Below are 461,373 nucleotides of genomic sequence, written 5' to 3'. Positions count from 1 at the left end.
AGGCGTGAGCAAAGTCCTGAACGCTGACAATGCCGCTTATGCGCATCAGCTGCCGGAAAACGTTGCACCGCTGGTCGCCGAGCTTGGCGCTGGCTACAGCCACATCCTGGCCGCCGCTACCTCCAACGGCAAAAACATCCTGCCACGCGTTGCCGCGCAGCTGGACGTTGACCAGATCTCCGAGATCATCTCGGTAGAAAGCGCCGACACCTTCAAGCGCCCGATCTACGCCGGTAACGCCATCGCTACCGTGCAGTCCAACGCCTCGGTCAAGGTCATCACCGTGCGCGCCACCGGTTTCGACCCGGTTGCTGCCGAAGGTGGCTCGGCTGCCGTTGAAGCCGTCTCCGCTGCCCACGACGCTGGCACTTCCAGCTTTGTCGGCGAAGAGCTGGCCAAGTCGGACCGTCCTGAACTGACCGCTGCCAAGATCGTCGTTTCCGGCGGTCGTGGCATGCAGAACGGTGACAACTTCAAACACCTGTACGCCCTGGCCGACAAGCTGGGTGCTGCGGTCGGCGCTTCCCGCGCTGCTGTCGACGCAGGCTTTGTACCCAACGACATGCAGGTCGGCCAGACCGGCAAGATCGTTGCGCCACAGCTGTACATCGCCGTCGGTATCTCCGGCGCTATCCAGCACTTGGCCGGTATGAAAGATTCCAAGGTGATCGTTGCGATCAACAAGGACGAAGAAGCGCCGATCTTCCAGGTAGCCGATTATGGCCTGGTGGCGGACTTGTTCGAAGCCGTACCTGAATTGGAGAAGCTGGTCTAATCCAGCCGCTTCACTTATAAAGAGCCCGGTCTTATGACCGGGTTTTTTTTTACTGATCGGGAGAGTCTTGCCATGGAACTGCGCCCCTGGGCCTTACTGCTGGGCCTTACGCTGCTGCCGAGCCTGACGCTCGCCGCCGGCAAGTGCGAGCGCCTGGTAATCACCGGCAGCCCGGACGCACCGCCTTTGCTCTGGCGCGACCCTCAGGACCCTACGCACCTGATCGGCGCGACCGCTGACGTGCTGCAACAAGTGGGCAAGGACCTCGGGCTGAAAATCGACCTGCTCTATGGCGGCAAACGCTCCCTGGCCCTGGATGAAGCGCGTAGCGGGCGCATGGACATTCTCGCCGACGCACCGCTGAATCTGGGTGAGCTGGACCACTTCGACTACATCCATCCGGCGCTGATGCAGACCGACTACCTGGTATGGACGCGCAAGGATTCAGCCGTGGTCTATTCCACCGCCGCCGATTTGCACGGCCACAAAGGCGCAGTTTCGGAACGTGCGCGTTTGAGCGCGGAGTTCGAAACCTTCGCCAGCCAGCAACTCAACCTGCAACGCCTGCCCAATTTGACGCCGGCTTTCCAGAAACTGTTGCTCGGTGAAGTGGACTACGTGCTGGCTGGGCGCTATTCCGGCATGGCCATGGCCCAGACCCTGGGCATGAGTAATGACCTGGTGGCCCATGAGGTGCCTGTCGACCAGCCTGGCCTGTACCTGGCGATTTCCCACAACTCGGCCTGCAATGATCCTTGGCTTCGCGGACAGCTGACGAAAAAGATGACAGAATTGCCCGCCTCCGGTGCCGCTCAAGCCGCGCTGCAGCGCAATCTGGAGCGTTGGAAAGCGCAACTGCAACAACCTGTCGGCACCCCAACAAAGTAGGGATTTACAGTGATTTTTCGAGCTCTTTTCGCGGCCCTTGCCGTTGTCGCGCTGGCGGGATGCGCAACCGATCCTGCGCCGATCGAACAAATGCGCCTGACCCAGCAAGCCTTGGAACAAGCCACCGCGGTCGGGGCCAACACCGATGAATCCCCCGAACTGAAGCTGGCCGAAGAAAAATTCGCCCGGGCCAAGGGCAACATGGCCGACCAATCCTACAAGCGAGCGCGGATGCGCGCCGAGCAGGCTGAGCTGGACGCACGCCTGGCCGAAGCCAAAGTGCTGACCGGCAAGAGCCAGGAACAATTGAACGTGCTCAATACCCGTATCACTCGCCTGCGTAAGCAACTGCAGTTGGGAGACGCACAATGAGCCCGATGATCCGTAGTTTGAGCTGTGTACTGCTGCTGGGCGGCGCGGCCTTGGGCGGCTGTGCCAGCCAACCCACGAGCGAGCAGGCGTTGCAGCAGGCCGGCGATGACTTTCAAAAGGTCAAGGAAGACGCCAACGTACTGCGCTTCGCCCCCAAGGACGTGATCCGCGCCGGCGAGTCCCTGGCCCGCGCCGATCGCCTGTCCAGCTACTGGGGCAGCGGCGCGGATGTGGTGCATTACGCTTACCTGAGCCAGCGTTACAGCGCCATCGCCCGAGAGCACACCCAGCAGGGCCTGAATGCCGAGCGCGGCACCCAACTGGAGTTGGAACGTCAGCGCCTGCAACTGGCCTTGCGCGAAAACAAGCTGGCCAGCGTGCAACAGCAGGGCAAGTGGGTTGAAGCGCAAATCGCCAGCCTCACCACCCAGACCGACCGTGGCCTGGTGATGACCCTGGGGGACGTACTGTTCGACACCGGCGAAGCTGAACTGCAGAACTCGGCCAACCGCACGGTGCTCAAGATCGTGCAATTCCTGCAACTGAACCCCAAGCGTCGGGTGCGCATCGAGGGCTACACCGACAACACCGGTGGCGAGCAGGAAAACCTGAAACTGTCCCGCGACCGTGCTCAATCGGTGGCCGATCTGTTGATGGACCTGGGTATTGATGACAAGCGCATCGAGGTCGAAGGCTATGGCGACCAATACCCGGTGGAAGCCAATGCCTCCGAGCGTGGTCGTGCACAGAATCGCCGAGTGGAAATTGTGTTCTCTGACGAGAAGGGCCAATTGGGCGCAGTACGCTAAAGTCTGACGCAGATCCAAATTGTGGGAGCGGGCTTGCCCGCGAATGCGGTGGCTCAGTACCGAATGTACTGATTGACACACCGCTTTCGCGGGCAAGCCCGCTCCCACATTTCGTTTCGGCGATGCCCACCCCAGCTCCCCCGCAGTTTTTACTGTCACTCCCGCCCGCGCTCGACTATTGTGGCAACTGTCCCCGTACACTTCTAAACTGTGCCGGTATGTTTCACACAAAAATAAAATACCCGTGAAATCGAGTGCTGCGTCATGACCAATCTGTTGCTTTACCAACGTATTGCCCAGCAACTGGCTGAGGACATCCGGCGCGGTGTCTACCAACCGGGGGAGCGCGTGCCGTCGGTGCGCAAGATGAGTTCCCAGCTCAATGTGAGCCATGCCACGGTGCTGCAGGCCTACGCCAACCTGGAAGACCAGGGGCTGATCCGGGCGCGGCCGCAGTCGGGCTATTACGTGCACCAGACGCCAGCACTCACGGCGCCTACGCCTGATATCGCACGGGTCGAGCGCCCAGGGTTGGTCACCCGTAGCAGTATCATCCAGCAGGTGCTGGTCGAGTCGCGCCGCGAAGGGGTGTTTCCCTTGGGCGCGGCGGTGCCGAGTGTCGACTACCTGCCGGTGCGGGCACTGCATCAGCAGTTGGCCAAGGTCACGCGTTTCCAGAGCCCACGGGCCTTCAGCTACATGTTCAGCCCTGGCTTTGAACCATTGCGGCGCCAGGTGGCGATCCGTATGCGCGATGCGGGCGTGGTGGTGGACCCTTCCGAAGTGGTGATCACCCACGGCTGTGTCGATGCATTGCAAATGTCGTTGCGCGTGCTGACGCGCCCTGGCGACCTGATCGCGGCTGAATCACCCACCTATTACGGCCTGCTGCAATTGGCTGATCTGCTGGGCCTCAAGGTGATCGAGATCCCCAGCGACCCCGCCACAGGCATGAGCCTGGAAGCCCTGCAACTGGCCGCCAACCAATGGTCGATCAAGGCGCTGGTGTTGACCACGCGCCTGAGTAATCCGCTGGGCGGCACCATGCCGGAGGAGCGGCAGAAACAGTTGCTGCGCCTGGCCTCGGACTTCGATATCCAGATCGTCGAAGATGACATTTACGGCGAGTTGATGTTCGAACTCGGCCGCACCAAAGCCCTCAAGGCCTACGACCGCCTCGACCGGGTAATCTATTGCTCAAGCTTTTCCAAGACCTTGTCGCCGGGCGTGCGCATTGGTTGGATGATTGCCGGCAAGTACCAGCAGGAAATCCAGCGCCTGCAGATGTTCAGCACGCATTCTGCTTGCAGCGTCACGCAGATGGGCGTCGCGGCCTATCTGGAAAACGGTGGCTACGACCGTCATTTGCGCTACATCCGCCAGGAATACCGCAAGAACCTCAGTGCCTTCCAATTGGCGGTGCAGCAGTATTTCCCCGAAGGCACCCAAATGACCCGCCCGACCGGCGGCTTTATCTTGTGGGTCAGTTTGCCGGGGCGGGTCAATACTCAGGAACTGCATGTGCGTGCCCTGCAACAAGGCATCAGCATTGCGCCAGGGCTGATTTTCAGTAATACCGAACAGTTCAACCACTGTATTCGCCTCAATTGCGGCACGCCGTGGAACCGCGAGGCGGAGAGGGCGTTGATGACCCTGGGAATGCTTGCCAGCCAGCTGTGCCAGGAGGCCGCAGCGGGTTTTTGAGGCGAGCAAAAGGACACAAGACTGATCTGTGCCCTTGTCATGCCGCGCACAACAAGCGAGCATATGGCCTTCTGCCGTTAATGCTGTTGGCGATATGACTTCTATTTTTCGCGTTACGTTGATGCTTGGTCTGCTGAGCCTGTGCAATGCCGGGAGCGTACTGGCTGCAGCGCCGGTGGCTGAAGGCAAGCCTGCTGTCGGTGCCGAGCAAAAGACCTCAGCCAAGCAGCCAGCGCCTGCGAAAAAAGCCCCCGCCGCACAAAAGAAAGCCGCCTCGACCAAAAAGCGTGCACCCGTGGCGAGCAAGTCCAAGTCGGCCCATGAAGTCGCCCAGACCAAACTGCCACCGGCACAGTTGGACCTGTCCCTGCCTTCGGACATGGTCAGGCACTTGCAACCCATCGGTACCATGCCCAAGCCCAAGAGTGTGCCCTTGCTGCCGCCAATGTTTGGCGAAAAGCCCACCGACAACAGCGCGTTCCAGATCAACGGCCGCTTGCTCAGCAATGAGATGAAGCTGCAACTGCGTAACGAAGAGCGCCGTGATGTTGAAGGCGCTGCGCTGGATTTCGAATTCAAGCAATAAACTTTCGCACCACAGGTGACCCAGGTCGCCGACCATCTGTCGCAGACTGGTCGGTCACTTTTGTTTTGTGCGAAAAACCCCTGTTGGGCCATTTTAAAACGTCTGTTTAAGGGCGTACTCTAGCCCGGCCATCCCTATTGAGTCGTCGAGGACCTGCTGGTCATGAAATGCCGTGAAGGCTGTGGCGCATGCTGCATTGCCCCCTCCATCAGTTCACCGTTGCCGGGAATGCCCCATGGCAAGCCCGCTGGCGTTCGCTGCGTGCACTTGTCGGTGGAACAACTGTGCCAGTTGTTCGGTCAACCGCAGCGGCCAGCCGTATGCAGTGATTTCAAGCCCGATATTGAGGTGTGCGGCAATGACCAGGCCGATGCCATTCGCCTGATCGGTTGGTGGGAACAGATGACGGCGGCTTGATGGGCTTTACTATCGGAACTTCAACAATAAGGAATACAACGATGGGTTCGCTGAAACGAGTGGCTGTACTGTGCGGTTTTACGCTGTTGTTGGCGGCTACTGCCCAGGCTGAGGATTGGCAAGTCGCCAAGGACGAAGACGGTATCAAGGTCTCCCTGAGCGAGATTGCCGGTTCCAAGTACAAGGCGTATCGCGGTGTGACGGTGATCAAGGCGCCTTTGGCCAAGGTCCAGGCGCTGCAGGAAGATGTGGTCGGTGCTTGCGCATGGATCCATGAATGCAAATCCCAGCAACTCGTCGACAAGAAAGGCGACGAGGCCTGGACCTACACCCAGTTCAAGGCCCCGTTCCCCGTGACGGACCGCGACTCGTACATCCACGTCACCACCACCAAAGCCGCTGACGGCACCGTCACGCGCAAACTGGAAGGTGTGCCGACCTACAAGCCAGAAGCAAAAGGCTACGTGCGGGTTGCCCAGGTGGACGGTTTCTGGAAACTGGTGCCAAAGGGCGATAACCAGACCGAAGTCACCTACCAGGTACACACCGAGCCAGGCGGCAGCGTACCTTCGTGGCTGGCCAACAAGTTCGTGGTGGAAGCGCCGTTCAATACCTTGAAAGCCTTGAAAGAACACGCTGAAAAATAAGTGCAGTTGATCCGGTGCCTCCGGGCTTGAGCGGAACGTTTTGCGCGCCGCCAAGGTCCAGATACTTGTAAGCCCACCTATGGGTTTTATCGAGGAGGCACCGATGCAAACGTGGCAAATTACCTTCGTTGATGATCACGGTGAAAAGTCCGTGCAGCAGTTCACCTGCGAACAAAAGCCCAGCCTCGAAGACGCTGCGCATATGATTCGTGCGAAGCTGGTGCCGATTGCTGCCGAACTCGATCTCAATGACCTGGAAGGCCGGAAACCCGAGCCTACGGTCAAGATTCTCAAAGACCAGAACAGTATCCAGATTCTCGATATTTCTCCCTCCGTCTAAACATTTTTCACACGCCACACGAGCACCTCTGGTGGAGGTGATAGCTTCGCGCTACTCTGCAATCGAGATCAGCGAATGAATCGCTAAGGTCTGGTCTTGTCAGCTACATGCTTGTTTTCCTGCGGCGTTGTTATGCCGTGGTGCCCACGCCAGCAGGGCGCGGGGCTTCAGGAAGCACGGAAAGTCTATCCATCGGTTTGAGGAGGACGTTTCATGAGCACAGCCTATCAAGAAGACATCAGCACCAACGTACTGCGCCGCATGAAAGAAGGCGGCTTTGATTTCTCGCGTTTTCACCCCATCGAGTTCTACGCCATTTTCCCGGATGAGGAACGGGCGCGCAGGGCGGCGGGTCGATTTCGTGGGGAGTCCCTCAACGCTCAGGTCAGCGCGCGCGACGATGGCGCCTGGTACCTGGAACTGAGCAAAATCATGTTCGCAACCTACGACGGCATAGGAGATTTCGAGCAAGACTTTGAAGCAGTGGTCGAGCCCCTGGGAGGGATCATCGAAGGATGGGGCGTCAAGCAGGAGGTGCGTGGGTTACCCATGTAGTTGGTATTTATGAGCACCACAGCGTATCGGCTGACCTTTGGGTCGGCCGATTTTGTTTGGACGGCGTTTTACGTGCAAAAAAAAGCCACCCGGATAGGGTGGCGGAAAGGGAAGCTCAAGGGAGTAGATCAGTACACAAGTAACACGATATCGCTTGCACAAAAGGTTTCGCTGTAGGACGTCTCCTGTTCAGCCGATGGAGGTGATTATCCGCAGCGCCAGCCGGGCAGTGAAATCAACTCTGGCTATGCTGTTGATAGTCAAAGACCGCATTGCAATGAGGCGCGCGACGTGACCCAAGCCATTGTGCGCACCAGGACGGTGCGAGGAATGCGCTTGGATTATTCAACTGGTTGATTATTAAGTGTTTATGCCGCTGGCACGGGCCTTGCGAAGGTTCTTGCGTCCGGGTGACAAGGAGTACGGCATGATCCGCACTTATTACGATGAAATGTACGATGGGGCAGGGCAGGTTCGCCCCCATTATCGCGAGTTCGCCCGTTGGCTGGCCGACACCCCTGCCGAACTGCTGGCCCAGCGCCGGCGTGAAGCCGATTTGCTGTTCCACCGCGCCGGTATCACCTTCACCCTCTACGGGGACGAACAAGGCACCGAGCGCCTGATCCCCTTCGACACCATCCCCCGCAGCATTCCAGCGAGTGAATGGCGGATTGTCGAGCGCGGCTGCATCCAGCGGGTCAAGGCGCTGAACCTGTTCCTCGCCGACCTGTACCACGATCAACGCATCATCAAGGCCGGCATCATCCCCGCCGAACAGGTACTGGCCAACGAGCAATACCAGTTGGCAATGCAGGGCCTGGATTTGCACCGCGATATCTATTCGCACATCTCCGGGGTCGACCTCGTACGCGATGGCGACGGCACGTACTACGTGCTCGAGGACAACCTGCGCACGCCCAGCGGTGTCAGCTACATGCTTGAAGACCGCAAAATGATGATGCGTCTGTTCCCCGAGCTGTTCGCGGCCCAGCGCATCGCGCCCATCGACCATTACCCCAACCTGCTGCTCGACACCCTCAAAAGCGCCAGCCCCCTGGATAACCCCAGTGTGGTGGTACTGACGCCCGGGCGTTTCAATAGCGCGTTCTTCGAACATGCCTTCCTGGCTCGGGAAATGGGTGTGGAATTGGTAGAAGGTGCGGATTTGTTCGTGCGCGATGACCGTGTGTTCATGCGCACCACCGACGGGCCCAAGGCTGTCGATGTGATCTACCGTCGCCTTGATGATGCGTTCCTTGACCCGCTGGCCTTCAACCCGGACTCCATGCTCGGTGTGCCCGGCCTGCTCGCCGCCTACCGTTGCGGCAATGTGGTGCTGGCCAACGCCATTGGCACCGGGGTTGCGGACGACAAATCTGTGTATCCGTTCGTCACCGAGATGATTCGCTTCTACCTCGACGAAGAGCCGATCCTGCAGAACGTTCCGACCTTCCAATGCCGTAAGCCTGACGAATTGTCCCACGTACTGGCCAACCTGCCCGAGCTGGTGGTCAAGGAAACCCAGGGTTCCGGTGGTTACGGCATGTTGGTTGGACCGGCGTCTACCACGGCAGAAATCGAAGCGTTCCGGGCACGTATCAAGGCCAAGCCACACGCTTATATCGCGCAGCCGACCCTGTGCTTGTCTACCTGCCCGACTTTTGTCGAGAACGGCATCGCCCCGCGCCACATAGACCTGCGCCCTTTCGTGTTGTCCGGCAAGGAGACCCGCGTGGTACCGGGTGGCCTGACCCGCGTGGCGCTGCGCGAAGGCTCGCTGGTGGTCAACTCGTCCCAGGGCGGCGGAACCAAAGACACCTGGGTGGTCGAGGGCTGATGCCATGTTGAGTAGAACTGCCTCGGATTTGTACTGGATGTCGCGCTATCTGGAGCGTGCCGAAAACCTCGCGCGCATGCTCGATGTCAGCTATTCGCTGTCGCTGATGCCCCAGGACGGGCGCGGCGATGGCCTGCACGAGTTGGCCATGCCGCTGTTGATCACCAGCACCCTGGACGATTACCACGAGCGCCATGGCCCCTTGCACGCTGAACGCTTGCTGCACTTTTTTGCCCTGGACGCGGCCAACCCGGCGAGCATCTACAGCTGTCTGGGTGCGGCGCGGGCCAGCGCTCACGCTGTACGTGGGCGAATCACCGCCGACATGTGGGAAAACATCAATGCCACTTGGCTGGACATACGCGATATCGCCCAGCAGGGCCTGAGCCATTACGGCATGAGCCGGTTTTGTGAGTGGGTCAAGGAGCGCTCCCATCTGTTTCGGGGCGCCACTTACGGCACTATCATGCGCAACGATGCCTTCCGCTTTATTCGCCTGGGCACCTTTATCGAGCGCGCCGATAACACCCTGCGCTTGCTCGATGCCCGCTACGAAATGGCCGGCGAACAGGCGGCGGTGGTCAGCGATGGCACGGCTCACGCGTATTACCAATGGAGTGCGTTGCTGCGCGCACTGTCGTCATTCGAGGCGTACACCGAGATTTATCGCGATGCCCCGGGGGCTCGACAAGTGGCCGAGCTGCTGCTGTTACGCGCGGATGTGCCGCGTTCGCTGCGCGCGTGCAGCGAAGAGATCGACCAGATCCTCGCCAGCCTGCCCGGCATCAACGGCCGCCCGGCCCAGCGCCTGGCCGCCGAGATGGATGCGCGCCTGCGCTTTACGGCCATCGACGAAATCCTCGAGGAAGGCCTGCATGCCTGGCTGACCGACTTTATCCCCTTGGTCCGCCAGTTGGGCGACGCCATCTACAGTTCCTACCTGGAGGCGGCATGAGACTCTCCATCAGCCACGACACTACCTACCACTACGAAGACCAGGTGCGCGCCAGCATCCAGTACCTGCGCCTGACGCCCCATGACAGCGAGCGCCAACACGTGCTGAGCTGGCAACTCGACCTGCCGCGCCCGGTGCGGGCACAGGTGGACCCCTTCGGCAATATCTTGCATGTGCTCACGCTGGACGAACCCCACGACGCCATCATCATCGGCGCCCGGGGCGTGGTGGAGATCGATGAATTGCGCGAGGCCGAACACGAAAGTCAGTCTGCCTTTCCGTTCCTGCGCTCCACGCGCCTCACCGAGCCCGACGACGCCCTGCGCGGGTTTGCCGGGCAACACTGCCATCAGCGTCGCGACCGCACGGCGCTTATCGACTTGATGCACGCGCTTAACCACACCATGGTCTACACCCCCGGTGCGACCGACGTCGATACCTGCGCCGCCCAGGCCTTTGCAGGTGCAGCAGGGGTGTGCCAGGACCACACCCATGCGTTCCTGGCCTGCGCACGCAGCCTGGGGATCCCTGCGCGGTATGTGTCGGGGTATCTGTATACCGAAGACAGCACGCACCTGGCCAGCCATGCCTGGGCCGAAGCCTGGCTGGATGACGCCTGGTACAGCTTTGACGTGACCAACCAACTGGCGCGGCCGGAGCGGCACTTGAAGCTGGCCGTGGGCCTGGACTACCTCGACGCCTGCCCGGTCCGGGGCATGCGCCGTGGCGGTGGGCATGAGCAGATGCATGCCAAGGTATTCGTGGCGCCTCAGCAATGATCGCCCCCGCGCTCTGCGTTGCTTGATCGTTCCCACGCTCTGCGTGGGAATGCAGCCGAGGACGCTCCGCGTCCCAAAGCGTGACGCAGAGCATCACAAGAGGCGTTCCCACGCGGAGCGTGGGAACGATCGATACAGCGCAGGCTCAAGGTTGCTGTTTGCGGCCCGCCATATGCCGCAGATAGCCCACCAGCAAGTCCAACTCATTGTCTGGCAATACACTCGCTGTAAACGCCGGCATCTTCGCCTGTGGCCACTGCCTCAGGCTTTGCGGGTCGCGGATGTAACGCTTGAGGAAATCCCCGCTGAAATACTCGGTGGGGTTGTAGGGCACATTCAGGTCCGGCCCCATCTGGGCATCACCGCCGCCATTGAGGCGATGGCACGCCAGGCAGTTCTTCTGGAACAACGCAAAGCCCTGGTTGATCGGGTCGTTCGCCGCCAGCTTCGGGTCGGGCAATAACGCCGGGAAACGCTCGCCAACCGTCTGCAACTGCTTGAATTTCGATACCTGGAACGGCCACTGTTCGGGGCTGATATGCCCGGCTTGAGGGTTGGTCCAGACCAGATAGAACGGCCCGGCGCTGGGCTTGCCCTGTGCCAGCGGTGGCCATGGATGGGCCGGGTCTTCCACGGCCAGCCAGGCGCGGGCGCCGTTTTTTTCCAGTAACGGCGCGGCGGCAAGTTCGGCGGCAAAACCATCAAGGGCAACGGCTTGCAGGTGGTTCGCAGATTTAAGGCCCGGTAAGAGCACCGCCAGGGGCACCGCACGATAGGTCATAGTGCGCTTGTAGGACACATCATCGACGATCTGCACCGTCTGAGCGTCGGGGTGCTTGAGCAACTCGGCGGTCTGCCAGGTCTTTTGGCTGTGGTCCAACTCGATGGTCAACTGTGCCGCCGCCGCGGGCAGGCTCAGCAGCAGGGCAAAAAGGGCGAGGATCGGTTTCAAGGCACAGGCCCGTTGCGAGAGAGTGAGGGCGCACACGATAACGGAAAACGGCAGGTAAAAAGACAGCCCCTGCAAAACAGGAGCGCTAAGCGCAATGTCCTGGCAGGTGCTGCCAAAAACTGCAGGCCTGGTGCGGTGTGTGCACGCAAGCGGGGAGTGTCACCCAATAACCTTGGTTAAATTGGGCAAGATCAGAATCAAGGTGGTGGCGAACAGAATAAGTCCCGCCTGACGTACTTTCGATTGTTTGAACATGGCTGACTGCCTTTTCTTTTGTTGTTATTCCTGAGCGTCAAATGCGTGCTGGTTTATTTCAGTATCGCGAGGTGACGTTGCACTTTTCTTACAACTGTTCCAGCAAAACCCGGCAACAGCGTCTTACAGATTCAACCTTAGAGCGCCCGTTCTTTCTGGCTTAGACTCATTTCATATCAGCTAAGAAGTATTTGCGCTAAAAACGGCATGAGGCTTATTGCCATCTTGGCGCCAGCCCTAGGGCTAGACAGCTAAAACGATTAATCAGGCATTTCCCGTAGGAACCTACCGTTCGTCCGAGCGAGGGGGTCAAAAGCAATGAGCGCATCCGTCATTGAAACCGTGTCAATCGGGCCTAAGGTAGGAGCACACACCCACAGCGGTTCGAGGATGTCATGACCCAAGCTTTGATTTTTGATGCGATACGCACGCCCCGGGGTAAGGGCAAGGCCGACGGTGCCCTGCACAGCGTCAAGCCGGTAAACCTGGTGGCTGGCTTGCTCACGGCGCTGGCGCAGCGCAGCGACCTCGACACCCGCCAAGTGGATGACATCGTCCTGGGCTGCGTCACGCCCGTTGGCGACCAGGGCGCCGATATTGCCAAGACCGCCGCGCTGGTGGCCGACTGGGATGTCAGTGTGGCCGGTGTGCAGGTCAATCGCTTCTGCGCGTCGGGCCTGGAAGCGGTGAACCTGGGGGCGATGAAGGTGCGTTCCGGCTTCGAAGACCTGGTGGTTGTTGGCGGCGTCGAGTCCATGTCCCGCGTGCCCATGGGCAGCGATGGCGGCGCCTGGGTACTCGACCCGCAAACCAATATGCACAGCCACTTCACGCCCCAAGGCATTGGCGCCGACCTGATTGCCACCCTGGAAGGCTTCACGCGCCAGGATGTCGACGCCTTTGCCCTACAGTCCCAGCAGAAAGCAGCCAGGGCGCGGGCAGACGGTTCCTTCAATAAGTCGCTAATCGCGGTGCACGACCAGAACGGCATCGTGCTGCTGGACCATGACGAATTTATCCGCGGCGACTCAACCCTCGAGGGCTTGGGCAAGCTCAAGCCGAGCTTCGAAATGATGGGCCAGATGGGTTTCGACGCCACCGCGTTGCGGGTCTACAGCCACGTGGAGCGCATCCACCATGTGCACACGCCGGGCAACAGTTCCGGCATTGTGGATGGCGCCGCGTTGATGCTGATCGGTTCCGAGGCCAAAGGCCGTGAACTGGGCCTGCAACCGCGGGCTCGTATTGTCGCCACGGCGGTGACCAGTACCGACCCGACCATCATGCTCACCGGCCCCGCGCCGGCCACTCGCAAGGCGCTGGCCAAGGCTGGCCTGCGGGTCGAGGACATCGACCTGTTCGAAGTCAACGAAGCCTTCGCTTCGGTCGTGCTCAAGTTCATCAAGGACATGGGCATCGACGCCGCACGGGTCAATGTCAACGGCGGCTCCATCGCCATGGGCCACCCCTTGGGCGCCACCGGCTGCGCGATTCTCGGCACCTTGCTCGACGAGCTGGAGGCGCGCCAGCAACGCTACGGCCTGGCCACTTTATGCGTCGGCGGTGGCATGGGTATCGCCACCATCATCGAACGTCTCTGAGCCTAAGGAATTTGTCATGACCGATGCCATTCGTTACGAAAAAGGCCAGGACCAGATCGTGGTGCTGACCCTCGACATGCCCGGCCAGAGCGCCAACACCATGAACGCCGCCTACCGTGAAGCCATGGCGGCCACCCTCACGCGCCTGGAAGCTGAAAAGGACGAGATCGCCGGGGTGGTGATCACCTCGGCCAAGAAGACCTTTTTTGCCGGGGGCGACCTCAATGAGCTGATCAAGGTCGATAAAGCCCACGCCAAGGCGTTCTACGACAGTGTCTTGGTATTGAAAGCGCAATTACGCCGCCTGGAAACCCTCGGCAAACCGGTGGTGGCCGCGATCAATGGCGCGGCCCTGGGCGGCGGTTGGGAAATTTGCCTGGCCTGCCATCACCGGGTCGCGCTGGACGACAAGTCCGTGCAACTGGGCTTGCCGGAAGTCACCCTTGGCCTGTTGCCAGGGGGCGGCGGCGTGGTGCGCATGGTGCGCATGCTCGGCCTGGAAAAAGCCTTGCCGTATTTGCTCGAAGGCAAAAAGGTGCGGCCCGCCCAGGCCCTGCAAGCGGGCCTGATTGATGAGTTGGCGGCAGATCGCGAGGCATTGCTGGCACAGGCCCGTGCCTGGGTTCTGGCTAATCCCGACGTCAGGCAACCCTGGGACAACAAGGGCTACGCGATTCCCGGCGGCACGCCGTCCCACCCTAAAGTCGCGCAAATGCTCGCCATTGCCCCATCGATTTTGCGTAGCAAGACCCAAGGCTGCTTCCCTGCGCCGGAGAAAATCCTCTGTGCGGCGGTCGAGGGCGCCCAGGTGGACTTCGACACCGCGCACCTGATCGAAACCCGCTACTTCACCGAACTGGTGACCGGGCAAGTGGCAAAAAACATGATCGGCACCTTCTGGTTCCAGCTCAACCAAATCAACGCCGGCAGCTCGCGCCCGCAGGGCTTCGCGCCTTATGTAACGCGCAAAGTCGGTGTGCTCGGCGCCGGGATGATGGGCGCGGGCATCGCCTATGTCAGTGCCTGTGCGGGTATCGAGGTGGTGCTCAAAGACATCACCCTGGCCGCCGCTGAAAAAGGCAAAGCCCATTCGGCCGCATTGCTGGACAAGAAAGTCAGCCGTGGGCAATTGACCGCCGAACAGCGCGAAACCACCCTGGCGCGCATTCATCCTACTCAGGATGACGCCGGCCTGGCCGGCTGCGACCTGATCATCGAGGCCGTATTCGAAGACCGCGCACTCAAGGCCAAGGTCTCGGCCGCGGCGCAAAGTGTGGTGGGGGCCGACGCGGTGATCGCCTCCAACACCTCCACCTTGCCCATCAGCGGCTTGGCCACGGCGGTGCCCGATCAAGCCAAGTTCATCGGCCTGCACTTCTTCAGCCCCGTGGACAAGATGCCCCTGGTGGAAATCATCAAGGGGGCGCGCACCAGCGACGAAACCCTGGCCCGAGGGTTTGACTTCGTACTGCAAATCAAGAAAACCCCGATTGTGGTCAACGACAGTCGCGGCTTTTTCACCTCGCGGGTATTCGGCACCTTTACCAACGAAGGCATCGCCATGCTCGGCGAAGGCGTGGCCGCGCCGATGATCGAGACCGAAGCGCGCAAGGCCGGCATGCCGGTGGGGCCGTTGGCGGTGTCCGATGAAGTGTCCCTCAGCCTGATGAGCCATATCCGACAGCAAACGGCCAAGGACCTGCAGGCCGAAGGCAAGGCCATGCCGAACCATCCGGCGACGGCGGTGATTGATCTGTTGGTGAACGAATACAAGCGCACGGGCAAGGCGGCCGGCGGTGGTTTTTACGACTATCCCGCTGGAGGCCAGAAGCACCTGTGGCCTGAGCTGAAAACCCGGTTTGAACAGCCCGACGAGCAAATCTCACCCCAGGACGTGCGCGACCGCTTGTTGTTTATCCAAGCCATCGAAACCGTGCGCTGTGTGGAGGAGGGCGTGTTGATGTCCACGGCGGATGCCAACGTTGGTTCAATCTTCGGCATCGGCTTTGCCGCGTGGAGTGGCGGCGCGTTGCAGTTTATCAACCAGTACGGGCTGAACGACTTCATCGCCCGCGCCCGCTACCTGGCAGAGCAGTATGGGGAGCGCTTCTCGCCGCCGGCGTTGTTGTTGGAGAAAGCCGCGCAGGGTGAAGTGTTCCGGTAATCAAAATGTAGGAGGGGAGAGCTTGCTTTGAAGGTGTATTTCAAGGCAGGCTCTGGGGTGTGCAATATTCCCATCGCCGTGTCAGGTATTTTTTATGTCGCTACGCGTCTGCATCCTGGAAACCGATATTCTGCGCCCCGCTTTGATCGATGAGTACCAAGGCTATGGGCAGATGTTCAAGCGCCTGTTCGCCAAGCAACCGATTGCCGCCGAGTTTGTGGTCTACAACGTGGTGCAGGGCGAGTACCCACCGGATGACGAAGTGTTTGACGCGTACCTGATCACCGGCAGCAAGGCCGATTCCTTCGGTACCGACCCTTGGATCCAGACGCTCAAGACCTACCTGCTCACGCGTTATGAGCGCGGCGACAAGCTGCTGGGCGTGTGCTTCGGCCATCAGTTGCTCGCGCTGCTCTTGGGCGGCAAGGCCGAACGTGCCAGCCAGGGCTGGGGCATGGGCACCCACGCTTACAAGCTGGATGCCAAGACGCCATGGATGAGCCCCGAGGTGCCGGAGCTGACGCTATTGATCAGCCACCAGGACCAAGTCACCACCTTGCCAGAAAACGCCACCGTGATCGCCTCGAGCGAATTCTGCCCGTTTGCCGCTTATCACATTGGCGACCAAGTGCTGTGCTTCCAGGGCCATCCGGAGTTTGTTCACGACTATTCCCGTGAGTTGCTGGAAATACTTCAGACAACCCTGGGTGAAAAGGTCTACAGCAACGGCGTGGCCAGCCTGGAGCGCGACCACCACGGCGTGACCGTGGCGGAGTGGATGATGCGCTTTGTGGCGCACCAGCCTGAAGCCAAGGCTTAAAGCCAGCCCGAACGCTTGAAGCTGGCCCATAAACCGGTACAGCCCAAGGTAATAAAACCGAGCACCGCAAAATAGCCGTAGTGCCATTGCAGCTCGGGCATGTTCTGGAAGTTCATCCCGTAAATCCCCGCCACCGCCGTGGGGAACGCCAGGATCGCCGCCCACGCGGCGAACTTGCGCTGCACCACACTCTGGCGCGACGCCTCCAGCAACACACCGATCTCGATGGTCTGGCTGGCAATGTCGCGCAGGGTGGTGAGGTCTTCCATTTGCCGCGTCACGTGGATTTGCACATCACGGAAATACGGGCGCATGTTCTTGTCGATAAACGGGAAGCTCAGCTTCTGCAACTCCTGGCTGATCTCCACCATTGGCGCCACGTGCCGCTTGAGCCGTAACACATCGCGGCGCAGGCCGTGGAGGTGCTGGATATCGCGCTCGTTGAGCGAACTGCACAGCACGTTACGCTCCAACTCATCAATCTCGGCGTGGATCGCCTCGCTCACCGGCTGGTAGTTTTCAGTGACAAAATCCAGCAACGCATAGAGTACGAAATCTTCCCCATGCTCCAGCAACAACGGGCGCGCCTCACAACGCTGGCGCACAAAACCGTAGGATGCCGAGTGACCGTTGCGGGCGGTGATGATGTAGCCGTTGCCGGCAAAAATATGGGTTTCGATAAACTCCAGCTTGCCGTTCTCGCGCACCGGTGAGTAGGTGACGATAAACAGCGCGTCGCCGAAGGTTTCCAGCTTTGGGCGGCTGTGTTTTTCCATCGCGTCTTCAATCGCCAGCTCGTGCAGGTTGAACTGGCGTTGCAGGTTGTTCAGTTCCTGGGCGCTGGGTTCTTCCAGGCCGATCCACACAAAGTGCCCAGGTTTGGCGGCCCAGGCCGCGCCTTCATCGAGAGTGATATCCGAGACTTTCTTACCGGCGCTATAGACGGCAGCCGCAACAACTCTACCCATGGTGCTGATCACTTCTTATCAAGAGGACAGATGTTGGGCAGCTTAGCCTGAATGGCGTTCCGTTGTTGCTGGCTGATATCACTGATCGTTCCCACGCTCTGCGTGGGAATGCCGCCCGTGACGCTCCGCGTCACCCTAAGCGGGCGCCTACGCGCGTTGCAGTTCGCGGTCCATCTGTGCAATGCACTCATTCATCTGCGTCTGACACGTCAGCAGCAACTGAGGGATGTCATCCACCGTCAAGCCACAGGTAGGAATCGGCGGCAACGAGCGTATCAGCACACTGCCACTGTCCCAACGATTGAGCTTCATCTGCGTCACGTAATTGCTGACGCACACCTGCACGATAGGTACACCGGCCGCAATCGCCATATGGAACGCACCTTTCTTGAACGGCAACAACCCTTTGCCCAGGTTGCGCGTGCCCTCCGGGAACACCCAGATCGACGTGTCCTCATGCTGCAAGGTATGCGTGGTGGTCAGCATCGCACGTCGCGCCTTGTGTGCATTGCCACGGTCAATCAGCACATTGCCCGCCAGCCAGAACAGCTGGCCGAACAGCGGTACCCATTTCAGGCTTTTCTTGGCGATGCAGACCGTGCGGTGCGGCACTACATTGCCGAGCACAAACAGATCGTAGTTGGACTGATGGTTAGCGATTACCACGCAGGTACCGGGCTTGTTGCGCAGCGAGTCGACGTCGGCCTTCACGTTCAAGCCCAGGATCCGCATGGCCGGCAACGCATAGAGGCGAGCGCAGAGACGGCTGTTGTCCGGATTGAACGGCCGGCACACACCGACCAACACACCCAGCACGCCAGCGATCAGAAAGTGCAGGCTCATCAACAACATACGCAACAGAAAAAGCATCGACACGGCCCATCGGGACAAAAGGTGGCGCAGTGTACGGATGTGCACTGTATTCGGCAATTGCCCCTACAGACGTAGGAGATAGCCGATGTTTAAGCGCATGTTTCCACATTGGCCGATAACGGCTAGCTAGAGCGGCTACGGACGTTTCACACTTATAGGTAAGAAAAAGCCCGACTCAAGGTCGGGCTCAGGCACAGCAGGGGTAGGGCTTAGCTCAGGCTATGGCCCTGATCCTGGATGATTGCATCGTCCAGGGCTTCGAGCAGTGCACGGCGCACTTTCAACTTGGTGTGCTTGTGCGCGTTCATATTGATCTTCTTCAGCTGCCGCGCCGCTTCCAGTGCGGCGGCGTGCAGTTCTTCGGGTGCCACCACCTTGTCGAGGAAACCTGCGTGCAGGGCGCCTTGCGGATCAAACATCTCGGCATTGATCACCGAACGCTGAAACGCCGACTTACGCAGGCGATCCCGCGCCAGCTCGATACCGGCGTGGTGCATGGTCATGCCAATCGCCACTTCATTCAGACCAATGCTGAACGGGCCTTCGACGCCAATCCGATAATCGGCCGACAACAACAGGAACGCGCCTTTGGCCACCGCATGGCCAGGGCAGGCCACGATCACCGGGAACGGATGCGCCAACATCCGCCGCGCCAGGGTCGAACCCGAGGTCACCAGGCTGATTGCCTCTTTAGGGCCGGCGGTCATCACCTTCAAATCATAACCACCCGACAAAATCCCCGGCGTGCCCGTGATGATCACCACCGCCCGATCCTTCTCGGCCTGATCCAGCGCCGCATTAAACTCACTGACCACCGCCGGAGAAATGGCATTCACCTTGCCGTTGCTCAGGGTCAGGGTCGCGATACCGTCTTCGAAGTGGTAGGCAATCAACTCACTCATGACGCGGTTCCTTGTAGGGCTTGTTATAGAGGTAGATGCGCAGACGTTACTCACCACGCCCGCGCGGGTAAAGCGCCGTGACTGACTACCCAGTCAGGCTTTTGCCCCATCCTCAAGGGTAGACACCCCGCAGCAGGGCGCAGCAAGCGCTCCAGACGCGTGCCGCCGCTGCCTGAGAATGGCACAATCATCACCCCTTGCCGCGCGGTGAATGGCATAACGGTCTAACCGCATGAAAATTCTGAAAAAAACCTTTGCCATCAGAAAGGCTTTCGACTACATTAGCGCGCCTCGACAGACTGAACTGGTTTGACGAGATACGGTGAAGTGTCCGAGTGGCTTAAGGAGCACGCCTGGAAAGTGTGTATACAAGAAATTGTATCGAGAGTTCGAATCTCTCCTTCACCGCCACATTGTTATGAAAAAGCCCCGTTTTTCGGGGCTTTTTTGTGCCTGATGATTTTCTCCCTCCCTTTGTTCCCCATTCGGATTTTTGAAAGGCAGCCTCGCCGCCAGGTGGCTCTCGACGGGGCGCTTTTTCGTATTAGCAATCCACCCTGGCGTCTGTGCGCAGCTCGTTGAGCTGATCTCTATTGATTTCGACCCAATGAGCAACCAGGAAAAATCTGCGACAGGATTTGGTGGCGGTACAGGTGCTGTCCCCTGTTTTGAGTGACCTCCACATGCGTATTACCGACACCTATCACTGATTTATCGATGTTAGTGGTCTAATAGTTTGGCCATGATCTTTGACACGGTCATCCTCGATAACGATTTTGCTGCTGGAGGAGACGTAGTACTCGCTCGTCTGTGCGAGGTCTTGGACGAGCATTAAATAGCCTCTTGAATCGCTACGCGACCACGTGTCGCTATTGCCTTGCTCTATTGAGAAGTAGTCCTCACTGGGGTTGCTATCAGTCTTCCATGAACTTACTGCAACTTTTACAACTCTGCTTGCGCCGTTTGTGATTGTGATAGTCATATTTACATTCCTTTTGGATTTTGAATTCCATGAGTTGGCTCCCTATTTGGAATAAAGCTGCAGACTTGCCACTGCTACAAAAAAACCGTAGTTAGGTTAACTCGCTGATTAAGCCATATCCAAGTGATACTGGAGGCGCTCAATGCTGGCGCCAAGTAAAATATAATGTATTGCATGGGTATATTGTCCGCCTGCTTCCACAGTCAAGCCTACAGACGGGAAAATGCAAGGAGAGGGGGACAGATTTTTTTGATTTTCTTCCTCCTCGTTCAAAGCAAACAACCCCCCCCCCAGGTTTCGAAAGAAACCTGGGGGTTTGTAATTTTTGAGCTTGGAAAACCTACTGTTCTTAGATCATGCGCACGGCATATCTATTCGTACGCGCAGACGGTTGACGTCGTTGAAGGGTGATCCACCAGCTCTGGCACCAGGCTGTCATATTCGCGGTGCATTCCACGCGTGCCAATGCGTGTGGTCAGAATGTCGGTGATCGCCTGACTGATGTGCTAGCGCTCGCTGATAGCACCGCCGGTATGTCGATTCATGATGGATCGGCACCCCAGACTGGTCGCCGCCGGCCTTGACGCCGGTGTGCGGGTGTTTGACCAAACTGACGCCGGCTGCGATCACATCACTAGATACCTGGACTTGGCCGGTTACGTCTGACTCCTGGTTTGGATGTAGTCACCTTTGTGGGTGATGTCGCCTTCTAGGTTGATGCCGCCGAAGCGTCGCGAACTATCGGATAAAAATAGCGACTGCCAGAATTATAATAATCATGCCTAATGAGGCGATCGCAGTGATAATAGAATTAAGTTTTTTATGGAGTTTTTCAATTGTGGTGGTTAGTTTTTTGATTTCTACGTCATGGCAGGTGTGTTTTTCGCTGGAGGCTGCTGAGTCATTATCGAGAGAGCTTTTGTCTGCGTGAGCTGCAATGATACTTCCGCCTGCTCCTGAGCAAGCAAATAATAATACTTGCGAGTAGATATCCAAGTAATCTTTGTAATGCTGCGGAATGGTATTGGAAGGAACAAAGATGTAAATTATTTTCAAGTATAAAGTTTGAAATAACACGCCAAACATTATAATGAATAACCCTTTGATCACTCTGTCCTGCTTGAGGTCAAGTATCATGATGAGAGCCAAAAAGACACCTAGGATCAATGTTGATATGGCTATTTCTGGCTTGCCGAATATGCCAGCTGTGATAGGTGATACAAACGCTAGTATGAAAGCAGCCACCCACAAGCCTACGATCATTTTGTAGTTTGGCTTTGCCATGTTTTGCTTTCCTTGCATTTTAGTTCTCGATCAAAAAGAGTTCATTGAGTTGGTTTTGTCAGTAAGGCGTCGCGAATTATATCAAGGTCTATGTCTATGAGCCCTAATAGTTCAGGTTGCTCGTAACGAATCTCTGGTGCACTGCGCTGAGCACGGTCTTTGATGGCTACGTCGCAATTCCTGGCCGATAGAGCGGGCGAGTTGATTGCGGGCGGCTGGCTGGAGTTGCTCCAGCGGGAAAAGGGGACGAATTTATTTACTTTATGGCCCGCACAGCGTTGTGTTTTATCGCTAACTTCGCCGAGGGGAACCCTCATGTTATTTCCGGCTCAGGGTTGCTATCGAAAGTCCGGAAACAGCAAAGGTGAAACCCGCGCCCAGAATCGACCAAAGCAGTCAAAAGCCAAATCGCCGAGTTGTTGTGTGTGGCGTATGTTGACGCCGTCGGCAATGGGGCGGGTGAGTTTAAGGGATAGGCGTTTTTCGGCACGGCCTGCGCGGTTACGGATAGACTGGACGCCTCAATTTTTCAGGATGCAGCACTCATGTTCAAAGTTGCCCTCGCTTCCTTGCTGTTGACCTGCACTTTTTGCGCTCACGCGGGTACGACGGTCGATGTGTCGAAGATTTACGGCAAGATTCAGTTTGTGGACAGCTATCCCGACTACAAGGTGAAGGTGGTGAATCAATTCCCCGACCTCAAAGTAAAGAAGGTGGATTCCTGGCCGGATTCTGTCGGGAAATGGCAAACCGTTGATAGCTATCCTGATTACAAGATCCAGATTGTCGATTCCTATCCGGACTTCACTATTGAATATGTAGAGAGCTGGCCTGGAGTCAATTGATCGCGGTAAACCGTTGCAGGTGGTCTGAGACGGCTTGTGGGGCGGGCTGGTGATCAGGGCTCTGTAAAACCGTAGTCCTTCTTCTCACTCTCTCTGTTGATCTGGCCCAAGCTGTTAAGCAAATCGGGTATCTTTGCCGCCTCAGCCGCCAGCCTGCCTCAGGCGCAGCGCATGATCGTTTGTTTAGGGAAGAATGGAATGACACTCAGGGTGTTGGTAGTCGGTGGCTACGGCAATTTCGGCAGCATCGTTTGCCGGCATCTGGTGTTGGCGCCGGGCATTGAACTGGTGATCTCGGGTCGCGACCCACATAAGCTGCAGCACAAGGTGGATGAGCTGAAAAGCCAGTCGAACACCGCTTGCGAAGGCTGGTGCGGCGATGCCATGGGCGCCGGGTTCGCCTCCGTTTTGCGGTCGATGAACATCACGTGGGTGATCCACACCGGCGGCCCGTTCCAGGGGCAGTCCTATGCTGTCGCCCAGAGTTGCATCGACGCTGGCGTGAACTACTGCGACTTGTCCGACTGCCGCACCTTCGTCAACGGCGTGAGCGTGCTGGATGCACAAGCACGGCAGGCAGGCGTGGCGATTCTTAGCGGGTGCAGCTCCGTGCCGACGCTGTCGTCCGCCATCATCGATCAGTATCGCTATCGCTTCACCCGTATCGACTCGATCGAGCACGGTATTTCCTCCTCGGCCAAGATGCCGGGCCTGTCCACCGTCGAAGGTGTGCTGGCTTACGCGGGCAAACCCATCAAGCAGCTCAGGCATGGCCAGGTGCATGAAGTGCTGGGCTGGCAGGACCTGACGCTGCGCAAGATGCCTGAGCTTGGCACGCGGGTGTTGGCCAATGTGGATGTGCCCGACATGGACATCTTTGCTGGCCGCTATGGTGCCCACACCCTGAGCTTCAAGGCTGGTGCGGGGCTCAAGCTTGGCGGTGTCGCCAACTGTCTGCTGGCCCAGGCGCTGCGGTGGGGCGTGGTGCGTGACCATCTTGCCTGGGCTGCGCGGCTGCATCGGCTGGGTACTTGGTTCGAGCGCTTTGGCGATGGCAAAAGCGCGATGTACATCGACGTGAAAGGCCTCGGTGCAGAAGGGCAACCGCTGTCCCTGGCGGTGCAACTGACGGCGCTGAATGACAAAGGCCCGGAAATCCCCAGCTGCGCCGCCGTTGCTCTGGCCCTTAAAGTCGCCCAAGGCTATGTGCCTGAACCCGGTGCGCGGCCGTGCGTTGGCGAAATCACCGTCGACGAATACATGGCCGCTATCAACGACCCGGCGAACCTCAGCCTGGCCGTGCATTTCTCTGACGGGCAGGGCTGACCATGCTCTATCTGAGCCTGAAATACATCCACATCATCGCGGCGATTTTCCTGTTTGGCTTCGGCATGGGCTCGTATCTGTATCTGATCGCCGCGAGCCGTACGGCCAACCCGCAAGTGATTGCCCATGTGGCGCGGATGGTGGTGCAGTTCGATACCTGGATCACTACGCCGGCGGGCGTCATTCAGATCATTACCGGCTTTGTGTTGGTCAAGCTTGCCCGACTTGGGTTGACCACCGAATGGGTGCTGACTTCGCTGATCATCTTCCTGTGTGTGGGGGCTCTTTGGCTGCCGGTGCTGGTGCTGCAGAAGCGTTTGCAGCAGATGGCGCTCAGTGCGGTTGAGACGTGCAGCGCGCTTGGTGATGGATACCGCGGCGTCTATAGGCAATGGTTCTGGATGGGTGTTTTGGGTTTCTCTGGGATGTTTGTGATCGTGCTGATCATGGTCACGAAGATGACGCCATGGCAGTTGATTGGGCTGTTGCTGTGTGGCTGACATCAGCGCTGGTCGTTGCACTTGAGGCACTCGGGCTGAAATAAATGCCGTTCAGGGCTTGGTATTCCAAGCCACCGCACACAACGCCAAACCCGCCACATTCAGCGACACAGGATTAAACGCTTCCCTGAGCATCGACGGGCTGAACACCGCCACATCCACCAGCAGCCCCGCCAGCGCAGTCGCAGCCACTACAAGCGGCCAGATACTGCGTGGCGAAAGCAGTATCCATATCGCCAGGGCAATTTCCCCAACCCCCGCCAGCGTGGCGAACAACTGCACCTGCTCGATCCCGTGCGCCTGGATCATTGCCCGCTCACCCTGGCTTAGCCACAGCAGCTTTGGCACCAGCCCATGGTAGGCAAACATGAAAGCCAGGCCGCCCCGGGCGATCCAGTTGATGCGCACCAGGGAATTCATGGCTGATCCTTTAAAAAGCGCTGTTCATGATCCGCGTTCGGCAACAGACAGGTATCGTATTTCCCGAACAGCCGATAGCGATTGCGCGCGATGCGGTCGTAAGCCCAATCCCGAAGAAAGCGCGGGATGCCGCGCAGGAGCAGCATTGGGTGCCAGCGGGCAGGCAGTTGCGCAATGATTTCCAACACCGCCTCCGAACGCTCCCAACAGTGCCGATCGCGGATCACTGCGAGGGTGTCGAACTGCTCCAGCGGCAACCCCGCCCACGCCAGCAGCGCCTGACCCTCGGGTGACTGCACGGCGGCTAATCGCAAGCGCCGTTGGTGGTCGTGGCGGATCAGAAACCTTGCCCAACCGTTACACAGCTTGCACACCCCGTCGAACAACACCACGGTTTCACCGGGCTTGAGGAATGGCGCGGGCGTAGGGCGGGTGTCGGAGGCAGGCATGTGTGTAGGTCCAGTCGGGCCGGGTTGGCCTGGATCATACCTGCCTTCGCCTGCACTGTAATGTTTGGAGCCACTCCCACTGGGCTTCAGGATTGGAGAATACCGAAGTCTTTTCGTACCAAACGATCATCAATGCCTATGCCGATGATGCACATCCGGAAAATGCGCGTGGCTGTGGGTCATCACCTTGTGAACATGCACATGACTGTGCGGCTGCGCCGGATCCCACTCAAACCCATGCTCATGCTGGTGATGTTCATCATGCACATGCCGATGCCCATGTTCCGTGGCTTCATGCACATGTTCATGGGCATGCCGCTCCGTCAGGTGCAGCCACACGCCTACGGCCATCAGCGCCGAAGCAATCCAGAACGCCACGGTCACCGACTCGCCAAATGCCAGCAACGCCACTGCGGCACCGAGGAAAGGTGCGGTGGAGAAATAAGCCCCGGTGCGCGCACTGCCCAGCCCGCGTAGCGCCAGCACGAACATCACCAGGCTGATGCCATAGCCGAGGAACCCCACCACCAGGATCGGCGCCAATTGCGCCACGCCCGGAATCTGCGCCCCCAGGTAAAGCCCCAGGCTGCAATTCACCAACCCCGCAATCAAACCCTTGGCGCCAGCGATAAAGAGCGCGTCAGACGCCGACACCTTGCGCGTCAGGTTGTTATCAATGCCCCAGCACAAACACGCCAGCGCGACGGCGAGCGGTCCGGTCCAGTCCTGGTGGCTGCTGTCAGCACCGGACCACGACAACACCACGCCGCCCAGCACAATGGCAAGCATGCCGAGGACGATGCGTCGGTCGGCGTTTTCGCGGAACACGACCCAGGCGATCACGGCGGTCAGTACCGATTCAAGGTTGAGCATCAGGGAGGCGCTGGCGCTGGTGGTGCGGGTCAGGCCGAACATCAGTGCAACGGGGCCGAGGAGGCCGCCGAAGGCGATGGCGCCAAGTAGCCAGGGCCATTCCGATGGAGTTAGCCCGGTAGGTTTCCAGCCGCGATCACGGATCAAGCGCACACCGGCAAGGCCGATGCCGCTGCCGAGGTAGAGCAGGCCGGCGAGCAGGATGGGCGAGAGGCCCAGGCCAAGACTTTTGGCGAGCGGGGTGCTGGCGCCGAACAGGGCGGCGGCCGCGAGGGCGTAAATGATGCTGAGGTTCATGGGCCATCCTCGAAAGTCAGGCCCATGATACGTCGCTTGCCGGGGTCAGCGCCCTGGCAATTTCGTACTTTATTGCGCGGTTTTCAGCTTGATCACATCACCGGAGATTTTGGTGGTGTAGCCGTTCAATACCCAAGCCCAGAACCACTTTTCCTGCACTTGTGTGTTGATCAACGCGTCGCCGCCCTTGGCCTTGATGGCTGCATCCTGGGCGCGTACGAAGCGGTTGTTCTGGCCGATGGGGATGACGCCCAGCAGCATGATGCCGGTGGCGCTGGCTTCGCTGTGGCCGAGGACGGTGTATTGGCTGGCGTCGTATTGCTGGGTTTTCATGGCGGTGCCGGTGCAACCTGCCAGGGTGAAACCAAGTACGGCTGCTGCAACGACTTTACTGACGTATTTCACTCATAACTCCATAGGTTCAATCTCGAGATTCAATTCTCGGGGGGGCGACACTCTAAGCGCTCAGTTGGCAGATTGAAATCAATCAGCGAGGCTGGGTCGCAGTCTGGCGGGTACTGCGCGGTGATCCCATTGCAGCCTGGTTGGGGCTCGACAGCGCCCACATTTATTCTTCGGCGTGTCAGAGATGCAGCCACGCCAGGCCACCCAACATCACCGCCACCCCGCCGGCGGTGTACGACATGCGTTTGAGCCATTCCTTGCGCGTGAGCAGGGTAATCGCCGCCAATGAAATCGCGATCTGAATCGCCGTCATCGCCTGGGCCCAGCGATGGTGCTGGTGCAGCGCTTCCTCGGATTTGTGGTCCCAGTCCCGTGAAGTGGCCTCAAGCGTTTCGGCCTGTTTACGCACTTCTTCCTTCTGGCGCTTGTAGCGCTCGATCTCCGCCTGGTAATGCGCCGCATCCACGCCGGGAATATGGCTGGCCAGTTCTGCCAGGTTCTGGCGGCTGGATTTGGCCTGGTAGTAGTTCCACTGGTTAGCGGCTTCGGTCTTGATGATGGCGGCGTTGTTCTTGTCCATCGCAGCTTCACTTTCGCTGGAGCCGGCCTGATAGCTGAGCATGGCACCGACGGTCGCCATGATCGCGGTCATCACGGCGATACGACTGGCAAAGCTATCGCCGCGGCCGTGAGCATGCTCGGTGGTGTGTTCAAGGTGTTTTTCGTGGGGGCTGGGAACTTCGAAGGCTTCGGACATGGGGCGACCGCGAACGGATTGAGGTGCGCTGATTGTTCACCAGCGCAGCTGTCTCAAGCCTGTACGTAACGCTGCAAACCTGCCACCAGTGCATCGAATGTCACCCGGCAGCGTGGGCTGTTGCGCAGGTCTTCGTGCATGCTGACCCAAGTGTCCATTTTAAACGCGAAGCCGTCAGGCAGCACTCGGCGCAGACGTGGGTCGCGCTGGGCCAGTTGTACCTGGCACCCACCGATGCCGGCACCGGCGCGGATCATTGCCAGTTGCGCCAGGTCGCTGTCGCTACTGATGGCGAAGGCGTTGCGCTCAAAACCCTTGATTGCCAGGCTGCGGATAAATGCAGTGGCTTGATCAAAGCCGATGACGGAGTGGCCGGCCAGGTCGTGCATGTGTTGGGGGATGCCGTGTTGCTGCAGGTAATCGTCACGGGCATGCAGGCCGACTTCGATCAGGCCGATACGCCGCGCCAGCAGCTGCTCCTGGCTGGGGCGCACCATGCGCACGGCAATGTCGGCTTCCAGCTGCAGCAGGTCGCTCAAGCGGTTGGTCAGCACCAGTTCCACCTTCAGGTGCGGGTGTTCCCGGCGCAATTGCGTGATGATCGGCGGCAGTACCTCCACACCCACCACTTCACTGGCCGATACTCGTACCACGCCGCGCACCTCATCGCCTTGGGACGAGGCGGCGCGTTCAAGGGCGGCGGCGGTACGCGCCATGGTTTCTGCATGCGCCCGCAGTGTGTGGGCGACCGTAGTGGGTAATAAGCCTGAGGGCGAGCGGGTGAACAACACGACGCCCAGCGCCGTTTCCAGCGCGGCGATGTGCCGCCCTACCGTGGGTTGGGTGATGCCGAGCTGCCGTGCGGCCCCCGACAGCGATCCTTCCTTGAGTACACCGAGAAATGACCGGTAAAGCTCCCAACCGATATTCGTAGCCATACATAAATGTATAGCGGCTCGATACTCTTGGGCAATTCCTCTATAGCTGTTCCGCATCCAACATACCCTCATCAACCAACAGTGGGAGAGGGTGATGAGCAAGGTTCTGATTTTGGGTGCAACCGGTGGCATTGGTGGCGAAGTGGCGCGGCAGTTGAGCGCGGCGGGCTGGGAGGTGCGGGCGTTGACTCGGGATCTGATCAAGGCTCGCAGCCAAAATCCTGTTTTTACGTGGCTAAAAGGCGATGCCCTGAATCGCGACGACGTGATCGCGGCCGCCCGGGGCTGCGCGGTAATCGTGCACGGCGTCAATCCGCCGGGTTATCGCAAATGGGCCGAGTGGGTGTTGCCGATGATCGACAACTCCATTGCGGCGGCCATCTGCGAAGGCGCGACAGTCGTGCTGCCCGGCACGGTCTACAACTTCGGGCCGGATGCATTCCCTGTGCTGCACGAAGACTCACCCCAGCACCCGCTGACTCGCAAGGGCGCGATCCGTGTGCAGATGGAGCAGCGCTTGCGAGCCGCTTCCACTCAGGGCGCCCGGGTGGTGATTGTGCGCGCTGGGGATTTTTTCGGCGCCAGGGTGGCCAATAACTGGTTTGCCCAAGGCTTGGTCAAACCCGGCAAACCGGTGCACACCATCCGCTACCCAGGCGATTACGGCGTGGCCCATCAATGGGCTTATCTGCCGGACGTAGCGCGTACAATGCTTGAGTTGATTGAGCGTCGTGCCAGTCTTGGCGCCTTCGCCTGCTTTCATATGGCTGGGTACATGGATGCGGACGGTACGCAGATGGCTAAGACGATCCAGCGTGTGGTGCTGCGCAGGACGGGCCAGCAACCCAGGGTCGGCGCGTTTCCCTGGTGGTTGTTGAACTGGGCGGCGCCTTTTGTCGTCACCGTGCGTGAGATGCAGGAGATGCGCTACCTGTGGCAAACACCGTTGCGCCTGGATAACCAGCGCCTGCTCGCGACGCTCGGCCATGAGCCCCACACACCGCTGGAACAGGCGGTGGAGGCCACCCTGGTTGGCCTGGGTTGCCTGCCTACTTGCGTTTGATCAGGCGTGCATACACGGCGAGGTTGACCACCACCACCACGGCCCCCAGCACTAATTGAGTATTCGCAGTCAGCCCGGCTGGGTAGATCATCGTCAGAATGTAATGCTCGATAAACCCACCGCCATAACCATCCTGCCCGGCCAAGTGGCGAAACAGGTTTTCCCAACGTGTAAGGGGGCAGGGCAGGTGCAGCACCTCTACCGCGATGCCCCAGGCAACGGCGGGCAGGTGCAGCCACATTACCCGGGGCCACTTCAGGGTGAGCAGGCCGCCGAACAGCACGAACAGGATAAAGGCCAGGTGGAACAGCACAAGGCCGTCGGCGGCTAGGCGGTAGAGCATGTTTGAGCTCGATGTGAGGTGAAGGGGTACGTGAATTTTTGCAGCGCGCCGTTATAGCTCCAGTTGACTGGCATTGATACCGAACGCTTTGGCTATCTTTTCCCGCGTGGTGCGGCGGGGTTTGCTGACCGCTTCCTGCTGGGCAAATGCCGATTGTGAAATACCCAGGCGTTTGGCGACTTCTTCCTGGGTCAGGCTCAGATGCTCGCGCCACGCGCGAATAGGTGTTGCGCCATCCACCAGGCGGCTGACTACCGCATGGGGGATCAGGTTTGGATCGTTTTGCTGCGCCACATAGTGTTCATAGGGAATCACCACATAGGCTGGCTCGCCCTGCATATTGTGGATGATCTGTACGGCAGTAGGTTCGCTCGTCACGTTTTTTAACCTCTTGGATGCTGACGACCTGGATGCTGCCGTCCCAGTCGAAAAGGACCCGGTAATGACCTACCCGCAAGCGATAGCTGTGAGGATGGTTAACCAGCGCCTTGACGTTGATTGCATCGGGCATGTGTTCAAGAGCGGACACGGCATCGCGTACCTGTTGCTGATGATACGAATGCAACCGAAGCAATTGTTTGACGGCTTTTCGCGTCCATTGGATTGAATTCATGGGAGGTTAATAAGTCTTTTATAAGGTTTGCAATCGGTATTTTCAGATCCGCGTCAACGGGTCATGACGTTTTCCTCTCAAACCCTAGACGGCCGCCGTCAGCGCCGACGGGTAAAACTGTTGCGTGGTATGAATCAACGGAAGGCCCACGAAGGTTGCTTGCAGGCAACGAGGGCCGTTATTGTGCTGAATCCTTTTAGTCCTCGCCCCAAGGTTGTGTTGTGATGAATGCACCGCGTACCGCTGTCCCGATCAAAGCCGTGATTTTCGATATGGACGGGTTGTTGCTGGATACCGAAGGCATCTACACCGAAGTCACGCAGATCATTGCCGAACGCTATGGTCGTACCTACGACTGGGGCATCAAGCAGCACATCATCGGGCGGGGTGCCCAGGATTTGGCCGATTACGTGGTCAAGGCCCTGGACCTGCCGATCACGCCCGCCGAGTTTCTGGAAATACGCGAACCGCTGATGAGCGAGCGCTTTCCCAAGGCCCAGGGCATGCCCGGCGCCGAGGCGTTGGTGCGGCACTTGAAGGCGCACAATATTCCGATTGCGGTGGGCACCAGTTCATCGCGTAACTCGTTTGGCCACAAGACCACCCTGCACCGTGAATGGTTTGGCCTGTTCGACACCATCGTCACCGCTGACGACCCGGAAGTAGGCGCTGCCAAGCCCGCGCCGGATATCTTCCTCACCGCCGCGCGCCGGTTGGGTGTAGCGCCTGAGGATTGCCTGGTGTTCGAAGACTCGCCGTTCGGCGTGACGGCGGCGAAGGCTGCGCACATGACCGCTATTGCGGTGCCCGATGAGGCGATGGCTGACAGCAAGTACCAGCATGCTGACCAGATTATTCGCAAGCTCGCCGACTTTGATTTGGCCGCCTACGGCTTGCCTCCCATGGCCTGACCCCGCGCGGTCAAAAATGTGGGCGCTGGCTTGCCTGCGAAAGCGGTAGTGCAGTGACAGATGTCGCACTGACACACCGCCATCGCGGGCAAGCCCGCTCCCACATTTGGTGTGCGGTTTTGCAAAATCAGGCGCTGAAACCACCGTCGATGGTCAGGCTGGCGCCCGTGATATAGCCGGCCTCCGGCCCGGCCAGATAGGCCACAAAACTGGCAATCTCCTCCACATGCCCATACCGCCCTACCGCCATCAACCCGATCAGGCTTTCGGCAAAATCACTGTTCGCCGGGTTCATATCGGTGTCCACCGGCCCAGGCTGCACGTTGTTGATGGTGATGCCCCGTGGCCCCAGGTCCCGCGCCAATCCCTTGGTCAACCCCACCAGCGCCGCCTTGCTCATGGCGTAGGGCCCGCCACCGCCAAAGGGCATGCGTTCGGCGTTGGTGCTGCCGATATTGATCACGCGGCCACCTTCGCCCATGTGCTTGGCGGCTTCCTGGGTGGCGATAAACACGCTGCGCACATTGATCGTCAAGGTCTGGTCGAAGTCTTCCAGCTTGAATGCTTCCAGCGGCGCGATGGCCAGCACGCCAGCGTTATTTACCAGGATATCCAGGCGTCCAAACGCCTCGACCGTGGCGTTGACCGCCGCGCGAATCGCCGTGGCATCGGCGCTGTCGGCGTGAATCGCCAGAGCCTGACCCCCTGCGCTGATCACCTCGTTCTGCAGTGTTTCAGCCTTGGCGGCCGAGCTGACGTAGGTAAAGGCAACCGCTGCCCCTTGGGCGGCGAGGCGCTTGACGATGGCGGCGCCAATGCCGCGGGAACCGCCTTGAATCAAGGCGACTTTGCCGGTGAGGTTATGTGTGGTCATGTCGATCTCCGAGGTAGTTGATGGAGCGAGTATCGACCTCACCCGCGCAGCTCGGTAGCCCGTGGTTGCTATAGTCTGTGTAAACCAAAAGTTTAGAGTGGAGCGATATGGAAAGCTTTGGCAGTATCGAATGCTTTGTGCGCAGCGCCGAGGGTGGCAGCTTTGCCGAGGCTGCACGGCACCTGAGCCTCACTCCCGCAGCGGTGGGTAAAAGCGTCGCCAAGTTGGAGGCGCGCCTCGGGGTGCGGCTGTTCCAGCGCAGCACTCGGCGTCTGGTGCTGACCGAAGCCGGCAAGGTGTTCCTGGCGGAAGTCAGCGGCAGCCTCACCACCATTCAGAATGCGGTCGCCAACCTGGCCAGTGCCGAAGGGCGGCCGGTGGGCACGCTCAAGGTCAGCATGGGGCCAGTGTTCGGCAATCGGTATGTGGTGCCGTTGTTGGGCGAATTCATGCGGCGCTGTCCGGATATCAGCCCGGACTGGCATTTCGATAACCGCCAGGTCGACCTGATCGGGCAAGGCTTCGATGCGGCCATTGGCGGCGGGTTTGAGCTGCCCCAAGGCGTGGTGGCGCGCAAGTTGACCCCGGCGCACCGGGTGCTGGTGGCGTCGCCGGATTACCTGGCGCGACGCTTGCCGGTGCGGGCGCCCGACGACCTGTCGCACTGCCTCGGCATCTTGATTCGCTCGCCGCAGACTGGCCGGGTGCGTTCATGGCAACTGACCCACCGTGAGCGCGAGCACAGCCCACTGGTACTGAAGCCAGCCATGACCATGAGCGACTCCGAAGCCGCCTGCTGCGCCAGTGCCCAGGGCCTTGGCATCGCGCTGGTGAGCATGCCTATGGCCGTGCCGTTCCTGGACAGCGGTGCGTTGGTGCGAGTGTTACCCGATTGGTATGTGGACGACGGTAATATTTCCATCTACTACGCCGAGCATAAGTTGCTGCCGGGCAAGACGCGGGCGTTTGTGGATTTCATTATTGAGCAGTTCGCCGAGCAGAAACTGGCTCAACGATTCAGTGCCATCTGAGCAGGGCCTTGCATCGAGTCGTGGCCATCGCGGGCAAGCCCGGCTCCCACAGTGATCGCAATCCAATGTGGGAGTCGGGCTTGCCCGCGATGCAGGCGCATCGGTCTACCGCCCGAACTTGCCCGGCCATCCAATGACTTTCTTCGGCCGCGGCGCCGCATACGTCCTGATCTTCGAGGTCGACAACCCCAACCGCACCAACGACTCGGCCACCATCACCGCCGCCGTCACTCCGTCCACCACTGGCACCCCGGTGCGCTGGCGGATCTGCTCATCCAGCCCGGCCATGCCGCCGCAGCCCAGGCAGATCACCTCGGCCTTGTCGTCGCGGATGGCCAGTTCGGCCTGGCGCACGATGGCCTCCGTGGCGCCCAGCGGGTCTTCTTCCAGTTCCAGCACCGCCATGCCGCTGGCGCGCACCGAAGCACAGCGCTGGTAGAGGCCGGCGAGTTTCAGCCGGTCTTCAATCAGCGGCACAGTGCGGTCCAGGGTGGTCACCACCGAGTAGGCGTGCCCCAGGAACATCGCGGTGCTGGCCGCCGCTTCGGTGATATCCACCACCGGCACATTGAGCAGTTCCTGCAGGCCTTCACGGCCATGTTCGCCATAGCCGGCCTGGATCACCGCATCAAAGGGCTGGTCGTAGGCCATTACCCGATCCATCACGGCGATGGCTGCCAGATAGCTTTCAAAATTGCCTTCCACCGATTCTGCGCCGAAGTACGGGGTGAGCCCGACAATCTCGGTGCCCGGTGAAGCCACGGCCCGTGCTTGCTGGGCAATGGTGTCGGTAATGGATTCGGTGGTGTTGACGTTGACCACGAGGATACGCATGGAAAGTCCTTGTTTAATGACTGACGTTATCGACGGCAATGCTTTCGCCGCTGACATCGGCGTAGTGCGGTTGACGCTTGGCAATCAGCAGGTACAGCAACCCTGCAATGCCGGCGCCAAACAACCAGGAAAACGGCGAGACGCTGGCAAACCCCGGCAACAGCGCCAGCAGGATGGCGATCACCGCCGCCGGAATGAACGCCGCCACCGCACGCATATTCACCCCCCGGCTGTAGTAATAAATGCCTTGGGGGTCTTCGCTGTACAGCTGCGGCACATCCACCTGGCTTTTACGGATCAGCCAGTAATCGACCATGATCACCCCGTACAACGGCCCCAGCAGCGCGCCGAGGCCAGAGAGGAAATACACGATCACCAGTGGGCTGTTATAGAGGTTCCACGGCAGGATCAGCACGGCAACGAAGGCGCTGATCAGTCCGGCGCGGCGAAAGTTCAGGTACTTGGGCGCCAGGTTGCTTAATACAAAGGCCGGGGCGACGAAGTTGGCCATGATGTTCACCGCCACGGTGACGATCAGGAAGGCCAGGCAGCCGAGCACGAGAAAGAAGGTGTTGGGGATCGCCGCGATGATTTCGGTCGGGCTTTCGATCACGCGGCCATTGAGCTGGAACTGCCCGCCGCACAGCAGCACGGTGATGGCGGCGAACACCAGGATATTCACCGGCAGGCCCCAGAAGTTGCCGACCTGGATAGTCCTGCGGCAGGGTGAGGAACGGGCGAAGTCGCAGAAGTTGAGGATCAAGGTGCCGTAGATGGCCAGCCACAGCGCGCCGCCGGCAAAGATATTGCGCCACATCTCGCCGCCACTCAGGGGCTCGCGGATCGACCAGGCAATTTGCCCGTTCGCCTGGAAGTACATCCAGCCGGCCAGTGCGGCCACGGTCAGCAGAATCACCGGCCCGGCGAAGCCTTCATAGCGACGTACCATTTCCATGCCATAGGCGAGAATCACCAACTGCACCAGCCAGATCGCCACAAAGCACGCCCAACCCAGGGTCGACAGCCCCAGAATCGAGTCGTGGTCATAATCGGCAAAGCCTGGATGAATGGCGGTCAGCAGCACGCGGAAAACTACCGAGGCCAGGTAGGTCTGGATCCCAAACCAGGCAATCGCAATTACCGCCCGAATCAACGCCGGAATCTGCGCCCCATGAATGCCGAAGCTGATACGGCTGATAACCGGAAACGGCACACCGGTCTTCTGCCCCATGTAGCCCGACAAGTTCATAAAGAAGTACACCAGCGCCGCGCCGATCCCCAGGGACAGCAATATTTGCCAGCCGCCCAGGCCTAATGCATATAAGCCGATGGCGAATGAGTAGTTGGCGATGTTGTGCACGTCATTGGTCCACAACGCGAAGATGCTATAGCGCCCCCAGCGTCGGCCTTCGACCTTGGTGGGCGCCAGGTCCTTGTTGTGCAGGCGCGGGCTGAGTACCAGCGGACCGGGGCCGGCGGCCGCAGGGTTTAACGGGGAGGAGGGCAGATCCAGTGCGAGGGTGTTCGAGAGACTTGTACGCATTCCGGCAGGCTCCAGCGCATCTGCAGCAAAGCGGCGGATGGCAAAGTGTATGTAGGTTTTGTATTGATTGTATACAAAGCGTACTTCTGCCTAAGCCATATGCGTGCCAATTCTCGATATATGAAAATCTTGGCTAATTTCGTTTTTATATAGGTTGAGAATAACTCACTGAATTACGGACACTATAAGTTGACCGTTTGAACAGGTATTTATTTTTTTGTTAATTGGAGGGCTATTTATAGACGGCGCCATTGGCGCAGAGAGATGTTACGTTTTGGTGCGTTGTATATTAAGTTGCACACAAAAATGGCACTTATGGTTACAAGGTTGTGTACAAGATTTACCCGGCCCAAAAAAGGAAATCTCGCTTTCTGTAGGAGCGAGCAAGCTCGCTCCTACAGAGGCGGTGGCATGAGAGGCTCAAGCCTTGCTGATGATATTCCCCGCATGCAGCCCGCATTCCTTCTGCGTGGCTTCTTCCCACCACCAGCGGCCTTCGCGCTCATGCTGGCGGGGCAGTACCGGCCGGGTGCAAGGCTCGCAGCCGATGCTGATGAAGCCGCGCTCATGCAGGCTGTTGTACGGCAGCTCCAGCATGCGGATGTAGCCCCACACCTCTTCGCTGGTCATCTGCGCCAGCGGGTTGAACTTGTACAGGGTGCGTTCCGGTGTGGAGAACGCCGTGTCGATTTCCAGCGCCGCCACCTGGCTGCGAGTGCCGGGGCTCTGGTCGCGGCGCTGGCCGGTGGCCCAGGCGCTGACGCCTGCGAGTTTGCGGCGCAGCGGTTCGATCTTGCGGATGCCGCAGCATTCGCCATGGCCGTCCTTATAGAAGCTGAACAGGCCTTTTTCTTTGACGAAGGGCTCCAGCTTGCTCGGGTCTGGCGAGATCAGCTCGATGTCGATCTTGTAGAACTCACGCACCTGCTCGATAAACCGGTAGGTCTCCGGATGCAGGCGGCCGGTGTCGAGGCTGAACACCTTGACGTTCTTGTTCAGCTTCCAGGCCATGTCCACCAGCACCACATCCTCGGCACCGCTGAAGGAAATCCACAGGTCATCGCCGAACTGGCTGAACGCCAGCTTGAGAATGTCCTGGGCAGACTTGTTGGCATAAGTCGTGGCGAGTTCAACGACGTCGAAGGCTTGGTTCATCAGGACGGTTCCTACAGGTCAGTGGCGCTGAGCGCTCTCTAGGAGGGCGATGGTATCAAAAACTGTCCCGCGTTGCGGCGGCTGGCTTGAGTCGCTAGAGTTCGGCAGTCCTTTTGCTCGCTCAACTAACAACATCTAATAGGAGTGTCGTGTGGAAATTGCCTGCCTTGACCTGGAAGGGGTACTGGTTCCGGAAATCTGGATCGCCTTTGCCGAGAAAACCGGCATTGAGTCCCTGCGGGCCACCACCCGTGACATCCCCGACTACGACGTGCTGATGCAACAGCGCCTGCGTATCCTCGACGAGCATGGGCTCAAGTTGGCCGATATCCAGGCCGTGATCGCCACACTCAAGCCGCTGGACGGCGCGATCGAGTTCGTCAACTGGCTGCGCGAGCGCTTTCAGGTGGTGATCCTGTCCGACACCTTCTACGAGTTCTCCCAGCCGCTGATGCGTCAGCTGGGGTTCCCGACCTTGCTTTGCCACCGCTTGATCACCGATGAAAACGACCGGGTGGTCAGCTACCAACTGCGCCAGAAAGACCCCAAGCGCCAATCAGTGCTGGCATTCAAGACCCTCTACTACCGCGTGATCGCTGCCGGTGATTCCTACAATGACACCAGCATGCTGGGTGAAGCTGACCGTGGGATTCTGTTCCATGCGCCGGACAATGTGATTCGCGAATTCCCGCAGTTCCCGGCGGTGCATACGTTTGAAGACTTGAAAAAAGAGTTTATCAAGGCGTCGAATCGGCAGTTGAGCCTGTAAGTTATGCGGCGCGGCTGATTGCCCCATCGCAGGCAAGCCAGCTCCCACCTTCGACCCTGTAACGTCAAACGACGCGGTCAACTGAGGGAGCCGGGGTTGCCCGCGATGGCGTCGGCTCCGTCACCGCCTGACCCTCGGCCAGCAAGCGCTCATAAGGAATACGCAAGCCTTCATGCAGGCGTTTGATCATCGCCAGGCTCAGCTTGCGCTTGTGGTTCAGCACCTCTGACACCCGCCCACTGGTGCCGATAAAGGGCTCCAGGTCGCGGGCGGTCATGCCCAATTGCTCCATGCGAAACTTGATAGCCTCTACCGGATCCGAAGGGGGCATGGGGTAATGCTCGGCTTCGTACTTCTCGATGAGGATTGCCAGGATTTCCAGCTCATCACCTTCAGGCGAGCCGGGTAGTGCTCCCCATATCTGCTCGACTCGTACGAGTGCCGCAGTCAGGTCTTCCTGGGAGTGAATAGGTTTGATGTTCATCACGCAGTCTCCGCGTTGATCTGGTCGTACTGAGCGTGGGTCCCCACGTACCGTATAAACCCTAGTTGTCGCTGGTAGTCGATGGCCATGATCACTCGATACTTGTTGCCGCCGACGTTGAACACGACCCTGCCGCCCTTAAGAATGCTCGCTGTTCTGAGCTCGGCCTCGAGTGCTTGCGGTGTTGGATAATTGGCCTTTTCCATGTGCCGATACCACTCGACCAGCGGTGTTCTGGCGTCGCTATAAGCTGAATGGCTTTCCCAGAATATTCGTAGGGTAGAGAGAGCGATTATCCGCATCGCTTCAACCTCCCATTTTGGGAGATCATAGGTGCGATTGCGCGGTTAGGCAATCTCGGAAATATTTCCAGACGAGGAGGTAGTCGCTTCATGTGATCCTTCACAGGTGGCGGTGGACGGTCGATCCGGACGCTATCTGCAAGCGTCTATTCCGTCCACAGCGGTTCTGATTCAGGCTTTTTCTATCGCATGGCGTTCTACTCGAACGCTAGGCAGGGGCTGTGCCCTACAGGTTTTCCAACGTTTGTAACAACACCCGCACCTTCGTCAGCGACTCCTGATACTCCGCCTGCCACTCTGAATCCGCCACAATCCCGCCGCCACCCCAGCAACACACCTGCCCATCCTTGACCAGCAAGCTGCGAATCGCGATGGAACTGTCCATCTCGCCGCGCACGTCCAGGTACATCAGCGAGCCGCAATAGAACCCGCGACGGTTGGGTTCAAGCTCGTCGATGATCTGCATGGCGCGAATCTTCGGCGCGCCGGTGATGGAGCCGCCGGGGAAGCTGCCGGCGATCAGGTCGAGGGCGTCTTTGTCGTCGGCCAATATGCCAGTGACGCTGCTCACCAGGTGGTGCACGTTGGGGTAGCTTTCCAGGCTGAACAATTCCGGCACGTTCACCGAGCCGATGCGGCAGCTGCGGCCAAGGTCGTTGCGCAGCAGGTCGACGATCATCAGGTTTTCTGCGCGGTCCTTGGGGCTGGCCAGCAGTTCGGCGGCGTTGGCGGCATCCTCTTCTGGCGTCAGGCCGCGAGGGCGGGTGCCCTTGATCGGGCGAGTCTCGACCTGGCGTTCGCTGATGCGCACAAAGCGTTCCGGCGACAGGCTCAGCACCGCGCCGTCATCCGGCAGGCTCTGGAACCCGGAAAACGGTGTCGGGCAGGCCTCGCGCAGGGCGCAGTAGGCCGCCCACGGGTCGCCGCTACAAGGTGCGCGAAAGCGTTGGGTAAAGTTGACCTGGTAGCAGTCGCCGGCCTGAATGTAATCCTGAATACGCAGGATGGCCTGCTGATATGCCTCCAGGCTGAGGTCCGGCGCCATGGGGCCCTGAAGCTTGAAGGCGGTGGGCGCGCTGCCCGTTGCATGACTGAACAGAGCGATCAGCCGTTGCCGCTCGCTATCGGCCAGCACCGGGTGAAACACCAGCTGGCTGGTGCGCGCCTGGTGATCGCTGACCAGCGCCCAGGCATACAACCCCAGGCGCGCATCCGGCAGGTGCAGGTCGTCCACGGCCAGGCGTGCAACCTGTTCCAGGTGCCGGCCGAAGTCATAGCTCAAGTAACCGATCAAACCGCCGGCAAAGGGCAATTCAACCCCAGCAGGCAGGGCGGCCTCACCCAACTGCGCCAGGTTCTCTCGCAAGCGTTGCAGGAAATCGCCGCCGCTTTCATCCGGCCCAACCGTCAAGGTTGCTTCAGGCCAGGCGCTGAGCAGGTCATAGCGCCCCCGCTCGGCAGCCGGGCGGCCGCTGTCGAGCAGCACCGCGCCAGGCGCATGGCGAATAGCCGCAAAGTACTCGGCGGGGTTGGCCCGGTAGGGTAAGGGGTAAACGGAACAGGTCGACATGCGAGGGTGAATCAGCCAGTGGCGTGGGGGAGGGGATTGTAGTCCTCTGTAGGACTTGCTCCTAGGGGGGATGTCGGTGATAGCTCGATAGAGGGCATAGCCTGGGGGATGGATGGCTTGTCAGAAAGCTATCGCAGGCAAGCCAGCTCCCACCTAGCGAGCCCGGGCTTGCCTGCGATGCGCTGCTTAACCTTCAACCGGCGGAATATGCCCGAACATCTCCTGCACGAACTTCACCCGTTCTTCTGGGGTTTCTGTCACCCCGGCCGCCTTGAGTTCTTCCAGCCGCGCCTCCACCGCATGGGTGCGCAAGGTCAAGCCGCAGTCGTTGGCAATCTGGATGTTCAGCCCTGGCCGTGCGTTCAGCTCAAGGATCAGCGGGCCTTTTTCCTGGTCCAGCACCATGTCCACGCCGATATAACCCAGCCCGCACAGCTCATAGCAGCCGGCTGCGAGTTTCATGAAACCGTCCCAGTTGGGCAGTTGCACGCCATCCACCGCGTTGGTGGTGTCGGGGTGCTTGGTGATGATGTTGTTCAGCCAGGTGCCGCGCAGGGTCAGGCCGGTGGCCAGGTCTACACCCACGCCGATCGCGCCCTGGTGCAGGTTGGCCTTGCCGCCGGACTGGCGGGTGGGCAAGCGCAGCATCGCCATCACCGGGTAGCCCATCAGCACGATGATGCGGATGTCCGGCACGCCTTCATAGCTGATGCTCTTGAAGATCTGGTCGGGCACCACGCGGTACTCGATCAACGCGCGGTCGCGGTGGCCGCCGAGGGAGTACAGGCCGGTGAGGATGCTGGAAATCTGGTGCTCGATCTCTTCATGGCTGATGATCTTGCCGGACACCGTGCGATAGCGCCCTTCAAAACGGTCTGCAACCACCAGGATGCCGTCGCCACCGGCGCCCTGGGCGGGCTTGATCACGAAGTCGCTGCGCCCACCGATAATCTCGTCGAGCTTGTCGATTTCCTTTTCGGTGGAGATCACCCCGTACATTTCCGGTACATGGATACCGGCGGCCAGCGCCCGTTCCTTGGTAATGATCTTGTCATCCACTATCGGGTACAGGCTGCGCTTGTTGTACTTGAGCACGTAGTCGGCATTACGCCGGTTAATGCCCATGATCCCCCGCGCTTCCAGGGCCTTCCAGGTCTTCCAGAAGCCGAACATCAAGAGTCAGCCTTCAGGAACGCCTTGAAACGCACCAGCTCGGTGAGGCGATAGCCGCGGTAGCGACCCATGGCCAGCATGAAGCCCACCAGGATCAACAGGATCGCCGGGAAGGTGAACACGAAGTAGACCAACTCCGGCACGCTCATGATCAGGTGCGCCAGGGACGCAGCGAACAGCGTGCCAATCGCCACTTTCAGCGCATGGTTGGCGCCACGCTCCTCCCAGGTGATCGACAGGCGTTCGATGGTCATGGTCAGGATCACCATCGGGAACAGCGCCACCGACAAGCCGCGTTCCAGCCCCAGCTTGTGGCTGAACAGGCTGATGGCGGCAATCAGCACCACCACAAAGGTCAGCACCACCGACAGCCTCGGCAACATCTGCAGTTTCAAGTGTTCCAGGTAGGACCTGAGTGATAACCCCAGTGCTGTGATAATTGTGAACAGCACAATCCCGAAGCCCAGCTGTGTCTCGCGGAACGCCAGGGCGATCAGCACCGGTGTGAAGGTACCCAGGGTTTGCAGGCCGATCAGGTTGCGCAGGATCAGAATCACCAGCACGCCAATCGGGATCATCACCATGATCATGAAGGTCTGCTGGGTTTGCAGCGGCAGGCCGTACAGTGAGTATTCGAGGAAGTTGGCGTCGGTGTTTTCGTCCGTCAGCTTGGCCAGGCGGATGGCATTCATCTCGCTGTTGTTCAGGCTGAAGGTCACCATGGCTTTCTTGCCGCCATCGACGGTGATCAGATTTTCATCGCCGGTCCACCATAGCAGGCGGTCGGCGGGCAGGCCCTGTTCGCCAGTTTCCGGGTTGAAGTACAGCCAGTCGTTGCCGTTGAAACTGCGCAGCCACAGTTCCGGGGTTTGCGGCTGGTCGGCCACCAGGCGGATGGTGTGGACTTTCTCTACCGGCACGTGGGCGATGGACAGCAGCAGTTCGACGATCTTGGCTTTGTGCGGCGTCGAGGGGTCGCCGGCCAGCAGCAACTTCACATTGTCGTCGTTGAGGTTGTTGGTGCGCTTGATGGCTTCACTGATAAAGGTTTCGACGTCGGCCGAGTGCTGGCGGATCGGGGCCAGCAAGGCTTCGGCGGCGATCTTTTCCGGGCCTTCCACGGCGATGCTGTCGCGGAAGGTCGGGCCTTTGATCTTGATCTTTTCGCCGCTGTAGCGCTTGGTCAGCACCAGGCGGTAATAGAGGGTCTGGTTGCCCTTGGCCCGGCGCGCCGACCAGGTGACCTTGCGGTTGCCGTCGATGCGGTTGACGCTCACCCCGTAGTTGTTCGAGATAAAGCTCTCATTGAGGCTGACGAAGTCGCGGCTCAAGGGCGGCACGAACATCTGGATCTTGACCGGGTCTTTCGGGTTGGCGACGAACTCGACCTTGGCGTCGATGTTCCACAAGTCGTCGGTGGCATCTTCGGTGACGGGAATTCCCAGCACGAAGATCTGATAGGCGGTGACCGAAATGCCCAGCACCACCAGCAAGGTGATCAGGATTTTCAGGTGCAGGGTCAGAGAGCGCATTCGGTTTACTCGGCGGTATTAAGCGTCGGCGGCGCAGGCGGGTTTGCCTGCTGCATATTTAAGACTGGGGTCGACCAGCGCATCAAAGCGTTTCAAGGCTTCGGAGCCAATCAGCAGCGGGTATTGGAATGCGCTGCGGTCAGTCAAGTTCACTTCGATGCTGCGTAAAGCACTGCCCATGCAAATATCCAGCGCAATCACTGGGCGGGCGGTGTAGTTCTTGTCCTCATCGGGGTCGTAGTCGCCGGCGCGGCGCTTGATCTTGCTGACACGCGCCAGGGGCAGTTCGATGGGGTGGGAATGGGCGGTGTCGATGGCCAGGTAGAAGCGTACCCAGGATTCGCCATTGCGCTTGAAGCGCTTGATATCGCGGGCACTCAACGAGGCGGTCTTGGCGCCGGTGTCGAGTTTGGCCGCCACTTCCAGGTCGATACCCGCAAGCTTGGCGTATTCATTCAGGCCGTACACGGTCTTCTCGGCGCCAGCGCCAAGGCTCGGTATGCACAGCAGGCACATCACTAGTAGGTAAGGCTTGAGTCTCATAAATCCTGAGGCAGGGCAGTGCACTGTTCATTTCATGGGGACTGGCATTGCTGCGCAATCTCGGGTGCGCCCTTTCATCATCTGATGTCAGGCAAAAGCGGCGGGCATTCTAACATGATGCTTTTTTGGCGCCAGCGCTGGCAGGCGGCCATGCCTGGGCGGGCGATTGATGGGGTTATTAGACGATTGTCGACAATGTGTATTTATTCTTTGACTATGAGAGGCTTATTGGCTAGTTTTTGCGGCATTGATTTTAAAGGTGTCGACAATATGCTGGAGCAACTGGAAAAACCATCGGTGGCACCAGACGATTCCCAGACCATGTCAGAGAACGTCTTCCGGCGTATCCAGGCCGCCATCGTCAAAGGCGAAATCGCCCCCGGTAGCAAGATTTCCGAGCCGGAGCTGGCGCGCACCTACGGCATCAGTCGCGGCCCGCTGCGCGAAGCGATCCATCGCCTCGAAGGCCAGCGCCTGCTGGTGCGGGTGCCTCATGTCGGCGCACGCGTGGTGTCTTTGAGTCACGCCGAGCTGGTCGAACTGTATGAGATTCGCGAGTCCTTAGAGGGCATGGCCTGTCGCCTGGCCGCCGAGCGTATGACTGACGCAGAGATCGAGGAGCTGCGCCAGGTGTTGCACACCCACGAACGGGATGCGGCGTTCCAGGCCGGTGTCGGCTATTACCAGCAGGAAGGCGACTTCGATTTTCACTACCGCATCATTCAAGGTGCCGGTAACCGCACCCTCACCCAAATGCTCTGCGGCGAGCTGTATCAACTGGTGCGCATGTACCGCATCCAGTTCTCCGCCACCCCCAATCGTCCACGCCAGGCCTTTGCCGAGCATCACCGCATTCTGGACGCGATTGCCGATCGCGACGGTGAACTGGCCGAACTGTTGATGCGCCGGCATATCGGCGCCTCCAAACGCAACATTGCCCGTCACTTCCCGGACGGTGCGCCTTCATCACGAGGTGAGTCATGAGTTCCAACAACAACAGCACTCCCGGCCAGCGTTTCCGTGACGCCGTCGCCAGCGAACAGCCCTTGCAAGTGGTGGGCGCCATCAATGCCAACCATGCGCTCTTGGCCAAGCGCGCCGGCTTCAAGGCGATTTACCTGTCAGGTGGCGGTGTAGCCGCCGGCTCCCTGGGCGTGCCGGACTTGGGCATCACCGGCCTGGATGACGTGCTCACCGACGTGCGCCGCATTACCGACGTGTGCGACCTGCCGCTGCTGGTGGACGTGGACACCGGTTTCGGCTCCTCGGCGTTCAACGTGGCACGTACCGTCAAGTCGATGATCAAGTTCGGCGCCGCCGCCATCCATATCGAAGACCAGGTGGGCGCCAAGCGCTGCGGTCATCGCCCCAACAAAGAAATCGTGTCCCAGCAAGAAATGGTCGACCGCATCAAGGCCGCCGTGGATGCGCGCACCGATGACAGCTTCGTGATCATGGCGCGCACCGATGCCCTGGCGGTCGAGGGCCTGGAGTCCGCGCTGGAGCGTGCCGCCGCGTGCATCGAGGCCGGTGCCGACATGGTGTTCCCGGAAGCCATCACTGAACTGGAGATGTACAAGCTGTTCGCCTCCCGCGTGAAGGCGCCGATCCTGGCGAACATCACCGAGTTCGGCGCCACACCGCTGTACACCACCGAACAGTTGAAATCTGCGGATGTTTCCATTGTGCTGTACCCGCTCTCGGCTTTCCGTGCCATGAACAAGGCCGCCGAGAATGTCTACACCGCGATTCGTCGCGACGGTACGCAGCAGAATGTGATCGACACCATGCAAACGCGCATGGAGCTTTACGATCGCATCGACTACCACACCTTCGAGCAGAAGCTCGACGCGCTGTTCGCCGCGAAAAAATAAACCCTGTGGTTCCCTGAACAACTACAAAATTGGAGAACGAACATGGCTGAAGCAAAAGTATTGAGTGGTGCTGGCCTGCGTGGCCAGGTCGCCGGGCAGACGGCACTGTCCACCGTGGGCCAGGCCGGCGCCGGCCTGACCTACCGTGGCTACGACGTACGCGAACTGGCCGCCGACGCCCAGTTTGAAGAAGTCGCCTACCTGCTGCTGTACGGTGAATTGCCAACCCAGGCCGAACTGGCCGCTTACAGCAACAAGCTGAGCAAACTGCGTGACTTGCCCCAGGCCCTGAAAGAAGTGCTCGAACGCATCCCCGCCGACGCCCATCCGATGGACGTGATGCGCACCGGGTGCTCGTTCCTGGGCAATATCGAGCCGGAGAAAGATTTCAGCGTGCAGCGCGATGTCACCGACCGCCTGCTCGCCGCGTTCCCGGCGATCATGTGCTACTGGTATCGCTTCAGCCACGACGGCCAGCGCATCGACTGCGTGACCGACGAGCCGAGCATCGGTGGCCACTTCCTGCACCTGCTGCATGGCAAGAAACCGAGCGAGCTGCACGTCAAAGTGATGAACGTGTCGCTGATCCTCTACGCTGAACACGAATTCAACGCTTCGACCTTCACCGCACGGGTGTGTGCATCGACATTGTCCGACCTGTATTCCTGCGTCACCGCTGCCATCGGCTCCCTGCGCGGCCCGCTGCACGGCGGTGCCAACGAAGCGGCGATGGAAATGATCGAACGTTTCTCCTCGGCCCAGGAAGCGGTTGAAGGCACCCTTGGCATGTTGGCGCGCAAAGACAAGATCATGGGCTTTGGCCACGCGATCTATAAAGACAGCGATCCGCGCAATGAAGTGATCAAGGGCTGGTCGAAAAAGCTCGCTGACGAAGTGGGCGACACCGTGTTGTTCCCGGTCTCCGAAGCCATCGACAAGACCATGTGGGAACAGAAGAAGCTGTTTCCTAACGCCGATTTCTACCATGCCTCGGCGTACCACTTCATGGGCATCCCGACCAAGCTGTTCACGCCGATTTTCGTATGCTCGCGCCTGACTGGCTGGGCTGCGCACGTGTTCGAGCAGCGCGCCAACAACCGCATCATCCGTCCAAGCGCCGAGTACACCGGCGTTGAGCAGCGCAAGTTCGTGGCAATCGAACGTCGCTGAATGGGATGGGCTGTGCCCGCTGGCTCATGTGCTTGTGTGTGGGAGCTGGCTTGCCTGCGATGGCATCACCTCGGTGTACCTGTCACACCACAGTGATGCCATCGCAGGCAAGCCAGCTCCCACAGGAAACAAAGCCAGTGTCGACAGTTCACCTTTCGAACTTACCGTGACCGAGTCCTGACGATGAACACTGAATTTCGCAAACCGCTCCCCGGCAGCCGCCTGGATTTCTTCGACGCCCGTGCGGCTGTCGAGGCAATCACCCCCGGCGCCTACGCCACGCTGCCCTACACTTCGCGCGTGCTCGCCGAGAACCTGGTGCGCCGTTGCGACCCGGCCACCCTCGACGCGTCCCTGAGCCAACTGATCGAGCGCAAGCGCGACCTCGACTTCCCGTGGTTCCCCGCCCGCGTGGTGTGCCATGACATCCTCGGCCAGACCGCTCTGGTCGACCTCGCCGGCCTGCGCGATGCCATCGCCCAGCAAGGCGGCGACCCGGCGCAGGTCAACCCGGTGGTGCCCACCCAACTGATCGTCGACCATTCACTGGCCGTCGAGGCCGGTGGCTTTGACCCGCAAGCCTTCGAAAAAAACCGCGCCATTGAAGACCGTCGCAACGAAGACCGCTTCCACTTTATCGAGTGGACCAAAAAGGCCTTCAAGAACGTTGATGTGATCCCGCCGGGCAACGGCATCATGCACCAGATCAACCTGGAGAAAATGTCTCCGGTGATTCAGGTGCGTGACGGCGTGGCCTTCCCGGATACCTGTGTCGGCACCGACAGCCATACGCCTCACGTGGATGCCCTGGGGGTGATCGCCATCGGCGTCGGTGGCCTGGAAGCCGAGAGCGTGATGCTCGGCCGCGCGTCGTGGATGCGCCTGCCGGAAAGCGTGGGCGTGGAATTGACCGGCAAGCTGCAACCGGGCATCACCGCCACCGATATGGTGCTGGCGCTCACCGAATTCCTGCGCCAGCAGAAGGTGGTCGGCGCCTGGCTGGAGTTCTTCGGCGAAGGGGCGTCGGCACTCACTTTGGGTGACCGTGCCACCATCTCCAACATGGCCCCGGAGTACGGCGCCACCGCCGCGATGTTCTACATCGACGCGCAAACCATCGCTTACCTCAAACTCACCGGCCGCGAAGACGAACAAGTCGCCCTGGTCGAGCAATATGCACGCCACACTGGCCTGTGGGCGGACGACCTGAAAGGCGCGCAGTACGAGCGCAGCCTGAGCTTCGACCTCTCCAGCGTCGTGCGCAACATGGCCGGCCCGAGCAACCCCCATGCCCGCCTGGCCACCCGCGACCTTGCGTCGAAAGGCATTGCCGGCCAATGGGATGACGTGCCGGGGCAAATGCCCGACGGCGCAGTGATCATCGCCGCCATCACCAGTTGCACCAACACCAGCAACCCGCGCAACGTGATCGCCGCCGGCCTGTTGGCACGCAACGCCAACAAGCTGGGGCTGACCCGCAAGCCGTGGGTCAAGTCGTCTTTGGCGCCGGGCTCGAAAACCGTGGCCATGTACCTGGAAGAAGCCGGCCTGGGCCATGAGCTGGAAAAACTCGGTTTTGGCGTGGTGGCCTTTGCCTGCACCACCTGCAACGGCATGTCCGGCGCACTCGACCCGGTGATCCAGCAAGAGATCATCGACCGCGACCTGTACGCCACCGCGGTGTTGTCGGGTAACCGCAACTTTGACGGGCGCATTCACCCTTACGCCAAGCAAGCCTTCCTGGCGTCGCCGCCGCTGGTGGTGGCCTATGCGATTGCCGGTACCATCCGTTTCGACATCGAGAAGGACGTGCTCGGCCTGGATGCCGACGGCAACGAAATCCGCCTGCAAGACATCTGGCCGAGCGATGAAGAGATCGACGCGGTGGTCAAGGCTTCGGTAAAACCCGAGCAATTCCGTGCGGTGTATATCCCGATGTTCGCCATTCACGAAGACACCGGGCCCAAGGTCACGCCGCTGTACGACTGGCGCCCACAAAGCACCTATATCCGCCGCCCGCCGTACTGGGAAGGCGCGCTGGCCGGTGCACGACCGCTCAAAGGTATGCGCCCGCTGGCGGTGCTGCCGGACAACATCACCACCGACCACTTGTCGCCGTCCAACGCAATCATGCTGGACAGCGCCGCCGGTGAATACCTGGCGAAAATGGGCTTGCCCGAGGTCGACTTCAACTCCTACGCCACCCACAGGGGCGACCATTTGACGGCGCAGCGCGCCACCTTCGCCAACCCGAAACTGTTCAACGAAATGGTGCAGGAAAACGGCAAGGTCAAGCAGGGCTCTCTTGCGCGCATCGAGCCGGAAGGCAAGGTCACGCGGATGTGGGAAGCCATCGAGACTTACATGGAGCGCAAGCAACCGCTGATCATCATCGCCGGCGCCGACTATGGCCAAGGTTCGTCCCGCGACTGGGCGGCCAAGGGCGTACGCCTGGCCGGTGTGGAAGCGATTGCCGCCGAAGGCTTCGAGCGCATCCACCGCACCAACCTGGTGGGCATGGGCGTGTTGCCCCTGGAGTTCCTGCCAGGCACCGACCGCCACACCCTGCAAATCGACGGCAGTGAAACCTATGACGTGGTTGGCGAGCGCACCCCGCGTGCGCAACTGACCCTGGTGATCAACCGCAAGAATGGCGAACGTGTCGAGGTGCCAGTGACCTGCCGCCTGGACACCGCCGAAGAAGTGTCGATCTACGAAGCCGGTGGCGTGTTGCAACGTTTCGCCCAGGACTTCCTGGAATCAAAGGCGACCGCCTGAAGAGGATAACCATGGCACACGTAGCGCAAATCAAAATCCCCGCCACCTACATGCGTGGCGGCACCAGCAAGGGCGTGTTCTTCAGCCTCCAGGACCTGCCCGCCGCGGCGCAGGTGCCGGGCCCTGCACGCGACGCCTTGTTGCTGCGGGTGATTGGCAGCCCCGACCCCTATGACAAGCAGATCGACGGCATGGGGGGTGCCACCTCGAGCACCAGCAAGACCGTGATCCTGGCCAAAAGCAGCCGCGCCGATCACGACGTGGATTACCTGTTCGGCCAGGTCTCCATCGACAAGCCATTTGTCGATTGGAGCGGCAACTGCGGCAACCTGTCGGCGGCGGTGGGTTCGTTCGCCATCAGCGCCGGCCTGGTCGATGCGGCCCGCGTACCCCATAACGGCGTGGCCGTGGTGCGGGTGTGGCAGGCCAATATCGGCAAGACCATCATCGCCCACGTGCCAATCACTGACGGCGCGGTGCAGGAAACCGGCGACTTTGAACTGGACGGCGTGACCTTCCCGGCTGCCGAAGTGCAGTTGGAATTCATGGACCCCGCGGCGGAAGAAGAGGGCGGTGGTGGTTCGATGTTCCCCACTGGCAACCTCGTCGACGACCTGGAGGTACCCGGCGTCGGTACCTTCAAGGCCACGTTGATCAACGCCGGTATCCCGACGATTTTCATCAATGCCCAAGACCTGGGTTACACCGGAACCGAGCTGCAAGGCGCGATTAACAGCGACCCCAAGGCCCTGGCGATGTTCGAGACCGTGCGGGCGTATGGCGCGTTGCGCATGGGCCTGATCAAACACCTGGACGAAGCCGCCCAGCGCCAGCACACGCCCAAGGTGGCATTCGTGGCCAAACCTGCCGATTACGTGTCCTCCAGCGGCAAGGCGATCAAGGCCGGCGATGTGGACCTGCTGGTGCGCGCCTTGTCGATGGGCAAACTGCACCACGCGATGATGGGCACCGCGGCGGTGGCGATTGGCACCGCCGCGGCGATTTCCGGCACCTTGGTCAACCTGGCGGCGGGCGGCGTAGAGCGCAATGCCGTGCGCTTCGGGCACCCGTCCGGCACTTTGCGCGTAGGCGCCGAGGCCAGCCAGGTGGACGGTGAATGGGTGGTGAAAAAAGCCATTATGAGCCGCAGTGCGCGGGTGTTGATGGAAGGCTACGTACGCATCCCCGGCGACGCCTTTTAGCTTGATCGTTCCCACGCTCCGCGTGGGAACGCCGCCTGGGACGCTCTGCGTCCTGCTGTGACGCAGAGCGTCACGGGATGCATTCCCACGCGGAGCGTGGGAACGATCAACATCAACCTTGACCTCGAGGAACAACCCCAACTTTTAGGAGAACCGCCATGAGCGCCAACGTCGACCAGAACAACCGTCCCGACTACGACCCGGTGTTGCAGGACATCGCCGACTACGTCCTCAACTACCGCATCGACTCCCAGGACGCCCTGGATACCGCCCGCAACTGCCTGATGGACACCCTCGGCTGTGGCCTGCTGGCCCTGCGCTTCCCCGAGTGCACCAAGCACCTGGGGCCGATGGTAGAGGGTACCGTGGTGCCGTTTGGCGCACGGGTGCCGGGCACTTCGTTCCGCCTGGACCCGGTCAAGGCCGCCTGGGATATCGGTTGCATCGTGCGCTGGCTCGACTACAACGACACCTGGCTCGCTGCTGAATGGGGCCACCCTTCGGACAACCTGGGCGGCATCCTCGCCGTGGCCGATCACCTGTCGCAAAAGCGCCTGGCCAATGGCGACGCGCCGTTGACCATGCGTGCAGTGCTGGAAGCGATGATCATGGCCCACGAAATCCAAGGTGTGATTGCCTTGGAAAACTCCTTCAACCGGGTAGGCCTCGACCATGTGTTGCTGGTGAAAGTCGCTACCACGGCGGTCACCGCCAAGCTGATGGGCGCCAACCGCGAGCAACTGCTATCGGCGTTGTCACACGCTTTTGTCGATGGCCAGGCGCTGCGCACCTATCGCCATGCACCGAATGCCGGCTCGCGCAAATCCTGGGCCGCAGGCGATGCATCGAGCCGCGGCGTACGCCTGGCAGACATCGCCCTGCGTGGCGAAATGGGCATCCCCGGTGTATTGAGTGCGCCGCAGTGGGGCTTCTACGACGTGCTGTTCAGCCACACCAACAAGGACTTGGCGCTCAAGCCCCAGGATAAGCGCGCGTTCAGCCTGCCCCAACCCTACGGCACCTACGTGATGGAGAACGTGCTGTTCAAGATCAGCTTCCCGGCCGAGTTTCACGCGCAAACTGCCTGTGAAGCGGCAGTCGCCCTGCACCCGCTGGTCAAGCATCGCCTGCATGAAATCGACCGCATCGTGATCACTACTCACGAGTCGGCGATTCGCATTATTTCCAAGGTCGGCCCATTGGCCAACGCCGCTGATCGCGACCACTGCCTGCAATACATGACCGCCGTGCCGTTGGCGTTCGGCAACCTGGTGGCCGAGCAGTATGAAGATGATTTCCACGCGGCCCACCCGATCATTGATCAGCTGCGCGACAAGATGGTCATCGTCGAAGACCCGCGCTATAGCCGCGAATACCTGGAGGCCGACAAGCGCTCCATTGCCAATGCGGTGCAGGTGTTTTTCACGGATGGCACCTGCACCGAGCAGGTGGCGGTGGAGTATCCGATTGGCCATCGTCGCCGTCGGGTGGACGGCATTCCACTGCTGGAAGACAAGTTCAAGGCCAACCTGGCCACGCGGTTCACTGCGCAACGCAGCGCCGAAATCTTTGCGTTGTGCAAGGATCAGGCACGGCTTGAGGCGACGCCAGTCAACCGTTTCATGGACCTGCTCACGATCTGAAAAACAACGCGGTTAATGTGGGAGCTGGCTTGCCTGCGATAGCGGTGTGTCAGCCCCACATGAATTGACTGGATGTCAGCTATCGCAGGCAAGCCAGCTCCCACAGTTGATTGAAGTTCTGCTTCAGAATCTATTCAAACCGCAGTATCACCCGGCGGTTGTGCTTGCTCTTCTTCTCGATCTTTTCGCAGAACACCCGGCCGATTTCCTCGGTATTGAGCACATGGGTGCCGCCGCAGGGCTGGATATCGATGCCGGGGATTTCAATCACCCGGACCGAACCGGAGACCACCGGCGGCGCAACCGCCTGGGTGCGGGTGATCTGCAGCAGGGTCGCGTACTCGGTGGCGGGCATCGACAGAGTTTTGACCGCGTGGGCTTGTTCGATAAGGGCGTTGAGGTCTTGGGTGAGGCGGTCTTTGTCCAAGGTCATTTCTGGCAGGTCGAAATCCAGGCGGCCTTTATCTGCGCTGATGCTGCAACCGGTCACGGGCGCGTCGATGAGCGAACACAGCAAGTGCAGGCAAGTGTGCATCTTCATGTGCTGGTAGCGCCGCTCCCAATCCAGCCCAGCGTCGACCTGGACGCCAGCGGCCAACTGTTCGGGGTAGTGGTCCACCTGGTGCCAGATGATCGAGCGCAACACCGGATCGCGCACGGTGCCGGTCACTTGCACCCGTGTGCCATCGGCCAGAGTGAGGTGACCGGTATCGCCTGGTTGCCCGCCGCCGGTGGGGTAGAACAGGGTGTGCTCCAGGGCGATACCCTGTTCGCTGATGGCAATCACCCGGGCGCTGAAGGCGTTCTGGTAGGGCGCGCTGTCAAACAGCGCCAGGGTTTCCATGGTATGCACAGACATGTTCAACCTCCGACGATCAATGGGGTGGCTTGCAAGAGGTGGCGCACCAGTGCGCTCAAGCCAGGGGGAGAGAGCAGGGTGATTTCAAATTCCGGCCCGCATACCTTCAGGTTCAGCGGCAGGCGTGGCAGTTGTTCGCCGGTGTCGAGGCGACGCAGACGAAACTGCAGGTGATGCCGCTCTTTCACCGTGGGTTCAAGCATCAGCCCTTGCAGGGGATGAAAGTCGGCGTCCAGCACGGTGACCTTGTGGCCGGCACTCACTTCGCCCACCACGTGCAAGCGCTCATCCAGGGCAAAGGCGCCGAGGTAGTTGCTGTGGTCCGATTCATCGTTTTTTTGCAGTTGGATCTGGTTGACCACCTTGACCTTGGTGCCTGCCGGCACGTCTTGGGTAATCACGCAGGAGGGGCTGATAAACACGTTATCGCCGATCGAAACATAGCCCAGCACCCGGGCGCCGGCGCCGACTTCGACGTTGTTGCCCAGGCGCGGGTGGCGTTTGCCGTCCGGGTTGTTGGCAATACCGCGCGCACCCAGGGTCACGCCGCAGAGGATGTAGCAGTCGTTGCCGATCACGCAGGTTTCGCCGATGACGGTGCCGTAGCCATGGTCCAGCACAAAGCGGCGGCCGATGCGCGCTGCCGGGTGAATCTCGGCACCGGAGAGGATCTTGCCCTGGTTACTCAGCTTGAGGGCCATGCGCGAAAAATCGCCGTTGTCTGCGCCCTGGAAATGCCACACCAGGTGCGCAAGGCGGTAGAACAGCACGGCCTTGAACGAGGCGTAGGATTCCAGGATCAACTCACCGCGCCCACGGGACGCGGGGTCGCGATAGGCATAGGCAATCAGGTCCTCGGCCACCGCCTGGGCGGCGTTCTGAATCAACGGCGCCAGGTGCGGCTCCAGCTGCTTCATCTGTCTGGGCGTGAGGGTGGTGATGAGGTGGGTGAGCAACTCATCGTGCAGCTGTTGCATGTCGATAAAGCCCCCCATGGAGACACCCCCGTATGTTGAATGGTTAAAAGCCCGGTTACTCGAAACTGGGCAGGTAGCTGTCGGCATTGTCGTAGACCATGGTCAACACCACCGTTTCAGGCGGCAGTTCGGGGGCGAGTTGGGCGATGGCGACCATGTTGGCGGCCGAAGACAGCCCCAGGCTGATGGCATCGGTGCGCATGATGCGTTTGATCATGTCCAGGCAATCGGCGTGCGACACCTTGAGCATGCCGTCGATCACGTCCAGGTTGAGGATGCTGGGGATCAGGCCGATCGACAGGCCCTGGATCCCGTGCGCCGCGTGCCGGTCTTTGAGCAGGTCGCATTCTTCCGGTTCTACGCCCATCACTCGCAGCGCGGGCCAGGCGGCCTTGAGGGTTTCGCCGATACCGGTGATATGGCCCCCGGTGCCAATGCCGCTGACGAAGTAATCCACGCGCTGTTCACCGAAGGCGCGAAGGATTTCCGGGGCGGTGGTGTCGCGGTGGGTTTGGGGGTTGGCGCCATTGCGTTGCTGGTTGAGCATCACGTAGTTGGGGTTTTCCAACTGCAGCTCCATGCACTTTTCGCCGTGGGAGTTATTGCCCAGGCGGCTATCGGACAGCACTACCCTGGCGCCGTACAGACGCAGCAGCTTCTGTTTTTCCGGGCTGTAGTTGTCAGGGATCACCAGCACCACTTTGTAGCCCAGCACATTGCCGGCCATCACCAGGCCAATGCCGGTGTTGCCGCCACTGGGTTCGATGATGGTCTGCCCGGAATCACGGATCAGCACACCGCGGCGCTCGGCATCCAGGATCATGCCCAGGGCGATGCGCGCCTTGTGGCTGCCACCGGGGTTGAGCGACTCCAGCTTGGCGTAGACCTCGATGCCGAGGTCTTCGGAAAGCTGGGCCAGACGCACGATCGGCGTCTGGCCGATCACGTCGAGAATGGAGTTATGCAGCATCAGTACGTCCCCACTCTCAGTACAGCGGCATGTCAGGTTCGACGTCGCGAACCCAATGTTTCATGCCGCCCTGCAGGACTTTGGTGTTGGCAAAGCCAGCGGCCAACAGGGTGCTGGCGGCTTGCTCGGCGCGGGTGCCTGCGTAGCAGATCAGGTAGTGGGTGTTGTCGCGGCTCAGACTGGCGAGCTGCCCATCCAGTTCTGCCAGCGGGATATGCACCACGCCCGGTAATTTGCACACTTCCAGTTCGCTGGCGTCACGCACGTCCAGCAATACATCAGCGCTGCTAGGGTGTTCGAGCACTTGCTTGAGTACCTGGGGCTTGATGTAGCGTTCCGCGGCCAGGGAGGGCTGGCTCGGTAAGGCATCGGCGCAGGTGGCCGGCGCGACGGTTTCGCTGTGGCGCAGGTCCGAGCAGCAGGGGCAGTCAGCGCGGCGCTTGAAGCGGATCTCGCTGAACTTCATCGCCAGCGCGTCGAAGCGCATCAAGCGGCCGGACAAGGGTTCGCCAATGCCGATCAGTAATTTGATCGCCTCGGTGGCCTGGATCATACCGACCACGCCCGGCAACACGCCGATCACACCGCCCGCGCTGCAATTGGGCGCCAGCTCTGCGGGTGGTGCCTTGGGGAACAGGCAGCGATAGCACGGCCCACCTTTATAGTTGAGCACGCTGATCTGCCCGTCGAAACGGTAGATGGCGCCGTACACCAGGGGTTTACCCAGCTGCACACAGGCGTCGTTGACCAGGTAGCGGGTGTCGAAATTGTCGGTGCCGTCGATCACCAGGTCATAGGCGCCCACCAGTGCCAGGGCGTTGTCGCTGTTGAGCGCGGTGTTGTACGCGTTGATCTGGATATGCGGATTGAGGTCCAGCAGGCGCTGCTTGGCGGACTCGACCTTGGGCATGCCCAGGGTGCTGTTGCCATGCACGATCTGGCGTTGCAGGTTGCTGCTTTCCACCACATCAAAGTCCACCAGCCCCAGGGTGCCGATGCCGGCCGCCGCCAGGTACAGGCTGATGGGCGAGCCCAGGCCGCCGGTACCGATGACCAGCACCTTGGCTTTCTTCAGGTTCAATTGGCCTTCGCGGCCGACGCCCGGCAGGGTGATGTGGCGCACATAGCGCTGCACTTCTTCGTTGCTCAGGGTGTCGATGTCCATGCCGCCTGAAGTGGCGAGCAACACTTCGATCCGGGCTTTTGCTGGCAGGGGTTCATCGGCGTCGATCAACGCCTCCTCGGCGGTAAACAGGAAGTGTTCCTTGAGCTGGTCGTTCTTTTCATGGAACAGGTGCTGACGCAATTGGGGGTGATGGGTGCAGAGATTTTCAATGACTTCGCGCAATGTCGATCCGGCGCCCTCAAGGGTCGATTCCGGCAGCTTGGCCACGCGAACCAGAATGTCGGGGAAAGAGACAGCGTTCATGGACAACTCCGTGTGCAGGTCGTTGAAAGGTTGAAGGGAGAAATGCTTGCCATCCCAGGCAAACAGCTTGGAGCCCAGGGCCTGGCCCTGGCGGACATCCACCACCAAATAGCTGACGGGGAAGATCGGCTCGCCCAGGAACAGTGCCTTGTCCTGGTCTTCGTCACTGAAATAGGCGCCCACATCCGGGTGTGAGTGGTAAATCACTACCACCGGGTTGTCACTGCGAAACGCCTTGTTCATCAGCAGGGTGTCGGCCACCGAAAAGGTGTAGCCATTGGCCGCGCTGCGTGTGTACATCTCGGGGTTCTTGCGGTGCAGCTCATTCTGGATATTGCTGCCCAGGTACACGCTGCCGTCGGCGAAGACGAAACCACAGCACTCCTCGGGGTAGCTGCGGCTGGCGTGGGCGTAGATCTGTTCCAGGGCGGTAGGGCGGAGGACGTCCATGTTTCTCTCGCGTTGGTTGAGGGTCACTTTTTCTTGGCCATGAGTTTTTCGATCGGCAATTTGGTGATCGCAAAGCCGGCCAGCAGGATCGCCGAGTACAGCATCAGGTCGCGGGAAATTTCCACGCCTTCGTACCAGGCTCCGATGATGACCGCGAACACCGGGAAGATGATGAAGACGAACGACAGGATGATCGGGCTCAGGCGCTTGAGCAGCATGAAATACACAATGAACCCGCCCACCGAGGCCACCAGCCCCAGGTAGAACAGCGCGCTCCAGGAGCGCAGGGTAATGGCGTCGAACGTCGGTGTTTCAAACCACAGGCCGGCCAGGAACAGCATCAGCCCGGCAATGCCGATGGGCAGGGTGTTGTAGGTGATGACGCTGATGGCGCTGCCTTTTTGCTTGGTAATGACATAGCACAAGGCGTGCATGATCGCGGCGCTCAGAATGGCCAGTACCCCGAAGAACTCGGCGTGGTCCAGGTGCAGGCCCTGGCTCTTGATGATCATGTAAAGGCTGCCGAAACCGATGCCGATGCCGACCACCTGGGAAAAATAGATGCGCTCGCGCAGGAACAGCGCCGAGAAGATCAGGATGAATACCGGCATGCAACTGAACAGCAGGGCGGTGAGGCCCGACGACACATGCATTTCGCCGTAGTTGAGCAAATAGTAGGGAACGCTGAAGTAAGACAGGGTCACAAACACGAAGAACCAGCGGCTTTCCCGGGGAAACAGGATCGGCTCACGGCGCACCATGGCAAAACACAGGAACAGCGGAAACGCGATGAGAAAGCGCAGGCCGGCGGATGTCAGCGGCGGCACGCTCTCGACGGCGATCTTGATGCCCAGCCACGTGGTGCCCCAACTCAGGCACACGATCAGGAACATCACGCTGGTCACCAGCCCGGCGAGCCACTGTTTTTGCGTTTTTGTTTTTGCAGTGTTTTCGAGAACGGCGGACATTGGCATCGTTTATTGCTTCCCTGAGCCGGAATTGAACTCTATATTGAACTTGTAATGAGTTATGTTTATCGGCGATTGAACCCGTAAAAGCACACTATTAGGGCGAAAGATGGCTGTCAAAACAAATATTGACATGGTGTCAATTATGCGTGAGGGCTTGTCCAACGGGCAGGGCGTGAAGTACAAGCGCCTGTCTGATGTGATGGAACGGGGCATCCTCGAAGGCTTGATTGAACCGGGACGAAAACTGCCGCCCCATCGGGTGCTTTCCGACAATTTAGGCGTGACCATCGGCACCATCAGCCGGGCTTACGGTGAACTGGAACGCCTGGGCCTGGTGGTTGCGCGGGTAGGTGACGGCACCTTCGTGCGCAAGCGTGGGATGGAGCGCCAGCGTGATGAGGGCTTTCGTAATTTCAGCGAGGAGCCGCGCCAGTACTTCGACATGAGCCGCAATATGCACATTCCCGGGCAAGAGACGGTGTTTCTCGCCCAGAGCTTCCAAACCCTGTCGACCAACGCCAAGTTCCTCCAGGACATCAGCGCCTACACCCCCGACGCCGGCCTGCCGCGTTACCGTGAAGCGGGCGCGCAATGGCTGGTGCAGCGCGAGTTTCATCCGATTCCCGAGCAGGTCATCTGCGTCAACGGCGGCCAGCACGGCTTGCTGTGCGCCATGATGGCGTTGCTGCGTGCTGGCGATACAGTGGTGACCGAGCAACTGACTTACCCAGGGCTGATTACCGCCGCACGCATGTTGGGGGTGCGGCTGATCGGCCTGGAGATGGACGAGGAAGGTGTGCTGCCCACGGCGCTGGATGAGGTCTGTCGCAATCACCGGATTTCGGCGTTGTATTGCACGCCGACTATCCAGAATCCGACCACCGCCGTGTTGTCGGTGGCGCGCCGCGAAGCCTTGGCCAAGGTGTGTCGCGAACATAACCTGCTGATTCTGGAGGACGAAGCCCACGGTGTGCTGGTGGAGGACCGTCCGCCGCCCCTCAGCTACTTCGCGCCTGAGCGTACGATCTTGATCAGCAGCCTGAGCAAGGCCGTGTCGGCTGGTTTGCGGGTGGGCTACGTGCATGCGCCGCCGGCGCTGGTCAGTCGCATCTCGGCGGCGCTACGTTCGACCTGCTGGATGGCCACACCTGTGACTCTGGAGTTGGCGACCCAGTGGATTGAAAACGGCACGGCGGAATATTTGTTGCGTCAGCAGATCAATGAGATCAGCCGCCGCAAGACGTTAGTCGAAGATTTATTGAACGGCTTGGCCTATCGCACCCACCTCAACAGCCCGCACTTCTGGATCGAAGTACCGGAGCCCTGGCGGGCCTCGGAAATCGAGGCGGAGCTCAAACAGAACAATTACCTGATCGCCACCGCCGAGGCTTTTGCCGTGGGGCAGACGGCGGTGCCGCAGTTTATTCGGGCGAGTATCTGCAACACGTCGGGCGATGATCAGTTATTGCGCGAGGGGTTTGACGCGCTGGCGACGGCGCTGGGGCAGGGGGGCGGGCGGTTTCATCTGTAAATCCGCGTTACCGTTGCTCGTTCCCACGCTCTGCGTGGGAATGCATCTTGCGACGCTCCGCGTCGCTATTGCGGGACGCGGAGCGTCCCAGGCGGCGTTCCCACGCAGAGCGTGGGAACGATCAGATCAGGCGACAGAGATCACTTGAAGCGCCGCTCCACACCCTTCTCCACCAGAATCTTCGCCGAAATCTCTTCCACCGAAAAATGCGTGGAATTGATGTGCGCAATATTTTCGCGACGGAACAGATTTTCTACTTCCCGCACTTCAAATTCGCACTGGGCATAGCTGGAGTAGCGGCTGTTGGGCTTGCGTTCGTTGCGGATGGCGGTCAGCCGGTCCGGGTCGATGGTCAGGCCGAACAGTTTGTGTGAGTGCGCGCGCAAGGCGGCGGGCAGGGTCAGGTGTTCCATGTCATCTTCGGTCAGCGGATAGTTGGCCGCACGAATACCGAATTGCATGGCCATGTACAGGCAGGTGGGGGTCTTGCCGCAACGCGACACGCCCACCAGGATCAGGTCGGCCTTGTCGTAGTAGTGGGTGCGGGCGCCGTCGTCGTTGTCGAGGGCGAAGTTCACCGCCTCGATGCGCTCCATATAGTTGGAGTTATGCCCGATGGAATGGGACTTTCCGACGGAATAGGAGGAGTGTTCACTCAGCTCCTGTTCCAACGGCGCCAGGAAGGTAGAGAAAATGTCGATCATGAAACCATTCGACGTTGCGAGAATCTCACGAATGTCTTGATTGACGATGGTGTCGAAAATGATCGGGCGAAAACCGTCTTTTTCAGCCGCCAGATTGATTTGTTGTACCATGGCCCGCGCTTTATCCACGCTGTCTATATAAGGCCGGGTGAATTTGGCGAAGGTAATGTTTTCGAACTGCGCGAGCAGGCTCTGGCCCAATGTTTCGGCTGTGATGCCGGTGCCGTCGGAAATAAAGAAAGCAGATCGTTTCATTTGAGCCCTGGGCCTTAAGCTGATGGCGAATCTTGGATATGATAGGCGCGATTTTGCCGTCCCGCAGTGGGCCGCATTCTCACTTATTTTCCAGGTCCAGGCCACAAGCGCTGGCGTTAGCTCCTACTGAGCAACCCGCGTCCTGAGCTTTTCCAACACAGAAAGTGGAGAGATCACCTTGGTAGAGTACGTAGTTTCCCTCGATAAGCTCGGCGTCCATGATGTAGAGCATGTGGGGGGCAAGAACGCATCCCTCGGCGAGATGATCAGTAATCTTGCAGGCGCTGGTGTCTCGGTGCCCGGTGGTTTCGCCACCACGGCCCAGGCTTACCGCGACTTCCTAGAGCTGAGCGGCCTCAACGCCCAGATCCACGCCGCGCTGGACGCCCTGGACGTCGATGACGTCAACGCCCTGGCCAAGACCGGCGCCCAGATCCGCCAGTGGATCATGGAAGCCGAGTTCCCCGAGAAGCTCAACGAAGAAATTCGCACCGCCTTCGCCACCCTGTCGGCCGGTAACCCGGACATGGCCGTCGCCGTGCGTTCCTCGGCCACCGCCGAAGACTTGCCGGACGCCTCCTTTGCCGGCCAGCAGGAAACCTTCCTCAACATTCGCGGCGTCGAAAACGTGATCCGCGCGGCCAAGGAAGTGTTTGCCTCCCTCTTTAACGACCGTGCGATCTCCTACCGCGTACACCAGGGTTTCGACCACAAGCTGGTGGCCCTGTCTGCCGGCGTGCAGCGCATGGTGCGTTCGGAAACCGGCACTGCCGGTGTGATGTTCACCCTGGATACCGAATCCGGTTTCCGTGACGTGGTGTTTATCACCGGCGCCTACGGCCTGGGCGAAACCGTCGTACAAGGCGCGGTCAACCCGGACGAATTCTACGTACACAAGGGCACCCTCGAAGCGGGCCGCCCGGCCATCCTGCGCCGTAACCTGGGCAGCAAGGCCATCAAGATGATCTACGGCGACGAGGCCAAGGCCGGTCGCTCGGTCAAAACCGTTGAAGTCGACAAGGCCGAGCGTGCGCGTTTCTGCCTGACCGACGCTGAAGTCAGCGAGTTGGCTAAACAAGCGATGATCATCGAAAAGCACTACAAGTGCCCGATGGACATCGAGTGGGCCAAGGACGGTGACGACGGCAAGCTTTACATCGTGCAGGCTCGCCCGGAAACCGTGAAGAGCCGCACTTCGGCCAACGTCATGGAGCGCTACCTGCTCAAGGAAACGGGCACCGTGCTGGTGGAAGGCCGTGCCATTGGCCAGCGCATTGGCGCAGGCAAGGTGCGGATCATCAAGGACGTGTCCGAGATGGACAAGGTCCAGCCGGGTGACGTACTGGTTTCCGACATGACCGACCCAGACTGGGAACCGGTGATGAAGCGCGCCAGTGCCATTGTTACCAACCGTGGCGGGCGTACCTGCCACGCGGCGATCATTGCCCGTGAGCTGGGGATTCCGGCAGTCGTGGGTTGCGGCAACGCCACCCAACTGCTCAAGGATGGCCAGGGTGTGACCGTGTCCTGCGCCGAAGGCGATACCGGCTTTATCTTCGAAGGTGAGCTGGGCTTCGATATCAAGCAAAACTCCATCGACGCCATGCCCGACCTGCCGTTCAAGATCATGATGAACGTCGGCAACCCGGACCGCGCCTTTGATTTCGCCCAGTTGCCGAACGCCGGCGTGGGCCTGGCCCGCCTGGAATTCATCATCAACCGCATGATCGGCGTGCACCCCAAGGCACTGCTGAACTATGACGGCCTGCCGCTGGACATCAAGGAAAGCGTCGACAAGCGCATCGCCGGCTACAACGACCCGGTAGGTTTCTACGTCGAGAAACTGGTCGAAGGCATCAGCACCCTGGCTGCGGCGTTCTACCCGAAAAAGGTGATCGTGCGCCTGTCGGACTTCAAGTCCAATGAATACGCGAACCTGATCGGCGGCAAGCTCTACGAGCCGGAAGAAGAAAACCCGATGCTGGGTTTCCGCGGCGCCTCGCGTTACATCAGCGAAGCCTTCCGTGACTGCTTCGAGCTTGAATGCCGTGCGCTCAAGCGCGTGCGCAACGAGATGGGCCTGACCAACGTCGAGATCATGGTGCCCTTCGTGCGCACCCTGGGCGAAGCGAGCCAGGTGGTGGACCTGCTGGCAGAAAACGGCCTGACCCGTGGCGAGAACGGCCTGCGCGTGATCATGATGTGCGAATTGCCGTCCAACGCCATCCTGGCTGAAGAGTTCCTGGAGTTCTTCGACGGTTTCTCCATCGGCTCCAACGACCTGACGCAGTTGACCCTGGGCCTGGACCGCGACTCGGGGATCATCGCCCACCTGTTCGACGAGCGTAACCCAGCGGTCAAGAAGCTGCTGGCCAACGCCATCCAGGCCTGTAACAAGGCTGGCAAGTACATCGGTATCTGCGGCCAAGGCCCTTCGGACCACCCGGACCTGGCCAAATGGCTGATGGAGCAGGGGATCGAGAGCGTCTCGCTGAACCCCGATTCCGTGCTGGAAACCTGGTTCTTCCTGGCTGAAGGCCAAGCGTCCGCCTAAGATCGCGTGGTCAAAAGTGCCGGTCACTCGTTGCGGGTGACCGGCATTCTTATCTGTACAGGGCGGGAATCCTTGCGGACGCCGCCCTTTTTTGTGCAAGAGCATTATGCAAAGCAGCAGCCATCTGTTTCCTGTCGCCCTGATCAGCGCTGAACGTCGGGGCGACCTGAGTGAAGACGTCTACCGACTCAAACCCGGTAACAGCCCGGACGGCACCGTCGAGCTGGCGGTTACCCGTTTGGGCCTGGCCGATGTCCCGGAAAACCGGGGCACGCCGATTATTTTGTTGCATGGCAGTTTTTCCAATCGACGTTTCTGGTATTCGCCAAAAGGAATTGGCCTGGGGGCTTACCTCGCACGTCGCGGATTTGATGTGTGGATCCCGGAAATGCGCGGTCATGGTTTGTCCAAGCGCAATCACGACTACGCCAGAAACCGCGTCGCCGATTATGCGCGCTACGATTTGCCGGCCGTGGGGGCGTTTGTGTGTGAGCAAAGCGGGCAGATTCCGCACTGGATCGGGCATTCCCTCGGTGCCACCACCCTGGCTGCGGCCTTGGGTGGGCAGCACTTGGATGCATCAGCGGTGGCGTCGGTGGCGTTGTTCGGCTGCCAGGTCAGTCGCACCCACTGGCCGTTGAAAATTCCACCGGTGGAGTGGGGCGCTCGCTTTATCCTCAAGCGCCTTGCCCATCTGTCGGGCCCGCGCTTCAAGCGTGGGCCCGAGGACGAGCCGGCCGGCGTGATGATCGAAGCGATGCGTTGGAACGGCCTGTTCGGCCGGTTTGGCGATGCCGAGCATGACTGGTGGAAAGGCTTGGCGCAGGTCGATGTGCCGCTGTTGGCGGTGAGCGCAGCGGGCGACCGGCAAGACCCGGACTGGGCCTGCCGCAAGCTCTTCGAGCAAGTGGGCAGCGAGCATCGCCAGTACCTGTGCCTGGGACGTCAGCAAGGTTTCAGCGAGGATTTCGGCCATGTGCAGATGCTGGTCAGTAAAGCGGCCCAGGCCCAAGTGTGGCCTTTGGTCGAGCGCTGGTTGAACGACCCGCTGACACCCTTATTCGGTACGCAATCCGAAGTGTCCGCAGCGGTTTGACGAAACGCTCTACCAAGGGCGTTTCACTCTTGAATGGTTGCGGCTAAGATATGACGCGCCACGCGGTTCTGGTCATATTCAGTCGCGCAACGTGTATTGCGTTACGCTGAACCGGGTTTGATCATGGCCGCCGCCAACGCCCAGGCACTTAAAGAATGCCTGTCGCGGGGCGTTTTCTTGATGTACACCGTGGATGTTCGACCTCTTCTTTGATGACAGGAGTTTCTCGATGAACCATTACGTGACCCCCGACCTGTGTGACGCCTACCCGGAGCTGGTGCAGGTAGTGGAGCCGATGTTCAGCAACTTCGGTGGCCGAGACTCCTTTGGTGGCGAGATTGTCACCCTCAAATGCTTCGAGGATAACTCCCTGGTCAAGGCGCAGGCTGACCTGCCGGGCGTTGGCAAAGTGCTGGTGGTCGACGGTGGTGGTTCCCTGCGCTGCGCGTTGCTGGGTGACATGATTGCCGAGAAAGCCGCGAAAAATGGTTGGGAAGGGCTGGTGATCTACGGGTGCATCCGTGACGTGGACGTCATCGCTCAGACCGACCTGGGTGTGCAGGCCCTGGCCTCTCATCCGAAAAAAACCGACAAGCGCGGCCTTGGCGACCTGAACGTCCCGGTGACATTCGCAGGCGTGACGTTCCGCCCCGGTGAGTACATTTATGCCGATAACAACGGGGTGATCGTGTCACCCAGCCCGCTGAAAATGCCTGAATAAACTGCCGCAACCGATCGGGGTGAGGATGTTCGAAGAAGAAAACGCGCAATGGGGGCTGGTGCATGCCCTGGTGCTGGACGGTAAAGGCGGTGCGCGTTCGATTGCCCGGACTGAGCTCGACGATTTGCAGTTGCAGCCCCAGGAAAGCCTGTGGCTGCACTGGGATCGCAGCCATCCTCAAACCCAGACCTGGCTGCGCAAATCCAGCGGCCTGAGCGAGTTTGCCTGTGACCTGCTGCTGGAGGAAAACACCCGTCCACGGCTGTTGCCGCTGCCGGACGCCGAATTGCTGCTGTTTCTGCGCGGAATCAATCTCAACCCAGGCGCGGAGCCGGAAGACATGGTGTCGGTGCGCATTTTCGCCGCCGCCAACCGAGTGATTTCCCTGCGTTTGCGCCCCTTGCGCGCTACCGATGAGTTGCTGGTGCAACTGGCAGACGGCAAAGGCCCCAAGACGGCGTCTGAACTCATCCTTTATATGGCTCAGTACCTGACCAACAAAGTGCAGGATCTGGTCGCCGGCTTGTCTGAAATCGTCGATTCCGAGGAAGAAAAACTCGATGCCGACGAACGGTATACTCCGGAGCACGGCAGCGTTCTGCAGATCCGTCGAAGAGCCGCCGGACTCAAGCGCTTCCTGGCCCCCCAGCGGGATATTTTCGCCCAGATGACACGAATCAAATTGGCGTGGTTCTGCGACGACGATGCGGACTATTGGAACGAACTGCACAACAGCCTGACCCGTTACCTGGAAGAGCTGGAATTGGCCAGAGAGCGCGTGGGGCTTGTGCTGGAGGCTGAAGACCGGCGCTTGAGCCTGCGCATGAACCGCACCATGTACCGCTTCGGGATCATCACCGGGATCTTCTTGCCGATGAGTTTTCTCACCGGTTTGCTCGGTATCAATGTGGGCGGCATTCCATTCTCTGCCAGCCCTTATGGATTCATGATCGCGTGCCTGTTGATGGTGTCTGTGGCACTGGGGCAATGGTGGTTATTTCGACGATTGCGCTGGGTTTGACCTGAATATGACCTGAACGTAAGAAAGGGCCGATGTGACCCGAGGAATTTTACCCTCGTCTTTTAAATCACTTGCGAGAGGTCTCTATGCACGATCCGTTCGAACAGTCTTTGCGTGACATGCTCAATGCTTCGCCATCCAACCGTGATGACGATGCCTGCCTGGGCCGCGTACTGAAAACCGCCAACCGTCAGGTAGGGGCGGGTGACCTGTTCGGTCTGCTCGGGCGTTGGTTGCCGGCGTTGATGATGGCCCTGAACAACGGTTCGGCCCATGTGTCACCGGTTTCCCGTCGTAAACCTCTTGCTAGCACTGCTGATAAGGCTGATTGAATATGGAACTTGATCTCTGGACCCAGAGCCTGGTCACCGCGATGACCGCATTGTGGACCAAGGTGGCGAATTTCATTCCCAACCTGTTTGGTGCCCTGGTCCTGGTATTGCTGGGTTTTGTCGTGGCCAAGCTGCTCGATACCCTGCTGTCCAAATTGCTCGCCAAACTGGGGCTCGATCGCCTGATGGCTGGCACTGGCCTGACCAAATTGCTCGGCCGCGCGGGGTTGCAAGTACCGATTTCGACCCTGATCGGCAAGATCGTCTATTGGTTCGTTCTACTTATTTTTCTGGTTTCTGCAGCGCAGTCCCTTGGACTTGAGCGAGTTTCAGCTACGCTCGACATGCTGGCACTGTATTTGCCGAAAGTTTTCGGCGGCGCGCTGGTGCTGCTGGTGGGGGTTCTACTCGCGCAACTGGCCAACGGGCTGGTGCGCGGGGCCGCCGAAGGCGTGGGGTTGGACTACGCAGCGGGCCTGGGACGAATTGCCCAGGGGCTGGTGATCATCATCAGTATTTCCGTCGCGATCAGCCAGCTGGAGGTCAAAACTGACCTGCTCAACCACGTGATTGTGATTGTTTTGATTACCGTTGGTCTGGCAGTTGCGCTGGCCATGGGGTTGGGAAGCCGGGAAATTGCCGGTCAGATTCTTGCGGGAATCTATGTGCGTGAGCTGTATCAAGTTGGGCAACAGGTGCGTGTGGGCGAGGTCGAAGGGCAAATCGAGGAGATCGGCACAGTCAAGACGACCGTGCTGACCGATGACGGGGAACTGGTGTCGCTGTCCAACCGGATTCTCCTGGAGCAGCAGGTCAGTAGCCGCTAATCCGGCAAATCCTGCTAATGTACGCCGCCGCAAACCCGGGTGACCGGGTTGCAGCGGACATTGACCTGACTGTCGGCACGACTTGTTTTGAATAAAGCCCAAACGCTGTCCACGCGCTATGACCCCCGTGAGCTCTCTGATGAGGAGTTGGTCGCGCGCTCGCACACGGAGCTGTTTCACGTAACACGCGCGTACGAAGAATTGATGCGCAGGTATCAACGCACTCTGTTCAACGTTTGTTCAAGGTATTTGGGGAACGATAGAGACGCGGATGATGTCTGTCAGGAAGTGATGCTCAAGGTGCTATACGGCCTGAAGAACTTCGAGGGCAAATCGAAGTTCAAGACCTGGCTGTACAGCATCACGTACAACGAGTGCATCACGCAGTATCGGAAGGAACGGCGAAAGCGTCGCTTGATGGACGCTTTGAGTCTGGACCCCCTTGAGGAGGCGTCTGAAGAGAAGGCGCCGGCACCCGAGGAAAAGGGCGGACTTGATCGCTGGTTGGTGCATGTGAACCCGATTGACCGCGAAATTCTGGTGCTTCGATTTGTCGCAGAGCTGGAATTTCAGGAAATCGCTGACATCATGCATATGGGTTTGAGTGCTACAAAAATGCGGTACAAGCGTGCTCTTGATAAATTACGTGAGAAATTTGCGGGCGAGACTGAAACTTAGTGCGTAGCAAATATCTCTTACGTGTAGGCAAGTTCTGTTAGACTTGTCGCCGAGTTGTCCCCCGGTTTGTGGGACTGCTTTACAATCACCAGATGGGGATTTAACGGATGAAACTGAAAAACACCTTGGGCTTGGCCATTGGTTCTCTTATTGCCGCTACTTCTTTCGGCGTTCTGGCACAAGGCCAAGGCGCAGTTGAAGGCGAGCTGTTCTACAAGAAGCAGTACAACGATAGCGTTAAGCACATCGAAGACGGCTTCAACCCAGGCGCTCGCATTGGTTACTTCCTGACCGACGATCTGTCGTTGAATCTGTCGTACGACAAGACCAACCACACCCGTTCGAACGACGGCACTGGCAACCAGAAGATCAAAGGTGACACTGGCAGCCTCGTTGCTCAGTACCACTTCGGTCAGGCTGGCGTTGATAGCCTGCGTCCATACGTTGAAGGCGGTTTCGGCCACCAGAGCCGTGGCAACGTGCGCGCTGACGGCCACACCGGTCGCGATCAGACCACTTTCGCTACCATCGGTACCGGCGTGAAGTACTACTTCACCAACAACCTGTACGCTCGTGCTGGTGTTGAAGCTGACTACGGTCTGGACAACGGCAAGTGGGACTACTCCGCACTGGTTGGCCTGGGCGTGAACTTCGGCGGTAACGCTGGCGCAGCTGCTCCAGCTCCTACCCCAGCACCAGCTCCAGAGCCAGTTCCAGAGCCAGAAGCTCCGGTTGCTCAGGTTGTTCGTGTTGAGCTGGACGTTAAGTTCGACTTCGACAAGGCCGTTGTTAAGCCTAACAGCTACGGCGACGTTAAAAACCTGGCCGACTTCATGGCTCAGTACCCAGCTACCAACGTAGAAGTTGCTGGTCACACTGACTCCGTAGGTCCAGACGCTTACAACCAGAAGCTGTCCCAGCGTCGTGCTGACGCTGTTAAGCAAGTCCTGGTTAAAGACGGCGTTGCTCCTAGCCGTGTAACTGCTGTTGGTTACGGCGAATCCCGCCCAGTTGCTGACAACGCAACTGAAGCTGGTCGCGCTGTTAACCGTCGCGTAGAAGCGTCGGTTGAAGCTACCGCTCAGTAATTACTGAGTAGTAAAGAAAAGCCCGGCTCAGGCCGGGCTTTTTTTCGCCTGCGATTTGCCTCAGGCGCTTGCCGCAGCGGCGATGCTAGCCATCTGTGCGGCGCCGGCAACCTGGCCAATCACCAGGATGGCCGGGCTCTTCAGCGCAAAGGTTTTTGCCGCTTCATGCATGGCCGCCAGGGAGCTGCGGCATTCGCGTTGCTGGGGCAATGAAGCGTTTTCGATCATTGCCACCGGCATATCCGCAGCCATGCCGCCGTTGAGCAGCTGTTCGCGGATTTCTTCCAGCTTCGCCACACCCATATACACCACCAGCGTGGTTCCACCCTCCGCCAGCGCACGCCAGTTCAAGCTACTGTCATCCTGGGTATGCGCGGTGACCAAGGTCACTCCGCGGCTCACCCCGCGCAAGGTCAACGGGATATCGCACTGGGTTGCTCCGGCCAGCCCTGAGGTGATGCCATTGACCAATTCCACCTCGACACCACGCTCGCGCAGCCAGGTTGCCTCCTCGCCACCGCGGCCAAAAATACACGGGTCACCGCCTTTAAGGCGTACTACGCACTTGCCCTGGCGTGCATAACGCAACATCAGGCGGTGAATGAAATCCTGCGGGGTAGAACGACATCCCCCGCGCTTGCCGACGGTAATCACCCGGGCGCTGGTGCAGTGTTCCAGTACTGCCGGGTTGACCAGATCATCAATCAGCACGACGTCCGCTGCCTGCAGAGCCCGGACCGCTTTCAGGGTCAGCAACTCCGGGTCACCCGGACCTGCGCCTACCAGCCACACTTTTGCGCTCATGTTGTTCCCCTTACACACTGATGGCGATTGGCTGCGGGTTGCTGGCCAAAAGACGTTTGATTTCCGGCACGCAGGAGCCGCATTGGGTGCCGCAGCCCAAGGCCTGTTTGAGGCCATCCAGGTCCAGGCCGCTGCCGATACCGGCACACACGGCGTTTTCGCTGACGTTCTTGCAGTTGCACACAATCTTGTTGCTGGCCGTGGTACCGCCCGGTGGCGCGCTCAAGGGCGCCAGCAACCAGCGCCGCAGTTGCTCGTCGGCCCGGCCTTCCAGCCACAGGCTTTGCAGCCAGTGACGGGCCAGGGTTTCGCCGGCCAGGCGCAGGGCGGTGATGCGGCCTTTCTCGATCTTCACGCGCTTGCCGATTGAGCGGCGCGGGTCGTCATAGGCCATTACCGGGCCGTCGTTGAGGCCCAGCAGGTGGTCGATACGGGTCAAGAGTTGCAGGTCGGGCGCCTCGGTATGCGCGGCGCGCACCAGCAGCGCGGGGCGTTCACGGCCAGCCAGGCTCAGGCTGACGTAGGCAAAGGTTTCACACAGTGGGCGCAAGGCTTCGAAGTGCTGCTGTACATCGCCTTCGATCAGCGCAAACAGCTGCCACGGCAGTTGCACGGCTTCCAGGCGCACGCCGCTGTGCTTGAGCTCCGGCTGCTTGGACAAAGGGTCGAACGCCGGTTGAGTGAGGGTATTGACGCCGCCCTTGAGAAAGCGGTCGCCCCAGTGCATGGGCAGGAACGCTTGGCCGGGACGCACACTGTCATCGCTGCCGACGGCGACGATCACGCTGCCGCGACGGCTTTTCAGGCTGATCAGGTCACCCTCTTTGAAGCGGTGGCGGCGTAGCTCATCCGGATGCAGGCTCAACAATGCTTCACTGACGTGCCCGAACAACTGCGCTGCCGTGCCGGTGCGGCTCATCCCATGCCATTGATCACGCAGGCGACCGGTGATCAGGGTCAGGGGAAATCGCGCATCGCGCTGTTCCTTGGCGGCGCGATAAGGCTCGGCGACAAACTGCGCCCGCCCAGTGTCAGTGGGGAAAATACCGTCGGTGTACAAGCGCGACGTACCCGCTTGCGCACCCTCGGGAAACGGCCATTGCTGCGGGCCGAGCTGGTCGAGCAGGGCGTGGCTGATGCCGGACATATCCAGGTCACGGCCTTGAGTCAGTGGCTTGAATTCATCAAACAGCTGCGCCGCGTGCTCAAAGGCGAACAGGCTCGGCAACCCCGGCCGCAGACGGCGCTCCAGGCGTTGTGCGAAATCCACGGTGATCGCCCAATCCGCGCGTGCTTCAGCCGGTGGGTTGATGGCGCGGCGCACGTGGGAAATACGTCGCTCGGAGTTGGTCACCGTGCCGTCTTTTTCACCCCAACTGGCGGCGGGCAGTAGCAGGTCGGCATAGGCGGCGGTTTCGGTGGTACGAAAGGCTTCCTGCAACACCACGAACGGGCACGCTGCCAAAGCGGCGCGCACCGCGTTCTGGTCGGGCAGCGATTGGGCCGGGTTGGTACAGGCGATCCACAACGCCTTGATCTTCCCCGCCTGCACCTGTTCAAACAGTTCGATGGCGGTAAGGCCGGTGGTCGCGGGCAGTTGTTCCACGCCCCAATAGGCCGCCACTTCAGCGCGGTGTTCAGGGTTGGCCGCTTCGCGGTGGCCCGGCAGCAAATTGGACAGGCTGCCGGTTTCGCGCCCACCCATGGCGTTCGGTTGGCCGGTCAGGGAAAACGGCCCGCAGCCCGGCCGGCCAATGGTCCCCGTGGCTAAATGCAGGTTGATCAACGCGCTGTTTTTGGCGCTGCCGGTCGTGGATTGGTTAAGCCCCATGCACCACAGCGACAGAAAGCTGCTGGAGGTGCCCACCCACTGCGCGCACAGGCGCAACTGTTCGACGCTGATGCCGCATAGCTGCGTGACCATCTGCGGCGTGTAGTCATGCACCAGGCGCTTGAGTTCGGCCAAGCCGTCGGTGTGGGCCTGGATAAACGCGCGGTCGACCCAGTCTTCCCACAGCAACAGATGCAAAATGCCGTGGAACAACGCCACATCCGTGCCCGGCAAGATCGCTAGGTGCAGGTCGGCCAAGTCGCAGGTGTCGGTACGCCGAGGGTCAATGACCAGCACTTTCATCTGCGGGCGTTGCGCCTTGGCTTGCTCCAGGCGCCGGAACAATACCGGATGGGCGTAGGCCATATTGCTGCCGACGATCATCACGCAGTCGCTGTTTTCCAGGTCTTCATAGCTGCACGGCGGCGCATCGGCGCCCAGGCTGCGCTTGTAGCCGACCACTGCCGAAGACATGCACAGCCGGGAGTTACTGTCGATATTATTAGTGCCCACCAACGCCCGCGCCAACTTGTTGAAGCTGTAGTAGTCCTCGGTCAACAGTTGCCCGGAGATATAGAACGCCACGCTGTCGGGCCCGTGTTCGGCAATCGTCTCGGCAAACACGTTGGCCGCGTGTTCCAGGGCGGTGTCCCAGTCGGTGCGAGTGCGTGCCAGTGCTTTGCCCAAGCGTAATTGCGGGTACAGGGCGCGGGCGCTCACGTCGCCGGTCAAGTGCAGGCTGGCACCTTTGCTGCACAACTTGCCGAAGTTGGCCGGATGGCTGGGGTCGCCTTGCACCCCCAGGATCTGTTCGCCGTCATGCTCGATCAGCACGCCGCAGCCCACCCCGCAATAACAGCAGGTGGACGCGGTGGTCTGGCGGTTCATCAACCCGCGTCCCGCAGGGCCAGCATCACCCGGCCGTTTTCGACCCGGGCCTGATGATGGTGGGCGCAGCCGATATCCGGGGCCTGGGCTTGGCCAGTCGCCAGGTCAATCTGCCAGTTGTGCAGCGGGCAGGCCACGCGCTTGCCGTAGATCAAGCCTTGGGACAGCGGCCCGCCCTTGTGCGGGCAGCGGTCGTCGAGGGCAAAGACTTCATCGTCACTGGTGCGAAAAATCGCGATGTCACCTTTGGGCCCGCTGATGATGCGCGAGCCCAGGGCGTTGATTTCATCGAGGGCGCAGATATCTAGCCAGTTCATAGCGAGACCTCCAGTTGTTTGACGGGGATCACGTCGAATTCCTTTTTCAGCAGCGGCTGCTCCAGGCGTTCCTTCCACGGGTCCTGCTCGAATGACAACGAGAACTGCAAACGCTCATTGAGGGCTTGGCGGCGCGCCGGGTCTTCCAATACGGCCTTCTTGATATGCTCCATGCCCACTCGCTGCAGGTAGTGCACGGTGCGCTCCAGGTAGAAGGCTTCTTCGCGGTACAACTGCAGGAACGCGCCGTTGTATTCACGCACTTCCTCGGCGGTTTTCACCTTGACGAAGAACTCCGCGACTTCGGTCTTGATCCCGCCGTTGCCGCCGATGTACATCTCCCAGCCCGAGTCGACACCGATAATGCCTACGTCCTTGATGCCCGCTTCCGAGCAATTGCGTGGGCAACCGGACACCGCCAACTTGACCTTGTGGGGCGACCACATGTTGAACAGGTCATGCTCCAGCTCGATGCCCAGTTGTGTGGAGTTCTGCGTACCAAACCGGCAGAACTCGCTGCCCACACAGGTTTTGACGGTACGGATGGATTTGCCATAGGCATGCCCGGACGGCATATCCAGGTCCTTCCATACCCCAGGCAAGTCCTGCTTCTTGATACCGAGCAAGTCGATACGCTGGCCGCCGGTGACCTTGACCATCGGCACGTTGTACTTGTCGGCCACATCGGCGATGCGGCGCAGCTCCGAAGGGTTGGTCACGCCGCCCCACATCCGTGGCACCACAGAATAGGTGCCGTCTTTTTGAATATTGGCGTGGGCCCGTTCGTTGATCAGCCGCGATTGCGGGTCGTCCTTGGCTTCGCCGGGCCAGGTGGAGATCAGGTAATAGTTGAGCGCCGGGCGGCAGGTGGCGCAGCCATTGGGGGTGCGCCAGTTCAGGTAACGCATGGTGCTGCCGATGGTCAGCAGGTGCTGCTCCCGGATGGCCTGGCGGATCTGCCCGTGGTTGAGGTCGCTGCAGCCACAGATGGCTTTTTCACTTTTGGGTTTGACGTCGGCGGCGCCGCCCACGGTGTTGATCAGGATCTGCTCGACCAGGCCGGCACAGGAGCCGCAGGAGCTGGCGGCCTTGGTGTGTTTTTTCACCTCGTCGACACTGAACAACCCTTGTTCCTGGATCGCCTTGACGATGGTGCCCTTGCACACGCCGTTGCAGCCGCAGACTTCGGCGCTGTCGGCCATGCTCATGGCTTTGTCCTGGCCTTGGTGGCCGACATCGCCGAGTGCATTTTCACCGAACATCAGGTGATCGCGGATTTCACCGATGGCGTGGTTCTCACGGATCTGGCGGAAATACCAGCCGCCATCGGCGGTATCGCCGTACAGGCAGGCGCCGACCAGGATGTCGTCCTTGATCACCAGCTTCTTGTACACGCCGCCAATCGGGTCGGAGAGCGTGATGGTCTCGGTGCCTTCGCCACCCATGAAGTCGCCGGCGGAGAACAGATCGATGCCGGTGACTTTCAGCTTGGTGGAGGTCACCGAGCCCTTGTAAGTGGCAAAGCCCAATTGGGCCAGGTGGTTGGCGCAGACCTTGGCCTGTTCGAACAAGGGCGCCACCAGGCCATAGGCGATGCCGCGATGGCTGGCGCATTCACCGATCGCATAGATACGCGGGTCGTAGGTTTGCATCGTGTCGTTGACCAGGATCCCACGGTTGCAAGGGATGCCGGACTTTTCCGCGAGTTCGGTATTGGGGCGGATGCCGGCAGCCATCACCACCAGGTCGGCCGGGATGATGTCGCCATTTTTGAACTGCACCGAGCCGACGCGGCCATTGCCGGCATCGTGCAGGGCCTGGGTCTGCTCGCACAGGCGAAACACCAGGCCGCGACTTTCCAGTTCGGTTTGCAGTAGCTGGCCGCTGGTCTTGTCCAGTTGCCGCTCCAGCAGCCATTCACCGATGTGCACCACCGTCACGTGCATGCCGCGCAGCATCAAGCCGTTGGCCGCTTCCAGGCCGAGCAGGCCGCCGCCGATCACCACCGCATGCTTGTGGGTCTTGGCGGTGTCGATCATCGCCTGGGTGTCGGCAATGTCGCGGTAACCAATCACGCCCTGCAAGCTGTTGCCGGGAATTGGCAGGATAAACGGCGTGGACCCGGTAGCGATCAGCAGGCGGTCATATTCGGCCTCGGTGCCGTCTTCGGCGATGACTTTGCGCTTGACCCGGTCGATCTGCACCACTTTGCGGTTGAGCAGCAGTTTGACGTTATTGTTCAGGTACCAATCCAGGTCGTTGAGCACGATCTCTTCGAAGGTTTGCTCACCGGCCAGTACCGGCGACAGCAGGATGCGGTTGTAGTTGGTGTGAGGCTCGGCGCCGAACACGGTGATGTCGTACAGCTCGTTGCTCAGCTTGAGCAGTTCTTCCAGGGTGCGAACCCCGGCCATACCGTTGCCGATCATCACCAGTTTGAGTTTTTTCATGTCGTTCTCCGCAATGGCTCGACAAATCGTGCGCAAACAAAAAAGGCATCCCCGCTAGTCAGCTAGCGAGGACGCCTTTGTCCTGGTCCCGTTCTCTCGGGAAGCTCGGCCCTTCGTCGTTGAAGGAGCGGCTATATGTGGGGTGTTGGCAAAGCTAATGCAGCAGCTGTGCCAAGTCCCTATAGCCCCAGTTTTACTGGGCGTTTACACAGAGAGTCGGCGGATTCTGCCCGTTAGTGGTGCATCAACCAGTACAACAGCACCAGATTGAGCAAAAGCGAGGCCATCGCCAGGGTCTGCCAGACTTTCAAGGGTTCGCGTTCGAGCAAAGGCCGTGGGCGTAGGCTCAATTCGCGGCGGTCGGCCTGCTCCAGCACCAACAGCCATTCTTCGGCGGTTTCATAGCGTTGGCCCGGGACAGCGAACAGCGCTCGTTCCAGACTGTGCGGCAACCACTCCGGCAAGTCGGGGCGATAACGGCTGGCGCTGACGGGTTGGGAAAACCTGGGCCGTTGGAAGGCCTCGATTTCACCGTAGGGGTAATGCCCAGTCAGCAGGTAATACAAGGTCACGCCGACGCTATATAAGTCCTGTTGTGCCGTAGGCTGCTCGCCAGCGAACGCCTCGGGCGCGATGAAACTCGGGGTGCCGGGTAGCAGGTGCGCACGGTCCTCGGAGAGCCCGGGGCAATAGGCCAGGCCGAAGTCCAGCACCCGCAGTTCGCCATCTTCTCCCAGCAGCAGGTTTTCTGGCTTGATGTCGCGGTGCAGGATCTGCCGGCGATGCAGCAGGCCCACGGCGCGCAGCAAGCGTTCGGCAATCGACTGCCATTGTGCCAATGGCAGCGGGCCCTGTTGTTGGAACAGTTGGGCCAGGGTTTGCCCGGCGTATTCGCGCATCACGTAGTACAAATGCTGACGGCCACTGGCGGCATGCACTTCGGGAAAGGCCCGGCCGGCGACCCGGCGCAGAAACCATTCCTCCGATAACAAGGCCTGGGCGGCGTCGGTATCGTCGCAACGCAACGGCAAGGTCTTGAGCAGCCAGGGGTGCCCCTGGGCGTCGTGCACGCGGTACAGCAACGACTGCCGACTCTGCGCCAGCACGCTTTGCACCTGCCAGCCTTCAAAGGTTTGCCCGACTTTCAGCGGTGGCGGCAGTGGCCATTGCTGCAACTGCACCAAGGCGTCGCCGAGGGTGGCCGCGCCGAGTTGATCGATGCGCACCAGCAAGGCGCTGGCGTTGTCTTGGCTACCCGCCAGGTGGGCGGCGCTGACCAGGGTGTTGACGGCCAGGTCGAGGTCGCTTTGCTCGCGCAGGATCGCACCGATGCTGTGATCGCCCAGCGTGGCCCATACCCCGTCGCTGAGCAGCAGGAAACACTCGCCCTCGCGCAATGGACCATCGAGGAAGTCCAGCACCAGGTGCTGATCCAGGCCGAGGGCGCGCTTGAGTACATGCTGCATGCCCGGCTGTTCCCACACATGGTCTTCGCTGATGCGTTGCAACTCGCCGTCAAGCCAACGATACGCCCGGCAATCACCGACATGGGCCAGGGTGAAGCGTTGGCCGCGAAACACCAGGGCGCTGAGGGTGGTGAGCAACGGTTGGCCGCCGCCGTTGGCTTGCAACCAGCGATTCTGCGCGACCAACAGACGTTCGAGCGACTGGGCCACGCCCCAAGTCTGCGGCGTGGCGTAGTAGTCCACGGCCAGCGCCTGCAAGGTCGAGCGTGCGGCCAGGCCGCCGTCGGCGCACTGGCTGACGCCGTCGGCCAGCGCGCACAGGTAGCCTTTGCTCGCGGCCAGTTCCGCCATGGGCGTGACCACCCGCAGCGCATCCTGGTTCTCGCTGCGCGGGCCGATGGCACTGGCCTGGGCGACGCTCAGTTGTAGGCTCATCAGACGCGGGCGGCGGTCACGGCGGCCGAACCCCAGGTGGTTCTCCAGCGCCGTTTCACCCCATGCAGGCCGAACCAGGCCAGCACACCGAGGCTGGCGAACAACCACAGGGCCAGTTGATAGCTGCCAGTACTCTGCTTGATGGCGCCCATGCCCGCCGCAAGGGCGAAGCCACCGATGCCGCCGGCCATGCCGATCAGGCCGGTCATGACGCCGATCTCACTGCGAAAACGCTGTGGCACCAGTTGGAATACCGCCCCATTGCCAGCGCCCAGGCCGAGCATGGTGCAGACGAAAAGTGCCAGCGCCGCGTAGGAACTGGGCAGGTTGAACCCCACTGCCGCAATGCAGATCACCGCCACGCTGTACATGCCGAGCAGAGTCTTGATCCCGCCGAACCGGTCTGCCAGGGCGCCACCCAATGGGCGCATCAGGCTGCCGCCGAACACACAGGCGGCGGTGTAATAGCCGGCGGTCACCGGGCTCAGGCCGTACTGGTCGTTGAAGTAGCCGGGCAGGGCGCTGGCCAGGCCGATAAACCCGCCGAAGGTCACGCTGTAGAAGAACATGAACCACCAACTGTCGCGGTCGCCCAAGGCCTTGAAGTAGTCGGCCATGGCTTTGGCTTTCGGCCGTTCAGGCGCATTGCGCGCAAGCCAGGCGAATACGATCAGGGTCAGCACCAGTGGGATCAGCGCAAAGCCGAATACATTGCTCCAACCAAAGGCGGCCGCCAGCACGGGCGCCAGCAACGCCGCAAACACAGTGCCGGAGTTACCGGCGCCGGCGATGCCCATGGCCTTGCCCTGGTGCTCCGCCGGATACCACTGTGATGCCAAGGGCAGGGCGACGGCGAAGGACGCACCGGCCATGCCCAGGAACATGCCCAGCAGCAGCGCTTGTTCGTAGCTGTGGATCCCCAGTTTCCAGGCGCAGAACAGCGCCACGATCACAATCACCTGGCCGATCAGCCCGGCGGTCTTGGGCGACAGCTTGTCGGCCAGCATCCCCATCAAAAAGCGCAGCACCGCGCCCGCCAGGATCGGGGTGGCCACCACCAGGCCGCGCTGTTGGGTGGTCAGGTGCAAGTCAGCGGCAATCTGCACCGCCAGGGGGCCCAGCAGGTACCAGACCATGAAGCTCAGGTCGAAATACAGGAACGCGGCAAACAGGGTCGGGGTGTGCCCGGATTTCCAGAAGCTTGATTTCATCACGCACCTCAACGGTTGGGGGTCTAGAAACGAAAAAACGCCGCCACCGGGTTCGCAAGGGCAAACCGGGTGGGCGACGTCTTTGTCGTGAGGGGGCAACCGCCGTTGGCTACCTGTGGTGAATGCTTAGCAAATCCTGCGCCAACCCGAATTATTCACACCTGTCGCTTGGGCCTCTGGCGCTTTGCGTCATCAGCGGCGCATGGCGGGACGCGGAGCGTCCCTGGCGGCGTTCCCACGCAGGAGCGTGGGAACCATCAAGCTGAGCCAGATCAGCCGAGCAACTCGCTCATGGCAATAATCTGCTCCGCCACCTGGATCAGTTTCTGTTGACGGCTCATGGCCTGGCGGCGCATCAGGGTGTAGGCCTCTTCCTCGTTGCAGCTCTTCATCTTCATCAGCAGGCCCTTGGCCAACTCGATGCGCTTGCGTTCGGCCAGTTGCTGGTCGCGGGCATGAAGCTGGGCGCGCAGGGCCTGGTCACTCTCGAAGCGCGCCATGGCCACATCGAGGATCGGTTGCAGGCGCTGGGCCTGGATGCCTTCGACGATATAGGCACTGACGCCGGACTTGATGGCCTGGCGCATCACATTCGGGTCGTGCTCGTCGGTGAACATCACGATGGGCCGGGGCTGATCGCGGCTGACCAGCACCACTTGCTCCATCACATCGCGCCCGGGTGACTCGGTATCGATCAGGATCACATCAGGACGCACTGTTTCGACGCGTGCGGGCAGGTCGATGGTCAAGCCGGACTCATCGATCACCTCGAAGCCGGCCTCGGTCAATGCGGCCTTGAGGCGCCCTACCTTGCGCGGGGTGTCGTTGATCAACAGGATTCGCAGCATCGTCCGGCTCCTGTCAGCGCAGCGCTTGGCGATTGGCGTCATCGGCCAAGGCGTGAAGGTGGAAGCTGCGGGCATAGCCGGCGGGATCGCTGCCGTCCCAGGTCTTGCCGTCGAGCAACTGGCTGCGGCGCATGTCCGAGTTGCCCGGGGTAATGCCCAGCGTCTCGGCCGCCTGGCGGTACAGCGCCAGTTGCTGCACCTGCCGGGCGACGCCCAGGTAGTCCGGGTCTTCACGCAGCAAGCCCCAGCGCCGAAACTGGGTCATGAACCACATGCCATCGCTGAGGTAGGGCAGGTTCACCTCGCCGTCGGCGAAAAAGCGCAGTGCATGGGGATCTTGCCACTGGTTGCCCAGGCCATCGTCATAGTCCCCCAGCAAGCGTGGTTCGATGCAAGCCACAGGCGCATCGAGGTATTCAGGGGCACTGAGCAACTGGGCGGTAGAGCGGCGGTTTTCACGGCTCTGCTCGATAAACCGGCTGGCCTCCAGGATCGCCATGACCAGCACGCGTGCGGTATTGGGGTAGGCGTCAACGAAGGCTTGGGTGCAGCCCAGGACTTTTTCCGGGTGGTCCGGCCAGATCGCCTGGCTGGTCGCCAGGGTAAAGCCCTGGTTCTGTTGCACTGCGCTGGCGCACCAAGGTTCACCCACGCAAAGGCCGTCGATGCGGCCGGCTTGCAGGTGCGCCACCATTTGTGGCGGCGGCACTACTACGCTGTTCACATCCTGCAAGGGATGAATGCCTTGGCTCGCCAGCCAGTAATACAACCACATGGCGTGGGTGCCGGTGGGAAACGTCTGGGCGAAGGTGAGTTTTGTCCGGCTTTGGTGCACATGGCGCTTCAACGCCTCAGGAGTGATCATCCCTTGCTGTTGCAGGCCATGGGACAGGTTGATGCCCTGGCCATTCTGGTTCAGCCCCATCAGCACCGCCATGGGGCTGGGGGCGACGCCGCCGATGCCCAGGTGTACGGCATAGATCAGCCCGTAGAGACTGTGGGCGGCGTCCAATTCACCGCTGACCAGCTTGTCGCGCAGGTTGGCCCAGGACGCCTGGCGCTTGAGGTTGAGTGTGAGGCCGTAGGGTTGGGCGAAGCCCTGGGTGGCGGCGACCACCAGCGAGGCGCAATCGGTCAGGGCCATGAACCCCAGGTCCAGGCTGCTCTTTTCTGGGGCATCGCTGCCGTTTACCCAAGCCAGCGGATCGTTCATCAATACCTGCCTTTTTCTAAAAAAAAGCGCCGTTTCCCTGGTTGGCGTATAGGCCATTGCAGGGGAACGACGCCTTTGTCCGTAGGCCCGTGCCGCCTTTGGTGCGAGCCTGATACAGAGTGCAAAGCAAGGCACATGCCATGGGTGGGGCGGTTGCAACAGGCCGTCAGCTTTCGATCATGATTGAACCTCGTGCGCCTCGCAGTATGGCCGCTTCTTCAGGCCAGACCGCCAGGCATACCCACGGTGCACGCTGATTACCTCGCAACCCTCAATTGCCGCTGGCTGTACAGCGCGCTGCTGTGCGCCGTGCTGGTACTGGGCAGTGCCACGGCCCGTGGCGAGGAGTTGCCGCTCTACGGCGCCGAAGACGAGAGAAGCTCGGCGGTGGTGCTGCGGCATATTTCCGTCAATAGGCTGCGCGGCATCATGCGGCGTGCGGGGCTGGATGAGCCGCGCTACCCCCTGCGTGAAAACGGCGCGCGTACGTTCTATGTAACCGGGCCTTCCCGTTATGTCGACCAGGTATTGCGCCTCGCTCAACTGATGGACCGCCCCCCACGCAAGGTGCCAGAGCATGCGTCGTTATTCGGCGTGGTGAAAGTGATCAACGTCCTCGTGGACGATCACCTGCAGGGCGCAGGTGCCAACAGGGTCCTTGTACCGGGCATGGCTTCAATGATCAAAGCTCGGTTATCCCAGGCGCAGAAGGACCAACTGGCCGATGGCCGCCTTGTGTTAATGGCTTATCCGGATACCAACAGTCTGTTGATCAAGGGTTCACCTGCCCAAGTGAAGGTTATCGAAAAACGGGTGGCCGAGTTGGATGTCGCCCAGCCGCTGGATGAAGCCTCGCCGGGGCCGGCGCAGGCTGTCGGTGGAGACGTGCAACTGGTCGGCGCACCTCAGTTGACCGCCGCGCAATATGAGTACGTGCGACGTGCGTTCCTGCGAGCGGACCCTGAGTCTTCCCCCTGAAAAAGGCGTTTGTCCATGCACCTGGAAATATTGCTGCAGGAGCAACTGATCAGCCGCAAGCGTTTGGCCGCATTCGCACCGGGGAAGGTGCTGCCCTTGGACCCAGGCGTCACCCGCTGTGTGGAGGTGCGGGTCAATGGGCAACTGATGGCAGTGGGAGAGTTGGTGCAGTTGGAGGATCGGCTAGGAGTTGAATTACAGGAAACCTTTCAGGAGTGGCTGCCGCGATAAGGGTGCGAGCGAATTATCTGACCGGCTTCGGCCCAAAAAAGGCAAATGAATGGGTTTTTTCCTAACGCAGGTACGGGGCGCGGTTTTTATAGTCATGCCAATGGCAGATGAATTGGTTCACACAGTATGGATTTGAATGTCAGTAGTCGACTACAGAGGTGCGTATGGCCGTCGTAATGGATGAAACGACGACGTCCCTGGTCTTCGCTCGTTGGACCTTGCATGGCGATGGCCGGTTGACGGGTGTGGAGGCGGATATTCAGTTGGCTCCCAAGGAGGGGCATGTGCTGCGGTTGCTGCTGGCTTCCGGCGGCGCGCTGATGACCAAGGACCGCTTGCTGGAACTGGCCTGGCCTCGGGGGGAAGTGGCCGATGAGTCACTCACGCGGTGTATCTATTCCCTGCGCAAGCACTTGAGGGCCGACAAAGGCTTTATCAAGACGATTTATGGCAAGGGCTATCGCTTTACCTGCCCGGTGCGCACAGGTGATCAACCCAGGGCAGTGGCACACGTGTGCGCCGTCTGTGGTCAGGCCAGCAATGTCCAGAGTTAAGGCATGGGGCAAAGGCCTGGTGCTCGGGGTATTGATGGGCAGCAGCCAGGCCTGGGCTTTTTGCTGGGAAGAGGCGGCCAGCCGCCACGACCTTGAGCCGGAGTTGCTGCAAGCTATCGCCTCGGTCGAATCGGGTTACCGGGCGCAAACGATGAACTACACCAACCGCAATGGCACGCGGGATATCGGCTTGATGCAAATCAACAGCATCCATTTGCCGCGCTTGCTCAAGCAGGGCATTACCGAAGAACGGCTGTTGAGCGAGCCCTGCCTGTCGGTAGAAGTAGGCGCCTCGATTCTTGCCGAGTTCATCCAGCGTTTTGGCTATAACTGGACGGCGGTGGGGGCTTACAACGTGGGGCCGGGGCCCGGGCCACAGCGTGAGGCATTACGCCTGCGCTACGCCGAAAGGATCTGGGTGCGTTATGAGGCGTTGACGGCGCAACGTCAATGAGATCAGGTGGCACGCCTCGCATGCAGGCCGCCACCCCGGCTATAATCAGCGTCACCTTTTGCCGCCATCCGAGTCTAGCCCGCCCATGTATACCCTGGCCCGCCAGCTGTTGTTCAAACTCTCCCCGGAAACCTCCCACGATCTGTCCCTGGACCTGATCGGTGCCGGTGGCCGTCTGGGGCTCAATGGCCTGGTATGCAAGGCAGCGGCGAAAGTGCCGGTGTCGGTGATGGGGCTCGACTTCCCCAACCCGGTCGGTCTGGCTGCCGGCCTGGACAAGAACGGCGCGGCCATCGACGGGTTTGCGCAACTGGGGTTCGGCTTTGTCGAAATCGGCACCGTGACCCCACGGCCGCAACCGGGCAACCCCAAGCCTCGCATCTTCCGGCTGCCGGAAGCGGAGGCGATCATCAATCGTATGGGCTTCAACAACCTCGGCGTCGACCATCTGCTGTCGCGGGTTCAGGCGGCAAAGTACACCGGCATTCTGGGTATCAACATTGGCAAGAACTTTGACACGCCCGTGGAACGTGCGGTGGATGACTACCTGATATGCCTGGACAAGGTCTACGCCCACGCCAGCTATGTCACCGTCAACGTCAGCTCGCCCAACACCCCGGGGCTGCGCAGCCTGCAATTTGGCGATTCCCTCAAGCAACTGCTCGAAGCCTTGCGCCAGCGCCAGGAAGACCTGGCCGTGCGGCATGGCAAGCGTGTGCCGCTGGCCATCAAGATCGCGCCGGACATGAGCGATGAAGAAACCGTCCTGGTGGCCCAGGCCCTGGTGGATTCTGGGATGGACGCGGTGATTGCGACCAACACCACCCTCAGCCGCGTGGGCGTCGAAGGCCTGGCCCATGGTGACGAGGCCGGCGGCCTGTCGGGCGCGCCGGTGCGGGACAAGAGCACCCATATCGTCAAGGTGCTGGCGGCCGAGTTGGCTGGGCGTTTGCCGATCATCGCGGTGGGCGGTATCACCGAAGGCAAACACGCGGCTGAGAAGATCGCGGCCGGCGCCAGCCTGGTGCAGTTGTACTCCGGCTTCATCTACAAAGGCCCGGCATTGATTCGCCAGTCGGTGGATGCCATCGCTGCCTTGCGCTGATCAGGATCGAGTAGGAGGCGGATTCACATCCGCCGTCCTCTCACACCACCGTACGTACGGTTCCGTATACGGCGGTTCAGGTTATACGGTTAAGTCGGTTTATCGTATCCAGTATCGAGACCAGCCCGAGGCGGTCCCACAGCTTCTTCGGCAACGCCTGATTCATATGGGGCGCTCCCGAGTTCCACCATGGGCCTCGGCCATTGACTGCCGATTTCCACGCCCGCGCCGCATTAAGTCCCAAGCGTATCAAGTTGCGCGCCCTCGTAGAGGGCCGCTTCCATTGACGCCAGACGATACAGCGAAGCTTGTGACGCACCCAGCCGTCCAATTCCTCAAGTGGCCGTCTGCTCTGGCTCAGCTTGAAGTAGCCCGCCCATCCGCGCAGCACGGGGTTTATCCGCTCGATGACAGTCGCCACCTTGTGGCCCCGCGCTTTACGTAGCAGCTCTCTGAGCCGGTCGCGCAAGCGACCCAGGCTCATCGTCGCCACTCTCAGTCTCGGTTGCTGATGCCAGCTCATCCCGTAACCCAAGTAATCACACATCCAAGACCCGGCTACTCGGCTCTTATCCCGATTCAGCGTTAGTTTCAGGCGCTGATTCAGGAAGCGCTCAACACTGGCCATCACTCGTTCGCCAGCACGAGGGCTGCGCACATAGATGTTCGCATCGTCGGCATAACGCACGAAGCGATGACCCCGCCGTTCCAGCTCGCGGTCGAGTTCGTTGAGCAGGATGTTCGACAGCAACGGCGAGAGCGGGCCGCCTTGCGGCGTCCCTTCCTGCCGTCGGCTGGCGATCCCACCCGACATCTCACCGGCTTGGAGGTACCGCCGGATCAGTCTGAGCACGCGTTTATCTACGATTTGGCGCGCCACGTACGCCATCAGGAGATCGTGGTTGACCCGGTCAAAGAATTTCTCAAGATCGAGTTCCACGCACCAGCGATGCCCTGCCGCCACATGGGCGCGGGCTGTCTCGATGGCTTGGTGGGCGCTTCTGCCCGGACGGAAGCCGTAGCTGTAATCCGAAAACAGCGGGTCGAAGATCGGCGTGAGCTGTTGCAGCAGTGCCTGTTGGATCAGGCGATCCACGACGCAGGGAATGCCCAGTTGTCGGGTGCCGCCTTTGGGTTTGGGGATGTCGACGGCGCGTACACCTTGCGGGTGGTATTCGCCGGCCAGCAACCTCCTCTGGAGGATCGGCCAATACTGATTCACGTAGTCCGCCAAGTCGTCGACCGTCATGCCATCGGCACCCGGCGCGCCCTTGTTGCTGACCACGCGCTGATACGCACGTCTGAGGTTGGCCGGTGCAAGCACCCGCGCCATCAGCGTGTCCGGCTCCGCGTTCGTCCACGTCACAGATGCCGTCGATACCTTTGCGCTGTCAGCCGTCATCCTCGGATTCTGTCCGGGACTCGGAGTCACAGTCTTCTCTTGGAGAAATTTCTGCATTTCGGTATTCAACGAGACTCTGACGCCTACTGGCGGCATAACCTGTTCGGCCCTTGGTGGCGCGGTTATTCGCCACTTACTACGGCTTCGGCTGACTTCTGCACGCTCATCCCATCGCCTCTCGACGCTCGGTAGCACACTGGCAAACGTGCAGATCTCCCAGGGTAATTCGCGCGACCTTCCTGCTTATGCCTGTCGGATCTACGTCACAGCGTTCCGTGCAAGTATTGGGCTTTGAAGATTTTGGCCTTCTTACCCCGCTGCGCCGCCTCTATCCGCTTCCTGTTCGTCAGGCCAGCATTTTGCCTCGGGCTTCCTTCAGATTCGCAGTCACCCGCGACACCCTTGCCTCTGGCTAACACTTCCCCTTGCCGGGTGTGTAGAGGACTTTCACCTCCCAGTCACCAGCGTGGCCACCACAGCCAAGCTGGTTGCGCTTGCGCGCAACGCGCCATGCCTGGCGCACCAATAAAAAGGGCTCCATAAAGGAGCCCCTGGGCCGAAGCCCGCCGCCCGGATGGGGCGCGCGTGGTTAAGTCGCTACAAGTTCAAAGATGTGTGTGTCGCAATTAAATCCCCTGATTAGCCGACGGCGTGAAGTTCGTTGAGTCTGTGGATGCCCGCAGTGCCAGTCATACCGTCCCAGTTGTCGCCGCGTCCTTCTCGCCAGCCGTTGATCCAGGCTTGGCGTACCGACGGTAGAGTAAATGGGCAAAGCTCACGGGATTTTCCATGAACGCCATATTGATATCCGCGTAAAAATGCTCTTTCCAACGGATCACGCTTAAGTCTTCTCATAGGGTGTTTCCCTCACTTGTTGACTGTCTAGATATCCTTCGGCCTTGTCCAAGGCCGGGCAGAGTTTTTCTGCCGTTGGTGGGCTCGCTGCCGGCGTGGCGAGCCAATGTGTTGGCACCGTTACGGCGCCAACCTGTGTTGAGTTCTAACCAATAGGTCACATGTATTCAATGATCGTTTTGTCATAAGCACGTAACGATAACGATGCTATAGCCATAAGCTGGGCTGGTTATTCGCCCCTTTTATAGGGCAAAGCCAGCTATGATGTGCCCTGTAAAGAGGAAAGGTTTAATTCCTTAGTGAGAATGCCCGCCTATTGCAGTCGGTTATTATTCGACGAAGGGTCGGAATATTTCTTTTTGTTGCGCAACATTCTTCTTCTGCCTCGCCAATAAAGGCTCAAGAGCCCGCCAGACGGGGTGGAACGGCACATTCGTGCCACGCGAGCACTCTTCGAGAAAAGTGCTTGATTGAAAACCGAACCGGCGATGCGTCGCCGGTTCACTTATTGCTGAAAAGCCTGGAATGCCCCATGTCGGACCGTTTTGAACTCTTCCTCACCTGCCCCAAGGGCCTCGAAGGCCTGCTGATCGAGGAAGCCGTCGGGCTTGGCCTTGAGGAAGCCCGCGAGCACACCTCGGCCGTGCGCGGCATGGCCGACATGGAAACCGCCTACCGCTTGTGCCTCTGGTCGCGCTTGGCCAACCGCGTGTTGCTGGTGCTCAAGCGTTTCCCGATGAAAGACGCCGAGGATCTTTACCACGGCGTGCTGGACATCGAGTGGGCTGACCACATGGTCCCCGACGGTACCCTCGCGGTAGAGTTCAGCGGCCACGGCTCGGGGATCGACAACACCCACTTCGGGGCGCTGAAGGTCAAGGATGCGATCGTCGACAAACTGCGCACCCCGACCGGCGAGCGTCCGTCCATCGACAAGATCAACCCTGACCTGCGCATTCACCTGCGCCTGGACCGTGGCGAAGCGATCCTGTCCCTGGACCTTTCCGGCCACAGCCTGCATCAGCGTGGCTACCGCCTGCAGCAGGGCGCGGCACCCCTGAAGGAAAACCTGGCAGCGGCGATCCTGATTCGCGCCGGCTGGCCACGTATTGCCGCCGAAGGCGGCGCGCTGACCGACCCGATGTGCGGTGTCGGCACCTTCCTGGTTGAAGGCGCAATGATCGCCGCCGACATGGCCCCCAACCTTAACCGCGAGCTGTGGGGTTTCACCACGTGGCTGGGTCACGTCCCGGCGTTGTGGAAAAAGCTGCATACCGAGGCGACTGAGCGGGCGGCCATCGGCATGAACAAGCCGCCGCTGTGGGTACGTGGCTACGAAGCCGACCCGCGCCTGATCCAGCCCGCACGCAACAACATCGAACGCGCCGGCCTGAGCCACTGGATCAAGGTGTACCAGGGCGAAGTGGGCACGTTCGAGCCGCGCCCGGATCAGAATCAGAAAGGTTTGGTGATCTGCAACCCACCCTACGGTGAGCGCCTGGGTGACGAAGCCAGCCTGTTGTATCTCTATCAGAACCTCGGCGAACGCTTGCGCCAAGCCTGTATGGGCTGGGAAGCCGCAGTGTTCACCGGCGCGCCGGACCTGGGCAAGCGCATGGGTATCCGCAGCCACAAACAGTATTCGTTCTGGAACGGCGCATTGCCGTGCAAGTTGCTGCTGATCAAGGTCAATCCGGACCAGTTCGTCACCGGCGAGCGCCGCACCCCGGAACAGCGCCAGGCCGAACGTGAGCAGGCGGCTTACGACCAGGCCCCGAGCGAGCCGGCAGAGCGTCAGTACAACAAGAACGGCAACCCGATCAAGCCCGCCCCGGCCCCCGTGGTGGAGCAGGCGCGCCTGAGCGAAGGCGGGCAGATGTTTGCCAACCGCCTGCAGAAGAACCTCAAGCTGCTGGGCAAATGGGCCAAGCGCGAAGGGGTGGATTGCTACCGTGTGTATGACGCCGACATGCCTGAGTACTCCATGGCGATCGACCTGTACCACGATTGGGTGCACGTGCAGGAATACGCGGCGCCAAAATCCATCGACCCGGAAAAAGCCTCGGCCCGCATGTTCGATGCCTTGGCGGCAATTCCCCAGGCACTGAACGTCGACAAGAGCCGTGTGGTGGTCAAGCGTCGTGAGCGCCAGAGCGGCACCAAGCAATACGAGCGTCAGAGTGCCCAAGGCAAATTCACCGAGGTCAGTGAAGGCGGCGTTAAGTTGCTGGTCAACCTCACCGATTACCTGGACACCGGCCTGTTCCTCGACCATCGCCCGATGCGCATGCGCATCCAGAAGGAAGCGGCGGGCAAGCGCTTCCTCAATCTGTATTGCTACACCGCCACAGCCAGTGTGCATGCTGCCAAGGGCGGCGCGCGCAGCACCACCAGCGTCGACCTGTCCAAGACCTATCTGGACTGGGCGCGTCGCAATTTCTCCCTCAACGGCTTCTCCGACAAGAACCGCCTGGAACAGGGTGACGTGATGGCGTGGCTGGAAGCGAGCCGCGATGAATTCGACATGATTTTCATCGACCCGCCGACCTTCTCCAACTCCAAGCGCATGGAAGGCATCTTCGACGTGCAGCGTGACCATGTGCAGTTGCTCGACCTGGCCATGGCACGCCTGGCGCCGGGTGGCGTGCTGTACTTCTCCAACAACTTCCGCAAGTTCCAGCTGGAAGACAACCTCAGCGAACGCTATGCGGTCGAGGAAATCAGCGACAAGACCATCGACCCTGATTTTGCGCGCAATGCCAAGATCCACCGCGCCTGGAAAATCACCGCACGCTGATTTTTCTCTGTAGGAGCGAGCTTGCTCGCGAAGATCGTCAACGATAGCGCTGCGTATCCGGTTTAACGCAGCGCTCTCAGGTTCTTCGCGAGCAAGCTCGCTCCTATTGTTTTTGCACTGGTCAAACCCATGACCGATGGCTATAACTTAAGCCCTAGCCAAAGTGACACCCCCGCACACTGGCGCTGTGAGTGTTGCCTATGCCGATGCAAGTCGTTCGCCCGAAAATCCTTGGTTTTATCAGTGAGCAGGCATCGGCTTGGCTGGTGGCATTGGTGGTGTTACTGGTCGGTAGCGCGCTGACGGTGGTCGTCGCGTGGGCGGCTTCGGACCTGTATCAGCAGCAGGTGCGCCAGCGGTTCCAGTTGCTGGTCAACGAACGCTACAGCCGCATCCAGGAACGTTTTGAAGATCAGGAACAACGCCTGGGCAGCCTGCAGCGTTTCTTCGTCAATTCCGCAGAGGTATCCCGCGCCGAGTTCGACGGTTTCGCCAAACCGCTGTTGTTGCATGCCCGTGCCTATGCCTGGGCACCACGGATATTTCGTACGCAGCGCAGCTTGTTTGAGCAGGACATTTCTCGCCAGCGTGGCATTCCCTTCAGTATCCGCGAACTGAATACTGCAGGTGAGTTGGCGCCCGCGGCCGAGCGCGATGAATACGTACCGGTGCTGTACAGCCAGACCCAAAGTTTGCTGGGCTCGCCGCTGGGCTTTGATCTGCTGGCCCAGCCCCTGCGCCGGTCAGCGCTGGCGCGTGCGCAAGAAAGCGGCCAGTTGGCGGTGTCACAGCCCATGCAATTGGTGGGTGTGGAGCCCGCTTATGCGGCAGGCGTGTTGTTGGTGGCGCCCGTGAGCAAAGTCGCAGATGCCGAGCCTTACGGCTTTGTGATGGCGGTGATCAGCATGCGCCAGCTGGTGGCCGAGGGGTTGCCCAGGCCCAACCGGGACAACCTGGTGATGCAGATCGTAGACACCTCCGACACCCAGCAACGGGTGTTGTACGCGTCCAGTAACGCCTTGGGCAGCAGTGGCTTGACGGCTGCACGTCGCCTCACCCTGGGCGATCATGTCTACGCCCTGAGCCTGAGCGCGAGCGAAGTGTTCGACAAGGCCAACCATTCTTCGATGCACGCCATTCTGGCGATGGGCGTGTTGCTCAGCGCCTTGCTCAGTGCGCTGCTTTACATGCTGGTCAGCCAGCGCCAGCGCGCACTGAAACTGGTGGAGCAACGCACCGTTCAATTGCGTGCCCGTGAGCAGGAGTTGCGCGGTGCCCATGGGCAACTGCGCAGCGTGCTGAATGCGGCGACTCAAGTGGCGATCATTGCCACTGACCTGCGCGGTGTGATCAACACCTTCAATGCCGGTGCCGAACAGATGTTGGGCTTTACGGCCGAGGAGGTGCTGGGGCATATGACCTTGGACCGCCTGCACGTGGCCGCGGAACTCGACGCCCGCGCTGAGCCGTTGAGCAGGGCGCTGGGCAAGCGCATTCCAGCGAGCCAGGCGATGCTGGTGGAGAGCCCGGACAGTCAACATGAAGGGCGTGAGTGGACGCTGGTGCGCAAGGATGGCAGCCAACTGACGGTCAACATGTTGCCGACCGTGCTCTTGGATGACCATGGCCTGTGGGTCGGGCACTTGGCGATTTACCTGGATGTCACCGAGCAAAAGCGCGCCTATGAGGCCCTTGCGGTACGCGACCGCCTGCTGAAAAAACTCAGTGCCCATGTACCGGGTGGAATCTTCCAGTTCACTTTGGAACCACAGGACAATTGGCGTTTCATCTATGCCAGCGAAGGCATGCGCGATATCTATGAAATCGAACTGGGCGTGCTGCAGCAGGATGCGGGCAAGGTGCTGGAGCGCATTCACCCTTTGGACCTGGAGCGAGTGCGTGCCTCGATACGCCTTTCTGCGTTGCAACTGAGCCATTGGCGCGAAGAGTACCGCGTGCAATTACCTCAGCGAGGCCTGCGCTGGATTCGCGGCGAAGCGACGCCGGAAGAATTGCCGGGAGGCGGTACGCTTTGGCACGGTTATGTATCGGATATTTCTGATCTCAAACGGGTCGAGGATGAACTGCGCGCACTGTCCATTACCGACTCCCTGACAGGGATCTATAACCGGCGCTATTTCCAGGATCGTCTCAAGGGCGAAATGCTCCGGCTCAACCGTACCTCTGGCGCGCTGTCGTTGATCATGCTCGATATCGACCACTTCAAGCGCATCAACGATCAGCACGGCCATGCCGTGGGCGACGGCGTGTTGCAGGAGTTGTGCAAGCGTATCGGCCAACGCTTGCGCCGTACCGATGTATTTTGCCGGCTGGGTGGGGAAGAGTTTGTGGTGCTGTGCCCCAACACTGATGGCGCACAGGCTTACAGCCTGGCGATGCAGTTGTGGCAGTCGTTGCGTGATGCGGCGATGGAGCCGGTGGGGGTGGTTACCGCCAGCTTCGGCGTAGCCAGTTGGCGGATCGACGAAGGTATCGATGGCTTGCTGCTGCGCGCTGATTCGGCGGTGTACGTGGCCAAGCAGGCGGGCAGGGATCGCGTCGAGGAAGCCCTGACGCTTGAATGATCGTTCCCACGCTCTGCGTGGGAATGCATCCTAAGACGCTCCGCGTCACGCCTTGAGCGCGGACGCAGAGCGTCCAAAACAGCATTCCCACGCAGAGCGTGGGAACGATCAGCGTGGGGGCGATCATGTGAGGGTTTAGAGAACCGGTGCGGCTGCAACGGCCTTCGGCTGGCGATACAGGTCCAGCAGCACCTGATCCAACACCGACGAGGCTCCCCAAGGCTTGGAGTCGTTGAGAATCGCCACCACCGCCCAGGTATTGCCATTGTTGTCGCGGCTGTAACCGGCAATGGCGCGCACGGTGTTCAAGGTGCCGGTCTTCACATGGGCTTCGCCGCGCAGGGCGGTGGTTTTCAGGCGTTTACGCATGGTGCCGTCCGTGCCGGCGATCGGCATCGAGCTGATGTACTCCGCCGCATAAGGGCTTTTCCACGCGGCTTGCAGCATGGCCGCCATCTCGCGGGCGCTGACCCGTTCGGCGCGGGACAGGCCGGAGCCGTTTTCCATCACCAGGTGCGGCGCGGTGATGCCTTTCTTGGCCAGCCACTGGCGCACGACGCGTTGCGCGGCCTTGGCATCGTCGCCATCGGCATCGTTGCGAAACTGCGCACCCAGGCTCAGGAATAACTGCTGGGCCATGGTGTTGTTACTGTACTTGTTGATGTCGCGGATGATCTCCGCCAGGTCCGGCGAGAAGGCGCGGGCAAGTACCTTGGCATCCTTGGGCACCGGTGCCTGGATGTCACGGCCCTGGATGGTACCGCCCAATTCCTTCCAGATCGCCCGTACAGCACCTGCGGTGTAGGTGGCGTGGTCGAGCAGCGACAGGTAAGTCTGCGAGCTGCAGCCATCACCCAGTTGGCCGCTGACGGTCACGGTCACGCTGCCGTCGGCAGCGGTCACCGGGCTGTAGCGCACGTCACCGGTGCACTGCTTGGCGTTGGTGACTTTCACCTGGTTGTCGATGCGAATGCTGGCAATCGGCGGCTCGACCGATACGATCACCCGCCCCGAATCATTGCGGGTCACGAAGCGCAGGGCCTTGAGGTTGACCAGCAAGGCGTCGGGCTTGACCAGGAACGGCTTGTTCTCATCGTTGCCGTCGTCGTTGAACTCGGGCAATTGCGGCTGGTTGAAGAAATTGCGGTCTAGCACCAGGTCGCCAGTGACTTGCTGCACGCCATTGGCACGCAGGTCGCGCATCAGCAACCAGAGCTTTTCCATGTTCAGTTTGGGATCGCCGCCGCCCTTGAGGTACAGGTTGCCACGCAGCACGCCGCCGCTGAGGGTGCCATCGGTGTAGAACTCGGTCTTCCACTGATGGTTGGGGCCGAGCATTTCCAAGGCCGCATAAGTGGTGACCAGCTTCATGGTGGAAGCCGGGTTCACCGAGACGTCGGCGTTGAAGACCGTAGGGGTACCAGGGCCGTTCAGGGGCAGCATCACCAGGGACAGCGCGGTATTTTGCAGCTTGGCCTTCTGCAAGGCCTGCGCAACGCTGGGTGGCAGGGTGTTATTGACGGGAGCGGCGCAAACGGAAAAGGCCAGGGGCAAGACAACACTGGCAAGTAACACTGAGCGCAAAGATTTGATCATAAGAAATAAAACCCTACTGCTGAGGAGGGTGAAAAAGGCGAGGGGTATGGAAGAAAATCCCTCATTGGTCACGAAAGTGTCGGCATTATGCCCCAAGCTGGCGCCACGTGTAGCTGAACGATAGCTGCTAATCATGGTTTTTTTGCGCGCATTTGCCCGTCGGTCCCAGAGAGTCGGGCAATTGCCGCCTTAAACTGCTAAAGTGCCGCCCGTTAATACTTATGAGGATTGTTCCAATGGCGACTAACCGTTCCCAGCGTCTGCGCAAAAAACTGTGCGTTGATGAATTTCAAGAGCTGGGTTTCGAACTGAACCTGGACTTCAACGAAGGCCTGAGTGAAGAAGCTATCGACGCTTTCCTCGAAGCATTCATCAAAGAAGCCATGGAAGCCAATGGCCTGGGCTATGTCGGCGGCGATGACTACGGTCTGGTTTGCCTGCAAAAGCGTGGCTCGGTCTCCGAAGAGCAGCGTGCTGCCGTGGAAGCCTGGCTGAAAACCCGTTCCGAGCTGACCAAGGCTGAAGTCAGCCCGTTGCTGGACGTGTGGTATCCGGAAAAGCCGATCAACGCGGCTAAGTGATACTGAAAAAACGGCGACCTGAGGGTCGCCTTTTTTTTATGCCTTGCGCCAATTCAGAATCAGCAGCGTCAACACCCCCGCCACAATCCCCCAGAACGCCGAACCGATGGAAAACAACGTCAAGCCTGACGCCGTGACCATAAAGGTGATCAGCGCCGCTTCCCGTTCCTTCGGCTCATTCATGGCGATGCTCAAGCCATTGATGATCGAGCCAAACAACGCCAACGCCGCAATCGACAGCACCAGTTCCTTGGGCAGGGCTGCGAACAATGCTGCCAGCGTGGCGCCGAATACCCCGGCAATCCCATAGAACACCCCACACCACACCGCAGCGGTGTAGCGCTTGTTGCGGTCTTCATGGGCGTGCGGCCCGGTGCAGATCGCGGCGCTGATCGCCGCCAGGTTGATGCCGTGGGAGCCGAACGGTGCCAGCACCAATGACGCCAGGCCAGTGGTAGTGATCAACGGCGACGCCGGCACGGTGTAGCCGTCGGCTCGCAGCACGGCTACGCCGGGCATGTTCTGCGAGGTCATGGCCACTACGAACAGCGGAATGCCGATGCTGATGGTCGCCGCCAGCGAGAAGTGCGGCGTCGTCCAAACAGGCGTCGCCACCTCCAGATGAAAACCGCTGAAATCCAGCAGCCCCATCAGCCCTGACAAGGCGGTACCGATGAGCAAGGCGGCCAGCACGGCATAACGCGGCGACAGGCGCTTGATGATCAGGTAGGTGAAGAACATCCCCAGCACCAGCCCGGTACGATGCTGGGCGGCGACGAAAATCTCGCTGCCGATCTTGAACAGGATCCCCGCCAGCAACGCCGCCGCCAGTGACGCCGGAATCCGCTTGACCAGTTTCTCAAAGCTGCCGGTCAACCCGCAGAGCGTCACCAGTACCGCGCAGGTGATGTAGGCACCGATGGCCTCGCCATAGCTCACGCCGCCCAGGCTGGTGATCAGCAGCGCCGCGCCAGGGGTGGACCAGGCGATGGTGATCGGTGTGCGATAGCGCAGGGACAGGCCGATGCTGCACACCGCCATGCCGATGGAAATCGCCCAGATCCACGAAGAAATCTGCGCCGTGGTCAAGCCGGCGGCCTGGCCGGCCTGGAACATCAGCACCAGGGAGCTGGTGTAGCCGGTCATCATGGCGATAAAGCCGGCGACGAGGGCCGACGCAGAAGTGTCGGCCAGTGGGCGCAAGGGCGCTTGGGTGGCGTCGGTCATGGAGAGGTGTTCCTTATTGCCGGGAATTTGCCGCTGGCGGCTCTGATTCAAGCCTAAACTCAAACGTAACGAGTCATTGCAATACAGCCGAGCCCGCAAACAGCCGTACAGTGTGTTGGCGCAGTGGGTTGTGTACAATGTGCGCTGTTTTTAGGTGATACTTGCCAGCGACACGCTGTTGCCGTATTACCGTTAATTCGCCGTTCTCAAACCCGAGTGCCCATGAACGAACAGTTGCAACCTCTCAAGAAACAACCGCGAGCCGGCAAGGCCGGTCGCAGCGGAACCCAGGACGATATCGTCTATGCGCATATCTTCGAGGCGATCCTTGAACAACGCCTGGCGCCCGGAACCAAATTGAGTGAAGAGGCACTGGGCGAGATCTTCGGCGTGAGCCGCACCATCATTCGCCGCGCGCTGTCGCGCCTGGCCCATGAAAGCGTGGTACTGCTGCGGCCCAATCGCGGTGCGGTGGTTGCCAGCCCAAGCGTCGAAGAAGCACGCCAGGTGTTCATGGCCAGGCGCCTGGTGGAGCGGGCGATCACAGAATTGGCGGTGCAGCACGCCACGGCCGAGCAGTTGGCCGAGTTGCGCCAGATGGTCAACGACGAGCGCGACAGCTTCTCGCGCGGTGACCGTGGCGCCGGTATCCGTCTCTCTGGCGAGTTCCACTTGAAGCTGGCCGAAGCCGCGAAGAACGCGCCGCTGATCAGCTTCCAGCGCAGCCTGGTGTCCCAGACGTCATTGATCATCGCCCAGTATGAAAGCGGCAACCGCTCGCACTGTTCCTACGATGAGCACACCCAGTTGATCGACGCGATCGAAGCCCGGGATGCGACGTTGGCGGTGAACTTGATGATGCATCACATGGATCACATCGACAGCAAGCTCAACCTCGATGAAGAGAGTGCGTCGGATGATTTGCATGCGGTGTTTTCGCACCTTTTACAGACTAAAAAACCTGGGCGTTCGTCTGTAAAGTTGTAAATCCAATCAAATGTGGGAGCTGGCTTGTGTGGGAGCTGGCTTGCCTGCGATAGCATCACCGCGGTGTAACTGACATACCGCGGTGATGCTATCGCGGGCAAGCCCGGCTCCCACACAAGCCCCTCCCACATTGGTTTTGTGGGGGGCTCTGAGATCAGCGCTGGTGAACGAGCTGCCCGGCTGCATAGGTTTGCAGCACCGTCCGGTCATCCCCCAACGTCATCAGTACAAACAACGTCTCGGCAATGTTATTGGCCTGTTTCAGGCGGTAGCTCAGCAGCGGCGTGGCGTTGTAATCCAATACCAGGAAGTCTGCATCGGTGCCTGGTTGCAACGTGCCGATCTTGTCTTCCAGGCGCAGCGCTCGAGCGCCGCCCAGGGTGGCCAGGTACAGCGACTTGAACGGGCTCAGCCGCGCACCTTGCAGTTGCATGACCTTGTAGGCTTCGTTCAGGGTTTGCAGCAGCGAGAAGCTGGTGCCGCCGCCCACGTCGGTGCCCAGGCCCACGTTCAAGTTGTGTTTTTCGGCCATCGGCAGGTTGAACAGACCACTGCCGAGGAAGAAGTTCGACGTCGGGCAGAACGCGACTGCCGAGCCGGTCTCTGCCAGCCGTGCGCATTCGTCATCGCACAGGTGTACGCCGTGGGCAAACACCGAGCGCTCGCCGAGCAGCTTGTAGTGGTCGTAGACATCCAGGTAGCCGTTGCGCTCCGGGAACAGCTCATTGACCCACTCGATTTCCTGCTTGTTTTCGCTGATGTGGGTCTGCATGTACAAATCCGGGTATTCGCCCAGCAACTGACCAGCCAGCGTCAATTGCTCCGGCGTACTCGTAGGGGCGAAGCGTGGCGTCACCGCGTAATGCAGGCGCCCCTTGCCGTGCCAGCGTTCGATCAGCGCCTTGCTTTCCTGGTAGCCGGATTCGGCGGTGTCGGTCAGGTAATCAGGCGCGTTGCGGTCCATCATCACCTTGCCGGCAATCATGCGCAGGTCGAGTTTCTCGGCCGCTTCAAAGAATGCATTCACCGATTGCGGGTGCACGCTGCCGAACACCAGCGCTGTGGTGGTGCCGTTGCGCAGCAACTCCTTGATGAAAATATCCGCGACTTCTTCGGCGTGAGCCTTGTCGGCAAACTGGCTTTCACAAGGGAAGGTGTAGGTGTTGAGCCAGTCCAGCAGTTGCTCGCCATAGGCGCCGACCATCCCGGTCTGTGGCAGGTGGATATGGGTGTCGATCAAGCCAGGGGTAATCAGCGCGTCCTGGTAATGGGTGATGTCGATATCGGCGGGCAGGCTCGGCAGCAGGTCGCTGGCGTGACCAAGGGCGCTGATCTGGCCGTTGTCGATCACCAGCAGGCCGTCCTCGAAATATTCATAGGAGGCTTCGATCCCGACCACGGCAGGGTCGGCGATGCTGTGCAGGATGGCGGCACGGTAGGCTTTGCGAGTCAAAGGCATGATCGTCTCGATTTAGATAGCTTGGCTGCGGCGTGAAGCCGGCAGCAGTTTGGCAATAGGTTCGGCGCCGGCAAGGTGCTGGCCGAAATTGGCGTTATAGGTGGCAATGATTTCGCCGGCGATGGAGATGGCGATCTCCACCGGGAGCTTGCCCTTGACCTCGGAGAGGCCCATGGGGCAGCGCATGCGTTGCAATTGCGCGGCGTCAAAGCCGCGATCACGCAGGCGGTGTTCGAATTTGACCCGCTTGGTTTTCGAGCCAATCAGGCCGAAGTAGGCGAAGTCGTTGCGCTTGAGCAGGGCGGCAGTCAGTTCCAGGTCCAGCGCGTGGTTGTGGGTCATGACGATGCAGTAACTGCCTGCTGGCAAGTCGGCAATTTCGTCGACCGGCTCTTCGCTGACGATTTTACGCACGCCTTGGGGGATGTGCTGCGGGAATTCCTGCTCGCGGGAATCGATCCAGCGCACCCGGCAGGGCAGGCTTGCCAGCAATGGCACCAACGCACGGCCGACATGGCCGGCGCCAAACACGGCGATGTGCGCCTGCGCCTGGCCCATGGGCTCGAACAACAGCACGGTGACGCCACCGCAGCACTGGCCCAGGCTGGCGCCGAGGCTGAAGCGCTCCAGATGAGTGTTCTGCTGGCCGCGCACCAACATGTCTCGGGCGATCTGCATCGCCTTGTATTCCAGGTGCCCGCCGCCGATGGTGTCGAAGGTGTGCGCGGCGCTAATGACCATCTTGGAACCGGCGTTGCGCGGGGTTGAGCCGAGTTCCTCGATGATGGTGACGAGCACGCAGGGTTCGCCCTGGTTGTGCAGGGTGGCGAGGGCGCTGATCCAGTTGTCCATGTCTACCTCAACATTTCTGCTGTTAGTTCGGCCGCTATCGCAGGCAAGCCAGCTCCCACATTTGATCGGGTTAGCACCTCAAAATGTGGGAGCCGGGCTTGCCCGCGATGGCAGCGCCTGGGTCTAGAGCGAAGCCAATTCAGTGTCAGCCTCGACAGCCTTCGCCGCCCGCAACTGCCGCATCTGCTCACACCCCCACAACACCCGCTCGGGCGTGGCCGGCGCATCGATCTTGGGCTGCTGGCGATAGTCAGCCAAACTCGCCACCGCGTCCTTGATCGCACACCACGACGCAATCCCCAGCATGAACGGCGGCTCGCCCACGGCCTTGGAATGGAACACCGTGTCTTCCGGGTTCTTGCGGTTCTCTACCAGCTTCACCCGCAGGTCCAGCGGCATGTCGGCCACTGCCGGGATCTTGTAGCTGGCCGGGCCGTTGGTCATCAGCTTGCCTTTGTTGTTCCATACCAGCTCTTCCATGGTCAGCCAGCCCATGCCCTGGATGAAGCCGCCTTCCACCTGGCCGATGTCGATGGCCGGGTTCAGCGAGGCGCCCACGTCATGCAGGATGTCGGTGCGCAGCATTTTGTATTCGCCGGTCAGGGTGTCGACGATCACTTCGCAGCAGGCCGCGCCGAACGCGTAGTAGTAGAACGGCCGCCCGCGTGACTGGCTGCGGTCGTAGAAAATTTTCGGGGTTTTGTAGAAACCTGTGCTGGAGAGCGACACCTGGGCGAAATACGCCTGCTGGATCAACGCCTCGAAGCTCAGGATCTGCTCGCGCACGCGCACATGGCCGTTGCGAAACTCCACGTCCGCCTCGCTTACGTCGTACTTGCGCGCCGCAAATTCCACCAGGCGCTGCTTGATGGTTTCGGCCGCATTCTGCGCGGCCTTGCCGTTCAGGTCGGCGCCGCTGGAGGCAGCGGTGGGCGAGGTGTTGGGTACCTTGTCGGTGTTGGTGGCGGTGATCTGGACGCGGTCGATTTCTACCTGGAATACCTCGGCCACGACTTGCGCGACCTTGGTATTCAAGCCCTGGCCCATCTCGGTGCCGCCGTGGTTCAGGTGGATGCTGCCATCGGTGTAGATATGGATCAGCGCGCCGGCCTGGTTGAGGAAACTGGCGGTGAACGAAATACCGAATTTCACCGGGGTCAGCGCCAGGCCTTTTTTCAGGATCGGGCTGTGGGCGTTGTACAGGCGGATCGCTTCGCGGCGCTCTGCGTATTGGCTGCTGGCCTCAAGCTCGGCGGTCATTTCTTCGAGCATGTTGTGCTCGACGGTCTGGTAGTAGTGGGTAACGTTGCGCTCGGTCTTGCCGTAGTAGTTGGCCTTGCGCACCGCCAGCGGGTCTTGGCCTAGATGGCGGGCGATGGCGTCCATCACCTCTTCGATGGCGACCATGCCCTGCGGGCCGCCGAAGCCGCGATAGGCCGTGTTGGAGGCGGTATTGGTCTTGCAGCGATGGCCGTTGACCGTGGCGTCGCCCAGGTAATACGAGTTGTCGGCGTGGAACATGGCGCGGTCGACAATCGAGTTGGACAGGTCCGGCGAACAACCGCAGTTACCCGCCAGTTCCAGGTTGATGCCGTGCAGTCGGCCGTTGTCGTCAAACCCTACGTCGTATTCGATATAGAAGGGGTGGCGCTTGCCGGTCATCAGCATGTCTTCGACCCGTGGCAGGCGCATCTTGGTCGGCTGGCCAGTGAGGCGCGCCACCACGGCGCACAGGCACGCCGGGCTGGCGGCCTGGGTTTCCTTGCCGCCAAAACCACCGCCCATGCGGCGCATGTCGACCACGATCTTGTTCATCGACACATCCAGCACTTCGGCCACCAGCTTCTGCACTTCGGTGGGGTTTTGCGTGGAGCAGTAGACGATCATGCCGCCGTCTTCGGTGGGCATCACCGATGAGATCTGGGTTTCCAGATAAAAGTGTTCCTGGCCGCCGATATGCAAGGTGCCCTGTATGCGATGCTTGGCGCTTGCCAGCGCAGTGGCCGAGTCGCCGCGTTGGTGGGTGTGGCTGTCGAGCACGAAGTGCTTGTTGCGAAACGCCTCGACCACATCCAGCACTGGCTCCAGGTCTTCATATTCGATCACCGCCGCCATTGCCGCCTTGCGTGCGGTCTCCAGGTCGCGGGCGGCCACGGCCAGCACCACCTGGCCGACGAACTGAACGGTGTCGATGGCCAGCAGTGGGTCGCCGGGCATCAACGGGCCGATGTCTTTCAGGCCCGGTACGTCTTCATGGGTGATTGCAATGCGCACGCCGTCGAAGGCGTAGCAGGGCGCGGTGTCGATGCTGATGATCCGGGCGTGGGCGCGGTCCGACATGCGCGCATACAGGTGCAACTGGTTGGGAAATTCCAGGCGGTCGTCGATGTACTGTGCTTCACCGCTGACGTGTTTGGCGGCGCTGTCATGCTTGACGCTGCGCCCGACTCCGGTGGTGAGGTCCTGGGCAAACAGTGCGGCAAGTTCGGCCTGGGTTTTTACCACGGCGTGATGGTTAGACATAAGCGGTCACCCGAGTCTCGATGTGCGGCGTTTGCAGTTCGATGAAGTATTTGCGCAGCAGGTTCTGCGCGCTGAGCAGGCGGTATTCCTTGCTGGCGCGGAAGTCCGACAGTGGGGTGAAGTCGCCGGCCAGGGCGGTGCAGGCTTTTTCTACCGTGGCCGCATTCCAAGTGGCGCCTACCAGCGCAGCCTCGCAGCGGGTTGCGCGTTTTGGCGTGGCGGCCATGCCGCCGAACGCAACGCGCGCTTCGCTGACCACGCCGTTGTCGATCTTCAGGTTGAACGCTGCGCATACGGCGGAAATATCGTCGTCCAGGCGCTTGGACACCTTGTAGGCCCGGAACAGCGTGTGGCCCTTGGGCACGATGATGGTCTCGATGAACTCGCTGTCCTGGCGCGCGGTGACGCGGTAGTCGATGAAATAGTCTTCCAGCGCCAGGGTGCGGCGGGTGTTGCCCTTGCACAGTACGATCTGCGCGCCCAGGGCAATCAGCAGCGGCGGCGAGTCACCAATCGGCGAAGCGTTGCCGATATTGCCGCCCAGGGTGCCTTGGTTGCGAATTTGCAGGGAGGCGAAGCGTTGCAGCAGTTCGCCGAAGTCCGGGTATTCATGGTGCAGCGCGGCGTAGCAGTCGGAGAGGGCGGTGGCCGCGCCGATTTCCAGGCGGTCGTCGAACTGCTCGATGCGCTTCATGGCTTCAATGTTGCCGACGTAGATCATCACCGGCAGGGTGCGGTGGAACTGGGTGACTTCCAGCGCCAGGTCAGTGCCGCCGGCCAGCAGCCGGGCTTGTGGGTAGGCGTCATAGAGGTCGGCCAGGTCGGCAACGGTCAGTGGCACCAGGCAGCGCTTGTCACCACTGTTGAGTTCGCCGGTCTGGGTCGGCGCGATAGCCTTGAGGCGGGCGATGGTTTCAGCCTGGCGGCTGTCGAATTGATCCAGGGGCTTGTTGCAGCAGGCCTGTTCGGCGGCGGCGAGAATCGGGCGATAACCGGTGCAGCGGCACAGGTTGCCGGCCAGGGCTTCATGGGCTTTGTGGCTGTCGGGGGCGTCGCTGTTCTTTTGCAGGGCAAACAGCGACATCACGAAGCCCGGGGTGCAAAAGCCGCATTGTGAGCCATGGCACTCGACCATGGCCTGTTGCACGCTGTGCAGTTGACCCTTGTGCTTGAGGTCTTCAACGCTGATCAGTTGTTTGCCGTGCAGCGACGACACGAACGTCAGGCAGGAATTGAGGCTGCGGTAACGAATCTGCTCGGCGCCTTGCTCGTCGGTGTGCAGCTCGCCGACCACCACGGTGCACGCGCCACAGTCGCCGCTGGCGCAGCCTTCCTTGGTACCGGGTTTGCCCACATGCTCGCGCAGATAGTTGAGCACGGTCAGGTTGGGGTCCAGGGCGTGCTCGCTACGGAGTTCCTGGTTAAGTAAAAACTGGATCACGGAAGGCCTCGCAGACTCATTATTGTTGTTAACCGCTTTGCGCCGAATCTAGTCATGTATGACTTTTCGGTCAATGGTTTTCTGACCTAAGGGTCAAGAAAATGCGGTCGCAACACTTTCAATTATGGTCCAGTCTTCTGGAACCGGCGTTTTTGGCGGCTTACAGGCTTCAACTTTGCTTATTTCATGCCAAATTCGCCACGGTGGGCGTAGCGCCATCAGCGGGCCAATGCGCTACACTGCCGCGCTTGTACTGATAGAAGATTTTGAAGGGAAAACATGACGTTCAAGGCGCCGGACAGTCTCGCCGAGCAAATTGCTCACCACCTCGCCGAACGTATCATTCGCGGCGATCTCAAGCCTGGGGAGCGGATCCAGGAACAGAAGGTCACGCTGGCGCTCAACGTCAGCCGTGGTTCCGTGCGCGAAGCTTTGCTGATCCTTGAGCGCCGCCATTTGATTGCGATCCTGCCGCGCCGTGGCGCTCACGTCACCGAACTTACCGCGCACAAGGTGCAGAGCCTGTGTACGTTGATGGGCGAGATGTACATCCTGCTCGGCAATGCGGTTGCCGAAGGTTGGCAGACCCAGGCCGACATGGCGCCGTTTCTGCAGATCCAGCAACGCCTTCAATTTAGCCTGGAGCGTGAGGACATCCGCGCTTTCGTCGAAGAAAGCTTCAGCGTGATGCGCGCCGCGTACCCCTTCGCCAACAACCCTTATTTGCAGGAAACCGTCGAAAACCTGCAGCCGGCGATGAACCGCGCTTATTACCTGGCCCTGGATCAGCGCAAGGCGTCCATGAGCGAGTTCCTGGCGCTGTTCGAGCAATTGCTCGCCGCAGTACTGGCCCGTGACCTGGTGCAGATTCGCCTGGTGCTCACAGCCTATTGCCAGCGCAGCAGTTCGCTGGTCATCGCAGCCTTGGCGGACGCCTAAGCGTGCGGCTCAAGTGCATCAAGTTGGCGGGGTTCAAATCCTTCGTCGACCCCACCACCGTCAACTTCCCCAGCAACATGGCGGCGGTGGTGGGGCCCAATGGCTGCGGCAAGTCGAACATCATCGACGCCGTGCGATGGGTGATGGGCGAGAGCTCGGCGAAAAACCTGCGCGGCGAGTCGATGACCGACGTCATTTTCAACGGCTCCACCAGCCGCAAGCCGGTGAGCCAGGCCAGTATCGAACTGGTATTCGATAACTCCGACGGCACCCTGATCGGCGAATACGCCGCCTACGCGGAAATTTCCATCCGTCGTAAAGTCACCCGCGACAGCCAGAACAGCTACTTCCTCAACGGCACCAAGTGTCGCCGTCGCGATATCACCGATATTTTCCTCGGCACCGGCCTGGGCCCGCGCAGCTATTCGATCATCGAGCAGGGCATGATCTCCAAGCTGATCGAAGCCAAGCCCGAAGACCTGCGTAACTTTATCGAAGAAGCGGCCGGCATCTCCAAGTACAAGGAGCGCCGTCGCGAGACTGAAAACCGTATCCGTCGCACCCACGAAAACCTCGCCCGCCTGACCGACCTGCGCGAAGAGCTGGAGCGCCAGCTCGAACGCCTGCACCGCCAGGCGCAGGCCGCCGAGAAGTATCAGGAATACAAGGGCGAAGAGCGCCAGCTCAAGGCGCAACTGTCGGCCCTGCGCTGGCAGGCCTTGAATGACCAGGTGGGCCAGCGCGAAGCGATTATTGGCACCCAGGAAGTCAGCTTTGAAGCGCTGGTGGCCGAGCAGCGCAATGCCGACGCCAGCATTGAGCGCCTGCGTGACGGTCACCATGAGTTGTCCGAACGCTTCAATCTGGTGCAAGGCCGCTTCTATTCGGTGGGCGGTGACATTGCCCGGGTCGAGCAGAGTATCCAGCACGGCCAGCAGCGTTTGCGCCAGTTGCAGGATGACTTGAAGGAAGCCGAACGCGCACGCCTGGAAACCGAATCGCACCTGGGCCATGACCGTACCTTGCTGCTGACCTTGGGCGAAGAGCTGGACATGCTCACCCCCGAGCAGGAAATCACCAGCGCCGCCGCCGAAGAGGCCGCCGCCGCCCTGGAAGAATCCGAAGCCACCATGCACGGCTGGCAGGAGCAGTGGGACGCCTTCAACCTGCGATCCGCCGAGCCACGCCGCCAGGCCGAGGTGCAGCAGTCGCGCATCCAGCAGCTGGAAACCAGCATGGAACGCCTGGCCGAGCGCCAGCGCCGGCTGCAGGAAGAGCGCGTACTGCTCGCCGCCGACCCGGAAGACGCGGCGATCATGGCGCTGAGCGAACAACTGGCCGAAAGCGAAATGACCCTGGAAGAGCTGGAGGCCAGCGAAGAGCAGCAAGTGGAGCGCCTGGAGCAACTGCGTCAGCAATTGCACACCGCGACCCAGGCGCAGCAGCAAGCCCAGGGCGACTTGCAGCGGCTCAATGGTCGGTTGGCTTCGCTGGAGGCCTTGCAGCAAGCCGCGCTCGACCCCGGTACCGGCACCGCCGAATGGCTGCGCGACCAGCATTTGGCCGAACGCCCACGCCTGGCCGAAGGCTTGAAAGTCGAAGCCGGCTGGGAATTGGCGGTGGAAACCGTGCTGGGCGCCGATCTGCAAGCGGTGCTGGTGGATGATTTCGGCGGCTTCGACCTGGCCGGGTTTGCCCAGGGCGATTTGCGCCTGCTCAGCCCGGCGCCCGAGGGTGCGCGGGTGCCGGGTAGTTTGCTGGACAAGGTCGAGGCGGCGATGGATCTGTCGCCCTGGCTGGGTCAGGTCAGGCCCGTGGAGACCCTTGAGCAAGCCTTGGCCCAACGCGGCCAATTGGCGGCCGGCGAAAGCTTGATCAGCCGCGATGGTTATTGGGTCGGCCGCCACTTCCTGCGCGTGCGCCGCGCCAGTGAGGCGGAAAGTGGCGTATTGGCCCGTGGCCAGGAAATCGTCAACCTGAGCGCTGAGCGTGAAGAACGCGAAGCCACACTGGAAAGCCTGGAAACCGAACTGCAAACCCTGCGCGCTACCCAGCGCCAGCAGGAAACCGGCCGCGAACACCTGCGTCGGCTGTTGCAGGACGAAGCGCGCCAACAAGGCGAATTGAAAGCCCAGTTGTCTGCGAGCAGGGCCAAGGTGGAGCAATTGACCCTGCGCCGCACCCGTCTTGACGAAGAAGTGGCCGAGATGGGCGAACAGCGCGCCCTGGAACACGAACAGATCGGTGAAGCGCGCCTGCACTTGCAGGAAGCCCTCGACAGCATGGCCCTGGACACCGAACAGCGCGAGTTGCTGCTGGCCCAGCGCGACAGCCTGCGTGAGCGCCTTGACCGCGTGCGCCAGGAAGCCCGGCAGCACAAGGACCACGCCCATCAGTTGGCCGTACGCTTGGGCTCGTTGCGCGCCCAGCATGATTCCACGCGCCAGGCCCTTGAGCGCCTGGAGATGCAGTCCGAACGCCTGACCGAAAAGCGCGAGCAACTGAGCCTCAACCTGGAGGAGGGCGAGGCGCCGCTGGAAGAGCTGCGCCTCAAGCTTGAGGAATTGCTCGATAAGCGCATGACCGTCGACGTCGAACTCAAGACCGCACAGATCGCCCTGGAAGACGCAGACCGCGAACTGCGCGACGCCGAAAAGCGTCGCACCATGGCCGAGCAGCAATCCCAGTTGATCCGCGGCCAGCTCGAACAACAGCGTATGGAATGGCAAGCCCTCACCGTGCGCCGCAAGACCTTGCAAGACCAATTGCTGGAAGACGGCTATGACCTGCACGGCGTGCTCAACACCCTGACCGCCCAGGCCAACGAGAAAGACGCCGAAGAAGAACTTGAACGGATTGCCGCACGTATTCAACGCCTGGGCGCGATCAACCTCGCCGCTATCGATGAGTACCAGCAGCAGTCCGAGCGTAAACGTTATCTGGATGCCCAGGACGCTGATCTGATTGAAGCCCTGGACACCCTGGAAAACGTGATCCGCAAGATCGACAAGGAAACCCGCAACCGCTTCAAAGATACCTTTGATCAGATTAATGGCGGTTTACAGGCGTTATTCCCAAAAGTTTTCGGTGGTGGCAGCGCCTACTTGGAACTGACGGGCGAAGATCTACTCGATACAGGGGTGACAATCATGGCGCGGCCTCCGGGCAAGAAGAACAGCACCATCCATTTGTTGTCCGGCGGCGAGAAAGCCCTGACCGCATTGGCCCTGGTATTTGCCATCTTCAAGTTGAACCCGGCGCCGTTCTGCATGCTCGACGAGGTTGACGCGCCGCTGGATGACGCTAACGTTGGACGCTACGCTCGGTTGGTCAAAGAGATGTCCCAGACGGTGCAGTTCATCTATATCACCCACAACAAGATCGCCATGGAAATGGCCGACCAGTTGATGGGGGTGACGATGCATGAGCCGGGCTGTTCGCGATTGGTCGCGGTGGATGTGGAAGAGGCGATGGCGATGGTGGAATCCTGAACCACGCCGGGAGAGAGAATTTACAGCACGCTGTAGCGCGATTTACCGGTCTGGGGAAAGTGGCAAATGGACATATTTGTTCAAGGCATTTTGACAGACGGTGTAAAGTTATCTTTGGTCGTGCTAGTTTAATGTCAATTTTTCGTGTGCGTGGGCAAAACGTCAGTCAGAACATAGAGTTGGCGCCACGTTTTAAAGCGGTTTGCACGGTGCTAAACCCCTTATTTTTCAGCATTTTTTATTAGAGGCACGGGATTACATGGAAATCGGTCTGCGCGAGTGGCTGATCGTCATCGGCATCATTGTCATTGCCGGTATTCTTTTCGATGGCTGGCGCCGTATGCGCGGTGGCAAGGGCAAGCTCAAGTTCCGTCTGGACCGAAACCTGTCCAACTTGCCTGACGACGACGGCGCCGCCGAGCTGCTTGGGCCGCCCCGTGTGCTGGATACCCATAAAGAGCCGCAACTGGACGAGCACGACCTGCCGTCGATGAGCGCCCCGCTGCGTGAAGCCCGCGAACCGTCCTCCAAGCGCGGCAAGCGTGGTGGCGCGGCGGTTGCCGAGCCACACCAGGGCGACCTGAACCTCGACGTTGACGACGGCCCGAGCTTCAGCAGCCGTGATGATGATTTCCCGGACGAGACCGCGACCAAAAGCGCGTCGCGCCAATCGGTGAACGATCAGCCGGCTGCCGAAGAAGTGCTGGTCATCAGCGTGATCTGCCGCGACGCCGGCGGTTTCAAAGGCCCGGCACTCTTGCAGAACATCCTCGAAAGCGGCCTGCGTTTTGGCGAGATGGATATATTCCATCGTCACGAAAGCATGGCCGGTAACGGCGAAGTGCTGTTCTCCATGGCCAACGCGGTCAAGCCGGGCACGTTCGATCTGGACGATATCGACCTGTTCAGCACCCCGGCGGTGAGTTTCTTCCTTGGTCTGCCAGGCCCGCGTCACCCCAAACAAGCGTTCGACGTGATGGTGGCCGCCGCCCGCAAGCTGTCCCAGGAACTCAACGGCGAGCTCAAGGACGACCAACGCAGCGTGCTCACCGCCCAGACCATCGAACACTACCGTCAGCGCATCGTCGAGTTCGAGCGTCGCGCCCTGACACAGAAACGCTGAGGAACGATCTTAAGCGTTGTCTGTAGAATCCGTGCACTAACATATTGAGCAGCTTCGGCTGCTCTTTTGCTTTATGAGAGAACACCCATGACCGCCGCCCATACCCGCATCCTCGAACTGCGCGCTGAACTGGATCAGCATAACTACCGCTACCACGTCCTCGACGAGCCGAGCATCCCGGACGCCGAATACGACCGCCTGTTCCACGAGCTCAAAGCCCTGGAGGCCGAGCACCCGGAACTGGTGACGCGTGATTCGCCGACGCAGCGGGTCGGCAGTGCGGCATTGTCGGCGTTCACCCAGGTCAAGCACGAGATCCCGATGCTCAGCCTGGGCAACGCCTTCGATGAAACCACCATGCTGGAGTTTGATCGCCGGGTCACCGAGGGCCTTGACCTGCCGGTGGGCGATCTGTTTGGCGCTGGCGCGGCGGTGGAATACAGCTGCGAGCCGAAGCTGGATGGCCTGGCGGTCAGCCTGTTGTACCAGGATGGCGAGCTGGTGCGCGGTGCCACCCGGGGCGACGGTACCACGGGCGAGGACATCAGCGTCAACGTGCGCACCGTGCGCAATATCCCTCTGAAACTGCACGGCGCGGGCTGGCCAGCCACCCTGGAAGTGCGCGGTGAAGTGTTCATGTCCAAGGCCGGTTTCGAGCGGTTGAACGCCTCGCAACTGGAAGTGGGCGGCAAGACCTTCGCCAACCCGCGCAACGCTGCGGCGGGCAGCTTGCGCCAACTGGATTCGAAGATCACCGCCAGTCGCCCGCTGGAGTTCTGCTGCTATGGCATCGGCCAGGTGACCGCGGATATCAGCGACACCCATATCGGCAACCTCAAGCAGTTGCAGAAGTGGGGCATGCCGATCAGCCACGAGTTGAAGCTGGCCAAGGGCATCCAGGAATGCCTGGACTACTACCGCGACATCGGCGAGCGCCGCAATGCGCTGGGCTATGAAATCGACGGCGTGGTGTTCAAGGTCAACAGCATTGCCTACCAGCGTGAACTGGGCTTCCGTGCCCGCGAGCCGCGCTGGGCGATCGCGCACAAATTCCCGGCCATGGAAGAACTCACCGAGCTGCTCGACGTGGAATTCCAGGTCGGCCGCACCGGTGCGGTCACGCCGGTGGCGCGCCTCAAGCCGGTCAAGGTGGCCGGTGTGACCGTGTCCAATGCCACCCTGCACAACATGGACGAAGTGGCACGCTTGGGGCTGATGATCGGTGACACCGTGATCATCCGCCGCGCCGGTGATGTGATTCCGCAGGTGGTCTCGGTGGTCACCGAACGCCGCCCGGAAAACGCCCGCGCTGTGCAGATCCCGCAAAATTGCCCGGTGTGCGGTTCCCATGTGGAGCGCACGCAGTTGGTCAAGCGCAGTAAGGGCAAGGAAACCGTCAGCGAAGGCGCGGTGTACCGTTGCGTCGGGCGTCTGGCCTGCGGTGCGCAACTCAAGCAGGCCATCATTCATTTCGTCTCGCGCCGGGCCATGGACATCGACGGCCTGGGCGACAAGACCATCGAGCAACTGGTGGATGAACAGCTCATCGGCTCGCCGGCCGATCTCTACAAGCTCAAATACGAACAGATCATCGACCTGGAAGGCTTTGCCGATACCTCCAGCAAGAAGCTGATCAGCGCCATCGAAAACAGCAAGACCCCGACCCTGGCACGCTTTATCTACGCCTTGGGCATTCCCGATGTGGGCGAGGAGACGGCCAAGGTGCTGGCGCGCTCGCTGGCGTCCCTGGAGCGTGTTCAAAAGGCGTTGCCAGAGGTGCTGACGTACTTGCCGGATGTTGGGCTGGAAGTGGCCCATGAGATCCATAGCTTCTTTGAAGACGGGCACAACCAGCAGGTGATTGGCGCGCTGTTGTCGCCAGACGAATGCGGCCTGCAATTGCAGGAGCAGGGCGAACTCAGCGCGGAATTCGCCGCCAGCACCACCTTGGGCGGTTTGCTCGACAAGCTGCACGTGCCTTCGGTGGGACCGGGCGCGGCGCAGAAGCTCGCGGACAAGTTCGGTTCGCTGGAGGGCATCATCAAGGCTGACTGGCTCGATATGCGCCAGGCGCTGCCCGAGAAGCAAGCCAAGGCTGTACGGGAGTTTTTCGACAATGCCGACAACGCCAACCATGCCCTGGCCATCGAGCAGCAGCTCAAGGACTTCGGCATGCACTGGCAGAGCGAGAAAAAGGTCGTTGAAGGCTTGCCCGAAGCCGGGCACACCTGGGTACTCACCGGCTCCCTGGAGTTGATGAGCCGCGATGTGGCCAAGGACAAGCTCGAAAGCCTGGGGGCCAAGGTGGCCGGTTCCGTTTCGGCGAAAACCCACTGCGTGGTGGCGGGACCGGGCGCCGGCTCGAAATTGGCCAAGGCCAATGAGCTGGGCCTGAAAGTACTGGACGAAGAGGCCTTCGTCGCCTTCCTGGCCAAGCACAACATCACCGTCTGATTGATCGTCCCCACGCTCCGCGTGGGAACGCATCCTGTGACGCTCCGCGTCACGGCCTTCGCGCAGACGCAGAGCGTCCAAGGCGGCATTCCCACGCGGAGCGTGGGAACGTTCTCTCCCGAGAAATGATCTAGTCTCTGTCACCCCAGGGAGAGATCGCCATGTTCCGCTACTTCGAGCAACTCAGCACGCGCATCGCCGCTCCGTTCATGGCCGAAACCTCGCGCAACAGCAAGGTGTGGCGATGCCGGTGTGGCCAGTCGCTGTTCTTTCGCAACAGCCAATGCCTGGCCTGCCAGGCGGCGTTGGGTTACCAGCCGCAGCAAAGCCGCCTGTCGTCCCTGCAACCTGGGCCGGTGGTCGGTACTTGGCTGGCCGACGACAATCTTGATGCTGGCGCTTTTCGGCGCTGCGCCAACCTCGACTCACCGGCTGCGTGCAACTGGCTGATTCCTGCCCACAGCACCGCGCCGTTGTGCGTGGCCTGTAGCCTGAACCGCACCATTCCTGACCTATCAATTGCGGAAAACCCCGAACGCTGGCGCAAGGTCGAAACCGCCAAGCGCCGCTTGGTGGCGCAACTGATCAGCCTGGGCCTGCAAGTGGTGCCCAAGAGCGTTGACGAAGAGACTGGCCTGGCCTTCGACTTTATCGGTATCGACCTGGAAGGCAACGCGCCCACCACCGGCCACGCCAATGGGCTGATCACCCTGGACATCAAGGAAGCCGATGACGCCCACCGCGAAAAAGTCCGCGTACAGATGCGCGAGCCGTACCGCACCTTGCTCGGCCATTTTCGCCATGAAGTCGGTCATTACTACTGGGACCGCCTGATCGCCAACAGCCACTGGCTCCCTCATTTTCGCAACCTGTTCGGCGACGAACGCGCCAGTTATGCCGAGGCCCTCGACCAGCACTACCAGAACGGCCCGCGCCCCGACTGGCAACTCACCTGCGTGAGCGCCTACGCCACCATGCACCCCTGGGAAGATTGGGCTGAAACCTGGGCCCACTACCTGCACATGATGGACGCCGTGGACACAGCCCTGGGCTTTGGCATGAGCGCCCGCGAGATGGACCTGGATTACCAGCCATTCCCGCTGACCACGCTCTACGACCCGCAACACCCTGGCGGCCCGGCATTCCTTTCCTTCGTCAATGCCTGGATCGAACTGGCCGGCATGCTCAACGAACTGTCCCGCGCCATGGGCCAGCCGGATTTCTACCCCTTCGTGCTGCCGCCCGCGGTGATTGCCAAGCTGCACTTTATTCACCTGGTCATCCAGGAAGAAGGCGGCAGGGCTGATGGGGTTATGGCAAGTGCTTGAGCCTTCTCATTTTTTAATCCGGAACCAACGGTTGTAACTTCCGATGAGATGGGTACAATGGCGCGGCTTGCCGAGAGGCAGCGTCGTTATGGTGACCCCATCGGTCCCCCCGCAACGATTACCCGTGAACCTGGTCAGAGCCGGAAGGCAGCAGCCACAGCGGGAACATTGTGTGCCGGGGTGTGGCTGGTGGGGTTGCCTCCATAACGCTCCCTTCTGCAGTCCCTTCTAAATCTCAAGTTATTTTCAGCCCGTCATCTGTGATGCTTCCTGCACAGTGCATGACGGTCATTTCGCGTCTAGTGGCATACTCCCAAGCGTCTCTTCCCCTGGCTACGAGGCTCTATGCACTCGGAACATTTCAATTTATCCAGCCCTGTTTTCTTGCCGATCACCGAGCACACTTGTGCGGGGTTGTTGGGCAGTGAGGGTTTCGATGCGCTTGTAGCCCTGAGTGAGCCCCAATTGGCGGCGGTGTTGGTGATCCAGAACCTGGCGCAGGTGCCGGAAAGCGACCTTAGCGCCAACGGTGCTGAAAAAGTGTTGGCCAAGCTGATTGACTGGGCAGTCGATGCCCGCCATTCGGCCAGTGTGTCCCTGCTCTCTGAAGCGCAGCGGCTGTTCGATCAGAGGAAGCTGTACTTCGGCCTCAATGTGGTCAAAAGCCTGAAGCTGCGCTTTCTGCTGGAGGAGGAAGTCCAGGCGCAGGACTACCTGTTACCCAGTGGCAAATGGGACGTCGAGTATAAAGTCCGCCATCTCAAGGCCAATGATCCGTTCAGCCAGCAGGTGATCACGCCCAGGCATCGCGAGCGCTGGTTGAGCGCCGAGCAGGACAAGCTGCTCAGAACCTTCCGTGCCAACCTGAACGAAGACCTGCATGTGCAAGGCTACGCAGGCATTGGCAAGAGTCACCTGCTGGTGGCCTTGCTGGAGCACCTGCGCCCGGAAAAGACCTTGCTGCTGGCACGCACCCCGGCAAAACTCGAAACCCTGCGTGCTCGCATGGTGGGAGCGCGGGAGCGTAAGGCCGGGCATACCTTTCAGGACTTCGCCCATGCTCTATTGCATGGCCCCAGGCCAAAGCCGCTGAATGCGCCGGTGAGGGTGCCGACCAAGCAGGCGCTCGCCCAAGAACTGAATATCTTTGGTTTTCGTCGCCTGGAAGGGCAAGCGGTAGTGGAGGTGTGCCTCAAGGTGCTTGAAGCCTACTGCCGCTCTTGGGAGTACAGCTTGTCGGCCCAGCATTTGCCGCATTTCAAGCAACCGCTCGCCGGCGTCGATGCCAGGGTGCTGCTCGAATATGCCAGCCGGTTGTGGGGCTACCTTGAGGCGAACCCGGCCTGGGGCCGGCATACCGGGTTTGAAGCCTTGTTGATGATCAAGCGCGCCAGCCTTGCAGGCTGCGTCGTCCCCGAGCGCTATACCCACGTGCTCATCGATGAGAGCCAGGACATCCCCGCGCCGTTGCTGCAAATCATCGAGCGCGGCCGCCAGGTGCTGATCACTTTGGGGGATGAGTATCAGCAGGCCAGTGGCGGCGTGGTCAAACGCGCCCGTGAGGTTCGCCATACCGACGTGTGCTACTCCGTGCGTTCCGGGCGCAATGTCGAGCGCCTGGTCAACCCGTTGATCAGCTTGCACTCGGAAAAAAGCAAATCGCTTTTCGAGGGCGCACGCGATGCCGATGTCGGCATTGAGTTTTATCCGCAGGGTTTTGTACCCCCGCAAGGTTGCGTGGTGTTGACCGCTTCCCATTGGGACACCATGCAGTGGGCGATCCAACTGAGCCACGCCCGTTGTGCGTTCGGCCTGGCGAGCAAAGAGGCCCAGCAGTCGCTCAAGCATTTCATGGACACGGTCATCGCGTTGTTCAAACCCGATTTCTATAGCAATGAGTTCAATGACCTCGGCCCCCATGCGTTTTTCAGTGACATGGCCGATTGGCAGCAGGTGCGCGAAGCCTGCCAGTTCGATGAGGCGTTTCTGTGGGTCGAGGCCGAACTGGAAAAAGGCTTTAACGTGGCGGATGTCACGCGTTTGAACAGGTTGATCGGCCATCCGGACGAGCGCGTCCTGTTGATGCTGGCGCAGGATGCGGGCGGCATGGAGTTCGACCGGGTATTGCTTACGCCGGAACTGTTGACCAACGTGAAGTTCCAGGACGCCTACGCGTTCGATCAAAGACTCTGTGCGGTGTATATCGCGATTTCACGGGCCAGGGTGCAGTTGTACCTGCCCTACGATGTGGTCGAGTGGCTCGACTACCACAAGTATCAAAAGACCCGTGAATCCCTCGGTTACTGACGGATTTAATCCGGCTGTTTCACAACTTTCATAAAGCCCTCTGGACAACCCGCAGACCGCCTTGTTAGCTTGCGCCGGCCACTTGTTTCAGAGTATGACAAGGGCATGGATTTGATATTGAAGTGCTATCGCTTCTTTCACTCACAAGGATGTCTGTCATGAAAAGCCTGCAAGGGTTGCCTCGTCTTATCAGTGCTTCGGTAGGGACGCCCGGCAAAGCCCGCAACTTGCCCGCCGATGTTCAGTGCATCCAGTATCTATTCAATTTGATCATTCCCAAGATGGGGTTTGCCTTGCTGGAAAACGGCAAGTGCGACGGCCAGTTGGTGCAGTGCATCAGCCAGTATCAGTTTCGCCATCTCAAGTACGCCCATCCCGATGGCGTGATCGACCCCACCGGGCGAACGTTCAACAGTCTGATCGAAGAGGCGCTGAAGGTGCCGGTGCGGGCTTTTCCTAACACGCGCATTCCGACGTTTCTCAACATTTTCGGCAATAACAACATCGATGCGGTACAGGCCACGGTCAATGTGTACCTGGACCGTGTGCGTGCGGTGATCGAGGCCGAGCGGCGTAACCGGCAGTTGATGATGCAGTCCACCTGCGACGGCGGGACGACCTTGAGCGATACGGATTTCCAGAACGCCGCCAAGCAATTGGGCAACGGTATTTCGGTGAATGTGGTCAAGGCGTTCGCCACGGTGGAGTCGGGCGGGAAGGTGGGGTTCGGGCCTGCCAAGTTGCCGATCATCGCCTTTGAAGGGCACCACTTTCGCAAGTACACCAAGCACATCTACGACCAGTCGCAGCCGCTGCTGTCGTATGTCTACAAGAAAAAAGCCGGCCCGCAATGGCAGACGAACAACAAGGATCAGGTCAAGGCCTGGGAGACCATGGCCACTGCCTTTGCGCTGGACCAGGAAGCGGCCTTGATGTCGGCCTCCTGGGGCATGTTTCAAATCATGGGGTTCAATTTCGCGGCGTGCGGATTCAAGACGGTGTTTGAGTTCGTGGCGTCATTGAAGGTCAATGCCGGTAATCAACTCAAGGCCTATCTCAGCCTTTGCAGCCACAACTCGGCCTTGTTGAGCGCGATGAAAAACAAGGATTTTACCGCCATGGCCCGAAACTATAATGGCGACGATTACGGCAACTATGACGTCCTGATGAAACAAGCCTACGAAGCCTTTGAAGGGAAGAAATAAGATGATTCGTTATCTGGCGATGGGAGTGTTGTCGTGGTGCGCCGTGGCGCCCGCGTTGGCCGGCTCGGCGGCGTTGCATTCAGGTAAATATGAAGGGCTGATGCTGGCGGTGACGCCTGGGCATCAGGTCGAGGGGTTCTATCAGGAATCGATGGGCGAGGGTGTGGCCCGTGGTTGCACGTTCTACCTGCAAGGCAAGCCCGAAGCGCTCACCACCTGGCGGGACGCTGCCTACCCAGGCAGTGTGGCCGCGGCGCCCGACGGGGTGACCCTGACCGTGGCGCAGGGCCGCCAACACCCTGGCTGCATCAATGTGCTGATGCCGGAAATCGCCACCGGCCTGGAGCTGAGCCAGACCGCCAGCAAACAATGGATCGGCTTGGTGACGGTGTCTGCCGACAAGGCTTATTTGTTGAAAACGCCGGGCGCCAAAGCGGCAAAGCGGCCCTACATCGTCAAGCATGACGTGGTGGGCGTACTGGCGTTCAAGGACGGTTGGGCGCAGGTGGAATTCATCAACGCTGACGACCGCTCTTTCACGGGCTGGATCAGCCAGGGCCAGTACGCACGGTTGGCTGCCCCGAAGCCCTAAATTGTAGGAGCGAGCAAGTCAGCCAAAGGTCTCGCGCAGTAGCCCGGCGAACGCATCTCGCGCCAGGTGCCGCTGGGTGTCCGTATGCCAGAACAACAGGTTGTCCACGGGCGTCAGCGCTTCAAAGCGATAAGACGCCAACTGATTGGCCTGTTCATAGCGCGCCAGGATCCCCTCGGGTGCCAACGCCACGCCAATCCCCGCGCTGACGCAACCGATGATCGTGCCCCAGCTTGCATAGCTGGCAATCGCTGGCTTGACGTTATGGGGCTTGAGCCAGTTTTCCAGGGCGGCGCGATAAGGGCAGCCCGGCGGCCATACCAGCAATGTACGGCCGGCCAAGTCTTCGGCGCTATTGATAGGCGCGCTGCACGCGCTGGCGATCAGCACCAGGCGTTCGCTGTAGACCACGCTCTGTTCCAGCTTCGTGCGTTTGCCGCCGGCGGCCACCAGCGCCACGTCCAGGCGGTGGTGCTGCAGGTCGTCCAGCAGTTGCGCCCAGGCACCGGTGACCAGTTCCAGGCTGACATTGGGATAACGCCGGTGGTATTCCGCCAGCAGCGGCGGCAAGCGCCCGCTGGCACTGGATTCCACCGCACCGATGCGCAAGGTGCCACGGGGAATGGCGCTGGCATCCACCGCGCGTTTGGATTCATCCACCAAGGCCAGGATACGTTCGCAGTAATCCAGGAAGATTTCTCCCGCAGCGCTGATCGCCAGCCCTCGGCCAGCACGGATAAACAGCGGCGTGCCCAACTCGCTTTCCAGCTGCTTGATGCGCGTGGTGATGTTGGACGGCACACAGTGCAATTGCAGTGCCGCCTGGGCCACGCTGCCGGTTTGCGCCACGGCTCGCACCATTTTCAGTTGGGCCAGTTCCATTGCTCAGTTCCAATGATTTCAGAAGTCAGAAACGCTTAATTGTCCTATGCCTGGCCTGGGCCAAGACTGGCAGCATTCCTTTTGCGTGGATGCTGTCGATGAATACTCCGTCACCTCTGAAGCTTACGCTAGTCATTGCCAGCGTCATCCTCTGCTGGGCGTATTCGCCCATCGGCGTACACATGGGGTTGCACAGTTATAGCCCCGGCCAATTGGCGCTGCTGCGGTTTTTGATCGCGTCGGTATTCATGGGCGGCGTGGCCTGGGGGGTGGGAATTGGACGGCCACCATTGCGCGACCTGCCGTGGTTGTTGGTGCTGGGCTTTTTCGGAGTGTTCCTGCACCACACCAGTCTCAATCATGGGCAGCAATGGGTGACGGCGGCAGCGTCGAGTGTGTTGGCACAGTCGGCGCCGTTGTTCAGTGTGTTGATCGCGTTTTTCTGCTTGAAAGAGCAGGTCAGCGCCTGGCGCTGGGGTTGCGTACTGTTGGGGTTGGCTGGCGTACTGGTGGTGATCTGGGGCGACCAGGGCATGGGCGATCTCAACCCACGGGGTTTGCTGATCTTGTTGGCGGCCTGCTCATGGAGTGTGTACTTCGCCATCCAGCGACATTACGCCCATCGCTACAGCCCGTTGACGATGGCGTGCTACATGGTGTGGTCCGGCACGCTGATGCTGTGCGTGAACCTACCGGGACTGCCCGCCGCCATCGTGCAGGCACCGATGGGGGAGAATCTCGCCGTGCTGGTGCTGGGTATTTTTCCCAGTGCCTTGGCCTATCTGGCCTGGGGTTACGTGTTGAAGCACGTCGAGGTCAGTCGTGCGTCGGTGGCGATGTACCTGATTCCACCGGTTGCCATGCTGATGGCCGCCACGCTGCTTGGCGAGCACGTCACCCTGCAGGTGATGCTGGGCGCAGTGGTCGTGCTGGCCAGCGTCGCCGCTATCAGTCTGGAAGGGCGTTGGCGCTCCAAGGTGCCAGCAAAACGTCCTCAGGTGCCCTCTGGGAGGCCAATCGAACAAGCTTCGTCAGATTAGACGAGCGTGCCGGATGCAATTTCCCCCTTGCTCCGCTAGCATTACCGGCTTCTGCTTCCCAGTTGCGACGGTTTTCGATGAGTTATCAGGTTCTTGCACGTAAATGGCGCCCGCGCTCGTTCCGCGAAATGGTCGGCCAGACCCATGTGCTCAAGGCTCTGATCAATGCCTTGGACAGCCAACGGCTGCACCACGCCTACCTGTTCACCGGTACGCGCGGGGTGGGCAAGACCACGATTGCGCGCATCATCGCCAAATGCCTGAATTGTGAAACCGGTATTACCTCGACGCCTTGTGGCACCTGTTCGGTGTGCCGTGAGATCGACGAAGGGCGTTTCGTCGACCTGATCGAGATCGACGCTGCGAGTCGTACCAAGGTCGAAGACACCCGCGAACTGCTGGACAACGTGCAGTACGCGCCGAGCCGTGGCCGCTTCAAGGTCTACCTGATCGACGAAGTGCACATGCTGTCCAGCCACTCCTTCAACGCCTTGTTGAAAACCCTGGAAGAGCCGCCGCCCTACGTCAAATTCATCCTGGCCACCACCGACCCGCAGAAACTTCCGGCAACGATTTTGTCGCGGTGCCTGCAGTTCTCCCTGAAAAACATGACCCCCGAGCGTGTGGTCGAGCATTTGACCCACGTGCTGGGCGTCGAGAACGTACCGTTCGAAGACGACGCGCTGTGGTTGCTGGGCCGTGCCGCCGATGGTTCGATGCGCGATGCCATGAGCCTCACCGACCAGGCCATCGCGTTTGGTGAAGGCAAGGTCATGGCCGCCGACGTGCGCGCCATGCTCGGTACCCTGGACCACGGCCAGGTGTTCGACGTGCTGCACGCGCTGATCGAGGGTGACGCCAAGGCGTTGCTCGAAGCGGTGCGCCACCTGTCGGAGCAAGGCCCGGATTGGAATGGCGTGCTTTCGGAAATCCTCAACGTATTGCACCGCGTCGCCATCGCCCAGGCCCTGCCGGAAGGCGTGGACAACGGTCATGGCGACCGTGATCGCGTATTGGCCCTGGCCCAGGCCTTGCCGGCCGAAGACGTGCAGTTCTACTACCAGATGGGCCTGATCGGTCGCCGCGACTTGCCCCTGGCACCCGACCCGCGGGGTGGCTTTGAAATGGTGCTGCTGCGCATGCTGGCGTTCCGGCCGGCAGATTCGGCAGACGCACCGAGACAGCCGCTAAAGCCAGTGGGGATCAGCCAGGCCACAGTTGATTCCGCCAAACCCGTGGCTGGGGCGGCCGTTGTCGCGCCAGTAGTTGCAGCGCCTGCGATTGCTGTGCCTGAGCCGGTTGCGCCGGCACCTGAGCCTGAACCTGCGCCGGTTGCCGTCGCACCGGTGGTCGAGCCCGAGCCGGTCATTGAGCCCGAGCCCGAACCCGTGGTCGACTTGCCCTGGAATGACCCGGTCGAAGCGCAAGTAGAGCCCGAGCAACAGCCCGCCGTGGAGCCCGTGCTGGAAACCACCGGCGAGCAACCCGAGCTGACGCCGATGCCTACGCCGACTCCGGACAGCGTGGTGCCGGATGCCCCTGAGTGGGTATCGGCGCCCGTTCCTGAACCGACGGTCGCCCAGGTCGACGCGGCCACGCCGGGCATTGACCTGGATGACGAACCGCCGCTGGACGAAGACTACATCGAGCCGGACATGGATTCGGCCTACAGCTACCTGGACGAACTGGCCAGCGAGCACACCGCGGAACCGGCGCCCGAGCCCGAGGCAGAACCTGCCGCGGCCCCGGCTACCGGTCTGGCCCTGCAATGGCTGGAATTGTTTCCGAAATTGCCGATCTCCGGCATGACCGGCAGTATCGCCGCCAACTGCACCCTGATTTCCATCGAAGGCGACCACTGGCTGCTGCACCTGGACCCGGCCCATAGCGCCTTGTTCAACGCCACCCAGCAGCGCCGGCTCAACGATGCGCTCAACCAGTACCATGGGCGCACGCTGACCATTGCCATCGAGCTGATCAAGCCCGAGCAGGAAACGCCGGCCCAGGCCGCGACCCGTCGGCGCCTTAACCGCCAGCGCGAGGCTGAGGATTCGATCCACGCAGATCCGCTTATCCAACAAATGATGCAACAGTTCGGTGCGGTCGTCCGCCACGATACTATTGAACCTGTCGAAGCCCCGGTGCCCCAAGCGTCATGACACCGGGCTATTCATTGATCCACGTACTTTTGAGGTGATTCCCATGATGAAAGGTGGCATGGCCGGCCTGATGAAGCAGGCGCAGCAGATGCAGGAAAAAATGGCCAAGATGCAGGAAGAGCTGGCCAACGCCGAAGTCACCGGTAAAGCCGGTGGCGATATGGTCAGCGTGGTGATGACCGGTCGTCACGACATCAAGCGTGTCAGCATCGACCCAAGCGTATTGCCGGGCGTGGGTGAAGATGACCTGGAAATGCTCGAAGCGCTGTTCGCCGCAGCCGTCAACGACGCTGTGCGCAAGATCGAAGCCAACAGCCAGGACAAAATGTCCGGCGTGACCGCTGGCATGCAACTGCCACCGGGCATGAAACTGCCGTTCTGATACACGCTTTAGCTAGACTCAAATGCCAGGCATCGTGCCTGGCATTTTTTTCGCCGGTCGAAACATCGAACCCCAAGCCTTCACCGATGGTCTGCACCCTATACCGTTGAAACCACTCACCGATAAAGGAGCCCCGCTGATGCCTCAAGAAATGACGCTCAACCAACGCATCGTTCTGGTCTCACGCCCTCAAGGCGCACCCACGCCGGAAAACTTTCGCCTGGAACGTGTCAGCCTGCCGGACCTGGCAGACGGCCAGGTGCTGCTCAAGACCCTGTACCTGTCTTTGGACCCCTACATGCGTGGACGCATGAGTGACGCGCCGTCCTACGCCGCACCCGTGGAAATCGGTGAAGTGATGACCGGTGGGGCTGTCAGCCGTGTCGAGCAATCGCGCAACCCGAAATTCGAAGTGGGCGACCTGGTGGTCGGCGCCACTGGCTGGCAAAGCCACTGCATTTGCGAAGGCCATAACCTGATCCCACTGCCCAAGGGTCTGCCGAGTCCGTCGATGGCCTTGGGCGTACTGGGTATGCCGGGCATGACGGCCTATATGGGCTTGATGGATATCGGCCAGCCCAAGGCCGGGGAAACCCTGGTGGTGGCGGCTGCGTCGGGCGCGGTGGGGTCGGTGGTGGGCCAGGTGGCCAAGCTCAAGGGCTTGCGCGTGGTGGGCATTGCCGGTGGCGCGGACAAATGCCGCTATGTGGTGGATGAGTTGGGCTTTGACGCCTGTATCGACCACAAGAGCGAAGACTTTGCCCATGAACTGGCCCTGGCCTGCTTCAAAGGCGTGGACATCTACTTTGAAAACGTCGGCGGTAAAGTCTTCGATGCTGTGCTGCCTTTGCTCAACCCCAAGGCGCGCGTGCCGCTGTGCGGGTTGATCGCCGGCTATAACGCCCATGAAGCGCCCAGCGGCCCTGACCGTTTGCCGGCGCTGCAACGCACCTTGCTGACCAAGCGGGTACGTATCCAGGGCTTTATTGTGTTCGACGACTATGGCGACCGCCAGCCGGAGTTCCTCAGCGCTATGGCGCCTTGGGTGCGCGAGGGCAAAATCAAGTTCCGCGAGGACGTGGTCGATGGCCTGGAGCAGGCGCCCGAAGCCTTTATCGGCCTGCTCGAAGGGCGCAACTTCGGCAAGTTGGTGGTGCGCGTCGCGCAGGATTGAGTATTTGACGCTAATCCGGGGCGCGGGTATAAACCGCGTCTCGTTGTTTTGTCGGACCCTTCGCCCATGAGCTTCAGCCCCCTGATTCGCCAACTGATCGACGCCTTGCGCACTTTGCCCGGCGTCGGCCAGAAAACTGCCCAGCGCATGGCGCTGCAACTGCTGGAGCGTGATCGCAGCGGCGGCACTCGCCTGGCCCATGCCCTGAGCCAGGCCATGGAAGGTGTGGGCCATTGCCGCCAGTGCCGCACCCTTACCGAAGAAGAACTCTGCCCGCAATGCGCCGACCCGCGTCGCGACGACACGTTGCTGTGCGTGGTGGAAGGGCCGATGGATGTGTACGCCGTGGAGCAGACCGGTTACCGCGGGCGTTACTTCGTGCTCAAGGGCCACCTGTCGCCGCTCGATGGCCTGGGGCCGGAAGCCATCGGTATTCCACAACTGGTGGCGCGAATCGAAGAGCAGGGCACCTTTACTGAAGTGATCCTGGCGACCAACCCGACGGTGGAAGGTGAAGCCACGGCGCACTACATCGCTCAGTTGCTGACCAATAAAGGTTTGATTACTTCACGGATCGCCCATGGCGTACCGTTGGGTGGTGAGCTGGAATTGGTGGACGGCGGCACCCTGGCGCACTCGTTCGCAGGCCGAAAGCCGATCGCGCTTTAAAACCCACTGCAGTCCCAATGTGGGAGCTGGCTTGTCGGGTCGCCGCATCGCTGCGATAGCATCACCACGGTGTACCTGAAAAACCGAGGCGTCTGCATCGCGGGCAAGCCCGGCTCCCACATTGGTTTTGTGTGACGGTAAAAAATGTATTCGGCTTGATAACCAAGCAAGCGCTTGGTAAGTTCGCTCCATCCCGCCATGGAGCTTGCCGATGTCTGCCTTTCAGGAATACTTCGATCCCAGCCACCAATTGGTCCGCGACAGCGTGCGCCGCTTCGTCGAACGCGAGATGTTGCCCGGCATCGAGCAATGGGAGGAAGCGGAAAGTTTTCCCCGCGAGCTTTACCTCAAGGCCGGTGCGGCGGGCGTTCTGGGCATCGGCTACCCCGAGGCGCTGGGTGGCAGCCACGAAGGCGATCTGTTCGCCAAGGTCGCCGCCAGCGAAGAGCTGATGCGCTGCGGCTCCGGTGGCGTGGTGGCCGGGCTCGGCTCCCTGGATATTGGCCTGCCGCCCATCGTCAAATGGGCCCGGCCCGACGTGCGTGAGCGCATAGCGCCTCTGGTGCTCGCCGGCGAGAAGATCATCGCCCTGGCGGTCACCGAGCCCAGCGGCGGCTCGGATGTAGCCAACCTGCAAACCCGCGCCGTACGTGAAGGCGAGCATTACCGCGTGAGCGGCGCCAAGACCTTTATCACCAGCGGCATTCGCGCTGATTTCTACACCGTGGCCGTGCGCACAGGTGGGCCGGGCTTTGGCGGTATCAGCCTGCTGCTGATCGAAAAAGGCATCCCGGGTTTCACCGTCGGCCAGCCGCTGAAGAAGATGGGCTGGTGGGCGTCGGACACCGCCGAGTTGTTCTTCGACGATTGCCGCGTGCCTGTGGGCAATCTCATCGGTGTCGAGAACATGGGCTTTGCCTGCATCATGGGCAACTTCCATAGCGAGCGCCTGGCCTTGGCCCTCATGGCCAACATGACCGCGCAACTGGCCTTGGAGGAAAGCCTCCAGTGGGCCGCCCAGCGCGAAGCATTCGGCAAACCCATCGGCAAATTCCAGGTGCTCAAGCATCGCCTGGCGGAAATGGCTACCGCCGTGGAGGTTTCCCGCGAGTTCACCTATCGTCAGGCCGCGAAGATGGCCGCTGGCAAGAGTGTGATCAAAGAGATTTCCATGGCCAAGAACCTGGCCACCGATACCGCTGATCGGGTGACGTATGACGCGGTGCAAATATTGGGGGGGCAGGGGTATATGCGTGGCAGCCTGGTGGAACGGCTTTATCGCGATAACCGGATTCTGTCGATTGGTGGCGGGACGCGTGAAGTGATGAATGAAATCATCAGTAAACAGATGGGGTTGTAAACCGGGGTGTTCTTTCGGGCCTCATCGCGGGCAAGCCCAGCTCCCACAGGGGAATGCATTCCAAGGTGGGAGCCGGGCTTGCCCGCGATGACGGCAGTACTGCCGACCTTTATCTCTCGGTCAGCCCAAATTGCGTCAGGCAAAACGTCGGAATCCCCATGTCTGCCAAGCGCTGCGAGCCACCCAGCTCTGGCAAATCAATAATCGCCGCAGCCTCAAAAATCTTTGCCCCCATGCGCCGCACCAGGTTCGCTGCAGCAATCAGGGTGCCGCCGGTGGCGATCAGGTCATCGAACATCAGCACCGAATCGCCTTCGCACAGGCTGTCGGCGTGCACTTCCAGGAAGGCTTCGCCGTACTCGGTCTGGTAACCCTCGGCCAGCACGTCCGCCGGCAGCTTGCCTTGCTTGCGAAACAGGATGAGCGGCTTGTTGAGCTGGTAGGCGATGATCGAGCCGATCAGGAAGCCACGGGCATCCATCGCACCGATATGGGTGAAGTCGGCTTCGACATAGCGTTGGGCAAAGCTGTCGGCCACCAGGCGCAGGGCGCGGGGCGATTGGAACAGCGGCGTGATGTCACGGAAGATCACCCCAGGCTTGGGGAAGTCGATGACGGGGCGAATCAGGGATTTGATGTCGAACGAATCAAAAGTCATCGTCGAGGAGTCCAGAGCGGAAAACGGACTCGAAGTATACCTGCGGCCTCGCCGATTGGCGCGGCCGCAGCCTGGATCAGACCTCCAGGGAACCGCCAGCCAATGCACACAGCTGGATCGGGTCGAGGATATGCACCTCTTTGCCCTCGGCGGCGATCAACTGGTTCTGCTGGAAACGAGTAAACACGCGGGACACGGTCTCAACCGCCAGGCCCAGGTAATTACCGATCTCATTGCGCGACATGCTCAGGCGGAACTGGTTGGCCGAGAACCCACGGGCGCGAAAGCGCGCCGACAGGTTGACCAGGAAGGTGGCAATGCGCTCATCGGCGGTTTTCTTCGACAGCAGCAGCATCATTTGCTGGTCGTCACGAATCTCGCGGCTCATCACGCGCATCAATTGGCGGCGCAATTGCGGCAGTTGCAGGGCCAGTTCATCCAGGCGCTCGAATGGGATTTCGCACACCGAGGTGGTTTCCAGGGCCTGGGCCGACACCGGGTGAATCTCGGTGTCCATCCCCGACAGCCCGACCAACTCGCTTGGCAGGTGGAAACCGGTGATTTGCTCTTCGCCGCCGTCGCTGAGGCTGAAGGTCTTCAACGCGCCAGAGCGTACTGCATAGACGGAATCAAACTTGTCGCCCTGGCGAAACAGAAACTCGCCTTTTTTCAGCGGGCGGCCGCGTTTGACGATGTCGTCCAGCGCATCCATGTCTTCCAGATTCAATGAAAGTGGCAGGCAGAGGGGAGCCAGGCTGCAATCCTTGCAATGGGCCTGGCTGTGAGCGCGCAGTTTGACTGGCTCGGACATTTCTTAAATCCTTGTGGGAAAACACACATAAGACGTAAGGGTAACGCACTGGGGGGCACGGAGGCCAGCGTGTACAAAAAACCGACCGGTATATAAAGATTTGGCTAAAACCGCCGATAGTACTGCTATCGACTACAAATACGGCGGCTCAGACCATGTTAGCCCTCACTGCTCAACTCGCTTCGCGCACTCAGATCCAGGCACTGCCCGAACCCAAGAAAGCTGCCGAACCGGATGTTGCCGCGATCCCGACGACCGACGAAGCCAAGCCTGCCGTTTCGGTGACCATCTCCGGCGCCGCGATGAAAGCTGCTGCGGCGGAAAAAGCCACAAACAGTGACATCGACGACAGCGGCCTGGCGGACAACGTCAAGAATCTGCTCAAGATGATTCGTGAGATCAAAAAGCAGATTGCCGAGAAACAAGCCGAGATGGCTGCGGTAATGGCCGACAGAAATCTCAGCCCAGAACAGGCCCGTGCCCGACTCTCCGGGCTGCAGTCAGCGTTGAGCGCACTGCAAGCCAGCTTGACCAGCGCCCAGGCGTCCCTGACCAAGGCGATGAAAGACATGAGTGCCGGTGATGCAGTCAAGGCTGCCAGCCTGGCCATGAAGTAAGTACGTCTAGATGACCCGCGAAAATCGTTGCCTGTTCTGGTGCTCCAGGTAGGCATCGAACACCATGCACACTGAACGCACCAGCAAGCGCCCGGCCGGGAGCACACGAATGCCCTGGGCGTCCAACGCGATCAGGCCGTCGGCGGCCATCGTTTCCAGCTGCGGCCATAACTCGGCAAAATAGCCGCGAAAATCGATGTTGTACGCCTGGTCGATCCCCTCGAATGCCAGGCTGAAATTGCAGATCAACTGCTGGATTACAGCCCGTCGCAACCGGTCGTCCGTAGTGCAGACCAGGCCGCGGCTGGTCGCCAATTGCGCACCCGCCAAGGCATTCTGGTACTGGTTCAGATCACTGCTGTTCTGGCAATACAGGTCGCCGATCTGACTGATCGCTGACACCCCCAGCCCAATCAAGTCGCAGTGCCCGTGGGTGGTGTAACCCTGGAAGTTGCGCTGCAGTTTGCCTTCTTCCTGGGCGACGGCCAATTCGTCGTCCGGCAGGGCAAAGTGGTCCATGCCGATGTAGCGGTAACCGGCTTGGGTCAGTTGTTCGATGGTGGTTTGCAGCATCAGCAGTTTTTCCGCTGGTGAGGGCAGCTCGTCAGTGTTGATCCGCCGTTGGGGCATGAAGCGTTCCGGCAGGTGCGCGTAGTTGAACACGGACAGGCGGTCAGGCTGTAAGCGGATGACTTCTTCCACGGTGCGCGCAAAGTTCAACGGCGACTGCTTGGGCAGGCCGTAGATCAGGTCGATATTGATCGAGCGAAATTGCAAGGTGCGCGCTGCATCGATCACGGCGCGGGTTTCTTCCAGGCTTTGCAGGCGGTTGACCGCCCGTTGCACCTCGGGGTCGAGGTCTTGCAGGCCGATGCTCACGCGGTTAAAGCCCAGTTCGCGTAGCAGGCCCATGGTGGCCCAGTCGGCTTCGCGTGGGTCGATTTCGATGCCGTAGTCGCCCGAATCGTCATCCAGCAAATTGAAATGCTGGCGCAGGCATTTCATCACCTGGCGCAGTTCATCGTGGCTGAGAAACGTGGGCGTACCGCCGCCCAAATGCAGTTGCTCCACGGGCTGCTGCGGGTCGAGGTGGCAGGCCACCAGCTGGATTTCCTGCTCCAAGCGCTGCAGGTAGGCCTGGGCGCGGCCACGGTCCTTGGTGATCACCTTGTTGCAGGCGCAGTAGTAACAAATGTTGGCGCAGAACGGCACATGCACATACAGCGACAGTGGCCTTACGGCCTTGCGGCTGTCACGCAGGGCGTGGAGCAGGTCGAAAGTACCGACCTGGCTGTCAAATTGTACGGCGGTAGGGTAGGACGTGTAGCGCGGCCCCGCCAAGTCGTAGCGGTGAATCAGATCTGTGTCCCAACGAATGGCGTCGAGCATGCGGGCGGTCCCCCGGATTGGCTAGTGGGCCGAGTCTAGGGGCAGGGCGGTGCAGGCATCTTGATTTGCATCAACGGGGAGCGGCGCTATGCCACAGGGCCTGCTAATGCCCCATTAGCCAGTGCTGATGGGGGCCGGGCAAGGTCCAGAGGCCGAAGATCATCACCAGCACCCCACCGGTCACCCGCACGCTGCGCTTGCGCAATAACGCCGTCACCCGTTCGGCGGCCAGCCCGGTGGCCAGTAGCACCGGCCAGGTGCCCAGCCCGAACGCCAGCATCAGCAAGGCGCTGTCCAGTGCATTGCCCTGGCTCGCCGCCCATAGCAGGGTGCTGTAGACGAGCCCGCACGGCAACCAGCCCCACAGCGCGCCTAGCAGCAAGGCACGGGGCAGGCTGGACACCGGCACCAAACGGTTGGCGACCGGCTGCAGATGCCGCCACAGGCCGCGTCCCAGGCTTTCGATACGGGTGAGGCCGCTCCACCAGCCGGCCAGGTACAGGCCCATGCAGATCAGCAGCAGCCCGGCAAGCACTCGCATGAACATCGCCGCCGGGCTGTTGGCCACCGCCCAACCGGCCAGGCCGATCAATAAACCGGCGGTGGCATAGCTGAGGATGCGCCCCAGGTTGTACGCCAGCAGCAGGCGAAAACGGCGGCTGCGTTGTTCCTTGGGGATCGCCAGGGTCAGCGCGCCCATCAGTCCGCCGCACATGCCCAGGCAATGGCCGCCGCCAAGCAGGCCTAGGATCAGCGCCGAGACCAGCAAGGGCGCCAGCTCAAGCATGGGGCGGCTCTTTGGGCGCTTGCTCGGGGTTGTTGGCTTCATCGATGGCGGCCAGGTGGTTCGGGTCCTGGTCGTCGAACAGCACGCTGTGGGCCGGGCCATCGAGGTCTTCGTACTGGCCGCTGTCCACGGCCCAGAAGAAGATGTAGATGGCCACGCCCACTAACAGCAGTGCCGCCGGAATCATCACGTAGAGAGCTGGCATCTGTACTCCATGCCCACGCGGCTCAGGCCGGCAGCGAGCGGGTTACTGGGGCGGTGCCCGAGGCTTGCGCGCTCGGCAGGCGAGTGAGGCGCAACGCGTTGAGCACCACGGTCAACGAACTGAGGGACATGCCGATCGCCGCCCAGATCGGAGTGATCCAACCCAGGGCCGCAAACGGCAGCATAAGCCCATTGTACAACCCGGCCCACAACAGGTTCTCGATGATCACTCGGCGAGTGCGCCGCGCCAGGCTGAAGGCCTGCACCAGCGCATCCAGGCGGTTGGACAACAGCACCGCATCGGCGCTGGTTTTCGCCAGGTCCGTGGCCGAGCCCATCGCCACGCTGATATCAGCGGCGGCCAGCACCGGCACATCATTGACTCCATCGCCAAGCATCAGCACTTTGCGACCTTCTTTGTGCAGGTTTTGCAGTACCTTCAGCTTGTCGTCAGGGCGCAGGCTGCCGTGGGCTTCGTCGATACCCAGCTCAGAGGCGACACTGGCCACCATCGGCGAACTGTCGCCGGAGAGCAACAGCGTGCGCCAGCCCCGCGCCTTGCATGCGGCGAGCAAGGCGGGTGCGTCGCTGCGCAGGCGGTCATCCAGTACGAACCAGGCCAGCGCCCCGCTGCGGTCGCCCAGCAGCAGCCATTGCCCGGCTTCGTCCGGTGAGGCGGGAATCGCACAGCCACTGAGTTCACAGACAAAACCCGGCTGGCCGATGCGCAACAAACGTTCGCCCACACGACCTTCCAGGCCCAGGCCTGGGGTGCTCAGCACTTCATCGGCGGCCAGCGGCGCACGGCCGAAGGCACGGGCAATCGGGTGTTCGGAACGGTTCTCCAGGGCGGCGGCCAGGCCCAGGCATTGGTCGCTGTCCAGCGCACTCAAGGGCCGAATGGCGCGCAACGCCAGGCGCCCTTCGGTGAGGGTGCCGGTCTTGTCGAAAATCACCGTATCAACCTGGTTCAGGCCCTCAAGCACATGGCCGCGGGTCAGCAGCAACCCGAGACTGTGCAAGGTGCCGGTGGCGGCGGTGAGCGCGGTGGGCGTGGCCAGGGACAGAGCGCACGGACAGGTCGCCACCAGCATCGCCAGCACAATCCAGAACGCCCGCGACGGGTCCAGCTCCCACCACAGCAGGCCGATCAGCGCAGCGGCGATCAGCGAGCACAACAGGAACCACTGTGCAGCGCGGTCGGCGATCTGCGCCAGGCGCGGCTTCTCGGCCTGGGCGCGCTCCAGTAGGCGCACGATGGCGGACAAGCGCGTGTCATGCCCCAGGGCGCGCACCTGAACGGTCAGCGCGCCTTCGACATTCAGCGTGCCGGCCGTGACGTTGTCGCCCGTGCGCCGAGGTTGCGGCAGGTACTCGCCGGTCAGCAGGGATTCATCGATGCTGGATTGGCCGTCGAGAATCACGCCATCCGCCGGCAGTACGGAGCCGGGGTGTACCAGCACGCGATCACCCAGCGCCAATTCGCTAAGCAGGATGCGCTCGCTCTGGCCATCGTCTTTGAGGCGCAGGCAGGAGGCGGGCAACAGGTTGACCAGTTGGGCGGTGGCTGCGGCAGTGCGCTCCCGGGCGCGGCGCTCAAGGTAGCGCCCGGCCAGCAGGAACAGGGCAAACATGCCCACGGCATCGAAATACAACTCGCCTACGCCAGTGATCGCGGTCCAGATGCCGGCCAGGTACGCGCCGCCAATCGCCAGGGACACCGAGACGTCCATGGTCAGGTGGCGTGTGCGCAAGTCACGCAGGGCGCCTTTGAAGAAGGGCGCGCAGCTGTAGAACACGATGGGCGTTGTCAGAAACATCGCAACCCAGCGCAGGATGACGTGCAATTCCGGGCTCAGGTCGATATTGAATTCCGGCCAAGTGGCCATGGTTGCCATCATGGCCTGGAACCACAGCAAGCCGGCGACTCCCAGTTGTCGCAGGGCCAGTCGATTCTCGCTGGCCAATTGTTCGGCTGCGCGGTCGGCCTGATAAGGATGGGCGGCGTAACCGATATGGCGCAGCTCGCTGAGCAGTTGGCTCAACGGCAATTGCCCATCGGCCCAGCGCACGTGTAGGCGGTGGTTGGACAGGTTCAGTCGCGCTTCGGCCACGGCAGGCAGGCTGCGCAGGTGTTTCTCGATCAACCAGCCGCAGGCGGCGCAACTGATGCCTTCCATCAGCAGGGTGGTTTCGGCCAGCTCGCCCTGATGGCGTACAAAGGGTTTTTGCACATCGGCGCGGTCGTACAGCGCCAGCTCGTCCACCAACTGCACGGGCAGCGCCTCGGGGTTGGCCGAGGCTTCGCTGCGGTGTTGGTAATAGCTTTCCAGCCCGCCGGCCACTATCGCCTCGGCCACGGCCTGGCAGCCCGGGCAGCAGAGTTCACGGCGTTCGCCGAGGATCTGGGCGGTGAACCGACTGCCGGAGGGGACGGGTAGGGCGCAGTGGTAGCAGGGGGTGGGTTGGGTCATTGCTCAGTTCCGTAGATCGTTCCCACGCTTTGCGTGGGAATGTTGCCCGTGACGCTCTGCGTCACAAAGCAGACGCAGAGCGTCCAGCAAGGCGTTACCACGCAGAGCGTGGGAACGATCATCGTCTACTTCTTCAGGTCCTCGGCGCCCTGCAACGGTTCGTCACCCAGCAGCAAGTCCTTGTCGTGGCTGACCTCTTCTTCTTCGAACAGGCGCCAGGTGTTGCCGCCCTCCACGCCAAGCAGTTCCACGAAACGGCGACCTTCGACCTTGTCGGTGACCTGGCCGATGTAGCGACCGGGCTCGCTGTCGCTGCGGGTGAGGTTGATCTTGCGATCCTTCTCTGGCTGGGTCGGGGAGATCAGGTTCAGCTCCAGAGTATTTGGATTGCTGTAGCCAGTCAGTTGCAGCTCGACCTCGCCGGTCAGTTCGTCCAGGTGCAGCTTGCCGCGCAGTTGCAGGGTCTGGGCCAGGCGCTCGCGGTCCAGGGAACGGTTGATGCCTTTGCCGGCCTCGTAGTAGTTGTCGTTGACCAGGTTGTCCGGGTTGTTCACTGCGATGGTCACCATGGACAAGGTCAGGGTCACTGAGCAGGCCAGAATCGCGATGATGATCCAGGGCCAGAGGTGTTTGTACCAAGGGCTGGCGGCAGTAGTTGCAGGCATGCGTGTGTTCCCTGTTAACGAACTTGTGGGCCGATGAATCGGCTCTTGGCTTCAATATGGACGCTGGTGTCATCGGCGTCCTTGAGGACGAAGGTCACCTCGTTGGTGCTCGACGGCAACTGCTCCGGCGCACTCGACAACTCCACCGGCATGCTGACGATATCGCCCGCGGCCACTTTGATTTCACGTCGGCCTTGCAGCTTGAGGTCTGGCAGGCCAGCGGCGTCGAGCACGTAGGTGTGGTCGCGCTGGTCTTTGTTCATGATCTTCAGGCTGTAGACGTTTTCGATGCGTCCTTCGGCGTTTTCACGGTACAGCACGCGGTCCTTGCTGACGTCGAAACCCACCAGCGAGCGCATGAAGAAGGCCGCCACCAACAGGCTGATCATCGCCAGCAACACCAGGGCGTAACCGATCAGGCGCGGGCGCAGCTTATGGGTTTTCTGCCCCGACAGGTTGTGTTCGGTGGTGTAGCTGATCAGGCCGCGTGGGTACTCCATCTTGTCCATGATGTTGTCGCAGGCATCGATACAGGCGGCGCAACCGATGCACTCGATTTGCAGCCCGTCGCGGATATCGATACCGGTAGGGCACACCTGCACGCACATCGTGCAGTCGATGCAGTCGCCCAGGCCCTGGGCCTTGTAGTCGGTACCCTTTTTACGTGGGCCACGCACTTCGCCACGGCGGGGGTCATAGGACACGATCAAGGTGTCCTTGTCGAACATCACGCTCTGGAAGCGCGCATAGGGGCACATGTAGATGCACACCTGCTCACGCAGCCAGCCGGCGTTGCCGTAGGTGGCGAGGGTGAAGAAACCCACCCAGAAATACGACCAGCCATCGGCCTGGCCGGTGAAGAAATCGAATACCAGTTCACGGATCGGTGAAAAGTAGCCGACAAAAGTGAGGCCGGTGGCAAAGCCGATCAGCAGCCACAGGCTGTGCTTGCTGAATTTGCGCAGGAATTTGTTGGCGCTCATGGGCGCCTTGTCGAGCTTGATGCGCTGGTTGCGGTCGCCTTCGGTGACCTTTTCGCACCACATGAAGATCCATGTCCACACGCTTTGCGGGCAGGTATAGCCGCACCACACGCGCCCGGCGTATACGGTGATAAAGAACAGGCCAAAGGCCGCGACAATGAGAATGCCCGACAGCAGGATGAAATCCTGAGGCCAGAACGTTGCACCAAAAATAAAGAATTTACGCTCCGGCAGGTTCCACCATACCGCCTGGTGACCCCCCCAGTTCAGCCACACGGTGCCGAAGTACAGCAGAAACAGAGCGGCACCGCCGACCATGCGCAGATTGCGGAACAAGCCAGTGAAGGCTCGGGTGTAAATCTTCTCACGCGAAGCGTAGAGGTCGACGGTTTTGGCAGGCGGGGTAACGTCATGTACCGGTATCTGGTCGCTCATCATTGCATCCCACGGCGGTGGAGATTTGCCTCGGCCAGTACGTGCCAGCCGGGGTCAAATTAAGGGTGTTGCAGTGGCCTAATGATACGCCCCCGATGGTGCGCAAAGGGTGCGACCTTTGGTCGCGTTGGGGGAAGTCAATTGATGGTGTACGTGACCTGGATCAATTGACTTGGCAAGTATGGACGGTTTTTGTGGTTGTGGTGACGCGGCAGGTCTCAAGGCCATCCCGTCAACAGGCCCGGTCTTGAATGTGCAGGAGGACAAATGTGGGAGCTGGCTTGCCTGCGAAAGCGATGGGCCGGTCAGCCTATTTGTGACGGACAGAGCGCTTTCGCAGGCACGCCAGCTCCCACCCCGGATCTAAGCTTTTCAAGAAATGACCCCGCCGCTCTCTCAGTGGCGAGGCCATGGCGTGCTCAGCTAACTTTACTGCTCCTCAGCCTTCTTATCCCCATGAGACAAGCTATACACATACGCCGCAAGCAAGTGCACTTTGTCATTGCCCTGCAACTGCTCCTGCGCCGGCATCTGGCCCTGGCGGCCATAACGGATGGTCTGCTGCAGTTGCGCGAAGCTTGAACCGTAGATGAACGCACCCGGATGCGTCAGGTCGGGCGCGCCCATGGCTGGGGTGCCTTTACCAGCCGGGCCGTGGCAGGCCACGCAGTTGGCGGCGAAGAGTTTCTCACCGTTGGCCACATCGGCCTTGGCGCCTTCCGGCAGTTTGCGGCCATCGAGTTGGGTCACCACAAAGCCTGCTACGTCAGCCACGCCTTGCTCACCGATGACTTCGGCCCAGCCCGGCATCACCGCGTGGCGGCCCTTCATGATGGTTTCCTTGATGGTGTTGGGTTCACCGCCCCAGCGCCAGTCGGCGTCGGTCAGGTTGGGGAAGCCGTAGGCGCCTTTGGCGTCGGAGCCGTGGCACACCGAGCAGTTGGAGGCGAACAGGCGGCCGCCCATCTTCAAGGCTTGCGGGTCCTCGGCGACTTCTTCAATCGGCATCGACGCGAATTTGGCGAAGATCGGCCCGAACTTGGCCTCCGACCTGGCCATTTCCTTTTCCCACTCGTGCACGCCGGTCCAGCCGGTCTGGCCGTTGGCGAACGGGGTTTGCTTGTCGTTGTCGAGGTAGTTGTAGCCTGGCAGCAGGCCCTTCCAGTTGCCGAGGCCAGGGTAGAGCACCAGGTAACCAAGGGCGAAGACGATGGTGCCGACAAACAGCATGAACCACCACTTGGGCAGCGGGTTGTCGTACTCCTCGATGCCGTCGAACGAGTGGCCGACGGTCTCGTCCGTCTGCTCGGTGCGCTGGCCCTTGCGGGTCGACAGCAGCAGCCAGGTCAGGGCGAAGATGGTACCCAGACTGAGGACTGTGACGTACAGACTCCAGAACGTAGTCATTCTTTGTTACTCCTAGAAGCTTGCTCGACGTGCTTGATGGCTTCGGGGTCATCTGCGAAGGGCAGCATGGTCGCGTCGTCAAACTCCGACTTGCGCCGTGGGCTGAACACCCACAACGCCAGGCCGATAAAGGCCACCATCACCACAACGGTGCCCAGGCCACGAATCATCCCGATATCCATGTAGGTCACCGTTTGCTTTTGATGATGGTGCCAAGGCCTTGCAGGTAGGCCACCAATGCGTCCATTTCGGTCTTGCCCTTCACGGCGGCGGCCGCACCGGCGATGTCTTCGTCGGTGTAGGGCACGCCCAGGGTGCGCAAGACTTCCATCTTCTTCGCGGTGTCCTTGCCGTCGAGCTTGTTTTCCACGAGGAACGGGTACGCCGGCATTTTCGACTCAGGCACGACGTTGCGCGGGTTGTACAGGTGCGCACGCTGCCAGTCATCGGAGTAACGCCCGCCCACACGGGCCAGGTCCGGGCCGGTGCGCTTGGAACCCCACAGGAACGGGTGGTCCCACACGCTTTCACCGGCGACCGAGTAGTGGCCGTAGCGTTCGGTTTCGGCGCGGAAGGGGCGGATCATCTGCGAGTGGCAGCCCACGCAACCGTTGGCGATGTAGACGTCGCGGCCTTCCAGTTCAAGGGCGGTGCGCGGCTTCATACCTTCGACCGGCTTGTTGGTCACGTCCTGGAAAAACAGTGGGACGATTTGGGTCAGGCCGCCAATGCTCACGGCGATGACCATGAAGAAGGCCAGCAGGCCGATGTTCTTCTCGACGACTTCATGCTTCATCAGTGAGCTCCCACAACGGCGATCTTGGCGGCGGCTTCGGCTTCTACAGGGTCGCTGGCACGCACGGTGCGCCAGACGTTGTAGGCCATCAACAACATGCCACTGGCAAAGAACGCACCGCCCAGGGCACGTACGATAAAGCCCGGGTGGCTGGCTTGCAGCGCTTCGACGAAGGAATAGGTGAGGGTGCCGTCATCGTTGATCGCACGCCACATCAGGCCCTGGGTGATGCCGTTGACCCACATCGAGGCGATGTAGAGCACGGTGCCAATAGTGGCCAGCCAGAAGTGCGCGTTGATCAGCCCGACGCTGTGCATCTGCACGCGGCCGAACAGTTTGGGGATCATGTGGTACAGCGCGCCGATGGAGATCATCGCTACCCAGCCCAGAGCGCCGGCATGTACGTGGCCGATGGTCCAGTCGGTGTAGTGGGACAGAGAGTTGACGGTCTTGATTGCCATCATCGGCCCTTCGAAGGTCGACATGCCGTAGAACGCCAGGGACACCACCAAAAACCGCAGGATCGGGTCGGTGCGCAGCTTATGCCAGGCGCCCGAGAGGGTCATCATGCCGTTGATCATGCCGCCCCAGCTTGGCGCCAGCAGGATGATCGACATCGCCATGCCCAGGGACTGTGCCCAATCCGGCAAGGCGGTGTAGTGCAAGTGGTGAGGGCCGGCCCAGATGTACAGGGTGATCAGCGCCCAGAAGTGCACGATGGACAGGCGATAAGAGTAGATCGGACGCTCGGCCTGCTTGGGCACGAAGTAGTACATCATCCCCAGGAAACCGGTGGTGAGGAAGAAGCCTACGGCGTTGTGGCCGTACCACCACTGGATCATCGCGTCCGTTGCGCCGGAATAGGCCGAATAGGACTTGAACAGGTTCACCGGCAGGGAGGCGTGGTTGACGATGTGCAGCATCGCAGTGACCACGATAAAGGCCCCGTAGAACCAGTTGCCTACGTAGATGTGCTTGGTCTTGCGCTTGACGATGGTGCCAAAGAACACCAGGCCGTAGGTCACCCACACAATGGCAAGCAAAATGGCGATCGGCCATTCCAGCTCAGCGTATTCCTTGGTGGTGGTGTAGCCCAGGGGCAGGCTGATGATGGCGCCGACGATGACCGCCTGCCAGCCCCAGAAGGTGAAGGCGGCAAGACCATCGGAAATCAGTCGCGTCTGGCAAGTGCGCTGCACGACATAGTAGGAGGTGGCAAACAGTGCACATCCGCCGAAGGCGAAGATCACCAGGTTGGTGTGCAGCGGGCGCAGGCGGCCGAAGGTCGTCCAGGGCAGGTCGAAATTCAATTGCGGCCAAACCAGTTGCGAGGCGATGAACACCCCGAGCCCCATGCCAAGGATCCCCCAGACCACCGTCATGATGGCGAACTGGCGGACTACCTTATAGTTATAAGCAGTCGGACTGATTGCTGTGCTCATTCTAAGGTTCCACGGTTTAGGTTTTTTTATAGGTAAAATCGGCCGCAAGTATGTAGAAACCGAGGGGCCATTGCAACGCAATGGCTGACCTGTATCAATGCGTTCCACGCCAGATTCTGCGCCCTTTCCATGTTTGGTGTAAGGACAAAGACCGAAATAGAAAGCTGATCAAGTGGACAGGAATTTTAGGGGGCGCAACGAATACCGTCGTCTACGCCAGAATTGCTCCACTGTGGGAACAAGCGTAGACCCGAATAGGAGGAGGGGAAAGTTGGGTTTGGAAGGGGTGCGACACTTGGTCGCGACTTGTGCCTGTGGCGAGGGAGCAAGCTCCCTCGCCACAGATAAGGCTTTTACTGCGGTTGGCTATCTGGCGTTGCACCATCAGCGTTATGGGACAGGCTGTACACGTAAGCCGCCAGCAGGTGCACCTTGTCATTGCCTTGCAGCACGTCCTGGGCCGGCATCTGGCCCTGGCGACCATGGCGGATGGTCTGCTGCAACTGTGCCAGGCTGGTGCCGTAGATAAACCCGGCAGGCTCGGTCAGGTTGGGCGCGCCCATGGCTTCCACGCCGTGACCTTGCGGACCATGACACGCCACGCAGGTGGTGCTGAAGGCGGCTTGGCCGGCTGCCAGGTCGGCGGTGTTGTCGGCGGGCAACGGCAACTTGGCCAGGTCGTGGCGCACGTAAGCGGCGACGTTTTTCACCCCGTCCTCGCCCAGCACTTCACCCCAGGCCGGCATCGCCGCATGGCGACCGTTCAGAATGGTGGCCTTGATGGCCTCGGCCGAACCGCCCCAGCGCCAGTTGCTGTCCGCCAGGTTGGGGAAGCCATAGGCGCCCTTGGCGTCCGAGCCGTGGCATACCGCGCAGTTGGAGGCGAACAGGCGACCGCCCATCTTCAATGCTTGCGGGTCCTTGGCCACTTCTTCTACCGGCATGGCCGCGAACTTGGCGAAGATCGGCCCGAACCTGGCGTCGGCCTTGGCCATTTCCTTGTCCCATTCCTTGGTCTGGGTCCAGCCGTCCTCATAGCCCGGCAGTACACCTTTCCAGTTGCCCAGGCCCGGGTAGAGGATCAGGTAGCCGACGGCAAACACCAGGGTGCCGGCGAACAACATGAACCACCACTGGGGCAGCGGGTTATCGTATTCCTCGATACCGTCGAAGGCGTGGCCCATGGTCTGGTCGACGCTGCCCTTGGTCTCGCCCTTGCGAGTGCCGACCAACAGCCAGGTCAGGCCGATGAGGCTGCCCAGGGTCAATACGCAGATCCATGTACTCCAGAACGTAGTCATGGCCGAGTGCTCCTTGTGGCTGGCTCTGCTTGAGCGTCGGGTGGGGAAGGTTCATCGGCAAACGGCAGCAGGCGGGCCTGCTCGAATTCCGCGTTGCGGCGGTTGTTGAACACCCACAGCGACAGGCCGATAAAGGCGATGGCGACCACCAGCGTGCCAAGGCCGCGGATGGTGCCCGCATCGAATTCAAATCCCATGGCTCACCTCTTGCTCTTGATGGCAGTGCCGAGCACTTGCAGGTAGGAAACCAGCGCGTCCATCTCGGTCTTGCCCTTGAGGCTGGCGACGGCGCCATTGATGTCGTCGTCGGTGTACGGCACGCCGAGGGTGCGCATCACTTTCAACTTGGTCTCGGTGTGGCTGCTGTCGACGGCGGCGGTGACCAGCCAGGGGTAGGCCGGCATTTTCGACTCTGGCACCACGTTGCGCGGGTTGTACAAGTGCGCGCGGTGCCAGTCGTCCGAGTAGCGCGCGCCAACGCGGGCCAGGTCCGGCCCGGTACGCTTGGAGCCCCACAAGAACGGGTGGTCCCACACGCTTTCGCCAGCCACCGAGTAGTGGCCGTAGCGCTCGGTCTCGGCGCGGAACGGGCGGATCATCTGCGAGTGGCACTGCACGCAGCCTTCGCGGATGTAGATGTCGCGGCCTTCCAGTTGCAGCGCGGTGTAGGGCTTCATGCCTTCGACCGGCTTGTTGGTCACGTCCTGGAAGAACAGCGGGACGATCTGGGTCAGGCCGCCGATGCTCACGGCGAGCACCATCAGCAGCATCAACAGGCCGACGTTCTTTTCAATCGTTTCGTGTTTCATCATCGACTCCTCAGGCCATCTGCGCGGCAGCGGTGACTTCGGCAGGTTGCGCCGAACGCACGGTGCGCCATGTGTTGTAAGCCATCAGGAACATGCCGCTGAGGAAGATCGCACCGCCCACCAAACGCACGATGAAGCCAGGGTGGCTGGCCACCAGAGTTTCGACGAAGGAGTAGGTGAGGGTGCCGTCTTCGTTGACCGCACGCCACATCAGGCCCTGGGCGATGCCGTTGACCCACATCGAGGCGATGTAGAGCACGGTGCCGATGGTGGCCAGCCAGAAATGCGCGTTGATCAGGCCGAGGCTGTACATCTGCTCGCGACCGAAGATTTTCGGGATCATGTGGTACAGCGCGCCGATGGAGATCATCGCCACCCAGCCCAGCGCCCCGGCGTGTACGTGGCCGATGGTCCAGTCGGTGTAGTGGGAGAGGGCGTTGACGGTCTTGATCGCCATCATCGGGCCTTCGAAGGTCGACATGCCGTAGAACGCCAGGGAGACGACGAGGAAGCGCAGGATCGGGTCGCTGCGCAACTTATGCCAGGCACCCGAGAGGGTCATCATGCCGTTGATCATGCCGCCCCAGCTTGGCGCCAGCAGCACCAGTGACATCACCATGCCCAGGGACTGCGCCCAGTCCGGCAAGGCGGTGTAGTGCAAGTGGTGAGGGCCGGCCCAGATGTACAGGGTGATCAGCGCCCAGAAGTGCACGATCGACAAGCGATAGGAATACACCGGGCGCTCGGCCTGCTTGGGCACGAAGTAGTACATCATCCCCAGAAAGCCCGCAGTCAGGAAAAAGCCTACCGCGTTGTGCCCATACCACCACTGCACCATGGCATCCGTCGCACCGCCGTACAGCGAGTAGGACTTGGTCAGGCTGACCGGGATTTCCAGGTTATTGACGATATGCAAGATGGCCACGGTGATGATGAACGCGCCGAAGAACCAGTTGCCCACATAGATGTGCTTGGTCTTGCGTTTCATGATCGTGCCGAAGAACACGATGGCGTAGGCGACCCAGACAATGGTGATCAGGATGTCGATCGGCCATTCCAGCTCGGCGTATTCCTTGGAGCTGGTGTAGCCCAGTGGCAGGCTGATTGCCGCCAGCAGGATCACAAGCTGCCAGCCCCAGAAGCAGAACGCGGCGACTTTCGGCGCGAACAGCTGCGTCTGGCAGGTGCGTTGCACCGAGTAAAAGGAGCTGGCGAACAGCGCACAGCCACCGAACGCGAAGATCACCGCGTTGGTGTGCAAAGGGCGCAGGCGACCGAAGCTGGTCCAAGGCAAATCGAAGTTGAGCGCAGGCCAAACCAATTGGGCAGCGAGAAAAACCCCGAGCCCCATGCCGACGATGCCCCACACCACCGTCATAATGGCGAATTGGCGGACCACCTTGTAGTTATAGGCGGTACTTAAAGTAGTGTTCATGGTTCCCCATCCACGGTTCAACCCAAGCAAGTGCGGCACTTGGGCTGGAGTTATAGGCAGACTAAAAAGCGAGGCAAGCATGGGCAAAGAGCACAAGGCCAGTATTGACGGGGATCAATGGGCGCAGTGTGTACGGGAACATGGCTGGTTGTGGGATGTCGCCACCGGCGCGACGTCGGGTGAGCCGGTCACGCTGATCCTGGCCCACGGCGCTGGCGCACCGATGGACTCGGCGTTCATGAACGATATGGCCGCACGCCTTGCCGGGCATGGCGTGAGCGTGTTGCGCTTCGAGTTTCCGTACATGGCCCAGCGTCGCGTGGACGGCGGCAAACGCCCCCCGAATCCGGCGCCGAAACTGCTGGAGTGCTGGCGCGAGGTGTATGCCGAGGTGCGACGTCATGTCGCTGGGAAACTGGCGATGGGTGGCAAGTCCATGGGCGGGCGGATGGCCAGTTTACTGGCCGATGAACTGGGCGCCGATGGGTTGGTGTGCCTGGGCTATCCGTTCTATGCGGTGGGCAAGCCAGAGAAACCCCGGGTGGAGCACTTGGCTGCGCTTACGACGCCCACCTTGATTGCGCAGGGCGAGCGCGATGCCTTGGGCAATCGTGCGGCGGTGCAGAGTTATGACTTGTCAGAGAGCATTGAGGTGATGTGGTTGGCGGCGGGGGACCATGACTTGAAGCCGCTGAAGGCTTCGGGGTTTAGCCATGAGCAGCACTTGGAGGCGGCGGCGGTGCAGGTGGCTGAGTTTCTCCGGACCTGTTAGCGCCCTATCGGGGGCAAGCCCCCTCCCACATTGGGCTGGGTTCACCTATTTCTATCGGTGAATACCGTCCAGTGTGGGAGCTGGCTTGCCTGCGATAGCAGTTTATCGGTTAAAACGCTCTACCAGCGAATACTGGGTATTGGCGGTATGCGTCAACTCTTCACTCAGTTGCGCCGAGTTCATCGCCTGCTCCGAGGTCTGGTCCGCCAACAGCGCAATGGTGCTGATGTTGCGGCTGATCTCCTCGGCCACCGCACTTTGCTCCTCGGTTGCGGCTGCGATCTGGGTGGTCATGTCGGTGATATTGGCCACCGCCTCACTGATACCCACCAAGGCCTGGTCTGCTTCCATCACCCGTGCCACACCTTCTTCGGCCTGGCGGTGCCCGGCGTCCATGGTTTGCACGGCCGCAGCCGCGGTGTGTTGCAGCTTGGCGATCAGGGTATGGATCTGCCCGGTGGATTCGGCCGTACGCTGCGCCAGTTGGCGCACTTCATCGGCGACCACTGCAAAACCACGGCCCATCTCACCGGCACGCGCGGCTTCGATAGCGGCGTTAAGTGCCAGCAGGTTGGTCTGGTCGGCAATGCCTTTGATCACATCAACCACGCCGCCGATTTCATCGCTGTCTTTGGCCAGTTGCGTGACGGTCACGCCGGTCTCTCCAACGGCTGCCGAAAGACGCTGAATCGCCTCGCGGGTTTCCCCGGCGATATCGCGGCCGCGGCCGGTCAGGCGGTTGGCTTCCTGGGTGGCGTCGGCGGTGCGCTGCACGTGGCTGGCCACTTCTTGGGTGGTCGCCGCCATCTGGTTTACCGCAGTGGCCACCTGTTCGGTTTCCACGCGCTGGCGTTCCAGGCCGCTGGAGCTGTTGTGCGCCAGGGTGTTGGATTGCGCGGCCTGGTCGTTGAGGTGCTCGGCGGTGTCCTGCAGGCGGGTAAGACAGGTCTTCAGACGCGCTTCCTGGCTGAGGATCGACATTTCCAGGCGCGCTTGTGCGCCACGGCTGTCGGTGTACATCTGCGCGATCAACGGGTCGGACGTGGTCTGTTCGGCCAGGCGCAGCAAACGCTTGAGACCGCGCTGTTGCCAGCTCAAGCCCAGCAGGCCCAACGGCACCGACAGCGCCGCTGCCAGGGCAAAGCCCCATTGGGAGGTGAGGGTGGCGCCGATCATGAAGCTTAACTGGCTGACCAGGATAAACGGCAGCCAGTCCTGCAACACCGGCAGCCACTTGTCCCGTTGGGGGACGGCCGACTTGCCTTGGTTGATGCGTTGATAGAGCGCCTCGGCCCGGCGGATCTGCTCGGCGGTGGGCTTGATGCGCACCGATTCGTAGCCGATCACCTGGTTACCGTCGAAGACCGGCGTCACATAGGCGTTAACCCAATAGTGGTCACCGGTCTTGCAGCGATTCTTGACAATGCCCATCCATGGCAAGCCTTGTTTGAGCGTGGACCACATATGCGCGAACACGGCCGGCGGCACATCCGGGTGACGCACCAGGTTGTGTGGCGCGCGCACCAGTTCTTCGCGGGTGAACCCACTGATTTCGACAAAGGCGTCGTTGCAGTAGGTAATCACACCCTTGGCATCTGTGGTGGAGATCAACCGTTGCTGAGCGGGGAAGGTACGTTCGCGCTGGGTAACGGGTTGGTTATTACGCATGATTGTTCAATCCGCAAGGCTTTCAGGGGGTATCGGCCATGCGGGGCATTTATTTAACTTATTTTTGCAACAATCCTGCGAACAGCGTTGCCTCTGTAGAAGGCAGGCTTAGCCGGCGAGCATCGGGTAGGTAAACAACCCGAAGTGCAGCAGATTCAAGCCAAAATGCGTGGCAATCGCCGCGCCTAGCCCGCCGAACCGATACGCCAGGCCGTAGCCCACGCCCGCAATACCCGCCAGCAACATCCACTGCCAACCCGCAGCAAAATGCACCAGGCCGAATAACAGCGAGGCCAGCAGCAGCGCGAGGTTCTCGCCATAGGGCAGGTGTTTGAAGCGTTGGCTCAGGCCGCCCTGGATATACCCGCGAAACAGCGCTTCTTCGACCAACGTCACCAGCAGCAGGTTGTTCAACACCCACAGCCACGCCTCGTCCGGCCACTTGGGCGCCCAACTGATCATCCCCAGCAGGGCCGCGCCACCCAAGGCGGCGATAGCGGCCAGAGTCAGGGCCATGGCTGTGACGCAGATCGACAGGCGCAATGAGCGCCGCGCCACAATCCACGGGCAGGCCAGCAACAGCCAGAAGCCGATCAGGGGTTTGTCCTGGTTCAGGTACATCGAGAAGGGCACTGAGTCCGGAGTAAATCGCTGGGGCGCAATACCGCGGCCGTTATAGAAGCCCGGTAGCCAGTGCATCGCCAGGCCCAGGGCCAGGACAATAAACAAGCCGTGGCCAAGGTAGCGTGCCCAAGGGTTGCGTTGCTGGCGTACGGCATACCCGGCCACCAGCAACAGTGCGATGGAGACCGCCGCCAGTACGCCCAGTTGGCCGTAGATCAAAGCCACGACATAGCCAATGGAAAGTAGGGTGAGGTACAGCCAGGGCAAAGCAATCATGTGAAATCCTTGGAAAAAAACTGGGCGGCATTATAGCGAGCGGTCTGCCTGGACGGCATGAAAACTCCTCCACCCACAGGGTGAGGTGAAAGGATTGCAAAATGTATTTGCGGCTGGTTATAGTCGTCGCGTCTTCATCCCTTCAAAAAGATCAGCACATGCCAGCTTCCCAGCGCATAGCGGTAGTCGATTCAGCGGTCAACGCTGTGGTCGTGCCGTGCCGTGGCAAGCAGCCTGCGCAGATCAGTCACTACCCCCCACCTGTCCAGTAGCACGCCGGTGTACGCAGTCGTATCACCGCCGGGTGTTGGCATTTCGGGCTGATCAGCGATTCGCTGTTGCCCCTGCCCGCCTGAAAAAACCTACTGAAATTCAGTTTTTTACTGAGTCGGCTTTTTTGCCTGATAACAGGTGGTAACCATGTCTGTGCTTTCGAAACAATCCGTGGCCGCGGCGGCCTCGACGAGCGTGTTTGTCTTGCTGTGGAGCAGCGGGGCGATCTTCTCCAAGTTGGGCCTGGCCCATGCTTCGCCCTTTGCCTTTCTGTTGATCCGGTTTGCCATCGCCCTGATGGGGTTGGTGGTGTTGGTACCCATCCTCAAGTTGAAGCTGCCACGTCCCGGCAAGCCGCTGCTGTATGCGGCGGCGACGGGCCTGGTCTTGCTGGGGGCCTACCAGATTTTCTATCTGCTGGCCCTGGACCTCAACGTCACCCCTGGGGTGATGGCGACCATCATGGGCGTGCAGCCGATCCTTACCGTGGTACTGATGGAGCGCCAACGCTCCTGGCGCCGGTTGTTCGGCCTGGGGTTGGGGTTGGCGGGCTTGATCATGGTGGTGTACCAGGGCATCGGGTTGGCGGGCATGTCCCTGGCCGGGATGGTGTTCGGGCTGCTGGCGCTGGCGAGCATGACGTTTGGCTCTATCATGCAAAAGCGCATCACCGACAACCCCTTGGGCACGCTGCCACTGCAATACCTGGCCGGGTTGCTACTGTGCGCGGTGTTCGTGCCGTTCCAGCCGTTCCACTTTGAACACAGTGCGCGTTTTTACCTGCCGGTCCTGTGGATGGGGCTGGTGGTGTCCGTGCTGGCGACGTTGTTGCTGTACCGCCTGATCGCCCGGGGCAACCTGGTGAATGTCACCAGCCTGTTCTACCTGGTGCCAGCAGTGACGGCGGTGATGGACTACCTGATCTTCGGTAATCGCCTGGCCCTGTTGAGCGTGCTGGGAATGGCGTTGATCATCGTCGGCTTGGTGTTTGTATTCCGTAAGCAATAAACCCACCCCTGTAGGAGCGAGATTGGTCGCTCCTACAGTTTTTGCGGGCGCAGCACCAACCACAACGCCCCGGCAATCAGCACACCGCCATACAGGTGGGCCATGGACAGCGGCTCATCCAACAGCAACGCACCCCACAACACGCCGAACGGCGGAATCATGAAGGTCACGGTCATCGACTTGACCGGGCCGATGGACGACAGCAGGCGGAAGTACAGAATGTAGGCGAACGCCGTACATACCAGCCCCAATCCCAGCAGCGACGACCACACCTGCCAGCCGCCCCAGCTCGCCGGTGGATGGCTGATGGCGCTGTAGGCAAAGAACGGCAACAGAAACAACGTCGCCCCCAACATGCTGCCCAAGGCCGAGAGACGGCTGTCCAACCCGCCGCGCTGGTCCAGCCAACGCCGCGCCAGGAAACCGGCAAAGCCATAGCACGTGGTTGCCAGCAGGCACGCCAGTGCGCCCATCAATAATTCCAGATCAAAGGCCACCGGCCCCGCACGCGTGAGCACGGCAACGCCAAACAGCCCCAGGGCGACCCCTGCGATTTTCGATGGCGTCAGGCGCTCACTGAAGAACAGCCCGCCAATCAGCACGCCCATCAGCGGCGTGGTGGCGTTGAAAATCGCCGAATAACCTGCCGGCAGTACCTGTGCCGCCACCGAGTACATCGTCGCGGGAATCCCCGAGTTGATCACGCCCAGCAACAGGACCGTCTTGAACTTGCCCTTGAAATCCCAGCTCACGCGCATCATCGCCAGGATCACTAATAAGCCCGCGGCGGCAATCGACACGCGGAAAAACGCGGTGGGCACTGTGCCGATTTCCGGGGCGATGATGCGCATAAACAGGAAGCTCGCGCCCCAAATGGCGGCCAGCCCCAGCAGATACAGGGTGTCAACAGGTCTCACGGAAAACTCCTACGCCAAATGGGGCGCAGAAGTGTTGCCCAGCGGGCAGGTCGGCACAATGGCTAATTGCAGTCAGTTCACCCCCTGCGCAAAATCATTCTTCTCCTGCCTCGGTTCACTGGCTAAGCTCTGGGCTTCCAGATACCCGTTCGAGGTTTCCCGCATGTCGCAGTCCGCCCTCGCTATCGCCCGGATGATCCTCGACGGTTTCGACGATTACCGTGAACACTTCCGCCAGATCACCGATGGCGCCCGTGAGCGTTTCGAGAAGGCCCAGTGGCAGCTGGGGCAGGCCGCGTCGGCCGCGCGCATCAACCTCTATGAAGAGAAAGTCGCTGAGGTCACGACCCGCCTGCGCGCCAGTTTTGACCCTGCGCCGTTGCATGACATCGGCCAGTGGCCCCTGGTAAAAAGCGCCTATATCGGCCTGATCGACCTGCGCTTTGACGATGAACTGTCCGAGACCTGGTACAACTCGATCTTCTGCGGCCTGTTCAGCCATGACCTGATCAGCGACGGCTGCATGTTCATCCACACTACCCGGCCGAGCCTGCGCCGGGCGCGGGCGGCGCAAACCCGTATCTACACGCCGGCCGGTAAAATAGCGGACATGCTCGCGCAGGTTTTCTCTGACTACCGCTTCAGCGAGCCCTACGCCGACCTGCCCGCCGACCTGCGCCGCCTCGAAGCCCAGTTGCGGGAAAACCTGCCGGATTGGGTGTGCAAGGACCCGGACCTCAAGGTCGAGTTGTTTTCCTCGGTGCTGTATCGCAACAAAGGCGCCTACCTCGTGGGGCGCATCTACACCCGCGACGAACAATGGCCGTTGGTGATTCCGCTGCTGCACCGCGAAGGGCGTGGCATTCAGATCGATGCGTTGATCACCGACGAAGCCGACGTGTCGATCATCTTCTCGTTCACCCGTTCCTATTTCATGGTCGACGTGCCCGTGCCAGCGGAATTCATTGGCTTTCTCAAGCGCATTCTGCCGGGCAAGCACATTGCCGAGCTGTACACCTCCATCGGTTTCTACAAGCACGGCAAATCCGAGTTCTACCGCGCGCTGATCAACCACCTGGCCACCACCGATGACCAGTTCATCATGGCCCCCGGCGTGCGCGGCATGGTCATGAGCGTGTTTACGCTGCCGGGTTTCAATACGGTGTTCAAGATCATCAAGGACCGCTTCTCGCCGTCGAAAAACGTCAACCGCGCCACGGTGATCGAAAAGTACCGCCTGGTGAAAAGCGTCGACCGGGTAGGGCGCATGGCCGACACCCAGGAGTTCGCCGACTTCCGCTTCCCCTTGAGCAAGTTCGAGCCCGAGTGCCTGGCCGAGCTGCTGGAAGTCGCCGTCGGTACTGTCGAAGTGGAGGGCGATACCGTGCTTATCCGCCACTGCTGGACCGAGCGACGCATGACCCCGCTCAACCTCTACCTCGACAACGCCAACCCCGCCCAGGTGCGCGAAGCATTGGAGGATTACGGCCTGGCGATCAAGCAACTGGCGGCAGCGAATATCTTCCCCGGCGACATGCTGCTGAAAAACTTTGGCGTCACCCGCCACGGCCGCGTGGTGTTCTACGACTACGACGAAATCTGCTTTCTCACCGAAGCCAACTTCCGCCATATCCCCGCGCCGCGCACCCCCGAGGATGAAATGGCCTCCGAGCCCTGGTACTCCATCGGCCCGCTGGATGTGTTCCCCGAGGAATTCCCGCCGTTCCTGTTTGCCGACGCCGGCCAGCGCAAGTTGTTCGACGAGTTGCATGGCGAGTTGTACAACGCCGATTACTGGAAGGGCCTGCAGGACGCGATTCGTGCCGGTAAGGTGATCGACGTATTCCCCTACCGCCGCAAAGACCCGCTATAACCTATTGCCCCTGTGGGAGCGGGCGTGCTCGCGAATACGGTGGTTCAGTTGATACATCTGTGACTGACACACCGCTTTCGCGAGCAAGCCCGCTTGTATGCTAGGACTTGAAGGGAGGAGAAGGGACAAAGCCCGATTCTGACTGTTGACGCAGTACAGACCGTGGGAGATTTCGCCCCTCCTCCTTTCACCCAAGCGCCGATAAAGAATGCATCTGGCTATGACCGACGATAGGAACAAGCCTGCGCCTCTGGGTGAGCCCTTCAAGTGCTCAAAACCTTAGCCCGGAGGAAGCCCCATGGCAATGCCAGTTTCTGTCTCAAAGCCAATCGTAGGCGTCGATGTCGCTAAGAATGAACTGGTGATTTATCACGCTGAAGTCGATCTGTTAGAAACAATCCCAAACACCAAAGCCGCTATCAAAAAATGGCTGAAGGCCTTGTCCTGCAAAGTGGCCATCGCAATTGAAGCCACCAATATCTACCACTTGGAGTTTGCTGATCTAGCTCATGAAGCTGGTTGCGTGGTTTACATGGTTGGAGGTTATGAGCTCAAGCATTACCGCGAAAGCGTGAAGATCCGGGCCAAGACCGATGCTTTGGATGCCAAGCTGCTCGTCCGCTATTTGAGAAAGGAGGCAGACGAACTGCGTCCCTGGACACCTCCATCACCGCTGTATCGCCATCTTCTAAGCCTGTTTCGTCGGCGCGCAGCCTTGGTTCAGGCGCGCGTCAGCCTGACGCAAAGCTGGGCGAACGAGCCGCTTCTTAAGGCCTCGTTTGCCGAGCAGGTGAAGTCGATGCAGAGACTGGAAGGGTTAATCGAAAAAATGATCAGTGACTGCCTGAAAGAAGCAGGTTTACTGGGTCAGTTGAAGCGTTGCTTGAAAGTCGAAGGCATCGGTTTTTTGACTGGCGCGCGTTTGATTGCCACCTTCCAACGGGGAGAGTTCAGGAATTCGGACGCGTTTATCGCCTTTCTTGGTATGGATTTGCGCGTCAACAAGTCAGGACAGAAGGATGGTCGTCGTAGTTTAAGTAAGCGCGGCGACTCAGAAGCTCGGCGCCTGCTGCATAACGCAGCGATGGCGGCTAGCCGAACAGAGACATGGAAAGCGTTTTATCAAGCACAGAGGGCGCGAGGCTATAGCACCACACAGGCGCTGGTAATACTGGCCCGCAAGCTTGCTAGGGTGGTGTTCGCTCTGCTGAAAGGGCAAAGCGAATATCAGCCAAAAGTTTGTTGAGGGTTGCCCCTCAACCATAGAATCTCCCACATTTTGGTTCGGTTTACACCCGTTGAAGCTCAACTGCCTGCCAGATGGGCTGCTTTTCTGCCACACTTGCCGGCCGTGCATAAATAGATGACCGTCGAAATAGCTGATGACAGACCAAGCACCCACCCTCGACCAACTGCTCAAAGCCCTCGATCACGCCATGCTCGCCGACCGCCACCGCTTGCGCCGGCAGTTGCTTGAGCTGCGCAAGAAGCCCGATGAGGACAAGCTGGCGCAGTGGGTGGCGCGGATGCAGGCATCGTGCGCCCAGGTCACGGCGCGGCGCGCCAGCCTGCCGGTGATTCGCTACGACGACAGCCTGCCGATTGCTGCCAAGCGCGATGAGATCAAAGACGCGCTGAACAAGCACCAGGTGCTGATCATTGCTGGCGAGACCGGCTCGGGTAAAACCACGCAGTTGCCGAAAATCTGCCTGGAAATCGGTCGCGGCCAGTACGGTCTGATCGGCCACACCCAGCCACGCCGGATCGCAGCGCGCAGTGTCGCCAGCCGTGTCGCTGAAGAGCTGGCCACGCCATTGGGTGCGCTGGTCGGTTACCAAGTGCGCTTCGAAGACCAGAGTGACTCCAACACCCTGATCAAGCTGATGACCGACGGCATCCTGCTGGCCGAAACCCAGAACGACCGTTACCTCGAGCGCTACGACACGATCATCGTCGACGAAGCCCACGAACGCAGCCAGAACATCGACTTCCTGCTCGGCTACCTCAAGACCCTGTTGCCGCGCCGCCCCGACCTGAAGGTTATCATCACCTCGGCGACCATCGACCTGGAGCGCTTTTCCAAGCACTTCGACGATGCGCCAATAGTCGAGGTGTCGGGCCGTACCTTCCCGGTGGACACCTGGTATCGCCCCCTCACCCTGGAACAGGACGAGGAGGGCAACCGCGTCGAGGACGACCTGACCGTCGACCAGGCGATCCTCGCCACCCTCGATGAAATCGCCGCCTATGAGCGCAGCGAACGGCGCAGCCCTGGCGACGTGTTGGTGTTCCTGCCCGGCGAGCGCGAGATTCGTGATGCGGCCGACATGCTGCGCAAGGCCCAGCTCAAGCACACCGAGATTTTGCCGTTGTACGCACGGCTGTCACCGGCCGAGCAACAGCGCATTTTCCAGTCCCACCCAGGCCGGCGCGTGGTACTGGCGACCAACGTTGCGGAAACCTCGCTGACGGTGCCGGGCATTCGCTATGTGATCGACAGCGGCACGGCACGCATCAGCCGCTACAGCTACCGCGCCAAGGTGCAGCGCCTGCCCATCGAGGCGATTTCCCAGGCCAGCGCCAACCAGCGTAAAGGCCGTTGCGGCCGGGTTGAACCGGGTATTTGCGTGCGCTTGTACAGCGAAGAAGATTTTATCGGGCGCCCGGAATTTACCGACCCGGAAATTCTGCGCACCAACCTCGCAGCCGTGATCCTGCAGATGCTGCACCTGCGCCTGGGCGAGATCACCGATTTCCCGTTTATCGAACCGCCGGATGGCAAGGCCATCAGCGACGGTTTCAACCTGCTGCAAGAACTCTCGGCGGTCGACCGCAACAGCCAGCTCACGCCGTTGGGCCGCCAGCTCGCCCGCTTGCCGGTGGACCCGCGCATGGGCCGCATGTTGCTGGAAGCGGCCAAGCTCGGCAGTTTGCAGGAAGTGTTGATCGTCGCCAGCGCCATGTCGATCCAGGACCCGCGCGAGCGCCCACCAGAGCGTCAACAAGCGGCCGACCAAGCCCACGCACAGTGGAAAGACCCGGATTCGGACTTCGCCGGGTTGGTCAACCTGTGGCGCGGTTTCGAGGAGCAGCGCCAGGAACTGACCGCCAGCCCGTTGCGCAACTGGTGCCGCAAAAACTTCCTCAATTACTTGCGCCTGCGCGAGTGGCGCGACTCCCATCGTCAATTGAGCCTGATCTGCCGCGACATGCAGCTGAGCCTCAACAAAGAGCCCGCCGACTATCCGAAGCTGCATAAAGCGGTACTGTCCGGCCTGCTCAGCCAGATCGGCCAGAAGACCGAAGACGGCGATTACCTCGGGGCGCGCCAGCGTCGCTTCTGGATTCACCCGTCGTCGGGCATCGGCAAGAAGCGCCCGCAATGGCTGATGACCGCCGAACTGGTGGAAACCACCAAGCTCTATGCACGCATGGTGGCGAAGATCGATGCCGACTGGATCGAGCCGCTGGCGGGGCATCTGATCAAGAAAAACCACTTCGAACCCCATTGGGAGAAGAAGCGCGGCCAGGTGGTGGCCTTTGAGCAGATCACCCTGTTCGGGCTGATCGTGGTAGGGCGTCGGCCGGTGCATTACGGGCCGATTGACCCGGTGGTGTCCCGTGAGTTGTTTATCCGTGAAGGCCTGGTGCGCGGCGAGATTCAGTCCCGGGCCAAGTGCCTGACGGCCAACCAGAAACTGCTGGAGCAACTCGACGAGCTGGAAGCCAAGGCCCGCCGTCGCGACATCCTGGCCGACGAAGAAACCCTGTACGCCTTCTACGATGCGCGCCTGCCCGCAGAGATTCACCAGACCGCCACCTTTGACAGTTGGTACAAGGTCAACAGCCAGAAAGACCCGCAACTGCTGATCATGCGTGAAGAAGACGTACTGGCCCGCGAGGCCAGTGAAGTCACCGCCGCGCATTACCCGGACACCTTGCACCTGGGCGACCTGGCCCTGGCCTTGAGTTACCACTTCGAACCCAACCACCCCCGTGACGGCGTGACCCTGCGGGTGCCGGCGCCGTTGTTGCCGGCGTTGCCAGCCGAGCGCCTGGAGTGGCTGGTGCCGGGGTTGATCGAAGCCAAGTGCATCGCTCTGGTGCGCAACTTGCCCAAGGCGCTGCGCAAAAACTTCGTGCCGGTGCCGGACTTCGTCAAGGCTGCGCTGCAACGTATCGAATTCGGCCAGGGCTCGCTGCCCCAGGCGCTGGGGCGTGAATTGCTGCGCATGACCGGTGCGCGGGTCAGCGATGAGGCGTGGGCCGAGGCGGCGCAACAGGTGGAAAACCACCTGAAGATGAACCTGGAAGTGGTCGACGGCCAGGGCAAGTTCCTCGGCGAAGGCCGTGACCTGGCCGAGCTGACCGCACGGTTCGCTGAAGCCAGCCAGGCCGCCTTGGCGGTGCCGCAAACCGCGAAAAGCCAGCAGCCGGTAGAGGCCAAGGTGTTTGCGGCGGTGGCGGAAAAAACCCAGCAGAACATCGCCGGCCTGTCGATGACGGTGTATCCGGCACTGGTGGAAGAGAACGGCACGGTCAAGGAGGGGCGCTTCTCCACCGCTGCCGAAGCCGAGTTCCAGCACCGTCGCGCCTTGCAGCGCCTGCTGATGCAGCAATTGGCGGAGCCGGCGAAATTCCTGCGCGGCAAATTGCCGGGCCTGACCGAACTGGGCTTGATGTACCGTGAACTGGGGCGAATCGACGCGCTGGTGGAAGACATCCTGCTGGCCAGCCTCGATACCTGTGTACTTGAAGGCGAAGCCAGCCTGCCACGCGATGGCGCTGGCCTGGCGGCCTTGGCTGAACGCAAGCGCGGCAGTTGGACTGAGCACGCCGAACGCCTGGCGCGCCTGACCCTGGAAGTGCTGAAACTTTGGCACGGCCTGCAAAAACGCTTCAAGGGCAAGATCGACCTGGCCCAGGCCGTGGCCTTGAACGATATCAAGCAGCAACTGAGCAACCTGGTGTATCCAGGTTTTGTGCGGGAAACCCCGGCCCAGTGGTTCAAGGAACTGCCGCGTTTCCTCAAGGCTATCGAACTGCGCCTGGAAAAACTGCCGAGTCAGGTGCAAAAGGACCGCGTGTGGAGCAGCGAATTGGGCGGCCTGTGGGCGCAGTACCAGAACCGCGTGAACAAACATACCCAGGAAGGCAAGCGCGACCCGCAGTTGGAGCTGTACCGCTGGTGGCTGGAGGAGTACCGGGTGTCGCTGTTTGCCCAGCAGTTGGGTACCAAAGTGCCGATTTCCGATAAACGCCTGAGCAAGCAGTGGAGCCAGGTAGAGCCCTGAAGCCCTTGCCGCAAGGTGTTTGTTTGGCCTATAGCGCCAAATCCCCGGTGTTGTGGCAAACTTCGCGGTCACAAGATTGAATAAAAGCATTGCCAGTTTGATGCCCGCTGGATGACATCAAACGACTTTAATTTTGGTACGACGGTACCAATATCTTCTGCCTGACAGATTTAGAGGAACGACCGTGCATAACGTCGTCATCAGCGGCACTGGCCTGTACACCCCGGCCAACAGCATTTCCAACGAAGAGCTGGTGCAGTCTTTCAATGCCTACGTACAACAGTTCAACGCCGACAACGCCGCCGCTATCGAACGTGGCGATGTGCAGGCGCTGACCGAGTCGAGCGCGGCATTCATTGAAAAGGCATCCGGCATCAAGAGCCGTTTTGTGATGGACAAGGACGGCATCCTCGATCCACAGCGCATGGCTCCGCGCCTGCCCGAGCGCAGCAACGACGAATGGTCGGTGCTTTGCCAGATGGCCATCGGTGCCGCCGAACAAGCCCTGCAGCGCGCCGGCAAGACCGCCGCCGACATCGACGGCGTGATTGTCGCCTGCTCCAACCTGCAACGCGCCTACCCGGCGATCGCCATTGAAGTCCAGGAAGCCTTGGGTATCCAGGGTTTCGGTTTCGACATGAACGTGGCGTGTTCCTCGGCTACCTTCGGCATCCAGAACGCGGCCAACAGCATCCAGTTGGGCCAGGCCCGGGCGATCCTGATGGTCAACCCGGAAGTCTGCACCGGCCACCTGAACTTTCGTGACCGTGACAGCCACTTCATCTTCGGTGATGCCGCCACGGCGGTGATCCTGGAGCGTGCTGACCTGGCGACGTCCGAACATCAGTTCGACGTGGTGAGTACCAAGCTGCTGACCAAGTTCTCCAACAACATCCGCAACAACTTTGGCTTCCTCAATCGCACGGCGGAAGAGGGCATCGGCGCCCCCGACAAGCTGTTCGTGCAGGAAGGCCGCAAGGTGTTCCGTGATGTCTGCCCGATGGTGGCCGAATTGATCGGCGAGCACCTGGCAGAAAACCAGCTGAGTGTTACTGATGTGAAGCGTTTCTGGCTGCACCAGGCCAACCTGAGCATGAACCATCTGATCGTGAAGAAACTGCTAGGGCGCGACGCGTCAGTAGAAGAAGCACCGGTGATCCTCGATACTTACGCCAATACCAGCTCGGCCGGCTCGGTGATTGCGTTCCACACTTATCAGGATGACCTGCCCAAGGGCGCGGTTGCCGTACTCAGCTCCTTTGGCGCCGGGTATTCGATTGGCAGTGTGATCCTGCGCAAACGCTGAGTATGTGGCCGGACGCGGTCAACTGTGGGAGCTGGCTTGCCTGCGAAGGCATCGGCTCGGTGTGCCTGAATCACCGAGTCGTCTGGATCGCAGGCAAGCCAGCTCCCACATTGAGCGTATTTCCACGGCAAGATTGAGGTAAACGATGGCCGCAGCGGACGATGCGCACCTGCTTGAACGCCTGCTCAAGGGTGAGCAGCGGGCTTATAAGGATTTGGTCAACACGTACCAGAGTGCGATGCGGGCAGTGGCGTATGCCATCGTCGGCCAGCGCCATGCCGATGAGGTGGTGCAAGATGCCTGGCTCTCGGTGGTGCGCAACCTGGCCAAGTTCGAAGGGCGATCTAGCCTCAAGACATGGCTATTGACGATCACTGCCAATTCCGCAAAGAGCCGTTACAAACAAAATCGTCGGGAAGTCCTTCTCGACGATTTACCCTCGCCTCACGGCACTATCGGCGATGACCGCTTCAGCCCGGATGATGGCCATTGGGCTGTCGCCCCTTACGCTTGGCACCAGGACACCCCGGAAGCGCTGCTGACCGAAGATGAATTGCGCAAGTGCCTGGAGCATACGATTCTGAGTTTGTCCGAATTGCAAAGCAGTGTGCTGGTACTGCGTGAACGCCAGGGCCTGGAATTGGAAGAAATCTGTAATCTTCTGACCCTTTCACTCTCCAACGTCCGTGTGCTGTTGCATCGAGCGCGGCTTAAAGTCTTCGCCACGGTGGAGCATTTTGAGGAAACGGGTGAATGTTGACCTGTAAAGAACAAGTAGCGCGTTCCAGTGACTACCTCGATGGGCAATTGACCTTTCGGGAGCGTCTGCTGGTGCGTCATCACTTGATGTTCTGCCCGAACTGCCGGCGCTTTATCCGTCAGATGCGCCTGATGCAGGCAACGCTCAAGCGTATGCCGCAGGAGCCGGTGGAGGGGGTTGATGCGCTAGCCGAACAACTGGCCGCCGAGCGGCTTAAAGACATCATGTAGGAGCGAGCTTGCTCGCTCCTACATGTTAAGCGTTAGAACTTGGCTTCAGCATCCAACTGCAAGGTGTTGGTGTCGGCATCGCGCTGGGTCCGGCTGGCAAAGTCAGCCTTGGTCAGGAAGTAGGTGGCGCCGATGGCGAAGTTCTTGTCGATGTCGTAGCTGACTTTCATCTTGTGACCGCGCGAGCCGGTGGTGCCGTTGGCGAAGTCCGAATCGGTGAAGGCGCCGACGACGGCATTACGTTGAACGTCGCGGTAGTTGTAGTCCAGGTTCAAACCGAACACCTTGGACTTGGCACCCAGCAACCAGGCGGTGTCCTGGTCGGTCACCGCATCGTTGTTTTTTACGTATTGGCCGTAGAACGACAGCGGCACGGCCAGGCCACCGATGTCTGCTTGCGCAAAGCCTTCGTACAAGCGGAATTCGTTGTTGGCCGAGTTGCCGTTGACCGCCAATGCGCAAGGCGTGGTGGTGGTTGTGCAGCGGCTGTCTTCGTCGTTCTTGTAGGCGTAGATGCTGCCGCCCAAGGTCATTTTCAGGTTGTCGGTGACCGAGAAACGCGTACCCAACTGGCCGGACGTCAGGCGCAGGTCATGGCGAAATTGCACGCCGTCACCGTCGACGTTGTCCTTGAGGTTGTAGTTACCCAGGCTACCGAACAGCTCCGCGCTGCTACCCAGTGGGTATTTGTAGGTGACGGCCAGGCCTTCAGGGTTGATGTCGCTATCCCAGATCACATCGCCCATGTTCACCCACGGCTGCAGCATCTTGCCGCCGATCACGTGCAGGTTCTTGATCTGGTCCGGGTGGTAGTCGATGTAGCCGAGGTCCAGCCAGATCGACTTCTTATCGAAGTAGCCATCCTGGTCCTGGTTGGTGGAGCGTGCATCATCGCCGCCGCCGGTGGCGATACGGATACCGGTGTCCACCTGCGGGTTGATTTCGGTGTAGGCACCCAGGCGGGCACGAATACGTTGACGGTCCTTGTCACGCCCACCGTTGTTGGGTTCGCCGTCGATCTTGATGGTTTCCTGGCGGAAGCGCACGTCACCCTTGAACTGGGTCTTGGCTGCCCAAGCCAATTTCTGGTCGAAGCTGCTCAGCTCGTTGGTTTTTTTCGCGGTGGCCGCGATCTGCTCGTTGGTCTCTTGTTGAGCCTGGCGTGCGATCTGCTGCTCTTTCTGATCTCTGGCCAGTTCCATTTGCAGTTCGGTGTACTGCGCCGCGGTGATCTGGCCGTTGGCCTTGAGCATGTCGAGCAATTTAGCGTCGACTGCAGCGCTGGCCGGAACGCTCAGTGCCAGCAACAGGCCGCCACACAGGACCGCCGCAGTTTTAGTGGAAGCAAGACGCATATCAATCTCCGAAAGTGAGGAGGGAGGGCAACACCCTCCAGGACACAACCGACCCATGACGGACGGAAAAAATGTCGCCCGGTAGACCCGGACGCTCTAAAAACTGGCGTCAGTATCGCGACCGTTTATGACGGAGTAGTGGCTAAGTGATTTCATCTAGATGACAAATCGTTACGCTACGGAACTAAGGGTTTTGAGCCCTGTCCGCGTGTTTTGAGGATGTGCGCGCGGCTGTGATCAGCGATACTCGCCAGGTTTTCATGCCAAGAAACAATGAGGATGCCGATGCCGCTGCAACGCCTGGACAGCTTGTCCGATATCGCTGCGCACACGTGGGATGCCCTGATGCCACAGGCCCAGCCGTTTATGCAGCATGGGTTTCTGAGTGCGCTGGAAGACAGCGCCAGCATCGGCCCGCATTCGGGCTGGCAGACGGAGCACTTGCTGCACTGGGAAGGCGACCGGTTGATGGCGGCATTGCCGGGTTATCGCAAATGGCATTCTTATGGCGAGTACGTGTTCGATCATGGTTGGGCCGACGCCTGCGAGCGCGCCGGCATCGACTATTACCCCAAGTTGCTGACGGCCGTGCCGTTCAGCCCGGTCGGTGGGCCGCGGGTATTGGCTGCCAGTGCCGCCGACGCTTTTGAGTTGCTCAATAGCCTGCCGGGTTATCTGCAGATCGAAGGCCTGTCGAGCGCCCATATCAACTTTACCGATGCCCTCGCCGATCAAGCCATGGCCCAACACCCCGGCTGGTTGCAACGCTTGGGTTGCCAGTTTCATTGGCAGAACCGAGGCTACCGCGACTTCCAGGATTTCCTCGACGCGCTGAGTTCACGCAAGCGCAAACAGATGCGCAAAGAACGTGAACAAGTGGCAGGGCAGGGTATCGAGTTCGAGTGGTTGCAAGGCCATGAGCTGAGCGAAGCCCAGTGGGATTTTGTCTACGCCTGCTACGCCAACACCTACGCGGTGCGTCGGCAATCGCCCTACCTGACCCGCGCATTTTTCAGCCTGCTGGCTGAGCGCATGCCCGCAGCCATCCGCGTAGTCTTGGCCAAACAAGGCACGCGCCCGGTGGCCATGGCCTTCAGCCTGCTTGGCGGCGACAGCTTCTATGGCCGCTACTGGGGCTGCCTGGCGGAATTCGACCGCCTGCATTTCGAGACCTGTTTCTACCAAGGCATGGACTACGCCATCGCCCACGGCCTGCAACGCTTCGATGCGGGTGCCCAGGGGGAGCACAAATTGATTCGCGGGTTTGAGCCGGTGATTACGCGGTCATGGCACTACTTGCGCCACCCGGGGTTGAAGAGTGCCGTGGAGGATTTTCTTGAGCGAGAGCGGGTGGGGGTTCTGGCGTATGCCGAAGAGGCGAGGGCGGCCCTGCCTTATCGGCACTCTGACGGCACGTGAAACACCCTGTAGGAGCGAGCAAGCTCGCTCCTACAGGGATTGGGTCAAGCTGTTTTTTCTGCACCCAACCATCGGTACGTAATGCCGCCGATCACCGCGCCGAGGATCGGCGCGAGCCAGAACAGCCACAGTTGCTGCAGCGCCCAGCCGCCGACAATCAACGCAGGCCCTGTGCTGCGGGCCGGGTTGACCGAGGTGTTGGTCACCGGGATGGAGATCAGGTGGATCAGCGTCAGCCCCAGGCCAATGGCGATGGGCGCGAAGCCTGCCGGGGCTCGACGGTCGGTGGCGCCAAGGATGATCAGCACGAACATCGCCGTCATCACCAGCTCACAGACAAAGCCTGCCGCCATTGAATAACCTCCGGGTGAATGCTCGCCATAACCATTGCTTGCCAGCCCGGACGCTAGCTCGAACCCAGGCTTGCCGCTGGCGATGAAGTACAGCAGTGCGGCGGCGATGGCGCCACCGATCACTTGCGACACGATGTAGGCCGGCAACTCCCTGGCCGGGAATCTGCCGCCCACCACCAACCCCACCGAGACGGCCGGGTTAAGGTGACAGCCGCTGATATGCCCGATGGCAAATGCCATGGTCAGCACCGTGAGCCCAAAAGCCAGGGACACCCCGAGCAGGCCGATGCCAACGTTGGGGAACGCTGCGGCCAACACCGCACTCCCGCAGCCACCCAACACCAGCCAAAACGTACCCAGTCCTTCCGTTACGGAACGTTTGAACAGTGACATGAACACTTCCTTAGATTGCTCTATCTGATTAACGGTCTGTGTGGCTTCCCTGCCGCCTTAAATCAGGGCCCTCCTGGGGCCTGATTGCAGTACAGCAGGATTGTGTCGCAAGACCAGCCAGATAGAGAAAGCTGTCAGAATTGTTCGGAATTGAGCGGGGCTTTACCCAGCGAAATCAGTCTATGCCGACAAAACCCCCGGTCTGATGCTGCCATAACCGCGAATAAAGCCCGCCGTATGCCAGCAACTCGGAATGGCTGCCGCTCTCGGCGATCTGGCCTTTTTCCAGCACCACCAGGCGGTCCATTCGTGCGATGGTCGACAACCGGTGCGCAATCGCAATCACCGTCTTGCCCTGCATCAGGGTTTCCAGGCTCTCCTGGATCGCCGCTTCCACTTCCGAGTCCAGCGCAGAGGTGGCTTCGTCCATGATCAGGATCGGCGCGTCCTTGAGCAGCACGCGTGCGATAGCGATACGCTGGCGTTGCCCGCCGGAGAGTTTCACGCCGCGCTCACCCACATGGGCATCCAGCCCGGTGCGGCCCTCGGAATCCGACAGCAGTGGGATGAACTCATCGGCGCGGGCCTTGTGCACCGCCGCCCAGAGTTCCTCGTCAGTCGCGTCGGGCTTGCCATACAGCAGGTTGTCGCGGATCGAGCGGTGCAGCAACGAGGTGTCTTGGGTGATCATGCCGATTTGCGCGCGCAGGCTTTCCTGGGCGACCTCGGCGATGTCCTGGCCGTCGATGAGAATGCGTCCGCCCTGCAGGTCGTACAGGCGCAGCAGCAGGTTGACCAGCGTCGACTTGCCCGCGCCGGACGGGCCGATCAAGCCGATCTTTTCCCCGGCCTTGATCTCAAGGTTGAGGCCGCCAATGATTCCGCTCTTCTTGCCGTAGTGGAAGTCCACCTGCTCGAAGCGCACCTGGCCGTGGGGCACCGTCAGGCGCGGAGCGTTTTCACGATCGACCACGGCCAGTGGCTGGGCGATGGTCTTCAGGCCATCCTGCACGATACCGATGTTTTCGAAGATGCCGTTGACCACCCACATGATCCAGCCGGACATGTTGACGATGCGGATCACTAGGCCTGTGGCCAGGGCAATCGCGCCCACGGAAATCAGCGACTGTGTCCACAGCCACAGGGCCAGGCCGGTGGTGGTGACGATCAGCAGGCCGTTCAGAATACAGATTACGGTGTCCATGCTGGTGAGCACGCGGGCGGCCAGTTGGGTTTTTTCGGTCTGCTCGATGATCGCTTGCTTGGCGTATTCCTGTTCATTCTGGGTATGGGCGAACAGCTTCAAGGTGGTGATATTGGTATAGCCGTCAACAATTCGGCCCATCAACTTGGAGCGCGCCTCCGAGGAGACCACCGAGCGTTCTTTCACGCGAGGCACGAAGTAACGCAGGGCCAGGCTGTAGCAAACGATCCAGGTGATCAGCGGAATCATCAGCCGCCAGTCGGCCTCGGCAAACAACACCAGGGCACTGATGGCGTAGATCGACACGTGCCAGATAGCTTCTGCGGTCGCCACCGCCGAGTCACGCAAGGAGTTGCCGGTTTGCATGATCCGCTGGGCGATGCGCCCGGCAAAGTCGTTCTGGAAGAAATTCAGGCTCTGTTTGAGCACGTAGCTGTGGTTCTGCCAGCGAATCAGGCTGGTCATGCCGGGATTGATGGTCTGGTGCACCAGCAAGTCATGCAGGCCGTTGAAGAGCGGGCGCAACAACAGGGCCACCACGGCCATCCAGATCAGCTCGGCGCTGTGGATCTGGAAGAAATTCGCCGGTGGCGTGCCCTGGGCCAGGTCGATGATGCGGCTCAGGTAGCTGAACAACGCGACTTCGATCAGGGCTCCGACCAGTCCCACTACCAAGAGCGCGGCGAAGCACGGCCACACCTGACGCAGGTAATAGAGATAGAACGGCAGGACTTTTTCGGGAGGGGCCGCGCTGGGGGCGTCGCGGAAAATATCGATCAGCTGTTCAAAACGACGATAGAGCATTAGGTTTGACGCCCGCCGGGCGGGCTCTCCTTTCAAAGGTGCACGGTGCCATGCGGGCACCGTGCAAAGCTGCCTGCGGACCTCAGTCGATGCGCTTGGCCGACTTGATGATCACAGGATCGATAGGCACGTTCTGCATGCCTTGCTTGGTGGTGGTCTGGGAGTTGACGATGATGTCGACCACGTCCATGCCCTTGACCACTTTGGCGAACACGGCATAACCGGCATCGCGGCCCGGGTCGAGGAAGGCATTGTCAGCCACGTTGATGAAGAATTGGCTGGTGGCCGAATTCGGGTCATTGGTGCGAGCCATGGACAAGGTGCCACGCACGTTATGCAGGCCATTGCTGGCTTCGTTCTTGATCGGTGCTTCGGTCGGCTTTTGTGACATTTGCTGGGTGAACCCGCCGCCCTGGACCATGAAGCCCGGGATCACGCGGTGAAAGATCGTATTGGTGTAGAAGCCCTTGTCGACATAGGCCAGGAAGTTCTTGGTGCTGATCGGCGCCTTGACCGGGTCCAGTTCGATTTCAATCTGGCCGTTGGTGGTGTCGAGCAAAACATGTGGCGCCTTGGCCGGCTCAGCTGCCATCAGGTTGGCAGCAAACAAGGCGGAACCGGCAAAGAAGGCGATTTTTTTCAGCATGGGTCAGTGATCCTGGGTAGTGGTTTCGACGGTCTTTAGAAAGTCGAGCAAGGTCGCGTTAAAGACCTCGGGTTGATCCAAGGGCGTGGCATGGCGGGAATCTTCGATGACCACCAGTCGCGCATCGGGCAGCAGTTTTACATAGATTTCTTTCTGCGCCACGGGGGTGTAGTCATGGTCGGCGCTGATGACCAGGGTTGGACAGGCAATTCTCGACAGTTGTTCCTGCACGCCCCAGCCCACAATGGCGTCGAAGCTGGCGAGATAAGCACGTTTGTCGTTTCTTGCCCAGCGCTCGGCCATCTTGCGGCGCAGGTCGGCCTGCTCAGGTTTGGGGAACAGCCGATCGCCCAGGGTCTTGCCGATGGTGCCCAGGCTGAGCACACGGGCCAGGGTCCAGCGTTTGGCCCACTGCCAATAGTCATCGGCACTGCGCACCTTGACCTCAGGCGTGCTGTTGACGATGCACAGGCTCTTGACCCGCCGGGGTTCATCCACCGCCAGTTGGAAGGCGATCATGCCGCCCATGGATAAACCCACCACGTGGGCCGCTGGCAGGTCGAGGTGTTCGATCAGCGCGATCAGGTCGAAGGTAAACCCCTTGATGCTGTAGCGCTCCCGGGGTTTGGCCGAGCGACCATGGCCGCGCACGTCAACCACGATCAGGTGGTAGTGTCGGGCGAGTACCGGTACTTGCAGTTCCCAATCCTGGCTGCTGGAGCCCAGGCCGTGGATCAGGATCAGCGGGTTGCCATGGCCATATTCTTCGTAATGCAGGCTGCAGCCTTCATGGTCGAACCAGGCCATGGATGAACTCCGTTTCAGGCTTGTTGAGGAGCGGCGAAGGGCGCGTCCAGGGGAGCGGTGTCAAAGGTGCGCAGCAATTCCACGAGGATCTGCGTGGCGGGCCCCAAGGGTTTGTCTTTGTTGGAGTACAGGTAAAACGTCGGGTTGCGACTGCCACCTTTTTCCAGGGGAAGCTGCTTGAGCACGCCCTCCTTGAGTTCGCGCTCGATCATGTGCCGGGGCAGCCAGGCAAAGCCCAGGCCGCTGGCGACGAAGGTGGCCGCGGTAGCGAGGCTGCCGACGGTCCAGCGCTGTTCGGCGCCGAGCCAGCCGACGTCGCGCGGTTGTTGGCGGCCGGAGTCACGGATCACCACCTGCATCTGGCTCTCCAGGTCGTGGAAACTCAGCTCACGGTTGAGGCGATGCAGCGAGTGATCGGGGTGGGCCACGGCGACGAACTCCACATCGCTCATTTCCGTGCCCAGGTAGCCCGGGATGATAAAACCGCAAATGGCCAGGTCCGCCATGCCGTCGAGCAGCAACTCTTCGACGCCGGACAGTACTTCTTCGCGCAGGCGCACCCGGCAGCCACGGCTTTGCGGCATAAAGGCGGTTAATGCGCGAACGAGACGTGCGCTGGGGTAGGCGGCGTCCACCACCAAGCGCACTTCGGCTTCCCAGCCCTGTTCCATATGATGAGCGAGGTCTTCCAGCTGGCTGGCGTTTTTCACCAATTGGCGGGATCGGCGCAGCAGCACCTCACCGGCCTCGGTCAGCACCGCCTTGCGCCCGTCGATACGCAGCAAGGGGACGCCGAGTTGGTCCTGCATGCGCGCCACGGTGTAGCTCACTGAAGATTGCGAACGATGCAGCGCTTCGGCGGCTTGGGCAAAGCCGCCATGGTCGACCACGGCTTGCAAGGTGCGCCATTGATCGAGGGTAACGCGGGGCGCTTTCAAGATGAGCTCCTCTTGTCCTAAGCTGGCGGTCCTTATTGGAGACTGCCGAATGAGAAAATTGTGTTGTGTGTTGCTGGCGCTGCTGCCGATGAGCGCGTTTGCCTATCCTATCGACGTGACGAAAAAGATCGATGGCGTGAGCATTGATTACACCGCCTCCGATGTGGACGGCGACATCAGTTCGATCCAGCTGAACAACTACGGCGCCCAGGACGCGGTGTGCAAGGTCACCTTTACCAACGGCCCGGAATCGCCACGCCGTCGTACCGTGACCGTGCCTGCTGGCAAAAGCACTAACACCACGGTCAAGTTCAACCGCGCCATCATCAAGATGCGTATTGCCCTGGACTGCGCGCCAAAATAAAGCAACAGCGGAGCGTGCTCACAGGAATACTCCGCTTATAAACAAATTTCTAGATGGGTTGTAGCAGTTTTTTGCGCTTTTTTATCGAATGGGCCCTGGTTAACCTTCTCTCCATCGACTTACAGCAATTACCGATGGAGCCTACGAAGCCATGTCCAATGTCCTGATCATCGAAAGCAGTGCGCGCCAGCAGGATTCCATTTCCCGCCAGCTCACCCAACAGTTCATCAGCCAATGGCAAGTCGCCCATCCGGCAGACCGCATCACCGTGCGCGACGTAGCGCTCAATCCGGTACCCCATCTGGATGCCAACCTGCTGGGCGGCTGGATGAAACCGGCGGAGCAGCGTAACGACGACGAACAGGTGTCCCTGGACCGCTCCAACGAGTTAACTGACGAACTGCTGGCCGCCGACGTGTTGGTGATGGCCGCGCCGATGTACAACTTCGCCATTCCGAGCACCCTTAAAGCCTGGCTGGATCACGTGTTGCGGGCCGGTGTGACCTTTAAATACACCGCCACCGGGCCCCAGGGTCTGTTGACCGGCAAGCGCGCTATCGTGCTCACCGCACGCGGTGGTATCCACACTGGCGCCACCTCGGATCACCAGGAACCGTACCTGCGCCAGGTCATGGCATTTATCGGCATTCATGACGTTACCTTCATTCACGCCGAAGGCGTCAACCTGGGCGGCGACTTCCAGGAGAAGGGCGTCAATCATGCCAAGGCGCAACTGGCCCAGGTCGCCTGAGGCGTTAATCGTCAGATAATCCCGTGCTGCTTATATAGCGCCACGCAAACCCTTCAAGTACGCGTATCGAACCTCCCTTTGCACTTTTGCTCCTGAGTGCTCCCGCCCGACTGCCGCTTTAGCGAGGTCGGGTTTTTTTTCCGCCGAGTTTCTTCAAAAACCAAAAAGCTTTAATGTCGCGCCCATTCGAAACGAGGCGCGCATGGGCTATCTACTGGTTGTCACCCTGATTCAGGCATTTTCCTTCAGCTTGATTGGCGAATACCTCGCCGGTCACGTCGACAGTTACTTTGCGGTGCTGGTGCGCGTGGTGCTGGCCGGGCTGATCTTTATTCCGCTGACGCGCTGGCGCTCGGTGGAGCCCGCGTTCATGCGCGGCATGTTGGTGATCGGTGCATTGCAGTTCGGCGTGACCTACGTATGTCTGTACCTGAGCTTTCGTGTGCTGACGGTGCCGGAAGTGCTGCTGTTCACCATCCTCACGCCGCTGCATGTGACCCTGATCGAGGACGCGCTTAATCGCCGCTTCAATCCCTGGGCGCTTGTGGCGGCCCTGGTGGCGGTGGGCGGTGCGGCGGTGATTCGTTTCGATCAGATCACCCCGCATTTCCTGATGGGGTTCTTGCTGCTGCAATTGGCCAATTTCACCTACGCCGCCGGGCAAGTCATGTACAAGCACCTGGTGGCGCGTTATCCCAGTGACCAGCCGCACTTCCGGCGTTTCGGTTATTTCTACCTGGGCGCCTTGATGGTGGTGTTGCCGGCGTTCCTGCTGTTCGCCAAGGCTGACTTCCTGCCGCAAGCGCCGCTGCAATGGGGCGTGCTGGTGTTCCTCGGAGTGGTCAGTACCGCGCTGGGCATGTACTGGTGGAACAAGGGCGCCTGCCTGGTCAATGGCGGCACCCTGGCGGTGATGAACAACCTGCATGTGCCGGTGGGGTTGCTGCTGAACCTGCTGATCTGGAACCAGCACGAACCGCTGGGTCGTTTGGCCCTGGGCGGTCTGGTGATTCTGGGGGCGGTGTGGATCAGCCGGCTGGGTGTGCGTCGGGCGGTGCCGTCTCCATCGTGATCACCACTTTGCCTTTGGCACGGCCTTGTTCGACGTAGTCCAGGGCCGCGGCTGTGGATTCGAAAGGGAAGGTTCGGTCGATGACCGGCCGGATAATCCCCGACTCGACCAGCGTGGTGATTTCATCCAGTTGCGCGCCACTGGCCCGCATGAAGACAAAGTCATAGCTCACGCCTTGCTTGCGCGCTTTCCTGCGGATACTGCTGCTCAACACACCCATGACCAGGCCCAATAACCAGGGCAGGTTCTGGGCGCGGGCGAAGGCGGGTGTCGGCGGCCCGGAGATGGAGATTAGCTGACCGCCGGGCTTGAGAATCTTCAGTGACTTGGCCAGCGCATCTGGGCCCAGGCTGTTCAGCACCACATCGTAATCCCGCAGCACGGTCTCGAAGGCTTGCTGTTTGTAGTCGACCACCACATCTGCGCCCAACGCCTTGACCCACTCGACATTGGCGGTGCTGGTGGTGGTGGCGACAAAAGCGCCCAAATGCTTGGCCAGCTGAATGGCGATACTGCCCACTCCGCCTGAGCCCGCATGAATGAACACCTTCTGGCCTTTCTTCAGCTTCGCGGTTTCCACCAGCACCTGCCACGCCGTGAGCGCGACCAGGGGCAGGGCCGCGGCTTGCTCTATGGTGATGTTGTCGGGTTTGCGCGCCAGTGCGTCTTCGTGCACGGCAATCAACTCAGCGAAGGTGCCGATACGCTGCTGGGGCGGGCGGGCGTAGACTTCGTCCCCCGGCTTGAAGCGTCGTACCGCCGCGCCCACGCTGAGCACCACGCCGGCCAGGTCATTGCCGAGTGTCAACGGCATCGCATAGGGCAGGATCAGTTTGAATTCGCCCTTGGCGATCTTTGCATCCAGCACATTGACGCTGCTGGCCCGCACCTGGACCAGCACGTCATGTTCACCCACAACAGGCGCGGGGGTCTCGATGAGGCGGCCGGGGTGCTTGCCGTACCGTTCGATGGAAAATGCCTTCATGGTTCAACGCTCGTTGCTTCGGTGAGAAGGGGCAGGCGCGCAGCACGCCTGCTACCGGTTGTTCAGGCGTTGGCCAGGTAACGCTCGGCAACCTGGGACTGCTTGATCTGTGCCAGCAAGCCTTGCCGCGCAGCCTGCAACGCGTCCCAACGGGCGCCGTCCTGCAACGGCGGAATGGTCACCGGCTCGCGGCGATCAAAACCCACCAACGCCGCGTCCACCAGATCGCCCACTTCCATCACGTCCGTGAGGGTGTTGATGTCAATGCCCGCCCGCTCCCAGATCTCGGTACGCGTGGCGGCGGGCAGCACGGCTTGCACGTACACGTCTTTGGGCGCCAGCTCCAGGCTCATGCCCTGGGACAGGAACAGCACGAACGCCTTGGTCGCGCCGTATACCGTCATGCCGAATTCCGGGGCCAGGCCCACTACCGAGCCAATGTTGATGATAGCGCCGTTGCCCGCTGCCGCCAGGCGCGGGGCGATGGCACTGACCAGGCGCACCAGTGCAGTGGTGTTGAGGGCGACCAACTGCGCGACGCTGTCGGTGGACTGTTCGATAAAACCGCCAGACTGCGCGGCGCCGGCATTGTTGACCAGGGTGCCAATGTTGGCGTCCTCGCGCAGGCGCGCTTCAACTGCTGCCAGGTCAGCGGTCTGGGTCAGGTCGGCGGGGAGGATATCAATGCTGACGGCATGCTGTTCGCGCAGTCGGGCAGCGAGCGCTTCCAGGCGCGTGATGTCACGGGCGACCAGTACGAGGTCGTGGCCGCGTGCGGCAAAGCGTTCGGCGTAGGCGGCGCCAATGCCGGTCGAAGCGCCAGTGATCAGAACGGTGTTGGAAGTACTCATGGTGTGATGCTCTGTGAGTGCGAGGAGGTTTTATGATGTCGATCATAATCAAAGCTGTCAACGGTTTTGATTATGATCGACATCATAGTAATATGCCTATCTCGCACGCTGTCAGGACCACAGACATGAAGATCACCAAGGCGCAGTCACAGAGCAATCGGGCCCATATCGTCGCGACAGCTTCCGAGTTGTTTCGCGAGCGGGGTTTCGATGGGGTGGGCGTGGCCGAGTTGATGGCTGCGGCCGGTTTTACCCAAGGCGGCTTTTACAAGCACTTCGGTTCCAAGGCGGACTTGATGGCGGAAGCAGCCGCTAACAGCCTGGCGCAGTCACTGGCCGACAGCGCGGAGAGGGAGGTGGAGCAGTTTTTCGAGGTTTACCTGTCCAGGCAGCACCGCGACCATCGCGGCGGCGGATGCACATTGGCGGCGTTGTGTGCCGATGCCGCCCGTCAGTCGGACACGCTGAAGGCGACCTTTGCCGAGGGTTTGGAAAATACCCTGCAGGCCCTGGAGGCAAAGTACAACGCGGCTCATGACGGGCCAAAAGAAGACGTGCGGGCGAAAATGCTCGACAGCATGGCCCATGCCATCGGCGCAATCATGTTGTCGCGGGCGTGCCCGGATGATTCCGCCCTGGCCGATGAAGTGCTTGAGGTGTGCCGCAAGGAGATTACGGCATCACTGCCGTAATCCCGCGTGCATCACCTCATGCCGTTTCGGCCACGGGTACCTGAGTGGCCCCGGCCAATGCAGGCAGCACGCCGGCCCGCAGGTCGTTGCCGCTCGGCTGTTGATACAGGCTCAGCCCGAACTCCGGCAACACTGCCAATAGATAATCGAAGATATCGCCCTGGATCCGCTCGTAATCGCCCCACGCCGTGGTGCGGGTAAAGCAGTAGATCTCCAGCGGCACGCCCTGGGCGGTGGTTTGCATCTGGCGCACCATGCAGGTCATGTTCGGCTGGATGTCCGGGTGGCTTTGCAGGTACGCCAGGGCGTAGGCGCGGAAGGTGCCGAGGTTGGTCATGCGCCGACGGTTGGCCGACAGTTGCGCGCTGTGGCCCTGGGCCTCGTTCCAGGCCTTGAGTTCGGCCTGTTTGCGGCTGATGTAGCCGCTGAGCAAGTGCACCTGGGTCATGCGCACTTCTTCCTCATCGTTCAGGAAGCGTACGCCGCTGGCGTCGATGTACAGGCTGCGCTTGATACGGCGCCCACCGGAGGCCTGCATGCCACGCCAGTTCTTGAACGACTCGGACATCAGGCGCCAGGTGGGGATGGAGACGATGGTCTTGTCGAAGTTCTGCACCTTCACCGTGTGCAGCGTGATATCCACCACATCGCCATCGGCCCCGACCTGGGGCATTTCGATCCAGTCACCGACGCGCAGCATGTCGTTGCTGGTCAATTGCACACTGGCGACGAACGACAGCAGGGTGTCCTTGTACACCAACAGAATCACCGCCGACATCGCACCCAGGCCTGAGAGCAGCAACAGTGGCGAGCGGTCGATCAGGGTGGCGACGATGATGATCGCGCCGAACACGAACAGCACCATTTTCGCCAATTGCACATAGCCCTTGATCGAGCGGGTGCGTGCGTGTTCGGTGCGTGCGTAGATATCCAGCAGCGCGTTGAGCAGGGCACTCATGGCCAAAACCATGAACAGAATGCTGATCGCCAGGGCGACGTTGCCGATGAACAGGATGGCGGTCTTGCTCAGGTCCGGCACCAGGTACAGACCGAACTGGACCACCAGCGACGGCGTCATTTGCGCCAGGCGATGGAAGACTTTGTTATGCCGCAGGTCGTTCAGCCAGTGCAGGGCCGGCTGCCGGCCGAGCAATTTGACCGCGTGCAGGATGAGGTAACGGGCGACCCGTCCCACCACCAATGCCACCACCAGCAACACCAGCAAGCCGAGGCTGGAATGCAGGACCGGGTGTTCATCTAGGGCGCCCCAAAGGTCTTGGACGTTGAGCCAGAGCTGTTTGATATCCATGCGTGAACCGATTCTTCTGTAAGACAACACGGGGCGATTAGAGCATTTAAGTGCAACAAAGTTGACGCTCTGGACAAAATCGCTGACAAAAAAGCAGCTGATTAGCCCCGTTCGCGTAAAGAAACTCGGTTTGGGCGCCCGAAACCGGTAACCTATGCAGCTGATATTTGTATTTCTTCGAGGTAGCACCCGTGTTTTCCCAATTCGCCCTGCACGAACGCCTGCTTAAAGCCGTGGCCGAGCTTAAATTTGTCGAGCCTACGCCTGTGCAAGCAGCGGCCATCCCGCTCGCGCTGCAAGGGCGTGACCTGCGGGTGACGGCGCAAACCGGCAGCGGCAAGACCGCCGCTTTCGTCCTGCCGGTACTTAACCGCCTGATCGGCCCGGCCAAGGTGCGCGTCAGCATCAAGACCCTGATCCTGCTGCCGACCCGCGAGCTGGCCCAGCAAACCCTGAAGGAAGTCGAACGCTTTTCGCAGTTCACCTTCATCAAGTCCGGCATCATCACCGGTGGCGAAGACTTCAAGGTCCAGGCCGCGATGCTGCGCAAGGTGCCGGACATCCTGATCGGCACCCCAGGGCGCATGATCGAGCAACTCAACGCTGGCAACCTTGATCTCAAGGAAGTCGAAGTGCTGGTGCTCGACGAAGCCGACCGCATGCTCGACATGGGCTTTGCCGATGATGTGCAACGTCTGGTCGGCGAGTGCGTCAACCGCCAGCAGACCATGCTGTTCTCCGCCACCACCGGTGGTTCGACCCTGCGCGACATGGTCGCGAAGGTGCTGAACAACCCTGAGCACTTGCAGGTCAACAACGTCAGCGACCTGAACGCCACCACGCGTCAGCAGATCGTTACCGCTGACCATAACGTGCATAAAGAACAGATCCTGAACTGGTTGCTGGCCAACGAGACCTACCAGAAGGCCATCGTGTTCACCAACACCCGTGCCGCCGCCGACCGTATCTACGGGCGCCTGGTTGCGCAGGAATACAAGGCGTTCGTGCTGCACGGCGAGAAAGACCAGAAGGACCGCAAGCTGGCCATCGACCGTCTCAAGGCGGGCGGCGTGAAGATCCTGGTGGCCACCGACGTTGCCGCGCGCGGCCTCGACGTGGACGGCCTGGACCTGGTGATCAACTTCGACATGCCCCGCAGCGGCGACGAATACGTGCACCGCATCGGCCGTACCGGACGGGCCGGCAACGATGGCCTGGCCATCTCGCTGATCTGCCACGGCGACTGGAACCTGATGTCGAGCATCGAACGCTACCTGAAGCAGTCGTTCGAGCGCCGCACCATCAAGGAAGTCAAAGGCACGTACACCGGGCCGAAGAAGGTCAAGGCGTCGGGCAAGGCCGTTGGCGTGAAGAAGAAAAAGACCGACGCCAAGGGCGATAAGAAGAAAACCGCCGCCAAGTCACCGACCAAGCGCAAGATCGCCAACCGGCCGAAGACCGACAACCTGTCGCTCGTCAGCAAGGACGGCATGGCCCCGCTCAAGCGCCGCAAGCCAGAAGCTCCGGCTGCCGAATAAGCAGGCGGGCCTAAAAAAACCGGACGACGTCCGGTTTTTTTTCGCCATCAGCGTCGCGCTGTGCTCAACGCTTCCCCGCAGCTTCTCTGAGCTCCTTGAGCCGCGCATCGATCAACTGGCACTTGTCGGGAAACTCGGCGCTTTCGGTATCCGGGTCCATCTTCTGTAACTGGTCATTCATCTCCTTGGCCTTGGTCGGGTTCTGCTCGGTGAGCTTGGTCACTTCCTTGGCCAGTTCCTCCCGCTTGGTCGTGGCCTCCTCGGGCGTGCAGCCCCAGGCGGGCAGGGCGCTTATCAGCGTGGCGGCGAGAGTCAGCTTCATCAAGGTTTTCATGGTCGGACTTCCTTGGCAGTGATGTGCAGTTGAGGTGGCAAACCTCTGCAAAGTTCAGAGAAATGACGCCCGTCCGTTTGGTTGAACGGCCCGTGCCGGAACGTGTCACTCCCTAAGACGGGCTAACTCCATCGGCCTGCAGGAGGAATCAGGATGACGACTTACAATTGGGATCTGATCGAACGTCTGCTGCATGAAGTGCAGAACGGCGAGGGCAGCTTTGCCCCGCGCAAATACGCCGAACAGGAAGCGGCCGAGAAGGCGACGGCCGGCGAGGACACTGGCAACCTGGACGCGCTGAAGAAGACCGCTGCCGACTACGAGGCGCTGCTGTTCAAGCGTGGCTTTATTGAGTCGCGGCCTGAGGAAGAGGGCGGCAATGGCGAGAACTTCATCCTGACGGCGCTGGGGGCGCAATTGCTGGCGCTGATCGACAGTTCGATTCCGGGCAATGATCATCCGCGTCAGGTGTTGGATGAACAAGCGGATGCGCTTGATCCGGCAACGTTCGCGGAAGTGGCCTCAAAAGCCCAGATCGCCTGATCCTCTTATGCCCCCGGCGCCCCTGAGGGTGCCGGGTGAACCTGTCGAATCGGTAATCTGCCGCTAAGGTTGCTGACAGCCGGCGACTCCTAATCTGCTGCCATTCAACTCACGGACTTGAATCGGCATGCACTCCACAACCTCCAGACGCACATTCGTCAAAGGCCTGGCCGCAGGCGGCCTGTTGGGCGGGCTCGGGCTTTGGCGCCCCCCTGTGTGGGCACTGATCAGCCCCGGCCAGCCCACGGTGCTCGCCGGCAGCGAGTTTGACCTGTTTATTGACCAGACCCCGGTCAACCTGACAGGCCAACCGCGCACCGCGTTGACCGTCAACGGCAGCCTGCCCGGCCCGCTGTTACGCTGGCGGGAGGGCGACACCGTGACCCTGCGCGTGAAAAACCGCCTTGGCGAGCCCACTTCGATCCACTGGCACGGCATCCTGTTGCCATCGACCATGGACGGCGTGCCCGGCCTGAGCTTCAAGGGCATCGAACCGGGCGGCCTTTACGTTTACCAGTTCAAGGTCAAGCAGTACGGCACCTACTGGTACCACAGCCATTCCGGGCTTCAGGAGCAGCAGGGCGTGTACGGTCCGCTGGTTATCGATCCCAAGGAACCCGAGCCTTATAGCTACCAGCGCGATTACGTGGTGATGCTGTCGGACTGGACCGACGAAGACCCCGTCGCCCTGATGAAAACCCTCAAGAAGCAGTCCGATTACTACAACCTGCACAAACCCACCCTGGGCGATTTTATCCGGGATGTGGGCAAGCAGGGCTGGTCGGCCACGGCTGCCGACCGGCTGATGTGGGCGCAAATGAAGATGAACCCCACCGACCTTGCGGACGTCAGCGGCGAGACCTACACCTACTTGCTCAACGGCCAGCCGCCTGGACAGAACTGGACCGGAGTGTTCAAGGCGGGGGAAACGATTCGCCTGCGTTTTATCAATGGCTCGGCGATGACCTATTTTGATGTGCGCATTCCAGGGTTGAAAATGACCGTCATCGCCGCGGATGGTCAGCCGGTAAAGCCGGTAAGTGTCGACGAGTTCCGTATCGCCGTGGCGGAAACCTACGACGTGCTGGTCGAGCCTGTGGCAGAGGCTTACACCCTGTTTGCTCAGTCCATGGACCGCACAGGCTATGCCCGTGGCACCCTCGCCCGGCAGATGGGAGCGACCGCCTCAGTTCCACTGCTTGATCCGCGCCCGTGGCTGACCATGGAGGACATGGGCATGGGCGGCATGGACCACGGTGCCATGGCCGATATGCCGGGCATGGAAGGCATGGATCACAGTGCCATGGGCGCGATGGCCATGCAGAAACACCCCGCCAGCGAGCAGAACAACGCGCTGGTAGACATGCAGGCGATGAACCCGGTGCCCAAGCTGGACGACCCTGGAATCGGCCTGCGCCACAATGGCCGCCGGGTGCTCACCTATGCCGACCTGCGCAGTACCTTCGAAGACCCCGATGGCCGCGACCCCTCCCGCACCGTCGAATTGCATCTCACCGGGCATATGGAAAAGTTCGCCTGGTCGTTCAATGGCGTGAAGTTTTCCGATGCCGAGCCCTTGCAACTGACTTATGGCGAGCGCGTGCGGGTGGTGCTGGTCAACGACACCATGATGGCCCACCCGATTCACCTGCATGGCTTATGGAGCGACCTGGAGGACGAAAACGGCCAGTTCCTGGTGCGCAAACACACCATCGACATGCCACCGGGCTCCCGTCGCAGTTACCGCGTCACCGCCGATGCCTTGGGGCGCTGGGCCTATCACTGCCACCTGCTGTACCACATGGAAATGGGCATGTTCCGCGAGGTGCGCGTGCATGAATAAGGAAGCGAGCATGAACCGTTGCGTCTCGTCCCTTTGCATCGCTTTCGCCACGCTGGGGTTCGCCCCATGGGCGTTGGCGGCCGAGGATGAACTTCAGGGCATGAGCCCGGCGACGCCAGCGCTGGCGCAAAGCCGTACGCCGATTCCGGCGCTGACCGACGCAGACCGTGCAGCGGTCTACAACGCGCCGGGAGGGCATCAGGTGCACGACAGCGGCGTCAACTCGATGCTACTGGTCAACCAGTTGGAATGGCAGGGTGGCGACGGCAACGCGCAGACTTGGGACATCAAGGGTTGGGTCGGCGGTGACATCGACCGGTTGTGGCTACGCAGTGAAGGCGAACGCAGCGCCGGCCGCACTGAAAGCGCCGAAGCCCAAGCGTTATGGGGGCACGCAATCAGCCCGTGGTGGGATGTGGTCGGCGGCGTGCGCCAGGACTTCAAGCCCGGTGCCAGCCAGAGCTGGGCGGCCTTTGGCCTACAAGGCATGGCGCTCTACAACTTCGAGGCCGAAGCCACGTTGTTTGTCGGCGAATCGGGGCATACCGCCGCACGCCTTGAGGGTGACTACGACATTCTGCTCACCAATCGCCTGATCCTGCAGCCGACCGCCGAACTCAACTTCTATGCGCAGAACGATCCGCAACGCGGCGTTGGTTCGGGCTTGGCGGAAAGTGAACTGGGCCTGCGCTTGCGCTACGAAGTTCGCCGCGAGTTTGCGCCTTATGTCGGTCTCAGCTGGAACCGCACTTATGGCCAGACCGCGCAATACGCACGGGACGAAGACGAAGACATCAATCAACTGCGCTGGGTCGTCGGCGTGCGCTTGTGGTTCTGACGGGTTTCCCTTTTTATTATTCGCCGCCTGGCGCGGCCTGGAGTCTTGCATGTCTATGTTGAAAACCACGCTGCTGGGTGCTGCGCTGTGGGTAGGTTTAAGTCTTAGCCTGCCCGCTTCGGCCCACCCCAAGCTGCTGTCATCCATTCCGGCGGCAGGCGCACAGGGCGCCGCTCCCGCAGTGATTGAATTGCATTTCTCAGAAAACCTGCTGACCCAGTTTTCCGGGGCCAAGTTGATCATGACCGACATGCCGGGCATGCCCAATTCGCCGATGCCGGTGAAGGCCAGCGTGTCGGCGAGCAGCGACCCCAAGGTGATGTTGATCAAGCCGGTCTCCGCACTTACCACCGGCAGCTATCGGGTGGATTGGCGTGCCGTGTCGTCCGATACACATCCGATCACCGGTAATGTGGTGTTCAGCGTGCAGCCATGAGTGAGCTGATCTCCATCGCATTGCGCTTCGCGCTCTATCTCGACCTGATGATGCTATTTGGATTGGGACTGTTCGGCCTTTATGGTCTGCACGCTGAGCAACGTAGATGGCTCAATCTAAGGGCATGGATGGGATTGACGGGCGGCTTGGGGCTGGCGTTTTCGGTGGCGTCGCTATTGGTCATGACCCAATCCATGAGCGGCGCCACTGATTGGCAGGCGCTATGGCCGCATGTGCAGATGATGCTGTGGCAGACCGACTTGGGGCTGACGTGGTGGGTGCGTATCGCGGCGCTGGTCCTGGCGGCACTGAGCACTCATCTGGCGCTGGCCACGCTGTCGGCTGGCGTGGCGTTGGCCACCCTGGTGTGGACAGGGCACGGCGTAATGCACGAAGGCGTGCAAGGTGTGTGGCATATCGTCAGCGACAGTGCACACCTGTTGGCAGCGGCGGGTTGGGTGGGGGCGTTGGCGGCATTCGGTTTGTTGTTGATGCCTGCGCCGTTGCCACAGGATGATCGAGTGCAGGTTCTGGCCAGCGCATTGGCAGGCTTTGAGCGCATTGGCGCGGGATTTGTCTTGGTGCTGATCGGCACTGGCGTTGCCAATTATCTGTTTGTTGTCGGGCCGAATCTGGGGGGTATCAACGGCGGAGTCTATGCGGTGCTGCTATGCCTGAAGCTGGGGTTGTTCGGCGTGATGCTGGCCTTGGCGGCGCTCAATCGCTTTCACCTGACGCCGCTTCTGCAACAATCTATCGCGGCGGGCGATTATAACGTGGCGATCCGTGCGTTACGGCGCAGCATGGCCCTGGAGTTTGGCGCTGTGGTGCTCATCCTTGGCCTGGTGGCCTGGCTGGGCACCTTGGCGCCTGACTAAGACTGTGCGCTTTTCAGGCATTTAAGCGCCAGGAAGTCGCTGCGGACCTTGTCGATTTTTTTGGTGAGTTTCAGGCGCTGCGCTGGGGAGCTTTGGGCCATCACGTCCACGAGCAAGCCGCGCGCGGCGGCTTCGGTCTGTGCGTAGGCGGCGCGGTATTGCGGGGTCCACAGGCTTTCGCGATCCACCAGCAGTTGCTGGATTTTCTGCGGGAAATCGGCATTGTGGCGTTGTTGCAGCGCCTCGATAAATTGCGCCTGCCAATGGGCGCGGTTGCCGATCCACGCTTGGTTTTGCGCGCCCAACTCGGCCGACCAGGCCGTGACGCGGTTTTGCTGGCCTGGGCTCAACGGGCCGATCCAGGCGTCCAGGCGCTTGCTCATACGCTCGGCGCGTTCCTTGATTTGTTGAGCCAGTGGTGGCTTGAGGTATTCGTCCTGGCGCTTGCGCAGGTCCTTGGCCAGAGCATCGCTCATGTCTTTGACCTGCTGATCGTCCAGGCCTTGCAGCAATTGCACAGCTGAGGGCGTGATTTCCCGAGCAATCTCGGCAATTGCCTGTTTGGCTTCGACAGTACGGGTTTGCAATGCGGCGTCGGTGACCTGGTTACTGTCGACCATCTGCTGCAGGCGGTCGAGCCAGTCCAGGTAGCCAGGCAATTGCGTGGTGCAGTGCCAGGCCAGGTGTTCCTTGAGGGTGTCGTTGAACCAGCTCTTTTGCCCGGCATTCATGTCCAGGTAGTCGTTGAGGGTCCAGGGGATGATCACGTCGAGGTTACGGTAGGCCAGGCCCACGCGATTGCAGCCGGCGAGCACCAGGCTCAGGGTCAGCAGTACCATCAGGAGTTTGAGCCGGCGCAACATGGGCAGGTCCTTGCATGGAGGGCGTTAATGCATGTGAACCTGCGCGGGGTGCGACAGTTCAGCCCATCAATAAAACGACCGCGCGGCCTTCAAGGTCAACAGCCCATCACATTGCGAGTTGTGTCCGGAGTAGGCCGAGCAGTCACTGCCGCTGAGGCTGGAGCCGCTGTAGATCAGGTCCAGGTCAATGCCTTTCCAGGCCCGGGAAAACTGCACCGACCAATCGCTGAAACTGCTGATGGCGCCGTTCTCTACCGAGACCGGTGTGCCCAGTTGATGGGTGGTGTACTTCATGCTGACGCCGATGCCGAAAGGCTGGGTACCGCCCAGGTCGGCAAACAGGGTACTGTCCTGGCGGTCGGGGTCGTTGCTGAAGGACACGCCAAAGCGGTTGCCCAACAGGTTCAGCCCGCCGTAGAACTCCTGGCTGTCGAGGGGGCTGACCTTGGGGTAGCTGTAGTGGATCAAGCCGACTTCGTAGCCCAGGGTCTGGTCGAACGGACGCTTGAAGCCCATGTAGGAGTCGACTTCAAGGTTATTGGCCGACGACAGGCCCATGTTTGGGGAAAACTGGCCGAAATACAGGCCGCTGTCGTGGGTAAGGTCCAGGCCACCGTGGAACGAGTCGCTGCCAGGGGCGGTCGGCTTGACCAGGCCCTGGGCCATGGTGCGGCTGGGGGTGGTGCCTAATTTCAGGTCGAAGTCACCCAGTTCACGCTGGAAGATATGCGCTTGGGCCAAAGGGCTGGCGACCAGGAGGCTGACCACGAAAATACAGCGTTTAAGCATGCTTCACTCCATGAAAAGCGAGGAGCAGTAACGGAAAGATTCAGGCGGATGCCCGTGCTAGACGTGTGCAAGGATACCGGCGAATGCCTGGCGTTGAGGCCCGTTCGTCGATTAGCTGCGTATTGAAGGTGTGAGGAGGGGGTTGCAACTCTAGTCCTAGCGCCTTGAAGGCAAGACGCTTAGGGACCAGATACAGTGCGAGGGTATGACTATTACTTCTTGCCCAGGCTGATCTGCTTGGACGGGCCGAAAGTCTGGCCGCTCACGCCCTTGGCAATTTGCTGGATTTCGCCGCCGGACTTGAGGAACGCAGCAATCTGGCTATTGATCGATTCGCTGGTTTCAACGGCGGGAGCTGGCTTTGCTTTGCTGTTGGATGCTTTTACACGCATGGCGGCCACTAACCTGTAGAAAATTAACTTGGCCAGGCATCGTACAGGAAATACTTGACAATTGCTTGGCAAATATCCCTCAGGATTAATATCCAGCGCTGGAAATAGCCGAAGTTCAACGCCGAAATAAAGCGCTAACTTACTGTTTTAGCTGGAAACCACAGGCCGGGTGGCCCGCTGATGGCCTGCTCAAAGTGAACCGAACGATCAGACGAGTGGGGCGCTGCCATTGGAACGCCATGCCAGCCCGCGATTTTTCAGGCGCGCGCGCGTGCAGGGCCCAACTCGGGTAGAATGCCGCCCACGCAATGAGGGTATTGGAAATGGCTTTAGTCGGGCGCTACAACAGCTTGCAAGTGGTCAAGCACACTAACTTTGGTTTGTACCTCGATGGTGCGCAAGATGGGGAAATCCTCTTGCCTAATCGGTATATCCCTAAAGATATTCCCAGTGAAGATGAAGACTGGCTCAACGTTTTCATTTATCTGGACAGCGATGACAAACTTATCGCCACCACCGAAAAACCCAAAGTTCAAGTCGGTGAATTCGCCAGTTTGAAAGTTGTGGAAGTCAACAGCATTGGCGTATTCCTTGATTGGGGTTTGCCCAAGGATCTGCTGCTGCCGTATTCGGAAGAAAAACGCCAGCTGACCGCAGGTGAGTATTGCGTGGTGCACGTCTACCTCGACAAGCACACCAAGCGCATCACCGCCACCGCTCGCCTTGACCGTTACCTGGACAAGACGCCAGCCAACTACCAGGTGGGCCAGGAAGTCGACCTGCTGGTGGCCGAAGCCACCGACATGGGCTTCAAGGCGATCATCAACAACAAGCACTGGGGCCTGATCCACAAGAACGAAGTGTTCAAGTTCCTGCGTCCGGGCAAGGAAGAGAAGGGTTTCATCAAAGAGATCCGCGCCGATGGCAACATCAGCCTGAGCCTGCAACCGGTGGGCCAGGAAGCGGCCTCCAGCCTGAACTCGAAGATCCTCGCCAAGTTGCGTGACAACAACGGCACCCTGCCGGTCAGCGACAAAAGCGACCCGGCGGTGATCAGCAACTTGTTCGGCGTGAGCAAGGGCAACTTCAAGAAGGCCATTGGTGCGCTCTACAAGCAAGGGCAGATCGTGATTCATGCGGACCGCATTGAACTAAGCTGAGTACAGGCTGCTCTCCTGTAGGAGCGAGCTTGCTCGCGAAAATATTCCAGGCGCAGTGTGGCGTCGGATGTACGTTTTTCGCGAGCAAGCTCGCTCCTACAGGGTTGTGTCATGTCGAAAAGAACGGTTTTTGCCTACCTCGGCACCTTGCTCGCCTTCCTGGTCCTCGACGGCCTCTGGCTTGGCGTGCTCATGGGCTCCACCTATAAATCCCTGCTCGGCACGCTGATGCTTGATCAGCCACGCCTGTTGCCTGCGATATTGTTCTATCTCCTGTATGTCCTCGGTTGCGTGGTGTTGGTGATCTTGCCCAGCGCCAGTTGGCAGCGCGCTGCGCGTTTGGGCGCCTTGCTTGGCTTGGTGGCCTATGGCACCTATGACCTGAGCAACTGGGCCACGCTTCAAGGCTGGTCCGCCGGGTTGGCGCTGATGGACATGGCGTGGGGCACGTGCCTAACCGCCATTTGCTGCACCGCTGGCCACTTGTGTGCAAATCGGCTGCGGCGGTAGAGGGCGGTTGATCAGTACTGAACCGGCTAATAACAACCCGGTACCGGCAGCGACCAACGCCGGTTGCAGGCCGCCACTGAGGTGGCTGCTGACCGACGCCAATAGTGGCCCGCTCAATTGGCCGACGGCGAAGCTGGCGGTCAGCAGCCCCGTGCTGCGTTGGTAGCCATGGGGTGCGACCTCCCTTAATCGCGCCATCACCAACTGCATGCAGGCCAAAAATGGCGCACCGCACAGCAACACGCCCAGCGCCAAGCCCCAGCCATTGCCCAGCAGGCAGGCAAATACCCCGGCCGCTTGCAGCCATAAAGTCGCCATCAGCCAGCGACGGGTGGTGTTCGGGTGCTTGCGGCGCAGGCTGGCCACCCCCACTCCCAGCGCGGCCGCCAGGCCAAAGCAGGGCCAGAACAGATCGGCCTGCCAGGCCCCGTTGAATTGAGCGCTGGCCATCTGCGACAGAAAAGTCGCGGGGATGATGTAGCCCAGGCCGTACAGGAAATAAATCCAGCACAGGTGCGCGATGCTGCCGTTGCTCCCCGCGCTGGAGACCTGGGTAACAGTGACGGCCGGCTTGGGTAAAAACGGCAGGATCGCCAGCAGCATCACCAGCGCTACCGTCCCGTAGAGCAACCACAGCGTGGCAGAGCTTTGCCCTAATAGGTTGGAAACCAACGCCAGCAGCCCCGTCAGCACAATCCCCAACCCCGGCCCGGCAAACACCAACGCACCCAGGCGCGGGCGGCCGGCGGCAATCGCCAGTGGCTGGCTCAGGCTGGTAATCATCACCAGGGCCCAGGCACTGGCGACCCCGGTGCCAAAGCGCAGCAACAAGTGCGGCCAGAACCCGTTAGCCCAGTAGGACGCCAGGGTCAGCAATACGCACAGCCACAACCCGCTGTAGAGGCGCCCGCGCACATGCTGATGGCTACGGGCAAAGATCGAGTCCACCGCGCCGACGAAATAACCCAGGTAATTGGCGGCAGCGAGCAGGCCGGCGCCGGTCAGGTCGATCTGGCCTTCACTGAGCAAATGCGGCATTTGCGGAGTCAGGGCGAAGCGGCCAATGCCCATGGCCATCATCAGGGCGACGGAGCTGGCGAGTAAACGAATCAGCGGGGACATGTTCAGGTTTCCTGCAAAGAAGCGAATGCCTTGCAGGCTAAGACGGATTGACTTTCTGTAAAATTGAATAATAGTGAGTAACTTGTTCAGTTTTGGAGAAAGTAATGGAGTTCAGTCAATTGCGCATTTTCCAGGCTGTGGCGGAAGAGGGCTCCATTACCCGTGCCGCCGAGCGCCTGCACCGCGTGCCGTCCAACCTGTCGACCCGGCTTAAACAAATGGAAGAGCAATTGGGTGTCGACCTGTTCGTGCGCGAGCGCCAGCGTTTGCAGCTTTCTCCGGCGGGCAAGGTACTGCTGGACTACAGCACTCGCCTGCTGGCGCTGCATGATGAAGCCCACGGCGCCGTACAAGGCGGGCAACCGGCCGGTGATTTCGTATTGGGCAGCATGTACAGCACCGCCGCAGTTCATTTGCCGAAGCTGCTGGCGCGCTATCACAAGACTTACCCCATGGTGAACCTTCAGGTGCAGTCGGCACCCAGTGGGGAGTTGCTGGAAGGGCTGATTACCGGGCGCCTGGACGCAGCCTTCGTCGACGGCCCGCTGACCATCACCACCCTGGATGGCGTACCGCTGTGCGAAGAGCGCCTGGTGCTGATTTGCGAGGCCGATCATCCGCCGGTGCGTGGCCCCCAGGATGTGGCGGGCCGTGCGGTGTTCACGTTCCGGCGCAGTTGCGCCTACCGCACGCGCCTGGAAACCTGGTTTTCCCATGAGCGAGTGGCGATGGGGCGGGCGATCGAGATCGAGTCCTACCAAGGCATGCTCGCTTGCGTGATCGCAGGTTCCGGCGTGGCGTTGATGTCTGAATCCATGCTCGCAAGCCTTCCCGGCAAGGACAGCGTGTCCGTTCATCCGCTGACCGGGCCTTTTGCCACTGCGACCACCTGGCTGATGTGGCGAAAGGGTATGCTCGGCGCTAACCTCAATGCATGGATCGACCTGCAGCAAGACGGCAACCCACTGTGCGTGCAAGACACTCGCGCGATTGCTTGAACGATCCGTCAGGATTCGGTTCAATTCAGTAATAGTTCGTTGTGGTTTCCTTCAAGCATTACCTAGGACTTAGGGCTACTATCACTGTAGGAAACGGCGACAGAACTCACGCCGGCCAGCACTACCCTCAAAGGGGGCAATCATGAAAGAGAAAATCCAAAACTGGCTCCACGACCTTGGCGTTGCGTTGGGCTTGATCGAGCCTCCGCTGCAACCGGTGCCGATTCGCACGGATGACGAGCAACGTCGGCCCCGTCGCCGCTAAAAAATGTGGGAGCGGGCTTGCTCGCGAAAGCGGTGTATCAGCCAACGGAAAGGTTGAATGACACACCGCTTTCGCGAGCAAGCCCGCTCCCACAGTTGTATTGCACTAGGCGAAAAAAACGGGCGCGACCTCCGACGTCGCGCCCGCTGAAGAAAATATCCTCGTCCCTGTTATAGCTCAAACCACCGCAGCCGCCACCTTGGCCGGCCGACGCGACAGCAAACTCACCAGTACAAAGCTCACCAGCGCCACTGCCAGGCTGTAGTAGATCGGCGTGTTTGCATCCAGCCCATCCTTGAACATAAACACCAGCGCGGTCACAAAGCCCAGGCTCATGGACGTGATTGCGCCCGAGGTGGTCGCGCGCTTCCAGAAGATCGCGCCGATCAAGGGTACCAACATACCGCCCACCAACAGGTTATAGGCCAGCGTCAGGGCGCTGATCACATCGTTCACCACCAATGCGATACCCAGCACGGCAATGCCGGTCAACAGGGTGAACAGCCGGTTGATGCGCAGGCTCGACGCCTTGCCGCCGCGCAGGCGGGGCAGCAGGTCTTCGGTCAACACAGTGGAGGCGGCGAGCAGGCCGGCGCTGGCGGTGGACATCATGGCGGCCAGCGCGGCGGCGATGACCAGGCCGCGAATGCCGTCCGGCAGCGAAGCTTTGACGATCGCGGCGAAGGCATTGTTGACGTTGTCCAGGTCCGGGATCAGCACATGGGCAGCCATGCCGATCAGCGCACAGGCCAGGCCGTACAGGATGCAATAGAAGCCGGCGAAAGTGCCTGCGTACTGGGCGACCTTTTCGTCACGGGCGGTGAAGACCCGTTGCCAGATATCCTGGCCGATCAGGATGCCAAAGAAGTAGATCATGAAGTAGGTGATGATCGTGTCCCAGCCGATAGCGGTGAAGCTGAAGTTCGACGCCGGCAGTTTGGCCACCAGTTCATCCCAGCCACCGACGCGGTACAGGCAGATCGGCAACAGGATGAACATCAGGCCGACGGTCTTGATCACGAATTGCACAATATCAGTGAGGGTCAGCGACCACATGCCACCGATGGTCGAATACACCACCACCACGCCGCCGCCCACCAGTACCGACATCCAGAACGGCAGGTCAAACAGCACTTGCAGCACGGTGCCAATGGCCAGGATCGAGGTCACGCCGATCATCAGCGCGTAGGCCAGCATGATCACCGCGCTGGCCTGGCGGGCCATGGGGTTGTAGCGTTTTTCCAGGACCTGGGTGACGGTGAAGATTTTCAGCTTCAACAGCGGCTTGGCCAGGAACAGGTTCAGGGCAATGATGCCCGCGCCGAGCGCGGCGCACAGCCAGAAACCCGAAATACCATGCACATACCCCAGGCGCACGGTACCGACGGTGGAGGCACCGCCCAGCACCGTAGCGGCCATGGTGCCCATGTACAGTGACGGGCCGAGGTTACGGCCGGCGACCAGGTAGTCTTCGTGGGTTTTGGCGCGACGCATGCCGTAGTAGCCGAGCACCAGCATGCCGGCGGCGTAGATGAGTACGACGAATAAATCCAAAGCCATGACGGCGGTTCTCCGATTATATTTTTTATGGGCGATCAGGCGGCAGCTGGCTCGGTAAACACGCGAGCGAAAGTCAGGTACATCGTTGTCGGGGATCTGTGCGATCCCCTTGGTTGTGAGTGTGAAGACGCGGTTTTTATTGTTCTCAGCGCATTCGCCTTATCAGCGATGCGCGACGCCAGGCAGTACGCAGAGCATCTCGTACAGCAAGTTGGCGCCCAGCAACGAGGTATTGCCGGTGGTGTCGTAAGGCGGCGATACTTCTACCAGGTCGCAACCAATCAGATCGAGGCCCTGGCAGCCACGGATGATTTCGATGGCCTGGATGGTGGTCAGCCCGCCGATTTCAGGGGTGCCGGTGCCGGGCGCCCAGGCGGGGTCGATGCCGTCGATGTCAAAGCTCAGATACACCGGGCCGCCGCCGACTTTTTCCCGCACTTCGGCCATCAGCGGCGCGAGGGAGTGATGCCAGCATTCTTCGGCCTGGACCACACGGAAGCCTTGCTTGCGGCTCCAGTTGAAGTCTTCGGCGGTATACCCCTGGGCGCGCAGGCCGATCTGCACCACGCGGTCGCAATCGAGCAAGCCCTCTTCCACGGCGCGGCGGAAGGTGGTGCCGTGGGCAATTTTCTCGCCGAACATATGGTCGTTGACGTCGGCGTGGGCATCGATGTGCACCAGCCCGACCTTGCCATGTTTTTTGTGGATCGCCCGCAGGATCGGCAGGGTGATGGTGTGGTCGCCACCCAGGGTCAGGGGGATGACGTTGTGCTCGAGGATCTCGTCGTAGGCTTCTTCGATGATGCGCACCGCGTCGAGCAGGTTAAAGGTATTGATCGCCACGTCGCCGATATCGGCCACCGACAATGAGTCGAAGGGGGCAGCGCCGGTGGCCATGTTATAGGGGCGGATCATCACCGACTCGGCACGGATTTCCCGTGGGCCGAAGCGCGTACCGGCGCGCAGCGAGGTGCCGATATCCAGAGGCACGCCGACGAAGGCGGCGTCCAGGCCCTTGGCGGTTTGCAGGTGGGGAAGACGCATCATGGTGGCGATGCCGGCGAAGCGCGGCATTTCGTTGCCGCCCAGTGGTTGGTGGAAAATCTTGTCCACGGGATTGCCTCATCGTTGTTTTGTTTATTGATGGCCGATTCTGCGAAAAGCCTGGCTTAGGAAGAATCGGCAGAGGCAAATACTTAGTTCAGATTTTTCTAAACTAAAGCCTGGGGTAAACTCCATTCAAATGTGGGAGCAGGCAAGCCAGCTCCCACAATTTAGTGTGCCCCCCCTGGAGCCCCCATGGCCAACGCCTTGCCCGACCTGAAACTCCTGCGCATCTTCGTCAGCGTCGTGCGCCACCAAGGGTTTGCCAACGCCCAGCACGAGCTCAACCTCTCGACGTCGGCCATCAGCACCTACATGAGCCAACTCGAGTCAGCCTTGGGCCTGGTGCTGTGCCATCGTGGCCGTGGCGGCTTCAGCCTGACCAGCAAGGGCGAGCTGTTTCATCAGGAAACCCTGCGCCTGTTGGGCGAACTCGAAGGTTTCGAGCAATACGCCGCTGCGTTGAAAGGCGAATTGCGCGGCACCCTCAAGCTCGGGGTGCTCGACTCCACCGTCAGCGACAAGGCCTTGCCGTTCGCCGAAGTGATTGGCGCCTACAGCCTGGAGCACCCGGCGGTGCATTTACACCTGTCGGTGATGAGCCCCTACGAATTGCAACTGGGGGTCCAGGACAATCGCCTGGACCTGGCCATCGGTGCGTTCTCCAACCGTATGAGCGGGCTGGTCTACATGCCGCTGTACCGCGAACAGCACTGGTTGTATTGCAGCAACCGGCACCCATTGTTCAACGAGCGGCGCATCCCGGAACAAGTGATCACCCAGCAACGCATGGTCGGGCGAGGTTACTGGAGCCAGGCCGAGCTGGCGCGCCACGGCTTCAAGCACAGCGCTGCCACGGTGGAAAGTATGGAGGCGCAACTGATTCTGGTGCTGTCGGGCGCTTATATTGGCTACCTGCCCGAACACTACGCCCAGGCCTGGGCTGACAAGGGCGACCTGCGCGTTTTGCTGCCGGCCACCTTCGGCTACCAGGCGCCGTTTTCGCTGATCATGCGCCGTGGCCGCAGCCGCGAGCCCCTGATCCAGACCTTCCGCGATTTGCTCAAGACCCAGCTCAACCAGGCCTGAACACACCATGTCCCGACCCCATTGCCCGCGCTGCCTGCGCCCGACCACGCACTGCCTGTGTGCGCTGATCCCCCACCTCGACAGCCGCACCCGCGTGTTGGTGTTGCAGCACCCGAGCGAGGTCGGCCATGCGCTCAATACTGCGCGGCTGGCGGCGTTGGGCCTGAACAACGCGCAGTTGGTGGTGGGGGAGGTGTTTGATGACCTGGCGACGCTATTGAACCCGCCTGGCTATCGGGCACGCCTGTTGTTTCCGGCGGATGAAGCCGAGCCGCTGCACGCCTACGCACCTGACGATCAGCCACTGCTGCTGGTGGTTCCCGATGGCACCTGGCGCAAGGCGCGCAAACTGCTGCACCTCAACCCCTTGCTGGCGGCGTTGCCCCGGGTGACATTGGCCGAAGGCGGCGTTTCCCGCTATCGCTTGCGCAAGGCGCCGGGGCCTGGCGCCTTGTCGACGGTCGAAGCGATCACGCAAGCGTTGCAGGTATTGGAAGCGCCGACGTCGTTTGAGCCACTGCTCAAACCCTTTGAAGCGCTGATCGAAGGGCAGATTGCTGCGATGGGCGATGAAGTATTCCAGCGCAACCATGGCGACCCGACATAAACCCGGCTTATGCCTTTAAGCCATAAGCACCACACTTTGCGTGATATGGCCCGCCGGCCTTTCCCGGTATGATGTGCGCCCCGCAGTCTGGATTGCGAATACGCCATGACCTTGCAGTACCCAACAATCGCCGATTGTGTCGGCAACACGCCCCTGGTCCGCTTGCAACGCATGGCGGGTGAAACCAGCAATACCCTGTTGCTCAAACTCGAGGGCAACAACCCGGCCGGCTCCGTCAAAGACCGCCCGGCACTGTCGATGATCGCCCGCGCCGAGTTGCGTGGGCAGATCAAACCCGGCGACACCCTGATCGAAGCCACCTCCGGTAACACCGGGATCGCCCTGGCCATGGCCGCAGCGATCAAGGGTTACAAGATGGTGCTGATCATGCCCGACAACGGCAGTGCCGAGCGCAAGGCGGCGATGACCGCCTATGGTGCCCAACTGATCCTGGTGACTCAGGAAGAAGGCATGGAAGGCGCCCGCGATCTTGCCGAGCGCATGGCCGCCGAAGGCCGTGGCGTGGTGCTCGATCAGTTCGCCAACGGCGACAACCCCGAGGCGCACTACACCAGCACCGGCCCGGAGATCTGGCGCCAGACCCAGGGCACCATCACCCACTTCGTCAGCTCCATGGGCACCACCGGTACCATCATGGGCAACTCGCGCTACCTCAAGGAGCAGAACCCAGCGATTCAGATCGTCGGCCTGCAACCGATGGAAGGCGCGGCCATCCCGGGTATTCGTCGTTGGCCCGAAGAATATTTGCCGAAGATCTACAACGCCACGCGGGTAGACCGCATCATCGACATGGCCCAGCGCGAAGCCGAAGACACCACGCGCCGCCTGGCCCGTGAAGAAGGCATCTTCTGCGGCGTGTCCTCCGGTGGCGCCGTGGCCGGTATGTTGCGCTTGTCCAAAGAAGTGGAAAACGCGGTGATCGTCGCGATCATCTGTGACCGAGGCGACCGTTACCTGTCGACCGGCATTTTCGACGAACCCAACTGATGGCCAAGCACGAGAGAGGCTTGCGCTTCCAGCCAACGGGCGGCAGCCGGGCCCCGCAGATCCCGGTGGGCAAGAAACAACGCCTGACCATCGAGCGCCTGGCCAATGATGGCCGAGGCATCGTGTTCTTTGAAGGCCGCACCTGGTTTGTGACTGGTGCGTTGGCCGGCGAAGAGGTGGAAGCACGGGTGTTGGGCGCCCATGGCAAAGTGGTCGAGGCGCGCACCGAGCGGGTGTTCCAGGCGAGTGAGCTGCGGCGCCCTGCGCCCTGCGCTCATGTTGGCCGCTGTGGCGGCTGCAGCGTGCAGCATCTGCCTCATGACCAGCAACTTGCCCTGAAACAGCGCATGCTCGCCGAGCAACTGTCGCGGGTGGCAGGTGTCGAACCGCAAGAGTGGGCCGCGCCGTTGAGCGGGCCGGAGTTCGGTTATCGGCGCCGCGCCCGCGTAGCCGTGCGTTGGGACGCCAAGGCGAAGCAACTCGAAGTGGGTTTTCGCGCTGTGGCCAGCCAAGACATCGTCGCTATCGATGATTGCCCGGTGCTGGTACAGGCCTTGCAACCGATCATGCAGCGTTTGCCAGCGATGCTGCGTCGCTTGAGCAAACCGCAGGCGTTGGGGCATGTCGAGTTGTTCAGCGGTTCGTCCATCGCCGTGTTGCTGCGGCATATGGCGCCGTTGTCCGAGGCTGACCTGCAGATCCTCAAGGAATTCTGCACCTTCCATGACGCCCAATTGTGGCTGCACGGGGAAGGGCAGCCGGAGCCCGTCGAGCCGGGTCAGGCCCTGGGCTTCCGTTTGGAGGCGTGGGATCTGGAGCTGGCGTACCGTCCGGGCGACTTTGTGCAGGTCAACGCCGGGGTCAACCAGGCGATGGTCGCCCAAGCCCTGCAATGGCTGGCGCCACAAGCCGACGAACGGGTACTGGACCTGTTTTGCGGCCTGGGCAATTTCGCCCTGCCACTGGCTCGCCACGTACGCGAAGTGGTGGCGGTGGAGGGCGTACAGGCCATGGTGGACCGTGCGGCCCTCAATGCCGTCAGCAACCATTTGCATAACGCACAGTTTTTTCAGGCCGATTTGTCCCAGCCTTTGACCGACGCAGAATGGGCCAAACAGGGCTTTTCTGCGGTACTCTTGGACCCACCCCGCGATGGTGCCCTGGAGGTTGTGCGCAAACTCGCCGCCTTGGGGGCCAAGCGCCTGGTGTATGTGTCCTGCAACCCAGCCACGCTGGCGCGGGACACGGTTGAGTTGGTCAAGCAAGGCTACCGGCTAAAGCGTGCCGGGATCCTCGACATGTTTCCGCAGACCGCGCATGTCGAGGCCATGGCGTTATTTGAAGCGGGCTAGGATGCCCGTTTAATCCGACTGGCCTGCGTTCTCCAGGGCCTGAACACTGCCACGGAGCTCGCAGTAAAAGTCGGCGATGATTTTGGCGCATCGAAGGTGCGTCGTAGGGAAGGTAAGCAAGATGGTACAGGTGAGAGCACACCAGCCGATCAACACCGACGGCAGTATCAATCTCGAGGCATGGCTGGATCATGCCGTCAGTGTCGACCCGGCACTGGACCGTGAAGCCTTGAAAGCAGCCTGCGAGTTCGCTCGTGAGTCTGAACAGCAAGACAATGCGGCCAAGAACCTGTGGGCCGAAGGCACTTCAAGTTTTCGCACTGGCCTGGAAATCGCCGAGATCCTGGCCGATCTCAAGCTGGACCAGGATTCGCTGATCGCCGCCGTGCTCTATCGCGGCGTACGCGAAGGGCATATTCCGTTGGCCACCGTTGGCCAGCGTTTCGGTTCGGTGGTGGCCAAGCTGATCGACGGCGTGCTGCGCATGGCGGCCATTAGCGCCAGCCTCAGCCCGCGGCAGTCGATGGTGCTGGGCACCCAGGGCCAGGTAGAGAACCTGCGCAAAATGCTGGTAGCGATGGTCGACGACGTACGCGTCGCCCTGATCAAGCTGGCCGAGCGTACCTGCGCGATCCGTGCGGTGAAGACCGCCGATGACGAAAAGCGCAACCGTGTGGCCCGCGAAGTCTTCGACATCTACGCGCCGCTGGCCCATCGCCTGGGCATCGGCCATATCAAGTGGGAGCTGGAGGATTTGTCCTTCCGCTACCTGGAACCTGACCAGTACAAACAGATCGCCACGCTGCTGCATGAGCGGCGCCTGGACCGCGAGCGCTTTATCAGCGACGTGATGGGCCAGTTGCGTTCGGAGCTGCAGGCCACCGGCGTGGACGCGGACATCAGCGGCCGCGCCAAGCACATCTATTCCATCTGGCGCAAAATGCAGCGCAAGGGCCTGGCCTTCAGCCAGATCTACGACGTGCGTGCGGTGCGCGTGCTGGTGCCGGAAATGCGCGACTGCTACACCGCGCTGGGTATCGTCCACACCCTGTGGCGCCACATCCCCAAGGAATTTGACGACTATATCGCCAACCCCAAGGAAAACGGCTACCGCTCGCTGCACACCGCCGTGATCGGCCCTGAAGGCAAGGTGCTGGAAGTGCAGATCCGCACCCACGCCATGCACGAAGAGGCCGAGCTGGGGGTGTGCGCGCACTGGCGCTACAAGGGCACCGACGTCAAGGCCGGGTCCAACCAGTACGAAGAGAAGATCTCCTGGCTGCGCCAAGTGCTGGAATGGCACGAAGAACTCGGCGACATCGGCGGCCTGGCCGAGCAACTGCGGGTGGATATCGAGCCGGACCGGGTCTATATCTTCACGCCTGACGGCCACGCTATCGACTTGCCCAAGGGCGCCACGCCGCTGGACTTTGCCTACCGCGTGCACACCGAAATCGGGCATAACTGCCGCGGTGCCAAGATCAACGGGCGCATCGTGCCGCTCAACTACAGCCTGCAAACCGGTGAACAGGTCGAGATCATCACCAGCAAGCACGGTACGCCGAGCCGCGACTGGCTGAACCCGAACCTGGGTTACATCACCACTTCGCGGGCGCGGGCGAAGATCGTCCACTGGTTCAAGCTACAGGCCCGTGACCAGAACGTCGCCGCCGGCAAGACCTTGCTTGAACGCGAACTGGCTCGCCTGGGCCTGCCTCAGGTGGACTTCGACAAGCTGGCCGAAAAGGCCAACATGAAGATCGCCGAAGACATGTTTGCCGCCCTCGGTGCGGGCGACCTGCGCCTGGCGCAACTGGTCAACCTGGCCCAGCAACTGGTCGAGCCTGAGCGCGGCAACGAACAGCTGGAGCTGATCCCGCGCAAAGCCACTGGCTACAAGCCGGGCAAGCGTGGCGATATCCAGATCCAGGGCGTGGGCAACCTGATGACGCAAATGGCCGGCTGCTGCCAGCCGTTGCCGGGCGACGCCATCGTCGGCTACATCACCCAGGGCCGTGGCGTGAGCATTCACCGCCAGGACTGCGCCTCGGTGCTGCAGTTGGGCGGGCGCGAACCGGAGCGGATCATCCAGGTCAGCTGGGGGCCGGTGCCGGTGCTCACGTATCCGGTGGACATTATCATCCGTGCCTACGACCGTTCCGGCTTGCTGCGTGACGTCTCGCAAGTGCTGCTCAACGAGCGGATCAACGTGCTGGCGGTCAACACCCGTTCGAACAAGGAAGACAACACTGCGTTGATGTCCCTGACCATCGAGATTCCGGGGTTGGACGCACTGGGACGGTTGCTGGGGCGGATTTCCCAGTTGCCGAACATCATCGAAACCCGGCGCAACCGCACCCCATGAATAGCTGGATGGGCGCGAACTGAATTGTGTTAGCTGCTTCATGTGGGAGCTGGCTTGCCTGCGATAGCATCACCTCGGTTTAACTGAAGCACCGAGTCGCGAGCATCGCAGGCAAGCCAGCTCCCACATTGGATTTTCAGCGGAAAGAGATACGATGTATTCACTCGAAGACCTGCTGCACCTGATGAGCCGCCTGCGCGACCCGCAATACGGCTGCCCGTGGGACATCAAGCAAACCTACGCGACCATCGTCCCGCACACGCTGGAGGAGGCCTATGAAGTGGCCGACGCCATCGAGCGCGGCGATTTCGATCACCTGCAAGGTGAGTTGGGCGACCTGCTGTTCCAAGTGGTGTATTACAGCCAACTGGCGCGGGAAGAAGGGCGCTTCGAATTTGCCGGCGTGATCGACGGCATCACCCGTAAGTTGATTCGCCGGCATCCTCACGTGTTCCCAACCGGCGACCTGTACGCACCGCTGGATATCCCGCAGTTGAGCGAAGAACAGGTCAAGGAACGCTGGGAGCAGATCAAAGCTGAGGAGCGCGCAGAAAAGTCCGACGCTCCCGAGCAACTCTCCCTGCTCGATGATGTGCCCACCGCCTTACCGTCGTTATCCCGTGCGGCCAAATTACAAAAGCGCGCCAGCCAGGTCGGTTTCGACTGGCCGTCCGCGTTGCCGGTGGTGGATAACGTGCGCGAAGAGTTGGACGAAGTGCTCGAAGCCATGGCCGATAACGACTCGGCAGCCATCGCCGATGAAGTCGGCGACCTGCTGTTTGCCGCGGTCAACCTGGCCCGTCACCTCAAGGTCGACCCGGAAACCGCCTTGCGCGGTGCCAATGCCAAGTTCGAACGACGTTTCCGATTTATCGAACAGGCATTGCGCGATACGCACCAACCCATAGAAGATTGCACCCTCGAAGAGTTGGACGCCCTGTGGGGCGAAGCCAAACGCCAGGAAAAGAATGTGTCCAGCTGCGGTTGAGCAGCTGCCTAAGTGAGTAAGCACCATGAGCCTTTCCCTTCGCGACCAGTTGCTCAAAGCAGGTCTGGTCAACCAAAAGCAGGCCAAACAGGTCGGCAAAGAGAAGCAGAAACAGCAGCGCCTGGTCCACAAGGGCCAGGCCGAAGTCGATGATACTCAGGCGCGCCTGGCCGCTGAGGCACACGCCGAGAAGGTCAAGCGTGACCAGGAGCTGAACCGTCAGCAGCAGGAAAAAGCCGAGGCCAAGGCGCGTACCGCCCAGGTCAAGCAACTGATCGAGACCTCGCGCCTGCCCAAGCTGACCACCGAGGACTACTACAACTTCGTCGATGACAAGAAGGTCAAGCGCCTGTCGGTCAACACGCTGATGCGCAACAAGCTGAGCAACGGCTCCCTGGCGATCGTGCACCACGGTGGCGGCTACGAGGTGATCCCGCGCGAAGCGGCGCTCAAAATCCAGGAGCGTGCTCCGGAGCGTATCGTGCAGCTCAACATCCTCACCGAAAGCCAGGTGCCGGATGAAGACGATCCGTACGCCGCTTACCAGATCCCTGATGATCTGATGTGGTAAGCCGCTAGAAACGACAAACCCCGCCAAACGGCGGGGTTTGTGTTTTAAGCGTGCAGCCTGTTACCAATCCACTGCGTAACTCAGGCTGAAGGTACGACCTTCGGCATTCGGGTACGGTGCGCGGGCGTTGGCCTGGGCGAACATGTTCTGGTAGTTGCGGTTGGTGAGGTTGTACACCGCACCTTCGAGGCGGCCTACCGGTAGCCTTACCGAGCCCAGCAAGTCGACCAGGGTGTAGCCCTGGATATCGCGGCCGTTGTTGTCTTTGGCCGCCGCGTCATAATTGGCCAGGCGCATACCCTGCAAGCGCAGGCTGTAGTCGTCACGCTCATAGCCGACAAAGGCTGTGGTCTTGGCGGGGGAGATGCGGGTGGCAGGCAGGTCGATCCACTTGCCGTTCTGCTGGGTCTCGCCTTTGGCGTAAGCGTAAGTACCGCCGACGGACCATTGGTCGCTGATGTTATAGGTCAGGCCGGTTTCGACGCCACGCACGCGCTCTTTCTGATTGATCAGGCGCAGCACACGATCATTGGCATCATAGAACTGCGTGACATCCGAGGTGTTTTCGTACGCGGTGACACTGGCCTGCCACTTGTCCCAGTCGCCACGCCAGCCCAGCTCGTAGCTATCGACTTTCAAGGCCTGGGCATTGAGGTCCTGGATATCGTATTGGCTGTTCACGTCACGCAGGAAGCGCTGGATATCCGGTAGGGAAAAGCCCTGGCTGAAGTTGACGAACACATCCTGGTTGTCGGTCAGGTGGTACACCGCACCGAGGTTATACAGCGTGTCATCGTATTTGAGCGTGCCACCGGGCAGTGTCGCGCGGTTGCCGGTCTGGACGATTTCGCCATACGCGATGCTGTCGGAGACTTTACTCTCAATCCATTCGCGACGTACGCCACCGCGCAAGGTCCAGTTGTCGATGTCGTAGGAGAGCTGGCCAAAGATGGCTTTGGTGGTGGTCTCGATATCTGGACCCAGTTCGAACGTGGTACCGGTTTTCGTGTAGGTCAGGCCATTGACCCGGTATTGGTCGCCACGCTGGCGTGAGGTTTCATGGTCGTAGTCCGCGCCCCATACCAGGTTGCCCGTTGCCGGGCCGATGTCCGGCATCTGGGTCTCGATCGCCGCACGCAGGCCGTAGACGTCCTGCACGCTGTTGTTATCTGACACGCCTGCCCGGCCTCGGGACAGGTCTGGAAAGAACAGGGCGTCGGCCCGCCGCCAGTAGCTTTCGATCTGCAGGCCCTGGCCGTAGAAATCCTTGTCGGCGTAGTTGAGGTTGACCGCCTGGTTGTGGGTGTAGGGTTGGTCGCCCAGGTCCAGGCCTTTTACGGCGACTGCGTTGCTGGTGATGCGGGGGTTCTTGGTGTAGCGGGTGTCTTGTTCGTCCTTGTAGTCTTGCAGCGACAGGCTGATTTTCTTGTCGTCATCAAGCTCATAGCCGAAGCGACCTTGCAGGTCGTAGGTATCGGTGTCCATGTTGCTGCCCTGGGACGTGTCCTGGGGAATGCGCTTGCCATTACCGTCGAACTGATCGTTGCGCTGCACGGTGTTGCCCGAGAGGTACCAGTCCACCGGGCCCTTGCGCCCGGTGGCGCTTTGGAACGCCTGGTAAGCGAACCCCTTGTGGCTGAGGTTGTTACCGGCGGTCATGCCGATCTTGCTGCTGAACGCCAGGTCTTCACCTTGGTTGCGTTTGGTGATGATGTTGATGATGCCGCCCGATGCGCCTGCGCCGTAGACACTGCTGGCACCGGAGATCACTTCGATACGCTCGATGCTTTCCGGTGCCACGCTGTTGAGCTGGCGGAAGTTATCGCGCGTGGCGTTTTGTGAAACCCCATCGATCAGGATCAGGGTATTACGCCCGCGAAGCGTCTGGCCGAAGTTGCTCATGCCGCCGCTGGAAGGGGCAATGCCAGGCACCAGTTGGCCGAGGATATCGGCGACCCGACGTCCTGCCCCGGTCTGCTGGCGGATTTGCGCTTCATTGATCACCTGCACTGAGCCTGGAATCTGCGCAATGCTGGTTTCGCTGCGCGTGGCCGATACGACTGTTGCCTGTAATTGCAGGCTGGTCGGGGCTGCCTGTGTCTGTTCTGTCTGATCGGCCCAGGCGGGCGCACTCATCGAGCCGAGAAGCGGCAGCAGAACGGCCAATTGCGATTTATTCATGGGTTTGTCTCAGAGTTATTAGAAGTATTGACAGAAAAATCGGGTGTCTCAGGCGCTCGCGTATATGAACGGATCGCGCGGATACTCACTGCGGCCAATGCATAGGTCAGTGCGACCAGCCAGAAGCTGTGCGCCAGGCCCACCCACCCCATGCCGATACCGCCTATCAAGGCGCCGCACAGCGCACCTGCTTTGGCGGCGCTGTTACCCATGCCCAGGGCAAAACCCTGCTGGCTGGACGCGACGGTATTGGCGATCAGCGTGTAGGCCACGGGCAGCAAAGCTCCCTGCCACACGCCCCACAGCAACCGGCTGGCGATGAACCCTAACCATTCACTGGCCAGCGCCGTGCAGGCCAGCGTGAGGGCGCAGGCCCAGGTGACCCATTCGATGATGCGCAGCGTATGTGCTGGCTGATGTCGATCGAACAGGCGGCCCCATAACGGCGCAGACAGTGCCAGGGTCAAGGCGCTGGCGCCATAGCTGGCGCCGATCAGCCACGCGGGCGCCTGCAAAACCTCGGCAACATATAAAGCGTAAAACGGTTGCGGCATCATCCTGGCTGCCTGGATCAATACGATGATTCCCAACATCGCGCCAAGCCAGCCTTTGGGCAGTGCGACAGGCTTCGATGGGCGGGCAGGTCTGGATCGTGGTGAGTCGCTGGGCAAGAACGCGCTGATTATCGCGCACAACAGGCAGACGGCGGTGGCGCTGTAGCACAGCAATGCGAAACCGGATATGTCCATGAGCCAGCCGCCCAATACCGGCCCGGCCAGGGAGCCTACGGCAGTGGCTGATTGCAGCCTGGCAAGAATGTGACCCCGTCCGCCTTCGCCGCAGCAGGCCAGTGCGTAGGCTTGGGCAGCTGCAATGAAGCCGGCCAACGCACCTTGCACCACGCGGATGACCACCAGCCACCACGGATCAGGCGTTATCGCAGCCAGCGCCTGACACACCGCCAGTGCCAGCAACGCGCGGATGATCATGGGCTTATGGCCGGTACGGTCGCCCAGCTTCCCCCACATGGGCGTGAGGATCATCGCTGCCATCATCGGCCCGGCATACACCAGCGAAGACAGCAGGCCGGTGTACTGAGCATTGGCAACGCCCAACAGCGTCTGGATTTGCAGCGGCCAGAACGGTCCGCTCATTTCCATCGCCCCCATCGACACCAACTGAATCACCACCAGCAGCCGCAGCGCTGTGTTGTTAGTCGGCATTGGCGGCCGCGCTCAACGGGTTGGGCAGGCGCCCGACGATATCGGCATGACTCTCCAGCAGACGCATGCGCATGAACGACTTGGCCGGCCACGCGTGCTCCAGCAGTGCTTCGCGCTCGGTGGCCCAGCGCTGCGGATCAACCTGCGAGCGCAGGTCGTCAAAACACTGGCTGACCTGAGCCGACAGTTCATTCCAGAGCAGCGCCTGGGGGATGTCGAAGTGGCGCGCGGCAAGCAGGATGAGCTCGCCCAGATGGCACATGAATACGGTGTGCAGCAGCTTGTCCCTTACGAAACCTGCATCGTCGTACAGCGTCATCTTCGGGTCGTGCAGTTCAATGTCCAGGCCGTGGGCGTGCAAGGTTTTGCGGTCGATACGGATATCGCCGAAATCGCGTAACAGCAGGCGGCTCAATTGCCCGCCTGCGGCCATGACCATAAAGGAGTTCTGCTGATGGGCCTCGAATGCAACGCCGTAGCGCAAATACATGCCCAGCAGCGCCGGCACACTGATCGCCGCGTACTCATGGAAGAAGGCGAGCATGGCCGCCGCGTCATCCTTGCCTTGGCTCAGGCGCACCCATTGGCGCAGCAGCGGCTGGCCGTGTTGATCAATGGCAAACAGGCTGCCCACCGGCACGGCCATTTCCCCGGGCTGGAGCTGGCTATGGGGATTGTCGCGATAGAGCACCGCCAGGTGGCGGGAGTGCTCGTCATTGGCCGGCTGTGGCTTGAAATGCACACCGATACGCTCGGGAACGATGCTGAGGATTTTCTGAATCGCAGGCTCGCGCTCCAGGATGGCCAGCAGCAGGTGGCTGATCCGTGGGCCCATGCGCGCCGAACGCGGTGAGACGGTGCGCTGCACGCTGGTCAGGCGCAGCGACACGGGCAGTTTGACCATGGGCGCATCGCAACGCCCTTCAGGCAATACGGTTCTGAATGACATGGTGGGGTGGGCGGTAAACGCGACGATATCGGTCAGCACCAGCAGTTTGTCGCCGATTTCGTTGGCGAACAGTTGGGGCAGTTCCTGGCGTGCCTGCCAAGGGTGGGAGGGCAATGGCAGATAATCGCCTGCCTGAAGGCCCTGTGCTTGCAGGACTGCGGTCAATTGCTGTGCCGCTTGCGGGAAGTGCTCGCTCCACCACTGCCAGTAATCGGCGGTACCGGCCAACTTTTCGACATGGGCAAATTGGCGATGCAGCGCGCACAGCAATACCGGAAAGCGTGCTTCGAATTCCGGCGAGTAGTCGATGACTTGCTCGGTATTCAGGCCTAGCTTGGTCTTGTAGTTGGGGTGCCATGGGTGACCCAGTGTTCCCCATTGTTCAAGCACGGAAGTCGGGTTGATAACGCTCGGGCTGTTCTTGAGATGACTGAGGAGATTGTCTTGATACACCGGGTCCATGGACGCATGCAGCTTGAGCGTCCATTGCTCATGGAAGGCCAGGCACAAGGTGTCGTTGATGAAGCTGTCGTCGATCTCGACGTTGAGGCGGTTGAGCACTTCCCGGTCAGCAGGCGACTCAAGGCTGGCGTTAAGTAACGTCAACAATTGTGAGGGGAATTGGATTTTCTGTTCGGGCTGGCCTTCGCGCAACAGGATGACTTCGCCGCGCAGGTCCCAGCTTGCCATGCGGCCAGGACGCAAATGTTCGAAACGTAGTCGGGCTTGGCAAGGCAGTGTCAGCGAGCATTGCCCATGTTCGTCATAAATGAGCGTGCTGGAGTCCAGCAGGCTTTCACGAAACAATGCTTGGATCAGGCGTTGGAAGCTACGTTCGGCGGCGGGTGCCAGCGTATTGATCAGGGCTTGGAGGCTGACGTGGCTGGCCTGAAATTGCGCAGTGGCAAGTGCTTCGCTCCAGCGTTCCAGTAACGCGTTTTCTGGCTTGCTGCTATTTCCATGCATCTAATTGATTCCCTGATTCGTGAGCCTGAATGAAAAGCGAACGAATGATATCGAGAATCATTATTTGTGTGTGTTTTTGTTACATTAATTTATGGCGATTATTGACAAAAAAACCGCGCTCCAAAGGCGCGGTTTCTCGTAAACGGCCCGGCTGCGTGGGCCGGGCGTCCACATGATTTCAGAGCTTCAGGAGCTTTTTGCCTGGCGTTGCAGTTCGAGAGTTTCGAGCTCGTTTTTATAGTTGTGGGCGTCGCTCTCGTTGTGAAACATGCCGACCAATACGTCTTGCTGATGGACATCCCAGATGTGAATCCCATGGCCTACTGCTTCATGGGACATATGTTCATCGTCGCGTTCAGTTACTTTTACAGTCATCTGCTTGCTCCAATCTCTGGTTGATCTGCGGCAAGTCGTCGCAGGCCTCTGTTATATGATTTGTTAGCTTGCTAAGTAAACTGATTTTGCGCGCAATAATTCATTGCGGGGAACGCAACAATGCTGCAGGCCTTGTAAACCAAGGCATTGCGTCGCCAGCGCAGCGGCTTTATGACAAAAGTTTCATGTTCAGGTCGGCTAGGTTGACCTCGGCACCGCTATCGCAGGCAAGCCAGCTCCCACCTTGGAATGCATTCCACTGTGGGAGCTGGCTTGCATGCGATAGCGGGAGTGGCGTCCCCTAAAAATCCCAGGATCGAGTAGGAGGCGGATTCACATCCGCCGTCCTCTCACACCACCGTACGTACGGTTCCGTATACGGCGGTTCAGGTTATACGGTTAAGTCGGTTTATCGTATCCAGTATCGAGACCAGCCCGAGGCGGTCCCACAGCTTCTTCGGCAACGCCTGATTCATATGGGGCGCTCCCGAGTTCCACCATGGGCCTCGGCCATTGACTGCCGATTTCCACGCCCGCGCCGCATTAAGTCCCAAGCGTATCAAGTTGCGCGCCCTCGTAGAGGGCCGCTTCCATTGACGCCAGACGATACAGCGAAGCTTGTGACGCACCCAGCCGTCCAATTCCTCAAGTGGCCGTCTGCTCTGGCTCAGCTTGAAGTAGCCCGCCCATCCGCGCAGCACGGGGTTTATCCGCTCGATGACAGTCGCCACCTTGTGGCCCCGCGCTTTACGTAGCAGCTCTCTGAGCCGGTCGCGCAAGCGACCCAGGCTCATCGTCGCCACTCTCAGTCTCGGTTGCTGATGCCAGCTCATCCCGTAACCCAAGTAATCACACATCCAAGACCCGGCTACTCGGCTCTTATCCCGATTCAGCGTTAGTTTCAGGCGCTGATTCAGGAAGCGCTCAACACTGGCCATCACTCGTTCGCCAGCACGAGGGCTGCGCACATAGATGTTCGCATCGTCGGCATAACGCACGAAGCGATGACCCCGCCGTTCCAGCTCGCGGTCGAGTTCGTTGAGCAGGATGTTCGACAGCAACGGCGAGAGCGGGCCGCCTTGCGGCGTCCCTTCCTGCCGTCGGCTGGCGATCCCACCCGACATCTCACCGGCTTGGAGGTACCGCCGGATCAGTCTGAGCACGCGTTTATCTACGATTTGGCGCGCCACGTACGCCATCAGGAGATCGTGGTTGACCCGGTCAAAGAATTTCTCAAGATCGAGTTCCACGCACCAGCGATGCCCTGCCGCCACATGGGCGCGGGCTGTCTCGATGGCTTGGTGGGCGCTTCTGCCCGGACGGAAGCCGTAGCTGTAATCCGAAAACAGCGGGTCGAAGATCGGCGTGAGCTGTTGCAGCAGTGCCTGTTGGATCAGGCGATCCACGACGCAGGGAATGCCCAGTTGTCGGGTGCCGCCTTTGGGTTTGGGGATGTCGACGGCGCGTACACCTTGCGGGTGGTATTCGCCGGCCAGCAACCTCCTCTGGAGGATCGGCCAATACTGATTCACGTAGTCCGCCAAGTCGTCGACCGTCATGCCATCGGCACCCGGCGCGCCCTTGTTGCTGACCACGCGCTGATACGCACGTCTGAGGTTGGCCGGTGCAAGCACCCGCGCCATCAGCGTGTCCGGCTCCGCGTTCGTCCACGTCACAGATGCCGTCGATACCTTTGCGCTGTCAGCCGTCATCCTCGGATTCTGTCCGGGACTCGGAGTCACAGTCTTCTCTTGGAGAAATTTCTGCATTTCGGTATTCAACGAGACTCTGACGCCTACTGGCGGCATAACCTGTTCGGCCCTTGGTGGCGCGGTTATTCGCCACTTACTACGGCTTCGGCTGACTTCTGCACGCTCATCCCATCGCCTCTCGACGCTCGGTAGCACACTGGCAAACGTGCAGATCTCCCAGGGTAATTCGCGCGACCTTCCTGCTTATGCCTGTCGGATCTACGTCACAGCGTTCCGTGCAAGTATTGGGCTTTGAAGATTTTGGCCTTCTTACCCCGCTGCGCCGCCTCTATCCGCTTCCTGTTCGTCAGGCCAGCATTTTGCCTCGGGCTTCCTTCAGATTCGCAGTCACCCGCGACACCCTTGCCTCTGGCTAACACTTCCCCTTGCCGGGTGTGTAGAGGACTTTCACCTCCCAGTCACCAGCGTGGCCACCACAGCCAAGCTGGTTGCGCTTGCGCGCAACGCGCCATGCCTGGCGCACCAAAAAAAAGCCCCGCATTCAGCGAGGCTCTTTTCCGGTGCATCAGCAATCAGCTGCCTTTGACAGCCTTACCGTCAACGGTGCCATCCTGCAGCATGATGTTGTATTCCTTGCCGTCAGTCTCGACCTGACGCAGGGCAACCAGGATGCCGCCCTGGTCCTTGGCAAACCACATCTGTGTGATGCGCTTGCTCTGCGACGGGTCGCGCACGCGCTCGACCTTGATCGCGTCGATCGAACCGACCTTGGTCTGGACCTTTTCCGAGCCGATCACGCGGAAGTCGTAGGTATCGGTATCAGTACCCTCAACCACGCGGTAGCTCATGCTCTTCTTGCCGGCGGCAACATCGCGTTGCAGAGCAAGCTGGTAGGTGGACTTGTCGAGCATGCCGCTTTCGAGAGTGACATTGACCGGGTCTTTGTTTTCAAAGCCGGTGACTTTTTTAGCGCTCTGGTCGAAGTCCAGGTTGATCTTCTTCGCCTTGCCCAGGCCGCCGCGTTCGAAGCTGTAGCTCTTGGGTTGCAGGGTGTCTTTGTCGAACAGGATCACGCTGGTTTCGGTCAAGCTGGCAATCATCATCGAGGCCTTGAAATTCAAGGTCCAGGTACCGTCGCCATTCTTGCTCAGGCTGCGTTCAGCCGAACCGCTCATGGGCAGTTGTTTCCAGTCGGCGGTGTAGCTGACGGAGAAGGGGTGAAGGTCTGCCGCTTGTACGGCAGGCAAAGCGAACAGCGCAAAAGCGAAAAGCAGGGCGCGACGCATAAAATCTCCTAGGTTCGAATCAAGTGGCCGCTGGCCGCGAGTAACTGGCCGTCCAATAATGCACCCTGGTCGCCAAGAATCAACCGTCCTTCGGCAAACCAGCGAACAGCCAGCGGGTAAATCCTGTGTTCCTGGGTATGAACCCGTTGCGCAAGCGTCTGCGCCGAGTCGCCTGACTCTACCGGAACCACTGCCTGTACGACCAGAGGCCCGCCATCGAGTTCCTCGGTCACAAAGTGCACGCTGCAGCCATGCTCACTGTCGCCGGCGTCGAGGGCGCGCTGGTGGGTGTGCATGCCTTTGTACTTGGGCAGCAGGGAAGGGTGGATATTGAGCAGGCGTCCTTCGTAGTGCCGGACGAAATCTGCGCTGAGGATGCGCATGAAACCGGCAAGGACCACGAGTTTGGGGTTGAAGGCGTCGATCAGTTCGATCAAGGCGCTGTCGAAGGCCTCGCGACCGTCGAACGCCTTGTGATCCAGGGAGCGAGTATCGATACCCGCGTCACGGGCGCGTTGCAGACCGTAGGCGTCGCTGCGGTTGGAAATCACCGCAGCGATGCGCACCGGGCTGTCGCCGGTGCGCGTGCTGTCGATCAGGGCCTGCAAGTTACTGCCGGTGCCGGAAAGCAGCACCACGACATCACAGGTCTGGGGCATCAGTGAGCCTTGAGGTTCTTCAGTTCAACCTGGGCTGCGCCTTCGGCGGCAGTGGCGATCTGGCCAATGACCCAAGGTTGCTCGCCGGCTTCACGCAGCACGTTCAGTGCGGTTTCAACGTGTTCCTGCGCAACGCAGATCACCATGCCCACGCCGCAGTTGAGCACGCGGTGCATTTCGGTTTCGTTGACGTTGCCTTTTTCCTGCAGCCAATCGAAGACAGCCGGGCGCTGCCAGCTGGCCACGTCGACAATCGCCTGGGCGCCTTTTGGCAGTACGCGCGGGATGTTGTCCAGCAGGCCGCCACCGGTAATGTGGGCCATGGCCTTGACGGCGCCGGTGTCCTTGATCAGCTTGAGCAGTGGCTTGACGTAGATGCGGGTCGGCGCCATCAGCAGGTCGGTCAGTGGCTTGCCGTCGAGCTGGATGTTCTCGATGTCGGCGCCGGACACTTCGATGATCTTGCGGATCAGCGAGTAGCCGTTGGAGTGCGGGCCGGACGATGGCAGGGCGAGCAGGGCGTCACCAGCAGCTACTTTGGAGCCGTCGATGATCTCGGCTTTTTCCACCACACCGACACAGAAGCCGGCCAGGTCGTAGTCTTCGCCTTCGTACATGCCTGGCATTTCAGCGGTTTCACCGCCGACCAGGGAGCAACCCGACAGTTCGCAGCCAGCACCGATGCCGGTTACGACCTGGGTCGCGGTCTCGACATTGAGCTTGCCGGTGGCGTAGTAGTCGAGGAAGAACAACGGCTCGGCGCCGCACACCACCAGGTCGTTGACGCACATGGCGACCAGATCGATGCCGATGCTGTCGTGCTTGTTCAGGTTCAGGGCCAGACGCAGCTTGGTGCCCACGCCGTCGGTGCCGGACACCAGTACAGGCTGCTTGTAGCCGGCCGGGATTTCGCAGAGGGCGCCAAAACCGCCCAGGCCACCCATGACTTCAGGGCGCGCAGTGCGCTTGGCGACGCTCTTGATGCGTTCGACCAATGCTTCACCGGCGTCGATGTCTACACCGGCGTCCTTGTAGCTCAGGGAGGGTTGCTTGCTCATGATCCAGGCCTTTAGGGGGGATTTCTGGGTAACGACCGGGCGGGCGGGGGCTTTTGGAAAGTGCCCTGCCGTTGACGGTCTGCGAAGGCGCGCGATTTTATCAGGCTTGAGGGGCAGCGGCCATCCTCGGGCCGACGGGCAGGGCATATGAGTTCAAAAAAATGCAAATCGGGCCGGTAATCGTGCGTATTAAGGTATAGCCTTGAGCTCGCTAGCGTTATGACAGTATGAAAACTTACCGGGACCTTGTGAATGTTTTACCGGTCGCTGTGTCACAGCCTTGCCAAACCGAGATCACGCGGTCTGTTCCAACCGCTAAATTTGTCGTTCGGGAATCTTCCATGCGTCTGTGTAAATTCTTCTTTGTAGGCTGCTTGTCGTTGGTCAGCCTGGCGAGTCATGCCGAAACCCTCAATGGCCTCTATCAAGTACTTGAACCGGTCAGCAGCCAGTCGCCCCAAGAGCGCGACCAGGCCACCCAGCGTGCCGTGCAGACCCTCGTGATCCGCCTGACCGGCGACGCCAAGGCCGCCGATGGCCCTGGCCTGGCGGCGATCCGCAAAGACCCGCAACAAATCATCAGCCAGTACGGCTACGACGCCGGCCCGCCAGAAAGCCTGCAAGTGGACTTCGACCCGGTCAGCACCGACCGCGCCTTGCGGGATGCGGGCCTGTCGATCTGGGGCAGCAACCGGCCATCGATCCTGGGTTGGTGGCTGAACGATTCAACTGAAGGCAGCAGCCTGGTCGGCGATGGCCAGGCCGTTGCCCAGGCCCTGCGCCGGGCCGCGCAACACCGGGGTCTGCCGCTGCGCTTGCCGCTGGGAGACCTGGATGAACAGGTAGTCGCCACCGCGCCGAACCTTGAAAGCCCGGACGCCACGCCTTTGCGCGCAGCCTCCGAGCGTTACGGTGCCGATGCGTTGCTGGCAGTGCATGCGCGCCAGGAAGGCAGCCAATGGCAGGCCAAATGGCGCCTTTGGCTGGGCGACAAGGCAGAGGAGGGCACCGCCCAAGGCGCTGACACTGCCGCACTCGCCGACGCGGTATTGCTGGCGGTCAGCCAAAAGCTGGCGCCGCGCTTTGCGGTCAAACCTGGGGTGAGCAGTGAGCAACTGCTTGAAGTGCAAGGCATGAACCTGGAGCGCTACGCCGCCCTGGGCCGTTTGCTGGAGCCCTTTGGCGGCCAGCCGCAGTTAGTGGATGGCACCCGGATCGTGTATCGCGTCAATGGCAGCGCCGAACAACTTCGCACCCAATTGAGCTTGGCCAAGCTGCAGGAAATTCCTGCTGGCGAAGCCCCGGCCCAGCCAGCCGTGATCGATGGCACGCAACCGGCTGTTGCACCTGAGCCCCAGGCGCAACTGCGTTTTCGTTGGTAAATAGTGTTCCTCCTTCTATATAGAAGAAGGGCGTAAAAAACAGATGGAGTGGTTTATGGCGGATACGCGTCGTTGGGTGTGGCTTGGCGGGATTGTCCTGCTGTGCGGTTTTGTGTTCTTGCTGCATTCGATCCTGACGCCGTTCCTGGTGGCGCTACTGCTCGCCTATCTGTTCGATCCCGTAGTGGATCGCCTGGAAAAAGTCGGCATGTCGCGCACCTGGGGCGTGATCACGGTGTTTGCGCTGTTCACGTTGATCATCACGGCGCTGGTGTTGATATTGGTGCCGATGTTGGCCAAGCAGCTGTTTCGCCTCTATGAGCTGGCGCCGCAGATGCTCGACTGGTTGCAGCACACGGCCATGCCGTGGGCCCAGTCCAAGTTCGGGCTGGCCGATGGCTTCTGGAAGTTCGACAAGGTCAAGGCAGCTATCAGCGAGCATATGGACAAGACCACCGATATCGTCACGGTGGTGCTCAGCCAGGCGACTGCGTCGAGCCTGGCGCTGATCGGCTGGTTGACCAACCTGGTGCTGATCCCGGTGGTGGCGTTCTACCTGCTGCGAGACTGGGACATCATGATGGCCAAGATCCGCAGTCTGCTGCCTCGTGACCGCGAAGAGCGTGTTGTTTCCCTGGCAGCGGAGTGTCATGAGGTATTGGGTGCGTTCGTGCGTGGCCAGTTGCTGGTGATGCTGGCCCTGGGGGTGATTTACGCTGCTGGCCTGATGGCGATCGGCCTGGAGCTGGGGCTGTTGATCGGCTTGATCGCGGGCTTGGCTGCCATCGTGCCGTACATGGGCTTTGTGATCGGCATCGGTGCGGCGCTGGTGGCCGGGCTGTTCCAGTTCGGCGGCGACCTGTACCCGATGCTGGGGATTGTCGCAGTGTTCATGGTGGGCCAGGCCTTGGAAGGCATGGTGCTGACGCCACTGCTGGTGGGCGATCGGATCGGCCTGCACCCGGTGGCAGTGATCTTTGCGATTTTGGCGGGTGGCGAGCTGTTCGGCTTTACCGGCATCCTGTTGGCGCTGCCGGTGGCGGCGGTGATCATGGTGTTGGTGCGCCATGTGCACGACCTGTACAAGGATTCGGACGTGTATACCGGGGTGGATGAGCCCGAGTTGTAATCGCGGTGTCACAAACCCGGCCCTGGCCGGGTTTGTTGTTTCTGGCGCCGGGGTGCGTCAAACAAACTGCGTAAAACCCCCGGGTTAACGCAAACCTTTGATTTTGCTTGTGGTCTGCTGCATTGTGCGCCCGGCGTCACGGGTATAAACTTTGCAAACTTTACATAGAGGCCACTAACGGTTCGATGGGAGCCGTTCAGTCAGCATGAAACCGATTCAGCTGCCCCTAGGTGTGCGTCTGCGTGATGACGCTACCTTTATCAATTACTACCCAGGCGCCAATGCCGCTGCACTCGGCTATGTGGAGCGGCTTTGCGAAGCCGACGCCGGGTGGACTGAAAGCCTGATCTATCTGTGGGGCAAGCATGGCGTGGGGCGTACCCACCTGCTGCAGGCCGCATGCCTGCGTTTCGAGCAGACGGGCGAGCCGGCGGTCTACCTGCCCTTGGCCGAATTGATGGACCGCGGGATCGGCATCTTCGATAACCTTGAGCAATATGAACTGGTGTGTCTCGACGACCTGCAGGCAGTGGCCGGCAAGCCGGAGTGGGAAGAGGCGCTGTTTCATCTGTTCAACCGCTTGCGCGACAGCGGCCGGCGCTTGCTGATCGCTGCGTCCACCTCACCGCGTGAACTGCCGGTGAAGCTGGCTGACCTCAAGTCGCGCCTGACCCTGGCGTTGATCTTCCAGATGCGCCCATTATCCGATGAGGACAAGCTGCGTGCGCTGCAACTGCGCGCTTCCCGTCGTGGCCTGCACCTGACCGACGAAGTCGGGCACTTTATCCTCACCCGTGGCACCCGCAGCATGAGCGCGCTGTTCGATTTGCTTGAGCAACTCGACCAGGCTTCCTTGCAGGCACAAAGAAAATTGACGATCCCTTTCCTGAAAGAAACCTTGGGCTGGTAAGGTCTTGATTTTCCGTGTAACGGCATTTTCAAGGCGTCAGAAAACCTGCGTTTGAGCCCGAAGGGCTACGCAACTCAAGCGAGAAATGGAATCACGGCTTAGATGGCATAGTCGAAACGATAAGTCACATAGATCGCGATTGAATTTGCAAATCGATGTGATAGAGGGCATAGTCTCGGCTTCTTTACACATCAGCCACGGTCGTGCCCATGCTAAATCGCTTCGCACCCCTCGTGCCTCTCGCACTCGTTACCCTGTTGTTTGGTTGCGCCTCCCACCCTCAGCAGGTGGCAGAACAGCAAAAACCACAGGTTCAAAATCAGGCAAAGTTCGTTGCTGCACAGTCTGCTTCTGTTTATGAAGAAGAGGTGGCAACCGAAAAAGAACTCGCCGAGTTCTCTGACAGCAAGCCTTACCAACTGCCTCTTCTGGCCGACAGCATCCTTGAGCGCGGCATGTCCTTGATCGGTACCCGTTACCGTTTCGGCGGCACCTCGGAAGCCGGTTTTGATTGCAGTGGGTTCATTGGCTACCTGTTTCGTGAAGAAGCTGGCATGAATCTGCCGCGCTCTACGCGCGAGATGATCAACGTGAATGCACCGTTGGTCGCGCGAAACAACCTCAAGCCCGGTGATCTGCTTTTCTTTAGTACCAGTGGTCGCGGTCGTGTCAGCCACGCCGGTATCTACCTGGGCGATAACCAGTTTATTCACTCCAGCAGCCGCCGCAGTGGTGGTGTTCGGGTCGATAACCTCGGTGACAGCTACTGGAGCAAAACCTTCATCGAAGCCAAGCGTGCACTCGCCATGGCTCCGACTACGGTTACCGCTAGTAAGTAAAGTTAAAGTGATACTTGAAGTTTGACGTGTAAGCGCTAGAATCCCTGGACATTGTTGTCATCCGTTCGCGCGAGCTTTGCTTGCGCGTTCTGGTTTTCAACGTTCGGCAGCGAAAGCCGCATCCAGACCAGGATTGTTCTGCACATGTCGACCTCGGCCCGCCTGATGCTTATTGTTTGCGCCGCGCTGCTCAGCGCCTGCGCCAGTCGTACACCGCCGCCCGCGCCCGTCGCGGTCAAGCCTAAGCCGGTGTTCAACTATGCCACCCAAAATTTCTCGCCTGCTGCCGAAGACGTGCTCTTTCGTGCGCTGGGCCTGGTCGGCACGCCATATCGCTGGGGCGGCAACACACCGGACTCGGGGTTCGATTGCAGTGGCTTGATCGGCTTTGTATTTCGCGACGCTGCCGGCATCTCATTGCCGCGCACCACCCGTGAATTGATCGTGATGCGTGCCCAGGATGTCAGCGAACAAAACCTGCAAACCGGCGATCTGCTGTTCTTCGCCACCGGTGGCGGTTCGCGGGTCAGCCATGCGGGCATCTATGTGGGCGAAGGGCGCTTCGTGCATGCACCGCAGACCGGCGGTACGGTGAAGCTGGATACGCTATCCAAAGCGTATTGGCAGAATGCCTACCTGAGTGCCAAGCGCGTGTTGCCAGGGAATCTGGCGCGTAACCCCTGAATCAATAAAACTCCAAAATGTGGGAGCGGGCTTGCCCGCGAATGCAGTGTGTCAGTCAACGGCTTAGTTGGCTGGGCCACCGTAATCGCGGGCAAGCCCGCTCCCACATGGGTATGTGGTTATTTACTTAACAGCCGACACCCGCCAAACCTTATTGCCCACATCATCGGCCACCAGCAAATCCCCCTGCTGATCTATCACCACGCCGACCGGCCGGCCCATGGCTTTCTCATCGCTATCAAGAAACCCCGTCAGCACATCCACCGGTTGCCCTTTCGGCTGGCCCCCTTCGAAGGGGACGAAAATCACCTTATAGCCACTGTGCGGCTTGCGGTTCCAGGAGCCATGCTGGCCGATAAATGCGCCATTACTGAAGGGGGCCGGCAGTTTGCTGCCCTCGGCGAAGGTCAACCCCAGCGAGGCAGTATGGGGGCCTACCGCATAGTCGGGAGCGATGGCCTTGGCGACCATGTCCAGGTTCTGCGGGGTCACACGCACATCTACATGCTGGCCGTAATAACTGAAAGGCCAGCCGTAGAAGCCGCCATCCTTGACCGAGGTGATGTAATCCGGCACCAAGTCACTGCCGATCTCATCGCGCTCGTTGACTGCCGTCCACAGCTTGCCGCTCTGGGGTTCCCAGGCCATGCCGTTGGGGTTGCGCAGGCCGGAGGCAAAAATGCGGTGTTGGCCGCTGGCGCGGTCGACTTCCCAAATGGCGGCGCGACCCTGTTCGGCTTCCAAGCCGTTTTCGCCGACGTTGCTGTTGGAGCCGACGCTCACGTACAGCTTGCTGCCGTCCTGGCTGGCCACCACATTTTTGGTCCAGTGGTGGTTCAAAGGGCCACCGGGTAAATCCACCACCTTGGTGCCTGGGGAGGTGATCGCGGTTTCACCTGGCTGATAGGGGAAGCGCAGCAACTTATCCGAATCGGCCACGTACAGGTCGTTGCCCACCAAGGCTATGCCAAGCGGCGAGTTGAGGTTCTCCAGGAACACCGTACGAGTTTCTGCCACACCGTCATGGTCGGCATCGCGCAGCAAGGTAATGCGGTTCGGGCTCGGCACGCCGGCGCCAGCGCGGTCCATGACTTTTTCCATCACCCAGCCGCGCACGCCTTTGGCATCGTCCGGCTTGGGCGGTGCATTGGTCTCGGCGACCAGCACGTCTCCGTTGGGCAGCACGTAGAGCCAGCGCGGGTGGTCCAGGCCTTCGGCGAATGCGGCCACTTGGGTGCCGGCGGCGGCGACGGGCTTGGCGCCTTCGGGCCAGCCGATGGCCGGGGCGATATTGACGGTGGGGATCAACGTCTTGTTCGGCTCCGGCAGCCGGGGCGAGGGCCCGGTGCCGTCGGCGACCTGCAGGGTCGAGCTTTCGCCGCACGCAGCGAGGCTACCGGCGAACATGATCAGTAGGGCAAGTCGGGTTTTAGGCATGGTTTTCTCCTTGATACCTGTAGGGGTAGAGAAGCACGAACGGCGGATGGTTCAAGTACAAGGCCAGCTTTAATTGACGCTCCACCCCCAACCCACTAACCTTCGCGGCTTGTTCCAGGTGCTCTGTGGCGTACGCGTCGACGGAGTGAAACAGGGAAGCCGGTGAGCGAGCGCACTTGTACACAGTGCTGCCGCGATTCCGGCGCTGCCCCCGCAACGGTAAATGAGTCAAGACGGTGCTGTTTGCCACTGTGTCGCGTGCGATATGGGAAGGCGCGCCCTCGGCTGCTTGCTATCAAAAGCGCCACTCATGAGCCCGGAGACCGGCCTGGATCATCCAACAGCATCACGGTGGGCGATGCTTGGCTGTCTGTTGTTTCTTTTTCCTGCCCGCCGTTTTTGTCCAGCCCCAACGGAGAGCTGCCATGACTGATTCCCCCGACCGCGACGAACGCCACCTGGCGCGCATGCTGCGCAAAAAAGCCGTGATTGACGAGCGCATCGCCAATTCGCCCAACGAGTGCGGCCTGCTGCTGGTGCTGACTGGCAACGGCAAAGGCAAGAGCAGTTCGGCGTTCGGCATGTTGGCCCGGGCCATGGGCCATGGCATGCAGTGCGGTGTGGTGCAGTTCATCAAGGGGCGTAACAGCACCGGCGAAGAATTGTTTTTTCGCCGCTTCCCCGAGCAGGTGCGCTTTCACGTGATGGGCGAAGGTTTCACCTGGGAAACCCAGGATCGCCAGCGCGATATCGCCGCTGCCGAAGCGGCTTGGGCAGTGTCCCGGGCCATGTTGAATGACCCTTCCATCGGCTTGGTGGTGCTGGATGAACTGAACATCGCCCTCAAGCACGGTTACCTTGACCTGGACCAGGTACTCAGCGACCTGCAAGCCCGCCCGCCCATGCAGCATGTGGTGGTCACCGGCCGTGGCGCCAAGCCTGAGCTGATCGAAATGGGCGACACCGTCACCGAAATGGGCATGCTCAAGCACGCGTTCCAGGCCGGTATCAAGGCACAGAAAGGCGTCGAACTTTGAATCAGCCCCGTCATTGCCCGGCCGTACTGATCGCCGCTCCGGCGTCCGGCCAGGGCAAAACCACGGTCACCGCCGCGTTGGCGCGTTTGCACCGCAACCTGGGGCGCAAGGTGCGCGTGTTCAAATGCGGGCCGGACTTTCTCGACCCGATGATCCACGAGCGTGCCAGTGGCGCGCCGGTGTACCAGTTGGACATGTGGATGGTGGGCGAGCAGGAAAGCCGCCGCCTGCTCTGGGAGGCAGCGGGGGAGGCCGACCTGATCCTCATCGAAGGCGTGATGGGCCTGTTCGACGGCACGCCTTCCAGCGCTGACTTGGCGCGGCACTTCGGTGTACCGGTGCTGGGCGTGATCGATGGCACGGCTATGGCCCAGACGTTCGGCGCCCTGGCCCTGGGGCTGGCGCGCTATCAGCCCGACCTGCCATTCGCCGGCGTGCTGGCCAATCGCGTCGGCACCCTGCGCCATGCGCAATTGCTTGAAGGCAGCCTCACTGAGGGCTTGCGTTGGTACGGTGCATTGTCCCGCGAGACCGGCATCGAACTGCCCAGCCGCCACCTGGGCCTGGTGCAAGCCAGCGAACTGAATGACCTTGATATACGCCTGGATGCCGCCGCCCAGGCGTTGGGCAGCAGTTGCGAAGTGGCCCTGCCGCCGCCGGTGACCTTTGCCGCGCCGCACGTGATCGAAACCGAACCCTTGCTGGCCGGTGTGCGGATTGCCGTGGCCCGTGACGAAGCCTTTGCTTTTACTTACGGCGCCAGCCTGGATCTGTTGCGGGCAATGGGCGCGGAGCTGAAGTTCTTCTCACCGATCCATGATCGCCAATTGCCTGAAGCGGACAGCCTCTATTTGCCCGGCGGGTATCCGGAACTGCACCACCAGGCATTGTCGGCCAATACCTCGATGCTGGACGCCATTCGTGCTCATCACGCCGCTGGCAAACCGCTGCTCGCCGAATGCGGTGGCATGCTCTATCTGCTCGACTCGTTGACCGATGTGGAGGGTGAGCGCGCCGAACTGGTTGGCTTGTTGCAAGGTGATGCGGTGATGCAGAAGAAACTCGCGGCCCTGGCGCTGCAAAGCGTCGAGCTGCCGGAGGGGACCTTGCGTGGGCATACCTATCACCATTCCCTGACTAGTACCGAATGGGCGCCGATTGCCCGTGGCCTGAGCCCTAACGGCGGGCGCGGTGCCGAAGCGGTTTACCGACAGGGTCGTTTGACCGCCTCCTATGTGCACTTTTATTTTCCGTCGAATCCTGGCGCGGTGGCCGCGTTGTTTGCGCCCGACCTTGAGACCGCTATCGCAGGCAAGCCAGCTCCCACAGTTGACCCAGTTGCAAACCAATCCAATGTGGGAGCGGGCTTGCTCGCGAAGAGGCCATGACTGACAACGCATTCCCCCAAGCCGACCGCGAAGCCGTCTACCGCGCCATCGCCGAACGCCGCGACATGCGCCACTTCCGCGGTGGCAGCGTCGCGCCTGAACTGCTGCAGCGCCTGCTCCACGCTGCGCACCAGGCGCCCAGCGTCGGCCTGATGCAGCCGTGGCGTTTTATCCGCATCAGCGATCGCTCGTTGCGCAGCCAGATTCAACAGTTGGTAGAAGAAGAGCGCGTACGCACCGCCGAAGCATTGGGCGAGCGCTCCGATGCGTTCATGAAGCTCAAGGTCGAAGGCATCAACGATTGTGCCGAGGTATTGGTCGCCGCCTTGATGGACGATCGCGAGCGCCACATCTTCGGGCGCCGCACCCTGCCGGAAATGGACATGGCCTCGCTCTCCTGCGCCATCCAGAACCTGTGGCTGGCGGCGCGCGTGGAAGGGTTGGGCATGGGCTGGGTTTCGCTGTTCGACCCCCAGGCCCTGGCCGAGTTGCTGGGTTTGCCACCCGGCGCAAAACCCCTTGCAGTGTTGTGCCTGGGGCCGGTGGCCGAGTTTTACCCGGCACCGATGTTGCAGCTTGAAGGCTGGGCCGATCCGCGACCGCTGAGTGACATGCTGTATGAAAACACGTGGGGAGTGAGTCAATGAGTGTGGCCTTGCTGTGTGTGGCTGCGGTGGCGCTGGATGCGCTGCTCGGTGAGCCCAGGCGCTGGCATCCGCTGGTGGCGTTCGGCAATTTCGCCGGGCGCATCGAGCAACGTTTCAATACTGGCGGGCGTGGCTGGCGCAGCCATGGTGTGACCGCGTGGTTTATTGCGGTGGTGCCGCTGACCCTGCTGGCCACGGCGTTGTCGTGGGCGCCTTATATCGGCTGGCTGCTGGAGATCCTGGCGTTGTACTGCGCCCTGGGCATGCGCAGCCTGGGCGAGCACGTGATACCAGTGGCCCAGGCCCTGCGCCGTGATGACCTGGACGAGGCGCGTACAGGTGTGAGTTACCTGGTCAGCCGTCAGACCAGTGAACTGGACCGTACTGAAGTGGCCCGCGCAGCCACCGAATCGGTGCTGGAGAACGGCAGCGATGCGGTATTCGCCGCGTTGTTCTGGTTTGTGGTGGCCGGTGTGCCGGGCGTGGTGCTCTATCGTCTGAGCAACACCCTGGACGCCATGTGGGGCTATCGCAATGAGCGCTTTGAGCGCTTCGGTTGGGCAGCCGCCAGGATCGATGATGTGCTCAACTATATTCCTGCGCGCTTGGTGGCTTTAACCTACGCGTTATTGGGTAAAACCCGCCTGGCGCTCAAATGCTGGCGCACTCAGGGCCCGACTTGGGACAGCCCCAACGCCGGCCCGGTGATGGCGGCAGGGGCCGGTGCCTTGGGTGTGGAGCTCGGCGGCGCGGCGATTTATCACGGCGAGGTGCATCAGCGCCCGCCATTGGGCGAAGGCCCGCCGGCCGACGCCGATTCCATTGATCGCGGCTGGCAACTGGTGCAGCGCGGCGTATGGCTGTGGCTGCTGGTCCTGTGCGTGGGGGCGCAAATCTATGCTTGAACATGGTGGTCGGCTGCGTAAGGCCGCGATTGAGTACGGCATTGCCGAAGCGGATTGGCTCGACCTGTCCAGCGGCCTGGCGCCCTGGCCGTGGCCGATTCCCGAGATTCCCTTGCGTGCCTGGGCGCGCTTGCCGGAAACCGATGACGGCTTGGAGAAGGCTGCCAGCGAGTACTACGGCGCCGGCCCATTGCTGCCGGTGCCGGGCTCTCAGGCCGCGATCCAACTGCTGCCGCGCTTGCGTCGTTCCGGCAAGGTCGGCGTGCTTTCGCCCTGTTACGCCGAACACGCCGAAGCCTGGCGCCGCGCCGGTTATGTGGTGCGCGAAGTGCAGGAGCAGGAAGTCGACTTCTTTCTCGACAGCCTCGACGTGCTGGTCGTGGTCAACCCCAACAACCCCACGGGCTTGAGCCTGAGCCCGCAACGCCTGCTGGACTGGCATGCGCGGTTGGCCCAGCGCGGTGGCTGGCTGGTGGTGGACGAGGCGTTCATTGACGTGACCCCGGACTTGAGCCTGGCCAGCCATGCCGATCAGGTCGGCTTGATCGTACTGCGCTCATTCGGCAAGTTCTTCGGCTTGGCCGGCGTGCGCCTGGGCTTTGTGCTGGCCGAGCGCAAGTTGCTCAAGCTGTTGGCCGAACAGGTCGGGCCCTGGGCCGTCAGTGGGCCGACGCGGGTGTTGGGCCAAGTGTGCCTGCGCGACACCGACGGGCATGCGCGCCAGCGCAGTCGTTGCATCGCAGCCGGCCAGCATCTGTTCGAGTTGCTTGAGCGCCGTGGGCTTCAACCGCACGGCGGCTGCGCATTGTTCCAGTGGTTGATTACCCCCCACGCTGAACGGCTGTACGAATTCATGGCCCAACGCGGCATCCTGCTGCGCCTGTTCGTGCACAACAGCAGCGTGCGCTTGGGCCTGCCCGACACCGACGCCGACTGGCTGCGCCTTGATGAAGCCCTGGCCGCCTACAAGGACGCCACATGACCACGTTGATGGTGCAGGGCACCACCTCCGACGCCGGTAAAAGCACCCTGGTGACTGCGCTGTGTCGCTGGCTGGTACGCCAAGGCGTCGCGGTGGCACCGTTCAAACCGCAGAACATGGCGCTCAACAGCGCGGTGACCGCCGAAGGCGGCGAGATCGGCCGCGCCCAGGCGGTGCAGGCCCAGGCTGCCAACCTGGCGCCCCATACCGACATGAACCCGGTATTGCTCAAGCCCAACAGCGACACCGGCTCCCAAGTGATCATCCATGGCCGTGCGGTCACCAGCATGAATGCCGTGGCCTATCACGACTACAAAGCCATTGCGATGCAAGCGGTGCTGGCCTCCCACGCGCGTTTGAGCCAGGCCTACCCGGTGGTGATGGTCGAAGGCGCGGGCTCACCGGCCGAGATCAACCTGCGCGCCAATGACATTGCCAACATGGGCTTCGCCGAGGCGGTGGACTGCCCGGTGCTGTTGATCGCGGACATCAACCGCGGCGGCGTGTTTGCCCATCTGGTTGGCACCCTGGAGCTGCTGTCGCCCAGTGAACAGGCGCGGGTCAAGGGCTTCATCATCAACCGTTTTCGCGGCGATATCGCGTTGCTGCAACCAGGGCTGGACTGGCTCGAAGCGCGCACCGGCAAACCGGTCGTCGGCGTGCTGCCCTACGTGATGGACCTGCACCTGGAGGCGGAAGACGGCATCGACCAGCGCCAGATCGACAAGGCCGCCCAGGTGCTCAAGGTGGTGGTGCCGGTGCTGCCGCGCATCAGCAACCATACCGACTTCGACCCGCTGCGCTTGCACCCCCAGGTGGACTTGCAGTTCGTCGGGCCGGGCCAGGCGATACCTGCCGCTGACCTGATCATCCTGCCGGGCTCGAAAAGCGTGCGCAGTGACTTGGCCTATCTGCGTGCCAATGGCTGGGACACCGCCGTGGCGCGGCATCTGCGTTATGGCGGCAAGGTACTGGGGATCTGCGGCGGCTTGCAGATGCTCGGCGAGCAGGTCCATGACCCGCTGGGTCTGGAAGGGCTCGCGGGCTCCAGTGCCGGCCTTGGGTTGCTGGCGTTCAGCACCACCCTGGAACAAGAGAAACAACTGCGCAATGTGCGTGGGCGTCTGGTATTGGAAGATGCCGACGTCAGCGGTTATGAAATCCATGCGGGGGTGACCTGCGGCGCTGCCTTGGCAAGCGCTGCGGTCCTGCTGGACGATGGCCGCAGCGATGGCGCGCAGAGCCCTGATGGGCAAGTTCTAGGCACCTACCTGCACGGCTTGTTCGAGACCCCGGCAGCGTGCAGCGCCTTGCTGCGTTGGGCCGGGTTGCAGGAGGTGCAAGAGGTGGATTATCACGGCTTGCGCGAGCGCGATATCGAGCGGTTGGCGGACTTGGTGGAGCACCACTTGGACACCGATTTGTTGCGCAAGCTATGTGGGATCTGACGGTGCTCACACGACCCAACTGTGGGAGCGGGCTTGCCTGCGATAGCCATGTGTATCTACACAACGCTGTAGTGCTCAACGGTAACCACGATGCGAAGCGAGTCGCCCTTGATCTTGATCTGCTTTTGATCTTGATCTTAGGCGCCCCGTTAAACCACGCTGGCCGGAATTCGACAGTGATTTGGGGGGTAAACCGGCAGGGATGCCGGTTTAGCCGCCCCGCGCCATGGATGGCGCGTGGCGGCGGCCCCCCAAATCACTGGCGGATTACGGGCACACCGAGCCTGGGCGAGGTGCCGAGTGGTGGGGCAAGAGCGTTTTGCTTACTTTTGCGCTTTTCAAAAGTGAGCCGCTGTAAAAGCGGAACCCTAAGTGGCCGTTACCGCAGAAATGGATATGTACACGGTCCAACTGTGTTGACTGTCAGGCCGTCTTCGCAGGCAAGCCAGCTCCCACATTTGGGTCGCGGTGCGTCAGCTGGATCAGCGTCGGCTGTCAGGCCGTCACGGGAGCAAGCTCCCTCGCCACATCATTTGCCAGGGGCCTTTGCATGTATCAATTGATCCTCGGCGGTGCCCGTTCGGGTAAGAGCCGCCTGGCCGAAAAGCTTGCCGCAGAGAGCGGGCTTGCCGTCATTTATATCGCCACCAGCCAACCGCTCGACGGTGAGATGAGCGAGCGCGTCGCGCTGCACCGCCAGCGTCGTCCCGATCATTGGGGCCTGGTTGAAGAGCCCATCGACCTGGCGCGTGTGCTACAGGAAAACGCCGCCACTGATCGCTGTCTGCTGGTGGATTGCCTGACCTTATGGCTCACCAATCTTCTGATACTCGAAGACCCGGCTCGCCTTGCATCCGAGCGTGATCAACTGTTGCAAACCCTGGCCTCGCTGCCGGGGGAGATCATTTTTGTCAGCAACGAGACCGGTCTGGGTGTCGTGCCGCTGGGCGAGTTGACTCGCCGTTATGTGGATGAAGCCGGTTGGCTGCATCAAGCCTTGGCCGAGCAATGTCAGCGCGTTGTGCTGACGGTTGCCGGCCTGCCCCTGACTTTGAAAGGTACTGCGTTATGACCGATTCCTGGTGGCTCAACCCCTGCAAGGCGGTGGATACCACGGCCCACGAACAGGCGCTGGCGCGTCAGCAGCAGTTGACCAAGCCCGCCGGTTCCCTCGGCCAGTTGGAGGCCCTGGCGGTGCGGCTGGCGGGTTTGCAGGGCCAGGTCAAACCGACGGTAGATCACCTGTGGATCGCGATTTTTGCCGGCGATCACGGTGTGGTCGCTGAAGGCGTGTCGGCATTTCCCCAAGAGGTCACCGGGCAGATGCTGCAAAACTTCGTCACCGGTGGCGCGGCGATCAGCGTGTTGGCGCGGCAACTGCAAGCGCAATTGGAGGTGATTGACCTCGGCACGGTCACGCCGTCCCTGGATTTGCCCGGCGTTCGTCACCTGAATATCGGTGCGGGCACGGCTAATTTCGTGCATGGCCCGGCGATGACCCAAGCCCAAGGGCAGTTGGCCTTGCAAGCTGGACGAGACAGCGCACGCCGTGCCCTGGAAAGCGGCGCGCAACTCTTTATCGGCGGTGAGATGGGCATCGGCAATACCACTGCCGCCAGTGCCTTGGCCTGCGCATTGCTGGATTGCCAGGTCACTGACCTCACAGGCCCTGGCACCGGTTTGAATGCCGCAGGGGTCAGCCACAAGGTCGCGGTCATCGAGCGCGCCCTGGGGTTGCACGCCGGTCAGCGCAGCGATGCGTTGCAAACCCTGTTCAATCTCGGCGGTTTTGAAATTGCTGCCTTGGTTGGCGCCTACCTGGCCTGCGCCCAGGAAGGCATCGTGGTGCTGGTGGATGGGTTCATCTGCAGCGTGGCCGCGATGGTGGCGGTGCGCTTGAACCCGGCGTGCCGCGAATGGTTGGTGTTCGGCCATCGGGGGGCCGAGCCGGGCCATCGCCATGTGCTGCATAGCCTCGATGCGCAACCGTTGCTGGAACTGGGCCTGCGCCTGGGCGAAGGCAGCGGCGCGGCGTTGGCGGTGCCTTTGTTGCGCCTGGCGTGTGCGCTGCACGGGCAGATGGCGACCTTCGCCGAAGCCGCCGTGGCGGACCGCCCCGCATGACCTTACGCCTGGACCTGCTGCGTCACGGCGAAACCGAACTGGGCGGAGGCCTGCGTGGCAGCCTGGACGATGCGCTGACCGCCAACGGCTGGCGGCAGATGCGCGACGCAGTGGTGGGGCAGGGGCCGTGGGATCGGCTGATCAGCTCACCGCTGCAACGCTGCGCTCTGTTCGCCCAGGAGTTGGGGGCACAGCTCGATGTGCCGGTGACTCTGGAGGCCGATCTGCAAGAGCTGCACTTCGGCGCGTGGGAAGGGCAGAGTGCGGCCGCGTTGATGGACACCGATGCCCAAGGGCTGGGCTTGTTCTGGGCCAACCCCTATGAATTCACGCCGCCGGAAGGCGAGCCTGTCATCCAGTTTTCCGCGCGCGTGCTTGGCGCTGTCAGGCGGCTGCATCAGGCCTATGCTGGCCAGCGCGTGCTGTTGATCAGCCATGGCGGTGTAATGCGCCTGCTGCTGGCCCAGGCGCGAGGGTTGCCCCGTGAGCAACTGCTGAATGTCGAAGTGGGCCACGGTGCCCTGTTCGGCCTGCAGGTTGCGGCCGATGGCGTGTTGAAGGAAGGGCGCTGATGCTGCTGCCGTTCTGGATCGCCCTGCAATTTCTCAGCAGCCTGCCCATTCGCTTGCCGGGTATGCCGCAGCCTCAAGAGCTGGGCCGTTCGTTGCTGTTTTATCCGCTGGTAGGGTTGCTGTTCGGCGTGCTGTTATGGGGCCTCAACCAGGTGTTGCAGGGTACCCCGTTGCTGTTGCACGCCGCGTTGCTGCTCACCGCCTGGGTGCTGCTCAGCGGTGGCCTGCACCTGGACGGGCTGGCCGACAGCGCCGATGCCTGGTTGGGCGGTTTTGGCGACCGGGAGCGCACCCTCAGCATCATGAAAGACCCGCGCAGCGGCCCGATTGCGGTGGTCACCCTGGGGCTGGTGCTGCTGCTCAAGTTCAGCGCGTTGGTGGCGTTGATCGAACAACACAATGGCGCCGCCTTGATCCTGGCGCCTTTGATCGGACGTGCTTCGATGCTGGCGCTGTTTCTCACCACGCGCTATGTGCGGGCGGGCGGATTGGGCCAGGCACTGTCAGATCATCTGCCGCGAATTGTCGGCCAACAGGTGCTGATCCTCAGCGGGTTGGCCTGCATCCTGATCGGTGGTTTCAGCGGCGGCATCGCGGTGTTGCTGGCGGTCCTGTGTTTCGTGTGGCTGCGCCAGTTGATGGTCAAGCGTCTGGGCGGCACCACGGGCGACACCGCTGGCGCACTGCTGGAGCTGCTTGAAGTTGCGGTACTGGTCGGGCTGGCGTTGTAACGCTTTCTTGCAATTGGTTAACTCCGGGTATATACACGCTCTATGCTTGCCTCCCAATGTTTATGCACCAACCTGCGACGTGCCGCCCGTGGCGTCAGCAGGCACTACGACGGCGCTCTCGACGGCTTCGGGATCAACGTTGCCCAGTATTCTCTGTTGTGCAACCTGCAGCGTCTCGACCAGCCGAGCATTTCCAGCCTGGCGGACGCCATGGGCTTGGATCGCAGCACCCTGGGGCGCAACCTGCGCGTCCTGGAAGGCGAAGGACTGGTGCAGTTGGTGGAGGGCGACGATTTGCGCAACCGCCTGGTGGTGTTGACTGACGCCGGCCATGAACGGCTAGGCGCTGCGTTGCCGGCGTGGGAAGCAGCGCAACAGAAACTGATTGATAAGCTCGGCGCCGAAAAGCGCGAAATGTTGTTGGCCTTGCTGGATGAACTTGCCTGAGCGGCGGTTTGTTCGACTACAAGCGGGTATATACCCGCGAACGGAGAATAAGAAATGACCTCGATGTGGCGCACCAGTGGTTGGGTCCTTTTAGGCAGTGCGCTGATCCTGGCGTTGTCCTTGGGCGTACGGCATGGCTTTGGCCTGTTCCTGGCGCCGATGAGCAGCGAATTCGGTTGGGGGCGTGAAACCTTTGCCTTTGCTATCGCCTTGCAGAACCTGATCTGGGGCTTGGCGCAGCCATTTACCGGGGCCTTGGCCGACCGTTTCGGCGCGACCAAGGCGGTGTTTGTCGGCGGGGTGTTGTACGCCGTGGGCCTGGTGCTGATGGGCATGTCCGACTCTGCGTGGTCGTTGTCCCTGAGCGCAGGCTTGCTGATTGGTATTGGCCTGTCCGGCACCTCGTTCTCGGTGATTCTCGGCGTGGTTGGCCGCGCCGTAGCGCCGGAAAAACGCAGCATGGCCATGGGCATTGCCAGCGCCGCCGGCTCGTTCGGCCAGTTCGCCATGGTGCCCGGCACCCTGGGCCTGATTGGCTGGCTGGGCTGGTCGGCCGCCTTGCTGGCGCTGGGCTTGATGGTGGCGCTGATCCTGCCGCTGGTCGCCATGCTCAAGGACCGGCCGCTGGCGGTCACGGTGGGCCAGCAAACCCTGGGCGAAGCGCTGAAAGAGGCCTGCTCCCACTCCGGCTTCTGGCTGCTGTCCTTCGGCTTTTTTGTGTGCGGTTTCCAAGTAGTGTTCATCGGTGTGCACTTGCCGGCGTACCTGGTCGACCAGCACCTGCCGGCCACGGTGGGCACCACGGTGCTGGCCTTGATTGGCCTGTTCAACGTATTTGGCACCTACACGGCGGGTTGGCTCGGTGGCCGCATGTCCAAGCCGCGTCTGCTCACCGGCTTGTACCTGTTACGGGCGGTAGTGATTGTGTTGTTCCTGTGGGCGCCGGTCACCGAGGTCACGGCGTATCTGTTTGGCATGGCGATGGGATTCTTGTGGCTGTCCACGGTGCCGCTGACCAATGGCACCGTCGCGACCCTGTTTGGGGTGCGCAACCTCTCGATGCTCGGCGGGATTGTGTTCCTGTTCCACCAGCTTGGCTCGTTCCTCGGCGGGTGGCTGGGCGGGGTGGTCTATGATCGAACCGGTAGCTACGATTTGATCTGGCAGGTGGCAATTTTACTCAGCCTGCTCGCCGCCGCGCTGAATTGGCCGGTGCGTGAGCGGCCGGTGGCACGTATTCAGGCGCAGATGGAGGCTGCATGAGCATGACAGCGCGTCTTATGCTGGTGGCTGTGGGGATGGTGTTATTGCTGCTGGCCTGGTGGGGCTGGCAGCAGGGCGGCCTGGCATTGATGCAACTGGGCATGGCGATCTGCTAAGTTGTGGGTCTGAACTGACTCAAGGACTTTTGACATGCAGATGCGCTGGCTCGCTGTACCCGTCCTGATGGCTATTGGCAGCGTGGCGATGGCCGCCAGTTGCCCACCGTTGCTTGCGGGCCAATTGCCCAAGCTGCGGGCCAAGGAATCCATCGACCTGTGCCAGCAATTCGCTGGCAAGCCCTTGGTGATCGTTAACACAGCGAGCTTCTGCGGCTTTGCCCCACAGTTCAAAGGTCTGGAAGCGTTATATCAGCGCTACAAGGGCCAGGGCCTGGAAGTGATCGGCGTGCCGTCCGATGACTTCAAGCAGGAAGCCAAGACCGGGGAGGAAACCGCCAAGGTCTGCTACGTGAACTATGGCGTGACCTTCACCATGACCGAGCCGCAGAAGGTCAAGGGGCCGGATGCGGTGCACCTGTTCAAGGTGCTTGCACAGCAGGCCGACGCGGCGCCGAAGTGGAATTTCTACAAGTATGTGGTGGATCGCCAAGGCAATGTTGTGGCCAGTTTTTCCAGCCTGACCAAGCCGGACAGTCCGGAGCTGATCAAGGCGGTGGAACAGGCATTGGCTTCCAAACCCTGACCGCCAGCCAAACAAAAGCCCGCCTCCTTCACAGGGGAGCGGGGCTTTTTTATACGACTGCGGTTAGAACTTGTAGGTCATGCCCAAGCCGAAACCGTTGGCGCTGTTTTCATACTTGGCGTTGTAGCTGGCCAATTGGTTGGAGCGTGAAATCTTGACGTCCTCTTCCTTCAGGTAGGAGTAGGCCAGGTCGATGGTCATGTTATCCATGACCTGGTAGCCCAGGCCCAGGCTGAAGATGGTACGGTCGCCGGTCGGGATGCGCGGTGAGCGATCCGTGTTGTTGGTAGGCGACTGGTCGAATGTCAGGCCGGTACGCAGTACCACTTGCTTGGTGAGCTGGTACGAAGTACCCACGGCGTAGGCCCAGGTGTCGTGCCAGTTCTGGTCTTCCTTGATTGTGCTGACCAGGCCTGGGGCAAGCGCGCCGCCAGTAGCGCCGCTGACGCCTTCGTTCTTGACGGTGATGTCTTTGAGGCGGCTCCAGCGTGTCCAGGTTGCACCGGCATAGAGTTTCCACGCGTCGGTCAGGTCTTGAGTGACGGACAGGTCGTAGGACTCAGGTGTGTCGATTTTCAGCGAGGCGTCATAGCGGTTGCTGCGCAGGAACGGCGAGGTCGCGGTCGGTGCGGTGACTTCGGTGTGGCCGTCCAGCTTGTAGCTGACCTTGGAGTGGTAGGTCAGGCCGACACGGGTGGTATCGGTGGCCTGGACCAGTACGCCGATGTTGAAGCCCAGCGCGGTGTCGTCACCCTTGATCTTGATATTGGTGTCTGGCGCGCGAGGGTTCAGCGTCAGGTCCGATTCCAGGGTGCCGGCGATGCGGTTGATGGTCGGGCCAAAACCCACGGAAACGCGGTCGTTGAAGGCGTAGCTGACAGTCGGTTGCAAGGTGATGACTTTCACTTCGCTCTTGCTGCCAAAGCCACGGCCCTGGAAGCCGCTTTCGTAGTCGGTCACCAGGCCGAACGGCGCATAGACGCCGAAGCCGACAGCCCACTGGTCGTTAAGTTTATTGGTGTAGAAACCGAAAGGAACGGCGGTGAAAGGCACCATATCGCCTTTGTTGCTGCCAGCGGAGCGGCCGCTGACATTGCTGATATCGGTGGAGGCATCAATGGCTGCAACGCCACCGGTGATCTGTTGGCCTTCCAGACGTGCCATACCGGCAGGGTTACCGAACACAGTACTCGCATCATCGGCAGAAGAAGAGCGACCTGCGAAACCGGTACCCATCCCGCTCACGCTCTGTTCGTTGAGCGCAAAGCCGCTGGCGAACAGTTGGGAGGATGCCATGGCAACGGCGAGGCTAAGTGTGGTCTTGAGCATTACTTTTTTCATTATTAGAACTCCGTGTGATCACCGCTGCGGAAAGTATCAATAAATTTCACATCGCGCTATAGGCTGTAATGCAGGAGATAGAGCGGTTTTGTAGGACAATCCGACCAAAATTGCCGTTTTTTGCCGAATCTTGCAATTTGCCCGGTCAGCAAGCTGCCTGTTTCATGGGGCTTACACAGGTTTGCCACGCTTGGGTGAAATCTCGCAGGCGGCCTTGTGGATGGAATATTTCTTTCCAGATACGCGCCATGGCCAGCACATCGCCGGGTGCGGGAAGGGCGGGGCGTTGTTGTTCCACCAGCAACCAGGCGATGGCCGTGGCGTAGCGCAGGTTCACGGTCAACTCCAACTGAGGCGCGCTGAGGAACGCATGTTGGCTGGCCAGCCCGCGCACCAGGCTGGCGCGTTCCGGGTCCAGCGCCAGGTAGTTATCCCAGAGCGCGCGGTGGCGTGGTTCGGTGATGCTGTAGAGGCCGTGGCCGCGGCGGTCATGCAGCGCCGAGCCCAGTTCTGACTGGCTGGCGGCAATGCCCAGCAGCAGGGATTCGGCTGTCGAGCTGTGGCGGCCGAGGTACATCAGCGTCGGCCTGATCACATAACGACACAATTCACTGGCGGCAATACCCATACGAGCCTCAGTCCTTGCAAAGAGTGGACGAGCCTGAGAAGGGGGGCTTGGCAGCGGTGAATCGGATCTCAGGCCCGTCGTAAGCGGATCACGCCGCTTGAGTTGAAGTGTAGTGTCATATTCACGATGTAAAGGACTGTTTTTAAAACATCTTCTGCAACTGGTTATAACGTTTATATCCATTTGTACTTAGCCCGGCGAACTCAGGGCCAAATTCCAGGATCGAGTAGGAGGCGGATTCACATCCGCCGTCCTCTCACACCACCGTACGTACGGTTCCGTATACGGCGGTTCAGGTTATACGGTTAAGTCGGTTTATCGTATCCAGTATCGAGACCAGCCCGAGGCGGTCCCACAGCTTCTTCGGCAACGCCTGATTCATATGGGGCGCTCCCGAGTTCCACCATGGGCCTCGGCCATTGACTGCCGATTTCCACGCCCGCGCCGCATTAAGTCCCAAGCGTATCAAGTTGCGCGCCCTCGTAGAGGGCCGCTTCCATTGACGCCAGACGATACAGCGAAGCTTGTGACGCACCCAGCCGTCCAATTCCTCAAGTGGCCGTCTGCTCTGGCTCAGCTTGAAGTAGCCCGCCCATCCGCGCAGCACGGGGTTTATCCGCTCGATGACAGTCGCCACCTTGTGGCCCCGCGCTTTACGTAGCAGCTCTCTGAGCCGGTCGCGCAAGCGACCCAGGCTCATCGTCGCCACTCTCAGTCTCGGTTGCTGATGCCAGCTCATCCCGTAACCCAAGTAATCACACATCCAAGACCCGGCTACTCGGCTCTTATCCCGATTCAGCGTTAGTTTCAGGCGCTGATTCAGGAAGCGCTCAACACTGGCCATCACTCGTTCGCCAGCACGAGGGCTGCGCACATAGATGTTCGCATCGTCGGCATAACGCACGAAGCGATGACCCCGCCGTTCCAGCTCGCGGTCGAGTTCGTTGAGCAGGATGTTCGACAGCAACGGCGAGAGCGGGCCGCCTTGCGGCGTCCCTTCCTGCCGTCGGCTGGCGATCCCACCCGACATCTCACCGGCTTGGAGGTACCGCCGGATCAGTCTGAGCACGCGTTTATCTACGATTTGGCGCGCCACGTACGCCATCAGGAGATCGTGGTTGACCCGGTCAAAGAATTTCTCAAGATCGAGTTCCACGCACCAGCGATGCCCTGCCGCCACATGGGCGCGGGCTGTCTCGATGGCTTGGTGGGCGCTTCTGCCCGGACGGAAGCCGTAGCTGTAATCCGAAAACAGCGGGTCGAAGATCGGCGTGAGCTGTTGCAGCAGTGCCTGTTGGATCAGGCGATCCACGACGCAGGGAATGCCCAGTTGTCGGGTGCCGCCTTTGGGTTTGGGGATGTCGACGGCGCGTACACCTTGCGGGTGGTATTCGCCGGCCAGCAACCTCCTCTGGAGGATCGGCCAATACTGATTCACGTAGTCCGCCAAGTCGTCGACCGTCATGCCATCGGCACCCGGCGCGCCCTTGTTGCTGACCACGCGCTGATACGCACGTCTGAGGTTGGCCGGTGCAAGCACCCGCGCCATCAGCGTGTCCGGCTCCGCGTTCGTCCACGTCACAGATGCCGTCGATACCTTTGCGCTGTCAGCCGTCATCCTCGGATTCTGTCCGGGACTCGGAGTCACAGTCTTCTCTTGGAGAAATTTCTGCATTTCGGTATTCAACGAGACTCTGACGCCTACTGGCGGCATAACCTGTTCGGCCCTTGGTGGCGCGGTTATTCGCCACTTACTACGGCTTCGGCTGACTTCTGCACGCTCATCCCATCGCCTCTCGACGCTCGGTAGCACACTGGCAAACGTGCAGATCTCCCAGGGTAATTCGCGCGACCTTCCTGCTTATGCCTGTCGGATCTACGTCACAGCGTTCCGTGCAAGTATTGGGCTTTGAAGATTTTGGCCTTCTTACCCCGCTGCGCCGCCTCTATCCGCTTCCTGTTCGTCAGGCCAGCATTTTGCCTCGGGCTTCCTTCAGATTCGCAGTCACCCGCGACACCCTTGCCTCTGGCTAACACTTCCCCTTGCCGGGTGTGTAGAGGACTTTCACCTCCCAGTCACCAGCGTGGCCACCACAGCCAAGCTGGTTGCGCTTGCGCGCAACGCGCCATGCCTGGCGCACCAATAAAAAACCCTGTTATTCAAACAGGGTTTTTGAGGTTTCAGCGACGCGGGTCGATCAGGCAGTCAGTGCCTGACGGGTACGATCGATCACGGCCTGCAGCGGTTCTGCGCTGGAGTATTGATCGGGGTACAGGCGTTCGCTGTGACGAGCGATGCCGTGTTCGTTGACCAGGGTGAAGCTGAAGCAGCCTTTGCGAGCGGCCATGATCAGGCAGTTCATTGGGGCAAAAGCGTTGGTGAGGGTGCGAATGGCATCCTGAGTGTGGATTTGAGCGTTCATATTATTGGTGTTCCTACAAATGACACGGATAAGAACCGTGCAACGTTAAAACGTTCCAGTAACGCTGATCACCATTGATCAAACGAAGAACCCGACTGGAACAAAGCAGCCAGTTTGAAGCGCAATTAAATTTGGCGCGCTTGGGCTGGCAGGTAGGTACTTAGGAGGGCAGGCAACACAACAAGGGCAAAGGTTCTGGGCCCAGGGTGGAGATCCTGATCAATTTGCAGGTTGGTTCGGTCAGAGTATTGGAACTTCGCGCCACCCTTTGCTTGTTCAAAGGCAGTGTCGTCGCAAGGAATACCTGGAAACCATCTAGGTGGCCGATCCCATGTGGTTCAGGGGACGTGTTCGACCAGAATTGACTTTCAGCTTGGTACTAACGCCGCGGATAGTAACGGATTGAAACAGGGAAGGGAAGGCCGCTTGCAAAAAAACTTCGTTCAGCCGCCGAGTAACTCGCAATAGACCAGCACGGTCATGGATGCGGCCAAGGCACAGCCCAGACCGTAGGCGGCGAGCGTCAGCCGCAAGGACTGGCCGGTCTCGATCATGCGGATCACATCGCCCATGTCGTTAATTCTGCCATCACTGAGTTCGATGCACAGAATCACGGCGGTAAAGGCGGCCGATAGCAGGATAGCAATAGCAAACAGTGCGCCGTCCGGCGAGGGGAGCGCGGCATTGATCCCAAGCGAGGTCGCGCAGATGGCCAGCAGCAGCCCGGCGAATAACAGAATTCCTTTCATCGGCCCTACTGGTTTGCATTGGCGGTGGCGCAGTGTGGCGAGCCGAGGCAGATTTGAAAAGCCCTCGGGTTTGCGCGCTTAGTAACATGTTTAACCGGTGTTGAATCAAAAAACGCCGACGATATAACCAGCCGATCGGGACTTGTGCACATTTGTGGTCAAAGGTGTAACCCTGCTGCCACGGGTGTGCAAGTGCGCCCATTTGCCTGTAATCAAAATTTAAGTCAATGAAAAATCTCGCTTTTTTTTATTGGTGAAAAAATCGTCAGTTTGACCGCGGCCCCCGTTCCATGGGGCTTTGCGCCTGTTCAAGGGGGGTTGTCCACTGAGTTATCCACAGCTTCTGTGGATTGTCCCGAGCGCTTGCTCTAGGACGGGCGTGCACGGTTTTTTCAGCTTTACCTGTACGAAAAAAAGAGTAGAGTGGCGCGCCTTCCGTTCTGCCCCACAGTGCTTTATGAAGTTTCGCTCAGTATCATCTTCTGTTACCGACACGCTCCAAACTGTTACCGCGCCCAAGCGTTTTTCCTTGAAGGTTGCTTTGTGGCTGCTCGACAGCCCGCGCCTGGGGCAGAGCAACAATATCAAGCATCTCGCCGGACGCTTGCTCAAGCAGCCCGCCCGCGAAGGCGTGGTGGCCGCTCAGAGCCGTCTTGGCCAACTGATGTGCCGCGAGTGCGGAAATGCCCGTGACCGGCGCATCGGCCACGATTTGTTGCGTTCGGCTGCTCGCGCCGGCGACCGTCGCGCCCAGCGCGAACTGGGGCAGGTCGAAGACTGAGCTGTCCTCCGGCCTTAGGCTTGGTTACCCTTGATCTTTTTCGGTGATGGCAGAAATGGCTATGGTGTTTGACTGGACCAGTATCGCCTTGGGTCTTGTGGGCGCAGCCGTGCCGCTACTGGCGCTGTGCTGGCAACTCCAGCGGCGCCTGACCGCACGCACCACCGGCTGGGAGTTGCTGGAGGAGCGCCTGGCGACCGCACAACTGGCCCAGGAAGGGCTCGCCGCGCAACTGGACGCCAGTCGCGATGAGATCAGTGACCTCAGCCAGGCCAATGCCGCCAAACAAGCCGACCTGGCGGCGCTGCGCCGTGAAGTCGAGCTGTTGCAGATCGACCGCGATAACGCCCGCGATGCCGCGCACGCCTGGAACCTCGACCGTAGCGCCAAGGAAACCGAACTGCGTCGCCTCGACGCCTTGGCCGCGGCCCTGAGCGCCGAATTGCGTGAGCAGCAAGAGAGTCATCAGCAACGCCTCACCGACCTGCAAGGCTCACGAGACGAACTGCGTGCGCAATTTGCCGAGCTGGCCGGCAAGATCTTCGACGAGCGTGAGCAACGCTTCGCCGAAACCAGTCAGGACCGCCTGGGCCAACTTCTGGACCCGCTCAAGGAACGTATCCAGTCCTTCGAGAAGCGTGTCGAAGAAAGCTATCAGAACGAAGCCCGTGAGCGCTTTTCCCTCGCCAAAGAGCTTGAGCGCCTACAGCAATTGAACCTGCGTCTGTCGGACGAAGCCACTAACCTGACCCGCGCTCTCAAGGGCCAGAAAACCCAGGGTAACTGGGGGGAGCTGATTCTTGAACGAGTGCTGGAACACGCGGGCCTGGAGAAGGGCCGTGAGTACCAGACCCAGGTCAGCCTCAAAGGCCCGGATGGCGAGCGTTTCCAGCCCGATGTGCTGATCATGTTGCCGGGCGACAAGCAGGTGGTGGTCGACTCCAAGGTCAGCTTGACCGCCTATCAACAGTACGTGGCGGCGGATGACGAGGTGATTGGCCAGGCCGCGTTGAAGCAACACGTGCTGTCCCTGCGTAATCATGTCAAAGGCTTGGCCGGCAAGGACTACAAGCGCCTGGAGGGTTTGCACAGCCTGGATTTCGTCCTGCTGTTCGTACCGATCGAGGCTGCCTTTTCTGCGGCATTGCAGGCCGAGCCCAACCTGTTCCAGGAAGCCTTCGACCGCCATATCGTAATCGTCAGTCCCACGACCTTGCTCGCCACCCTGCGCGTGATCGACAGCCTGTGGAAGCAGGAGCGCCAGAGCCAGAACGCGCGGGAAATTGCCGAGCGTGCCGGCTGGCTGTATGACAAGTTCGTGTTGTTTATCCAGGACCTGGACGAAGTGGGCAACCGGCTACAACAGTTGGACAAGGCCTACAGCGCGGCGCGCAACAAGCTGACGGATGGGCGTGGGAACCTGGTCAGCCGTACCGAGCAACTAAGGTTGCTCGGCGCCCGCGCCAGTAAGAGCTTGCCGGCGGATCTGCTGGAGCGGGCGATGACCGATTCGGATGGCGTGGCGCATCTCCCGGAATAATAAATAGGGGTCTAAATTGCTCCCACAAATAGCTCGAATACAGCCCCGTTACAGGGGCAGATGTCTGCTCAACAGCGCCCGCAACGCCGCCGGCTTCACCGGTTTGGCCAAGTAATCCAACCCCGCCCCGTGCACCTCGGCCACCATCTCCGGTCGCCCATCGGCACTGATCACCACACCGGGAATCGGCTCGGCCAGTTGCGCACGCAGCCAGCCCATCAACTCGGTACCGGTTTCGCCGTGGTCCAGGTGGTAGTCCACCAACGCCAGTTGCGGGCGGATACCGTCGGCTAGCAGTGCCGCGCATTCGGCCTGGTTGGCGGCCGTCCAGACTTCACAGCCCCAGCGCGTTAGCAGGCTGCGCATGCCGATCAGGATGCTGTCTTCGTTATCCACGCATAGCACCCGTGCGCCACTCAAGGGCAGGCCGGTTTCTGTGGGCGGCTTGGGTTGCACGCTGGCCTGGTTGCGGGCCAGCGGCACGCACACGCTGAAGACGCTGCCTTTGCCCGGCCAGGAGCGCACGCTCAGGCGATGGCCCAGCACGCGGCACAGACCGTCGGCAATCGCCAGGCCCAGGCCCAGGCCCTTTTCGGCACGGGTCTGGTGGCTGTCCAGGCGCTTGAACTCTTCGAAGATCACCTTTTGTTTATCCGGCGCAATGCCAGGGCCGCGGTCCCAGACCTCCAGGCAGAGTTCGCCCTTGCGGCGACGTACGCCTAGCAGCACTGGGCCGTCGGCATAACGGAAGGCATTGGTCAGAAAGTTCTGCAAAATTCGCCGTAAAAGTTTGATATCGCTGTCGACCCGCAAACGGCTGCCGCGCCAGCGGAAGCGCAAGTGTTGATCCTGGGCCAGCGCCTTGAATTCTGCACCCAGGGTGTCGAACAGCTCGTTGAGGACAAAGGGTTGGCGTTGTGGGTTGATCTTGCCGTTTTCCAGGCGCGAAATATCCAGCAAATCACTGATCAAGTCTTCAGCCGAGCGCAGCGAGCTGTCCAGGTGCTGCACCAATTGCCGTGCCTCACTGGACAGGCCATCGGTCTGGTGGGAGAGGGCGGCGGAAAACAGCCGCGCAGCGTTCAGCGGTTGCATCAGGTCATGGCTCACGGCCGCCAGGAACCGCGTCTTCGACTGGCTGGCGGATTCGGCCACGCCCTTGGCGTCGGTGAGGGCCACGTTCAGTTGCGACAGTTCATGGGTGCGCTCGGTCACCCGCTGCTCCAGGCCCTCGTTGGCTTCGGTCAGTGCTTGTTCGGCTTCGCGGAAGGCGGTGATGTCGGTGAAGCTCATGACAAACCCGCCGCCGGGCATCGGGTTGCCGATCAACTCGATCACCCGGCCATTGGGGAACAAGCGCTCGGAGGTGTGCGCACGCCCCTGGCGCATCCAGTGCAGGCGACGCGCCACGTGCACTTGCGCTTCGCCAGGGCCACACAGGCCGCGCTCGGCGTTGTAGCGAATGATGTCTGCAATGGGCCGGCCGACGCTGATCAAGCCGTCCGGGTAGTTGAACAGTTCCAGGTAACGCCGGTTCCAGGCCACCAGCTTGAGCGACTGGTCCACCACGCTGATGCCCTGGGTGATGTTCTCGATGGCGCCTTGCAGTAGGGCGCGGTTGAACTGCAGCACTTCCGAGGCTTCGTCGGCGATACGGACCACGTCCTCCAGTTGCATTTCCCGCCCTTCGATTGCCGCTTTCACCACCGCCCGCGTCGAGGAGGCCCCGAGTACGCCGGCCAGCAAGCGTTCGGTGTGGGCGATCCAATCGTTATCGGCATTCTGGTTGGGGTTGAAGCCTTTGCCTTGGCGGTAGGCGAAGCGAATAAAGCTCTGCTGGGCCCGTTCTTCCCCGACGAAGCGCGCCGCGAGGCTGAGCAGGTCGCTGATCTGCACCGACAGCATGGAGCGCGCACTCGCACGCTGGTTGATTTCCTGGCCGATAAAACGGCCTGCCTGCCAGTGCTCGGAAACCCGTGTGCGCGACAGCATCGACACCCACACGAAGAGGGTGAAATTCCCCGCCAGGGAGAACACGGTGCCCAAGGTCAGCGACGTGACCGACAGCCCGAACGGGTGGGAATGCATCCAGGTCAGGCCGGGGAAAAGGCTGAGCGACCAGCCCAGACTTTTCGCCGTCACTGGCAAGACCAAGGTGTAGAACCACAGGAAGGTACCGGCGGCCAAACCGGCAAACACCCCACGCCGGTTGGCCTGCTTCCAATAGAGTGCGCCGAGCATCGCCGGGGCCAGTTGGGTCACAGCGGCAAAGGCGATCTGGCCGATGGTCGCCAGGCTGGCAGTGGAGCCCAGCAAGCGGTAGCTCACGTACGCCAGCAGCAGGATGATCACAATGCTCACCCGGCGAACCGACAGCATCCAGTGGCGAAAGACTTCGAATGGCCGCTCGGCGCTGGATCGGCGCAACAGCCATGGCAGCAGCATATCGTTGGAGACCATCGTCGACAGTGCAATGCTCGCCACGATCACCATGCCAGTGGCCGCTGATGCACCGCCAATGAATGCCAGCACGGCGAGGGCAGGATGGGCCTCGGCCATTGGCAGGCTGATCACATAGGAGTCCGGCAGCACCGAGCTGGGCAACAGCATCTTGCCGCCCAAGGCGATGGGCACCACGAACAGTGCCGCGAGGATCAAATAAGCCGGGAACACCCACTTGGCCAGGCGCAAATCCTGGGGGTCGATGTTCTCCACCACCGTCACATGAAATTGTCGCGGCAGGCAGATGATCGCCATCATGGCGACGCCGGTCTGTACCACCATCGAAGGCCAGTTGATGGTCTCTTTCCAGTATTCCTCCAGGCGCGGGGCGAGCATGGCCTGGCTGAACAGATCGCCGAAACCGTCGTACAAGCCGTAGGTGACAAACGCACCGACGGCGAGAAAAGCGAACAGCTTGACCAGCGACTCAAACGCAATCGCCAGCACCATGCCGCGGTGGTGTTCGGTGGCGTCGAGGTTGCGTGTGCCGAACACGATGGTAAACAGCGCCAGCACCAGCGACACGATCAAGGCCGTGTCCTGGGCGCGGGTGCCGGTGGTGTCGGGGCCGGCGCCGATCAGCAGGTTCACGCCCAGTACGATGCCTTTGAGCTGCAGCGCGATATAGGGCAGCACGCCCACCAGGCAAATAAGTGCCACCACCACCGCCAGGGACTGGGACTTGCCGTAGCGGGCAGCGATAAAGTCGGCGATGGAGGTAATGTTTTCCTGCTTGCTGATCAGGATCATTTTCTGCAACACCCAGGGTGCCAGCACCAGCAACAGCACAGGTCCCAGGTAGATCGGCAAGAATGCCCACAGTTGTTCGGCGGCTTGGCCTACGGCGCCGAAGAAGGTCCAACTGGTGCAGTACACCGCCAGTGACAGGCTATACACCCAGGCACGCACGCGCGGTGGCAGCGGCGCATGGCGGCGGTCACCGTAAAAGGCGATGGCAAACATAGTGGCCATATAGGCCAGGGCAACGGCGGCGATCAGCCCGCTGGACAGCGTCATGGTAACTCCGAGCATAAGAACACCCGGGCATTCCAGGCCCGGTTGGACAGTCTCGCATGATGCCTGGTGTTAGTCAGTGTCGACCAAGGTCGTGTGGGATCGAATGTCGCAGGTGGTGCTCAGCGTGGCGGCAGGGTTTTCTGGCGCAGGATGTAGATCGTCACCAGCACCGCACTGGTCAGCATAAAGCCCCGTGCCCATGGCAGCGGCACCAGGTAGCAGGAAATCGAGATGCTCAACCACATCAAGCCAATGGCGTAGACCTTGCCTTTGAGCGGGATGCCATTGCCGTCCAGGTAATCGCGCACCCAGGGCCCCAGGCGCGGGTGTTCCACCAGCCAGTGGTAGAAGCGCGGGGAGCTGCGAGCGAAACAGGCGGCGGCGAGTAACAGGAAGGGCGTGGTCGGCAGCACAGGTAGGAAAATGCCGATGACTCCCAGCGCTACGCTTAGCCAGCCGATGGCCAGCAGCGCGTAGCGCAGGAGCAGTGGACGGTTGCCCATGGGTGCCACGGGCAAGCGACTCAGTGGTGACGTGGCTTGAGGATCGCCGGTTTTTCGTCAGGCGCGTTGCACAGCAGGTACAGCGCGGTGAGGGCTTCCGGGATCTGCACGATCATGTCGTCCATCAGGTTGGCGTCGGCGGCGATGTCGGAGAACTCTGCTTCCTCTTCGAACAGGCCTGAGCCGACCATGATCGGCAGCAGCATTTCGCTGACTTCTTCTTCGGCGGTTTCGAACCAGGCGGCTTCGCGCAGGAACACGCCTTCCATGAAGCCGATGCACCAGCCGCGCAGGTCGGAGTCATCAGGGTCGTCGCCCAGGTCCAGCTCGCACGGCAGCTCGAACTCTTCGTCGGAGGCCAGTTGGCGGGCGATGTGGGCCTTGAGGGCGACCAGGGTGGATTCGATTTCTGCGCGCTGGGCGTCGTCGCTGTAGTGAGGCTCTTCAGCGAACAGCGCGTCGATCCATTCACGGTCCGGAACGGGGTCGGAGCAGATCGACAGGGCGGTCAGGTAGCCGTGGGCGGCCACGTAGTCCAGCGCCTCGTCATGCAGCTCATCGGCGTCGAGGAAGGCTTGCAGGCGGGTTAGTTGCTCAGCGAAGGACATTGAAGGGCTACCTTGGGAATAAACGATGCTGAATTCTAGGCTTTCTTGAGCGCCCAGGCCAGCCGCACGGCATATTTGCCCGGTTTTAGCCTGGTGCGTCTATTCGTCAGTCGCGCCCTTTGGTGGATAACGCTCGGGTATACTGCCGCGTTTTGTGATGCCCCTACAGGCCCAGCGCCAATCCGGGAAAACTTCGCTTACGGATTATTTTTCGTGAACGGGGATTTTTTCGGCCAGCCTGTATAGAGGGATTTCGGCACCATTTTGGAGTTTTACATGCTCGAGCAGGCTCAACGCGTCCTCAAGGACATCTTCGGCTACGACAGTTTTCGTGGCCGCCAGGGTGCGATCATTGAGCGCGTGGCCAGTGGCGGCGATGCCCTGGTACTGATGCCTACCGGTGGCGGCAAGTCGCTGTGCTTCCAGGTGCCGGCGCTGTTGCGCAATGGCCTGGCCGTGGTGGTGTCGCCGCTGATTGCGTTGATGGATGATCAGGTCGCCACCCTTGAAGAACTCGGTGTCGCCGCCGCGTCGTTGAACTCCACCCTCAGCGCCGAGCAGCAGCGCGACCTGGCCGCACGCATCAAGCGTGGCGAGGTGAAAATGCTCTACCTGGCGCCGGAGCGCCTGGTGCAGCCACGCATGCTGGCTTTTTTGCAGAGCCTGGAAATCGCCCTGTTCGCCATTGACGAAGCCCACTGTGTGTCGCAATGGGGTCACGATTTCCGTCGCGAATACCTGCAGCTTGGCCAATTGGCCGAACTGTTTCCCGATGTGCCGCGTATCGCGCTGACCGCCACCGCCGACAAGCGGACCCGCGAAGAGATCGTCGAGCGCCTGCATTTGCAGAACGCCGAGCGCTTCCTGTCGAGTTTTGACCGGCCCAATATTTTCTACCGCATCGTGCCCAAGGAGCAGCCACGCAAGCAGTTGCTGGCGTTCCTGTCCGAGCGGCGCAGTGACGCGGGCATCGTGTACTGCCTATCGCGCAAGAAAGTCGATGAGGTCGCGGCGTTCCTCTGTGAACAAGGCTACCCGGCACTGCCTTACCATGCCGGCCTGCCCAATGAAACGCGATCAGCGCACCAGAAACGCTTCCTGAACGAGGAAGGCCTGATCATGGTGGCAACCATCGCCTTTGGCATGGGCATCGACAAATCCAACGTGCGTTTCGTGGCGCACATGGACCTGCCCAAGTCCCTTGAGGCCTATTACCAGGAAACCGGGCGTGCCGGCCGCGATGGCCTGCCGGCGGATGCCTGGATGGTCTACGGACTGCAAGACGTGGTGATGCTCAAGCAGATGCTGCAGAACTCCGAGGGCGACGAGCGCCACAAACGCCTGGAACAGCACAAGCTCGATGCCATGCTCTCGTTGTGCGAAGAGACCCGCTGCCGCCGCCAGACCCTGCTGGCGTATTTCGACGAAGACATGCCTGAACCCTGCGGCCACTGCGATAACTGCATCGACGGCGTACAAACCTGGGACGCCACCGAGCCGGCGCGCCAGGCGTTGTCGACGATCTATCGCACCGGCCAGCGTTATGGTGTGGGCCATCTGGTGGACGTACTGCTGGGCAAGGACAATGAAAAAATCCGCAGCTTCGGCCACGAGAAACTCTCGGTGTACGGTGTCGGCAAAGCTCGCGCCGAAGGTGAGTGGCGTTCGCTGTTTCGCCAGATGGTTGCCCGTGGGCTGGTCGACATCGATATCGAAGGCTACGGCGGGCTGCGCCTGAATGACAGTTGCCGGCCCTTGCTCAAGGGCGAAGTGAGCCTGGAACTGCGCCGTGACCTCAAGCCGCAGACCACCGCCAAAAGCAGCAGTACTAGCCAGGCCAGCCAACTGGTGCGGGGTGAAGAACGCGAACAGTGGGAAGCCTTGCGCACCCTGCGGCGCAAACTGGCGCAGGAGCACAGCGTGCCACCCTACGTTATCTTTCCCGACTCCACCTTGCTGGAGATGCTCCGCGAGCAGCCCACCACCATGGCCGAGATGGCCCGGGTCAGCGGTGTGGGCGCACGTAAACTGGAACGCTACGGCCAGGCCTTCCTGGAAGTGCTCGGCGGCCAGGCCGAAGCGCCGAAGGAAATCGCCGATATTCGCCACGAACTGATCAGCCTGGCCCGCGCCGGCATGACCCCGATCCAGATCGCCGGCCAGCTGCAATGCTCGGAAAAAAACGTATACACCTTGCTCGCCGAAGCCATCGGCAAGCAGCAATTGTCCCTGGAGCAGGCCCTTGATTTGCCTGAAGATTTGCTCGGTGAAATCCAGGACGCTTTTCTCGATGGAGAAGGCGAATTGCCAGCTGTCACGGAGATTGCGCCGTTATTTACCGGGCGTGTTCCGGAAGGCGTTTTGTACTGCGTGCGTGCTGCTTTGCAGTCGGAATTCGAAATTTAGTGTGCCAATTACGACAATGTAACGAATCAGTACATAGCGGGCCTTGCCTACTGACAGGGCTCATGCTTAGCTGACTAATAATTAGCCATACTTTATTTTCAGTCTTAAACATGAGTTTTTTATGCCGTTAACCGATCAACACCGTTTTGGCATGCAGTTGGCGCAAATGTCCCGAGGTTGGCGCGCCGAACTGGATCGCCGGCTGGCGGGGCTGGGCTTGTCCCAGGCGCGCTGGCTGGTGCTGCTGCACCTGGCCCGTTTTGTCGAAGCACCCACCCAGCGTGAATTGGCCCAGAGTGTCGGCGTAGAAGGGCCCACCCTGGCCCGTCTGCTCGATAGCCTGGAAGGCCAGGGCCTGGTGCAACGCCAAGCCGTGGTGGAAGACCGCCGCGCCAAACGTATTCTGCTGTGCGATACCGCCCAACCGCTGATCGACCAGATCGAAACCATCGCCACGGCGTTGCGCCATGAGTTGTTCGTGGGCGTGAATGAGGAAGACCTGCGGGTGTGCATGCGGGTGCATGAGCACATCCTGGCGAACCTGGAAAAGTCCTGATCTAAATAATGTGGGAGCTGGCTTGCCTGCGATGACGGACATTCAGTCAAGGGATTAGCTGGCTGACGCACCGCTATCGCAGGCAAGCCAGCTCCCACATTGGGTTTAGTGTTCGGCTTCTTAGAACGTCTGGCCCAGGTTCAAGTACACCGCCTTCTGATTATCATCATTGAACCCATAGCTGAAATTCAGCGGCCCCAAGGGTGTATCAAACCCCAGAAAAATACTTGCAGCGTTGATATAGCCGCTGTCGAACTCGTTATCGTTGTTCCACGCCCGACCCCGTTCCAGGGATGCACCTAGGTACAACGGGAAGTCCAGTGGCAGGTAAGAGCGCGGGGTGAGCCTGCGGTAGTACACCGCGCGCATCAGGCTGATGTTCTGCCCCGAAATCGCATCCTGGCGGAAGCCTGATAATTGCCGTGCGCCTCCTAGCAGGAAGCTGGAAATCACCACATCCGAATCGTCCAGGGTGCGCCCATAGCGGCCGCCCAGTATCAGGGTGTCCGGGCCGTGGCTCATGGCCTTGTCCAGCTTGAATTCCCACTGGCGGTAGCGCTGGTCCGAGCCCAGGCCAGGTTCGAACTCGCGAAAGGCCAGGCCGATGTCTTCGCCGCTGTGGGGGAAGTACACGTTGTCCAGGGAGTCGAAGGAATATTTGAGTTCATAGAAGCCTTCGCTGAAGCTCACGCTTGGCAGATCGCGGTCGCCAATGCGCACGTCCGCCTTGCCCCAGGCTTCGCCCACGCCAAAGCGGATCTCGCCGCTGTTGCCGATCTGCCGGCCCACGTTCAAACCGAAGCCATAGCGTTCCAGGCGGTATTCGGAGATGGGGTCGTTATCCAGGATCAGCTCGACGTTCTGCGCCTCGGCCCTGATGTAGGGGGCCACAAAGTAACGTGAGCCGGTGTCCATGGGTTGGTAGAACTCGCTGTAGAGCTCCTGCCGATCACCGATCTGCACCCGTGTGAGCCATTCCGCGCCGAGGCGGTTGATGCCGTTCACGCGGTAACTGGCGCCGAGGTTGAAGGCGCTGTCGCCGCGCATGTCGTCCGAGAGGTTCAAGCCCAGGCGCAGGTAGTCGGTGCCGCTGCGCTTGCCGCGTGCGCTGATCACCAGGGTGTTGTCCTGGCCTTTTTTTACCACGCGGTATTGCACCTGCTCGAAGTAATCGAGGCCGTACAGGGTGCCCATGTCTGATTGCAGGCGGCCCAGGTTCAACGGCTCTCCCAGCCCCTGGCGAATGTAATAGCGGATAACGTCATCACTGACCTTGGAGTCGTTCTCCACCTGGATTGCGGTGATTACCGGGGTGCGTTCGCCCGGTGTGCGGGCGGCTATCAGGTCGGCGTCGATGGGGTCGGCAGGGCGCAGGTGTGCCAGGCGTACGTCGAGGGCACGGGTGGCGCGGTAGCCGGCGTCGATCATGTCCTTGGCGCGGCCGAAATCGGTGACGCCATAAGCGGCCAGCGGTGGTTGGATCAACACGTCCTTGGGGTACAGGGCCTTGAGTTGTTCCTCGGAGTTACGCCGGGTCATCAGGGTGATGGACTGGTTGAGCACGTCCACCACGGTGGCCAGTTGTTTGCGCGAGCGCAGCGGGGTGCCGATGTCGACCACGATAGCAATATCGACGCCCATCTCCCGCGCCACATCCAACGGGATGTTGTCGGTCATACCGCCGTCCACCAGCAGGCGGCCATCCAGCTCCACCGGGGCGAACACCGCGGGAATCGACATGCTGGCGCGTATCACCTGGGGCAGGTGGCCTTTGCTGAAGACTACTTTTTCGCCGGTGGTGATGTCGGTGGCCACGGCGCGGAATGGGATCGGCAGCTTGTCGAAGTTACGCGTGTTGCTGCTGTGGGCGAACATGCTTTCCAGCAGCAACGCCAGGTTCTGGCCCTGGATCACGCCCAGCGGCAGGCCGAGGCTGCCATCGTCGCGGAAACTGAGTTTTTGTTTGACCAGGAAATCCCGGTCGTCCTGTTTGCGCCGAAACGGTACATCTTCACGCGGTGGCGCGTCGGACAGGGCCTGCTGCCAGTCGATCCCCAGCGCCAACTTCTCCAGCTCGTCAATTTTGTAGCCCGACGCATACAACCCGCCAATCACCGCGCCCATACTGGTGCCGGCAATCGCATCGATATGAATACCTTGCTCTTCAAGCGCCTTGAGCACGCCGATATGCGCCAGGCCACGGGCGGCGCCGCCGGACAGCACCAGGCCGATTTTCGGGCGGGGGGCTTCTACCGCGTCGGCAAGTAGGGGGACAAGGCACAGGAACAGGCAAGACAGCAGGCGGCGCATCATCAATCTCGTGGCTGGGCGACAAAGGCCGCTATTATAGCCACCCGATTCGCTGAGCCTGTTACGCCAGGAGCCGCTTAATGATGTCTGCATGCAAACCCGAGATCGTGATCACCTATTGCACCCAGTGCCAGTGGTTGCTGCGCGCCGCGTGGCTGGCCCAGGAGCTACTCAGCACCTTTGCCGATGACTTGGGGCGCGTGGCACTGGAACCAGCCACCGGCGGGGCCTTTCGCATTACCTGCGATGGCGTGCAGATTTGGGAGCGCAAGGCCGATGGCGGTTTTCCCGAGGCCAAGGTGCTCAAGCAGCGAGTGCGCGACCAGATCGACCCGCAGCGCGACCTCGGGCATAACGACCGTACCGTCTGAAGTCAGGCCGGCGCCGGTTGCTTGGCCTGGCTGGCGCTGCCCATCAGGCCGGAGAGCACGATGGCGACGATGATCAAGGCGCCGCCCAGCAGCATGCGCAGGGTCGGGGTTTCGGCAAACAACAGCCAGGCCACGGTGATGCCGTAGACCGGTTCCATCGCAAACACCACCGACGCGGTGCGCGCCTTGATCACCGCAAGGCTGGCGACAAACAGGCTGTGGGCCAGGCCGGTACAAAACACCCCCAGCAGCCCGATCCACAGCCAATCTATCCCTCGCACATCCGCCAACCCCGGCGCGGCCACGGGCAGCAGGAGCGCGGCGACCACGACGTTCTGGCACAGCGCGGCCTGTACCGCAGGAATGCGCCCTGAACTGGCGCGATTGTTCAGCGACAACAACGAGAACAACAGGCCCGAGGCGATGCCCCACAGCAGCCCGCCCGTGGCCTCGCTGGCGAGATTGAAATCCGGGGTCACAAGCACCAGGCCAACGGTGACCAGCACCACCAGCAGCACTTCATTGGCGCGAATGCGCTCGCGGAAAATCAGCCCCTCAAGGATTACGGTAAAGGCCGGAAATGCGGTGAACCCCAGGGTCGCCACGGCCACACCCGCGACTTTGACAGCGATAAAGAACGTCACCCAATGGGCGGCCAGCACGACGCCGCTGACCAGCAGGCGACGCCAGTCACGCATCTCCAGTTTTTTCCAGGGAGCGTTGCTGGCAAAGCGGGCGAATACCGCCAGGGCCAGCACGGCAAACGCGGCCCGGCCGAATACGATGATGGCAGGGGAGGCCGCCGCCAGCTTGCCGAATACGCCGGTGAGGCCAAACATCAGTGCGCCGATATGCAGGGCGCCAAGGGCTGAGCGGGGAGTCATTGCGATCCTTGATCCAACAGGGGGTGACAGCCTCGCAGTCTAGAGGGTTGGAGGATGGGCGTCTGTCGCGGGCCGGGTGATTTTTAGCGCAAGACTCTTGCTAGCCCGCCCGACGCAACGCCCCGGGCGAGGCGCCAAAGGCCCGTAGCATGGCCGCGCAAAATGCACTTTGCGAGGCGTAGCCGACGCGCTCGGCAATCTCGCCGATGGGCAGGGAGGTTTCGCGTAAAAGCCTGAGCGCCATATGCAAGCGACGACTGCGTAGATAGTCCATCGGCGTTTGCCCGCACTCAGCCATAAACCGTGCATGCAGGCGCGGCACGGACAAATCGGCAATCCGCGCCAGGTCGGCCACCTGGAGCGGACGCGCCGCATGGCGCTCGATATGGCTATTGAACGCGGCATAAGGCAGACGCCGGCCAGGCAGCGGTTGACCCTGAGGGTGGTTGAGGCTGGCCAGTAACAACACGGCGCCTTGCTGGACGATCAGCGGGTCGTGCACCGGGCTTTGTGCCAGCCACTGCACCAACTGGTGTTGCCGGGCATCCAGCGCTAGGCGTGCGGGTTGGTCGAGCAAGCGGCGGCTGGCATCGGCATGTTCGCCCAAGGATTGCACCACCCAGTGCTCGGTCGGCACATCCAGCACCAGGCAGCGGCTGCCATCGCGGCTGATGCAGGCGTGGTGGGTGGAGAAGGGCAGCACCATCACGCTGCTTTCGCGCACCTGGCTGCCACGGCCATCGACTTCCAGGTCCAGGTGCCCGGAAAGGCCGAACACCAACTGCGCATGGTCATGGCTGTGGGCAATGGGCGCTTCGAGGTAGTGGCGTAGCGTGAGGGTCGGGCTCATCGCGGTCTCCAGGGCGGCAAGCTGTCAGTCTACAACGCTTGGCGAGCGACGGGCGCTGTCATCAGACTGACGCACGCTTGTCATGGACTATTAATCGCCAAGGCGCAAGCTCGCCAAAACAGCGTCGAGGGATGCCCATGACCCGTGCCGAGTTCACCAAGCCCAGCCGCAAGCAACGGGTGCGAACCCTGTGGATTTCCGACGTGCACCTGGGCACTCGGGATTGCCAGGCCGAACACCTGTCGCACTTTCTCAAGGGCTACCATGCCGACAAGGTCTACCTGGTCGGTGACATCATCGACGGTTGGAAACTGCGCGGTGGCATGTATTGGCCCCAGGCTCACACCAACGTGATCCGCCGCTTGCTGACCATGGCCAAACGTGGCACCGAGGTGATCTATGTCACCGGCAACCATGACGAGTTCCTGCGTCGCTATTCCAAGCTGATCCTGGGCAATATCCAATTGGTCGATGAGGCTGTACACGTCACCGCCGATGGCCGCCACTTGCTGGTGATTCATGGCGACCAGTTTGATGTGATCACGCGCTATCACCGCTGGCTCGCCTTCCTCGGCGACTCGGCCTACGAATTCACCCTGACGCTGAACCGCTGGCTGAACCACTGGCGTGCGCGGTATGGCTACGGTTATTGGTCGCTGTCGGCGTACCTGAAACACAAGGTCAAGACGGCAGTGAGTTTTATCAGCGATTTCGAAGCGGCGATTGCCCACGAGGTGACCAAGCGTGAATTGCACGGGGTGGTGTGCGGGCATATTCACCATGCCGAGATTCGCAAGGTGGGCGAGGTGGATTACCTCAACTGCGGGGATTGGGTGGAGTCGTGCACGGCCTTGATCGAGCACTGGGATGGGCATATCGAGTTGTATCGGTTGGCGGATGCGCAGGCCAAAGAGGCACTGCTAAAGGCCGAAATGGTCGCTGGCTGAAGCCCTGCGTGCTTATAAAAGTGGGCGCTGGCTAGGTATCGCACACGGATTCAGCGTCCGGCATCAATCCCCTGTGGGAGCGGGCTTGCCCGCGATGGCGGTGGGCCAGGCAATTAATCTGCAACTGAACCACCCCCATCGCAGGCAAGCCAGCTCCCACACGTAATCCTGTTGCTTCAGTTGGAAACGTCGGCGATGGCTTGAGCCAGCAACGTCAAGCGCGTTGCATCAACACCGGCCACGTTAGCCCGCCCCGAACTGACCATATACACACTGTGCTTTTCGCGCAGTTGCTTGACCTGCTCGGCACTCAAGCCGGTATAGGAAAACATCCCACGCTGCGTGCCGATATGTGCGAATTTCTCGGCCAGGCCATGGGGCGCAAGCGCTTCCACCAATCCTGCGCGCAGATGGGCGATCCGCGAACGCATGGCCTCGACTTCCTCGCTCCACTGCTTTTTCAGCTGTGCATCACCGAGGATGGTCGCCACCACGGCAGCACCGTGATCCGGCGGTGTCGACCACAGGTTGCGAGCGATATTCGCCAGTTGGCTGCGTACATCGGTGAGCTTTTCGGCATCCGCCGCACAGACGATCAATGCACCCACGCGGTCGCGATACAGGCCGAAGTTCTTCGAGCAGGAGCTGGTGATCAGCACTTCCGGCAGCTCGGCGGCAAACAGGCGCACCGCCCAGGCATCCTGTTCCAGGCCATCGCCAAAGCCCTGGTAGGCGAAGTCGATCAGCGGCAGCAACTGGCGTTCACGCACGATCTGCAAGACCTGGCGCCAGTCATCCTGGGACAGATCAAAGCCGGTCGGGTTATGGCAGCACGCGTGCAGCAATACCACGTCGCCCTTGGGCACGCTGGACAGGGTTGCCAGCATTGCCGTCACATCCAGGCGGTTGTCGCTGCCCACGTAAGGGTAATGACTGACCTTGAGCCCGGCTTTGGCAAAAATGGTTTCGTGGATCGGCCAGGTCGGGTTGCTCAGCCACACGCCACGGCCCGGCAGGCTGTGGGCGATAAAGTCGGCACTCAAGCGCAGGGCGCCGGTGCCGCCTGGGGTTTGCGTGGCGCCAGCGCGGCGGTCACGCAGCAAGGCCGAGTCGGCGCCGAGCACCAGTTGGCTGATCAGGCTGCCGAAGGCTGCATCGCCATGCCCACCGATATAGGTCTTGGTCACTTGGGTGTCGACCAGGCGCTGTTCCGCCAGCTTCACCGAGTGGGGAATCGGCGTCAGGCCTTGCTCGTCCTTATAGACACCTACGCCCAGGTCGAACTTGTTCGGGTTGGCGTCCTGGGTATACAGGTCCATCAACCCGAGGATCGGGTCGCCGGGCACGCGGTCGATGGCATCGAAATGCATTACTTGCGACCCTCGGCAGTCTTGGCCACTTCGTCGGTGCGCGCGGCCATGATGAAGTCGTTGCGGTGCAAGCCCTTGATGGAGTGGCTCCACCAGGTCACGGTGACTTTGCCCCACTCGGTGAGCAGGCCAGGGTGATGGCCTTCGGCTTCGGAAATTTCACCCATGGCGTTGGTGAAAGCCAGGGCGAATTTGAAGTTCTTGAACAGGAAAACCTTTTCCAGCTGCATCACCCCATCGCGCACTTCGATGTTCCAGTCAGGGATCTGCTTGATCAGCACCGGCAGTTCTTCATCGCTGACTTGCGGGGCATCGGCGCGGCAGGCTTCGCAGTGGGCTTGGTTCAAGGTGGTCATGGAAGGTGTCCTGAATTCGAATGATTGAAGGTCAGTGGCGTTACCCTAAAGCAACGCGGGGCCAGGGAACAGACTCACCTGGCCTTAAAACGTGAGGTTCACGCGGCTTTGGGTTTGGGCGGAAATTTCGGTGCGTGCAGACCCAACTGCATGCCGCGCTCGACCATGCCCATGATGTCTTCCTGCGCCACGTCGAACAGGCGCTTGAGCTCGGGCAAGACGAAGTACAGCGGTTGCAGGATGTCGATGCGATAGGGGGTGCGCATCGCTTCCAGCGGGTCGAAGGCCTGGTGCTCGGGCTCGTCCGACAGGCAATACACACTTTCTTTAGGCGACGACAAAATGCCGCCACCGTAGATACGCCGGCCCTGAGGCGTGTCCACCAGGCCGAACTCGATGGTCATCCAGTACAGGCGCGCCAGGTATACCCGTTGCTCCTTGGTGGCCGCCAGGCCGAGCTTGCCGTAGGTGTGGGTGAATTCAGCGAACCAGGGGTTGGTCAGCAGCGGGCAGTGGCCAAAGATCTCGTGAAAAATATCCGGCTCTTGCAGGTAGTCCAGTTCTTCACGGGTGCGGATAAAGGTCGCCACCGGAAACTGCTTGCTGGCCAGCAATTCAAAGAAGGTCTGGAAGGGAATCAGCGCCGGCACGCGGGCGACTTGCCAGCCGGTGGTGTCGGCCAGCACCTTGTTGATCTCGCCCAGTTGGGGGATGCGGTCCAGGGGCAGGCCGAGCTTGTCGATGCCGTCCAGGTATTCCTGGCAGGCGCGGCCCTCAATCACCTTCAACTGACGAGTGATCAGGGTATTCCACACCGCGTGTTCTTCTGGCGGGTAGTGGATAAAACCTTGCGCATCGGGCTCGCGGGCCACGTACTGCGTCTGCTTCATACGGCTCTCCTGCTAGGCATTCGTTCTTGTTATGTCCTGGGATGCCTCTATTGATAACCGGATAGGCGCAGGATTCCATCAGCCTTTAGCCAATGCGTGTAGGAAAAATTACCGATATTCGTAAAGAATTCGTTACGATAGGCTCGCTTCTCGCAGCTATGGGCTGGGAATAGCTGCCGTACTGTCACATAATCTTGACGACTATCTGCGCCTAGCGACAAAAAGACGCGGCGCCTACTCCTTTTTCGAGTTTTTCCATGCGTATCAAAGTGCACTGCCAGAACCGCATCGGCATCCTGCGGGACATCCTCAACCTGCTGGTGGAGTACGGCGTCAACGTCGCCAAGGGCGAAGTCGGCGGTGAGCATGGCAATGCCATCTACCTGTTCTGCCCCAACCTGGTGAACATGCAATTCCAGGCGTTGCGCCCGCAGTTCGAGGCGATTGCCGGAGTGTTCGGGGTCAAGCGGGTAGGGCTGATGCCCAGCGAGCGGCGGCATATGGAACTCAATGCGTTGCTCGGTGCCCTGGAATTCCCGGTGCTGTCCATTGATATGGGCGGCTCCATCGTGGCCGCCAACCGGGCGGCGGCGCAGTTGCTTGGCGTGCGGGTAGATGAAGTGCCGGGGATTCCCCTGTCGCGTTATGCCGAGGATTTTGATCTGCCGGAACTGGTGCGCGCCAGCAAGTCGCGAATCAATGGCCTGCGGGTCAAGGTCAAGGGCGACGTATTTCTGGCGGATATCGCGCCGCTGCAATCCTCTGAGCACGACGACAGCGAAGCCATGGCCGGCGCCGTGCTCACCCTGCACCGTGCCGACCGTGTCGGTGAGCGTATCTATAACGTGCGCAAGCAAGAGCTACGCGGTTTCGACAGCATCTTCCAAAGCTCCAAGGTCATGGCCGCAGTGGTGCGTGAAGCGCGGCGCATGGCGCCGCTGGATGCGCCGCTATTAATAGAAGGCGAAACCGGCACCGGCAAGGAGCTGTTGGCCCGGGCCTGCCACTTGGCCAGCCCGCGGGGGCAGTCGCCGTTGATGGCGCTCAACTGCGCGGGGTTGCCCGAGTCGATGGCCGAGACTGAACTGTTTGGCTATGGCCCCGGCGCATTTGAAGGGGCGCGGGCGGAAGGTAAATTGGGCCTGCTTGAGCTGACGGCGGGCGGTACCTTGTTTCTGGATGGCGTGGGAGAAATGAGCGCGCGCTTGCAGGTCAAGCTGCTGCGCTTTTTGCAGGATGGTTGTTTTCGCCGGGTGGGCAGTGATGAAGAGGTGTACCTGGACGTGCGGGTGATCTGCGCGACCCAGATGGACTTGTCGGAACTCTGCGCCCGGGGGGAGTTTCGTCAGGACCTTTATCACCGGCTGAATGTGCTGTCGTTGCATATCCCGCCGTTGCGCGAATGCCTGGATGGCCTCGCGCCGTTGGTCGAGCACTTTCTCGACCAGGCCAGCCGGCAGATCGGTTGCCCACTGCCCAGGCTGGCCCCTGCGGCCATGGACAAACTCAGCCACTACCACTGGCCAGGCAACGTGCGGCAACTGGAAAACGTGCTGTTCCAGGCGGTGTCGTTGTGCGAAGGCGGCACGGTCAAGGTTGAGCATATTCGCTTGCCCGATTACGGCGTGCGTCAGCCGCTGGGTGATTTTTCCCTGGAGGGGAGCCTGGAGGATATCGTCGGGCGCTTTGAGAAGGCGGTGTTGGAAAGCCTGTACGCCGAACACCCGAGCAGCCGCCAGTTAGGCAAGCGCCTGGGGGTGTCGCACACCACCATTGCCAACAAGCTGCGTGATTACGAAGTGCTCAAGGCCGATCGCAGTTAAAACGGTGGGAGCTGGCTTGCCTGCTATAGCGGATTGTCAGTTGGCATATCAGTGCCTGCCCAACCGCTATCGCAGGCAAGCCAGCTCCCACATTGGTTGGGTATTGCCCCCGCAATCAGCGCCCGGCCTCAATCCCCTGTGGGAGCGGGCTTGCCCGCGAAGGCGGCGGGTCAGTCAATGATTCTGTCGCTGAACTAACGCTATCGCAGGCAAGCCAGCTCCCACATTGGTTGGGTATTGCCCCCGCAATCAGCGCCCGGCCTCAATCCCCTGTGGGAGCGGGCTTGCCCGCGAAGGCGGCGGGTCAGTCAATGATTCTGTCGCTGAACTAACGCTATCGCAGGCAAGCCAGCTCCCACATTGGTTGGGTATTGCCCCCGCAATCAGCGCCCGGCCTCAATCCCCTGTGGGAGCGGGCTTGCCCGCGAAGGCGGCGGGTCAGTCAATGATTCTGTCGCTGAACTAACACTATCGCAGGCAAGCCAGCTCCCACATTGGTTGGGTATTGCCCCCGCAATCAGCGCCCGGCCTCAATCCCCTGTGGGAGCGGGCTTGCCCGCGATGGCGGCGGGTCAGTCAATTAATCTGCAACTGAATCAGCACGATCGCAGGCAAGCCCGCTCCCCCTTTGATCTCTACCGGTTTGAAGGCCGGTGTTTGCCGCAGGCGGCAGTAGTCCGCCGTTTTTTCGACTGTTTCTCCCATCACCTCTTTCAGCTACCTCCACGAAACCCCCGCCCAGCCTGGACTTTCGCCTCTTTTGAAAAGTTGGTTCGCAAATTGCTTAATCCTCCTCAGTACAGCGGTGGGCGGCAAGCGTCCGTCAGAAAGAGGATAGAGCGTGGACAAGTACCTTTATGTGGCAATGACCGGCGCCAGCCAGAATGCACTGGCGCAGAAGGCCCATGCCAACAATCTGGCGAACATTTCCACCAACGGTTTCCAGCGCGACCTGGAACAGGCGCGTTCGATGCCGGTGTTCGGTGACAGCTTTCCGGCGCGGGCGTTTGCCATGACCGAACGTCCGGCTACCGACTTTTCACCGGGCGCGATGATCGAAACCGGCCGCGACCTCGACGTGGCCGTCAGCGGCGACGGCTGGATGGCGGTGCAAACCCCCGATGGCGGCGAAGCCTACGTGCGCAGCGCCAGCATGAACGTGGATGCCTTGGGCGTGCTGCGGGCCGGCAACGGTATGCCGATCATGGGCAACGGTGGCCCGATTGCCGTGCCGCCCCAGCAGAAAATCGAAGTGGGTTCGGACGGCACCATCAGCATCCGTGCCATGGGCGAAGGTCCGCGGGTGATGGCGGAAGTGGACCGTATCAAGATGGTCCAGCCTGACCTCAAGAACATGACCAAGGGCCTGGACGGCACCATCCACACCAAGGATGGCCAACCGGCCCAGGCCGACGCGAATGTGCGGCTGACCTCGGGTTTCCTGCAGGCGAGCAACGTCAATGCCGTGGAAGAAATGACCGCGGTGCTGGCGCTGGCCAAGCAGTTCGAGCTGCACATCAAGATGATGAACAGCGCTAAAGAAGACGACCAGGCCATGACGCGCGTCATGCAGATGAGCTGATTCAAGCCCACTAACTAATTTGCAACGCAGCGCCAACCATCCGGCGCACGAAGGAGAACAGCATGCTTCCGGCTCTATGGGTTGCCAAGACAGGCCTGTCCGCCCAGGACACCAACCTGACGACCATTTCCAACAACCTGGCAAACGTGTCGACCACGGGCTTCAAACGTGACCGCGCCGAGTTCCAGGACTTGCTCTATCAGATCAAGAAGCAACCGGGCGCCCAGTCGACCCAGGACAGCGAACTGCCGTCGGGCCTGCAACTGGGTACCGGTGTGCAGATCGTCGGCACCCAGAAAAACTTCAGCGCCGGTAACCTGCAGCAAACCGGCCAGCCCCTGGACATGGCGATCAATGGCCGCGGCTTTTTCCAGGTACTGCAACCGGATGGCACCACCTCTTACACCCGTGACGGCACCTTCCACCTGGACTCTAACGGCCAGATCGTGACCGCCAACGGTTTCGCCCTGGAGCCTGCTGTCGTGGTGCCGCCCGACGCCAAGACCTTCACCGTCGGCAACGACGGCACCGTGTCCATCACCGTTGCTGGCAACCCGGCCTCCCAAGTGATCGGCAACCTGCAAACCGCCGACTTCATCAACCCGGCCGGCCTGCAGGCGATGGGCAACAACCTGTTCCTGGAAACCGCCTCCAGTGGCGCGCCGCAAATCGGCACCCCTGGCTTGAACGGCTTCGGCACCACGCTGCAAAGCACCCTGGAAACCTCCAACGTCAGCACCGTTGAGGAGATGGTCAACATGATCACCACCCAGCGCGCCTACGAGATGAACTCCAAGGTGATTTCCACCGCCGACCAGATGCTTTCGTTCGTTACGCAAAATCTGTAATCAGTCTATGGGGCGCCCTTGAGGGTGCCTGCAACACCGTGAGGTTAGGGTCATGAATCGCTATGTTTGTGTGTTGGCATTGAGTGGGATCGCCGTGCTTGCGGGCTGTGTCGCCCCCACGCCAAAGCCCAATGACCCGTACTACGCGCCGGTGTTGCCACGCACACCGCTGCCGGCGGCGGCCAACAATGGCTCGATCTACCAGGCTGGTTTCGAGCAGAACCTGTACAGCGACCGCAAGGCGTTCCGGGTCGGTGACATCATCACCATTACCCTGAATGAGAAGACCCAGGCCAGCAAGAACGCTAACTCGCAGATAGGCAAGAACAGCAAGACCAGCATCGGCCTGACCTCGCTGTTCGGCGGCGGCCTGAACACCAACAACCCGCTGGGCAGTGGTGACCTGAGCCTGGACGCCGGCTACAGCGGCGACCGCGCCACCAACGGCAAGAGCGCGGCAGGGCAGGGCAACAGCCTGACCGGTTCGATCACCGTGACCGTCGCCGACGTATTGCCCAACGGCATCATTGCCGTGCGTGGTGAGAAGTGGATGACCCTCAACACCGGAGACGAGTTGGTGCGCATCGCCGGCATGGTCCGCGCCGATGACATCTCCACCGACAACACCGTGCCGTCGACGCGCATTGCCGATGCACGCATTACCTACTCGGGCACCGGTTCGTTTGCCGATGCGAGCCAGCCGGGCTGGTTCGACCGCTTTTTCCTCAGCCCGCTGTTCCCTTTCTAGGTGGCCATTTTGAAGTTCAAACAGCTGATGGCGATGACGCTTTTGCTGGCCTTGAGCGCTGTGGCCCATGCCGAGCGCCTGAAGGACATCGCCAGTATTTCCGGCGTGCGCTCCAACCAGTTGATCGGCTATGGCCTGGTCGTGGGGCTTAACGGCACGGGTGACCAGACCACCCAGACGCCGTTCACCCTGCAAACCTTCAACAACATGCTCTCGCAGTTCGGCATCAAAGTGCCGCCAGGCTCGGGCAACGTGCAGTTGAAGAACGTCGCAGCGGTGTCGATCAGCGCCGATCTGCCCGCGTTTGCCAAGCCGGGGCAGGTGGTGGACATCACCGTGTCGTCCATGGGTAACTCCAAGAGCCTGCGCGGTGGCACCTTGCTGATGACGCCGCTCAAAGGTATCGACGGCAACGTCTACGCCATTGCCCAGGGCAACCTGGTGGTCGGCGGTTTTGACGCCGAAGGCCGCGACGGCTCGAAGATCACCGTCAACGTGCCGTCGGCCGGGCGTATCCCCGGTGGCGCCACGGTTGAACGCACCGTGCCGAGTGGTTTCAACCAGGGCAACAGCCTGACCCTGAACCTCAACCGCTCCGACTTCACCACCGCCAAGCGCGTGGTCGACAAGATCAATGACATGCTCGGCCCTGGCGTGGCCCAGGCCATCGACGGCGGCTCGGTTCGCGTCACTGCGCCTCTGGACCCAAGCCAGCGCGTGGACTACCTGTCGATCCTGGAAAACCTTGAAGTGGACCCAGGCCAGGCCGTAGCGAAAGTCATCATCAACTCGCGCACCGGCACCATCGTGATCGGCCAGAACGTCAAGGTCTCGCCAGCGGCGGTAACCCACGGCAGCCTGACGGTGACCATCACCGAAGACCCGATCGTCAGCCAGCCTGGGCCGTTGTCCGGTGGCCAGACGGCCGTGGTCCCGCGCTCGCGCGTCAATGCCCAGCAAGAAGCCAAGCCGATGTTCAAGTTCGGCCCCGGCACCACCCTGGACGAGATTGTCCGTGCGGTGAACCAGGTGGGCGCTGCGCCCGGCGACTTGATGGCGATCCTCGAAGCTTTGAAGCAGGCCGGCGCGTTGCAAGCCGACCTGATCGTGATCTGAGGCCATGGCCATGGATATGCGCAAGAGCGGTATCAGCAGCACGGCGGACTCGGGGTCTTACTCCGACCTGAACCGGCTTAACCAGCTCAAGGTCGGTGCCGACAAAAACAGCGAAGGCAACCTGCGCAAAGTGGCGCAGGAATTCGAGTCGCTGTTTTTGAACGAGATGCTCAAGTCCATGCGTTCGGCCACCGAGGCCCTGGGCAAGGACAACCCGCTGAACACCCCGGCCGCCAAGCAGTACCAGGAAATGTACGACCAGCAATTGGCGGTGTCGATGTCCCGCGAAGGCGGTGGTATCGGCCTGGCCGATGTGCTGATGCGCCAGATGCAGAAGAACAAGCCGGTGGAGGCCCAGGCCGCCACCTTGCAAGGCCCGGCGGCGGATGCGCCGGTGAAGAAAGTCGATGTGCCGACCGAGATTGCCGCCGGTACCCAGGCCGAAGGCCCGTTGGGCCGCTCCAATGGCCAGCGGCCTTTGTGGGCGTATCGCGTGGCCGTGCCTGAGGGCGCCAGCACCCATGCCAACGACATGGAACTGATGAACCAGCGCCGTATCGCCTTGCCCAGCAGGCTGGCCGACCGCCTGCTGGCCGGCATCGTGCCGAACGCTCCGGTCGAAGCCAAAGCCGCGCCCCTGCGTAACAGCGCTGCCGACGACACGGTCATCAACAGCAGCGCGCGTAGCTTTGCCGTGCCGAGCGGGCGCATGCAGGTGTATGGCCGCGCCATTGCGCAGCCACCGCTGGCGCCGGCCAAGAAAGCCTTCAGCTCCCAGGATGAATTCGTCGCCACTATGCTGCCGATGGCCAAGGCCGCCGCCGCACGTATCGGTATCGACCCCAAATATCTCGTGGCCCAGGCCGCGCTGGAAACCGGCTGGGGCAAATCGGTGATGCGCGCCGAGGACGGCAGCAGCAGCCACAACCTGTTCGGCATCAAGGCTGGCCAGAGCTGGCAGGGCGGTCAGGCCCGGGCGATCACCAGCGAGTTTCGCGATGGTGCGATGGTCAAGGAAACGGCGCAGTTCCGTTCCTACAGCTCGTATCAGGACAGCTTCCACGACCTCGTGACTTTGCTGCAAAGCCATGATCGCTATAAAGAAGTTGTGAAATCAGCCGACAACCCGGAACAGTTTGTACGCGAGTTGCAAAAAGCCGGTTATGCAACCGACCCGGATTACGCCAGCAAGATTTCGCAGATCGCAAAAAACATGAACAGTTACCAGAACTACGCTGCCGCTGGCGCAACCACACATTTATAAGGTCTGAACCATGAGTTTGCTCAGTATCGGGATGTCAGGGCTCAATGCCGCTCAAGGATCGTTGTCGGTCTTGAGTAATAACATCGCCAACGTGAATACCCCAGGGTACTCGCGTCAGCAGACCACGCAAAATACCAACGCATCAAACCCGTTCGGCGGCGTGTACATCGGCAGCGGCACCACCCTGGCCGATGTGCGCCGGGTGTACAACGAGTACCTGGACACCGCTTACCAGAACAGCACGGCGCTCAATAACGACGCCAAGGCGTACCTGGACCAAGTGGGGGCCGTCGACAAAGTGCTGTCGGACAAAACCACCGGTCTGTCCTCAGTGCTCAGTTCGTTCTTCGCCACCCTGCAAACCGCCGCGTCCAACCCCAGCGACCTGTCGGCCCGCCAATTGCTGGTGACCAACGCCCAGACCCTGAGCAGCCGTTTCAACTCGATCTCCACGCAGTTGACCCAGCAGAAAGAGACCATCAACAACCAACTGAGCAGCATGACTGATCAGGTCAACCAATTGACCGCCTCGATTGCCTCGCTTAACCAGCAGATCTCCCAGGCCCAGGGCAGCTCCAATAGCGCCCCAGCCAACCTGCTGGACTCGCGTAACGAGGCAGTACGCTCGCTCAATGAGTTGATCGGTGTCACGGCCACCGAGAAAAACGGCCAGTTCAGCGTGACCACCGGCAGCGGCCAGTCCCTGGTAGAGGGCGGGATCTCCAACAAGATTTCCGCGGCACCAAGCAAAACCGATAACAGCCAGTACACCATCCAGTTGGACATGAACGGCACCAGCCTAGACCTGGGCTCGGTGATCAGCGGCGGCAGCATCGGTGGCCTGTTGCGCTATCGCAGCGATGCCTTGATGCCGGCCATCAATGAGCTGGGGCGTATCGCCATTGCCACCGCGGATACGCTCAACAGCCAGCTGGGCCAGGGCCTGGACCTCAATGGTGACTTTGGCGTTTCGCTGTTCAAAGACATCAACAGCGCGGCCGCCATTGCCTCGCGCAGCCAGGGTGCCTCGGGCAACAGCGCCGGCGCGGGCAACCTGAACGTGACGATCAAGGACAGCAGTCAGTTGTCCACGTTTGACTACACCGTGACCTTCAGCGACAAGACCGATCCTAACAAGATCACGGTGTTGCGCTCGGACGGCAAGGCCATGGGCACCTTTGACATGAGCGCTACACCGCCGCCGACCCTGGATGGTTTCACCCTGGCGCTGGACGGCAAGGGCACCATGGCGTTTGGCGACAGCTTCAAGGTCAGCCCCACCGCCACGGGCGCCAGCGGTATTGGCGTGGCGCTCACCGATGCGAACAAACTGGCGTTTGCCGGCCCGTTGGCAGGTACCAGCAGCAAGACCAACAGTGGCACGGGCACCTTTACCCAGCCGGCCTTGACAGTGCCTTTGGATATCCATGGCGGCACTGACACTGCCCAGTTGCGCGCCGGTATTGAAAACTCGATGCCGGTGAAGATGGTGTTCGGCAAGCCTGCCGCCGACGGAACGCAGTCGTATACGATCAGCGACTCCAAGGGCAACCCGATTGGCACCGGCTCGATCATTCCGGGGCAGGGCAACAAGATCACCGTGGACGTGCCAATGCGCGACGCCAGCGGTGCCGCCATTCCCGGCAAGAGCTTCAAGTTCGACACCACCGTCAACGGCTCCCCGGCAGACGGCGACAGCACCACCTTTGCCTTCAACAGTGGCGGCAAATCCGACGGCCGCAACGCCCAGGAACTGCTGAACCTGCAAACCAAGGCCACCGTCGGTATGGGCGAGGGCAACGCGGGCACCAGCCTGGTGGGTGCCAACAGCAAGCTGGTCTCGACCGTGGGTGCCAAGGCCAGCCAGGCCGGGGTCGACACCGCCGCCACCGGTGCGTTGCTCAGCGCCAACAAGGAAGCACGCAACTCGGTATCCGGGGTCAACCTGGATGATGAAGCGGGCGACATGATCAAGTTCCAGCAGTACTACACCGCGTCGTCGCAGATCATCAAGGCTGCGCAGGAAACCTTCACCACACTGATGAATGCTCTTTAAGGGAGGCTGGGACGATGCGTATTTCTACACAGCAGTATTTCGAGACCAGCTCTGCCAAGTACCAGAGCAACTATTCCAGCGTGGTCAAGGCCCAGGACCAGGCCAGCTCCGGCGTGCGCGTGCAAACCGCCGCAGATGATCCGGTGGCGGCGGCGCGGTTGTTGATGCTGCAGCAGCAGAAAGACATGCTGGCGCAGTTCAATGGCAACATCGACACCCTGAAAAACTCGCTGACCACCCAGGACGGCGTGCTGGAAAATATCAATATCGCGATTCAACGGGCCAGCGAGTTGGCGCTCAAGGCGGGTAACGTCGGCATCAGCGACGCTGACCGCAAGTCGACGGCCGCCGAGATTGGCGCCATTGAAGACCAGATCCTGGGCCTGCTCAATACCAAGGACGCCAGCGGCAATTACTTGTTCTCCGGCAGCAAGACCGATACGCCGCCCTACGCCCGCAACAATGACGGCACCTACAGTTACCAGGGCGATGACACGCCGTTGAGCCTGCAGATCGCAGAGAACCTGTCGGTTGCCATGGGCAATACCGCCAAGAGCATGCTTGAAAGCTCGGCGAATACGGGCCGTACGCAAACCGCGCCGATCCTCGTGCCGCCAGCGGTCGACGATGGCAAGGTCACCGTATCTGCCGGGCTGATCGCGGCCAACAGCAGCTATAACAGCAGCTTTTCCGATGGTCAGCCGTATAAGCTGACCTTCACCAGCAGCACCCAATACGTGGTCACGGACAATGCTGGCAAGGACATCACTTCGGAGATTCCAGGCAACGGCACTTTCGATGCCACCAAGGAAGGCGGCTCGACTATCAACCTGCGCGGGGTCAAGTTCGACATTGGCTTGAACCTGGGCAAAGACGCACTGGGCAAAGACATACTGCCAGGCGCGCCGTCGGACGCCATCGTCAAGGATCGCGAGTTCAGCCTGTCGGTCAAGCCGGACACCTTCAGCGTTTCGCGCACCCCGAGCAATCCGTCCACCGCGCAACTGAGCGGCGGCACGGTGAGCGATCCGGCGGCGTACGCCAGCACCTTTCCCAACTCGGGCGTGATCGTGAAGTTCGGTGCCGCCGGCGCCTATGACCTGTATGCCCAGCCGTATAGCGCAGACAGCAAATCCATCGCCAGTGGCACCCTGGCGGCCGGCGCCACCACCATCACGGCGGCAGGGGTGACCTTTGATGTCACCACCGCACCGGCACCGGCAGCCGGCGACCAGTTTGCGATCAGTGCCACCAGCAACAAGAACGAGAACGTCCTCGACACCCTGAGCCATCTGCGCAAAATCCTGGAAACGCCGTCAGACGGCAACCCGGCGGCGCAGAAGGAGCTCAAGGATGTGGTGGCCAAGTCCATTGGCAACCTGACCAATGCCTACGGCCAGATCGACCAGGCGCGTGGCTCCCTGGGCGCGCGCCTCAATGGCCTGGACATTCAGTCCAAGGAAAACGTCAGCCTGGACCTGGCCAATACCACCACCATGAATGCCCTGGGCAATGTCGACTTCGCCGAAGCCGCCATCAACCTGAGCTTGCAACAAACCATGTTGCAGGCCTCGCAGTTGGCCTTCGTGAAAATCTCGCAGTTGAGCCTGTTCAACAAGATGTAAACGGCGTTCAGTCAAGCGGCCCGCTCTGGAAACAGGGCGGGCCGTTGTCGTTTCGGGGGCTTAATTGTTGAAACGTTTTGCATAAACCACGCAAAATTGAGTGACCTGTGAGTCATAAAGCGCATCTTCACTGTATCGTGTGAAAAGGATAAGTCGTCACAGGGCCTTCATCGGGCGGCTTTCAGCGGGATTTTTATGGGGTTATCCCCTTTATTGTCAGCACTTCCGGCATAGCCCGAGGGGTGTTCTCCAGCTATTTAGTATTGGGAAGCCACAATGATTGGCATAAAAAGCATCGCCAGTTACGTGCCGGCGGACGGGATCGATAACTACGCCCAGGGTGCCAAGTTCGCCAAGGATGAAGAGTTCATCATCGGCAAGATCGGCTCGGCGTTCCTGCCGCGCAAGGAAGCGGCACAGGAAACCTCGGATCTGTGTGTCGAGGCGGTCAACGCCTTGTTTGCCAACAACCCGCAATTGAAGCGCGAATCCATCGACGCGCTGATCGTCGTCACCCAGAACGGCGATGAAGAGGGCCTGCCTCACACCGCCGCCATCGTGCAGGACAAACTGGGCCTGCCAACTCACGTGGCCGCCTTCGACATTTCCCTGGGCTGCTCCGGCTACGTCTACGGCATCTACGCGATGAAAGGCTTCATGGAAGCCGCGGGCCTGAAAAACGGCCTGCTGATCACCGCCGACCCGTATTCCAAGATTGTCGACCCGGAAGACCGCAACACCACCATGCTGTTCGGCGATGCCGCCACCGCCACCTGGATGGGCGAGGACGCGCCATGGCTGCTGGGCAAATCCAAGTTCGGCACCGACGGTTCCGGCGCACCGCACCTGAAGGTCAGCGACGGCGTGTTCTTCATGAACGGCCGCCAGGTGTTCAACTTCGCCTTGCTCAAGGTGCCTGCGCACTTGCACGAGCTGCTCAAAGAGTCGGACCTCAAGGCCGATGACATCGATGCGTTCTGCATCCACCAGGGCAGCGCGGCCATCGTCGACGCCGTGGCGCGCCGTTTTGAAGAAGCGCCGGTGGACAAGTTCATCAAGGACATGGTCGAGACCGGCAACACCGTGTCGTCGAGCATCCCGCTGCTGCTGGAAAAGCACGTGATGGACGCCACCTGGAAGCGCGTGGCAATCAGCGGCTTTGGCGTGGGCCTGTCGTGGGGCTCGGCGATTCTCTATCGTCCTTGATGCTTTAGCGGCTGCACAAAAAACGCCGATGATCGAATGATCATCGGCGTTTTTTTATTGGCGCCAGAAAAGCCAATGAAACCGGGCTTCTGCGCCTGCATAAGCCCTTGAAATACAAGGGCTGGCACAGGGCTACTAAAAAAAATCAAAAAAATCCTCAAGCAACCGGCTACCACGACGATAACTATTACGTAGGTTCTCTAGGCCACACCCGGCGGTCGCCAGGGCCGGAAGCCGCAGTATCCAAACCACGAGGATTTCGTCATGGCATTATCAGTAAACACCAACATCACCTCCCTGGGTGTCCAGAAGAACCTGAACAAAGCTTCCGACGCTCTGAGCCAGTCGATGAACCGTCTGTCCTCTGGCCTGAAAATCAACAGCGCCAAAGACGACGCTGCCGGCATGCAGATCGCTAACCGTCTGAACAACCAGGTCAAAGGTCTGAACGTTGCCATCGCCAACGCCAACAACGGCGTGTCGATTGCCCAGACCGCTGAAGGCGCGATGCAAGAATCCACCAACACCCTGCAGCGTCTGCGTGAACTCGCCCTGCAAGCGGCCAACGGTGATAAAAGCGACGCTGACCGTGTTTCCCTGCAGCAGGAATTCACCGCTAAAGTGGGCGAGCTGACTCGTATTGCTAACACGACCACCTTTGGCGGTCGTAACCTGCTGGACGGTTCATTCAACAACGTAGCGTTCCAGATCGGCGCAAACGCCAACGAGACTATCTCGTTCGGTATGACCGATATTAGCTCCACCGCCCTTAAGGGCGAATACAGCGAAGCTAGCGTTAATGGTAAGGCTCTCGCAGGCGTTACTGCTACTGCTACTGGTTCGGTTCTGGGCGGCGCGAGTGGTACTGGTGCAGCGGTAGCTGCTCTGAAGACCGATGCGGCTAACGCCACGCCAACTCCTGGTGCAGGCTTGGCCGCTGCGGCTTCGGTCACCGTGAATGGTACTAAGGTTGACTTCGCCGCTGGTGATTTGGGCGACGCTGTTGCCAAAAAAATTAATGATGCGAAGATATCTGGCGTCACCGCCACTTGGGATGACGCAGCTACTAAGCTGACTATCAATTCAACTTCTAGTTTAGAGGTTACTGGTGCAGTTGCTGATCTTACCGCTGTAGGTCTTACAGCAGTGGCGGCATCTGGCAAGGTCGCTTCAAGCATCAGCGACAAAAACACTGTTCTGGGTCAGGACGGCACCATAAACGTCAACGGCAAAGATGTGAAATGGGCTGCTGGCGCTAAAATTGACGACGTCTTGACTAGTCTCAAACTGGTTGACGGCGTAGGTGATGCAACTATTGGTAAAGATGGCCGAATCCAAGTCACTTCTAAAGACGGCAGCGATGTTGTACTGAAGAATGTTACCAGCGGCGCACTCTCATCCCTGGGGCTTTCGTCTGGCACATCGCAAGCTAAGTTGGGTGCCGATACTTCGATTACTTTGAACGGTGTTGAGGTCAAGTTCAAGAAAGGCGATACGACCGACGCTATCGTTTCTTCGATCAACAGTGCGAGCACTGGCGTTACCGCTAACAAAAATTCCGATGGCACTTTGGGATTGTTCTCCAAAAAAGACATCGTTATCTCTGACGGCAGTGCGGGTACTGGTCTGACCGCTCTGGGGTTGACTGCTAACACTACCGCTTCGGTGACTTTGGAAACTACCGTTTCCAACCTCAGCATCCTTTCTGCTGCTGATTCCCAGCGGGCCATCCAAGCTCTGGACGGCGCAATGCAGCAGATCGACAGCCAGCGTTCGCAGCTGGGCGCCGTACAAAACCGCTTCGCCAGCACCGTGGCCAACCTGCAGAGCATTTCGCAGAACTCCTCCGCTGCCAAAGGCCGCGTAGAAGACGCTGACTTCGCTTCTGAAGCCGCTGAGCTGACCAAGCAACAAACCTTGCAACAGGCTTCCACTGCGATCCTGTCCCAGGCCAACCAACTGCCATCGTCTGTTCTGAAGCTGCTTCAGTAATAGCGCTAGCGGTTAAATAACGGGAGGGTGCGTTTAACAACGTGCCCTTCCGTTTTTTCAGTTTGGAGGTGGTGACATGGACATGAGCATCAAGCTGACCTCGTCTTACCCCGCAGCCCCGGCCCCGGCCAACCTTGGCGCAGTGGTGACCCAGGCCAAGCCTGTGGCCAGCAATGAGCCGATCAAAAGTGAAGAGCCTCAGCGCGTTGCGCTGGAAAAGGCTGTTACCGATATGCGTGAGTTTGTGCAGGCTTCACAGCGCAACCTGGATTTTTCCATCGATGACTCTACCGGCAAGGTAGTGGTCAAGGTGATCGCCACTGACAGTGGTGAAGTGATTCGACAGATACCATCGGAGACCGCGCTGAAATTGGCGCAGAACCTGAGCGATGCCGGCAGCCTGCTGTTTGATAGCAAGGCTTGAGTTGGCACGAAACATGTTTCTGATTGCGGTCTAGGCGTATAAGCGCCAAAAAACGGCCGCTGCAGGACAAGGAGAATGGCAAATGGCTAGTTCAACGATTTCCGGCCCAGGTTCGGGCTACGACACCCAAGCAATCGTCAAGGCGCTGGTAGGTGCCGAGCAGGCGCCCAAGCAGGCTCAGATCACCAACGAGCAGAAGAAGGCCACCGTGCAGTTGTCTGCCGTGGGCTCGGTCAAGACGGCGTTGGAAGCCTACCAGGCGGCGATCACCAAGTTGAACAATGCCTCGGCCTTCAACGGGCTGGCGGCGACTTCTTCGGAAGAGAAAAACGCCAAGGTTACCTTGGGTGACGGCGCATCCAGCGGCAAGTACGTATTGAAGGTCACTAACCTGGCGACGGCTTCGAAAGTCACCACGGCGGTGAATGTCGATGGCGCATCGGGCAAGGCCAACAGCACGGACGAAGACCAGACGCTGACCATCAACCAGTCGGGCAAGAGCTACGACGTGATCATTCCCGGTGGCGCGACGTTGCAGCAGGTGCGCGAATCCATCAACACCCAGCTCTCGTCCCAGGGCATCAGTGCTAACGTGCTGAGCGACTCCAATGGCGCGCGGCTGGTACTGACTTCGACCACCATGGGCGAGGGCACCGACATCACCCTCAGCGGCGATTCGCAGCTGGCTACCGGGTACGACAAAGGCAAGGCGCCGACCAACGCCAAATACTCCATTGATGACATTGAAATGTCATCGAACAGCAACAAGATCACCTCCGCGATCAGCGGCGTGACCCTGGATCTGTTGGACACGGTAGACATCACCAAGCCGACCACCATCACCGTGGCCAGCAACACCGACACGTTGAAAACCTCGGTGCAGTCCTTCGTCAGTGCCTACAACACGCTGATGACGGCGATCAATACCCAGACCAAAGTAACCGCCACCGGCGATGCCTCCACCACCACCGCAGGTGCCCTGACGGGCGACGCATCGATGCGTCAGTTGGTCAACAGTCTGCGCTCCGAGTTGGTCAGCGGTTCTGGTGCGGGCACCATGACCAGCTTGGCTCAGATGGGCATCACCACCGATCAGAAAACCGGCATGCTCAGCCTCGATGACAAGGCATGGGATAAAGCTGTGGTCAAGGGCGCTGGCGATATTGCCAAGTTGTTCACCGGCGACACTGGCTTGATAACGCGCATGAAAAAGGCTACCGACAGTTACGTGGGTAGCAGTGGCACACTGGCGAACCGGGCGACCGATCTCAACAACAAGTTGACTGACTTGACCAAAGAGACCGACGACCTGACGCGGCGCATGGATGCCTTGCAGAAGTCCCTGACCGCCAAGTACACGGCGATGGACACCATGATCGCGCAGATCAACGCCAGCAGCTCCAGCATCCTGACCACCCTCAACTCGCTGAACAATCCTAAGTCGAACTGATGAGCGGTGCGCGCCAGGGCCCTGTCCAGGGGCCCTCGCGCAGGGTGCTGGATTAAAGTTTTTATCGCCGTGGTCGAAAAACTGGTTAAGCAAACCTATTCGATTGTCGCCAGTAACGAGGTAGCAACATGAACCCGATGAGAGCCCTTCGCCAGTACCAGAAGGTCAATGCCCACGCTCAGGTCTCCGAAGCCAGCCCGCACCGCCTGGTGCAGATGCTGATGGAAGGTGGCCTGGATCGCATGGCCCAGGCCAAGGGTGCGTTGAGCCGCGGGGACATCGCGCAAAAGGGCCTGATGCTGGGCAAGGCGATCGAAATCATTTCGGGCCTGCGCGATGGCCTGGAGCCTGAGAAAGCCGAAGATCCGGCCGCGATCCAGCGTCTGGATGCCCTGTATAACTACATGGGCAATCGCCTGGTCGAGGCGAACCAAGTCAATGATGTCGAGATGATCGACGAAGTCGCCCGCCTGCTGATCACCGTCAAGACCGGCTGGGATGCCATCGCTCCACAATAAGGCCGATTGCCTTGAGGTACACATCATGAGCCACGCACTGCAACGCATCGACGAAACCCGCGAAGCCCTTCTCGGCGCGCTGGCTGAGCGCAATTGGGAAGCCGTGGGCGAGTTGGACCTGGGTTGCCGCGCGGTGATTGATGAGGTGCTCAGTGAGGCACCGGTAGACGAGGGCGCATTGCGCGAGAAGCTGGAAAGTTTGTTGGTGGTGTACCAGCAGTTGCTGGAGGTGACGACCGGCGAACGCCAGGCGATTTTCGAAGAGATGTCGCAGATCAACCAAGCGAAAAATGCGTCAAAGGTTTACCATCTGTTCGGTTGAACGGGCGCAGTTAATCCGAACGGCGCGTCATATATTTGACTGTGCCAGCATTTTTGACTTAACTAGTGCTGTTTTCAGATTTCAGACGTCTAGAAGGCCTGAATTCATAGAATAAGCGCAACGCTTGAAACGAGAGGCAGAGAGCCAGCCACCGGTAGAATCCAGGCTCTCACACCGAAGGATTCAAGCGCAGATGACTACGCATTACCGGCAGCTGACTCAGGGACAACGTTACCAGATTGAGGCTGGCTTGAGCGCCGCAGAGAGCCAGGCGAGCATTGCAAAGCGGGTCGGCGTGCATCCCTCGACGATCAGTCGCGAGGTTCGCCGCAACAGCACCCAGAATATCTACAAGGCTGTTTCTGCGGCCCATGAAAGTGATGCTCGTCGAGCGGGTGCGCGCAAGTTTTGCAAGCCGGCGACATGGCTCAGCCATCATCTCCCGGTGTGGCTCAAGCATGGCATGAGTCCGGAGCAGATCGCCCAGCGGTTGAAGCAGGAGCAGCCAAGCCGGGCGGTCAGCCATGAGTGGATTTATCGGTTCATTGCCGCCGAACAGCGCGCCGGTGGTGAGCTTTATACCTATCTGCGACATCGCCGAAAGCGCTACCGGAAACGCTATGGAAGCCACGATCGGCGCGGGCAGCTGCGTAATCGCGTGTCAATCAGTGAACGCCCAGCCGAGGTCGAAAGCCGCGAGCGCCTGGGGGACTGGGAGGGCGATACGGTACATGGACTGGGCGGTAACCTGGTGACCCTGGTTGATCGCAAAAGCGGCTATCTGAGCGCCTATCCGGTCAAGCGCAGAACGCGCCGGCAGGTAACGCGGGCGATCAATCTGATGCTTCAGGGCCATGCCGCTCACACGCTGACGCTGGATAACGGAAGGGAGTTTGCCGGGCATGAACGCATCGCGCTACGGAGCCAGTGCCAGGTCTTTTTTGCAGACCCCTATTCATCCTGGCAACGTGGCACCAATGAAAACACCAACGGTCTGCTCCGCCAGTATTTCCCCAAGGGCAGCGACTTCAGCAAGCTGACCGTCGAAGCCGTCAATCGGACAGTAGCGAGGATCAATCTACGCCCGCGCAAGCGCTTGGGCTGGAAGACGCCGTACGAAGTGCATACAGGGGTGAGCGTTGCACTTATGTGTTGAATTCAGGAGGTAAGAAATCTTACAGACGTCTAGATTGCCCTCATTCCGGGGCAGGAAGTTTTACTAGGGAAGTTGCTATTGCATGTGGCGTGAAACCAAAATTCTGCTGATCGATGACGATAGCGTCCGCCGCCGCGATTTAGCGGTGATTTTAAATTTTCTTGGTGAAGAAAATTTACCCTGCGGCAGCCACGATTGGCAGCAGGCGGTCAGCTCGTTGTCGTCGAGCCGTGAAGTCATTTGCGTATTGATCGGGACGGTAAACGCTCCTGGCGCAGTTCTGGGCCTGTTAAAGACACTGTCTACCTGGGATGAGTTCCTTCCGGTGTTGCTAATGGGCGATATTTCTTCCGTGGACCTGCCGGAAGACCAGCGCCGCCGTGTGTTGTCCAACCTGGAAATGCCGCCTAGCTACAGCAAATTGCTCGATTCCCTGCACCGCGCCCAGGTCTATCGCGAGATGTACGACCAGGCCCGCGAGCGCGGCCGTCACCGTGAGCCCAATCTGTTTCGCAGCCTCGTCGGCACCAGCCGTGCCATCCAGCACGTGCGCCAGATGATGCAGCAAGTGGCCGACACCGACGCCAGCGTGCTGATCCTCGGCGAGTCGGGCACCGGCAAGGAAGTGGTCGCGCGCAACCTGCACTATCACTCCAAGCGTCGCGACGGGCCCTTTGTGCCGGTCAACTGCGGGGCGATCCCGGCAGAGCTGCTGGAAAGCGAATTGTTCGGCCACGAGAAGGGCGCCTTTACCGGGGCGATCACTAGCCGTGCCGGGCGTTTTGAGCTGGCCAATGGCGGCACTCTGTTCCTCGACGAAATCGGCGACATGCCGTTGCCGATGCAGGTCAAGCTGCTGCGCGTATTGCAGGAGCGCACCTTCGAGCGCGTGGGCAGCAACAAGACCCAGAGCGTGGACGTGCGCATCATTGCCGCCACCCACAAGAACCTCGAAAGCATGATCGAGGTCGGCAGCTTCCGCGAAGACCTGTACTACCGCCTCAACGTATTCCCTATCGAGATGGCCCCGCTGCGCGAGCGCGTGGAAGACATCCCGCTGTTGATGAACGAACTGATCTCGCGCATGGAGCACGAAAAGCGCGGCTCCATTCGCTTCAACTCTGCGGCAATCATGTCCCTGTGCCGCCACGGCTGGCCGGGCAACGTGCGCGAGCTGGCCAACCTGGTGGAGCGCATGGCGATCATGCACCCGTACGGGGTGATCGGCGTGGTCGAACTGCCGAAGAAATTCCGCTACGTCGACGACGAAGACGAACAGATGGACAGCCTGCGCAGCGACATGGAAGAGCGCGTGGCGATCAACGGCCATACTCCGGACTTCGGCGCCACCGCGATGTTGCCGCCCGAAGGCCTGGACCTTAAGGACTACCTCGGCAACCTCGAACAAGGGTTGATCCAGCAGGCCCTGGACGATGCCCATGGCATCGTGGCCCGCGCCGCCGAGCGCCTGCGTATCCGTCGCACCACCCTGGTGGAGAAGATGCGCAAGTACGGTATGAGCCGCAAAGAAGGTGATGAACAGGCGGATGATTGACGCCTGTTTTTCAACTACCTGGTTTATAGGTAGTTTTTTTTCGGCACGGGTATTGCTACAGCCCTCGCAACGTTCCGTTTAACTGACGGTCAGCCAAGCGAGAGAGCATCATGCCCCACGCCGCCCAACTATCTTCGGCCCCTGCCATCCAGGGGCTGGTTTCGCCTGTAGAGCCGCCGACCCGCCAGGGCCTGGAGCACGCGTTCTCGCAGTTCAACCAGATGTCGAGCCAGCTGACCGACTCCTACAGTCTGCTTGAGGCCCGGGTTTCCGAGCTTAAAGGCGAACTGGCGGTGGTCAGCGCCCAGCGCATGCAAGAGCTGGCCGAGAAAGAACGCCTGGCCAACCGCCTGCAAAACCTGCTGGACCTGTTGCCCGGTGGCGTAATCGTCATCGATGACCAGGGCCGCGTGCGCGAAGCCAACCCGGCAGCCTGTGATCTGCTCGGCCTGCCGCTGGAAGGCGAGCTGTGGCGTGAAGTCATCACCCGCTGTTTTGCCCCCCGTGAAGACGACGGCCACGAAGTCTCCCTCAAGGACGGGCGTCGGCTGTCTATCGCGACCCGTTCCCTGGACGCCGAGCCGGGCCAGCTTGTGTTGCTCAATGACCTGACAGAAACCCGGCACCTGCAAGATCAACTGGCGCGCCATGAGCGGCTGTCGTCCCTGGGGCGGATGGTCGCTTCCTTGGCGCATCAGATTCGTACGCCGTTGTCGGCGGCATTGATCTACGCCAGCCATTTGACTGACGAGCAATTACCGGCGGCCACCCACCAACGCTTTGCCGGGCGCCTCAAGGAGCGCCTGCATGAGTTGGAGCACCAGGTGCGTGACATGCTGGTGTTTGCCCGCGGCGAATTGCCGCTGACCGATCGCGTTACCCCTGCCGGCTTGATGCAGTCCCTGCAAGCGGCAGCGGCGACCCATGTGCAGGAGGCCAACCTGCGCTGGCAGTGCGACAGCCACCAGGGCGAATTGCTGTGCAACCGCGACACCCTGGTGGGCGCGCTGCTCAACCTGATCGAAAACGCCACCCAGGCCAGTGGCCCCGGGGCGCGCCTGAAAGTGCACCTGTATAGCCGCGGACAAACCCTGCGCCTGTGCGTCAGCGACAGCGGCAGCGGTATCGCCCCGCAGGTGCTGCAGCGCCTGGGCGAGCCGTTTTTTACCACCAAGACCAACGGCACTGGCCTGGGCCTGACCGTGGTCAAGGCAGTGGCCCGTGCCCATCAGGGACAATTGCAGCTGCGTTCCCGCCTGGGGCGTGGCACCTGTGCATTGATGACCTTGCCGCTGTTTTCCAGCGCGGCAAGCGCGGAGTAAGAGGATGATGGCTATCAAGGTTTTATTGGTGGAAGACGATCGCGCCCTGCGTGAAGCATTGGCTGACACGCTGCTGTTGGCGGGCCATGACTACCGTGCGGTCGGCTCTGCCGAGGAAGCCTTGGAGGCGGTCGAGCAGGAAACCTTCAGTCTGGTGGTCAGCGACGTCAACATGCCTGGCATGGACGGCCACCAATTGCTCGGCCTGCTGCGGGTGCGCCAGCCGCAGCTGCCGGTGCTGCTGATGACCGCCCATGGCGCGGTGGAGCGGGCGGTGGATGCCATGCGTCAGGGCGCGGCGGATTACCTGGTCAAGCCGTTCGAGCCCAAGGCGTTGATCGAACTGGTCGCCCGGCATGCCCTGGGCGTAATGCCCGCAGCCGACGGCGATGGCCCGATTGCCTTTGAGCCGGCCAGCGCGCAATTGCTGGAACTGGCGGCGCGGGTGGCGCGCAGTGATTCCACTGTGCTGATTTCCGGCGAGTCCGGCACCGGCAAAGAAGTGCTCGCGCGTTATATCCATCAGCAATCGGGCCGTGCCAAACAACCGTTCATTGCGATCAACTGCGCGGCGATCCCCGACAACATGCTGGAAGCCACCTTGTTTGGCCATGAAAAGGGCTCGTTCACCGGCGCCATCGCGGCCCAGGCCGGCAAGTTCGAACAAGCCGATGGCGGCACCATTCTGCTCGACGAAATCTCGGAAATGCCCCTGGGCCTGCAAGCCAAGTTGCTGCGTGTGTTGCAGGAGCGTGAAGTGGAGCGCGTGGGCGCACGCAAGCCGATCCAGCTGGATATCCGCGTGGTTGCCACCACCAACCGCGACCTGGCGGGCGAAGTGGCGGCGGGGCGCTTCCGTGAAGACCTCTTCTACCGGTTGTCGGTGTTCCCGCTGGCCTGGCGCCCGTTGCGTGAGCGCCCGGCGGATATCATTCCCTTGGCCGAGCGCCTGCTGGGCAACCACGTCAAAAAAATGAAGCATGCCCAGGCGCGGTTGTCGCCCGAGGCCCAGGCGTGCCTGGTCAATTACCCATGGCCGGGCAACGTGCGCGAGTTGGATAATGCCATACAGCGTGCGCTGATTTTGCAGCAGGGCGGCTTGATCCAGCCCCAGGATTTCTGCCTGGCCATGGGTAATGGCGTTGCGCCGTTGCCGAGCCTGGCCCCGGCTCCAGTGGTCGCCGAGGCGGAATCGGCAGGCGCCCTGGGTGATGACCTGCGCCGCCGTGAATTTCAGATGATCATCGACACCCTGCGCGCCGAGCGCGGCCGTCGCAAAGAAGCGGCCGAGCGCCTGGGCATCAGCCCGCGCACCTTGCGCTACAAGCTGGCGCAGATGCGCGACGCCGGTATGGATGTGGAAGCGTATCTTTTCGCCACATGACCGGTAACAAGTTCGACAAGCTTTGTCGCCTTTTCTTACGAGTTGTCACAGAGCTGGCACCCTTGTTGCTACCACCCCTAGTAACCGCTGCGTAGTGTCAAAAAATTGCGGGTCGTCGGAGAGAGAAGGTCATGAGCCAGGGTATTGAGTTCAATCGGTTGATGTTGGATATGCGCGCCATGCAAATGGACGCCATGGCTCAACCGAAATCCGTCGCGCCAGCGCCGGAATTGGGCCAAAGCAATTTTGCCGACATGCTCGGTCAGGCAATCAATAAAGTCAGTGATACCCAGCAGGCGTCCAGCCAGCTGGCGACGGCCTTCGAGATCGGTAAAAGCGGCGTGGACCTCACCGATGTGATGGTCGCCTCGCAAAAGGCCAGTGTGTCCTTCCAAGCCTTGACCCAAGTGCGTAACAAGCTGGTTCAGGCGTATCAAGACATCATGCAGATGCCGGTTTAAGGACGAGATTTAAGTCATGGCTGAAGCAGTCTCCGACAACCTCCCCGCCAAGGCCGACGGCAAACCGCCGTTGTTTGGCCTGTCGTTCCTGGAAAACCTCTCGGAAATGACCATGCTGCGTCAGGTGGGCCTGATGGTGGGCCTGGCCGCCAGCGTGGCGATTGGTTTTGCCGTGGTGCTGTGGTCGCAGCAACCCGATTACCGCCCCCTGTACGGCAGCCTGTCGGGCATGGATTCCAAGCAGATCATGGAAACCCTCGCCGCCGCCGACATCGCCTACACCGTGGAGCCCAACTCGGGCGCCTTGCTGGTCAAGGCTGATGACGTAGCCCGCGCGCGGATGAAACTGGCCGCCGCTGGCGTGGCGCCGTCCGACAGCAATATCGGTTTTGAAATTCTCGACAAAGACCAGGGCCTGGGCACCAGCCAGTTCATGGAAGCCACCCGCTATCGCCGTGGCCTGGAAGGCGAACTGGCGCGCACCATTTCCAGCCTCAATAACGTCAAGGCCGCCCGTGTGCACCTGGCGATTCCGAAAAGCTCGGTGTTCGTGCGTGACGAACGCAAGCCCAGCGCCTCGGTATTGGTCGAACTCTTCGCCGGCCGCTCCCTGGAGCCTGGCCAGGTACTGGCGATCGTCAACCTGGTGGCAACCAGTGTTCCCGAATTGAGCAAGTCGCAAATCACCGTGGTGGACCAGAAGGGCAACCTGCTGTCCGACATGGCCGAAAACTCCGCGCTGACCCAGGCCGGCAAGCAGTTCGACTACAGTCGCCGCATGGAAAGCATGCTCACCCAGCGCGTGCACAATATCCTGCAACCGGTACTGGGCAACGACCGCTACAAGGCTGAAGTCTCCGCCGATGTGGATTTCAGCGCCGTCGAGTCCACCTCCGAGCAGTTCAACCCGGACCAGCCGGCCCTGCGCAGCGAGCAGTCCACCAGCGAACAACGCACCGCCAGCAATGGCCCCCAAGGTGTGCCGGGCGCCCTGAGCAACCAGCCACCCGCGCCGGCCTCGGCACCGCAGACCACCGGTGGCGCTGCCGCCACGGCGGGCGCGATCCAGCCTGGCCAGCCATTGCTGGACGCCAACGGCCAGCAGATCATGGACCCGGCCACCGGCCAGCCGATGCTTGCGCCGTACCCTGCGGACAAGCGTAACCAGTCCACCAAGAACTTCGAACTGGACCGTTCCATCAGCCACACCAAGCAGCAACAGGGCAAGATCAATCGCCTGTCGGTGTCGGTGGTGGTCGATGACCAGGTCAAGGTCAACCCTGCGGACGGCGCGGTGACCCGTGCACCCTGGACGGCTGACGAACTGGCCCGTTTCACCCGCCTGGTGCAGGACGCCGTTGGCTTCGACGCCAGCCGTGGCGACAGCGTCAGCGTGATCAACATGCCGTTCTCCGCCGAGCGCGGTGAAGTGATCGCTGACCCTGCGTTCTACACCCAGCCGTGGTTCTGGGACATCGTCAAACAAGTGCTGGGCGTGTTGTTCATCCTGGTGCTGGTGTTTGGTGTACTGCGCCCGGTGCTCAACAACATCACCGGTGGCGGCAAGAAGCAACTGGCACTGGCCGGTGGCGACGTCGAGTTGGGTGGCATGGGCGGCCTGGACGGCGAACTGGCCAACGACCGCGTCAGCCTCGGCGGCCCGCAAAGCATCCTGTTGCCAAGCCCGAGCGAAGGCTATGACGCTCAGTTGAACGCAATCAAGAGTCTGGTGGCAGAAGACCCGGGCCGTGTGGCTCAGGTCGTGAAAGAGTGGATTAACGCTGATGAATGATCGAGCCGCTGTGGCCAAGCTGTCCCGGGTCGACAAAGCCGCTGTGTTGCTGCTGTCCCTGGGTGAAACCGACGCTGCCCAAGTGCTGCGCCACATGGGCCCCAAAGAGGTCCAGCGTGTCGGCGTGGCTATGGCGCAGATGCGCAATGTGCACCGCGAGCAAGTCGAGCAGGTGATGAGCGAGTTCGTCGAGATCGTCGGCGACCAGACCAGCCTGGGCGTCGGCTCCGACAGCTACATTCGCAAGATGCTCACCTCGGCCCTGGGCGAAGACAAGGCCAACGGCCTGATCGACCGCATCCTGCTGGGTGGCAACACCAGCGGCCTCGACAGCCTCAAGTGGATGGAACCGCGGGCAGTGGCCGACGTGATCCGCTATGAGCACCCGCAGATCCAGGCGATCGTGGTGGCCTATCTGGACCCGGACCAGGCCGGTGAAGTGCTCGGCCACTTCGACCATAAAGTGCGCCTGGACATCATCCTGCGTGTGTCATCGTTGAACACCGTGCAGCCGGCGGCGCTCAAAGAACTCAACACCATTCTGGAGAAGCAGTTCTCCGGCAATTCCAACGCCTCGCGCACCACCCTGGGTGGCATCAAGCGCGCAGCCGACATCATGAACTTCCTCGACAGCTCGGTCGAAGGCCAGTTGATGGACTCGATCCGCGAGATCGACGACACCCTGTCCGGCCAGATCGAAGACCTGATGTTCGTGTTCAACAACCTGGCCGATGTCGACGACCGTGGCATCCAGGCGCTGCTGCGCGAAGTTTCCTCGGACGTGCTGGTGCTGGCGCTCAAGGGCTCGGACGAAAACGTCAAAGAAAAGATCTTCAAGAACATGTCCAAGCGCGCCTCGGAGCTGTTGCGCGACGACCTGGAAGCCAAGGGCCCGGTGCGCGTCAGCGACGTGGAAACCGCCCAGAAGGAAATCCTCACCATTGCCCGCCGTATGGCCGAAGCCGGAGAAATCGTTCTCGGCGGGAAGGGCGGCGAAGAAATGATCTAAGGCGCCTTGCATGTCGAATAAAGATGAGGCGCCCAGCGATCTGATTCGCGCGCGGGATGTCGGTGGTTTCGACATCTGGTCGCTGCCCAGTTTCGACCCCCATGTGCCGGAGCCTGAGCCTGAACCGGTTGAAGAACCTCCGGCAGAGATGGAAGAAGTGCCACTGGATGAAGTCCAGCCACTGACCCTCGAAGAGCTGGAAACCATTCGTCAGGAGGCCTACAACGAAGGCTTCGCGGCGGGGGAAAAAGACGGTTTTCGCAGCACCACCCTCAAGGTTCGCCAGGAGGCCGAAGCGGCGCTGGCCACCAAGTTGGGTAGCCTGGAACGCCTGATGGGCAACCTGTTCGACCCTATCGCCGAACAGGACTCGCAGCTGGAAAAATCCATGGTTGGCCTGGTGCAGCACATCGCGCGCCAGGTGATCCAGCGCGAACTGGTGCTCGATTCCAGCCAGATCGAAGGCGTGATGCGCGAAGCCCTCAAGCTGCTGCCCCTGGGCGTCGGCAATGTGCGGCTGTACATCAACCCCCAGGATTTCGAACAGGTCAAAGCCCTGCGCGAGCGCCATGAAGAAACCTGGCGCATCGTCGAAGACGCTTCGTTGCAGCCCGGTGGTTGCCGTGTCGAAACCGAGCACAGCCGCATCGATGCAACGGTGGAAACCCGCATCAGCCAGATCATGGCCAAGTTGTTCGATCAACTGCATGAACAAGCCCTGCACCCCGCCGAGCCGGACCTGAGCGTTGACCTGGACGCCACCGATGCGCCTTGATCGCACCAGCTTCGCCAAGCGCCTGGGCAGCTACGCCGAGGCCACCGAGTTGCCCGGCCAGCCGATCCTCGAAGGGCGCCTGTTGCGCATGGTCGGCCTGACCCTCGAAGCCGAGGGCCTGCGCGCCGCCATGGGCAGCCGCTGCCTGGTGATCAACGACGACAGCTACCACCCGGTGCAGGTCGAAGCCGAGGTGATGGGCTTTTCGGGCAGCAAGATTTTTCTGATGCCGGTCGGCAGCCTCGCCGGCATTGCCCCCGGCGCCCGCGTGGTGCCGCTGGCCGACACTGGCCGCCTGCCCATGGGCATGAGCATGCTGGGCCGCGTACTCGACGGGGCCGGCCGTGCGCTGGACGGCAAGGGCGGCATGAAGGCCGAAGACTGGGTGCCGATGGACGGCCCCACCATCAACCCGCTCAAGCGCAACCCCATCAGCGTGCCACTGGACGTGGGTATTCGCAGCATCAACGGTTTATTGACGGTCGGTCGCGGCCAGCGCCTGGGCCTGTTCGCCGGTACTGGCGTGGGTAAGTCGGTGTTGCTGGGCATGATGACGCGCTTTACCGAGGCCGACATCATCGTGGTCGGGCTGATCGGCGAGCGGGGCCGCGAAGTGAAGGAGTTCATCGAGCACAGCCTCGGTGAAGAAGGGCTCAAGCGTTCCGTTGTCGTCGCTTCTCCGGCAGACGATGCACCGCTGATGCGCCTGCGTGCGGCGATGTACTGCACGCGCATCGCCGAATATTTTCGCGACAAGGGCAAGAACGTCCTGTTGCTGATGGACTCGCTCACGCGTTTCGCCCAGGCCCAGCGCGAAATCGCCCTGGCCATCGGTGAACCGCCCGCGACCAAGGGTTACCCGCCATCGGTGTTCGCCAAGCTGCCCAAGCTGGTGGAGCGTGCCGGTAATGCCGAAGCCGGCGGTGGCTCGATCACCGCGTTCTACACCGTGTTGTCCGAAGGCGACGACCAACAGGACCCGATTGCCGACTCGGCGCGAGGTGTGCTCGACGGCCACATCGTGCTGTCGCGCCGCCTGGCCGAAGAAGGGCACTATCCGGCCATCGACATCGAAGCGTCCATCAGCCGGGTGATGCCGGCGGTGGTCACGCCGGAGCATATGGCCCGTGCCCAGCAGTTCAAACAGTTGTGGTCGCGTTACCAGCAAAGTCGCGACCTGATCAGCGTCGGCGCCTATGTGGCCGGTGGTGACCGCGACACCGACCTGGCCATCGCCTTGCAGCCGCAACTGGTGACCTACCTGCGCCAGGGTCTCAACGACAAGATCACCATGGGCGAGAGCCAGTCGCACTTGCAGTCCATCTTCGCCCCGGCGCCGGGCGGCTAAGCCATGGCCAACAGCCGCGCCGCCCGCCTGGCTCCGGTGGTGGACATGGCCGAAAAGGCCGAGAAAGCCGCCGTGCAGCGCCTGGGTTACTTCCAGGGCCAGGTGCGCCTGGCCCAAAGCAAGCTGGGCGACCTGGAGCGCTTTCGGGGCGAGTACCAGCAACAGTGGATCGAGCGCGGTAGCCAGGGTGTATCCGGCCAGTGGCTGATGGGGTACCAGGGCTTTCTCAATCAGCTTGAAACCGCCGTTGGTCAGCAACGCCAGAGCCTGGCCTGGCACGAGGCCAACCTCGACAAAGCGCGCGAGGCCTGGCAACAGGCGTTTGCCCGGGTCGAGGGGCTGCGCAAACTGGTGCAGCGCTACATCGACGAAGCGCGAGCCATCGAAGACAAGCGCGAGCAAAAGCTGCTCGATGAATTGTCCCAACGCCTTCCCCGCCCAGAACAGTTCTAACCGACACCACAAATCCAGTGTGGGAGCTGGCTTGCCTGCGAACGCGGTGGTTCAGTTAAAGATTCAGTGGCTGACACGCCGCCATCGCAGGCAAGCCAGCTCCCACAGTTGATTCACTGTGTTGCTCAGATGCGGTTCAGCTGCTACACCTTGTGTCTAGTGCAACGACAAGGAAGCAGTCACATGACAGTCGAGTCAGAAGTATCCCTGGACGGGAAGAAGTTGACGATCGCAATCAAGGGTCGGTTCGATTTCGGCAGCCACCAGGCGTTTCGGGAAGCCTACGAGCGTTTCTACAAGGTGCCCGAGACTTATATCGTCGACCTCAAGGATGCCACCTACATGGACAGTTCAGCCCTCGGCATGCTGCTGTTGCTACGGGATCATGCTGGAGGTGATGACGCCGAAGTTCGCGTGACGAACAGCAACTCCGACGTGCGCAAGATCCTCGCCATCTCCAACTTCGACAAACTGTTCGATATCAATTGAGCGCCCTGGCCCCTGTCCTGGAGGCGCTGACCATCCTGATCGCCGAAGACAGCGCCGCCGACCGCCTGTTGCTGGCGAGCATCATCCGCCGTCAGGGCCACCAGGTGCTGACTGTCAGCAACGGCGCCGAAGCGATTGAGGTGTTTGCCCGTGAGCGCCCGCAACTGGTGTTGATGGACGCGCTGATGCCGGTGATGGACGGCTTCGAAGCCGCACGGCAGATCAAGCAACTGGCGGGGGAGGCGCTGGTGCCGATCATCTTCCTCACGTCGCTGCGCGAAAGCGAAGCCCTGGCCCAGTGCCTGGACGCGGGCGGCGATGACTTTCTGCCCAAGCCCTATAACCCCTTGATCCTGGCAGCGAAGATCAACGCCATGGACCGCCTGCGCCGCCTGCAGGCCACGGTTTTGCAACAGCGTGACCTGATCGCCAGGCACCACGAACACCTGCTGCATGAACAGCGGGCGGCCAAGGCGGTGTTCGACAAGGTCGCCCATTCCGGTTGCATCAACGCCGCGCCGAATATCCGCTATCTGCAATCGCCTTATGCGTTGTTCAATGGCGACTTGTTGCTGGCGGCTTACACGCCATCGGGTGACATGCATGTGATGCTGGGTGATTTCACCGGCCATGGCTTGCCGGCCGCCATCGGCGCCATGCCCCTGGCCGAAGTGTTCTACGGCATGACCGCCAAGGGCTACGGCCTCACGCAGACCCTGCGGGAAATGAACGCCAAGCTCAAGCGCATCCTGCCGGTGGACATGTTCTGCTGCGCCACCTTGCTGTGCCTGAGCGCCCAGCGGCGGGCGGTGGAGGTGTGGAACGGCGGCATGCCCGAAGGCTATGTGCATGAAGTCGCCACGGGCAGGCGCACGCCATTGATGTCGCGGCACCTGCCCCTGGGGGTGTTGTCGGCAGAGGCGTTCGATGACAGCACCGAGGTCTGGCCCATGGCGTTGGGCGACCGGGTGTTTTTGCTTTCCGACGGCGTGCTCGACACCGCTGACGCCAACGATCAACTGTTCGGCGCCGAGCGCTTGCAGCAGGTGTTCGCCGCCAACCGCGAGCCCGACCGCCTGTTCGAGGACATCGAGCAGGCCCTGGCGGCCTTTCGCGGCCAGGCGCGCGATGACGTCAGCATGGTCGAGATCACGTTGCAGGCGGGCCAACCCTTGCGGGCGGCCGAACCGATGTATGCCGACAGCGGCCGGTCGTGCCCGCTGGATTGGTCGGTGAGTTTCGAATTCCGCGCCCAGACGCTCAGGACCTACAACCCGTTGCCGTACCTGCTGCAACTGCTGTTGGAGATCCATGGCCTGCGTGCGCAGAGCGGGGCGCTTTACAGTGTGATGGCTGAGTTGTATTCCAACGCGCTGGAGCATGGCGTGCTGGGCCTGGACTCACGGCTCAAGCGCGATGCCCAGGGGTTTGCGCAGTATTATCGCCAGCGCCATGAGCGCCTGGCGCAGTTGGACAGCGGTTACGTGCGCGTGCATGTGCAGGTGGTACCCACCGACAAGGGCGGCAAACTGACCTTGCGCCTCGAAGACAGCGGGCAGGGTTTTGATGTGGAGCAAGAGCTGGCGCGCCCCGTGGACATCGACCGTCTGTCTGGTCGGGGCCTGAGCCTGGTGCGTCAACTGAGCAGCGCTGTAGGCTGGTCCGATGGCGGGCGCACTGTCTGCGTGGAGTTTTGTTGGGCGGCTCTGGCATAATCCGCCGATTCTTGATCAAGGAGCGAGCAAGTGGCTGAGATTCATATGGACCCCGAGGTGTTGTCGGGTTTGCAGGAAGTCATGGAAAGCGAATACCCCACGCTGCTGGACACCTTTCTGCATGACTCTGAAGAGCGCGTGCAAGCGCTGCGCAAGGCGCGGGACGACGCCAAGACGTTGGGGCGCATCGCACACAGCTTCAAGGGCAGCAGTGGCAACTTGGGGGCGCTGCGCTTGGCAACGTTGTGTGAGCGGTTGGAGACCGAGTCCTTCAAGTCTGCTTCCGACTTGGGGGCGTTGGTGGATCAGATTGATCGTGAGTTTGCGCTGGTTCGGCCGCTTTATGAGCATGAGCGGGAGCGGTTTTCTGGGGTTTGATATTTTATCGGCCTGACTTGGCCCGACTCTTGCTCTACCTCCATAGACTGCATCCCCGACCCCATGCAGTGGAGACCCTAACTTATGCCAGTCGTCCCCAATTCGCTTCTTCAGGCTGCCACTGCGGCCAAGCCTCAAGCGCCGGCCGCCACGCCTGCGGTAGCGCCTGCGGCCCCGCGGGACAAGGGCGCTGGCTTCGCTCAAGTGTTTGCCAAGCAAGCTGCCAAGCCGCAGGCCAAGAGCGACGACGCGCCAGCCAAACCCGTGCGCGACAAGGCTTCTGATCCCAGCGCCAAACCGGCCGCCGGCGACGATAAACCTGCCGCCAGCGCGCCAGCGGTTGCCGATAGCGGCAATCCCTTGCCTGCCAAGCCGGCCAAGAGCGACGACCACGCTGACAGTGAAGGCGAGCCACCTGCCGACCCGTCCCTGGCGCAGCAACCGGTGGCCGACCCGGCGCTGGTCGCCGCCGTGACGCCCGTGGCAGCCCCTGTGTCCGTACAAGCGCCTGCCGTTACTGCCGAAGATGACCAGGCCCAGCCGCTCATTGCTGTGACCGAGGAGCCCAAGCAGCCGGCCTTCGACCCTGAGGCCGACCCGCTGGATTCGATGCCGGCCGTGCGCCTGGCGATGGAGCAGGGCGGTCACGTCTCGGCCAGCAGCCAGGCGCCGCAGAAAGCCGCGCCCACCCCCCAGGACCAGCCGACCGCCGCGCAGAGCTTTGCCGCCGGCCTGGCCAACATGGTCGACCAGCAAGCCACCAAGGACAGCACCGACCAGGGGGGCGACAAGGCCTTCGGCGCGCTGATCGATGACGGCCTCAAGGACCTCAAGAACGCCAGCAGCGACACCCGCGTGGACGACTTCGCCAACCGCCTCGCCGCGCTGACCCAGGCCGCCACGCCCAAAACCGCCAACGCCTTGCCGCCGGTTGCCAACGCGCCGCTTGCCATGCATCAGAGCGGCTGGACCGAAGAGGTGGTCAACCGCGTGATGTACCTGTCCAGCGCCAACCTCAAGTCGGCCGAGATCCAGTTGCAGCCCGCTGAGCTGGGGCGCCTGGATATCAAGGTCAACATGACGGCGGATCAGCAAGCCCAGGTCAACTTCATGAGCGGCCATGCGGTGGTGCGTGAAGCGCTGGAGAGCCAGTCGGGGCGTTTGCGGGAGATGTTTGCCCAGCAGGGCATGGGGCAGGTGGATGTGAACGTGTCCGACCAGTCGCGGGGCCAGGACCAGCAGCAACAGCAGAGCCAGGCGCGAGGCGTCAGTGGCAGCGGCAGGCGTGCTGACAGCGGCGACGCCGGTGGCCCTGTGGACGTGGCCGAAGTGGCGGCGCCAGTGAGTCAGAGCGTGATTGGCTCCAGCGCGGTCGACTACTACGCCTGACTTCCTGTTCAAACCCGGTCAGTGTGGGAGCTGGCTTGCCTGCGATGGCGGTGGGTCAGTGACACACATGTGCACTGACCTACCGCCATCGCAGGCAAGCCAGCTCCCACATTTGATTTAGGTTGTCTTCGCCTCAGCCAACTCTGGCATAACACTTGCTCTTGCCTTGCCATAGATCTACGAATCCCCGAATAGTGACGGATTATTGGCATGGCGAAGAGCGACGACGCAGCAACTCCCCCCGCAGGCAAAGGCAAGCTCAAGCTGATCCTGATGATTGTGCTGGGCCTGCTTCTGGCCATCGGTGCGTCGGTGGGCGGCACCTGGTACATCATGCACAGCAGTGCGAGCAAACCGGCGCCCGCCGCCGAAGCCGCCACGAACGTCAAGCAACCGGCAATCTTCGAACAGATGCTTCCGGCCTTTGTCGCCAACTACAACCAGAATGGTCGTCAACGCTACCTGCAGGTGAGCATCACCTTGCTGGCGCGCAACCAGGCGGACCTCGATGCCCTCAAGGTGCATATGCCGGTGATCCGCAACAACCTGGTGATGCTGTTCTCCGGGCAGAGCTTCGACAGCCTTGCCACGCCAGTCGGCCAGGAAATGCTGCGCCAGAAGGTCACTGCCAGCGTGCAGGAAGTGGCCCAGAAAGAACTCGGCAAAGTTGTGGTCGAGCAGGCGCTCTTCACTAACTTCGTATTGCAGTAGGATCACGACATGGCCGTGCAAGACCTGCTGTCCCAGGATGAAATCGATGCGCTGTTGCATGGCGTGGACGATGGTCTGGTACAGACCGAAATGGCTGCCGAACCCGGCAGCGTCAAAAGTTATGACCTGACCAGCCAGGATCGCATCGTGCGGGGACGCATGCCGACCCTGGAGATGATCAACGAACGCTTTGCCCGCTACACCCGCATCAGCATGTTCAACATGCTGCGCCGCTCGGCGGACGTGGCCGTGGGCGGTGTGCAGGTGATGAAGTTCGGTGAATACGTACACTCGCTGTACGTGCCCACCAGCCTCAACCTGGTCAAGATCAAGCCGTTGCGCGGCACTGCGCTGTTCATCCTCGACGCCAAGCTGGTGTTCAAGCTGGTGGACAACTTCTTCGGCGGCGACGGCCGTCACGCCAAGATCGAAGGGCGTGAATTCACCCCCACCGAACTGCGCGTGGTACGCATGGTGCTGGAGCAGGCCTTCATCGACTTGAAGGAAGCCTGGCAGGCGATCATGGAAGTCAACTTCGAGTACATCAACTCGGAAGTGAACCCGGCCATGGCCAACATCGTCGGGCCGAGCGAGGCCATTGTGGTGTCGACCTTCCACATCGAACTCGATGGCGGTGGCGGCGACCTGCACGTGACCATGCCGTACTCGATGATCGAGCCGGTGCGCGAAATGCTCGACGCCGGCTTCCAGTCCGACCTCGACGACCAGGACGAACGCTGGGTCAAGGCCCTGCGCGAAGACCTGCTGGACGTCGACGTGCCGTTGAGCGCCACCGTGGCCCGCCGTCAGTTGCGCCTGCGCGATATTTTGCACATGGCGCCTGGGGACATCATCCCCGTCGACTTGCCGGAAGAGTTGATCATGCGCGCCAACGGCGTGCCGTCATTCAAGGTCAAGCTCGGTTCCCACAAGGGCAACCTGGCGCTGCAAGTGGTTGAGCCGATCAACCGCCGCTGATTCAACCCCAATTCATGATTGTTTGCTGCGCCGAGGACATGTAATGGCTACCGAACACGAAAACACTTCCGCCGAAGACCAGGCCCTGGCTGACGAGTGGGCTGCGGCCCTGGAAGAAACCGGCGATGTTGGCCAGGACGACATCGACGCGCTGCTGGCCGCCGACGCCGCTACCGCGCCGGCCGGCAACCGCCTGGCCATGGAAGAATTCGGCAGCGTGCCGAAGAACAACGACCCGGTGAGCCTCGACGGCCCGAACCTGGATGTGATCCTCGACATCCCGGTGTCGATTTCCATGGAAGTGGGCAGCACCGAAATCAACATCCGCAACCTGTTGCAGCTCAACCAGGGCTCGGTGATCGAGCTGGACCGCTTGGCCGGCGAGCCGTTGGACGTGCTGGTCAACGGCACCCTGATTGCCCATGGCGAGGTGGTGGTGGTCAACGAGAAGTTCGGCATCCGCCTGACCGACGTGATCAGCCCGAGTGAACGCATCAAGAAGTTGCGCTGAGATGAAGTACTCGATGGCGGGACTGTTGCTGGCGCTGCCATTGAGCGCCCTGGCGGCGGAGCCGGTGGCGCAGGTGGCTGCGGCGCCAGCGGTCGGCAGTGTCAGTGGGCAGTTGACGCAACTGGTGCTGGGCCTGTTGCTGGTGATTGGCCTGATCTTCGTGCTGGCCTGGTTGATGCGCCGCGTGCAGCGCATCGGCCCGGGCAACGGCCAAGTGATCGAGCTGGTGGGCTCGCGCGCCCTCGGCCCGCGTGATCGGCTGGTGCTGGTGCAGGTGGGCGAGGAGCAGATCCTGCTCGGCATCACCCCCGGCCGCATCACCCCGCTGCATGTACTCAAGACCCCGGTGGACGCGGTAAAGACCGAAGCCGCCACGCCAGAATTCGCCCAGCGCCTGATGGAGTTGCTGGGCAAGGATCAGAAGGATAAGAAGTAATGCGCGTTTTGTTGACGCTCATGCTGTTGCTGGCCGCACCGATGGCCCTGGGCGCCGACCCGTTGTCGATCCCGGCGATCACCCTGGGCACCAACGCGGCGGGCGCGCAGGAATATTCGGTCAGCCTGCAGATCCTGCTGATCATGACGGCGCTGAGTTTTATCCCGGCGTTCGTCATGCTGATGACCAGCTTTACGCGGATCATCATCGTCTTCTCGATCCTGCGCCAGGCCCTGGGCCTGCAGCAGACGCCATCGAACCAGATCCTCACCGGCATGGCGCTGTTTTTGACGCTGTTCATCATGGCGCCGGTGTTCGACAAGGTGAACCAGCAAGCCCTGCAACCTTATCTGGCGGAAAAGCTCACAGCCCAGGATGCCATCGACAAGGCTCAGGGCCCGATCAAGGACTTCATGCTGTCGCAAACCCGCTCCAGCGACCTTGAGCTGTTCATGCGCCTGTCCAAGCGCACCGACATCGCTACCCCGGACCAGGCGCCGCTGACTATTCTGGTGCCGGCGTTCGTCACCTCCGAACTGAAGACCGCGTTCCAGATTGGCTTCATGATCTTCATCCCGTTCCTGATCATCGACCTGGTGGTGGCGAGCGTGTTGATGGCCATGGGTATGATGATGCTGTCACCGTTGATCATCTCGCTGCCGTTCAAGATCATGCTGTTTGTGCTGGTGGACGGCTGGGCGCTGATTATTGGCACCCTGGCCGGCAGTTTCGGAGGGGTATAGCGCTATGACGCCAGAAGTCGCCGTTGACCTGTTCCGTGAAGCGCTGTGGCTGACCACCCTGATGGTCGCCGTGCTGGTGGTGCCCAGTCTGTTGGTGGGCCTGCTGGTGGCGATGTTCCAGGCGGCTACCCAGATCAACGAACAAACCCTGAGCTTTCTGCCGCGCCTGCTGGTGATGCTGGTGACCCTGATCGTCGCCGGCCCGTGGCTGGTGCAAACCTTCATGGAATACATCCTGCAGTTGTACGGCAGTATTCCGCAGTTGATCGGCTGAGCCGATGCAATCCTTGCTGGCCTTGACCGACACCCAGATCAGTACCTGGGTGGCCTCGTTCATCCTGCCGCTGTTTCGCGTCACGGCGATGTTGATGGCCATGCCGGTGTTCGGCACCACGCTGGTACCGCGTCGTGTGCGCCTGTATTTCGCGGTGGCGATCACCGTGGTGATCGTGCCGGGCCTGCCGCCGATGCCGCCGGTGAACGCACTGGACCTTAGCGCCTTGTTGCTGATTGCCGAACAGATTCTGATCGGTGCCATGCTGGGGTTTTCCCTGACCCTGTTTTTCCAGGCCTTTGTGGTGGCCGGGCAAATTATTTCGATCCAGATGGGCATGGGCTTCGCGTCCATGGTCGACCCCACCAACGGCGTGTCGGCGGCGGTGATCGGGCAGTTTCTGACCATGCTGGTGACCTTGCTATTCCTGGCCATGAACGGTCACCTGGTGGCGTTCGAGGTGCTGACCGAGAGTTTCACCACCTTGCCGGTGGGCGCAGGCTTGGTGGTCAACCACTTCTGGGAACTGGTGGGGCGCCTCGGTTGGGTGCTGGGCGCGGCGCTGTTGCTGGTGTTGCCGGCGATCACGGCGCTGCTGGTGGTCAATATCGCGTTCGGCGTGATGACCCGCGCGGCGCCGCAACTGAACATCTTCTCGATTGGTTTCCCGCTGACCCTGGTGTTGGGCATGGGGATTTTCTGGGTCGGCCTGGCTGACATTCTCAATCAGTATCAACCGCTGGCCACCGACGCCTTGCAGTTCTTACGTGACCTGGCACGGGCGCGCTGAGCCATGGCCGAGAGCGAGAGTGGTCAGGACAAAACAGAAGACCCCACGGAGAAACGTAAAAAGGACTCCCGGGAAAAGGGCGAGATCGCGCGCTCCAAAGAGCTCAACACCTTCGCCACCATGATCGCCGGTGCAGGCGCCTTGCTGATCTACGGCGGTGGCCTGGCGCTGGACCTGCTGGAGATGATGAAGCACAACTTCAGCTTGCCCCGCGAAGTGCTGCTCAACCCCGACGCCATGGCCCAGTACCTGCTGCACTCAGGCAAAATCGCCCTGTTGGCGGTGCAGCCGATCTTGATCACCTTGCTGCTGGCCGCGCTGATCGGCCCGGTGGCCCTCGGCGGCTGGTTGTTTGCCGCGGGCAGCATGGCGCCCAAGTTCAGCCGCATGAACCCTGGGGCGGGGCTCAAGCGCATGTTCTCTGCCAAGGCCCTGATTGAATTGCTCAAGGCCCTGGCCAAGTTTTTCCTGATTCTGTTCGTGGCGTTGGCGGTGTTGTCATCCGACATCGACGACTTGCTGCGCATTGCCCATGAACCGCTGGAATCGGCGATCATCCACAGCGTGCAGGTGGTGGGCTGGAGCGCACTGTGGATGGCCCTCGGGCTGATCCTGATCGCCGCCGTGGATGCGCCGATCCAACTGTGGGAAAGCCACAAGAAACTGCTGATGACCAAGCAGGAAGTGCGCGACGAGCACAAGGACCAGGAAGGCCGCCCCGAGGTCAAGCAACGCATCCGCCAACTGCAGCGGGAAATGTCCCAGCGCAAGATGATGGCCTCGGTGCCCGACGCCGATGTGATCATCACCAACCCGACCCACTACGCCGTGGCGCTCAAATACGACCCGGAGAAGGGTGGCGCACCGATGCTGCTGGCCAAGGGTAGCGACTTCACCGCGTTGAAAATCCGCGAAATCGCCGTGGCCAATGACATTCTGTTGCTGGAATCGCCGGCGTTGGCGCGCTCGATTTTCTATTCCACCGACCTCGACCAGGAAATCCCGGCCGGCTTGTACCTGGCCGTTGCACAGGTACTGGCCTACGTTTACCAAATCCGCCAATACCGCGCCGGCAAGGGCAAGCGGCCTGATCCGCTCAAGGATTTGCCGATTCCGCCGGATTTGCGTCGGGATTCCTGAGGCTCAATGCGCCGCGGCTGTGGTAAACCGTAGTTATTTAAGTCGCTCGGGAGTATCGCTTTGGGGTGCTTCGACTTTCGATAATTGCAGCACGTACACCTGCTCTACAAGTGTAGGGTCTGGTTTACCGCCACGGGTTCCAAATAGCTCTTGCCGGCCATCCACTACCAAAAAATTGTGGCCTGGAGCGCTGGCAACCCCGATTTCACCCGGAGTTTCCAGCTCCTTCAACTTCGCGTTACTATCGCGGCCGGGTTTAATGTGATCCTTTAACCCAAGGAGTTCATACCCTTCCCAGGGAGAAGCTCCATCGTTAAGGCTTTTCACGCCATTAGCGTAGCTCTGTCCAACACGATCATAGCTATTTACCAGTTGTGCTCGCTTGGCAGCCACTGCGAACATAAAGTTAGCGTCGGTGAGCATCACCGGATCATCGCCTTTATACCCTGAATTGCGGGCTGCCAACTGTAACTCGCCTTTTGACAGGTACAGTTTGAAACCGTCGCGCATGGTCACGAAATAACCCTGAGCGACTTCCTTTACCGCTTCAAAGACATCCTTTTGACCAAACAGCGCCATCCCTGCCTTGATCCAGGAAGTAATTACACAGTTATCTTCATAACCTTGGCTGAAACCACTATAGATATTTTCTGGCTTTTTTCCGGGTTCAGACCCACCAGGATGATAGTGATAGAAGCTGTCCGCCTTCATCAGGGGCTTGTCACTGATGACCTCGCCTGCGGGGTAAAGGCTCATGTCGACGTTTTGGGAATTGCTGCCACCATCACCTGGAATCCCGCGCGGGTCAGATGTCCAGCCTCCTCTTACCAAATTAAGATCGTCCTGCAGGCGTTTGAATCGTTCAGGTGACAGGGCTGATTCAAAACGCTGTAGATAGGCTTTCAGATCTTTTTGCGGCATCACCTTGAGTTTTTCGATCAACTTATCGAACGCTGCGGGTGAATCCACTTCATTGCCTAAAATCTCGAATAGCGTTTTTTTCAGATCTGGTACCAGTTTAGTTTCGCCCGTCGACGGCGCTGGCGCCCAAACGTACTCAGCTTTAGGGGGCCCTGATTCAACCGTTTCAGCCTCTGAGGAGGCAAAGCGAAAAAAGGTGTTTAATGCGTTTAAATTTAAGTCCATGGTTTCGCCGCTATTTTTAATCGCTTATCCACCCTAGGGAAGGGTGATTTTAAAGAGCTGATCGCTCAGCGAGTTGAGTGACAAAAAATGTCGTACCGGTTCCACAAAATCTTTATCCCTAGGCCCGATAGCGTTTTCGCAGGCGTCGAAGTACCTATCATGATGACTTCATCAGGATTCAAACCCGGTCTTACCTGTCAACTTTGACAGTAGCCATTACGCCGCCTTCACTGTTTGATACAGCGATGAGGCGCGCAGCCATGCGCGGCTCGGGAGGCGGTGATGGATAGGGGTACGGTCAGGTGGTTCGATGCGGTCAAAGGCATCGGCTTTATTGTGCGGGATCGCGATGGCAACGAGGTTGCCGTCCAATCCACGAATGTCACATGTGCTGAAATCCCGCAAGCGCCTGCCAAGCAGCGCAAACCGCGCAAACGCAAAAAATCAGCGGATGCATGACCCGCAACGTTGCCATGCCTATCACCCATTGAAAGCCCGCGTCTACCTGTCAACTCTGACAGTAGCCAACGGGCGCTGCCCGCTGTTTTATTACCCACCATGCACTGCGCGTATGTAGTAACGAGATGCAGGGAGAGCGGTTGTGAAGGTGGCTACGGGTACGGTCAGGTACTACGTCTGGCTCAGGGGCGATTGGTTGATCAAGCCCGATGGCGGGGGAGAGGATGTGTTTATCAATGGCAGAGACTGGCGTTGCACCGCGCTGTGGTTTGGCAAGCGCATGGAGTTCCAAATGGTCCATCGACCCGAGGGTATTTATGCGTTGCCTATCAAACGGTGCAACCCAGGTGAACCGGGTCTCAAGTGAAGTGTAGGGAGAATGGCAATGGCAACTGGCACGGTGAAGTGGTTTAACGCGGAGAAGGGGTTTGGTTTTATTACCCAAAATGATGAAGGGCCCGATGTGTTTGCCCATTACTCGGCAATTGCGACGGCTGGGTACAAAAGCCTGGAGGAGAATCAAAAAGTAGAGTTTGACATCACACAAGGTCCGAAAGGCCCGCAGGATGACAATATACGGCCAGTTTAAAAACTGAATCACAGGTGGGAGCTGGCTTGCCTGCGATGGCTGACTCACAGCCAATATCCCAGTGGCTGACACACCGCAACCGCAGGCAAGCCAGCTCCCACCCTTGCCCGTATTATCCGCTGCTTGCTTTGCCCGCCATTGTGGCGCCAAGGTGCAGGCGATCAGCCAGTAACTGCCCCAGTTCGATCAACTGCGCAACGCCGAGCAATTCCTCTCGTTTCGAACCTTCCAGGTCAAAGGCCAAGTCGCAGCTCAGCGCATTGGCCGAAGCAAGTGTTTCACTGAGGTTGACCAGCAGGTCTTCGCTGCTGATGCCGTCGGCTACGGTAAACAGCCGGGTGGGGGAATTTGAGGCGTGTTTGATCACTGTGAAGCTCCTTTTAGAAAGGGAGAGGGTGCTTTTGCTCCTAGGTAATCCGGGCCGCGACGCCCGTCCGCTGCGTTTGCAGCGGTGTACGGAGACTAGAGAGCGAGTTTCCTAGGGGCAACCCCAAATCCTTATCGGAAAATTCCTCGATATCCAAGGTGCACACAAATCCAAATGTGGGAGCTGGCTTGCCTGCGATAGCTGACTCACAGCCAATATCTCAGTGGCTGACACACCGCAATCGCAGGCAAGCCAGCTCCCACACTTGAATCGGCTAGCACTCGAGAATCATCCCAAAACCAAAGTTGGAAGGCTTCTTGCAACCCCGCCTCCAAGTCGCCCTCCAGCGTCAAAACTTTGCTTCAAGGACCCGAGGAATACCGGTGGTAGATCGCTCTCAAATGCTCAACACGGCCCGTGGCACCCTGACTGACCTGTCGCGGGGCAATCTGGGTGTGCCGTTGTTGTTGCTGGTGATGCTGGCAATGATGATGTTGCCGATGCCGCCCTTCCTGCTCGACGTGTTCTTTACCTTCAACATTGCCCTGTCTGTCGTGGTCTTGCTGGTGTGCGTGTACGCCTTGCGGCCGCTGGATTTCGCGGTGTTCCCGACGATTCTGCTGGTGGCGACCCTGCTACGTCTGGCATTGAACGTCGCCTCCACGCGGGTGGTGATGCTCCACGGCCAGGACGGTCATGCCGCTGCCGGTAAGGTGATCCAGGCCTTCGGTGAGGTGGTGATCGGCGGTAACTACGTGGTCGGTATCGTGGTGTTCGCGATCCTGATGATCATCAACTTTGTGGTGGTGACCAAGGGCGCCGGGCGGATTTCCGAGGTGAGCGCGCGGTTTACCCTCGACGCCATGCCCGGCAAGCAGATGGCCATCGACGCCGACCTCAACGCCGGCTTGATCGACCAGAACCAAGCCAAGTCGCGCCGGGCCGAAGTTGCTCAGGAAGCCGAGTTCTACGGCTCCATGGACGGCGCCAGCAAATTTGTGCGTGGCGACGCCATCGCTGGCCTGTTGATTCTGTTTATCAACCTGATCGGCGGCATGGCGGTCGGTATCTTCCAGCACGGCATGACCTTCGGCGATGCCGGCAAGGTGTACGCCTTGCTGACCATTGGTGACGGTTTAGTGGCGCAATTGCCATCACTGTTGTTATCCACAGCGGCGGCCATCATGGTTACCCGTGCTTCGGGCTCCGAAGACATGGGCAAGCAGATCAGCCGGCAGATGTTCGCTTCGCCCAAGGCCCTGGCCGTGGCGGCGGGCATTATGGCGATCATGGGTATCGTGCCGGGCATGCCGCACTTCTCGTTCCTGAGCATGGCGGCCCTGGCGGGTGGCGCGGCGTACCTGTTCTGGAAGAAGCAGAACCAGGTCAAGGTCCAGGCCGAGCAGGAGATTGCCCGTCAACAGGATCTGCTGCCATCCCCGGCCCGTGCCCAGGAAACCAAGGAACTGGGCTGGGACGACGTCACTCCCATCGACATGATCGGCCTGGAAGTCGGCTACCGCCTGATCCCGCTGGTCGACCGCAACCAGGGTGGGCAACTGCTGGCGCGAATCAAGGGCGTGCGCAAGAAGCTGTCGCAGGACTTGGGCTTCCTGATGCCCACCGTGCATATCCGTGACAACCTCGACCTGGCCCCCAGCGCCTATCGCCTGACCCTGATGGGGGTGATCCTGGCCGAAGCCGAGATCTACCCGGACCGCGAACTGGCGATCAACCCCGGCCAAGTGTTCGGTACGCTCAACGGCATTACCGCCAAAGATCCGGCTTTCGGCCTGGAAGCGGTGTGGATCGAAGTCAGCCAGCGCAGCCAGGCGCAGTCCCTCGGTTACACCGTGGTGGATGCCAGCACCGTGGTCGCCACGCACCTCAACCAGATTCTCTACAAGCACTCCCACGAGCTGATCGGCCACGAGGAAGTCCAGCAATTGATGGGCTTGCTGGCCAAATCGTCGCCAAAACTGGCCGAAGAGCTGGTGCCTGGCGTGCTGTCGTTGTCGCAGTTGCTCAAGGTGTTGCAAGCGCTGTTGGCCGAACAGGTGCCTGTGCGCGACATTCGCAGCATTGCCGAGGCCATCGCCAACAATGCCGCCAAGAGTCAAGATACTGCCGCTCTGGTGGCGGCGGTGCGTGTCGGCGTGTCCCGCGCAATCGTGCAAAGCATTGTAGGGACTGAGTCCGAGCTGCCTGTGATCACCTTGGAGCCCAGGTTGGAACAAATATTGCTCAATAGTATTCAGAAGGCAGGGCAAGGCCAGGAAGAGGGCGTTTTACTGGAGCCAAGCATGGCTGAAAAGCTGCAGCGTTCGTTGATCGACGCCGCACAGCGCCAGGAAATGCAGGGCAACCCGGTGATCCTGCTGGTGGCCGGCCCGGTTCGCGCGATGTTGTCGCGGTTTGGACGCCTGGCTGTACCGAATTTGCACGTGTTGGCTTACCAGGAAATTCCTGACAATAAGCAAGTGACTATCGTCGCGACAGTTGGGCCCAATGGCTGAGGTAGTGGGTTATGCAAGTTAAGCGTTTTTTCGCCGCCGATATGCGTCAGGCCATGAAGTTGGTCCGCGATGAGCTGGGCGCCGATGCCGCGATTATCGGTAACCGTCGGATTGCTGGCGGTGTCGAGCTGACGGCTGCCCTGGATTATACGCCCCAGGCGCTGGCCCCGCGCGTGCCGAACATGGAACTCGAAGACGAGCTGCGCAAGACCGCCTCGCGCATTGTGTCGGCCCAGGCTGAACTGAGCATGCGCGGTGACAGCGATGCCAGCACCAATCGCCAATTATTCGCCGGCCTGCCGCTGACCGCCGCCGAGCCGCTGGTTGAGCCCACCTTTGTCGAACCGCCGCGTCCTGCAGCGCCTGCCCCGGCCGCCGCAGTTGACCAGCGTGTGATCGACTCGATGCGCTTTGAACTCAATGGCCTGCGTGAATTGCTCGAAGTGCAGCTGGGCTCGTTGGCCTGGACTCAGTTGCAAGGCAGCAAGCCGCAGCAAGCCAACCTGTGGCGCCGCTTGCAACGCATCGGCTTGTCCGGCCCGTTGTCCCGCGACCTGCTGGCCTTGACCGCCGAAGTCGAAGAACCTCGTCAGGCCTGGCGCATGTTGCTGGCGCATCTGGCGCGCATGATCGCCACGCCGGAAATCGAACCCCTGGAAGAGGGCGGTGTGATCGCCATGGTCGGCCCCGCCGGCATGGGCAAGACCACCACCCTGGCCAAGCTGGCCGCCCGTTATGTGCTTAAGTACGGCGCACAGAATATCGCGTTGGTGAGCATGGACAGCTACCGCATCGGCGCCCAGGAGCAGCTCAAGACCCTGGGCCGCATTCTCAACGTGCCGGTGACCCATGTCGACCCGGGCCAGTCCCTGGCCAATGCCCTCGAGCCGTTGCTGCGCAAGCGCGTGGTGCTGATCGATACCGCCGGCCTGCAAGCCAGTGATCCAGCGCTGCGCATGCAGCTCGAAAGCCTGGCCGGGCGTGGCATCAAGTCGAAAAATTACCTGGTGCTTGCAACCACCAGCCAGAAACAGGTTCTTACCGCTGCCTATCACAGCTACAAGCGTTGCGGCCTGGCCGGCTGCATCCTCACCAAACTCGACGAAACCGCGAGCCTGGGCGAGGTATTGAGCCTGGCCATCAGCCATGAATTACCGGTTGCCTACCTCACCGACGGGCCGCGGATCCCGGATGATCTGCATCTGCCGCGCCGTCATCAGTTGGTCAGCCGTGCCGTGAGTGTGCAAATGCAAGACGAGCCTAGCGAGGAAGCGATGGCCGATATGTTCGCCGACCTTTACCACCACCCGGCTAAACGGGTGGGTTGAGGCAGGATGAACACCGTGAAATGTACCTACATCGATGGTCTGCAAGCGATTCACGCGGCCAAGCCATGTAGCCTGCGTCTAAGCAAGACAAGGTAAAGAAATAAAATGGGCAGCATGCATCCCGTACAGGTGATCGCGGTGACCGGCGGCAAAGGTGGCGTCGGGAAAACTAACGTGTCAGTGAATTTGTCCCTGGCCCTGGCAGAGCTTGGCCGTCGCGTCATGCTGCTGGATGCTGACCTGGGCTTGGCGAACGTGGACGTTCTCCTGGGGCTGACACCCAAACATACCCTGGCCGATGTGATCGAGGGCCGCTGCGAGCTGCGCGATGTGCTGCTCCAGGGCCCTGGTGGCATTCGCATCGTGCCGGCGGCCTCGGGCACCCAGAGCATGGTGCACCTGAGCCCCGCGCAGCATGCCGGGCTGATCCAGGCGTTCAGCGACATCGGCGACAACCTCGACGTGCTGGTGATCGACACCGCCGCCGGGATCGGCGAGTCGGTGGTCAGCTTTGTGCGCGCAGCGCAGGAAGTGCTGTTGGTGGTGTGCGACGAGCCCACCTCGATCACCGATGCCTACGCGCTGATCAAACTGCTTAACCGTGACTACGGCATGAATCGCTTCCGCGTGCTGGCCAACATGGCCCAGAGCCCGCAGGAAGGGCGCAACCTGTTCGCCAAGTTGACCAAGGTCACGGATCGCTTCCTCGATGTGGCTTTACAATACGTCGGCGCAGTTCCCTATGACGAGTGTGTGCGCAAGGCCGTGCAAAAGCAGCGTGCGGTCTACGAAGCGTTCCCTCGTTCGAAATGCGCACTGGCGTTCAAGGCCATTGCCCAGAAGGTCGATACCTGGCCGTTGCCCGCCAACCCGCGGGGGCATCTGGAGTTTTTCGTCGAGCGTTTGGTGCATCAGACGAGCGCAGGACCGGTGCTATGACATCCAGCGGCTACAACCTTTACAAAAAGTCGGCACGTGACAGCCAGGGCGAATTGATCGAGCGCTATGCGCCGTTGGTCAAGCGCATTGCCTATCACCTGTTGGCGCGCCTGCCCGCGAGTGTGCAGGTTGAAGACTTGATCCAGGCCGGCATGATCGGCCTGCTTGAAGTCTCGACCAAATACGACGCCAGCAAGGGTGCCAGTTTCGAAACGTATGCGGGTATCCGTATCCGTGGCGCGATGCTCGACGAGGTGCGTAAAGGCGATTGGGCGCCGCGTTCGGTACACCGCAATACGCGCATGGTCAGTGATGCAATTCGAGCAATTGAAGCAAAAACCGGTCGTGACGCTAAAGATCATGAAGTTGCGGCCGAACTCCAATTGAGTCTCGACGATTATTACGGGATTTTGAACGATACCTTGGGCAGCCGCCTGTTCAGTTTTGACGACCTTTTACAGGACGGCGAACACGAAGGGCTGCACGAGGACGGCGCGAGCGCGCATACGGAGCCGTCACGCGACCTGGAAGATGAACGTTTCCAGGGCGCGTTGGCCGATGCAATCGCCAACTTGCCGGAGCGTGAGCGGCTGGTGCTGGCGCTGTACTACGACGAAGAGCTGAACCTCAAGGAAATCGGTGAGGTCCTGGGGGTCAGCGAATCGCGTGTCAGCCAGTTGCATAGCCAGTGCGCAGCCCGCTTGCGGGGGCGATTGGCCGAGTGGCGCGCGCGCTGACAGGCAGTGTGGGGGCACTGCAGACGCTGCCGTGAGATCGCAAGGTTTCGCGGCTACGTGCCGTGGTGCCCTGGGCAGTCCTTTTTGTGTAACGCCTGTTGATTGAAATGGCGCGTCCAGGTGCTGGGCGCGTTTAAGACTGCTTGGAGGTCGAATTGGACAAGAACATGAAAATCCTCATCGTTGATGACTTCTCAACGATGCGGCGGATCATTAAAAACCTGTTGCGTGACCTTGGGTTCACCAACACGGTCGAGGCGGATGATGGCCTGACGGCCATTCCGATCCTCAACAGCGGGAGCATCGACTTTCTGGTAACCGACTGGAACATGCCGGGCATGACCGGTATCGACCTGCTGCGCCATGTGCGCGCCGATGAAAAACTGCGCAGCTTGCCTGTGCTGATGGTGACCGCCGAAGCCAAGCGCGAACAGATCATCGAAGCCGCCCAAGCCGGGGTCAACGGTTATGTGGTCAAACCATTCACGGCACTGGCCTTGAAAGAGAAGATCGAGAAAATCTTCGAACGCATCCACGGCTAATGCCATCGCGGGGGAGCTATGGAGCATAACGAAACGTCACAGGGCGACTTTGAGTCGACCCTGAAAAAACATGCTCACCAGTTGGTCGACAGCCTGGAAAAAGGCCAGTTCGCCGATGCGGTGCAGTTGATCCATGAGCTTAACCAGACCCGTGACCGCGGCCTGTACCAGGAAGTGGGCAAGCTCACACGCGAGCTGCACAGCGCAATCGTCAATTTCCAGATTGACCCGCGCATGCCCCAGGCCGAAGAAATTTCCCAGATTACCGACGCCACCGAGCGCCTGTCCTATGTGGTCAGGCTGACTGAGGCGGCGGCCAACCGCACCATGGACCTGGTGGAAAACGCCACGCCCCTGGTCAACGGCATGGCCACCGAAGCCCAGGCCTTGAGCCAGGACTGGGGCCGCTTCATGCGCCGCGAAGTGGGCGCTGAAGAGTTTCGTGAACTGGCGCGTCGCGTCGACGGGTTCCTGTCGCGCAGCGAACAGGAAAACCGCACGGTGGCCAGCAACCTCAACGACATCCTGCTGGCCCAGGATTACCAGGACCTCACCGGCCAGGTGATCAAGCGCGTGACCCAGTTGGTTACCGAAGTGGAAAGCAACTTGCTCAAATTGGTGCTGATGGCCGGCCAGGTCGATCGTTTTGCCGGCATCGAACATGACCGTGAAGCGATCCTCTCTGAAAAAGATCCACAAAAACATCTCGCCAAGGGTGAAGGTCCGCAGATTCATGCCGATAAACGTGAAGACGTTGTGTCAGGTCAGGATGACGTAGATGACCTGTTATCCAGTTTAGGCTTCTAAGGAGCACCCACATGAGCTTCGGCGCCGATGAAGAAATCCTTCAGGATTTCCTTGTAGAGGCCGGCGAAATTCTAGAGCAACTGTCCGAACAACTGGTCGAGCTGGAAAGCCGACCGGATGATGCGAACCTGCTCAATGCAATTTTTCGCGGTTTTCACACTGTAAAAGGGGGCGCCGGCTTCCTCCAGCTCCATGAGCTGGTGGAGTGCTGTCACATCGCCGAGAACGTTTTCGACATCCTGCGCAAGGGTGAGCGTCACGTCGACTCGGAACTGATGGACGTGATTCTCGAAGCACTGGATGCGGTCAACGGCATGTTCAGCCAAGTGCGTGAACGTGCACCGATCACTGCCGCCACGCCGGAACTGCTGGCCGCCCTGGCGCGCCTGGCCGAACCTGCCGATACCGCGGCTGCGCCGGTGGTCGAGGCCGCACCGGAGCCGGTGGCGCAAGCCGAGCCGGACGTGACCGACAGCGAGTTCGAACAACTGCTCAACTCCCTCAGCGCGGTCAAGGCCGAAGCTGAAGTGCCGGTGCAGCCTGCCGCGACGCCGAGCAGTGAAGACATTACGGACGCCGAGTTCGAGTCGTTGCTCGACCAGTTGCACGGCAAAGGCCAGTTCGCGGCGGATGCCGTGGCACCTCCTGCGGCGACGCCAGAAGCACCCGCTGCCAACACCAGCACTGACATTACCGACGACGAATTCGAGGCACTGCTCGACCAACTGCATGGCAAAGGCACCTTTGTGGCCGAAGCCCTGCCCGAGGTTGCAGCGACTGCCGCCGCCGCTGCGCCAGCGGCCAGTACCGCACCGGCCGGTGACGGGTTGATCTCGGATCACGAATTCGAAGCCTTGCTCGACGAGCTGCACGGCAAAGGCAAGTTCAGCGAAGTGGCCCCGGCCGCGGCCGCGCAGGTTGCAGCACCAGCCACTGCGGCACCGGTTGCTGCCAAACCTGCGCCGGCAGCCAAGCCAGCACCTGCCGCCGCCCCGGCCCCTGCGCGTGCAGCGGCCCCAGCGGCAGCGGAAAAACCTGCCAGCGAAGCCGAAACCACCGTGCGTGTGGATACCGCGCGCCTGGACGACATCATGAACATGGTGGGCGAACTGGTGCTGGTGCGTAACCGCCTGGTGCGCCTGGGCCTGAACAGCGGCGACGAAGCCATGCAGAAGGCCGTGTCGAACCTCGACGTGGTCACCGCCGACCTGCAAACCGCGGTGATGAAAACGCGGATGCAGCCGATCAAGAAAGTCTTCGGCCGTTTCCCGCGCCTGGTTCGTGACCTGGCGCGCCAGCTCAAGAAAGAAATCAACCTGGAACTGGTGGGCGAAGAAACCGACCTCGACAAAAACCTCGTCGAGGCTCTGGCTGACCCGCTGGTCCACTTGGTGCGCAACGCGGTCGACCACGGCGTAGAAACGCCGGAAGAACGCGAAGCTGCGGGCAAGTCCCGCAACGGCAAAGTGATTTTGGCGGCGGAGCAAGAGGGCGACCACATCCTGCTGTCGATCACCGATGACGGCAAAGGCATGGACCCGACCATCTTGCGCAATATCGCGGTCAAGCGCGGCGTGATGGACAAGGACGCCGCCGACCGCCTGACCGACACCGAGTGCTACAACCTGATCTTTGCCCCGGGCTTTTCGACCAAAACCGAGATCTCCGACGTGTCCGGGCGTGGCGTGGGCATGGACGTGGTGAAGACCAAGATCAGCCAGCTCAACGGCTCGATCAATATCTACTCGACCAAGGGCCAGGGCTCCAAGATCGTCATCAAGGTGCCGTTGACCCTGGCGATCATGCCGACCCTGATGGTGATGCTGGGCAACCAGGCGTTCGCCTTCCCGCTGGTCAACGTCAACGAGATCTTCCACCTCGACCTGTCGCGCACTAACGTGGTGGACGGCCAGGAAGTGGTGATCGTGCGTGACAAGGCGTTGCCGCTGTTCTACCTCAAGCGTTGGCTGGTGGCCTCGGCCGCCCATGAAGAACAACGCGAAGGCCATGTGGTGATTCTGTCCGTGGGTACCCAGCGCATCGGCTTTGTGGTCGACCAACTGGTGGGCCAGGAAGAAGTGGTGATCAAGCCTTTGGGCAAGATGCTGCAGGGAACCCCAGGCATGTCGGGCGCAACCATTACCGGTGACGGTCGCATCGCACTGATTCTCGATGTTCCGAGCATGCTCAAGCGTTACGCCGCACGGCGTATTTGATTCTGGTGGGGCAGGGCGGTCATGCCCGCCCCGCCTAACGGAGTGTTTATGGCAGTCAAGGTCCTGGTGGTGGACGATTCGGGTTTCTTCCGCCGCCGCGTCTCGGAAATTCTTTCCGCTGATCCAACGATCCAGGTGGTCGGCACGGCCACCAACGGCAAAGAGGCGATCGATCAAGCCATTGCCTTGAAGCCGGACGTGATCACCATGGACTACGAGATGCCGATGATGGATGGCATCACGGCCGTGCGCCACATCATGCAACGCTGCCCTACACCGGTATTGATGTTTTCCTCGCTGACTCACGAAGGCGCGCGGGTGACCCTCGACGCTTTGGATGCCGGCGCGGTGGACTTTTTGCCGAAGAATTTCGAAGACATCTCGCGCAACCCTGACAAGGTCAAGCAGATGCTGTGCGAGAAGGTGCACAGCATTTCCCGCAGTAACCGTCGCAGCCTGTTCAGCACACCTGCGCCAGCCCCTACGCCTGCGCCCGCCGCAGCGGCGCCCAGTTCGTCGTTTGCGCGCCCGGCCCCGGCGCCCGTGGCCCGGCCTGCGGTCGCGCCGGTGCGTGCCGCCGCAGCGCCGAGTGCGCATTCGCCGGCACCCAAGCGCAAGGCTTACAAGCTGGTCGCCATCGGCACCTCCACCGGCGGCCCGGTGGCCTTGCAGCGGGTATTGACCCAACTGCCGGCCAACTTCCCTGCGCCGATTGTGCTGGTGCAGCACATGCCGGCGGCATTCACCAAGGCGTTCGCCGAGCGCTTGGACAAGCTGTGCCGTATCACCGTCAAGGAAGCCGAGGATGGCGACATTCTGCGTCCTGGCCTGGCACTGCTGGCGCCGGGCGGCAAGCAGATGATGGTGGATGGGCGTGGCGCGATCAAAATCCTGCCGGGCGATGAGCGCCTGAACTACAAGCCGTGTGTGGACATCACCTTCGGTTCGGCGGCCAAGTCCTATGGCGACAAAGTTCTGGCGGTGGTGCTCACCGGCATGGGCGCCGATGGCCGTGAAGGTGCGCGCCTGCTCAAGCAGGGCGGCAGCGCCATCTGGGCCCAGGATGAAGCCAGTTGCGTGATCTATGGCATGCCCATGGCCATCGTCAAGGCTGACCTGGCCGATGCGGTCTACAGCCTGGACGACATCGGCAAGCACCTGGTGGAGGCCTGCCTCTGATGGATGTGTTGAGCCTGATCGGCATCACCATGGCGTTTGTCGCCATTATTGGTGGCAACTACCTGGAAGGCGGCCACCTCGGCGCCTTGGCCAACGGCCCGGCAGCGCTGATCGTGATCGGTGGCACCGTGGGCGCGGCGTTGTTGCAGTCGCCCCTGAGCTCATTCAAGCGTGCCATGCAGATTCTGGTGTGGATCATTTTTCCGCCACGGGTCGACCTGGCAGGCGGCATCGACCGCGTGGTCAATTGGAGCCTCACCGCCCGCAAGGAAGGCCTGCTGGGCCTGGAAGGCGTGGCCGATGCCGAGCCTGACAGCTACGCGCGCAAAGGCCTGCAACTGTTGGTCGATGGCGCCGAACCGGAAGCGATCCGCAGCATCCTCGAAGTGGACTTCTACACTCAGGAAAGCCGTGACATCAACGCGGCCAAAGTCTTTGAAAGCATGGGCGGCTACGCGCCGACCATTGGCATCATCGGCGCGGTGATGGGCCTGATCCACGTGATGGGCAACCTGGCCGATCCTTCGCAACTGGGCAGCGGTATTGCCGTGGCATTTGTCGCGACCATCTACGGCGTGGCCAGTGCCAACCTGGTGCTGCTGCCGGTGGCCAGCAAGCTCAAGTCGATTGCCATGCGCCAGTCGCGTTATCGCGAAATGTTGCTCGAAGGCATCCTGTCGATTGCCGAGGGCGAGAACCCGCGCTCCATCGAATTGAAGCTTCAGGGCTTCATGGATTGATGGGGAGGAACTGCCTGTGAGCCGTCGCCGTCGCGAGCCCGAGGAACACGTCAACCACGAACGCTGGTTGGTGTCCTACGCGGACTTCATCACCTTGCTGTTCGCGTTTTTTGTGGTGATGTACTCGATCTCGTCGATCAACGAAGGCAAGTACAAGATCATTTCCCAGGCGCTGGTCGGTGTGTTCAACGATGCCGAGCGGTCGCTCAAGCCGATCCCTATCGGCGAAGATCGGCCCAAGACCGTGACCCCGGCCAAGCCTCTGGTCAATGACAGTGATGAAACCGCTGCTGGCATCCAAGGCACCAGCGACCCGCTCAAGAGCATCGCCGACGATATCAGTGCCGCCTTTGGCGACCTGATCAGCTCCAACCAGATGACCGTGCGCGGCAATGAGTTGTGGGTGGAGATCGAGCTGAACTCCAGCCTGTTGTTCGCCAGTGCCGATGCATTGCCCAGTGACCAGGCGTTCACCATCATCGACAAGGTCGCGGCGATCCTCAAACCGTTTGAAAACCCGATCCACGTGGAAGGCTTCACCGACAATTTCCCCATCAGCACTGCGCAGTACCCGACCAACTGGGAACTGTCCTCGGCTCGCGCGTCGAGCATCGTGCGCATGTTGGCGATGCAGGGTGTGAACCCCCAGCGCCTGGCGTCGGTGGGCTATGGTGAATTCCAGCCGGTGGCCAATAACGCCACGGTCGAAGGCCGCGCCCGTAACCGCCGGGTGGTGCTGGTGGTCTCGCGCAACCTGGATGTGCGTCGCAGCCTGACCGGAACCGGCACCGCCAATGCCACCCCGGATGCGGCGTTGAAGCGTGCTGGCACACAAACTGCACCGCCCGTTGTCAAACCGCCGGTCCGACCGAGTAACGTCAATTCTCCGTCGCTGGCTCAATAACCGTATGCAATGTCTCGGTCGCGCCTGTGCCCGCCGGGAGGAACCAACCGAATGAGAGTCTGGGCAGTTGCCAATCAAAAGGGTGGAGTCGGCAAGACCACCACTTCCATCGCCTTGGCCGGTTTGCTGGCCGAAGCGGGCAAGCGTGTGGTCGTGGTCGACCTGGACCCCCACGGTTCCATGACCAGCTATTTCGGCTACGACCCGGATGCGCTGGAACATAGCTGCTATGACCTGTTTTTGCACAAGGGCAGCGTGCCGGCGGATCTGCCTGGGCAACTGCTGTTGCCCACCAGCAACGAAAGTATTTCCCTGCTGCCGTCGAGCACCGCCCTGGCCACGCTGGAGCGCCAGTCGCCAGGCCAGAGCGGCCTGGGCCTGGTGATCGCCAAGACCCTGGCGCAGCTGTGGCAGGACTTCGATTACGCGATCATTGACAGCCCGCCGTTGCTCGGCGTGCTGATGGTCAACGCGTTGGCGGCCAGCCAGCAATTGGTGATCCCGGTGCAGACCGAGCACCTGGCGGTCAAGGGCCTGGAGCGTATGGTCAGCACCCTGGCGATGATCAACCGTTCGCGCAAGCAGGCGCTGCCGTTCAGCATCGTGCCGACCTTGTTCGACCGTCGCACCCAGGCGTCCCTCGGCACCTTGCGCGTATTGCGCGATGCCTACCCGGACACTATCTGGAACGGTTACATCCCGGTGGACACGCGCCTGCGTGACGCCAGCCGTGCCGGGCTCACACCGTCGCAGTTCGACGGCAAGAGCCGTGGCGTGCTGGCCTACCGTGCGTTGCTCAAGCACCTGCTGTCGCAACAACTTGTGGCGCAGGTGGCGTGATGAACCGTCCTGTCGAATTCAAGACCCGCCCGCAACTGGCACTGGAATCCTACCTGGATGCCTTGCTGCAGGATGCGACGGCCGAGGAACTGCCAGAACCGATTCTGGTACTTGAGCCTGCTGTCGAACCCGAAAGCCCGCTGGATGAATTCCAGCAGGCGGTGATGGAAGAGCAGGCACGGGATGCGCAGGGGGTGGAGGTGCCCGTGGTGGTGCCAAGCGCCCCCGCGGTGGTGGCGCCCCCGGTGGTCGAACCGCTGGTGGACGTGCACCTGCCGCCCAGCATCACGCCGCCACCGGTGACGGGCGACGGTCGCCCCTCATGGGCTGCCGAGCCGTTCGAGTGCCTGCTGTTCGACGTCGCCGGGTTGACCCTGGCGGTGCCGCTGGTGTGCCTGGGCTCGATCTATTCCCTGGAAGGCCAGGAGCTGACGCCGCTGTTCGGGCAGCCGGAGTGGTTCCTCGGCATCCTGCCCAGCCAGGCCGGCAACCTCAAGGTGCTGGATACGGCGCGCTGGGTGATGCCCGACCGCTACCGCGATGATTTTCGCCAGGGCCTGCAATACGTGATCTCGGTGCAGGGCTACGAGTGGGGGCTGGCGGTGCATCAAGTCAGCCGCTCGTTGCGCCTGGACCCCAATGAAATCAAATGGCGCAGCCACCGCGGCCAGCGGCCGTGGCTGGCGGGCACGGTGATTGAACACATGTGCGCGTTGCTGGATGTCGCCGAACTGGCCGAATTGATCGCCAGCGGTGCGGTGAAGGCAATGCCACAGAACAAACGCAGTTGATTGAACAATAAGGGCCGTGCGGTTGCGCGGCCTACGTGCACACACGCCGTCGATAGCGGCATTTGAAGGGGTCAGATGAATGAACAAGTCAGCGTCCGCACAAGGTTTGGATGATCCGATCCTGCAATGGGTGACCTTCAAGCTGGACAACGAAACCTACGGCATTAACGTGATGCGCGTGCAGGAAGTGCTGCGCTACACCGAGATCGCCCCGGTTCCAGGCGCGCCAAGCTACGTGCTGGGCATCATCAACCTGCGTGGCAACGTGGTGACGGTGATCGACACCCGCCAGCGGTTCGGCCTGGACACGGTTGAAGTCAGCGACAACACCCGTATCGTGATCATCGAGGCCGACAAGCAAGTGGTCGGCATCCTGGTCGACAGCGTGGCCGAGGTGGTTTACCTGCGCCAATCGGAAGTGGAAACCGCACCGAACGTCGGTAACGAAGAGTCGGCCAAGTTCATCCAGGGCGTGTGCAACAAGAACGGCGAACTGCTGATTCTGGTTGAGCTGGACAAGATGATGAGCGAAGAAGAGTGGTCGGAACTGGAGAGCATCTGATTGTTCCTTGAGGCAGCGGTGATTGTCCTGGCCCTGTTGTGGGCCGGGACCTTGGCGTTTGTGCTGCGCTATGTGCGCCAGCAGCGGGAGTTGGCCTTGCAACAGGCCGAGCGCGATGCGGTGCGTGACCGGCGCATTCTGGAACTGGTCAAGCGCGTTGATCATTACCAGCAAAGTGCGGTGCGGGTGGGGGATGAGGTGCATGAACTGCGTGCGATTCTTGCGCCGTTGCCGGACAGGTTGGTGCAGTTGGAGCAGCGTGATCCGTCGAACCTGTCGTTTGCCCAGGCGGCCAAGCTGGTTGGCATGGGGGCGACGGTGGATGAGTTGACCCAGTCGTGCGGGCTGACCCAGGCCGAGGCGCAGTTGATGAGTAAGTTGCACAAGGGCTGATTCTCGACGCGGCTTGGCCGCCGCAGCGATCAACTGTGGGAGCTGGCTTGCCTGCGATGACGGCCTACCAGCCGACACCTCTCTACCTGACACCCCCGATCCAACTGTGGGAGCTGGCTTGCCTGCGATGACGGCCTACCAGCCGACACCTCTCTACCTGACACCCCCGATCCAACTGTGGGAGCTGGCTTGCCTGCGATGACGGCCTACCAGCCGACACCTCTCTACCTGACACCCCCGATCCAACTGTGGGAGCTGGCTTGCCTGCGATGACGGCCTACCAGCCGACACCTCTCTACCTGACACCCCCGATCCAACTGTGGGAGCTGGCTTGCCTGCGATGACGGCCTACCAGCCGACACCTCTCTACCTGACACCCCCGATCCAACTGTGGGAGCTGGCTTGCCTGCGATGACGACCTATCAGCCGACACTTCTCTGCCTGACACCCCACAATCCAACTGTGGGAGCGGGCTTGCTCGCGAAGGCGGCCTGACAGGCGACGCTGTTATAGCGAGTACATATCCATTCCTGCGGTAACGGCCACTTAGGGTTCCGCCCTGACGGCGGCTCACTTTCGAAAAGCGCGAAAGTAAGCAAAGCGCTCTTGCCCCACCACTCGGCACCTCGCTTAGGCTCGGTGTGCCCGAACACAGTCTTGAATCCGTGGGCCGCCGCCACGCGCCATCCATGGCGCGGGGCGGCTAACCCGGCGTCCTGCCGGGTTAGCCACGAATTCAAGCCTGCGTTCGGCCAGCGTGGTTTAACGGGGCGCCTGAGATCAAAAGCAGAGCAAGATCAAGATCAAGAGCGGCTCGCTTCGCATCGTGGTTACCGTTGGGTGGCAGATTTGAGGTCTTTGTCGATTGAACCGCCGCCATCGCAGGCAAGCCAGCTCCCACTTCTTGATCTGTGTACTTCAATCAATTTTCTCCAGCCACAGACTTTTCCTGTTCCCCAAAGGTCAACATCCTTCAAGCACCTTGACCCAGGAGATTCTCCCAAATGACCGCCCCCAAAGCCCTGTTGATCCTCCACGGCAAACAAGCCCTCAACGAGGATGTGCGCGCTGCCGTGCTGGCCCGGCGTGAGCAGGGTGGGGAGCTGGCCGTGCGGGTGACGTGGGAGGGCGGCGATGCCCGGCGACTGGTCAATGAAGCGCTGGCCGAGGGGTACACCCATATCATTGCCGGCGGTGGTGACGGCACCTTGCGCGATGTGGCCGAAGCCATGGCCCATGCCAACACCGACGCCAGCCTGGTGCTGATGCCCCTGGGTACCGCCAATGATTTCGCCAAGGCCGCCGGCGTGCCGTTGGAGCCGGCTGGCGCCCTGGCCTTGCTGGATGTGCCGCCCAAGGCGATTGACCTGGGCCAGGTCGGTGGGCAAATCTTCCTGAACATGGCCACCGGTGGTTTTGGCAGCCAGGTCACGGCCAACACGTCCGAAGACCTGAAGAAGGTCCTGGGCGGTGCCGCGTACCTGTTTACCGGTTTAACCCGCTTCAGTGAATTGAAAGCCGCCTACGGTGAATTGGAAGGCCCGGATTTCCATTGGAAAGGCGAGTTGCTCGCGCTGGGCATCGGTAACGGTCGCCAGGCCGGTGGCGGGCATGTGCTGTGCCCCGGTGCATTGGCTGATGACGGGCTGTTGGATGTCAGCATCTTGCCGGCGCCTCAAGAGGTGGTCGGCACGTTGCGTGAGTTGATGAACAACGGCTGGGGCCTGGACACCATGTTCGTGCGCGCACGCCTGCCCTGGGTGAAGATCAAGGTCGCACAAGGCTTGTACATCAACCTCGACGGCGAGCCGCTGGAAGGCGACGACCTGCACTTCGAGGTGCTGCCCAAGGCCCTGCGCGTGCACTTGCCGCTGGGTTCGCCGTTAGTCGTCCAGGCTGATGATCTGCTCACGCACGGCAAATAACACCAGGCCCGCCACGTCAAAAATCTGCAAGCGCTTCATGATCTGCGAGCGGTGGGCTTCGACAGTCTTGATGCTCAGGCCCAGGCCGTGGGCAATTTCGCGGGTGGATTTGCCGCGCACGATCAAGCGCAGGATTTCCAGTTGCCGCGCCGTCAGGCTGTGGCTGTGGGCGACAGGCGCGCTGGGGGCCTGGCTACGGATCAGCGCCTGGTTGATCACTGTGTGGGCGATGGCGGGGCTCAGGTAGCGTTCGTTGTTACGCAGGGCCAGCAGGGCATGTTCCAGCTCGTTGGCGGTGGTGTCCTTGAGCAGGTAGCCGTGGGCACCGGACTCCAGTGCGCGCATGATCAGGTCCGGCTCGGTGTGCATCGACAGAATCAGCACCTTGCACGTGGGGTAAAAACGCTTGAGTTGCTGCAAGGCATCCAGCCCGCCGGTGTGCTTCATCGACAGGTCGAGCAGCACGATATCTGGCTGCAAGGCACTGTATTGCTCCAGTAGTTGCGCGCCATCGCTGGCTTCGCCGATGACGCTGTAGCCGGGAATATCCAGAATCAGCGCGCGCACGCCGGCGCGAATCAGTGCATGGTCGTCTACCAAGAGTAAATTGCAGGTCACTCGAGAACCTTAGGGGCGCTGGCCCGTTCGAGAGCGCGGGGCGCCCAAGGGAAAAGTGCGTTGATGCGTGTACCTTTGCCGGGCTCGCTGCTGACGGAAAAGGTGCCTCCCAGTTGGTGTGTTCGTTCGCACATACCGGCCATGCCCCGTTGGCCTTCCCGGCCCGGATCGGGGGCAGGCAAGAACCCCTGGCCGTCATCGCAGATTATCAACGACAAGCCTTCAGGCAGGCGTTGCAGACGCACCAGCAGGTTGCGAGCCTTTGCATGGCGAAGCATGTTGGTCACCGCTTCCTGAGTGACGCGAAAGGCCGCCACGGCCATTTCTTCGGGGATGCCGGTGAGCCGTTGCTGGCACTCCAGGCTCCAGCACACCTGGGTGTTTTCCAGGGTCTTGAGCAGGTGCGCGCGCAGGCTGGCTTCCAGGCCCAGGCTGGTCAGTTGGCGCGGGTTGAGGATGGCGCAGACGTCACGCACCTTGGCCAGGGTTTCATTGAGCGTATTGCACAGCACCGAACAATGGTTTTGCAGATCCTGGGGCAGGCGGCGCTGCAGCCATTCACTTTGCAGCTTGGCGGCTGTCAGTAGCTGGCCGATGTCGTCATGCAGTTCGCGGCTGAGTCGGTGACGTTCGTTCTCCTGAACTTGCAATAAGCGGGCGGCCAGTTCCTGAGGCTCGAACTTGATGGCTGTGCGCGAACGCCACTGTTGCAGCCCGACCACCATCAGCGTGGCGAGGTTGAGCAGCACGATCAGCAACGGCAGTGGCGCGTCCAGCAGATAGACCCACAGGCTCGCCACCAACGAGCACAGGCATAGCGAAAGGGTAAGGCGGCGTGCGTGGCTGGGGGACACGGACCTGGCGATAAGTGACTTGAAACTGGCGTACATAGCGGATGGAGCCAATGAGGGTTCACTGCGGGGAGGCCGGTTGACCGGGCTCTGTTTGGAGTGCGCTGCCAAATCGTTTTTAAGCCTGTTGAAGTTAAATCACTTCGGGGGGCGCATAGTAACACCCCTATTAGCGTTGGTCGTCTGATTGGGTTTATGGCCCACGCGAATACTCTGGGCAGGCACCCCAGAGTTCAACATGGAAAGTTGTATTAACAAAGTTGGTTTGTATCGTTATTGCATTGATAGCTAATTGATATTTATTGTGCGCGCCGATCATGCTGCGGAGTGTATTGGGGGGCTTTTTGCGGGATCTGCAAGCTGACCGCCTCAATCAGCGACGACTGCTCTTCTTCATCCAGACTAAGCTTGCCAGTACGGATATCGATCAGTTCCAGTTGCCAGGCCAGTAGCGTCAAGCAGTCATGCAAGGCATGCAGCGCCTGGTCATGCAATTGCACCGGGCTCACGGCATTGGCAATCAAGTATTGAATCTGCCGAGAGAACTCGCTAATGGCCTGCAATGCGAGGCAGTCTGCGCTCTCGGCGAGCTTGTTCAGGCTGGCTTTCATGCAGTCGATAGCGTCACTGTCGTTTCGAATCAAATGCAGGTGGTTCAAGCACTCTTCTGACCTGATCAGCAGCTTTTCAGCCTCGTGCAGGAACTCGGGAAGTGCAGATTGCCACTCGTTACCGTCGTTCATCATGCAGGTCTCCGCAACGTAGGGTCGGATGATGAGATGTCGCACCGGGTGAATGACGTAAAACTAGCGCTGAAATACGGCTCGGACTTGTAGGTCGATTCTGATAATCCAGTAGGACGTTTAGCGAAGTGCTCACGAAAGTCGTATGTAGCCCCGGTTGTACGGGATGACACGACTTCAGTTGCCGATACGTGAGTGCCTGAAAGGCCCGTGGGCCAAGGGCTGGGGATGGCAAACAAAAGCCTGACTCCATTCATGCAATGAGAATGGCGTCACATTAATGGCTATTAGATATCGCGAATATCAGGTTGGGCCTGATTGCGCATAGGGGAATCCCCTATGTGGTGGAACTGCACGTCAATTCGACTGTCGCGCAAGGCGGCTTGAAAGAGCATCAGGGGCCTAGGCAGTAAAGCATGATGTCAGTGTGACATCAATGGATTTACATGGCATTTTATTCGGGTCAAGGTCCGGCGCTTGCCGCCGATAACGTGCTTATACAGTTGCACACCCTTTCAACGCGCCTGCGGCGTGTACACCAGGAGCTTTTAATGGCCGGCATTCTCGACACGGTAGATCAACGCACGCAATTGGTGGGTGAGAATCGCCTGGAAATTCTCATGTTCCGCCTCTTCGGACGGCAGTTGTTCGCGATCAACGTGTTCAAAGTGCAGGAAGTGCTGCAGTTGCCCAAGCTGACCCTGATGCCCCAGCGCCACCCGTTCGTGTGCGGGGTGGTCAACCTGCGTGGCCAGACCCTGCCGGTGATCGACCTGTCCCAGGCCATCGGTATGCGGCCTCTGGTGCCGGGCCCCAACAGCACCATTATCGTCACCGAGTACAACCGCTCGGTGCAGGCGTTCCTGGTGGGCGGCGTCGACCGCATCGTCAACATGAACTGGGAAGCCATCCTGCCGCCGCCGACCAGCGCCGGTCGCCAGCACTACCTCACCGCCATCAGCAAGGTCGATGAGCAACTGGTGGAAATCATCGACGTGGAAAAAGTCCTCGCCGAGATCGTGCCCTACAACGCCAAGGTCTCCCGGGACAAACTTGAAGACCCGGTGCTGGAGCGTGCCCGTGGCCGCGAAGTGCTGCTGGTGGATGACTCCAACGTGGCGTTGTCGCAGCTGCGTGACACCCTGGGCCAGTTGGGTGTGAAGATGCACATTGCCAGCGACGGCCTCAAGGCACTGAACATGCTCAAGGCCTGGGCTGACAGTGGCCAGGTCATGACCGACAAACTGCTGATGATCTTTACCGACGCTGAAATGCCCGAGATGGATGGCTACCGCCTCACCACCGAGATCCGCAACGACCCACGCCTGCGCGGTCTGTACGTGGTGATGCACACCTCGCTGTCGGGCAGCTTCAATGATTCGATGGTCAAGAAGGTCGGCTGCGACAATTTCCTCTCCAAATTCCAGCCGGACAAGCTGGTGGACGTGGTGCGCCAGCGACTGATGTTGGACGAAATGCCCGCCTGACTTTAGGATGACACTTTGTTTCCTAGGAAGGCAGGCCCATGCTGCGTCTCAGCGCGTTGTACCGTTACCCCTTGAAGTCCGGCAAGGCCGAAACTTTGCAGCAGATTGGGCTGGATAAACTCGGGTTGGACGGGGATCGACGCTGGATGCTGGTGGATGAAGCCAGCGGGCGGTTCCTGACGCAGCGGGCCGTGGCGAAGATGAGCCAGCTCTCGGCGTTGTGGAACAGCAGCGGGGGCCTGACCCTGAGCTCGCCGGGCTACGCGCCGCTGGATGTGGCATTGCCGGGCAGCGCCAGCGAACTGCGCGGTGTGACCATTTGGCGTGACACTCTGCGCGTGCCGGATGCTGGCGATGAGGCCGCCGCCTGGGTCAGCGCGTTCATTGGCAAGCCGACGCGCCTGGTGCAACTGCCCCTGGAACGTGCGCGCACCACCGAAGCCGGTTATGGCAAGGATGACGACAAGGTCGGCTTCGCTGACGGCTATCCGTTGCTGTTGATCGGCCAGGGCTCCCTCGACGACTTGTGTGTAAAGATCGGCCGCCCGATGCAGATGCTGCGTTTTCGTCCCAACCTGGTCATCGAAGGCGCCGAGGCCTTCGCCGAAGACGGCTGGAAGCGCTTACGCATCGGCGATGTGGAGTTTCGGGTGGTCAAGCCGTGTTCGCGGTGCATCCTCACCACCATCGACCCCCAGACCGGTGAGCGCAGCCCCGACCGCGAGCCCTTCACGACACTGGAAACCTACCGCAAGACCGAAAAGGGCGCGATGTTCGGCCAGAACCTGGTCAACGATGGCATCGGGCGCCTGGAAGTCGGCATGCCGGTAACGGTGCTGGAATAAAAAAAGCCCGTCTGGTGGGAGACGGGCTTTTTTGTGTGCCGGGTACCGCTTAGCCGCGGTATTCACACAGGTAGGCGGTGTCCACCGCAACCTTCAATTGGAACTTGCTGTTGGCCGGTACGTTGAACTGGCTGCCGGCAGCGAAGGTTTCCCAGTCGCTGCTGTCGGGCAGCTTCACGGTCAGGGCGCCGGAGACCACGTGCATGATTTCACGTTGGGCGGTGCCGAATTCGTATTCACCCGGAGCCATCACGCCGATGGTCGCCGGCCCTTCTGCGGTGCCGAAAGCGATCGACTTGACGGTGCCGTCGAAGTACTCGTTGACTTTGAACATGGGTGGATCCTCGGAAAAGAAGGATGCTTACGCTCATCACTGCAGGCGCGGGCTTCTGTGGCGAGGGAGCTTGCTCCCGTTGACTGCGTAGCAGTCCCCGTTTTTTGGGGGCGCTTCGCACCCCAGCGCAAGCAAGCTTGCTCGCCACAGGATTTCGTTGGTGCAGGTGGGTAGCAGTAGCAACAAAGGAAAATGGCTGGCCAGTATGCCCAAGGCTGTGGACGCTGCCTAGACCGGCAATATCAGCGGCAGCAGGCGTGCGGTGTTGCGTGCATCCTCCAGGGCGCGATGCTGCTGGCCATTGAACTGCATTCCGGCCAATTGCAGCGCACCATTGAGCCCCAGCGGCTTGTCCAGGCGCCGGGCCTTGGCAAAGCGTTGCTTGAGGTTCACATGCGGCGTATCGCCCAGGGCGCTGGCGAGGCCATGGCGCTGCCACTCCAGCTCAAGCTGCACGCGATCATAGTCACCCCAACTGGCCCAGCCTTCCAGGCGTGGCTGATGTTGGCCCAGCCAGCGCTCGAACAGCGGCCACACCTCGGTGATCGGCGCGGCCATGTCGATATTGGCCTGGGTGATATGGGTGAGTTTGCGACAAAAGGGCGTCAGCAATGGCCGGCGCAAGGGCCGCACAAAGCGCTGGAAGTGGTCCAGTTCGCGGCCCTGACGGTTGACCAGGCTGGCACCGATCTCGATGACTTCCATCTCCGTCACGGGCCAGCCGCCGTCATCCGTTGTGGCTTCAAGGTCAATAATCAGCCAATGAGGCATGTGCAGGTTCCCGTACTCGTCCCTTCCTGATGGGGATAGAGCGTAGCCCGGCCCTGTAGTTCCGCCTAGGGGCGTTATTCGATCTCGAGCAAAACCTGACGGTTGCGCACCTGATCGCCCGTCATGACGCGCATCTCCTTGACGGTGCCATCGATGCCGGCCTTCAACGGGTGCTCCATTTTCATCGCTTCGAGCACCAGCAACAGTTGGCCTTTGCTGACGGTCTCACCGACGCACACCCGTATATCGACGATGGCGCCGTCCATGGGCGCCTGGACCGTGCCGCTGCTGGCGTCGGCCTGGCGGCTGGCGACTTGCTGGGTGCGGTCGGTGACGGTCAGCCCTGGCAGCCATAGCCGGTTGCCGTCCAGGTGATAGGCGATGCGGCGGCGGATACCGTTGATGACGAGGCTGGCGTGGCGGCCGTCGGTGGTGAGTTGCAGGTCGTCAACGCTGACACTGTGGAGTTGGCCGTTGACCTCCAGGCGGTACGTTACGGGGACACTCGCCGTGTTGCGCCAGCGCGCGAGTGTTTGGGTGTGCTGGTTGGCGCTGTGTTGATAAAACAGCGCGGCGGCCAGCTTGAGCTGTTCAGCGGTCGCCGTCTGCTGTGGGATGACGCTGAAGTGTTCGGCGATCAATCCCGTGCTGAAGTCGCCATTGATAAAGTCCGGGTGCTTGAGCAGGTCGATGAGCAAACGCTGGTTGGTCGCCACGCCCAGCAATACGCTGTCTTCCACGGCCCGCAGCAGTTTTCGCCGGGCTTCTTCGCGGCTGGCGCCGTGGGCGATGATCTTGCCCAGCATCGGGTCGTAGAACGGGCTGACGGTTTGGCCTTCAAGCAATCCATGGTCGATGCGTACGCCGGGGGCTGGTTCCCAACGCAACACGTCACCGGTTTGCGGCAGGAAACCCTGGGCCGGGTCTTCGGCGTACAGACGCACCTCCATGGCGTGGCCGGTCAGGGTCACCTGTGATTGGGTGAGTGGCAGCGGTTGGCCGGTAGCGATCTGCAACTGCCAGTCCACCAGGTCGAGGCCGGTAATCATCTCGGTGACAGGGTGTTCGACTTGCAGGCGCGTGTTCATTTCCAGGAAATAAAACAGGCCGTTGCGGTCGAGTAGAAACTCCACGGTGCCGGCACCTACATAGTTCACCGCCCGCCCGGCCTTAAGCGCGGCTTCGCCCATGGCCTGGCGCAGTTCGGGCGTCATCACGGGGCAGGGCGCTTCTTCGATGACTTTCTGATGGCGGCGCTGGATCGAACAGTCGCGCTCGCCGAGGTAGATGAGGTTGCCATGGCTGTCGCCGAACAGTTGCACTTCCACGTGGCGCGGGTCGATCAGCGCCTGTTCGAGGATCAGCTCGTCGCTGCCGAACGCATTCATGGCTTCCGAGCGTGCGGTGCGCAGTTGCTCCAGCAGCTGTTCGCGCTGATGCACCAGGCGCATGCCAAGCCCACCGCCACCGGCGCTGGCCTTGATCATCAGTGGGAAGCCGATGCGTTCGGCTTCCTGTTGCAGGGTGGCATCGTCCTGGGCACTGCCTTGGTAGCCGGCGATGCAAGGTACGCCGGCGTCGAGCATGGCGAGTTTGGACAGGCGTTTGCTGCCCATCAGTTCGATCGCTTCGGCGCTGGGGCCGATGAAGGTGAGCGTGGCCTGCAGGCAGGCGCGGGCGAAGTCGGGGTTTTCCGAGAGGAAGCCGTAGCCGGGGTGAATGGCGTCGGCGCCGGTCAGTTGGGCGGCGGCGAGGATGGCCTCTGTGTTCAGGTAGGACTGGTGGACGGGCGCCGGGCCGATGTGTACGGCTTCGTCGGCCATCTGCACGTGCAGGGCATCGGTATCCGCGTCGCTGTACACGGCCACGGTGCGGTAGCCGAGGGCCTGGGCAGTGCGCTGGATGCGGCAGGCGATTTCGCCGCGGTTGGCGATCAGGATCTTGGTGAATGCGGGCATTGGGTTATCCCTTGGTGGATGTGGCGTGTGTTGGGGCCTCTTCGCAGGCAAGCCAGCTCCCACATTTGAAATGTGTTCCCCTGTGGGAGCTGGCTTGCCTGCGATGGCGTCATCGAGACCAACTCGGTTTTCGCTTCTGCACAAACGCCTGCGTCCCCTCAACCCCTTCTTCACTCCTCACCGCCTCGGCAAACCACTGCGCCCCGCGATCCAGCACGGTCTCAAGGGGCTCATCCACACTGGCCAGCAACAGCGCTTTAGTCCGTGCGTTCGCCCCCGGCGCACACTGCAACACCTGCCCCAAGACCTCATCCACCCGCTGCGCCAATGCCTGGGAGTCGTGCTCGACAAAATGCACCACTCCCAGCCGCCCAGCCTCCACCCCATCAAACCGCGCCGCTGTCAGCGCCAGGCGCCGCGTGTGGGTAAGGCCAATACGCTTGACCACAAAGGGCGCAATCTGCGCCGGCAACAAGCCCAGGCGGGTTTCCGGCAAGCCGAATTGCGCCTGGCCCTGTGCAATCGCAATATCACTCACGCACGCCAGCCCGAACCCACCGCCCAGCACCGCGCCTTGCAGCACCACGATCACCACCTGCGCCAGCGCCTCCACCTCTTGCAGCAAGGTCCCAAACGCGCGGTTCAACGCTTGCAGTTTATCCCCCGCGCCGACCAGATCCTTCACATCGGCCCCCGCGCAAAAATGCCCGCCCGCGCCGCTGATCACCACGGCGCGCACCTGGCTGTCCAACTGCGCCAGTACCGCACGCAGCTCATTGACCATTTCAAGGCTCATTGCATTGCGGCATTCGGGCCGGTTGAGGGTGATATGCAGCACGCCGTTGTGGGCTTCTAGCAGCAAGGTGTTCATGGCTTTTTACCGGGCAGGGTGCCCATCAGTTTGCAGATGATGCCCAGCATGATTTCGTCGGCACCGCCGCCAATCGACACCAGGCGCACGTCGCGATAGGCGCGGGCCACCGGGTTGTCCCACATGAAGCCCATGCCGCCCCAATATTGCAGGCAACTGTCGCTGACCTCACGGCCCAGGCGCCCGGCCTTGAGCTTGGCCATGGAGGCCAGCCGCGTGACATCCTGGCCCTTGATGTACTGCTCGGTGGCCTGGTAGACCAAGGCGCGCAGGCATTCGATTTCGGTGGCCAGTTCCGCCAGGCGAAAGTGGATCACCTGGTTGTCGATCAACGCCTTGCCGAAGGTCTGGCGCTCCTTGCAGTATTCGATGGTGCTGTCGATGCAGTACTCCAGGCCCTTGATCATATTGGCCGCGCCAAACAGGCGTTCCTCCTGGAACTGCAACATCTGCATCATGAAGCCCGCGCCTTCGTGGCCGATGCGGTTGCGTTGCGGTACGCGCACGCCGTCGAAAAACACCTGGGCGGTCTCGGAGCTGTGCATGCCGAGTTTTTCCAACGGCGGGCTGACGCTGATGCCGGGGCTGTTCATCGGCACCATGATCAGGGATTTGTTGATGTGCGGCTTGTCGTCCGAGGTGTTGGCCAGCAGGCAGATGAAGTCAGCGCTGGGCGAATTGGTGATCCACATCTTGCTGCCATTGATCACGTAGTCGTCGCCGTCCTTGCGCGCATGGGTCTTGAGCCCGGCCACGTCGGAGCCGGCGGCGGTTTCCGAGACGCCGATGCAGCCCACCTGTTCGCCGCTGATGGCCGGGCGCAGGAACTCTTCGCGCAGTTCATCGGAGCCGAAGCGCGCCAGGGCCGGGGTGCACATATCGGTCTGCACGCCGATGGACATGGGGATGCCGCCGCAGCGGATGGTGCCGAACTCTTCGGCGGCGACAATGGAGTAGCTGTAGTCCAGGCCCATGCCGCCGAATTTTTCCGGTTTGGAGATGCCCAGCAGGCCGAGGTCGCCGGCCTTGCGGAAGATTTCGTGAATGGGAAAGCGCCCGGCTTTTTCCCATTCATCCACGTACGGGTTGATCTCGCGGTCGACGAAGGCGCGCACGGTGCGGCGCAGTTCCTGGTGTTCCTGGGTGAAGATCATTTTTATTGTTCTCCTGATTAGAAACGCGCCACGCCAAAGCTGTTCGGTTGCAGTTGCCGCAGTTCGGCTTCGTGACAGATATCCAGCACAAACCCGAGCAAGGTGCGGGTGTCCCGTGGATCAATCAGCCCGTCGTCCCACAGGTTGGCGCTGCCGTAGAGGGCGGTGGACTGGCTGTCGAGCTTCTGCGCGGTGACCTGTTCGAGCATGTCGAGCACCTTGGGGTCGGGCACCAGGCCATCCTTGAGTTGCTTGGCCTCGGTGACAATGCGCAGCACCTTGCCCGCTTGTGCGCCGCCCATCACCGCGGTGCGGCTGTTGGGCCAGGCGAAGATAAAGCGTGGGTCCAGGCCGCGGCCGCACATTGCGTAGTTGCCGGCACCGTAGGAACCACCGACCACGATGGTGAGTTTAGGCACACGGGCATTGGCCACCGCCTGGATCATCTTCGCGCCGTGCTTGATCACCCCTTGCTGTTCCGACTCGGTGCCCACCATGAAGCCGGTGGTGTTGTGCAAAAACAGCAGCGGCGTGCGGCTTTGGTCGCACAGCTGGATAAACTGCGCGGCCTTGCTCGCGCCCTTCGGCGTGATGGGGCCGTTATTGCCGATCACTCCCACGGCGCGCCCCTGGATATGCAGATGGGCGCAGACGGTGTGGGGGTCGAACTCGCCTTTGAATTCCAGCAGGTTGGAACCGTCAGCCAGGCGCGCCAGGATCTCGCGCACGTCGTAGGGTTTTTTCGGGTCATCGGGGATCAGCCCCAACAGCTCTTCAATCGGATACAGCGGTTCGCGATAAGCGCGTTGTGGCGCGTGCGGCAAGCGATCATTCCAGGGCAGCAGGCCCACAATTTCACGCACGATGCGCACGCCGTCGGCATCGTCTTGGGCCAGGTACTCAGCGGTACCGGCGGTTTGCGCGTGCATCTGCGCACCCCCCAGTTCTTCATCGGTGGCGACTTCGCCGGTGGCGGCCTTGAGCAACGGTGGCCCGGCGAGGAACAGCTTGGCCTTGCCGCGCACCACCACCACGTAATCCGACAAGCCCGGCTGATACGCACCACCGGCCGTGGCCGAGCCGTGCACCACGGTGATCTGCGGCAAGCCCATGGCGGACATGCGGGCCTGGTTGGCAAAGCTGCGCGCGCCTTCGACGAAAATCTCGGCGGCGTAGTTGAGGTTGGCGCCGCCGCTTTCGGCAAGGGTCACCACTGGCAGTTTGTTCTCCATGGCGATCTGTTGCAGGCGCAGGGATTTTTTCAGCCCGGAAGGGGAAATGGTGCCGCCTTTGATCGCGCTGTTGTTGGCCACCACCAGCATGCGCACGCCGCTGACATAGCCGATACCAGCGATCAGCCCGCCACCGGCGGCGCTGCCGTCCTTGTCGTCGTGGAGTTTGTAGCCGGCCAGGCTGGCCAGCTCCAGGAACGGCGCGCCGGGGTCCAGCAGCAGGTTGAGGCGCTCACGGGGCAGCAATTGGCCGCGCTTGTCGAACTTGGGCTTGGCTTCCTGGGCCTTGGCCAGCAGAGTGTGTTCCAGTTGGCGTAGCTGGGCAATGGACGCCAGCATGGCTTCGCGGTTCTGCGCGAACGCTGGGCTGTTGGGGTCGATCAGGGTTTCAATGGTTGGCATGGCGTTATTGCTCCGCCTTGAGCACATCCGGCAGGTAGGCGCGGTGGAACCCGTTGAACGGCTCGCTCGGCGCCTGCGCCTTGTGCAGCGGCCATGCGCGGCTGCCCAGGCTGGCGGCGCCGTCGATGCGCAGGGTGCTACCGCTGATAAAGGCCGCAGCCGGGCTGAGCAAAAAGACGATGGCCGCGCTGACTTCCGACTCGGTGCCGATGCGCTTGAGCGGTACATGCTCACGCAGGGTGGGAATCACCGCCTTGAACGCGCCTTCGTAGGTGTCCATGCCGCTGGAGGCAATCCAGCCAGGCGCCACGGCGTTGACGCGCACCCCGGCATAGCCCCACTCAAACGCGGCGGTCTTGGTGAAGTTGTCCATGCCAGAGCGCGCCGCGCCGGAGTGGCCCATCCCGGGCATGCCGCCCCACATGTCGGCGAGCATGTTGACGATCGCGCCACCGTGCTTGCTCATCGACTGGTTGAACACTTCCCGCGCCATCAGGAAACCGCCCACCAGGTTGGTGCGCAGTACGGTTTCAAAGCCCTTCTGATTGATCGCCGCCAGTGGCGACGGGTATTGGCCGCCCGCGTTATTCACCAGGCCATGGATGGGGCCGTGGTCGTGCAGGATCTGCGTGACCAGCGCTTTCACCGCCTCTTCCTCACGAATGTCACAGGCATGCCAATGGGCGACGCCGCCATCTTCAGCAATTTCCGCCGCGACCTTCTGCAGTTTTTCTGGCTTGCGCCCCACCAGGATCACGCAGGCACCAAGGGCCGCTAGCTCATGGGCGGTGCAGCGGCCAATGCCACTGCCGCCTCCGGTGACAATCACGGTTTGCCCCTTGAACAGGTCGGCTTTGAAGATCGAGTCGAAGGCCACGGCGACGGTCCTTTAGGTGAGTTGGTCGGCAATGTGTTGCGGCACGGCGATGGGGATTTCCAGCAGTTGCTGAGCGAAGGCTTTGCCTTGCGGGTCGATGCGCAGGCTGGCGATACCGCCGCCGCCCAGGGCATTCTCCAGCAGGAAATTCAGGCTGTGGCTGCCGGGCAAATACCAGCGTTCGACGCGGCCATGGACCGGGTCGAGCACGTGGTCCATCCAGTCGACGATTACCTCCGGGGTCAGGGCTTCGGCGATCCACGGCAGGTAGTCAGGGTGGCGAGCGATCACGCCGATATTGCTGTGGTTGCCCTTGTCACCTGAGCGCGCCACGGCGAGTTTCACCAGCGGCACACTGGCATCGGCACGGCCCTCCGGCTTGGCCGGCTCGATGGGCACAGCCGGCGTGAGCAGAGGCGCGGAGGCGGGCAGCTCGACGGCATGACGTTGGCCTTGGTACTCGATGGCGACGCTACACCGTGATTTGTCGACCAGGAACGAAAACAGCCGAATCAGCGGATACACCGTCGGCCGCCCGCCCACAATGCCGGTCAGCCCCGGTGCCATGCCGGTGGCCGCCTGGGCGATCTCGCGAGCGAACAGTACCAGCGCCTGCTTGTTCGGATGCCGCACCGCCAGCTTCACCACCACTTCGCGGCAATCCGCACGCCGGGCGTGGGCGCCGTAGGTGGCTTCGCTGCCGAGCAGTTCGATGTTGACGTCGGTGTAGGGCGCCCAGCCGCGCTGGCTGAACAGCTCCGAAGTCTTGTTGATGAGCGCCTGGCTGACCCGCTCGGCCTTGGCCACCGCGTCGATGCCAGCGAGCAGGCAACTGGCGGTGCAGCGAAAGCCATCGGGGTAGGTGGCGCTGACCTTGTACTGGTCGGTGGGTGGCAGGCCCTTGGCGCCGTGCAGGCGCACCGCGTGTTTGCCTTGTTGCTGCAGTTTGACCTGGCTGAAATCGCAGATCACGTCCGGCAGCACATAGGTGCGCGGGTCACCGATTTCATACAGCAGTTGTTCGGCCACGCTGAGTTCGCTGATCAGCCCCCCGCTGCCTTCGACCTTGTTGACGGTGAACTGGCCGTCGGCGCTGACTTCGACGATAGGGAAGCCGATGTGTTCGTAGTCGGGCACGTCACGCCAGTCGGTGAAGTTTCCGCCGGTGCATTGGGCGCCGCATTCGATGATATGCCCGGCCAGGGCGGCCTGGGCCAGGTGATCGTAGTCCTGCCATGACCAATTGAATTCATGCACCAGTGCCGCGCTGACCACTGCGCTGTCGACCACCCGGCCGGTGATGACAATATCAGCGCCGAGCCCCAGGGCCTGGGCAATGCCCGGTGCGCCGAGGTAGGCGTTGGCGGACACGCACAGGGGCGGCAGCGGGGCGCCGTTGTACAGGTCGGTGACAGGTGGCAGCTGTTTGAGTTGAGGGTGCAGGTCATCGCCGAGCAACACGGCGATTTTCAGCGGGATGTGCGCGTTATCGCAGGCCGCTTGCAGGGCGGCGGCGCAGGCTTGGGGGTTGATACCACCGGCATTGCTGATCACCCGGATGCCCTGGCGCTGGATATCCGCCAGCAGGGGTGTCAGCACCTCGACAAAATCCGTGGCGTAACCGGCCTTGGGGTCTTTCAGGCGGGCACCGGCGAGGATCGACATGCTGACTTCCGCCAGGTAATCGAACACCAGGTAATCCAAGGCACCGCCCTGCACCAATTGGGCGGCGGCGGTGCAAGTGTCGCCCCAGAAGGCGCTGGCGCAGCCGATACGTACCGTCTTGCTCATGAGAAATCCTTCCTCCAAGGGCTGGTGTCGAGACTACCAAGCAAGCGCTTGGTTTGTAAACTCCAGTCACAAGTTTTACCCAAGCGCTTGCTTGGGTGGCAGTCACGGCCTAAATTGCCGGCCAAGACGACAGTAGACGTGAAGGAGAGCAGCATGGATGAGCACAAAGCCCTGGGGGTGATGCGCACCATGGTCGATGGTGGCCAATTGACCGACCCCGAGAGCGCCCGCGGCAAGTTGCTGCAAACCGCAGCTCATCTGTTTCGCAACAAGGGTTTCGAGCGCACCACTGTGCGAGATCTGGCCAGCGCCGTGGGCATCCAGTCCGGCAGCATCTTTCATCACTTCAAGAGCAAGGATGAGATATTGCGTGCGGTGATGGAGGAAACCATCCATTACAACACCGCGATGATGCGCGCTTCACTGGAAGAGGCGAGCACGGTGCGCGAACGCGTGCTGGCGCTGATCCGCTGCGAGTTGCAGTCGATCATGGGCGGCAGTGGCGAGGCCATGGCGGTGCTGGTCTACGAATGGCGCTCGCTGTCGGCCGAAGGCCAGGCGCACGTGCTGGCCCTGCGTGACGTGTATGAGCAGATCTGGTTGCAGGTACTGGGCGAGGCCAAGGCCGCTGGCTACATCCGGGGCGATGTGTTTATTACCCGGCGCTTCCTCACCGGGGCCTTATCCTGGACCACCACCTGGTTTCGTGCCCAAGGCAGCCTGACCCTTGAGGAGTTGGCCGAAGAGGCCTTGTTGATGGTGCTGAAGTCGGACTGAGGCGCAAGTTATTAATTTGCTGGCGAAAGTTGTCTCCCCCAGTAAAAACGCCTAGCTTATCGGCATTGAACTCTTCAACGGTGTGTGCCTCGATGTTTTCGCCATGGCGGCTGGCTGCAGGACTTACTTTATGGGCACTGGGCACCGCCGCGTGGACGCAGGCTGGTGCCGCGCAGTTGGTGAGAATCGGCGCGGCGCATTTTCCGCCCTACACCGTACGCCCTGAACAAGGCGCCGACACCGGGTTGCTGCCGCAATTGGTCGAGGCGTTGAACGCTGCGCAAACCGATTACCAGTTTGTGGTGGTGCCTACCTCGATCCCCCGGCGTTTTCGTGACTTCGAGCAAGGCCGGGTCGACATGGCTATCTTCGAAAACCCTTCCTGGGGTTGGCAGAATATTGCCCATACCAGTGTTGATATGGGGCTGGAAGATGCGGAAATCTTCGTTGCCCAGCGCCAACCCGGGCGTGACCAGAGCTACTTCGCCGACCTCAGCGGCAAGCGCCTGGCGGTATTCAGCGGGTATCACTATGCCTTCGCCGACTTCAATCCCGATCCCAAGAACATGGCCGAGAGTTTCAACGCGACGTTGACCTATTCCCATGACAGTAACCTGCTGATGGTTGCCCGTGGGCGTGCGGATATTGCGTTGGTTACCCGTTCGTACCTGAGTGATTTCATGGTGCGCAACGCGGACATGGCGGGGCAGTTTTTGGTGTCGGAGCGTATTGACCAGGTGTATCACCACTACGCGTTGTTGCGGCCAAAGACACCGATCACGGGGGAGGCGTTTTCGGCGTTGCTCAAGGGGCTACGCAGCAGTGGGCAGATGCTGAGGATTTTTGAGCCGTATCGTATTGATGTGACGCCACTGCCCTAGATCGCAGTAAATAAGATCCTTTGGGCTCAGTGGGGTCAACTGTGGGAGCTGGCTTGCCTGCGATGACGGCCTGCCAGCCGACACCTATCTACCTGACACCCCACAATCCAACTGTGGGAGCGGGCTTGCTCGCGAAGGCGGCCTGACAGGCGACACAGTTGGATTGTGTACATATCCATTCCTGCGGTAACGGCCACTTAGGGTTCCGCTCTGACAGCGGCTCACTTTTGAAAGGAGCCCAAAAGTAAGCAAAAGGCTCTTGCCCCACCACTCGGCACCTCGCTTAGGCTCGGTGTGCCCGAACACAGGCTTGAATCCGTGGGCCGCCGCCACGCGCCATCCATGGCGCGGGGCGGCTACCCCGGCGTCCTGCCGGGTTACCCACGAATTCAAGCCTGCGTTCGGCCAGCGTGGTTTAACGGGGCGCCTGAGATCAAGATCAAAAGCAGATCAAGAGCGACTCGCTTCGCATCGTGGTTACCGTGGGCCCTTACCCAGAATGTCCTCGCTGTGCTCAAACCCGCCGCGCAAACGTATCGCTATGACTACCCGACACCTTGCGGCAATGCACCAGCGCATCGCGAATCATGAAGTTCACCAAGGTCGGAGACACCCCAAGCTCCTTGGCGATGTCTTTTTGCGGCACGCCATGCAAGCGGTACATCTCGAACGCGTAGCGGGTACGCTGGGGCAGTTGCGTCAGGGCGTCGGCGATGTTTTCCAGGGTGTTGAAATTGATGTGCGAGGTTTCCGGTGAAGCGCCGTGAATAACCACATTCAAGCCTTCCTCTTCGGTCCCGGAGTATTTGAGCTCCAGGGCCTGCTTGCGGTAATGATCGATCGCCAGGTTGCGTACGATCTGAAACAGATAACTCAGTTGGGCCTTGAACGATGAGGTGATGGTCGGCGCCGACTGCAGCCGGAAGTAGGCGTCCTGCACCACGTCTTCGGCGCGGGAGCGGCACCCGGTGATACGGGCCGCGATCTTCACCAGAATCAGTCGATTGTCGACGAACGCCTGGAGAAGGGGTGAATCGCACCTGCCTGTGGATACTGGTTCCGTCATGGAAATCACCTTGCTGCGAATAGGTTAGGGGAGGGCATCCCTGCTGAGGCCTCCTACATATCGGGCAACAAATTATGCTTAATGATAATGATTGTCAAATGAGAAGACGAACTAATCTTATGCCTTGGGCAAAGGTGTGAACCACGTCTCGCTCCCCCCCGGCGACTAATTATTTGAAGGCTCCGTCCGTTCTCATGGGTGACAGGTTCGTTAGTACAACGGCCAAGGATCAGCACCCGCAGGAGGACCAGATGGGTTTTTATCGTGCATTCAGCGTGTTTCAGTTCGGAGTCCTCGCGGGATGAGTACGTCCCTGCGGCTGCGCCTGTTTTGCCTGCCCCACTCAGGCGCCAGCGCCTCGGTCTACGCCCGCTGGCGCCGGGTGCTGCCGGACTGGCTGCAAGTGTGCCCGCTGGAATTGCCGGGACGCGGCATGCGCATGGACGAGCCATTGCAGCGCGATATCAAGGCCTTGGCCGCGCAGCTTGCTGAAGAAATCAGCCGTGATCTGGATGGTCCCTATGCCTTGTTCGGCCACAGCCTTGGCGGGCTGTTGGCGTTTGAATTGGCTCACGCTTTGAACGCGCGCAATCTGCCCGCGCCCCTGGCGTTGTTCGCGTCCGGCACGGCGGGCCCGGCGCGTCGTGATGTGAGTGAGTACGCCGTCGAAAAGACCGATGCCCAACTGATTGCCCGCCTGCGGCAATTGCAAGGCACCGCCGAAGAAGCCCTGGCCAACCCCGAGCTGATGCAACTGATGTTGCCGATCCTGCGCGCCGATTTTCTGCTGTGCGGCAGTTTCACCTATGGCGAGCGCCAGCCCCTGGCGCTGCCGATCCATGTGTTCGGTGGCAAGCAGGACAGCGTGCGTGCCGACCAGTTGCTCGACTGGCAACTCGACGCTGCCAGTGGGTTTTCCCTGGACATGTTTGACGGCCATCACTTCTTCCTCGTGCAGCACGAAAGCGCCGTGCTGCGCTGCGTGCGTCGCTATGCCGACGAGCACTTGGCGCGCTGGCGCATTGGCGCGGCGCGGCAGCTCGTCGCCGGCTGAACCCCACCGACTTCCCGAATTTCCCGTAAGCCGATTTCAGGCAGGAACCCCATGATGGACGCCTTCGAACTCCCCCGCACCCTGGTCCAGTCCCTTCAACAGCGTGCTGCGCAGACGCCGGACCACGTGGCGTTGCGCTTCCTCGCCGAGAGCGCCGAGCACAGTGTGGTGCTCAGTTATCGCGACCTCGACCAACGCGCCCGCACCATCGCCGCTGCCTTGCAAGCCAACGCTGGCCTGGGCGAGCGTGCGGTGTTGCTGTTCCCCAGTGGCCCGGACTATGTGGCGGCGTTCTTTGGTTGCCTGTACGCCGGGGTGATCGCGGTGCCGGCGTATCCACCGGAATCCACGCGCCGTCATCACCAGGAGCGCCTGCTGTCGATCATCAGCGATGCCGAGCCGCGGCTGCTGTTGACCATTGCCAGCCTCAGCGAGGGCCTGGCGCAGATTGAAAACGCGCCCAAGGTGTTGAGCGTCGACACCCTGGAGGCGCAGCAGGCCGACCAGTGGGTCGAGCCCGACCTCAAGGCGGACGACATCGCGTTCCTGCAATACACCTCCGGCTCCACCGCATTGCCCAAGGGCGTGCAAGTCAGCCACGGCAACCTGGTGGCCAACGAGGTGCTGATCCGCCGTGGTTTTGGCATCGACCTCAACCCCGATGACGTGATCGTCAGCTGGTTGCCGCTGTACCACGACATGGGCCTGATCGGCGGCCTGCTGCAACCGATCTTCAGCGGCGTGCCCTGCGTGTTGATGTCGCCGGCCTACTTCCTTGGCCGACCTTTGCGCTGGCTGGAGGCGATCAGCGAATACGGCGGCACCATCAGCGGTGGCCCGGACTTCGCCTACCGCCTGTGCAGCGAACGGGTCAGTGAGTCGGCCCTGGAGCGCCTGGATTTGAGCCGCTGGCGCGTGGCCTATTCGGGTTCCGAGCCGATCCGCCTCGACACCCTGGAACGCTTTGCGGAAAAATTCGCGGCCTGTGGTTTCACCCCGAATAATTTCTTCGCCTCCTACGGCCTGGCCGAAGCCACCCTGTTTGTCGCCGGCGGTACCCGTGGCCGTGGCATTCCCGCCCTGCGCCTGGACGAACAGGCGCTGGCCGCCAACCGTGCCGAACCGGGGCAGGGCCCTGCGATCATGAGTTGCGGCACCAGCCAGCCGGACCACGCCGTGCTGATCGCCGACCCGCACACCCTCACCGAGCTGCCCGACCAGTGCGTCGGCGAACTCTGGGCCACGGGCCCGAGCATCGCCCACGGCTACTGGCGCAACCCGCAAGCCAGCGCCAAGACCTTCGTCCAGCATGCTGGCCGCACCTGGTTGCGCACCGGTGACCTGGGTTTTATCCGCGACGGTGAGGTGTACATCACCGGGCGCCTGAAAGACCTGCTGATCGTGCGCGGCCATAACCTCTACCCCCAGGACATCGAACAGACCATCGAGCGCGAAGTGGAAGTGGTGCGCAAGGGCCGGGTCGCCGCGTTTGCGGTCAATGACCAGGGCCTGGAAGGCATCGGCATCGCCGCGGAAATCAGCCGCAGCGTGCAGAAAATCCTGCCGCCCGAAGCGCTGATCAAGGCGATCCGCCAAGCCGTGGCCGAGGCCTGCCAGCAAGCCCCGAGCGTGGTGGTGCTGCTCAACCCAGGCGCTTTGCCGAAGACCTCCAGCGGCAAAGTGCAGCGTGCCGCCTGTGCGATTCGGCATGCCGATGGCAGCCTCGACAGCTACGCGCAGTTCCCCGGGCAGCAGGGGCAGGCGAGCGAAGTGGCGCTGGAATCGGACCTGCAACAGCGGATCGCGGCGATCTAGTGCGAGCAACTGCAACTGGCCCAGGTGGCGGGCGACGACCACTTTTTCCTGCTGGGGGGCAACTCCATCACCGCGACCCAAGTGGTCGCCCGCCTGCGCGAAAGCCTGGGGCTGGAGCTGAACCTGCGCCTGTTGTTCGAAGCGCCGACCCTCGCCGCCTTCGCCACGGCCGTCGCGCAGCTGCAACAGGATGGCGGTGTTGCCCAAGGCGCAATCCACGTGCTGTCACGTCAAGAAGACTTGCCCCAATCCCTGGCACAGAACCGCCTGTGGATCACCTGGCAATTGGACCCTCACAGCAGCGCCTACACCATTCCAGGCGCCTTGCACCTGCGCGGCGAGCTGGATGAAGACGCACTGCGCCAGAGCTTCCAGCAACTGATCCAGCGTCACGAAGCCCTGCGCACGCGCTTCTACGAGCGCGACGGCCAGGCGTTTCAGCGTGTCGAGGCTACGGCGGATTTCGAACTGTCGATCATCGACCTCAGCGACCTGCCCAACACCGAGCGCGAAGCCCGTGCGCAAGAGGTTCGCGAAGACCAGGCGCGCAGCCCGTTCGACCTGGAAACAGGCCCGTTGCTGCGGGTCACCCTGGTGCGCCTGGACGACGAAGAGCACCAATTGCTGGTGACCTTGCACCACATCATTGCCGACGGTTGGTCGCTGAATATCCTGATCGACGAGTTCTCGCGCCTGTACGCCGCTGCCGCCCAAGGCCAGTTCCTGGAGTTGCCGCCGCTGGCCTTGCAATACGCCGACTACGGCAGTTGGCAGCGCCAATGGCTGGCCGAAGGCGAGGGCCAGCGACAGCTGACGTACTGGAAAGCGCAGTTGGGTGACGAGCATCCGGCCCTGAACCTGGCCACCGATCACCCGCGTGCCGCCCAGCATCGGCACAGCGCCTCGCGCCATCGCCAGCGCCTGGATGCGCGCCTCAGTGCGGCGATCCGCCAGACCGCCCAGGCCCATGACTCAACGCCGTTCATGCTGCTGCTGGCGACGTTCCAGACCTTGCTCTATCGCTACAGCGGCCAGCGCGACATCCGTATCGGCGTGCCCAATGCCAACCGCCCACGCCATGAAACCCAGGGCCTGATCGGCTTCTTTATCAACACCCTGGTACTGCGCGCCGAGCTGGACGGGCGCCTGCCGTTCAATCAGTTGTTGGCCGCCACCCGCGAGACCACATTGGCCGCCCAGGCCCATCAGGACCTGCCCTTCGAACAACTGCTGGAAGCCTTCCCCCAGGCCCGCGAACAGGGCCTGTTCCAGGTCATGTTCAACCACCAGCAGCGCGACCTCAGTGCCTTGCGCCGCCTGCCGGGCCTGCTGGCCGATGAGTTGCCCTGGCACAGCCGCGAAGCCAAGTTCGACCTGCAACTGCACAGCGAAGAAGATCGCAATGGGCGCTTGAGCCTGTCGTTCGACTACGCCGACGAGCTGTTCGATTGCGCGACCATCCAGCGTCTGGCCGAGCACTTCATCCATCTACTTCACGCTGTGTGCGCGCAACCACAACACGCCATCGGTGATCTGCCGTTGATGCAGGCTGACGAAAAGCAACCCTGGAGCGAAGCCCCCTGCGCGCCGGCCCGGCACTGGCTGCCCGAGCTGCTCAACCAACAAACGTCGGACGCCACCGCATTGGTCTGGCAGGACGGCAGCCTGACCTTCGCCCAACTGCACACCCAGGCCAACCGCCTGGCCCATTACCTGCGCGACAAAGGCGTCGGCCCGGACGTGTGCGTGGCCATCGCCGCCGAGCGTTCGCCGCAACTGCTGATCGGCCTGCTCGCCATCATCAAGGCCGGTGGCGCCTACGTGCCGCTGGACCCGGATTACCCCGCTGAACGCCTGGCCTACATGCTCAAGGACAGCGGCGTGCAACTGCTGCTCACCCAGACCGCCTTGCTCCCCCAACTGCCCAGCGCCGAAGGCGTGTGCGTGATTGCCATGGACAGCCTGCATCTGGACAGCTGGCCGACCCAGGCGCCAGGCTTGCACCTGCACGGCGATAACCTCGCCTACGTGATCTACACCTCCGGTTCCACCGGCCAACCCAAAGGCGTGGGCAACACCCACGGCGCCCTGGCCGAGCGTTTGCAGTGGATGCAGGCCACCTATCAACTGAACGAAACCGATGTGCTGATGCAAAAGGCGCCGATCAGTTTCGACGTGTCGGTGTGGGAATGCTTCTGGCCACTGATTACCGGCTGCCGCCTGGTATTGGCCGGGCCGGGCGAACATCGCGACCCGCACCGCATCGCGCAGCTTGTGCAGGAACATGGGGTGACCACGCTGCACTTCGTGCCGCCGCTGTTGCAGCTGTTTATCGACGAGCCGCTGGTGGCCGAATGCACCAGCCTGCGTCGCCTGTTCTCCGGCGGCGAAGCCTTGCCCGCCGAACTGCGTAACCGCGTACTGGCGCGCTTGCCAGCGGTGCAGTTGCACAACCGCTATGGCCCGACCGAAACCGCGATCAACGTCACCCACTGGCAGTGCGCAGCCTCGGATGGCGAGCGCTCGCCGATTGGCCGGCCGTTGGGCAATGTGATCTGCCGCGTACTGGACGAGCAACTCAACCCGCTACCGGCCGGTGTGCCGGGCGAATTGTGCATCGGCGGTATCGGCCTGGCGCGGGGTTACCTGGGCCGTGCCGGGCTGACGGCCGAACGTTTTGTCGCCGACCCGCTGGGCGCGGCGGGCGCCCGCTTGTATCGTACCGGTGATCGTGCGCGCTGGAACGCCGATGGCGTCCTCGAATACCTCGGGCGCCTCGATCAGCAGGTCAAACTGCGAGGGTTCCGGGTGGAGCCGGAAGAGATCGAAGCGCTCCTGCTGGCCCTGGGCGGCATCGCCCAGGCCGTGGTGCTGGTGCGTGATGCCCAGTTGATCGGCTACTACACCGCCGACACCGAACTGGATGAGCAAAGGGTCAAAACCGCCCTGGCCGCCGAGTTGCCGGAGTACATGGTGCCCGCGCTGCTGATGCGCCTTGACGCCATGCCTCTGAGCCCCAGCGGCAAGCTCGACCGGCGTGCCTTGCCAGAGCCGGTATGGCAAACCCGCGAACACGTCGAACCGCACACACCTTTGCAGCTGCAAATCGCCGCGATCTGGCGCGAGGTGCTTGGCCTGCCACGCATCGGCCTGCGCGATGACTTTTTCGCACTCGGCGGGCACTCGTTGCTGGCCACGCAAATCATCTCCCGCACCCGCCAGGCCTGCGACGTCGAACTGCCCCTGCGCACGCTGTTCGAAGCCAGCGAGCTGGGCGATTTTGCCCAGCAGGTCGGGCTGATCCAGGCGGCGGGCCAGCGCAACCAACAGACTGCCATCGCCAAAGTCGACCGCAGCCAGCCGGTCCCCTTGTCCTATTCCCAGCAGCGCATGTGGTTCCTCTGGCAGATGGAACCGGACAGCCCGGCCTACAACGTCGGCGGCATGGCGCGCCTGCGCGGCGTGCTGGATGTGGGGCGTTTCGAGGCCGCCTTGCAGGCCTTGATCATGCGTCACGAAACCCTGCGCACCACTTTCCCAAGTGTCGATGGTGTGGCCTGTCAAAAGGTCTCGGCGCAAACCAATGTGCGCATGGACTGGCAGGATTTCTCCGCGCTGAATGAGCCGCAGCGCCAGCAGCGTTTGCAGCAACTGGCCGATGTCGAGGCGCACACGCCGTTCAACCTGGAAACCGGGCCGCTGTTGCGCGCCTGCCTGGTCAAGGCCGGCGAGCAGGAACATTACCTGGTGCTGACCCTGCACCATATCGTCACCGAAGGCTGGGCCATGGACATCTTTGCCCGTGAACTCAGCGCCTTGTATGAAGCCTTTATCGACGAGCGCGACTCACCGCTGCCAGCGTTGCCGGTGCAGTACCTCGACTACAGCGTATGGCAACGCCAGTGGATGGAAGCCGGTGAGCGCCAGCGTCAGCTGGACTACTGGACCGCCCAACTGGGCAACGAACACCCGTTGCTGGAATTGCCCGGCGACCGTCCACGGCCACCGGTGCAAAGCCACCGGGGCGAGCTGTACCGGTTTGATTTGAGCGATGAGCTGGGCGCCCGCGTGCGAGCCTTCAACGCCCAGCACGGCCTCACGCTGTTCATGACCATGACCGCGACCCTGGCGGTGTTGCTCTACCGCTACAGCGGCCAGACCGACCTGCGCATCGGCGCGCCAGTGGCCAACCGTATCCGTCCGGAAAGCGAAGGCTTGATTGGCGCGTTCCTCAATACCCAGGTGCTGCGTTGCCAGCTCAACGGGCAGATGCAGGTCAGCGAGCTGTTCGAGCAGGTGCGCCATACCGTGATCGAGGGCCAGTCCCACCAGGACCTGCCGTTCGACCATCTGGTGGAAGCCCTGCAACCGCCGCGCAGCGCGGCGTACAACCCGTTGTTCCAGGTGATGTGCAACGTGCAGCGCTGGGAATTCCAGCAAAGCCGCCAACTGGCTGGCATGACCGTGGAGTACCTGGCCAACGATGCGCGGGCGACCAAGTTCGACCTCAACCTGGAAGTCACCGACCTCGACCATCGCCTGGGTTGCTGCCTGACCTACAGCACCGACCTGTTCGACGAGCCGCGTATTGCGCGTATGGCCGAGCATTGGCGCAACTTGCTTGAAGCGTTGGTCGCCGATCCTGGCCAGCGCCTGAGCGAATTGCCGTTGCTGAGCGCAGATGAACAACGCGCCTTGCAAGACAGCCTGGGGGTGGAGAAGGGCGAGCATCGCCTCGACCAGTGCATCCATCAACTGTTCAGCCAGCAGGCCAGCCAGCGGCCGGAGGCCCCGGCGCTGACCTTTGCCGGTGTGACCCTCTCGTATGCGCAACTGGATGAGCGCGCCAACCGCCTGGCCTGGATGCTGCGCGAGCGTGGCGTGGGCCCGCAGGTGCGCGTGGGCCTGGCGCTGCCGCGTTCGCTGGAAATGGTCATCGGTTTGCTGGCGATCCTCAAGGCCGGCGGTGCCTATGTGCCGTTGGACCCGGAATACCCGCTGGACCGCCTGCATTACATGATCGAAGACAGTGACATCGGTCTGCTGCTCAGTGATGCGGCCCTATTCGAAGCTCTTGGTGAGTTGCCGGCGACGGTGGCGTGCTGGTGCCTGGAGGATGACTCGCCGGTGCTGGCGAATTACCCCGCCGAAGCGCTGCCGTTCGTGAGTCTGGCGCAACACCAGGCGTACCTCATCTACACCTCGGGTTCCACGGGCAAGCCCAAAGGCGTGGTGGTGTCCCACGGTGAGATCGCCATGCATTGCCAGGCAGTGATCGAGCGCTTTGATATGCGCCCGGATGACTGCGAGCTGCACTTTTACTCGATCAACTTCGATGCTGCCACCGAGCGTTTGCTGGTGCCGCTGCTGTGCGGGGCGCGGGTGGTATTGCGCGCCCAGGGCCAGTGGGATGCCGAAGAGATCTGCGCGCTGATCCGTACCCATCGCATCAATGTGCTCGGTTTCACCCCCAGCTACGGCAGCCAGTTGGCGCAGTGGCTGGCGACCCAGCAACAGACACTGCCGGTGCGTATGTGCATCACCGGTGGCGAAGCCTTGACCGGCGAACACCTGCAACGCATCCGTGCGGCGTTTACGCCCCAGCTGTTCTTCAACGCCTACGGCCCCACCGAAACCGTGGTGATGCCCCTGGCCAGCCAAGCGCCCGAGCAGTTGGAGGAGGGCGCTGGCAGTGTGCCGATCGGTAGCATCGTCGGCGCGCGCGTGGCTTACATTCTCGACGCCGACCTGGCGCTGGTGCCCCAGGGCGCCAGCGGTGAGCTGTATATCGGTGGCGCCGGCCTGGCCCAGGGTTACCACCAGCGGCCGGGGATGACGGCGGAGCGCTTTGTCGCAGACCCGTTTGCTGGCAAGGGCGGGCGCCTGTACCGCACCGGCGACCTGGTACGCCAACGCGCCGATGGCCTGGTGGAGTACCTGGGGCGCATCGACCATCAGGTGAAGATCCGCGGTTTTCGCATCGAACTGGGCGAAATCGAAACGCGCTTGCTCGAACATGACGCTGTGCGCGAAGCGGTGGTGCTGGCACTGGATGCGCCGAGCGGCAAGCAATTGGTGGCGTACCTGGTCAGCGATGCCGAGCACGCCGCCTTGCGCGACGCGTTGAAGGCGCACCTCAAGGCGCAACTGCCGGACTACATGGTGCCCGCGCATTTGATCGTGCTGCAGAGCATGCCGCTGACCGCCAACGGCAAGCTAGACCGCCGCGCCTTGCCTGAGCCGGACCCAGAGGCCAATCGCCAAGCCTACGTCGCGCCCCGCAGCGAGCTGGAACACAGCCTGGCCGCCATCTGGTGCGCGGTGCTGAACGTGGAGCAAGTGGGCCTCGACGATAACTTCTTTGAACTGGGCGGCGACTCGATCCTGTCGATCCAGGTGGTGAGCCGGGCGCGCCAGGCCGGGATTCATTTCAGCCCCCGTGACCTGTTCCAGCACCAGACCGTACAGAGCCTGGCTGCCGTGGCGACTCGCTCGGAGCTCATCATCGCCGAGCAAGGATTGCTGACCGGCCCCTCGGGCCTCACGCCGATCCAGCACTGGTTCTTCGACACCGACATCCCGGCTCGCCAGCACTGGAACCAGGCGTTGGTGCTCAAGCCACTGCAACTGCTCGATGCCCATCGCCTGGAGCAAGCGCTGCTGGCCGTGCTGGAACACCACGACGCGCTGCGCTTGAGCTTTACCCCGCGTGGCGCGCAATGGCATGCCGAGCACTTGGGCGTGCCGGAAGGTGGCGTGCTGCTGCAGGCGCAGGTGCGCGACATGCAGGCGTGCACGGCGTTGTTCACCGACACCCAGCGCAGCCTCGACCTGGCACAGGGGCCGCTGTTGCGCGCCTTGCTGGTGGACGGGCCGCAAGGCCAGCAGCGCTTGCTGATCGCCATCCATCACCTGGTGGTGGACGGCGTGTCGTGGCGCGTCCTGCTGGAAGACCTGCAAAACGTTTATCGCCAACTCAGTGAAGGCCAGTCCGTCAGCCTGCCGGCCAAGACCAGCGCGCTGCGCGATTGGGCTGCGCGCTTGCAAGCCTATGCCCACAGTGAGTCCTTGCGCGAAGAGTTGAGCCTGTGGCAAGCGCAATTGGCTGGCCCGGCCGTGGCCTTGCCGGTGCAGCGTCCCCAAGGCGCACGGCGCAATAGCGATGCCGAAACGGTCAGCGTGCGCCTGGATGCCGAGCGCACCCGGCAGTTGCTGCAACAGGCGCCGAGTGCCTATCGCACCCAGGTCAACGACCTGTTGCTGACCGCCCTGGCCCGCGTACTGTGCCGCTGGAGCGGGCAGGCCTCGGCACTGATCCAGCTGGAAGGCCATGGCCGCGAAACCTTGTTCGATGACATCGACCTGACCCGCAGCGTGGGCTGGTTCACCAGTGCCTATCCGTTGCGCCTGACGCCGCAGGCCGAGCAGGGCGACTCGATCAAGGCGATCAAGGAGCAACTGCGTGGTGTGCCCCATAAAGGCTTGGGTTATGGCGTGCTGCGTTACCTGGCCGATGACCTGTGCAAACAGAGCATGGCCGCCTTGCCGAGCGCGCAGATCACCTTCAACTACCTGGGCCAGTTCGACCAGAGTTTCGGCGCTGACGCGTTGTTCCATCCGCTGGAGGAAACCGCCGGTCTGGCCCATGACCCGGATGCGCCGTTGCCCAATGAACTGAGCATCGACAGCCAGGTCTACGGCGGCGAGCTGGTGCTGCGTTGGACGTTCAGCCGTGAGCGTCATGATCAGCAGGTGATTCGCGATCTGGCCGAGGCTTACCTGGCCGAATTGCACAGCCTTATCGCCCATTGCCTGCAGGATGATGCCGGCGGCCTCACGCCGTCCGACTTCCCCCTGGCACACCTGACCCAGGTGCAACTGGACGCCTTGCCGGTACCCGCCAGCGCCATCGAAGACGTCTACCCGCTGACCCCGATGCAAGAGGGCCTGCTGCTGCACACCCTGCTGGAGCCGGGCACCGGCCTGTATTACATGCAGGACCGCTACCGCATCAACAGCGCCCTGGACCCGGAGCGTTTTGCCCAGGCCTGGCAAGCGGTGATCGCCCGCCACGAAGCCTTGCGTGCCTCGTTCTGCTGGAACGTCGGCGAAGACATGCTGCAAGTGATCCACAAGCCCGGCAGCACGCCGATTGAGTACCTGGACTGGAGCACCGACCCGCAGGATGAGCAGGAGCCGCGTCTGCAAGCCTTGCTCAAGGCCGAGCGCGAAGCCGGCTTTGACCTGCTCAATCAAGCACCTTTCCACTTGCGCCTGATCCGCGTGGCCGAGGCGCGCTACTGGTTCATGATGAGCAACCACCACATCCTGATCGATGCCTGGTGCCGTTCGCTGCTGATGAATGACTTCTTCGATATCTACACAGCCCTGGGCGAAGGCCGCGATGCGCAACTGGCCGCGCCGCCGCGCTACCGCGACTACATTGCCTGGCTGCAACGCCAGAACCTCAACGAAGCGCGCCAGTGGTGGCAGCAAAACTTGCAAGGCTTCGAGCGCGCCACGCCGATCCCGAGCGACCGCCCGTTCCTGCGCGAACACGCTGGTGGCAGCGGCGGCATGGTGGTGGGCGACTGCTACACCCGCCTGGATGCCCGCGACGGTGCGCTACTGCGCGAACTGGCCCAGGCGCATCAGCTTACCGTCAACACCTTCGCCCAGGCGGCGTGGGCCCTGGTGCTGCGGCGTTTGAGTGGTGATCGCGATGTGTTGTTCGGCGTCACCGTGGCCGGGCGCCCGGTGGACATGCCCGAGATGCAACGTACCGTCGGCCTGTTTATCAACAGCATCGCGTTGCGGGTAAAACTGCCCGAGGACGGCCAGCGCTGCAGCGTGCGCCAGTGGTTGAGCGCCTTGCTCGACAGCAATATGCAATTGCGCGAGTACGAATACCTGCCGCTGGTGACGATCCAGGAGCATAGCGAACTGCCCAAGGGCCAGCCGCTGTTCGACAGCCTTTTTGTGTTCGAGAACGCGCCAGTGGAAGTCTCGGTGCTGGACCGTGCGCAAAGCCTGAACGCCACCTCGGATTCTGGCCGTACCCACACCAACTTCCCGCTGACGGCGGTGTGCTATCCAGGCGATGACCTCGGTTTGCACCTGTCCTACGACCAGCGTTATTTCGACGAAAGCACCGTGCAAGGCATGCTCGCTGAATTCAAGCGCCTGTTGCTGGCGCTGGTGCAGGGCTTCCATGGTGACATGGACGAGCTGGCGCTGATGGGTGAGCAGGAACGTGAATTCCTCGTGGAAGGCTGTAACCAGAGCGCACATGCCTACCCGCTGGAACGCAGCTATATCGAGTTGTTCGAGGCGCAGGTCGCGCAGCATCCGCAGCGTATCGCCGCCAGTTGTCTTGACCAGCAATGGAGCTACGAGGATCTGAATCGCCGCAGCAATGGCCTCGGCCACGCGCTGATTGCGGCGGGTGTCGGCCTGGACCAACCGGTGGCGTTGTTGGCTGAACGTGGGCTGGATTTGCTCGGCATGATCATCGGCAGCTTCAAGGCCGGCGCCGGCTACCTGCCGTTGGACCCGGGCCTGCCGGGCCAGCGCCTGAGCCGCATCATCGACCTGAGCCGCACGCCGTTGCTGGTGTGCACCGAGGCGTGCCGTGAACAGGCCATCGAGTTGCTCGAAGGTGTCGATTGCCAGTTGCTGGTGTGGGAGGAAATTCCCGCCCGTGGTGAAAACCCAGGTGTCTACAGTGGCCCGGACAACCTTGCTTACGTGATCTACACCTCAGGCTCCACCGGCTTGCCCAAGGGTGTGATGGTGGAACAGCGCGGCATGCTCAACAACCAATTGAGCAAGGTACCGTACCTGAACCTGAGCGATGCCGATGTGATCGCCCAGACCGCGTCGCAAAGCTTCGATATTTCTGTGTGGCAGTTCCTCGCCGCGCCGCTGTTTGGCGCGCGTGTGGACATTGTGCCCAATACCATCGCCCATGATCCGCAAGGGTTGTTGGCCCACGTTCAAGCACAGGGCATCACCGTGCTGGAGAGTGTGCCGTCGCTGATCCAGGGCATGCTGGCCCAGGAGCGTATCCGCCTCGACGGCCTGCGCTGGATGTTGCCGACCGGGGAGGCCATGCCACCTGAGCTGGCCCATCAGTGGCTGCTGCGTTACCCGCAAATTGGCCTGGTGAATGCCTACGGCCCGGCGGAATGCTCCGATGATGTGGCGTTCTTCCGCGTCGATCTGGCGTCGACCCGTGGCACTTACCTGCCGATTGGTACGCCGACCGACAACAACCGTTTGTACCTGCTCGATGGCGCATTGGAACTGGTGCCCCAAGGCGCCGTGGGCGAGTTGTGCGTCGCTGGCACCGGTGTCGGTCGCGGTTACGTCAGCGATCCGTTGCGTACTGCCCAGGTCTTTGTGCCCAACCCATTTGGCGCGCCCGGCGAGCGGCTCTACCGTACCGGCGATCTGGCGCGGCGCCGCAGCGACGGCGTGTTGGAGTACGTCGGTCGGATCGACCATCAAGTGAAGATTCGCGGCTACCGCATTGAACTGGGTGAAATCGAAGCGCGCCTGCACGAACAACCTGACATCCGCGACGCGGCGGTCGGGGTTCAGGAGGGCGTCAATGGTAAGCATCTGGTTGGCTACCTGGTGGCGGCCGATGCAACATTGAACACTGGCGAGCGCCTGGAGCGCATCAAGCAACGCCTGCGTGCCGAACTGCCCGAATACATGGTGCCGCTGCATTGGCTATGGCTTGACCGCCTGCCCCTGAATGCCAACGGTAAACTCGACCGCAAGGCCCTGCCGGCCCTGGAGATTGGTCAGTTGCACAGCCAGGACTATGTGACGCCTCGCACTGAACTGGAAGCCACGTTGGCGGCTATCTGGGCTGAGGTGCTGAGGGTCGAACGGGTCGGGGTGCGGGACAACTTCTTCGAACTGGGCGGGCACTCGCTGCTGGCTACGCAGATCGCTTCACGGGTGCAGAAAACGTTGCAGCGCGACGTGCCGCTGCGGGCGATGTTCGAGTGCAGCACGGTGGCGGAGCTGGCGGAGTATATCGACGGGTTGGCGGCCAATGAGATCAGTGCCGAGAAGGTGGATCGGTTGAGTGATTTGATGGCGGAGTTGGAGGGGTTGTAAGCCAGCCGCTGGTCTGGAATACCCATTTTTTTCGGTAAAACTGTCAAATTTGACAGTAGGCAAGCTTCCTGAACCACGTGTTAGATAACCGCAGTTTCTGGCCCGCTCGGCCAGGCCCGACGGTGATCTAACGCTGGACAGGAGTCTTATCGTGGTTAAAAAAACGCTCTCTGAAAAACCTATTTCCGCTCAGGCCTCTGGCGTGTTGCAAGCGACTGAAGCGGAGTTGCCCTATGCGGTTATCCAGTACGCCACCAATAACAGTGTGCTGTATCCGATCGATGCGATCGATGGCACTACGGCGACACTGACCTTGCCGGCGAATGCCACCCATGTCACGTTCTACCTGGCGATCAAGGATCAAGAGGAGCCCGCCTTCGAGCCTGTTTCTGTCGCAAACGGGGTTGATGTCGTCGATATTCCTGCAAACTGGATCAGTTACTGCATCGGGCACACGGTATTGATCAAGTACACGGCCAATGCAGGTGGCCGAGCGTTGGAGTCCTTGACACTGGAGTTGAAAGTCCAACAGATCCGGGAGGAGCACCTGGTGGTATCAAGGCCGGTGTTTGCGCATTCCAAAGAGGAGGAGCCGAACACCTGGCGGCTGAAGATGCAGAGCTTCACTGGCGATGAAACCGTTCACATTAAGGCATGGCCAATGATTTATGTGGGCCAGCGCCTGTTTGTCACCGTCGCGGGTAATCAGCATGTCACGCCGTATCGCTTCAGATGGGTGGCGTTGGATCACGTCGTACAGCTTCATGAGGCTCATGCTGATCACGTTTTCAGGTTCTCTCTGTCGCGAGGCTGGTTATCCAGACTCAACGACTATTCGTCTATCACTGCCCATCTGGGGGTGATTTGGGACAAGACTGCGCCTGTGTTTCCCGAGCCAGGCAACCCGCTTCTGGAAAATCCGCTGCCTTTAAATGCCCAGGATTTTCACCTGCGCACGACCTCGCTCTTGCACGTAGACCCGGCCCAGGATCTGGACCCACCCCATTTGCGCGAATCGGTGGAGCTGCCTCCAGGCCAATGGCAGGTCAATCCCACCAACACGGTCAACGGTGGGCATGCCACTGTCAGTTATGAAGGCATGTATGAAGGTGACCATGTCTGTGCTTACGCGTCCGGGCCAAATTACGGGCCTGTGGCACTCGGTTGCCAGGAGGTGAAGAGCGGCGAAACGAACCTGTCATTCGATGTCGCTCCAGACATCATCGCAGCCCTTTTCAACAAGACCTTGACGCTGAACTACAGCCTTCGATTCAACAGTTACGAGCCCCAGTATTCGCCTGAGCGCTTGATCAAAGTACTTGCGCCACACCTGACCAGACCAGGCATTGAACAGGCAACGGGGAATACCTTGGACCTAAACAACTTTAGCGGGAATGCGACGGGGGTGGTGCCTGCTTGGAATTATGCGGCAGAGAAGCAATGTTGCTGGATGTGGGTAACCGGTACGCTTGAGGATGGCAGCGACTATTGTTTTTATGTGTTGGAGGGCGTGCCGCTTAAAGCTGCCTGGTTACACGATGGGGTCGATACGCCGATGGACAGGACCAAACTGCAAAAGTTGGCGGATTGCAGCGAGTTTGAGCTGCATTTTGCGGCGAACTTCGATGGCCAGTGTGCGTTGGAGCCTGCCGTTGAGTTCCGAGTTCGGACTTTCAGCATCGAGCAAGAGGCTTTGACACTACCCCCTCCAAGGGTGTGCCAAGCGGTGGATGATCAACTGACCATCTGGAATGGGCGGAACGGTGTGACGGTGCGGGTGGAGTATGAGCGGATTAGCTCCCTTCATACGATCGGGGTGAAGTGGGTCAAACCGGACGGTACGAGCCTGCCGTTGGAATCAAAACCGGGCAACAGCGATCCGGGCTATGTGGATTTCGCGATCCCGCGTGAAGCGGTGATCCAGGGTGCAGGTAAAACCATCCTGATCCATTACATAGTGACCAGTACTTGTAAGCTGGCGCCGTCGAAGACGCTTGCGTTGAAGATCAGTGTGCCGACCCGGTTGCCGACACCCGTTGTGCCAGAGGCTACGTCACCTGCTGCCCAAGGTGGGGTCCTGGATCTACGGACGTTCCCCGCAGATGCACATATAGCCGTCAATGACGAAAACTTCGATAGGGCTTGGTGGTTCGCGCTGGAAGGACAGAAAGGCTGGTTGGAATGTACCGGCACTAAGGAGGACGGTTCTTCACACACCGTTCACGTGATGACGGATGAGTTGATTACGCTGTCTGATGTGAACAACGGCCTGAAGCGTGTGTTAGCGCGTTCCGATCTGGAAGGGTTTCGCGATAAGACACCTTTGACCATTGTCTTCAAGGTGAACACTGATGGCAGTACCAGTGTGTCTGATGCGATCGAGTTTCCGGCACTGCTATTGACGCTACGCAAACGATTCAGCGATATAACTGATTTTGACCCTAGTAAAAAAGGCTGGAATGGATGGCAAAAAGGAGCGGGTGCCGCAGACCCCAGGGACATGGTTCCAAAACAAGTGGGCGGTCAACATTATTTGTTTGATTGGGGTTATACCAACACTCGAGACTTGGCTACTCAGAGAGAGAAGTTGTTCAAAGTATTCAGCGACCTGGAGATTGGCCGTACCTACACGTTCAGTGTCGACGTTCGTGATAACAGTGGCGCGCGTCCGTTGCCGATAATTGCTCTAGTCGCTTCGGGAAAAGAAATTGTCACCCCGACGCTATTGGATACACGGATCTGGAGAACGTTAAAAGGTGTGTTTACTCCGTCATCGTCTGTAGTAAGGCTCAGTATTGATAATGTGCAATTGGGGATGGGGGGTAATGATTTTGATGTGACATTGCTGGTTGTTGAGGAAGTTTAATCGGGGCCATGACGAGAATGCCTGCGTTAACACAGGCATTCTTGTTCACGAACTTAGGGCTGATTACTTCGGCCCAAGAATCTTCACCAACTTCTCCGGCGACGGCGCCCCTTGCTGCTGCTGCAACCCCCCCTTGTCATCCAGATAGAAAATCGCCGGCGTCGCCGACAACTCCAGTTCATCCATCAGCTTCATATTGGCATCAAGCTTGGCCTCGACCTCGGCCGGGATCTTTTCCAGCGCCTTGAGCTTGCTGCCCTTGCCGGCGGCTTCGTGTTCTTGCAGGGCTTTTTGCGGGTCTTTGGCGGCGAGCAGGGCGGCGGATTTGCCTGGGCTGTCTTCGCGGATGATGCCGACCATGATGTGGCGCAACTGCACCTTGCCGGCCTTCACCCACGGGCGCGCCTGTTCCCAGAACATATTGCAGTACGGGCAGTTGGGGTCGCTGAACAGGTAGACGATGCGCGGGGCATTTTTGTCGCCGTCCTGGATCCAGCTGCTGTTTTCCATCTTGGCCCAGACTTCCTTGGCCATCGGCGCGTACACCAGTTTTTCCAGGGGCGCGGTGCTCAGGTCATTGCCTTGGGCGTCGTACAGGTTGCCCGCGATCACGTGCTTGCCGTCGGCGGTCAGGTACAGGGCCATGCCACGGTTCTGGTACTGGGCGGCGTAGCCGGTGAGGCCGCTGGGGGCATCGAATTTGCCGATGATCTTGGCACCTTTGGCTTCGATCTGTTTGATCGGGGCCGGCAGGTCTTCGGCCTGGGCCAGCGTAGCGGCTAGCGTCAAAGGCAGCAGGGTCAGCAGGTGGCGGAGGCGAGGCATGTCGGTTTCCTTGTCGTGGTGTTGTCGAAGGGTTCCATGGCACGAGCCAGGCTGGCTTCGGAGAGTTCGCCCAGGTGGCTGTTGATCAGGCGCCCATCGGCTTGGTAGAACAGCGTAGTCGGCAAGGCCATGGAACCCACGGCCTGGCCGAGGCGGCCGCTGGCGTCGAACAGCACGTTGTCCAGGGTCAGGCCCTGGGTGGCCAGGTAGGTGCTGACGCTTTGCATGCTTTCGGCCTGGTTGACGAACAGGAAGGTCACGTCGGGGCGCATGCGCTGGGCGTTTTCCAGTACGGGCATTTCGCGCCGGCACGGCGGGCACCAGGTGGCCCAGAGGTTGATCACCAACGGGCCGCCTTGATAATCCGCCAGTTGCACCACCTCGCCATTGGCATTGCGCAGGGTGATATCCGGCAGGCGCGTGCCTTTTTCGTACAGACTGAGGGACAGGCTGGTCATGCCCCAGAACACCAGGCCGGTGATCACCCCGGCGCTGAGCGGCTTGCGAAGGGCCGGGCGACGCCAGCCGTACGCCAGCGCGCCGAGGATCAGCGCGATGATCCCGGGCCAGGCGAGAAAGCCGCCGTCACGCAGGTCGACCATCTCCACCCAGTCGTTGCTGTAATAACTCCAATACATCAGCACAAAACTGACCCGGGCGGCGAGCAGGCCCAGCAGGAACAGGCTGAACAGCACCGACTCCGGGTTTTCGCCGCCGTGCTTGGCCACGCGCCAGCCCACCAGGGTGGCGAGAATCAGCGCGCTGATCAGCAGCAGGTGATTCAGGGCGATGGCGAAGGTGCCGATGGTAAGGGTCAGCATCAGAGAGCGTCCCGCGTCTGGGTCCAGCGTTGCAGGAAGGCGGCGGCGTCTACTTCCCCGGTGATGCGTTGGGCGCGGCGTTCTTCACCGTCCGGGCCGATCCACACGAAGCTCGGTGGCCCTGGCACTTTGTAGCGGCCCAGCAGCTCGCGGCTGGCGGCGTTGTCGGCGGTGACGTCCAGGCGCAGCAAGCGCACGTTTTTGAGCGCGTCCATCACCTCGGGTTTGCCGAACACCTGTTTTTCCATGATCTTGCACGACACGCACCAGTCGGCGTAATAGTCCAACAGCACCCACTGGCCCTGGGCCTTGGCGCTGTCGAGTTGGCTTTGCAGTACGGCCGGGTCGTTGATCGTGGTGAAGGCATCGTGGGCGCTCGGTGCACCGGCGACCTTTGAGCCGCTGTAAACCTTCAAGGGTTGCCACAGCTCATCGCTGCCACCGGCCGCCCCCACCACCAGCACCGCGCCCCACAGGCCCAGCACCAGGGAACCGGCGCCGAACACCTTGGCCGCCAGGCCGAACTCACGGGCCAGCGCCCAGCCACAGTACGCCATCACCAGCGCCAAGGCGCCCCACAGGCCGATCCACAGGCTGTCGCCGACTACCGGGCGAATCATCAGCACCGCGGTGCCCAGGAACAGGAAGCCGAAGATGCCCTTGAGCACGTTCATCCAGGTACCCGGCTTGGGCAGGAAGCGGTTGCCCACAGTGACCAACAGCAACAACGGAATGCCGATACCGATGCCCATGGCGAACAGGATCAGGCCGCCGTGCAGCGCATTGCCGCTTTGAGCGATATACAACAGGGCGCCGGCCAGGGGCGCGGTCATGCACGGCCCCACCAGCAGGCCGGACAATGCGCCGAGCACACCGGCACCCACCAGGCTGCCACCGCTTTGCTGGCGGCTGACGTTATCGAGGCGGTCGCGCAGGAAGGCGGGCAGTTGCAGTTCAAAGAAGCCGAACATCGGCAGGGCGAGCAGCACGAACAACGCCGCAAAGCTGCCAAGGATCCACGGGGTTTGCAGCAACGCCGCCAGGTTGGCGCCGAGCAACGCGGCCATCACCCCCAGGGCGGCATACACCAGCGCCATGCACACCACGTAACTGCCGGCCAGGGCAAAGCCACGGCGCGGGCTGGCGCCACTGCCCACCACCAGGCCGGCGAGGATCGGCAGCATCGGCAACGAGCAGGGCGCAAACGCCAACAGCAGGCCCAGGCCGAAGAACACCAGCAGGCTCCACCCCAGGCTGCGCTGTTGCAGGCCGCTGGCCAGGCTTTGGTCCTGGGCTTGCGCGGTCGCGGCGACGGCCGGGTTGCCGCCCAGGTCCACGGTGATCGACTGCGGCGGATAGCACAGACCCGCATCGGCGCAGCCCTGCCAGCCGAGCTTGACCTGGCCGGTGGTGCCGGCGGGGATCTTCACTTCCAGGCCCTGGCGATAGACTTGCTGCTCGCCAAAGAACTCGTCGCTATGGGCTTCACCCTCGGGCAGCACGGGTTTTTCGGCCAGGCCGTCGAACTTCATGCGTTGCTGGTAAAGGTAATAACCGTCGGCAATCTGCCAAAACAGCTGGGTTTCGCCGCTTTCAAGACGTTCGGAGGTAAAGGCGAAGGCTTTGCCTACCGGGAGGAAGTCGGGTTTGGTTTCGAAGGGGCTGCCCGGCGCTGCCTGGGCGAATCCCGCGAACAACACCAGCAGAAAGGTAAACAGATGCCGCATGGTCAAGCCTTAGTTCGATGCAAGTGAGGCACACAATGTGTGGCGTTGATTAACCGATGATTAACCGCCGCTATTCTAGAGCGTAGGGATTGTCCGGTGTTGCGAACTTTAGCGGCATAATGCGCGCTTAATCCGTGGCTTTTCTAATCGCGCCATCTTTCATGAAGGGTTAACCATGCACGTACTGGTCTGTGAAGACGACGAACTGATCGCCAGTGGCATCGTGGCCGGCCTGACCGCCCAGGGCTTTACCGTGGAGCGCGTGGCCACGGCCTCGGCGGCGCGGGCGATGCTCAAGGCCGCGGCCTTCGACATTATGGTGCTCGACCTTGGCCTGCCCGACGAAGACGGCCTCAAGCTGCTGCAACAACAGCGCAGCCAGGGGTTGGACATTCCGGTGCTGATCCTCACCGCGCGGGACTCGGTGACCAACCGCGTCGACGGCCTGCAAGCCGGCGCCGACGACTACCTGCTCAAGCCCTTCGACCTGCGTGAACTCGCTGCTCGCCTGCAAACCCTGCTGCGCCGTGTGGCGGGACGCAGCGTCAATCTGATCGAACATGGCCGCCTGGCCTACGACCCCAGCAGCCGCGAGACCTTCCTCGGCGGCCAGCCGGTAGATTTGTCCCGGCGTGAACAGGCGTTGTTGCAGGCGCTTTTGCACAACAAGGGCCGCGTACTGTCCAGTGAACAGCTCAAGGACAGCGTCTACGGCTTCAGCGACGAACTGGAAAGCAACGCCCTCAACGTGCATATCCACCACCTGCGGCGCAAGTTGGGCAATGGCATCGTCGAAACCGTCAGGGGGCTGGGCTATCGCCTGGGCACCGCTGATGGGGGAGAAAACACGCCGTGATGAGCTTGCGCCTGCGCCTGACGTTCAAGCTGGGCGCCGCTTTTGTACTGATCTGGGTGCTGGCGGCCGCCTGGATGCTCAACGATTTGCGCAACCAGATGATGTTTTCCCTCGACCAGCGCCTGGTGGCTTCGGCGCGCATGGTAGCCGGGCTCACCGAGCAGATGCCGGGCCTGGCCAGCGTCAGCGGTGGCGCGCATTTGCGTACCGAACAACTGAATGTGCCGGGCGGCATGGCCTGCCAGGTCAGTTCGTTGCGCGGCGAGATCCTGGCGCGCAGCCATACCACGCCGGAGGAAGGGCTGGAGTCGCGCCGCAGCGGTTTTCGCGACCAGATCATCGACGGCGTGGGCTGGCGCAGCTTTACCCTGTCCCGTGGCGACTTGCTGATCACCACCGCCGACCGCCAGGTGGAGCGTGAAGCCCTCAACCTGTCGATCCTGCTGGCGGCGTCGGTGCCGGTCGGTGTGGCATTGCTGGGCTGCCTGTGCCTGCTATGGCTGGGCATCGGCCAGAGCCTGGTGCCGCTCAACCGTATGCGTGATGCCTTGATGCGGCGCAGTGCCGATTCCCTGGAACCCTTGCAGATTCACCCGCTGCCCAGTGAACTCAAGCCGTTGCTCGACACCCAGAACCAACTGCTGCAGCGCATCGCCAAGACCATCGAGCGCGAACGTCGCCTGACCGGCGACGCCGCCCATGAGCTGCGCAGCCCGTTGACCGCGATCAAGACCCACCTGCAAGTCGCGCGCATGACCGAGGGCGCGGCCCGCGACCAGTCCCTGGCGCACGCCGAGGAGGGCGCCGACCGCTTGCATCGCACCCTGGAGCAACTGTTGTTGCTGGCGCGGGTGGAGGGCAGCCTGTCGTTTGACGATGGCCTGCAATCCAGTGCCGAGGAAGTCGCCCGGTTGGCGATCCAGGATGCCAACGCCGGCGACAATTCACGCATTGATCTGATCCTGGCGCCGGATCTTTCCCCTGTTCCAGTGGCAATGCCCGTTGGCCTTGCCGTCGCGGCCTTGCGTAACCTGCTGGACAACGCCTTGCGCCATACCCCCGCCGATACCCGCGTGGAACTGCAGGTGTTTTCTACCCCGGATAACGTGGTGTTCCGCGTGCGTGACCATGGCCAGCAGATCTCCAGCGAAGACCTGCAATACCTCACCCAACGCTTTTGGCGCAATGGCAGCAGCGAAGGTTGTGGCCTGGGCTTGGCGATTGTCCAGGCGATCGTGCAGCGTTGCTCCTGCTCGCTGCACTTCGACAGCCAGCCCGATGGTATGCGGGTCGACCTGGGCATGCCGTTGCGGCGCTGAGCTGCCCTTTTCACGTGGCAAATAATTACCGCCCGCCTGAGGCTCAAGTCTTCAGGATGGCGGTAATTTTTTTGTGCTTGAACGGGCCGAATGAGTCGGCCTGAATTGAAAAGGACTGTTCTTATGTTGGTGATCGACACCAGTTTCCCTGCCAGGGATTTCAACGACCGCCGCGGCGAATCCGTGCAGCAGGTGATTGTGCACTACACCGCAGCGCCCTTTGCTTCATCGCTACGCACCCTCACTCAAGAGGGCGTCAGCGCCCACTACCTGCTGCCCGACCCCGATGAGCCCAGCTACTGTGCTGCCGGTTATGAAGAGCTGCGCGTGTTTCGCCTGGTGGACGAGTGCCAGCGCGCCTGGCACGCCGGCGTGAGTTATTGGGCGGGGAAGGCGGATCTCAACAGCCGCTCGGTGGGCATTGAAATCGTCAACCTGGCGCGAGATGACGCGGGCGTCTTTACCTTTGCGCAATACGCACCCGCGCAGATTGACCTACTGATTGCATTGCTTCGCGACCTGCTGGAGCGCTATCCGCAGGTCGGCCCTACTGACTGGCTCGGGCATTCGGACGTGGCCTACTGGCGCAAGAGCGATCCGGGGCCTCGGCTGCCCTGGCGTCTGCTGCATGAAGCCGGCATTGGGGCTTGGTTTGATGAGCAGACGCGGGCGATGTACCAGCGCCGCTTTTGTGTCGGCTTGCCGCCGGAGGTCGAGGTGGAGAGGGCGTTTCAGCGTTATGGGTATAAGGCTGCGCAGAATCGCCGGGCCTTTGAGCAGCGCACCCGGGCGTTCCAGATGCACTTTCGGCCACGGGATTATTGTGGATTCCTGGATGCAGAGACGTGCGCGATTCTTTATGCGCTGAATGAAAAATACCGCGGGCTTCGGAGCTGAGCGCTGTTCAAATGTGGGAGCTGGCTTGCCTGCGAAAGCGGTAGTGCAGTAACCGATGCAGCGACTGACACACTGCCTTCGCGAGCAAGCCCGCTCCCACATTTTAATCTCCCCACAATCGGTAAATATCCGACCAACTTCCTAAATCCCCGTGCACCTGAAGCGTCTCCACAACAGGAAATCCGTGCGCATGCCCTTGGGCCAGACGCCAACGGATCGGCAGTTTGGTCACGATCAACAGCGTATTGAGGGATCCAGAGATGTCAGTCGCTACCAGCCGTATCGAAGACGCCCCGGTGCAGGCCGCGGAAACGCTCTATCAGTTTGACGAAAGTCCGCTGCTGGCCCGCCAGCGCCAGCAGGAATCCAACGCCCGCAGCTACCCTCGGCGCATCCCCTTGGCGCTCAAGCGCGCCAAGGGGATCTACGTGGAGGACGTCGAGGGGCGTCGGTTCATCGATTGCCTGGCCGGCGCCGGAACCCTGGCGCTGGGGCATAACCACCCGGTGGTGATCCAGGCCATCCAGCAAGTGCTGAGCGACGAACTGCCCCTGCACACCCTGGACCTGACCACGCCGGTCAAGGATCAATTCGTGCAGGACCTGTTCGGTTTGCTGCCTTCGGAGCTGGCGCGAGAAGCGAAAATCCAGTTCTGCGGCCCCACCGGCACCGATGCGGTGGAAGCCGCGTTGAAGCTGGTGCGCACCGCCACCGGGCGCAGCACCGTGCTGTCGTTCCAGGGCGGCTATCACGGCATGAGCCAGGGCGCGCTGAGTTTGATGGGCAGCCTGGGACCCAAGAAACCCTTGGGCGCCTTGCTCGGCAATGGCGTGCAGTTCCTGCCATTCCCGTATGACTACCGTTGCCCGTTCGGGCTGGGTGGCGCCGAAGGTGTGCGGGTCAACCTGCATTATCTGGAGAATCTGCTCAACGATCCGGAAGCCGGCGTGTTGCTGCCAGCGGCGGTGATTGTCGAAGTGGTCCAGGGCGAGGGTGGCGTGATCCCGGCGGACCTCGACTGGCTGCGTGGCCTGCGCCGTATCACCGCGCAAGCGGGGGTGGCGCTGATCGTCGATGAAATCCAGAGTGGTTTTGGGCGTACCGGCAAAATGTTTGCCTTCGAACACGCGGGCATCATCCCGGACGTGGTGGTCATGTCCAAGGCGATTGGCGGCAGCCTGCCCCTGGCGGTGGTGGTGTATCGCGACTGGCTCGACACCTGGCTGCCGGGCGCCCATGCCGGGACCTTCCGTGGCAACCAGATGGCGATGGCGGCAGGCTCGGCGGTGATGCGCTACCTCAAGGATCACGACCTGGCAGGCCATGCGGCGACCATGGGCGAGCGCCTGGGCGAACACCTGCGCATCCTGCAGCGCGACTTCCCGCACCTGGGGGATATCCGTGGGCGTGGGCTGATGCTGGGGGTGGAGCTGGTAGACCCGACTGGCACGCCTGATAGTCAGGGCCACCCACCGGTGCATCGCCAGTTGGCGCCGCTGGTGCAGCGCGAATGCCTCAGGCGCGGGCTGATCCTGGAACTGGGCGGGCGCCATGGCAGTGTGGTGCGTTTTCTGCCACCGCTGGTGATCACCCCTGGCGAAGTCGACCAGGTGGCCGAGATTTTCGGGCGCGCCTTGGCGGCGGCCGTGGCCAGCGTCTAATTTTCCAGGCCCTTGGTACGTTTCTACAGATATCAGTGCTGCGCGTGGTGCGCAGCCAGCCTTTGAGCGACGGAGAACAGCAATGACCTCAGTATTTGACCGCGACGACATCCTCTTTCAGGTAGTGGTCAACCATGAAGAACAGTATTCGATCTGGCCCGACTACAAGGCCGTGCCGGAAGGCTGGCGCACCGTGGGCAAGAGCGGCATGAAGAAAGAATGCCTGGCCTACATCGAGGAAGTGTGGACCGATATGCGCCCGCTGAGCCTGCGCCAGAAAATGGACGGCGCGGCCCTCGCCAACTGATTCACCTGGGTTCAAATGTGGGAGGGGGCAAGCCCCCTCCCACATCAAGCATTACGGTGATGTGTGGGTGTAGAGGTAATCCGTCGCCAACGACGCCAGTGTCCTCACGCCCACCACCAACGCCGACTCATCCACAAAGAACCCAGGGTTGTGATTCGGCGCCGCCTTGCTCATGTCCTGGTCCCTTGGGGTCACCCCCAGGAAGACAAACAGCCCCGGCGCCTCCTTGGCATAGAACGAGAAGTCTTCGGCGCCACCCACCAACGGGCCTTGCACCACATCATCCTGAGCCGCCCAGCGCAGGCTCGGCAGCATTTTCTCGGTCAGCGCCGGATTGTTGATGGTGGGGTCGTACTTCTCGATGATCGTCACTTCGGCCTTGGCGCCACCGCTTTCGGCGATTTTCTCTACGGTCTGGCGCACATCCCCATGCAGCTTCTGGCGAATGCCGTAGTCATAGGAGCGAATGGTGCCGCTCATGTCCACCGACTCGGGGATGATGTTATAGCGGGTGCCACCGTTGATGGTGCCGATGCTCACCACAGAGGGGAATGACGAAATATCGGTACGGCGGCTGACTACGGTCTGCAAGCCGACAATGGTTTGCGCGCCGACGGTGATCGGGTCGATACCGTCCCAGGGGCGGCCGGCGTGGGTCTGTTTGCCGAGGATCCTGATGCGCAGGTCATCGGAACTGGCCAGGGTCGGGCCAGGGCGATAGGCGATTTGCCCGGCAGGCACACCGGCCCATACGTGCAGGCCAAACACCGCGTCAGGCTTGGGCGCTTTCATTACGCCTTCCTGCACCATCATCTTCGCGCCCCAGGTGTTCTTGCCGTCGGGGATAAAATCGCTGGGGCCTTCTTCGGCCGGTTGGAAATAAAACACCACGGTGCCGGGCAGCCGCTCGCGCATCCCGGTAAGAATCTTCGCAGTGCTCAGCAGGATAGCGGTATGGGCGTCGTGGCCGCAGGCGTGCATCACGTCGACTTCTTTGCCCAGGTAGGTGCCCTTGGCTTTGGAGGCGAAGGGCAGGTCGGCGACTTCCTTGACCGGCAGCGCATCCATGTCGGCGCGCAGAGCCACGGTCGGGCCGGGCAGGGCACCTTTCAAGATGGCGACGACGCCAGTGCGGGCCACCCCGGTCTTTACTTCAAGGCCGAGTTCGCGCAACTGTTTGGCGACCAACTCGGCGGTGCGGGTTTCGGTATTGCCCAGTTCCGGATGGGCGTGGATATCGCGGCGGGTTTCCAACAGGCTGGGTTCGAGGATTTTTGCCTGGGCGGCAATGGTTTCCCGGGCACTGTCCTGGCCGCTGCTGGCGGCGATCACTGCACTGCTCGCGACCGCGCCGAGCAGACCCAAAACCCATTGGTGTGTCAGACCGTTCATTCGCATACCAACCTCTCCTTGCCTATTGTTGTGGATCTTTCTCCTGCACGCTCCCGGCAGTCTGCACCTGCACGCTCAAGCGCGGTGTCGCCAGGTCAAGCCCGGCTTCATCCAGGTGCCGCTTGAGCGACAGGTTGAATGCCCGCGACACTTCCCACTGCTTGATCGGCGCGGTCTTGAAGCGTGCGCGCAGGATCGCGCTGCCGGACTCGAAGCTTTCCACGCCCTGGATCTCCAGCGGCGACCAGATATTGCGGCGTTGCAGCGGGTCGTTGCGCATGGCATGGCCGACCTCGCGCATCAGTTTGATCGCGTCGTCGATTTCCATGTTGTAAGGGATCGCCACCCGGAAGATGGCGTAGCCGAACTCGCGGGAGTAGTTCTTGATGCTCTTGATTTCGCTGAACGGGATGGTGTGCACGATGCCGTCGATATCGCGCAGGCGCACGGTACGGATGGTCAGGCCCTCTACGGTACCGAGGTGGCCGCCGACGTCCACGTAGTCGTCGATGGCCAGGGAGTCTTCGATGATGATGAACAACCCGGTGATCAAGTCGGCTACCAGCGATTGCGCACCAAAACCGATGGCGATACCGATCACGCCCGCACCGGCCAGCAGTGGCGTAACGTTCATGCCCATGTTCGCCAGCGCCACGATGGCGGCGATGATGAAGATGGTCACGAACAGCACGTTGCGGATCAGCGGCATCATGGTTTGCGCGCGGGCGTTGGCCAGGCCTTTGCGCGAGCGGGTCAGGGCGTGGTGAATCGCGGTGTCGCTGAGGATCCAGATCAGCCAGGCGAACAGCAACGTGCCCCCGAGGCCGAACAGCTTCACGGCTATTTCATGGCCTTCACCTTCGGTAAAGCGAATCATCGACAGGCCCCAGACCCGCAGCCCCAGTTCGATAAATACCAGCCACACCACCAGGTGCACCAGGGTGTAGACAAAGCCTTTGAGGCGTTCGGAGTACAGCGCATGGCGCTTGTGCCCGCGGTGCGGCTTGAGGGCGTGGCGGCGCACCAGGCCGTTGATCACCATGCACAACACCAGCAACACCGTGCACAGCAGCGACTGGCGCAGGGCGGTGCTGGTGTCGCCGGCCGACAGGAAGGTGGCGAACAGTGAGATGCCCACCAGCAGAAGAGCCGGGATGTACCAGAAGGTGCCGATGATCGACAGGGTATCGGTGAGCGCTCGGCGGTTGAGGCGGCGCGACAGCGGTTGGTTGCGGATCAGGTGCGCAATCGGACGGCGGAACCGCAGGATAAACACCCCGGTGGACAACGCCGCCATGACATTGGCCACGGTCGCGGCGGTGTGGGCCAGATGCTGGCCGAGCGCGGCAACCAGGCGCGGGTCGCTCAAGGCTTCACCGAAGGCGGCAAAGCTGCCGATCCACCACAGCGGGCGGAACGCCTGATGGCGCAGGATATACAGGGCGCGGTGGCGGTGCGGGCCGTCGAGTACGGAGAAGGCAATCACGCAGATGGCCGAGAAACAGGTGCCGACCACCAAGGCATAGGCCAGCACCATGGCCAGGGATTTGCCCAGGGAGGAAGGCAGGGCGTAGCTCAGGTACACCGTGATCACCAGGGCGATCAACCAGGGGCCCAGCTTGCGCAGGGCAAAGCGCAGCATGTCCCAAGTGCGCGGGTGCTGCGGCAGCTCTTCGGGCAGGCCGAAACGCTCGCGCACCCGATGGCTGAGCCAGATCAGCGCAGCGGCCAGCAGGCTCCACACAGCCAGGATCACAGCAAAACCGAAGATGATCGGCAGCCATTCGCTGGCCGGCAACATCAGGGCGGCGAGTTCATCCTTGGCCAGGTCGACTTCATTGGACCAGCGCCCCAACGGGCTGTCGGCGCCGGAAAACTGCTGCTCGAAGCCCGACAGCGTACTGCCGATCAACCCGAGTACGCCGAGTTCGGCGGCAGGCTGGGCCTTTTGCGTGGCGGCGCGCAGCTTCTTCAGGTCGCTGAGCAACTGGGTGCGTTGCTGGTCGTTTTCCAGGGTCTTGATCACGTCGTCCAGCGACTGCCCCAAGGGCACTTCGGCCTGGGGTTGGGTCTTGCTGGAGCCGCCCAGCATCCCGGGCAAGCCCACGGCTTGGGCGGGCATCACTGGCAGCAGCGTGAGCAGGGCGATCAGCAGGTAGCAGGGCAGGGCAAACAGACGGGAAAGCACGAGGCGGTCAACCTTGAAAACGACGAATTGACCGAGTGTACGAGGCCGCTATGCCCAATGCGAGCGCATTTGTCACTGCGCCAGTTTGGCGAGGATCTTGTAGAGCACGGTGCCGAGGATCAACAGCATGCCGATCCACATGCCAAACACGCCCAGAGGCTTGTCGCGAAAGTTGAAGCCGACCGCGAGCATGATCATGCCGATCAGGATGGGGATCAGCATGGCGTGGAATGAGGACATTGAGATCATGGCGAGGGGCGGCCTTGTCGGACTGGAAGTTCTGACAAGTCTAGGCCGGATTGGCAGAAGTGCAGTTGATGTGAGTCAGATAGCCTTATATCTGTTTGGAAACCCATCGCGGGCAAGCCCGCTCCCACACTGAAATGCATTCACAGATCAAATGTGGGAGCGGGCTTGCCCGCGATGGGCGTGCTTCGGTCTCAGGGTAAATCGCGGCTGGCGTAGAACGCCCCCAGCACCTTGACCAGATGCGCCAGGTCATGGCTGCCGCACAGCTCGCGGATCGAGTGCATGGCAAAGGTCGGCAAGCCGATGTCCACGGTGCGCACGCCCAGGTGGCTGGCAGTGATGGGGCCGATGGTCGAACCACAGCCCATGTCGCTGCGCACCACGAAGCTTTGCACCGGCACTTCCTGGGCCATGCACAGGTGGCGGAAGAACCCGGCGGTTTCGCTGTTGGTGGCGTAGCGCTGGTTGCTGTTGACCTTGATCACCGGGCCGGCGTTGAGTTTCGGGCCGTGGTTGGCGTCGTGTTTGTCGGCGTAGTTGGGGTGCACGCCGTGGGCGTTGTCTGCCGACACCAGCAGGGATTTCTGAATGGTGCGTACGAATTCTTCACCTTCGGGCAGCAGGCGACGCAGGGTCTGTTCCAGCATCGGGCCATCGGCACCGCAGGCCGAGCAGGAGCCGACTTCTTCGTGGTCGTTGCACACCAGCACGCAGGTTTCATCGGTGTCGCTGGAGAGCAAGGCTTGCAAGCCGGCGTAGCACGACAGCAGGTTGTCCAGGCGTGCACCGGCAATGAAGTCGCCATTGAGGCCGATCACGGCAGCACTTTGGGTGTCGTAGAAACTCAGCTCGTAGTCGAGCACCACATCGGCATTCAACCCATGCTCGCGGGCCAACTGTTCGGTGAGCACGGCGCGAAAGTCCACGCGTTCGTCACCGGCAAACTGCGCCAGGATCGGCGGCAGCTCGGTCTGGGCATTGATCGCCCAGCCCTGGTTGGCTTCACGGTTGAGGTGAATGGCCAGGTTGGGAATGATAGCGATCGGCAGCTTGAAGTCGATCAGTTGGCTCTCGACCTTGCCATCGCGGCGGAAGGTGACACGCCCGGCCAGGGACAGGTCGCGGTCGAACCAGGGCGCCAGCAGCGCGCCGCCGTAGACTTCCACACCCAGTTGCCAGAAGCCGTGGCGTTGCAGTTCCGGCTGGGGCTTGACCCGCAGGCATGGGCTGTCGGTGTGGGCGCCGACCATGCGGATACCGTCCTGCAGCGGCGATTGGCGGCCGAGCTTGAAGGCGATGATCGAGGAATCGTTGCGGGTCACGTAGTAGCGACCGTTGGCCTCGGTGGCCCAGGTGTCGCGCTCGTCGAGACGCTGGTAGCCGGCGGCTTCCAGGCGCTGGGCCAGGGCGGCAGTGGCATGAAAAGGAGTAGGGGAGGCCTTGAGGAAGTCGATCAGGCCTTGATTCAACGCTTCGCGCATAAATAGCTCCAGACAGCAGTGGCGAGAGTTTACCGTATTGGCCAGATATTTGGAGTGAGCGTGCATGGCCGAGAACCACATCAAACCCTGTGGGAGCTGGCTTGCCTGCGATAGCGGTCTTTCTGTGCCAGATGTATTGGCTGGCACGCCGATATCGCAGGCAAGCCAGCTCCCACATTTGATCGCATCAGCCCTTCAAAAAGGCGCAGGGCACTCGAAGCGCAGGCGCTCGCCGCTTTGCGGATGGGTGAAGCTGAGCATGCTTGCATGCAGGCACAGGCGCGGCCAGGCGGCCAGGGCTTGTTCATGGGCGTACAGACCATCGCCCAGCAACGGATGCCCGATGGACAACATATGCACGCGCAACTGGTGCGAGCGCCCGGTGATGGGTGTCAGCTCTACGCGGCACCAGTCGCCGCAACGCTCCAGGACTTTCCAGAAGGTCAGTGCATGTTTGCCGAACTCATGGTCGACCACATGGCGGGGCTTGGTCGGCGGGTCGTAGCGCAGGGGCAGGTCAATGCTGCCGCTGTCCAGTGCCGGTTGGCCCCAGGCCAGGGCGGTGTAGGCCTTTTCGGTCTCGCGGTCGTGAAACTGGCGGGACAGTTCGCGGTGGGTGTCGGCGTCCCGGGCCAGCAGGATGATCCCCGACGTTTCCCAGTCCAGGCGATGGACGATGCGGGCTTCGGGGTAGCCGTTTTCCTGCAGGCGAGTGATCAGGCAGTCCTTGTTGTCGTCGGCGCGGCCAGGCACCGAGAGCAGCAGGGTCGGCTTGTTCACCACCAGGACAGCGTCGTCCTGATGCAGGATGTGGATATTGGACAGCGGCATTAAACAGCCTCGTAACAAACGCCAACGGCGGCTCCACTGACGGCCCCCTCACCCTGTAGGAGCGAGGGGGCCGTCAGTGGAGCCGCCGTGGCGACCGCCCGTTCGATCAACGATCGGGCAGGGTGATATTGAGTTCCAGAATCGAGCAGCTGCCGTCATTTTCCAGGGCGACATGCACGTCATCGTTGCCGATATTGACGTACTTGCGGATCACCTCGACCAGTTCCTTCTGCAAGGCTGGCAGGTAGTCCGGGGTGCTGCGTTGGCCGCGTTCGTGCGCCACGATGATCTGTAGACGCTCTTTCGCGACCGATGCGGTACTGGGTTTTTTGTTGGCGCGAAAGAAGTCGAGAAATTTCATTGTTTAGTTGCCTCCAAAGATACGCTCGAAGAATCCCTTCTTCTTGACATCGAGGAAGCGGTGTTCCACGGTCTTGCCCAGCAAGCGATCGACGGCATCGCTGTACGCCTGGCCGGCGTCGCTCTGGTCGTCGAGAATCACCGGTACGCCCTGGTTGGATGCCTTCAGCACGGCCTGGGATTCCGGAATCACGCCCAGCAGGGTCACGGCGAGGATTTCCTTCACGTCTTCAACACCGAGCATTTCGCCGTTGTTGACGCGCTCCGGGTTGTAGCGGGTGAGCAGCAGGTGCTCCTTGATCGGGTCCTGGCCTTCTTCGGCGCGCTTGGACTTGCTGGCCAACAGGCCGAGCATGCGGTCCGAGTCACGTACCGAGGAGACTTCCGGGTTGGTCACCACGATGGCTTCGTCGGCGAAGTACATCGCCAGGTGAGCACCGGTTTCGATACCAGCCGGGGAATCGCAGACCACGTATTCGAAGGTTTCCTTGAGCTCGGCGAGCACTTTGCCGACGCCCTCTTTGGTCAGCGCGTCTTTGTCACGGGTCTGGCTGGCAGCCAGCACGTACAGGTTCTCAAGGCGCTTGTCCTTGATCAGGGCCTGTTGCAGGTTGGCTTCGCCGTTCACCACGTTGACGAAGTCATACACCACGCGACGCTCGCAGCCCATGATCAGGTCAAGGTTACGCAGACCGACGTCGAAGTCGACGATGACTGTCTTGTGGCCGCGCAGAGCGAGGCCGGTACCGATAGCGGCGCTGGTGGTGGTCTTACCCACACCACCCTTGCCGGATGTAACCACGAGAATCTTGGCCAAGGTGTTTCACCCCTAAGGAAAAAGGACTTTCGGTCCCTGAAAAACATCTCTTGGAACTCGCCGCAGGCGGACAGCCTTTGCAGGAAAAAGACGGGGTTTCCATGGGGAAACACCAACTTCCAAAAAGTCCTACACAAGTCTTGCCGGTTTCGCTTTGCTATCAGAGTCTAGAGATGCTTGGAAAATGCGGCAGTATCCGTTAAAGACGGATGATGTTCAACACATCGCCCGACAGGTTGACCTGTACCGAAGCGCCCCACAGTGGATCGCGGCGCAAATCTTCGGAAACCTTGTACTGACCCGCGATGGAAACCAGCTCAGCGGTCAACTGCTGGCAAAAAATACGCGCCTTGGTATCACCCTTGATGCCGGCCAGGGCGCGTCCGCGCATCGGGCCGTATACATGGATGTTGCCATCGGCAAGAAGTTCCGCCCCCGGGCTGACCGAGGAGACCACCACAAGGTCGCCGCCTTGGGCGTAAATCTGCTGCCCGCCGCGTACCGGCGAAGTGATGATCTTTGTAGGCTTGATCGCAGGCTCCGGTGGTTTTTCCGGTTTTTTCTTTTCTTCGCCGACCAATGGTTCCAGAGGGCGCTCACGGGCGCCCGACGGTGGCAGTACTGGCAGTTCAATGGCGATGGCGGCGGCAATGTCTTCGATGCGGCTGGCGCGAATCGCCAGGGTGCGCAGGCCATGGGAGCGGCATACGCGCATCAGGCCGGGCAAATCAATCACGCCCTGGCCGGCCGGCAGCTTGTCCAGCGCCAGCACCAGCGGGGCGTTGTTGAAAAAGTTTGGCGCCAGGGCGACCTTGGCGGCCAGTTGGCGGTCCAGGGCGTCGAGGTCATTGCGGGCCAGTTCCAGCACGGTAATGGCGAGCATGCTGCCTTTTAGCTGGAACACGGGATCTTGGTCTAGCGGTTCGGTTTGGCTCATGGTCGGCGAAAGCGGCTTGTCACGAAAAGTGTCGAGACTTATAACGAGAACACTCACTCGCCGCAAGCCGAGTCGAACCGTTGTAGAATGCGCGGCCCTTGTCTTTACCGGAATCTGTAATGGATCGCCCGCGTTTTCGAGCTGTATTTCTTCACCCGCGTTTTTGGCTGCTATGGCTGGGGCTCGGCCTGCTGTGGCTGGTCACTCAATTGCCGTATCGGGCGCTGTTGACCATTGGTCGCTTGCTGGGCGCGGGCATGTACCGCGTGGCGGGCGATCGTCGCCGTATTGCGGCGCGCAACCTTGAGCTGTGCTTCCCGGAAAAATCCGCCAAGGAACGTAAACGCCTGCTCAAGGAAAACTTCGCTTCCACCGGCATCGCCTTCTTTGAAATGGCCATGAGCTGGTGGTGGCCCAAGCCGCGCCTGGCGCGCCTGGCCCATGTCGAAGGGTTGGAGCGCCTCACGCAGGCGCAGTTGGACGGCAAGGGCGTGATCCTCATGGCGCTGCACTTCACCACCCTGGAAATCGGCGCGGCGCTGCTGGGGCAGAAGCACACCATTGACGGCATGTACCGCGAACACGGCAACCCGCTGTTCGACTTTATCCAGCGCCGTGGTCGTGAACGCCACAACCTCGATTCCCTGGCCGTGGAGCGTGACGACGTGCGCGGCATGCTCAAGCTGCTGCGCGCCGGCCGGGCCATCTGGTACGCGCCAGACCAGGACTACGGCGCCAAGCAAAGCATCTTCGTGCCGTTGTTTGGCATCCAGGCTGCTACCGTCACCGCCACCAGCAAGTTCGCACGCCTGGGCAAGGCGCTGGTGGTGCCGTTTACCCAGGAGCGCCTGGCTGACGGTAGCGGGTACCGCCTGGTGATCCATGCGCCGCTGACCGACTTCCCGGGTGAAACCGACGAAATCGACTGCCTGCGCATCAACCAGTGGGTCGAAGCCTCGGTACGCGCATGCCCCGAGCAATACCTGTGGACCCACCGCCGCTTCAAGAGCCGACCGCCGGGTGAGCCCAAGTTGTACGAAAAGCGCCGTCGATAAGCCCAACCCTTTCTCACATGGAGTGACGCAATGCGCCCAGCTGAACCGGTCACAGGCTTGATTCTTTCCGGCGGCGGGGCGCGAGCGGCGTATCAGGTGGGGGTGCTGGCGGCGGTTGCCGAATTGCTGCCTGCGGGGGCAGCGAATCCTTTTCCGGTGATTGTCGGCACCTCGGCTGGTGCGATCAATGCGGTGAGCCTGGCCAGCGGCGCCAGTGATTTTTCGGCAGCCATCCAACGGCTGACGGCCTTCTGGCAGGGCTTTCGCAGCCATCAGGTGCTGCGCAGTGACTGGCCGGGGGTGATGCGCCAGGCCAGTCGTTTCCTGATCCATAGCCTGTTGGGCCTGGGTAGCCAGGTGCCGGTGGCGTTGCTCAACAGTTCGCCACTGCGCGACTTGTTACAAGAGCGCTTGAACCTGGACGGCATCGACGAGGCTATCCGCCGCAAGCACTTGCAGGCTGTGGCGGTGACGGCCTTTGGCTATGAGTCCGGGCAAGCGGTGACCTTCTATCAGGGCGGCGGCACCATCGATGCCTGGTTGCGTCATCGGCGCATTGGGGTACCGACCCAACTGACGGTAGAGCACCTGCTGGCCAGTTCGGCGATCCCGCTGCTGTTTGCCCCGGTCAAGCTCGGTCAGGAGTATTTCGGCGACGGTGCGGTGCGCCAGTCCGCGCCCATCAGCCCGGCCTTGCACCTGGGCGCCAGTCGCGTGTTGGTGGTGGGGGTAAGCGGCAACCCACGGGGCAATGAACCTTCGGTGCAACGCACCTACACCGGCCAGCAACCAACCCTGGCGCAAATCGGTGGGCATATGCTCAACAGCACGTTCATTGACAGCCTGGAAAGCGATATCGAGCTGCTGGAGCGCTTGAATCAGTTCAGCCGTGTGGTGCCTGTGGATGCGGCGGTGCAGGGCCTGGCACCGGTAGAGGTGCTGGTGATTGCCCCCAGCCAGCCCATCGATGAAATCGCCGCACGACATCGCCAGGAGTTGCCGGCGGCGTTGCGTGTGTTTTTGCGCGGGCCGGGGGCGACCAAGACCAGCGGGGCAGGGGTGTTGAGTTATCTGTTGTTCGAGGCGGGGTATTGCAGCGAGTTGATCGAACTGGGGCGCAAGGATGCGCTGGCCAAGCGCGAAGAAATCACTCGTTTCCTCGGCCTGACGCCAAACTGAATGTGGGAGCTGGCTTGCCTGGGATAGCGGTATGCCAGCCAACACTGCTGGCACAGACACATCGCGATCGCAGGCAAGCCAGCTCCCACAGGGAACCGCGATCAACCTTTAGAAGTGGTACTTGACCAGGAAGCTTGCCGTGTCCTGGGTTGTCTTGAAGGCGCCGCTGTCTTCAATCCCGTACTTGTTCTTCCAGTAGTCGTATTCAAAACCCACATACAACTGCTTGTCGCCCCAATGCAGCGCCTTGCCCAAGTCGTATTTGACCTGCGGGTTGAAGTGCAGGTTGGCGTGATAAGTGCCGCGGGCGTTCTTGTCGTTATCCACCACCCAGTCCATGAAACCGTCGATCAGCACGTCGGAATTACCCACGGGAATGGTGTACGACCAGACCGGAGTGATCTGCCACACGCCGTCACCCGGGCGATTGCCCTCGGTCTGGCGCTGGTAGAAGTTCAACTGGAAGTAGTCGAAACCGGGGATGTTCAAGTCGAACGCCGGACCCAGCAGGTAGGACTCGTTATCGCCCTCGCCGAACTCATAGGTGAAGGCCAGCAGCACGTCCTTGATCGGGCCGAACGACAGGTCCTTGTCCAGGATCTTGCCGAACGACAAACGCGGGCTGAACTCGCCGTAGTAAGTATTCGGGCCGACATTGCCGTCTTCCTTGCCGTTGTAAAAGATACGGTCGAGGAAGAAGAAGTTGTCGCCGTACTTCCATGCGTCGGCATGTTCGAAGGTGACGGTTTGCTGGATCTGCGGGTTGACGGTAAAGCTCTTGCCCCACAGATAAGTCAGGCTGTTGTTTTGCCACTGCAACAAGTCACCGGCTACGGCCTGGCCACCGGCCAACAGTGATCCAGCCAGCATCAGGCCTTTGAACATAGGTTTCATTCGGTTGCTCCCGAGTTAAAATTTTATGGTTTTTCTTCTACGCAGGCGCTCTGGTGTGGCGCCTTTTGGTTCGCTGCAAAAATCGTCTGTTCGGTCAGCTTTGATGCTTTTAGCAAGAGCTGCGCCAAGGTGTTGAAAAAGCCAAAAAATCCCCGTCGGCTGCAGCGGATGCAGTCGAATTCAGGGGACTTTTGTGCACTTTGGCAGCAAACATCAGGCCGGGATAAGTTGGCCTTGAGGTCAGCTTTTACATTCGCTGTTTTTTTTTGAGTCGATTCGAGCGGGCGCGGAGAATACTGGCTCCCAGGCCTGGGCTCAAGTGCGCTGTAACAGAGCGCGAGGGGCAAGAATGGGGCGCGGCGTGTGGCCGGCCCCATGTCAAGGTTGTGCATGTGGGGGTTCCCTGTTTGTTGTTATTTTTGTACTAACAAAGGAATCAATGCGTATGTGCGACTTCGGGGCGCTCAGCGCCGCCGAGAATGTTGAACAGGATGTTGAGCGACAGCGCGCTGAGGGTGGCCATGGCGATGCCGCTGTGGGTAATCGGGCTCATCCACAACGGCAGTTGTGCGAAGAACTCCGGGCGTACCACGGGGATCAGGCCCATGCCGATACTCACCGCCACCAGCAACTGGTTACGGCGGTCGGCGATGTCGGCTTCCTGCAGAATCTTGATCCCGGTTGCCGCCACCATCCCGAACATCGCAATCGCCGCGCCGCCGAGTACCGCAGGTGGAATTGAAGCCACCAGATAGGCCGCCTTGGGCAACAGGCTGAGCACGATTAAGAACGCGCCGGCCATGAGCGTGACCGAGCGGCAGCGCACGCCGGTCATCTGCACCAGGCCGATATTCTGCGCGAAGGAGGAGTGGGTAAAGGTGTTGAAGAAGCCGGCAAAGAACGACGCGCCGGCATCACACAACAGGCCGCGTCGCAGCATCTTCGGCGTGACCTCCTGGCCGGTGATCTTGCCCAGGGCGAGGAACATGCCGGTGGACTCGACAAAAATGATCACCACCACCAGGCACATCGACAGGATCGGTGCCAACTCGAACGTGGGCATGCCAAAGTGCAACGGCGTCACCACCTGCACCCACGGCGCCTGGGCCAGGCCACTGAGGTCGACCATGCCGATCACACCACACAGGGCGTAACCCAGGCCCATGCCGATCAGCACCGAGATGTTCACCCAGAAGCCGCGCATGAAGCGGTTGATCAGCAAGATAGTGCCCAGCACCAGGGCGGCAATCGCCAGGTAGACCGGCGAGCCAAACGTGGCGGCGGCGCTGCCCCCGCCGGCCCAGTTCACCGCCACGGGAAACAGCGAAAGGCCGATGGCGGTGATCACCGTGCCGGTCACCAGCGGCGGGAAAAAGCGCACTACCTTGGACATGAACGGTGCGATAAGCATGCCGAAGAACCCGGCGGCGATGGTCGCGCCGAAGATGCCCTGCAAACCGATGCCGGGCATGCCGGCCATGGCGACCATGCTGCCCACGGCGGCGAAACTGGCGCCCATCATCACCGGCATGCGGATGCCCATGGGGCCGATGCCGAACGACTGCACCATGGTGGCGATACCAGCCACCAGCAGGTCGGCGTTGATCAGAAAGGCGATTTCTTCACGGCTCAAGCCGGCGGCCTGGCCAATGATCAGGGGCACGGCGACGGCACCGCCGTACATCAGCAAGACGTGTTGCAGGCCTACCAGGATCAATTGCAAGAGGGGCAGCCGCACCATGGCGGGCGCGGCAGGAGTCTGCGTTTCTAACTGGGACATGCAACACCTCGAATCTTTTTATTTTTGTGTTGTTTGGCATTCAATTGCCGGATGAAACTTAATCTTCAAACCATCACTGATCTCCCTTGTGGGAGCTGGCTTGCCTGCGATGGCGGTGTGTCAGTCACCGAAAATGTTGGTGATCTGCCGCTATCGCAGGCAAGCCAGCTCCCACATTGGTCCTGTGTGAAACAGTCAGTTGGTGCGGGCCCCCTGATTGATCCAGGTGCCAATCAAATCCCTTTCCTGCTGGGTCATCTGGGTAATGTTGCCCAGCGGCATGATCTGGCTGGCCACGGCCTGCGCTTGAATGCGCGCCGCCTGCTGCTGGATCTGTGCCGGTGTGTCGAACATCACCCCAGCCGGAGCGGTGCTGAACAGCGGGCTGGTGGGCTTGGCCGAGTGGCACACGGTGCAGCGTTGCTCGATCACATGGTGCACCTGGCCGAAGTCCGTGGTGGCCTGGGCCGGTGCCGGTTCAGCGGCGGGTGCGGCAGGCGCGGCCGGTTTCAAGCCACCGCCCAAGGCGGTTTCCGGCAGGGGTTGGTATTCGATGGCCGCCGGTGCCTTGGCAATCGGTTCAGCCGGTTTTGGCCCGGTCACGTAGGCCAGGCTGATCATCGCCAAGGCGCCTACGGGCAAGGTCCACGCATACTTCTGGCTGTCATGCCGGGTGTTGAAGTAATGGCGCACCAGCACCGCTGCCACCGCGATACCGGCCAGGATCAGCCAGTTGTATTGGCTGCCATAGGTGCTCGGGAAGTGGTTGCTGATCATGATGAACAGCACCGGCAAGGTGAAGTAGTTGTTATGCCGTGAGCGCAGCAAACCCTTGGCCGGCAGCGCCGGGTCCGGTGTGCGGTTCTCGGCGATGGCCGCCACCAGCGCACGCTGGGCGGGCATGATGATGCGGAACACGTTACCGACCATGATCGTGCCGATCACCGCGCCCACATGCAGGTAGGCGCCACGGCCGCTGAACACCTTGCTGAAGCCGTAGGCCGCCGCAATCAACAGCACAAACAGGATCAAGCCGAGCAGGGCAGGGCGTTTGCCCAGGGCCGAATCGCACAGGAAGGAGTAGATAAACCAGCCGGCGAACAGTGAACCGATGCCCAGCAATACGCCTTCGGTGCCGCTGAGGCTGCTGCCGGGGGCGAGCAAGTACAGCGTCGGGTTGAGGTAGAACACCACGCACAGCAGCGCGACGCCTGACATCCAGGTGAAATAGGCTTCCCATTTGAACCAGTGCAGGTTGTCCGGCATGGTCGGCGGGGCCAGTTTGTATTTTTCCAGGTGGTAGATACCGCCACCGTGGATCGCCCACAAGTCACCGGCCAGGCCGTTCTTGGGGTTGACGCGATTAAGGTTGTTTTCCAGCCAGACGAAGTAGAAAGAAGCGCCGATCCAGGCGACGCCAGTGATCATGTGAACCCAGCGCACGCTCAGGTTCAGCCATTCCAACAGATGTGCTTCCACAGTCTTTACCTCTCGCCTGTCACCCTTGTTGTCGGGTGATCAGACCTTCTCTTATTGGTGGGGGGCGAGGATCAAACGCTCATCCTCTTTGAAAAAATGCTCATCGCAGTTATTGCCTGTGCCACTGCGATCAACCACCAGGAAGTCATCCCGCTTTTCGATCGTCAGCACCGGGTGGTGCCAGACGCCGCGATGGTAATTAATGCCCTGCCTGCCGTTGGTGACGAAGGCGCGGACCAAGCCCGATACAGGTTCATCGCCAAGTGGCGCGACCACGATCAGAAAGGGGTTGCCGAGCAGCGGAATGAAAGCCTGGCTGCCCAGCGGGTGTCTCTCCAGCATGCACACGGTCAGCGGCATGTCCTGCGCGTCGGCGCGGAAGATGCTGATGATGGCGTGGTCTTCCGGCTTCGCGGTGTCGACCGTGGCCAGTTTGTGAAAGCGCATGGTCGACCCGTTGTTGATCATGAAGTGATCGCTGCCATCGGTTTCGATAACGTCTCCGAAAGGGGCGAAGGCTTCTTTGGTCAGGGGTTCGATCATCAGTGTGCGCATGGCTGTCTTCTTATCTTGTCTATAGATCGTTCCCACGCTCTGCGTGGCAACGCTGCCCTGGACGCTCTGCGTCCGCTGTGTGACGCGGAGCGTCACGGGATGCGTCCCCACGCAGAGCGTGGGGACGATCGGGTGTTATTTCGAGACTTTGCCCAGGACACGCAGGCGACTCACACCACCATCCGGGAACACATTCAGGCGGATGTGGGTAATCGGCCCCAGCGCCTTGATCTGCTCGGCGAAGGTGTGTTCGGCGTGCATTTCCAGCTTCTGCGCCGGCAGCAGTTCGCGCCAGAACAGCGACTGGGTTTCGATCTGGCTGTCGGTGCCGCCTTTCACGAAAGCGCCCTGGATCGAGCAGGTATCCGGGTAGTTGCCCTTGAAGTGCAGGGTGTCGACCACGATTTTCTCGATCTCGCCCGGGTGGCCCAAGGCGACGATCACCCAGTCATTGCCCGGTGTACGACGACGCGCGGTTTCCCAGCCATCGCCCATGTTGATGCCGCGGCCCGGGTTGAGGATGTTGCTCATGCGGCCGAAGTGTTCATCGGAGCAGGCCAGGGCACGACCGCCATTGAGCGCGGCAGCCAGGTCGACCTGTTCGTTGTCGCCCACCGAAGACCAGTCGCGGAACGGCACGCCGTACACACGCAGACGGGCCACGCCGCCATCCGGGTAGATGTTGAAGCGCAGGTGGCTGAACGCCTGGTCGTTGTTGATCTCGTGGTAGTGGTGGCTGTTGCCTTGCAGCTCGACGGCTGACAGCACTTCCACCCACTGGGTGTTGGCATCCGGCTCGCCCGAGGCCAGGAAGCAGGCTTCCAGGGAAGCCGACGGCGGGAAGTTGCCGGTGAAGAATGAAGTGTCGATGTCCACGCCTTTGATCGAACCCGGCACGCCCAGGCGGATCACCGCACTGTCGTAGCCTTCGAAGCGCTTGCGGCGTGACTCCCAGCCGTCCATCCACTTGCCGTTGTCATCGAAAACGCCCTCCTTCCACACGGCCGGGGTCGGCTGGAACAGGCGGTTGGCGTCAGCGAACCAGTCATCGGTCACCGAGATGATCTTGGTGCCCAGGCGGGCGTCGGCCAGGTTGACGAACTTTTCGAAAGGTACGGCGTAAGCTTTCATTCTTCTTGTCTGCCTTAGATAGAGTGGCTGGGGATGGACTGCTAGAGGGTCAGTAAACGGAACAACGCGATCTTGTTGATCTCGTCCAGCGCGCACTTGAACTCGGTGTCTACCGAATTGTGGATGCGCGTTTCGAACGCGGCGAGGATCTGATGCCGGTTGCTGCCTTTTACCGCCATGATGAAGGGAAACTTGAACTTGGCTTTGTAGGCCTCATTCAGCTCGGTGAAGCGAGAAAACTCTTCGGCCGTGCATTGGTGAATACCCGCGCCCGCTTGTTCATCGGTGCTGGCTTGGGTCAGTTGGCCCTGGACGGCAGCTTTTCCGGCCAGGTCCGGGTGAGCATTGATCAGCGCCAGTTGCGAGGCGTGATCAGCACTCAACAGGATATCGCTCATGCGCTGGTGCAGGGTTTCGATCTGGTCGATCGACGCGTCCTGGCCCAGGTCGAAGGCCTTTTCGGCCACCCATGGCGAGTGTTCGTAGATATCGGCAAAGGCCTGGACGAAGGCGTCGCGGCTCAAGGTCGAGGGTTTCAGGGTCTGGAACGCAGTCATTTCGCCGCTCCCGGGAAAGGGTGGGTTTGGTGCCAGTGACGGGCGATGTCCACGCGGCGGGTGAACCACACCTGGTCATGGCCTTTGACGTATTCAATGAAGCGCTTGAGCGAGGCCAGGCGTGCCGGGCGGCCGATCAGGCGGCAATGCAGGCCGATGGACAGCATCTTTGGCGCTTCGGCACCTTCGGCATACAGCACGTCGAAGGCGTCCTTGAGGTATTCGAAAAAGTCGTCGCCCTTGTTGAAGCCCTGCACCTGGGTGAAGCGCATGTCGTTGGTGTCCAGGGTATAGGGGATCACCAGGTGCGGCTTGCCGTTGGGGGTGTTGGGTTCCCAGTAGGGCAGGTCGTCGTCGTAGGTGTCGCAGTCGTACAGAAAGCCACCTTCCTCCATCACCAGCCGACGGGTGTTGGGGCCGGTGCGGCCGGTGTACCAGCCCAGTGGGCGTTCACCGGTGAGTTCGGTGAGGATGCGGATGGCTTCGAGCATGTGCTCGCGCTCCTGAGCCTCGTCCATGTACTGGTAGTCGATCCAGCGGTAGCCGTGGCTGCAAATCTCGTGGCCGGCGGCGACCATGGCGCGGATCACGTCCGGATGCCGCTGGGCGGCCATGGCCACGGCGAAGATGGTCAGCGGGATGTCGAACTCTTTGAACAACTTGAGGATGCGCCACACACCGGCACGGCTGCCGTACTCATACAGCGACTCCATGCTCATGTTGCGCTCGCCTTGCAGCGGTTGGGCCGAGACCATTTCCGAAAGGAAGGCTTCGGACTCTTTGTCGCCATGCAGGATATTGCGCTCGCCGCCTTCTTCGTAGTTGAGTACGAACGACAGCGCAATGCGTGCCTTGCCCGGCCAGTGGGGGTGAGGAGGGTTACTGCCGTAACCGATCAGGTCGCGTGGGTAGTCAGCGCTCACTGCAGTCTTCCTTCTTGTTCGTGGTAGCAGGTGTGTGTGGCGTCCGGGCAGTGGAATGACTGAGTGGCGTCACAGCGATGAGTGATTGTATACAACTTATCGCGAACTTTGTAAGCCTGCATTTCTGCATTTTTTCTGAACGGGCTCTCTACGGGTCTCTGCAAGAAACTTGCCTGAATGGTCAGATTAAAATGAAAAAGCCCACTGTAGGAGCGAGCTTGCTCGCGAAAAACCCGAGCGCGCCACTTTTCATCCTGGAAGCCCGCGTCATCGTTGACGTTTTTCGCGAGCAAGCTCGCTCCTACAGGGGATTGGAAGGCTGTGGAATTTATTGTGTACAATTTTTATAAAAAGTGTCTTAATCAGTCATCGCCGGCTTTTTCAACGCTCTGAAAAGGTGCGGGTTTCTCAATCACTGACTTCCGGAGGCGCATAGAAGCCATGGGACGTTTGACCACACACGTTTTGGACGCTGCACACGGCTGCCCTGGCAGCGCAATCAAGGTTGAGCTCTACCGTGTCGAAGGCACGCAGCTTGAGCTCGTCGCTACCGCCACTACCAACGGAGACGGTCGTTGCGACGCGCCGCTGCTGCAAGGCGACGACTACCGCAGCGGCGTGTACCAACTGCAGTTCAGCGCCGGTGATTACTACCGTGCCCGCGGTGTGCAATTGCCTGAACCTGCCTTCCTCGACGTGGTGGTGTTGCGCTTTGGTATCAGTGCCGAGCAAGACCACTACCACGTGCCTCTGCTGATTTCGCCTTACAGCTACTCCACTTATCGCGGTAGCTGAGTCGTCACCTCGCTTCACACCCCCAAATGCTCTTCGTTGGTTTCGCCCGCGCACACTGCGGGCTTTTTTTCGCTCAACTATCTAGCCCCTCTTGCTCATTGATGGGCCCTAGGCTGGTTTTTCCTCAGTGCATAGAGAAGAAAACACCATGACCTTGCCCCCTGATCAGCTCGGCGTTACAGCGCCCTCCAGTGACCCTGACGACACCCTGGAGGAGGACGCGCCGCCCTTTTTCGTCGATGCCGATTTACAGGCCCTACGCACTCCGTTGCGAGAACGGATCAACGCCTATCCCCATCCCAGCCGCCTGATCAATCAGATCGGGCTGGCCGACGCGAGATGCCGCGAGTCGACACGGGCGCTCACACGCCTGATAGGGCGCTCACCCAGGATCTTGAAGGTGATCCGCGCCCAGTTGCAGAAGGCGTTCGAGATTGACCCGGACAGTCTGCTCTTCACCGAACCCATGCCACCGCGTTTACCGCAGAAAGTCGACACCTTGACTGATCGTGCGTTGTTGCTGCTGGTCCGCCCTTCGGTGCCTTTCAATATCAATCAATACACCCTCCTCAGCGTCAAGGGCGCGCCTGACCGTCGGTTGCCCTATACACCGCTGGAAGTGCTGCGGCGGGTTATCGCGTTGGGGCTGTTTGAGCGGTTGGGTCGCGCAGCCAATCAATATTGGGACGCGCTGGAGTACGGCTCCTGGCTCACACGCCGGGAGCGTTGGATCGAGCTGCACCAGGCGCTTTTTGCTGACCGGGCCTTTATTGCCAGGCAACTGAACGAGCTATCACGGGCTGGATTGGCCATGGTTCAGGCCGTGATCGATGCACCAACCGCTGAAGCACGCCTGCGTGCGGGCGGACAGTGGGCCGATGTGCGAGTAGGCCCGTTGATGTGGCCGGGTAACCCTGCGGTGGCTATTGCGGGCGCGCTGCATTTCTATCGTGAGGGCGATCCCGATGATGTGCCTCATGTTGTCTATTTACCGGGTGTGGCTCGCAATTTTTACGAGTACCCGTCTTTCGTCGCCCTGGCGTGCGGCGTGCAGGCGCTGGGCAGGACTCGTCTACACGAGCTCTGGCAATGTTTGCCATTAAGTCGTCGCTCTGTGTTGCTTCCACCTGCAACGTTCTCCTCGGTATCCACTGTCTCTCGAGGCGTGGAGCTTATGGAGGATGCGCTGGCGTCAAGCGCGCAGGCGTTGTTGGAAGGGCAATGGGCCAATGAATTGGCGTGTACGGTAAAAAGCAACCACGCCCATGTGTTTGCCGCCGGAACGTCACAGCCTCTGGAGTCAGCAGTTGTTCTCGCACGAGTGGAGCGTAACCGGCAGCAGTTGATTGGCGGGGCCCGACTTGGCCCGCTTCGAGAGCAGTTGCTCAAATGGGACCAGCAACGACGACACGCCGAAATAATCTTTGGCAGCACTGCGCCAGGCTTGGCCGAATACACCGTAGAACACCGGATCAAACGCTACGAAAAAGGGCTGGTTGCGTTGCTCGATCCCGATGATTTGAGTAACGATACGCCCGCATACCAGGCATTTGTATCGCTAGTATCCCAGCTCAATGCCCATGCCCAAACGATGGACAGGTGGGTGCAGGATGCCCAGCAACGGCTGTTCGAGGTGGCATTTTGGGCTGAGCGCCCTGGTGGAAAGGGTACGCTCAGGCGCGGCACGTTGTTTCTTGACGCCCAGACTGAGGCGCTACGCTGTGAGGTGCAATTGCAGCATCGACTCAAGTTGATAAGCACCGCGCATCGGGACCTGATCATCGAAGTGCTCGATCAGCCTTTGCCGTCAAAACGTCCAGACAGTCAAACCCGAGTGCTGTCAATTGCGATTGGCAATGACCCTGATGCCTTCTATCCGCTCCATAACATGTGGGTGGTGACTACGGCGGCGGCGGTACGGGTGCCGCGGCGCCAGCATGCGGTAGTCCTGTGCGGTTTCGGAGCGGAAGGTGGGGTGCAGGGGTTTTCCGGACTGGACGCCCTGACCCGAAGTATCAAAGCCAGCCTTGATAGTTGGGATCGCAGCGCGCTGTGGGACTATGTCGAGCACGACAAGCGTAACGACTTGCGCTCACACGCGGCGCGTGGAACGCTGGCTGTGCGCTACGTACCGATTAATGGCAAGCCCGCACTGGCTGCGATCAAGACATTGCTTGGGTGTTATCAGCGCCTGCACAACAGCACAGAAGACATCACGCGCATATTCAACGGCGTGAAAGATGCGCAAATAAGTCGCGCCTTGCTGCTGGCAGAACTGCAAGAGCAGCTCAAGGCACCTGTCAGTGACGCCCAGAGCCGCGCCCAGGCCAATGTCGAGTTGTTGCGCAAAACCGCACTGCAAGCGAAGAAACTGCCAGCTTGGCTGGAGCACGCATCCCGTTACCAGCGTAAGAAGTTCAGGCGATCGCAGCGCTTTTACCTGAGCAGTACTTTTGCATTCAAGACAAGGCTTGAAGACCAGTTGCCCGGTCTGGAAACCTTCGCTCGCCGTGCCCTGATCGATCGCTTGCGGTTGGACGGCATACCTGCGCAGTTTGATATCGACCAGCCCTTCATTGATATGCCCGATGATGTTCAAGGCAGTTATTGTGGATGGACAAGCGGTTGTGCCATTGGCGACCGCGCCATAAAACTTACCCCGACCCTGAAGCGCACCACCTACAGCCTGTTACAACTGGCGCAGCATAACCTGGACCCACTGGCGCCCTGGACGCAGTGGCGACTCAATCGCGCCCGCTATTTGCAACCTGAATGGAAAAATCAACTGAATGCCGCTTACTTGATCCGTACGATTTCCTCGCTGGATGTCGGCGGTCAGTACGACGCGTTGATCAACCAGGTTTTTTACCCGCCTGGCGATACCCTCCACACGCTCAGCAAAGGGCGCATTCCCGAGTTACTGAACCGGACGTTGCTTGCCGGCACTGAGCAACATCTGTTGTTGGCCACGCAACAAGGCTTGACGGCAACCGCGCAAAGTATCTTCACCACGGCGATGGCCGCACGAACGCCGCAAGACTTGTTGAAAAACCAACATGAGCTGCAACTGCATGTGCTTCATTTAGTGGGCCACACGATGCAGCATGACCGCTATATCGCGGGCCTGGTGATCGTGCGAGACCTGCGGTCGGGGCATTGCGTGATCTATTGGCCGAATGCTTCGCCCGCGTTGGTTCTCACCGAGTACTGCAGTTTGCAACAAGCCCAGGATGCATTGAACCGCCTTGGCGCACGGCCTGAAAACACCCAGATGCTGGCGAGGCAGATCGCACCCGGCTGGGCATTTCAGGCAATTACCCATCACCCGGTCAGGGTCGATAGGCTCGGTGCTGCCGTCAGTTACCTGGACGCTATACCTGCGTTTGCCATGGTCAAAGGGATATGGCAAGCGGTTGAGTTTGTTCGCTCCTTCGGTATCAAGCACTTGGAGCCGACGGTGCTGCCGGATGAGGTTGAGCAGGTAATCCTTGAGCAGATTGCCAGTGAACCTGAGGCTTGGCTGGCAATTGTCCCCACGTCCCACAGTGATGCCCAGGCATTGCTTTACGACGCCCCGGTGCTGGAGTTGAAACGTCAGACCCAGGCAGCCAGCCATTCCGGCAAAGCGCTGGATGAGTATCGCACCCGTCGGCTGGGCGAGCAGGGCGAGACACGCAGGCGCCGGTTGATCGCTTTTTTCTCTCCGTTATTCGGGATGTTCAATGATGCCTACGAGTTGCTGCTTGTGGCGCGGCGCTTTCATCGCTATGGGGACCCTCATGATGCCGTTGACGTGGGTTTTATGAGTGCGTTTATGGCGGCTGACCTGCTGACAAACTTTATACCGGGGCCCAAGGGGCGCGGCAGTGCTGTGGCCAAGGTGACGCGTCCTGCGCCGAGGGCTTTACTGGCACGCATACACCGCATGCGCATGGCCGTGCGCGATAGCCTTTCGCGCGTGAAGGTGCCCGTTGTAACTCAGCTCAAGGTGTTCGACCGGTTCAAAATCAAGGCGATTGCTGACGACGCCGTGGCGCTGAAAGGCCCGGGCAAAAAGGGGATCCATGTCAAAAAGGGTGAGCTGTTTCTGACAGACGATACGCACCATTACCCGATTTACCAGCGCGAAAACGAACAGGTATTTCGACTCAAAAATACCCGGCAGCCGGGCCAAGACGAGTTGATCTTGCACATCGATCAGCCCGGTGAACGCTTGTTGGGCTCGGGCGACCCTCAACCGGGGCCCAGCTCGGGGGGGCTCAACCCCTGGCGCGTAGAAGTAGAGGCGCTACGGGATTGGTTCCCACCGACTGTGCGTTCTGCTACACAAAGCACCATTGTCCAGTCCTCAACGGTCGCCACCCACTGGTTCGATTGGCGTATCCGAGCCCAGGCCATTGAGCTGTCGGACTCATCGATACCTGGCGTTTTACGTGTGCAATCGACTCCTCAAGGAGCCTTCTACAATGCCATCTATATCGGCGCGAGGTATGACACACCGAGCGCTGGATCGGGAATCGGATATTACAGGCTACTGGACACGGGGGATCAGGCGCCATTGACCGACATTGCGTTTATTACCAGGGATACGCAGCAGGTTTCATTGGCTCGCACTGATATTGAGCGCTGGACAAGTACGGCAATCAACGATCAGCCCATTCCGGTATCACGCACTTCGGCGGGCGAGTGGCAGCTGCATGCGCCGCTGTTCGACAGGCCACTGGAGCGCTATGTGGGCAGTGCTTTTCCCACCCTCACAAATACAAGCCAAGCGCTGGCAGTCGCCAGGCTGATTGAGTTATCGGGGCCGCCACAACTGGCAACGGCCAGTCATTTACTGAATATTCGCGCCACGCTCGACAAGTGGTTGCTTGCTGTAAATGGCCGTGTTGGCCAGACGGATGATTTGCTACAGATGTTGCGGCCCAATGAGCGGCGCAAAGAAATGGTGTACATCGGTTACGATGGCAAGGCGCCAGGCTTCACGCGTGTTGACTTCACGCCGCCTCACCCGTTGGATCCGCGCCTTCAATTTGGTGTCACACCGGTCAGGACGCAGCGGCTCGAGGCAGAGCGCTCTGCCGTCAGAACCGTGCTGGAGCAGCAGGGCTTCGCCGTCCAGGATTTGTCTTTGCGGCGGCAGGGGACAACCGCTGGAGAATTCAGCCACGAATCAGTTGTGACGCATCGCCATTCGAACAAAATTTACTATGTCGCCTATCAATGGCTTGAGACGGGGCGAATGACATTGAGAACCAAGCTGACGGACAAGTGGATTCGGTTCGCAATTAAATTACACCCCGACTCTCTTCTATTGAAAGCGGTCGACAGCGCGCTGCAAGAACAGCGCTTGGTGCGGATCGTGGCGGGTATCCAATGGGCGACGAAGGGCAATCTGAACCCCAGCGTCTACTTCGTCAAATTGGCCCCCTAGCGTTGACGAGTGCCGCTTCTGCGGCGCCACCAAACAGTGCGGCACTGATCCGATTGAACCAGCTCTGGCCCGAGCCGCTGCGCAAATAGCGCGCAGCGCCATGGGCGCCCAAGCCGTAAGCCAACTTGCACAGCAGATCAAGCAGCGTCCAGGTGACGATCATGACCAGCAACTGCGGCAGGAACGGTTGCTGGCTGCTGAGAAATTGTGGCAGGAAGGCAGCGAAAAACAGGATGTCCTTGGGGTTGCTGGCGCCCAGTACAAAAGCCCGGCCAAACAATGCACGAAAGCGTGGTACTGGCGCAGCGTGCGGAACTTCAGCGCCAGCATTGGGCAGGCGCGATTGCTGCCAGCTCTGCCACGCCAGGTAGAACAGGTAGAGTGCGCCGACAATTTTGAGCGCGCTGAACAGTTGTTCGGACGCCAGTAACAGCGCGCCCAGGCCCAGGGCCGAGGCGCTCAACAGGCAGATCGAGGCAAACACACCACCGAGAAACGCCGGGTACGAGCGGCGCAGGCCATAGTTAAGGCTGTTGCTGATCATCAGCAATGAGAGCGGGCCGGGGATCAGGATCACCACCAGCGCAGCGCCGCTGAACAGCAGCCAGGTTTCCAAGGTCATTTACATTCCTCCCTTTCATGCAAAAGCCCCACCCGAAGGTGAGGCGGTTTTTCAGCCCTTCCCGAACTACAGAAAGATGAACTTGGCGATAAAGATCGCGCACAGCACCCAAAGGCTGATGGAAATCTCACGGTACTTGCCGGTGCCGGCTTTCAACGCCACGTAAGTGATAAAACCCAGGGCGATTCCGTCGGCGACCGAAAACGTCAACGGCATCATGATCGCGGTGACGATTGCCGGAATGCTGTCGGTGGCTTCATCCCAGTTGATATGGGCCATGCTCGCCATCATCAGCATCGCAACGTAAATCAACGCGCCCGCGGTGGCGTAGGCGGGAATCATGCCGGCCAGCGGCGCAAAAAACATCGCCGCCACGAACAATATGCCCACGGTCACCGCGGTCAAACCCGTACGGCCGCCAGCAGCCACACCGGCGGCACTTTCTACATAGCTGGTCACCGGCGGTACACCGACCATGGCGCCGAACACGCTGGACGCACTGTCAGCCTTCAAGGCGCGAGACAGGTTGTCGATCTTGCCATCGGCATTCACAAGTCCTGCGCGTTGCGCAACGCCCATCAGTGTACCGGCAGTGTCGAACATGTGTACAAAAAGAAAGGCAAATACCACGCTGATCATGCTCACATTGAACACACCCATCACGTCCATGGCCATCCAGGTCGGTGCCAGGCTCGGTGGGGTGGCGAGAATGCCGTTGTAGTGCACCAGGCCCAGGCCCCAGCCGGCCAGGGTCACGGCGATGATGCTGATGAGAATTGCGCCGAATACGCGGTGATAACTGAGGATAGCAATCAGCAGGAAGCACACCGCCGCCAGCAACGGCGCGGGCTCATGCAGGGAGCCGAGCTTGATCAGCGTAGCCGGGCTGTCGACAATGATGCCGGCGGTTTTCAGGCCGATCACCCCCAGGAACAAACCCACGCCGGCGCCCATGGCATGGCGCAGGCTAACCGGAATACTGTTGAGCAGCCATTCGCGGATGCGCGACAGCGTCAGGATCATGAACAGCACGCCGGAAATAAACACCGCGCCGAGGGCGGTTTCCCAGGTGTAACCCATGGTGCCGACCACGGTGTAGGTGAAAAACGCGTTCAAGCCCATGCCCGGCGCCAGGCCCACTGGCCAGTTGGCGTACAGGCCCATCAGCAGGCAACCCAGCGCCGCGGCGATGCAGGTGGCGACGAAAGCCGCGCCGTGGTCGATACCGGCATCGGCCATGATATTGGGGTTGACGAAAATGATGTAGGCCATGGTGATAAAGGTGGTGAGGCCGGCGATCAGCTCGGTCTTCACTGTGGTGCCATGCAAGCGCAGTTTGAACAGGCGTTCCAGCCAACCGCCTCGGGGCGCGGCCAGGTCCAACGTAGGGGCTTCGGTTTTACGGCTATCCACAGCGAGTACTCCTCAATCGTTTTATTGTTATTTCCAGCGCCGGTCACATGAGTGGGCAACAGCGCTTTGAGGTACCGGCGGGTTTGTTGACCAAAAGGTCAGGAACTCGCACGAAGCGAATTATGCTTTTGTATACAAATAAAGCAAATAATGTTTTCGATTGTCTCGGCGAAAAGGGATGAAAGGCGCAGGCCAAGGGATTTATTCTGCGCAACGCCTTGAAACAAGCCTTCGATACCCGCACCTTGTGGGCGCAAGCATTCGGTCAGCGCGGCGAAAAGGGGAGCCCCATGTACAAGGTTTATGGCGATTACAAGTCGGGCAATTGCTACAAGGTCAAATTGATGCTCAATCTGTTGGGCATCCCGTATGAATGGATCGATATCGATATCCTCAAGGGCGATACCCAGACCCCTGAGTTCCTGGCCAAGAACCCCAATGGCAAGGTCCCGGTATTGGAGCTTGAAGACGGCACCTGCCTGTGGGAGTCCAACGCGATTCTCAACTTCCTCGCCGATGGCAGCGAATTCCTGCCGACCGAACCGCGCCTGCGTACCCAGGTATTGCAGTGGCAGTTTTTCGAGCAGTACAGCCATGAGCCTTACATTGCGGTGGCGCGGTTTATTCAGTTCTACCTGAACATGCCCGAGGATCGGCTGGAAGAATACAAGACCACCCACAAAGGCGGTTACAAGGCCTTGAGAGTGATGGAGCGTCAGCTTGAAGCCACGCCTTATTTAGTGGGCGAGCAGTTTTCCATTGCCGATATTGCGTTGTATGCCTACACCCATGTGGCCCATGAAGGCGGCTTTGACCTGGCGCCGTATCCGGCGGTGCAGGCGTGGTTGCAGCGCGTGGCCAGTCATCCCAAGTACGTGGCGATGCTCGACTGACTCCCTCGGCCCAATGTGGGAGCTGGCTTGCCTGCGATAGCGTCACCCTGGCGCCCCGGCTAAACCGAGGTGTCTGCATCGCAGGCAAGCCAGCTCCCACATTTAGCGCGGCGGCGTGTCAGGCAGTGCTTTGTTGAGCAGTTCAAAGCAGCGCTGCGCCGCCGGGCTCAAGCCCATCCCGCTACGGCTGATCAACCCGATCTCTCGATTCACCCCGGGATGATCGATGCTGATCCGCTTCAAACCTTCCAGGCTATCGGCCGCTGACTCCGGCAACACACTGATGCCCAGGCCCTGGCGCACCAAGGCCAATACGGTCGACATGTAGTTGGCCTCCATGCCGGCGTTCAGCGTCAGCCGTGTCTCATCGAACAGCGTGTCCACTTGCTCGCGCACACTGCTGTCGCGGCCGGTCAGGATGATCGGCTGGTCCGCCAATTGTTCCAGAGTCAGTTGGCGATGGCGGGCGAGCGCATGGCCCGATGGCACAAATGCGCACAGCCGATCATTGAGCACCGGCACGAAGTCCAGCCCGTGGCTCAGGCGGGCGCGCACGCCGATGCCGAAATCCACTTCGCCGTTGCGAACCTTTGCATGAATGCGCTGGGCCACCAGGTCATGCAGGCGCACTTCGATGCCGGCGAAGCGTTGGCGAAACAGGCGCAAGGCCGGGGGCAGAGCGCCTGCGCAGACTGAGGGCAGGGCGGCAATGGTCACCACGCCGCGGCGCAAGGCGGCGAGGTCGCGGGAGCCGGTGACGATGTTGTCCAGGTCCAGCAGCAGTTTTTCCATGGGCCCGCGCGCCTCCTGGCCCGCAGCGGTAATGCTCACGTGGCGCGGGCTGCGGTCGAGCAGGGCGACGCCGAGCCAGTCTTCCAGTTGTTGCACCTGCACGGTGAGGGCCGACGGCGACAGATGCAGTTCGTTGGCCGCCTTGGTGAAGCTGCCTGTGCGGGCAACCGCAAGGAAAGCTTGAATGTGCTGGATGCTGTTTTTCATGCGCGTCGCTTCATTTTGTTTTTCCGAACGCTGGTGGCTGAATATTGCAATTTACAAAGCCTAGCGCGATTCCAATACTCCAGGGAAAACAATAACCGGCCAACCAGGCCGCCCTGGAGTAACCCATGCTCGCAACCCTGGGTGTCATCACCATCCTGTGCCTGCTCGCTGCCGTCATGAGCAAGCGCCTCTCGCCGCTGGTGGCCTTGATCGCCTTGCCGATCATTGCCGCGCTGATCGGTGGATTTGGCCTGCAAACCAGCGCCTTCATCATTACCGGTATCAAGAACGTCGCCCCTGTGGTGGGCATGTTTGTGTTCGCGATCCTGTTTTTCGGGATCATGACCGACGCGGGCATGCTCGATCCCATCATTGATCGCATCCTGCGCACGGTCGGGACGCGTCCTACACGAATTGTGGTGGGTACTGCGACCCTGGCGTTGCTGGTACACCTGGACGGCTCTGGCGCTGTGACTTTCTTGGTGACGGTGCCGGCGATGCTGCCGCTGTATACGCGCCTCGGCATTGATAAACGCATCCTCGCCTGCGTATGTGCGATGGCCGCAGGCGTCAACTTCCTGCCCTGGACCGGCCCGGTGCTGCGTTCGTCGGCGGCCTTGCATGTGCCGGTGGCCGACCTGTTCCAACCATTGATCCCGGTTCAGATCGTCGGGCTGATCTTTGTCTTCGCCTGCGCCTGGTGGCTGGGCCATCGCGAAGAAAAGCGCCTCGGCCTGGGCGCCGGTTCCAGCGTGGAGGCGGTGCCGCAACGAGTGCTCAGCGATGACGACATCACGCTGCGTCGTCCACGGTTGTTCTGGGTCAACCTGATGCTGACCGTGCTGGTGATGGTGGTGATGATCGCCGGCTGGGTGGACCCGGTGGTAATGTTCATGCTCGGCACCGTGGTTGCCTTGTGCATCAACTATCCCAACGTGGACGCCCAGCGTGCGCGCATCGACGCCCATGCGAAAACCGCCCTGACCATGGCCAGTATCCTGCTCGCCGCCGGGGTATTTACCGGCATCATGCAAGGCACCGGCATGCTCAAGGCCATCGCCGAAGTGGCGGTGGCGCAGATCCCGGCGGGCCACGGCAAGTTGATCCCGGCCGTCGTGGGCTTCTTGTCCATGCCCCTGAGCATGTTGTTTGACCCCGATTCCTACTATTTCGGCGTGATGCCGGTGATCGCCGAAGTCGGCAAGGCCCTGGGCGTCGACCCGCTTCAGGTGGCCCAGGCTTCGCTGCTGGGCGTGCACACCACCGGCTTCCCGGTCAGCCCGCTGACGCCTGCGACCTTCCTGCTGGTGGGCCTGTGCAAGATCGAACTGGCCGATCACCAGCGCTTCACCATTCCTTTCCTGTTTGCCGCCTCGGTGTTGATGACCCTGACGGCGTTGCTCCTGGGAGTGATTTGAGATGAACACCTTGCGCATCGGCTCCGGCGCCGGCTACTCCGGCGACCGTATAGAACCTGCGGTGGAACTGGCCGAACACGGCGACCTGGATTACCTGGTCTTCGAATGCCTGGCCGAACGCACCATCGCCCTGGCGCAACAGGCGCGCATCAGCGACCCGCAGGGCGGTTATGACCCGCTGCTGGCTGAGCGCATGCGCCGTGTCTTGCCCTTTGTGGGGCAGCGGGCGGGGCGTCGACGCCTGCGGGTGATCACCAACATGGGGGCGGCAAACCCGTTGGCGGCGGCCGGGGAAGTGCGGCGCATTGCCGGCGAGCTGGGCCTGGGCCTCAAGGTTGTGGCGGTGGTCGGGGATGACGTGCTGCATACCTTGTCTGCCGAGCAGTTGCTGGATAATGGCCAGACCGTAGGCGCATTGGGCGAGCGGCTGATTTCCGCGAATGCCTACTTGGGTGTGGAGGGCATTCTTAACGCGTTGCACGCCGACGCCGATGTGGTGATCACCGGGCGCGTGGCCGACCCTTCGCTGTTCCTGGCGCCGCAGATGTTCGAGTTCGGCTGGGCCTTCGATGATTGGCCGCGACTGGGCCGGGGCACGTTGGTGGGGCATTTGCTCGAGTGCGCGGGGCAGGTCAGTGGCGGTTATTTCGTCGATCCAGGCTTCAAGGATGTGGAGGATCTGGCGCGCCTGGGCTTTCCCCTGGCCGAGGTCGACGCCGACGGCAATGCAGTGATCACCAAGGTGGCAGGCTCCGGTGGGCGGGTCAGCCACGCGACCTGCGCCGAACAACTGATTTATGAAGTTCACGACCCGGCAGCCTACTTGACCCCGGATGTGACGGCCGACTTTTCCCAGGTCGGGTTTGTCGAGGAGGGCGTGGACCGGGTGCGTGCCCAAGGAGCCAGCGGGCGTGCCCGGCCTGAACAGCTGAAGGTCAGCGTCGGTTATCTGGACGGTTGGATTGGTGAAGGGCAGATGTCTTACGGCGGTCCCGGTGCTGTCGCACGGGCTGAGTTGGCGCGGGAAGTGGTGCTCAAACGTCTGGCGTTGATCGGCGTCAACATGCAGGACCTGCGCGCCGAGTTGATCGGCATGGACTCATTGCACGGCCTGCGCAGCAGCGTCGAGCCTTGGGAAGTGCGCCTGCGGGTCGCTGCCCGGTGTGACGAGCGCAGCGACGCCGTGCGGATCGGCAATGAAGTGGAGACCCTCTACACCAACGGCCCGGCCGGCGGCGGTGGGGCGAGCAAGAGCGTGCGTCAGGTGGTGGCGGTGGCGTCGTTGCTGTTGTCCCGTGAAGCGGTCAAACCGAGGATTGAAGAATGAAACTGCACAGGCTGGCCCATTCCCGCACCGGGGATAAGGGCGACACGTCGAACATCTCGATCATTGCCTATCGCGCCGAGGATTATCCGTTGCTGTGTGAACAACTGACGGCTGAGCGCGTGGCCGAGTTCTTTGCCGATTTACGCGATCCCGATGCGGCACCGGTTCAGCGTCATGAGTTGCCGAACGTGCAGGCGCTGAACTTCGTCCTGCCGGGAATCCTGCGCGGCGGCGTAACCCGCTCGCTGGCCCTGGACGCCCACGGCAAGTGCCTGGGTTCGGCACTGTTGAATCTCGACCTGACAACACCGAATTAAGAACACAGCAGAGCAAATGTGGGAGCTGGCTTGCCTGCGATTGCATCACCTCGGTACATCTGCTGCACCGCGGTGCCCGCATCGCAGGCAAGCCCCACATTGACCGCCGTGGGCTTCAGATCGCAGCGAAGCGCTTGTCCAGGTAGTCAATGATGACCTTGGAGTCATACATCCAGGTGGTCTGGCCGTTCTCTTCGATGCGCAGGCACGGCACTTTGATCTTGCCGCCTTGCTCCAGCAGGGTCTGGCGGTCCTGCTCGTTGTTCTTCGCGTCCTTGAGCGCCACCGGCACATTCAGGCGGTGCAGGGTGCGACGGGTCTTCACGCAGAACGGGCAGGCGTGGAACTGATACAGGGTCAGGTCCTTGGCTGCAGCATTGACCTTGGCCTGTTGCTCCGCCGGGCGTTGTTTTTTACGTGGGCGGGTAAGAAAGTCGCCCGCGATGATGACGTGGCCGAGGCCCACTCGAAGTGCTTTGACGAACATGGCTGAAACCTCTTGCCCATGACTGAGGGGGCGCAGCTTACCTGATTTCTGCAGGCGAAAAAAAACCGGCGATGAACGCCGGTTTTTTCCTGCCTGGCCGGTTACTTGATCAGGCTGAGAAATTCGCTGCGGGTGGCCGCGTTCTCGCGGAACTCACCCAGCATCACCGAGGTGATCATCGACGAATTCTGTTTCTCGACACCGCGCATCATCATGCACATGTGCTTGGCCTCGATCACCACGGCCACGCCCAGGGCGCCTGTGACTTCCAACACGGCGTCGGCGATCTGGCGGCTGAGGTTTTCCTGGATCTGCAGGCGGCGCGCATACATGTCGACAATACGCGCGACCTTCGACAGGCCCAGCACTTTGCCGCTCGGGATATAGGCCACGTGGGCCTTGCCGATAAACGGCAGCAGGTGATGCTCGCACAACGAGTACAGCTCGATGTCCTTGACCAGCACCATTTCGCTGTTGTCAGAGCTGAACAAGGCACCGTTGGTGACTTCTTCGAGTGTCTGTTCATAACCGCGGCAGAGGTACTGCATTGCCTTGGCGGCACGCTTTGGCGTGTCGAGCAGGCCCTCGCGGGACACGTCCTCGCCGAGTTGGCCGAGGATCGCGGTGTAATTCTGTTCCAGGGACATGAAACTACCTGTGGGATTTTCGCAAAGCGCAAGGTTACGGTGGCGGACACATCGCTGCAAGCCTGACGATGGCACTTGTTACTCGTCGCGCCCTTCCATCATGGTGCGCTTGAGCATCACATACACCGCGCCGGCGCCGCCGTGACGAGCCTGGCAGGAGGTAAAGCCGAGCACCTGGGCATGCTGGCGCAGCCAGGTATTGACGTGGCTTTTGATCATCGGCCGTTTCCCGTCCAACCGCACCGCCTTGCCGTGGGTGACGCGCACGCAGCGGATTTCGAATTTGGTCGCTTCGGCCAGGAAGGCCCAGAGGGTTTCCCGGGCTTTTTCCACGGTCATGCCGTGCAGGTCGAGGCTGCCTTCGAACGGGATCTGGCCAGCCTTGAGCTTGCGCATCTGGCTTTCCTGCACGCCGTCGCGGGCCCACATCAGTTCATCTTCGGGGCCGACGTCGATCACGAACTGGTCAGACAGGCCATCCACGGTGGTGGCATCGGTGCGCACGGTCGCGGCCTGGCGCAGCTTGGCGATCTGCGCCCGGTCAGTCTTGGGTTTGCCGGTGTCGGCGCGGTCGTGCTTGATCGGCTTGACGCCGCGCAGCTCGTTTTTGAACAGGGAAAAATCGTCGTCTTGCATGTCAGCCTCCGCGAAGGGCGGGCAGTTTACCTAAATCGCGGCGGCCAGGGCGCAGGAAACGCTATCCAAGCGCCATCAGTCGTGCTTTTTCATCAGGTGAGAGGCGATATTCAACGACAGCGGCTGGCGCATTTTCCGACGGCTGCGACGCCATAGCCACACGCCCAACCACAGCACCAGCAAGCCGATCCCCAGCAGAAGTGCCGAGCCGCCCGGGCTGGCATTCAGTTCGCCCAGGGCGGGCGAATGCCCAAACAGGCCGGCGCCACCAGCGCCCGCCAACAACAAGCCTACTATCGCCAGCAACGCGGCCATGCACGCTACCAGGCGCAGACGCCAATTGCTCGGGCCCTTGGGGCGCAAGCGACGAGCATCAAAACCATCGGATATCTTCATTCCGACCTTTCCTCCAGGGTATCGGCCCTTCGACCGGAAGATACACAGGTTGTTCCGGGGGGAGAGGTAAATGCGCCAAATGAAAGGGCTTTGCGGATGAGCGGAGCAATAAACACGCCGCTCACCGCCAGCAGGATCAGATCAAGTCTTTGGCCAGCGCCAGGGTGGCGAAGTTGTCTGCCATGATGGCCATTTCGGTTTGCTGCACATGCTCGGCGCTCAGGATACCGCCCTTGTAGGGCAGGTCGCGGGTGGCGCAGGCGTCTTCCACCAGGGTGCAGCGAAAGCCCAGGTTCTTGGCCGCGCGCACGGTGGTGCTGACGCTGGAGTGGCTCATGAAACCGCAGACGATCAGGTCCAGGGAGCCGAGGTCTTGCAGGTGCTTTTCCAGACCGGTGCCATGGAAGGCGCTAGGCAGCAGTTTGCCGATGATGGTTTCGTCACCCTCAGGCTCAAGGCCCGGAATGAATTCGCCGCGCTCGCCCTGGGGGTCAAACAGGCCGCCCACGGTGCCCAGGTGGCGCACATGCACAATCGGGCGCCCGGCGCTGCGCGCTGCGGTCACAAGCTGCTTGATGTTCTCTACCGCCGCGTCCATGCCCGAGAGGGCGAGCGGGCCGCTGAGGTATTCTTTCTGGGCGTCGATGATCACCAGGGTCGCATGATTGAGGTTGGCTGCTGCGTAACCGCGACCGCTGAGTTGAAACATCGTCTTTGGAACGGACATTCTGGGGCTCCTGTGAGTGGGGCTTTTGCGACATTGTCCACTGGCTGAGCGCTTCTGTGAATCGCTACTATCGTAAGGTACGCCGTTGCTGGCGTGCAGCCATGTCAAGAGGCAGGCCTGTTTAACACAATGCGGGCAAATTGGATGAAATCCGACGTACGGCGCCAGGTTTTTCGTACATCGTCGGTACAGGTGAAGGCTGTTAGAATCGCCAGTCGTTTTTTCCAGGAGCTTGCCCCCGTGATCACTTCCCGCCTGCGCACCTTGCGCGACCATATCCGTTGGGCTGTCAGCCGTTTCCATGGGGAAGAGCTGTTTTTTGGCCATGGCACCGACAATGCCTGGGACGAAGCCCGACAGTTGGTGCTGGGCGCCTTGCACCTGCCGTGGGAAATCGCCGACAGCTATTTGGATTGCAACCTGGAAGAAGAGGAAATCTCCCACGTGCAGCGCTTGCTGCATCGCCGTATCCATGAGCGAGTGCCGACGGCCTACCTGTTGAACGAAGCCTGGTTTTGCGGCATGTCGTTTATCGTCGATGAGCGCGTATTGATCCCGCGTTCACCCATAGGCGAGCTGATTGAAGACCGCTTCGAACCCTGGCTGGCCCAGCCGCCGGCACGCATCCTCGACCTGTGCACCGGCTCCGGTTGCATCGGCATCGCCTGTGCCTATGAGTTCCCCGAGGCCGAAGTGGTGCTGGGAGACTTGTCCTTCGAAGCCCTGGAAGTGGCGAACCAGAACATCGAGCGCCATGGCGTCGACGAGCGCGTCTACACCGTGCAGGGCGATGGTTTTGGCGGGTTACCCGGCCAGCGTTTCGACCTCATCGTGTCGAACCCGCCCTACGTGGATGCCGAAGATTTCGCCGACATGCCCGATGAATACCAGCACGAACCGGAACTGGGCCTGGCCTGCGGTGAAGACGGCCTGAACCTGGTACGCCGGATGCTGGCCGAAGCGGCGGACCACCTGACCGAGAAGGGCTTGCTGATTGTCGAAGTGGGCAACAGCCAGGTGCATGTCGAGGCGCTGTACCCGGAAGTGGACTTCGCCTGGCTGGACTTCAAGCGCGGTGGGCATGGAGTGTTCATGCTCACGGCTGAGCAGTGCCGCCAACACCAGGCCGTTTTCGCTGCCCGGATATAACTGCAGAAACTCGGTCAATGTGGGAGCTGGCTTGCCTGCGATAGCGGTGGGTCAGCTTGCACTTGTGCTACTGATACATCGCTATCGCAGGCAAGCCAGCTCCCCCATTTTGATTGCATTTCAATCTATCAGCGGTGCGTGGCAATCCAGATCAACAACCCCGCCTGGAACACCGTAAACGCCACCAGACAAGTGATGGTAAAGCGCAGCCCGCTGTCCTCACGCTTGAACTTGGTGACTTTCTCCTCTTCCTTGCGCAGCTTCACTTCCTGCTCCGCCAGGTTCTGCTCGGCCTGTTGCAGCATTTGCGCGGCTTCCAGGATCTCCACGAACTGCACTTTCTCGGTGTTCCAGCTGTCCAGCACCTCGCTGACCTTGCCGGGCTGCACATTGCCTTTGAGGTGCTGCACATCGGCGTAGGCCACATCGAAACCCTGGATACGCAGGAAATGATCGCGGCGCAGGCGCGTGGCTTCGTTGAGGGCGTCCTTGTTGGCCAGGTCCACGCCGTCGACGCGGTAGTGGGACCACTTCTTCTTCGCCCAGGCGGCGCCTTGAGCCACCAGGAAACGCCCGATACCGCGGTTGGCCGGCTCGATTTCCAGACTGTTGCCGGGCCCGAAGTGCACGCGGTGTTTATCGTGATCGACCCAGATATCCAGGTGGTTCTGCTCGCGCCGTACTCGCTGGCCCGGTAACTGGATGACCATGCGCAACAGGCTGTGGTGTTTATCATGGCGCTCGGCATAGCCGAACTGCACAAAGCGCAACGGCCGTGCGCCGGTCGCGCGGTCGGTGGCCAGCGGGGCCAGGCGCAGCATCTTGAAATGTTCGGCGTGAACGTCGGCCCACGGCAGGGCCGCTGCGGCGCCAGCTTCGGTTGCGGCCGGGGTCTCGGCGGTCGATTCGGGTGTTGTTTCGGTGGTTGTCATGCGGCGCGATCCTGTCCAAGCCCTGCGAGCCGACAGTCTTTTTACTGTCGACTCTGGACTTATCGGCCGTTTTTCCCAGGACTGGAGGCCAATTGCCGCTTAACGGGGTTGAAGTCCTTCGATAAAGCTGACGATACGTTGGCCCAGCTCCGCAGCCAGCGGCAGTTTCGGGTCGTTGTAGGAGGCCAGTTGCTGCTTCACGTTATTGGGCACGATGCGCATCACGTGGTTCATGCCTTCGATCACCGTCAACTGCGCGTCGGGCTTGGCCTGCTTCAGTTGCCGGGCATCACCTACGCCAACCTGGATATCGTTGGTGCCTTGGATAATCAGCGCCGGCATGTCCAAGCGCGCAAAGGCGGCCGACGGATCGGCGCGGAACAGGCTGATCAGATACGGCTGCACGCTGGGTCGGAAAATGCCCTCCAATGGGCGCGGCACGTCGGCGTCCACCTGGCCGGCCTTGAGGTGATCGAGTATTTCATTGCTGCGCAGCAGCAGGGCAGGGGGCAAGTGATCGGCCAGTTGCTGACGGATCACCTGGTCCACCGGGCGGGCGCTGCCAGACAAGGAAATGACCCCGGCCGGTTCAAGTTGCGGCGCGGCGAGGGCGGCGACCAGCGCGCCCTCGCTGTGGCCCAGCACAATCAGCGGGCCCATGCGCTTGTCGGCCTTGAGTAACTTGCCCCAGGCCACGGCGTCGGCCACATACGCCTCCAGGGTCAGGTTGCGCTCATCCGGCGTGGCCGCCAGGCTTGCAGCCACGCCGCGCTTGTCGTAGCGCACGCTGGCGATGTTATGCCGGGCCAGTACCCAGGCCAGGCGCTTGAGGCTGTCGTTGCGCGCGCCGTCGGCGCTGTTGCCGTTGCGGTCGGTGGGGCCGGAGCCGGCGATGATCAGCACCACCGGCACCGGTTTATCCGATTGCGGCAAGAGCAGCGAGCCAAAGAGTTGGCCGCTGCCGGTGTCCAGGCTGATCGGGCGTTGCAAGACGACAGGGGAGGCGGCCTGGGCCACGGCGGTGAACAGGGTGAGGGTGAACAGCAGAACTCGCAGCATCATAGGGCCATCATTGGAGAGGTGCCGGTTGGACCAACGTCTACCGGTAAGGTTTCGAGGATGAACTAGTCGGTTAGCCTGCGTATACTGGCCGTCTTAAGTTATTACGGTTGACTTGATTCAACTGATTTCACGGAGCGCCCTGCATGTCTGGCAATACCTTCGGCAAGCTGTTCACTGTCACCACCGCGGGCGAAAGCCATGGCCCGGCGTTGGTCGCCATTGTCGACGGCTGCCCGCCAGGCCTGGAGCTGAGCCTGGACGACCTGCAGCGCGACCTCGACCGCCGCAAGCCCGGCACCAGCCGCCATACCACCCAGCGCCAGGAACCGGACGAAGTCGAAATCCTCTCCGGAGTGTTCGAAGGTCGCACCACGGGCTGCGCCATTGGCCTGTTGATCCGCAACACCGACCAGAAGTCCAAGGACTACTCGGCGATCAAGGACCTGTTCCGCCCGGCCCATGCCGACTACACCTACCACCACAAATACGGCGAACGCGACTACCGTGGCGGTGGCCGCAGCTCGGCGCGTGAAACCGCCATGCGCGTGGCCGCCGGCGCCATCGCCAAGAAATACCTGGCCACCCAGGGCATCGTCATCCGTGGCTACATGAGCCAGTTGGGGCCGATTGAAATCCCGTTCAAGACCTGGGACAGCGTCGAAGACAACGCCTTCTTCTGCCCCGACCCGGACAAGGTGCCGGAACTGGAAGCCTACATGGACCAGTTGCGCCGCGACCAGGATTCGGTCGGCGCGAAGATCACCGTGGTGGCCGAAGGCGTGAAGCCGGGCCTGGGCGAGCCGATCTTTGATCGCCTCGACGCCGAACTGGCCCATGCGCTGATGAGCATCAACGCGGTGAAAGGTGTGGAAATCGGCGCCGGCTTCGCCTGCGTATCCCAGCGCGGTACCGAGCATCGCGATGAGATGACCCCTGAAGGTTTCCTCAGCAACAACGCGGGCGGCATCCTCGGCGGTATTTCTTCCGGCCAGCCGATCGTGGCGCACCTGGCGCTCAAGGCCACGTCGAGCATTACCACGCCTGGCCGTTCGATCGATGTGCACGGCAACCCGGTGGACGTGATCACCAAAGGCCGCCACGACCCGTGCGTCGGCATCCGCGCCACACCGATTGCCGAAGCCATGATGGCCATCGTGCTGATGGACCACCTGCTGCGCAACCGCGGGCAGAATGCCGATGTGCGCGTGAGTACCCCGGTACTGGGCCAACTGTGATCGCCTGGGGCAATGAGCGCGCTTATTGTGGTGAGCGAGCTTGCTCGCGCTGGGCTGCAAAGCAGCCCTGAATAAAATGAACCCAGCCCTCCCATACTGGCGCCTCTCCAGCTTCTACCTGTTCTATTTCGCCCTGCTGGGGGCGACAGCGCCGTTCCTGGCGCTGTACTTCGATCACCTCGGTTTCTCCAGCGCGCGCATCGGCGAACTGGTGGCGATTCCCATGCTGATGCGCTGCGTGGCCCCCAACCTGTGGGGCTGGATCGGCGACTACACCGGCCGGCGCCTGGCCATTGTGCGATTCGGCGCGGTGTGCACCCTGGCCAGCTTCTGCCTGATTTTTGTCAGCAAGACCTACGCCTGGCTGGCGATGGTCATGGCCCTGCACGCGTTCTTCTGGCACGCGGTGCTGCCGCAGTTTGAAGTCATCACCCTGGCCCACCTGCACAAGCAAACCTCGCGCTACAGCCAGATCCGTCTGTGGGGCTCCATTGGTTTTATCCTCACCGTGGTGATCATGGGGCGCCTGTTCGATTGGCTGAGCCTGGATATCTACCCGGTGGTGGTCGTGGTGATCATGGCCGGCATCATCGGCGCCAGCCTTTGGGTACCGAACGCGCAGCCGGCCAGCCACGGCCACCGCCTGGCCGGCGATGGCTTTCTCAAACAATTGCGCAGCCCCGGCGTGCTGGCGTTTTATGCCTGCGTGGCGCTGATGCAAATGAGCCATGGCCCGTATTACACCTTCCTGACCCTGCACCTGGAGCATTTGGGCTACAGCCGCGGCGTAATCGGCCTACTGTGGGCGCTGGGGGTGGTGGCGGAAGTGCTGATGTTCCTGGCCATGAGCCGTATTCTTGCGCGCTTTTCGGTGCGCCGGGTGCTGCTCGCCAGTTTCCTGCTGGCCGCGCTGCGCTGGTGGCTGCTGGGTTCATTTGCCGAAGTTTTCTGGCTGCTGCTGGTGGCGCAGTTGATGCACGCCGCCACGTTCGGCAGCTTTCACGCGGCGGCAATTGCCTTTGTGCAACGCAGCTTCGGTGACCGCCAGCAAGGCCAGGGTCAGGCCCTTTATGCCGCGCTGGCCGGCACCGGCGGCGCGCTCGGCGCCCTCTATTCCGGTTACAGCTGGAACCTGCTGGGGCCCACCTTCACGTTCAGTATCGCCAGCCTCGCGGCCCTGGCCGCCGCCATTATCATTGGCCTTCGATTGCAAGAGCCGAACCAAGGAACCGTGCAATGAGCTATGTAGCCGTCTACTCCATCGCCTCCCCAGACACCCCGAACAAAGTGTTGACCCATGCCGACGACATCCAGTCGACCCTGGCCGAGCACTGCGTGCGTTTTGAGCGCTGGCAGCCCAGCCCGATAGAAAAGGGCGCCACTGATGCTGAAATGATTGCAGCCTACCAGGCTCAGATCGAAGCCCTCGGCTACGCCGCTGTGGAAGTGGTCAGCGTGACCCAAGACCATCCGCAGAAGGACGTGGTACGTGCGCAGTTCCTGGGCGAACGTACCTACAGTGAAGACGAGGTGCGTTTCTTCATCGCAGGCCAGGGGCTGTTTACGCTGCACATAGGCGACTATGTGTACAGCTTGCGCTGTGAGAAGAATGACTTGCTGATCATCCCGGCCGGTGTGCCGCACTGGTTCGACATGGGCGAGAACCCGCACTGTGTGACACTGCGTTTGTTCAACACGGCCCAAGGCGTTGTGCCCTCGTTGACCTGTGATGCGATTGCCACTCGCTTTCCAGGACTGGATGACTAAGCGTAGATAACTGAATGTTCAACCCTGGGAAGTTGGAAGTTGCTGTGGGAAGAAACTTAATTATTTGTAGGGTAAAGCTGTTTGTTCTCTGCCGTGCGCTTTGATTCCACTCGTTATGTAACTCTCTGTTCAGCGTAAATGTTTATGCCATCTGTCAATAGGAGGAATCCGAAAGATGGCAGCGCATCAGCAGATATAAGGAGAGAACAATGAGTGGCCCCGAGGAGACGTATCGCCCGTCGGTTATTGTGCCCACGGCTATCAGAAAACGCCGGAGCTTGTCCGGCAAGCCCCTGACTCCCACGGAGCTGGAAATCCTGCGATGGGCCTCCGAGGGCAAGACTGTCTGGGAAATCAGCCAGATTCGCGCCACCTCTGAAGCCACGGTGAAATTTCATCTGCGCAACATCTACGGCAAGTTGGATGTCACCAACCGTGTGCAGGCAAAGAATGAGGCGGTTCGGCAGGGCTTATGTTAATGGCATGAAAAAGGGCCGCGACGCTGAGTAGCGTCGCGGCCCTTTTTCAGAGGTGTAGATTAGGCCGAGTGATAGGTCGGCAGCGCAAAGCGGTTCTGGCTTTGCAACATCGAAATCTGCGGCAGTTCGCTGGCCTGTTCGGCCAGGTCACGGCGAATGGCGCTAATCACCCAAGTCAGTTGGTCGGCAGTGTGCAGCTGCTGATAAGAGATCGAGCGCTTGACCTGCTTACCTTCGCTGTTGCGCAGGGTCAACAGGATACCGCCGTCCGGACGTGGCTGGGTGGTGACGTCGTAGTTGGAGAATACTGAAGCGAATTTATCTTGGATCAGGCTCATGTCTATCAGCTCCATTGGCTCAAGTTGGCAAGCATGGAGTGATAGGTGCAGTGATTGTGCCAGTATTGGATATTCTAAAAAATCGTTATAAATCAGCAAGTTATAAATTTATAGGATTTTCGTTTTCGTGCAATTTGCATGAAGGGCCATCGTGCATCCTGCATTTTGCGCTATCTGCCCGGTGATTTTTCCGGCAGGAAGGGGGAGGGCTGTAATGATACTGACCGTCTTTTGCTCGGAAAAATCCCGGTCGGCTGGGAGGTCGTCATCGCAGCGATGCGCCGACCCGACAAGCCAGCTCCTACATTTGAGGGTGGGGTGTCAGGGAGATAGCATCGGCCGGCCGCCACGAGATACAAAACTTTTCAAATCCCGCGTGTACAGCCAAAGAACCGCTGACGTATTTTCCGCTACACCAGTCGATGTACCTGGACCAGACCAAGAATAAGAAAAGGGACGTCCCTCCATGACTCATCAGCAAGTCGACATGATCACCTGGCGCATGATGCTGCGTAAGGTGCCTGCCATTGTTCGGGCGCTCCCACGGGTGGTGCGCGGCATGCGTGCGGCCAACGTCACCGACCCCAACCAACCCTGCGGCCTGGGCTGGCATTTCGAACAAGCCACCTTGCGTAACCCTGACGGTGCTGCCCTGCTGTATGGGGACAGCGTGATCAGCTACCGCGACGCCAATCAGTGCGCCAATCGCATTGCCCATCACTTGCAGGCCCAGGGCATCCGCAAGGGCGATGTGGTAGCGCTGTTTATCGAGAATCGCCCCGAGTTGCTGCTCAACGTGCTGGCCGTGGCCAAGCTGGGCGGCATCTGCGCCATGCTCAACACGGCGCAAACTCAAGGGGCGCTGGTACACAGCCTGACCCTGGTCAAGCCGGTTGCCATTGTGGTCGGTGCCGAATTGCTGAGCCCTTACGCAGCAGTGCGCGATCAAGTCCAGATCCCGGCCGAGCGCACTTGGTTCGTGGCCGATCAGCCGGGCAGTAGGGTGCCCGACGGCTACATCGACCTGATGGCCGCCAGTGCCGAAAGCCCGGTGGACAACCCGGCGAGTTCCGCGCAGGTGTTCTTCCACGATCCCTGCTTCTATATCTACACCTCCGGCACCACCGGCTTGCCCAAGGCCGGCATCATGAAGCACGGGCGCTGGACCAAAACCGCCGTGAGCTTCGGCAGTATCGCCCTGGACATGGGGCCACAGGACGTCCTCTATTGCACCTTGCCGCTGTACCACGCCACCGGCCTGTGCGTGTGCTGGGGGGCGGCGATTATCGGTGCGTCCGGCTTTGCCATTCGGCGCAAATTCAGCGCCAGCCAGTTCTGGGACGATGCACGCAAGTTCAAGGCGACCACCCTGGGCTATGTCGGTGAGCTGTGCCGCTATCTGCTCGACCAGCCCGCGAGTGCGCAGGACCGTGATAACCAGGTGACCAAGATGGTCGGCAACGGCCTGCGCCCCGGTGTGTGGGCGCAGTTCAAGCAGCGCTATGGTGTGGAGCATATCTGCGAACTGTATGCCGCCAGCGACGGCAATATCGGCTTTACCAACGTGCTGAACTTTGACAACACCATCGGCTTTTGCCTGCAGCATTGGGCGCTGGTGGACTACGCCCATGACACTGGTGAACCGCTGCGCGGCAGCAACGGGTTCATGGTCAAGGTGCCCACCGGCGGGCAGGGCCTGTTATTGGCGCGCATTGATGATAAGTCGCCCTTCGACGGTTACACCGACCCGGAAAAGAACCGCAAGGTGGTACTGACCGACGTATTCGAAAAAGGCGACCGCTATTTCAACACCGGCGACCTGGTGCGCAGCATCGGTTTCGGGCATGCGCAATTTGTCGATCGCCTGGGGGATACCTATCGCTGGAAGGGCGAAAACGTCTCGACCACCGAGGTGGAAAACGTCCTGCTGAAACACCCGCAGATCGCTGAAGTGGTGGCCTATGGCGTCGAAATCGACAACACCAACGGCCGCGCCGGCATGGTCGCCATCACCCCCAGCGAATCCCTGGCCAGCCTGGACATGCGCGAACTGCTGCAATTCGCCCACGGCCAGTTGCCCCCTTATGCGGTGCCGTTGTTTTTGCGGATCAAGGTGAAGATGGAAACCACCGGCACGTTCAAGTACCAGAAAGTGAAGCTCAAGGAGCAAGGGTTCGACCCGGACAAGGCTGGCAATGACCCGGTCTACGCCTGGTTGCCGGGTTCGGACAGCTATGTGCCGGTGACCGGGCAATTGCTGGCGCAGATCCAGGGCGGCCAATTCCGTTATTGATTCTGGCTATGGCGGCTTTTGACAAAAAAGCCATGACACCGGGGAACTCCATCGCGACACTGGGCGCCTTAAACAGTTATGTCAGTCGCCTCAGCAAGGAGCCCCCATGTCAGATCAGCCTAAACAAATGACCGAAGACGAAGCCGCCGAGTTTGCCGAGCAAGCCTTCGACGTCGCCCGGCGCGGCGACGCCGCCATGCTTGCCGCACTGTTGGCGAAAGGCCTGCCGGCCAACTTTCGTAATCACAATGGCGACACCTTGTTGATGCTCGCGGCGTACCACGGCCATGCCGAGGCGGTCAAAGTGCTGCTGGAGTTCAAGGCCGACCCCCTGATCGCCAACGACAAGAACCAGTTGCCGATTGCCGGCGCGGCGTTCAAAGGCAACCTGCCGGTGGTGCAGGCGTTGATCGAGGGCGGCACGCCGATTGACGCGGCCTCCTCGGACGGGCGTACGGCCTTGATGATGGCGGCGATGTTCAACCGCGTTGACATGGTTGATTACCTGCTTGGTAAAGGCGCAAACCCCAAGGCCACCGATGCACAAGGCGCGACGGCACTGGCCGCGGCGCAGACCATGGGCGCGGTGGATACGGCGGCGCAGTTGCAGAAACTGGTGTAGGCTACGCGCCCTTCAAAACTTGCCCGTTACAGGACCGCCCCATGAAAACCGCCCTCGTCGAACTCATCAGCAAAATCAGCGCCGGCGTCATGGGGGACGATGAAGTAGCGCGTATTGCCGACGAAGCGGCCCAGGCCTACGCGGACCCGGCGGCGTTCCTGGCGGCCAATCCGGATATCAACTACGACGACAGTTTCCCGATTCCGCTGGGAGAGTGGGTGGTGGTCGGTAGCCTGCCAGACACGGTGTTGTTCCAGGCCGATACCTATGGCGACCTGTTTGCCCAGATCGTCGCGTCGTTCGGTCCGGGCGTGGCGTTCAACCTCAAGCCCAAGCAATTGGCCAAGACCGAAGACCTGACCGCGCTCAACCGCATCCAGATCCAGATGAGCGCCCTGAGCCCGGAAGACGGCGGTTATGTGCTGATGAACTTCAGCCAGTTGCTGGACGACGAGATCCAGGCGGTGCTGGTGTTCGGCAACGACCTGGCGCGGGTACTGGAACTGTGTGCCGAAGTCGGCATCAAGGCCGAACCATCATTGGAAGCCTTGAAGATTGCCGTACACGTCTGAAATAAAACGGAACCCGCGCCAAGGCTGACTATCCTACAAGTGCATGCCCTCACTTAGGAGCGACACCATGGGTTCCACGTTTAATAGTCTGATTGGCCTGATCATCCTCGCGCTGGATATCTGGGCAATCATCAACGTGTTCAAAAGCGGCGCCAGCACCGGCGCCAAAGTGCTGTGGATCCTGTTGATCCTGCTGTTGCCAGTGCTGGGCCTGATCATCTGGGCTATCGCCGGGCCGCGTGGTAACGTGCGGATCTGACGACCCACTCGATTTGGAGCGGGCACAGTCAATGTGGGAGCTGGCTTGCCTGCTCCCACAGTGGGGTTTACGGCGTTAATTAAATTTGTGTGTCGAAAGTATTCGCCGCACGAAATTTTCACATCCCATCCAAGACAATTCGCCGGCTTTATCCGGCTGCCAGGGCTCTATCTCCAGTGCCCTTAAAGGCAGGGCCGTGCCTTACGTTCAGTAATTAATAGCCTTGCCGGCCTCGATCGGGCACCATTTGTGCCACCGCGTTAACCGCCTACCCCAGCCAGCCTGGGCGAGGGACGGACGCCACTGCATTATTTCGCAACTTAAACTTCCAATGGGTCCTAAAACGACATGGCAAACCCGGACGCCCTGAATCAGCAGCGAGCTTCAAATCGCCTGCTGCAACCGACCGTCAAATCCCATCTGGCGTACACGCTGCTCTGCGCATTGGTCATGATGGTGATGTTTTCCCTGCTGCGCCTGGCGTTGCTGGTCTACAACCGCGAGATGATCCTCGATACGCCGGCCTCTACGTTCCTTGAAGCGTTTGCCAACGGCCTGCGCCTGGACATTCGCCTGGTGATGTACCTGCTGATTCCGCTGCTGTTGGCGCTGTTCAGCGTGCGGGCCATGGCGGCGCGCGGGTTCTTCCGTTTGTGGCTGACCGTCGCGTCCAGCATCGCCTTGTTCCTGGGCTTGATGGAGATGGACTTCTACCGCGAATTCCACCAGCGCCTCAACGGCCTGGTCTTCCAGTATGTGAAGGAAGACCCGAAAACCGTGATGAGCATGCTCTGGTACGGTTTCCCGGTGGTGCGTTACCTGCTGGCCTGGGCCGTGGGCACGCTGATCCTGAGCATGGCCTTCAAGGGCGCTGACCGCGCAACGCGCCCACGGGGCCCGTTCAGCGGCGGCACTGTCAGCACGCGCCAGGTGGCGCCATGGTACAGCCGCATCGCAGTGTTCATGGTTTGCCTGCTGGTCGCCGTGGTCGCCATCCGTGGCACCCTGCGCCAGGGGCCACCGCTGCGTTGGGGTGACGTCTACACCACCGATTCGAACTTCGCCAACCAGTTGGGCCTCAATGGCACCTTGTCGCTGATCGCGGCGGCCAAGGCGCGCTTTGGTGAAGACCGCGCCAACATCTGGAAGGCGACCCTGGAACAACCGCTGGCCACCCAGACCGTGCGTGACATGCTGGTGCTGCCGCAAGAGAAGCTGGTAGACACCGACACCGCTGCCGTGCGCCGTGACTTCACGCCACCGGCCGAGAAAACCCTGCCGATCAAGAACGTCGTGGTGATCCTGATGGAAAGCTTCGCTGGTCATTCGGTGGGCGCATTGGGACGTCCGGGCAATATCACCCCGTACTTCGACAAGTTGACCCACGAGGGCTTGCTGTTCGACCGCTTCTTCTCCAACGGCACCCACACCCACCAGGGTATGTTCGCCACCATGGCCTGCTTCCCGAACCTGCCGGGTTTCGAATACCTGATGCAGACCCCGGAAGGCAGCCACAAGCTGTCGGGCCTGCCGCAGTTGCTCAGTGCGCGTGATTTCGACGATGTGTATGTCTACAACGGCGATTTCGCCTGGGACAACCAGTCGGGCTTCTTCAGCAACCAGGGCATGACCAACTTCATCGGCCGCAATGACTTCGTCGACCCGGTGTTCTCCGACCCTACATGGGGCGTGTCCGACCAGGACATGTTCAACCGTGGCCTGGAAGAACTGAAGGCGCGCGAAGGCGGCAAGCCGTTCTACGCACTGCTGCAAACCCTGTCCAACCACACGCCGTACGCATTGCCGACCCCATTGCCGGTTGAGAAGGTCACCGACCGTGGCAGCCTCAACGAGCATTTGACGGCCATGCGTTACTCCGACTGGGCCTTGGGCCAGTTCTTTGAAAAGGCCCGCAAAGAGCCGTACTTCAAGGAAACCCTGTTTGTGATCGTCGGTGACCACGGCTTTGGCAATGAGCAGCAGATCACCGAGATGGACCTGGGTCGCTTCAACGTGCCGATGCTGATGATTGCACCGGGCATGCGCGAGAAGTTCGGTGAGCGTGACCACACTGTGGGCACCCAGATCGACATCGTGCCGACCATCATGGGCCGCCTGGGCGGCGATACCTTACACCAGTGCTGGGGCCGCGACCTGCTGAACCTGCCCGAAGGTGACAAGGGTTTCGGCGTGATCAAGCCATCGGGCAGCGACCAGACCGTGGCCTTGCTCACCGGCGACCGCGTACTGGTATTGCCCAAGGAAATGCCACCCAAGTTGTGGGAATACACACTGGGCGCCGAGCCGACTGGCAAGGTGATTCCGGAGTCGCCGGACGAAGCTGCACTCAAGCAGAAACTCGAGTCGTTCCTGCAGACCGCGACCAAGAGCTTGTTGGATAACACCGCAGGTGTCGTGGACGGTAAGCCGGACTAACTGACCGACAATAAAAAAGAGGCCTTCTAGAAGGCCTCTTTTTTTGCTTCTCAATTGTAGGAGCGCTTGCTCGCTCCGACAAACACCGTAGCGCGGTGTTTATATCTTGCCGAGCAACAACAGCACCAGCAGAACAACCAGTACCACACCCAGGATACCCGACGGTCCATAACCCCAGTTACGCGAGTGCGGGAACACCGGCAGACCACCGACCAGCAGCAGGATCAGGATAATAATCAGAATGAGGCTCATGGTTTTATTCCTTATAGGTTCTTTGCAAAAACCGGCTGTTTAACCGTTGGTTCGTCCATGTACAGTGGGACGCCTTACCCATTCCGACTCTGCCACTTCGTAAAAAATTCATTGTTTTTATAAAACATTTTGATGGGTCGCTTATTTCTTTTAACGCGTGCGCAACTTGAACTAATCAGTTGAAAAAAATTGAACTTAATCTATAGGCACGCCTGCGACCGAGCCCACGGTTTGCCCGGGGCATTCATCACCCTGATGGTGCGTGGGTAGAGCAAAAACCTTCGCTACACTGCCGGTCACTTCTTTCGTGAACCACAAGGCTACTTCCTATGCAAAACCGCATGATGATCACTGGCGCCGGGTCTGGCCTGGGTCGCGAAATCGCTCTGCGCTGGGCCCGTGAAGGCTGGCAGTTGGCGTTGTCTGATGTCAGCGAGCCCGGTTTGCAGGAAACCCTCAAGCAGGTTCGCGAAGCCGGGGGGGATGGCTTTACCCAGCGCTGCGACGTGCGTGACTACAGCCAGCTAACGGCCTTTGCCCAGGCCTGTGAGGTGAAGCTCGGGGGCATCGATGTGATCGTCAACAACGCCGGCGTGGCCTCGGGCGGGTTCTTCGCTGAACTGTCCCTGGAGGATTGGGACTGGCAGATCGCAATCAACCTGATGGGCGTCGTCAAAGGCTGCAAGGCGTTCCTGCCGCTGTTGGAAAAGAGCAAGGGGCGCATCATCAACATCGCGTCAATGGCAGCGCTGATGCAGGGCCCGGCCATGAGCAACTACAACGTGGCCAAGGCGGGCGTGGTGGCGTTATCCGAGAGCCTGTTGGTGGAACTCAAGCAACAGGAAGTGGGCGTGCATGTGGTGTGCCCGTCGTTTTTCCAGACCAACCTGCTCGACTCGTTCCGTGGACCAACCCCAGCCATGAAGGCTCAAGTGGGCAAGTTGCTTGAGAGTTCGCCCATCTCGGCGGCGGATATTGCCGACTACATTTACCAGCGCGTGGCCGAAGGCGAATTCATGATCCTGCCCCACGAGCAAGGCCGCATGGCTTGGGCGTTGAAGCAAAAAAATCCGCAACTGCTGTATGACGAAATGACCCTGATGGCCGACAAGATGCGCGCCAAGGCGCAGGCTGTTAAGGCCTGATTTGACTGGGGTCTGTCAGGCAAATTACCTACCTGTGTAGGAGATGCCTGATTTGCCCGCAAGCCATTGTCGGTCCAGTGCGAAGGGGGCATGGTCGAGGTCCTGTTACTGGAAAAGGACTACCGCCATGCTGGTCTTAAGCCGTGCCATAGGCGAAGCCATCGCCATTGGCGATGACATCACCGTGCATATCCTTGAAGTGAACGGTACTCACGTGAAATTCGGCATCGAGGCGCCGGTGGGCGTCAACGTGTACCGTGCCGAGGTGTACCGCAAGATTCTCAAAGGCGAGGGCCAGGCTACCCACCCCGTGCCGGTGCCCAACCCTTAGGCAGGCTTCAGTCGAACAGGTGCTTGGGCACATCGTGCTTGAGCATCAACTGGCATTGCTCGCTCTCGGGATCGAAGACGATCAGCGCCTGGCCTTTGGTCAGCGCCTGGCGCACGCGCAGCACGCGGGTTTCCAGGGGCGTGTCGTCGCCATTGTCGGTGCCGTCGCGGGTGACGAAGTCTTCGATGAGGCGGGTCAGGGTGTCGACTTCAAGTGCATCGTAGGGAATCAGCATACAAGCCTCAGGTGTCAGGTCCCGGCGATGCTACTGTGCCGGGACCTTTGTTGCCAGTATCAACTCACCGCGTCAGGACTTCTGGCCGACCAGGCTGTCCACCGACGGCACGCGGGTGTCGCTCTCCATTTGCGTTTCATGCTCGATCTGATGACTGAACCGATCCAGTGAGCCCTGGGCCGGTTGCGCATCGCTGGCAAACACCGGCGGGCTGAGGATATAGGCGCCCAACAAGCGGCTCAGGGCGGCGAGGCTGTCGATATGGGTACGCTCGTAACCATGGGTGGCGTCACAACCGAAGGCCAGTAATGCAGTGCGAATGTCATGGCCGGCGGTGACCGCCGAGTGCGCATCGCTGAAGTAATAGCGGAACAGATCGCGGCGTACCGGCAGGTCGTTGTCCGACGCCAGGCGCAGCAAGTGGCGGGACAGGTGATAGTCATAGGGCCCGCCGGAGTCCTGCATGGCCACGCTCACCGCATGTTCGCTGGAGTGCTGGCCGGGGGCGACCGGGGCGATATCGATGCCGACAAACTCACTCACATCCCAGGGCAGGGCGGCCGCTGCGCCACTGCCGGTTTCCTCGGTAATGGTGAACAGCGGGTGGCAGTCGATCAGCAAGGGTTCGCCACTGTCGACGATGGCCTTGAGCGCGGCGAGCAGGGCGGCGACGCCGGCCTTGTCGTCCAGGTGGCGAGCGCTGATATGCCCGCTCTCGGTGAACTCGGGCAGTGGGTCGAACGCCACGTAGTCACCCACACTGATGCCCAGGGAGTCGCAGTCGGCACGCGTGGCGCAGTAGGCGTCCAGGCGCAGCTCGACATGGTCCCAGCTCACCGGCATTTCATCCACGGCGGTGTTGAATGCGTGCCCGGAGGCCATCAGCGGTAATACGCTGCCGCGAATCACGCCGTTGTCGGTGAACAGGCTGACCCGGCTACCTTCGGCAAAGCGGCTCGACCAGCAGCCCACCGGCGCCAGGGTCAGGCGCCCGTTGTCCTTGATCGCACGCACGGCGGCGCCGATGGTGTCCAGGTGGGCGGAGACGGCGCGGTCAGGGCTGTTTTTCTGGCCCTTGAGGGTGGCGCGAATGGTGCCGCGCCGGGTCATTTCAAACGGGATGCCGAGTTCTTCCAGGCGCTCGGCGACGTAGCGCACGATGGTGTCGGTAAAGCCGGTGGGGCTGGGAATGGCGAGCATTTCCAGCAGCACTTTTTGCAGGTACGCGAGATCGGGTTCGGGAATGGTTCGGGTCATGGAAACTCCTGATGAGTTGAGGGCGATCGTTCCCACGCTCTGCGTGGGAACGCCTCAGGGACGCTTTGCGTCCGCTGTGGTGACGCAGAGCGTCACAGGCTGCATTCCCACGCGGAGCGTGGGAACGATCGGTAGTCAGGTAGCCGGCTGACTGTGTGGAAACAACAAATCCACAAACTTCTCAGCCGTGGGTTGCGGTTCATGGTTGGCCAGGCCGGCCCGTTCGTTGGCTTCGATAAACACATACTCTGGCTGGTCGGCCGCAGGTACCATCAGGTCCAGGCCGACCATAGGGATATCCAGGGCACGGGCCGCACGTACGGCTGCGTCCACCAGTGTCGGGTGCAGGATCGCCGTGACATCTTCCAGGCAACCCCCGGTGTGCAGGTTGGCGGTGCGTCGCACGGCCAGTTGCACGCCACGGGGCAGGATGCTGTTGTAGTCGTAACCTGCGGCTTTGAGGGTGCGCTCGGTTTCTGCATCCAGCGGGATTTTGCTCTCGCCATCGGTGGCCGCCTGGCGACGACGGCTTTGCGCCTGGATCAACGCGCGAATTGAATGTTGGCCGTCGCCGATCACTTCGGCAGGGCGACGAATCGCAGCCGCGACCACTTCAAAACCGATCACCAGAATCCGCAGGTCCAGGCCTTCGTGGAAGCTTTCCAGCAACACGCGGCTGTCGAACTGGCGCGCCGCTTCGATCGCCTGCTGCACCTCTTCGATGCTGCGCAGATCCACTGCGACGCCATGGCCTTGCTCGCCATCCAGCGGCTTGACCACGATGCGCTGGTGTTCGTCGAGAAACTCCAGGTTGTCGTCGGCACTGCCCGCCAACTGTTGCACCGGCACCTGCAGGCCCGCCGCCTTGAGCACCTTGTGGGTCAGGCTCTTGTCCTGGCACAGGGTCATGCTGATGGCGCTGGTCAGGTCGCTCAGGGACTCACGACAACGCACGCGACGCCCGCCGTGGCTGAGGGTGAACAGGCCCGCATCGGCGTCGTCAACGTGCACATCAATACCGCGTCGGTGGGCTTCTTCGACAATGATGCGTGCGTAAGGGTTGAACTCCGCCTGCGGCCCCGGGCCCAGAAACAGCGGTTGATTGATGCCGTTCTTGCGCTTGATTGCAAAGGTGGTCAACGCCCGAAAGCCCAGCTTGGCGTAAAGGCTCTTGGCCTGGCGGTTATCGTGCAGCACCGACAAGTCCAGGTAGCTCAAGCCTCGGCTCATGAAGTGCTCCACCAAGTGGCGCACCAACACTTCACCGACGCCAGGGCGGGTGCATTGAGGGTCGACGGCCAAACACCAGAGGCTGCAACCGTTCTCCGGGTCGTGGAAGGCCTTGTGATGGTTGAGGCCCATCACGCTGCCAATCACCGCGCCGCTGTCTTCGTCTTCGGCCAGCCAGTACACCGGGCCGCCTTGATGACGTGGGGTGAGGCGTTCCGGGTCGACAGGCAGCATCCCGCGGCCCTGGTACAGGTGGTTGACCGCTTGCCAGTCGGCCTCGCTCTGCACCCGGCGAATACGAAAGCCGCGAAACACCCGGGTGGCCGGGCGGTAGTCGGTGAACCACAGGCGCAGGGTGTCGGACGGGTCGAGGAACAGTTGCTGCGGGTCAATGCCCAGGATTTGCTGGGGCGCTGCCACGTACAGGGCGATATCGCGCTCGCCAGGCTGCTCGTTGAGCAGTTCCTGGGCCAGGCTTGCCGGGTCGGGAAAGGTGTGGCCAATCAACAACCGGCCCCAGCCGCAATGCACGGCAATCGGGTCGGCGGCCAGTGCGCTGCCATCTTCGGCCAGGCGCGCTTGCAGGCGCTCGTAGGTCGGCGCCTGGCCCTTGAGTAAGCGTTGGCTGTAAGCCGCGGCATTCGGTTTCATGGATCAGATTCCTTGTTCGCTCAGCCACAGGTTCAGCGCCGCCAGCTGCCACAGCTTGGAGCCGCGCAGCGGGGTCAATTGGCCTTGCGGGTCGGTGAGCAAGCGGTCGAGCATGGCCGGGTTGAACAGCCCGCGGTCCTGGCTCGGGTCCAGCAGCAACTCGCGCACCCAATTCAAGGTATCGCCCTGCAGGTGCTTGAGGCCGGGCACGGGGAAGTAGCCTTTCTTGCGGTCGATGACTTCGCTGGGGATCACCCGACGCGCCGCTTCCTTGAGCACCTGTTTGCCGCCGTCGGGCAGCTTGAACTGGGCCGGCACACGGGCCGACAGTTCTACCAGGCGGTAGTCGAGGAACGGTGTGCGCGCTTCCAGGCCCCAGGCCATGGTCATGTTGTCGACGCGTTTGACCGGGTCGTCCACCAGCATCACCGTGCTGTCCAGACGCAGGGCCTTGTCCACCGCCGCGTCGGCGCCCGGCATCGCGAAATGCTCGCGCACGAAGTCGCCGGCAGCGTCGTTGGCGGTCAGCCATTGGGGCGCGACGGTCGCCGCGTAGTCGTCGTAGCTGCGGTCGAAAAACGCCTCGCGGTAGGCCGCGTACGGGTCGCTGGCACCGTCCACTTGTGGGTACCAGTGGTAACCGGCGAACAGTTCATCGGCGCCCTGGCCGCTCTGCACCACTTTGCAATGCTTGGCCACTTCCCGCGACAGCAGGTAGAAGGCGATGCAGTCATGGCTGACCATCGGCTCGCTCATGGCGCGGAAGGCGGCCGGCAGTTGCTCGATGATCTCGCTTTCGGCGATGCGCAGTTGGTGGTGATGGGTGCCGTAGTGTTTGGCGATCAGGTCTGAGTACTGGAACTCATCGCCACGTTCGCCGCCGGCGTCTTCAAAGCCGATGGAGAAGGTCGACAAATCCTCCACGCCCACTTCACGCAGCAGGCCGACGAGCATGCTCGAATCGACGCCGCCTGACAGCAGCACACCCACATCCACCGCCGCACGTTGGCGGATGGCCACGGCTTCGCGGGTGCTGTCGAGCACGCGGTCGGTCCAGTCTTCCAGGGTCAGGTGTTTTTCGTCCTCATGGGGGCCGTAGGGCAGGGTCCACCAGGTTTTCTGTTCAGTCTTGCCGCTGGCGTCGATGCGCATCCAGCTGGCGGGCGGCAGCTTTTCGATGCCGGCCAACAGCGTGCGCGGCGCGGGGACCACGGCGTGGAAATTCAGGTAATGGTTGAGCGCCACCGGATCGAGGATCGGGTTGATGTCGCCGCCCTTGAGCAACGCGGGTAGCGCCGAGGCAAAGCGCAGGCGTTGGCCGGTGCGCGACAGGTACAGAGGTTTGACCCCCAGACGGTCGCGGGCGATGAACAGGCGCTGCGCATCACGCTCCCAAATGGCAAAGGCGAACATGCCGTTGAGCTTGGGCAGCAGCGCTTCGCCCCAGGCGTGGTAGCCCTTGAGCAACACTTCGGTGTCGCCGCCGGAATAGAAGGCGTAACCCAGGGCTTCCAGCTCTTGGCGCAGCTCCGGGAAATTATAGATAGCGCCATTGAACGCCAGGGACAGCCCCAGATGGGCGTCGACCATCGGTTGGGCAGAGCCGTCCGACAGGTCCATGATTTTCAGGCGGCGGTGGCCCAGGGCAATCGGCCCTTGGGCATGAAAACCCCAGGCGTCGGGGCCTCGGGGGGCGAGGTGATGGGTGATGCGTTCTACGGCTGCCAGGTCGGCAGGTTGATGATCAAAGCGTAACTCGCCAGCTAATCCACACATAAGTTCCTTACCGGTTTTTCCGTTGGGGAGGGGTCAACACTCAATACGCCCAAAAGGGCGCGTACCCAGAAACTGACCCAGTGCTATGCGTGGAGTTTTAGACCGATAAGTTATAAGCCAGATCGCCGCCTTGCCTTTAATCCGGCTTTTTTTGTGCAGCGCCCTGGCCTCGCACCAACGCGCGCAGGGCAAATCGATTGGGGTGGCAAGCCTCGGCCACGCTGGTGGGCACGGGCAGGGGCTCATCACTCAGCCACGCAGCCAATAGTTCGCCGCACAACGGCGCAGTGATCAATCCACGCGAGCCATGGCCGCTATTGAGAAACAGACCTGGCAGCCACGGGCAGGGCGTTTGCGGTACTTGCCGGGCATCTTTGCCCAGTACCGCATAAGCCTGCTCAAACGCCGCATGGTCAGCCAGTGGCCCAACGATGGGCAGGTAGTCAGGGCTAGTACAACGAAACGCGGCACGGCCCTCCAGCTGTTCAGGTGTCAAGCGATCAGCACCCAGGCGTTGCAGCAGGTCGGTAGAAATCTCACCCAGCATCTGCAGGTTGCCATGGTGTTCGGCGGGCGTGGGCGTGAGGTCTTGATTGTTGAAGTCGAAACTCGCGCCCAGGGTGTGTTCGCCAAGCCGAGCCGGCGCGACGTAGCCTTCGGCACAGACCACCGTGGCCAGCGCTTTACTCGCGCAGGTTTGCGCCAGCCGAGTGATCTGCCCACGGATGCGCTTGAGCGGTATGTCTGCACTGAAGGGGAAACGCTTGATCTCCGCAGCCCCGGCGAGCACCACGACACTGGCGCTGGCCAATACGCGGTCACCGGCGCGGGCTTGCCATTGGTCGTCGAGCCGGCGCAGTTCCAGGGCCTCGTGGTGGGTGAGCACTTCAATCAGTGGATGTTTCGCCTGCCACTGACACAGCGCGGGTGGATGCACCCAACCGCCCTGTGGAAAAAACAACCCGCCGTGGGCCAGTTCGATTCCCGCCTTTTGCTGCGCCTGCTCGCGGTCCAGCAGCTGCAGCAGGTCCGGAGCAAAGGCGTTGGCCAATTGAGCCTGACGCTGGGTTTCTTTAGCGTCAAACGCCAGTTGCAACACGCCACAGCCGTCCCAATCGACACCTCGGTGCAAGTGTTCCAGCAGGCGTCGGGTGTGGCCAAAACCGCTGAGGATCAACTGGGACAAAGCCGTGCCATGGGCCGAAAGCTTGAGGTACAACACACCCTGTGGGTTGCCCGAAGCTTCCTGTGCCAGGCCGGCGTGGCGCTCCAGAAGACTGACACGCCAACCCCGGGCGGCCAGGCTGGCGGCAGTCGCGCAACCGGCCAGGCCACCGCCGATGACCAGGGCATGACGTTCTCCCTCGATGGCGGGTGGCCGGGCGAACCAGGGTTTACGTGGGGCCGGCGCGGGTAAGTCGGCGGGCCAACCGACAAACTCCCCACGCAGGATCTCCCACTTATGGCCGATGCCTGGCGTGCGTTTCATCTTGAACCCGGCGGCATTGATCAACCGCCTTACCCAGCCGGTGCTGGTGAAGGTGCTGATGGTCGAGCCCGGTGCCGCCAGGCGCGCCAGTTGGGCGAACAGCTCAGCGGTCCACATGTCGGGGTTTTTCGCCGGGGCGAACCCGTCGAGAAACCACGCATCGACCTGGGCGTCCAGTTGCGGCAATTGTTCCAGCGCATCACCGATCAACAGGGTCAGGGTCACGCGGCCATTGTCCAGTACCAGGCGCTGGAAACCCTGGTGGATGGCAATGTATTGCGCCAGCAGTTGCTCGGCCAAGGGTTGCAGTTCGGGCCAGAGGGCGAGGGCGCGTTGCAGGTCGGCATGGCTGAGGGGGTACTTTTCCACGCTGACAAAGTGCAGCCGCGCACCGGCGACTGCGTGCTGTTCGAACAACTGCCAGGCGCAGAGGAAGTTCAAACCGGTGCCGAAGCCAGTTTCACCAATCACTAGGCGCCCACCTGTGGGCAAGGCGGCGAAGCGTTCCTGCAAGCGGTTCTGCTCCAGGAACACGTAGCGGGTTTCTTCCAGGCCCGACTGGTCGGAGAAATACACGTCGTCGAATACCCGCGAATGCGGGCGGCCTTGGTCATCCCAGTCGAGCTGGGCGTGGGTGATGGGGTTCATGGCGGCTCATAAAATGAAAGCGGGCAAAGGCAAGGCGGCCATTCTAGCCGATCAACAGGCGTTGAATTGATCCATGGCAAGGCTGGGTTGTATTTCCTTGCGCGTGTCTTGGCCCAATCCGCTAGTCTTGAGCCATCTTGAAACGGAGCTGCCCATGTTCGAATCCGCCGAAATCGGTCACGCCATCGACAAAGACACCTACGACGCCGAGGTGCCAGCCCTGCGTGAAGCCTTGCTGGAAGTTCAGTACGAGCTGCAACAGCAGAAGCGCTTCCCGGTGATCATCCTCATCAACGGCATCGAGGGCGCGGGCAAGGGTGAAACCGTCAAGCTGCTCAATGAATGGATGGACCCGCGCCTGATCGAAGTGCGCACCTTCGACCAGCAAACCGACGAAGAACTGGCGCGCCCACCGGCCTGGCGCTACTGGCGGCAACTGCCGGCCAAGGGCCGCATGGGCATTTTCTTCGGCAACTGGTACAGCCAGATGCTCCAAGGCCGCGTGCATGGGCAGATCAAGGATGCGCGGCTGGACCAGGCCATTGCCGGCGCCGAACGCCTGGAAAAGATGCTCTGCGATGAAGGTGCGCTGATCTTCAAGTTCTGGTTCCACCTGTCAAAAAAACAGATGAAGGCGCGCCTCAAGGCTCTGGCCGACGACCCGCTGCACAGCTGGCGCATCAGCCCATTGGACTGGCAGCAGTCCAGGACCTACGACAAGTTCGTACATTTCGGTGAGCGGGTGCTGCGCCGCACCAGCCGCGATTACGCGCCGTGGCATGTGATCGAAGGCGTCGACCCCCATTACCGGGGGCTGACCGTGGGCAAGATCCTGCTCGATGGGCTGCAAAGTGCCCTGAAGCAGGCCAAGGTCAAGGCCAGCGGTATGAACCCGGCGCCGTTGCTTGCCTCGGTGGACCAAAAGAGCCTGCTCGACAGCCTCGACATGACCCTGCGCCTGGACAAGGATGATTACGAAGAACAACTGATTACCGAGCAGGCGCGCTTCTCTGGGCTGATGCGCGACAAACGCATGCGCAAGCACGCGTTGGTGAGTGTATTCGAGGGCAACGACGCGGCAGGCAAGGGCGGGGCGATCCGCCGTGTGGCGGCAGCACTGGACCCACGCCAGTACCACATCGTGCCGATTGCCGCGCCCAGCGAAGACGAACGGGCCCAGCCTTATCTGTGGCGGTTCTGGCAGAAGATCCCGGCGCGCGGCATGTTCACCGTGTTTGACCGCTCCTGGTACGGTCGCGTGCTGGTGGAGCGCATCGAAGGCTTCTGTACCCCAGCGGACTGGATGCGCGCCTATGGCGAGATCAATGACTTCGAAGAGCAACTGCGCGATGCGGGCGTGATCGTGGTCAAGTTCTGGCTGGCCATCGACAAGGAGACGCAGCTGGAACGCTTCCAGGCCCGTGAAGAAATCCCCTTCAAGCGCTTCAAGATTACTGAAGACGACTGGCGCAATCGCGACAAGTGGGACGACTACCGCGCGGCGGTGGGCGACATGGTTGACCGCACCAGCACCGAGGTGGCGCCTTGGACCCTGGTAGAAGCCAACGACAAACGCTGGGCGCGGGTCAAGGTGCTGCGCACCATCAACCGTGCGCTGGAAGAGGCGTTTGATAAAAGCGACAAGCACGACAAAAAGAAAAAGAAATAGCCCATGCTTTTGCATCCACGCAGTGAATGATCATCGCGGTCGGCCTGGCCCGGCTCTATCCTCGATCAACAACCACAAGATCGAGGTAGCCCATGCGTGAAGTAGTGATCGTCGACAGCGTGCGAACCGGCCTGGCCAAATCCTTTCGCGGCAAGTTCAACCAGACCCGCCCCGATGACATGGCGGCCCATTGTGTCAATGCGCTGCTGGCCCGCAACGGTATCGACCCTGCGACGGTAGAAGACTGCATCGTCGGTGCCGGCTCCAACGAAGGCGCCCAGGGCTATAACATCGGGCGTAACGTGGCGGTGCTCTCGCAACTGGGCACCGGTACGGCGGGCATGACCCTCAACCGCTTCTGTTCGTCGGGCTTGCAGGCGATTGCCATTGCCGCCAACCAGATCGCTTCGGGCTGCAGCGACATCATTGTTGCCGGTGGCGTGGAGTCCATCAGCCTGACCATGAAGAGCGTCAACACCGATAACCTGATCAACCCGCTGCTTAAGGAACAGGTGCCGGGCATTTACTTCCCCATGGGCCAGACCGCCGAAATCGTTGCGCGCCGCTATCACGTCAGCCGCGAAGACCAGGATCTTTACGCGCTGCAAAGCCAGCAGCGCACCGCCCAGGCCCAGGCTGATGGCTTGTTCAACGATGAAATCGTGCCGATGGCGGTCAAGTACAAGGTCGAGGACAAGAACACTGGCACGGTGCAGATCCTGGATGGCGTGGTCGACCGTGACGACTGCAACCGCCCGGACACCACCCTGGCCAGCCTCAGCGGCCTGAAGCCGGTATTTGCCGAGGATGGCTCGGTGACGGCAGGTAACTCCTCGCAGCTTTCCGACGGTGCGTCGATGACCTTGGTGATGAGCCTGGAAAAAGCCTTGGCACTGGGGCTCAAGCCCAAGGCGTTCTTCCGGGGCTTTACCGTGGCCGGTTGCGAACCGGATGAAATGGGCATTGGCCCGGTGTTCTCGGTGCCCAAGTTGCTCAAGGCCAAGGGCTTGCAGGTGGCGGACATCGACGTGTGGGAACTCAATGAGGCCTTTGCTTCCCAGTGCCTTTACGCACGCAATCGCCTGGAGATCGATAATGCCAAATACAATGTCAACGGCGGCTCGATTTCCATCGGGCACCCGTTCGGCATGACCGGCTCGCGGCAGGTGGGGCACCTGGTGCGCGAGCTGCAACGGCGCAACCTGCGTTACGGGATTGTCACCATGTGCGTGGGGGGCGGGATGGGCGCCACCGGACTCTTCGAAGCCGTACGCTGATTGCGGTTGGAACAGCGCCAGTGTGGGAGGGCTAATGTGGGAGCTGGCTTGCCTGCGATGACGGCCTACTAGCCGATATTTCTCTCCCTGACACCCCACAACCCAACTGTGGGAGCGGGCCTGCTCGCGAAGGCGGCCTGGCAGGCGACACTGTAATAGCGAGTACATATCCGTTTCTGCGGTAACGGCCACCTAGGGTTCCGCCTGACGGCGGGTCACTTTGGAAAAGCCCCAAAGTAACCAAAGGGCTCTTGCCCCACCACTCGGCACCTCGCCTAGGCTCGGTGTGCCCGAACGCAGGCTTGAATCCGTGGGCCGCCGCCACGCGCCATCCATGGCGCGGGGCGGCTAACCCGGCGTCCTGCCGGGTTACCCACGAATTCAAACCTGCGTTCGGCCAGCGTGGTTTAACGGGGCGCTTAAGATCAAAATCAAAAGCAGATCAAGAGCCAGATCAAGAGCGGCTCGCTTCGCATCGTGGTTACCGTTGGCTGCAACAACCTATGAAATTTATATAGATGCCTATGGCCATCGCTTGCAAGCCAGCTCCCCCATTCAAGACTGTGACGTATCCGAACTCAGTGACTTGCCCCTAGAATGCCTGCTCCACTTCCTCTGGCATCTGGGGCACTCATGCACATCTCTTCCGGCCGCTGGGTCTACGGTTTCTTCCTGACCCTGCTGACCGCGTTTCTGTGGGGCATTCTCCCGATCAAGCTCAAGCAAGTGTTGCAGGTGATGGACCCGATCACTGTGACTTGGTTTCGCCTCATGGTAGCGGGCACGTGCCTGTTCGTTTACCTGGCCGCCACCAAACGCCTGCCCAGCCGCAAAGTGCTTGGCCCCAAGGGTGGGTGGCTGGTGGGCATGGCGGTGTGTGGCCTGGTGGGCAACTACGTGTTGTACCTGGTGGGCCTGAAAATGCTCAGCCCGGGCACGGCGCAGTTGGTGGTGCAGATGGGGCCGATCTTTCTGATGGTAGCCAGTGTGTTTGTGTTCAAGGAGCGCTTCAGCCTGGGGCAGGGAGTGGGGTTGTTGGTGCTGATCGCAGGCTTTGGTTTGTTCTTCAACCAACGTCTGGTGGAATTGCTGACGTCCATGGGCACCTACACCGCCGGTGTGCTGACGATCCTGCTCGCCACCACCATCTGGGTGTTCTATGCACTGGGTCAGAAGCAGTTGCTGACGGTGTGGAATTCGCTGCAGGTGATGATGGTGATCTATCTGTCGTGCGCGCTGTTGCTCACCCCTTGGGCACATCCGCTGGAGGCGTTGCAGTTGAGCCCGCTGCAAGGCTGGCTGCTGCTGGCGTGCTGCATGAATACGCTGGTGGCCTACGGCGCATTTGCCGAAGCCCTGGCGCATTGGGAAGCTTCGCGGGTCAGTGCAACCCTGGCGTTGACGCCCCTGGTGACCTTCGTAGCCGTGGCGGTAGCGGCGTGGCTATGGCCGGACTATGTGCAAGCCGAAGAGATCAATGCCTTGGGGTATGTGGGGGCGCTAGTGGTGGTGACGGGCTCGGCGATGGTGGCGCTGGCGCCTTCGCTGCTCGCCGGGCTCAGGGCCCGGCGGCTGCGGATGTCGGTTTAAGCGCCGAGCATGTTTTCCGGGCGCACCCATTGGTCAAACTCGGCATCGGTGAGGTAGCCCAGCTCCAGTGCAGCCTCACGCAGTGTCAGCCCTTCGGCGTAAGCCTTCTTGGCGATTTCGGCTGACTTGTCGTAGCCGATATGCGGGTTGAGGGCGGTGACCAGCATCAGCCCGCGTTCCAGGTGCTGGGCCATTTGCTCGGCGTCGGGTTCGAGGCCGGCAATGCAATGCTCCTGGAAATTGTTGCAGCCATCGGCCAGCAGGCGGATCGACTCCAGCAGGTTGTGGATGATCACCGGCTTGTACACGTTCAACTGCAAGTGCCCTTGGCTGGCGGCCATGCCGATGGTCACGTCGTTGCCCAGTACCTGGCAGGCCAGCATCGACAGCGCTTCGCACTGGGTCGGATTGACCTTGCCGGGCATGATCGAACTGCCCGGTTCGTTGGCCGGCAACTTGACTTCGGCCAGCCCGGCGCGAGGGCCCGAACCCAGCAGGCGCAGGTCGTTGGCGATTTTCATCAGCGCCACGGCCAGAGTTTTCAGCGCGCCGTGCAGGGTCACCAGCGGCTCATGGCCGGAGAGGGCGGCGAATTTGTTCGGCGCGGTCACAAAGGGTAAACCCGACAACGCGGCCAGTTCGGAAGCAATCGCCTCGCCAAAGCCATGAGGGGCATTGAGGCCGGTGCCGACGGCAGTGCCGCCCTGGGCCAGCTCGCACACCGCGGGCAGGGCGCTGCGGATCGCACGCTCGGCGTAATCGAGCTGGGCGATAAACGCCGAAAGCTCCTGGCCGAAGGTGATCGGCGTGGCATCCATCATGTGGGTACGGCCGGTCTTGACCAGTTTCATATGCCGCGCGGCCAATTCCGCCAGGCCACCGGACAAGGTGGCGATCGCCGGCAGCAGTTGCTTGTTCACCGCTTGCACCGCAGCAATGCTCATGGCAGTAGGGAAACAGTCGTTGGAACTCTGGGAGCGGTTGACGTGATCGTTGGGGTGCACCGGGCTCTTGCCGCCGCGGTTGTTGCCGGCCAGTTCGTTGGCGCGGCCAGCGATCACTTCGTTGGCGTTCATGTTGCTCTGGGTGCCACTGCCGGTCTGCCAGACCACCAGCGGGAACTGGTCGTCGTGCTGGCCGTCCAGAACCTCGTCGGCAGCTTGCTCGATCAGGCGGGCAATATCGGCGGGCAGGTCGCCGTTACGGTCGTTGACCCGTGCCGCAGCCTTCTTGATCAAGGCCAAGGCATGCAATACGGCCAGCGGCATGCGCTGCTCGCCAATCGCGAAATTGACCAGCGAACGTTGGGTTTGCGCACCCCAATAGGCGTCATCAGGGACCTGTACTTCCCCCAGGCTGTCGGTTTCGATACGGCTCATCGGTCACCCTCCTTATCCAGTCGTGATTGGTCAGTTTAGGCCCTGGCGGCCAGCGTGGGTTCCCTAAAAGCGCATTTGTGCCCTCGTGCCCCGTGAAACCAGGGCTTGCCGAGGGGTGGGGTTGAGCCGCGAGGTTTTTTAGGCGCAGAATGGTCGCCCTTGGGGTCTTACCTCGCCTGCTAGAAAAGGAAACTCGATGACTCGTCTTCGTGCCATCTGTACCGCGGTTGCTCTGGTTTGCGCCAGCGGCCAGGTTCTTGCCGATACCGCCAGCCACAACGCCAGTGCCGAAGCCTTCCTTACCCTGGCCCATGCTGACAAGCTGGGGACCCCGGTGTACATGCAAGTGCAGCAAATGTTCGCCCAGCGTTTCGAACAGACCAAGGCGCCTGCCGCCAAGCAGTCCGTACTGGACAGCTACCAGGCCAAGGCCAACGCCGCTCTGGACCAGGCCATCGGCTGGCCGAAGCTCAAGCCCGACATGGTCAAGCTCTACACCACCAACTTCAGCGAATCCGAGCTCAAGGACCTGGTAGCGTTCTACCAGTCGCCACTTGGCAAGAAAGTCCTGGAAAAAATGCCCCAGCTGACCCAGCAATCGGCCCAGATGACCCAGGCCAAGCTGGAAAGCGCCGTACCGGTGGTGAACAAGCTGTTGGAAGACATGACCAACGAGCTGGCGCCAAAAGCCGCCGCACCGGCCAAGAAGAAGTAAGCAGGAATGACCATGCAACAGCGTATCGAAACGGCCCTTGCCGCCCTGGCCCCGGAGCATTTGAGCGTGCTGGATGAAAGCCACATGCACAGTCGTGGGTTGCAGACCCACTTCAAGGCCGTGCTGGTCAGCCAGCAGTTCGAGGGGCTTAACCGCGTCAAGCGCCACCAGAAGGTCTACGCCACCCTGGGTAGCCTGATGAGCGAATTTCATGCGCTGGCGCTGCATACCTATACGCCCGAAGAATGGGCGACAATCGGCGCAGCCCCGGCCTCGCCGACCTGCGCCGGCGGACATTGATGGGGTAACCCTGATAGAATCCGCAACGCGCCGCTTAGCCGGCGCGTTTTTTTTGGTGCGCCAGGCATGGCGCGTTGCGCGCAAGCGCAACCAGCTTGGCTGTGGTGGCCACGCTGGTGACTGGGAGGTGAAAGTCCTCTACACACCCGGCAAGGGGAAGTGTTAGCCAGAGGCAAGGGTGTCGCGGGTGACTGCGAATCTGAAGGAAGCCCGAGGCAAAATGCTGGCCTGACGAACAGGAAGCGGATAGAGGCGGCGCAGCGGGGTAAGAAGGCCAAAATCTTCAAAGCCCAATACTTGCACGGAACGCTGTGACGTAGATCCGACAGGCATAAGCAGGAAGGTCGCGCGAATTACCCTGGGAGATCTGCACGTTTGCCAGTGTGCTACCGAGCGTCGAGAGGCGATGGGATGAGCGTGCAGAAGTCAGCCGAAGCCGTAGTAAGTGGCGAATAACCGCGCCACCAAGGGCCGAACAGGTTATGCCGCCAGTAGGCGTCAGAGTCTCGTTGAATACCGAAATGCAGAAATTTCTCCAAGAGAAGACTGTGACTCCGAGTCCCGGACAGAATCCGAGGATGACGGCTGACAGCGCAAAGGTATCGACGGCATCTGTGACGTGGACGAACGCGGAGCCGGACACGCTGATGGCGCGGGTGCTTGCACCGGCCAACCTCAGACGTGCGTATCAGCGCGTGGTCAGCAACAAGGGCGCGCCGGGTGCCGATGGCATGACGGTCGACGACTTGGCGGACTACGTGAATCAGTATTGGCCGATCCTCCAGAGGAGGTTGCTGGCCGGCGAATACCACCCGCAAGGTGTACGCGCCGTCGACATCCCCAAACCCAAAGGCGGCACCCGACAACTGGGCATTCCCTGCGTCGTGGATCGCCTGATCCAACAGGCACTGCTGCAACAGCTCACGCCGATCTTCGACCCGCTGTTTTCGGATTACAGCTACGGCTTCCGTCCGGGCAGAAGCGCCCACCAAGCCATCGAGACAGCCCGCGCCCATGTGGCGGCAGGGCATCGCTGGTGCGTGGAACTCGATCTTGAGAAATTCTTTGACCGGGTCAACCACGATCTCCTGATGGCGTACGTGGCGCGCCAAATCGTAGATAAACGCGTGCTCAGACTGATCCGGCGGTACCTCCAAGCCGGTGAGATGTCGGGTGGGATCGCCAGCCGACGGCAGGAAGGGACGCCGCAAGGCGGCCCGCTCTCGCCGTTGCTGTCGAACATCCTGCTCAACGAACTCGACCGCGAGCTGGAACGGCGGGGTCATCGCTTCGTGCGTTATGCCGACGATGCGAACATCTATGTGCGCAGCCCTCGTGCTGGCGAACGAGTGATGGCCAGTGTTGAGCGCTTCCTGAATCAGCGCCTGAAACTAACGCTGAATCGGGATAAGAGCCGAGTAGCCGGGTCTTGGATGTGTGATTACTTGGGTTACGGGATGAGCTGGCATCAGCAACCGAGACTGAGAGTGGCGACGATGAGCCTGGGTCGCTTGCGCGACCGGCTCAGAGAGCTGCTACGTAAAGCGCGGGGCCACAAGGTGGCGACTGTCATCGAGCGGATAAACCCCGTGCTGCGCGGATGGGCGGGCTACTTCAAGCTGAGCCAGAGCAGACGGCCACTTGAGGAATTGGACGGCTGGGTGCGTCACAAGCTTCGCTGTATCGTCTGGCGTCAATGGAAGCGGCCCTCTACGAGGGCGCGCAACTTGATACGCTTGGGACTTAATGCGGCGCGGGCGTGGAAATCGGCAGTCAATGGCCGAGGCCCATGGTGGAACTCGGGAGCGCCCCATATGAATCAGGCGTTGCCGAAGAAGCTGTGGGACCGCCTCGGGCTGGTCTCGATACTGGATACGATAAACCGACTTAACCGTATAACCTGAACCGCCGTATACGGAACCGTACGTACGGTGGTGTGAGAGGACGGCGGATGTGAATCCGCCTCCTACTCGATCATCCGGTTCACCCCTTACGAGGGTAGCCACCTGGAGAGAACACCCATGACTCAACCGATTGTCGTGGCGGCACTGTACAAGTTCGTCACCCTCGAAGATTACGTCGCCCTGCGCGAGCCCCTGTTGCAGGCGATGGTCGATAACGGCATCAAAGGCACCTTGCTGATCGCCGAAGAAGGCATCAACGGCACCGTTTCCGGCAGCCGCGAAGGCATTGACGGCCTGATGGCCTGGCTCAAGAAAGACCCACGCATGGTCGACATCGACCACAAAGAGTCTTACTGCGACGACCAGCCGTTCTACCGCACCAAGGTCAAACTCAAGAAAGAGATCGTGACCCTGGGTGTCGAAGGCGTGGACCCGAACAAAAAGGTGGGTACCTACGTCGACCCGCAGGATTGGAACGCGCTGATCAGCGACCCGGAAGTATTGTTGATCGACACCCGTAACGACTACGAAGTGTCCATCGGCACCTTTGAAGGCGCAATCGACCCGAAAACCACCAGTTTTCGCGAATTTCCCGACTACATCAAAGCCCACTTCGACCCGGCCAAGCACAAGAAGGTCGCCATGTTCTGCACTGGCGGCATTCGCTGTGAGAAGGCGTCGAGCTACATGCTCAGCGAAGGCTTCGATGAGGTCTACCACCTCAAGGGCGGTATCCTGAAGTACCTCGAAGAGGTGCCCCAGGAAGAAACCAAATGGCAGGGCGACTGCTTTGTGTTCGACAATCGCGTGACCGTGCGCCACGACTTGAGCGAAGGCGACTACGATCAATGTCATGCCTGCCGCACACCGGTGAGCGTAGAAGACCGTGCCTCCGAGCATTATGTGGCTGGCATCAGTTGCCCCCATTGCTGGGATAAGCTGCCGGAGAAGACCCGTCGCAGTGCGATCGACCGCCAGAAGCAGATCGAACTGGCCAAGGCCCGCAACATGCCGCACCCGATTGGTTACAACTACAAGCAAACCCCTTCCGAGGCCTGAGCCATGTCTGCGCGCCTGCTCTATGTAATGGACCCGATGTGTTCCTGGTGCTGGGGCTTTGCCCCGGTGGCACAAGCGCTGGTGGAGCAGGCCCAGGCGGTCGGCGTGGACGTGCACCTGGTGGTGGGCGGCTTGCGCACCGGCAGCGGCGCGGCGCTGGAGCCGACGACCCGGCGCTACATCCTTGAACACTGGCAGGCCGTCACCGACGCCACCGGCCAGCCGTTCAAGCGAGAAGGCGCATTGCCCGACGGGTTTGTCTACGACACCGAGCCTGCGTGCCGCGCTATCGTCACCGCACGCAGCCTGGCGCCGGATTGCGCCTGGACGCTGCTGGGGCTGATCCAGCGTGCGTTCTATGTCGAAGGCCGGGACGTGACGCTCGCCCCTGTGCTGGTGGAGCTGGCCGAACAGGCCGGTATTCCACGTATCGAGTTTGCCGGCGAGTTCGACCGTGCCGATCAGCACGCGGCCACGGCGGCCGATTTCACCTGGGTGCAGGACCTGGGCATTGCCGGGTTTCCGACCCTGCTGGCCGAGCGCAACGGCCAGTTGGCTTTGCTGACCAATGGTTACCAGCCGCTGTCCGAGCTGTCGCCGTTACTCGCTCGATGGTTGGAGCGAGCTGCCTGTGTATGAACAGCCTCCACGCACCGACCGCCTGACCTGGGCGGAAATTCGCCGCCTGGCCCTGCGTCACAAAAAATCCCTGTGGGTCGCCAACGGTGTCGCCGTGCTCGCCACCCTGTGCAGCGTGCCTATCCCGCTGTTGTTGCCGTTGCTGGTCGACGAAGTGCTACTGGGCCATGGCGATGCCGCCCTCAAGGTGATGAACCACGCGTTGCCCCTGGGCTGGCAAAAAGCGGCTGGCTATATCGGCCTGATGCTCTTGGTCACTCTGGCCCTGCGTTGCGGCGCGTTGGTGTTCAACGTGGTGCAGGCGCGGCTGTTTGCGCGCTTGGCCAAGGACATCGTGTACCGCATCCGCGTGCGCCTGATCGAGCGTCTCAAGCGCATCTCCCTGGGTGAGTACGAAAGCCTGGGCAGCGGTACGGTCACCACCCACTTGGTGACCGACCTGGACACCCTGGACAAATTCGTCGGCGAAACCCTCAGCCGCTTCCTGGTGGCGATGCTGACCCTGGTCGGCACCTCGGCGATCCTGGTGTGGATGCATTGGCAACTGGCGTTGTTGATCCTGTTGTTCAACCCATTGGTGATCTACGCCACGGTGCAGTTGGGCAAGCGCGTCAAGCACCTCAAGAAGCTGGAAAACGACAGTACTTCACGCTTTACCCAGGCGCTGACCGAAACCCTCGATGCCATACAGGAAGTACGTGCTGGCAACCGCCAGGGCTTTTTCCTCGGGCGGCTGGGCCAGCGTGCCCAGGAAGTGCGTGACTACGCCATTCATTCCCAATGGAAAACCGACGCGTCGAGCCGCGCCAGTGGCTTGCTGTTCCAGTTCGGTATCGACATCTTCCGCGCCGCGGCCATGCTCACCGTGCTGTTTTCCGACCTGTCCATCGGCCAGATGCTCGCGGTGTTCAGTTACCTGTGGTTCATGATTGGCCCGGTGGAACAATTGCTGAACCTGCAATACGCCTATTACGCGGCAGGCGGCGCGCTGTCGCGCATCAACGAGCTGCTGGCGCGTGCCGATGAGCCGCAATACCCAGGCGGCGCAGACCCGTTCAGCGGGCGCGAGACGGTCGGCATCGAAGTGCGTGGCCTCGACTTCGGCTACGGCGAAGAGCTGGTACTCAACCAGTTGAACCTGGCCATCGCACCGGGTGAAAAGGTGGCAATTGTCGGCGCCAGCGGCGGCGGTAAAAGCACCCTGGTGCAACTGTTGCTGGGGCTCTACACGCCGCAGGCCGGCAGCATTCGTTTTGGCACTGCCACCCAGCAGGAGATCGGCCTGGAGACCATCCGCGAAAACGTCGCGGTGGTGCTGCAACATCCTGCGCTGTTCAACGATACCGTGCGCGCCAACCTGACCATGGGCCGCACCCGCACCGATCAAGCCTGCTGGCAGGCGCTGGAAATCGCCCAACTGGATGCTACTGTCAAGGCATTGCCCTTGGGCCTGGACAGCGTGGTCGGGCGTTCGGGCGTGCGCTTTTCCGGTGGCCAGCGGCAACGCCTGGCCATTGCCCGCATGGTGCTCGCCGAGCCTAAAGTGGTGATTCTGGACGAGGCCACCTCCGCATTGGACGCGGCGACCGAGTACAACCTGCACCAGGCACTGGCGCGGTTTCTCAGCGGGCGTACTACACTGATCATCGCCCACCGGCTGTCTGCGGTGAAGCAGGCTGACCGAGTGCTGGTGTTCGATGGCGGGCACATCGCCGAGGACGGCGACCATCAGCAGTTGATTGCCGATGGCGGGCTGTACGCCAAACTGTACGGACACTTGCAACAAGTGCGTTGATTTAGCTTAGGCTGTGCTATCGGGAGCGGATTTTCGCGTGCGTATCAAGCTGTGCATGTGTAAGGGACTTCATGAAGCAAAAGCGGACTCTCGGAACGCCACGCCTGCTGGGTATTGTCTGGCCCTTTATCGCCGTCGTGTTGTTCCAGGCATTGTTAGGCTGCGTCAGTCTCTACGTGCTTTCGGCAGTGCGGGGCTATGTGGCGGGCGAAAGCCTGTGGTCCAAGGGCCAGAAGGATGCCATCTACTACCTGACCCTCTACGCCGATAACCGCAACGACGCCACCTACCTAAAATACCAGCAGGCCATTGCCGTGCCCCAGGGTGGGCATGAATTGCGCATTGCTCTGGACCGTCCCACCCCCGATACGGACGCGGCCCGCTTGGGCATTCTCAAGGGCGGTAATCATCCGGACGACGTTTCCAGCCTGATCTGGCTATACCTCAACTTCCGTCATTTCAGCTACCTGGAAAAAGCCATTGAGCTGTGGACGGTGGGCGACGGCTACCTCGTGCAGCTCGATGAGCTGGCTCAGGAGATGCACGGCGCCATTACCTCCGGCTACGTCAGCAGTGACGATGTCCATCATTGGAAGGCGCGCATCACGGCCATCAATGAAGGGGTGACGCCCGCTGCCAAGGCGTTCAGCGATGCCCTGGGCGAAGGTTCGCGGATGATCCTGCGCCTGTTGTTGATCACCAACCTGGCGACTGCCTTGGGCCTGATCGTGTTGGCGCTGCTGCGCACCCACAAGCTGCTGGCCCAGCGTCATGCCTTTGCCGATGCGCTGCAAGCGGAGAAGGAGCGGGCGCAGATCACATTGGAGTCGATTGGCGACGGGGTGATTACCACCGACGTCGACGGGGCCATTGCCTATATGAACCCTGCAGCCGAAGCGTTGACCCACTGGCGCTCGGAGCAAGCCCAGGGCCTGCCGCTGGCGGCGCTGTTCAAGCTTTTGAATGAAAACGCCGAGCCCGACGGTTTCACACTGATTGAACACATCGTCAAAGGCCAGTTCAGCGGCGGCAGCGAGCATTCCAAGCTGATCCAGCGCCTGGACGGCAGCACCGTCTCGGTCACCCTGGTGGGCGCGCCGATCCGCAGTGCCGGCAAGGTCAGCGGTGCGGTCCTGGTGCTGCATGACATGACCCAGGAACGCCAGTACATCGCCAACCTTTCCTGGCAGGCCACCCACGACGCGTTGACTGGCCTGGCTAACCGTCGCGAGTTCGAGTTCCGCCTTGAACAGGTGCTGCAACAGGTCGCGCGCCAGCAAAGTGGGCGACATGCCTTGATGTTCCTCGACCTCGACCAGTTCAAGCTGGTCAATGACACCTGTGGCCATGCCGCGGGCGATGAACTGCTGCGCCACATCTGCGCGTTGCTGCAGTCGGACCTGCGCGAGGGCGACACCCTGGCTCGGTTGGGCGGCGACGAGTTTGGTATCCTGCTGGAGAACTGCCCGGCGCCGGTGGCGGAAAAAATCGCCGAGAGCCTGCGCCACACTGTGCAGAGCTTGCACTTCGTGTGGAAGGGTCGGCCCTTCATGACCACCGTCAGCATCGGCCTGGTGCATATCTCGCAAACCCCGACCACCCTGGAAACCTCCCTGCGTGCCGCCGACATGGCGTGCTACATGGCCAAGGAAAAGGGGCGCAACCGGGTGCAGGTCTACCATGTCGACGACTCGGAGTTGTCTCTGCGGTTTGGCGAGATGGCCTGGGTACAGCGGCTGCATATTGCGCTTGAGGAAGACCGCTTTTGCCTTTACGCCCAGGAAATTGCGCCTTTGGGCCCTACCGACGCCGGCAGTGGGCACATCGAAATTCTCCTGCGCCTGCATGACGAAGCGGGGCGGATCATTTTGCCCAACAGTTTTATTCCGGCGGCCGAACGCTACGGGTTGATGACGTCCCTGGATCGTTGGGTAGTGGAAAACGTATTCAAGATTATCGCCCGTTGCATGCATGAGCGCCCGGGCCGCCCCATGGCCATGTGTGCGATTAATCTGTCAGGCATAACCATTGGCGATGATGACTTTTTAGGTTTTTTGCGTCAGAAATTCGATACTTACAACATTCCACCGGAAATGATTTGTTTTGAAATAACTGAAACCAGCGCTATAGCCAATTTGGGCAGCGCGATTCGGTTTATTAATGAACTCAAAGCGTTAGGGTGCCATTTCTCACTCGATGATTTTTGCGCCGGAATGTCCTCATTCGCATATTTGAAACATTTACCTGTAGACTTCCTGAAGATCGATGGAAGTTTCGTAAAGGATATGCTGGACGACCCGATTAACCGCGCCATGGTCGAAGTGATCAACCACATCGGCCACGTCATGGGTAAGCGCACGATTGCCGAGTTTGTTGAAACACCCCAGATCGAACAGGCTTTACTTGAGATAGGTGTGGATTACGCTCAGGGCTACCTGATTGAACGCCCGCAATTGTTTACCTTTGATAGCTTGCAGTGCCGACCTGAGCGGCCGCAGCCACTGTTATTCAAGGCGCCCGGCACTTTCCGCTGAAACATTTGCTGGTCTGTACAATCACACTTGAAAAGGAGCCCCACAGTGATCGACACATTCAACAGAACCGGCCCGCTTATGGAAGCCTCCAGTTACCCCGCCTGGGCGCAGCAATTGATCCAGGACTGTAGCGAGAGCAAGCGTCGGGTTGTCGAGCACGAACTGTATCAGCGCATGCGTGACAACGCCCTCAGCGCCAAGACCATGCGCCACTACCTGATTGGTGGTTGGCCGGTGGTGGAACAGTTTGCCTTGTACATGGCGCAGAACCTGACCAAGACCAAGTTTGCCCGTCATCCTGGGGAGGATATGGCGCGCCGTTGGCTCATGCGCAACATCCGCGTGGAGCTCAACCATGCCGACTATTGGGTCAATTGGGCGCGGGCTCACGGCGTCAGCCTTGAAGAACTGCAAGCGCAGGAGGTGCCGCCTGAGTTGCACGCCCTGAGTCATTGGTGCTGGCACACCAGCTCGGCGGATGCGTTGATCGTCGCGATTGCCGCCACCAACTACGCGATCGAGGGGGCGACGGGGGAGTGGTCCGCCGTGGTCTGCTCTACCGGTGTGTATGCTGCCGCCTTCCCTGAGGAAGATCGCAAGCGGGCGATGAAGTGGCTGAAGATGCACGCCCAGTACGATGACGCCCACCCTTGGGAAGCCCTGGAAATCATCTGCACGCTGGCCGGGACCAACCCGAGCAAGGCCCTGCAGGAAGAGTTGCGCCAGGCGGTATGCAAGAGCTACGACTACATGCACTTGTTCCTGGAAAGCTGCATGCGTCTAGAGCATACAGAGAAAGACAAGGCGCCAGCCGTTCGCGAGCGCCCTGTGCGCATCGCCAGCGAGGCGTAGCGGTAACTGTGGCGAGGGAGCAATCTCCCTCGCCACAATTGACTTTACCCCGCCATCGCCAAGCGGTTACGACCTTCGCGCTTGGCCACATACAACGCATTGTCGGCCCGACGCAGCAGGCTTTCAGCCGACTCGGCCGCCAGCAGCGTCGAGCAGCCGAGGCTCACGGTCAGTTCTATTCGCGTGCCCTCCACCCAGTAGTCCTGGGCTTGTGCCGCCTGGCGCAGGCGCTCTCCCACCATCCTCGCGGCATCGCGACCGGTGTTGGACAGCAGGATCAAAAACTCCTCCCCGCCAAACCGGAACACCATGTCCACGTTGCGCAGCTGGCGTTTGATCGCCCCGGCCACGGCGCGCAGCACGCTGTCGCCCGCGGCATGCCCATGGGTGTCGTTGATTTTCTTGAAGTGGTCGATGTCCAGCATCAACAACGACAGCGGGTGCAAATGCCGGCGTGCCATGTCGATTTCTCTCTGCAGCGTCTGGTCCATGGCCACACGGTTGCCGGTTTCGGTCAACGGGTCACGCAGGGCGCTGCGGGTGGCGGCGCGGTAGAGCAGGGCGTTGCGCATCGGATAAAGCAAGGTCACCAGCAGGAGTTCGAGCTGGCTCAGTTCTTCTTCAAGCAACCGCTGGTTGCGACGAAAGACCAGTTCCCCCAGATGCTCGCCTTCATGGCTCAGGGTGTAGCTGACGGAGTGATGACCCCGGTGGCCAAACTCCAGGCGCAGGTCGCTGGCGGCGTGACGGTATTGCAACGCGTCCAGCGGCACCAGGCGCTGAACTTCACGAAAGAACAGGCCCAGGATGCGCTCCGGCTCCAGGCTGGTCTGCAACTGCTGGTTCAGTTGCTGGCGAAGTTCGGCAAGGGTGGCGGGGCGACGTGGGCGTAAGGATGGCTGGCCAAATCCCAGGCGTTGCAATTTGGCACTGTCAAAGTCAATTGCGTTGGTCTGGGTGGGGGTTTTCATAAGCGGGTGGCCTCTAAGGAAACTCTGAAAAAGACTTCCAAATCTGGTGAGATACGGCTGTCCCACGAACTGAACGGTTGAGCCCCGATGAAGCAAATGTCTTTCGCTGATGCCGAGTACGCAGGCAAACGTAAGCAGACCCGCCGTGAGCGTTTCCTGATTGAGATGGATCAGGTCGTGCCCTGGAAAGGCCTGATTGCGTTGATCGAGCCGCATTATCCGAAGGGTGAAGGCGGTCGTCCGGCGTATCCGTTGATGGCCATGCTGCGGGTTCATCTGATGCAAAACTGGTTCGGCTACAGCGATCCGGCGATGGAAGAGTCCCTCTACGAAACCACGATTCTGCGCCAGTTTGCCGGGCTGCATTTGGATCGGATTCCGGATGAAACCACGATCCTCAACTTCCGCCGGCTGTTGGAAAAACATGAGCTGGCCGGTGGGATTTTGCAGGTCATCAACGGCTATTTGGGCGACCGAGGTTTGCTGCTGCGTCAGGGAACTGTGGTCGATGCGACGATCATTCATGCGCCCAGTTCGACCAAGAACAAGGACGGTAAACGCGACCCCGAAATGCACCAGACAAAGAAAGGAAATCAGTACTATTTCGGGATGAAATCGCACATCGGTGTCGATGTTGAATCCGGTCTGGTACATAGCGTGGTGGGCACGGCGGCGAATGTGGCGGACGTGACTCAGGTCGATCAGTTGCTGCATGGCGAGGAAACTTACGTCTCTGGCGATGCCGGTTACACCGGCGTGGAGAAGCGTGCGGAGCATCAACATCGCCAGATGATCTGGTCGATCGCAGCGCGCCCCAGCAGCTATAAGAAGCATGCAAAAAAGAGCCTGATCGGTCGCATGCGCCGCAAAATCGAATACGCGAAAGCTCAAGTCCGGGCCAAGGTTGAGCATCCATTCAGGGTGATCAAGCGCCAGTTTGGTTATACGAAAGTCCGCTTCCGAGGCTTGGTGAAAAACACCGCGCAGCAGACCACACTGTTTGCCTTATCGAACCTGTGGATGATGCGAAAACGACTGTTGAATGCAGGCGAGGTGCGCCTGTGATGTGGACAATGAGCCCTGAAAAGGTGCTATTCCGCAAAAAACAGTGAACTGACAGGAGGAAAGGTCTGATTTTCGATTAAGTCGGTGTTTTTTGAACCTCAGACAGCGAGGCCGTTAAAAACGGCTGCTTACTTCAGACCTTCCCTAAGCACTGGGCTGTCTTACAGGCGGGATGAGAGTGGCGAGTGCCAAGCGTCTTACTGATCCGTCAGTTCCGTAAAACATTGGAAACAGTTTAAACCGCTTTTCTTTGGGTTATAACCCCGGGGCACTGCCGCACGTCTTGTCATCGCCGAACCTGCTTGAACAGTACTGGAGCGAGATTCATGCCAAGTGTATTTGGTTGGTAAAAATCCTTATAAATCAATTAACTAATTTTTAAGTAAGAAAAGTCTGTTAAAGCATGGCGCCAGTTATTTGGCTGATTGGGGCCGGCGTTACTGCCGGCCCGGTTAACCTTACTGTTTCGGTGGGGCGAGTTGTTTGTCGCAAATAAACAACGCTTCGGTTATCCGCACACAACGTACACCATCCCTCATCACTACTAGACCAAGGTGGTACGGTCGATCTGCGCGATGGAGGTGACCCCGGTCAGGGTCATGGCCACGCGCATTTCCTTGGCGAAGATGTCCAGCAGGTTCTCTACCCCATGCTGGCCCTCGGCGGCCAGCGCATAGGCGGTGGCACGCCCTAGCAGGCATGCCTTGGCACCCAGGGCTAGCATGCGCACCACGTCGAGCCCGGAGCGAATGCCCGAGTCCACCAGCACGGTCAGGTCATCGCCTACCGCTTCGGCAATCGGCGGCAACGCCTTGGCCGTGGAGAGCACCCCGTCGAGCTGGCGGCCGCCATGGTTGGAGACCACGATGCCGTCGGCCCCGAAACTCACCGCGTCCTTGGCGTCCTGCGGGTCGAGGATGCCCTTGATGATCATCGGGCCTTTCCAGAACTCGCGGATCCATTCCAGGTCTTTCCAACTGATCGACGGGTCGAAGTTGTTGGCCAGCCAGCCAATGTAGTCCTCCAGGTGGGTGGGTTTGCCCAGGTATTTGGAGATATTGCCCAAGTCGTGGGGGCGGCCCATCAAGCCCACATCGAAGGCCCATTGCGGCTTGGTCACTGCCTGCAACATGCGCCGCTGCGCCGCGTAGGGGCCGGACATGCCGGAGTGAGCGTCACGGTAGCGTGCGCCCGGTGTCGGCATGTCAACGGTGAACACCAGCGTTGTCACCCCGGCGGCCTGCGCCCGCTCCAGGGCGTTGCGCATGAAACCGCGATCCTTGAGCACATACAGCTGGAACCAGATCGACTGCGGGCTTTGCGAGGCCACTTCCTCAATCGAACACACCGACACTGTCGACAGGCAAAAAGGGATGTTTTTGTTGGCCGTCGCCTTGGCTGCTTGCACTTCACCGCGTCGCGCATACATGCCGGTCAGCCCGACGGGGCTGAGGATGACCGGCATCGCCAGTTCCGTGCCGAACAAATGGGTGCTCAGGCTCAGGTTGTCGACATTGCGCAGGATGCGTTGGCGCAGGCTGATCTCGGCCAGGTCCGAACTGTTGGCGCGCAGCGTGTGCTCGGCGTAGGCGCCGCCGTCGATGTAATCGAACAGAAAGCGCGGCAACTTGCGCTTGGCCGCAGCGCGGTAGTCGGAAGCGGACGAGATGATCATCGACGGTGTCTCCACAGGGCAAAGTGCTACACCCTAAGCAAAGTTATGCCATGATGAAAACAACTTTTATCACTGCCATCCAGTCGTTACAGGAATACTGATGAACCTACGAACACTGCGTGCGTTTGTCGAAGTGGTGCGCCAGGGTGGGTTCTCCCAGGCGGCCGAAGTGGTTGCCCTGACCCAGTCCACCGTCAGCAAAGCGGTCAAGACCCTTGAGGACGAATTAGGCATGCCGCTGCTCAATCGCCTTGGCCACAAGAACGAACTCACCGCCGCCGGCGAAATTGCCTACCGCCGCGCCTTGGTAATGCTCGCCGAACGCACCGACCTGATGGCTGAAATCAACGACCTGCGCGGTCTCAAGCGCGGCGTGCTGCGCATCGGTCTGCCGCCGGTAGGGTGCGGCGTGCTGTTCGCGGCCATGTTTGCCACTTACCGCAGCCGCTACCCGGGCATCGACATCGAACTGACCGAATACGGCAGTAAAAGGCTGCGCGAATGCCTGGAAGCGGGGGAGGTTGACCTCGCCGCCTTGCTGCTACCGGTTGATGAAGGCTTCGACTACCAACCGGTGCGCAACGAGCCATTGATCGCCGTGTTGCCCATGGGCCACCCATTGGCCCGGCGCAAGCGCATCGACTTCACCGACCTGGCCGACTCGCCGTTCATCCTGTTCGAAGCCGGCTTTGCCCTCAACGCCAAGATCCTCAGCGCCTGCGAACGTAAAGGCGTGACACCCAAAGTCACCGCTCGCAGTGGGCAAATAGACTTTATCGTCGACCTGGTCACCGCCGGGCTGGGCGTCGCCTTCCTGCCCCGGATGCTGGCGCACAAACACCAACACCCCGGCATCGCCTTGATCCCCCTGGACGAGCCCCACACCGATTGGCACATCGCCCTGGCCTGGCGCGCCAGCGCCCACCTGCCACCGGCAGCGCGGGCCTGGTTGGAACTGGCCAGGGAACCGTCGTATTCAAGCGAACAGGGGGGGGATTTGCGGAAAATTTCTGATGGCGCTTGACTTCTTCTTTTTAATCAGTAACATGCGGCGCATTCCGCGATAGCTCAGTTGGTAGAGCAAATGACTGTTAATCATTGGGTCCCTGGTTCGAGTCCAGGTCGTGGAGCCAGATAGAGAAAAGCCTGCAGAGATGCAGGCTTTTTTTGGTGCGCCAGGCATGGCGCGTTGCGCGCAAGCGCAACCAGCTTGGCTGTGGTGGCCACGCTGGTGACTGGGAGGTGAAAGTCCTCTACACACCCGGCAAGGGGAAGTGTTAGCCAGAGGCAAGGGTGTCGCGGGTGACTGCGAATCTGAAGGAAGCCCGAGGCAAAATGCTGGCCTGACGAACAGGAAGCGGATAGAGGCGGCGCAGCGGGGTAAGAAGGCCAAAATCTTCAAAGCCCAATACTTGCACGGAACGCTGTGACGTAGATCCGACAGGCATAAGCAGGAAGGTCGCGCGAATTACCCTGGGAGATCTGCACGTTTGCCAGTGTGCTACCGAGCGTCGAGAGGCGATGGGATGAGCGTGCAGAAGTCAGCCGAAGCCGTAGTAAGTGGCGAATAACCGCGCCACCAAGGGCCGAACAGGTTATGCCGCCAGTAGGCGTCAGAGTCTCGTTGAATACCGAAATGCAGAAATTTCTCCAAGAGAAGACTGTGACTCCGAGTCCCGGACAGAATCCGAGGATGACGGCTGACAGCGCAAAGGTATCGACGGCATCTGTGACGTGGACGAACGCGGAGCCGGACACGCTGATGGCGCGGGTGCTTGCACCGGCCAACCTCAGACGTGCGTATCAGCGCGTGGTCAGCAACAAGGGCGCGCCGGGTGCCGATGGCATGACGGTCGACGACTTGGCGGACTACGTGAATCAGTATTGGCCGATCCTCCAGAGGAGGTTGCTGGCCGGCGAATACCACCCGCAAGGTGTACGCGCCGTCGACATCCCCAAACCCAAAGGCGGCACCCGACAACTGGGCATTCCCTGCGTCGTGGATCGCCTGATCCAACAGGCACTGCTGCAACAGCTCACGCCGATCTTCGACCCGCTGTTTTCGGATTACAGCTACGGCTTCCGTCCGGGCAGAAGCGCCCACCAAGCCATCGAGACAGCCCGCGCCCATGTGGCGGCAGGGCATCGCTGGTGCGTGGAACTCGATCTTGAGAAATTCTTTGACCGGGTCAACCACGATCTCCTGATGGCGTACGTGGCGCGCCAAATCGTAGATAAACGCGTGCTCAGACTGATCCGGCGGTACCTCCAAGCCGGTGAGATGTCGGGTGGGATCGCCAGCCGACGGCAGGAAGGGACGCCGCAAGGCGGCCCGCTCTCGCCGTTGCTGTCGAACATCCTGCTCAACGAACTCGACCGCGAGCTGGAACGGCGGGGTCATCGCTTCGTGCGTTATGCCGACGATGCGAACATCTATGTGCGCAGCCCTCGTGCTGGCGAACGAGTGATGGCCAGTGTTGAGCGCTTCCTGAATCAGCGCCTGAAACTAACGCTGAATCGGGATAAGAGCCGAGTAGCCGGGTCTTGGATGTGTGATTACTTGGGTTACGGGATGAGCTGGCATCAGCAACCGAGACTGAGAGTGGCGACGATGAGCCTGGGTCGCTTGCGCGACCGGCTCAGAGAGCTGCTACGTAAAGCGCGGGGCCACAAGGTGGCGACTGTCATCGAGCGGATAAACCCCGTGCTGCGCGGATGGGCGGGCTACTTCAAGCTGAGCCAGAGCAGACGGCCACTTGAGGAATTGGACGGCTGGGTGCGTCACAAGCTTCGCTGTATCGTCTGGCGTCAATGGAAGCGGCCCTCTACGAGGGCGCGCAACTTGATACGCTTGGGACTTAATGCGGCGCGGGCGTGGAAATCGGCAGTCAATGGCCGAGGCCCATGGTGGAACTCGGGAGCGCCCCATATGAATCAGGCGTTGCCGAAGAAGCTGTGGGACCGCCTCGGGCTGGTCTCGATACTGGATACGATAAACCGACTTAACCGTATAACCTGAACCGCCGTATACGGAACCGTACGTACGGTGGTGTGAGAGGACGGCGGATGTGAATCCGCCTCCTACTCGATCCTTGAATTTGACCCGGCAATCCAGACGCTTAGCGCGCTTCGTATGGCGCCATCAGCGGGCATGATCCGCATGCTTATTTGAAGGCCGTGCTCACGCGCCTGCCGTTGCAGCGGGCGAGTGAGATTGAAGCGGCTTGGTCCTACGCGATTTTGATTACTACCTTACCAAAGGCGCCTCTGGCCAGATGTTCGTACGCTTCGCGTGCTTGATCAAATGGATACACGTGGTCGATTACCGGGCGAATCTTGTGCTCGTTCAAGAATTCGTTCATTCGGTCAAATGACGAGCGTGGAGCAACGGCTATGCCGCGAATCGTTGTTTGCCGGAAAATCATAGGCATCAGGTTCAAGGCGGAGGTCTGGCCTGTCAGAAAGCCGATCTGTGCAATACGTCCACCTGCCTTTGTCGCAGCAATCGATTGGTTGATGCCGTCCCCGCCCGCCACATCCAGCAGCAGATCCACTCCCTTGCCGTCAGTGAGCTTCAGAACTTCCTCTGCCCACTCAGGAGTGGTGCGATAATTCACACCCGCAACCGCGCCCAGTTTTTTTACAGCTTCCAGATTGTCATCACGGCTGGAGGTGACGATAACCTTGGCTCCCAAAGCGGTAGCAATTTGTGCTGCAAAAACAGAAACACCTCCCGAGCCCTGAACCAAAACGGTTTGGCCGGCCTCTATCTGGCCATAGTCGACGAGCGCATACCACGCCGTCAGAGCAGCAATTGGAAGGGTCGCTGCTTCCTCATCAGACATATTGTCGGGGGCACGTACTGCGCTGTCTTCATGGATGATCATGTATTGCGCCAGACCACCAGGCAATGGCGAGCCGAAACAGTAGTTGGGTTCATCTGGCCCAGGCATGCCGTCCAACCAACGGGAGTAGAGGTGTGAGTTGACCCGATCTCCGATAGCAAAGCGGCTGACACCTTCACCTACTGCCACGACAGTTCCCGCCGCATCGCTGACGGGGATCAGCGGCTTGGGCACCATGTGAGGTTCATAGATGCCGTCAACGATGGCCTTGTCCCGGAAATTGAGTGATACAGCGCCTACTTTAACCAGCAGCTCACCCGCTCGGGGCACGGGGGTTTCCGTTTCGCCCTGCACGAGATTATCCAAGCCGAAATCTTTTAGAAGCCACGCTTTCATTTTCTGTCTCCAACAATTTTGAATGTGCAGGGGAGCAAAGCTCCTCCTTTACGCTGAGGACATTGTTAAGGTTTCGCGGCCCTAGATAAATGTGCAGAAACGAACAGGATTGTTATCCTGATCAGCAATAATCATCCCGTTAACACGCTTCCCGAGAAGAGACTTATGGAGCTTCTACAGTCGATGCAAGTATTCGCCAAGCTAGCGGAGTTGGGGAGCTTCACCAAAGTCGCTGAGGCAATGCAGGCCGGGCGACCGCACGTCACACGCACCATTCAGGATCTGGAAGCCTCGCTGGGTGTCCGTCTGTTCCAGCGCACTACGCGTAAAGTAAAACTGACTGCTGAGGGAGAGCGGTTTTACGAACGCGTCAAAGAGATTTTAGCAACCATCGCAGAAACCACTTCCATGTTCGACCGTAGTGGATCGACGTTGCGAGGGCGGCTTCGAATTGACATCCCTACTGCATTTTCCCAGCACAGCTTCATGGAAAGCCTTAGGAGGTTTACCGAGGCATTTCCCGAAATCGAGCTTGTGCTAGGCGTGACCGACCGTACGGTAGATCTCGTAGCCGAGGGCATCGACTGTGTATTGCGAATGGGTGAACTTCCGGATTCAAGCATGGTGGCTAGAGAAATTGGCACCGCCACCATGGTGACCTGTGCGTCTGCAGGTTATCTCCAAGCCTGCGGTGCACCCATAACCCTACAAGATCTAGTAGACCACCAATGTGTCAGCTTCCTTTCCGGTCAAAATAACAGACCGCTGCCTTGGCACTTCTCGGTAGACGGCGAAGATCGTCCACATACGCCTCGGCGTGGAATCACCGTGAATGAGTCGAATGCCTACGTTCAATGCGGTGTTGCAGGCTTCGGCATTGTTCAAGCGCCTGGAATTGCCGTTGAGACATTCCTCGCAAGCGGAGAACTGATCGAAGTGCTCAAGGCATTTCGTCCAAAGCCTCGCCTGGTTTCCGTGCTTTATCCAAGCAGAACGCATCTTGCGCCTCAGGTCGAGGCATTTGTGGATTGGCTGAAGGAACATTTTCCGGTGCTACACCCCAACTGGTTCACAGCGCACTAACCATTGTTTTGTAGTGGGGCTAGTCGTAACTGGCCAATGTTGATTTTGTCCGAGTCTGGCCCCCTAGCTTCCTGAGGGCGGCAAGGCGTCAGTTCTCCATAGGCGTAGGAACACCCATTCACCTGGTGCTAGCGAATGTGGCCGCGGGAATATCAACGGCTTTTAATAATTCACTATTATGAGAACTATGATCAGTGCATAGGTGTAGACGCTAACTCAAAACCACCATTGATAACGAACTGAACGCCCATACAAACCAGTAGAAAACCAACGACTCGGGAAATTGCATCGATTCCTGACTCACCAAGCACTTTCATGATTCGCCCCGAACATCGTAAAGCTATCCAGAAAATAAGCGCAGTAATGATGAATACGGTTGCGGCTGCAAGGTGAATGACGAGTGGCAGGGTCTGGTAGGTCGACTGCAGGGTAGAGGCGGAGCTGATAAGCAACGCTATCGTGCCGGGGCCTGCTGCACCAGGAAGAGCTAAAGGTACAAATGACAGATCGCGGAAATGTGGGGTTGATTTCTCTTTCTCTGAAAGGAAATCTTTCTGAACCTCTGTTTCGTCAGGTGTCGTTGCTGGAAAAAGCATGGCGAAACCGATGTAGGTAACGATCAGGCCTCCGGCTATTCTCAAGCCGGGGACAGATATTCCGAATACCTGCATTACCAGGCTGCCTCCGTAGAAGCTGACAAACATAATCAGAGCTACATATAAGCTTGCCTTCAGGATTTGCCGGTTACGCTCTACTGTAGGCAGCTTTCCTCCAAGGCCTAGTAAAAGGGAGATGCTAGTTAGAGGATTGGCCATAGGAAGCAGGGCCAATAGTCCGACAAGAACATGATGAAAGTAATTGCCCATAGTGTTTTTACTCGGTTATGCAACGAATAGGAGGCTATAAGATTATTAAGGTCGTACGTCATCTGCCCTAACGAACCGATATCAAGTCAGGACTCAATCGGGAAAGTATTTTTTTGCCTCTTCCGTGGTATAGCGCAGAAAGATCTGCACCGCCTGCGGAATCAAGCGTCGTGACAGTAGAAAAGCATACAGCGACATGTTCTGGAGGGTATAGCCAGGTAAAATACGTACCAGTTTTCCGCTCTCAACGGCCTCATTGGCGCTGGGCAAATTGAACTGCGCGATGCCAAGTCCGCGCAGAGTAAGATCCATGCGCGCATCGTTCGGTGTGGCAAGCAGGATGGCTTGCACCGGCATCAGGTGTTTATGTCCTTGGGGGTCGATGAGCTCCCACTCGGGTTCTCCCTGACGCCCAAGGCAGGGCCATTGCAGGAGATCGTCCGGTACACGGGGAGGTTTCCTGCCGGCCAGTAACAGGGGAGAAGCGAATAACCCTTGTGGCATTGAACAGATTGGCCGAGCAACCAGCGACTTGTTAATCACTTCGGCGCGGCGATGACTAAAGTAGACATCCACTGGCTCTTCAATGGGGTTTGGCACGCGTGTGCTGGCCTCCACTTCAAAATGAATTTCGTGCTGTTCTTCCAGCATTCGAGCGATAGCCGGGTTGATAAACCAGTGCACAACCTCGGGCGATCCGACGACCCGGATACGTCCTCTAATTTTTCCATCATCCGACTTGATCGCGCTTTCAACCTCCTGAAGGCCTTCGAACAAGGGCGCGATTTCGCTATAGAGCCGCTCGCCCGGGTCCGTCAATCGCATAGAGGGCATCCGATTGAACAAGCGCAGACCCAGGTGCTCCTCCAGCCGGGTCACGGCGCGACTGATGCTTGAAGTGTTCTGCCCAAGCCGTTCAGCCGCACGGCTGAAGTTCAATGTTTGCGCGGCAACGAGGAAGGTGTGGTATTCGCTCCACATGGCGTTGCTTTTATGCAATGTATAGTTGCTCCATATGGCATGGCTAAAATTAATAGACTAACACTATCATCACCAAGTCTGAGAGCCATTTAGCGTATAGGAGTTCAACTGTGACCTCGATAAATCGTATTTTTGCCAGCCTAGTTGCCTTGATGGGGCTGGGGCTATTGTTAGGTGGAGCTTACCTCTTAACCCTTGGCGGATCGTTTTATTACGTGCTGGCCGGATGGGCCTATCTGAGCGCTGGCGTCATGCTTTGGCGTAGGCAAGTTTGTGGAGTATGGCTGCTGGTAGCGGTTGCCGTGCTGAGTGTTCCATGGGCGCTCTGGGAGTCAGGCACGTTCTATTGGGCGCTGTTTCCACGCCTGCTCGTACCGGCAGCGATGGCGAGCATCGGCTTGCTCCTGTTATCCACTTGGTCGCCTGCGGACTCCCGGCGCCGGATACGCGGCCTGGGTGTACTAGCGCTATTAGGGACGGCTGTGTTCTTTGGGTTTGCCTTTACTCCACATGGTGTCGTCTCGCCTGTCTCGGGCACACCTTTTACTGCAGCAGCCACAAACACCACGCCTTCAAATTGGTCCGCATATGGCCGAACCACTGCGGGTACGCGCTACGCGCCCTTTACGCAGATCAACCGTGACAACGTTCAGGACCTGAAAGTGGCCTGGACCTATCGTACCGGCGCGAAGATCCAGTTGGACAAGGGCGCCGTGGATTCGAACACCCCATTGCAAATTGAAGATACGTTGTTCACTTGCACACCCGATGATCGCATTGCTGCCATCGATGCAGATACGGGGGTAGAACGTTGGAAATTCGATACCCATAGTGCATCTCCTATCTGGAACCGTTGCCGCGGCCTGGGTTACTACAAGCTCAAGGAGGCGCCGGCTGATGGCGTCTGTGCGGAACGAATCGTCAATTCCACCATCGATGCGCGCCTGATCGAACTAGATGCCAAGACCGGCAAGCAGTGCCCAGGTTTTGGCAGCGACGGCGTCGTCGACCTGAAGCAGGGCATGGGCGACGTTAAGCCTGGGTTCTACTTTCAGACTTCCGCGCCGCTGGTGGCGCGCGACTACATTATTATCAGTGGCTGGGTAGTTGATAACTACAGCCGCGGTGAGCCGTCAGGCGTGATCCGCGCCTTTGATGCCCGCACCGGCGCACTGGCATGGGCGTGGGACCTGGGCAACCCGGACATAACCGGCTTGCCACCGGCGGGGCAGACCTACACGCCCGGCACGCCCAACATGTGGACCGCCGCTGCCTATGACGACCAGTTGGGTCTTATCTATGCGCCGCTGGGAAATGCCACGCCGGACTTTTTCGGCATGGAGCGACCACCGCACTCGGATGAATACAACTCTTCCCTTGTCGCCCTCGATATCATGACGGGCCGCCCGAAATGGAAATTCCAGACCGTCCATCACGACATCTGGGACTACGACTTGCCTTCTCAACCCGCGCTGGTCGATTTGCCTGACGGCCAAGGCGGAACCATCCCCGGGGTATTGCAAACCACCAAGCGTGGCCAGCTTTTCCTGTTAAATCGCGCCACCGGAGAGCCGATTGCGGACGTCGTCGAAAAGCCCGTGCCTACGGCCGGTGCGGTACCTGAAGAAAAGCTTTCGCCTACACAGCCTTATTCGGTAGGGATGCCGACTATCGGTGCCGAACACCTCACCGAGAAGAAGATGTGGGGGGCAACCATGTTCGACCAACTCATGTGCCGCATCATGTTCAAGCAACTGCGCTACGAGGGCGACTTCACGCCGATCGGTCTGACCAAGGCGCTGGATCAGCCCGGCAATATCGGAGGATTCAACTGGGGTAGCGTCTCCTACGACCCCGTTAATCATCTGGCTTATATGAACGATATCCGGGTGCCGAACATCTTTTGGCTGATGCCTCGTGATGAATTCAATACTTGGACAAAAACCCACCAGATCGAGGTGAGCGGACATGGGCCGTCACCGCAGTTGAAAACACCTTACGGTCAAGCCATTTATATCTGGATGTCATCCCTAGGGGTTCCGTGCAACCAGCCGCCCTATGGGACCGTCACGGCGGTCGATCTGAATACGCACAAGGTGGCCTGGCAAGTGCCGGCTGGCACCACAGAGCAATTGGGGCCACTGGGTATCGCATCACACCTGCCCATGCCCATGGGCATGCCAACTTATGCAGGAACGATGACCACGGCAGGCGGCCTAGTATTCTTTGCCGGTTATCAGGACTACTACATCCGGGCATACGACGGGCAAAGTGGCAAACTCCTCTGGGAACATGAATTACCGGTCGGCGCCAGCGCCACGCCGATCTCCTACGTCTCGCCGACGACGGGCAAACAGTACGTTGTCATTTCCGTAGGCGGGGCAGCGCATTCTCCCGACACCGGTGACTATGTAATGGCCTTCAGCCTTCCGACATCCCAACCGTGAAGCATCTGCAGCGACAGCAAAAGAAGGCGTTACCTGTACATGGCCAGCGCTGAATACGTGTTCAAAGCTGACGAGAAACCGGCGATGGCGGGCAGTCCTTATAAGCCCAGGCTGTCGCCGGCCAGGCGTGGCATATATTTTGTCGTAGGCTTATTCCTCGGGACCTGCACGACGCTGTGCAACGGCCTGGTGGCGAGCAATCTAGGCGTAATCTCTGGCTCTATTGGCGAGTACACGGCTCAGGTCTCGTGGTTGGTGGCAGTTTTTTTGGCGATCAATGCCAGCGCCAACCTGACCTTGGTCAAGGCCCGGATGCAGTTCGGAATCCCTTTGGTCACGGCAAGCATTGTCGGTACCTACATCGCTGCCTGTGTGCTGCAGTTACTGTGGCCCACTTTGACAACTGCGGTCATTGCCACGGCGATCAACGGCTTGATGTGCGCGACGTTGATCGCCTTGAGTACCTATTATCTGATGCAGGCCATAGCCCCATCGGCCCAGCCGATGGCCCTGATTATCAGCGTAGGGCTTACCCAGATAGGATCGCCGGTGGCGCGCATGATTCCCGTGGAATTTCTCGCCTCGGAACATTGGCTGGGGCTGCACTTGTTGAATCTAGGCATTGGTATGGCGGTGTTGGGTGTGACGTTGGCGGTGCCTTTGCCACGCAGTGATAGGGCCAGCGTGTTTGCTGCCTCGGACGCAGTGGTGATTGTATTGCTGGTTTCATCCTTCCTGCTGTTTGCCGGTGTGCTTGGCCTCGGCCGGAGCTATTGGTGGACCGACGCGCCCTTTCTCGGCTGGATGCTGGTGGCGGCTATCTCGTTGCTGGTGACGGTGGTGTTCATTGAACGACGTCGGCGTCAGCCGCTGTTGCAATTGGAATGGCTGGGCAGTTTCGACTTGATGCGTTTTGTTGCGATTGCGCTGCTGGTTCGGCTATCGCTGGCCGAGCAGACTTTCGGCTCGGTAGGTTTGCTATCAATGGGCGGGCTCAATAACGATCAGTTGCGTGTCCTGTTTGCGTGCGTACTGGTGTCGATGCTGATGGGGATCGTCGTCGCTTGCCTGACGTTGTCGCCCAAACGTATCCCCTGGCAGGTCATGGTCGCGGCGTTGTTTATCGCAACGGGAGCGTATCTGGACTCGCAATCCACCAGCCTCACGCGTGCGCCGCAACTGTACCTGAGCCAGTGTTTGATTGGGTTCGGTGCGACGCTGTTCATCGGGCCTGCCTTGATCTTTGGCTTTCTCAAACTGTTCGCGAAGGGACCTCAGTACATGATCACGCTCGTGGTCCTGTACGGGGCGAGCCAGAGTATCGGCAGCCTGGCAGGGTCGGCTGTAATGGGCAGCTACGAGTTCATCAGAACCCAGTCCCATATCGCTAGCCTGGCGGACAGTGCGCCGATCACCAATCCCCTTGTCGTAGCGCGCCTCGGCATTGGCGAGGCGTTGCTTTCGAGTCATATAGCCGACCCGGAACAGCGCCAGAAACAGAGCAGCAAGCTGCTAGGACAAGCGTTGCAGCAACAGGCTAGCGTACTGGCATTCAATGACGTCTTTCGCATCGTGTCAGTGCTGGCTTTTGGCACCGCGCTGTATGTGTTTTATCTGCAGATGTCGGCTTTTTTCCTCTCGCGCATCCGTCGCGAGCCTGAGAACGTAAATGACTGATTCCATGACTGTTCCATCGGATGTTGAACACACTGCTTTTCATTGGTCGCCCCCGCCCCGGGGCCGTTTGCAAGGCATTATCATGGTGCTGGCTGCGATTGGCGTTATTACGATCGTCCTGTACATCTGGAAGTTGCCGCCTTTTGACGCAGGTCTGCAACAGACAGATAACGCCTATGTGAGGGGGCGAACCACGGTGATTGCCCCTCAGGTCAGCGGCTATATCGTCCAGGTGGCCGGGCAAGATTTCGCGCAGGTCAAGCGAGGCGAGGTCCTTGTGCGTATTGACGATGAGGTCTATCAGGCGCAGGTAGATGAGGCGACGGCCAATCTTGGCGTCGCCAATGCCGACCTCTCCAACAACCAGCAGGCGCACGCTGCTCGCATGGCGGGCATCGAGAGTCATGTTGCAGCTATGGCCGGTGCGCAGGCGCGCTTATTGCGTGCCCGCGCTGACATGCAGCGCGCAAACGCGTTGGTCATGGATGGCGCCATTTCTACGCGCGAGCGCGACCAGGCACGAGCCGATTTCAGTCAAGCCCAGGCCGAGGTACAGCAGGCGGGTGCGCAAGAGTCGATTGCTCGGGAGGAGTTGCGTACCGTGGATGTCGGCCGTGAAGGTCTGGAAGCCCAGGTGCGGGTGGCACAGGCAAAACTGCGTGCGGCTCAGATTGATCTTAATCACACGGTCATCCAGGCGCCGGAGGATGGCGTGCTTGGAGAAGTGGGCGTGCGGTTGGGCCAATTCGTGACCCACGGCACACAATTGATGTCGGTAGTGCCCGCTGATCACTGGATAGTCGCGAACTACAAGGAGGCGCAGACTAAGGCTATTGCGCCCGGCCAGATCGCGACGCTCAGGATTGATACGTTAGGAGGGGCGACGCTAACGGGGCATGTCGAGCGGCTCTCACCAGCGACGGGCTCGGAATTCGCGGTGCTCAAGCCGGACAATGCAACGGGCAATTTCGTCAAGGTACCGCAGCGTATCGGGGTGCGCATATCTGTTGATCCGGACCAGCCTTTCGAGTCTTCGCTGCGCCCGGGCATGTCGGTTGAGGTCGATGTCGATACGCGTCATCGGTGAGGAGGCGGGTAGTGGGCCATCAGCATTCAGTTGCTGTTGAGAGCCCCCTGGAGCGTATGGACAGGTAGTGGGTCCCAGGTCCGGCTTTCCCGTAGGGCACACGTGCCCCGTAATCTGAGGGTGCTTTACTTTGCCACGACGTTGTCCCGTGTAAAAAATATGCGAGCGTGCCGAGGTTGAGAGCGTTTCAAGATTGGCTATTCGAGGAGGTTCATGCGGCTTAGGGCATGCACACGAAATCAGCAATCACATCGGTAGCTCAGTTCAGCGTTCGGCGAACGCTGTCTTATGAGGTGTGACTAATTTATGATGCCAGGATGATAAATTTGGATGCAGCATCATGAGTACACGTTCAGACCTTTTGACCAGCGCCGAGGTTCTGCTGCGCACGAAAGGCTATGCGGCCTTCAGCTATGCCGACCTTGCGGACGACATCGGCATTAAAAAGGCGAGTATTCATCATCACTTCCCCACCAAGGAAGGCTTGGCAATTGCCATCGTCGAGAGCTACCTGTTCCGGTTTAAAAAGCAGCTGGACGCTATCAATGATGAACACGTCAGTGTTGTCGACCGGCTGAATGCCTTCGCCTTGATGTTCGCTCACAGCAGCCTGAACGGGATGCTTCCACTCTGTGGAGCCTTGGCCGCAGAGCTTATGGCCCTGCCTGAAAGCCTCAAAGAAGTGACAAAGGAATTCTTTGAGATCCATCTCACTTGGCTCCAAGAAAATATTAAGCAGGGTCAAGATCGAGGAGAGCTTAAAGCCGAACTGGATGTAATCAGGGTTTCAAGGTTCATATTGAACACTTTAGAAGGTGCGAGCTTTGTTTCTTGGGCGATGAGCGATGATTACGAGAGATCTTCGGGATTTGATTTGATTTTATCTACCCTTCGTCACTAAAGACGTAGCAATTACGTTTATAGACTCTACCGCTGCACTCTCTGCCCGGGGGCGTCTTTCATCGCTGTATCTTTGGTACATATTCCAATAGTCTCCCGACTTGATCGCCTGCCAAGAGCAGGCGGCCTTGAATTATTTGATTCGGGGTCGCGAGCCAATCTACGCTGTTTTAATTAGCGCAGACTAAAACCACCAGATAGATCACTCGGTATTATCTGGTGTGCGGTAGATTTGCATCCAATAACGGGGAGGTTTGCTTGTAGGCGGCGCTTTTTCCTGACCGCGAATTGTACAGTATCGCCCATGTTTAGCGGCGACCGCGCTCTTGGCTGCGTTCAAAGTGACCTCTTGAAACGAAGCTCCATCTCGTCCCAATACGTGGCCTGGGGCATAAACAGCGATAAACCTCCTTGATTTTATATCTATGCGGAGACGGTCTTGTGCCATCAATTCGTACAGTTATATAAAACAAACCTGATGCTTAGAGCTGTGAGATGACCTGTGCTGGCGTCACTCTCGGAGTGATTCTGTCGGTCACGACTCCCACTGTGTTGTCATCAATATTCCCAAATCCTCTATGCGGCCTAGCTTTTCGAAGCTATTGGTATCGTCATCTTCCTTGTAAGCAAACCTACTACTTGGTAGGCTTGTTTCTCTTCCGGTCGAATCGTCCGGCTTATCTGAAGAGGAACGTCCAATGAGCAGCAATCTGAATGGTATCGATGTCGCCGCACTCCAGAATTTCGCCGAAGGCGTTGCTGGTGATGCGACTAAGCGCCACGCAAGCTTCAACGTTAAGACTGCTTGGAAGGGTCAGACCCGTTCTGTAGCCAAAGTCAGCCGTTACAGCTTGGCTGGTGAAACCTATTCCCGCGATTTTGAAATTGCAGCCGATGAGCCGAATGAATTGCTTGGCGAGAACACCGCGCCCAACCCTCAGGAGCTGCTGATGGCTGCTCTCAACGCCTGCATGTCGGTCGGCTATGCCGCCAATGCCGCGATGATGGGCATCAAGATTCACAGCCTGGAGATCGAGACTGACGGCACCCTCGACCTGCGCGGTTTCCTAGGCATCGACGAAAGCGTTAACCCAGGCTACGACGAGGTGAGTGTCGTCATTCGCCTGCAAACCGACGCCTCCCGTGAGCGTGTAGAGGAGCTGCACAACGTAGTGCTCAAGACTTCGGTCAACTACGCAAACTTCTCTAAAGCCATTCGCATGCTCCCTAAGCTCGAAGTCATCGAAGGCTAACCGTTCTGGCCATAGGTCAGCGCGGCACCTTGCCGCTGGCGACCTCTTACGAATCTAATACCGGAGTCTGTAATGAGCGATTTTTTTGCAGGTAAAAAACTGTTGGTTGTTGGCGGCACGAGCGGCATGGGCCTGGAAACAGCGCGCCAGTTTTTAAAGGCAGGTGGCAGCGTGGTTCTCACCGGCAGCAAACAGGATAAAGCCGATGCTGTGCGCGCCGAGCTGAGTCAGTTGGGGACCGTATCAGTGATCGTTGCCAACCTCATGACCGAGGAAGGGATGAATCATGTACGCAACGAAATCAATGCCAACCACAGTGACATCGGCTTCATGGTGAACTCTGCAGGCATATTCATTCCGAAGCCTTTCATCGAGCACGATGAGGCTGACTACGACATGTACTTGGATCTGAACCGCGCAACATTCTTTATCACGCAGGCCGTGGTCAAGAATATGCTTGCTGCCAAGCGCGAAGGCTCCATTGTTAACGTCGGTTCGATTGGCGCGCAGGCCGCGCTGGCCGGCTCTCCAGCAACCGCTTATTCGATGGCCAAGGCGGGCCTGCACGCAGTCACCCGAAACCTGGCAATTGAATTGGCTCCCTCAGGTATCCGAGTCAATGCCGTTTCGCCAGGCATCGTTCACACCTCGATCTATGAAGGTTTCATGGATAAGGACGCGATCCCGGATGCGATGAAGTCGCTGAACGACTTCCACCCACTGGGTCGAGTCGGTGTTCCTGAAGACGTCGCCAACACCATCCTCTTCTTACTCTCCGATAAAACCTCCTGGGTGACTGGTGCTATCTGGGACGTCGATGCAGGGGTGATGGCGGTGCGTGCCTAAACACCGAGGCAAGCTCTGCGTGTAGCGCCTCTCATTGGGGCGCTCTGCAGCACGCCGCTCCGGTGACAAGGGTGCTGGTTGTAGGAGTTTCAAGTGTCCATCAAAAGCCGCGCTGCTGAGCTATGCGGAAACCGCTTACAGGCTTTTTCCCGACTTTTTGTGATCAGCGCGAATGAGGGGCTGCTGCCGTTATGCGGCGCCTTGGCGGCGCAAATCGCTGCGTTGCCTTTGTCGCTCCAAAGGCTCACAAGGGAATTCTTCAATTCGCAGCTCACTTGGCTCCAAAGCACCCTCAATGACGCCGTCCGGCAGCACAGCTGATCGCTGGGAACATCTGTTGAGCACTTCGCTTTCATGCTTCTGAGCATGTTGGAGGGAGCAAGCCTCATTGATTGGACATTGGGTCGCTCAGCCGACCCGTTGGCTGGCTTTAACCATTTGCTTGAAATGGCCGCAATGCAATCTTCACTTCTCCGTGCAGGAAAAAATATGCAAACCCCTTCGAAAAAATATGTAGTCGATATCTGGTCTGATTATGTGTGTCCCTGGTGCTGGATTGCCAAGCGTCGTTTTGAAAAAGCACTCGAAAACTTACCGCAGAAGGACGATGTACAGGTCAACATTCGGGCCTATCGACTGGCTGCAAATCACGCCCCTGAACCGATGATCGCGGCACTGAAACGTAAACTCGGCAACCCAGACTCCGCAGCAGCGATGATGAGTACGGTCAGTAAATATGGCCAGGCTGACGGGCTGGATTATCGCTTCGACACCATGATGTTTGGTGACACAGCGGATGCTCATATCCTGGTGAAAGCAGTTGAAGACACGACAGTGAAAAAGCGCCTTGTTGAGGCGCTGTACGAGCAAAGTACCAGTCACGGCAAGTCGCTTTTTGATCGCGTCAATTTGGAGGCGATTGCGAAGGAGGCAGGTGTGCCCGATGAATCAATTCAGTTGGCGCGGTCATCCGTGGAGCTGCGTGTTGAGATGCTAGAGGACGAGCATTTCGCAGCCCAACTGGGTTCCGGCGTGCCACTTTTTGTCTTCAACAACGCGTTCTCGGTGTCAGGTGCTCAGCCAGAAGCGATCTTTCTTGAAGCGCTGGATCAAATGGTTGCTAAAGCGAGAACCGGGGATAGCTCATTGATGGGTCAAGTCTGCGGCATTGATGGCTGCGAAATTTGATGGACAACGGAACGGGGGTACTCAGAAGGTGCCCCCTTTTCCTTAACACAACATGTGAGATCCCAATGAGCCGTATCGTTGAATTGAGCGCTCCCCAATTTGCCCGCTTCGTAGCCAAAGGAAGCAGTGTCGTAATGTTCTCAGCCTCTTGGTGCAAACCCTGTAAAGAAATGAAGCCAATCTTCATTGAGCTGGAGGAAAAGCTCCACTCTCTAGCAGTTTTTGGGAAGATCGATATCGCGGCGTCTCCGACAATCGCGCAGATGTACGGCATCCGCTCTGTGCCGTCGTTGGCGGTGTTTCATGAAGGCCGACTGTTGAAAGTCTTCGCTGGGTCTAAATCGGTCTCGGCCTTGAAAAAAGCAATCATCACTGAGCTGGAAGATGCTAGCTAACCAAGCATCCCTCCGCGACCTATAAGCCAAATCAGCTACCTGTCTCCCTATGCGCAAGGCTCACTTTTCCTGGGCCAGCATCACTTGGATGAGCGCGGTCTTCATTGAATATTTCCGTTAGTAAAGCGTTGGCTCGTTTGTAAGCGTCATACTTGAATTCGGTATCGTCCTGGGCCTGAGCGGCCATCTCCTCTAGCATCTCCAAACTCAGGCGGCGGAATCGATCCGCACGCTCACGAGCTTCGTAGCGTCCTATCCCGAGTTGCTCCAAAACCCCGGCGCCCGAGGGGCAATGCGCTTTCAAATGTTTCTCGCTCGACTTCTTCCACACCCATCTGACGTAGGGTAATGATGTGCCCCATAGCTATACCAGTACAGCGGGTGTTGCAGAGCGAGGAGATCCGCCTGTTCCACCGCTCTCTGCTCAGCTTGAACGTCGATATTGAAACCGGGGTAGAGGTCGTACAGCGAACGGATTGCGACAGCGGGATTGCTGGCTGCCAGATTGAGCATCAACATGTTGACGTTGGATTTGTCAGGGTAAGGATGGGCGTAAATGATCAGAATCACGGAGTAGTCCCCACAAACCTGGCGTTCTCCAAGAACGGAAAAGCTCCCTGTTCGTTGAGCATGGCCGCACTCAAATAACAGGAAGCTAATGATCTGAAGGTGAAGCCTTACTCGCCGGCTTGCAGCTTCAATACTTCTTGGGTGGTCACAGGTTTGCCACCAATACCCCAGTCTCCACTTTTTACCTCTTCGAAGATGACCCACGTGAGAGCGCGCATGTTTTCGCCTTCAACCGACACCATAGCGTCAGTCACTTTGCGAATCACCTCAGCTTTTTGCTCGTCGGAAAAAACGCCTTCAATCCCTTTGATAGTTACGAGTGGCATGGTGTTCTCCTAGATGTTTGTGAAGGAATATCAGGCTTTGGCCGCTGCGTATTCCGGATAGTCGGTGTAGCCCTTATCAATCGAACCGCTTACGCCGTAGTAGGTCGCGCGATCACCCTCGGCCAATGGCCAATTGTTCTGCATGCGCTCTACCAGATCAGGGTTGGCAATGTAGGCGGTGCCAAAGGCAATCAGATCTAGCTCGCCTTTGGCCAACTCAGACTCTGCAATCTCTTTGGTGAAGCCGCCCGCAGCCATCAAGGTGCCCTTGTACGCTTCACGGAATGCAGCGCCGAAACCTGGTGGCGTTTGCGCGGCGAGGATGGTCGGTTGGTAGTTCAGGTGAACAAATGCCAGCTCTCTTTCGTTGAGGGCAGCCGCCATACTCATCCAGGTTTCTTCTTCGCCTTCGTACACCCCGAAGTCATACAGTCGACCAAACGGAGAGAAGCGAACGCCAATCTTCGATCCGCCGATTTCAGCAGCAATCGCATCAATGGTCTCCAGCAGGAAGCGTTGACGGTTCGCAATAGAGCCTCCGTACTGATCAGTACGAGTGTTCAGGGCGCTGCTCAGGAATTGGTCGAACAGGAAGCCGTTGGCTGCCATGATTTCGATACCGTCAAAGCCGGCGTCCATGGCCATCCGTGCGGACTTCACGAAGTCAGCGATGACGCGTTTCACTTCTTCAGTTTCCAGCGCACGTGGAGAGCTGGGCTGTACAGGGCCAGATTTACCGGGCTCGATCCAGGCATACACCGTGGTATCTACCGCAGGCACCGTGCCCGAGGAGACTGGCACCATGCCGTGTACCGATGTGTGGGACATACGGCCTACGTGCCAGAGCTGCGCGAAAATCTTCCCGCCTTTGGCGTGCACCGCGTCAGTCACTTTGCGCCAGCCTGGTAAGTGCACATCTTCGTAAATGCCAGGGGTGTACAGATAGCCGCGAGCCTCATCGGAAATAGGCAGGCCTTCCGTGATCAGCAAGCCGGCGGAAGCTCGTTGCGCGTAGTAAAGCGCGTTGGATTCATTCGGAATGTTGTTCAAGGTTCGGGTGCGAGTCATTGGGGCCATGACAACACGGTTTTTCAGCGGAGTACCGGCCAGATCGTAAGGTGCGAACAGCGTATTCATAATTAATCTCGACGTCGTTGAAGGGGAAGAACATCGGCGTTTGAATTAGGACTTATCGAACGCGTCGAGTACGTGGGTGCTGTAGACCAGCGCGGCACCGGCATTCATGTTGATAGCTACACCCAGTGCTTCGGCGACCTCTTCACTGGTTACACCGAGCTTCTTTGCTTCAGCGGCGTGAAATGCAATGCAGCCATCGCAGCGAGTCGTCACGGCCACTGCGAGGGAGATGAGTTCGCGAGTCTTGGCGTCTAGATGATGGGTTTTGCTTCCGGCGGCACCGAGAGCAGCCATACCCTTCATGGTTTCAGGTGACAAGCCATTCAGCTCTATCAAACGAGTGTTGATGTCTTTTCGGGTTTGCTTCCAGTCTTGCATGGGATTCTCACAGGGATGTCGTTGGTTGCAGATATTTAAGATCTGAAACAAAGCTACCATCCAGTTGGTAGGGTTTCAACGAGTCTGGGGTGATTTTTAATATCAATGCAATTTAATAGGCGGCTTTACGCTGTTTTTTGGAAGGAGAGTTCGAGTGAGAAATATCGCTTAGCTAGCTGGAGGCTTGTTTAGCAACTCAACCATGCCATGCCACTGCGTTTTTTGGGTGACACCAGCTTCACTGATGCGACCGAGCAATTGGGGATTTTCAAAGGGCATCAGACCTTCATAGCTGACCACCACATAGCTGCGGCGGACAGGGTGGTGAATGGGCGTTGAGCGATCCAAAACACTGCAACGCAGAAAGAGCCAAATGGTTTCTTTCTAATGATGCGATGCAGCGTCTGCTCGAGATACTGGATCAGGGAAAAACCAAGCTTTCGAAATTAGGTTGACTGCAAAAAACGGAAGATTGGCTAAGCTCGCAATAGGTGATGCGTCAGGTTGGTCAGGAAGACACCCGTTGTAATACGTGCCGAATGAGAGCAATGGATATGCGCAAGAAGTCCCGGTCATGGTTTGTCCCGCTCCTGCTTGTTTTTGCCGTCCTGTGGGCAGTGGGGAAGAAGGACACGCCTTCAGCCCCCGCACAGTCAGGCGTTCTGAGCGCGCCGAGTACGTTTGAGTCGACCTCTCCATCACCCTCAACGCCGGCCCCTGTCTCTGCGACTGAGCACTTTGTAAGCGCTGATAATCTCAATGTCCGGAATCAACCAAGCGGTAAGGTCGTCTCGAAGCTGAAGCGCGGGGAAAAGGTTCAGGTTTTCGAGACGCGCAACGATTGGGCACGCATCAGTATTGATGGTCAATCACCGAAGTGGCTTTCGTCAAAAAGCCTGTGCAGCGGGTCGGGCTGCTACTTCGTTTCGAAACGCAAACCAGTGACTCAGCCAGTACAGCCTGCTCGCCAACAGACTCCAGCTTACGGCTCCTCGTGCCCCTGTTCCTCTGGAAACGTGTGTATAGGGCCTAGGGGTGGTCGATACTGCATTACCTCTGGCGGTAACAAGCGGTATGGCGTATGAGCGATTACCGTCTGCTTTTCCTACAGCCCAATGAGTTACCCTGCTTTGACAAGCTAATCCAACGCGACTAACTTTCATGGCGTGATGCGTTCATGCGCTCGCGCTACACAGCGTTTCTATGTCTCCCCCACGTTTTTCGTGGCACCGGTTTGACTAACAGGTAGCAAATGACTGTTAATCATTGGGTCCCTGGTTCGAGTCCAGGTCGTGGAGCCAGATAGAGAAAAGCCTGTAGAGATACAGGCTTTTTTTTCTTGGGATTTGACCCAGCAACCCAGCGCGCTTCCCATGACGCCATCAACGGGCATGATCCGTATGCTTATTTGAAGGGCGTGCTCACGCGCCTGCCTTCGCAGCGGGCGAGTGAGATTGAAGTGGCTGGGTCCTAAGCAATTTTGATTACTACCTTACCAAAGGCGCCTCTGGCCAAATGTTCGTACGCTTCGCGTGCTTGATCGACTGGATACACGTGGTCGATTACCGGGCGAATCTTGTGCTCGTTCAAGAATTCGTTCATTCGGTCAAATGCCGAGCGTGGAGCAACGGCTATGCCGCGAATCGTTGTTTGCCGGAAAATCATAGGCATCAGGTTCAAGGTAGAGGTCTGGCCTGTCAGAAAGCCGATCTGTGCGATACGTCCACCTGCCTTTGTTGCAGCAATCGATTGATTGATGCCGTCACCGCCTGCCACATCCAGCAGGAGATCCACTCCCTTGCCGTCAGTGAGCTTCAGAACTTCCTCTGCCCACTCAGGGGTAGTGCGATAATTTATACCCGCAACAGCGCCCAGTTTTTTACAGCCTCCAGATTGTCATCACGGCTGGAGGTGACGATAACCTTGGCTCCCAAAGCTGTAGCAATTTGTGCTGCAAAAACAGAAACACCTCCAGATCCCTGAACCAAGACGGTTTGCCTGCGCACCAAGACGGGCGAGTGCAAGATGTGTTCGGCAGACGCTTACGGTGAGTGGGCCGGACGGTTACCTTACAGTTTCAAAGCGAACAAGGATTAACCAGGTTTACGATAGAGGTCATCGTCATCCCCGCTCTCCCTCGCCCCGTGTCCCTTACATAATCCTTTTCAGTGCCCACCAAGGTTCGTTTTCCTGGTTGGAGCAGGGTTTCCACAATGAGCTTTTTCTTCGCGATATCCGGTTTAAAACTCGGCTCTACTGGCCAAATCTGCACGGCATAGTCTTGGGCGAACAAAAGCAGATTGGGAGCGGTATCTACCGGCGTTTGTAGGTGCGCGCACATGACGTCGCTGGCTCGTACTTCAACAACTGTTTTGTAGTGGGGCTTGTCGTAACTGGCCAATATCAATTTTGTCCGAGTCTGAACCCCCAGCGCTTCCTGAGGGTGGCAAGGCGTCACTTCTCCATAGGCGTAGGCGCACCAATTCACCTGGGTCATTGTGACAATTTCCTCAGGTTTTAAAGACAGGTCTTTCTGGATGTTCAACTGGTCTTGCGGTTTTTCGTAGGGGATTGTCGTGCAGCCAGTGAGCAATGCGAGTGCGAGCAGAGTGATGAACTTGAAGTACATGGCTTTCATTTCCTATGAATTACATCGACCTGATAGAAACGACTTCCACAAAACGGAATTTTTTCCTAGCCGCCTTGGTAGCGTCTTACTCAGATAGGATACCTGGGAGAGACTCTTGCTCGGGAGGCGGGCTGCAGAGATGCAGGCTTTTTTTGCCTAGGATTTGGCCTGCATGGCGCGATTCGCAAGAAGCCAACTCTAGCGCTTCGATTTAGACAGGTTTGCTTTTTGATTTGGCAGGCAGCGGATTAACAAGCATTCGATTCAATTCTCCAGCGAGCGCTATCAACTGCTGTTCCAACGCTTCGATCTCTGAGACGCTGATGCCGTTGTTGAGGACTTGCAAGGTTTTGGCTTGTTTCTTCGATGCTGGCGCTAGGTTATGGGTGTCCTGGGATACCAATGCCTGCCGCAGTAGATTGTTGATTACGGTCTGATAGCCGGTGCCTGCACTCTGCGCACGTTCACGGGCGGCTTCGATCACAGCATCGTCCAGCATGATCGTGATACGGGTTTTGCCTTTGTTGCTGGCGATAGCGCCGCGCTTGGCGTTACTGAAGTCGTATTCGTCTTTCATGGCTCAAACCTCCAGGTACTGGCGCCGTTCATTTTTGGATGCAAGCCGGGCGCTGATGATGCGTACGAAATTGGGATCGCGGTAGGTGTAGGCCACTACCAACACGCGTCCGTTTGCGTCGGTGCCCATGATCACCCAGCGTTCTTCTCCGTGATCGTGATCTTGCATGGTCAGGGCTGCCTCGTCGTAAAACACTGGTTCGGCATCAGCTAGGCTTACGCCTTTATGCTTGCGCTGGTTAGCGATGTTTTTGGCGTTATCGAATTGAACCATGAATGTTTTCGTTATGCATATTTTATATGTATGAAAAGCGATGAAATGGACGATCGGCTGTGACGATCCATATCGTGGACACGCCATTTTCCCTCCGATCAGTTGGAGCTTGATCTTGCAGAGATTGCCTGCGGATTTCCGTGCGCAACGGGCGTCTGTTTACGTAGCCATGTTCTGTATGCTTTGTCGGAAGGCATGCATAGACATGACCGAATGCCATATCGAAGCGTTTGAGTGGTAGGCGGGCTGCGTTTGAGCCCAGGTCGCGGAGCCTCAGTTAGCAGCGTTCTCACGAGCATCAAGCCCCCGACGCGGCAACTGCCCATTAAGCACGACGTACGCCGCCAACCCAATCAGCAGCCCCCAAAACGCCCCGCCAATCCCGAACAACGTGATGTTGGCGGCCGCTGCCAGAAAGGTAATCAGCGAAGCCTCACGGGAGCTGGCATCGGCCATGGCGCCGGCCAGGCTGCCGCCGATAGTGCCGAGCAGGGCGAGCCCGGCCAGGGTGGTGATGAAGGTGGCCGGAAAGGCCATGAACAGCGCGGCGAGGGTCACGCCGAAGACTCCGACCAGGATGTAAAAAACACCTGCCGCAATGCCGGCGATCCAGCGCTTGGAGGGCTCTTCGTGGGCTTGCTTGCCGGTGCAGATGGCAGCAGTGATCGCCGCGATATTGAACGCGTGGGAACCAAAGGGCGCCATGAGCAAGGAGCCCAGCCCGGTGATGGTCACGATAGGGTTGGCACTGATGTTGAACCCATCGTTGCGCAGCACCAGCATGCCGGGCATGTACTGGCCGGTCAGGGTGATCAGAAACAGCGGCAGCGCGACGCTGAGCAAGGCGTTGAGCGAAAACTCAGGCCGGGTGAATATGGGCGCTGCCAGTTGCAGTTCCAGGCCCGACAAGTCGACCCGTCCCTGAGCCATCAAGAAGGCCAGTCCCAACGCCAGAATACCCACAACCGCGTAGCGTGCGGTCAGGCGTTTGAGCACGAGGTAGGCAACAATCAGCAAGCCGACCAGCATCGGGTCAAGGCTCATGCCGCCGAAAGCACCGATGCCGAACTGTAACAGAATACCGGCGAGCAACCCGGCGGCCACGCCTGGCGGGATCAGCCGGATGACTTTTTCGAAATAGCCGGATAAGCCCAGCAGCACGAAGGCCGCGGCCGAGATCATGTAGGCGCCCACCGCCTCGGCATAGGGCGTGGTGGACAGGGCCACAACCAGAAAGGCAGCAGCCGGTGTGGACCAGGCGGTGATGATAGGTGTGCAGGAAACCCAGCTGAGAAACAGCCCGGTGACCCCCACGCCGATGGACACCGACCACACCCAGGACGCCGTCAACTCAGGGCTCAGCCCAGCGACCTTGGCGGCCTGGAACACCAGAATGAAGGTGCCGCCATAATTGACGATGACCGAGATCAGGCCGGCGACAATCGGCGGGATGAGGTCGCTGAGGCGAACCGATGCGTTGGGTGTTGACGAAGGCATGGCGTTACGTTGCTCCTTGCAAATGGCGAAGCGCAGAGTCTACGGATAAACTGGCCTGCTTCTTCCTGCCAATTTATTCATATAGAGCAGACCGCATGGCGCAAACCTTCGAGCTCGAAACACTGAAAATCCGGCTCAACGATGCCGAGTTTCAGCGGCTGGATCTGCACCTGCGAATCCAGCGCGCCTTGCGGGCATTGATTCTTGAGGGGGCCCTTGATGCGGGCCTCAAGCTGCCGGCAACCCGAGTTCTGGCCAAAACGCTAGGTGTTGCCCGCGACACGGTCGAGAACGCCTATGTGCATTTGCACCGGGACGGCTTCATTGTGCGGCGCGAGGGCTCGGGCAGCTATGTATCGGAGGCAGTGGGCACCGAGTTACGCGGGGCTGCGCGCCAGCGCATCAACATGCAAGACACCCAGCGCAGTGATGCAGTGCCAGGGGCGGGCTTGAGCCGGCGCGGCCGGATGATGTTCGATACGGGTGGCGTGACTGATCAACAGGCGGTGAAGGCCTTCGCCACCGGGCTGCCGGAAACCCGTACCTTTCCTGTCGATATATGGGAGCGCCTGCAACGCCAGGCCATGAAGGACTACCGGGGTAACGTCCTGTTGCATGGCGACCCGCAAGGCGCCGAGCCTTTGCGCAAGGCGATCGCCACCTACTTGAACCTCGAGCGCGGCGCCAAATGCTCACCCAGCCAGGTTCTGGTACTGAGCAGCACTCGCCAGGCCCTGTACCTGTGTGCCCAATTATTAGTGGATGCCGGCAAGCCCATCCTCCTGGAAAACCCCGGTTACTACGGTGCCAAGAAGGCTTTTGAAGCGGCCGAGACCCAGGTGGTGCCTATTGAAGTTGATGCACTGGGGATCCGCACCGACCTGCTGCGGGCAGACCGCAGCGGCGCCAATTGCGTCTATGTGACGCCTTCGCACCAATACCCCACCGGCGCCACGTTAGCGCTGGAGCGCCGGTTGGAGCTGATCAACTGGGCGGCCGAGCAGGGCAAGTGGATCCTCGAGGACGACTATGACAGCGAGTTCCACTACGACGGGCCGCCGATTGCCTGCGTCCAGGGCCTGGACCCGTACCAGCGCACGATCTACCTCGGCACCTTCAGCAAAACCCTCTATCCCGGATTGCGGATGGGCTACATGGTGCTGCCTGCCGAACTGGTCAGCGCATTCACCTATGCGCGAAGCATCATGGACGGTCACACGCCACAGATCCTCCAACTGACCCTGGCGCGCTTCATGGAGGACGGCCACTACCACGCCCATGTCCGGGCCATGCGCAAACTGTACGCTGCGCGCCGGGCCGTCATGCTCACCGCCATCGGCAAACACCTGAAGGGGATTGCCACAGCCTTGTGCCCCCATGGCGGGCTGCAGATGCCCTGCCTTTTGGCCGATGGCTGGTCGGAGGAAAACACCATCCGCCAAGCTGCCAGCGCAGGCGTGCAGTTGCCCGGACTCAGTCGGTTGTACGCCGGCGAGGAGAAGAAACAAGGTTGGCTGTTGGGGTATTCATCCTTGACTGCCCATGAAATCGAAACAGCCATGGGGCGGCTGGCTGCTGCGCTGCGCAAGCAATAGGCCCGTGCCGTTCAGTGCGCGAGGTATCTAGTGCCTGCTCGGGGTTTGAACCGCAGGCAGGATGGAGTCGAACCATTGCGCCAGGTTCGAGCCTGATAGCCGCTGCACCTGATCGACATCCATCGATTCATCCTCACCGGCGGTGTAGCACTGATCACCACTGCGCCTGTCATCGGGATAGACCATAAAACCACCACGGCCGTCAGGGCAGTCGGGCAGATACACCGAGGACAGGTCGCGTTGCTCATCGAGGTGCGCATTCAAGCGCGCGATATAGATACCCATCGAAACCGCCACGCCAATAACCAGCACCACACAGGCGACCAACTGGCCGGTATAGCTGGCGCCAATCTCATCACGACGCACGGGCGACATGACACGACCCTGTCTGCTCAACATTCTGGCCAATCAGAAACCAGCCACTGCCTCCCATGCGTACCAACTGAGTTTGCTGTGGAAGGATGCCCACCATCAGCGCGAGGAAAATCACGGCTAACAGCACCCCTTTGATCATCGAATACAGGTTCATGACGGTGACGAGCTCTGGATAAGAAGAGCCTTAGCCTAAGCAGCACGGGGTTAACACCAGGTAAACATCGCGGGAAACAGCCCGACTTCCGCTATCCTTCACACCGCTGAGCACTACCCGCCCGAGGTTTTTTCCGTGCATATTCATCTGCTGCTGGTCGAGGACAACCTGGATCTGGCCACCACCGTCATCGAGTACCTGGACATCAGCGGCATCGTCTGCGATCACGTCAGCAATGGTCAGACCGGGCTTAACCTGGCCCTCAATCAGCATTACGACGTTATTCTCCTGGACATCATGCTGCCGCGCCTGGACGGCCAGCAGGTATGCGATCGGTTGCGCCAGCAAGGCATCCAGACGCCGATCCTGATGCTGACCTCGCTGGACGCGTTATCCGACAAGCTCGCCAGTTTTGCCGCTGGCGCCGACGACTACCTGGTCAAGCCGTTCGAACTGGCCGAACTGGTCGCCAGGATTCGTGCCCTGAGCCTGCGTCGCAGCGGCCAGACCAGTCGGCTGCAAGTGGACGACCTGGTGATGGAACTGACCACGCGTAAAGTCAGCCGGGCAGGGCAGGAGCTGCATTTGTCGCCCATCTGTTGGACCTTGTTGGAAAACCTGATGCGCGCAAGTCCTCAACCGGTCTCTCGGGAGCGCCTGGAGGCGAAGATCTGGGGCGATGAGCCGCCCGACAGTAATTCGCTCAAAGTACATATGCATCGGCTGCGCAAGACGGTAGACAAACCCTTTGGCCGGCCGTTGATTCATACCCTGGCGGGTGTCGGCATTCAGGTAAAACCCCATGCGTAACGGCCTGAGTCTGAAGTGGGTAATCAGCGGCAGTTTCCTGTGTCTGATTGCGGTGGTGCTGGTGATCTACAGCAAGCTGCTGCCTGAATTCACCGTGCGCGGCCTGTTCTACACGGCCAGCGCGATGATGGAGGAGGAAGCTCAGTATTTTCTCCGGCATTACAAACAGGACCCGACCACGCCGACGCCGCACAATTACTTCTACACCAGCGTCATCGGCAAGGAGGCGTTGCCGCAGGACGTGCGCGAGTTGCTCACTACATCGCCGAGCCTGTCCTTCGGCGCGGTGAATATCTTTGGCGATCTCTATTCCGATGACGACGACGAGCCCTTCCAGATCATCCTCGAACAGCCCCTGGGTGACGGCAAAATCCTCTACATGTACGACATCGATCACGATAAGGAAGCAGGGGGAGAGGTCGAGACGCCGTTGTCTGACGCCTATTTCGATCAGGTCATAGAGAGTGTCAAGTTCATCAGCCTGGCGGTCTTCGTGCCGGCGCTGATCATCATCGCCTTGCTGGTCTGGTGGCTGGTTCGGCCGCTGGGGCGCCTGGTGCAATGGTCCGGCACACTCAAAGACCCTGAGGCACTGACCGGCACACGGCCGGGTTTCAGTTTCAAGGAGTTCAACATGCTGGCTGATGCCCTGGCCAAAAGTGTTGAGCAGGTGCAGGCCGCCAGCCAGCGCGAAGGCCGCCTGTTGCGCTACACCAGCCATGAACTGCGCACGCCCCTGGCGGTGCTCAAGGCCACTATCGAATTGTTGGCCCTGCAATCGGGCGGTGTGCTGCCACCCTCATTGCAGCGCATAGAACGCTCGGTGCTGAATATGCAACTGATCGCCGAGACATTGCTGTGGATGAGTCGCGAGCGTCCAGAGCCGCTGCCGGAAGAAGACGTTGACCTGAGCGAGCTGGTGGGCGACCTGATTGAAAAACACCGCTACCTGATCGGTCACCGAGATATTGAGCTGAGCATCGACATCCACAACGAACCTTGCCGATTGCCCCCTACGGCGTGTCGTATCGTGATCGGCAACTTCCTGCGCAATGCGCTGCAATACGCGGAAGAGGGCACGGTGGAAATCAGTTTCAAATACCCCCGGCTGGTGATTGCCAATTACATCAACGAGGCCAAGCCGCGGCAGGAATCCGACGACTATGGATATGGTCTTGGGTTGCAGTTGATGCGGCAATTGTGCGCAAAGCTGGGCTGGCAGATTGAGGTGATCCGTGAGCAACAGAGGTTTACGGTCATTCTTGATTTTACGAGCGGGCGGGCTGTCGAGTCAGAACGTTAAGGCTGATAGCGCCTCACAGAAGCGCCAACCGGGTTAGGAACGTTTTATAGCTGCGCCTCAGCATGCAGTCCCCGCTTCCCGCGCGCCAGTGCATAACCACTGACACGCAAGAAGGGCCAAGGCGTTACAACGTCTGCACAATCACCTGGCTTTTCAAATCGTTGACCATGCCTTCAATCGCCGGCTGCATGGCCGCAAAATCCTCCGGCGTGCAGAGAATCTCTGGCTTGCTAAACACATATTGGCGCGTGATCAGCACCGTATTGGCCTTCTTCACATAGGTCGAGCGATAGTCGAAGCCCGCCTGTTTCACCGACACCGCCTTGGGCACCGCGAGGATCTTCACCTTGGCGGGGAACTCCAGGCGCGCAACTTCTGAGATCTCACTCGAAAGGCAGGAGAAGTTCTGAGTGCGTTCCTTTTCGGCCATCAAGGAAAACACGCTCTGGCCAATACCGCCGGCCAGGCTGGAGAGGGTAGGCACCCCGATCGGGCCAGGCAGGTTGACCAGATTGCTGGTGTGGCCTTTGAGGGTGAACTTGAAGGTATTGGCAGTACTGTCCAAAGCGTCAGTTTCGATCACTCCGCTACCGGATTGCCCAAACATGCTCAGGACCTGTTGCACCAACTGATTACGGTCGGCTGGCTGCATGGCCTTGAGCATGAAGCGGTTAAGCTCCGCGCCCCAACCGTCGATGGTGGAGTCATTGGTAAAGTCTGCAGCGCCTTTGGTGTTGACCTTGAACACCATGGTTGTGTTCACTTTGCCAGGCTGGCGGGACGGTGTCTGCTTACGCTCACCGGTCTGTGTCAGCAATACCGGTTTGCCGAGTTCGGGCAGAGGCAGGTAGCCAGCGGCGATGGGTGTCGCGGTGGAGTCCAGGTACAGATCGAGGCTGGGTACATAAGTGATTACATGGTTGAGCACGCCCAGGGTCGGCACCTGGGGCAGTACGTAGGCGTTGCCGGCGTTGATCAGTGCGGGCGAGCTTTCAATGGCGACGGCTTTGAGCAGCGCTTCAAGCAGGGCTACATGGTCTTTGCAGTCGCCGTAGCGGTTATCCAGCACCGCTTGCGCTGAGTGCGGTACTACGCCGCCGGCGCCGACGTACACGGCCACATAGCGGATGTTCTTGCGTACCCATTCACTCAGCACCAGGGCCTTGCTGCGTGGGTTGTCGAGGTTGGTGGTGAGTTCCTTGGCCAGTTGGGTCATGGCCGGGGTCACTTCTACCTGTGCGCGTGCGGCGTAGGCCCGGGCAAACTGTTTGTAGTCGGTGAACGTCGATACGGCCAGCAGTTGCCCGTAGTCGGTGTAGGCAACGGAGCCATCTTCCACGCGATTTTTCTTGGTTTGTTCCACGTCCCAGCGGTACACCGTTCGCCCGTTGGCGTTGGCTGGCGTGGACGCTTTGAAACCCCGTGAGTCGGCGTACAGCTTCATTTCGGCGGGCATGTCGTAGCTCAGGCGCACCTGCTCATTCTGGTAGAAATCCGGCGAGAAAAGGTCTTCGAACTGCCCCGCAAACAACGGCGTATTGCGATGGCGCTGGTACCGCAGAACCATGCGATCACCCACTTGCAGCTCCGGGAAGATCACCACTTTGACCCGCGAGTCCTGAAACATCGGCGCCTGGGCAGACTCCAGTTCCTGCTGCTCCTTGATCCGGTCTGGTGTTACCACGACTTTGCGGCCATCGGATTTGAGAGTGTAGGCCTCGACAATATCCAGAGTTTCCAGGGTGCGATTGTAGGTCACAGAGCGCTGGGCGTTGGAGGTGATCGCGCGCTCTTCATTGATCCGCATAACCCGTTCGACATCCAGCACAAAGCTACCGTCGGGGTTCACGACGTAGGACTGGATGTTTTTTTCGTGGGTCAGGGAAAGGTCGGTGTAATCGGCACGGGCTGGCGTCGTCAACAGCGCGCAGACCGTGACTGCCAGCACACCGAACAGGCGTAACGAAGAGAGCGGGAGGCTTTGCATAGAGATCCTTCTGAGCTAGGGGGCGCCATTTCACCGGCCGTGTGTTCCTGAATAAGCCGATGGATAGGACTCGCAAGTGCTTCGCCTACTCAATTGGCTGACGTTCAGGGGTTATGAAGATTTTTAGGTTTCTCTCGCACGCTATGTGTGCCGAGACTTCCCATTGAGTAAGACGTTTTCGAAGGATTTTATTTAGCGCTGGTTAATCAGAAAGTTAAAAGCTTTGATCCGTGTCTCTTGGGAGAAGAGGTATTTTTTTGACGGCCGATGATCTTTCCCGTCCTCTTATTTGATATGCCGATAAGGCGTTCGCCATTGATACCTTCGCCCTGGAAAAGACCGGTTCAGCTCGCCGTTGGCGGTATTGCCGATGCGCAATTGATGCCGCACGTCGCCGGCGATACCACCACGGCAATCCGCACCGCTTCGCAGTGCATCGTCGACCGCACCAGGCGTCCAGTCACGCATTGCAGATGCTGCGTAGCTGATACTGCCTGGGCCGGCCGATTACCTAAGCGAGCTTCACATTCATGGTGATGTGGGCGGTGAAGACCCTGACGCCACCCGCATCGAAAATCTCGACCGGCACGATCTTGTCCCCCGCAGTCTGCCAATCGATAGCGCTGCCATCGGCAACAGCGCGGATATCGGTTTTCGCCTTGGCCAGGTATTCCACAGTCATGCCTTTGGGAATCCAGCGTGCGCCTGCGGGGATCGACGCGTCGGTCATCATGCCGCCGGCCAGTTCGGCGGCGTTGCACAGTGCGATGGCATGCACCGAGGCCAGGTGGTTGGTGATTTCCTTGCGAAACGGCACGGTGACCACCGCATGGTTGGGTTTGAGCTCCGCGATCTCGGGAGTGATGGTGCTGAAGTAGGGCGCCATTTGGCACGCCAGGTTGCTGAATGCGGCGGGGCCTACGCTATTGAACATGCTCAGGGCTTGGCTCATCGGAATATCCTCAAGGGGTAGTTACAGAATAATATTCTGTAACAGAACAATATTCTTTAGATTCCATGGCTGTCAACCTGAGCTTTCTCTGCTGGGCGCTCAGCCTATAAACTGTTTCGATTTGGCGTTCTCCCATGCACTCCATCGATCTCATTGAGCGCACCTTCCCCGGCAGGCGCAGCGACCTCAAACGCACCATCCTGCGTGAGGCGCTGGCCTGTTTTAACGAGGCAGGCATCGAGGCGACCAACATCGAGACCATTCGTGCGCGATGCGACACCAGTGTGGGGGCTATCTATCACCACTTCGGCAACAAGGAAGGGCTGGTCGCCGCGCTGTTCTTCGCTGCGCTGGAAGACCAGGCCGCCCTGCGTGACCACTACCTGCAAACGGCGGATACGGCCCATGCCGGTGTGGTCGGCCTGGTGTACAGCTACGTTGAGTGGGTCACCGCCCAGCCGGACTGGGCGCGGTTTGTTTTCCAGAGCCGTTTCGCCGTGTCCAGCGGGCCGTTCAAGGACGAGTTGATTGCCCGCAACAAGCAGCGCAACCAGCAGTTGAAGGAGTGGATGGGCGGGGAAGGGCGCAAGGAGCACTTCAGTCATTTGCCCGCAGAACTTATCCCTTCGCTGATCATTGGCGCGGCCGAAAGCTACTCGCGTGCGTGGCTGTCGGCGAAGGTCAAAAAAAGCCCCTTTGAGTACCGCGAACTGCTGGCTGAAGCCGCGTGGAAGTCGATCAGCCTGGGTTAGTCAGTCCTCCATCCCCTGTGGGAGCTGTCGAGCTTCAGCGAGGCTGCGAAAGCGGTGGTTCAGGCGCTGAAGAGGTTGCCTGTGCCGCCGCCATCGCAGCCTCGCTGGGGCTCGACAGCTCCCACATTTGGGCGGTGTTATTGTCGAGAATTGTGTTTGGCGCGATGGTCCTGCAAACCGATATTTCACATACACCGCCGATCCCCTGTGGGAGCTGTCGAGCTTTAGCGAGGCTGCGAAAGCGCTGGCTCAGGCGCTGAAGAGGTTGCCTGTGCCGCCGCCATCGCAGTCTCGCTGGGGCTCGACAGCTCCCACATTTGGGGGGTGTTATTGTCGAGAATTGTGTTTGGCGCGATGGTCCTGCAAACCGATATTTCACATACACCGCCGATCCCCTGTGGGAGCTGTCGAGCTTTAGCGAGGCTGCGAAAGCGGTGGTTCAGGCGCTGAAGATTTTGCCTGTGCCGCCGCCATCGCAGCCTCGCTGGGGCTCGACAGCTCCCACATTTGGGCGGTGTTGCTGTCGAGAGTTGTGTTTGGCGCGATGGCCCTGCAAACCGATATTCCACATACACCGCCGATCTCTTGTGGGAGCTGTCGAGCTTCAGCGAGGCTGCGAAAGCGGTGGTTCAGGCGATGAAGAGGTTGCCTGTGCCGCCGCCATCGCAGCCTCGCTGGGGCTCGACAGCTCCCACATTTGGGCGGTGTTGCTGTCGAGAGTTGTGTTTGGCGCGATGGCCCTGCAAAGCGGTATTCCACATACACCGCCGATCTCCTGTGGGAGCTGTCGAGCTTCAGCGAGGCTGCGAAAGCGGTGGTTCAGGCGATGAAGAGGTTGCCTGTGCCGCCGCCATCGCAGCCTCGCTGGGGCTCGACAGCTCCCACATTTGGGCGGTGTTGCTGTCGGGAGTTGTGCTTGTCGCGATGGCCCTGCAAAGCGAGATTCCACATACACCGCCGATCCCCTGTGGGAGCTGTCGAGCTTCAGCGAGGCTGCGAAAGCGGTGGGTCAAACAATGAGCCTTTGGGCAATGCCCCCACCTGATCAAATTCCGTCTGAGGCTATACTTGCCTCCTTCCAACCAATCGAGAACCCCATGAGCACCTCTCTTTCCCTGTCGCCCGTGCGCAAGCCCGTCGCGCCACTGATCGCTTTTGTAATCCTGGTGGCGGGCGCTCTGTTCCTGCAAAACACCGTGGGCGCGCGCCAGGTGTTGTTGCTGGTGGTCGGCGCCGCCCTGGGCCTGACCCTGTATCACGCTGCCTTCGGTTTTACCTCGGCCTGGCGTGTGTTCATCAATGATCGGCGTGGCGCCGGCTTGCGTGCGCAGATGGTGATGCTGGCGGTGGCGGTGGTGCTGTTTTTCCCGGCGCTCGGGGCTGGCACTTTGTTTGGGCAACCGGTGGCCGGGCTGGTGGCGCCAGCCGGTGTGTCGGTGGTGTTCGGGGCGTTTATTTTCGGGATCGGCATGCAGCTGGGCGGCGGGTGTGCGTCGGGCACTTTGTTCACCGTCGGCGGCGGTAATGCGCGGATGTTGGTAACACTGCTGTTCTTTATCTGTGGCTCGTTGATAGCCACCCATCACGTCGACTGGTGGTTTGCACTGCCATCGTTCCCGGCGGTTTCCATTGTCAAAAGTTTCGGTGTGCTGCCGGCGCTGGTCTTGAGCCTGGCGGTGTTCGCGCTGATTGCAGTGGTGACAGTGCGCCTGGAAAAGCGCCGTCACGGCCAGCTTGAACAAGGCGTGCAAAGCGAGCACCAAGGGCTACGCCGCTTCCTGCGCGGACCCTGGCCGCTGGTGTGGGGCGCGATTGGCCTGGCGCTGCTCAACTACGCCACCCTCGCCCTGGCCGGACGGCCGTGGGGCATCACCTCGGCGTTCGCGCTGTGGGGCGCCAAGGTGGCGAGCGGGCTGGGCGTGGACGTCGCCAGTTGGGCATTCTGGCAGATGCCGGGCAATGCCAAGGCCCTGGCTGCACCGGTGTGGGAAGACATCACCAGCGTCATGGACATCGGCATTGTCCTCGGCGCGCTGCTGGCCGCAGGCCTGGCCGGGCGTTTCGCGCCCAGCCTGAACATCCCGCTGCGCTCGTTGATCGCGGCGGTGATCGGCGGCCTGATGCTTGGCTATGGTTCGCGCCTGGCCTATGGCTGCAACATCGGCGCCTATTTCAGCGGCATCGCTTCGGGCAGCCTGCATGGCTGGGTGTGGCTGGTGGCGGCCTTTATCGGCAACGGCGTAGGCGTACGTTTGCGGCCCTTCTTCTTTGCGGGTGAACGGCCCCAGGTGGCATTGAGTGGCTGCTGAGCAGTCCACCCACATTCGCCTGGCGCGCGCGCAAGATGCCGGTTTGTTGCCCGCCATCGAGCAGTGCGCAGCCCAGGCATTCCGCGCAATCGAAGGGCTGGCTTGGCTGGCGGATGCGGCGTCGATCAGCATCGAACGCCATCGGCAATGGATCGCGCTATCGACCTGTTGGGTGGTGGTTGATGACCACGATCACCCTCAAGGCTTCCTCAGCGCAGAACGCTTTGGCGACGACCTGCATATCCATGAAGTGTCGGTTGCCCAGCCGCTGCAAGGCCAGGGCTGGGGGCGCAGATTGGTGGAAACGGCGATAGAGCATGCCCGCGCCCAACACCTGCGTGCGGTGACGCTGACCACCTTCAAGCATGTACCCTGGAATGCTCCGTTCTACCGGCGCCTGGGCTTTGCGCCTCACGTTGATTCGCGTCTGGAAACGATCCTGGCGGATGAGTACGCCCATGGCTTCGAACCCGGCAGCCGTTGTGCCATGGCGTGCCCGGTGACATGTCCGAATCCGTCCTGAAGTAGTCTGCCTTGCGTCTGTCGCGCACTGTGGGTGGTCCTTACCATGGCGTGCATCGTTTACCCACTGATGCAAGCCACAAGGACCGTCCATGACCCATAAAGCCCTGATCGTGATCGACGCCCAACATTCCTTCCGCCATTCAACCTACTGGTCCGAAAACGACCTGCCCGACTATCTGGAAAAACAGCAGGCCCTCATCGATGGTTGTGTTCAGCGCGGCATCCCGGTGGTACAAGTCTTCCATGTTGAAGACCAGGGGCATTTCTCCATGCAATCGGGCAACGTCAGGGCATTGAGCGAGCTGTCGATCAATCCACAGTTGGTGTTCCACAAGCGTTACCACAGCGCCTTCGCCGGTACGCCCCTGGCCGCTCGCCTCACGGAGATGGACGTCACCACGCTGATCATCAGTGGCATCCGGACCGAGCAATGCTGCGAGACCACCACGCGGCAGGCGTCGGACAGCGGCTTCAAGGTGGACTTTGTCAGTGAAGCGACATTGACGTTCCCCATGACCCACCTGCGTAGCGGCCGGGAGTACACCTCTGCGCAAATCCGCGAACGCACGGAGCTAGTGCTGGAAGAGCGTTTTGCGCGCATCGTCACGGTCGAACAGGTCTTGGAAGGATGAACCCGTGAGCGTGCCGGTGCTGTTCGTGCTGTTGCCCAATGTGCTGATGCTCGACCTGGCGGGGCCTGCCGAAGTGTTGCGCCTGGCCGCGCAAGCCGAGGACCCGGCGGCGGTGGATTTCGATCTGCAGTACGTCAGCCCGGTGGAGTCGCTGCACAGCTCCATCGGCTTGCCACTGACCGGGCTGGCGCCCCTGCCGCAGACTCTGGCGCCCGGCACGCTGGTGGTGCTGGTGGGCTCCACGATGAACGTATCAAAGGCTCACCAAAAGGCTTTCGAGTCGGCCAGCCAGCAGCTCACCCTGTGGTTGCAAAACGTGTTCGCGCCCTCGGCCGAACGCCTGGTGTGCGTGTGTGCCGGCGCGTTGAGCGCCGCCAGGGCCGGGCTGCTCGATGGGCGCCAATGCACCACGCACCATTCGCTGTGCGCCACCTTGCAAGCCCTCGCACCCAAGGCCCGGGTCCTGGAAAACCGGCTGTACGTCACCGACGGCCCGGTCAGTTGCAGCGCCGGTATCACGGCGGGGATCGACCTGATGCTGCACCTGGTTGCCGAACTGGCCGGGCCACGCTTGGCCTGCGCCGTGGCGCGGGACATGGTGGTGTACCTGCGCCGCAGCGGCAGCGACCCGCAGCTATCGCCTTGGGTGACCGGGCGCAATCACCTGCACCCGGCGCTCCACCGTGTGCAGGACGCCATCGCCGCCGCCCCCTGCGAGGCCTGGACGGTCACCCGCATGGCAAGCCTGGCCTGCACCAGCAGCCGACACCTGGCGCGCCTGTTCCAGGAGCATGTCGGCATCAGCCCACTGGATTACCTGCATCGCCTGCGCCTGGCGGTGGCGCGGGAACTGCTGGCCGAGTCGGCCCTGGACATAGAAACCATCGCCGAGCGCGCAGGCTTTGGCTCGGCGCGGCATTTGCGGCGTATCTGGGGTAAATACGAAGCGGCAACCCCTTCAGCCATGCGTCTTACTCAGCAGGCGTCTCGCCAGCCGTAACCGGCTCTTGGCCGGCCTCGGTCGCCAGCTTCAAGCGGTCCGCCTTGCTGATGTATTTGTCTTTGCTTTTTGGCGCCAGCTTGGCGCTGGCCTTTTTCGCTTTGGCTTTGAAGAGCTGCTGAAGTTTTTTCTGGCGGTTCATGTTCCGTTGCCTGAAGGGGAAAGGCGCGGATGATACTACCGGTTCAGCGCGCCAGGAACTCGCTGATCAGTGTGATCACCTGCTGCTGGATCACGGGCCGTGGCCGCGCGCCTTTGCCGTCCTGGCAAATGATGCTGTCGCCGGGCACATCAGCGTCAAGCAACGCTGCCGCGCCCGGTTTGCACTGAGACATAAAACTGAAGTGGTTGGCGTCCTGGATCTCCACGTACTGAGTCGACGTTTTTGGCAGCCGCTTGGCCATGTCAGCCGATTCCATCTGCGCCGGCAAATCCGCTGATGGCTCACCGGCGGCGATCACCAGGGCCGGCACTGGCAACGCCGCGAGGCTCGCATCGGTAAAACCGCGTGACAGGCCCAGGTCCAGGGACACCACAGCGGTCACGCGCTTATCGCTCAAGTCCGCAGCCAGTTGAGCCTTCCCGTTCGGCGTACCTTCAGAGTTCATCTCGCGATAGGCCGTGCACGCCACCAACGTCGGATGGGCGCTGCAGTCCCGGGCAAACAACGCCGGGTCGAAACGCGCCCCCGCGCTCTCCATGACCGTCCAGCCCCCCAGGGAATGGCCTATCACCGCGATCCGGCCGCTGTCCACCGCGCCAAATGGCGTGGGCTGTACCAGCAGCGCATCAATGGCCCGGCTCAAATCCTTGGGCCGTTGCCACAACTGCGCGGCGGCTTGCGCGCTGCGATCCTGGCTGGTGGTGCCAGGGTGATTCACTGCCGCCACGATATACCCCTGCCGGGCCAGCGCACTGGCCAGCCACGCCTGCTTGCCCCAGTTGCCACCATAGCCGTGGGAGAGCACCACCACCGGATGTTTGCCGGGTGTCGGTGCGGCATCAGGCACCGCAAGCACACCGATGAACACCAGGTTGTCAGCGATCAGCTTGGGTTGGGCGGTGCTGGTGGAGGGGTACCACACGGCCATTTCCAGTGGGCGAATGTTGTGAGTGTCAGGGATGGTGGTGGTTTGGAAACCGATGGGGTCGTTGGCGAGTGCAGGCCCAGTCAGGCTGATCAGGAGCAGGGCGGCGAGGGGGGCTTTCATTGTTTTTATCGTCCTTGAAATGAAGGACGCAGCATGACCTGAAACGAGCGGTTCAGGTAGAGGGGAGGCGGTCACCCGCCCCCCCCAATAATCAATCAGCTCCTTATAAACGCCAGCAAATCCGCATTAATCGTATCGGCATGGGTAGTAGGCATGCCATGCGGGAAGCCCGGGTAGATTTTCAGCGTGCTGTTTTTCAACAGTTTGGCGGACAGCACCCCGGCATTTTCATGGGGGACGATCTGGTCATCGTCGCCATGCATGACCAATACGGGAATCTGGATGCGTTTCAAGTCTTCGGTGAAATCGGTCTGGGAAAATGCCACGATCCCGTCATAGTGCGCCTTGGCACAGCCCATCATGCCTTGGCGCCACCAGTTCAGGATGATGCCCTCGGACGGTGTGGCGCCTGGGCGGTTATAGCCGTAGAAAGGGCCCGCCGGAACGTCATGATAGAACTGTGCACGGTTGGCTTTCAGTTGCGCCTGCAAGTCGTCGAACACTGACTTGGGCAGGCCGCCAGGATTGCTCGGGGTCTGGACCATCAACGGTGGCACGGCGCTGATGATGGCGGCCTTCGAGACGCGGTCTTCGCCGTGGCGGGCGATGTAATGAACCACTTCACCGCCGCCGGTGGAGTGACCGACATGCACCGCGGTTTGTACGCCCAGATGCTCGACCACGGCCGCGACGTCGTCGGCATAGTGGTCCATATCGTGCCCGTCCCAAACCTGGCTGGAACGCCCGTGGCCACGTCGGTCGTGGGCAACGACCCGGTAGCCTTCGCCCAGGAAAAACAGCATTTGCGCGTCCCAATCATCTGCGCTCAGTGGCCAGCCATGATGAAAGAAAATGACCTGGGCATCGCGTGGGCCCCAGTCCTTGTAGAAAATTTCAACACCGTCTCGCGTGGTGACGTAGCCCATGTTCGCCTCTCCCAAATGAAATGATGGCCTGATCGAATCGCGATCATGGCGCTGGATTGACCCACTGCGGCCCATGCGTGTCTGGCAAGCGTGCCGTCTACGAATCGCCGCCTTGGCCGCCCAATGACTTTAGGTTTAAAGTCAACTTTAAGGTCAATGGTTTTTTGTGGGTGGTACATGAGAATAGGCGAGTTGGCAAAAATCAGCGGGTTGGCGGCCTCACGCATCCGTTTCTACGAAGCGAGCGGCCTGATCCAATCGGTTGAGCGTAAATCCAACGGCTATCGGGACTATGCACCCGGCACCGAGGCGGTGTTGGAGATCATCAAGGGTGCCCAGGCAGCCGGTTTCTCTCTGGAAGAAATCCGGCAGTTAATGCCCAGAAGTGCCGGTGGTTGGCAGCATGACGAGCTGCTCAGCGGGCTCAAGCACAAGGTCGGGGAAATCGAGGTGCTGCAACAACGGCTGGCCCAGAACAAGGCTCAGTTGCTGAACGTCATCAAGGGCATCGAAGGCAAGCCCGAGGGCATGGCCTGTGCGGAGAATGCGCAGATGCTGATTAACCGTCTGCGCGAGGAAGGGGGCGCTCCAGCCTCATCCACAAGAAAAAGCGCCCGCCGGGCCCCGAGGGCCTGACCGGCGCACAAGGGTCAGCGTTCGCCAATCAGGTTGGCGAGCGGCTCTGGCGCATAGAGTGCGCTCTGGAACTCGGGTACGTATTCGTACTTCAGCATTTTCCCCAGCTTGAGGTCGCGCAGGTAATTGGACAGGCTGCCATCGCCCAGCGTGAGGGTGGCTGAGTCTGCGTCACGGCTGGAGCCATGGCTGAGCTGGCGGGAAACCGCGTACCCGTAGGCCAGTTGGCCGTGGTGATCGAGATTGGTGAAACTGCTGGTGACCAGGTCCGCATCATGGGACAGTTTCTCAAGCTTTTTGGCCTTGAACGACACGTCCAGCTTGCCGGTCTGGCTGTCGGTAATGTCATACACCACCGAGTGCCCATCCTCTTTGCGATCAATGCCAGTCAGCCATTTCGGCAGGTTGTAACCGACCACGCCGCGCACCCGCGCCAGCTCGGTATTCACCGGCAGCTTGAGCACATAGCCCCAAAAATCCTGCGACATCGACTGGCCCACCAGCGTGAAGGGGCCCAGGTTGGCTTTGCCAGGTTTGTTAGTGATGATCGACACGGCGACTTCGTTATAGGCGTCGTTATCGCAATGCTCATAGGTGTACGCAGTAAACGCGATCAGTCCGCGACCCGGCCAGACTTGCAAGGGTTGCACGGCGGCCAGTACCTGCGGTGGCATCAACGCCCGAAGCTTATCGATGTCAGCCGTATAGACCGCTGTTACCCGACTGTTCTGATAGTAAAAATTGGGCGAGTAGGATTCAAAACCGATGTCGACCTTGTGCTTTTGCAACCCTTTGAACCAGCTTAAATCAACCTCTGGTAATTCTGCTGCAACCACCGACAACGGCGGGTTGGAGCGAAAGCGGTCGTACAAGCCGCCCTTGACGACGGGCACCTGCTGGCCGGCGATATCGATGTGGGTTGTGTCGTTGGGGCTGGGCATCTCGGGCGTTCCCGCCAACGCAAGGTTGGCAAAAGGGGTGAGCAGCAATCCGGTTAAAACGGCGCTTGGAATGTTCAATCGGTCTTCTCCAGGGAGGGGCTACGGGTGGGGCCTAGGCTCTATCGTTCGTGGGACAGCTCGGTTATCACGGCGAGTGCGACGGCCCTGGGCGATTGCGGGTTCTGGCCCGTGATCAGGCGGCCATCGGTGATGACAAATGAGGTGAACGGCACCCAGCCCTTGCGGTAACGCGCCCCTTGGCTCAGCAGCCGGTCTTCAAGCAAGAACGGCACCTCACGCTTCATGCCCGATAGCAGTTCTTCGCGGTTGGAGAAGCCGGTGATGTTTTTGCCCTTGATGATCGCGTTGCCCTGTTCATCCTTCAGATCCAGCAGGCCCGCCACACCGTGGCACACGGCCGAGACGATGCCGCCCTGGTTGTAAATGGTTTGGGCGACACGTTGCAGGTCGAGGTTGCCAGGGAAGTCCCACATGACACCGTGGCCGCCGGTGAAGTAGATCGCGCGAAATTGCGACGGATCGACATTGGCGATGGGCAGCGTGTTTTGCAGCCGGGCGCGAAAGGCCGGGGACTGCAACTGTTCACGCGCCGCCTTATCCATGTACAGCCAACCGAGGCTGCGCTCGTCCAGAGGCACAGCACCTCCTTTGGGGCTGGCAAATACCGTCGTGTAGCCAGCCGCTTCCACGACCTCGGTGAAATGCGTCAGCTCTGTCAGCCACAGGCCCGTGGTATCGGGCCTTGAGGGGTAGCTGGCGTGGTTGGTCATGATCACCAGGATCTGGCGATTGTTCGCAGCGGCCGTGGAAGGGCCGGGTTCAGCCTGTGCAAATGTCATAAGCGCGCCACCTATCGCTACCAACGCAAAAGAAATAAGGGTTTTGAGCATGATCCAGGGTCCAGTAATCCTGTCGGTTGGTGTATGCTCACCTTAAACCTCGCTTTAAGGTCAACCCCTGCTTTGGCAAAAAAAAACCGAGTCGTCTTGGGGCGCGACGGCTCGGCTTTTTTTGGGCGTGTTGAACGTTTAGCCAGCTGCTACAGCCGCCTCGCGCTCCATCAACTTATCGACCAACAACATTCCCAGCTCACTTAACTGATGAATCGCCAACGCGACGTCGCGCTGTTTACCGGTCAGTTCATCCGACAGGTCGAGCAGCAGGGCGGTTACTGAGGAAAAGGTTTCATAGCTATTGGCGACGAGCATTTCATTGCTGGCATCGTCGGCAACGCTGAACAGCGGTGTCGAGGGTGGAGGAGAGGGTTCGGCGTTGGGGTTGAGGGCGTGATCGATCGCACGACGGGCTGCCTGATCAAGCTTCAGGTTTGGCTCGTTTGGAGGGTTTGGGGTGACTTTGTACATATGCGTAATTCCTGAATGGGGCCGACACCGTTTCGCTACTAAACGAAAGGGTGGCAGCTGTACGCAGGTTAGTAGACCGGGGAATTACACAAAGCCGGCGCGCCCGAAGGCGCCCTACGCACAGCCACCATCAGGCACAGACAGGAACGTCTGATAGATGAAGCTCATGCACTAAGTGTAATTGACCCTCGGGCTACTAAACCCGATCACTGAGTTGTCAGCGACCGAGCCACCTTAGAGACGCCCATCCAAGCGCACAAGCCGGCGGATTCTGACGCAACTGTAGGCAACGGAGCAAGGTGGTGCAGCGCGCTGTAGGACATGTTTACAGGGTGCCGCCGTTACCCCGCTTAGTCGTGGGCGAACTGGTCAATCAACCCCAGACGTGGAACATGGCTGTGTGGCTGTAGCAGCGCGCCAGGAGCAATGACTGCGTTTGCGCCAATTTTGCAGCCGTCACCTACCAAGGCACCGAATTTGTTCACCCCCGTCTCGATCACATTATCTGCGTAACGGATCTTGATATTCGCTCCTTCCAGCTCGTTACGATAATTGGCAATGATTGCACCGGCTTCAATATTGACGCCTTCGCCAATCAACGAATCGCCGACGAAATTTAAGTGTGCCAGCTTGCTGGCGGCCAGCATGAAGGTGCTTTTGAGTTCGCAGCTTGGGCCCACAATGCAATGGCTGCCCAAATACACGCCGCCACGCAGGTAAGCTCCCGCTGCTACAAATGAGCCTTCGCCGATGATGATTGGGCCCTTGAGCACAGCGCCTTCTTCGACAATGGCGCTTTCGTGGATGGCGCAGTTTCCGTGGCGTCGGTAGCCCGTGCCGAGGCGTGAGAGCAAGGCTAGAACCTGGTTTTCGCAGTCTTGAGCCACCCGCCAAGCGGCAGGCTGCGTCAGGCCAAGGGAGGGCCATTGAGCAATGAATGTACTGATCTCAGGTAGTTTCATGGAGAGCGCTTCCGATGTCGGGAGGGGATAGAACCGCGCTGTTGCCGCTAGAGCAGCGGGCTCAGGCCTCATCTTACAGAGAGCTGCCCCCGATTTACTGAATCCCCACGAAAGCCGCCGACTCGCCCATCCCCAGGCAAAACATCTTGCGATACTCCGAAGGCGACGTCCCCAGTTGCGCGGCAAAATGCTGTCTCAACGACAGCGCGGTGCCAAACCCCACTTCGCCTGCAATGCATTCAACCGGCAGTTCCGTGGTTTCCAGCAGCGCCTGCGCCCTGGCCACGCGCTCAGCGTTCAGCCATTTGGACACGGTGGTGCCGGTGGCTTGCTTGAAGCGGCGGGTAAAGGTGCGCCGGCTCATCTTCGCCCGGTCGGCCAGCACATCGAGCGACAGGTCGCTGGCCAGATGGGTGCGCGCCCATGCCAGCACCTCCGACAGGTGTGTCTCGCTGGAGAGTTGCGGCACGGTGTGTTCAACGTATTGCGCCTGGCCACCTTGGCGATGTGGCGGGGTCACCAGCATCTTTGCGGTGCGGTTCGCCACATCGGCGCCGAGCCGCTGGCGTATCAAGTGCAGGCAGCAGTCGATGGCCGCGACGGTACCGGCGGAGGTGATGATGTTGTCGGCACACACATAAAGCGCCTGCGGCCTGAATCGCGCGCTGGGAAAGCGGCGCGCAAACTCGTCGCGGGCGGCCCAGTGGGTGGTGGCTTCCTTTTCGTCCAGCAGGCCAGCATCGCCCAGCACGAATGCGCCCAGGCACAAGCCGACGATCAGCTTGCCCTGTGCATTGGCCAACTGCAGCGCTTGGACGAGCGTGGGGGAGGCCACGACCGATTGATCGCCCCAGGCGGGGATGATGATCACATCGGCGGTGTGCATCAGTTCCAGGCCACTGCTTACCGAGAGGCCCAGGCCTTGGTCGCTGCTGACCATGCCAGGCACTTCTGCGCAGTAATTGACCTGGTAATAGGGCTTATCGGGTGTGGATTGAGCGGTGCCCAGCACCATCCCCGGTACGGAAAGATGGAACAGGCTTACGCCATCGAAGGCGAGAACGGCTACGCGGATGGGAGGCATCAGGCCACCTCTGGTACTGAGTCGGATGGCCCGATTATATCGCTATCTGTCATTCAGGCCACTGTTGGCCCTCGCGGGCTTCAGCAAGAATAAACGCCTCGATACATCAACAGGACTCATCTTATGAAACTTACGACGCTCCCCCTGGTTTTGAGCATCGCTTGCGGTGCGGCTGCCACGCCCGCATTCGCAGGCTCGGCCACCCCTGAGGCAGCCCATAAAGTGGACCTTCAGCAAGTGCGTAACGCGACGGTGAAGATCACCTATGGCGGTACCACCTTCCTGATTGACCCGATGCTGGCCAAAAAGGGCACCTATCCAGGGTTCGAACATACCTACCGTAGCGAGCTGCGCAATCCACTGGTGGATTTGACCGAGTCGCCGGCACAGGTCATTGCCGGTGTCGATGCTGTGATCGTCACCCACACGCACCTTGATCACTGGGACGATGCGGCACAAAAAGCGCTGCCCAAAGACATCCCGTTGTTTGCCCAGCATGAAGAAGACGCGCAGTTGATCCGTTCCCAGGGTTTCAAGAATGTGCGTGTGCTGACCGACGAAG

General features: G+C 60.5%; 416 protein-coding genes, 2 tRNA genes, 1 other RNA gene, 10 pseudogenes and 1 riboswitch (2 of these 430 running past the window's edge). Of the genes and pseudogenes, 242 read left to right on the top strand and 187 right to left on the bottom strand.

What is annotated here, in order from left to right:
* The 13 genes from RHM69_RS13075 to RHM69_RS13015 form a co-directional block, all read left to right on the top strand.
* On the top strand, positions 1–775 hold the 3' portion of the coding sequence (locus RHM69_RS13075) for an electron transfer flavoprotein subunit alpha/FixB family protein (RefSeq protein WP_014719537.1). It extends 155 nt beyond the left edge of the window; the window shows 775 of its 930 coding nt (coding positions 156–930); its start codon lies off the left edge, out of view; its stop codon occupies positions 773–775.
* Positions 776–847: 72 nt separating this feature from the next.
* Positions 848–1,663 (top strand): substrate-binding periplasmic protein, encoded by an 816-nt coding sequence (locus RHM69_RS13070; protein WP_058410706.1) that lies wholly within the window; start codon positions 848–850, stop codon positions 1,661–1,663.
* A 9-nt stretch (positions 1,664–1,672) separates the two neighbouring features.
* Positions 1,673–2,035, top strand: a complete 363-nt coding sequence (locus RHM69_RS13065) for a DUF4398 domain-containing protein (RefSeq protein WP_014719535.1) — start codon at positions 1,673–1,675, stop codon at positions 2,033–2,035.
* Positions 2,032–2,844 carry an OmpA family protein gene (locus RHM69_RS13060; protein ID WP_014719534.1) on the top strand — a complete coding sequence of 271 codons (813 nt, stop codon included), beginning with the start codon at positions 2,032–2,034 and terminating at the stop codon, positions 2,842–2,844. Before RHM69_RS13065 ends, RHM69_RS13060 begins: the two co-directional genes overlap by 4 nt.
* A 264-nt stretch (positions 2,845–3,108) precedes the next feature.
* On the top strand, positions 3,109–4,548 hold the full coding sequence (locus tag RHM69_RS13055) for a PLP-dependent aminotransferase family protein (RefSeq protein ID WP_003193472.1): 1,440 nt from the start codon (positions 3,109–3,111) through the stop codon (positions 4,546–4,548).
* A 94-nt stretch (positions 4,549–4,642) separates the two neighbouring features.
* Complete coding sequence (locus RHM69_RS13050) at positions 4,643–5,134, top strand: hypothetical protein (protein WP_014719533.1); 492 nt, start codon at positions 4,643–4,645, stop codon at positions 5,132–5,134.
* A 162-nt stretch (positions 5,135–5,296) separates the two neighbouring features.
* Entirely contained in the window at positions 5,297–5,551 is a 255-nt protein-coding gene (locus RHM69_RS13045; RefSeq protein WP_014719532.1) for a YkgJ family cysteine cluster protein, read from the top strand.
* Between the two features lie 41 nt (positions 5,552–5,592).
* Positions 5,593–6,198, top strand: a complete 606-nt coding sequence (locus RHM69_RS13040) for an START domain-containing protein (protein WP_014719531.1) — start codon at positions 5,593–5,595, stop codon at positions 6,196–6,198.
* A 103-nt stretch (positions 6,199–6,301) separates the two neighbouring features.
* Positions 6,302–6,538, top strand: a complete 237-nt coding sequence (locus RHM69_RS13035; protein WP_014719530.1) for a hypothetical protein — start codon at positions 6,302–6,304, stop codon at positions 6,536–6,538.
* Positions 6,539–6,751: 213 nt separating this feature from the next.
* The gene (locus RHM69_RS13030) at positions 6,752–7,093 is read left to right on the top strand and encodes a ribonuclease E inhibitor RraB (RefSeq protein WP_003193463.1); all 342 of its coding nucleotides are present in this window, start codon (positions 6,752–6,754) and stop codon (positions 7,091–7,093) included.
* Positions 7,094–7,520: 427 nt separating this feature from the next.
* The gene (locus RHM69_RS13025; RefSeq protein ID WP_019820591.1) at positions 7,521–8,930 is read left to right on the top strand and encodes a circularly permuted type 2 ATP-grasp protein; all 1,410 of its coding nucleotides are present in this window, start codon (positions 7,521–7,523) and stop codon (positions 8,928–8,930) included.
* Between the two features lie 4 nt (positions 8,931–8,934).
* Entirely contained in the window at positions 8,935–9,885 is a 951-nt protein-coding gene (locus RHM69_RS13020) for an alpha-E domain-containing protein (protein WP_200600975.1), read from the top strand.
* Complete coding sequence (locus RHM69_RS13015) at positions 9,882–10,664, top strand: transglutaminase family protein (RefSeq protein WP_032901589.1); 783 nt, start codon at positions 9,882–9,884, stop codon at positions 10,662–10,664. Before RHM69_RS13020 ends, RHM69_RS13015 begins: the two co-directional genes overlap by 4 nt.
* 145 nt (positions 10,665–10,809) lie before the next feature.
* Here the strand turns inward: RHM69_RS13015 and RHM69_RS13010 are convergent, their stop codons facing one another.
* Positions 10,810–11,616, bottom strand: a complete 807-nt coding sequence (locus RHM69_RS13010) for a c-type cytochrome (protein WP_060767411.1) — start codon at positions 11,614–11,616, stop codon at positions 10,810–10,812.
* Positions 11,617–12,266: 650 nt separating this feature from the next.
* Here RHM69_RS13010 and RHM69_RS13005 point away from each other — a divergent pair.
* The 3 genes from RHM69_RS13005 (at position 12,267) to RHM69_RS12995 (ending at position 16,456) form a co-directional block, all read left to right on the top strand.
* Positions 12,267–13,472: an acetyl-CoA C-acetyltransferase gene (locus RHM69_RS13005; protein ID WP_014719525.1), complete on the top strand. Its 1,206-nt coding sequence runs from the start codon at positions 12,267–12,269 to the stop codon at positions 13,470–13,472.
* A 16-nt stretch (positions 13,473–13,488) separates the two neighbouring features.
* Positions 13,489–15,636, top strand: coding sequence for a 3-hydroxyacyl-CoA dehydrogenase NAD-binding domain-containing protein (locus RHM69_RS13000; protein WP_014719524.1), 2,148 nt, complete (start codon positions 13,489–13,491; stop codon positions 15,634–15,636).
* 94 nt (positions 15,637–15,730) lie between these two features.
* Positions 15,731–16,456, top strand: coding sequence for an amidotransferase (locus RHM69_RS12995; RefSeq protein ID WP_014719523.1), 726 nt, complete (start codon positions 15,731–15,733; stop codon positions 16,454–16,456).
* On the opposite strand, the gene RHM69_RS12990 is transcribed toward RHM69_RS12995, so the two are convergent.
* From RHM69_RS12990 to RHM69_RS12980, 3 genes are all read right to left on the bottom strand, one after another.
* On the bottom strand, positions 16,453–17,424 hold the full coding sequence (locus RHM69_RS12990; RefSeq protein WP_003193449.1) for a magnesium and cobalt transport protein CorA: 972 nt from the start codon (positions 17,422–17,424) through the stop codon (positions 16,453–16,455). The two genes, RHM69_RS12995 and RHM69_RS12990, sit on opposite strands and share 4 nt — an antisense overlap.
* Before the next feature lie 147 nt (positions 17,425–17,571).
* Positions 17,572–18,294: a 1-acylglycerol-3-phosphate O-acyltransferase gene (locus RHM69_RS12985; RefSeq protein ID WP_020302609.1), complete on the bottom strand. Its 723-nt coding sequence runs from the start codon at positions 18,292–18,294 to the stop codon at positions 17,572–17,574.
* A gap of 212 nt (positions 18,295–18,506) precedes the next feature.
* Positions 18,507–19,199: a crotonase/enoyl-CoA hydratase family protein gene (locus tag RHM69_RS12980; RefSeq protein WP_014719521.1), complete on the bottom strand. Its 693-nt coding sequence runs from the start codon at positions 19,197–19,199 to the stop codon at positions 18,507–18,509.
* Positions 19,200–19,520: 321 nt separating this feature from the next.
* Here RHM69_RS12980 and RHM69_RS12975 point away from each other — a divergent pair.
* Positions 19,521–19,610 (top strand) — tRNA-Ser (locus RHM69_RS12975).
* Between the two features lie 292 nt (positions 19,611–19,902).
* Here the strand turns inward: RHM69_RS12975 and RHM69_RS12970 are convergent.
* The 4 genes and pseudogenes from RHM69_RS12970 to RHM69_RS12955 all read right to left on the bottom strand — a co-directional run bounded on the left by RHM69_RS12970 (position 19,903) and on the right by RHM69_RS12955 (position 21,465).
* Entirely contained in the window at positions 19,903–20,181 is a 279-nt protein-coding gene (locus tag RHM69_RS12970; protein ID WP_020302610.1) for a hypothetical protein, read from the bottom strand.
* Between the two features lie 378 nt (positions 20,182–20,559).
* A pseudogene (locus RHM69_RS12965) lies at positions 20,560–20,684 on the bottom strand (baseplate assembly protein); the annotation flags it as partial.
* A 46-nt stretch (positions 20,685–20,730) separates the two neighbouring features.
* Positions 20,731–20,906: pseudogene (locus RHM69_RS12960) on the bottom strand (phage baseplate assembly protein V); the annotation flags it as partial.
* Between the two features lie 13 nt (positions 20,907–20,919).
* Positions 20,920–21,465, bottom strand: a complete 546-nt coding sequence (locus RHM69_RS12955) for a hypothetical protein (RefSeq protein ID WP_020302611.1) — start codon at positions 21,463–21,465, stop codon at positions 20,920–20,922.
* Positions 21,466–22,010: 545 nt separating this feature from the next.
* Here RHM69_RS12955 and RHM69_RS12950 point away from each other — a divergent pair.
* The 3 genes from RHM69_RS12950 to RHM69_RS12940 all read left to right on the top strand — a co-directional run bounded on the left by RHM69_RS12950 (position 22,011) and on the right by RHM69_RS12940 (position 24,136).
* On the top strand, positions 22,011–22,310 hold the full coding sequence (locus RHM69_RS12950; RefSeq protein ID WP_003193360.1) for a hypothetical protein: 300 nt from the start codon (positions 22,011–22,013) through the stop codon (positions 22,308–22,310).
* A 198-nt stretch (positions 22,311–22,508) separates the two neighbouring features.
* The gene (locus tag RHM69_RS12945; protein WP_102666445.1) at positions 22,509–23,636 is read left to right on the top strand and encodes a saccharopine dehydrogenase NADP-binding domain-containing protein; all 1,128 of its coding nucleotides are present in this window, start codon (positions 22,509–22,511) and stop codon (positions 23,634–23,636) included.
* Between the two features lie 2 nt (positions 23,637–23,638).
* A complete protein-coding gene (locus RHM69_RS12940; RefSeq protein ID WP_200600973.1) occupies positions 23,639–24,136 on the top strand; it encodes a DUF2269 family protein in 498 nt (165 codons plus the stop codon).
* Between the two features lie 51 nt (positions 24,137–24,187).
* On the opposite strand, the gene RHM69_RS12935 is transcribed toward RHM69_RS12940, so the two are convergent.
* The 6 genes from RHM69_RS12935 to RHM69_RS12910 form a co-directional block, all read right to left on the bottom strand.
* A complete protein-coding gene (locus RHM69_RS12935) occupies positions 24,188–24,556 on the bottom strand; it encodes a DoxX-like family protein (RefSeq protein ID WP_020302614.1) in 369 nt (122 codons plus the stop codon).
* Positions 24,553–25,005, bottom strand: coding sequence for a thiol-disulfide oxidoreductase DCC family protein (locus RHM69_RS12930; RefSeq protein ID WP_020302615.1), 453 nt, complete (start codon positions 25,003–25,005; stop codon positions 24,553–24,555). The genes RHM69_RS12935 and RHM69_RS12930 overlap by 4 nt, the downstream gene beginning before the upstream one ends.
* 129 nt (positions 25,006–25,134) lie before the next feature.
* Entirely contained in the window at positions 25,135–26,175 is a 1,041-nt protein-coding gene (locus RHM69_RS12925; RefSeq protein WP_166405747.1) for a DMT family transporter, read from the bottom strand.
* Positions 26,176–26,244: 69 nt separating this feature from the next.
* Complete coding sequence (locus tag RHM69_RS12920; RefSeq protein ID WP_003193349.1) at positions 26,245–26,580, bottom strand: hypothetical protein; 336 nt, start codon at positions 26,578–26,580, stop codon at positions 26,245–26,247.
* Between the two features lie 178 nt (positions 26,581–26,758).
* Complete coding sequence (locus RHM69_RS12915; RefSeq protein WP_003193347.1) at positions 26,759–27,337, bottom strand: DUF4337 domain-containing protein; 579 nt, start codon at positions 27,335–27,337, stop codon at positions 26,759–26,761.
* A 53-nt stretch (positions 27,338–27,390) separates the two neighbouring features.
* Positions 27,391–28,275, bottom strand: a complete 885-nt coding sequence (locus tag RHM69_RS12910; protein ID WP_014719515.1) for a LysR family transcriptional regulator — start codon at positions 28,273–28,275, stop codon at positions 27,391–27,393.
* A gap of 94 nt (positions 28,276–28,369) precedes the next feature.
* Between RHM69_RS12910 and RHM69_RS12905 the strand changes: the two genes are divergently transcribed.
* Entirely contained in the window at positions 28,370–29,338 is a 969-nt protein-coding gene (locus RHM69_RS12905; protein ID WP_200600968.1) for an NAD-dependent epimerase/dehydratase family protein, read from the top strand.
* Here RHM69_RS12905 and RHM69_RS12900 read toward each other — a convergent pair.
* The 3 genes and pseudogenes from RHM69_RS12900 to RHM69_RS12890 all read right to left on the bottom strand — a co-directional run.
* Entirely contained in the window at positions 29,325–29,681 is a 357-nt protein-coding gene (locus tag RHM69_RS12900) for a DUF2784 domain-containing protein (protein WP_014719513.1), read from the bottom strand. The genes RHM69_RS12905 and RHM69_RS12900 overlap by 14 nt on opposite strands.
* 51 nt (positions 29,682–29,732) lie before the next feature.
* Positions 29,733–30,020 (bottom strand): helix-turn-helix domain-containing protein, encoded by a 288-nt coding sequence (locus RHM69_RS12895; RefSeq protein WP_052224703.1) that lies wholly within the window; start codon positions 30,018–30,020, stop codon positions 29,733–29,735.
* A 22-nt stretch (positions 30,021–30,042) separates the two neighbouring features.
* Positions 30,043–30,294 (bottom strand): annotated as a pseudogene (locus tag RHM69_RS12890) (type II toxin-antitoxin system RelE family toxin); the annotation flags it as partial.
* Positions 30,295–30,518: 224 nt separating this feature from the next.
* Between RHM69_RS12890 and RHM69_RS12885 the strand changes: the two are divergent.
* Positions 30,519–31,205 (top strand): HAD-IA family hydrolase, encoded by a 687-nt coding sequence (locus RHM69_RS12885; RefSeq protein ID WP_014719511.1) that lies wholly within the window; start codon positions 30,519–30,521, stop codon positions 31,203–31,205.
* Between the two features lie 127 nt (positions 31,206–31,332).
* On the opposite strand, the gene RHM69_RS12880 is transcribed toward RHM69_RS12885, so the two are convergent.
* Positions 31,333–32,079 carry a 3-oxoacyl-ACP reductase family protein gene (locus tag RHM69_RS12880; RefSeq protein ID WP_200600966.1) on the bottom strand — a complete coding sequence of 249 codons (747 nt, stop codon included), beginning with the start codon at positions 32,077–32,079 and terminating at the stop codon, positions 31,333–31,335.
* Positions 32,080–32,186: 107 nt separating this feature from the next.
* Here RHM69_RS12880 and RHM69_RS12875 point away from each other — a divergent pair, with 107 nt between their 5' ends.
* Positions 32,187–33,110, top strand: a complete 924-nt coding sequence (locus RHM69_RS12875; protein ID WP_102666442.1) for a LysR family transcriptional regulator — start codon at positions 32,187–32,189, stop codon at positions 33,108–33,110.
* Between the two features lie 105 nt (positions 33,111–33,215).
* On the opposite strand, the gene RHM69_RS12870 is transcribed toward RHM69_RS12875, so the two are convergent.
* The 3 genes from RHM69_RS12870 to RHM69_RS12860 all read right to left on the bottom strand — a co-directional run bounded on the left by RHM69_RS12870 (position 33,216) and on the right by RHM69_RS12860 (position 36,642).
* Positions 33,216–33,944, bottom strand: a complete 729-nt coding sequence (locus RHM69_RS12870; protein ID WP_060767355.1) for an aspartate/glutamate racemase family protein — start codon at positions 33,942–33,944, stop codon at positions 33,216–33,218.
* Positions 33,945–33,957: 13 nt separating this feature from the next.
* Entirely contained in the window at positions 33,958–35,487 is a 1,530-nt protein-coding gene (locus tag RHM69_RS12865; RefSeq protein WP_019820568.1) for an NCS1 family nucleobase:cation symporter-1, read from the bottom strand.
* A 420-nt stretch (positions 35,488–35,907) separates the two neighbouring features.
* The gene (locus RHM69_RS12860) at positions 35,908–36,642 is read right to left on the bottom strand and encodes a phosphoadenylyl-sulfate reductase (protein WP_014719506.1); all 735 of its coding nucleotides are present in this window, start codon (positions 36,640–36,642) and stop codon (positions 35,908–35,910) included.
* A gap of 151 nt (positions 36,643–36,793) precedes the next feature.
* Here RHM69_RS12860 and thrH point away from each other — a divergent pair, with 151 nt between their 5' ends.
* Positions 36,794–37,411, top strand: coding sequence for a bifunctional phosphoserine phosphatase/homoserine phosphotransferase ThrH (thrH, locus tag RHM69_RS12855; RefSeq protein ID WP_014719505.1), 618 nt, complete (start codon positions 36,794–36,796; stop codon positions 37,409–37,411).
* 136 nt (positions 37,412–37,547) lie between these two features.
* On the opposite strand, the pseudogene RHM69_RS12850 reads toward thrH, so the two are convergent.
* The 6 genes and pseudogenes from RHM69_RS12850 to RHM69_RS12825 form a co-directional block, all read right to left on the bottom strand.
* Positions 37,548–37,895, bottom strand: a pseudogene (locus RHM69_RS12850) (helix-turn-helix domain-containing protein); the annotation flags it as partial.
* Entirely contained in the window at positions 37,895–38,197 is a 303-nt protein-coding gene (locus RHM69_RS12845) for a type II toxin-antitoxin system HigB family toxin (RefSeq protein ID WP_166405749.1), read from the bottom strand. The gene RHM69_RS12845 and the pseudogene RHM69_RS12850, both read right to left, overlap by 1 nt.
* A gap of 226 nt (positions 38,198–38,423) precedes the next feature.
* Positions 38,424–39,767 carry an aminodeoxychorismate synthase component I gene (pabB, locus tag RHM69_RS12840; protein WP_133633094.1) on the bottom strand — a complete coding sequence of 448 codons (1,344 nt, stop codon included), beginning with the start codon at positions 39,765–39,767 and terminating at the stop codon, positions 38,424–38,426.
* 186 nt (positions 39,768–39,953) lie between these two features.
* Entirely contained in the window at positions 39,954–40,940 is a 987-nt protein-coding gene (locus tag RHM69_RS12835) for an alpha-L-glutamate ligase-like protein (protein ID WP_003193326.1), read from the bottom strand.
* Positions 40,940–42,472 (bottom strand): inactive transglutaminase family protein, encoded by a 1,533-nt coding sequence (locus RHM69_RS12830; protein WP_014719502.1) that lies wholly within the window; start codon positions 42,470–42,472, stop codon positions 40,940–40,942. Before RHM69_RS12830 ends, RHM69_RS12835 begins: the two co-directional genes overlap by 1 nt.
* An 18-nt stretch (positions 42,473–42,490) precedes the next feature.
* Entirely contained in the window at positions 42,491–43,015 is a 525-nt protein-coding gene (locus tag RHM69_RS12825; RefSeq protein WP_014719501.1) for an ATP-dependent zinc protease, read from the bottom strand.
* 270 nt (positions 43,016–43,285) lie between these two features.
* Between RHM69_RS12825 and RHM69_RS12820 the strand changes: the two genes are divergently transcribed.
* From RHM69_RS12820 to prpD, 6 genes are all read left to right on the top strand, one after another.
* The gene (locus RHM69_RS12820) at positions 43,286–43,999 is read left to right on the top strand and encodes a GntR family transcriptional regulator (RefSeq protein ID WP_014719500.1); all 714 of its coding nucleotides are present in this window, start codon (positions 43,286–43,288) and stop codon (positions 43,997–43,999) included.
* Positions 43,996–44,889 (top strand): methylisocitrate lyase, encoded by an 894-nt coding sequence (gene prpB, locus RHM69_RS12815; protein ID WP_003193320.1) that lies wholly within the window; start codon positions 43,996–43,998, stop codon positions 44,887–44,889. The genes RHM69_RS12820 and prpB overlap by 4 nt, the downstream gene beginning before the upstream one ends.
* A 42-nt stretch (positions 44,890–44,931) precedes the next feature.
* Positions 44,932–46,059 (top strand): 2-methylcitrate synthase, encoded by a 1,128-nt coding sequence (gene prpC, locus RHM69_RS12810; RefSeq protein ID WP_200600635.1) that lies wholly within the window; start codon positions 44,932–44,934, stop codon positions 46,057–46,059.
* A 183-nt stretch (positions 46,060–46,242) separates the two neighbouring features.
* Positions 46,243–48,837, top strand: coding sequence for a Fe/S-dependent 2-methylisocitrate dehydratase AcnD (gene acnD, locus RHM69_RS12805; protein ID WP_020302623.1), 2,595 nt, complete (start codon positions 46,243–46,245; stop codon positions 48,835–48,837).
* 11 nt (positions 48,838–48,848) lie between these two features.
* The gene (gene prpF, locus RHM69_RS12800) at positions 48,849–50,039 is read left to right on the top strand and encodes a 2-methylaconitate cis-trans isomerase PrpF (protein WP_200600633.1); all 1,191 of its coding nucleotides are present in this window, start codon (positions 48,849–48,851) and stop codon (positions 50,037–50,039) included.
* A 158-nt stretch (positions 50,040–50,197) separates the two neighbouring features.
* The gene (prpD, locus tag RHM69_RS12795) at positions 50,198–51,682 is read left to right on the top strand and encodes a 2-methylcitrate dehydratase (RefSeq protein ID WP_200600631.1); all 1,485 of its coding nucleotides are present in this window, start codon (positions 50,198–50,200) and stop codon (positions 51,680–51,682) included.
* Between the two features lie 130 nt (positions 51,683–51,812).
* Here the strand turns inward: prpD and RHM69_RS12790 are convergent, their stop codons facing one another.
* The 5 genes from RHM69_RS12790 to RHM69_RS12770 are packed head-to-tail and all read right to left on the bottom strand — an operon-like array spanning position 51,813 to position 57,335.
* On the bottom strand, positions 51,813–52,541 hold the full coding sequence (locus RHM69_RS12790; RefSeq protein WP_014719495.1) for an alanyl-tRNA editing protein: 729 nt from the start codon (positions 52,539–52,541) through the stop codon (positions 51,813–51,815).
* A 2-nt stretch (positions 52,542–52,543) separates the two neighbouring features.
* Complete coding sequence (locus RHM69_RS12785) at positions 52,544–53,536, bottom strand: serine O-acetyltransferase (protein WP_020302626.1); 993 nt, start codon at positions 53,534–53,536, stop codon at positions 52,544–52,546.
* 37 nt (positions 53,537–53,573) lie between these two features.
* On the bottom strand, positions 53,574–54,488 hold the full coding sequence (locus RHM69_RS12780; protein ID WP_197865120.1) for a PLP-dependent cysteine synthase family protein: 915 nt from the start codon (positions 54,486–54,488) through the stop codon (positions 53,574–53,576).
* Between the two features lie 16 nt (positions 54,489–54,504).
* Positions 54,505–56,367: a molybdopterin-synthase adenylyltransferase MoeB gene (moeB, locus tag RHM69_RS12775; protein ID WP_200600623.1), complete on the bottom strand. Its 1,863-nt coding sequence runs from the start codon at positions 56,365–56,367 to the stop codon at positions 54,505–54,507.
* A gap of 23 nt (positions 56,368–56,390) precedes the next feature.
* Complete coding sequence (locus RHM69_RS12770; protein WP_019820549.1) at positions 56,391–57,335, bottom strand: DMT family transporter; 945 nt, start codon at positions 57,333–57,335, stop codon at positions 56,391–56,393.
* Positions 57,336–57,444: 109 nt separating this feature from the next.
* Here RHM69_RS12770 and RHM69_RS12765 point away from each other — a divergent pair, with 109 nt between their 5' ends.
* Positions 57,445–58,869 carry a PLP-dependent aminotransferase family protein gene (locus RHM69_RS12765; RefSeq protein ID WP_200600621.1) on the top strand — a complete coding sequence of 475 codons (1,425 nt, stop codon included), beginning with the start codon at positions 57,445–57,447 and terminating at the stop codon, positions 58,867–58,869.
* A 140-nt stretch (positions 58,870–59,009) separates the two neighbouring features.
* Here RHM69_RS12765 and RHM69_RS12760 read toward each other — a convergent pair whose 3' ends face one another.
* Positions 59,010–59,828 carry a pyruvate, water dikinase regulatory protein gene (locus RHM69_RS12760; protein WP_003193298.1) on the bottom strand — a complete coding sequence of 273 codons (819 nt, stop codon included), beginning with the start codon at positions 59,826–59,828 and terminating at the stop codon, positions 59,010–59,012.
* Between the two features lie 178 nt (positions 59,829–60,006).
* On the opposite strand from RHM69_RS12760, the gene ppsA reads away from it, so the two are divergent.
* The 8 genes from ppsA (at position 60,007) to RHM69_RS12720 (ending at position 68,145) form a co-directional block, all read left to right on the top strand.
* Entirely contained in the window at positions 60,007–62,382 is a 2,376-nt protein-coding gene (ppsA, locus tag RHM69_RS12755; protein WP_003193296.1) for a phosphoenolpyruvate synthase, read from the top strand.
* Between the two features lie 106 nt (positions 62,383–62,488).
* Positions 62,489–63,478 carry an alpha/beta fold hydrolase gene (locus RHM69_RS12750; RefSeq protein ID WP_089041906.1) on the top strand — a complete coding sequence of 330 codons (990 nt, stop codon included), beginning with the start codon at positions 62,489–62,491 and terminating at the stop codon, positions 63,476–63,478.
* Positions 63,479–63,707: 229 nt separating this feature from the next.
* Entirely contained in the window at positions 63,708–64,199 is a 492-nt protein-coding gene (gene rraA / locus RHM69_RS12745; protein ID WP_019820544.1) for a ribonuclease E activity regulator RraA, read from the top strand.
* Between the two features lie 25 nt (positions 64,200–64,224).
* Complete coding sequence (locus RHM69_RS12740) at positions 64,225–65,220, top strand: zinc transporter ZntB (protein ID WP_200600620.1); 996 nt, start codon at positions 64,225–64,227, stop codon at positions 65,218–65,220.
* An 86-nt stretch (positions 65,221–65,306) separates the two neighbouring features.
* On the top strand, positions 65,307–65,552 hold the full coding sequence (locus RHM69_RS12735) for a hypothetical protein (RefSeq protein ID WP_014719486.1): 246 nt from the start codon (positions 65,307–65,309) through the stop codon (positions 65,550–65,552).
* Positions 65,553–65,554: 2 nt separating this feature from the next.
* A complete protein-coding gene (locus tag RHM69_RS12730; protein WP_003193288.1) occupies positions 65,555–66,379 on the top strand; it encodes a mechanosensitive ion channel family protein in 825 nt (274 codons plus the stop codon).
* An 87-nt stretch (positions 66,380–66,466) separates the two neighbouring features.
* On the top strand, positions 66,467–67,057 hold the full coding sequence (gene sigX / locus RHM69_RS12725) for an RNA polymerase sigma factor SigX (RefSeq protein ID WP_003193286.1): 591 nt from the start codon (positions 66,467–66,469) through the stop codon (positions 67,055–67,057).
* A gap of 107 nt (positions 67,058–67,164) precedes the next feature.
* On the top strand, positions 67,165–68,145 hold the full coding sequence (locus RHM69_RS12720; RefSeq protein WP_003193285.1) for an OmpA family protein: 981 nt from the start codon (positions 67,165–67,167) through the stop codon (positions 68,143–68,145).
* A gap of 60 nt (positions 68,146–68,205) precedes the next feature.
* On the opposite strand, the gene cobA is transcribed toward RHM69_RS12720, so the two are convergent.
* The 8 genes from cobA to RHM69_RS12680 all read right to left on the bottom strand — a co-directional run bounded on the left by cobA (position 68,206) and on the right by RHM69_RS12680 (position 79,608).
* Positions 68,206–68,949, bottom strand: coding sequence for a uroporphyrinogen-III C-methyltransferase (gene cobA, locus RHM69_RS12715; RefSeq protein ID WP_019820539.1), 744 nt, complete (start codon positions 68,947–68,949; stop codon positions 68,206–68,208).
* 10 nt (positions 68,950–68,959) lie between these two features.
* The gene (locus tag RHM69_RS12710; RefSeq protein WP_200600618.1) at positions 68,960–71,668 is read right to left on the bottom strand and encodes a nitrate reductase; all 2,709 of its coding nucleotides are present in this window, start codon (positions 71,666–71,668) and stop codon (positions 68,960–68,962) included.
* Complete coding sequence (gene nirD / locus RHM69_RS12705; protein WP_014719483.1) at positions 71,668–71,985, bottom strand: nitrite reductase small subunit NirD; 318 nt, start codon at positions 71,983–71,985, stop codon at positions 71,668–71,670. Before nirD ends, RHM69_RS12710 begins: the two co-directional genes overlap by 1 nt.
* Positions 71,982–74,435 carry a nitrite reductase large subunit NirB gene (nirB, locus tag RHM69_RS12700; RefSeq protein WP_200600617.1) on the bottom strand — a complete coding sequence of 818 codons (2,454 nt, stop codon included), beginning with the start codon at positions 74,433–74,435 and terminating at the stop codon, positions 71,982–71,984. The genes nirD and nirB overlap by 4 nt, the downstream gene beginning before the upstream one ends.
* A 233-nt stretch (positions 74,436–74,668) precedes the next feature.
* Positions 74,669–76,336, bottom strand: a complete 1,668-nt coding sequence (locus tag RHM69_RS12695; RefSeq protein WP_200600615.1) for a bifunctional protein-serine/threonine kinase/phosphatase — start codon at positions 76,334–76,336, stop codon at positions 74,669–74,671.
* The gene (locus RHM69_RS12690) at positions 76,336–77,547 is read right to left on the bottom strand and encodes a nitrate/nitrite transporter (RefSeq protein WP_014719480.1); all 1,212 of its coding nucleotides are present in this window, start codon (positions 77,545–77,547) and stop codon (positions 76,336–76,338) included. Before RHM69_RS12690 ends, RHM69_RS12695 begins: the two co-directional genes overlap by 1 nt.
* A gap of 272 nt (positions 77,548–77,819) precedes the next feature.
* A complete protein-coding gene (locus tag RHM69_RS12685; protein ID WP_003193274.1) occupies positions 77,820–78,395 on the bottom strand; it encodes an ANTAR domain-containing response regulator in 576 nt (191 codons plus the stop codon).
* A 13-nt stretch (positions 78,396–78,408) separates the two neighbouring features.
* Entirely contained in the window at positions 78,409–79,608 is a 1,200-nt protein-coding gene (locus RHM69_RS12680; protein ID WP_014719479.1) for a CmpA/NrtA family ABC transporter substrate-binding protein, read from the bottom strand.
* A 246-nt stretch (positions 79,609–79,854) separates the two neighbouring features.
* Here RHM69_RS12680 and RHM69_RS12675 point away from each other — a divergent pair, with 246 nt between their 5' ends.
* The 5 genes from RHM69_RS12675 to RHM69_RS12655 all read left to right on the top strand — a co-directional run bounded on the left by RHM69_RS12675 (position 79,855) and on the right by RHM69_RS12655 (position 82,930).
* Positions 79,855–80,586, top strand: coding sequence for a secretin N-terminal domain-containing protein (locus tag RHM69_RS12675; RefSeq protein ID WP_014719478.1), 732 nt, complete (start codon positions 79,855–79,857; stop codon positions 80,584–80,586).
* Positions 80,587–80,601: 15 nt separating this feature from the next.
* Positions 80,602–80,817 (top strand): FliM/FliN family flagellar motor switch protein, encoded by a 216-nt coding sequence (locus tag RHM69_RS12670; RefSeq protein ID WP_003193267.1) that lies wholly within the window; start codon positions 80,602–80,604, stop codon positions 80,815–80,817.
* 164 nt (positions 80,818–80,981) lie between these two features.
* Positions 80,982–81,371, top strand: a complete 390-nt coding sequence (locus RHM69_RS12665) for a winged helix-turn-helix domain-containing protein (protein ID WP_014719476.1) — start codon at positions 80,982–80,984, stop codon at positions 81,369–81,371.
* Positions 81,358–81,825 (top strand): transglycosylase SLT domain-containing protein, encoded by a 468-nt coding sequence (locus RHM69_RS12660; RefSeq protein WP_200600613.1) that lies wholly within the window; start codon positions 81,358–81,360, stop codon positions 81,823–81,825. The genes RHM69_RS12665 and RHM69_RS12660 overlap by 14 nt, the downstream gene beginning before the upstream one ends.
* 85 nt (positions 81,826–81,910) lie before the next feature.
* Positions 81,911–82,930 carry a quinone-dependent dihydroorotate dehydrogenase gene (locus tag RHM69_RS12655; protein ID WP_057701027.1) on the top strand — a complete coding sequence of 340 codons (1,020 nt, stop codon included), beginning with the start codon at positions 81,911–81,913 and terminating at the stop codon, positions 82,928–82,930.
* A 76-nt stretch (positions 82,931–83,006) separates the two neighbouring features.
* Here RHM69_RS12655 and ltrA (RHM69_RS12650) read toward each other — a convergent pair whose 3' ends face one another.
* Positions 83,007–84,428, bottom strand: coding sequence for a group II intron reverse transcriptase/maturase (ltrA, locus tag RHM69_RS12650; RefSeq protein ID WP_011805433.1), 1,422 nt, complete (start codon positions 84,426–84,428; stop codon positions 83,007–83,009).
* Positions 84,429–84,971: 543 nt separating this feature from the next.
* Positions 84,972–85,187: a ribosome modulation factor gene (rmf, locus tag RHM69_RS12645; RefSeq protein ID WP_002553055.1), complete on the bottom strand. Its 216-nt coding sequence runs from the start codon at positions 85,185–85,187 to the stop codon at positions 84,972–84,974.
* 532 nt (positions 85,188–85,719) lie between these two features.
* Here rmf and rlmKL point away from each other — a divergent pair.
* Positions 85,720–87,984, top strand: a complete 2,265-nt coding sequence (rlmKL, locus tag RHM69_RS12640; protein ID WP_014719473.1) for a bifunctional 23S rRNA (guanine(2069)-N(7))-methyltransferase RlmK/23S rRNA (guanine(2445)-N(2))-methyltransferase RlmL — start codon at positions 85,720–85,722, stop codon at positions 87,982–87,984.
* A 200-nt stretch (positions 87,985–88,184) separates the two neighbouring features.
* Positions 88,185–90,569: a diguanylate cyclase gene (locus RHM69_RS12635; protein WP_020302639.1), complete on the top strand. Its 2,385-nt coding sequence runs from the start codon at positions 88,185–88,187 to the stop codon at positions 90,567–90,569.
* Positions 90,570–90,704: 135 nt separating this feature from the next.
* Here the strand turns inward: RHM69_RS12635 and dacB are convergent, their stop codons facing one another.
* On the bottom strand, positions 90,705–92,165 hold the full coding sequence (gene dacB / locus RHM69_RS12630) for a D-alanyl-D-alanine carboxypeptidase/D-alanyl-D-alanine-endopeptidase (RefSeq protein ID WP_014719471.1): 1,461 nt from the start codon (positions 92,163–92,165) through the stop codon (positions 90,705–90,707).
* Positions 92,166–92,401: 236 nt separating this feature from the next.
* Here dacB and RHM69_RS12625 point away from each other — a divergent pair, with 236 nt between their 5' ends.
* On the top strand, positions 92,402–92,746 hold the full coding sequence (locus RHM69_RS12625; protein ID WP_003193255.1) for a YggL family protein: 345 nt from the start codon (positions 92,402–92,404) through the stop codon (positions 92,744–92,746).
* Positions 92,747–92,782: 36 nt separating this feature from the next.
* Here the strand turns inward: RHM69_RS12625 and RHM69_RS12620 are convergent, their stop codons facing one another.
* Positions 92,783–93,973 carry a benzoate/H(+) symporter BenE family transporter gene (locus RHM69_RS12620; RefSeq protein WP_200600603.1) on the bottom strand — a complete coding sequence of 397 codons (1,191 nt, stop codon included), beginning with the start codon at positions 93,971–93,973 and terminating at the stop codon, positions 92,783–92,785.
* Positions 93,974–94,195: 222 nt separating this feature from the next.
* Here RHM69_RS12620 and RHM69_RS12615 point away from each other — a divergent pair, with 222 nt between their 5' ends.
* Entirely contained in the window at positions 94,196–94,960 is a 765-nt protein-coding gene (locus tag RHM69_RS12615; RefSeq protein ID WP_014719469.1) for a GntR family transcriptional regulator, read from the top strand.
* A 154-nt stretch (positions 94,961–95,114) separates the two neighbouring features.
* Here RHM69_RS12615 and guaD read toward each other — a convergent pair whose 3' ends face one another.
* From guaD to xdhA, 4 genes are all read right to left on the bottom strand, one after another.
* A complete protein-coding gene (gene guaD / locus RHM69_RS12610) occupies positions 95,115–96,419 on the bottom strand; it encodes a guanine deaminase (RefSeq protein WP_014719468.1) in 1,305 nt (434 codons plus the stop codon).
* Between the two features lie 12 nt (positions 96,420–96,431).
* Positions 96,432–97,271, bottom strand: coding sequence for a xanthine dehydrogenase accessory protein XdhC (gene xdhC / locus RHM69_RS12605; RefSeq protein WP_200600601.1), 840 nt, complete (start codon positions 97,269–97,271; stop codon positions 96,432–96,434).
* A 123-nt stretch (positions 97,272–97,394) separates the two neighbouring features.
* The gene (xdhB, locus tag RHM69_RS12600; RefSeq protein WP_019820507.1) at positions 97,395–99,794 is read right to left on the bottom strand and encodes a xanthine dehydrogenase molybdopterin binding subunit; all 2,400 of its coding nucleotides are present in this window, start codon (positions 99,792–99,794) and stop codon (positions 97,395–97,397) included.
* Complete coding sequence (gene xdhA / locus RHM69_RS12595) at positions 99,787–101,235, bottom strand: xanthine dehydrogenase small subunit (RefSeq protein ID WP_014719465.1); 1,449 nt, start codon at positions 101,233–101,235, stop codon at positions 99,787–99,789. The genes xdhB and xdhA overlap by 8 nt, the downstream gene beginning before the upstream one ends.
* A 279-nt stretch (positions 101,236–101,514) precedes the next feature.
* On the opposite strand from xdhA, the gene RHM69_RS12590 reads away from it, so the two are divergent.
* The 9 genes from RHM69_RS12590 (at position 101,515) to RHM69_RS12550 (ending at position 114,674) form a co-directional block, all read left to right on the top strand.
* Complete coding sequence (locus tag RHM69_RS12590) at positions 101,515–102,174, top strand: GntR family transcriptional regulator (RefSeq protein WP_200600952.1); 660 nt, start codon at positions 101,515–101,517, stop codon at positions 102,172–102,174.
* A gap of 2 nt (positions 102,175–102,176) precedes the next feature.
* Entirely contained in the window at positions 102,177–105,665 is a 3,489-nt protein-coding gene (gene smc, locus RHM69_RS12585; protein WP_200600950.1) for a chromosome segregation protein SMC, read from the top strand.
* Positions 105,666–105,924: 259 nt separating this feature from the next.
* Positions 105,925–106,788: a cell division protein ZipA gene (gene zipA / locus RHM69_RS12580; protein WP_014719462.1), complete on the top strand. Its 864-nt coding sequence runs from the start codon at positions 105,925–105,927 to the stop codon at positions 106,786–106,788.
* Positions 106,789–106,875: 87 nt separating this feature from the next.
* Complete coding sequence (gene ligA / locus RHM69_RS12575; protein WP_014719461.1) at positions 106,876–109,242, top strand: NAD-dependent DNA ligase LigA; 2,367 nt, start codon at positions 106,876–106,878, stop codon at positions 109,240–109,242.
* Between the two features lie 161 nt (positions 109,243–109,403).
* The gene (locus tag RHM69_RS12570; protein ID WP_014719460.1) at positions 109,404–110,570 is read left to right on the top strand and encodes a zinc-binding metallopeptidase family protein; all 1,167 of its coding nucleotides are present in this window, start codon (positions 109,404–109,406) and stop codon (positions 110,568–110,570) included.
* A gap of 98 nt (positions 110,571–110,668) precedes the next feature.
* Positions 110,669–110,765: signal recognition particle sRNA small type (ffs, locus tag RHM69_RS12565), an RNA gene on the top strand.
* Positions 110,766–110,915: 150 nt separating this feature from the next.
* Entirely contained in the window at positions 110,916–112,877 is a 1,962-nt protein-coding gene (locus RHM69_RS12560; protein ID WP_038451116.1) for a hypothetical protein, read from the top strand.
* 158 nt (positions 112,878–113,035) lie between these two features.
* Positions 113,036–114,082, top strand: coding sequence for an N-acetylmuramidase family protein (locus RHM69_RS12555; protein ID WP_014719458.1), 1,047 nt, complete (start codon positions 113,036–113,038; stop codon positions 114,080–114,082).
* 1 nt (position 114,083) lies between these two features.
* Positions 114,084–114,674, top strand: coding sequence for a hypothetical protein (locus RHM69_RS12550; protein ID WP_014719457.1), 591 nt, complete (start codon positions 114,084–114,086; stop codon positions 114,672–114,674).
* Between the two features lie 18 nt (positions 114,675–114,692).
* Here the strand turns inward: RHM69_RS12550 and RHM69_RS12545 are convergent, their stop codons facing one another.
* A complete protein-coding gene (locus RHM69_RS12545; RefSeq protein ID WP_014719456.1) occupies positions 114,693–115,556 on the bottom strand; it encodes a LysR family transcriptional regulator in 864 nt (287 codons plus the stop codon).
* Positions 115,557–115,654: 98 nt separating this feature from the next.
* Here RHM69_RS12545 and RHM69_RS12540 point away from each other — a divergent pair, with 98 nt between their 5' ends.
* The 6 genes from RHM69_RS12540 (at position 115,655) to RHM69_RS12515 (ending at position 122,340) form a co-directional block, all read left to right on the top strand.
* Complete coding sequence (locus RHM69_RS12540) at positions 115,655–116,596, top strand: DMT family transporter (RefSeq protein WP_072433664.1); 942 nt, start codon at positions 115,655–115,657, stop codon at positions 116,594–116,596.
* 77 nt (positions 116,597–116,673) lie between these two features.
* Positions 116,674–118,755, top strand: coding sequence for a DNA polymerase III subunit gamma/tau (gene dnaX / locus RHM69_RS12535; protein ID WP_200600947.1), 2,082 nt, complete (start codon positions 116,674–116,676; stop codon positions 118,753–118,755).
* A gap of 43 nt (positions 118,756–118,798) precedes the next feature.
* Positions 118,799–119,137, top strand: coding sequence for a YbaB/EbfC family nucleoid-associated protein (locus tag RHM69_RS12530; RefSeq protein WP_003193199.1), 339 nt, complete (start codon positions 118,799–118,801; stop codon positions 119,135–119,137).
* 139 nt (positions 119,138–119,276) lie between these two features.
* Entirely contained in the window at positions 119,277–120,311 is a 1,035-nt protein-coding gene (locus tag RHM69_RS12525) for an NADP-dependent oxidoreductase (protein WP_003193196.1), read from the top strand.
* Positions 120,312–120,377: 66 nt separating this feature from the next.
* A complete protein-coding gene (gene recR / locus RHM69_RS12520; RefSeq protein WP_200600946.1) occupies positions 120,378–120,980 on the top strand; it encodes a recombination mediator RecR in 603 nt (200 codons plus the stop codon).
* 211 nt (positions 120,981–121,191) lie between these two features.
* On the top strand, positions 121,192–122,340 hold the full coding sequence (locus tag RHM69_RS12515) for an acyl-CoA dehydrogenase family protein (protein WP_322255501.1): 1,149 nt from the start codon (positions 121,192–121,194) through the stop codon (positions 122,338–122,340).
* A 109-nt stretch (positions 122,341–122,449) separates the two neighbouring features.
* Here RHM69_RS12515 and RHM69_RS12510 read toward each other — a convergent pair whose 3' ends face one another.
* On the bottom strand, positions 122,450–122,998 hold the full coding sequence (locus RHM69_RS12510; protein ID WP_003193191.1) for an adenine phosphoribosyltransferase: 549 nt from the start codon (positions 122,996–122,998) through the stop codon (positions 122,450–122,452).
* 76 nt (positions 122,999–123,074) lie between these two features.
* A complete protein-coding gene (gene fnr / locus RHM69_RS12505) occupies positions 123,075–123,809 on the bottom strand; it encodes a fumarate/nitrate reduction transcriptional regulator Fnr (RefSeq protein ID WP_005790290.1) in 735 nt (244 codons plus the stop codon).
* 155 nt (positions 123,810–123,964) lie between these two features.
* Here fnr and RHM69_RS12500 point away from each other — a divergent pair, with 155 nt between their 5' ends.
* Positions 123,965–124,426: a hypothetical protein gene (locus RHM69_RS12500; protein ID WP_014719451.1), complete on the top strand. Its 462-nt coding sequence runs from the start codon at positions 123,965–123,967 to the stop codon at positions 124,424–124,426.
* 6 nt (positions 124,427–124,432) lie between these two features.
* Here RHM69_RS12500 and hemN read toward each other — a convergent pair whose 3' ends face one another.
* The 14 genes from hemN to ccoN (RHM69_RS12430) form a co-directional block, all read right to left on the bottom strand.
* Positions 124,433–125,815, bottom strand: a complete 1,383-nt coding sequence (gene hemN / locus RHM69_RS12495) for an oxygen-independent coproporphyrinogen III oxidase (protein WP_200600945.1) — start codon at positions 125,813–125,815, stop codon at positions 124,433–124,435.
* A 103-nt stretch (positions 125,816–125,918) separates the two neighbouring features.
* Complete coding sequence (locus RHM69_RS12490; protein ID WP_200600944.1) at positions 125,919–126,602, bottom strand: sulfite exporter TauE/SafE family protein; 684 nt, start codon at positions 126,600–126,602, stop codon at positions 125,919–125,921.
* Positions 126,595–126,807, bottom strand: coding sequence for a cbb3-type cytochrome oxidase assembly protein CcoS (gene ccoS, locus RHM69_RS12485; RefSeq protein ID WP_014719448.1), 213 nt, complete (start codon positions 126,805–126,807; stop codon positions 126,595–126,597). The genes RHM69_RS12490 and ccoS overlap by 8 nt, the downstream gene beginning before the upstream one ends.
* Before the next feature lie 22 nt (positions 126,808–126,829).
* On the bottom strand, positions 126,830–129,280 hold the full coding sequence (locus RHM69_RS12480) for a heavy metal translocating P-type ATPase (protein ID WP_014719447.1): 2,451 nt from the start codon (positions 129,278–129,280) through the stop codon (positions 126,830–126,832).
* Between the two features lie 125 nt (positions 129,281–129,405).
* Entirely contained in the window at positions 129,406–129,945 is a 540-nt protein-coding gene (locus RHM69_RS12475; protein WP_014719446.1) for a FixH family protein, read from the bottom strand.
* A 14-nt stretch (positions 129,946–129,959) separates the two neighbouring features.
* Entirely contained in the window at positions 129,960–131,363 is a 1,404-nt protein-coding gene (ccoG, locus tag RHM69_RS12470) for a cytochrome c oxidase accessory protein CcoG (RefSeq protein WP_014719445.1), read from the bottom strand.
* A gap of 429 nt (positions 131,364–131,792) precedes the next feature.
* Positions 131,793–132,770, bottom strand: a complete 978-nt coding sequence (ccoP, locus tag RHM69_RS12465; RefSeq protein WP_200600942.1) for a cytochrome-c oxidase, cbb3-type subunit III — start codon at positions 132,768–132,770, stop codon at positions 131,793–131,795.
* Positions 132,767–132,952 carry a CcoQ/FixQ family Cbb3-type cytochrome c oxidase assembly chaperone gene (locus RHM69_RS12460; RefSeq protein WP_003193169.1) on the bottom strand — a complete coding sequence of 62 codons (186 nt, stop codon included), beginning with the start codon at positions 132,950–132,952 and terminating at the stop codon, positions 132,767–132,769. Before RHM69_RS12460 ends, ccoP (RHM69_RS12465) begins: the two co-directional genes overlap by 4 nt.
* Before the next feature lie 5 nt (positions 132,953–132,957).
* The gene (gene ccoO / locus RHM69_RS12455) at positions 132,958–133,566 is read right to left on the bottom strand and encodes a cytochrome-c oxidase, cbb3-type subunit II (RefSeq protein ID WP_003193167.1); all 609 of its coding nucleotides are present in this window, start codon (positions 133,564–133,566) and stop codon (positions 132,958–132,960) included.
* Positions 133,566–135,008, bottom strand: coding sequence for a cytochrome-c oxidase, cbb3-type subunit I (gene ccoN, locus RHM69_RS12450; RefSeq protein WP_014719443.1), 1,443 nt, complete (start codon positions 135,006–135,008; stop codon positions 133,566–133,568). Before ccoN (RHM69_RS12450) ends, ccoO (RHM69_RS12455) begins: the two co-directional genes overlap by 1 nt.
* 353 nt (positions 135,009–135,361) lie before the next feature.
* Positions 135,362–136,309, bottom strand: a complete 948-nt coding sequence (gene ccoP / locus RHM69_RS12445) for a cytochrome-c oxidase, cbb3-type subunit III (RefSeq protein ID WP_014719442.1) — start codon at positions 136,307–136,309, stop codon at positions 135,362–135,364.
* On the bottom strand, positions 136,306–136,506 hold the full coding sequence (locus RHM69_RS12440; RefSeq protein WP_003193161.1) for a cbb3-type cytochrome oxidase subunit 3: 201 nt from the start codon (positions 136,504–136,506) through the stop codon (positions 136,306–136,308). Before RHM69_RS12440 ends, ccoP (RHM69_RS12445) begins: the two co-directional genes overlap by 4 nt.
* 3 nt (positions 136,507–136,509) lie before the next feature.
* Complete coding sequence (gene ccoO, locus RHM69_RS12435) at positions 136,510–137,118, bottom strand: cytochrome-c oxidase, cbb3-type subunit II (RefSeq protein WP_003193159.1); 609 nt, start codon at positions 137,116–137,118, stop codon at positions 136,510–136,512.
* Between the two features lie 10 nt (positions 137,119–137,128).
* Positions 137,129–138,553, bottom strand: a complete 1,425-nt coding sequence (gene ccoN / locus RHM69_RS12430) for a cytochrome-c oxidase, cbb3-type subunit I (RefSeq protein ID WP_003193158.1) — start codon at positions 138,551–138,553, stop codon at positions 137,129–137,131.
* Positions 138,554–138,632: 79 nt separating this feature from the next.
* On the opposite strand from ccoN (RHM69_RS12430), the gene RHM69_RS12425 reads away from it, so the two are divergent.
* Positions 138,633–139,325 (top strand): alpha/beta family hydrolase, encoded by a 693-nt coding sequence (locus RHM69_RS12425; RefSeq protein WP_014719441.1) that lies wholly within the window; start codon positions 138,633–138,635, stop codon positions 139,323–139,325.
* 102 nt (positions 139,326–139,427) lie between these two features.
* Here the strand turns inward: RHM69_RS12425 and RHM69_RS12420 are convergent, their stop codons facing one another.
* Both RHM69_RS12420 and RHM69_RS12415 read right to left on the bottom strand, forming a co-directional pair.
* On the bottom strand, positions 139,428–140,993 hold the full coding sequence (locus RHM69_RS12420) for a methyl-accepting chemotaxis protein (protein WP_014719440.1): 1,566 nt from the start codon (positions 140,991–140,993) through the stop codon (positions 139,428–139,430).
* A gap of 108 nt (positions 140,994–141,101) precedes the next feature.
* Positions 141,102–141,893: a CPBP family intramembrane glutamic endopeptidase gene (locus RHM69_RS12415; RefSeq protein ID WP_019820478.1), complete on the bottom strand. Its 792-nt coding sequence runs from the start codon at positions 141,891–141,893 to the stop codon at positions 141,102–141,104.
* Between the two features lie 420 nt (positions 141,894–142,313).
* Between RHM69_RS12415 and RHM69_RS12410 the strand changes: the two genes are divergently transcribed.
* On the top strand, positions 142,314–143,174 hold the full coding sequence (locus RHM69_RS12410; protein WP_014719438.1) for a DMT family transporter: 861 nt from the start codon (positions 142,314–142,316) through the stop codon (positions 143,172–143,174).
* 32 nt (positions 143,175–143,206) lie between these two features.
* Here the strand turns inward: RHM69_RS12410 and RHM69_RS12405 are convergent, their stop codons facing one another.
* Complete coding sequence (locus RHM69_RS12405) at positions 143,207–144,091, bottom strand: DMT family transporter (protein ID WP_014719437.1); 885 nt, start codon at positions 144,089–144,091, stop codon at positions 143,207–143,209.
* 163 nt (positions 144,092–144,254) lie between these two features.
* On the opposite strand from RHM69_RS12405, the gene aceK reads away from it, so the two are divergent.
* The 6 genes from aceK to RHM69_RS12375 all read left to right on the top strand — a co-directional run bounded on the left by aceK (position 144,255) and on the right by RHM69_RS12375 (position 153,554).
* Entirely contained in the window at positions 144,255–145,964 is a 1,710-nt protein-coding gene (aceK, locus tag RHM69_RS12400; RefSeq protein WP_200600940.1) for a bifunctional isocitrate dehydrogenase kinase/phosphatase, read from the top strand.
* A gap of 304 nt (positions 145,965–146,268) precedes the next feature.
* On the top strand, positions 146,269–147,210 hold the full coding sequence (locus RHM69_RS12395; RefSeq protein WP_322255509.1) for a transposase: 942 nt from the start codon (positions 146,269–146,271) through the stop codon (positions 147,208–147,210).
* Positions 147,211–147,346: 136 nt separating this feature from the next.
* Entirely contained in the window at positions 147,347–151,258 is a 3,912-nt protein-coding gene (gene hrpA, locus RHM69_RS12390; protein WP_322255500.1) for an ATP-dependent RNA helicase HrpA, read from the top strand.
* 184 nt (positions 151,259–151,442) lie between these two features.
* Positions 151,443–152,564, top strand: a complete 1,122-nt coding sequence (locus tag RHM69_RS12385) for a beta-ketoacyl-ACP synthase III (protein WP_003193141.1) — start codon at positions 151,443–151,445, stop codon at positions 152,562–152,564.
* Positions 152,565–152,709: 145 nt separating this feature from the next.
* Positions 152,710–153,324 (top strand): RNA polymerase sigma factor, encoded by a 615-nt coding sequence (locus RHM69_RS12380; RefSeq protein ID WP_014719433.1) that lies wholly within the window; start codon positions 152,710–152,712, stop codon positions 153,322–153,324.
* Positions 153,318–153,554, top strand: a complete 237-nt coding sequence (locus RHM69_RS12375) for an anti-sigma factor family protein (RefSeq protein WP_020302662.1) — start codon at positions 153,318–153,320, stop codon at positions 153,552–153,554. The genes RHM69_RS12380 and RHM69_RS12375 overlap by 7 nt, the downstream gene beginning before the upstream one ends.
* Before the next feature lie 32 nt (positions 153,555–153,586).
* On the opposite strand, the gene RHM69_RS12370 is transcribed toward RHM69_RS12375, so the two are convergent.
* Positions 153,587–154,909, bottom strand: a complete 1,323-nt coding sequence (locus tag RHM69_RS12370; RefSeq protein ID WP_003193136.1) for a putative porin — start codon at positions 154,907–154,909, stop codon at positions 153,587–153,589.
* A gap of 285 nt (positions 154,910–155,194) precedes the next feature.
* Here RHM69_RS12370 and RHM69_RS12365 point away from each other — a divergent pair, with 285 nt between their 5' ends.
* Positions 155,195–156,328, top strand: coding sequence for a GNAT family N-acetyltransferase (locus RHM69_RS12365; RefSeq protein ID WP_014719431.1), 1,134 nt, complete (start codon positions 155,195–155,197; stop codon positions 156,326–156,328).
* Positions 156,329–156,372: 44 nt separating this feature from the next.
* On the opposite strand, the gene aqpZ is transcribed toward RHM69_RS12365, so the two are convergent.
* From aqpZ to RHM69_RS12340, 5 genes are all read right to left on the bottom strand, one after another.
* On the bottom strand, positions 156,373–157,074 hold the full coding sequence (gene aqpZ, locus RHM69_RS12360; RefSeq protein WP_019820470.1) for an aquaporin Z: 702 nt from the start codon (positions 157,072–157,074) through the stop codon (positions 156,373–156,375).
* 175 nt (positions 157,075–157,249) lie between these two features.
* Complete coding sequence (locus tag RHM69_RS12355) at positions 157,250–159,082, bottom strand: ABC transporter ATP-binding protein (protein WP_003193125.1); 1,833 nt, start codon at positions 159,080–159,082, stop codon at positions 157,250–157,252.
* A gap of 82 nt (positions 159,083–159,164) precedes the next feature.
* Positions 159,165–159,728, bottom strand: coding sequence for a peptidylprolyl isomerase A (locus RHM69_RS12350; RefSeq protein WP_014719428.1), 564 nt, complete (start codon positions 159,726–159,728; stop codon positions 159,165–159,167).
* 3 nt (positions 159,729–159,731) lie between these two features.
* A complete protein-coding gene (locus tag RHM69_RS12345; protein WP_200600335.1) occupies positions 159,732–160,535 on the bottom strand; it encodes an alpha/beta fold hydrolase in 804 nt (267 codons plus the stop codon).
* Between the two features lie 14 nt (positions 160,536–160,549).
* A complete protein-coding gene (locus RHM69_RS12340; protein ID WP_014719426.1) occupies positions 160,550–161,473 on the bottom strand; it encodes a LysR family transcriptional regulator in 924 nt (307 codons plus the stop codon).
* Positions 161,474–161,522: 49 nt separating this feature from the next.
* Between RHM69_RS12340 and RHM69_RS12335 the strand changes: the two genes are divergently transcribed.
* The 3 genes from RHM69_RS12335 (at position 161,523) to RHM69_RS12325 (ending at position 163,660) form a co-directional block, all read left to right on the top strand.
* A complete protein-coding gene (locus RHM69_RS12335; RefSeq protein ID WP_014719425.1) occupies positions 161,523–161,837 on the top strand; it encodes a 3-phosphoglycerate kinase in 315 nt (104 codons plus the stop codon).
* Positions 161,838–161,988: 151 nt separating this feature from the next.
* Positions 161,989–162,588, top strand: a complete 600-nt coding sequence (locus RHM69_RS12330; protein WP_014719424.1) for an FMN-dependent NADH-azoreductase — start codon at positions 161,989–161,991, stop codon at positions 162,586–162,588.
* Positions 162,589–162,790: 202 nt separating this feature from the next.
* Complete coding sequence (locus RHM69_RS12325; protein WP_014719423.1) at positions 162,791–163,660, top strand: carboxylate/amino acid/amine transporter; 870 nt, start codon at positions 162,791–162,793, stop codon at positions 163,658–163,660.
* On the opposite strand, the gene RHM69_RS12320 is transcribed toward RHM69_RS12325, so the two are convergent.
* Together RHM69_RS12320 and RHM69_RS12315 are read right to left on the bottom strand one after the other, a co-directional pair.
* Entirely contained in the window at positions 163,617–164,645 is a 1,029-nt protein-coding gene (locus RHM69_RS12320) for an NADP-dependent oxidoreductase (RefSeq protein ID WP_200600333.1), read from the bottom strand. The genes RHM69_RS12325 and RHM69_RS12320 overlap by 44 nt on opposite strands.
* 62 nt (positions 164,646–164,707) lie before the next feature.
* Positions 164,708–165,496 (bottom strand): SDR family NAD(P)-dependent oxidoreductase, encoded by a 789-nt coding sequence (locus RHM69_RS12315; RefSeq protein ID WP_200600332.1) that lies wholly within the window; start codon positions 165,494–165,496, stop codon positions 164,708–164,710.
* A 125-nt stretch (positions 165,497–165,621) separates the two neighbouring features.
* Here RHM69_RS12315 and RHM69_RS12310 point away from each other — a divergent pair, with 125 nt between their 5' ends.
* The gene (locus RHM69_RS12310; RefSeq protein ID WP_014719420.1) at positions 165,622–166,188 is read left to right on the top strand and encodes a TetR/AcrR family transcriptional regulator; all 567 of its coding nucleotides are present in this window, start codon (positions 165,622–165,624) and stop codon (positions 166,186–166,188) included.
* Positions 166,189–166,204: 16 nt separating this feature from the next.
* On the opposite strand, the gene RHM69_RS12305 is transcribed toward RHM69_RS12310, so the two are convergent.
* Positions 166,205–167,497 carry a mechanosensitive ion channel family protein gene (locus RHM69_RS12305; RefSeq protein WP_014719419.1) on the bottom strand — a complete coding sequence of 431 codons (1,293 nt, stop codon included), beginning with the start codon at positions 167,495–167,497 and terminating at the stop codon, positions 166,205–166,207.
* A gap of 191 nt (positions 167,498–167,688) precedes the next feature.
* On the opposite strand from RHM69_RS12305, the gene RHM69_RS12300 reads away from it, so the two are divergent.
* Positions 167,689–169,035: a DEAD/DEAH box helicase gene (locus tag RHM69_RS12300; protein ID WP_014719418.1), complete on the top strand. Its 1,347-nt coding sequence runs from the start codon at positions 167,689–167,691 to the stop codon at positions 169,033–169,035.
* Positions 169,036–169,099: 64 nt separating this feature from the next.
* On the opposite strand, the gene RHM69_RS12295 is transcribed toward RHM69_RS12300, so the two are convergent.
* Positions 169,100–169,369 (bottom strand): hypothetical protein, encoded by a 270-nt coding sequence (locus tag RHM69_RS12295; RefSeq protein WP_200600330.1) that lies wholly within the window; start codon positions 169,367–169,369, stop codon positions 169,100–169,102.
* A gap of 153 nt (positions 169,370–169,522) precedes the next feature.
* On the opposite strand from RHM69_RS12295, the gene RHM69_RS12290 reads away from it, so the two are divergent.
* The 5 genes from RHM69_RS12290 (at position 169,523) to copD (ending at position 173,907) form a co-directional block, all read left to right on the top strand.
* Entirely contained in the window at positions 169,523–169,912 is a 390-nt protein-coding gene (locus RHM69_RS12290; protein ID WP_014719416.1) for a hypothetical protein, read from the top strand.
* Between the two features lie 127 nt (positions 169,913–170,039).
* Complete coding sequence (locus tag RHM69_RS12285) at positions 170,040–171,755, top strand: copper resistance system multicopper oxidase (protein WP_038451094.1); 1,716 nt, start codon at positions 170,040–170,042, stop codon at positions 171,753–171,755.
* A gap of 10 nt (positions 171,756–171,765) precedes the next feature.
* Positions 171,766–172,593, top strand: a complete 828-nt coding sequence (locus RHM69_RS12280) for a copper resistance protein B (RefSeq protein ID WP_014719414.1) — start codon at positions 171,766–171,768, stop codon at positions 172,591–172,593.
* 49 nt (positions 172,594–172,642) lie between these two features.
* Entirely contained in the window at positions 172,643–173,029 is a 387-nt protein-coding gene (gene copC / locus RHM69_RS12275) for a copper homeostasis periplasmic binding protein CopC (RefSeq protein ID WP_003193103.1), read from the top strand.
* Positions 173,026–173,907: a copper homeostasis membrane protein CopD gene (gene copD, locus RHM69_RS12270; protein WP_003193101.1), complete on the top strand. Its 882-nt coding sequence runs from the start codon at positions 173,026–173,028 to the stop codon at positions 173,905–173,907. The genes copC and copD overlap by 4 nt, the downstream gene beginning before the upstream one ends.
* Here copD and RHM69_RS12265 read toward each other — a convergent pair.
* From RHM69_RS12265 to RHM69_RS12255, 3 genes are all read right to left on the bottom strand, one after another.
* Complete coding sequence (locus RHM69_RS12265) at positions 173,904–174,770, bottom strand: DUF6279 family lipoprotein (RefSeq protein WP_200600328.1); 867 nt, start codon at positions 174,768–174,770, stop codon at positions 173,904–173,906. The genes copD and RHM69_RS12265 overlap by 4 nt on opposite strands.
* 66 nt (positions 174,771–174,836) lie before the next feature.
* Positions 174,837–175,559, bottom strand: coding sequence for a TorF family putative porin (locus RHM69_RS12260; protein ID WP_019820453.1), 723 nt, complete (start codon positions 175,557–175,559; stop codon positions 174,837–174,839).
* Positions 175,560–175,771: 212 nt separating this feature from the next.
* A complete protein-coding gene (locus RHM69_RS12255) occupies positions 175,772–175,951 on the bottom strand; it encodes a hypothetical protein (RefSeq protein ID WP_003193095.1) in 180 nt (59 codons plus the stop codon).
* A 323-nt stretch (positions 175,952–176,274) separates the two neighbouring features.
* Between RHM69_RS12255 and RHM69_RS12250 the strand changes: the two genes are divergently transcribed.
* Positions 176,275–177,111 carry a S1 RNA-binding domain-containing protein gene (locus RHM69_RS12250; protein ID WP_019820451.1) on the top strand — a complete coding sequence of 279 codons (837 nt, stop codon included), beginning with the start codon at positions 176,275–176,277 and terminating at the stop codon, positions 177,109–177,111.
* Between the two features lie 111 nt (positions 177,112–177,222).
* Entirely contained in the window at positions 177,223–177,621 is a 399-nt protein-coding gene (locus RHM69_RS12245; RefSeq protein WP_058410744.1) for a DUF2177 family protein, read from the top strand.
* On the opposite strand, the gene RHM69_RS12240 is transcribed toward RHM69_RS12245, so the two are convergent.
* Positions 177,565–178,743 carry an MFS transporter gene (locus RHM69_RS12240; protein WP_200600326.1) on the bottom strand — a complete coding sequence of 393 codons (1,179 nt, stop codon included), beginning with the start codon at positions 178,741–178,743 and terminating at the stop codon, positions 177,565–177,567. The genes RHM69_RS12245 and RHM69_RS12240 overlap by 57 nt on opposite strands.
* Before the next feature lie 104 nt (positions 178,744–178,847).
* Here RHM69_RS12240 and ptrR point away from each other — a divergent pair, with 104 nt between their 5' ends.
* Positions 178,848–179,741 carry a putrescine utilization regulator PtrR gene (ptrR, locus tag RHM69_RS12235; RefSeq protein WP_032903115.1) on the top strand — a complete coding sequence of 298 codons (894 nt, stop codon included), beginning with the start codon at positions 178,848–178,850 and terminating at the stop codon, positions 179,739–179,741.
* Positions 179,742–179,883: 142 nt separating this feature from the next.
* Positions 179,884–180,006 (top strand): PA1414 family protein, encoded by a 123-nt coding sequence (locus RHM69_RS12230; protein ID WP_003193089.1) that lies wholly within the window; start codon positions 179,884–179,886, stop codon positions 180,004–180,006.
* 177 nt (positions 180,007–180,183) lie between these two features.
* Here the strand turns inward: RHM69_RS12230 and RHM69_RS12225 are convergent, their stop codons facing one another.
* Both RHM69_RS12225 and speB read right to left on the bottom strand, forming a co-directional pair.
* Positions 180,184–181,566, bottom strand: coding sequence for a sodium:solute symporter (locus RHM69_RS12225; protein ID WP_014719408.1), 1,383 nt, complete (start codon positions 181,564–181,566; stop codon positions 180,184–180,186).
* A 162-nt stretch (positions 181,567–181,728) separates the two neighbouring features.
* A complete protein-coding gene (gene speB, locus RHM69_RS12220; RefSeq protein WP_014719407.1) occupies positions 181,729–182,679 on the bottom strand; it encodes an agmatinase in 951 nt (316 codons plus the stop codon).
* Between the two features lie 186 nt (positions 182,680–182,865).
* Between speB and RHM69_RS12215 the strand changes: the two genes are divergently transcribed.
* From RHM69_RS12215 to RHM69_RS12185, 7 genes are all read left to right on the top strand, one after another.
* Positions 182,866–183,759: a LysR family transcriptional regulator gene (locus RHM69_RS12215; protein ID WP_014719406.1), complete on the top strand. Its 894-nt coding sequence runs from the start codon at positions 182,866–182,868 to the stop codon at positions 183,757–183,759.
* A 7-nt stretch (positions 183,760–183,766) separates the two neighbouring features.
* A complete protein-coding gene (locus RHM69_RS12210; protein WP_014719405.1) occupies positions 183,767–184,366 on the top strand; it encodes a tRNA-uridine aminocarboxypropyltransferase in 600 nt (199 codons plus the stop codon).
* Between the two features lie 105 nt (positions 184,367–184,471).
* Positions 184,472–185,374 carry a cysteine synthase CysM gene (cysM, locus tag RHM69_RS12205; protein ID WP_003193080.1) on the top strand — a complete coding sequence of 301 codons (903 nt, stop codon included), beginning with the start codon at positions 184,472–184,474 and terminating at the stop codon, positions 185,372–185,374.
* Positions 185,374–186,726, top strand: coding sequence for a 23S rRNA (uracil(1939)-C(5))-methyltransferase RlmD (rlmD, locus tag RHM69_RS12200; RefSeq protein WP_038451087.1), 1,353 nt, complete (start codon positions 185,374–185,376; stop codon positions 186,724–186,726). Before cysM ends, rlmD begins: the two co-directional genes overlap by 1 nt.
* A 121-nt stretch (positions 186,727–186,847) precedes the next feature.
* Positions 186,848–189,091, top strand: a complete 2,244-nt coding sequence (relA, locus tag RHM69_RS12195) for a GTP diphosphokinase (protein WP_005790193.1) — start codon at positions 186,848–186,850, stop codon at positions 189,089–189,091.
* Positions 189,092–189,245: 154 nt separating this feature from the next.
* Positions 189,246–190,079 (top strand): nucleoside triphosphate pyrophosphohydrolase, encoded by an 834-nt coding sequence (gene mazG / locus RHM69_RS12190; protein WP_014719403.1) that lies wholly within the window; start codon positions 189,246–189,248, stop codon positions 190,077–190,079.
* A 25-nt stretch (positions 190,080–190,104) separates the two neighbouring features.
* The gene (locus RHM69_RS12185; RefSeq protein ID WP_014719402.1) at positions 190,105–190,650 is read left to right on the top strand and encodes a DUF2058 domain-containing protein; all 546 of its coding nucleotides are present in this window, start codon (positions 190,105–190,107) and stop codon (positions 190,648–190,650) included.
* Between the two features lie 60 nt (positions 190,651–190,710).
* Here the strand turns inward: RHM69_RS12185 and RHM69_RS12180 are convergent, their stop codons facing one another.
* From RHM69_RS12180 to purM, 8 genes are all read right to left on the bottom strand, one after another.
* Positions 190,711–192,831 carry a TonB-dependent receptor gene (locus tag RHM69_RS12180; RefSeq protein ID WP_014719401.1) on the bottom strand — a complete coding sequence of 707 codons (2,121 nt, stop codon included), beginning with the start codon at positions 192,829–192,831 and terminating at the stop codon, positions 190,711–190,713.
* Positions 192,828–194,054 (bottom strand): MFS transporter, encoded by a 1,227-nt coding sequence (locus tag RHM69_RS12175; protein WP_200600324.1) that lies wholly within the window; start codon positions 194,052–194,054, stop codon positions 192,828–192,830. The genes RHM69_RS12180 and RHM69_RS12175 overlap by 4 nt, the downstream gene beginning before the upstream one ends.
* Positions 194,044–195,969 carry an IucA/IucC family protein gene (locus RHM69_RS12170; protein WP_200600322.1) on the bottom strand — a complete coding sequence of 642 codons (1,926 nt, stop codon included), beginning with the start codon at positions 195,967–195,969 and terminating at the stop codon, positions 194,044–194,046. The genes RHM69_RS12175 and RHM69_RS12170 overlap by 11 nt, the downstream gene beginning before the upstream one ends.
* A 186-nt stretch (positions 195,970–196,155) precedes the next feature.
* Entirely contained in the window at positions 196,156–196,344 is a 189-nt protein-coding gene (locus RHM69_RS12165) for a hypothetical protein (protein WP_003193064.1), read from the bottom strand.
* Positions 196,345–196,730: 386 nt separating this feature from the next.
* Complete coding sequence (ltrA, locus tag RHM69_RS12160) at positions 196,731–198,152, bottom strand: group II intron reverse transcriptase/maturase (RefSeq protein ID WP_011805433.1); 1,422 nt, start codon at positions 198,150–198,152, stop codon at positions 196,731–196,733.
* Between the two features lie 476 nt (positions 198,153–198,628).
* Entirely contained in the window at positions 198,629–199,342 is a 714-nt protein-coding gene (locus RHM69_RS12155; RefSeq protein WP_014719399.1) for a DUF3108 domain-containing protein, read from the bottom strand.
* Between the two features lie 8 nt (positions 199,343–199,350).
* Positions 199,351–200,001 carry a phosphoribosylglycinamide formyltransferase gene (purN, locus tag RHM69_RS12150; RefSeq protein WP_003193061.1) on the bottom strand — a complete coding sequence of 217 codons (651 nt, stop codon included), beginning with the start codon at positions 199,999–200,001 and terminating at the stop codon, positions 199,351–199,353.
* The gene (purM, locus tag RHM69_RS12145; protein WP_014719398.1) at positions 200,001–201,059 is read right to left on the bottom strand and encodes a phosphoribosylformylglycinamidine cyclo-ligase; all 1,059 of its coding nucleotides are present in this window, start codon (positions 201,057–201,059) and stop codon (positions 200,001–200,003) included. The genes purN and purM overlap by 1 nt, the downstream gene beginning before the upstream one ends.
* A gap of 341 nt (positions 201,060–201,400) precedes the next feature.
* On the opposite strand from purM, the gene RHM69_RS12140 reads away from it, so the two are divergent.
* From RHM69_RS12140 to RHM69_RS12120, 5 genes are all read left to right on the top strand, one after another.
* Positions 201,401–202,441 (top strand): DUF2066 domain-containing protein, encoded by a 1,041-nt coding sequence (locus RHM69_RS12140; protein ID WP_014719397.1) that lies wholly within the window; start codon positions 201,401–201,403, stop codon positions 202,439–202,441.
* A gap of 55 nt (positions 202,442–202,496) precedes the next feature.
* Positions 202,497–203,570 carry an AI-2E family transporter gene (locus tag RHM69_RS12135; protein ID WP_014719396.1) on the top strand — a complete coding sequence of 358 codons (1,074 nt, stop codon included), beginning with the start codon at positions 202,497–202,499 and terminating at the stop codon, positions 203,568–203,570.
* Positions 203,571–203,775: 205 nt separating this feature from the next.
* Positions 203,776–204,480: a DnaA regulatory inactivator Hda gene (hda, locus tag RHM69_RS12130; RefSeq protein WP_014719395.1), complete on the top strand. Its 705-nt coding sequence runs from the start codon at positions 203,776–203,778 to the stop codon at positions 204,478–204,480.
* A 209-nt stretch (positions 204,481–204,689) separates the two neighbouring features.
* Positions 204,690–205,319 (top strand): C40 family peptidase, encoded by a 630-nt coding sequence (locus RHM69_RS12125; RefSeq protein WP_003193051.1) that lies wholly within the window; start codon positions 204,690–204,692, stop codon positions 205,317–205,319.
* 144 nt (positions 205,320–205,463) lie between these two features.
* Positions 205,464–206,003, top strand: a complete 540-nt coding sequence (locus tag RHM69_RS12120) for a C40 family peptidase (protein ID WP_003193049.1) — start codon at positions 205,464–205,466, stop codon at positions 206,001–206,003.
* Between the two features lie 123 nt (positions 206,004–206,126).
* Here the strand turns inward: RHM69_RS12120 and RHM69_RS12115 are convergent, their stop codons facing one another.
* Positions 206,127–207,440: a PQQ-dependent sugar dehydrogenase gene (locus tag RHM69_RS12115; protein ID WP_200600320.1), complete on the bottom strand. Its 1,314-nt coding sequence runs from the start codon at positions 207,438–207,440 to the stop codon at positions 206,127–206,129.
* A gap of 99 nt (positions 207,441–207,539) precedes the next feature.
* A riboswitch (cobalamin riboswitch) is annotated at positions 207,540–207,787 on the top strand.
* 78 nt (positions 207,788–207,865) lie between these two features.
* Here RHM69_RS12115 and cobO point away from each other — a divergent pair.
* The 13 genes from cobO (at position 207,866) to RHM69_RS12050 (ending at position 219,686) form a co-directional block, all read left to right on the top strand.
* A complete protein-coding gene (gene cobO / locus RHM69_RS12110) occupies positions 207,866–208,477 on the top strand; it encodes a cob(I)yrinic acid a,c-diamide adenosyltransferase (RefSeq protein ID WP_005790169.1) in 612 nt (203 codons plus the stop codon).
* Positions 208,474–209,865: a cobyrinate a,c-diamide synthase gene (locus tag RHM69_RS12105; protein ID WP_060767400.1), complete on the top strand. Its 1,392-nt coding sequence runs from the start codon at positions 208,474–208,476 to the stop codon at positions 209,863–209,865. Before cobO ends, RHM69_RS12105 begins: the two co-directional genes overlap by 4 nt.
* Positions 209,862–210,512: a 5,6-dimethylbenzimidazole synthase gene (gene bluB / locus RHM69_RS12100; RefSeq protein ID WP_014719391.1), complete on the top strand. Its 651-nt coding sequence runs from the start codon at positions 209,862–209,864 to the stop codon at positions 210,510–210,512. Before RHM69_RS12105 ends, bluB begins: the two co-directional genes overlap by 4 nt.
* Positions 210,509–211,417 carry an adenosylcobinamide-phosphate synthase CbiB gene (gene cbiB / locus RHM69_RS12095; RefSeq protein WP_038451075.1) on the top strand — a complete coding sequence of 303 codons (909 nt, stop codon included), beginning with the start codon at positions 210,509–210,511 and terminating at the stop codon, positions 211,415–211,417. The genes bluB and cbiB overlap by 4 nt, the downstream gene beginning before the upstream one ends.
* Positions 211,410–212,399 carry a threonine-phosphate decarboxylase CobD gene (cobD, locus tag RHM69_RS12090; RefSeq protein ID WP_014719389.1) on the top strand — a complete coding sequence of 330 codons (990 nt, stop codon included), beginning with the start codon at positions 211,410–211,412 and terminating at the stop codon, positions 212,397–212,399. Before cbiB ends, cobD begins: the two co-directional genes overlap by 8 nt.
* Positions 212,396–213,847: a cobyric acid synthase gene (locus tag RHM69_RS12085; RefSeq protein ID WP_014719388.1), complete on the top strand. Its 1,452-nt coding sequence runs from the start codon at positions 212,396–212,398 to the stop codon at positions 213,845–213,847. The genes cobD and RHM69_RS12085 overlap by 4 nt, the downstream gene beginning before the upstream one ends.
* Positions 213,848–214,397: 550 nt before the next feature.
* Positions 214,398–214,919 carry a bifunctional adenosylcobinamide kinase/adenosylcobinamide-phosphate guanylyltransferase gene (cobU, locus tag RHM69_RS12080; protein WP_014719387.1) on the top strand — a complete coding sequence of 174 codons (522 nt, stop codon included), beginning with the start codon at positions 214,398–214,400 and terminating at the stop codon, positions 214,917–214,919.
* The gene (gene cobT, locus RHM69_RS12075) at positions 214,916–215,971 is read left to right on the top strand and encodes a nicotinate-nucleotide--dimethylbenzimidazole phosphoribosyltransferase (protein WP_014719386.1); all 1,056 of its coding nucleotides are present in this window, start codon (positions 214,916–214,918) and stop codon (positions 215,969–215,971) included. Before cobU ends, cobT begins: the two co-directional genes overlap by 4 nt.
* Positions 215,968–216,543: an alpha-ribazole phosphatase family protein gene (gene cobC, locus RHM69_RS12070; protein WP_014719385.1), complete on the top strand. Its 576-nt coding sequence runs from the start codon at positions 215,968–215,970 to the stop codon at positions 216,541–216,543. The genes cobT and cobC overlap by 4 nt, the downstream gene beginning before the upstream one ends.
* A 2-nt stretch (positions 216,544–216,545) precedes the next feature.
* Positions 216,546–217,274, top strand: a complete 729-nt coding sequence (locus tag RHM69_RS12065) for an adenosylcobinamide-GDP ribazoletransferase (protein WP_032873566.1) — start codon at positions 216,546–216,548, stop codon at positions 217,272–217,274.
* A gap of 42 nt (positions 217,275–217,316) precedes the next feature.
* Entirely contained in the window at positions 217,317–217,721 is a 405-nt protein-coding gene (locus RHM69_RS12060; RefSeq protein ID WP_014719383.1) for a MarR family winged helix-turn-helix transcriptional regulator, read from the top strand.
* A 54-nt stretch (positions 217,722–217,775) separates the two neighbouring features.
* Complete coding sequence (locus RHM69_RS12055) at positions 217,776–218,984, top strand: MFS transporter (RefSeq protein WP_014719382.1); 1,209 nt, start codon at positions 217,776–217,778, stop codon at positions 218,982–218,984.
* 150 nt (positions 218,985–219,134) lie between these two features.
* On the top strand, positions 219,135–219,686 hold the full coding sequence (locus RHM69_RS12050; RefSeq protein WP_014719380.1) for a glutathione peroxidase: 552 nt from the start codon (positions 219,135–219,137) through the stop codon (positions 219,684–219,686).
* A 63-nt stretch (positions 219,687–219,749) separates the two neighbouring features.
* Here RHM69_RS12050 and RHM69_RS12045 read toward each other — a convergent pair whose 3' ends face one another.
* From RHM69_RS12045 to RHM69_RS12025, 5 genes are all read right to left on the bottom strand, one after another.
* Complete coding sequence (locus RHM69_RS12045) at positions 219,750–221,027, bottom strand: OmpP1/FadL family transporter (RefSeq protein ID WP_003193026.1); 1,278 nt, start codon at positions 221,025–221,027, stop codon at positions 219,750–219,752.
* Positions 221,028–221,172: 145 nt separating this feature from the next.
* Complete coding sequence (locus tag RHM69_RS12040) at positions 221,173–221,655, bottom strand: hypothetical protein (RefSeq protein WP_130175629.1); 483 nt, start codon at positions 221,653–221,655, stop codon at positions 221,173–221,175.
* Positions 221,656–221,947: 292 nt separating this feature from the next.
* Positions 221,948–223,369, bottom strand: coding sequence for a group II intron reverse transcriptase/maturase (ltrA, locus tag RHM69_RS12035; protein WP_011805433.1), 1,422 nt, complete (start codon positions 223,367–223,369; stop codon positions 221,948–221,950).
* A gap of 484 nt (positions 223,370–223,853) precedes the next feature.
* Positions 223,854–224,078, bottom strand: coding sequence for a hypothetical protein (locus RHM69_RS12030; RefSeq protein ID WP_003193022.1), 225 nt, complete (start codon positions 224,076–224,078; stop codon positions 223,854–223,856).
* Between the two features lie 443 nt (positions 224,079–224,521).
* Entirely contained in the window at positions 224,522–224,827 is a 306-nt protein-coding gene (locus RHM69_RS12025) for a hypothetical protein (protein WP_014719378.1), read from the bottom strand.
* A 457-nt stretch (positions 224,828–225,284) separates the two neighbouring features.
* Between RHM69_RS12025 and RHM69_RS12020 the strand changes: the two genes are divergently transcribed.
* Entirely contained in the window at positions 225,285–225,608 is a 324-nt protein-coding gene (locus RHM69_RS12020) for a sel1 repeat family protein (protein WP_200600318.1), read from the top strand.
* Positions 225,609–225,783: 175 nt separating this feature from the next.
* Entirely contained in the window at positions 225,784–227,148 is a 1,365-nt protein-coding gene (gene rmuC / locus RHM69_RS12015; RefSeq protein ID WP_181004907.1) for a DNA recombination protein RmuC, read from the top strand.
* Between the two features lie 48 nt (positions 227,149–227,196).
* On the opposite strand, the gene RHM69_RS12010 is transcribed toward rmuC, so the two are convergent.
* The 3 genes from RHM69_RS12010 to RHM69_RS12000 all read right to left on the bottom strand — a co-directional run bounded on the left by RHM69_RS12010 (position 227,197) and on the right by RHM69_RS12000 (position 231,778).
* A complete protein-coding gene (locus RHM69_RS12010) occupies positions 227,197–230,667 on the bottom strand; it encodes a PAS domain-containing hybrid sensor histidine kinase/response regulator (RefSeq protein WP_019818415.1) in 3,471 nt (1,156 codons plus the stop codon).
* A 119-nt stretch (positions 230,668–230,786) separates the two neighbouring features.
* Positions 230,787–231,170: a YbaN family protein gene (locus RHM69_RS12005; protein ID WP_019818414.1), complete on the bottom strand. Its 384-nt coding sequence runs from the start codon at positions 231,168–231,170 to the stop codon at positions 230,787–230,789.
* 20 nt (positions 231,171–231,190) lie between these two features.
* Positions 231,191–231,778, bottom strand: coding sequence for a YecA family protein (locus RHM69_RS12000; RefSeq protein WP_003193011.1), 588 nt, complete (start codon positions 231,776–231,778; stop codon positions 231,191–231,193).
* 276 nt (positions 231,779–232,054) lie between these two features.
* Here RHM69_RS12000 and recQ point away from each other — a divergent pair, with 276 nt between their 5' ends.
* Both recQ and RHM69_RS11990 read left to right on the top strand, forming a co-directional pair.
* Positions 232,055–234,184, top strand: coding sequence for a DNA helicase RecQ (gene recQ / locus RHM69_RS11995; protein WP_014719373.1), 2,130 nt, complete (start codon positions 232,055–232,057; stop codon positions 234,182–234,184).
* Between the two features lie 121 nt (positions 234,185–234,305).
* Positions 234,306–234,740: a MarR family transcriptional regulator gene (locus RHM69_RS11990; protein ID WP_003193007.1), complete on the top strand. Its 435-nt coding sequence runs from the start codon at positions 234,306–234,308 to the stop codon at positions 234,738–234,740.
* A gap of 120 nt (positions 234,741–234,860) precedes the next feature.
* On the opposite strand, the gene RHM69_RS11985 is transcribed toward RHM69_RS11990, so the two are convergent.
* On the bottom strand, positions 234,861–237,050 hold the full coding sequence (locus tag RHM69_RS11985; protein WP_014719372.1) for a patatin-like phospholipase family protein: 2,190 nt from the start codon (positions 237,048–237,050) through the stop codon (positions 234,861–234,863).
* Positions 237,051–237,133: 83 nt separating this feature from the next.
* On the opposite strand from RHM69_RS11985, the gene RHM69_RS11980 reads away from it, so the two are divergent.
* On the top strand, positions 237,134–237,421 hold the full coding sequence (locus RHM69_RS11980; RefSeq protein ID WP_014719371.1) for a SelT/SelW/SelH family protein: 288 nt from the start codon (positions 237,134–237,136) through the stop codon (positions 237,419–237,421).
* A 2-nt stretch (positions 237,422–237,423) separates the two neighbouring features.
* Here RHM69_RS11980 and RHM69_RS11975 read toward each other — a convergent pair whose 3' ends face one another.
* Complete coding sequence (locus RHM69_RS11975) at positions 237,424–238,305, bottom strand: DMT family transporter (RefSeq protein WP_019818408.1); 882 nt, start codon at positions 238,303–238,305, stop codon at positions 237,424–237,426.
* Positions 238,306–238,405: 100 nt separating this feature from the next.
* On the bottom strand, positions 238,406–239,155 hold the full coding sequence (locus RHM69_RS11970; RefSeq protein ID WP_014719369.1) for an AraC family transcriptional regulator: 750 nt from the start codon (positions 239,153–239,155) through the stop codon (positions 238,406–238,408).
* Between the two features lie 137 nt (positions 239,156–239,292).
* Between RHM69_RS11970 and RHM69_RS11965 the strand changes: the two genes are divergently transcribed.
* The gene (locus RHM69_RS11965) at positions 239,293–240,102 is read left to right on the top strand and encodes a UDP-2,3-diacylglucosamine diphosphatase (protein WP_200600316.1); all 810 of its coding nucleotides are present in this window, start codon (positions 239,293–239,295) and stop codon (positions 240,100–240,102) included.
* Positions 240,103–240,278: 176 nt separating this feature from the next.
* Here RHM69_RS11965 and RHM69_RS11960 read toward each other — a convergent pair whose 3' ends face one another.
* From RHM69_RS11960 to phhA, 3 genes are all read right to left on the bottom strand, one after another.
* Complete coding sequence (locus RHM69_RS11960; protein WP_019818405.1) at positions 240,279–241,472, bottom strand: amino acid aminotransferase; 1,194 nt, start codon at positions 241,470–241,472, stop codon at positions 240,279–240,281.
* Positions 241,472–241,828 carry a 4a-hydroxytetrahydrobiopterin dehydratase gene (locus tag RHM69_RS11955; RefSeq protein ID WP_003192995.1) on the bottom strand — a complete coding sequence of 119 codons (357 nt, stop codon included), beginning with the start codon at positions 241,826–241,828 and terminating at the stop codon, positions 241,472–241,474. Before RHM69_RS11955 ends, RHM69_RS11960 begins: the two co-directional genes overlap by 1 nt.
* A gap of 98 nt (positions 241,829–241,926) precedes the next feature.
* Complete coding sequence (phhA, locus tag RHM69_RS11950) at positions 241,927–242,718, bottom strand: phenylalanine 4-monooxygenase (protein ID WP_014719366.1); 792 nt, start codon at positions 242,716–242,718, stop codon at positions 241,927–241,929.
* 257 nt (positions 242,719–242,975) lie between these two features.
* Between phhA and RHM69_RS11945 the strand changes: the two genes are divergently transcribed.
* From RHM69_RS11945 to flhB, 36 genes are all read left to right on the top strand, one after another.
* Positions 242,976–244,541 carry a sigma-54-dependent phenylalanine hydroxylase transcriptional regulator PhhR gene (locus RHM69_RS11945; protein WP_014719365.1) on the top strand — a complete coding sequence of 522 codons (1,566 nt, stop codon included), beginning with the start codon at positions 242,976–242,978 and terminating at the stop codon, positions 244,539–244,541.
* Between the two features lie 841 nt (positions 244,542–245,382).
* On the top strand, positions 245,383–246,123 hold the full coding sequence (locus RHM69_RS11940) for a flagellar basal body rod protein FlgF (RefSeq protein ID WP_003192988.1): 741 nt from the start codon (positions 245,383–245,385) through the stop codon (positions 246,121–246,123).
* A gap of 62 nt (positions 246,124–246,185) precedes the next feature.
* Entirely contained in the window at positions 246,186–246,971 is a 786-nt protein-coding gene (gene flgG, locus RHM69_RS11935) for a flagellar basal-body rod protein FlgG (protein ID WP_003192986.1), read from the top strand.
* Between the two features lie 52 nt (positions 246,972–247,023).
* Positions 247,024–247,719 carry a flagellar basal body L-ring protein FlgH gene (gene flgH, locus RHM69_RS11930; protein WP_014719364.1) on the top strand — a complete coding sequence of 232 codons (696 nt, stop codon included), beginning with the start codon at positions 247,024–247,026 and terminating at the stop codon, positions 247,717–247,719.
* Between the two features lie 6 nt (positions 247,720–247,725).
* Positions 247,726–248,835: a flagellar basal body P-ring protein FlgI gene (locus tag RHM69_RS11925; protein WP_161981170.1), complete on the top strand. Its 1,110-nt coding sequence runs from the start codon at positions 247,726–247,728 to the stop codon at positions 248,833–248,835.
* Between the two features lie 4 nt (positions 248,836–248,839).
* A complete protein-coding gene (flgJ, locus tag RHM69_RS11920) occupies positions 248,840–250,099 on the top strand; it encodes a flagellar assembly peptidoglycan hydrolase FlgJ (protein ID WP_198833751.1) in 1,260 nt (419 codons plus the stop codon).
* A gap of 10 nt (positions 250,100–250,109) precedes the next feature.
* Positions 250,110–252,155 (top strand): flagellar hook-associated protein FlgK, encoded by a 2,046-nt coding sequence (flgK, locus tag RHM69_RS11915; RefSeq protein WP_032902462.1) that lies wholly within the window; start codon positions 250,110–250,112, stop codon positions 252,153–252,155.
* Positions 252,156–252,169: 14 nt separating this feature from the next.
* Positions 252,170–253,780, top strand: a complete 1,611-nt coding sequence (locus tag RHM69_RS11910; protein WP_014719360.1) for a flagellar hook-associated protein 3 — start codon at positions 252,170–252,172, stop codon at positions 253,778–253,780.
* Positions 253,781–254,056: 276 nt separating this feature from the next.
* On the top strand, positions 254,057–254,986 hold the full coding sequence (locus RHM69_RS11905; RefSeq protein ID WP_014719359.1) for a ketoacyl-ACP synthase III: 930 nt from the start codon (positions 254,057–254,059) through the stop codon (positions 254,984–254,986).
* A 264-nt stretch (positions 254,987–255,250) separates the two neighbouring features.
* Positions 255,251–256,978, top strand: coding sequence for a flagellin (locus tag RHM69_RS11900; RefSeq protein ID WP_073453442.1), 1,728 nt, complete (start codon positions 255,251–255,253; stop codon positions 256,976–256,978).
* 76 nt (positions 256,979–257,054) lie between these two features.
* A complete protein-coding gene (locus tag RHM69_RS11895; protein WP_032895940.1) occupies positions 257,055–257,402 on the top strand; it encodes a flagellar protein FlaG in 348 nt (115 codons plus the stop codon).
* An 82-nt stretch (positions 257,403–257,484) separates the two neighbouring features.
* Positions 257,485–258,852, top strand: coding sequence for a flagellar filament capping protein FliD (fliD, locus tag RHM69_RS11890; RefSeq protein ID WP_073453440.1), 1,368 nt, complete (start codon positions 257,485–257,487; stop codon positions 258,850–258,852).
* Between the two features lie 128 nt (positions 258,853–258,980).
* Positions 258,981–259,370, top strand: coding sequence for a flagellar export chaperone FliS (fliS, locus tag RHM69_RS11885; protein ID WP_057023033.1), 390 nt, complete (start codon positions 258,981–258,983; stop codon positions 259,368–259,370).
* 25 nt (positions 259,371–259,395) lie between these two features.
* On the top strand, positions 259,396–259,692 hold the full coding sequence (locus tag RHM69_RS11880; RefSeq protein ID WP_014719354.1) for a hypothetical protein: 297 nt from the start codon (positions 259,396–259,398) through the stop codon (positions 259,690–259,692).
* A gap of 193 nt (positions 259,693–259,885) precedes the next feature.
* Positions 259,886–260,848 (top strand): IS30-like element ISPpu17 family transposase, encoded by a 963-nt coding sequence (locus RHM69_RS11875; protein WP_004577240.1) that lies wholly within the window; start codon positions 259,886–259,888, stop codon positions 260,846–260,848.
* 82 nt (positions 260,849–260,930) lie between these two features.
* Positions 260,931–262,403: a sigma-54 dependent transcriptional regulator gene (locus RHM69_RS11870; RefSeq protein WP_003192966.1), complete on the top strand. Its 1,473-nt coding sequence runs from the start codon at positions 260,931–260,933 to the stop codon at positions 262,401–262,403.
* 110 nt (positions 262,404–262,513) lie between these two features.
* Positions 262,514–263,725 carry a sensor histidine kinase gene (locus RHM69_RS11865; RefSeq protein ID WP_073843151.1) on the top strand — a complete coding sequence of 404 codons (1,212 nt, stop codon included), beginning with the start codon at positions 262,514–262,516 and terminating at the stop codon, positions 263,723–263,725.
* Positions 263,726–263,732: 7 nt separating this feature from the next.
* On the top strand, positions 263,733–265,109 hold the full coding sequence (locus RHM69_RS11860) for a sigma-54-dependent transcriptional regulator (RefSeq protein WP_200600846.1): 1,377 nt from the start codon (positions 263,733–263,735) through the stop codon (positions 265,107–265,109).
* A gap of 131 nt (positions 265,110–265,240) precedes the next feature.
* A complete protein-coding gene (gene fliE, locus RHM69_RS11855) occupies positions 265,241–265,570 on the top strand; it encodes a flagellar hook-basal body complex protein FliE (protein ID WP_003192959.1) in 330 nt (109 codons plus the stop codon).
* A gap of 16 nt (positions 265,571–265,586) precedes the next feature.
* Positions 265,587–267,362, top strand: coding sequence for a flagellar basal-body MS-ring/collar protein FliF (fliF, locus tag RHM69_RS11850; protein ID WP_014719351.1), 1,776 nt, complete (start codon positions 265,587–265,589; stop codon positions 267,360–267,362).
* Positions 267,355–268,371 (top strand): flagellar motor switch protein FliG, encoded by a 1,017-nt coding sequence (fliG, locus tag RHM69_RS11845; RefSeq protein ID WP_003192957.1) that lies wholly within the window; start codon positions 267,355–267,357, stop codon positions 268,369–268,371. Before fliF ends, fliG begins: the two co-directional genes overlap by 8 nt.
* 10 nt (positions 268,372–268,381) lie before the next feature.
* Positions 268,382–269,146, top strand: a complete 765-nt coding sequence (gene fliH, locus RHM69_RS11840) for a flagellar assembly protein FliH (protein WP_014719350.1) — start codon at positions 268,382–268,384, stop codon at positions 269,144–269,146.
* Entirely contained in the window at positions 269,136–270,494 is a 1,359-nt protein-coding gene (gene fliI, locus RHM69_RS11835) for a flagellar protein export ATPase FliI (RefSeq protein WP_003192955.1), read from the top strand. The genes fliH and fliI overlap by 11 nt, the downstream gene beginning before the upstream one ends.
* 3 nt (positions 270,495–270,497) lie before the next feature.
* The gene (gene fliJ / locus RHM69_RS11830) at positions 270,498–270,947 is read left to right on the top strand and encodes a flagellar export protein FliJ (protein WP_003192954.1); all 450 of its coding nucleotides are present in this window, start codon (positions 270,498–270,500) and stop codon (positions 270,945–270,947) included.
* Positions 270,948–271,130: 183 nt separating this feature from the next.
* The gene (locus RHM69_RS11825; protein ID WP_014719349.1) at positions 271,131–271,436 is read left to right on the top strand and encodes an STAS domain-containing protein; all 306 of its coding nucleotides are present in this window, start codon (positions 271,131–271,133) and stop codon (positions 271,434–271,436) included.
* On the top strand, positions 271,433–273,151 hold the full coding sequence (locus tag RHM69_RS11820; RefSeq protein WP_058410279.1) for a fused response regulator/phosphatase: 1,719 nt from the start codon (positions 271,433–271,435) through the stop codon (positions 273,149–273,151). The genes RHM69_RS11825 and RHM69_RS11820 overlap by 4 nt, the downstream gene beginning before the upstream one ends.
* 30 nt (positions 273,152–273,181) lie before the next feature.
* Positions 273,182–273,529, top strand: a complete 348-nt coding sequence (locus RHM69_RS11815) for an Hpt domain-containing protein (RefSeq protein WP_014719347.1) — start codon at positions 273,182–273,184, stop codon at positions 273,527–273,529.
* An 84-nt stretch (positions 273,530–273,613) separates the two neighbouring features.
* On the top strand, positions 273,614–274,918 hold the full coding sequence (locus tag RHM69_RS11810; RefSeq protein WP_200600844.1) for a flagellar hook-length control protein FliK: 1,305 nt from the start codon (positions 273,614–273,616) through the stop codon (positions 274,916–274,918).
* Between the two features lie 210 nt (positions 274,919–275,128).
* On the top strand, positions 275,129–275,629 hold the full coding sequence (gene fliL / locus RHM69_RS11805) for a flagellar basal body-associated protein FliL (protein WP_014719345.1): 501 nt from the start codon (positions 275,129–275,131) through the stop codon (positions 275,627–275,629).
* Between the two features lie 9 nt (positions 275,630–275,638).
* A complete protein-coding gene (gene fliM / locus RHM69_RS11800) occupies positions 275,639–276,607 on the top strand; it encodes a flagellar motor switch protein FliM (protein WP_014719344.1) in 969 nt (322 codons plus the stop codon).
* A gap of 43 nt (positions 276,608–276,650) precedes the next feature.
* Entirely contained in the window at positions 276,651–277,118 is a 468-nt protein-coding gene (gene fliN, locus RHM69_RS11795) for a flagellar motor switch protein FliN (RefSeq protein ID WP_003192941.1), read from the top strand.
* Position 277,119: 1 nt separating this feature from the next.
* Positions 277,120–277,554 carry a flagellar biosynthetic protein FliO gene (gene fliO / locus RHM69_RS11790; RefSeq protein WP_019818369.1) on the top strand — a complete coding sequence of 145 codons (435 nt, stop codon included), beginning with the start codon at positions 277,120–277,122 and terminating at the stop codon, positions 277,552–277,554.
* Entirely contained in the window at positions 277,554–278,297 is a 744-nt protein-coding gene (gene fliP, locus RHM69_RS11785) for a flagellar type III secretion system pore protein FliP (protein WP_003192937.1), read from the top strand. Before fliO ends, fliP begins: the two co-directional genes overlap by 1 nt.
* Before the next feature lie 4 nt (positions 278,298–278,301).
* Positions 278,302–278,571 carry a flagellar biosynthesis protein FliQ gene (gene fliQ / locus RHM69_RS11780; protein ID WP_003192936.1) on the top strand — a complete coding sequence of 90 codons (270 nt, stop codon included), beginning with the start codon at positions 278,302–278,304 and terminating at the stop codon, positions 278,569–278,571.
* Positions 278,572–278,575: 4 nt separating this feature from the next.
* Positions 278,576–279,361, top strand: coding sequence for a flagellar biosynthetic protein FliR (gene fliR / locus RHM69_RS11775; protein WP_005790062.1), 786 nt, complete (start codon positions 278,576–278,578; stop codon positions 279,359–279,361).
* A 3-nt stretch (positions 279,362–279,364) separates the two neighbouring features.
* Positions 279,365–280,501 carry a flagellar biosynthesis protein FlhB gene (gene flhB, locus RHM69_RS11770; protein ID WP_019818363.1) on the top strand — a complete coding sequence of 379 codons (1,137 nt, stop codon included), beginning with the start codon at positions 279,365–279,367 and terminating at the stop codon, positions 280,499–280,501.
* A gap of 33 nt (positions 280,502–280,534) precedes the next feature.
* On the opposite strand, the gene RHM69_RS11765 is transcribed toward flhB, so the two are convergent.
* Complete coding sequence (locus tag RHM69_RS11765) at positions 280,535–281,647, bottom strand: hypothetical protein (RefSeq protein WP_032902455.1); 1,113 nt, start codon at positions 281,645–281,647, stop codon at positions 280,535–280,537.
* 282 nt (positions 281,648–281,929) lie between these two features.
* Here RHM69_RS11765 and RHM69_RS11760 point away from each other — a divergent pair, with 282 nt between their 5' ends.
* Both RHM69_RS11760 and RHM69_RS11755 read left to right on the top strand, forming a co-directional pair.
* Positions 281,930–282,106 carry a cold-shock protein gene (locus RHM69_RS11760; protein WP_014719340.1) on the top strand — a complete coding sequence of 59 codons (177 nt, stop codon included), beginning with the start codon at positions 281,930–281,932 and terminating at the stop codon, positions 282,104–282,106.
* Positions 282,107–282,491: 385 nt separating this feature from the next.
* On the top strand, positions 282,492–282,695 hold the full coding sequence (locus RHM69_RS11755) for a cold-shock protein (RefSeq protein ID WP_014719338.1): 204 nt from the start codon (positions 282,492–282,494) through the stop codon (positions 282,693–282,695).
* Positions 282,696–282,807: 112 nt separating this feature from the next.
* Here RHM69_RS11755 and RHM69_RS11750 read toward each other — a convergent pair whose 3' ends face one another.
* Positions 282,808–283,062 (bottom strand): DUF6124 family protein, encoded by a 255-nt coding sequence (locus RHM69_RS11750; protein ID WP_014719337.1) that lies wholly within the window; start codon positions 283,060–283,062, stop codon positions 282,808–282,810.
* 401 nt (positions 283,063–283,463) lie between these two features.
* Here RHM69_RS11750 and flhA point away from each other — a divergent pair, with 401 nt between their 5' ends.
* From flhA to yegS, 15 genes are all read left to right on the top strand, one after another.
* Positions 283,464–285,578, top strand: a complete 2,115-nt coding sequence (gene flhA, locus RHM69_RS11745; RefSeq protein ID WP_019818353.1) for a flagellar biosynthesis protein FlhA — start codon at positions 283,464–283,466, stop codon at positions 285,576–285,578.
* A gap of 11 nt (positions 285,579–285,589) precedes the next feature.
* Positions 285,590–286,906, top strand: a complete 1,317-nt coding sequence (gene flhF, locus RHM69_RS11740) for a flagellar biosynthesis protein FlhF (protein WP_019818351.1) — start codon at positions 285,590–285,592, stop codon at positions 286,904–286,906.
* 105 nt (positions 286,907–287,011) lie between these two features.
* Positions 287,012–287,845: a flagellar synthesis regulator FleN gene (gene fleN, locus RHM69_RS11735; RefSeq protein WP_003192912.1), complete on the top strand. Its 834-nt coding sequence runs from the start codon at positions 287,012–287,014 to the stop codon at positions 287,843–287,845.
* Complete coding sequence (gene fliA, locus RHM69_RS11730; RefSeq protein WP_003192909.1) at positions 287,842–288,582, top strand: RNA polymerase sigma factor FliA; 741 nt, start codon at positions 287,842–287,844, stop codon at positions 288,580–288,582. Before fleN ends, fliA begins: the two co-directional genes overlap by 4 nt.
* Before the next feature lie 167 nt (positions 288,583–288,749).
* Entirely contained in the window at positions 288,750–289,124 is a 375-nt protein-coding gene (locus RHM69_RS11725; RefSeq protein ID WP_003192908.1) for a chemotaxis response regulator CheY, read from the top strand.
* 18 nt (positions 289,125–289,142) lie between these two features.
* On the top strand, positions 289,143–289,931 hold the full coding sequence (locus RHM69_RS11720; protein ID WP_003192906.1) for a protein phosphatase CheZ: 789 nt from the start codon (positions 289,143–289,145) through the stop codon (positions 289,929–289,931).
* An 11-nt stretch (positions 289,932–289,942) separates the two neighbouring features.
* Complete coding sequence (locus tag RHM69_RS11715) at positions 289,943–292,147, top strand: chemotaxis protein CheA (protein ID WP_014719334.1); 2,205 nt, start codon at positions 289,943–289,945, stop codon at positions 292,145–292,147.
* Positions 292,148–292,195: 48 nt separating this feature from the next.
* Positions 292,196–293,326: a protein-glutamate methylesterase/protein-glutamine glutaminase gene (locus RHM69_RS11710; RefSeq protein ID WP_003192904.1), complete on the top strand. Its 1,131-nt coding sequence runs from the start codon at positions 292,196–292,198 to the stop codon at positions 293,324–293,326.
* Complete coding sequence (locus RHM69_RS11705; RefSeq protein WP_003192902.1) at positions 293,326–294,066, top strand: flagellar motor protein; 741 nt, start codon at positions 293,326–293,328, stop codon at positions 294,064–294,066. Before RHM69_RS11710 ends, RHM69_RS11705 begins: the two co-directional genes overlap by 1 nt.
* A 16-nt stretch (positions 294,067–294,082) precedes the next feature.
* A complete protein-coding gene (gene motD / locus RHM69_RS11700) occupies positions 294,083–294,970 on the top strand; it encodes a flagellar motor protein MotD (protein ID WP_032902452.1) in 888 nt (295 codons plus the stop codon).
* 51 nt (positions 294,971–295,021) lie between these two features.
* Entirely contained in the window at positions 295,022–295,810 is a 789-nt protein-coding gene (locus RHM69_RS11695) for a ParA family protein (protein WP_014719332.1), read from the top strand.
* Positions 295,810–296,601, top strand: coding sequence for a CheW domain-containing protein (locus tag RHM69_RS11690; RefSeq protein ID WP_014719331.1), 792 nt, complete (start codon positions 295,810–295,812; stop codon positions 296,599–296,601). The genes RHM69_RS11695 and RHM69_RS11690 overlap by 1 nt, the downstream gene beginning before the upstream one ends.
* Before the next feature lie 79 nt (positions 296,602–296,680).
* A complete protein-coding gene (locus tag RHM69_RS11685) occupies positions 296,681–297,163 on the top strand; it encodes a chemotaxis protein CheW (RefSeq protein WP_003192896.1) in 483 nt (160 codons plus the stop codon).
* Positions 297,164–297,556 carry a DUF2802 domain-containing protein gene (locus tag RHM69_RS11680; protein ID WP_014719330.1) on the top strand — a complete coding sequence of 131 codons (393 nt, stop codon included), beginning with the start codon at positions 297,164–297,166 and terminating at the stop codon, positions 297,554–297,556.
* A gap of 1,004 nt (positions 297,557–298,560) precedes the next feature.
* Complete coding sequence (yegS, locus tag RHM69_RS11675; RefSeq protein ID WP_019818546.1) at positions 298,561–299,481, top strand: lipid kinase YegS; 921 nt, start codon at positions 298,561–298,563, stop codon at positions 299,479–299,481.
* Here the strand turns inward: yegS and RHM69_RS11670 are convergent.
* From RHM69_RS11670 to RHM69_RS11660, 3 genes are all read right to left on the bottom strand, one after another.
* On the bottom strand, positions 299,440–300,099 hold the full coding sequence (locus RHM69_RS11670) for a response regulator transcription factor (protein WP_014719328.1): 660 nt from the start codon (positions 300,097–300,099) through the stop codon (positions 299,440–299,442). The genes yegS and RHM69_RS11670 overlap by 42 nt on opposite strands.
* On the bottom strand, positions 300,096–300,989 hold the full coding sequence (locus RHM69_RS11665) for a sensor histidine kinase (protein WP_014719327.1): 894 nt from the start codon (positions 300,987–300,989) through the stop codon (positions 300,096–300,098). Before RHM69_RS11665 ends, RHM69_RS11670 begins: the two co-directional genes overlap by 4 nt.
* 260 nt (positions 300,990–301,249) lie before the next feature.
* Positions 301,250–301,696 (bottom strand): hypothetical protein, encoded by a 447-nt coding sequence (locus tag RHM69_RS11660; protein WP_014719326.1) that lies wholly within the window; start codon positions 301,694–301,696, stop codon positions 301,250–301,252.
* A 548-nt stretch (positions 301,697–302,244) separates the two neighbouring features.
* Between RHM69_RS11660 and RHM69_RS11655 the strand changes: the two genes are divergently transcribed.
* Positions 302,245–303,180, top strand: a complete 936-nt coding sequence (locus RHM69_RS11655; protein WP_003192887.1) for a chemotaxis protein CheV — start codon at positions 302,245–302,247, stop codon at positions 303,178–303,180.
* 38 nt (positions 303,181–303,218) lie between these two features.
* A complete protein-coding gene (locus RHM69_RS11650) occupies positions 303,219–304,025 on the top strand; it encodes an MOSC domain-containing protein (RefSeq protein WP_200600118.1) in 807 nt (268 codons plus the stop codon).
* 49 nt (positions 304,026–304,074) lie between these two features.
* Here RHM69_RS11650 and RHM69_RS11645 read toward each other — a convergent pair whose 3' ends face one another.
* The 8 genes from RHM69_RS11645 to RHM69_RS11610 form a co-directional block, all read right to left on the bottom strand.
* Complete coding sequence (locus RHM69_RS11645) at positions 304,075–304,359, bottom strand: pyrimidine/purine nucleoside phosphorylase (RefSeq protein ID WP_003226701.1); 285 nt, start codon at positions 304,357–304,359, stop codon at positions 304,075–304,077.
* 228 nt (positions 304,360–304,587) lie between these two features.
* Positions 304,588–305,130 (bottom strand): exonuclease domain-containing protein, encoded by a 543-nt coding sequence (locus RHM69_RS11640; RefSeq protein ID WP_019818536.1) that lies wholly within the window; start codon positions 305,128–305,130, stop codon positions 304,588–304,590.
* 74 nt (positions 305,131–305,204) lie between these two features.
* Positions 305,205–307,088 (bottom strand): acetyl-CoA carboxylase biotin carboxylase subunit, encoded by a 1,884-nt coding sequence (locus RHM69_RS11635; protein ID WP_200600116.1) that lies wholly within the window; start codon positions 307,086–307,088, stop codon positions 305,205–305,207.
* Between the two features lie 109 nt (positions 307,089–307,197).
* A complete protein-coding gene (locus tag RHM69_RS11630) occupies positions 307,198–307,959 on the bottom strand; it encodes an enoyl-CoA hydratase/isomerase family protein (RefSeq protein ID WP_200600114.1) in 762 nt (253 codons plus the stop codon).
* A complete protein-coding gene (gene atuD / locus RHM69_RS11625) occupies positions 307,956–309,113 on the bottom strand; it encodes a citronellyl-CoA dehydrogenase (protein ID WP_034126809.1) in 1,158 nt (385 codons plus the stop codon). Before atuD ends, RHM69_RS11630 begins: the two co-directional genes overlap by 4 nt.
* A 17-nt stretch (positions 309,114–309,130) precedes the next feature.
* Positions 309,131–310,747, bottom strand: a complete 1,617-nt coding sequence (gene atuC / locus RHM69_RS11620) for a geranyl-CoA carboxylase subunit beta (RefSeq protein WP_200600112.1) — start codon at positions 310,745–310,747, stop codon at positions 309,131–309,133.
* Positions 310,748–310,751: 4 nt separating this feature from the next.
* Positions 310,752–311,624 (bottom strand): SDR family oxidoreductase, encoded by an 873-nt coding sequence (locus RHM69_RS11615; RefSeq protein ID WP_073454665.1) that lies wholly within the window; start codon positions 311,622–311,624, stop codon positions 310,752–310,754.
* Positions 311,625–311,636: 12 nt separating this feature from the next.
* Positions 311,637–313,415 (bottom strand): acyclic terpene utilization AtuA family protein, encoded by a 1,779-nt coding sequence (locus tag RHM69_RS11610; protein ID WP_200600110.1) that lies wholly within the window; start codon positions 313,413–313,415, stop codon positions 311,637–311,639.
* A 153-nt stretch (positions 313,416–313,568) separates the two neighbouring features.
* On the opposite strand from RHM69_RS11610, the gene RHM69_RS11605 reads away from it, so the two are divergent.
* Positions 313,569–314,192, top strand: a complete 624-nt coding sequence (locus RHM69_RS11605; protein WP_034126813.1) for a TetR/AcrR family transcriptional regulator — start codon at positions 313,569–313,571, stop codon at positions 314,190–314,192.
* Positions 314,193–314,284: 92 nt separating this feature from the next.
* On the top strand, positions 314,285–315,073 hold the full coding sequence (locus RHM69_RS11600) for a substrate-binding periplasmic protein (protein WP_200645911.1): 789 nt from the start codon (positions 314,285–314,287) through the stop codon (positions 315,071–315,073).
* Positions 315,074–315,587: 514 nt separating this feature from the next.
* Here RHM69_RS11600 and RHM69_RS11595 read toward each other — a convergent pair.
* The gene (locus tag RHM69_RS11595; RefSeq protein WP_014719314.1) at positions 315,588–316,139 is read right to left on the bottom strand and encodes an RNA polymerase factor sigma-70; all 552 of its coding nucleotides are present in this window, start codon (positions 316,137–316,139) and stop codon (positions 315,588–315,590) included.
* A gap of 301 nt (positions 316,140–316,440) precedes the next feature.
* Between RHM69_RS11595 and RHM69_RS11590 the strand changes: the two genes are divergently transcribed.
* From RHM69_RS11590 to RHM69_RS11580, 4 genes are all read left to right on the top strand, one after another.
* Positions 316,441–317,193 (top strand): thioesterase II family protein, encoded by a 753-nt coding sequence (locus RHM69_RS11590; protein WP_038451030.1) that lies wholly within the window; start codon positions 316,441–316,443, stop codon positions 317,191–317,193.
* Between the two features lie 51 nt (positions 317,194–317,244).
* A complete protein-coding gene (locus RHM69_RS31075; RefSeq protein WP_416151974.1) occupies positions 317,245–319,008 on the top strand; it encodes an AMP-binding protein in 1,764 nt (587 codons plus the stop codon).
* Between the two features lie 9 nt (positions 319,009–319,017).
* Positions 319,018–330,141, top strand: a complete 11,124-nt coding sequence (locus tag RHM69_RS11585; protein ID WP_416151976.1) for a non-ribosomal peptide synthase/polyketide synthase — start codon at positions 319,018–319,020, stop codon at positions 330,139–330,141.
* Positions 330,142–330,292: 151 nt separating this feature from the next.
* On the top strand, positions 330,293–333,007 hold the full coding sequence (locus RHM69_RS11580) for a hypothetical protein (protein WP_130175211.1): 2,715 nt from the start codon (positions 330,293–330,295) through the stop codon (positions 333,005–333,007).
* Between the two features lie 63 nt (positions 333,008–333,070).
* On the opposite strand, the gene dsbG is transcribed toward RHM69_RS11580, so the two are convergent.
* Genes dsbG through dsbD form a run of 3 tightly spaced genes read right to left on the bottom strand, consistent with a single transcriptional unit; the run spans position 333,071 to position 336,380 of the window.
* Positions 333,071–333,832: a thiol:disulfide interchange protein DsbG gene (dsbG, locus tag RHM69_RS11575; protein ID WP_058410215.1), complete on the bottom strand. Its 762-nt coding sequence runs from the start codon at positions 333,830–333,832 to the stop codon at positions 333,071–333,073.
* The gene (locus tag RHM69_RS11570) at positions 333,808–334,653 is read right to left on the bottom strand and encodes a TlpA disulfide reductase family protein (RefSeq protein ID WP_200600105.1); all 846 of its coding nucleotides are present in this window, start codon (positions 334,651–334,653) and stop codon (positions 333,808–333,810) included. The genes dsbG and RHM69_RS11570 overlap by 25 nt, the downstream gene beginning before the upstream one ends.
* Entirely contained in the window at positions 334,653–336,380 is a 1,728-nt protein-coding gene (gene dsbD, locus RHM69_RS11565; protein WP_020302231.1) for a protein-disulfide reductase DsbD, read from the bottom strand. The genes RHM69_RS11570 and dsbD overlap by 1 nt, the downstream gene beginning before the upstream one ends.
* A gap of 175 nt (positions 336,381–336,555) precedes the next feature.
* Here dsbD and RHM69_RS11560 point away from each other — a divergent pair, with 175 nt between their 5' ends.
* The 5 genes from RHM69_RS11560 (at position 336,556) to RHM69_RS11540 (ending at position 341,420) form a co-directional block, all read left to right on the top strand.
* Positions 336,556–337,236, top strand: a complete 681-nt coding sequence (locus RHM69_RS11560; RefSeq protein WP_014719307.1) for a response regulator — start codon at positions 336,556–336,558, stop codon at positions 337,234–337,236.
* Entirely contained in the window at positions 337,236–338,555 is a 1,320-nt protein-coding gene (locus RHM69_RS11555; protein WP_014719306.1) for an ATP-binding protein, read from the top strand. Before RHM69_RS11560 ends, RHM69_RS11555 begins: the two co-directional genes overlap by 1 nt.
* A gap of 123 nt (positions 338,556–338,678) precedes the next feature.
* Entirely contained in the window at positions 338,679–339,452 is a 774-nt protein-coding gene (locus RHM69_RS11550; RefSeq protein WP_058410217.1) for an N-acetylmuramoyl-L-alanine amidase, read from the top strand.
* Between the two features lie 260 nt (positions 339,453–339,712).
* On the top strand, positions 339,713–341,113 hold the full coding sequence (locus tag RHM69_RS11545; protein WP_058410218.1) for an aspartate aminotransferase family protein: 1,401 nt from the start codon (positions 339,713–339,715) through the stop codon (positions 341,111–341,113).
* An 82-nt stretch (positions 341,114–341,195) separates the two neighbouring features.
* Positions 341,196–341,420 (top strand): MbtH family protein, encoded by a 225-nt coding sequence (locus RHM69_RS11540; RefSeq protein ID WP_003192847.1) that lies wholly within the window; start codon positions 341,196–341,198, stop codon positions 341,418–341,420.
* A 51-nt stretch (positions 341,421–341,471) separates the two neighbouring features.
* Here RHM69_RS11540 and RHM69_RS11535 read toward each other — a convergent pair whose 3' ends face one another.
* The 8 genes from RHM69_RS11535 to minC all read right to left on the bottom strand — a co-directional run bounded on the left by RHM69_RS11535 (position 341,472) and on the right by minC (position 349,675).
* Positions 341,472–342,818, bottom strand: coding sequence for an amidohydrolase (locus tag RHM69_RS11535; RefSeq protein WP_198833574.1), 1,347 nt, complete (start codon positions 342,816–342,818; stop codon positions 341,472–341,474).
* Positions 342,819–342,834: 16 nt separating this feature from the next.
* Positions 342,835–345,000 (bottom strand): mechanosensitive ion channel family protein, encoded by a 2,166-nt coding sequence (locus tag RHM69_RS11530; protein ID WP_200600103.1) that lies wholly within the window; start codon positions 344,998–345,000, stop codon positions 342,835–342,837.
* Positions 345,001–345,072: 72 nt separating this feature from the next.
* A complete protein-coding gene (locus RHM69_RS11525; RefSeq protein ID WP_164545339.1) occupies positions 345,073–345,249 on the bottom strand; it encodes a hypothetical protein in 177 nt (58 codons plus the stop codon).
* Positions 345,250–345,440: 191 nt separating this feature from the next.
* Positions 345,441–346,730, bottom strand: coding sequence for a M18 family aminopeptidase (locus RHM69_RS11520; protein WP_014719300.1), 1,290 nt, complete (start codon positions 346,728–346,730; stop codon positions 345,441–345,443).
* Positions 346,731–346,925: 195 nt separating this feature from the next.
* On the bottom strand, positions 346,926–347,561 hold the full coding sequence (locus tag RHM69_RS11515; RefSeq protein ID WP_003192838.1) for an RluA family pseudouridine synthase: 636 nt from the start codon (positions 347,559–347,561) through the stop codon (positions 346,926–346,928).
* A gap of 106 nt (positions 347,562–347,667) precedes the next feature.
* On the bottom strand, positions 347,668–347,922 hold the full coding sequence (gene minE / locus RHM69_RS11510; protein ID WP_003175252.1) for a cell division topological specificity factor MinE: 255 nt from the start codon (positions 347,920–347,922) through the stop codon (positions 347,668–347,670).
* 3 nt (positions 347,923–347,925) lie between these two features.
* Positions 347,926–348,738 (bottom strand): septum site-determining protein MinD, encoded by an 813-nt coding sequence (gene minD / locus RHM69_RS11505; RefSeq protein ID WP_003192835.1) that lies wholly within the window; start codon positions 348,736–348,738, stop codon positions 347,926–347,928.
* Positions 348,739–348,937: 199 nt separating this feature from the next.
* A complete protein-coding gene (gene minC, locus RHM69_RS11500; protein ID WP_106111475.1) occupies positions 348,938–349,675 on the bottom strand; it encodes a septum site-determining protein MinC in 738 nt (245 codons plus the stop codon).
* A 119-nt stretch (positions 349,676–349,794) separates the two neighbouring features.
* Between minC and RHM69_RS11495 the strand changes: the two genes are divergently transcribed.
* Positions 349,795–350,730 (top strand): lipid A biosynthesis lauroyl acyltransferase, encoded by a 936-nt coding sequence (locus RHM69_RS11495; protein ID WP_200600101.1) that lies wholly within the window; start codon positions 349,795–349,797, stop codon positions 350,728–350,730.
* Positions 350,731–350,760: 30 nt separating this feature from the next.
* A complete protein-coding gene (locus RHM69_RS11490; protein ID WP_073845512.1) occupies positions 350,761–351,909 on the top strand; it encodes a patatin-like phospholipase family protein in 1,149 nt (382 codons plus the stop codon).
* A gap of 108 nt (positions 351,910–352,017) precedes the next feature.
* On the opposite strand, the gene RHM69_RS11485 is transcribed toward RHM69_RS11490, so the two are convergent.
* From RHM69_RS11485 to puuE, 8 genes are all read right to left on the bottom strand, one after another.
* Positions 352,018–352,803 (bottom strand): outer membrane protein OmpK, encoded by a 786-nt coding sequence (locus RHM69_RS11485; protein ID WP_003192827.1) that lies wholly within the window; start codon positions 352,801–352,803, stop codon positions 352,018–352,020.
* A 23-nt stretch (positions 352,804–352,826) separates the two neighbouring features.
* On the bottom strand, positions 352,827–353,195 hold the full coding sequence (locus RHM69_RS11480) for a hypothetical protein (RefSeq protein ID WP_130175205.1): 369 nt from the start codon (positions 353,193–353,195) through the stop codon (positions 352,827–352,829).
* A 44-nt stretch (positions 353,196–353,239) separates the two neighbouring features.
* Complete coding sequence (locus tag RHM69_RS11475) at positions 353,240–354,583, bottom strand: nucleobase:cation symporter-2 family protein (RefSeq protein ID WP_014719296.1); 1,344 nt, start codon at positions 354,581–354,583, stop codon at positions 353,240–353,242.
* Positions 354,584–354,778: 195 nt separating this feature from the next.
* Entirely contained in the window at positions 354,779–356,062 is a 1,284-nt protein-coding gene (locus RHM69_RS11470) for a urate hydroxylase PuuD (protein WP_003192825.1), read from the bottom strand.
* Between the two features lie 51 nt (positions 356,063–356,113).
* Positions 356,114–356,617, bottom strand: coding sequence for an ureidoglycolate lyase (locus RHM69_RS11465; protein ID WP_014719295.1), 504 nt, complete (start codon positions 356,615–356,617; stop codon positions 356,114–356,116).
* Positions 356,618–356,752: 135 nt separating this feature from the next.
* Positions 356,753–357,748, bottom strand: a complete 996-nt coding sequence (alc, locus tag RHM69_RS11460) for an allantoicase (RefSeq protein WP_014719294.1) — start codon at positions 357,746–357,748, stop codon at positions 356,753–356,755.
* A 41-nt stretch (positions 357,749–357,789) separates the two neighbouring features.
* Complete coding sequence (gene uraD, locus RHM69_RS11455) at positions 357,790–358,305, bottom strand: 2-oxo-4-hydroxy-4-carboxy-5-ureidoimidazoline decarboxylase (RefSeq protein WP_057011741.1); 516 nt, start codon at positions 358,303–358,305, stop codon at positions 357,790–357,792.
* Positions 358,302–359,228 (bottom strand): allantoinase PuuE, encoded by a 927-nt coding sequence (puuE, locus tag RHM69_RS11450; RefSeq protein ID WP_014719292.1) that lies wholly within the window; start codon positions 359,226–359,228, stop codon positions 358,302–358,304. Before puuE ends, uraD begins: the two co-directional genes overlap by 4 nt.
* Before the next feature lie 441 nt (positions 359,229–359,669).
* Here puuE and uraH point away from each other — a divergent pair, with 441 nt between their 5' ends.
* Positions 359,670–360,023, top strand: coding sequence for a hydroxyisourate hydrolase (gene uraH / locus RHM69_RS11445; RefSeq protein ID WP_014719291.1), 354 nt, complete (start codon positions 359,670–359,672; stop codon positions 360,021–360,023).
* A 148-nt stretch (positions 360,024–360,171) separates the two neighbouring features.
* Positions 360,172–365,457 carry a dermonecrotic toxin domain-containing protein gene (locus RHM69_RS11440; protein WP_234452040.1) on the top strand — a complete coding sequence of 1,762 codons (5,286 nt, stop codon included), beginning with the start codon at positions 360,172–360,174 and terminating at the stop codon, positions 365,455–365,457.
* On the opposite strand, the gene RHM69_RS11435 is transcribed toward RHM69_RS11440, so the two are convergent.
* Together RHM69_RS11435 and RHM69_RS11430 are read right to left on the bottom strand one after the other, a co-directional pair.
* Positions 365,441–366,079, bottom strand: coding sequence for a LysE family translocator (locus tag RHM69_RS11435; protein ID WP_322255499.1), 639 nt, complete (start codon positions 366,077–366,079; stop codon positions 365,441–365,443). The two genes, RHM69_RS11440 and RHM69_RS11435, sit on opposite strands and share 17 nt — an antisense overlap.
* Before the next feature lie 66 nt (positions 366,080–366,145).
* Positions 366,146–367,492: an NCS2 family permease gene (locus RHM69_RS11430; protein WP_014719288.1), complete on the bottom strand. Its 1,347-nt coding sequence runs from the start codon at positions 367,490–367,492 to the stop codon at positions 366,146–366,148.
* Positions 367,493–367,782: 290 nt separating this feature from the next.
* Here RHM69_RS11430 and RHM69_RS11425 point away from each other — a divergent pair, with 290 nt between their 5' ends.
* Positions 367,783–368,385 carry a glutathione S-transferase family protein gene (locus RHM69_RS11425; RefSeq protein WP_019818586.1) on the top strand — a complete coding sequence of 201 codons (603 nt, stop codon included), beginning with the start codon at positions 367,783–367,785 and terminating at the stop codon, positions 368,383–368,385.
* A gap of 102 nt (positions 368,386–368,487) precedes the next feature.
* Here RHM69_RS11425 and RHM69_RS11420 read toward each other — a convergent pair whose 3' ends face one another.
* The gene (locus RHM69_RS11420; RefSeq protein WP_014719286.1) at positions 368,488–369,384 is read right to left on the bottom strand and encodes a LysR family transcriptional regulator; all 897 of its coding nucleotides are present in this window, start codon (positions 369,382–369,384) and stop codon (positions 368,488–368,490) included.
* A gap of 125 nt (positions 369,385–369,509) precedes the next feature.
* Here RHM69_RS11420 and RHM69_RS11415 point away from each other — a divergent pair, with 125 nt between their 5' ends.
* The 3 genes from RHM69_RS11415 to RHM69_RS11405 are packed head-to-tail and all read left to right on the top strand — an operon-like array spanning position 369,510 to position 372,446.
* On the top strand, positions 369,510–370,802 hold the full coding sequence (locus tag RHM69_RS11415; RefSeq protein ID WP_003192804.1) for a CitMHS family transporter: 1,293 nt from the start codon (positions 369,510–369,512) through the stop codon (positions 370,800–370,802).
* Position 370,803: 1 nt separating this feature from the next.
* Complete coding sequence (locus RHM69_RS11410; RefSeq protein WP_200600097.1) at positions 370,804–372,129, top strand: acyclic terpene utilization AtuA family protein; 1,326 nt, start codon at positions 370,804–370,806, stop codon at positions 372,127–372,129.
* Positions 372,126–372,446 carry a hypothetical protein gene (locus RHM69_RS11405; protein WP_038450998.1) on the top strand — a complete coding sequence of 107 codons (321 nt, stop codon included), beginning with the start codon at positions 372,126–372,128 and terminating at the stop codon, positions 372,444–372,446. Before RHM69_RS11410 ends, RHM69_RS11405 begins: the two co-directional genes overlap by 4 nt.
* Positions 372,447–372,561: 115 nt before the next feature.
* Here RHM69_RS11405 and RHM69_RS11400 read toward each other — a convergent pair whose 3' ends face one another.
* The 5 genes from RHM69_RS11400 to RHM69_RS11380 form a co-directional block, all read right to left on the bottom strand.
* Complete coding sequence (locus RHM69_RS11400; protein ID WP_020302241.1) at positions 372,562–372,933, bottom strand: glutathione S-transferase N-terminal domain-containing protein; 372 nt, start codon at positions 372,931–372,933, stop codon at positions 372,562–372,564.
* A gap of 101 nt (positions 372,934–373,034) precedes the next feature.
* Positions 373,035–373,580: a GTP cyclohydrolase I FolE gene (folE, locus tag RHM69_RS11395; protein WP_014719282.1), complete on the bottom strand. Its 546-nt coding sequence runs from the start codon at positions 373,578–373,580 to the stop codon at positions 373,035–373,037.
* Between the two features lie 78 nt (positions 373,581–373,658).
* Complete coding sequence (locus RHM69_RS11390; protein WP_003192796.1) at positions 373,659–374,216, bottom strand: Smr/MutS family protein; 558 nt, start codon at positions 374,214–374,216, stop codon at positions 373,659–373,661.
* Between the two features lie 75 nt (positions 374,217–374,291).
* Positions 374,292–374,612 carry a hypothetical protein gene (locus RHM69_RS11385; RefSeq protein ID WP_014719281.1) on the bottom strand — a complete coding sequence of 107 codons (321 nt, stop codon included), beginning with the start codon at positions 374,610–374,612 and terminating at the stop codon, positions 374,292–374,294.
* Positions 374,613–374,748: 136 nt separating this feature from the next.
* Entirely contained in the window at positions 374,749–375,339 is a 591-nt protein-coding gene (locus RHM69_RS11380; RefSeq protein ID WP_014719280.1) for a cysteine hydrolase family protein, read from the bottom strand.
* A 240-nt stretch (positions 375,340–375,579) separates the two neighbouring features.
* Between RHM69_RS11380 and prmB the strand changes: the two genes are divergently transcribed.
* On the top strand, positions 375,580–376,488 hold the full coding sequence (prmB, locus tag RHM69_RS11375) for a 50S ribosomal protein L3 N(5)-glutamine methyltransferase (RefSeq protein ID WP_200600095.1): 909 nt from the start codon (positions 375,580–375,582) through the stop codon (positions 376,486–376,488).
* Between the two features lie 128 nt (positions 376,489–376,616).
* Here the strand turns inward: prmB and RHM69_RS11370 are convergent, their stop codons facing one another.
* Positions 376,617–377,420: a hypothetical protein gene (locus tag RHM69_RS11370; RefSeq protein ID WP_019818578.1), complete on the bottom strand. Its 804-nt coding sequence runs from the start codon at positions 377,418–377,420 to the stop codon at positions 376,617–376,619.
* Between the two features lie 99 nt (positions 377,421–377,519).
* Positions 377,520–378,482 (bottom strand): alpha/beta hydrolase, encoded by a 963-nt coding sequence (locus RHM69_RS11365; protein WP_019818577.1) that lies wholly within the window; start codon positions 378,480–378,482, stop codon positions 377,520–377,522.
* A gap of 143 nt (positions 378,483–378,625) precedes the next feature.
* Between RHM69_RS11365 and aroC the strand changes: the two genes are divergently transcribed.
* From aroC to RHM69_RS11345, 4 genes are all read left to right on the top strand, one after another.
* Positions 378,626–379,717: a chorismate synthase gene (aroC, locus tag RHM69_RS11360; RefSeq protein WP_014719276.1), complete on the top strand. Its 1,092-nt coding sequence runs from the start codon at positions 378,626–378,628 to the stop codon at positions 379,715–379,717.
* Between the two features lie 76 nt (positions 379,718–379,793).
* Positions 379,794–380,957 (top strand): MFS transporter, encoded by a 1,164-nt coding sequence (locus tag RHM69_RS11355; protein ID WP_102667009.1) that lies wholly within the window; start codon positions 379,794–379,796, stop codon positions 380,955–380,957.
* On the top strand, positions 380,954–381,484 hold the full coding sequence (locus tag RHM69_RS11350) for a 1,2-dihydroxy-3-keto-5-methylthiopentene dioxygenase (RefSeq protein WP_019818574.1): 531 nt from the start codon (positions 380,954–380,956) through the stop codon (positions 381,482–381,484). Before RHM69_RS11355 ends, RHM69_RS11350 begins: the two co-directional genes overlap by 4 nt.
* 209 nt (positions 381,485–381,693) lie before the next feature.
* Complete coding sequence (locus tag RHM69_RS11345; RefSeq protein WP_014719273.1) at positions 381,694–381,963, top strand: response regulator transcription factor; 270 nt, start codon at positions 381,694–381,696, stop codon at positions 381,961–381,963.
* 59 nt (positions 381,964–382,022) lie between these two features.
* Here the strand turns inward: RHM69_RS11345 and RHM69_RS11340 are convergent, their stop codons facing one another.
* Entirely contained in the window at positions 382,023–382,301 is a 279-nt protein-coding gene (locus tag RHM69_RS11340; protein WP_003172952.1) for a DUF3509 domain-containing protein, read from the bottom strand.
* Positions 382,302–382,767: 466 nt separating this feature from the next.
* Between RHM69_RS11340 and RHM69_RS11335 the strand changes: the two genes are divergently transcribed.
* The 5 genes from RHM69_RS11335 to RHM69_RS11315 all read left to right on the top strand — a co-directional run bounded on the left by RHM69_RS11335 (position 382,768) and on the right by RHM69_RS11315 (position 388,483).
* Positions 382,768–384,594 carry a long-chain-acyl-CoA synthetase gene (locus RHM69_RS11335; RefSeq protein WP_014719272.1) on the top strand — a complete coding sequence of 609 codons (1,827 nt, stop codon included), beginning with the start codon at positions 382,768–382,770 and terminating at the stop codon, positions 384,592–384,594.
* A gap of 106 nt (positions 384,595–384,700) precedes the next feature.
* Positions 384,701–385,216: an ankyrin repeat domain-containing protein gene (locus RHM69_RS11330; protein ID WP_322255498.1), complete on the top strand. Its 516-nt coding sequence runs from the start codon at positions 384,701–384,703 to the stop codon at positions 385,214–385,216.
* A 41-nt stretch (positions 385,217–385,257) separates the two neighbouring features.
* Positions 385,258–385,788 (top strand): hypothetical protein, encoded by a 531-nt coding sequence (locus RHM69_RS11325; protein ID WP_014719270.1) that lies wholly within the window; start codon positions 385,258–385,260, stop codon positions 385,786–385,788.
* A gap of 67 nt (positions 385,789–385,855) precedes the next feature.
* Complete coding sequence (locus RHM69_RS11320; protein WP_003192770.1) at positions 385,856–386,047, top strand: PLDc N-terminal domain-containing protein; 192 nt, start codon at positions 385,856–385,858, stop codon at positions 386,045–386,047.
* Positions 386,048–386,395: 348 nt separating this feature from the next.
* Positions 386,396–388,483, top strand: coding sequence for an LTA synthase family protein (locus RHM69_RS11315; RefSeq protein ID WP_014719269.1), 2,088 nt, complete (start codon positions 386,396–386,398; stop codon positions 388,481–388,483).
* A gap of 99 nt (positions 388,484–388,582) precedes the next feature.
* On the opposite strand, the gene RHM69_RS11310 is transcribed toward RHM69_RS11315, so the two are convergent.
* Positions 388,583–388,735: a DUF3309 family protein gene (locus tag RHM69_RS11310; RefSeq protein WP_003192767.1), complete on the bottom strand. Its 153-nt coding sequence runs from the start codon at positions 388,733–388,735 to the stop codon at positions 388,583–388,585.
* A 329-nt stretch (positions 388,736–389,064) separates the two neighbouring features.
* Here RHM69_RS11310 and RHM69_RS11305 point away from each other — a divergent pair, with 329 nt between their 5' ends.
* Together RHM69_RS11305 and csrA are read left to right on the top strand one after the other, a co-directional pair.
* Positions 389,065–389,880 (top strand): SDR family oxidoreductase, encoded by an 816-nt coding sequence (locus RHM69_RS11305; protein WP_014719268.1) that lies wholly within the window; start codon positions 389,065–389,067, stop codon positions 389,878–389,880.
* A gap of 127 nt (positions 389,881–390,007) precedes the next feature.
* A complete protein-coding gene (gene csrA / locus RHM69_RS11300; protein WP_014719267.1) occupies positions 390,008–390,211 on the top strand; it encodes a carbon storage regulator CsrA in 204 nt (67 codons plus the stop codon).
* A gap of 7 nt (positions 390,212–390,218) precedes the next feature.
* On the opposite strand, the gene RHM69_RS11295 is transcribed toward csrA, so the two are convergent.
* The 5 genes from RHM69_RS11295 to mnmC form a co-directional block, all read right to left on the bottom strand.
* Positions 390,219–390,446: a YheU family protein gene (locus tag RHM69_RS11295; RefSeq protein ID WP_003192759.1), complete on the bottom strand. Its 228-nt coding sequence runs from the start codon at positions 390,444–390,446 to the stop codon at positions 390,219–390,221.
* A gap of 72 nt (positions 390,447–390,518) precedes the next feature.
* The gene (locus RHM69_RS11290; RefSeq protein WP_014719266.1) at positions 390,519–391,703 is read right to left on the bottom strand and encodes an osmoprotectant NAGGN system M42 family peptidase; all 1,185 of its coding nucleotides are present in this window, start codon (positions 391,701–391,703) and stop codon (positions 390,519–390,521) included.
* A gap of 135 nt (positions 391,704–391,838) precedes the next feature.
* Positions 391,839–393,584 (bottom strand): N-acetylglutaminylglutamine synthetase, encoded by a 1,746-nt coding sequence (gene ngg / locus RHM69_RS11285; protein WP_019818559.1) that lies wholly within the window; start codon positions 393,582–393,584, stop codon positions 391,839–391,841.
* Between the two features lie 3 nt (positions 393,585–393,587).
* Positions 393,588–395,360: an N-acetylglutaminylglutamine amidotransferase gene (locus tag RHM69_RS11280; RefSeq protein WP_014719264.1), complete on the bottom strand. Its 1,773-nt coding sequence runs from the start codon at positions 395,358–395,360 to the stop codon at positions 393,588–393,590.
* 136 nt (positions 395,361–395,496) lie between these two features.
* Positions 395,497–397,497 carry a bifunctional tRNA (5-methylaminomethyl-2-thiouridine)(34)-methyltransferase MnmD/FAD-dependent 5-carboxymethylaminomethyl-2-thiouridine(34) oxidoreductase MnmC gene (mnmC, locus tag RHM69_RS11275; RefSeq protein ID WP_200600093.1) on the bottom strand — a complete coding sequence of 667 codons (2,001 nt, stop codon included), beginning with the start codon at positions 397,495–397,497 and terminating at the stop codon, positions 395,497–395,499.
* 154 nt (positions 397,498–397,651) lie between these two features.
* On the opposite strand from mnmC, the gene pap reads away from it, so the two are divergent.
* The 3 genes from pap (at position 397,652) to RHM69_RS11260 (ending at position 402,033) form a co-directional block, all read left to right on the top strand.
* On the top strand, positions 397,652–399,166 hold the full coding sequence (gene pap / locus RHM69_RS11270; protein ID WP_020302249.1) for a polyphosphate:AMP phosphotransferase: 1,515 nt from the start codon (positions 397,652–397,654) through the stop codon (positions 399,164–399,166).
* 92 nt (positions 399,167–399,258) lie between these two features.
* Positions 399,259–400,443, top strand: coding sequence for a thiolase family protein (locus RHM69_RS11265; RefSeq protein ID WP_020302250.1), 1,185 nt, complete (start codon positions 399,259–399,261; stop codon positions 400,441–400,443).
* A 633-nt stretch (positions 400,444–401,076) separates the two neighbouring features.
* Positions 401,077–402,033, top strand: a complete 957-nt coding sequence (locus RHM69_RS11260; protein WP_014719260.1) for a DMT family transporter — start codon at positions 401,077–401,079, stop codon at positions 402,031–402,033.
* Here the strand turns inward: RHM69_RS11260 and RHM69_RS11255 are convergent.
* Positions 402,030–403,412 carry a class II fumarate hydratase gene (locus RHM69_RS11255; protein WP_014719259.1) on the bottom strand — a complete coding sequence of 461 codons (1,383 nt, stop codon included), beginning with the start codon at positions 403,410–403,412 and terminating at the stop codon, positions 402,030–402,032. The two genes, RHM69_RS11260 and RHM69_RS11255, sit on opposite strands and share 4 nt — an antisense overlap.
* A gap of 196 nt (positions 403,413–403,608) precedes the next feature.
* Here RHM69_RS11255 and RHM69_RS11250 point away from each other — a divergent pair, with 196 nt between their 5' ends.
* From RHM69_RS11250 to RHM69_RS11215, 8 genes are all read left to right on the top strand, one after another.
* Positions 403,609–404,127 (top strand): DUF2059 domain-containing protein, encoded by a 519-nt coding sequence (locus tag RHM69_RS11250; protein ID WP_014719258.1) that lies wholly within the window; start codon positions 403,609–403,611, stop codon positions 404,125–404,127.
* Between the two features lie 6 nt (positions 404,128–404,133).
* A complete protein-coding gene (locus tag RHM69_RS11245) occupies positions 404,134–404,427 on the top strand; it encodes a BolA family protein (RefSeq protein WP_014719257.1) in 294 nt (97 codons plus the stop codon).
* 482 nt (positions 404,428–404,909) lie between these two features.
* Positions 404,910–406,331 (top strand): group II intron reverse transcriptase/maturase, encoded by a 1,422-nt coding sequence (gene ltrA, locus RHM69_RS11240; protein ID WP_011805433.1) that lies wholly within the window; start codon positions 404,910–404,912, stop codon positions 406,329–406,331.
* A gap of 117 nt (positions 406,332–406,448) precedes the next feature.
* A complete protein-coding gene (locus RHM69_RS11235; RefSeq protein ID WP_019817587.1) occupies positions 406,449–407,390 on the top strand; it encodes a rhodanese-related sulfurtransferase in 942 nt (313 codons plus the stop codon).
* 3 nt (positions 407,391–407,393) lie between these two features.
* Positions 407,394–408,029: a DsbA family protein gene (locus RHM69_RS11230; RefSeq protein WP_200600091.1), complete on the top strand. Its 636-nt coding sequence runs from the start codon at positions 407,394–407,396 to the stop codon at positions 408,027–408,029.
* Positions 408,022–409,824, top strand: a complete 1,803-nt coding sequence (locus RHM69_RS11225) for an ABC transporter ATP-binding protein (RefSeq protein WP_019817586.1) — start codon at positions 408,022–408,024, stop codon at positions 409,822–409,824. The genes RHM69_RS11230 and RHM69_RS11225 overlap by 8 nt, the downstream gene beginning before the upstream one ends.
* 71 nt (positions 409,825–409,895) lie before the next feature.
* Positions 409,896–412,358 carry an EAL domain-containing protein gene (locus RHM69_RS11220; RefSeq protein ID WP_014719253.1) on the top strand — a complete coding sequence of 821 codons (2,463 nt, stop codon included), beginning with the start codon at positions 409,896–409,898 and terminating at the stop codon, positions 412,356–412,358.
* 78 nt (positions 412,359–412,436) lie between these two features.
* Entirely contained in the window at positions 412,437–413,210 is a 774-nt protein-coding gene (locus RHM69_RS11215) for a TenA family transcriptional regulator (protein WP_178122936.1), read from the top strand.
* Positions 413,211–413,254: 44 nt separating this feature from the next.
* Here the strand turns inward: RHM69_RS11215 and RHM69_RS11210 are convergent, their stop codons facing one another.
* On the bottom strand, positions 413,255–414,181 hold the full coding sequence (locus tag RHM69_RS11210) for a GGDEF domain-containing protein (RefSeq protein WP_014719251.1): 927 nt from the start codon (positions 414,179–414,181) through the stop codon (positions 413,255–413,257).
* An 87-nt stretch (positions 414,182–414,268) separates the two neighbouring features.
* Here RHM69_RS11210 and RHM69_RS11205 point away from each other — a divergent pair, with 87 nt between their 5' ends.
* Positions 414,269–415,246: an IS5 family transposase gene (locus RHM69_RS11205; protein WP_033902000.1), complete on the top strand. Its 978-nt coding sequence runs from the start codon at positions 414,269–414,271 to the stop codon at positions 415,244–415,246.
* Positions 415,247–415,790: 544 nt separating this feature from the next.
* On the opposite strand, the gene lldD is transcribed toward RHM69_RS11205, so the two are convergent.
* A complete protein-coding gene (gene lldD / locus RHM69_RS11200) occupies positions 415,791–416,921 on the bottom strand; it encodes an FMN-dependent L-lactate dehydrogenase LldD (protein ID WP_200601331.1) in 1,131 nt (376 codons plus the stop codon).
* A 100-nt stretch (positions 416,922–417,021) separates the two neighbouring features.
* Between lldD and RHM69_RS11195 the strand changes: the two genes are divergently transcribed.
* The 4 genes and pseudogenes from RHM69_RS11195 to RHM69_RS31070 form a co-directional block, all read left to right on the top strand.
* A complete protein-coding gene (locus tag RHM69_RS11195) occupies positions 417,022–417,945 on the top strand; it encodes a LysR family transcriptional regulator (protein WP_103452180.1) in 924 nt (307 codons plus the stop codon).
* Between the two features lie 33 nt (positions 417,946–417,978).
* Positions 417,979–418,054: transfer RNA gene (locus RHM69_RS11190), tRNA-Asn, on the top strand.
* A 464-nt stretch (positions 418,055–418,518) separates the two neighbouring features.
* Positions 418,519–419,940, top strand: a complete 1,422-nt coding sequence (ltrA, locus tag RHM69_RS11185; protein WP_011805433.1) for a group II intron reverse transcriptase/maturase — start codon at positions 418,519–418,521, stop codon at positions 419,938–419,940.
* Positions 419,941–420,062: 122 nt separating this feature from the next.
* Positions 420,063–420,221 (top strand): annotated as a pseudogene (locus RHM69_RS31070) (transposase domain-containing protein); the annotation flags it as partial.
* Here RHM69_RS31070 and RHM69_RS11180 read toward each other — a convergent pair.
* Entirely contained in the window at positions 420,152–421,162 is a 1,011-nt protein-coding gene (locus RHM69_RS11180) for a zinc-dependent alcohol dehydrogenase family protein (protein ID WP_014719248.1), read from the bottom strand. The pseudogene RHM69_RS31070 and the gene RHM69_RS11180 overlap by 70 nt on opposite strands.
* 183 nt (positions 421,163–421,345) lie before the next feature.
* Between RHM69_RS11180 and RHM69_RS11175 the strand changes: the two genes are divergently transcribed.
* Positions 421,346–422,245, top strand: a complete 900-nt coding sequence (locus RHM69_RS11175) for a LysR family transcriptional regulator (RefSeq protein ID WP_103452256.1) — start codon at positions 421,346–421,348, stop codon at positions 422,243–422,245.
* 191 nt (positions 422,246–422,436) lie between these two features.
* On the opposite strand, the gene RHM69_RS11170 is transcribed toward RHM69_RS11175, so the two are convergent.
* Together RHM69_RS11170 and RHM69_RS11165 are read right to left on the bottom strand one after the other, a co-directional pair.
* Positions 422,437–423,111, bottom strand: a complete 675-nt coding sequence (locus RHM69_RS11170; RefSeq protein ID WP_019817582.1) for a MarC family NAAT transporter — start codon at positions 423,109–423,111, stop codon at positions 422,437–422,439.
* A 93-nt stretch (positions 423,112–423,204) separates the two neighbouring features.
* The gene (locus RHM69_RS11165) at positions 423,205–424,110 is read right to left on the bottom strand and encodes a LysR family transcriptional regulator (protein WP_014719245.1); all 906 of its coding nucleotides are present in this window, start codon (positions 424,108–424,110) and stop codon (positions 423,205–423,207) included.
* A 92-nt stretch (positions 424,111–424,202) separates the two neighbouring features.
* Here RHM69_RS11165 and RHM69_RS11160 point away from each other — a divergent pair, with 92 nt between their 5' ends.
* From RHM69_RS11160 to RHM69_RS11120, 9 genes and pseudogenes are all read left to right on the top strand, one after another.
* Positions 424,203–426,539, top strand: a complete 2,337-nt coding sequence (locus RHM69_RS11160; protein ID WP_200645913.1) for a membrane-bound PQQ-dependent dehydrogenase, glucose/quinate/shikimate family — start codon at positions 424,203–424,205, stop codon at positions 426,537–426,539.
* 39 nt (positions 426,540–426,578) lie between these two features.
* Positions 426,579–428,216 (top strand): MFS transporter, encoded by a 1,638-nt coding sequence (locus RHM69_RS11155; protein WP_200645914.1) that lies wholly within the window; start codon positions 426,579–426,581, stop codon positions 428,214–428,216.
* A complete protein-coding gene (locus RHM69_RS11150; protein ID WP_200645915.1) occupies positions 428,209–429,303 on the top strand; it encodes an HlyD family secretion protein in 1,095 nt (364 codons plus the stop codon). The genes RHM69_RS11155 and RHM69_RS11150 overlap by 8 nt, the downstream gene beginning before the upstream one ends.
* Before the next feature lie 340 nt (positions 429,304–429,643).
* Complete coding sequence (locus tag RHM69_RS11145) at positions 429,644–430,204, top strand: TetR/AcrR family transcriptional regulator (protein ID WP_014719241.1); 561 nt, start codon at positions 429,644–429,646, stop codon at positions 430,202–430,204.
* Positions 430,205–430,901: 697 nt separating this feature from the next.
* Entirely contained in the window at positions 430,902–431,456 is a 555-nt protein-coding gene (locus RHM69_RS11140; RefSeq protein ID WP_014719240.1) for an OsmC family protein, read from the top strand.
* Between the two features lie 72 nt (positions 431,457–431,528).
* Positions 431,529–432,302: an SDR family NAD(P)-dependent oxidoreductase gene (locus tag RHM69_RS11135; protein WP_019817523.1), complete on the top strand. Its 774-nt coding sequence runs from the start codon at positions 431,529–431,531 to the stop codon at positions 432,300–432,302.
* Positions 432,303–432,434: 132 nt separating this feature from the next.
* Positions 432,435–432,785: pseudogene (locus RHM69_RS31065) on the top strand (TetR/AcrR family transcriptional regulator); the annotation flags it as partial.
* A 6-nt stretch (positions 432,786–432,791) separates the two neighbouring features.
* Positions 432,792–433,490 carry a DsbA family oxidoreductase gene (locus tag RHM69_RS11125; RefSeq protein ID WP_014719238.1) on the top strand — a complete coding sequence of 233 codons (699 nt, stop codon included), beginning with the start codon at positions 432,792–432,794 and terminating at the stop codon, positions 433,488–433,490.
* Positions 433,491–433,555: 65 nt separating this feature from the next.
* On the top strand, positions 433,556–433,885 hold the full coding sequence (locus tag RHM69_RS11120) for a thioredoxin family protein (protein ID WP_038450968.1): 330 nt from the start codon (positions 433,556–433,558) through the stop codon (positions 433,883–433,885).
* A gap of 31 nt (positions 433,886–433,916) precedes the next feature.
* Here RHM69_RS11120 and RHM69_RS11115 read toward each other — a convergent pair.
* The 5 genes and pseudogenes from RHM69_RS11115 to RHM69_RS11095 form a co-directional block, all read right to left on the bottom strand.
* Positions 433,917–434,247 (bottom strand): annotated as a pseudogene (locus tag RHM69_RS11115) (glutathione-regulated potassium-efflux system protein KefC); the annotation flags it as partial.
* Between the two features lies 1 nt (position 434,248).
* Positions 434,249–434,455, bottom strand: a pseudogene (locus RHM69_RS11110) (NAD(P)H-dependent oxidoreductase); the annotation flags it as partial.
* 107 nt (positions 434,456–434,562) lie between these two features.
* Positions 434,563–434,781, bottom strand: a complete 219-nt coding sequence (locus RHM69_RS11105; RefSeq protein WP_014719236.1) for a tautomerase family protein — start codon at positions 434,779–434,781, stop codon at positions 434,563–434,565.
* A 30-nt stretch (positions 434,782–434,811) separates the two neighbouring features.
* Positions 434,812–435,918 carry an alkene reductase gene (locus tag RHM69_RS11100; protein WP_137270650.1) on the bottom strand — a complete coding sequence of 369 codons (1,107 nt, stop codon included), beginning with the start codon at positions 435,916–435,918 and terminating at the stop codon, positions 434,812–434,814.
* Positions 435,919–435,963: 45 nt separating this feature from the next.
* A complete protein-coding gene (locus RHM69_RS11095) occupies positions 435,964–436,296 on the bottom strand; it encodes a carboxymuconolactone decarboxylase family protein (RefSeq protein WP_014719234.1) in 333 nt (110 codons plus the stop codon).
* 494 nt (positions 436,297–436,790) lie between these two features.
* Here RHM69_RS11095 and RHM69_RS11090 point away from each other — a divergent pair, with 494 nt between their 5' ends.
* Entirely contained in the window at positions 436,791–437,381 is a 591-nt protein-coding gene (locus RHM69_RS11090) for an SH3 domain-containing protein (protein WP_306470854.1), read from the top strand.
* Between the two features lie 296 nt (positions 437,382–437,677).
* Positions 437,678–437,770, top strand: a pseudogene (locus RHM69_RS11085) (transposase domain-containing protein); the annotation flags it as partial.
* Here RHM69_RS11085 and RHM69_RS11080 read toward each other — a convergent pair.
* From RHM69_RS11080 to RHM69_RS11060, 5 genes and pseudogenes are all read right to left on the bottom strand, one after another.
* Positions 437,767–438,293: pseudogene (locus RHM69_RS11080) on the bottom strand (zinc-dependent alcohol dehydrogenase family protein); the annotation flags it as partial. The pseudogenes RHM69_RS11085 and RHM69_RS11080 sit on opposite strands and share 4 nt — an antisense overlap.
* A gap of 80 nt (positions 438,294–438,373) precedes the next feature.
* Positions 438,374–438,925 (bottom strand): hypothetical protein, encoded by a 552-nt coding sequence (locus RHM69_RS11075; protein WP_137270649.1) that lies wholly within the window; start codon positions 438,923–438,925, stop codon positions 438,374–438,376.
* A 211-nt stretch (positions 438,926–439,136) separates the two neighbouring features.
* A complete protein-coding gene (locus RHM69_RS11070; protein WP_014719232.1) occupies positions 439,137–439,502 on the bottom strand; it encodes a BrnA antitoxin family protein in 366 nt (121 codons plus the stop codon).
* Between the two features lie 3 nt (positions 439,503–439,505).
* On the bottom strand, positions 439,506–439,775 hold the full coding sequence (locus tag RHM69_RS11065; protein ID WP_014719231.1) for a BrnT family toxin: 270 nt from the start codon (positions 439,773–439,775) through the stop codon (positions 439,506–439,508).
* 273 nt (positions 439,776–440,048) lie between these two features.
* A complete protein-coding gene (locus RHM69_RS11060; RefSeq protein ID WP_137270647.1) occupies positions 440,049–441,272 on the bottom strand; it encodes a benzoate/H(+) symporter BenE family transporter in 1,224 nt (407 codons plus the stop codon).
* 95 nt (positions 441,273–441,367) lie between these two features.
* Between RHM69_RS11060 and RHM69_RS11055 the strand changes: the two genes are divergently transcribed.
* A complete protein-coding gene (locus RHM69_RS11055) occupies positions 441,368–442,867 on the top strand; it encodes a PLP-dependent aminotransferase family protein (RefSeq protein WP_058410780.1) in 1,500 nt (499 codons plus the stop codon).
* A gap of 27 nt (positions 442,868–442,894) precedes the next feature.
* Here RHM69_RS11055 and RHM69_RS11050 read toward each other — a convergent pair whose 3' ends face one another.
* Together RHM69_RS11050 and RHM69_RS11045 are read right to left on the bottom strand one after the other, a co-directional pair.
* Complete coding sequence (locus RHM69_RS11050; protein ID WP_019817533.1) at positions 442,895–443,242, bottom strand: hypothetical protein; 348 nt, start codon at positions 443,240–443,242, stop codon at positions 442,895–442,897.
* Entirely contained in the window at positions 443,223–443,396 is a 174-nt protein-coding gene (locus tag RHM69_RS11045; protein ID WP_014719228.1) for a hypothetical protein, read from the bottom strand. Before RHM69_RS11045 ends, RHM69_RS11050 begins: the two co-directional genes overlap by 20 nt.
* A 135-nt stretch (positions 443,397–443,531) precedes the next feature.
* Here RHM69_RS11045 and RHM69_RS11040 point away from each other — a divergent pair, with 135 nt between their 5' ends.
* Together RHM69_RS11040 and RHM69_RS11035 are read left to right on the top strand one after the other, a co-directional pair.
* Complete coding sequence (locus RHM69_RS11040) at positions 443,532–444,206, top strand: response regulator transcription factor (RefSeq protein WP_020302273.1); 675 nt, start codon at positions 443,532–443,534, stop codon at positions 444,204–444,206.
* Positions 444,199–445,509 carry a sensor histidine kinase gene (locus RHM69_RS11035; RefSeq protein WP_130175198.1) on the top strand — a complete coding sequence of 437 codons (1,311 nt, stop codon included), beginning with the start codon at positions 444,199–444,201 and terminating at the stop codon, positions 445,507–445,509. Before RHM69_RS11040 ends, RHM69_RS11035 begins: the two co-directional genes overlap by 8 nt.
* Positions 445,510–445,633: 124 nt before the next feature.
* On the opposite strand, the gene RHM69_RS11030 is transcribed toward RHM69_RS11035, so the two are convergent.
* The 3 genes from RHM69_RS11030 to RHM69_RS11020 form a co-directional block, all read right to left on the bottom strand.
* Positions 445,634–447,496, bottom strand: coding sequence for a DUF3857 domain-containing transglutaminase family protein (locus tag RHM69_RS11030; RefSeq protein WP_200601271.1), 1,863 nt, complete (start codon positions 447,494–447,496; stop codon positions 445,634–445,636).
* Positions 447,497–447,781: 285 nt separating this feature from the next.
* Positions 447,782–447,964 carry a hypothetical protein gene (locus tag RHM69_RS11025; RefSeq protein ID WP_014719224.1) on the bottom strand — a complete coding sequence of 61 codons (183 nt, stop codon included), beginning with the start codon at positions 447,962–447,964 and terminating at the stop codon, positions 447,782–447,784.
* A 43-nt stretch (positions 447,965–448,007) separates the two neighbouring features.
* Positions 448,008–448,448, bottom strand: a complete 441-nt coding sequence (locus RHM69_RS11020; RefSeq protein WP_014719223.1) for a hotdog fold domain-containing protein — start codon at positions 448,446–448,448, stop codon at positions 448,008–448,010.
* A 134-nt stretch (positions 448,449–448,582) separates the two neighbouring features.
* On the opposite strand from RHM69_RS11020, the gene RHM69_RS11015 reads away from it, so the two are divergent.
* From RHM69_RS11015 to RHM69_RS10995, 5 genes are all read left to right on the top strand, one after another.
* Positions 448,583–449,200 (top strand): TetR/AcrR family transcriptional regulator, encoded by a 618-nt coding sequence (locus RHM69_RS11015; protein ID WP_200601274.1) that lies wholly within the window; start codon positions 448,583–448,585, stop codon positions 449,198–449,200.
* A 1,097-nt stretch (positions 449,201–450,297) separates the two neighbouring features.
* Entirely contained in the window at positions 450,298–451,509 is a 1,212-nt protein-coding gene (locus RHM69_RS11010; RefSeq protein WP_200601045.1) for a YeeE/YedE family protein, read from the top strand.
* Positions 451,499–452,032, top strand: a complete 534-nt coding sequence (locus tag RHM69_RS11005; protein WP_197880750.1) for a GNAT family N-acetyltransferase — start codon at positions 451,499–451,501, stop codon at positions 452,030–452,032. Before RHM69_RS11010 ends, RHM69_RS11005 begins: the two co-directional genes overlap by 11 nt.
* Before the next feature lie 91 nt (positions 452,033–452,123).
* On the top strand, positions 452,124–452,666 hold the full coding sequence (locus RHM69_RS11000) for a cysteine hydrolase family protein (RefSeq protein WP_200601046.1): 543 nt from the start codon (positions 452,124–452,126) through the stop codon (positions 452,664–452,666).
* Between the two features lie 4 nt (positions 452,667–452,670).
* Complete coding sequence (locus RHM69_RS10995) at positions 452,671–453,666, top strand: GlxA family transcriptional regulator (protein ID WP_197865523.1); 996 nt, start codon at positions 452,671–452,673, stop codon at positions 453,664–453,666.
* Here RHM69_RS10995 and RHM69_RS10990 read toward each other — a convergent pair.
* The 3 genes from RHM69_RS10990 to RHM69_RS10980 form a co-directional block, all read right to left on the bottom strand.
* A complete protein-coding gene (locus RHM69_RS10990) occupies positions 453,638–453,808 on the bottom strand; it encodes a DUF2986 domain-containing protein (RefSeq protein ID WP_014719217.1) in 171 nt (56 codons plus the stop codon). The two genes, RHM69_RS10995 and RHM69_RS10990, sit on opposite strands and share 29 nt — an antisense overlap.
* A 43-nt stretch (positions 453,809–453,851) precedes the next feature.
* A complete protein-coding gene (locus RHM69_RS10985) occupies positions 453,852–454,877 on the bottom strand; it encodes an alpha/beta hydrolase family protein (protein ID WP_058410769.1) in 1,026 nt (341 codons plus the stop codon).
* A gap of 95 nt (positions 454,878–454,972) precedes the next feature.
* Positions 454,973–455,803: an alpha/beta fold hydrolase gene (locus RHM69_RS10980; protein WP_014719215.1), complete on the bottom strand. Its 831-nt coding sequence runs from the start codon at positions 455,801–455,803 to the stop codon at positions 454,973–454,975.
* Between the two features lie 177 nt (positions 455,804–455,980).
* Between RHM69_RS10980 and RHM69_RS10975 the strand changes: the two genes are divergently transcribed.
* Complete coding sequence (locus RHM69_RS10975) at positions 455,981–456,439, top strand: MerR family transcriptional regulator (RefSeq protein ID WP_200601048.1); 459 nt, start codon at positions 455,981–455,983, stop codon at positions 456,437–456,439.
* Positions 456,440–456,453: 14 nt separating this feature from the next.
* Here RHM69_RS10975 and RHM69_RS10970 read toward each other — a convergent pair whose 3' ends face one another.
* The 5 genes from RHM69_RS10970 to RHM69_RS10950 all read right to left on the bottom strand — a co-directional run bounded on the left by RHM69_RS10970 (position 456,454) and on the right by RHM69_RS10950 (position 460,811).
* Positions 456,454–457,380 carry an acetoacetate decarboxylase family protein gene (locus RHM69_RS10970; RefSeq protein ID WP_019817544.1) on the bottom strand — a complete coding sequence of 309 codons (927 nt, stop codon included), beginning with the start codon at positions 457,378–457,380 and terminating at the stop codon, positions 456,454–456,456.
* A gap of 119 nt (positions 457,381–457,499) precedes the next feature.
* Positions 457,500–458,240, bottom strand: a complete 741-nt coding sequence (locus RHM69_RS10965; protein ID WP_200601050.1) for a type 1 glutamine amidotransferase domain-containing protein — start codon at positions 458,238–458,240, stop codon at positions 457,500–457,502.
* Positions 458,241–458,429: 189 nt separating this feature from the next.
* Entirely contained in the window at positions 458,430–458,765 is a 336-nt protein-coding gene (locus RHM69_RS10960) for a DUF6124 family protein (protein WP_073454591.1), read from the bottom strand.
* A gap of 350 nt (positions 458,766–459,115) precedes the next feature.
* The gene (locus tag RHM69_RS10955) at positions 459,116–459,727 is read right to left on the bottom strand and encodes a transferase (RefSeq protein WP_019817547.1); all 612 of its coding nucleotides are present in this window, start codon (positions 459,725–459,727) and stop codon (positions 459,116–459,118) included.
* Between the two features lie 94 nt (positions 459,728–459,821).
* On the bottom strand, positions 459,822–460,811 hold the full coding sequence (locus RHM69_RS10950; RefSeq protein WP_200601052.1) for a GlxA family transcriptional regulator: 990 nt from the start codon (positions 460,809–460,811) through the stop codon (positions 459,822–459,824).
* Positions 460,812–460,934: 123 nt separating this feature from the next.
* On the opposite strand from RHM69_RS10950, the gene RHM69_RS10945 reads away from it, so the two are divergent.
* Positions 460,935–461,373: the start of an MBL fold metallo-hydrolase gene (locus RHM69_RS10945; RefSeq protein WP_102666918.1), read on the top strand. Its footprint extends 443 nt past the window's final position; 439 of the gene's 882 nt are visible here — the first part of the coding sequence; its start codon is at positions 460,935–460,937; its stop codon lies beyond the right edge, outside the window.

The organism is Pseudomonas sp. CCI1.1, assembly GCF_034348165.1.
Lineage (GTDB): Bacteria > Pseudomonadota > Gammaproteobacteria > Pseudomonadales > Pseudomonadaceae > Aquipseudomonas > Aquipseudomonas paracarnis.
This window is presented reverse-complemented; position numbering and strand designations above follow the sequence as displayed.

Coding starts and splice junctions, on each gene's coding strand:
- RHM69_RS12375 (WP_020302662.1), top strand. CDS start 153,318: ATGTTGACCTGTAAAGAACAAGTAGCGCGTTCCAGTGACTACCTCGAT.
- RHM69_RS12570 (WP_014719460.1), top strand. CDS start 109,404: ATGTTCCGCTACTTCGAGCAACTCAGCACGCGCATCGCCGCTCCGTTC.
- RHM69_RS12440 (WP_003193161.1), bottom strand. CDS start 136,506: ATGGGATTTGAATTCGATGCGGGCACCATCCGCGGCCTTGGCACGCTG.
- RHM69_RS12560 (WP_038451116.1), top strand. CDS start 110,916: ATGCACTCGGAACATTTCAATTTATCCAGCCCTGTTTTCTTGCCGATC.
- RHM69_RS11320 (WP_003192770.1), top strand. CDS start 385,856: ATGGGTTCCACGTTTAATAGTCTGATTGGCCTGATCATCCTCGCGCTG.
- ccoP (WP_200600942.1), bottom strand. CDS start 132,770: ATGACTACGTTCTGGAGTCTGTACGTCACAGTCCTCAGTCTGGGTACC.
- RHM69_RS12740 (WP_200600620.1), top strand. CDS start 64,225: ATGTTCGAAGAAGAAAACGCGCAATGGGGGCTGGTGCATGCCCTGGTG.
- RHM69_RS11630 (WP_200600114.1), bottom strand. CDS start 307,959: ATGAACACCTTGCTGCTAGAAGCCCACAACGGCGTGCTGCATATCACC.
- RHM69_RS11345 (WP_014719273.1), top strand. CDS start 381,694: ATGAGTGGCCCCGAGGAGACGTATCGCCCGTCGGTTATTGTGCCCACG.
- RHM69_RS12625 (WP_003193255.1), top strand. CDS start 92,402: ATGGCGACTAACCGTTCCCAGCGTCTGCGCAAAAAACTGTGCGTTGAT.
- RHM69_RS11350 (WP_019818574.1), top strand. CDS start 380,954: ATGAGCTATGTAGCCGTCTACTCCATCGCCTCCCCAGACACCCCGAAC.
- dacB (WP_014719471.1), bottom strand. CDS start 92,165: ATGATCAAATCTTTGCGCTCAGTGTTACTTGCCAGTGTTGTCTTGCCC.
- purN (WP_003193061.1), bottom strand. CDS start 200,001: ATGCCCCAGACCTGTGATGTCGTGGTGCTGCTTTCCGGCACCGGCAGT.
- ltrA (WP_011805433.1), top strand. CDS start 418,519: ATGCCGCCAGTAGGCGTCAGAGTCTCGTTGAATACCGAAATGCAGAAA.
- RHM69_RS12870 (WP_060767355.1), bottom strand. CDS start 33,944: ATGCGTATCCTCGTGGTCAACGTCAACACCACCGAATCCATTACCGAC.
- RHM69_RS12285 (WP_038451094.1), top strand. CDS start 170,040: ATGCACTCCACAACCTCCAGACGCACATTCGTCAAAGGCCTGGCCGCA.
- moeB (WP_200600623.1), bottom strand. CDS start 56,367: ATGGACGTCCTCCGCCCTACCGCCCTGGAACAGATCTACGCCCACGCC.
- recQ (WP_014719373.1), top strand. CDS start 232,055: ATGCTCGAGCAGGCTCAACGCGTCCTCAAGGACATCTTCGGCTACGAC.
- prpD (WP_200600631.1), top strand. CDS start 50,198: ATGAGCGCCAACGTCGACCAGAACAACCGTCCCGACTACGACCCGGTG.
- fliP (WP_003192937.1), top strand. CDS start 277,554: ATGCGCGTTTTGTTGACGCTCATGCTGTTGCTGGCCGCACCGATGGCC.
- RHM69_RS12185 (WP_014719402.1), top strand. CDS start 190,105: ATGAGCCTTTCCCTTCGCGACCAGTTGCTCAAAGCAGGTCTGGTCAAC.
- RHM69_RS11295 (WP_003192759.1), bottom strand. CDS start 390,446: ATGCTGATTCCCTACGATGCACTTGAAGTCGACACCCTGACCCGCCTC.
- RHM69_RS11045 (WP_014719228.1), bottom strand. CDS start 443,396: ATGAACCTGTATTCGATGATCAAAGGGGTGCTGTTAGCCGTGATTTTC.
- cysM (WP_003193080.1), top strand. CDS start 184,472: ATGACCTTGCAGTACCCAACAATCGCCGATTGTGTCGGCAACACGCCC.
- nirB (WP_200600617.1), bottom strand. CDS start 74,435: ATGAAAAAACTCAAACTGGTGATGATCGGCAACGGTATGGCCGGGGTT.
- RHM69_RS12660 (WP_200600613.1), top strand. CDS start 81,358: ATGTCCAGAGTTAAGGCATGGGGCAAAGGCCTGGTGCTCGGGGTATTG.
- RHM69_RS11090 (WP_306470854.1), top strand. CDS start 436,791: ATGCGTCAGGTTGGTCAGGAAGACACCCGTTGTAATACGTGCCGAATG.
- flgJ (WP_198833751.1), top strand. CDS start 248,840: ATGGCCATGGATATGCGCAAGAGCGGTATCAGCAGCACGGCGGACTCG.
- RHM69_RS11955 (WP_003192995.1), bottom strand. CDS start 241,828: ATGACCACCTTGAACCAAGCCCACTGCGAAGCCTGCCGCGCCGATGCC.
- RHM69_RS12730 (WP_003193288.1), top strand. CDS start 65,555: ATGGAACTTGATCTCTGGACCCAGAGCCTGGTCACCGCGATGACCGCA.
- RHM69_RS11695 (WP_014719332.1), top strand. CDS start 295,022: ATGAGAGTCTGGGCAGTTGCCAATCAAAAGGGTGGAGTCGGCAAGACC.
- RHM69_RS12475 (WP_014719446.1), bottom strand. CDS start 129,945: ATGCCTGCAACTACTGCCGCCAGCCCTTGGTACAAACACCTCTGGCCC.
- RHM69_RS11155 (WP_200645914.1), top strand. CDS start 426,579: ATGGCCAGCGCTGAATACGTGTTCAAAGCTGACGAGAAACCGGCGATG.
- RHM69_RS11870 (WP_003192966.1), top strand. CDS start 260,931: ATGTGGCGTGAAACCAAAATTCTGCTGATCGATGACGATAGCGTCCGC.
- RHM69_RS12315 (WP_200600332.1), bottom strand. CDS start 165,496: ATGAGTACTTCCAACACCGTTCTGATCACTGGCGCTTCGACCGGCATT.
- cobD (WP_014719389.1), top strand. CDS start 211,410: ATGCTTGAACATGGTGGTCGGCTGCGTAAGGCCGCGATTGAGTACGGC.
- RHM69_RS11640 (WP_019818536.1), bottom strand. CDS start 305,130: ATGCCTCATTGGCTGATTATTGACCTTGAAGCCACAACGGATGACGGC.
- hda (WP_014719395.1), top strand. CDS start 203,776: ATGAAACCGATTCAGCTGCCCCTAGGTGTGCGTCTGCGTGATGACGCT.
- RHM69_RS12910 (WP_014719515.1), bottom strand. CDS start 28,275: ATGGCTACGAATATCGGTTGGGAGCTTTACCGGTCATTTCTCGGTGTA.
- RHM69_RS13070 (WP_058410706.1), top strand. CDS start 848: ATGGAACTGCGCCCCTGGGCCTTACTGCTGGGCCTTACGCTGCTGCCG.
- RHM69_RS12000 (WP_003193011.1), bottom strand. CDS start 231,778: ATGTCCTTCGCTGAGCAACTAACCCGCCTGCAAGCCTTCCTCGACGCC.
- RHM69_RS11390 (WP_003192796.1), bottom strand. CDS start 374,216: ATGCAAGACGACGATTTTTCCCTGTTCAAAAACGAGCTGCGCGGCGTC.
- RHM69_RS11245 (WP_014719257.1), top strand. CDS start 404,134: ATGACCATGCAACAGCGTATCGAAACGGCCCTTGCCGCCCTGGCCCCG.
- phhA (WP_014719366.1), bottom strand. CDS start 242,718: ATGAAGCAGACGCAGTACGTGGCCCGCGAGCCCGATGCGCAAGGTTTT.
- RHM69_RS12480 (WP_014719447.1), bottom strand. CDS start 129,280: ATGACCCAACCCACCCCCTGCTACCACTGCGCCCTACCCGTCCCCTCC.
- recR (WP_200600946.1), top strand. CDS start 120,378: ATGAGCTTCAGCCCCCTGATTCGCCAACTGATCGACGCCTTGCGCACT.
- RHM69_RS12995 (WP_014719523.1), top strand. CDS start 15,731: ATGTCGCTACGCGTCTGCATCCTGGAAACCGATATTCTGCGCCCCGCT.
- ccoN (WP_014719443.1), bottom strand. CDS start 135,008: ATGAGCACAGCAATCAGTCCGACTGCTTATAACTATAAGGTAGTCCGC.
- RHM69_RS12720 (WP_003193285.1), top strand. CDS start 67,165: ATGAAACTGAAAAACACCTTGGGCTTGGCCATTGGTTCTCTTATTGCC.
- RHM69_RS11315 (WP_014719269.1), top strand. CDS start 386,396: ATGGCAAACCCGGACGCCCTGAATCAGCAGCGAGCTTCAAATCGCCTG.
- RHM69_RS11120 (WP_038450968.1), top strand. CDS start 433,556: ATGAGCCGTATCGTTGAATTGAGCGCTCCCCAATTTGCCCGCTTCGTA.
- RHM69_RS11760 (WP_014719340.1), top strand. CDS start 281,930: ATGGATAGGGGTACGGTCAGGTGGTTCGATGCGGTCAAAGGCATCGGC.
- dnaX (WP_200600947.1), top strand. CDS start 116,674: ATGAGTTATCAGGTTCTTGCACGTAAATGGCGCCCGCGCTCGTTCCGC.
- RHM69_RS11880 (WP_014719354.1), top strand. CDS start 259,396: ATGAGCCACGCACTGCAACGCATCGACGAAACCCGCGAAGCCCTTCTC.
- RHM69_RS12320 (WP_200600333.1), bottom strand. CDS start 164,645: ATGAAGGCATTTTCCATCGAACGGTACGGCAAGCACCCCGGCCGCCTC.
- RHM69_RS12290 (WP_014719416.1), top strand. CDS start 169,523: ATGACGACTTACAATTGGGATCTGATCGAACGTCTGCTGCATGAAGTG.
- RHM69_RS12935 (WP_020302614.1), bottom strand. CDS start 24,556: ATGAATTCCCTGGTGCGCATCAACTGGATCGCCCGGGGCGGCCTGGCT.
- flhA (WP_019818353.1), top strand. CDS start 283,464: ATGCTCAACACGGCCCGTGGCACCCTGACTGACCTGTCGCGGGGCAAT.
- RHM69_RS12915 (WP_003193347.1), bottom strand. CDS start 27,337: ATGTCCGAAGCCTTCGAAGTTCCCAGCCCCCACGAAAAACACCTTGAA.
- RHM69_RS11405 (WP_038450998.1), top strand. CDS start 372,126: ATGAAACTGCACAGGCTGGCCCATTCCCGCACCGGGGATAAGGGCGAC.
- RHM69_RS12510 (WP_003193191.1), bottom strand. CDS start 122,998: ATGACTTTTGATTCGTTCGACATCAAATCCCTGATTCGCCCCGTCATC.
- RHM69_RS11970 (WP_014719369.1), bottom strand. CDS start 239,155: ATGAGCCCGACCCTCACGCTACGCCACTACCTCGAAGCGCCCATTGCC.
- flhB (WP_019818363.1), top strand. CDS start 279,365: ATGGCCGAGAGCGAGAGTGGTCAGGACAAAACAGAAGACCCCACGGAG.
- bluB (WP_014719391.1), top strand. CDS start 209,862: ATGACTGACAACGCATTCCCCCAAGCCGACCGCGAAGCCGTCTACCGC.
- RHM69_RS12825 (WP_014719501.1), bottom strand. CDS start 43,015: ATGAGACTCAAGCCTTACCTACTAGTGATGTGCCTGCTGTGCATACCG.
- RHM69_RS12830 (WP_014719502.1), bottom strand. CDS start 42,472: ATGCGCTCTCTGACCCTGCACCTGAAAATCCTGATCACCTTGCTGGTG.
- RHM69_RS12665 (WP_014719476.1), top strand. CDS start 80,982: ATGGCCGTCGTAATGGATGAAACGACGACGTCCCTGGTCTTCGCTCGT.
- RHM69_RS10965 (WP_200601050.1), bottom strand. CDS start 458,240: ATGACATTTGCACAGGCTGAACCCGGCCCTTCCACGGCCGCTGCGAAC.
- RHM69_RS10955 (WP_019817547.1), bottom strand. CDS start 459,727: ATGAAACTACCTGAGATCAGTACATTCATTGCTCAATGGCCCTCCCTT.
- copD (WP_003193101.1), top strand. CDS start 173,026: ATGAGTGAGCTGATCTCCATCGCATTGCGCTTCGCGCTCTATCTCGAC.
- RHM69_RS12410 (WP_014719438.1), top strand. CDS start 142,314: ATGTCTGTGCTTTCGAAACAATCCGTGGCCGCGGCGGCCTCGACGAGC.
- RHM69_RS12125 (WP_003193051.1), top strand. CDS start 204,690: ATGCTAAATCGCTTCGCACCCCTCGTGCCTCTCGCACTCGTTACCCTG.
- mnmC (WP_200600093.1), bottom strand. CDS start 397,497: ATGAACCCCATCACCCACGCCCAGCTCGACTGGGATGACCAAGGCCGC.
- aceK (WP_200600940.1), top strand. CDS start 144,255: ATGTCGCAGTCCGCCCTCGCTATCGCCCGGATGATCCTCGACGGTTTC.
- RHM69_RS11195 (WP_103452180.1), top strand. CDS start 417,022: ATGAACCTACGAACACTGCGTGCGTTTGTCGAAGTGGTGCGCCAGGGT.
- RHM69_RS12955 (WP_020302611.1), bottom strand. CDS start 21,465: ATGGCAAAGCCAAACTACAAAATGATCGTAGGCTTGTGGGTGGCTGCT.
- RHM69_RS12990 (WP_003193449.1), bottom strand. CDS start 17,424: ATGGGTAGAGTTGTTGCGGCTGCCGTCTATAGCGCCGGTAAGAAAGTC.
- RHM69_RS11525 (WP_164545339.1), bottom strand. CDS start 345,249: ATGATCTCAATGTCCTCATTCCACGCCATGCTGATCCCCATCCTGATC.
- RHM69_RS11540 (WP_003192847.1), top strand. CDS start 341,196: ATGACCTCAGTATTTGACCGCGACGACATCCTCTTTCAGGTAGTGGTC.
- guaD (WP_014719468.1), bottom strand. CDS start 96,419: ATGCCTTTGACTCGCAAAGCCTACCGTGCCGCCATCCTGCACAGCATC.
- RHM69_RS12860 (WP_014719506.1), bottom strand. CDS start 36,642: ATGAACCAAGCCTTCGACGTCGTTGAACTCGCCACGACTTATGCCAAC.
- RHM69_RS12310 (WP_014719420.1), top strand. CDS start 165,622: ATGAAGATCACCAAGGCGCAGTCACAGAGCAATCGGGCCCATATCGTC.
- RHM69_RS12370 (WP_003193136.1), bottom strand. CDS start 154,909: ATGCGTCTTGCTTCCACTAAAACTGCGGCGGTCCTGTGTGGCGGCCTG.
- RHM69_RS31075 (WP_416151974.1), top strand. CDS start 317,245: ATGATGGACGCCTTCGAACTCCCCCGCACCCTGGTCCAGTCCCTTCAA.
- ccoO (WP_003193167.1), bottom strand. CDS start 133,566: ATGAAGCATGAAGTCGTCGAGAAGAACATCGGCCTGCTGGCCTTCTTC.
- rraA (WP_019820544.1), top strand. CDS start 63,708: ATGAACCATTACGTGACCCCCGACCTGTGTGACGCCTACCCGGAGCTG.
- RHM69_RS12785 (WP_020302626.1), bottom strand. CDS start 53,536: ATGGGGGGCTTTATCGACATGCAACAGCTGCACGATGAGTTGCTCACC.
- RHM69_RS11710 (WP_003192904.1), top strand. CDS start 292,196: ATGGCAGTCAAGGTCCTGGTGGTGGACGATTCGGGTTTCTTCCGCCGC.
- RHM69_RS11415 (WP_003192804.1), top strand. CDS start 369,510: ATGCTCGCAACCCTGGGTGTCATCACCATCCTGTGCCTGCTCGCTGCC.
- aqpZ (WP_019820470.1), bottom strand. CDS start 157,074: ATGTCACTGTTCAAACGTTCCGTAACGGAAGGACTGGGTACGTTTTGG.
- atuC (WP_200600112.1), bottom strand. CDS start 310,747: ATGCCAACCATTGAAACCCTGATCGACCCCAACAGCCCAGCGTTCGCG.
- RHM69_RS12060 (WP_014719383.1), top strand. CDS start 217,317: ATGCTTGCCTCCCAATGTTTATGCACCAACCTGCGACGTGCCGCCCGT.
- RHM69_RS12845 (WP_166405749.1), bottom strand. CDS start 38,197: ATGCGGATAATCGCTCTCTCTACCCTACGAATATTCTGGGAAAGCCAT.
- RHM69_RS11715 (WP_014719334.1), top strand. CDS start 289,943: ATGAGCTTCGGCGCCGATGAAGAAATCCTTCAGGATTTCCTTGTAGAG.
- RHM69_RS12875 (WP_102666442.1), top strand. CDS start 32,187: ATGGAAAGCTTTGGCAGTATCGAATGCTTTGTGCGCAGCGCCGAGGGT.
- RHM69_RS12215 (WP_014719406.1), top strand. CDS start 182,866: ATGGCCAACGCCTTGCCCGACCTGAAACTCCTGCGCATCTTCGTCAGC.
- RHM69_RS11485 (WP_003192827.1), bottom strand. CDS start 352,803: ATGAAACCTATGTTCAAAGGCCTGATGCTGGCTGGATCACTGTTGGCC.
- RHM69_RS11550 (WP_058410217.1), top strand. CDS start 338,679: ATGTTGGTGATCGACACCAGTTTCCCTGCCAGGGATTTCAACGACCGC.
- zipA (WP_014719462.1), top strand. CDS start 105,925: ATGGAAATCGGTCTGCGCGAGTGGCTGATCGTCATCGGCATCATTGTC.
- RHM69_RS10975 (WP_200601048.1), top strand. CDS start 455,981: ATGAGAATAGGCGAGTTGGCAAAAATCAGCGGGTTGGCGGCCTCACGC.
- ccoS (WP_014719448.1), bottom strand. CDS start 126,807: ATGCCAGCTCTCTACGTGATGATTCCGGCGGCACTGCTGTTAGTGGGC.
- RHM69_RS12765 (WP_200600621.1), top strand. CDS start 57,445: ATGGCTGTCAAAACAAATATTGACATGGTGTCAATTATGCGTGAGGGC.
- RHM69_RS11015 (WP_200601274.1), top strand. CDS start 448,583: ATGCACTCCATCGATCTCATTGAGCGCACCTTCCCCGGCAGGCGCAGC.
- RHM69_RS11125 (WP_014719238.1), top strand. CDS start 432,792: ATGCAAACCCCTTCGAAAAAATATGTAGTCGATATCTGGTCTGATTAT.
- cobO (WP_005790169.1), top strand. CDS start 207,866: ATGACTGATTCCCCCGACCGCGACGAACGCCACCTGGCGCGCATGCTG.
- RHM69_RS11660 (WP_014719326.1), bottom strand. CDS start 301,696: ATGATGAACGACGGTAACGAGTGGCAATCTGCACTTCCCGAGTTCCTG.
- RHM69_RS11370 (WP_019818578.1), bottom strand. CDS start 377,420: ATGACAACCACCGAAACAACACCCGAATCGACCGCCGAGACCCCGGCC.
- RHM69_RS12350 (WP_014719428.1), bottom strand. CDS start 159,728: ATGCTGAAAAAAATCGCCTTCTTTGCCGGTTCCGCCTTGTTTGCTGCC.
- RHM69_RS12230 (WP_003193089.1), top strand. CDS start 179,884: ATGAAAGAGAAAATCCAAAACTGGCTCCACGACCTTGGCGTTGCGTTG.
- RHM69_RS12280 (WP_014719414.1), top strand. CDS start 171,766: ATGAACCGTTGCGTCTCGTCCCTTTGCATCGCTTTCGCCACGCTGGGG.
- RHM69_RS12905 (WP_200600968.1), top strand. CDS start 28,370: ATGAGCAAGGTTCTGATTTTGGGTGCAACCGGTGGCATTGGTGGCGAA.
- RHM69_RS13020 (WP_200600975.1), top strand. CDS start 8,935: ATGTTGAGTAGAACTGCCTCGGATTTGTACTGGATGTCGCGCTATCTG.
- RHM69_RS12690 (WP_014719480.1), bottom strand. CDS start 77,547: ATGAAATCAAGCTTCTGGAAATCCGGGCACACCCCGACCCTGTTTGCC.
- ngg (WP_019818559.1), bottom strand. CDS start 393,584: ATGAAACCGAATGCCGCGGCTTACAGCCAACGCTTACTCAAGGGCCAG.
- RHM69_RS12555 (WP_014719458.1), top strand. CDS start 113,036: ATGAAAAGCCTGCAAGGGTTGCCTCGTCTTATCAGTGCTTCGGTAGGG.
- RHM69_RS11000 (WP_200601046.1), top strand. CDS start 452,124: ATGACCCATAAAGCCCTGATCGTGATCGACGCCCAACATTCCTTCCGC.
- ligA (WP_014719461.1), top strand. CDS start 106,876: ATGACCGCCGCCCATACCCGCATCCTCGAACTGCGCGCTGAACTGGAT.
- RHM69_RS10970 (WP_019817544.1), bottom strand. CDS start 457,380: ATGCCCAGCCCCAACGACACAACCCACATCGATATCGCCGGCCAGCAG.
- RHM69_RS13035 (WP_014719530.1), top strand. CDS start 6,302: ATGCAAACGTGGCAAATTACCTTCGTTGATGATCACGGTGAAAAGTCC.
- RHM69_RS12425 (WP_014719441.1), top strand. CDS start 138,633: ATGGGCAAAGAGCACAAGGCCAGTATTGACGGGGATCAATGGGCGCAG.
- RHM69_RS11990 (WP_003193007.1), top strand. CDS start 234,306: ATGCCGTTAACCGATCAACACCGTTTTGGCATGCAGTTGGCGCAAATG.
- ltrA (WP_011805433.1), top strand. CDS start 404,910: ATGCCGCCAGTAGGCGTCAGAGTCTCGTTGAATACCGAAATGCAGAAA.
- RHM69_RS11645 (WP_003226701.1), bottom strand. CDS start 304,359: ATGTTCAAAGTCAACGAGTACTTCGACGGCACCGTCAAGTCGATCGCT.
- cobU (WP_014719387.1), top strand. CDS start 214,398: ATGTATCAATTGATCCTCGGCGGTGCCCGTTCGGGTAAGAGCCGCCTG.
- rmf (WP_002553055.1), bottom strand. CDS start 85,187: ATGAGAAGACTTAAGCGTGATCCGTTGGAAAGAGCATTTTTACGCGGA.
- fliS (WP_057023033.1), top strand. CDS start 258,981: ATGAACCCGATGAGAGCCCTTCGCCAGTACCAGAAGGTCAATGCCCAC.
- RHM69_RS12790 (WP_014719495.1), bottom strand. CDS start 52,541: ATGTCTGTGCATACCATGGAAACCCTGGCGCTGTTTGACAGCGCGCCC.
- RHM69_RS11030 (WP_200601271.1), bottom strand. CDS start 447,496: ATGCAAAGCCTCCCGCTCTCTTCGTTACGCCTGTTCGGTGTGCTGGCA.
- RHM69_RS11135 (WP_019817523.1), top strand. CDS start 431,529: ATGAGCGATTTTTTTGCAGGTAAAAAACTGTTGGTTGTTGGCGGCACG.
- RHM69_RS12135 (WP_014719396.1), top strand. CDS start 202,497: ATGGCGGATACGCGTCGTTGGGTGTGGCTTGGCGGGATTGTCCTGCTG.
- RHM69_RS11355 (WP_102667009.1), top strand. CDS start 379,794: ATGAACCCAGCCCTCCCATACTGGCGCCTCTCCAGCTTCTACCTGTTC.
- RHM69_RS11425 (WP_019818586.1), top strand. CDS start 367,783: ATGTACAAGGTTTATGGCGATTACAAGTCGGGCAATTGCTACAAGGTC.
- minC (WP_106111475.1), bottom strand. CDS start 349,675: ATGAGCCAAACCGAACCGCTAGACCAAGATCCCGTGTTCCAGCTAAAA.
- flgG (WP_003192986.1), top strand. CDS start 246,186: ATGCTTCCGGCTCTATGGGTTGCCAAGACAGGCCTGTCCGCCCAGGAC.
- minE (WP_003175252.1), bottom strand. CDS start 347,922: ATGAAATTTCTCGACTTCTTTCGCGCCAACAAAAAACCCAGTACCGCA.
- RHM69_RS11965 (WP_200600316.1), top strand. CDS start 239,293: ATGACCCGTGCCGAGTTCACCAAGCCCAGCCGCAAGCAACGGGTGCGA.
- xdhC (WP_200600601.1), bottom strand. CDS start 97,271: ATGGACAACTGGATCAGCGCCCTCGCCACCCTGCACAACCAGGGCGAA.
- RHM69_RS12030 (WP_003193022.1), bottom strand. CDS start 224,078: ATGAACGCTCAAATCCACACTCAGGATGCCATTCGCACCCTCACCAAC.
- RHM69_RS12525 (WP_003193196.1), top strand. CDS start 119,277: ATGCCTCAAGAAATGACGCTCAACCAACGCATCGTTCTGGTCTCACGC.
- RHM69_RS11175 (WP_103452256.1), top strand. CDS start 421,346: ATGCAAGTATTCGCCAAGCTAGCGGAGTTGGGGAGCTTCACCAAAGTC.
- RHM69_RS12780 (WP_197865120.1), bottom strand. CDS start 54,488: ATGCTGCATAACTCCATTCTCGACGTGATCGGCCAGACGCCGATCGTG.
- RHM69_RS11075 (WP_137270649.1), bottom strand. CDS start 438,925: ATGTACTTCAAGTTCATCACTCTGCTCGCACTCGCATTGCTCACTGGC.
- uraD (WP_057011741.1), bottom strand. CDS start 358,305: ATGACTGCGTTCCAGACCCTGAAACCCTCGACCTTGAGCCGCGACGCC.
- RHM69_RS11595 (WP_014719314.1), bottom strand. CDS start 316,139: ATGACGGAACCAGTATCCACAGGCAGGTGCGATTCACCCCTTCTCCAG.
- RHM69_RS12005 (WP_019818414.1), bottom strand. CDS start 231,170: ATGGGCAACCGTCCACTGCTCCTGCGCTACGCGCTGCTGGCCATCGGC.
- RHM69_RS10985 (WP_058410769.1), bottom strand. CDS start 454,877: ATGAAAGCCCCCCTCGCCGCCCTGCTCCTGATCAGCCTGACTGGGCCT.
- RHM69_RS12985 (WP_020302609.1), bottom strand. CDS start 18,294: ATGCTTTTTCTGTTGCGTATGTTGTTGATGAGCCTGCACTTTCTGATC.
- RHM69_RS12940 (WP_200600973.1), top strand. CDS start 23,639: ATGCTCTATCTGAGCCTGAAATACATCCACATCATCGCGGCGATTTTC.
- RHM69_RS12760 (WP_003193298.1), bottom strand. CDS start 59,828: ATGAAACGATCTGCTTTCTTTATTTCCGACGGCACCGGCATCACAGCC.
- RHM69_RS13000 (WP_014719524.1), top strand. CDS start 13,489: ATGACCGATGCCATTCGTTACGAAAAAGGCCAGGACCAGATCGTGGTG.
- RHM69_RS12970 (WP_020302610.1), bottom strand. CDS start 20,181: ATGACTATCACAATCACAAACGGCGCAAGCAGAGTTGTAAAAGTTGCA.
- RHM69_RS11685 (WP_003192896.1), top strand. CDS start 296,681: ATGAACAAGTCAGCGTCCGCACAAGGTTTGGATGATCCGATCCTGCAA.
- RHM69_RS11205 (WP_033902000.1), top strand. CDS start 414,269: ATGAAGCAAATGTCTTTCGCTGATGCCGAGTACGCAGGCAAACGTAAG.
- RHM69_RS13005 (WP_014719525.1), top strand. CDS start 12,267: ATGACCCAAGCTTTGATTTTTGATGCGATACGCACGCCCCGGGGTAAG.
- RHM69_RS11215 (WP_178122936.1), top strand. CDS start 412,437: ATGGAAGCCTCCAGTTACCCCGCCTGGGCGCAGCAATTGATCCAGGAC.
- RHM69_RS11720 (WP_003192906.1), top strand. CDS start 289,143: ATGGAGCATAACGAAACGTCACAGGGCGACTTTGAGTCGACCCTGAAA.
- RHM69_RS13040 (WP_014719531.1), top strand. CDS start 5,593: ATGGGTTCGCTGAAACGAGTGGCTGTACTGTGCGGTTTTACGCTGTTG.
- RHM69_RS12010 (WP_019818415.1), bottom strand. CDS start 230,667: ATGACGCTGTCCAGCGGGCTGATCGCCGCCGTTGCCCTGGCCTATATG.
- RHM69_RS12530 (WP_003193199.1), top strand. CDS start 118,799: ATGATGAAAGGTGGCATGGCCGGCCTGATGAAGCAGGCGCAGCAGATG.
- RHM69_RS11865 (WP_073843151.1), top strand. CDS start 262,514: ATGCCCCACGCCGCCCAACTATCTTCGGCCCCTGCCATCCAGGGGCTG.
- RHM69_RS11210 (WP_014719251.1), bottom strand. CDS start 414,181: ATGAAAACCCCCACCCAGACCAACGCAATTGACTTTGACAGTGCCAAA.
- RHM69_RS11335 (WP_014719272.1), top strand. CDS start 382,768: ATGACTCATCAGCAAGTCGACATGATCACCTGGCGCATGATGCTGCGT.
- RHM69_RS12980 (WP_014719521.1), bottom strand. CDS start 19,199: ATGAGTGAGTTGATTGCCTACCACTTCGAAGACGGTATCGCGACCCTG.
- prpB (WP_003193320.1), top strand. CDS start 43,996: ATGAGTTCCAACAACAACAGCACTCCCGGCCAGCGTTTCCGTGACGCC.
- RHM69_RS12170 (WP_200600322.1), bottom strand. CDS start 195,969: ATGCATGGAAATAGCAGCAAGCCAGAAAACGCGTTACTGGAACGCTGG.
- ptrR (WP_032903115.1), top strand. CDS start 178,848: ATGGAGTTCAGTCAATTGCGCATTTTCCAGGCTGTGGCGGAAGAGGGC.
- fliO (WP_019818369.1), top strand. CDS start 277,120: ATGAAGTACTCGATGGCGGGACTGTTGCTGGCGCTGCCATTGAGCGCC.
- RHM69_RS11440 (WP_234452040.1), top strand. CDS start 360,172: ATGACCTTGCCCCCTGATCAGCTCGGCGTTACAGCGCCCTCCAGTGAC.
- RHM69_RS13025 (WP_019820591.1), top strand. CDS start 7,521: ATGATCCGCACTTATTACGATGAAATGTACGATGGGGCAGGGCAGGTT.
- RHM69_RS11960 (WP_019818405.1), bottom strand. CDS start 241,472: ATGCATTTCGATGCCATCGACCGCGTGCCCGGCGACCCGATCCTCGGG.
- RHM69_RS11435 (WP_322255499.1), bottom strand. CDS start 366,079: ATGACCTTGGAAACCTGGCTGCTGTTCAGCGGCGCTGCGCTGGTGGTG.
- RHM69_RS11150 (WP_200645915.1), top strand. CDS start 428,209: ATGACTGATTCCATGACTGTTCCATCGGATGTTGAACACACTGCTTTT.
- pabB (WP_133633094.1), bottom strand. CDS start 39,767: ATGTCGACCTGTTCCGTTTACCCCTTACCCTACCGGGCCAACCCCGCC.
- RHM69_RS11465 (WP_014719295.1), bottom strand. CDS start 356,617: ATGCGCACACTGATGATCGAACCCCTGACCAAAGAAGCCTTCGCCCCT.
- RHM69_RS13045 (WP_014719532.1), top strand. CDS start 5,297: ATGAAATGCCGTGAAGGCTGTGGCGCATGCTGCATTGCCCCCTCCATC.
- prpC (WP_200600635.1), top strand. CDS start 44,932: ATGGCTGAAGCAAAAGTATTGAGTGGTGCTGGCCTGCGTGGCCAGGTC.
- RHM69_RS12770 (WP_019820549.1), bottom strand. CDS start 57,335: ATGTCCGCCGTTCTCGAAAACACTGCAAAAACAAAAACGCAAAAACAG.
- RHM69_RS12115 (WP_200600320.1), bottom strand. CDS start 207,440: ATGCCTAAAACCCGACTTGCCCTACTGATCATGTTCGCCGGTAGCCTC.
- RHM69_RS11100 (WP_137270650.1), bottom strand. CDS start 435,918: ATGAATACGCTGTTCGCACCTTACGATCTGGCCGGTACTCCGCTGAAA.
- fliM (WP_014719344.1), top strand. CDS start 275,639: ATGGCCGTGCAAGACCTGCTGTCCCAGGATGAAATCGATGCGCTGTTG.
- RHM69_RS11220 (WP_014719253.1), top strand. CDS start 409,896: ATGAAGCAAAAGCGGACTCTCGGAACGCCACGCCTGCTGGGTATTGTC.
- fnr (WP_005790290.1), bottom strand. CDS start 123,809: ATGTCCGAGCCAGTCAAACTGCGCGCTCACAGCCAGGCCCATTGCAAG.
- yegS (WP_019818546.1), top strand. CDS start 298,561: ATGACCGCCCCCAAAGCCCTGTTGATCCTCCACGGCAAACAAGCCCTC.
- RHM69_RS12305 (WP_014719419.1), bottom strand. CDS start 167,497: ATGGATATCAAACAGCTCTGGCTCAACGTCCAAGACCTTTGGGGCGCC.
- RHM69_RS12545 (WP_014719456.1), bottom strand. CDS start 115,556: ATGGAACTGGCCCAACTGAAAATGGTGCGAGCCGTGGCGCAAACCGGC.
- ccoG (WP_014719445.1), bottom strand. CDS start 131,363: ATGAGCGACCAGATACCGGTACATGACGTTACCCCGCCTGCCAAAACC.
- alc (WP_014719294.1), bottom strand. CDS start 357,748: ATGAAAGCTTACGCCGTACCTTTCGAAAAGTTCGTCAACCTGGCCGAC.
- RHM69_RS12180 (WP_014719401.1), bottom strand. CDS start 192,831: ATGAATAAATCGCAATTGGCCGTTCTGCTGCCGCTTCTCGGCTCGATG.
- RHM69_RS11490 (WP_073845512.1), top strand. CDS start 350,761: ATGCGCCCAGCTGAACCGGTCACAGGCTTGATTCTTTCCGGCGGCGGG.
- ccoN (WP_003193158.1), bottom strand. CDS start 138,553: ATGAACACTACTTTAAGTACCGCCTATAACTACAAGGTGGTCCGCCAA.
- fliF (WP_014719351.1), top strand. CDS start 265,587: ATGGCTGAAGCAGTCTCCGACAACCTCCCCGCCAAGGCCGACGGCAAA.
- acnD (WP_020302623.1), top strand. CDS start 46,243: ATGAACACTGAATTTCGCAAACCGCTCCCCGGCAGCCGCCTGGATTTC.
- RHM69_RS12085 (WP_014719388.1), top strand. CDS start 212,396: ATGACCACGTTGATGGTGCAGGGCACCACCTCCGACGCCGGTAAAAGC.
- RHM69_RS11905 (WP_014719359.1), top strand. CDS start 254,057: ATGATTGGCATAAAAAGCATCGCCAGTTACGTGCCGGCGGACGGGATC.
- RHM69_RS12240 (WP_200600326.1), bottom strand. CDS start 178,743: ATGTCCCCGCTGATTCGTTTACTCGCCAGCTCCGTCGCCCTGATGATG.
- RHM69_RS12895 (WP_052224703.1), bottom strand. CDS start 30,020: ATGCAGGGCGAGCCAGCCTATGTGGTGATTCCCTATGAACACTATGTG.
- RHM69_RS11545 (WP_058410218.1), top strand. CDS start 339,713: ATGTCAGTCGCTACCAGCCGTATCGAAGACGCCCCGGTGCAGGCCGCG.
- RHM69_RS11605 (WP_034126813.1), top strand. CDS start 313,569: ATGGATGAGCACAAAGCCCTGGGGGTGATGCGCACCATGGTCGATGGT.
- RHM69_RS12950 (WP_003193360.1), top strand. CDS start 22,011: ATGTTCAAAGTTGCCCTCGCTTCCTTGCTGTTGACCTGCACTTTTTGC.
- RHM69_RS11140 (WP_014719240.1), top strand. CDS start 430,902: ATGAGCAGCAATCTGAATGGTATCGATGTCGCCGCACTCCAGAATTTC.
- RHM69_RS13030 (WP_003193463.1), top strand. CDS start 6,752: ATGAGCACAGCCTATCAAGAAGACATCAGCACCAACGTACTGCGCCGC.
- ltrA (WP_011805433.1), bottom strand. CDS start 223,369: ATGCCGCCAGTAGGCGTCAGAGTCTCGTTGAATACCGAAATGCAGAAA.
- RHM69_RS12325 (WP_014719423.1), top strand. CDS start 162,791: ATGGGCTATCTACTGGTTGTCACCCTGATTCAGGCATTTTCCTTCAGC.
- RHM69_RS11825 (WP_014719349.1), top strand. CDS start 271,131: ATGACAGTCGAGTCAGAAGTATCCCTGGACGGGAAGAAGTTGACGATC.
- RHM69_RS12590 (WP_200600952.1), top strand. CDS start 101,515: ATGACGTTCAAGGCGCCGGACAGTCTCGCCGAGCAAATTGCTCACCAC.
- RHM69_RS11650 (WP_200600118.1), top strand. CDS start 303,219: ATGCTGCGTCTCAGCGCGTTGTACCGTTACCCCTTGAAGTCCGGCAAG.
- uraH (WP_014719291.1), top strand. CDS start 359,670: ATGGGACGTTTGACCACACACGTTTTGGACGCTGCACACGGCTGCCCT.
- RHM69_RS11755 (WP_014719338.1), top strand. CDS start 282,492: ATGGCAACTGGCACGGTGAAGTGGTTTAACGCGGAGAAGGGGTTTGGT.
- fliI (WP_003192955.1), top strand. CDS start 269,136: ATGCGCCTTGATCGCACCAGCTTCGCCAAGCGCCTGGGCAGCTACGCC.
- hrpA (WP_322255500.1), top strand. CDS start 147,347: ATGACAGACCAAGCACCCACCCTCGACCAACTGCTCAAAGCCCTCGAT.
- RHM69_RS11475 (WP_014719296.1), bottom strand. CDS start 354,583: ATGTCCCAGTTAGAAACGCAGACTCCTGCCGCGCCCGCCATGGTGCGG.
- RHM69_RS11095 (WP_014719234.1), bottom strand. CDS start 436,296: ATGCAAGACTGGAAGCAAACCCGAAAAGACATCAACACTCGTTTGATA.
- RHM69_RS11975 (WP_019818408.1), bottom strand. CDS start 238,305: ATGACTCCCCGCTCAGCCCTTGGCGCCCTGCATATCGGCGCACTGATG.
- RHM69_RS11025 (WP_014719224.1), bottom strand. CDS start 447,964: ATGCGTGACTGGACGCCTGGTGCGGTCGACGATGCACTGCGAAGCGGT.
- RHM69_RS11010 (WP_200601045.1), top strand. CDS start 450,298: ATGAGCACCTCTCTTTCCCTGTCGCCCGTGCGCAAGCCCGTCGCGCCA.
- RHM69_RS11480 (WP_130175205.1), bottom strand. CDS start 353,195: ATGCACAACCTTGACATGGGGCCGGCCACACGCCGCGCCCCATTCTTG.
- RHM69_RS11535 (WP_198833574.1), bottom strand. CDS start 342,818: ATGCGAATGAACGGTCTGACACACCAATGGGTTTTGGGTCTGCTCGGC.
- cbiB (WP_038451075.1), top strand. CDS start 210,509: ATGAGTGTGGCCTTGCTGTGTGTGGCTGCGGTGGCGCTGGATGCGCTG.
- RHM69_RS11230 (WP_200600091.1), top strand. CDS start 407,394: ATGTCTGCGCGCCTGCTCTATGTAATGGACCCGATGTGTTCCTGGTGC.
- pap (WP_020302249.1), top strand. CDS start 397,652: ATGTTCGAATCCGCCGAAATCGGTCACGCCATCGACAAAGACACCTAC.
- RHM69_RS10950 (WP_200601052.1), bottom strand. CDS start 460,811: ATGCCTCCCATCCGCGTAGCCGTTCTCGCCTTCGATGGCGTAAGCCTG.
- RHM69_RS12680 (WP_014719479.1), bottom strand. CDS start 79,608: ATGAACGATCCGCTGGCTTGGGTAAACGGCAGCGATGCCCCAGAAAAG.
- RHM69_RS11420 (WP_014719286.1), bottom strand. CDS start 369,384: ATGAAAAACAGCATCCAGCACATTCAAGCTTTCCTTGCGGTTGCCCGC.
- RHM69_RS12050 (WP_014719380.1), top strand. CDS start 219,135: ATGCAGATGCGCTGGCTCGCTGTACCCGTCCTGATGGCTATTGGCAGC.
- RHM69_RS12515 (WP_322255501.1), top strand. CDS start 121,192: ATGTCTGCCTTTCAGGAATACTTCGATCCCAGCCACCAATTGGTCCGC.
- RHM69_RS12295 (WP_200600330.1), bottom strand. CDS start 169,369: ATGAAAACCTTGATGAAGCTGACTCTCGCCGCCACGCTGATAAGCGCC.
- RHM69_RS11810 (WP_200600844.1), top strand. CDS start 273,614: ATGCCAGTCGTCCCCAATTCGCTTCTTCAGGCTGCCACTGCGGCCAAG.
- RHM69_RS12635 (WP_020302639.1), top strand. CDS start 88,185: ATGCCGATGCAAGTCGTTCGCCCGAAAATCCTTGGTTTTATCAGTGAG.
- RHM69_RS12365 (WP_014719431.1), top strand. CDS start 155,195: ATGCCGCTGCAACGCCTGGACAGCTTGTCCGATATCGCTGCGCACACG.
- RHM69_RS11180 (WP_014719248.1), bottom strand. CDS start 421,162: ATGAAAGCGTGGCTTCTAAAAGATTTCGGCTTGGATAATCTCGTGCAG.
- RHM69_RS12900 (WP_014719513.1), bottom strand. CDS start 29,681: ATGCTCTACCGCCTAGCCGCCGACGGCCTTGTGCTGTTCCACCTGGCC.
- fliJ (WP_003192954.1), top strand. CDS start 270,498: ATGGCCAACAGCCGCGCCGCCCGCCTGGCTCCGGTGGTGGACATGGCC.
- RHM69_RS11235 (WP_019817587.1), top strand. CDS start 406,449: ATGACTCAACCGATTGTCGTGGCGGCACTGTACAAGTTCGTCACCCTC.
- RHM69_RS11635 (WP_200600116.1), bottom strand. CDS start 307,088: ATGCCCGCATTCACCAAGATCCTGATCGCCAACCGCGGCGAAATCGCC.
- RHM69_RS12330 (WP_014719424.1), top strand. CDS start 161,989: ATGTCCAATGTCCTGATCATCGAAAGCAGTGCGCGCCAGCAGGATTCC.
- RHM69_RS10960 (WP_073454591.1), bottom strand. CDS start 458,765: ATGTACAAAGTCACCCCAAACCCTCCAAACGAGCCAAACCTGAAGCTT.
- RHM69_RS12055 (WP_014719382.1), top strand. CDS start 217,776: ATGACCTCGATGTGGCGCACCAGTGGTTGGGTCCTTTTAGGCAGTGCG.
- RHM69_RS10990 (WP_014719217.1), bottom strand. CDS start 453,808: ATGAACCGCCAGAAAAAACTTCAGCAGCTCTTCAAAGCCAAAGCGAAA.
- fliR (WP_005790062.1), top strand. CDS start 278,576: ATGCAATCCTTGCTGGCCTTGACCGACACCCAGATCAGTACCTGGGTG.
- RHM69_RS12885 (WP_014719511.1), top strand. CDS start 30,519: ATGAATGCACCGCGTACCGCTGTCCCGATCAAAGCCGTGATTTTCGAT.
- RHM69_RS12460 (WP_003193169.1), bottom strand. CDS start 132,952: ATGGATATCGGGATGATTCGTGGCCTGGGCACCGTTGTGGTGATGGTG.
- RHM69_RS11055 (WP_058410780.1), top strand. CDS start 441,368: ATGGCGCAAACCTTCGAGCTCGAAACACTGAAAATCCGGCTCAACGAT.
- RHM69_RS12120 (WP_003193049.1), top strand. CDS start 205,464: ATGTCGACCTCGGCCCGCCTGATGCTTATTGTTTGCGCCGCGCTGCTC.
- RHM69_RS12210 (WP_014719405.1), top strand. CDS start 183,767: ATGTCCCGACCCCATTGCCCGCGCTGCCTGCGCCCGACCACGCACTGC.
- RHM69_RS11020 (WP_014719223.1), bottom strand. CDS start 448,448: ATGAGCCAAGCCCTGAGCATGTTCAATAGCGTAGGCCCCGCCGCATTC.
- fliN (WP_003192941.1), top strand. CDS start 276,651: ATGGCTACCGAACACGAAAACACTTCCGCCGAAGACCAGGCCCTGGCT.
- RHM69_RS12155 (WP_014719399.1), bottom strand. CDS start 199,342: ATGCGTCGCGCCCTGCTTTTCGCTTTTGCGCTGTTCGCTTTGCCTGCC.
- RHM69_RS11145 (WP_014719241.1), top strand. CDS start 429,644: ATGAGTACACGTTCAGACCTTTTGACCAGCGCCGAGGTTCTGCTGCGC.
- RHM69_RS12710 (WP_200600618.1), bottom strand. CDS start 71,668: ATGAACCGCCAGACCACCGCGTCCACCTGCTGTTATTGCGGGGTGGGC.
- prpF (WP_200600633.1), top strand. CDS start 48,849: ATGGCACACGTAGCGCAAATCAAAATCCCCGCCACCTACATGCGTGGC.
- RHM69_RS11305 (WP_014719268.1), top strand. CDS start 389,065: ATGCAAAACCGCATGATGATCACTGGCGCCGGGTCTGGCCTGGGTCGC.
- RHM69_RS11515 (WP_003192838.1), bottom strand. CDS start 347,561: ATGCCGCTGTCCAATATCCACATCCTGCATCAGGACGACGCTGTCCTG.
- RHM69_RS12685 (WP_003193274.1), bottom strand. CDS start 78,395: ATGCTGCGAATCCTGTTGATCAACGACACCCCGCGCAAGGTAGGGCGC.
- cobA (WP_019820539.1), bottom strand. CDS start 68,949: ATGAGCGCAAAAGTGTGGCTGGTAGGCGCAGGTCCGGGTGACCCGGAG.
- RHM69_RS12040 (WP_130175629.1), bottom strand. CDS start 221,655: ATGGGTATTGCCGCCAGTGAATTGTGTCGTTATGTGATCAGGCCGACG.
- RHM69_RS12165 (WP_003193064.1), bottom strand. CDS start 196,344: ATGACTGTAAAAGTAACTGAACGCGACGATGAACATATGTCCCATGAA.
- RHM69_RS12260 (WP_019820453.1), bottom strand. CDS start 175,559: ATGCTTAAACGCTGTATTTTCGTGGTCAGCCTCCTGGTCGCCAGCCCT.
- mazG (WP_014719403.1), top strand. CDS start 189,246: ATGTATTCACTCGAAGACCTGCTGCACCTGATGAGCCGCCTGCGCGAC.
- RHM69_RS12420 (WP_014719440.1), bottom strand. CDS start 140,993: ATGCGTAATAACCAACCCGTTACCCAGCGCGAACGTACCTTCCCCGCT.
- RHM69_RS11255 (WP_014719259.1), bottom strand. CDS start 403,412: ATGAGCCGTATCGAAACCGACAGCCTGGGGGAAGTACAGGTCCCTGAT.
- RHM69_RS12140 (WP_014719397.1), top strand. CDS start 201,401: ATGCGTCTGTGTAAATTCTTCTTTGTAGGCTGCTTGTCGTTGGTCAGC.
- cobT (WP_014719386.1), top strand. CDS start 214,916: ATGACCGATTCCTGGTGGCTCAACCCCTGCAAGGCGGTGGATACCACG.
- RHM69_RS11325 (WP_014719270.1), top strand. CDS start 385,258: ATGAAAACCGCCCTCGTCGAACTCATCAGCAAAATCAGCGCCGGCGTC.
- RHM69_RS11065 (WP_014719231.1), bottom strand. CDS start 439,775: ATGGTTCAATTCGATAACGCCAAAAACATCGCTAACCAGCGCAAGCAT.
- flgK (WP_032902462.1), top strand. CDS start 250,110: ATGAGTTTGCTCAGTATCGGGATGTCAGGGCTCAATGCCGCTCAAGGA.
- cobC (WP_014719385.1), top strand. CDS start 215,968: ATGACCTTACGCCTGGACCTGCTGCGTCACGGCGAAACCGAACTGGGC.
- aroC (WP_014719276.1), top strand. CDS start 378,626: ATGTCTGGCAATACCTTCGGCAAGCTGTTCACTGTCACCACCGCGGGC.
- RHM69_RS11590 (WP_038451030.1), top strand. CDS start 316,441: ATGAGTACGTCCCTGCGGCTGCGCCTGTTTTGCCTGCCCCACTCAGGC.
- RHM69_RS11600 (WP_200645911.1), top strand. CDS start 314,285: ATGTTTTCGCCATGGCGGCTGGCTGCAGGACTTACTTTATGGGCACTG.
- RHM69_RS12880 (WP_200600966.1), bottom strand. CDS start 32,079: ATGACCACACATAACCTCACCGGCAAAGTCGCCTTGATTCAAGGCGGT.
- csrA (WP_014719267.1), top strand. CDS start 390,008: ATGCTGGTCTTAAGCCGTGCCATAGGCGAAGCCATCGCCATTGGCGAT.
- RHM69_RS12865 (WP_019820568.1), bottom strand. CDS start 35,487: ATGCGTACAAGTCTCTCGAACACCCTCGCACTGGATCTGCCCTCCTCC.
- RHM69_RS11365 (WP_019818577.1), bottom strand. CDS start 378,482: ATGATGCTGCGAGTTCTGCTGTTCACCCTCACCCTGTTCACCGCCGTG.
- RHM69_RS13015 (WP_032901589.1), top strand. CDS start 9,882: ATGAGACTCTCCATCAGCCACGACACTACCTACCACTACGAAGACCAG.
- RHM69_RS12670 (WP_003193267.1), top strand. CDS start 80,602: ATGCACCTGGAAATATTGCTGCAGGAGCAACTGATCAGCCGCAAGCGT.
- RHM69_RS11105 (WP_014719236.1), bottom strand. CDS start 434,781: ATGCCACTCGTAACTATCAAAGGGATTGAAGGCGTTTTTTCCGACGAG.
- ltrA (WP_011805433.1), bottom strand. CDS start 198,152: ATGCCGCCAGTAGGCGTCAGAGTCTCGTTGAATACCGAAATGCAGAAA.
- dsbD (WP_020302231.1), bottom strand. CDS start 336,380: ATGCGGCATCTGTTTACCTTTCTGCTGGTGTTGTTCGCGGGATTCGCC.
- RHM69_RS13055 (WP_003193472.1), top strand. CDS start 3,109: ATGACCAATCTGTTGCTTTACCAACGTATTGCCCAGCAACTGGCTGAG.
- RHM69_RS11690 (WP_014719331.1), top strand. CDS start 295,810: ATGAACCGTCCTGTCGAATTCAAGACCCGCCCGCAACTGGCACTGGAA.
- rlmD (WP_038451087.1), top strand. CDS start 185,374: ATGGCCAAGCACGAGAGAGGCTTGCGCTTCCAGCCAACGGGCGGCAGC.
- RHM69_RS12490 (WP_200600944.1), bottom strand. CDS start 126,602: ATGCTTGAGCTGGCGCCCTTGCTGGTCTCGGCGCTGATCCTAGGCCTG.
- RHM69_RS12550 (WP_014719457.1), top strand. CDS start 114,084: ATGATTCGTTATCTGGCGATGGGAGTGTTGTCGTGGTGCGCCGTGGCG.
- fliE (WP_003192959.1), top strand. CDS start 265,241: ATGAGCCAGGGTATTGAGTTCAATCGGTTGATGTTGGATATGCGCGCC.
- RHM69_RS11705 (WP_003192902.1), top strand. CDS start 293,326: ATGGATGTGTTGAGCCTGATCGGCATCACCATGGCGTTTGTCGCCATT.
- RHM69_RS12620 (WP_200600603.1), bottom strand. CDS start 93,973: ATGACCGACGCCACCCAAGCGCCCTTGCGCCCACTGGCCGACACTTCT.
- RHM69_RS11900 (WP_073453442.1), top strand. CDS start 255,251: ATGGCATTATCAGTAAACACCAACATCACCTCCCTGGGTGTCCAGAAG.
- fliL (WP_014719345.1), top strand. CDS start 275,129: ATGGCGAAGAGCGACGACGCAGCAACTCCCCCCGCAGGCAAAGGCAAG.
- RHM69_RS11260 (WP_014719260.1), top strand. CDS start 401,077: ATGCACATCTCTTCCGGCCGCTGGGTCTACGGTTTCTTCCTGACCCTG.
- RHM69_RS11170 (WP_019817582.1), bottom strand. CDS start 423,111: ATGGGCAATTACTTTCATCATGTTCTTGTCGGACTATTGGCCCTGCTT.
- RHM69_RS12245 (WP_058410744.1), top strand. CDS start 177,223: ATGTCGAAAAGAACGGTTTTTGCCTACCTCGGCACCTTGCTCGCCTTC.
- RHM69_RS12045 (WP_003193026.1), bottom strand. CDS start 221,027: ATGAAAAAAGTAATGCTCAAGACCACACTTAGCCTCGCCGTTGCCATG.
- RHM69_RS12735 (WP_014719486.1), top strand. CDS start 65,307: ATGCACGATCCGTTCGAACAGTCTTTGCGTGACATGCTCAATGCTTCG.
- RHM69_RS12500 (WP_014719451.1), top strand. CDS start 123,965: ATGTTAGCCCTCACTGCTCAACTCGCTTCGCGCACTCAGATCCAGGCA.
- RHM69_RS12265 (WP_200600328.1), bottom strand. CDS start 174,770: ATGTTGCGCCGGCTCAAACTCCTGATGGTACTGCTGACCCTGAGCCTG.
- RHM69_RS11910 (WP_014719360.1), top strand. CDS start 252,170: ATGCGTATTTCTACACAGCAGTATTTCGAGACCAGCTCTGCCAAGTAC.
- RHM69_RS12020 (WP_200600318.1), top strand. CDS start 225,285: ATGAAGTTTCGCTCAGTATCATCTTCTGTTACCGACACGCTCCAAACT.
- ccoP (WP_014719442.1), bottom strand. CDS start 136,309: ATGACTACGTTCTGGAGTACATGGATCTGCGTATTGACCCTGGGCAGC.
- RHM69_RS12345 (WP_200600335.1), bottom strand. CDS start 160,535: ATGGCCTGGTTCGACCATGAAGGCTGCAGCCTGCATTACGAAGAATAT.
- RHM69_RS11610 (WP_200600110.1), bottom strand. CDS start 313,415: ATGAGCAAGACGGTACGTATCGGCTGCGCCAGCGCCTTCTGGGGCGAC.
- RHM69_RS11655 (WP_003192887.1), top strand. CDS start 302,245: ATGGCCGGCATTCTCGACACGGTAGATCAACGCACGCAATTGGTGGGT.
- RHM69_RS12835 (WP_003193326.1), bottom strand. CDS start 40,940: ATGTTCGGCTTCTGGAAGACCTGGAAGGCCCTGGAAGCGCGGGGGATC.
- fliG (WP_003192957.1), top strand. CDS start 267,355: ATGAATGATCGAGCCGCTGTGGCCAAGCTGTCCCGGGTCGACAAAGCC.
- fliD (WP_073453440.1), top strand. CDS start 257,485: ATGGCTAGTTCAACGATTTCCGGCCCAGGTTCGGGCTACGACACCCAA.
- RHM69_RS11860 (WP_200600846.1), top strand. CDS start 263,733: ATGGCTATCAAGGTTTTATTGGTGGAAGACGATCGCGCCCTGCGTGAA.
- RHM69_RS11060 (WP_137270647.1), bottom strand. CDS start 441,272: ATGCCTTCGTCAACACCCAACGCATCGGTTCGCCTCAGCGACCTCATC.
- RHM69_RS11570 (WP_200600105.1), bottom strand. CDS start 334,653: ATGCTGACCCTTACCATCGGCACCTTCGCCATCGCCCTGAATCACCTG.
- copC (WP_003193103.1), top strand. CDS start 172,643: ATGTCTATGTTGAAAACCACGCTGCTGGGTGCTGCGCTGTGGGTAGGT.
- RHM69_RS12540 (WP_072433664.1), top strand. CDS start 115,655: ATGAATACTCCGTCACCTCTGAAGCTTACGCTAGTCATTGCCAGCGTC.
- RHM69_RS11050 (WP_019817533.1), bottom strand. CDS start 443,242: ATGTCGCCCGTGCGTCGTGATGAGATTGGCGCCAGCTATACCGGCCAG.
- purM (WP_014719398.1), bottom strand. CDS start 201,059: ATGAGCAAGCAACCCTCCCTGAGCTACAAGGACGCCGGTGTAGACATC.
- dsbG (WP_058410215.1), bottom strand. CDS start 333,832: ATGCCTCGCCTCCGCCACCTGCTGACCCTGCTGCCTTTGACGCTAGCC.
- RHM69_RS11895 (WP_032895940.1), top strand. CDS start 257,055: ATGGACATGAGCATCAAGCTGACCTCGTCTTACCCCGCAGCCCCGGCC.
- RHM69_RS11280 (WP_014719264.1), bottom strand. CDS start 395,360: ATGTGTGGATTAGCTGGCGAGTTACGCTTTGATCATCAACCTGCCGAC.
- lldD (WP_200601331.1), bottom strand. CDS start 416,921: ATGATCATCTCGTCCGCTTCCGACTACCGCGCTGCGGCCAAGCGCAAG.
- RHM69_RS11495 (WP_200600101.1), top strand. CDS start 349,795: ATGGATCGCCCGCGTTTTCGAGCTGTATTTCTTCACCCGCGTTTTTGG.
- RHM69_RS10980 (WP_014719215.1), bottom strand. CDS start 455,803: ATGGGCTACGTCACCACGCGAGACGGTGTTGAAATTTTCTACAAGGAC.
- ltrA (WP_011805433.1), bottom strand. CDS start 84,428: ATGCCGCCAGTAGGCGTCAGAGTCTCGTTGAATACCGAAATGCAGAAA.
- RHM69_RS12925 (WP_166405747.1), bottom strand. CDS start 26,175: ATGAACCTCAGCATCATTTACGCCCTCGCGGCCGCCGCCCTGTTCGGC.
- RHM69_RS11340 (WP_003172952.1), bottom strand. CDS start 382,301: ATGAGCCTGATCCAAGATAAATTCGCTTCAGTATTCTCCAACTACGAC.
- RHM69_RS11665 (WP_014719327.1), bottom strand. CDS start 300,989: ATGTACGCCAGTTTCAAGTCACTTATCGCCAGGTCCGTGTCCCCCAGC.
- fleN (WP_003192912.1), top strand. CDS start 287,012: ATGGGCAGCATGCATCCCGTACAGGTGATCGCGGTGACCGGCGGCAAA.
- RHM69_RS12225 (WP_014719408.1), bottom strand. CDS start 181,566: ATGGCTTTGGATTTATTCGTCGTACTCATCTACGCCGCCGGCATGCTG.
- RHM69_RS11985 (WP_014719372.1), bottom strand. CDS start 237,050: ATGCGCCGCCTGCTGTCTTGCCTGTTCCTGTGCCTTGTCCCCCTACTT.
- RHM69_RS12380 (WP_014719433.1), top strand. CDS start 152,710: ATGGCCGCAGCGGACGATGCGCACCTGCTTGAACGCCTGCTCAAGGGT.
- fliQ (WP_003192936.1), top strand. CDS start 278,302: ATGACGCCAGAAGTCGCCGTTGACCTGTTCCGTGAAGCGCTGTGGCTG.
- RHM69_RS11385 (WP_014719281.1), bottom strand. CDS start 374,612: ATGAAGATATCCGATGGTTTTGATGCTCGTCGCTTGCGCCCCAAGGGC.
- RHM69_RS12175 (WP_200600324.1), bottom strand. CDS start 194,054: ATGCCGACTAACAACACAGCGCTGCGGCTGCTGGTGGTGATTCAGTTG.
- ccoO (WP_003193159.1), bottom strand. CDS start 137,118: ATGAAACACGAAACGATTGAAAAGAACGTCGGCCTGTTGATGCTGCTG.
- RHM69_RS11330 (WP_322255498.1), top strand. CDS start 384,701: ATGTCAGATCAGCCTAAACAAATGACCGAAGACGAAGCCGCCGAGTTT.
- RHM69_RS11070 (WP_014719232.1), bottom strand. CDS start 439,502: ATGAAAGACGAATACGACTTCAGTAACGCCAAGCGCGGCGCTATCGCC.
- RHM69_RS11520 (WP_014719300.1), bottom strand. CDS start 346,730: ATGCGCGAAGCGTTGAATCAAGGCCTGATCGACTTCCTCAAGGCCTCC.
- RHM69_RS11875 (WP_004577240.1), top strand. CDS start 259,886: ATGACTACGCATTACCGGCAGCTGACTCAGGGACAACGTTACCAGATT.
- RHM69_RS12255 (WP_003193095.1), bottom strand. CDS start 175,951: ATGCGTGTAAAAGCATCCAACAGCAAAGCAAAGCCAGCTCCCGCCGTT.
- hemN (WP_200600945.1), bottom strand. CDS start 125,815: ATGCTCGACGCCATTCGTTGGGACACAGATCTGATTCACCGCTACGAC.
- RHM69_RS11945 (WP_014719365.1), top strand. CDS start 242,976: ATGCGTATCAAAGTGCACTGCCAGAACCGCATCGGCATCCTGCGGGAC.
- RHM69_RS12415 (WP_019820478.1), bottom strand. CDS start 141,893: ATGATTGCTTTGCCCTGGCTGTACCTCACCCTACTTTCCATTGGCTAT.
- RHM69_RS11250 (WP_014719258.1), top strand. CDS start 403,609: ATGACTCGTCTTCGTGCCATCTGTACCGCGGTTGCTCTGGTTTGCGCC.
- RHM69_RS12395 (WP_322255509.1), top strand. CDS start 146,269: ATGCCAGTTTCTGTCTCAAAGCCAATCGTAGGCGTCGATGTCGCTAAG.
- fliA (WP_003192909.1), top strand. CDS start 287,842: ATGACATCCAGCGGCTACAACCTTTACAAAAAGTCGGCACGTGACAGC.
- RHM69_RS13060 (WP_014719534.1), top strand. CDS start 2,032: ATGAGCCCGATGATCCGTAGTTTGAGCTGTGTACTGCTGCTGGGCGGC.
- nirD (WP_014719483.1), bottom strand. CDS start 71,985: ATGAACTGGCTAGATATCTGCGCCCTCGATGAAATCAACGCCCTGGGC.
- RHM69_RS12250 (WP_019820451.1), top strand. CDS start 176,275: ATGGCTTTAGTCGGGCGCTACAACAGCTTGCAAGTGGTCAAGCACACT.
- rlmKL (WP_014719473.1), top strand. CDS start 85,720: ATGTCGGACCGTTTTGAACTCTTCCTCACCTGCCCCAAGGGCCTCGAA.
- flhF (WP_019818351.1), top strand. CDS start 285,590: ATGCAAGTTAAGCGTTTTTTCGCCGCCGATATGCGTCAGGCCATGAAG.
- RHM69_RS11035 (WP_130175198.1), top strand. CDS start 444,199: ATGCGTAACGGCCTGAGTCTGAAGTGGGTAATCAGCGGCAGTTTCCTG.
- RHM69_RS11980 (WP_014719371.1), top strand. CDS start 237,134: ATGTCTGCATGCAAACCCGAGATCGTGATCACCTATTGCACCCAGTGC.
- RHM69_RS12655 (WP_057701027.1), top strand. CDS start 81,911: ATGTATACCCTGGCCCGCCAGCTGTTGTTCAAACTCTCCCCGGAAACC.
- flgH (WP_014719364.1), top strand. CDS start 247,024: ATGAATCGCTATGTTTGTGTGTTGGCATTGAGTGGGATCGCCGTGCTT.
- RHM69_RS12695 (WP_200600615.1), bottom strand. CDS start 76,336: ATGAGCCTACAACTGAGCGTCGCCCAGGCCAGTGCCATCGGCCCGCGC.
- RHM69_RS11560 (WP_014719307.1), top strand. CDS start 336,556: ATGCACGTACTGGTCTGTGAAGACGACGAACTGATCGCCAGTGGCATC.
- xdhB (WP_019820507.1), bottom strand. CDS start 99,794: ATGTCTAACCATCACGCCGTGGTAAAAACCCAGGCCGAACTTGCCGCA.
- folE (WP_014719282.1), bottom strand. CDS start 373,580: ATGTCCCTGGAACAGAATTACACCGCGATCCTCGGCCAACTCGGCGAG.
- RHM69_RS11265 (WP_020302250.1), top strand. CDS start 399,259: ATGCGTGAAGTAGTGATCGTCGACAGCGTGCGAACCGGCCTGGCCAAA.
- RHM69_RS11555 (WP_014719306.1), top strand. CDS start 337,236: ATGAGCTTGCGCCTGCGCCTGACGTTCAAGCTGGGCGCCGCTTTTGTA.
- RHM69_RS12945 (WP_102666445.1), top strand. CDS start 22,509: ATGACACTCAGGGTGTTGGTAGTCGGTGGCTACGGCAATTTCGGCAGC.
- RHM69_RS12355 (WP_003193125.1), bottom strand. CDS start 159,082: ATGCTCTATCGTCGTTTTGAACAGCTGATCGATATTTTCCGCGACGCC.
- RHM69_RS11725 (WP_003192908.1), top strand. CDS start 288,750: ATGAAAATCCTCATCGTTGATGACTTCTCAACGATGCGGCGGATCATT.
- RHM69_RS12750 (WP_089041906.1), top strand. CDS start 62,489: ATGCAAAGCAGCAGCCATCTGTTTCCTGTCGCCCTGATCAGCGCTGAA.
- RHM69_RS11290 (WP_014719266.1), bottom strand. CDS start 391,703: ATGACCCGAACCATTCCCGAACCCGATCTCGCGTACCTGCAAAAAGTG.
- RHM69_RS11410 (WP_200600097.1), top strand. CDS start 370,804: ATGAACACCTTGCGCATCGGCTCCGGCGCCGGCTACTCCGGCGACCGT.
- RHM69_RS12335 (WP_014719425.1), top strand. CDS start 161,523: ATGAGAAAATTGTGTTGTGTGTTGCTGGCGCTGCTGCCGATGAGCGCG.
- RHM69_RS11400 (WP_020302241.1), bottom strand. CDS start 372,933: ATGTTCGTCAAAGCACTTCGAGTGGGCCTCGGCCACGTCATCATCGCG.
- RHM69_RS12025 (WP_014719378.1), bottom strand. CDS start 224,827: ATGAAAGGAATTCTGTTATTCGCCGGGCTGCTGCTGGCCATCTGCGCG.
- RHM69_RS13050 (WP_014719533.1), top strand. CDS start 4,643: ATGACTTCTATTTTTCGCGTTACGTTGATGCTTGGTCTGCTGAGCCTG.
- relA (WP_005790193.1), top strand. CDS start 186,848: ATGGTACAGGTGAGAGCACACCAGCCGATCAACACCGACGGCAGTATC.
- RHM69_RS11380 (WP_014719280.1), bottom strand. CDS start 375,339: ATGTCCGTTCCAAAGACGATGTTTCAACTCAGCGGTCGCGGTTACGCA.
- RHM69_RS11310 (WP_003192767.1), bottom strand. CDS start 388,735: ATGAGCCTCATTCTGATTATTATCCTGATCCTGCTGCTGGTCGGTGGT.
- fliH (WP_014719350.1), top strand. CDS start 268,382: ATGTCGAATAAAGATGAGGCGCCCAGCGATCTGATTCGCGCGCGGGAT.
- RHM69_RS11765 (WP_032902455.1), bottom strand. CDS start 281,647: ATGGACTTAAATTTAAACGCATTAAACACCTTTTTTCGCTTTGCCTCC.
- RHM69_RS12930 (WP_020302615.1), bottom strand. CDS start 25,005: ATGCCTGCCTCCGACACCCGCCCTACGCCCGCGCCATTCCTCAAGCCC.
- atuD (WP_034126809.1), bottom strand. CDS start 309,113: ATGATCTTCACCCAGGAACACCAGGAACTGCGCCGCACCGTGCGCGCC.
- RHM69_RS12820 (WP_014719500.1), top strand. CDS start 43,286: ATGCTGGAGCAACTGGAAAAACCATCGGTGGCACCAGACGATTCCCAG.
- RHM69_RS12615 (WP_014719469.1), top strand. CDS start 94,196: ATGAACGAACAGTTGCAACCTCTCAAGAAACAACCGCGAGCCGGCAAG.